Source organism: Methylocapsa acidiphila B2, from assembly GCF_000427445.1.
Taxonomy (GTDB): Bacteria; Pseudomonadota; Alphaproteobacteria; order Rhizobiales; family Beijerinckiaceae; genus Methylocapsa; species Methylocapsa acidiphila.
In genome coordinates, this window is the sequence record NZ_KE386496.1 from 1,081,033 (window position 1) to 1,542,405 (window position 461,373).

Sequence of the window (461,373 nt, forward strand, 5' to 3'; positions counted from 1 at the left end):
AAGACGCGCCGTCACTTCGCCTTCGGCTGCCAAAGCCCGATGGCGGCGCCGGTCGGATCGATGATGATCGAGAAAGACCCGGCGTCGGGCACTTCCGTCACGTCCTGTATCACGGTCGCGCCGAGCGAGGCCGCCCTAGCGGTCGACGCCGCCACATCCGCGACCAACACATAAGGAAGCCAAGCAGTAGGCACGCCAGGCGCAGGCGTCTTCATCAAGCCGCCGCCCGTGCCCTCGCCAACGCCGATCATCGTGTAGGTGAAGCCGGGCGAGATCTCGACGTCGTTGAGCGACCAATCGAACAAGGATCCATAAAACGCCTTGGCCTTGTCGGGGTCCTGGGTCGTGAGTTCGACATGCACGAAAGGATTAGCCATGACCGCTCCTATTTGAACCGCCGAGCCGGAATTGCCGTTACTTGCGGTCCGACCGAGGGGCTGAGGCGTCAGATAAAGCTTCTCTGATGACGCCCCGGTGACGAACATTCCGAAAAACGCGCGCCGTCCGGGGAGCCTAAAAAGGGACGGTCAAAACTCCGTCCGGCTTCGGATCGCCGCAGCGAGCGTGCCCTCGTCGAGATAGTCGAGCTCCCCGCCTACCGGCACGCCATGGGCGAGACGCGTGGTCCTAACGCTCAATGGCGCCAAGAGATCCGTGATGTAATGGGCAGTCGTCTGTCCGTCGACAGTGGCGTTGACGGCCAAAATCACCTCCTTGACGCGGTCCGCCTCGACCCGATCGACCAGGCTCGCGAGATTGAGGTCCTTCGGGCCGACTCCATCGAGCGGCGATAGGACGCCGCCAAGGACGTGATAGCGGGCGCGCAAGGCCGCCGCGCGCTCGAGCGCCCAGAGATCGGCGACGGTCTCGACGACGATAAGCGTGTCGCGATCGCGTCGATCGTCCGCGCATAGGGTGCAAGGGTCGCGCGCATCAATGTTGCCGCAGACCGAGCATGTCACGATCTTCTCGCGCGCCGCCTGAAGCGCGTCGGCGAGAGGACCGAGCAGTTCCTCGCGCTTGCGGATCAAATGCAGCGCGACGCGGCGCGCGGAGCGCGGCCCAAGGCCCGGCAGGCGCGCCAGCAGCTGGATCATGCGCTCGATCTCGGGACCGGCGATTCGCTCCGCCATCAGGTCGAGGACCTCACGACCGCCGGATCAAAACGGCAACTTCATTCCAGGCGGCAAAGCCAAGCCAGCGGTCACACTTTTCATCTTTTCGTCCATCAGGCGCTCCGCTTTTTTGCGCGCATCCTCATGGGCCGTGACGATCAGATCCTCCAGAATCTCCTTTTCGCCGGGCTGCAGAAGCTGGGCGTCGACATTGACGCGCTTGAGCTGCCCCTTCGCGCTCAAAACGACCCGCACCATGCCGCCGCCCGACTCGCCTTCAACCTCGGACCGCTCCATCTCGCTCTGGATTTCCTGGACCTTCTCCTGCATGGCCTGCGCTTGTTTCATCAGGCCCAACATGTCGCGCATGGAGTTTCCTTTTTCATGTTGTCGGGGTCGAACCCGCGGACTATTGCCCAATCAAAATTCGGAGTCGGCGTTGAGGTCGTCGATAAAGCCGATCTCTTCATCGCCCGCCGTGGGCTCTGGAGGGGCCGGGCTCGCGACCGCCTCGGCGGGGCGCACGGCGACGATCTCGGCTCCCGGAAAATAGGCAAGCACGCTTCGCACCAAAGGATCGGCGCTGAGCCCGCTCTTGGTTTCCAGGGCCTTGGCTTCCTCCTGCTCCTTTAGGCTAGGCGCGCCAACTTCGCGCGAAATCGCGACGAGCCAACGCTGGCCCGTCCATTCCTGCAGACGCCGCATCAGATTTTGCGCCAATTGCGGCGACGCGCCGGGCGCTGGCGAAAACTCGATGCAGCCTTCCTCGAAACGAACAAGTCGTACGTCTCGTTCGAGCGCCAGCTTCAATTGTATGTCACGAATGCGCGCCGCCTGCGCGACAACGTCTTCAAAACATACGAGCCTTATCCCCGGCGGGGCGTCAGCCAGCTGCGGCTGGATTGCCGCCATGGCCCGCGTTTGGCCGCCCAATGCGGCGACCGGCTCGTTCCGAGTCGGCGCAGCTTTTTGACCAGACGACGCCCCCTGCGCTTGACCAGGCGCGGCGGAAAGCCGCCGCAAAGCCTCGTCCGGCGTCGGCAGATCGGCCGCATAGGCGAGGCGCACCAGGACCATGTCGGCGGCGGCGAGCGGGCGCGGCGAATCCTTCACTTCCGCCTGGCCCTTCGCCAGCAATTGCCAGGCGCGGGTTAGGACCGGCGTCGAGAGCGTCTCCGCGAAGATCTTGCCGCGCGCGCGTTCGTCCGGCGAGAGGGTCGCATCCTGCGCGGCCTCCGGCGCGAGCTTGAGGCGGGTCACGAGATGCGTGAATTCAGCGAGTTCGACAAGCACCTCGGCCGGGTCGGCGCCGCGATCATACAGATCTTTCAAGAGGCCAAGCGCCGCGGCGATCTTCCCGCTCAACGCCGCCTCGAACAAATCGACGATCAGACCCCGATCGGCGAGGCCGAGCATCAGACGCAGGCTTTCGGCCGAAATATGCGCCGCGCCGGCCCCATGCGCGATCGCCTGATCGAGAAGCGAGAGCGCGTCGCGGGCCGAGCCCTCGGCGGCGCGGGCGATCATCGCCAGCGCGTCCTCGTCGACCGAGACGGATTCCTTGGAGCAGATCGCGGCGAGATGCTTGATCAGCGCCTCGGCCTCGATGCGGCGCAGATCGAACCTTTGGCAGCGCGAGCGCACGGTGACGGGAACCTTGTCGATCTCGGTCGTCGCGAAAAGAAATCGGACGTGATCCGGTGGCTCCTCCAACGTCTTCAACAGGCCGTTGAACGCCTGCTTCGAAAGCATATGCACTTCGTCGATGATATAGACTTTGGTCCGCGCCATCACCGGCCGGTAGCGCGCGCTTTCGATGATCTCGCGCACGTCGTCGATGCCGGTGTGCGAGGCCGCGTCCATCTCAACGACGTCGATATGACGCGATTCGATGATCGCCTGGCAATGGACGCCGAGCTCCGGCATATGGATCGTCGGGCGGGCGATCGCGGGACGGTCGCCGCGCGCCGGCAGCTCATAATTGAAGGCCCGCGCCAGAATGCGCGCCGTCGTCGTCTTGCCAACCCCGCGGACGCCCGTCAGGATATAGGCTTGATGGATGCGATCGAGGTCGAAGGCGTTCGACAGGGTCTTGACCATGGCCTCCTGGCCGATCAGATCCTCGAAGCCCGTCGGTCGATATTTCCGCGCGAGAACGCGATAGACGCTCTTGCCGGGATCCGCTTGCGCCGACTCGATTTGGCTGAAGCCTAGCGGCAGGCTCGCATCGGCGTCGGACCGATCCTCTGCGTCGGACCCGTCTTGCCTGCGATTCTCTTGCATCGCGCCGCCAATGTAGAGGAAAAGGCCCAAAGCGCGCACGATCCGCGCGCGAGAAGGCGCGGCGGGCGCCCGAGGCGTCAAAGGTGGGAGGCTGGACAGAGACCCGCCCGGTCTCGTTAGGGCTGCTTCCTTCCGGACCTGACCCGGTTGGCGAGTGGTGCGTCCACCGCCAACCTCCCGCCCCCTATTTGGACCGTCGGCGCAAATTTCGCAACACGTTCGACGCAGAAGTTCGACGCAATATGTTCGCCGCGCGCGTTCCCTGCGAGACGCGAGTTGGATTAGGCCGGCGACGCAGCTAGTTTCCCGCGTGAGCCCAGGCTTGACCTTGGAATTTTCATCCGGCGAGGAAGGCCGATGCAAGACCGCCAATTTCCTCCGCCCCGTCCGCCAGAGCCCTCGGCAAGCGCCGGATTCGCCGTGAACCGCCTCGACCGCAGATCCGAGCGTCGCGACGACGCGGACTGGATCGACGCGCTGAAGCAGGCCCCCGGCGCTCGCGTTCTCGTGCTGTCCGGCGAGATCCCGGTTTTGAAAAAGGCCTCGGAACACCATGCTGCTCCATTCACGCTCGACGAAGCCGCAGGTCTCGGCGCGATGCGGGAAATCGCCTTTCTCGGTCTGGACGGCGATGCGCCCCTGTTCGCCGCTCTGATCGACGCAAGAGCGCCCGAAGAGGACCTCAACCGCGAGGATATCGCGATGGTCGATCTACGCTCGATCGCGACGCAAGATCTTCTACCCGTCGAGATGCTCGGCGCTTTCGCTCAAGCCAAGAGCCTCATGCATTGGCACGCGACGCACCGGTTCTGCGCGAATTGCGGCGCGCCGACTCGTCTCGCCGCCGCCGGATGGCGGCGCGCTTGCGACGCTTGCGGGAAGCAGCATTTTCCGCGCACAGATCCCGTGGTGATCATGCTTGTCGTGAATGGAGGAGACTGTCTCTTGGGGCGCCACGTCGGCACGGTCCGCGCGGGCTATCCGAAAGGAACCTATTCCTGCCTCGCCGGCTATGTCGAATCCGGTGAAACCTGCGAGGATGCGGTCCGGCGCGAAGTTTTCGAGGAGGCCGGGATCAAGATCGGGCGAGTCGACTATTACGCCTCGCAGCCCTGGCCGTTTCCCGCCACGCTGATGATCGGCTGCATCGCCGAGGCGATCGGCCGCGACGTTCAGATCGATCCCAAGGAAATCGAGGACGCCCGCTGGTTCAGCCGTGAGGAAGCCGAGCTTATCCTGACCGACGCCCATCCAGACGGGCTCAGGTGCCCGCCCAAACTTGCGATCGCCAATCTATTGATCTCGGCATGGGTCTCTGGAGAAGCGCGCTGAAACGCCGGCCTTTGGAGATTTGGTCCATGAACGAGATTGGTCGATGAACGAAAAGGCCCTCGTGCTTTTCTCCGGCGGGCAGGACTCGACGACCTGCCTCGCCTATGCGCTCGACCGCTACGCCTATGTCGAAACGATCGGATTCGATTATGGCCAGAGGCATCGGATCGAACTCGACCAACGCCCGGCGATCCTGGACGCGCTTAGCCGCGGCTTTCCCGCCTGGCGCGACCGGCTTGGTCCCGACCAGATCATCCCCATCGAGGCGTTGCCCGGACTCTCCGCCACGGCCCTGACCCAGGAGGTCGAAATCGCCCTCGACGCAAACGGCCTGCCGAACACATTTGTGCCGGGGCGCAATCTCTTGTTCCTGACTTTCGCTGCCGGGCTCGCCTATCGGCGCGGCGTACGTCGGATTGTCGGAGGCATGTGCGAAACCGACTTTTCCGGCTATCCCGACTGCCGCGACGATTCGATCAAAGCGATGCAAATCGCTCTAAACCTCGGCATGGACGCCCGGTTCATCGTCGAGACCCCCCTGATGTGGCTCGACAAAGCCGACACTTGGCGGCTGGCGGAAGGATTGGGCGGCGCCGCGCTCGTCGACCTCATCGTCGAGACGACCCACACTTGCTATCTCGGCGAGCGCGGCGTCCGGCGAGAATGGGGCTATGGCTGCGGATCTTGTCCCGCCTGCCTCCTTCGCGCCGAAGGCTGGCGGAAATACAAGGGCCTCTGACCGGCGCGACAGTCCGCGCCGGATCGCGCTAAATCAGCAATTTGCGAAAATTATTCGAAGACCAGCTGCACATGCGTGAAGGCGCGGCTGAAAAAGTCGGTCGGGAGATAGCAATAGGGATTGGTCGCGATCGGAGCTTCGCGGCAATTATGGTGTTCTCCGGCCCATTCATATCCCGCCTGGTTCAGACAGGCGACGATCGTCTGACGAATTTCCGGGCTGTTATGCGTCCCTCTTTGTTCGGGATGGGCGGCCTCGCCCACGAGCTCGCAGGCGGTCACCTGCTGCTTCTGAGCTTGGAAGAAGAAATTGCTGACGCTGTTGCCGCTGAGAAACATGAGTTCCAGCGTTCCAATGAGCGCGATGCCGCCGACCAAGGCGCCAATGGCCTGAAGCTTGGTCTTATAGAATTGATAATTGAATAGGGTGAGGAGGCCGCTGGCGATCAAGCCCCCGCCGACGATGATCATGACGGGCGCCAAAAATATCGAAACGTCTTGTTCCATAACCACACTCTCCAAAGCATAACGACCCGCCGGCGCTCCGCGGGAGCGCCGTGTTTAATAGGAGTCATCAGCCGGACCGGCGGTTAGAGGGGGCACCCCATCCCCTGGCCGCGCGGCGACGCCGAGCGGCCTTATGTGCGCCCTGTACCGCGACCTCCGCCCTGTGTCAAAAACACGCGCACGCGGCGGAATGACGCAGCCAGCAAAATCCGGCCGCTGGCGAAGCTCCCCAAGAAGCCGCATCAAGTCCGCGCGAGAGCCTCGCGAAGCGTTTTCTGCGCATTCTCGGCCGCTTGAATATCTTTCTTGGCGCCGCCGCCTTTGATCGCGGCGACGGCAACGTCCACCAAGGCGAGCGCTTCTCCGAGTAAGCTACGATTCCGGCTCCGGCTCGAAAGAGAGCCCAGGACATAGGCGAGATTGACCTGAATTTTCGCCCTCTCGAGCGGCGGCGCGTCGGGGCCTTGAAGAGCGAGCGCCGTGCGATAGGCTTCCGCAGATCTCTCGAGCGCCCCGGGGGTCTCTTCGCGGGCGCTCATTGCTAGGAGCGCATCGCCGAGCGCCGCGTTGGTCGCGGCGGCGCTCGATGGATCGAGATCGCCCGCGCCGCCGTTGACTGCCGCCTCATAGGCCTCGACCGCCTGCCGAAGCGCTTCTTGTCCGTCCGTGCGCGCGCCCAGGGCCTCGAGCGCATCGCCGAGATTGGCCTGCGTCATCGCCCATAGCATCGGGGCTGTCTCTCTCGTCCATTCCTGAAGCGCGGCGCGATAGGCCTCGACCGCGGGACGAAGCCTGTCTCCTTCGCCCTCGTCTTCGCCGAGGGCGAGCAAGGCGTCCCCCAGGCTATTTTGCGTCTTCGCCCAATCGAAAGGCGCGCGCTCCCTCGTCCATTCCTCCAGCGCGGCGAGATAAGCGTCGATTGCTTCCTCCACCCGATCTGGATCCTTTTCCGACAGGCCGAAAGCTAGGCACGCCTCGCCGAGACAATATTGGCACTCCGCCCAATCGAGCGGCGCCGCCGCGCGCGCAACCAAATCGAGGGCGCCGCGATAGGCGTCGATCGCCTCGACAAAATTCCGCCAATCGGCGTCAGCGGAGGCGGCGGCGAGAAGCGCTCGCCCCTGCTCCATGCGCAGCCGCCATTTTTTTAAGGGGTCCGCGCCATCGGCCAACGCCGTTTCGAGCGATGCCTCGGCGGCGCAATAGGCTTCGGCCGCCGCGCGATAGTCGAGCAGCAGATGGTCGATCGAAGCGGCGGCGACATAACGCTCGGCCCGCGCGCCCGCGCCGACGGCATCGTCCGCCGCGTGGAACAACAGTTGTCTCGCGGAGGCGAGATCACCGCGGTCGAAGCAAGCCAAGGCCTCAGCCTGGACATTGGACTCGCCCTGAGAGAAAGCGTCGCTCGCCGCCAGTCTCGCGCGCAATTCAGCCATGCGATCAAGCGCGCCTTGCATCCGTCCGGGAATGTCGGCGTCAGATACCCCAGCCTCGCGCAAATAAGCGTGAAGTCCCTGCAAGGAGGCCGCCGTCACGCCTTTTTTCGCGGCCTCGCCGGCGAGTTCCTCGCAGATCGCCGCCCCTCCTCCGTCCTGGCCCGAATGCGCGATCGCCAGCACGCCATGCGCCTGCGCGCCTTTTCGTTGGACGCTGAAGCAGGCTTTTGCGGCGCAAGCGGCGCACCATAGGAAAATGCAAAAAGCGGTGGCCACGGGGATGAATTGCTCGAGCCTTTCCCCAGGAAGCCTTTTGGAAAATTCTCGGAAAATATCCAAGATCATTATAAATAGTCCCACTCTTAAAAATAGATCATCGCTGAGTTAGCGTCATCGTAGGACGCTCAGCCAAACAAGAGGTGAAATATTGCGATGAATAATGGCTTCCATTACGCAGCGGCATTTGGCGCAGTTTCCGCTACGGCGCGGCGGATTCCGTGTTGCTGAAAAACCTACCGAACGAAAATGAGATTGCGCCAGGCCGAGAATCCAACGTTGAAATCTAAAACCGCCGCGTCGAGGCGATCTCCAAGCGCCGTCAACCGCGAAGCGACGGCGATTCGCGCGAGCCTCTTCCCTTGCCGCCCGTTTCGTGTATAGGGAGCAATCCGCAATCATTGCGCGGCCCAACTGCCGAAACCCCGCTGGACGACATCCCGGCCGGGCGGCGCGGCTGGAAAAACCCCCAATGGCGAACGGATGAGGCGCTTCTCGGCGCCTCCTGTCGTCACTTCATCGAAAGGTCTGACCGATGTCGATTACAGCGGAGCGCAAGCAAGCGCTCGTGAAGGAATATGCGCAAAAATCGGGCGATACCGGCTCGCCGGAAGTTCAAGTTGCGATCCTGACCGAACGGATCGCCAATTTGACCGAACACTTCAAGACTCATGTCAAGGACAATCATTCCCGGCGCGGCTTGCTCAAGCTTGTCTCCCAGCGCCGTCAGCTCCTAGACTATGTCAAGGCGAGGGACGAGCCTCGCTATAAATCCTTGATCGAACGCCTCGGCATCCGCCGATAGCTTCGATTCGGAGCCTTCCGGCCGGACTGCGTCAAATTCGGCGCAAAGGGCGCCAGGCGCGTTTCGCAACCCTGGAAGCCAAAGCCCTGTCGTTAGGCTCCGATGGCCAGAATTCTTCGCCTTCCGCGCGCATTGCGCGGCGACGAATTTTCGGCCTAACTGAGAGTCTCGAAAGCTTTTTAAAGCGCTGATCCTTCGAGGTGATGTCGGTTTGCCGGCGCTTCAACCGAAATGGGACAGAGCGCGAAAGAGTCCTCGACTCATAAGAGACGCAGCAGCGTCCGCTGAGACATGGTAGGACGTCCTGTCCCGATTCGAGCCTGCGGCGCGTTTCTGCGTCGTCTTGAATCGATCTCGAAGCTCTTCGAAAGCTCGAGCAAAGCATAGAGCGGCATGGGACTTCATCACCGCCTCTCTATTTTAGCCGAAGCGACCAAGCGTCGCTCCGATGGGCGCGGCGGCAAGGGGTCGCCGCTCCACAACCAGGTGAGGAGAGCGCGCCATGGCAGGATCGCCAGGCGCTGTCTCGAGCGGTCATCCGCTCTCGCGACAGCTTCTAGCCGTCTTGCTCTGGCTTTCATCCTCGCCTTTCCACAAGAAGAAAGACGAATGAATGTTTGAAATCCATCGTGAAGAAATCGACTGGGCCGGGCGTAAGCTCGTGCTTGAGACCGGCAAGATCGCCCGTCAGGCGGACGGCGCCGTCGTCGCCACCTACGGCGAAACCACTGTTCTCGCGACGGTCGTTTCCGCCAAGGCGGCAAAGCCCGGCCAGGACTTTTTCCCGCTAACTGTCAATTACCAGGAAAAAGCCTTCGCTGCGGGGCGCATTCCCGGCGGCTACTTCAAGCGCGAAGGACGCCCTTCGGAAAAGGAGACGCTCGTCTCCCGCCTGATTGACCGCCCGATCCGCCCGCTTTTTCCCGAGGGCTACCGCAATGACACGCAGGTCGTCGTGACCGTGCTGTCGCATGACCTCGAAAATGATCCGGACATTCTGTCCATGGTCGCGACCTCAGCGGCGCTGACTTTGTCCGGCATTCCATTCATGGGGCCCGTCGGCGCAGCGCGCGTCGGCTTCATCAATGGCGCCGTGAAACTCAACCCGACGATCGAGGAATTGAAAGACTCTGCCCTCGACCTCGTCGTCGCCGGCACGGGCGACGCCGTGCTCATGGTCGAATCCGAGGCCAAGGAGCTTTCCGAGGCGACCATGCTCGAAGCCGTGATGGCCGGCCACCGCGGCTTTCAGCCCGTCATCGACGCAATCATCCGGCTCGCCGAGCGCGCCGCCAAGGAGCCCCGCGATTTGATCGTGGCCGACCATTCCGAGGTCGAGGCGGCGGTGCGCCAGATCGCCGAGGCCGATTTGCGCGAGGCCTATAAGATCACCTCGAAGCAAGACCGCTACGCTGCAGTCGACGCGGTCAAGGCGAAGGTCGCCGCAGCGCTGTTCTCGACCGAGGACGAGACCAAATTCTCCAAGGAAGAGGTCGCCGCGGTCTTTCACGACCTGCAAGCCAAGGTCGTGCGCTGGAACATTCTCGACGTCGGAATCCGGATCGACGGCCGCGACGTCAAAACGGTTCGGCCGATCCTCGCGGAAGTCGGCATTCTGCCGCGCACGCATGGCTCGGCCCTGTTCACGCGCGGCGAGACGCAGGCCCTGGTCGTCGCGACCCTCGGCACTGGCGAGGACGAGCAATTCGTCGACAGCCTGGAAGGCACCTACAAGGAGCGCTTCCTGCTTCACTATAATTTCCCTCCCTATTCGGTCGGCGAGACCGGCCGCATGGGCTCCCCGGGCCGGCGCGAGATCGGTCATGGCAAGCTCGCCTGGCGCGCGATCCATCCCATGCTGCCGACTGCGGCGGAATTCCCCTATACGGTGCGGATTGTCTCCGAGATCACCGAGTCTAATGGGTCATCCTCTATGGCGACCGTCTGCGGCTCCTCGCTCGCCTTGATGGACGCCGGCGTGCCCTTGAAGCGGCCGACCGCCGGCATCGCCATGGGCTTGATCTTGGAAGGCGAGCGCTTTGCGGTGCTTTCCGACATACTTGGCGACGAGGACCATCTCGGCGACATGGATTTTAAGGTGGCCGGCACCGAGGAGGGCATCACCTCCTTGCAGATGGACATCAAGATCACCGGCATCAACGAGGAGATCATGCGCGTCGCCCTCGATCAGGCGAAAGCGGGCCGGCTCCACATTCTCGGCGAAATGGCGAAGGCGCTCACCGGCGCGAGGGCTGAGCTCGGCGAGTTCGCGCCGCGCATCGAAACCTTCAAGATCGCGACCGACAAGATCCGGGAAGTGATCGGCACCGGCGGCAAGGTCATCCGCGAAATCGTCGAGAAGACCGGCGCCAAGATCAATATCGAGGACGACGGAACCGTGAAGGTCGCCTCGTCCGACGCCAATTCGATTCGCGCCGCCATCAATTGGATCAAATCCATCGCAAGCGATCCCGAAGTCGGGCAGATCTATGACGGCACGGTCGTCAAGGTCGTGGATTTCGGCGCCTTCGTGAATTTCTTCGGCTCGAAGGATGGTCTCGTTCATATTTCTCAACTCGCCAAGGGACGGGTCGCGAAATCCTCCGACGTCGTGAAGGAAGGCGACAAAGTCAAGGTCAAGCTTCTTGGCTTCGACGATCGCGGCAAGGTGCGCCTCTCGATGCGGATCGTCGATCAACAGACCGGCGAGGATCTCGAGGGCAAGGAAAAGCTCGAGCAGCAAGACGCTGACATTTGAGCGACTCCGTAGGATGATCTTGGATCGAAGCGATCCAAGATCCTACAAGCGAAGATCAGCAAACAGATCGATTCGGATTATTGGGAGCGGGATGCGGGCGGAACGCCTGCTCCCGCCTTTCCTTTTTCCGGCCTGGCTAAGCAAGCCGCTCCTTAAAGCGGGATCGGTTGAAATGCCCCGCCCAGGTCGTGGCTCATCCGCAACAGCAATTTGAAATCCATGGCTTTGGGCAGAGCCGAGCTTGCCGAATGCGCAGCGAACCGCTTTTGATTGTCTCCTAAGAACGTCTTGGAGCAGGAGCTAGGGCCGTGCGCATTCACGCCATCATGGATAAGAGAAAGACCGCCGCGGCTTCCGTCACCATGCGCCGCCGTGCATGCGTCGCTGTCTCGACATTGGCCGCAGCCGCGTCTCTAGCGCTCTGCGCTGCCGGCACAGGCCATGCAGCCGATCTTCCTTCCAGGGTAAGCGAGCCGGTCTTCACGCCGCCTCCGCCGCCGCCGGCTTTCAGTTGGACCGGCTTTTATGCCGGCGTGAACGTCGGCTACGGAATCGATCATTTCGCCTTTCCATATATTGTCACCTCAGGCGACTTTAACGCGACCTTTCAGGGCCGCAGCGGCATCACGGCGAGCGGTCCTCTCGGGGGTGTGCAGGTGGGATTCAACTATCAACTGCCGTTCGGGGTCGTGCTTGGCGTCGAGGTCGACAACGCCTGGAGCGGCATCCGAGGCCAGACCACTGTCAACGGCGTCCTCGTCGGCGGAGACAGATATGGCAGCGCGACATTCGGCTCGAAATTTCTCGACTTCGCGACGGCGCGCGGACGCATAGGCTATGCGTTCGACCGTTTCATGGTCTATTTCACAGGCGGAGCGACGCTTGGTTCTGTGAACACATATTATAGCGCCGCGACAGGTGCGCCTTTCTACGCCAGCGGATCGAGCACCTCGACGCGCTCCGGCCTCTTGCCGCATGTGGGCGTGGTTGGCATCGGCGGCGAATACGCCGTCACCAACAATATCACCGTAAAGGCCGAATATTTGTATGATTTCATCAATGCGCGAAACACGAATTTCTCGACGCCCGCCGGCGCCGTGAATTTCGGCACGCGCACCATGTATCATATCGGCCGCGTCGGCTTGAACTATAAGTTCGATTGGCTGTCGCCTTCGGCAACGCCCGTCGTCGCCAAATATTGAAGAGCGCCCTTCCTTCGCCGAAGCGCGCAACGCCTGCTCGCGCTCAGGCGACGCGCTTCGCCTCGTTGGCGAAACGGCCATAGAAGGTCTCGTGGCCTCTGGCCATGTCGATCAGGATTTGCGGGGGCGTGAAGCGCGGCCCGTATTTGCGCCTGAGCTCATCGCAAAGCACGACGAAATTCGCCGCGCCCATTCCATCAATATAGCTGAGGACCCCGCCGGTGAAAGGCGCGAAGCCAAAGCCGATGATCGAGCCGACGTCGGCCTCGCGCGGATCGGTGACGACGCCCTCCTCGATCGCCCGCGCCGCTTCGAGCGCTTGCGCCACGAGGAAGCGCCGCTTGAATTCGGCGATGTCGATCCGATCGGGATCGAGCTTGGCTTTCTGAAAATCAGCGAGGCCCGGCCAGAGGAATTTCGGACCCTGGGCCGGATAATCGTAAAAGCCCTTGCCGTTCTTGCGACCGAGCCGGCCATGACCCTTGACCATCGCCCGAAGCAAGGCTTCCTGATCCGCGTCAACCGCCGCCTCGCCGAGATCCTGCTTCGTCGCTTCAAGGATTTTCAAGGCGAGATCGAGCGCCACCTCATCATTGAGCGCGAGCGGCCCAACCGGCATTCCAGCCATTTTCGCGACATTCTCGATCAGCGCCGGCGGCGCGCCCTCGAGCAGCATGAGATGGCCTTCCCGAATGTAATTGCCGACGCAACGATTGGCGAAGAAGCCGCGCGAATCATTGACGACGATTGGCGTCTTCTTGATCGCGCGAATAAAATCCAACGCTACGGCGAGCGCGCGATCGCCGGTCTTCTCGCCGAGGATGACTTCGACGAGCGCCATTTTTTCGACCGGCGAGAAAAAGTGAATCCCGATGAATTGCTCGGGCTCGGCGTAAGCCTCCGCGAGAGAGCCGATCGGCAAGGTCGACGTATTCGAGGCGAAGACGGCGTTCGGCCCGAGGGCGAGACGCGCTTTGCGCGTGACGTCGGCCTTGATCGCGCGATCCTCGAAGACCGCCTCGATCACCAGATCCGCGCCGGCGAGATCTTCGTAGTCGGCGCTGGGCTTGATCCGGCCGAGCAGCGCCTCCTTCTCGGCGGTTTTGGCGCGGCCCTTCAGCACTTGCCCGGAGATGAGCTGATCGCAGACGGATTTACCTTTGTCCGCCGCGGCCTGATCGCGATCGATCAACACGACGTCCATGCCGGCGCCGGCGGTCACATAGGCTATTCCGGCGCCCATGAAGCCCGCGCCGATCACGCCTACTTTCTTGATTGGGGCGGCAGGCGCATGGGCCGGACGGCGCGCCCCCTTGTTCAATTCCCCCATCGACACAAACAAGGTGCGGATCATCGCCGCCGCTTCCGGCGACCGCAGGATCTTTGCGAACCAGCGTGATTCGACGCGTAGCGCAAGATCCATGGGCAGTTGCAGGCCCTCATAGACGCTGTGGAGAATAGCCTTCGCCGCGGGATAATTATCGTGCGTTTCGCGCCGATAAATCGCGTTCGCAGCCGGCCAGACCATCATGCCCTGCGGAGAGAACACCTTGCCGGAGGGCAGCTTGAATGTGCTCTCATCCCAAGGCGCGACGCCTTTGCCGCCGCCGGCGATAAAGGACTTGGCCCTGGCGAGAATCTCCCCGGCCGGCGCGGCCTCATGCACGAGATTCATCGTCTTGGCAGCCTTCGGCCTGATCTGCTCTCCTTTGAACAACATCTGTAGAGCGTCGCCCGTGTGCATCAGCCGCGCGACCCGCTGGGTTCCGCCCGCACCAGGGAATAGGCCAACCTTGATTTCCGGCAAGCCGACCCGCGCCTTGTCGACGTCGGCGACGACGCGGTAATGGCAGGCGAGCGCAAGCTCGAAGGCGCCGCCGAGACAAAGTCCGTTGATCGCCGCGGCGAAGGGCTTGCCGCATGTCTCGAGCTTGCGATAGACGAGCGACAAGCGCCGCGAAGCCTCGAAAAATAGCCTCGCGGCCTCCTCTTCGCCTTTGTCCCGCAGCGCCTTCCGATATTCGGCGGCTGCGACCTGAAGCATCGAAAGATCGGCGCCGCCGGAGAAGGTCTCCTTGCCAGATGTGATGACGCAGCCCTTGATTGCGGCGTCGGCGGCGACATGCTCGACGACTTTTTCGAGCTCATCGATCACGTCGGGCGTGATGACATTCATCGACCGGCCGGGCATGTCCCAAGTCAACAGGGCGACGCCGTCCGAATCCGTCTCGAGGCGGAAATTTGTGAGATTCATCAGCCCGTCCCCACGCTATCAACTCGCCTCGACCTAATTCTTCGGGCGATCGGTCGCTGTCCTCGCGACCTGCGGCCAAAACTACGTCCGCTCGATAATCGTCGCCGTGCCCATGCCGGCGCCGATGCACAAGGTGACGAGCGCCGTCGCCTTGCCAGAACGTTCGAGTTCGTCGAGCGCGGTTCCGAGCAATATCGCGCCCGTCGCCCCGAGCGGATGGCCCATGGCGATCGCGCCGCCGTTCACATTGACCTTTTCCACATCGAGATCGAACGCTTGAAGATAGCGCAACACGACCGCGGCGAAGGCTTCGTTGATCTCGAAGAGATCGATGTCGGCGAGCGTCATCTTGGCCCGCGCCAAGACCTTTTTCGTCACGTCCACCGGCCCGGTCAACATCATCGCCGGCTCCGAACCGATATTGGCGAAAGCGCGAATTTTCGCGCGCGGCTTCAGGCCCGCCGCGCGCCCCGCTTCGGCGGAGCCGAGGAGAACCGCGGCGGCTCCGTCGACGATGCCGGAGGAATTGCCCGCATGGTGAACATGGACGATCTTTTCAATCTCTGGATGCGCGTCGATCGCCACCGCGTCGAAACCGCCCTGCTCCGCCAACATCACGAAGGACGGCTTCAAACCCGCGAGCGACTGCATGTCGGTCGACGGCCGCATATGTTCGTCCTTGGCGAGAAGGGTGAGCCCGTTGACGTCGCGCACCGGCGCGATCGCCAGATCGAACCGGCCCTGCTCCCAAGCGCTCGCGGCCCGCTGCTGCGAGCGGACGGCATAGAGATCGACGTCGTCGCGGGAAAAGCCATATTTGGTCGCAATCAAATCGGCTGAGACGCCCTGCGGCATGAAATAAGACTTAATCGCGATCGCAGGATCGACCGGCCACGCGCCGCCCGATGCGCCGAGGCCGACGCGGCTCATCGATTCAACGCCGCCGCCAATGGTCAAATCATGCTGCCCCGCCATGACCTGCGCGGCCGCGAAATTGACCGCATCTAGGCCAGACGCGCAAAACCGATTGATCTGCACGCCCGGTACATGATCGCCGTAATCGGCCGTGAGGGCGGAAGCGCGCGCGATGTCTCCGCCTGCCTCGCCGACGGGATCGACGCAACCGAGAATCACATCATCGACGAGCTTCGTGTCGAGGCCGTTACGATCCTTGACCGCGCGCAGGACCCCGCTCGCGAGGCCGAGGCTCGACACCTCGTGTAAGGCGCCGTCCGGCTTGCCGCGGCCGCGCGGCGTGCGGACGTGATCATAGATGAAGGCTTCCGCCATCTTGCTTTCCTCGCTTCGCGCCGACCCGCTCGGAAACGATCGACCGCTCGATCAAATTGGCAGCGGCCGAGCGGCGCGGTTCAAAACTGCTCGGCCGGCATAGCCATCAGCGTATCTGATCCAGCCGTGATTCGCGCCAAATGCGCGCCAGTCTCGGGCATGATGCGCTCCATGAAATATTTTCCTATGAGCAATTTGGCCTCCATCGGGGCGGCGCGCGCCGGCTCATTGGCTCGGGCGGCGAGCGCAGCCTTGGCGATTCGCGCCCACATGAACCCCAACGCGACGAGGCCGAGGAGATGCATATAGTCATAGGAGCCCGCGCCTGCTTGGTCCGGCTTCGCCATGGCGTTTTGCATGAACCATAACGTCGCCTGCTCGAGATGATCGGCGCCTTGCCGCACCCCGGCCAGATAGGGTTTCAGCTCCGGCTCCGCGTCATTCTCTTTGATGAAAGACCTCACCGTGGTGAAAAAGCTCATAATCGCGCGCCCGCCGTCCCGGGCGAGCTTGCGGCCGACGAGATCAAGCGCCTGAACGCCATTGGCGCCTTCATAGATCATGGCGATCCGAGCGTCGCGGACGAACTGCTCCATGCCCCATTCGGAAATATAGCCATGGCCGCCGAAGACCTGCTGCGCCTTGACCGTGTTGTCAAAGCCGACGTCCGTCAGCACGCCTTTCAACACCGGAGTCAGAAGCGCGAGATGATCGGTCGCCGCTTGACGCTCGGCCGCATCCGCCGTGCGATGCGCGACGTCGCTCTCAAGGGCCGTCCAGAGGATAAGCGCGCGCGCGGCTTCGTTGAAGGCGCGGATCGTCATCAGATTGCGCCGCACGTCGGGATGGACGATGATCGGATCGGCCGGCTTTTCGGGATATTTCGGCCCCGCCAGGGAGCGGCCTTGAAGGCGGTCCTTGGCGTAGGAAGCGGCGTTCTGATAGGCGACCTCCGAGACCGCAAGGCCCTGGATCGCGACGCCGAGACGCGCTTCGTTCATCATGACGAACATGGCGTTCAAGCCTTTGTTCGGCTCGCCGACGAGCCAAGCTTTCGCGCCGTCATAATTCATGACGCAGGTCGAATTGCCGTGGATCCCCATTTTGCGCTCGATCGAGCCGCAAGCAACCTTGTTGCGCGCGCCCAGAGACCCATCCGCCTCGATCAGAAATTTCGGCGCGACGAAAAGCGAAATGCCCTTGACGCCGGCGGGCGCGCCCTCGATCCGCGCGAGCACGAGATGAATGATGTTCTCGGCGAGGTCATGCTCGCCGGCCGAGATGAAAATCTTCTGTCCGAAAATCTCGTAAGACCCATCCGCGCTCGGAACGGCCTTGGTTTTCAACATGCCGAGATCGGTGCCACAATGGGATTCGGTCAGGTTCATGGTCCCCGACCACGCGCCGCTGATGAGCTTGGGCGCGAAGATTTTTTTCTGCGATTCGGAGCCATGGGTGAGAATCGCTGCGAGCGCGCCCTGGCTCAATCCCGGATACATGGCGAAAGCCATATTCGCAGAGCTTGCGAATTCGTTGACGATTGTCGCGAGCGTGAACGGCAATCCCTGGCCGCCGAATTCCGGTGGGGCGGAGAGTCCTAGCCACCCCCCCGCGACAAAAGCGCGATAGGCGTCCTTGAAGCCCTGAGGCGTCTCGACCCTGCCGTCGGGGTGACGCGTGCAACCAACCCGGTCGCCAAGTTGATTCAAAGGCTGAACCGCGTCTTCGCAAAGCTTCGCCGCTTCGGAAAGGATGGCCTCGATCAAGTCCGGCGTCGCCTCGGCGAAACCAGGCAGATCGCCGCGCCGCTCGATGTCGAACACGTCGCGCAGAAGGAACAACACCTCTTCGACGGGCGCTTTGTAGCTCGGCATCGACGCCTTCCCAACTGCGCGGCCGGCCCGACGCGACGAGGCGGCCTCTCTCCCGCGGGCCTTCCATTGACGTTTGACTACATATGATCTCGACCAGTCTAAGACAAGATTCGAAGGCCAATTCGGTTCCGCTCGAGCAGCGCTTCGACCCGCGCGCAAGCCCTTTCGCCCGGCCGATCGTTTGCCAAAAACGGTCTCTGATTGAGGCTCCCGTAGCGCCAGAGTCCAGCTGAAGCGCCCGCCGACGCACGGCGCAAACATTGCGCAATACAGATTGCGCTCTCGCATCAGTCGGCCATGCCCTGGAAACGGTCCGATTGCGCACCGGCCGCTTCTGGACGTTCGAGCGGAAATGCGCGCCCATCAGACGGGGCCCTCGCCGCCTACAAGCTCCGGTCCGCCTCGGCGCTCTGACTTGCGGCCGAAAAGTCTATGAAGCCGCGCAGCGGCGAGACGATTCGAGGAGGCGCTGATGCGCATCCTTCAGCGCGCCGATCGCTTCGTCGAGGTCGCGGCGCTGCCTTTCGAGGTGATCAATCTGCGCCATGATCTGCTCTGGCGGCAAGCCCATTTCCAAATCCGTCGAGTCGAATTCGAGATCCCGCAGATCAGCCCCCTCGAAGCCCGCCGCAAGCGCATGTTCCGACGCCGAGCGACCATCCGGGCTCGCCACCTCGCGCGCAGCGAGAATGTCGTGGATCTCGGCCAAGGTGAAACCGAGCTGCTTGCCTTTGAGGATCATCTTGAGGTGCAGGCGGTCGCGGGCGCTATATCGGCGCGCCGTGCCCTCCCGCCGGGGATGAAGCAAGCCGCGATCCTCGTAAAAACGCAGCGCGCGAATGCTGACGCCGAAATCGCGCGCCATCTCGCGAATCGTGCTCCACCCTGTCGTTGCTCCGCTCGACGGCATTACGAGCACTTCCGGCGACATCTGATTTTGCCCGCGACGCCCTAAGGGCTCGGATTCACGCGGAATACGGCGCAAGCCGTCTTGCGGCCCGAAATTGCCTTCGGGCGCAGGGTTCGTATCCATCGTCACCTCCAATTCATGGTGAAATTCAACTTGAAAAAAATAGGCGAATTTGGAACATGACACAACTAAAAAGTGTATCATTGCACAAAACAACCATATCGAGAGTCGTCGCCTCGACCGGCGGCTCTGCGTTTAACGTCCTGTTTACCCGAGGCTTAGAATGTCTCCGCTGCCACACGTACAGATAGATCGACAAATCCCTTTTGATCGGACCGCAATTCCACCCGTTTTTCGCTCCATTTTAGGACGCGAGCGATCCATCCGGACCGACCAATGAACGAAGCGACCGCGCCAAATGTCGAGCGAATCGACCCGGATTCTCAAAACGCATGCGCGGCGCCGGACCGACTCGGCGCCTCGTCGTCGCCGGCCTTTTTCCGCAGCGCCGATGGCGTTTGGAGGGATCAGACCGCCGTGGGACCTGTCGCCCCATCTGGCGCAAGCACGAGGACGTGGGATTCACGAGACGCATTTCATATGAGCGACGCGGCTCGAGACGAGCGTGGGGCGGAAGAGGCGCGATCTGGCGGCGGGACGGACCTCCTGCGGCTGCGCGCCAGCGAAGCCATGCTCGCCGTCAACCGCGCGCTCTCGGCCTATGACGCGACAGACCCCGCCGGAGGAGCGGATTTCGCCAGCCTGCCCGAAAAGCTCGACGCTCTCGAAGCGATTCTCGGCGCGGGGCAAGGACCCGACGTCGAGGACTTCTATTTGAAGGAGGCTCTCCGGGAGATCGAGGCGGCGCTTCGGGGCCTTGCGCGCCGGCGCAGACAGGCCGCCGCCGCGACGCCGCCAAACGGGCGCCCGGAAGGCGCTCCGAGGGCCGGATTTCCTTTCCGATCGGATCTCCTTTCACAGCTCAACGCAGCCATGCCGGTCCAGGCGCAGGTTCCCGCCGGCGGCAGAAACGATCTCGCCGAGCTCGCTCGGAAGCTCGATGACATGTGCCGCGGCGTCTCGCATTCGCGCGCGGGCGAGCTGTCGCTCGATGGCGCTTCGACGAGCCGCTGGCCTGACTCTTCTTCGCTGTCGGAGCTTCGCGCCCCGCGGGCGGCGAGAGCCGCCGACGCGAGTTTCAAGACGTCAGCCACGGGCCTCGAGAGCGAGCCGAGGCAGCAAGCTTTCACGCCGGACGCCCCACATCCGAGCGAGGCGGACGCGGCGGACGCGAATCGGCTCATCGACGCCGATTTGAACTCGTCGTCAGGCTCGCGCCAAAACGACGACATCGCTGATCCGCGCGAGGTCTCGGCCGAAACAACTTCGCCCTCTGCATTGCTCGAGCAAGACTGGCCAGCTGCGCCGCAGCGAAACGCGCGGCGCGTTGGCCAAGACAGAGTTCAGGACGAGGTCCCTCACAGCCCTGCGTCGGCTGAAATTTCCGCACGTATCGAAGCCCCCGATCACGTGTCGCTGCGGACAACTGAGGCGCCGCTCGACGATTTGGATTCGCGTCATTTGGAGAGGGATTCGGCGGGCCCATCTTCCGTGTCGCCTGCCGAGGACTATGGCGCGACGGCTCCCAAGGACGAGGAGCGCAGCGGTAATGACGCGCTTTTAGACCGAATCGAAGCCTATGGACGTCAGCTCAGCGCGCGGATGGAGGCCGGCTTGGCCTCCGCCTCTGCCGAGACCAGCAAGCTCACGAAAATGGTCGGCACGCTTGCGGACAAAATCCAGTCGGTCAGCGGCGATTCGTCAATCGACGCAGCGATTGAGGCTCTGGAACGCGAGATGGGGCGGCTCGCCGAGCGGTTGGATGCGACCGACAAGGCCTTTGCGTCTCTGAGTTCGCTCGACCATTCGATCGCCGGCCTCTTCAGCCAAATCGAGGAACTGCGTCGAAATGCTTCCGAAGCTGCGTCCGCCGCGCCCTCGGCGACGACCAGCGCGACGGCGATCGAATTCCCCTCTCCGAGCGGCCAGGGCGCGCCGAGCGTCGCCGAAGAGATCGCCAACTTGCGGGCGGCCCAGGAAGCGGCGGACCGGCGCACCGATTTGACGCTGAGCGCTTTGCGCGAAACCGTCGACAAGGTCGCAGATCGGCTGGTCAAGGCCGAGGCAGACATTGGCCTGCTGCGCCCGGCGCGCCTCGGCTCCCTTCTCGGGCCGAGCCTCACCCCCCTGTTCACGCACCGCCCCCAGGATCAAGCCCCTGGACGCGCCGCCTGGGGCAGCTCTTCCAATAACCCCGCGGCTCCGGCTCAGATCGCCTTCGAGGGAAGGCCGCTCGGCGAAGGCGGCGCGCCCGAATCCTCGGAAATTCTGCTCGAGCCAGGAAGCGGCCTTCCCCAGAGGGGAGCGACCTCGCTGCCGGCCGAAGACGAAGCGCCCCAGAGCGTACAGACGAAGCTCGAACCGCAAAAGATCACCGGGTCCTCAATCGCGCATTACCTCGAAGCCGGCCTGGGCGGCCGCGCGGATTTCATCGCCGCCGCGCGCCGCGCCGCCCAAGCCGCTCAAAAGGATTTGCTCGAATCGGCTGACGATCGAGCGGAAGTCCCCGCCCCATTAAATCCGGGACGCGCTTCCCAAACCGACCGTCAACGCCGCCGCCTCTTCGCCACGCGGAGGCGACCGATAGCCCTGGTAATCGCCGCGTTTCTCCTCGCAACCAGCGCCTATGCTCTGGCGCGCAAGCTCATCGAAACCACGCAAGTCGACGATCTCGCTCCCGGCATCCTCGAAAAATTAGAAAAGGGCCTCATCCACGGCTTCGCCCGACCGTCCTCGGAAAATAAGGCCGACGTGGGACGCAGAAGACAAGCTGCGACTTCGGCGCAGGCCGTCGCTCGACCTTCCGAGTCGTCGCAAAGCGATGCGCCGAGCCCGAGCGCCGATCAACAGATTGGACCCGTCTCATCCATTCAAGACGTCGGCGGCGGCAAAGCCATCGTCGGAAGCGCGCCGATCAAGGCCAATTCTTTCGAGACTGGGGCCAGCGTCGCTGAGGCGGCGCCGGCCGGCGCAACTCCTGCGCTGCTCGAAACGTCGCGCCGAGGCGTCGAAAACCTAGAGGAGCTGGCCGAGGCCGGCGATGCGATGGCGCAGTTCGACCTCGCTCTGCGCTTCGAAGACGGACGCGATCGTCCGCGCGACTTGAAATCGGCGGCGCAATGGTTCGACAGGGCCGCGCGGCAAGGGCTCGCAAAGGCGCAATATCGGCTGGCGACGCTTTATGAAAAAGGGCTCGGCGCGCCGCGCGATCTCGCCCGCGCGGTGAAGCTCTATCTGGCCGCGGCGGAACAAGGAAACACGCGCGCCATGCATAATCTCGGCGTTCTCGCCGTCGAGAATTCAGACAATAGACCCAATTACGTCACCGCCGCGCTCTGGTTCGCGAAGGCAGCCGAGGCGGGCGTGGCCGACAGCCAGTTCAACCTGGCGGTCCTTCTCGCGCGCGGATTCGGAACGCCGCAAAATCTCGTGCAGGCTTATGCGTGGTTCGCCATAGCCGCGGCGCAAGGCGACCCCGAAGCGGCGAAACGGCGGGACGAACTTGGCGCGCGGCTCAATGCCGCCGATCTGGCCGCCGGCCGGAAGACGGCGGAATCCTTCAGGCCCCAACCCGTCGATCAGGCCGCGAATGAAGCGCCGGGCCTGAGAGCGCCGTCGAAGACCACGCTCCAAAGCGGCCGCGAGGATGGCACGCTGCCTGTAGCGCGCTCCGATTGGACGGAAATGTCCAATCAACAAGAACTCGCACCAAATCAATAAGTCGGAGCATGGTCTCATCGGAGGTCGGATCTGTCCGATGTCTAAAGCTCGCAAAAGTTGGTTCGCTCTTTCGAGAGATGCTCTGAGATCTCCGGCCTCCAGCAAAGGCGCGCAGCCATCTTTCCACCGTCCGACTTTGCGCGCGTCAATCCGGCAGGCAGCGGCGACGCGGCACGGCGTAGACCTCGTCGTGGCCCATGACATGGGCGATCACGTCGTCGCCCGCCCCTCCCCGTCCAAAAAGGGGCGAGAACGCCGAATCATGAATATTGAGCCCGCCCGCGAAGGCGCCGAAAGCCGGTAGGACGCAGCGCTCGCCATCGCACAAAAAGCTGCGGCGCCTAACCGATCCAGCCCGGCCCGCCACCCTGGCGACCGGATGGAGATGGCCCGCGATCTCGCCGACGGACTGACCAGGTCGAGGTTCGTGGCGCAAGACGATCTCTCCGATGTAAAGCTCTCGGCATGTCTCGCCTTCGAGGCCGTTCGGAAGGTCCCTGTCATGGTTGCCGGCGATCCAGATCCAGGCGCGCCCGGCCTGCAGGGCGCGGATTCGGCCACGATCCTCCGCTCCAAGGCGCTCGCCCGCGCGGACGTCATGAAAGGAATCGCCAAGCGCGGCGACCGTGCGGGGACGGTAGGCGGCAACGAGGCCGGCGAGTGCGGCGAGCGTCGCCGCGGTGTCATAAGGGGGTAGAAAAACGCGCCGCGCCGCGAAGGCCGAGCCCTTTTCGAGGTGGAGATCGGCGACGATGAGCAGGCGCTCCTCGGGCCAGAAAAGCGCGCCCGCAGGATCGGCGATCATATGCGCCGCGCCTACCTTCAGCTGTGCGGGGGGCCGGCGCGCTGTGAAGGCGAGGCTCGTCCTCACCGGCGGACGGCGCCGCGACCGCGCTGCGCGGCGATGGCCGGCTCCGCCATGACTTCCTCCGCAAGCTCTTCCGCCGCTTCCGCGAGAATCGCGTCCTGCGCTTCGCCATAGACCGATTCGCGGCCGATTTCGAGCATGATCGGCGCCGCCAGAGGTGAGAGCCGGTCAAGAGCCTTGTGGATGATTTTGCCCCGCGCCCGCGCGAGCATTTGGCCAAGCCGCTCGATGTCGAGGAGGCCGGTCGCGGCGTCGGCGCGCGCGGCCCGCAGCAATATATGGTCCGGCTCGTGCTGCAGCAGAACATTGTAAATAAGGTCGGTCGAGATTCGGACCTGCCGTCCCGTCTTCTCCCGGCCCGGAAAATTTCGTTCGATCAGGCCGGCGATAATGGCGCAATTCCGGAAGGTGCGCTTCATCATGGCCGCCTCGCGCAGCCATTGTTCGAGGTCGTCGCCGAGCATGTCCTCGGCGAAGAGTTCGTCGAGTCGCGCCGGCCGCTCGACGCAGAGCGTTCCAATATCGGACAGAGACCAAACGCAAAGCGCGTAATCATTGGCGACGAAGCCGATCGGCTTCATCCCCGCGCGCTCCATCCGGCGGGTGAGCAGCATGCCCAGGGTCTGATGCGCGAGCCGGCCCTCGAACGGATAGCAGACGAGATAGAATCGACCTCCACGCGGAAAAGTCTCGATCAAGAGGTCGTCGCGCGTCGGAAGGGCCGATCGGCGCCTTTGCAGCTCGAGCCATTGCGCGACCTGCTTCGGCAAGGTCTTCCAGTCTGCGGGAGTCGCAAGTAGCGCGCGCACCCGCATGGCGAGATAGGTCGAGAGAGGAAACTTGCCGCCGGCGTAGGACGGAATTTTCGGCGCCTCGGCATGGCTTCGCGCCGCGAGAGCTTCATCCTCCACGACGCCTTGAAGGGCGAGGATTTCGCCGCCGAACAGAAACGTGTCCTTCGGCGCGAGCATTTCGATGAAGGATTCCTCGATCTCGCCGAGAACTCGCCCGGCCCGGCGCAAGGGACCGGTATAGGCCCTGCCCGCCTCCCCGCCGCCGCGCACAAGACGCACTTTCAGCATGTCGGCCTCGACGATCGTACCGACATTCATCCGATAGGATTGGGCGACGCGGCCATTGGCGATCCGCCAGCGCCCATCCTTCATGCGCCTTATCTTGGCGTAGCGCTCGTAAGCCGCCAAAGCGTACCCGCCTGTGGCGACGAAGGCGAGCGCGGAGTCAAACGTCTCCTTCGTCAGCCCGGAATAGGGCTCGGCCGAGGCGATTTCGAGAAAGAGCGCATCGGCGTCGAAAGGCGCGGCGCAGGCCATGCCCAGAATATGCTGGCACAAGACGTCGAGCCCGCCCGCCCTCGCCCGCGCCGTGTCTTGCACGCCCTCCCGCGCCGCCTCGACGGCGGCGCGGCATTCCAGCATTTCAAACCGATTGGCCGGCACGAGCAAGGCTCGGGAGGGCTCGTCGAGGCGATGATTGGCGCGGCCGATCCTCTGGGCGAGGCGGCTCGCCCCTTTGGGCGCGCCGACATTGATGACGAGATCGACGTCGCCCCAATCAATGCCGAGGTCGAGCGTCGAGGTGCAGACCACGGCCTTGAGGCGTCCCGCCGCCATCGCCTCTTCCACGCGCCGCCGCTGCGCCACGTCGAGCGAACCGTGATGGAGGGCGATTGCGAGCGCGTCGTCATTGCGCCGCCAAAGCTCCTGGAAAACGAACTCGGCCTGCGCCCGGGTGTTGACGAATATCAGGGTCATATGCGCCGCCTTGATCTCGGCATAGATCTCGGCTAGCGCATGACGCGCGGTGTGGCCGGCCCAGGGCAGCTCGGCCTTCGTGTCTAGAATTGAGATCTCAGCCGGCGCGCCAGCGGTCGCCGTGACGAGAGCGGCCATGTTTGGCGGACCGCCCGACGCTTGCGGCGCAAGCCAGCGACGCAATTCGTCCGGGTCGCGCACCGTTGCGGACAGGCCAATGGCGCGAAGATCCGGCGCGATGGCGCGCAGCCGCGCGAAGCCGAGGCTCAACAGATCGCCCCGTTTGGACGAGGCTAGCGCATGCAATTCATCGAAAACGATGCGCCGGAGGCCGCCGAACAGGGTCTGCGCGTCGGCGCTCGCGAGCAGCAGCGCGAGCTGTTCCGGAGTCGTTAGCAAAATGTCGGGCGGATCCCGGCGTTGGCGCTGGCGCTTGGAAGCGGAGGTGTCTCCCGTCCGCGTCTCCACCCGAATCCGCAGCCCCATATCCGCGATCGGCGTCTCCAGATTGCGCTTGACGTCAACGGCCAGCGCCTTGAGCGGCGAGATATAAAGCGTGTGAAGATCGCCCCGCGCTTCCGGGCGCTCCAGATCGACGAGGCTCGGCAAGAAACCGGCGAGAGTCTTGCCGGCGCCCGTGGGAGCGATCAGAAGCGCATTTTCTCCCGCCTTGGCGCGCGCCAAAAGGTCGAGCTGATGCGCCCGCGGCCTCCAGCCTCGCGCCGAAAACCAGCGCTCGAATCGCCCCGGCAAATTCGGAAATGAGTCTTCCGGCTCGACTTGCACGGCGATAAGCTTACGCGCGGGCGGCCACGACCACCAGCCCCGGGACATCCGCTCCGACATCCTTCCGCGTCGAGTTCTGCTCCAAAAACGCGATCGAAAGCCCGGCGGCCGAGGCGACGCGCCTCACATAGGCCTCGCTGTGGGAGTAGCGGAGGTCCGCGCCGATCCCATAGGCTCCCTCCGGCGCACGCTGCAGCGTGAAGGCGAAATAGCCTTGCGGCTCAAGAACGCGGGCGGCCGCGGCCGAGACGGGCGCGAGGTCGCCGATATAGACGAGAACGTCCGCTGCAAGCACCAGACTGGCGCCGCCAGCCGGCTCTCGCGCGAGAAAATCATCGAGCGCGCCGATCTCGAGCCGATCATAGACGCCTCTTTCGCGCGCAGCGTGGATCATGCGCGGCGACAGATCGACGCCGCTCAGACGAAGGCTCGCCGAACGAAAGCGCGCGCCACAGAGTCCGGTTCCACATCCCAGATCGACGACATGGCCGAATTGAGTCGCCCCGAGTCGCGCCAGCGCGGCGGCGAGGAGATCGGGGCCACGATAGCCAAGCTTTTCGACGAGATGGGCGTCAAAACGATCGGCATATTGATCGAACAGGCCTCGCACATAGCCGATCGGAGCCGCCGCCGGCGGCGCGGCCACGCCGAGCCGCGCGAGATGGAGCGCGGCTCCGAGCTCGCCTTCCACATCGAGTTCCGCCGCGCGGGAAAACCCCACGGCGGCTTGGTCGCGGCGTCCTGTTTTCTCATAAGCGCAGGCGAGGGCGAACCAGAGCGGCGCCCAATTCGGCGCAAGCTCGAGCGTTTGCTCCAGGATTTCCGCCGCGGCTGCGTGATCGTTCTCGCTCGCCGCGGCCTCGGCATAAAGAAACCGGCGGTCGACGACGATGTCGCCCGAACCGCGGCGAGCCGAACCGTGGTCAGGACTCATGGCGTTCGCCAATTTTGTCGACGGCTCTGGATCTTTCGCCCCACTTTCCTAAATCCCAGCAAAATTGCGGCGTCGGAGTTCATTCGACATTCAGGCGCGTTACGGCAGGATCACAAAGAAAGCGGCGAATTTCTTAGGGAGCGACCTTGTTAGGGAAAAGGCCGCCGAGCCGTCAAGGAGACATCGGATGAGCAGCATATCGAAGAAAGCGGCCGGCGCCGCCTTCGCGGCTTTGGCTTTCGGGCTTGCCCTCACGGCCACGGCGACGCCTTCGGCGGCGCAAGGCTGGCATGGGGGCGGCTGGCATGGGGGCGGCTGGCGGGGCGGATACTGGCGCGGCGGCGGCTGGCGCGGAGGTTATTGGGGCGGCGGCTGGGGCGGTCCTTTCGCCGCGGGCCTCATCGGCGGCCTTGCTGTCGGCGCCATCGCCTCATCGGCCTATCCTTACGGGCCAACCTATTACGGCGCGGGCTATGGCACCTGCGGCATGCGCAATCAGCCAGCCTATGACGCGTGGGGCAATTTCGTCGGCTATCAGGCGGTCTACGTGTGCTATTGAGCGTTACGTTAACGCACCGTAAACCTTCTCTTGCGAAAGCCCTACCAGAACGGTTGGGCTTTTATTTTTCTTAAATTTTTTTGGGGAGCGCGCAACCTTTTCCGCCGATCCGGCGTTTAGCGAGTGTATTGCCGCACAGCACCAGGTCGGGTTTTAGCGATGGTGTCCTGGACCAATCGGGGGACGTGCCGAGCGGAGGGAGCTACGATAATGATTAAGTCGCGGAAATCGGTCGAAATTCAGGCCTTGAAGGTCACCATGGCGGGAATCGCCGTTTCATGCCTGGGTGCGGCGGTGTTTGCGGCGCCGCTCACGATCACGCCTAAAAGCAAGGTCTTTGATAATGGCGGCCAGACAGTCGAGCATAGGACAGCCTTTGTTCCCACTTTCGGCCCGCTCGCAACCGGCCCAGCGCTTCAACTTGGCCGCGCCGGCAAAGGCGAAGACGAAGATTGCGTGAAAGTGACCCGGATGGTCGGTCCCGACGGCCGGATCTATGTCACCCGCGGCTTGGTCTGCCAGGATTGATTTGAGCCTTAGCGGAGGCGCAGCGCGCCTCCCGCAGCGATAGCGGCTTTCAGCTTCATTGACCGCCGTGTCGAAAAACACAATTCAACTCAAAGATTTAAAACATGCTCATAAAGAGGTTCATGAGCCTTTTTGTGAGCATGTTTGCATTTGTAATCGGTCTCGGCTACGAGACAAGAACAGGATATGAACGGACGCAGGCGACGTAACCTGCGCCGCATCAGAGGCGCACTCCGCGTCTAAAATGCGCAGCGCCGATCGTTCCGGCATCGTGGATCGCCGATTTTTAGTCGATCTTGATTTTCAGCTATGGCGGCCGCACTCGTCGCATTGACTCCCATCGGGCTTTATTGCCCAGGAGGCAATTTTTATATCGACCCGCTCCGCCCGGTTCCCCGCGCGCTCATCACCCATGGCCATTCCGATCATGCCAGGCCTGGTCATGGCTCGGTGCTCGCCACGCGCGAGACTTTGGCGATCATGGGGCTGCGCTGCGGTCAAGATTTCGCCGGCGCCGTCCAGATCGCGGCCCTCGGCGAAAAGCTAAAAATCAGCGACGTAGAGGTCAGCTTCCATCCGGCGGGCCATGTTTTGGGCTCGGCGCAAATCCGCCTTTCCCATGCCGGCCGGACCCTCGTCGCCTCGGGCGACTACAAGCGCGAGCCGGACCCGACCTGCCTGCCCTTCGAACCGATCCCCTGCGATCTCTTCATCAGCGAGGCGACCTTCGGGCTGCCGGTGTTCCGCCATCCGCCCGCCAGCCGGGAGATCGACCGGCTCCTCGCCTCGCTCAAAACATTTCCCGACAGGACCCATCTCGTGGGCGCCTATGCGCTCGGCAAGGCGCAGCGCGTCATCGCCCTCTTAAGGGCGGCCGGCTACGACCGCCCAATCTATCTTCACGGCGCGATGGAAAAGATCACAGAGTTTTACGCGCGAGAGGGCGCCGATATCGGCGCCGTCCGCAAAGCGGAAGCACGGGACGGCGATCTCGCCGGCGAGATCGTGATTTGCCCGCCGGGTTCACTGCAGGACGCATGGTCGCGCAGATTCAAAGATCCCGTCGCGGCTTTCGCCTCCGGCTGGATGCGGGTGCGCGCGCGGGCGCGGCAGCGCGGCGTCGAGCTTCCGCTCGTCATCTCGGACCACGCGGATTGGGACGAGCTTTGCGCCACCATCCGCGAAACGGACTGCGCGCGTCTTCTCGTCACCCATGGCGAGGCCGACGCCCTGACGCATTGGGCGCAGGGCCAAGGCCTCGAAGCAGAACCCTTGCGTATCGCCGGCTATGGCGAAGAGGACATGGCCTCCCAGGAGGAGGCCAGCGCGTGAACCGCTTCGCGCAACTGCTCGACCGGCTCGGTTTCGAGCCGTCGAGAACGGGCAAGCTTCGCCTGATGACGGAATATTTCAAGACTGCGCCGGACCCCGAGCGGGGCTATGCGCTCGCCGCGCTCGCCGGCGCGCTGAGCTTCCAATATGCGAAGCCTGCGCTCATTCGCGGCCTCATCGCCAAGCGCGTCGATCCTTATCTCTTCGCGCTCTCCTATGATTATGTCGGCGATCTCGCCGAGACCGCCGCGCTTCTTTGGCCGGCTGCCCCCGCGAGCGCCGATCAAAGCGCTCCGGCTCATCGCCTCACCGGCCCCCCGTCGCTCTCCGAGGTCGTCCAATCCCTCGCTACATTGGGCAAGGCGGATCTGCCGCGCCAGCTCGCCATATGGCTCGATGCGCTCGATGAAACCGGACGCTGGGCGCTCCTCAAGCTGATCACCGGCTCGCTCCGGGTCGGGGTCTCTTCCGCGCTGGCGAAAGCCTCTGTCGCCGCCCTCGGCGGACAAACGGGCGTGGCCGTCGAGGACCTCTGGCATGGGCTGGCGCCGCCCTATCTCGATCTCTTCGCCTGGCTCGAAGGTCGGGCCGATCGCCCCGCCGCATCGAATCCGGCCCCATTTTTTCCAGCCATGCTCGCCCACGCGATCGAGGCGCGAGATTTCGAGACGCTCGACCCAGCGCAGTTTTGCGCCGAATGGAAATGGGACGGGATCAGGGTCCAAGCGGTCTCGGGCGCAGATTCGAGCGGACGCAACATTGCGCGGATTTACTCGCGGAGCGGCGAGGATTTGTCGGCTGCTTTCCCAGATCTCATCGAATGCCTCGCGCAATCGCCGGCCGCCGGCTTCGCGCTCGACGGCGAGCTGTTAATTCGACGCGGCGGCAAGATCGAACCTTTCTCGATCCTGCAGCAAAGGCTCAATCGCAAGACGGTCTCAGCCAAAATGTTGGCTGAGTTTCCCGCTCATATTCGCGCCTATGATCTCCTCTGGTCCGAGACCGAGGATCTCCGTCCCCTGCCCTTTCTAGAACGGCGCGCTAGGCTCGAGGCTCTCGTCTCGGCGCGCGGCGAGCCGAGGCTCGATCTTTCGACGCTCATTCCCTTCGCCTCCTGGCCGGAACTCGCGCAAGCGCGTCAAGACCCTTTGGCCTATGGCGCGGGCGCCGATGTCGGCGCAGTCGAAGGCGTGATGCTGAAACGCGCCGCTTCCGGCTATTTGCAAGGCCGCCCAAAAGGGCACTGGTATAAATGGAAGCGCGATCCCTGGAATGTCGACGCCGTGCTGATGTATGCGCAGCGCGGCCACGGCAAGCGCTCCTCGCTTTATTCGGACTATACTTTCGGGGTCTGGCGCTCGGGCTCGCAAGGGCCTGAACTCGTCCCCGTGGGCAAAGCCTATTTCGGCTTCACCGACGCCGAACTCGCCAAGCTCGATCATTTCGTTCGCAACAACACCACCAATCGATTTGGGCCGGTCCGCGAGATCGACCATCACCCGGCGCGGGGCCTCGTGCTCGAGATCGCCTTCGAGGGACTGAACCGCTCGAGTCGGCATAGATCTGGCCTCGCAATGCGCTTCCCGCGGATCGCGCGCATCCGTTGGGACAAGCCGGCGGCCGAGGCCGACGCGATCGAGACGCTCGAAGCGCTCCTGACGCCAAAGTTAGGGCCTGGCTAGCGCGCGATGCGATTGGACAACCATCCGATTGGAAATAATCAGTTTATATCAATGTATTGGCGCATCTTCTGAATGGAAAAGTCGATCGGCTTTTTTTAAACAAGCTTGAGCGGCGGCCCGAGGATTGCTTGCTTTTTCAACGAGACGCCGACCACGGGCTCGCGGCTCCGCTTGCAAAGGGCGCAAACCTGCTTACAAAAAGTGTGGACGCAAGCTCCTCGGGAAACTGAAGGATCGGAGTCCGACGCAGCAGTCTCTTCGCCGCACAGCCGGAGTCGCGAGAAAAGGACGCGCCCATTCGCGATAGGGTCATGTGGTGCAAAAACCAGACATCCTGGATTATCTGGATCTTTTCGGCCAATACGGAAAGGATTTCGGCGAAGCCTATCTCGAACCTGAAGATGAGCGATTTCGCTTTCTGTTCGATCAGCTTTGCCGCCTGCTGGCCCGGCCCTCGGATTTCAACTTGAGCCTGCCCGAGCCTTTCCGGACCACGGCCCACCGCTATCTCGCCGGCGACCAGGCCACCGTGGCGCATATGCGAATTGTCGAGAATCGCCACTTCATGCTGAGCGACCTCTACGACTACATCCGCCTTCGCAGGCGAATGGGCGACTAAAGCCAATTCCGATCGGAGGGAATCCGCCGAGCCGCCAAGAACAGGCTCAATCATTTGAAGTTGTAGCTGTTTCTCATCGCGCCAAAGATCTTGTTCAGCTGAAGGCGGCGCAAGTCCATGGCTATATCTGAGCCATACTGCGCGACTGCCCTAAGGTTGCCGCAATTCAGTCGCTCCTTTCGTCTGTTGAGCATAAGTCGAGGGAGAGATCCACATCGGCTCGCTGCAAAACGAGGAGAGCTTCCGGGCGCGGGACAGTGATGGAAGGGGCCATCTTTCCGGCGACGGATTGGGGGGTCAGCTCGTGAAGGACGTCAGCCTTCAACCTCAGTGCGAATTCGTCTCGTTCGAATTTTACGTAACGCATGCGCAAAATCACATGCTGACCTTGAGCCTCAATCCGGCGGCAGTGGTAAATAAGCGTCGCGCCGCCGCCAATGGCTCAAAAGGCGCCAAAGCTTCCGCATGCCGCGGAAATTTCATGCGAAGTCCTGTGCGCGCTCGATCACGAAGTTAGGACCATACATGCCAATGATCGCCTTGGTCGATGACGACCGCAACATCCTCGCCTCGGTGTCGATCGCTCTCGAAGGAGAAGGCTATCGGGTTCAGACCTACACCGACGGGTCGATGGCTCTCGACGGGCTCAAAACCGACCCGCCGGACCTCGCCATTCTCGATATCAAGATGCCGCGCATGGACGGCATGGAATTGCTCCGTCGCCTGCGCCAAAGATCTGACTTGCCGGTGATCTTCCTGACGTCCAAAGACGAAGAAATCGACGAATTGTTCGGGCTCAAGATGGGCGCCGACGATTTCATTCGCAAGCCGTTTTCGCAGCGCCTTCTCGTCGAGCGCGTCAAAGCGATCTTGCGGCGCGCCAATCCAAAGGACGCCGCCGCTCAAAAGGAATCGGACGCCAAGATCCTTGAGCGCGGCAATCTAAAAATGGATCCCGAGCGGCACGCCTGCAACTGGAAAAATGATCCAGTCACCCTTACGGTCACGGAATTCTTGATTCTCCAGGCGCTGGCGACGCGGCCCGGCGTCGTTAAGAGCCGCAACGCCTTGATGGACGCGGCCTATGATGATCAGGTCTATGTGGATGACCGCACAATTGATAGTCATATCAAGCGCTTAAGGAAGAAATTTAAAGCGGTTGACGACGAGTTCGAGATGATCGAGACTTTGTACGGCGTCGGGTATCGTTTCAAGGAGTAAGACTTCCGCCGCAACGGGGGACCGGGAATCGATGACATTTGAAGCGCGCGATGGGCTGAGCTTCGAGCGGCCATTCGACGCTGCCCGACGGGCTAAGCGCATAAGGCGAAGTTTGGCGGTCCGGTTTCGCGGATTGGCCCGAACGCTGAGCTCGCGATTTTCATCTTCGCTGACGCGCCGCATCGTTATGCTCAATCTCGGCGGGCTCGTCGCCCTCCTCGTCGGCTTTCTCTATCTCAATCAATTCCGCGAAGGCTTGATCGAAGCGCGGGTGCAAAGCCTGCAGACCCAAAGCGAGATCATCGCCGCGGCGATCGCCGCAAGCGCGACCGTCGAAACCGATTCGATCATCATCGATCCCGAAAAGCTGCTTCAGCTCGCGCCCGGCGAAAGTTATGGGCTCGCCGACGAATCAACGACCTCGCTGGAGTTCTCGATCAATCCCGAGCGGGTCGGCCCCGTCCTTCACCAACTTGTCTCGCCGACGCGAACGCGCGCCCGCATCTATGACCGCGACGGCTATCTCCTCCTCGATTCGCAATCGCTTTCGAGCCGCTCGAACATTCTTCGCACCGACCTGCCGCCGATTGCTTCTTCCCGAGACGACGCAGGCCTCGCTCGCGCCTGGAAGCGGCTAAAGTCCTTCTTTGGCCAATCGGCGGCACCGCTCTATGAAGAAAATGGGGCGGACAGCGGAAAGATTCACCCAGACGTGGTGCGCGCGCTCTCCAGCGGCGAACCCTCGATCGTGCGCGTCAACGCGAAAGGCGAGACGATTGTCTCAGTCGCCGCGCCCATCCGGCGCTTCCGCGTGGTGCGCGGGGCTCTTCTCCTGTCGACCCAGGGCGGCGAGATCGACAAGATCATCGCCTCGGAACGATGGGTCATCGTCCGAATCTTCCTGGTCTCCGCCGCGGTCATGTTCTTTCTTTCGCTTTTCACCGCCGGCACGATCGCGGAGCCCATCCGCCTTCTCGCCTCTGCCGCCGAACGAGTCCGACGAGGAACGAAATCGCGCCGCGAAATTCCCGACTTCACCGACCGTTCCGACGAGATCGGCCATCTCTCCGGCGCATTGCGGGATATGACCAAGGCGCTTTACGATCGCATCGAAGCGATTGAGAGCTTCGCCGCCGACGTCGCCCATGAGCTGAAGAATCCGCTAACCTCCCTGCGAAGCGCCGTGGAGACCTTGCCGATCGCGCAAAAGCCGGAGTCGAAACAGCGCCTCATGGCCATTATCGCCCATGACGTCCGCCGGCTCGACCGTTTGATCAGCGATATTTCCGACGCGTCGCGGCTCGACGCGGAACTCGCACGCGCCGATATGGATCTCGTGGATCTCGAGCCGCTGCTGGCGGCCGTCGTTTCCATGGCCAATCAGGTCTCAGCCGAGCCAAGTGTCCGCGTCAGCCTCATGGTCGCCCGCGGCTCCGTCGATTGCGGCCGCAAGCTGAGCTTTTTGATTTTCGGCCACGACTCTCGATTGGGCCAAGTTCTCAACAATCTCATCGATAATGCGCGATCGTTCTCGTCGGATGGGGGAAGCGTCCGCGTGGTCTTGCGCCCGGCTTCAGAGGAGGCCGCCAACGGAGAATGGCGCGACGGCTATCAGATCCTCGTCGACGATGACGGCCCAGGCATTCCGGCCGACGCTTTCGAGCGCATTTTTGAGCGTTTCTACACAGATAGGCCGCAACAAGGTTTCGGCCAAAATTCGGGCCTCGGCCTGTCGATCTCGCGCCAGATCGTCGAGGCGCATGGCGGCCGGATCTTCGCCTATAATCGACAAGGACCAACCGGCCCACGGGGAGAGGCGGTCGTGCTCGGCGCCCGCGTGTCGATTTGGCTGCCGAAAGCGGAATGACGGCGCCTCCGCCCGATGTGGAGAGCCGCCGGCGCGCAGGCGACGCCGAAACTTCGGAGCTTGAATATATTCACGCGAGCGCCGTTGTCGTCGGCGAGGCGGGAATGCTCATCAAAGGAGCATCCGGCGCGGGCAAGAGCAGTTTAGCCCTCGCCTTGATCGCCACGGCTCAAAACGCCGGCTCATTCGCGCGGCTCGTCGGCGATGATCGCATCCGTCTCGAAAACCGCGGCGGCCGCCTGATCGCCCGCGCCCATCCGCGAATTTTCGGCCAGATCGAACGACGCGGCCAAGGCCTGTTGTCGCTGCCTTTCCTCGCCTCGGCCGTCTTGCGCGTCGTCATCGATCTCGCGCCCGCGGCCGAGCTCGGTCCCCGTTATCCGGAACAGGACGACGACGTCGTCGTTCTGGCCGGAGCCGAGCTGCCTCGCCTTAGATTGAGCCAGGACCGACCGGCCAGCGATTTGGCGTCCACAGTGTTGCAGCTTTTCAACTTGCTCTGGAAATCATAAGCATTTCTCGGAAGAAACAAGAACGTTCCAGATCTCGGCGCGTCATTTCTCTTGCCAACCTCGCCGCGACGCACAAAATGATTGGGCATGGTTGTTCTCGATAGGCCCCACCGAACCGAGATCCGGACACATGCCGCGTCCTTGACCGCGCTTTATCTCGAAATCGAACGTCTCAGCCATGGACTCTTGTCCAAAAACGCGTGGTTCCTCCCATGACGAAGCCCGCTTGCGTTGGCGTTGATCCCGAAGACGGCTCCAGTATGAACGGACGACGCCAATGATCGGATTGGTGCTCGTCACGCACGGCCATCTCGCAACGGCGTTCCGCGCCGCTCTCGAGCATGTGGTGGGCCCGCAAAAGCAGGTCGCGACCGTGTCCATCGGACCCGACGACGACATCGAGCAGCGCCGGAAGGATATTGTCGCGGCGGTGAAGCAGGTCGACTGCGGGGCCGGCGTGGCGGTCCTAACCGACATGTTCGGCGGGACGCCATCGAATCTCGCGATTTCGGTCATGAACGACGCTCATGTCGAAGTCATCGCCGGGATGAACCTGCCGATGTTAATCAAGTTGGCGTCGGTGCGGGAAAATTACGGACTTGAACAGGCCGTGACCCAGGCGCAAGAGGCGGGTCGGAAATATATCTGCGTCGCAAGCCAAGTCTTGAGCGGAAAATGAACGAAGACGAAAGCGGCGGCGCTCCGCAAGAGCCTTGTCAGGACATCATCCAGATCCAGGGCGAATGGGTGCGCGAGCTCAAGATCGTCAATCGCAAAGGGCTGCATGCGCGCGCGACGGCTAAGCTCGTGCAGTGCATCGATGGGTTCGATGCGACCATCACAATCGGCCGCTGCGGTGAAACCGTCGGCGGCACGTCGATCATGGGCATTCTAACCCTCGGCGCCGGGGTCGGCATGACCATTACCGTCACGGCGGCCGGAGCGCAGGCGGCGCAGGCCCTGGACGCCATCGAGACGCTCGTCGCCAATCGTTTCGGCGAGGACGAATAGGGCGCGAGCGGGCTTCAACCACCGCTTGGTCCGCCGCTCCCCTACGCGCGCTCTTTGCGCTATGGTCGCGAACCGGAGTTCTTCACCCAGGCCCACGCCCTTGCGCCGCGCCAGCACGCGACTGAGCTATTTTTATCTTCCGCTCGTTTGCGGATTTCTGCTGCTCGCCGTTCTGATTCGCCAGGCCGATCCCTTCTTCGTCCAAGCGCTGCGCCTGATCGCTTTCGATTCCTATCAGCGATTAGCGCCGGAGCCCTATGATGCGGACCTCCCTGTCCGCATCGTCGACATCGATCCCGACTCGATCACCCATTTCGGCCAGTGGCCTTGGTCGCGAACAATCATGAGCGATCTTCTGCACAAGCTCGCGGAGCGCAAGGCGGCGGCGGTCGTCTTCAACATCCTTTTCGGGGAGCCGGACCGAACCTCACTGGAAGAGGTTGTGAAGCGATTGCCCCCGGAGCAAGCAAGCCGTCTGGCCAGGCCCGCGAATGCGCCGACCAATGACGCACTCTTCGCGGCTGAACTCGCTGCGGCGCCGAGCGTGCTGCCGGTCCTTCTCACCGACCGGCCAAGCGGCGCCCCTTTCGCAGCCAAGGCCGGCTTCGTGTTCGCCGGAGACAATCCCAGGCCCTTCCTGCGTCCCTTCCCCGGTGCGGTCAGCAATTTGCCCATGTTCGATTCCGCCGCGAAGGGCGTGGGCACGACCAACCTTTTTCCAAATCGCGACGGGGTCGTGCGCCGCATGCCCCTGTTCGTGCGCCTCGGCGACCAAATCATCCCCTCTCTCGCGGCGGAGGCTTTGCGCGTGGCGCAAGGCGCCTCCACCTATATTCTCAAATCATCGAATGCGAGCGGCGAAACCGCCTTCGGGCAAACAACCGGCCTGAACCATATCCGCATCGGCAAGATTGAGATCCCGACCGACGCCGAAGGCGCGCTCACGATCCGGTTTCGCCGCAGCAATCCGGCCGCTTTCATTCCGGCCTGGAAGGTCGTCGCCGGCGAGGCCGATGAAAGCCAGATCGCCGGCAAGATTATCCTGGTCGGCTCAAGCGCGCCGGGCCTGCTCGATCAGCTCGCGACGCCTTTGGACGAAGCGCTTCCCGGCGTCGAGATTCAGGCCCAGGTGCTTGAGCATATTCTCGCCGGGCGAAGGCTCGCCCGGCCGGATTACGCGCTGGCCGTCGAGGAGTTGCTCGTGGTCGCGCTGGGTTTGTTGATCGCTCTCGGGGAGTCTCGCCTTTCCCCTGGTCTTGCGGCCGGACTCGGCGTTGTTTTGCTCGCGGCGCTCAATCTCGGCGCCTGGCTCTCATATCGCTATTGGAGCCTGCTCTTTGATCCGTTCTACCCTTCGCTCGTGCTGCTTTTGCTCACCGCCGGCGTCACCTTCTACATCTATCGTCAGGTCGAGACCCAGCGCGACGAGATCCGCAGCGCCTTCAGCCGCTATCTCGCGCCCGCGGTCGTCGAGGAACTCATCGCGAATCCTCACAAGCTCGTCCTCGGCGGCGAACAACGCGAGCTCACGATGATGTTTTGCGACGTGCGCAACTTCACCTCGATCTCCGAATTTCTGACCGCCAGCGAGCTCACCTCGTTCATCCAGGAATTGCTCACGCCATTGAGCGAGGTCATTTTGAGTGAGCGCGGCACTATCGATAAATACATGGGCGACGCCATCATGGCGTTCTGGAACGCGCCGCTCGACGTCGCCGATCATCCACATAGAGCCTGCCGCAGCGCGATCGAGATGATCGACAAGATGACCGCGCTCAACAGTCGCTGGCGCGACCAAGCCCAGGCTGAAGGCCGCCCCTTCGAAGAAGTAAGAATCGGCATTGGCATCAACACCGGCGAATGCTGCGTGGGCAATCTCGGCAGCCGCCTGCGCTTCGATTATTCGGCGATCGGCGACGAGGTCAATGTGACTTCGCGGCTCGAGGGCCTGACCAAGCTATATGGCGTCCCGGCCGTCGTTGGCGAACGCACCATCAAGCAATGCCCGAGTTTCGACGCGCTGGAGCTCGATTTGATCCGCGTGAAAGGCCGGGCGCGGCCTATCCGCATCTTTACGTTGACTGATTTTTGGCCCGACCGGGCCGGCGACATCGCTCGGCTGCGGCCGCTGCATGAGGCGTTTCTGCACGCCTACCGCACCCAGAATTGGCCGGAGGCGGAAGCGCTGATCGGCCGATGCGTAGACGCGGGTGGAACAGTCCTCGGCGCCTATTATGCGGCTTTTTCCGCGCGGCTCCCTATTCTTCGCGCCGCTGCGCTTGGACCATCCTGGGACGGGGCCTACGCCATGACCGCCAAGTGATCGCGCCGCCCACGATCCCATAAGCTGCGCGTTTGTTGCCGCTCGGCCACAATCCCTGAGATTATTGCATCGAATTGACACGAACCGGCGCGTCGGCTTGACGCAGCGGCTGCTTTCCGATGCCATCCGCACAGCCGCGCAGACCCGAGCGCCGCGCCGTCGATCGCTTGATCGAGGTCGGATCCTCGGCTGCGCAGAAGGGGCGGAACGCTAATGCTAGGATGGCGCGGGATGTCTGGAGGGGCTTCTCTACATGGCGTGCGAGACCGCCATGATTTGAGAGAGGGAGGCGCCCCAATCCGCAACGCGAGCGAGTCCGATCGCGCGGAGCCCTCGGAGAGGCGGCATTCGCGCGCGACGTTTCGTCGGTCTCCTTTTGCGGCCGCAGCAACATATGTTGCATTGGTCCTGTGCACGATCCCGGACATGGGCGCGCGCGCGCAGACGGCTCCGGGCCCAATCGGCGAGCCCGCGTTGTTCCAAGACATGCTGCGCAGGCCTACCGATCTCGACGCGACGCTCAGATTCGCAGCCAGCGCGGCGCAAGCGGGGGATGTGGAAGCCTCGATCGGCGCTCTTGAGCGCATCTTGTTCTTCAATCCCAATCTTTCGAGCGTCCGCTTCGAACTCGGCATGCTCTATTTCCGCCTCGGCTCCTACGAGATGGCGCGCGGCTATTTCCAGGCCGCGCAAGCAGCATCTGACGCTTCGCCAGCGATGCGCCAACGCGCGCAGGACTTTCTCGATACGATCGACAAGAAGCTCCAGCCGGACCAGATCAGCGGCTTCGCCCAAACCGGATTTCGCTATCAATCCAACGCCAGCCTCGGCCCCAACCAACAATCGCTCATCGGCGCCACGCGCCCCGTCAATAGCCAGTTTTTCGGCCGCCCGGATTGGAATTGGTTCGGGATCTTCGGCGTCAACTATGTTCACGATTTCGGAAATCAGAATGGCGACGTGCTCGAGGCGAACCTCCTCGGCTATGATTCGCAACAGTTCAACGCGACCGCCGTCGACGCTCGTTTTCTCGACCTGCGCGTCGGCCCCCGCTTTGGAATTCTTCAAGACGCGCTGCGCGGCGCGTCGGTCAAGCCCTATGTCGTCGGCACCGGGATGATGCTCGGCGACGCGCCTTATCTCGCGAGCGGCGGCGGCGGCGTCACAATGCATCTGAATTGGGGCGAAGCCGGCTTCGATCCCTTCGTCGAGGTTCGCCAATCCGGCTATCACAGCTCCAATCTTTATCCCTTGGCCTACGGGCTCGACGGGACGTTGACCAGCGTCGGCCTCCCCGCCGCCGGCCCGATCGTCGAAGGCGTGCAATGGCGGGCGAGATTCGTCTACAATCACAGCGACGACGCTTTCGCTTGGTATAGTTTCGATCGCTATGCGTTCGACATCGCCTTTCCCATCGCCGAACCCTCGCCCTGGGGCGGACGCGCTTGGACTTTGACGCCCTCATTCGGCGTCGGCCGCTGGCTCTATCGGCAGCCTGATCCGACGACCAACCCTTTCATCACCGAACATGACCTCGAATGGCGAGCGGGCCTCGGCCTCGACATTCCGATCAAGGATCGATTCGGGCTCGGCCTACAAGTTCAGTACCGCACGTTGAACTCGAACATTCTCGGCAATTCGGTCAGGGATTTTTCGATCACCATGGGCCCGACGGTCGCCTTTTGAGGGAATATCATGCCGCGCTCGATGCTCCCCCGATACATGATCACGCATATGACCGCATGCGCCGCCGCACTTGTCGTCGGCCTCGCGCTGGCGTCGGTCTCCGCCACGGCCCAGGACGTCGGCGCTGCGGCGGCGGTCAATCCGCTCTCGCAAAGCACGCCGCCAGGCAAAGAGACCAGAGTGCTGCAGATCGGCTCGCGCATCGTGCACAATGAAGCGATCGAGACCACCAAGAACGGGACCGTCCAGCTTCTGTTCGTCGATAAGACCACGCTCAGCATCGGGCCGAACAGCAGCCTCGTCATCGACAGCTTCATCTACGACCCCGCCGCTGGCGCCGGTCAGATCGTGACCTCGATCACCAAGGGCGCGCTCCGGTTCGTCGGCGGCCAGCTCAGCCATCAAGGCGCGGCCACGGTCAACACGCCCGTCGCGACGATCGGCATTCGAGGCGGCACCGCGACCATCGCCCAGGGCAAGGACGGAACCCGCGTCATCAATCATTTCGGCCAGATCACGGTCGCCAATGAATGCGGCGCCGTCGTTATTAGGCGCACGGGCTACGCGGTGACGGTGCAGGGCCGCAACGCCTGCCCCAGTGAGCCGCAGCGGGCGTCGCAAGAAGAGATCAATCACTATCTCGCGCTGCTCACCAGCAAGCCAGGGCAGAGCGGCGGCGCCTCCTCCGTTCCGGACGACGCCCTCGTCAGCCAATTCGGCGTCGGCCAACTCTATGGCTTTCCCTGGCCCGACAGCCCTTCCGTTCAACCGCAGACCACGACGGTCGAGACAAATCTTTTCGATCTCACGCTACAGGCGGTGCAGAAGGGGGCGACGCGGCAAGTCGTGACGGTGCCGGCGCAGACGTCGCGGCCCACGCCGCCGCCAACCACAAACGTCCCTTAATCGGTCGCGCGGAAGAAGGATGATCGGGAGCGTGAGGAAGCGCCCTATGGTTGGCCGCCTCAACCTTTGTCGACATGCCCGGATGGCGCGCATTGTCATAAGCTCGTCATATCGGAATGATGCCGTCGGGCACCGGACCCTGACGATGAGTCCGGGCTCGCTTGCGCAAGCCGAGCCGACGGCTAATTGGAGCCCTTATGACAATTTCGACCGAACGCGCCGCCCCGACCCGCGGCCGGAAATCTTCTTCTCCGAAGCCCGTCAGCGCCGGTGAAGGCCTTGCTCTTGATCCGAAGCGTTTCGTCAATCGCGAGCTTTCCTGGCTCGACTTCAATCGCCGGGTTCTCGAAGAGGCGTCGAACCTCGCCCATCCGCTTCTCGAACGCCTGCGTTTTCTGGCGATCTCGGCAAGCAATCTCGATGAATTCTTCATGGTGCGCGTTTCTGGCCTCATCGAGCAGGCCGCCGCCGGCGTGACCGAAGCCTCTATAGACGGGCTCACGCCCTCCGAGCTTCTCGAAAAAATCGGCGTGGCGACGAGCAGACTCACACATGATCAGGAAGAATGCTGGCGCGCCTTGCGCCACAGCCTTGCGGCGGCGGGCGTCGTTGTCGTCGATCCGGCCGAATTGACGTCCGCGGACGTCGCTCGGCTCGAATCCTATTTCTCCGACCAGATCTTCGCCACGGTCACGCCAATGGCGATTGATCCCGAGCATCCCTTCCCCTTCATTCCAAACCTAGAGCTATCTCTCGCGCTCGCGGTCGCTCCGACGAGCGGCAAGCCGCCCTTCACCGGCCTCGTGCGCTTGCCCGGAAAGCTCGCGCGTTTCGTCCGCCTCGACGACGGCGCCGAGGGCGTCGCCCGCTTCGTCCGGATCGAGCATGTCATCGAGCTTTTCGCCGCCCGCTTGTTTCCCGGCTGCGAGCTCGGCCCCATTGGGCTCTTCCGCGTCGTTCGCGATCTCGACATCGAATTCGCCGAGGAAGCAGACGATCTTGTCCGCGTCTTTGAAGCCGCTCTGAAGGAGCGCCGCCTCGGCTCGGTCATCCGCCTCGAAATCGAAGCCGCGATGCCCGCGCCGCTGTCGGATTTCATTTCCCGCGAGCTCGGCGTGACGCCGGCCGAGATGGTCGTTCAAAACGGGCTTTTGGCGCTGAGCGGGCTCACGCAGCTGATCGGGGTCGACCGGCCAGACCTCAAATTCGCGCCCGCCGCGCCGCGGTTTCCCGAGCACATCCGGGAATTCGGCGGAGACTGCTTCGCGGCAATACGGGCGAAGGACATCATCATTCATCATCCATATGAATCCTTCGACGTCGTCGTGCGGTTCCTTCAGCAAGCCGCGCAGGACCCGAATGTCGTTGCGATCAAACAGACGCTGTATCGAACCTCCTCCGATAGCCCGATCGTGAAGGCGCTCATCGAGGCCGCCGAATCCGGCAAGGCGGTCACGGCCGTCGTCGAACTCAAGGCGAGATTCGACGAGGAGGCGAACATAAGATGGGCGCGCGCGCTCGAGCGCGTCGGCGTGCAGGTGGTCTTCGGCTTCGCCGAGCTCAAGACCCACGCCAAGCTCTCGATGGTCGCGCGGCAGGAGGCCGGACGCCTCGTCACATATTGCCACATCGGCACCGGCAATTATCATCCGATCACCGCGCGCATCTACACCGACTTGTCGGCCTTCACCGCCGATCCGGCCATCGGGCGCGATGTGGCCCGCATCTTCAATTTCATCACTGGCTATGGCGAGCCCGCGGAACTCGAACGCATGGCCTTCTCGCCGATTTCGGCGAAGAGCCGGCTTCTCGAGCATATCGCCGCAGAAGCCGAACATGCGCGGGCCGGCCGGCCCGCCGCGATCTGGCTCAAATGCAATTCGCTGGTCGATCCGCAAATCATCGACGCTCTCTACGAGGCGAGCGCAGCGGGCGTGCCCATAGACATCGTCGTCCGCGGCATATGCTGCTTGCGGCCCGGCCTGCCCGGACTTTCGGAAAACATCCGCGCGAAATCCATCGTCGGGCGCTTTCTCGAGCATTCGCGCATCTACGCCTTCGGCAATGGCTTCGGCCTGCCGCACCCCGAGGCCGCGGTCTATATTTCCTCGGCGGATCTCATGCAGCGCAATCTCGACCGACGCGTCGAGACGCTTTTTCCGATCACCCATCCGACCTTGCATCAGCAGGTGCTGGAGCAAGTGCTGCTGGCCAATCTGCTCGACAATGAGCAGAGCTGGACGATCCTCGAAGACGGCTCGAGCCGGCGCATCGAGCGCGCCGACGGCGAGGCACCTTTCGGCGCGCAAACCTATTTCCTGACCAATCCGAGCCTCTCTGGGCGCGGCAAGGCGCGCGCGGGCTCGTCGCCCCGCAATCTCGCCGGCGACCTCGCCAAGCTGGAAAAAGCCGCGGAATGAGGCAGTCGCCCGCATGCGCCTCAAACATTCGCGGAGAGCCGGAGCTTTAAAACAAGACCGCGCGGGGTCCGGCATTCCTCCCGCGGAGCGTCATCTTAATGTTATTTCTCCCGCTTAGATTGTCGCCGCGGCCAAGGGGAGGCGCGGCGTCTCGTGATGCTGTTCTGACGCTTCGAGACGCGCGCCCCGGGGGGAGGGAGGAACGTATTCTGAGCCTCGCCGCATGAATTTGCCGCGACAGGCGACGAGCCTTCTCCCCCCACGGCCGCGCGCGGAAATCCGACAAGGCGATCTAGCCTCGACCACGCGCGAAGCCCCCCAGATTGCGTCCCGCGATCTCGTCACACCATGAGCGGTCTCGTCACACCATGATGGAAACAAGAATGATGCAGCGCAAAATGATTTTCGCGATGGCGGCCCTACTCGCGCTCGGCGTCCAAGCGGCACCGGCGACCGCGGACGATCTCCGCCTCGTCGGATCTGGCGCGAGCTTCCCCTTCCCGATTTATTCGGCCTGGTTCAAGGACTTCAGCAAGAAGACGAAAGGTGTGTCGGTCGACTATCAAGCCAAGGGAAGCGGCGCCGGCATTCAGGACCTGATCAACCAGACCGTCGATTTCGCGGCGAGCGACGCGGCGATGACGCCCGCCGAGATCGCCAAGGTTCAAAACGGGGTCGTCCTGCTTCCGATGACCGCTGGCGAAATCGTCCTGGCCTATAATCTTCCCGGCCAGCCCAAAAATTTGAAGCTGCCGCGCGACGTCTATCCCGATATTTTCCTCGGCAAAATCACGCGCTGGAACGACCCGCGCATCGCCGCGGCGAACCCTGAGATCAAATTGCCCGACCTGCCGATCACGGTGGTGCGGCGCTCGGACGCGAGCGGCACGACCTTTGTCTTCACCAAGCATCTCGCCGCGGTGAGCCCGGAATTCAAGGAAAAGGTCGGACAGGGCACGAACGTGCAATGGCCGCAGAGCGACAAGATCGTCGCGGCGCCCAAGAACGACGGCGTGACCGCCACGATCAAGCAGACCCCCGGCGCGATCGGCTATATCGAATATGGCTACGCGAAACTGACCAAGGCCGACATCGCGCTGTTGCAGAATAAGGCGGGCAACTATGTCGCAGCCGGCGGCGAAGGCGGAGCGATCGCGCTCAGCGGTGCTGAATTTCCGCCTGATCTGATCGTCTGGATCGATGACCCGGCCCAGCCGAAAGCCTATCCGATCGCCTCCTTCACCTGGATGCTCTTCTACCAGAAGCAGGACGCCCAAAAAGCCGGCTATCTTCGCCAGCTCGTCGCCTACGGGTTGACGGAAGGCCAGAAAATCGCCGATAGCATGGGATATATCCCGCTTCCGGCTAATGTGATCGAGAAGGTCAAGGCCGCGTCGGCCAAGATTCAATAGGCTAGCGGCCCTCTGCGCCGCCCCGCATCGGGCGGCGCTGCAGGCGCCGCGCTGATCCCGGCATCTCCTCAAATGCGCGTCCTTCAACCGCGCGTTGCAATGATCCGAGCGTCGAAGGCACAACAGCAAGAGGCCCTTGTTTGGCAATCCAATTTGCATTGCAAGACGGCAAGTCATTGTCGCAGCGGCCGTCGATCGCCGCCTATGTCGTGGATCGCGCCTTTTTCCTAGCGGCCGGTCTTGGAGCCTTCACGATCGTCGCGCTGGTGGCTTATATTCTCTGGGAAATCGGCGGGCAGGCCCTGCCCGCCGTCATTAAAAACGGCCCGCAATTCCTCGTGAACACACATTGGAATGTGCAGAATCAGTCTTTCGGCATCCTGCCGCAAATCTGGGGCACGCTCTATAGCTCGCTGCTCGCGCTGCTGATCGGCGGTTTCGTCGGGGTCACCATCGCGATCATCCTCACTCAGGATTTTCTGCCGCACCAGATCGCCGTCGTCTTCCGCACGCTGATCGAGATGCTGGCCGCTATTCCGAGCGTGGTTTTCGGACTTTGGGGCATATTCGTCGTCATCCCCTTCATCCGCCCCGCCGCCGACTGGCTGCATGACGTCGCCGGTTTCATCCCCTTTTTCGGAACCTCGCTCAGCGGCCCCGGAATGGCACCGGCTGTCATCGTCCTCGCGATCATGATCCTGCCGACCGTGGCCGCGATCTCGCAGGATGCGATCAGCCTGGTTCCCTATAAAGTCAAAGAAGCCGCCTATGGCATGGGAACGACCCGCTGGGAGGCGATCTTAAAGGTCATCGTCCCGACAGCGTCCGGCGGCATTTCGAGCTCGCTGGTCTTGGGCTTCGGCCGCGCCCTCGGCGAGACCATGGCGCTCGCCATGTTGATCGGCAACGCCAATCAAATCTCGCTCTCTCTCTTCTCGCCGGCGAATACGCTCGCCTCCTTGCTCGCCTCGAATTTTCCCGAAGCGGGTCAGATCGAGCGCCAGGCGCTGATGTATGCGGCTCTGGTCCTCCTCGCGATAACGCTGGTCGTCAATGTGATCGGCACGCTGATTTTGGCGTGGACCTCTCGGAAGATCGTGAAAGCATGATGGCGAAAGCGGCCAAGATCCAGGACCGGAGGCAGTCCCGTCCGGCGCCGAGCAAGAAATTCAACTTGAGGCGCAATGTCCTCGAGCTGAGATCGCTCAGGAACGTCTTCCTCACGGCCGGAGCCTGCCTTGTCGCGGCGCTCGGAGCGGTTCCGCTCATCTCCGTGCTCTACATGCTTGTCGTGAAAGGCGGCGCGCGGCTCAATCTCGAACTCTTCACTGAATTGCCGCCCGCCGGCTTCGAGCAGGGCGGCGGCATCGGCAACGCCATTCAGGGCACTCTAGCCACTGTGGCGATCGCCTCGGCCATCAGCATTCCGATCGCCATTCTGGCCGCGATCTATCTCGCCGAATTTCGTCCCGAAGGTCCGACCTCCGCCCTAGCCCGCTTTCTGTCGAAAGTGCTGACGGGCTTCCCATCGATCCTGGCCGGCGTCTTCGTCTATGCGGCGGTCGTCTTGCTCATGGGCGGCTATTCGGCGCTCGCGGGGGGCGTTGCACTCGCCGTGCTCATGCTTCCAACCGTCACATTGACGGCCGAGGGCGCTATGCGCATGGTTCCCCAGCGCATGAAGGATGCGGCGATCGGCATGGGCTGCACCAAGACCCAGGTAGTTTGGCATGTGACCTTGCCGACGGCGCTGCCGAGCATCGTGACGGGCGTCATCCTCGCGGTCGCGCGCGTCGCTGGAGAATCCGCGCCTCTGCTGTTCACTGCCTTGTTCAGCAATTATTGGCTGCGCAGCGTCAGGGAGCCGACGGCTTCCCTCTCCATCCTGATCTATAATTTTTCGAGCATGCCCTTCGAGAACCAGATCGAGCTCGCTTGGGCCGCCTCGCTGGTGCTGGTGCTGATTGTCCTAACCTTCAACATATTGAGCCGATTCATCGGCCGTCCCCAAGTCTGAGGAGCATAAAATGTCCACCGCGGTGCTCGAACGACCGCAGGCGCACAGCGCCTCCGAAGCCGCTATCAACTGCCGTGTGAGCAAGATCTTCTACGGAAAGTTTCTGGCGGTCAGGGACAGCGACGTCCTCATCGAGAAGGGCAAGATCACCGGCTTCATCGGACCCTCGGGCTGCGGCAAGAGCACAGTGCTGCGCAGCCTCAACCGGATGAATGATCTGATCAAAGGATTCCGGCTTGAAGGCGAGGTCGATTTCCTCGGTCAGGACATTTACGCCAAGGGCGTCGATCCGGTCGTGGTGCGCCGGCATATCGGAATGGTGTTCCAGCAGCCGAACCCATTTTCGATGAGCATTTACGACAATGTCGCTTTCGGCCTGAAGCTCAATCGCTATAAGGGCGACATCGAAGAAAAGGTCGAGCACGCCCTGCGCCGCGCAGCGCTTTGGGACGAGGTCAAGGACAAGCTGAAAGCCAGCGGTCTCTCACTCTCGGGCGGCCAGCAGCAACGCCTTTGCATCGCGCGCGCCGTGGCGACCCAGCCCGCGGTGCTGTTGATGGACGAGCCCTGCTCGGCTCTCGATCCGATCGCGACGCGCCGGGTCGAGGAACTCATGCTCGAGCTCAAGGACGACTACACGATCGCGCTGGTCACCCATAATATGCAGCAGGCGCGTCGCGTCGCGGATGTGACCGCCTTTTTCTCCGTCGATATTTCGAGAGGCGGGCGCACAGGCTATCTCGTGGAAATGGGTCAGACCGATCAGATCTTCGAGGATCCGCACGAGCAATTGACGAAAGAATATATCCGCGGCGACTTCAGCTGATTCCAACGTTTGGGGCATTGAGGATCGCATGAGGCATTCGTCGAATAAGCTGACGGCCCGGCCGCTGGCAGGGCTCATTCAGGCGCTGATTTTGATCGTCGCAACTGGCCACGGAACAACGGCTGGGGCGGCTGGGATCGAGCTTCGCGGCGCTGGGTCAACCTTTTCCGCGCCGCTTTACGAGAAATGGATCGATGCTTATCAAAGCATCCATCCGTCCGTAGCCATTCATTACGACGCCATCGGCTCGGGCGAAGGCATCGCCCGGTTCGACGCCGAGACGGTGGATTTCGGCGCGAGCGACGTCTCCCTCTCCGCGGCCGAAACCGCCAAGATCCGGCGTGGGGCCATTCAAGTGCCCGGCACGGCGGGAATGATCGTGCTTGCGTATAATCTTCCCGGCCTCGCGGGGCCGTTGAAATTGCCGCAGGACGTCTACCTCGACATTTTCATGGGACGCGTCCGCACCTGGGACGATCCGCGGATTAAAACAGCCAATCCCGGCCTATCCCTGCCGCATAAGAACATTGCAGTCGTCGGCCGCAAGGAGTCCAGCGGAACCACCTTCGCCTTCACGAGCCATTTGGCCGCCGTCGGCAAGCGCTGGATCGAGGAAGGGCCGGGCGTCGGAAAGATCATAGATTGGCCGGCCGGCGCGATGATCGCCCGCGGCAATGAAGGTGTCGCCTCGCGCATCAAGATCAGCGACGGCTCGATCGGCTATGTCGAATATGGCTTCGCGCGTCGGCTTGGCCTTCCGGTGGCTCTGCTCCAGAACCAGGCCGGCAAATTCGTCGCGCCGAGCCAAGAAAGCGGCGGCGCGGCCTTGGCCACTTCTGCGGGACAGGGGCTCGACAATCTCGCGCCGGCTTTAGCGAACCCCAAGGACCCCGAGGCCTATCCGATCGTAACCTATAGCTGGCTCCTCCTCTACAAGACTTATCCCTCCGACCACGCAAATGCCGTAAAGTCCTTCGTCGAGTTCGGCCTCGACGCCGGCCAGCCGCTCGCCGCGGAACTCGGCTATCTCGCCCTTCCTCCGGCCGTCGCCGACCTTGGGAAGTCGGCTCTTTCGCAGATCAAGTAGATTGAATTTCCGGAGGGGGATTTGGCCGCGCTCAATCTCCCCGCGATCGAGCGGACACTGCTCAGGCTTCAACAAGCTTTCCCGCAGATCAATTCGGGCCTGTTGGATCGCCGCGACCCGCTCGACGACAATGTCCTCGGCAACCTGCTCGAGGGCTATGCGATGGTCGATCGCCTCGTTTGCAAGGGCGTCGATATTTTCCAGATGGGACGACTCCATCATTGGCTGGAGCTCAACGCCGTCGTCCTGTGCGGAAGCGACCAAAACGTGCGGCGCGACCATCAGGGGCTCATCGAGGCCACGGACCAGCGCTTCTACGCGCAGCCCGACGGAGGCATCCGCGACATCGTGACCTGGTATGAGCTCAACCGCCGCAAAAGCAGCTGGCGGCGGGCGGCGGGAGTTTATATCCGCATCCTGAGCACGCCTCAGCTCTTCATCGAGGGCAATCACCGCACCGGCGCCCTGATCATGTCCTACATTCTCGCACGCGAAGGCCGCCCGCCCTTCGTTCTCACCGATAAGAATGCGCGCGAATATTTCAATCCATCGTCGGTCTTCAAGAAGACGAATAAGCGCAACATCATGATGCGGTTGAAATTGCCCGGCCTCGCCGGGGCCTTCGCTGAATATCTCAAACACCAGGCAAATAAAGGATTTCTCCTTTCGCAGAAATCGGCCGCCGCGACGAATGCTTATGAAGATTCCGACATGGTGATCGACCCAATAGACGAGCTGTAGCCGTGGCGCCGCCGAAACGCGCGGGACGGCCATCATGGCCGATGATCCACGTCGAACATGAAAAGGCTCGGGCGGCGACGTTGGTCCGGAACTGGCGAACGCCACATATGTGATCGACGCCTGCTCCGCAGGGCGTCATTTTCGCGGCCCACTCGCCGTTATTTATCCTTGTTAAGCTCCTGGTCAAACACGCGACGCGACGCCGCACTGGGGTTCCGCGCCACGTCACGAACGCGTCATTCCACTATGGCAAGAAACCTAGCAACATCGTGCGAAAAGCCTCGCACCGAGGGACGCCGCCGCTTTATCGTCCCGCGATTCGCCCTGTTCATGTTGGCGATCGGCGTGCGTGGCCAACAACAACCCAAACAATGAGGCCGCTGATGCACGACGTCGCCGAGGCGACCGATCCTCTCCCCAAAGTGTGGGACCCTGAGAGCCGGGTCGGAGACATGTTGCGCGGCCGGCGCGGCCTCGTCGTCGGCATCGCCAACGAGAACAGCATCGCTTACGGCTGCGCGGTCAAGCTCCGCGCCTTCGGCGCCGAACTCGCCGTCACCTATCTGAACGAAAAAGCAGAGCCACATGTGCGGCCTCTCGCCGAGCGGCTTCAGGCGCCATTGATCCTGCCGCTCGACGTCGAGCAACCTGGCCAGATGGAGCGCGTGTTCGAAACCATCCGCGCCGAATGGGGCGGGCTCGATTTCGTCATCCATTCCATCGCCTTCGCGCCGCGCCAGGATCTGCACGGACGCGTGATCGACTGCTCGCTGGAGGGGTTCCAGCAAGCCATGCGCGTCTCCTGCTATTCCTTCATCGAGATGGCGCGCCTGGCCGAGCCGTTGCTTTCGCCGGGCGGCGCGTTGCTCACCATGAGCTATTACGGCGCCGACAAGGTGATCAGCCATTACAACATCATGGGCCCGGTCAAGGCCGCGCTCGAGGCGACGACGCGCTACCTAGCCGCCGAGCTCGGCGAAAAGGGAATCCGGGTTTTCGCCGTATCGCCCGGCCCGTTGAAGACTCGCGCGGCGAGCGGAATCGCGGCGTTCGACGAACTCGTGGAAGCCGCCGTGGCGCGCGCGCCGGCGCATCGCCTGGTCGACATCGCCGAGGTCGGGCGGGTCGTGGCCTTTCTCGTCGGAGGCGCCGCCTCCGGCATGACCGGAGACACGATCTTCATCGACGCCGGCCTTCACATCATGGGCTGAAGGAGAGCGCGTCATGCATAGGGCGATTTCTGCGGCGGACGCCGCCGCGCTGATCCCGGACGGGGCCAGCTTGATGTTCGGCGGCTTCATGGGCGTCGGCACGCCGTGCCGCATCATCGACGCCCTCGTCGCGCGGGGCGCGCGCGGATTGACCGTGATCGGCAATGACACAGCGCGCCCCGGGGTCGGAGTGGGCAAGCTGATCGACGCTGGCTGCGTTGCGCGGGCGCGCGTGTCTCATATCGGAACCAACCCGCTGACCCAAAAAAAGATGATCGAGGGCGAGATCGAGATCGAGCTGATCCCGCAGGGCACGCTGGCCGAGCGCATCCGCGCCGGCGGCGCCGGGCTCGGCGGCGTTCTGACGCCGACCGGCGTCGGCACCGTCGTCGAGAAAGGCAAGCGCCTCATCGAGGTCGATGGCCGCGAATTTCTGCTCGAGCTGCCGATCCGCGCGGATTTCGCACTGATCCACGCCCATGAAGCCGACTACAATTGCAATCTGACCTATCGCCTGACGGCGACCAACTTCAACCCGGTGATCGCTTTCGCGGCCGATTGCGTGATCGCCGAGCCCGATGAAATCGTGCCTGTCGGCGTCATTCCGCCCGACGCGGTGCGAACGCCGGGGATTCTTGTGCATCATCTCGTGGAAAGGCCGAAGTAATGGAGGCGAAGGAGCTGATCGCCCGCCGCGTCGCGCTCGAGCTTCGCGACCGCACGCTCGTCAATCTCGGCATCGGCCTGCCAACCATGGTCGCGCGCTACGTGCCCGCCGGACTGTCCGTCGCTTTCCAAAGCGAAAACGGAATTATCGGTTTCGGCGCGCCGCCGCCGGAAGGAATGGAAGATCCAAACTTGACCGACGCCGGCGGCGGCTTCATCTCCGCGCTTCCAGGCGCTGCGAGCTTCGACAGCGGCACGAGCTTCGCGCTTATTCGTGGCGGCCATCTCGACATGACGGTCCTCGGAGGTCTGCAGGTCGACGCCTCGGGCCGCCTGGCCAATTGGATGGTCCCCGGCAAGCTGGTTCCCGGCATGGGCGGCGCGATGGACCTTGTGATCGGCGCCAAGCGCGTTATCGTCGCCATGCAACATGCCGCGCGTGGGGAGTCGAAGATCGTCCCCAACCTCACTCTGCCGCCGACGGCGACCCGTCGCGTCAGCCTTGTCGTGACGGAATTGGCCGTGATCGAGCCGACGCCCGAGGGACTTCTGCTGCGCGAGCGGGCGCCTGGCGTCAAGGTCGACGAAATCATAGCCAACACCGCAGCGCCGTTGCTGATCATCGGCGACGTTCCCGAAATGCCGATCATCGAGATTGATCGGGACGCCGCCTGATCCCACGGCGCAAACACCGCCGCTGCGTTTCGCGCATATCGCGAAAATGCCACAGACAGATGCGACTTTTCATCGGATTCCCGTACAACTCGGCCTCGCACCGACGGCCCCCGCCAAAGAAGGAAATGCGAGATGCTAAAAGTTGCGCCTGCGGACGCCTCAAATGCACGTCCCGCCGTCGGTCGCCTCGGACTGTCTGAAAAGAGCGGGCATTGGCTCGACCTGCTCGCGGAGTTTTCCAAGCATCGGCAATCGCTGACGGATCTCAGCGGAGACCATTTCAAGCGGCTCAACGCAACCTATGGCGACGCCGCAGGCCACGCTACGGAGGCCTTGCGAAAAATTTGGGACGCGCCCCTCTCGCCGACGGCGGCGGCGCAGGCCTTCGCGGATTATGTTGTGGACGCGGGACAACGTCTCATCCTGTTTCTCGACATCATGCGCGAGGTCAGCAATTACGCCGTCGAACAAATGGAGGGCGGCGACCGATTGGTGCTGCTCTATGATTATCAAATCATCGTCGATGGACGCGGCCTGGAGCACCCGGTCAATTACGCGCTCGTGCATATCCTTCCGCCAGCCGGCGTGCAGATAAATCCGGCCCTTCGGCCCTATATGATCATTGATCCGCGCGCGGGACATGGCGCGGGCATTGGCGGCTTCAAGTCGGACAGTCAAGTCGGCGTCGCGCTCGCGCAAGGGCACCCCGTCTATTTCGTGATCTTCCATCCGAAGCCAGAGCCCGGGCAAACGCTCGCCGCCGTCTGCGTGGCCGAAGGGCATTTCGTCCGCGAGGTGATGCAACGCCATCCCAACGCTGCGAAACCGGTGATCATCGGCAATTGCCAAGGCGGCTGGGCGGCGATGTTGCTGGCGGCGTCCAATCCGGACGTCACCGGCCCTGTTGTGGCGAATGGCGCGCCCTTGAGCTATTGGGCCGGCGTGAAGGGCGCAAACCCGCTGCGCTACAGCGGCGGCCTGGCTTTCGGCGCCCTGCCCGCCGCCATTTGCTCCGATCTCGGCAATGGCGTCTTCGACGGCGCTCATCTGGTGTTGAATTTCGAATCGATGAACCCGGGCAACACCTGGTGGTCGAAATATTACAACGTCTTCTCCAAAGCCGATACGGAAGGGCCGCGCTTCAAGAGCTTCGAGCGATGGTGGTCCACATTCTACTTCATGAACGAGTCCGAGATCCGCTGGATCGTCGAGAATCTATTCATCGGCAACAAGCTTCAGCGCGGCGACGCTCTGCTCGGCGGGCGCGGTCCCATCGACCTCAAGAAAATCAAGGCGCCGATCATTGTCTTCGCGAGCCATGGCGACGACATCACGCCGGTGCAACAGGCGTTGAACTGGATCCCGGCCGTCTATGGCGACGAGCGAGAGATCAGAGCCCGCGGCCAGCGCATTGTCTATATGGTGCATGAGGACATTGGCCATCTCGGCATTTTCGTTTCGGCCAAGGTCGCGAAAAAGGAACATGACAGAATCGTCTCGACGCTCGAGATGATCGAGGCGCTGGCGCCGGGCCTCTATGAGATGCGGATCGAGCAGAAGATCGGCGAAGGCATTGACGCGCGCTTCGTCATGTCTTGCGAAGAACGCACAATCGCGGATATCCGCGCTTTCGATGATGGGCAGGCCGATGAAAAGCCTTTCGCGACCGTGGCGCGATTCTCGCGCTTCTGGGTCGACGGCTATGAATTGACTGTGCGGCCTTTTGTCAAAGCTCTGGTCACCCCGGCGCTCGCCGAAGCGTCGGTGCGTTCGCATCCGCTGCGGACGCGCCGTTATGTTTTGTCGGATAAGAATCCTGCAATGCAAGGGATCGGCGCGCTCGCCGAGACCACGCGCGGGGCGCGGAAGCCCGCCGAGCTTTCCAACCCATTTCTGCAAACGGAGAAATTATTCGCCGGCGTGATCGAGCAGGCTTTGAATTTTTGGAGCGACCTCGGCGCGGCGCGCAAGGAGCTTTTGTTCTTCACGCTTTACGCCAACCCGTTCATGACGCTGTTAAACCAAGGCCATGTCCCGGATCCGAACGCCATGCTCGGAGAAACGCTGCGGGAACTTCCAAAGGTCGAGGCCGCGCTCGCCAATATAGAGCGCGGCGGGTTCGGGGAAGCGGTTATCCGCATGTTGATCCTGATGGCGCGCTCGCGCGGCTCGGTCCGCCAATCGCGCTTGGAGCGCTCCAACGCGATCTTGCAATCGACCGAACCATTCCACAGCATGGGCGAGGCCCTGCGGACTCAGATCATCGACGAGCAGACGCTGATCATCGATTTCGAGCCGGACGCCGCCATTCGCGCGTTGCTCAAGCTATTGCCCACGCCCGAGGAACGGCGGCGCGCGATCCGTTTGATCGAGGAGATCGCGGGCGACCCCACAGAAATGAGCGGTTCGACGGTCCGCATGCTGAGGCGCCTGCGCGACACGCTCGGCGTCGGCCCCTCTCCGCTCGAAACGGAGACCGAGAAAGCATGGTCGGAGGCCGTCGGCAGTTTGAGGTCTCTCGAAGCGGGGGAAGCGTGATGCGCGTCAACAAGACATTCGCTGAGCTCGCCGTGGGCGACGAGGCCTCGATCGCCCGTGTTGTGACTCCGAATGACCTCATTGTCTTCGCTCATGCCAGCGGCAACTTGAATCCCAAAAGCCTGCCGGGCGCGCCAGGCGACGGCGGCGATGCGCCGATGGCGCCGTCCATGTGGATCGGCTCGCTGTTCTCGGCGATTCTCGGCAATATCCTGCCGGGCCCCGGAACCCTCTACCTGTCACAGAACCTTACCTTCCACCGTCGGGCCCATGTCGGCGACGCCTTGACCGCGTCCGTGCGCGTCCAAGAGTTGCGGCCGCCGGCGACGGTCGTGTTGCAGACCCGCGTTCAACGCGGCGATGAGCTGCTCCTCGACGGGATCGCGGAGGTTTTGGCGCCCCAGACGCATCAGACGATCGAGGATGTCGACCTCCCCGATCTGACCGTGCAACATCACTCTCAGGTCGAGCGTCTGCTGATCGCGTGCCGAAACCTGCCGCCGATGCCGACGGCGGTCGTCGCCCCCGAGGAGGAGAATGCGCTGCTCGGCGCGCTCGCCGGCGCGCGCGAAAATCTCATCGTCCCGATCTTGATCGGCGATGCGGCGAAAATTCGCAGCATCGCGGCGAGCATCGGCGCCGATCTCTCCGGCGTCGCGATCGAGGATGCGGCGAACCATAGCGCTGCCGCGGCGCGCGCCGTGGAGCTGGTGCACCAAGGGGCGGCGACGGCGATTATGAAAGGCCATCTCCATACGGATGAGCTTCTGAAGCATGTGGTGAAGTCACAAGGCGGCCTGCGGATCGGCCGGCGGATCAGCCATGTCTTCGTGATGGACGCGCCGTCGCTGCGCCAGCTGGTGCTGGTGACGGATGCGGCGATCAATATCGCGCCGACGCTCGAGGAAAAGGTCGACATTGTGCAAAACGCCATAGACCTCGCCCTGGCGCTAGGCATCGCGCGGCCGAAAGTCGGCGTGCTGTCGGCGGTCGAGACCGTGAATCCGAAGATCCAGTCAACCCTAGACGCCGCCGCCCTATCGAAAATGTCCGAGCGCGGCCAGATCCGCGGCGGCGTGGTCGACGGCCCGCTTGCGATGGATAATGCAATCAGTCTATCTGCCGCCAAGACCAAGGGCCTGACCTCGCTGGTCGCCGGGCAGGCCGACATTCTCATCGCGCCAAATCTAGAGGCCGGCAACATCTTGGCCAAGGAGCTGACCTATGCGGCCCAGGCCGAAGGCGCGGGTCTGGTCATCGGCGCCAAGGTTCCTGTGCTTCTGACCAGCCGAGCCGACGATGAAGCCTCGCGCCTATTCTCCTGCGCCGTCGCCGTTCTTTACGCCCATTGGCTTGCGACCGGCCGCAGCGCGGTCGAGCCGGCGCCGCTCAAGGAAGCCGCCGAATGAGCCGTCACGTCGTCACTCTCAACGCTGGATCGTCCTCGATCAAATTCGCCCTGTTCGAACTCGACGGACATGAGCCCTTCGCGCTCGCGATCGGCTTGGTGGAGATGCTCGGCGAGCAGAAGCGCTGCATCAAGGTGCGCGACGAGGCCGGCGCGCAATTGCACGACGAAATATGGTCTGATGAGCCAGACGCGTCATTCCATACGGAAGCGCTTCGGCGGGTGCTCGCCTGGCGGCTCGGCGCCTTCCCCAACGCCAATGTGGTCGCAGCCGGCCATCGCGTCGTGCATGGCGGCGTGTCCTACGACGCGCCGGTCGTCGTGACCGATCAGGTGTTGCGCGACCTAGAAGCCCTCGTTCCGCTGGCTCCCCTGCATCAGCCGCACAATATCGCGGGCATCCTTGCGGCGCGCGAAGCCTGGCCACATGTGAGCCAGATCGCCTGTTTCGACACGGCCTTTCATCGGGCTCATCCTTTCGTGAATGACGTCTTCGCGCTGCCTCGCAAATATTACGACGAGGGCGTGCGGCGTTACGGCTTCCACGGTCTTTCCTACGAATATGTCACGGACAGGCTTCGCCAAATCGCGCCGCTTCATGCGGCGGGGCGCGTCGTGATCGCCCATCTCGGCAATGGCGCCTCGATGTGCGCGGTGCGCGATGGGCTCTCCGTCGCAAGCTCGATGGGCTTCACGGCGCTGGACGGGCTGCCGATGGGCACGCGCTGTGGCCAGCTCGATCCCGGAGTCGTGCTTTACCTAATGCAGGAAAAAGGCATGAGCGCCGAGGCGATCGTCGATCTGTTGTATCGCGAATCCGGCTTGAAAGGTCTTTCAGGGATCTCTCATGACATGCGCGAGCTTGAGGCCTCGGACAGTCCCGAGGCGCAGCAGGCGATCGAATATTTCGTGTTCCGCATCCGCCGCGAGCTCGGCGGCCTCGCCGCTGTGTTGGAAGGGCTCGACGCCATGGTGTTCTGCGGCGGGATTGGCGAACACGCCTGGCGCGTGCGCGAGCAAGTGCTTGAAGGCATGGAATGGATCGGCGTCGAGCTCGATCGGACCGCCAACCGGGCGAGCGCGCAAGTCATCTCCTCTGAGCGCTCCCGCGTGCGCGTGTTCGTGATCCCGACCAACGAAGAGGCAATGATCGCGCGCCAGACCTTGGCGACGCTGGACCGCGCCGTCGCCAACGCCGCGTAGGCCATGTTCCGAAAAAGTCGATCGACTTCTTCGACATTTCGATGCGTCAGTCCCCCCAGGACCCTTCCAGGCTGACAGGCGCCAGCGGGTCGCCTCCCACGGGCCGGACTTCGAGCAGCGGGAGATCGAGCACGCGTCGGAAGCGCTGTAGCGCCTGAAGCGTATGCGGCTCCATCTCCTCAATGGCGCCGGCGATATATTCGACGACGCCGACCGCCTTCAGCCGGTCGTCGGGCGCCGGCAACAGACTCGTGAGCGCCTCGATCGCGAGATCCTTCTCAAATTCGACGATCACCGACTGTTCGTGGATCAAAGCCGCGCGGCCTTCGGCGCCGAGTGACGCGAAGGGCTCGTCATGGCTCAGCACCCGCGCGGAGCGTTCGAGCCTCGTGCGCCGGACCGAGCCGCGCGCTTCCGCCAAGACGATGAGCATGCGAATGACGGCCTCCGCTAAGCCGCCGCGCTCCATATTGCGGAGGATGGCCTGGACTTCCGGCAAGAAGCGCAGCTCGGCCGGGTCCTTCAGCGTGCGCTGGAAATTATGGGTGCGGCCGATCCACGCCATCAGCGGAGACCCATAGTAGGCGTAAAATGCAGCTTCTTGCCATGCGTCGCGCATGTCACGACAAAGGTTGGCGGCCTCGGCGACCAAGCCGACCCAAAGCGCCTCATATTGACGAAAGACATTTTGTGCGGGGGCCGGCTTTCGAGCCGCCGCCGCCTGTTTCGCCCATTCGGCGACGGCGCTCATGGCTGGGTTGCGATTAGAAAAAATCGCGCGCCGCACACGAACGGGATTCATTTCACGCAGGATCGCCGCGCTTTGCGGCGTGACCATGGCTTGAACGAAAGGCCGTAGGCAAAGATCATAAAGCTCGCCGCCGAGCTCCGAGAGACGATTGACCGCGGCGAAGGACGGCTCCTCCTCGCTGCGTCCATCGTCGATCGCCGCCACATCCGTCAGCTTCCGCTCCTGAAAATTCACGAGGAATCGCGCGTGAATCCCCTCGCCCTGCTGATCCTCGATCTGCATTTCATAAAGTCCGGGCGAAAGCGCCTCGATCGTCTTCAGCGTCGAGCTGACCTCTGTATGCTCGCGCCTGGCGACCGAGGACGACACGAAGATTCCGAGATGCCCGACTTTCTCGTGGATCATGTAGATGATCCGCTGCCCACGGATCTTGATCTCGTTTTCATTGACGTAAGTGTCCACGATCCAGTTCAGCGCCTGCTGCGGCGGGGTGATCGTGTCGCCATAGCTCGTGAATAAAATGATCGGCGAGCGAATTTGCTTGAGGTCGATCCGGCGGCCCCGCTCGAGATTGGCCTCGCCCCTCGCCAGGCGATTGCCGACGAATAATTGCTCGATGATCCAACGAATTTCGGCTTCGGTCATGAAGTGGTAGCCGCCCCACCAGCGCTCGAATTCGAGGAACTTTTGACGGCCCATGTCCACGTCGCGGTAAAGATCGTAATATTTGGTCCAGAAATGGCGCGCCGGATTGAGCTGCTCGAAATTCGCGACGAGATAGGCGCCGTCGAACTCCCCGTAGCCGAGATCCGCGCAGAACAACGCCGGCGCGACGCCGCCGAGCCACCCGCCGCGGTATCGCATCGGGTCTTCGCCAACCCGCCCCGACCAATAGGAGAGCGGCGCGCCATTGATCACGAGCGGCCCGTTGATCTCGGGATTGGCGGCGGCGAGGATCATCGCGGCCCAACCGCCTTGGCAATTGCCGACGATGATGGGTTTCGGCGATTTAGGATGGCGCCGCCCGATTTCCTTGACGAACTCGGCCTCCGCCCGCATCACGTCGGCGAGCGTCTGTCCCGGCTCCGGATGCGGACGGAAAGCGACGAAATAGACCGGATGGCCGTCGGCCAATGCGACGCCGACCTGACTGTCTTGCTTGGAGCCGCCGATGCCCGCGCCATGCCCAGCGCGCGGATCAATGATCATATAGGGCCGCTTCCAGTCCAAAACCTCAACGCCTTTCGGCGGCAGGATCTTGAGGAGCACATAATTTACGGGACGCTTCAGCGCTTTGCCATCGACGATCGTCTCGGTGTCATAGTGCAAGATCGGCGGCGTGCCCGCCGCCTCATGGGCGAGGTCGTTATCGGCGCGCTCGCGCAAGACGTCGAGGGTCAGGATCATTCGCTGCCCGGCGTCGATCCAATATTCGATCGCTTGCTCAAACAATTGGCCCCGATGTGCGCTGGAGGCCAAGGCTTCGGCGATGACATGCGCCTTGTCCGTCGCCTCGCGCAAGGACGGATGATGGGCGCGGCCCATGCTCTCGGCATGGCGCGTCGCGCTCACGAGAGCGAGCTCGGCCTGGCGGATCAGGACATGAGCAGCGTCCGACGTGTGGCGGACGAAATCGACCGGGCTGAGAGAAGGCTCCATCGTCTCGCCTCTTGAGTTTGATCGCCCCGGGCGGCAAGCAGAAAAGCGCTGCGGCTCCAAAAGCGCGTTCCGAAAAAGCAGGTCGGCTTTTTCAGCATTTGGACAATCGGAGTCCGCTCAGAGCATCGTCCGCTTTGCCGATTGCATGCACGGAGAGATTACATTGAGACGACAGTTCTCGATTTCGTAGGAAAGCTTCCGAAAGGCGCGACGAAACCGGATCAATTTAAAGCCGAGGCTTTCGGCTCAGGCTTGCCCAGGTCGCCTTGCTCTAGACGAGCGCTCACCAACATCTTCTTGAGCTCGCGAACCAAGCGCAAGCCTTGGTGTCGATAGAGCGGGAACGCCAGCCTGACCGGAAGATGCGTCAAGGCCTCACGCGCGAGCCGCAAATCGCAGCCCGAAATTCGCGCGATGGCGTTGGCGGCGTCGAAGGCGACGTCGAGCGACGACGCCTTGTCGATCCACAGGCTCCAATCTGGCGGAAAGAGCCGCCCCATCTCAACCCTTTGCAATCCGTCGATGGTCGCGAGCACGATGAGACGATCTTCCGGCTCAAGACGAATGTCGTCGGCAGGGAGATGACGAATATGGTCGCCGCGGCGATGGACGATCGGCGCGACGTCATAGCCATAGGCGATCTCCGCAAGAAGGCGGTCGTTCAACGTGTCGTCCGGATAGATCGTATATTCGGCGACAAGCACTAGGCGTCCATCGAGATGGAAGGCGCTGAGAATGTTCTCGCCGAAGGCGGCGGCGGCGATCGCTTCCGCGGCGATGCCGTAATCGCCGATGCCAATCGACGCCGGGATCAGCGTCGCGACATGTTGAGCGAATTGCTCGTCGGCGCTGCGAAAAACGAGCCGGCAATTCGGATTTAACGACCGGGTCGTCAGGCTGATCTCGAGATTGACGACTTCGTCGTCGGTGACAACGACGACGCATTCGGCCGTTTTCACATTGGCTCGCTCCAAGGCTTCGTGGAAAGGTCCGATCTCAATCGGCGCATCGGGCGCGACGTCTGGCCCGACCGGCTGATCGGTGACGCCGATCATTGGCCGTTTCCAGTCGCGCAGGATGCCGACGACCCTGAGGCCAATGACGCCCAATCCCACGACGATCGTATGCGCCCCAATCGGCGCGCGCGGCCGCCGATGCGCGATCTGAAGGCGTGCGCTCAAGATGCGCTCGGTCATCATGGCGAAGAGAATGCCGAGAAAGACGGCGCTCGATATTTTGACGAGGACCGCAAATGCATAGAGGCCAGGAGAGATCGGAAATGGCAGGCGAAGCGCGCCGAAGATGTTGTCGAACCCACCGACCCCCAAGACCACCGACACGTTCACAGCGTCGAACCAGCTGATGTCCGGGTTCTCCCAGCGGAACAGCGCAATCCCGGCGAGCACAAGGCCGAGCATGATGATCGACGACGCGAGGGCGACGCGCCGGACCTGCGAGCCTGTCCGCCAGAAGCGCCTGACCCGCGCGCGCCAGTTCGGGAGATGCAGATCCTTGGCCGACATGCGACGGCGGCGCTTGGTCAACCCGGAAGGTCGAGGCTCGGCGGGACTCGCCATTCGGTCGGCTTTCTCAACCAAGGTCGCGAAATCCCCGTCGCGGACCCGATCCTCAGGGTCCCAGTCGTGAAACGAGCCTGAGACGGACCGTCCCCCCACTGCATGGCTGAGCATGCGATGCGAGGCGGAGTTCAATTCGGAAAGCCTGTGGCCTTCGGTGAAGTCTGCGCCCGGCCCAACCGCGAGTCGGACGACGCGCATCTTCTCCCCTTCGACCGCGAATAGAGCCTGGGTCGCATCGCCGAGGGATGCGAGGGCGAAGACATTGGCGGAAAATTGAGAGGGTTCGAAGGCGACGAGATTGCCCATCTGCTCGCTCAGCAACCCGTTCAGCTTCTCCTGCGCCGACCGGATGATGAGACGGATATTCGGATTGATGGAGCGGGCGGCGAAAGCAGCGGCGATATTGGCGCGTTCGTCATCTGTCACTAGGAGCGCCGCGCGGCATCGGGCGAGGCCCGCGCGTCGCAAGACGTCAACCTGACGACAATCGCCAATGACAAGATCGTCGAGAAGGCCCGGCAACCCCGGCGCCTGCCAATGAATCGAGGAGGCGACGTCGACTCCGATGACGGTCGATTCGAATTCCTTGAGAAGCAAAATGCATTGCTGGCCGAGTCGGCCCAATCCACAGACCAGAAACGAAACGTCGCGCTCCTGTTGCGGCGCGTTTGGATCCATGCGCTTCCCCTGCAGATGACAGCCGGTCAGACACCGAGCGGTTTCGGCCTTGCCGGAACGACGATTCGGCCGATTGCGGATTTAGCGCTGTTCCTTGTCATTCGCGCGATGAAACGCCGTGCGAGCGAGGCTTCGCCCATTTGAAGCCGCCTTGAATCGCCCCCTGGGCCCGTCGCGCGCGACACAGCCGTCGCAGGACGCGCCGGTTGCAAGGCGGAACCTGGACAGGAATAGCCCTCGTCCGGCTGCGAAACGGGCATCAGCCGCCTGAGAGCAGGCTCCCGAAAAGTTGATCGACTTTTTCGATCAGAACATGCTCCGACGCAACGGAGCGAATTTACGCATCAGGCCGCCTGCAGCGCGTCGCAGACGTCGTCGACCACGCGCTCGACGAGATCGAGATTGTCGCCCTCCCCCATCACGCGGATCACCGGCTCGGTTCCTGACGCGCGAATGACAAGGCGGCCGCCTTCACCGAGCTTTGCGCGACCGGCCTCGATCGCGTGAATGACGCTCGCCTCCTCCAGCGGCTTCCCGGTCTTGAACTTCACATTCTTCAAAACCTGAGGGAGCGGCTCAAACAGATGACAGACGCGGCTCACCGGCTTCTGCTCCCGCTTCACGATCGCCATGAGTTGCAGCGCCGCGACCAAGCCGTCTCCTGTCGTGTTGTAATCGCTCAGGATAATATGGCCGGACTGCTCGCCGCCAAGATTATACCCCTGCTCGCGCATATGGGCGAGCACATAGCGGTCGCCGACCGGCGTGCGCGCGAGAGACAAGCCTATGTCGCTCAGATAACGCTCGAGCCCGAGATTGGACATCACGGTCGCGACAATGCCCGGCCGCGACAACCGCCCGTCCTCTTTCCAGCTTTTCGCCACTGCAGCCATCAATTGATCGCCGTCGACGATCTTGCCCATCTCGTCGACGATGATCACGCGATCGGCGTCGCCATCGAGCGCGACGCCAATGTCGGCGCGCATTTCGCGGACCTTCTTCGCGAGGGCCTGAGGCGCGGTCGAGCCGACGCCACGATTGATATTGAAGCCGTCAGGCTCCACGCCGATCGAAATGACCTCGGCGCCGAGCTCCCAGAAGGCTTCGGGGGCGACCTTATAGGCCGCGCCATTGGCGCAATCGACGACCACCCGCAACCCCTCGAGCGAAAGGCTGCGCAAAAGAGTCCGTTTGGCGAATTCGATATAGCGGGCGCGATCGCCTTCGACGCGCATAGCGCGGCCGAGATCGGCGGGCTTCGACAATTTGAGCGCGAAATCCTTCGCGAGCATGATCTCAATCTGCGCCTCGACCTCGTCGGACAATTTATACCCGTCGGGGCCGAAGAGCTTGATTCCGTTATCCTCATAAGGATTGTGAGAGGCTGAGATCATGACCCCGATGTCGGCCCGCATCGAATGGGTGAGCATCGCCACGGCCGGCGTCGGCATCGGCCCGAGCAACAGCGCATCCATGCCCACCGAAGTGAAGCCCGCGACCATCGCATATTCGATCATATAGCTGGAAAGCCTCGTGTCCTTGCCGATGACCGCGCGATGGCGATAGTCGCCGCGCTGAAACACGACGCCGGTGGCTTGGGCGACCTTCATCGCGAGTTCCGGCGTGATCGCCGAATTGGCGAGCCCCCGAATGCCGTCGGTGCCGAAATATTTGCGAGCCATCGCGAGAGTATCCTTCAAAATGCGACGCTTGAAGAAGCGCGGCAAAGCTCTTGGACGGGATCATGCGATTAAAGATGCCCAGATTGAGGCGCGGCGCGCGGCCGAACTGACCTTCGACCGACAAAATGCTTCCCTTAATTTTATTTTTGGTGAATGATCGTGCCCCCAACAAGCAAGGCATACGCTCCGATCGTCGCCCGTTATTTCCTGGGCCGCGACAAAAACCGCTTGATCGAGAGCCGGAAAAAGAATTCACCTGATGCGCGCTCGCCGCATAATAGCGCCAAATAAGCGAGATAATTTAAAAACGCGCGCGTTCGTCTCGCGGAATCGCGATCCGAACTTTGGCGAAAATGCGCACAGCCTCAATATCAAATTCATGGGGATCGTCTTCATGACCTTTTTCGGCAGTTCGTCCGGGGTTTTGGCCGCCGGGGCTCTCCTCGCCTTGGTCGCGTCCTCGACGCTCCACGCGGAAAGCGCGGCGGAGCAGGCGGCTCGGCTCGACCGCATCGAGGCGGACGTCGCCGCAGCGCAAGCGACGATCGAGCTTGCCCAAGGCTATGGCGTCCCGCCTTCCGACATCGGTGGTTCCAGGGACTATCCTTATGGCGCCGCGCCGCCGGACTCCGGCGGCGTCACCGTCCGAATCGACCGGCTCGAGAACCACATGCGGCAGATCAACGGCCAGATCGAGCAGTTGCAGTTCGAGACGCGAAAGCTCGCGGAGCAGTTGAGGAAATTTCAGGAAGACGTTGATTTCCGTTTCCAGGATTCAGGGGCGCGCGGCGCATCTCCCGCGGCGGCGCCGCGGCCTGCCCAAAAGCGAACCGAGGCGCCTGAGGCCGACGTCGATCCCGATTCCGATCTTCGGAACTTTGCGGACGCCGCGACCGTCCCAAATTCCTCGCCGTCGAATTCCGCTGCGGCGCGATCGTCGCGGCGCGGCGACGCTTTCGACCCCGACGCCGATCCAAATGCGCCGGGCGCGCCTCATCCTCTCGGCAGTCCGGCCTCTTCCTCGGCGTCTTATGAGGGGAGGACCGCCGGCCTGACAGGCGGAGCCTCGACGCAAGCGCGACGGGATCCGACCGCGCTTGATCAAGATGACCCCGATGCGCCGCTCGACCTTTCCGGCGGAAAGCTGCGCGGCGGCGGAATTTCGCCTTCGGCGAGCCCCCCTCCTTCGACGCGGCAATTCGGCGAGCCGACGCCGCCGCAGCAGGCCTATGCGACGCCGAGCGTCACGCCCGGCGGAACTACAATCGCCGGCGCGCCAGTCAATTCGGCGAAGGAAGAATTCGAACTTGCCCTCGGCTTTTTCCGGAAAAAGGAATATGAAAGCGCGGAAAAAGGATTCACTGATTTCTTAAAGAAGAACTCCAAAAGTAAATTAGCGTCCGACGCCACATATTATCTCGGCGAAAGCTATTTCGCGCGTGGACGTCATACCGAAGCGGCCGAGCAATATCTGAAGATTTCGACCCAATACGCGAATTCGCCGCGCGCGCCGGAGGCCATGTTGCGGCTGGGTCAGTCACTGAACGCCATCGGCGCAAAGGAGCAAGCCTGCGCGACTCTCGTCGAGATCGGGCGTAGGTTTCCGAATGCGTCGGCGTCCGTCAAAGCGGGCGCGGAACGGGAGACAAGGCGTTCGCAATGCTGAAGCCGGCGCCGGGCGAGCCGCAGGCGGATCTCGCATCTCGTGGCGCCGACGGTAATTTTGAACCGAGCCCGAGCCGAAGCATAGGGGTTGCGCAAGTCGATGCGATTTTCCCCGCGAATGTCGTCGCCGAGATTTTTGAGTCCTGGCGCAAGACTCGAAAAATCCTGCTCGCGGTCTCCGGCGGACCCGATTCGGTCGCAATGATGCTGCTCGCCGCCGAATGGACGCGCTTTCCCGGTGCGCCTTTGCTTTTCGTCGCGACCGTCGATCATGGCTTGCGCAAGGAATCGCGCCTGGAGGCGGAGCAGGTCGCACGCTGGTCGGCCGCGCTCGGCTTGCCGCATAAACTCCTCGCCTGGAATTCAACCAGCGTAAAAACGAGAATTCAGGAGCGGGCGCGCGAGGCGCGCTACGAGCTTCTTTTTGCGCATGCCGCCGAGATCGGGGCCGATATTGTCGCGACCGCGCATCATGCAGACGATCAAGCGGAGACGATCCTGTTCCGCCTGCTGCGCGGCAGCGGCCTCGGCGGCCTCTCCGGCATGGCCGCATCGCAGCGTCTCGAGGGCGTGACTCTGTCGCGGCCGTTGCTCCAAACCACCAAAGCCGAGCTCATCGCTCTTTGCGAAGCGAAGGGCCATCCTTTCTTCGATGATCCATCAAATCGCGATCCGGCCTTCGCCCGCGCTAGGCTGCGCGGGCTCAGCGGCTTTCTGGCCGAGCAAGGCCTCGACCGGCGCGCCCTGCTTCGTCTCGGCCGCCGAGCGGCGCGAGCCGAGGCGGCGCTCGCCCATTATGCCGCGGCCGCGGGGGCCGATGTGCCGGCGATTCGGGACGAGAACCGCCTTTCCCTCGATTTGAATTGGCTCGCCGATCGGCCCGAGGAAGTTTTTCTTCGCGTTCTTGCCGAGGAAATTAGAAATCTCGTCGACCGGAGTCGGATCCTGCGCCTGGAGAGGCTCGAAGCTCTGACGCTGGAACTACGGCGCGCGCTGATGGCGGGCGAAGCTTTCTCCGCCACGCTGGGCGGGTGCCGGCTCCGTCTCGGCCGCGACGGCGCGCTTGTGATTGCGGTCGAAACTGAACGTCGCCGCGGCTTCGCCAAAACGCGAGCGGAGCCATGCGTCAAGAGCTAAATCGCGTTCCGGCGTCGTCATGGCCGGGCATCCCCTTGGCAAGGCTGAGGACGACGCCTACATTACCTCGATCGCCTGGTCGGGAGCAGGCGTGATCTCATATTCAACGGGCGACCGGCCTTTGGGCCCGAACGACCTGCAGCGGGAACGAAAATGAATCCGAACCTCCGAAACTTCGCGCTTTGGGTGATCATCATCCTGCTCGTGGTCGCGCTCGTCATGCTGTTTCAGAATCCGGGCCAGCGCGCGCCGACGCAAGACATTTCGTTCAGCCAGCTTCTGAATGAGGTGGAGCAAGGCCATGTTCGTGAGGTCACGATCTCGGGCAATGAGATCACCGGCCATTTCACCGACAATCGCGCCTTCGCGACCTATGCGCCGAACGATCCGTCGTTGGTGCAGAGCCTTTACAAGAAGAACGTCTCGATCAGCGCCAAACCTCCGTCGGAGGGCAATAATTGGCTGCTGACGCTTCTCGTGAACGGCCTCCCGCTCATCGCCATCTTCGGCGTGTGGATCTTCCTGTCCCGGCAGATGCAAGGGGCGGGCGGCAAGGCTATGGGCTTTGGCAAATCCAAGGCGAAGCTTTTGACAGAGGCGCATGGGCGCGTCACCTTCGAAGACGTCGCCGGCGTCGACGAGGCCAAAGAAGATTTGCAGGAGATCGTCGAGTTCCTGCGCGATCCGCAGCGGTTCCAGAGGCTCGGCGGCCGCATTCCGCGCGGCGTCCTGCTCATCGGCCCGCCCGGCACCGGCAAGACCTTGCTCGCCCGCGCCATCGCCGGCGAAGCCAATGTGCCCTTCTTCACGATTTCCGGCTCCGACTTCGTCGAGATGTTCGTGGGCGTCGGCGCGAGCCGCGTGCGCGACATGTTCGAGCAGGCCAAGAAAAATGCGCCCTGCATCATTTTCATCGACGAGATCGACGCCGTCGGCCGGCATCGCGGCGCGGGCCTCGGCGGCGGCAATGACGAGCGCGAGCAGACCTTGAACCAGTTGCTCGTCGAGATGGACGGTTTCGAGGCCAATGAGAGCATTATCCTCATCGCGGCGACGAACCGTCCCGATGTGCTCGACCCCGCTCTGCTGCGTCCCGGCCGCTTCGATCGCCAGATCGTCGTGCCGAACCCGGACGTCGTCGGCCGCGAGCGCATCCTCAAGGTCCACGTCCGCAAAGTGCCGCTCGCGCCCGACGTCGAGCTGCGCACCGTCGCGCGCGGCACGCCGGGCTTTTCCGGCGCGGATCTCATGAATCTCGTCAACGAGGCGGCGCTTCTGGCGGCGCGGCGCGGCAAGCGCGTCGTCACCATGGTCGAGTTCGAGGATTCCAAGGACAAGATCATGATGGGCGCCGAGCGGCGCACCATGGTGATGACCGAGGACGAGAAAATGCTCACGGCCTATCACGAGGGCGGCCATGCGATCGTCGCGCTGAATGTTCCGGCGACCGATCCCGTCCATAAGGCGACGATCATCCCGCGCGGCCGCGCCCTCGGGATGGTCATGCAGCTGCCCGAGCGCGACAAGCTCTCGATGACCTATGAGCAAATGACCTCGCGCCTCGCCGTCTGCATGGGCGGCCGGGTCTCGGAGGAGATCATCTTCGGCAAGGACAAGATCACCTCCGGCGCGCAGTCGGACATCGAACAGGCGACTAATCTAGCGCGCGCCATGGTGACCCGCTGGGGCTTCTCGGACGAGCTCGGCACGGTCATGTATGGCGACAATCAGCAGGAAGTCTTCCTCGGCTATTCGATGGGGCGGCAGACGACCATCTCGGAGGCGACTGCGCAGAAGATCGATTCCGAAGTGCGCCGCCTCGTAGAATTGGGCTTCGCCGAAGCAAGGCGGATCATCACCGAGAAGCGCAACGACCTCGAGACCCTGGCCAAGGGCCTGCTCGAGTTCGAGACCCTGTCCGGCGAGGAAATCCTCGGGCTTCTGCAAGGACGCCGCCCCGTGCGCGACACTGGCGACGAAACCACGCCTCTGCGCGGATCGCCGGTGCCCACAGCAGGCGCTGTTCGCCCGCCCAAGCCCGGCAAGGAGCCCGGCGGATTGGAGCCTCAACCCCAGGCGTGAGTTCTGCGCTGACGCATTCAAGCAAAACTTGAGAACAGAATGGCCGCCTTTCGTCGCAAGCGAAAGGCGGCCATATTTTTGATTGAGTGCAATAAAAGCGTGACCGCTGCCCCGCGTGGTCAAAGGCGAAAGAGCGGCGGCCGGCCTATTTTGGCTTGGGTCTAACCTTGGCGGCGACGCCGTCAGCCGACTTGCCCTGCCCCGCCTTCGCTTTTGCTGAATCTTGAAGAAGCTCGAAGACCCGCTCCGGCGGACGGCACAGCACGGCCGCAGTCTCCGTCGCCACAATCGGTCGCTCGATCAGGATAGGATGTTTCACCATCGCTTCGATGAGCGCCTCATCCGTAAGGGCTTCATCGGCAAGACCCAGGTCGTTGTAAGGCGTCCCGCGTCGGCGCAGGATCGCTCGCGGCGCAAGATGCAGGCGCGCGAGAAGATCCTTTAGCTCCGCTTTCGTCAGCGGTTGCTTCACATAAGGGACGACGACTGGCTCGATCCCCGCCTCGCGGATGAAGCCCAGCACCTTGCGCGAGGTGGCACAGGACGGATTATGGTAAATGACGAGAGCCATAATATTTCAGCTTAGGCGCCGATCCGGTCTTTCGCCAGAAAAAAAACCGGCGCTTCGTGAGAAACGCCGGGCCAGTTTCGGACGAGAGGCCTGGGAGGAAACGAGCCTCCCCGTCCGACTCAAATCAAGATTGACCGCCACCCAATATCGTGACAGCGCGGCGATTTTGCGACCAACAGGAAATATCGTTGCAGACCGCGACCGGGCGCTCTTTGCCATAGCTGATGGTGCGAACGCGAGACGCGGGGATGCCGCGCGCGATGAGATAATCCTTGGCCGCCTCGGCGCGCCTAGCGCCCAGAGCAAAATTATATTCGCGCGTGCCGCGCTCGTCGGCATGGCCCTCGACGGTAAAGCTATAGCGGGCATATTGCTGCAGCCACCGCGCCTGCTTGTCGAGCGTCGCTTGCGCGGTCGGGCTCAATTCACTCGAATCGCTATCGAAGAAAACCCGGTCGCCGACATTGACCGCGAAATCTTGGGCGCTGCCCGGAACGGCCGCGCCGGAACCCGCGCCAAGGCCGGACAAGGCAGCCTGGTCTTGGGCCGGGTTCTTGGCGCATGCGCCAATCGCGAGGGCGGCGCCCAGCACGGCGGCGAACTTGAATTCGCGCGTCCGTTTGCGAAAGCTCATCCCTTTCCTCCTTGTGTGGGCGCAGGACATGCTTTGTCCTAGCCCGCGTCGGTTAATGGAAGGTTCCGTCAACCTTGATGACACTCTCTCGAAAAGCGTTGCATTTGAGCAATCGATCCTAATGGTTAATCCTGTCTTGATGGCGCCTCGAAGACGCGCCCGCTGAATCGCGGCCGTCGGCGATCTGGTCTTTTGCCATCTCGGCGTGTAGCGGCGCAAGCTTTCGCTACGCTGGCGATTGGCGCGGGGTGGGCGCGATCGAACTCCGCTCGCCGCTCGCGTGACGCTCAATTCAGGAGCGGGCTCCATGCCGGGTCCGAGCCGAAGCTCGGCGTGGGCACCGGAAATTCGCCGCGGCCGAACACATCGGCCATGAAGATCTTCGCGCCCGCTTGGCCGCCCGGATCGCGGAAGAACATCAGGTAAAGACCGTTCGGCGCCCAGGTCGGGCCTTCATTGTGATAGCCCTCGGTCAAAAGGCGCTCGCCCGATCCGTCGGCGCGCATGACGCCAATGCCGAAATTGCCGCCTTTTTGCTTGGTGAAGGCGATAAAATCGCCCTTTGGGGACCAGACCGGGGTCGAATAGCGTCCTTCGCCAAAGGAAATGCGGTGCGGCGAGCCGCCGCTCGACGACATGACATAGATCTGCTGAGTCCCGCCGCGATCGGATTCAAAGGCGATCTGGCTCCCGTCCGGCGAATAGCAAGGCGACGTGTCGATCGCGCTGGAATCAGAAAGCCGAGTCGTGGCTCGCGAGCGCAAATCCATCGAATAGAGATTCGACGTGGCCCCTTGCGCCAGCGACATCACGATCTTCTGGCCGTCGGGAGAAAATCGTGGCGAAAAGGTCATGCCAGGAAAATTGCCGACCACTTCCCTCTGGCCCGTCTCGATGTTCAAGAGCAGCACCTTCGGATCCGAAGCGCCGAAGGACATATAGGTGACTTCCTGCGACGAGGGCGAGAAGCGCGGCGTCACCACGAGATCGTCGCCCCGGGTCAGATAGCGCACATTGGCCCCGTCCTGATCCATGATCGCGAGGCGCTTGCGCCGATTCTCCTTGGATCCCGTCTCGTCGACGAAGACGACGCGCGTGTCGAAAAACCCGCCCTCCCCGGTAATGCGCGTGAAGATCGCGTCAGAGATGATATGCGCAATGCGGCGCGAATTGCCGGCGTCCGTGACATATTGCTGGCCGGCGACCTGCGCGCCGGTCGAGACGTCCCAAAGCCGGAATTCGGCCTGGAGCCGACCGTCGGCGTTGCGCCCGGCCCGACCAGTCACGATGAATTGCGCGTTGATGGCGCGCCAAGCGTCCATGCGCGGCGTTTGATCTGGGTTGGAAATCGTCTCGACGAATGTTTTCGGATCGATCGGCGAAAGAAAGACCGAGCGCTTGAAATTATTGGTGATGATCCCCGTCATCTGCGCGCTCGCCGCCGGCTCGCCGGCAAATCCCGTCACAGCGATCAGAATCGGCTGAAACTCGCCCGACCGGCGCACGTCAAGATAGCGATCCTGCTGAGCAAAAGCCGCGGGTCCCGCGACGCCGGCCGCTAGGCCGGACCCGGCCATGACGAGCGCCGATCTGCGGGTCACAAGCGTAGGGCTCTCGCTGGACGCGCGTCCTACGCGCGCGGGACGATGAACAAGTTTCGACCTCAAATTAAAAAACCTCACAGCATGTCCTCCGGATCGAAGCGCACGATCCGGCCTTTCCATTGATCGTAATAGGGCTGGTATTGCGCCGGAATATGCAGCGGATCGCACCGCCGAACGGCCCGCAGCGCACTCTCGGCGAGGCTACGCAGATTCGGATCCGAGGGCGGGTTGAGCAGCGAGGGCTGGCCGATCAGCGAACCATCCTGCGCATATTGCACATGAATCTCCGGAACATATTTTTTCTGGCCGGCGACGCCGATATAGTTCCAGCAGCGTTTGTACTGTTCTTGCAGCAATCCGTCGAGCATGCCCCAGAGAGACGGCGACATTTTCGCCGCCGACGCCGTCGGAGAGCCGAGCGAGGCCACTTGCTGAAGCTCGCGCCCCGTCGATTGCTTATGCTGCGGCGCGTCCTTGCTCAAGAGCCTGGAGATATCGCCGGGATCAAATTTCTGCGTCGTCTCCGGCGCCTCGTCGCCTGATTTCGGCCGCGCGGCAGGCTTCTGAACAGGCTTTTCCGGCGTCTCTTTCGCCTTTTCCTGGTTCAGCAATTTCGCGACCTGATCCGGCTTGAACAGCGGCTTCGGCTTCTCGACCGGCTTCGCCTTCGCTTCGGAGGCGGTGTCGGGCTTGGGCTCTGGCTCGACCTTCGGCCGCGGAACCGGCTTCGGGTCGACGGCCTCGGCCCTTTCATCCGGCGGCGGCTTCTCCTGAGACGCTGCGGGAGGCGACTTCGCGGGTGCGGGCTTTTGCGGCTCCTCGACCGGACGTGGGGGCGGTTGCACCGACGCGGAATGATCCGGCGGCTTCGGCGTCTCTTTCGCCTCCTCGCGGCCAGGGTCCGGCTGGCGCTTCAGCGGCGAAGGCGGCGTCGGGATCTCCTGCTTAGCGTCGACTTGCGCCGGCTGCGGCTTCAACTCGGCGATCTCGGCGCGTTTTTCCGCCCTCGGCGAGGGCTTGATCTGTTTGGCGGTCTTTTCGCCCTTCATGATCTGATTGAAATCTTGGGCGCTGATCATGTCGACCGGAATGGTCTCCTGCGCATCCTCGAAGCCCGAAGGACGCGAAAAAGACAGAAGGAGAGCCGCGAGCAAAAGGAGATGAATGCAGCCGGAGAGCGCCAGACCTGGCTTTTCGCGCAGCGACATGGCCGTTCAGTTCTTGCTAGGGTCCGTGACCAGCGCGACCTTCTTATATCCCGCCGTGGTGATGATCGACATGATCTCGGCGATGCGGCCATAATTGACCGCGCTCGCGCCGCGGACATAGATGCGCTCGTCGAAGCCGGCCGCGGCGACTTCCTTGAGCTTGTCCGCGAGCTGGTTCAGCGCCACCGGCTGGTCCATGACGAAGACGCCGCCCTTGTCGTCGACGGCGACGGACAATGGCTTTTGCTCGATATTCAGCGCGGCGGCCTTGGTTTGCGGCAGGTCGATCGGCACGCCGGTTGCGAGCAAGGGCGCCGCCACCATGAAAATGATCAAAAGGACCAGCATGACGTCGATGAAAGGCGTCATGTTGATGTCGGCCATCGCGCCGTAACGCGGCACGCCCCGCCGCCGGCGTCCGCCCGCCTTTCTCATCGCCATGCCAGACATCGCCATTTCAAAATCTCCGCCAGGGACTTGCTTCGACCGAGATCTTCGCCCGCGCCCGCCGTTTCGGCGCCGTGCGAGCGCGAGGACCTATCGCCTGATCTGCTTCAGGCCGCCTGATCATGCGCCGCGCGCTGATCAATCTGCCGGGACAGGATCGACGAGAACTCGTCGGCGAAAGCTTCGAGCTGCGCCTGCTTTTTGGCGACGTCCCCCTGCAGCTTATTGTAAGCGATAAGAGCGGGGATCGCCGCGAAGAGCCCGATCGCGGTTGCGAAAAGCGCCTCGGCGATGCCGGGCGCGACGACGGCCAGGGAGGTGTTGCGCGAGGCGGCGATCGATCGGAACGACGACATGATGCCCCACACCGTCCCGAAAAGGCCAATAAAAGGGCTCGCCGACGCAACTGTCGCCAAAACCAGAAGATTGGATTCGAGCTTCTCGACCTCGCGCGCTATGGCGACGTCGAGCACTTTCTCGATCCTGGCCTGCAAGCCCATGAAAGAGGAACTCGCGCCTTGCACGGTGCGCCGCCATTCGCGCATCGCGGCGACGAAAAGGCTCGCCATTCCGCTGGTCGGCCGCGAGGATAAGGTGGCGTAAAGCTCGTCGAGCGATGCGCCGGACCAGAAGACATCCTCGAACTGAGCCATGGCGCGCTGCGTGCGGGACAGGAGGATGACCTTGTTGATAATGATCGCCCAGCACCAGACCGAAGCACAAAGCAATCCGATCATGACCATCTTGACGACGAGATGGGCGGACCAGAACATGCTCAAGAGCGAAACTTCGGCGCCGGGGAGCGGCGTGGCGGCGGCTGCAATTTCGGCCGGATTCATCTCGTAGCTTCTCCTTCGGACCGGCAAGTCGGACGCGACGGCGTTTCATCGCACGGATTGAACCCGCCATTCTTGTCGCGGAAATCGGTCAATTCTGGGGCCGAAGCGCGCCCGAGGTTCGCATCTGCTCACTCAATGATCAGGCTTAGTCGAGGTCCGAGGCCCATGACCAGAAACGATGGTCGCCGGGCGTGCTGTCGCGCGCCTCGTTCCGCCACGCGCAGCAGAACTTAGCCTCAATCGAGGTTAACGCCGGATTAATCTCAGAAGGTCTCTTTGCGCCGAAAAAGGATCAAGCAGCGTCGCGCGGAGAGGTCACGGCGCCGGCCCCTCGAGCTTCGCCAAGAGCGCCGGCGGAATGCGGATCGCCCGACCGCCCGCGACCACAGCGATCCTGACCTTCGCCTTAACCAGCAGATCGGCGTCGCGCAGCAACAGCTGCTCCATGTCGATCGAAGCCCCGCCGAGAGACGCCACCCGCGTCTCAACCCACAGCAAATCGTCCATGAGCGCCGGCTTCGCGAAGTCGAGGCTCATGTTACGGACGGCGAAGCTAACGCTATTCTGACCACCCTCTGCAAAAATCGCCCTGTGATGAATGCCGCGCTCGCGCAGAAATTCGGTGCGGCCGCGCTCGAGAAACCGCAAATAGGAGGCGTGATAGACGACGCCGGAAAAATCCGTGTCCTCGTAATAGACCCGGACGCTGAGGCGATGTGGCGCGGAAGGATCGCAGACGGAGGCGCGAGCCTCGTGGGCGCGGCTGGGCGGCTTGGATGACATGGCGGGAGCGATACTGACCGGCCAGGCGCAAGTCCAGAGGAGTGTGTCCTCAATTAGTTGATCTGCGCCAAGCTAGCTCGGCTCGATTTTGTAACGAATATCTTTGTAATCAACAGTTTAATAGAGTTTATTAATCTTTAACAAGAGGTTTATAATCCCGAAGGCGGCCGCCCCCGTCAACCACGCAGGCTCCAGATGACCGCAAGGCTCGCGGCGGCAAGGAAATCATAGATGGTGCAAAAGGGCGGATACCAGGTTGGAATAGTCGCCAGGCGCGACTGCGGCCGATGTGCAAAATCCCAAATTCTAGGAATGAGATAGGCGATTGGGATAATCCAGGCCTTGAGCCAGAGCCCAGCCCGCGCCGCGATTAGAAACGCAAGCGCGACTCCAATTTCAGTCGCGATTTGAGCTCTTGCCCCGCTCTGCAGAGCGAGTCGCGGCCTCAGCCTTGCCGGTCCGGCGTGATGACGACGAGTCCGTCGAGCGCCTCGGTCACCTTAATTTGGCAGCTGAGCCGCGAGTTCGGCTGAACATTATAGGCGAAATCCAGCATGTCTTCTTCTTTGTCGGAAGGCGCGCCGGCGAGGCCTTTCCAAGCTTCGTCGACGTAAACATGGCAAGTCGCGCAAGCGCAGCCGCCGCCGCATTCGGCCGTGATCTCGGGGATCGCGTTGCGAATCGCGTTTTCCATCACGGTCGTGCCCGGCTCCGCCTCGACCGAGCGGGCCTCCCCAACCGAATCTATGAAGGTAATTTTCACCATGGACCGTGCCGGCTCTCTCGAGTGGAGTTACGCAAACCGCAGGCCGACCCTGCGCCGCGGCGCAGAGGTTCGGGAAGCGGATCACACATGGCCGAACTTCCTGGATCCCGCAAGAGCGCCCAAGAGGCTTATTGAGCCAGGCTGAGCGCCGAGCCAAAGAAGCTATTCGCTTCATCGGGCGGTCAATCCGTTAATTCCGATATTCCCCGAACTTCAACTTGCTCCAGGACAGAGCTTCGCGCCCTTAAGCCCAGTTGACAGGCCAAACGTAAAGCCCCAGCGACCCTGTTTTCTTGCAGACTCCACGTAAATCTTGCAATCATACGCGCAATGCGAGCGCTCAATCTGTAAAGGCGAGCGTCGGGCGCAAAAGGCGCCGAGTTGCCGTCGATGACGGAGACACGGAAAACGCCGTCGATTTTCCGCTGAGCAGGGCCAACCTGCTTAGAATCGGCCGCGGCGAGGGTTGCGTTAACGATGTTTTAAAGACGATGCGCCGCTTGGGTTTGAATCCTTTCATTCAGGTTGTAAAGTAAGATTTGGTTAACGGTTCCGCTTGCGGCCGAGCCGAGTGTACTCGCGTCACGGTGAATGTTCGACGCGAATGAGTTTCAAGAGGCATCCGATGGCGAGCTCCAGGCAGACTCAAGATCCGGCGGCGGCGGCGCTCCTAGCCATCGAGGAGGCGCTGAACCTCCGAGCCGTCGACCAAGGCCCGGACACCGTAGAAGGGATCGCGCCGGCTCCCGGCGACGTGAAATTTCCCGAGGCGCTCGCGTCGGAGACGCGCAAAAAGCCGCGCGACGCCGCGAGCAAGAGCGCGCGCCGAAACTCTTTGATCGAAGACGATCAGCTGCTCGGGCCGATGCGGGGCGCCGCGCGGGCTACTCTTGGCGCTCCGGCGGCGCTGCCCGCCAATGACGACCGTCACACCGTCGGCGAGATTCTCCGCGCCTTCCAGTCCCGCTCCAGCCGGGCCCCGACGATCGCGGCCGCGCTTTGCTCCGGCCTCTGGATCATCCTGACCCTCGGCTATCTTTTGGCCAATCGAGAAGCCCTTTTCGGCGCTCAGAGCGGGCCATTGCTGGCGCCGACGACGCTTTACGCGCTCGCCGTCCTCGGTCCCGTGGTCTTTTTCTTCCTGACGGCGATGATGGTTCGGCGCGCCCAGGAGATGCGACTGACGGCGCGCTCCATGACCGAGGTCGCGATCCGCCTCGCCGAGCCCGAGACGATCGCCACGGAGCAGATCGTCACCTTGTCCCAGGCCATTCGTCGCGAGGTCGCCTCGATGGGCGATGGAATCGAGCGCGCCCTGGCTCGCGCCGGCGAGCTCGAAACCCTGGTCCGGTCGGAGGTGTCAAATCTGGAGCGGTCCTATTCCGACAATGAGCGGCGCATCCGGTCGCTCATCGACGAATTGGCGGCCGAGCGCGAGTCCATCCTCTCCAACGCCGATCGCGTGCGCGGCGCGATCTCGGCGACGCAAGACTCAGTGGCCCGCGATCTCGACTCGGCCTCATCCCGCTTCGCGGAAAGCGTCGGCGAAGCAGCCGGCCGCGTCACGGCTTCGCTCGGCGCGAAAGGCGACGAGATCAAATCGGCCCTCAACCGCGGCCGGGAAGATTTGGTCGGTCAACTGACCGCCCATGGAAGCGAGCTCATCGGCAAGCTGGGCCAGGCTGGCGACGCCGCCAAAACCAGCCTTGCCGCGGCCAGCGACGGCATAGCGCAGACTGTCGTGGAGCGCCTCGCGGATTTCGACGATCGCGTGAAGACCGCCCGCGAAATCCTCGCCGCCGACCTCGGCTCGCGCAGCGACGCGCTGGTCGAGCGGCTCGACGCCGCCAGGACGCAAATTTCCGAGACGATCGCGTCGCGCGGCGACAGCCTCGCGGCCCGCCTCGCCGAAACCAGCGACAGATTGCATGACGTCGTGGCCGTTCAAGGCGAGGTCCTGCACAGCAATCTGAGCGAGCTCAGCGCCCGCTTCGGCGGCCTGGTCGAAGAGCGCGCGGCTTCGGCGCAGGACGCGATCGAACGCTCGACCCAAAGCGCGATCAAGGTTTTCGAAGACGCCGAGACGCGGCTGCAAACGCAATTCGAAAGCCACAGCGGCGAGATTCAGGCGCGCTTCTCGGCCACGGCGGAGGCGACGGCCGCCTCGCTCGCTGGGCATACGGAAGCATTGCACGAACGCGTCGCCCTTTCTGTCGCGGATACGCTCAAGGCCCTGACCGACCATTCCGAGTCGCTGCAACAGCATTTGGATTCGACGGCTCAGGATACGCTCGAAGCCTTCACCTCCCATACGCACGCCCTCAACGAGCATCTCGCCGCGACGCTGAGCGAAACCGTAGCCACCTTGAACGACCATTCGGATCACATGACCGAAAGGCTCGAGACCACGGCGCACGGGTCGATCTCCGCCTTCGCCGATCACGCTGAAGCGCTTCAGTCGCGGCTCGAATCGACGTTGAGCGAGACGCTCGGGGCGCTCACCGGCCATTCGGAGCAGATGAGCGAGCGTCTGGAGACCACCGCGGAGCGCTCCGTCACGGCCTTCACCAGCCAGACCGAGGCCTTGCAATCGCGCCTCGAAACGACGCTCAACCAAACGCTCGGCGCGCTCGACAGCCATTCGAGCCGCATGAGCGAGCGGCTGGAGACCACCGCGGAACGTTCCGTCACGGCCTTCACCAGCCAGACCGAGGCCTTGCAATCGCGCCTCGAAGCGACCCTCAGCCAAACCTTCAGCGCGCTCGACGGCCATTCGAGCGAGATGAGCGAAAAACTGGAGACCACGGCGGAGCGTTCCGTCACAGCCTTCACCAGCCGAGCGGACGCGCTTCAATCGCGGCTAGAAGCAGCGCTCAGCCAAACCTTCAGCGCGCTCGACAGCCATTCGAGCCGCATGAGCGAGCGACTTGAGACGACGGCCCAAGACACAGTCGGCGCCCTCGCCTCCCGGACCGAAGCGCTTCAGTCGCGGCTCGAGACGACATTGAGCCAGACGCTCGGCGCGCTCGACGCCCATGCCAGTCAGATGAGCGAAAGGCTCGAGAGCACGGCGGAGCATTCCGTCGCCGCCTTCGCCGGCCACGCCGAATCGCTGCAGACGCGCCTCGAATCCACGCTGAGCCAGTCTCTCGGCGCGCTCGACAGCCATACGAGCCAAATGAGCGAAAAGCTGGAGAGCACGGCGGAGCTGTCCGTCGCCGCCTTCGCCGGCCACGCCGACGCGCTGCAGGAGCGTCTGGAATCGACATTGAGCCAGTCTCTCGGCGCGCTCACCGGCCATTCCGACCAGATGAGCGAGCGGCTGGAAGAGACGGCGCGCGCAGTCGCCGTTTTCACCGATCGGACCGAAGCTCTGCACGATCAGCTCAATTCGACGGTCGGCGAAACCCTGAGCGCTTTGACCCAGCATTCGGAGCAAATGGGCGCGCGGCTCGAAGCGACGGCGCAGCAATCGGTCGCCGCCGTCTCCGGCCAGGCGGACGCGCTGCAATCGCGCATCACCGCCACGGCCCATGACGTCCTCGGCGCCCTCGCCGGCCATTCCGACGAAGTCGGCGCGCGCCTGGAAGAGATCGCCCAGCGCTCCGTCGCCGCCTTCACAGATCATGTCGCCGAACTCACAGGCCGCCTACACGGGACGCTCGAAGCGACGGTTTCCACACTCACGAGCCATTCCGACCATCTGAGCGAACGCGTCGACGCGGCGGCGCAGCATTCGATCGCGGCTCTTTCCGGCCATGTCGAGACACTGCAATCGCGCCTCGCCTCAACGCTCGGGGAAACGCTCGGCGTCTTGTCCGGCTATTCGGAGCAGATGAGCGAAAGGCTCGACGAAACGGGACGCGACTCCGCCGCCGCCTTCGCCGTCGCCGCCGAGTCCCTGCGCGAGCAATTCGCCTCCGTTCTCGGCGAGGCCTTCGACGGCCTGTCGAGCCGCGCCGGCGAGATCAGCGCCGAGCTCGCGGCGAAAACGCAGGAGGTGGTCGCTTCCTTCGCCGACCATGCCGGCGCACTCACGGAAAGCTTCGACGCCACCGCCCAGCAGGCGATCTCGTCGATCGGCTATCATGCGAACGACCTCAACGAGCGGTTCGCCGACACGGCCAATGAGGCGATCAACGCAATCGCGACCCATAGCGAGCGCGTCAACGAGGCTCTCTCGGAGCGCTTGCTACATTTCGAGGACGCCTTCGTCGGACAGGGCGGCGCTTTCGCGAATTCGATCGGCGAGCACGCCGAACGCTTCAACGCCACCCTCGCGGACCGTCTCGGCGCCATCGAGGCCACGATCACGGTCCATGGCGGCGAACTCACCGACCGGCTCGCGCTCCGCGCGCAGGAGGCGGCGGAAGTCCTCGAAACGCAAATCGGCGCCTTCGAGACGCGCGCAGCGAGCAAGACGCAGCAGGTCAGCGAGGTTCTGGAGACGCTCGTCGCCCGAGTCGATCAGGATCTCGACGCGCGCGCGAAATCGCTCAACGAAGCGCTGGGCGAACGCGCCGTGGACATCGCCAATGCGCTCGGCGACGGCGGCAGAAACGTCATCCACGCCCTCGATGAGAAAGCGCAGGAAATCGGCTCGATCCTGTCGACGCGCTCGACGGCGCTCGCCGAGACGCTCGCCGCCAAGGCCGACGAGATCAACGCGACCCTGGGCGACCAGGCGACAACCATCGCCGGCACGCTCGACGGGCGCATCGCCCAATTCGAAGAACGCGTCGTCGGCCGCCTCGACGCCGTTTCAGACGAGCTCGACGCCCGCGGGCGCACGGTCGCCGAAAATATCGCCGCGAGGACCAGCGAGATCGATCAGACCCTCGGCCTCCACGTCAACAATATCAATGCGGCGCTCGATCGCGAATCCGGCGAGATCGGCGGATTGCTCGCGGGACGCGCCGATGAGATTAAGGACAATTTGGCTCAGGCGATCGAGGACCTCGACACGACGCTCGCCCTGCGCGCCGAACAGATCGGCGAGGGGCTCGTCACGCGCGTCAACGAGATCAGCGTCGCTCTGGCGACAAGGCTTTCGGAGCTCGACGGAGCGATCAACGGACGCGGCCAGCAATTGCAGGTCGCGCTCGCCGAGCGCTCGGGCGATTTGCGCGAGCTTTTCGAGACCCAGGGCTGGAGCCTCATCGCGCAGCTGTCCGATCGCGGCGGCGAGATCGCGCGGGAGCTCGCCAGCGTCGGGGAGATGGTGACGCAGACGCTGGAAGGGCGTGGCTCCGCCATTGTCGAGCATCTCGGCCAAAAGCAGGTCGAGCTCGCAGCCGCCATCGATCAATCGACGGAACATCTGCGTCACGCGGTCGATGCGGGCGCCACAGCCTCCGTCGCGGCTCTCGTCGAGGCCAATCAACGCCTCAAGACGGAAATGACGGACATCGTCGACCGCCTCAGCGACAGCTCCACGTCGCTGCGCGACGCCATCGTCGCGGCCGGGGCCAATTTCACCACGGTCGAGCATTCCTTGAGCGACCGAATGGACGATTTCCGCACGCTGCTCGGCAATGTCACCAATGAAGTCGAGCAGTTCAATCGAAGCGCGGGTCAAACGCTGGGCGAAGCCGGCGGGCTCGCCGAGACCATCGCGCGACATCGAGATTCTCTCGCGGCCGCGGCGGGCGAGCTTATCCGTTCGCAAAACGAGCTGAACCAGGCGCTCGACGGACGCCGCGCCTCGCTCGAAACGCTGCTCCGGGACGTCAAGGAACGCCGCGACGAGTTCGAGCATGTGATGGTTTCCTTCGCCTCGCTCGTCGGCGAGTCCTTCGATCGGGCGGAAGGGCGCGCGCGCGACATCGTCTCCGTTTTGGCGGAGACCTCGGCGACCGCAGGCGGCGCGATTGATCAGCAATTCGCCGAAATCCGCGCCAATATCGCGCAAGAGCGCGAGCGTGTGACCAGCGCGCTGCGGGCCGCAAGCGCGCAGGCAAGCAGCGAACTCGAAACGATCTTTGGTCAGACGACCGAGCGCTTCCAAACCGCCACCACGGATTTGCGTGAGATGGCGCGCAAGATCCAGCATGAGCTGGAAGCCACCCGCGAAGCCCTGCGCGCCAACACGGCCGACCTCCCTCAGGAGACGGCCCAGCAAGCCGCCGCCATGCGCCGCGTCGTGGCCGATCAGATCAAGGCGCTCGAGGAATTGAGCGAGATCGTCACCCGTTCCGGACGGGCCTTCGACGTCTCCTCCCCGGCCTCCACAGGCGGCGAACGCGCGGCAGTCACGCCGCCGCCGCGCCGCGTCGAGCCGCCGAAGGCCCCAGAGGCGCCCCGCGCGGCCGAACCGGCTCAGGCCGACCCGCGTCTGCGGACGGCGGCGCGCGCGCCGAGCAGCCAAGCCCCGCAAAAGGGCGGCTGGCTCTCCGACCTTCTCGCCCGCGCGTCGACCGATGAGCCGGCCGAGAGCCCGAGAGCGCCCGCCAAAAGCCAGCAACCGGCTCAGCCTCTCGAGCCGCTGTCGCTCGACGTCGCCCGGCTGATCGACCATGACGCGGCGGCCGACGCCTGGGAGCGCTATCGTCGCGGCGAAGCCGGCGCGTTTTCGAAGCGGATCTATATCGGCCGCGGCCCGCAGACTTTTGACGAGGTCCGGCGGCGCTATCGGGTCGATCCCGAGTTCCGCGCGACCGTCGAGCGCTATGTGCAAGAGTTCGAGCGGCTTTTGTCCGAGGTCGGCCGCGATCATCCAGACGATTCAGCGGCGCGCGCCTATCTCGCATCGGAAACCGGCAAGGTTTATACGATGCTCGCCCATGCGGCGGGGCGGCTCGGCTGAAGCAGCGGACGCTGGATCTAGGCTTGGACCCAATTGCCGAGGCCGCCGCTTCGCAGGTTTCTCGAGGCGGCGCCCCAGGCTGCTCTGCTTTGCTGCGGATGTCGGCATTTCAGAAAGCGGTCTAGCGGGACCGGCGTACAGTCCGCAGCTTTCCCGAGGGCGTTCACCTCTGGGCCATCCCGTACTTTGATCGACCGCCGACGCCACTGGCGTTGAGGAGGAGCGTCTCGCCAGTCGCTTATTCGCGTCGAGGCTGGCGCCCGCGGATGCGTCACGACTCCGCCATTTGTTGCATTTTTAGCACAGTCGCCGCGAGACCTCTTTAGGCGTGCATTTTCCCTGTCGTACGCTCCCCTGCCCTCCGTCTTCCCAAACAAGGGACGCGCCCGCCCAAACGGCGGCGCCTTGCGACCGATCCGCGTTTCGGCGCACTAAGTTTAGGGGGAACCAAGATGAACAACGATGAACGCGCATCTTCTGCGAGGCACGCCGCCCTAGTCGGAACAACAAAAGCGCTTCGGAAAAGCGGCCTTTCAGCCTCAATTCTTGCAAGCCTCGCCTTAGGCGTCTCGACCTTCGCCTTGCGCGCGGCGGCGCAGGAGGCCCACGCCGGCGCGGACGTCGCCTTGCAGCCGATCGATGTCTCGGGAGGAACTCCGGCAAGCGCTGGTAGCGGAGAGGGCGCGGGCGCGCCCGGATGGCAAAGCCCGTCCGAGAAAATGGGCTATAGCGCGCCGCCTATCCTGACCACGACCACTAAGATCAACGTGCCGACTTTCGATCTGCCCATCGCGGTGCAATCCGTGCCCGAGCAGGTCATCGTCGACCAGAACGCCATAACCATACAAGACGCGCTCCAGAACGTCAGCGGCGTGCAGTCGAACAATAACAATATCGAAGGCTATGTCTTCAACATACGCGGCTTCAACAGCTTCAACGTGCTCCGCGACGGATTGCTGATCGGCGTCGCCATCCCGCAAGCCTATGACACCGCCAATCTGCAAAGCGTCGATGTTCTTAAGGGTCCGGCGTCATTCATCTTCGGCCGCGCCGATCCCGGCGGCGTCATTAATATGGTGACGAAAAAGCCTCTCGATACGCCCTATTACAGCGTCGAGCAGCAGATGGGCTCGTTCAACATGCTGCGCTCGGTATGGGATTTGACCGGCCCTGCGCAGATCCAAGGCATCACGGAGGGAGCCGTCAGCTACCGGTTTAGCGGCGCATATCAGGACGGCGGCCAATGGGTGGATTTCACCAACACCCGGAAACTTCTGCTGAGCCCGGCCATCACCTTCAAGCTCACGCCCTCGACAATACTCACCGTCGAGGGGCAATATACCCGCGAGGATGGCCGCAGCGATGTCGGCCAGCCGGCGCTCGGCGCCTATCCGGCCAATATTCCCGTCACCCGCTCCTTCCTCGAACCCAATGAGCCCTTGGACACGGTGCGTAGCTCGCTGATCAGCTACAATCTCCGACATGAGATCAATAATGATTGGGCGATCACCAATCGATTCCTCGCGGCGCGCGGCGTGATCGAAAAGACCGACATGACCGCCAATGATATGAGCACGACCTCTTGGTTCACCCTCGACCAAGGCGTCACCTATCAGAAATTGACGGGGACCAACTATTCGGCCAATCTCGACCTGACCGGCAAATTTTTCGTCGCCGGCTCCCGACATGACATCTTGATTGGAACTGACTATTTCTATCAATACTACAATTACGTACTATCCGGCGACGGGAACTATCCGATCAATATCTATAATCCGACTTATGGAACCGTGCCCTATTACGCTTTCGCCACCGCCGCCGCCAAGGCGTGGACCAACACGGCAGGCTTCACCATGTTCTCCTGCAGTCAGCAAAGGGACCTTGGCGTCTACGGACAAGATTCAATCACGCTCTTCGACAATCTCCATATCTTGATTGGCGGCCGCTACGATCTGGCCGACGTGCGGTCAGGGAATTCCACTAATTACAACGGCTCGGCGACTTTCGGCGAGGCTTATGAAAGATTCAATACAAACCCGCTACAGCACAATCAATTCCTCAGCCCGCGCTACGGCGTGAACTACCAGCCTGTGCCATGGATCGCCTTCTATGGCAGCTACACAAAATCCTTCGGTCAACCCAATGGCATATCCGACAATAATGAGCCGCTTCCACCGGAGATCGCCGAAGGATGGGAAGGCGGCGTCAAGACCGAGCTGCTCGACAAAAGGCTGACGACCACGCTCGCCTTTTTCACCATCACGAAATCGAATGTCCTCACGCCCGTCGATCCCAATGATCCGTACTCGCCGTCGCGCCCGATCGGCCTGGTCCGCAGCCAGGGCGTCGAACTCGACGCGCTTGGAAAGCTCACCGGCGAGCTCAGCGTCATCGGGAGCTATTCGCATATCGACGCAAAAGTGATCAAGGACAATGGGGGCCTGCTTGGACATACGCCGGCCAGCGTCGCGCCGAATTCGGGCAGCGTGTTTCTCGCCTATGAATTCGCGCCAGACAATATCCTTCACGGATGGCGCGCCGGCGGCGGCGTTTACGCCGTGGGACAAAGATGGGGAGACGACCAGAACGATTTCGTCCTACCAGCCTACGCCCGTCTAGACGCATTCGCCGCCTACAAGGCGACATTCGGCCCGACTCGCTGGACCGGCCAGATCAACATTCAAAATATAGCCAACACGACCTATTACACAGGCACGGACTTTTGGTACAATAACTCCCCGAGATTTGGAATTCACACTGGCGCGCCGCGGGCGATCACCGTGTCGCTCAAAGTGGAATATTAGGCGTGGCCCGACGCGTCCTTCTCCTGCTTCATCGCTGGGCGGGCCTAGCGATGACCTTGTTTCTGGTCATCGTCGGCCTAACCGGCAGCCTGCTCGCCTTCAACAGCGAGCTTGAGCGGCTCATCAGCCCGCAATTCTACGCGGCGGAGCGTCCGGACGCGCCCATGCTCGATCTGGCGACGCTTGCCGAACGCGCTGAAGCCCTCGCGCCGATGGCGCGCGCGCGAAGCGTGTCGCTTGCGGAGCCCGGCCAGGCCATGGTCTGGATGATCCCGCGCGCCGATCCAACAGGGGCCGAGCCCAAAGAACTGGGGTTCAACCAGCTTTTCCTGGATCCATGGACCGGCGCCGAACTGGGCCGACGCAGCTGGGCCGAGCTGTCGGAAGGTTGGACCAACCTGATGCCGTTCATCTACAAGCTGCATTTCGAGCTTGCGCTCGGCATGCCCGGCGTCTGGATCCTTGGGGTAGTGGCCCTTGTCTGGACGATTGATTGCTTCGTCGGCTTCTATCTCACGCTTCCAGCCGGCGGCGCGCTGTTTTGGCGGCGGTGGGGCCCGGCGTGGCTGATCCGCTTTCGCGGCGGCGCCTTTCGCCTCAATTTCGATCTGCACCGCGCGGGCGGACTATGGCTCTGGGCCGCCCTGCTCGTCTTCGCCTGGTCCAGCGTCTACATGAACCTATGGGACACGGTCTACACCTGGACCACAAAAGCCGCGCTCGACTACAGGCCGGTATGGGCAGAGCTACAAGACGCACCGAAGCCCTTGGAAAACCCGCGCCTCGGCTGGCGCGCCGCGCTAGCGGCTGGCGAAGGCCTGATGGCCGAGGAGGCGCAAAAACGCGGATTCGTCGTCGAACGGCCGTTCAGCCTCTCTTATGACGCGGGAAAAGGCGTTTACGTCTTTGAGGTCCGAAGCAGCCTCGACATCCGGGACAAGACCGGCCAGACGCAGATCTATCTCGACGGCGACACAGCCGCCTTGCGTCTCGTCGCGCTTCCAACTGGACAATATAGCGGCAATACAGTCACGAGCTGGCTCGCTGGGCTGCATATGGCGGCTGTCTTCGGCCTGCCCTGGCGCATTTTCGTTTGCGCGCTCGGGCTGGCGGTCGTCATGCTGTCCGTCACCGGCGTCTATATATGGCTCAAGAAACGACGCGCGCGCAGGCGCTCGGCGTCGCGCCGCGTCGTCGTGAAGCCGGCGGCGCGCGCTATATTTCCACCTTTTCGCCTGCCTTGGCCCAGCCGTCGAAGCCGCCTGGATAATGCGCCGTGACGTCGCCGCGGCCCGCCGCCTGCGCGAGCTCCAACGCTTTCAGCGAACGTCCGCCGGCGCGGCAGGAGAGGACCACACGCTTGCCGGGCTCTTTCGGCAAAATCGTGGGATCGAATTTTTGCAAAGGATTGAGCGTCGCGCCGGGAATGCGGCCGGCGGCGAATTCATTGGGCTCACGCACGTCGACGAGCAAGATAGAGCCGTCAGCGAGGCCCTGCTTCAATTCGTCGATCGTCACATTTTCAACTTTAGCAGCCATGCCTGAAAGTCCTGTTTTGATGAAGCTCGCGCCGGTTCAAGGCACGCAATCGCCATGCCTTTCTAGCCCGCTCCCCGGTAAAATCCATGGCTCATATGACAATTCTTCGGCAATTTACGCCGGGTCGCGGCTTCGCGCGACGGCGATCGCTTCGGCGGCCGAAAGATCGCTGGGTTCATTCGCATTGAAGAACGGATCGACGGGCGCGGCTGGCCAATCGGCGATGGCGAGGCGATAACGCGCAGTGAAGCGGTCAATCTTGCGCAGGTCTTCCTCGACCAGAGCCCGTCTCAAATCGGCTCTGAGCGAAACCGGCCAGAGCGCGACGACCGGATGGGCGACGCCGCCTGAACTCGCGCAGGCGATGTCCGCGCCCTCGCGCGCCCGCGCCTCGGCGAGTCGGGCGACGAGATCGCCGGGCAAAAATGGCGTGTCGGTCGGCGCGCTCAACCCATAAGCCACGTCTGGACGCTGCGCGGCGATCCAGTCAAGCCCGGCGAGAATCCCCGCGAGCGGGCCTTTGAACCCAGGCAGGTCGTCGGGAACGATCCGCAGGCCAAAATCCGCGAGCCGCGCCGGATCGCCATTGGCGTTGAGGACGAGCCCCGCACATTGCGGCGCCAGCGCCTCGATGACGCGGGCGAGAATGGTCTCGCCGCCGACCGTTCGCAAAGCCTTGTCGCCGCCACCCATGCGTCGCGCGAGTCCGCCGGCAAGCAATATGCCGATACAGGGCTCAATCATCGGCGCTGGCGCCTTTACGATGGGCGCGAGCGGATTCCTCGGCGACGTAGGCGAGATCCTGATCGAACACGATGCGCTCCTCGCCGGAAAGCGCGACGAAGCGCTTTCCGCGCGCGCGGCCGATCAAGGTCAATCCGGTCCGGCGCGCCAGCTCGACGCCGGAGGCGGTGAAGCCGGAGCGCGAGACGAGCACCGGAATGCCCATGCGCACCGTCTTGATGACCATTTCCGAAGTCAGCCGCCCTGTGGTGTAGAAGATCTTATTGGCGGGATCGATCTTGTTGACGAACATCCAGCCGGCGATCTTATCGACGGCGTTATGGCGCCCGACATCCTCCATATAGACCAGGGGACGGTCCGCCTCGCAGAGCACGCAGCCATGAATGGCCCCCGCCTCGAGATAGAGCGAGGGCGTCAGATTGATCACATGGGTCAGGCGATAGAGCCAGGAGGTGCGAATCTGCGCCGCCGGCAGCTTCACCTCCTCGATCGCCTCCATCAAATCGCCAAAGGTCGTGCCTTGCGCGCAGCCCGAGGTGAGCGTGCGCTTGCGCATCTTGTCTTCGTAATCCGTTCGTCGCGTCGTGCGCACGACGACGACGTCGAGCTCCTCGTCGAAATCGGCGCCAGTGACTTCATCATCAGGCCGCAACATCATCTGGTTCAGGAGATAGCCGACGCCGAGCAGGCCCGGATGATCGCCGATGGTCATCATCGTGACGATCTCCTGCGCGTTGAGATAGAGCGTCAGCGGCTTTTCCGAGACGACGCGCGTCCTGACCCGCGCGCCGGTCTGGTCGACGCCCTCGACCTCGCAGCTCAGCCGAGGATCCGCCGGATCAGGGCGAATGACATAGCTCGAAAAGACGTCGGCTTCCGCTAGCTCGGCCATATCGTCGGCGCCCTCTCTCAGAACGGGACGCGAAAAAGTCGAACCCAGCTTTTCGCGTAAAACCCCGCTCTCATTTCAGGACCCGACCGCTTGCTCTCGGCTGTTTCCCTCCAACAGCAAGCGATTCAGGCAGAGGCGGAAGGATCTTATTCCGCCGCTTCACGCGCTTCTGCGCGCGTCACCCTGACCGCGCAGAACTTGAACTCGGGGATTTTGCCGAATGGGTCCAAGGCCGGGTTGGTCAAAAGATTCGCCGCCGCCTCGGCGTAGCAGAAGGGCATGAAGACGAAATTCTCCGGCACGTCGCGATCCGAGCGGACCTTGATCTCGACGGCGCCGCGCCGCGTCTCGAGCCGGATGAAATCGCCGGGCCAGAGATTGAGCCGGCGCAGGTCCTTCGGCGACAGAAAGGCGACCGCCTCAGGCTCCAATGTGTCGAGCACATTGGCGCGCCGCGTCATCGAGCCCGTGTGCCAATGCTCGAGAAGCCGGCCGGTCGAAAGCACCATCGGATATTCGTCGTCCGGCAATTCGTCGGGCGGGACGACATTGGCGGGGACGATCTTGCCGCGCCCGGATTCAGTCGGAAAGCCGGTGGTGAAAATGATCTCATTGCCGGGCGCGTCCGCCGAATCCGCCGGATAGGTGACGGCGCCTTCGCGCTCCACACGCTCCCAGCTGATATTGGCGAGCGACGGCATGAGGCTCGCCATTTCAGTGTAGACCTCGGCGGGCCCTGGATAATTCCAATTGAGGCCCATGCGTTTGGCGATCTCCTGAATGATCCAGAGATCTTGGCGCGCGTCGCCGGGCGGCGACACGACCGGGCGGCCCATTTGCACCCGGCGGTCGGTGTTGGTGAAGGTGCCGAGCTTCTCGGCAAAGGCGGAAGCCGGCAGGATCACGTCGGCATGGAAGGCCGTCTCGGTGACGAAGAGATCCTGCACGACAAGATGATCGAGCTTGGCGAGCGCTTGCCTCGCATGCTGCAAATCGGGGTCCGACATGGCCGGATTCTCGCCCTCGACATACATGCCCGTGATCTCGCCGGCGTGGATCGCGTTCATGATCTCGACTACGGTCAGGCCGCGCTGCGGATCAATCTCCTGGCCCCAGACCTGCTCGAAAGCCTCGCGCAGATCTGTTCTCCCGACCGGCTGATAATCGGGCAGGAACATTGGGATGAGGCCGGCGTCCGAAGCGCCTTGCACATTGTTCTGGCCGCGCAGCGGATGCAGCCCCGTGCCAGGCCGCCCGATCTGGCCGGTGACGAGGGCGAGCGCGATCAGGCAGCGCGAATTATCCGTTCCATGGATGTGCTGGCTGATGCCCATGCCCCAGAAGATGATCGAGGATTTGGCCTTGGCGTAGAGGCGCGCGACCTCGCGCAGGGTCTCGGCCGGGATTCCGCAGATCGGGGCCATTTTCTCCGGCGTGAAATCAACGATGCGCGCCTTCAGCTCCTCGAAGCCTTCGGTGTAGCCGGCGATATATTGCTCGTCGGTGAGCCCCTCAGTGATGATTGTGTTCAACATCGCATTCAGCATGGCGACGTCGCTGCCCGGCTTGAAGGCGAGATGCTTATAGGCGTGGCGCGACAAGGTCTGCCCGCGCGGATCCATGACGATGAGCTTCGCGCCCTTCTGCGCCGCATTCTTGATGAAGGTCGCGGCGACCGGATGATTGACGGTCGGATTGGCGCCGATGACGATGATGACCTCGGCTTCGAGCGCCGCCGAGAAGGGCGCCGAGACCGCGCCGGAGTTCAGCCCCTCCATTAAGGCCGCGACCGACGAGGCGTGGCACAGCCTGGTGCAATGATCGACATTGTTGGAGCCGAAGCCGGTGCGGACCAGCTTTTGGAACAGATAGGCTTCCTCGTTCGAGCCCTTGGCCGAGCCAAAGCCCGCCAGTGCCTTCACGCCTTTCTCGTCCCTGATCTTGACGAGCCCCTTGGCGGCGACGTCGAGCGCCTCCTCCCAAGTGGCCTCGCGGAAATGGGTGAAAGGATTGGCCGGATCGACTTGATCGTTCGAATCCTTCTTCGCATTGGGCAGGCGGATGAGCGGCTTCGTCAGGCGGTGGGGATGGTGAATATAATCGAAGCCGAAGCGACCCTTGACGCAAAGGCGGTTTTGGTTCGCGGGACCATTGCGGCCTTCGGCGTAAATGATCTGCTCGTCCTTGACCTGGTAGCTCACCTGGCAGCCGACGCCGCAGAAGGGGCAAAGCGAATCGACGCTCCGGTCCGCATAGACGGTGCGGGTCTGATGCTCGTCGAGCAGCGCCGAAGGCATGAGCGCGCCAGTCGGGCAGGCCTGCACGCATTCGCCGCAGGCGACGCAGGAGGATTCGCCCATGGGATCGTCGAGATCGAAGACGATCTTGGCGTCATGATTGCGGTAGGCCATGCCGATGACGTCATTGACCTGCACTTCGCGGCAGCCGCGCATGCAGAGGCCGCATTGGATGCAGGCGTCGAGATTGACCCGCATCGCCGGATGGCTCGCGTCGCCGATCCAGCGCGCGGCGGCGGGAAAGCGGCTCGCGTGGACCTCGACCTTGTCAGCCCAATGCCAAAATTTCGAATCCGGATCATGCGAGGTCGCCCGCGCCGGCTGGTCTGCGACCAGAAGCTCGATGACCATTTTCCGCGCCTTGGCGGCGCGCTCGCTGGCCGTCTTCACCTTCATGCCGATGCTCGGCGTGCGCTTGCAGGAAGCGGCGAGCACCCGCTCGCCCTCAATCTCGACCATGCAGGCGCGGCAATTGCCGTCGGCGCGATAACCGGGCTCCGGCGAGTAGCACAGATGCGGGATGTCGGTCCCCATCCGCTGGGCGACCTGCCAAATCGTTTCGCCCGGCGCGGCCTCGGCTTGCCGTCCGTCGAGCTCGAAGCTGATCTTATCGGTCATTCCGCTGCTCCCTTGGGCGCGAATTCTTCAGGAAAGAATTTGATGACGGTCATCAAAGGATTGGAGGCGGCCTGCCCCAACCCGCAAATCGAGGCGTCGCGCATGGTCTGGCTCAACTCGCCGAGCAAGTCTTGATCCCACTCCTGCGCCTCCATAAGGGCGGCCGCCTTTTGCGTGCCGACGCGGCAGGGCGTGCATTGACCGCAGCTCTCATCCTCGAAGAAACGCATGAGGTTGAGCGCCGCGGATTTTATGTCGTCTTGTTGCGAGAGCACGATGACGGCGGCCGAGCCGATGAAGCAGCCGTATTTTTCCAGCGTGCCGAAATCGAGCGGAATATCGTCCATCGAAGCCGGCAAGATGCCGCCCGACGCTCCTCCGGGCAGATAGGCGCGGAATTCATGGCCCTCCGCCATGCCGCCGCAATATTCCTCGATCAGCTCGCGGATCGTGACCCCGGCGGGCGCGAGCTTCACGCCCGGCGACTTGACCCGACCTGAAACGGAATAGCTGCGCAGCCCATGGCGATCGTTGCGGCCCTGGCGCGTCCACCACTCGGCGCCCTTCTCGACAATGTCGCGCACCCAGAACAAGGTCTCGACATTGTTGATGAGCGTGGCGCGGCCGAAGAGCCCGACCTGGAACGGAAACGGCGGCTTGTGGCGCGGCAGGCCGCGCTTGCCCTCGAGGCTCTCGAGCATCGAGGATTCCTCGCCGCAAATATACGCGCCCGCGCCGCGCCGCAGATGGATTATCGGGTCGCCCGGAGGCAATTTAGCGATCTCGCGAAGCAGAATCTCCCGCGCCGCCGGATATTCGTCGCGCAGATAAATATAGATCTCCGGCGCCTCGACCACATGCGCACCGATCAGCGCGCCTTCGAGGAAGCGATGCGGATCGGATTCGAGATAGAAGCGATCCTTGAACGTTCCGGGCTCGCCTTCGTCGCCATTGACCGCCATGAGGCGGGGGCCCGGCTCGCCGAGCACCGAACGCCATTTGCGCGCGGTCGGAAAGCCCGCGCCGCCCAGGCCGCGCAAGCTCGCGCCGTCGAGCGCCTGCAATAGGCTTTCGCTGGTCAAGGCTCCGGACCGGAGCCGTTCGAGAAGCTTGTAGCCGCCTTTGGCGACGTAAGCCTCATAGTCGACATACTCGGGGATATGCAGATGCGTTTCACCCTGCTCCACCGCGGCGATGACGCGCTCAGGCGTCGCATGATCGACGAAATGATGCCCGACCTCAGCGACCGGGGCCGTGTCGCAGCGCCCGACGCAAGGAGCGCGCACGACGCGGACATGAGGACCGGCGCCCGAACGCACCGCATGAAGCAGCTTTTCGGCGCCGAAGAGAGCGCAGCTCAGGGAATCGCAGACGCGAATGGTCAGCGGCGGAACCGGCGGATCGTTTTCCTTCACGACGTCGAAATGGGCGTAGAAGGTCGCGGTCTCGAAGACCTCCGCCAGAGAAAGCTTCATCGCATCGGCGAGCGCGCCGAGATGAGCCGCGGAAATCTGGTGATATTTGTCTTGAATCAGATGGAGATGCTCGATCAAAAGATCGCGCTGGCGGGAGCGGTCGCCGAGGAGCGCCTCGATCTCCTCTTGCGCGATCGGATCGACCTGGCGGCCCTTCGGGATTGATTTGGCCCGCCTGACTCCCTCTCCCGGATGGTCGAAACGACGAACGATTTGATGATTGGCGCCTGCCATGCGGGGTTGTTTCCTTACCCAAAGACCTGAAGCCAAGGCTTCCATTTTGTCTTGTTAGTTTCAAGCAGACATATAGACAAGGCCGCCCCCGGTCTCAAGCAAAAGGCCGGCCAGCGAATTAAAACCGATACCAAAGCCCTGCAAAAGGCCCCAATTCACGGCCCGCGTTGACGCCCGCCACAGTTACGAACCCGCCCAATTGCACCGACCATTGCGGCGAAAGATCATAGACTAGGCTCGGCTGCAGCTTGTGCCAGGAGCCGTGCTTGAAGCCGCCGCCAGAACCTTTCGAAATCGAGCTGAAACTTTGCAGCAAGCCCAAAAGCTGCGGGAGCGGACGAAGGCCGAGCGTTAGATCCAAGCGATATTCTCCGGGCTGATTTTGGGCGTAGACCCGATAACCCGTCTGCACTTCGGCGAAGGCTGGGAGCCCCGCAAGGTCGAACGTGCGTCCGAGCATCAGCCGCAAGTCGAGGCCGCCCGCCCGCTTGGGCTGGGACGGCGCGAGCGTGTCGTTGAGCGAGGCGCCGGGGGTGCGCAGGCTCGCCTGAGCGGAGAAGGCCCAATTGTCTGAATGATAGAGGCCAAACCGCGCGCCGATCTCGCTTTCGCCGAGTCCGGCGTAAGACGCCGCGGGCGGCGGCTGTTTGATTTGGTCATAGGCCGGCGCGGCGATCACGGTCAGCCAATCGTTCACGCCATATTCGAGATAGGCTCCGAGCTCGAACTTGTCATAAGATGGAACAGGAATAAGCTTGCCTCGCGCGTCAAAGGCGCGGGTCGAGCCGGAGAAGGCCGTCGAGGCGATGATTTGCCCTTCCCCCGGCGGCATCAGCCACGCACCGGCAGAGGCTGCCTTTACGCCGGCGAAAGCCGCAATCAAGACGCAAGTGCAAAGCCGGGCGAGACGCAAGACACGCAACGAAACGCCCTTCCCACGCGATCAAGCGAAGCGGCGCGATCGACGCCGCGGCCATTGCGCCGCCAACGTCACGTTCTAGCCATAGTCCGCGACAACAGGCTTCGAATCAATGACATGATAAATATTAAAAATGATTGAGCCATATATGCCACACGGACCATCCGTTCGGCTTCGGAAGGCTTGACAGTCAGGCGCCAAACGCTCAAATCGATCTGCGGGGCAAATCCCCGACTTTCGGCGAGCCTCTTGATTTTACAGCTTTTTCTGATCTCCGCTCCGCCTCACCCCGGCCAGTCAGGCCGGCTGCAAGGATAAGCCCGACATTGCCGAGACTCATTCGAGGCCTAGCCGATCTCGCCGACGGCTATGACGTGATTTTGTGCGACATCTGGGGCGTCCTCCACAATGGCGCATCCTATTTCACAGCGGCCGCCGAGGCGCTGCGCCGCTTTCGCGCAAAGGGAGGCGCCGTCGCGCTCATCACCAATGCGCCGAACCCCAGCCGCCTTGTGCGAACCTATCTCGATGCGCTCGGCGTCCCGCCAGAGGCCTATGACGCCGTGATCTCATCGGGCGACGTCGCCGTCGGCCTGCTCATCGAGCGCGCTGGAACGCCGGTCTGCCATATTGGTCCCGCCTCCGAGACAGCCCTTTTCGACGAGGTTCTCGCAACGACCGGGCAAAGGCCGCGCATCGCCCCGCTCGAAGAAGCCGGAATCGTTCTCTGCACAGGCCTCGTCGATCCTGCGCGCGAGGCGCCTGCGGACTATGACGCACGGCTCGCGCTGATGCAGGCCCGCGGCCTCGACTTTATTTGCGCCAACCCGGACATCGTTGTCCAAAACGGCGACGCCCTGATCTATTGCGCGGGCGCGATCGCCGAGCGTTATGCCGCAATCGGCGGCAGGGTTATACAAGCGGGCAAGCCCCATGCGCCAATTTACGAGCGGGCGCTCGCGCGAGCCAAGGACCTTCGCGGCGGCGCGCTCGACCGCGCCCGCGTGCTGGCGATCGGCGACGCCATGCGGACCGACATCAAAGGCGCCTGCGACCAGGGACTGGACAGCCTTTTCGTAACTGCCGGAATTCATCGCCAGGAGCTGCATGGCGGGGCAGCCGACGCCGCTCTCGACGCGGCGGCCTTACGGCAGTTCACTGCCGCCGCGGGCTTTGCTCCGAACGCGGCGATCGCCGAACTCGCTTGGTAGCGAATGCATTCGGACGCGAAATCGCCCGAGAAAAATCGACGCCGGGCCGAGCGACGCGACGAGCGCTAGCCCTTGGAAAAGAGCCGCGCGATGCTTGACGCGACGCGCCCGCCGAGGCAGTTTCCCGCCCGATCTTCCCCTTAAAGCGCGCTCCGATCAGACGGAATCGTCCAATCGACAATAACGCGCTTCAGATCAACAAGTTGGAGCATGTTCTCGTGAGACGTCGGATATTCCGACGCCTAAATGCCGAAAAGCCGAGTAACTTTTTCGGAACATGCTCTAAAGGCGCCGCGGCCCTCTAGTCGCCACAGGTCACAGGTTCCATTGGCCGATCCATCCTCGACCGACGCATTCATCCTCGCCATCGATCCAGCGACGCCGCCGAAGGGCCTCGCCGGGGCCGTCGTCGCCATTGGCAATTTCGACGGCGTCCATCGCGGCCACCGGACGGTCGTCGCCCGGGCCGAGGCGCTGGCGCATCGCCTCGGGCGGCCTTGCGCCGTCCTCACCTTCGAGCCGCATCCGAGCGATTTCTTTCGCGGCCCGAACACGATCTTCCGCCTCACCCCTCCCGCCGCCAAAGCCAAGGCGTTCCGGCGCCTGGGCCTCGACGGCATGATCGTCATCAGCTTCGACGCGGCCCTGGCGCGGCTTTCGGCCGAGGATTTCGTCGCCGAGATCCTGGTTCGTCGCCTCGCCGTGGGCGCGGTCGTCGCCGGCTATGATTTCCATTTTGGCGCGGGACGCGCCGGCACGCCCGCCTTCCTGAAAGAGGCCGGCGCGAAACATGGCTTCGAGGTCGAGATCGTGGAGCGGGTCCCGGCCGCCCCCGGCGCGCCCGACGAGGCCGCCTCCTCGACAGCCACCCGGGCCGCGCTCGAAGCTGGCGACGTCGAAGGCGCGGCGCGCCGACTCGGGCGGCCCTATTCGATCATCGGCGCCGTGGTCGAAGGCCAAAAGCTCGGCCGCACGATCGGCTTTCCGACCGCCAATCTCAGGCCCGACCCGAGCTGCCGCCTGCGTCACGGCGTCTATGCGGTTAGGGTCGAGGCGGATGGAGAGCTGCATGACGGCGTCGCCAATTACGGACGAAGGCCGACAGTCGACGACGGCCCTCCCCTGCTCGAAGCCTTTCTCTTCGATTTTTCGGGCGATCTTTACGGCCGGACGATCGAAGTCTTTTTCTTCGGCTGGATTAGGGGCGAGACAAAATTCGCTTCAGTCGAGGCGCTCGCCGCGCAAATCAAGCAGGACCTCCTGAAGGCGCGGGAAATACTCGCCGTTTCGCCGAGCGGCGCGCCGGGCGCGTGAATGAAGCTTGAATTTGCGAGAGATTCGCTTTAAGTTTCCAATCAGTTCTTGATGTGAGACGCTCAGGTGTCCATCCGCTCCGACATGCCGAAGAGAATCGACGCTGGGCGACGCCCCGCGCGCGGCGGAGCTTTGCGCCTTCTTGGTTTGCTTCTGCTTATCCGCCCCTGAGGGCCGGCCGGGCTACGCCTGGGCGCTCAGGGGATGACGCAAGCTTGAACGCCACTCTCTTCGGACCGAAGCCATGACAAATTCCAGCACGACCCAGGGCGAAGCGGAATCGCGCCCGAATTCCGAATCCGTCTTTATTTTCGACACGACTTTGCGCGACGGCGAGCAATCGCCCGGCGCCTCGATGAGCTTCGAGGAAAAGCTCGAGGTCGCCGATCTCCTCGACGCCATGGGCGTCGATATGATCGAGGCGGGCTTTCCCGTGACCTCCGAGGGCGATTTCGAGGCGGTCTCGGCCATCGCCAAACGGATGAAGCAGGCGGGCGTCGCCGGTCTCGCGCGCGCCGCGGCCAAGGACATCGACCGCTGCGCCGAGGCCGTCCGCCATGCGCGCCGCCCCCGCATCCATCTCTTCATCTCGACCTCGCCCCTGCATATGAAATACAAGCTCCAGAAGGAGCCGGCGCAGGTCCTGGAGATGATCACGACGAGCGTGACGCGGGCGCGCAATCTCGTTGACGACGTCGAATGGTCGGCCGAAGACGGGACCCGGACGGAAATTGATTTCCTCTGCCGCTGCGTCGACGCCGCGATCAAAGCCGGCGCGACGACGATCAATATTCCCGACACGGTCGGCTATGCGGTGCCGGACGAATATCAGGCCTTGTTCGAGACGGTGCGGGCGCGCGTCGCCAATTCTGACAAGGCGGTGTTCTCGGTCCATTGCCATAATGACCTCGGCCTCGCCGTAGCCAATACGCTCGCCGGCATCAAGGGCGGCGCGCGCCAAGTCGAATGCACCATCAACGGGCTCGGCGAAAGGGCCGGCAACGCCGCCATGGAAGAAGTGGTGATGGCCTTGCGTGTGCGCGGCGACGCAATGGCCTATCACACCAACATCGACGCAACGATGTTGACTCGAGCGTCGAAGCTCGTCTCGGCGGTCAGCTCCTTCCCGGTGCAATACAATAAGGCGATCGTCGGGCGGAACGCTTTCGCGCATGAGAGCGGCATCCACCAGGACGGCATGTTGAAGAATGCGCAGACCTACGAGATCATGACCCCCGAAAGCGTCGGGGTGAGCAAGACCTCGCTCGTCATGGGCAAGCATTCCGGCCGACACGCCTTCAAGGAGAAGCTGAAGGAGCTCGGCTATGAGCTCGGCGACAATGCGCTCGAGGATTCCTTCACGCGGTTCAAGGATCTCGCCGACCGCAAGAAGATCGTTTATGATGAGGATCTCGTCGCCCTCGTCGATGATGAGATCGTCAATGCGCATGATCGCATCAAGCTCGTCGCCTTGACGGTGATCGCGGGCACCAACGGCCCGCAATCGGCCGCCTTGACGCTCGAGATCGACGGCGAGCGCAAGACCCATCAGGCGACCGGCAATGGTCCGGTGGACGCGATCTTCAACGCCATTCTCGCGCTGGCGCCGCATCACGCGACGCTTGAGCTGTTCCAGGTTCACGCCGTCACCCATGGGACCGACGCGCAGGCCGAGGTCTCCGTGCGGCTTTCCGAGGACGGCAAGTCGGTCATCGCGAGAGGCGCCGACCCTGACACCTTGGTCGCCGCAGCGCGGGCCTATATCGCCGCGCTGAACAAGCTCATGGTCAAGCGCGGCCGGTCGCGGCCTGACGCTTTGGCGGGATGACGCGACGACGACAGGAAGCGCTGGACAGGGCGAGGCGCGTTTGCTAGAGGAAGCTCCACTTCGGACGACGCTTTCTCGCCTTCGAGAAACGAAACGCTGGAGAGCGGTGAACGGCCTCGCTGCGAGGCCCAGGCTTTACTTGGCGGAGCCAATTCAGCGTCTTTCCAGCGCCTATCGTCGATGATTTTGATGGGCGCATAGCTCAGTTGGTAGAGCAGCTGACTCTTAATCAGCGGGTCCAAGGTTCGAGCCCTTGTGCGCCCACCATCAAAATCAATAGGTTAAGCGTCTCTTCTAATTAGCTTTGGAGCCCAGAAACGTACTGCGGGCAGCCCTACGGGTAGCGGTACATCTGACCTTTGCGGTTTCCTTTGTCGAAAGACTCCTGGCGATCTTGCCGAGCGCAAAGCCGCCGGCGTTGCGGACCGATGCCGGTGAGAGTGACCCCCTAAAAACATATGGACCTTTTGCGAAAGCTCCCAGAAAATGGGGTTGAGTTAAGCTTTCGTGCGAAAGGCAACTGTGCGGATGTTGGATTGGATCACTCGTAAGAAAAAAAGAAGACAGGGGTCGCCGGCATCCGTGCCAATAAAGGCAGAGTCCAGTCCTCAAGCCTTTTACGAAGAGCAACGTCGCGGTTATGAAGCCTATCTAGCAACATACATGGATGACCGCTTTATGCGATCGCCGCGGGTCCTCTCCATAGAGACCTATGTCAAATGCAACGCGACTTGCGAATTCTGCCCCTATCCTACGTCTGATCGGATTGGCCAGAAACTCGACACCGGCATCATCCACAAGATCATCGACGATATCGCTTCTTCAGACGTCCATCCCGAGTTTTTCATCCCGTCGCGCATTAACGAACCTATGTTCGACCATCGGATGTACGCGATTTTTGAATACGTGGCGACGAAGCTTCCTCGCACGCCAATTGGTCATTTCACGAATGGAACGACGCTGAGCAAGGGCCATATCGAACGCCTATGTTCGACGCCAAATCTCGGTTTTATCAATGTCTCCCTGAATTCCCATGACCCGGCGGAACACCAGCGGCTAATGGGCCTCAGCTTTGAACTCGTGATAAAAAATTTGAAGGCGCTGCACCACGTTTACGAAGCCCGCAACTTCAAATTTCCAGTCAATCTGACAAGAGTCGGCGATGGAACTACCCGAGACACCGACTTTCTACGCTGGTGCAGGTCTGTTTTCCCCCTTTTTCATCCAACGTGCAGACCTCGTTTCGACTGGCTAGGCAAGACCCACTCGATGGATGTGGGCCGCGCTCCTCCTGGATGCACGCAGTGGTTTGCACTCAATTTCCTTGCGAATGGTCGCGAGGCCCTTTGCTGCATCGATGATGACGGCCGCTTCGGAACGGGCGACGCTCATCATCAAAACGCGCTTGATGTCTATAACCATCCTATACGGCTGGCTCTGCGGGAAAAAAAACTCAGATCTCTTCACCCCGCCTGCGCAGCGTGCGACGCATCCATCTGACGCGTCGCCACCCTGCGCAGCCCATCAAGAGCCTAGATGGCTCAAGTCTTGAACCCGATGACGACGGATCGCCGATTAGGGTTCAGTACTTCGACGAGATGGAGCGCCCTGCCCCTCGTGCAATTTGACCAATTTGTCGATGGGGTTGTCGGCGATCTCGCGGCGATGCGCGAGATAGTGCTTCAGGATCGTCTGAATGCTCTGCACGGAATGGCCGCGGTGAGCTGGCGATCAATATGGGTGCAGCCGGCCGCGCAAGCCAGGTGAGGGATGTATGTATCGCGGAGGTCCCGGTCGCGAGCGTCGGCGAGGCTTGCAAGCTCTTTGGCGGCGGTGGCGCGTTTGTTGCTTTCTCTATGGCGTATTTATTGCTTGAAAAACCCGTCAACAGTCGAGCTTGGCGGCTTTCGCGGCCGCGCATTGGAGAAGGAAAAAATGAGCTTGCAAGACGGCGAGGAAGTTATTTTGACGAAATTGCCGAGCGGCAAATGGGCCCCTCTGCTCCGGTTGAACGGCCACGAAGAGCCCTTCAGCTTGGGACGTGAATTCAAAACCGAAGAAATCGCCGAAGGATGGCTCGACACGACCGAGGCCAATAATCTGATCGATCAGTTCGTCACGAAATATCGCAAGGCCTGACTTTCGCGGTCCTCGTCGGAATAAGGAGGTTTCATTGGACCTCCTTCGCATCTTCCCGCGAGGCCGCGACTCGACTGGTTCGCACCCTCGACATTGCAGATGAGCCGACAATGAGGCTTATCGGCCCGACGCAGGGCGAAATCACGACAGTTCGACCGGGCGATTTAGTCCGGTTCGGAGCGATCCCGACAAACCTAAATCGGTCGACGTCCGCTCGCCGACGCGCGCGTCTCATGTCGTTCAGAGCGACGATTAAGTCTGACCGAGGAACGCGCCGTCGCCAATGCGCAAAGCAGCGACCAGGATGGCGGGCTCACTCAAAATCAAGAGCGCCCTTCGACAATATATTTCACGACGAAGGGCGCGACATCGTCGCGCGGCGGATTTGACGCGCGCGCGCAATTTAGCTCGATATGAGTCAGATTGCTCATCGACGCGAGGACCACGCCATCCGGATTATTGGCGAAAGCATAGTCGAGCAGCAGTTCGTTCACGAGATAAGGCGGCCCGTAGCCCAATTGAGACGCTAGCGCCGCCAAGCGGCCTCCGTCCGAACCGAGAAGACGCAGAACGCGGTCGAAGACGCCGCCGCCAAATATGCCATGGGTCACAAAAGTCGGGCGCGCGCCTCCGGCGATCGCGGCTCGGAGACGATCCGCAGCCTGCTCGAATGGACTGTCTCTGAATTGCGCGATCTGAAAGAGATCGGATGCCGCCGCGCCGGCGACGATCGCCTCGGGCGCCCCGGAGATGGCGACTGCGCGCGCATAGCCCTTGTCGAGAATGCGCCGCAGGGCCTTCTGCATGGCGTCGCTGACGCAGTCCTCAGGGCTCGGATCATCCAGAACCAGAACGTCTACATGATCGGTCCGCAACCGGGCCAGGCTCTCGGCGAGCGAAGCCTCGATCTCATCCGCTTCGAGCGGTGGACGCAAGGACGCCGTTCTGGTCAAAGGGAATTCGCCCAAAAACTCCGGGAACAATCTGGCCAAGCGGCGAGCCAAGGGCCGCAGCAGCCGCGCGGCAGGTGAGATACTCACCAGACGCCGTCCAATCTTAAGCGAAAGAACGACCCGGTCCCGCCTTCCGATCAAAAACCGCCCCAATATGGCCTCGGCCTCTCCGTCGCCATATTCGGGCGCGACGTCAAACCAGTCGACTCCGCGCTCAAAGGCCGCCGCCAGCGCGCGCCGACCTTGCGCTTCCGAGACTCGCGACCCGAGCGAAGCGCAACCGAAGCCAAGCGTCGAGACCTTTCGGCCAAGCCCCGGGCATTCGACAGTTCTCATGCGAACACCTCTGTTCTACGAAGCGACGCTCTTTTTGTTCTTCCGCGAAGCAACGGCCTTTTTGTCATCGTACAAGCGAGAAACGAAAAAGGAAAAGCAGAATCCGAATGGCTCGCCCACCTGACGTGGCCCACGCGCGCCGACGCGGACCATATGCCGCGTCTTACGAACCAATCCGATGCGTCGGGAGCGCGACACGACGGCAAGGGCCAAAGCGCCGCGCGGGGACCAAGCGGCGAAAGCATGTCGATTGAAAATGGCGGTCTCAGATGAAAAATATCAGCCGCGATCAGGGATGGGAAAACGGATTTTGCGTTGCTTGATCTCACGCGCGGGATTGCCGGCGTAGACCGTCCAAGCCGCAAGGTCGCGGAAGACGCAGCCGCGCGCTCCCAGAACGGCGCCCTCGCCGATCGTCACTCCAGGACCGACGAAACATTCCGCGGCGACCCAGGCGCGCGGGCCAATGACGATCGGTCGGGCGACCGTCTGGAAATTGACGTCCTCTATGTCATGCCCGGCCGTGCAAAGATGGCTTCCCTGAGACACGATCGCATATTCGCGCAAAGTGATCTTTTCGACGCAATAAGCGTTCGCATGAGGCCCGAGCAAGGCGTGTCGCTCAAGCTCCAAATGCGGCGGATACCATATGGTGACGCTGCTGTAGACAAACGAGTCGGGCGCGACCTTCGCGCCGAAAAGGCGGAGCAGAAAAAGTCTCCAGCGGTTGAAAAAAGGCGGCGTCCAGGAGGCGAGAAGCGCCCAGGTCAGGATCCAGGCCGCGCGAAAGGCGCGATTGGCGAGCGAGTAAGTCGGCCCGCCTTCGGTCGGCTTGGTCAGGCTCGCGTCGAGTATTTCCATCGTCTCAACTCGTTCTCAAGATTTCGATGAGTTTTGGGGCGAAGGCGCCGATGTCGAATTTCTCGACGAAGCCTTGCCGCGCGCGTTGGCCCATGGCCGCCCGCTCCTCGGCCGAAAGCGCCAGGAACCGCTCCAGCAGGCGGATGATCCCGGCCCGATCGTCGCGCTCGACGAACCCCGCAGCGCTCTCGTCCACCTCACGCCAAGTCGCCACCTTGGTCGTCGTCAGGACCGGCTTGCCGCAGGCCATCGCCTCCGCCACCACGATCCCGAAATTCTCCTGATGCGACGGCAAAACAAAGGCCCGGGTCGCGTGAAACGCGCCCCATTTCAGATCGCCCTTCAGCATGCCCGGCCAATGCACCCGATCCGAAATCCCCCGCGCCGCCGCCAGATCCTGAAGCTTTTGCCCCCAGCCGACCGAATCCGGCCCCGCCATCACGAGGTCGAGCCCGGGCTCGCGCGCCGCAACCTCGGCGAAGGCCTCGATCAGAAGATCGCAGCCTTTCTTCGGATGGATCCGGCTCAGGAAAAGAAGAAAATCCCGCTCGCCCAGGCGCGGAAGCAGGCTGCGGAACTGCGCCGCCTGCGCCGCCGGATCGCCCGCGACGTCGATGATCCCGTAAGGCGCCACTTGATCGCGTCCCCGATAGGGCCAAAACGAATGGCGCGCCAGCTGCCGCTCCTCCTCCGTCACGAACATCACCCGCGCGGCGTTGGCGATCAGCGGGCCTTCGCTGAACCACCATAAAACCTGCTTCGCCAGGCGCTTCACCGGCTGGATCTTGTTGAAATAAGGGTCGAGCATCCCATGCGGATAGACGAAATAGCGTGCGTCCAGCTTGGATAGCGCCCGCCACGCCCCGAAGGACGAGTAGTTCCACAGCCCGTTCACGACGATCGCGTCATAGCGCCGCGCGTTCTCCCGCAGCCAGGGCACGAAATGCGGCGTGTAGCCGTAGCGAAGCCAGGGTAGCCGCTTGCGCCATTTGGGATAAGAGCGATGCGCGATCCCCATCGGATGGACCGGCAGCGGACAAGACTTCACCCAAGGATCGTCCGGCGAATCCAAAGACAGGATCTCCCGATCGCACCCCTGCTCCCGCAAAATCCCCGCCGAGGTCATGATCCCCTCAATCGGGCCGCCGAATTCAGGGTTAACTGTCAATATCACATGCAATATAATCATCGAACTTCGAGGCTCATCCGTAGCAGGGTTCCAGGAGACGCCGATGAAGCCTTCGCTCGTCTCCCATTCAAGCTTATCAAGTTCATTTGAGCGCGCTCAAGACGGCTCCTGAGGATCAACGCCGCGCCGACTCGCCTCTCTCCTTGCTGCGTCAAGGGGATATGAATTACGCCGCTCAAATTACAACAATTTGATCCGAAAAAGGAAGCGTCACCCGTAAGTCCGGCAATTTAATTATATCTATATGGCGGATCCATCGAATTTTTCGTATTTTGAACTATTCAACGCTGACATTTCCGCCACAAAACTTCGTCACTCTTGCTTCCATCAGCAGGTCCCGAATAGGCATAGACACGCAGCGTGTCACTGTCATTTCACGGCCCGGATCAATGGATTCGTTCAACGGCGGCGGACCACAGCGCATCCTATTCGTCGGATAATCGGGTTTCCCGAGGACAATGATGTTTCCGATGGTCTCACCGAGGTTTCGCTCCGGCCGCCCTGAAACGGGCCGGGCGGCGCTGCGAGATCGGCCTGCGGCCATCGGCGCTGCGGGCGAGGATCGGCGTTGCAATGTTTCTCTCTGCGCGGACATAGGAAACAACCATGGATTTCGGCCGAGGCCTAATATCAAGCTTGAGGCTTTCGAGCTTCGTTCTCATCGCGGCCTTTTCCGGCGGCGCGGCGCCCTCGCCCGCCGCTCCGTCCAGCGGCGGCGCCTGCATTTGGGCGCTCGGCGACAGCTTGACTTTGGGATACCAGGTTGAGCTCGCGAAAATACTCCCTGACAGGCGCGTCGTCGGAGGCGGCTTCGGCGCGCAGACCTCCACTCAAATCGCCGCGCGCGCCGGCGCCATAAAGACACACGCCACCATCGCCGGCGGCCGCATTTCGGCCACCGGCCCCTCGACAGTGACGACGATCGCGCCGCGCGTGATCTCGAGCTCCGCCAAGTCCGACGAGATCGCGGGCGCGCTCGCCGGCAGGCCCGGCAAGTTGACTCGCGACGCCGCCGATAGCTATTTATTCTGGCCTGCTCCGATGGAAAGCGACTCCGAGGCGCCTCCGAACAGCGATTTTATTCCGGACACGCGCGACGCCCGAGATTGCGTGCTTATTCTTTGGGCCGGTCAGAATAACATGCCGGCCTTGGCTCAAGTCCTGGCGGATACGGACGCGATCCTTGCGCCCTATGTGCGCGGAAAGAAGCCGTTTCTCGTCATAGGCGCGCTCAATTCCGAAAGGGAAATCGACGGCTCCCCGATGTTCCGCTTGAAAATGCAGCTGAGCCAAACCTTGGCGCAGAGATATGGGAACAATTACATAGATATCCGCGGCTATCTCGTGAGCCGGGCCTTGCAGGACCTCAATCTGCCCGCCGATCCAGGCGATCAGGCGGATGTCGCGAATGGGGTTGTTCCTCGCGCTCTTCGGCGCGACGGACTTCACCCGAACGAGAGCGGAAACCGCGCGATCGCACGCTATCTTGCAGCAGCGATCAAGGAACGAGGCTGGTAGTCGAAGCGCGATGACGCTGTCGCCGGGCGGGGCGAGGCGGTTTTTTTTCGGAGGAGCATCGCTGCTGGGGCGACGCTCGGACGAACAATGGATTTGAACGGACGAGGAAATTCAATGGCAAGCAGCGCCGTCGACCGAATCGATTTGACCGACACGAAAGTGCCGATCGGGATTCCCCTCGCTGCGATTTTCGTGTTTGGCGTGGTCCAGCTCGCATTGGGGACCGATCCACTGATCATGGCGCTCTGCGCTATCTCGATCGCCGCTCCCCTGCTTCCCCTGCACCTCTATGGCCGCGATCTTTATTCGATGATCGGGATCATGTTCAGCTTGCGCTATGTCGGCGTGGCGCTGATCGCGAAGACGTTTCTGGGACAAACGCTCGAATCGCATTTATTCGACGCCTACACGGCCTTCGGCCTCACCGCGCTTTTAATGTGCGTTATTACCGCGTTGCTTTTGATCGCCCGAGCTTTGGACGCCAGCAAGGTTCTGTTCGATTTTTCAATGGATCTTCCAAGCTTGCGCCGTTTGGCGCTTGTTTGCTTCGCCATCGGCGCCCCGGCCGAGATCGTCGCTGGCGTCGGCATGCAAGGCGTCGGCGAGACCAGTTCCGGCGCCATTTTTCCGCTGGCCGCCTCGATCGGGGACCTCCTCTATCTCGGACTGATCGCAGAAGCGATCCATGGCATCAAGAAATCCGAGGGACGCAGCTTTCTCGGCCTTCCCTTGGCCGCCATGGCTCTTTTCGTGCTCATGATGGCGCTCGCCTTCAACAGGAGAGAATTTTTTCTCAGCAGCCTGATTGGCGTCATCGCGACAGCCTTTATCTATCGCGCGCTGCGGCTTCGGCATATCGTGCTGGGCTTGGCTTTCGCGGCTTTCTTCATGAGCTTCATGACCCCTATTACTCTGTACCTCAGGACGCAACGGGAAGGCATGGACAAAGTCCAATTCATGATGCTCGCCAAGGACACGGTTGTTAGAGCAATCACCGAGCCCGGCTACTTCGATCTCATTTCGGAGACAGTGGAAAACTCCTCTATCGCCGACATCAAGAGCGACTCCCTCTACGACTATTACCAGAACAATTCAAACGTTCTGAATCGCCTTTCCTTCATCGCCTTGCTCGACTCGATCGCTTATCCCGCCAAATCGCGAAATCCGATCGGGATGGAGGACATCACCCATGCGCTAGGCAATAATGCCCCTGGCTTCCTCGGATTTGAAAAGACCTCATCGCTCTATGGCATGGGCGACTGGCTCAACTGGCATATGGACATAGGGCATATCGGCCAAATCTCCTTCCTGATATTCGGCCTTCCTATGGAGGGCCTAGTCTCTTGGGGTATAATTGGATTTGTCGCCTACCCTTTTATTTTCCTTTTGCCGATTGTCTTGGTCAGCGGACGGATTTCGAGTCTTAGACTGCCGCTTCCGACCAGCATTTTTATCTTCGCTTCTCTGCAGCATGGCCTTGTGGAAGCTACGTCCGACGGCTTTATTTCGATGATCACCAGAGGCTTGCCCGTCTTGGCCGTCAGTCTGCTCATGGTCCAAAAGGCCATGGGCGTCGGCGCCGGAGCCAAAACCAAGTCCGCGTCCGGAAACGCCTTCACCACGCATCAGACATAAGAAGACCCCGCGTCGTCGCTCGTCATATTCGGTTCCGACCTTGCGTCTCGGCGGACGCCATCTGTCCGCTTGACGATGGCGACATCGGCGCATTCCTCGTAGGAAAATGAATTTTTACGCTAAACGTCCTCAACCTTAACGATCTCACATGCAGTTTCCCTGCGCACGGACATTGCCGAGTGGCGGCCAACATATGGTTTTTCAGTTTTCCCTCGATTTTCGCTGCAGGCGTGATAATTCGTCTAGTGGGAAGGATCTAACCTCCTGACGTCGAGAAAGTTTCTGAAGCGATTGCCGATCTGCCACCAGCGTGGAGTGGGCGACAAGAGCGATATGACATCCGTGCAATTGGTCGGCTCAAAGTGGAGATCCGCTTTCGCCATTATCGATCGGTCGACAGGATCTTTTCGAGCGAAGCCGGTGCAAATATCCAATTGCGTCAATTGCGCTAAATTCTCAGCATCACCAACAAGGGTTGGAGCTCGGCAATGAAGGGAATTCAAAAAGCAGCCGGTACGATAGCGGCAGGGTTTGCAGGCGCGGCCTTAGTCGCCGCCCTGGCGGCGCGAGCGGTTTATGTCATCTATCAAGTCGCGCGCGATACGGGCCAACGCATTGTCGGCGGCCAAAAGAAATAGCCGCATCGATTAATTCACGCCTTTCCTCAGCCTTACGCCCGCGCCGCCGCCGTTCTCCGCGATGAACTCGACACCCGCCGATTCGAGGACGGCGCGATTAGAGGCGCGATTCGCCGCCGTTTAATAACCGGAATGGCACAGGCAGCGTTGTTCCCGGCTAGCCCTAGACCGAGGACGATGACCTATCGGTTCAACTTAGCCCGATAGATCTTTCGTTGTCGAATCGGCAGTGTTGGTCCACGTTCCGGACTCGAGATTAAAAGGCGAACGCCAACAAGAGCGCAAATGCGAGGCCGGCTAGCATCAAGCTTCGCCGCGATGAAGCTGTCCGGCCATCAACCCGCCCGCTTTTCACAGGATAGTCGCCCTATATCTGAAGTTAAATTTCCAGCCGCTCTATTAAAAAATCACGATGCAAGTAGAACCAGTCGAGAACATCCCTTTTCAGCAAGATATATTCATTATCTAGCAATAATTTGTTTAACTCCATTGAGGGTCTTTCAACGTTAATGCAATTGAACCTCCACTTGTTGAACGGAAAGTTTTCCAAAATATCATATTCAGAGCCTTCCACATCGAGACTAAAATAATCGACGATCGGGGGAGCGTTATGTTTGGTCAATAAATCGTCAAGCGTTATTGTTTCAACAAGATAGCTATTTGTTATCGTCGCCCAGTCTGGTATTCCGTCGCTTGGTTGCTCCGCTTTCGCCTCGTCGATGACTGACAACAGCGTGTTTGCGCCCGCGACATCGGGGTTAAGAAGTGCTTGGCCCTTGTCCATGATTTCGAAAAGCCGAACTGTCTTGCGTGTTCCGGCGATCGCCACCCGATCGCAGATGGCATGGGGACGATTCCGGACCATGGCTTCGAAAGCTCCCGTAGGCTCCGCAAGAATGCCTCGCCATCTGAAATCAGCCTCGAGAATAAGAGTGTTGGAAAGATATTTCCCGTCGCCGCCGCCGATCTCCAAGAAAAACCCGTCTCTTTTTCTGTGAAAGACTTTGTCGATTACGAATACGTCTTGACCGCATTGGCTGACGCTCAAAATGGCCGGGCGCACGTTCTTGATCAGCGCGGCAATCTTGCCGGCGGCGACATCGCAAAATTTCCCGAAAAGCGCCGAGGATTTACTGGTCATCACCTCGCTGGCAATAGGCGGGCGATCGGGCATATGGACGGTGTATTCCCTTTTCATTAATAATGGTCCTGTTGGCGGAAACGATGGTTACGTTCAACTTATGCCCAGCCGGCGACAATGCTTCCCGCCAATTCAAACCTTTGCGAGCGAATTTCAGTGCGTTTTTCAATAACGACCCCCGTCCTGAACGGACGAAAATTTATCGACCAGACAATCTTGAGCGTGGTCAGCCAGACCGGACCCTTTTCGATCCGTTATCATATTCAAGATGGCGGATCAAAGGATGGCACTCTGGATCTGCTGGCGACCTGGAAGCATCGAATTGACAGCGGTTTCCCGATAGGATGCGCGGGAATTGACTTCACTTATTCGAGCGCACCCGACAAAGGCCTCTACGATGGAATCAGCAACGGGTTCGCCGCCTGTGGCGATGCCGATGTGATGACCTGGATCAATGCGGATGATCGCTTAGAAGCAGGTTCTTTAGCCACGATTTATGAGATTTTCAGCCGGTACCCGGACGTAAAATGGGTGACCGGCCGTCCAACAGTGATCAACGAGAACGGCGAAATCCTGGATATCGCGCCGTTGACGCCCTTCCCCCAAAAAGCGGTAGCAGCCGGAATATTCGATGGCCGTTTTGCGCAAAAATTCATTCAGCAGGAAGGCACATTCTGGCGTATGCGCTTGTGGACCGCCGCTAATGGGCTCAATCGCCACTTCCGACTTGCCGGGGATTTTGATCTCTGGCGGCGATTCGCCGTCCATTCGGAAGTCGTGATCTGCAATTCAATCCTCGGCAACTTCAGATTCCGCGACGGGCAGCTTAGCGCTGACAAATCAGCCTATCACCGGGAAATTGACGCCTCATTGTCTACCGAAGAAGTTGAAACGAGGGCGGCCGCTTCCAAAACTTACAAACGGGCAGGTTTCGCCTACCCTGTCTTGGTGCGTCATTACTCCGGGCCTTGGACGTTGGAACGGTGGCCAATGTGCATCGCACCGATGCTTGGAACGCGCGCGTTCCAGTGGGAATATAAACGGATTTCTGTGATGTCGTCGTTAGGAATGATCTGATGCAAGGGCATCGCCTCATTAAAGCGCATCCTGAATTATGGGGCGCGTGTCTGGCGAGTGTACTCAAGTCACGCGCAAGGTTTGGCCGCTAAACCGGTTAGGCCAAGGGTCCTCTTGCTTGGCCAATATGGCGTTTCCCCTGGCGTGTGCCGCGCGCCAGGGGTTTTTGTTGTCGCTACAAGCCGCGGCCTTGAATAAGGCGCAGCACAATCACGATGACCGCTATAACCAAGAGAATATGTATAAACCCACCCATTGTGTACGAAGAGACCAACCCGAGCAACCAGAGGACAATGAGGATAAGTGCTATAGTTTCAAGCATTTGTTCTCCCCCTTTTATCGGACGTCCAATAAGCCGTTAGCGGACGCCCCAATTCGACAGCGAAGAATGCAAATAGGGCAATGCACCCGCCAGTGTCAGTAGTTTTGCCTAGAGGTCAGGTGAGTGGCTGAAATCTCCCGCCTGGATTATAACTTCCAGCCGTTCCCCACTATCTCGGCCCTGCCTTTTCACTCAGCAACATGCGCGGCCCCGGCCGTCGAGTTCAATCCTGACGGCAGGCCGTCACAAAAGCGGCGAATACCCTAGCAGCGGAGCTAACCGGTTCAATATCGCTCCCAAACAGATCAGCACCACAAGCAGCTTGAGAAGCTGTCCTAGCCGCGCTTCGGGACAGAACCTATCGATGACCCAAAACAAGATCGCGCCGATCACGACAATAACTAGGATACCAATTAAGAGCGTGAGCATGGCTACCTCCCGACGTACCGTCTCACTAACTGGAGAGGGCACGAATGGTTCCGGCTACGATCTCGAGGGCATCTCACGCGCTCTCAATGCTGAGCCTATGACCGTGCGGCCGAATTGGCGCGAGCATCGGGCGCAGGGACGGCGCGACCAGCCAGCTTGCGATGATCACGCGCTTGTGAAGAAAAAAATCGGGAGCGCGTCCGTCGCCCAGATGTCCCATGGCGAAAAAATTCTCGCTTGGTTGTTGAAGCATAATGCCCCTGGCGTGTGCCGCGCGCCGGGGGCTTTTTTGCCGTGCTCCAAGCAATTCAAAATCTTGAATGCTCAAAGGAGTCCATCCGGCTCAATTTTCAGCCGTTTAAACTCAAAGACTTAATGGGAGAAAGCACCTCTCATGTCGAGATGGCGCGGATGGCTTCACCTTTTTAGCCATGGGTTTCACGGGCGGAACTGGCGACGCCCGAGCGGTCAGAGCAAATCGCGGAACGGGTGAGGCTTACCGATATAGTTTCGTCGCAACTTGCGACGAAACCTCAAGGCGGCCGTCGAGCAAACGGAGTTCGCGCTGCTTCCCGCGAACTAGGAATTGACAAAGACGAGGCGCATCGCGCCGCCAGAGTCGCCTCGCTCTCCGATGAAGCCATGGCTGCGGCCCGCGATGTTGGCCTCGACGACAATCAATCAGCGCTTCTCGGCGGCGAACTCGACGCAGGCACTTTGAAACGCGGCGATGAACTCCTCTACGGTTGAGGATTCAGCTTCTTCCTGACGTGCGCCCGTTCTCGCGTCATAATCGTAGTTCGCGCCTTTGGGGACATCGAGCCAATAATCGACGAAACCTTCAACGGCCTGGACATCCTGGGCCACATCGTCCCAAGGCCCCACTTCATAGCGGCTGAAGCAATCGGCGACGAAATCCTGCCAAGCGTCGCATTCGCTAGCCTGCGCCACGGTTCTGTTATAGGCGTGCATCTCCTGGATGAGTTTCTTGAGGGTCATTGTTGTCATCGGACTGGTCCGGTTGGAGGCGTCCTTTATTTGCTTTGGACTCCGTTTAATTCGCTATCTTCGTAAAGGTTCCACAACGACGCGGCCGCTAGGCGCTATTGCCCGTTCAAATTTCCCCGATCGCCTTCAAGGTCGGCATCGTGCCTTTACGCGAGCGCGGCAAGGCAAAAATCGATCATTTGATCGGTGGTTGGCTCAGGATCCTGCGCGCATTCCACCATGAACCGCGGATGAAAGTGGCGGATACAGGCACTGCGGACGAGGATCACCGCGAGCTCCGCGTCGCCGCCCCGAAACTCGCCGGCCGCCATGCCCTGCGCGATAATTTGCGCCAGAATCTTGTCCATATTATCGGCGTGCCCTCACGCGATCGGCCAATTTTCACAGTGGGCAGTTTCAATTAATTCGTGCAGCCTCCGGCCGGATTGAAAACGCAGAGCGTTCATCTGCACGATCGCAGTTATTACATCGCGCAACTTCTCGCTTGCCGATGCGGGGGATCTCGCGATTCTGATGGCGGCGGCTTCGATCTCGCCGAAAAGCCGGAGGCACACTGCTGCCTCGATCTCGCCTTTCACCGCGAAGAATCGATAGACATTGGCCGATGACATACGCAAATCGACTGAGATGTCAGCAATCGTCGTCTTCTGAAAGCCGATTTCGCGGAACAAACGCTCCGCTGTCGCAATGATTGCGCACTGCATGTCGCCGCGTTCGGTCGCGTTCATCGTCTTGGCGCTCAAAATTTATCTTTGTCACCGCGCCGATCGTTCAACGCAGTGCCCGAGCCAATTTAGGGTAATATTCAAGTCTATTTAACGTTCCCGCGAAAGTGGTCATCATCACCGAATTCAATTTTATGCTCCCTGGAATAAGAGCCACTCGCCAACATGCGCGCGCTCGGCCAGCGATCGGCCGCGCCAGAAGCGCCGACCTGTCCCATACCAGACGCCCTGTAGTAGCGGCAGCATACACTATAGCGACCCACCGCTCAGCGTTGGACGCCGTATCCACATTACATACCGCCGCCACAAATGCCTTATCTGCGATGGACTACGCCCACCGCGCGATGATCGCCATATTCACAGCGACGGCTACCTATTCCGCCTCGTCCGCCGAACCGCACAAAATCGCACCGGCATTGACATGGTCTAACTTACTTGGGTCGCCGCCGAATTCAGGGCCGATCGCTAATCGCCCAGGGGGGCTGCGTCGGCGTTCAGAGCCTTCTTGTGAAAAGAAGATGTCGCCAAGAGCTTCGAAAGGCCGCGCCCTGACTGCTCGAGGCAGGTCAGCGCGTCTCGGTAAGAAATATTGAGAGGGGTGATATGGTCGACGCTGACAATCTGCACCACTCCCGACGAAGGGTCAGGCACGCCAGGCATAAAGACGACAGCTTGGCCATCATTGAACGAGTCGGTAAGGAAGCCAACCTGCCATCCATTGTTCATGCGCAGCAGGACCGGCTTGAGGTCTTCCTTCGTCCTTGCCTCCAACCCCGCCAAGCGATCAGTGTATTTACGAAGGGCGACGTAGGGAGGCAGTTTGTTTAGGACCTTGTCTTCAAGGAAAGATGCCGCGTCCTTATCAATTTTGAAAGAACGCACGAAAAGCCCAGCGGTGAAGGCCACCAGCACGAGCAAAAAACTCCCGACCACATAAACGGCGAGGACCGCCTCGCCTTTTGAAATTGGCAGCCTTTCCGCGAGTGGCGTCGCGGAATCGATAGCCATCTTGCCCGCCTTGACGATAATAAGGAAAACCGCAGCGAAGGGGAGCAAGAAGATAGCTCCGCCGGCCACCGTCGTTTTCACAAAGTCGAAAATTCGCCTCATGGCGCCCTGTGTCCTTGGCGAAGCCTGTTTTCCTTATAAGCGCAAAGCACCCGCCCCCATGCGCTACCCCGGCTTTTGGCGAAAATATGTCGCGCCTTTGCCCCGATACCTCCGGCTCACCAAAGGGCGTCATCGATGAAGCTAAATATTCTAGGGTGGCTGCCGGCCCTCGCCCGCAGCCACTTGATTCACTCTACGCTCATTGTAAACCCGCCGCGCTCGGCGGCCATCATCTTCGCGGATCAGTAGCTGTGGCGACGGGCTGTCCGGCGCGCGGTGCGGCGCACCACTCGACGGGCGTAAAGCGCTTTCTCCACGAAGGCGTTGGATGCAACGAAGCCGTTGGACGCAACAATTTCCGTGCAGGCTCGCGAATAGTTCGCCGGAGCAGCCGCTTGAGCGTGGGCGCCGAGCCCTACTGCTAGCGCCGCACCTAATGCCGCGGCAGCAAATCCATGAACCGTCATCGTCCTCATCGCAATTTCCTCCGTTCAAGGCATTCATCAACGGCAATGCGCGATAGATTATGCCTGTGGGGCGCATTTAAGAAAGACTGCGCCCGGGTCTTGTCTCCGCCGCAGTCTTGTCGAAGCTTTTGAATTCTTCGCCCTCGCTAAGCGCTACTCAACAATTCCCCGCGCATAGCCGCCGTAGACCTTGCAGGAGCAACCGGTCCCAAGCCAGCCCGGCTCATAGAGCAAGCACGTCTTCACTGGCGTCGCGCAATAATTTCCGGAGTCCGCCGTGGGGGAGACCGCGACGCTTCGGCCTGTCATCAGAGGCGCGGTCGCGAGGCCAGCTAACCCGGCGCCATATCCATAAGTATAAGGGTAGCCGTAAGCATAGTAGGGCGAGGCCAAGCCACGGCGCCAGCCGTAATGGCGCCAGCCATGGTGCCTCCACCCATAGTGCCTCCAGCCATGGCGCCAGCCGTAGTGCCTATAGTGATGCCGATAGAAATAGTGGGCTTGTTCGATCTGTGTTGGCGGCGCTATAACAGTCGAGCTCGATACGCTCATAGGACCGGCCGAAGCGGTGGCGGTGAACGCGAATAGGGCGGTTCCGGATATGATTGTAATTCTTTTAATATCCATAACACACCTCCTATGAGGCTACTCGTTGGGTCCTGTGATAGCCGGACAAAAGCACCTCATTAACTTCGAACGCCTGTTCCAATGGTTGGTTCCAGTTTGGTTTGCATGTCCGCTTCGTCGCGTTTCATCGCGAAAAGGACAGGCGAACACGTACCGTTGAGGGAATCTGGCTGTAGGGATACGGATTCATCATAGTAATTAGCTGTGAGCAATTAGATGGATAGTCGGTCGGGCGAGCCGCCGCCTCCTACTAGCTACAAGCCTCATCGTTTTCCAGCCAGTTCGTCGCCCGCGCTATGTGGCTGTGCTTCAGTTTGTGTGCTTCGGTTTTCTGTTCGGCCTGCGTTTGGTCGAGGAAATTTTGCTCAAGCGTGGGATTGTCCTCTCATGCGGGACGGTCCGAAGCAACTCGACTACTTTGTGGGAGCCCGGCAGGGAAAGCGATAACTCGGCTGCCTTCGGCGCTGTGGAGCGTGAATGCGTTTGAAGCCGCCAGCGGTATCCCGCACGGCTGAGTCCCCACAACATTCCTCACATGCTCGCTTTTCTTTGGCGCACATCCCCAACTTCGGTTGGGCAGCAATCTCTTCGGCGATATTTCATGTGGATGACCATTCCAACTCCGGCACGAGCTTATAGGGATAGTTCGACTCTTCGTAGCCGTGAGGCTTCTTCCGCTTTGGCAGCTTCGGCTTGTCTCGAGGCAGGTCTTTGTAGGGGATCTGCGAAAGCAGATGCGTGATGATATTGAGCCGCGCGCGCTTCTTGTCGTCCGACCGCGCGACCTGCCAAGGCGCCCATGGCGTGTCCGTCGCTTGGAACATATCGTCGCGGGCGCGGGAATAATCATACCAGCGCTCATAGGATTTCAGATCCATCGGCGATAGTTTCCAGATCTTGCGCGGGTCGTTGATGCGCCCCTCCAGGCGGCGCGTCTGCTCTTCGGGGCTCACTTCAAGCCAATATTTGATGAGTATGACGCCGGAGTCGACAATCGCCTTCTCCATTTCCGGCGCGACCTCAAGGAAACGCTTGACCGTTTCCATCGAGCAAAACTCCATGATCCGCTCGACGCCGGCGCGATTGTACCAGCTTCGATCGAAGATCACGATCTCGCCCGCGGCGGGCAGATGCGGCACGTAGCGCTGCATATACATCTGCGACTTTTCTCGGTCCGTCGGCGCGGGCAGCGCGACAACACGAAAGACGCGAGGACTCACGCGCTCGGTGATCGCCTTGATGACTCCGCCCTTGCCGGCGCCGTCTCGGCCTTCGAACAGGACGCATATCTTAAGGCCCTTATGCACGACCCAAATCTGTAGCTTGACAAGCTCCGCGTGCAAACGGGCAAGCTCCCGCTCGAAAACTTTGTTGCTCAGCTTGGCCTGAAGAGCCCGGTCGTCTTCGCCATATGTCTCGCTACGCTCTTTGTGATCATTTGTTGCGTTCATCGGTTTCGCTCCGCTTGGATCTTTACAACATAGGCGCGCGTGCCTAGTAAAGTAGATGTGGGCTCGGATGCTGCGGCTCGAAGGGTCAGCCTTCGCCAGCCGGGCGAAACGAGGACAGCGGTCGGCCGGATTTTCGGTTTCCGGCGCGACGCCAAGTCAGCGCGACCGACGCAGGAGGCCCGTCTTGACCATTCGTCGTCCCGCCGCTGCAGGGCTCGCCTTTTTGATCGGCGTTTGGGTTGTGCTTCCCCCGACGGGCGACGGCGGACAATCGGGCGACGACGCGTTCGTGTCCTCAGCGCGAGCGAAGACCCCGTTCCGTAATCTGATCGCGCGGTTGCGCGGCGAGAAGCTGCCCGTAAGCATCGCCAAGACGAATGGGAGGATCGAAGCCACTCAAGTCGACGTCTCATCCAAATATGCCGGCCGCTTGGCCGAGGTGACGGTGGAGGAAGGCTCCAGCGTTACGCAAGGCCAAATCATCGCAAGGGTCTTCTCGCCGGAATATGAAGCTCAGTTGCGCGCGGCCCAATCCGATGTGCAGCGCGCCAAGGACGCGCTCATTGCCGCCGAAGCCGAGATTGTTTCGCGACAAAGCGCTCTCGAGTTCGCCAAGTCCGACTACCAGCGCGGACAAGAACTCATGAAGACCGGGACCATCACAAAGCAGGTCTTCGAGCAGCGCAAACGCAATTATGATGCGGCCCAGTCCGCGGTGAAGAGCTTCACGTCGCAGCGCGATCAGGCCAGGTCCTCGATCAAGAACGCGGAAGCCGAGGTCGAGCGGATCGAGTCGATCATTCAAGACCTCACGCTCACATCGCCCAGAAGCGGACGGGTGCAATATCAGCTCGCGCGCGCGGGCGAGGTGGTCGCCGCGGGCGCGCCGATCGTGACCATCCTCGACCTTGCCGACGTCTACATGACCATTTTCCTGCCTGCCGAAGTCGCGGGCAAGCTCGAAATTGGCGCCGAGGCGCGCATCGTGCTCGACGCGGCGCCGGATTATATCATTCCGGCGTCCGTGAGTTTCGTGGCCTCCGACGCGCAATTCACGCCGAAGACTGTCGAAACCAAGGACGAACGCGCGAAGCTCATGTTCCGAGTCAAGCTGAAGCTCGATCCGCAGGTCCTGCAGAAATACCACACAAAGGTGAAAACGGGGCTGCGCGGCCTGGGTTTTGTCCGCACTGACCCGACAACGCCTTGGCCGAAAGATTTGCAGGTCAAGCTTCCTGCGATCAAGGCGTCTAATCCCAAGCCTCCTGATGCCGCGGCGCCCGAGGCCAAGGCGCCCGACTGAAAACCTGTCGACGACAAATGAGCAAAGAATTTATCGCCCGGGTCTCGAACGTTTCACACCGCTATGGCGCGTCCGTCGCGCTCGATGGGGTCACGATCGACATTCCCGCGCGAATCATGGTGGGGGTCATCGGGCCGGACGGAGTCGGAAAATCAACTCTGCTGGCGCTGATAGCAGGCGTCCGAAAAATGCAGCAGGGCGAGATCCTCGTTTTCGACGGCGACGTCGCCGATCCAGCCCATCTCTGGGAGATCCGCGGCCGGATCGCCTACATGCCGCAAGGGCTCGGCCGCAATCTCTACCCAACGCTGAGCGTGTTCGAGAACATCGATTTCTTCGGCCGTCTTTTCGGCCAGGGCGCAGACGAGCGCCGAGCCCGCATCACCGAACTTCTTACCGCGACCGCCATGGAGAAGTTCGAGGGCAGGCCGGCGGGCAAGCTTTCCGGCGGTATGAAGCAGAAGCTCAGCCTTTGCTGCGCTCTCATCAACGATCCGGATCTCCTCATCCTCGACGAGCCGACGACTGGAGTCGATCCGCTGTCGCGCGGTCAATTCTGGGACCTCATCAACAGCATCCGCGCGCGACGCCCGCAAATGAGCGTCGTTGTCGCGACCGCCTATATGGACGAAGCCGAGCGCTTCGACTGGCTGATGGCGATGGACGACGGCAAAATCATCGCCACCGGCGCGTTGAAGGAGCTTCTCGCGAAGACCGGCGAGCCTAATCTCGACGAGGCGTTCATTGCGCTGATGCCTGAGGCCAAACGCGCTTTGCACAAGAAGGTCGTCGTTCGTGCGCGCGTGGCTTCGCCCGACGAGACTCCGGCGATCGAGGCGGAGGGCCTGACGCGGCAGTTCGGCGACTTCATCGCGGTCGATCACGTGAGCTTCAAGATTGCCCGTGGCGAGATCTTCGGCTTTCTCGGCTCCAACGGCTGCGGCAAATCGACGACAATGAAAATGCTGACGGGGTTCCTGCCCGCGACCAGCGGCTGGGCGAAGCTGTTTGGCCAGCCGATGGGGTCAAGCGACATGGAGGCCCGGCGCAATGTCGGCTACATGACCCAGGCCTTCTCACTCTACGGCGAGCTCACGGTCGGACAGAATCTGGAGCTGCACGCACAGCTCTATCACTTACCAAAAGAAAAGATTGCGGGACGAATCAAGGACCTCCTCGAGCGCTACGATCTAAAGGACGTCGTCAACGCCCGGCCGGACAGCCTGCCGCTCGGCATCAAGCAGAGGCTTCAGCTCGCCGTCGCTGTCCTGCACGAACCGGCCATTCTTATTCTCGACGAACCGACATCAGGCGTCGACCCGATTGCACGCGATTCGTTCTGGCGCACGCTGATTGATCTCTCGCGTGACGACGGCGTGACGATTTTCATTACAACACACTTTATGAACGAGGCCGAGCGCTGCGACCGCATCTCGCTCATGCACGCGGGCAAGGTGCTCGCCGTCGGGCCGCCGCTGGAGCTCGTAGAGGAGCGCGGCAGCGACTCACTCGAGGATTGTTTCGTCGGATATCTCGCGGATGCGGCCGGGATCGATCGGTCGAAAAAGATTGAGGCCTCGGCGGCCGGTTCTGAAGCCGTCGAGGCGGAGGCGCTTACGCCGCCGAGGCGCTTCGATCTTGCGCGGCTCTGGGCCTATGTACGTCGCGAAACAGTCGAACTCCTGCGCGATCCGATTCGCATGGCCTTCGCCGTTGTCGGTCCGATCATTCTCATGTTTGCTTTCGGCTTCGGCATCTCCTTCGACATCGAAAACCTGCAGACCGCCGCCTTCGACCAAGACGACACGCCGCAGAGCCGCGAACTGCTTCAGGGCTTCGAGGGCTCGCGCTATTTCTCCATGCAGCCGCCGATTACGTCCGCCGAAGAGATGGAGCGGCGGCTCAGGGGCGGCAACACGCAGATCGTGGTCGAAGTGCCGCCCGGCTTCGGCCGCGATCTCTTGAGCAGGCGGCGGCCGGAGGTCGATGCGACGGTCGACGGGGCCATGACGTTCCGCGGCGAGACGGCGAAGAATTACGTCAATGGAGTCGTGAGGAAGCAGGGAGAGGAGCTTCAGCGTGAGGCGCGCCGGCCCGGAACAGCGAACGCCTGGAGCGACGACAATATCGAAACCAGGTTCCGCTACAATCAGGCCTTTCTCAGCGTGAACGCCATGGTGCCGAGCGTGTTCATGCTGATGTTGTGCCTTATCCCGGCGATCATGTCGGCAATCGCGGTCGTACGCGAAAAGGAGACCGGCTCGATAGCCAATTTCCGCTCGACCCCGATCACCAAATTCGAGTTCCTGATCGGTAAGCAGCTCCCTTATGTCGCCGTCGCGATGATGAATTTCGTCGTCCTGTTTCTCATGGCGATCTTCGTTTTTCGCGTGCCGATCAAGGGGCCATTCCTCATTTTGCTGATCGGGACCTTCGTCTATGTTTTTGCGACGACCGGCTTTGGCCAGCTCATTTCGTCCTTCGTGCGAACCCAGGTCGCGGCAGTCTTCGCGACGGCCATTCTTTCGATCGTTCCGGCGGTGAATTTCTCCGGTCTTTTTGCTCCGGTCTCTTCCCTGTCCGGCGGCGCCAAGATCCTCGGGCTATCCTTCCCGTCGGCCTGGTATCAACCAATCACGGTCGGCGTGTTCGCCAAGGGCCTCGGGATGCTCGACCTTTGGCGCAACGTCGCTGCGATCACAATCATCGCGCTCGCGTTCCTCGTCCTGTCGCTCCGCCTCTTGCGAAAGCAGGAGGCGTGAGATGACGTTGCTCCCGGCTCCCCCGACGCCCCGTCTCGCTGAATCGAAGCCGCTGTCCTTCGCCGATCATGTCGTCAACATCTTCCGCCTCGTGATCAAGGAGTTGCGCAGCATCCGGGCCGATCCGACGATGTTGATCCTCGTCGTTTACGCGTTCAGCATCTCGGTCAACACGGTCGCCACCGGGGCGGTGACCGAAGCGACCAATCTCTCGGTCGGCGTCGTGGACGAGGATGGATCGGATCTGTCGCGGCAGATCGCCGAGGGGCTGCGGCGCCCGACCTTCCAGCCGCCCGAGCAAATCACGGCGTCGGAGATCGACCCGATGATGGATCAGGGCAAGCTCCTCTTCGTCGTCGAGATCCCGCCCAATTTCGAGGCCGATATCCGGGCCCAACGCAAGACCGGCATCCAGATCAATGTGGATGCGACGGCGGTCGCTCAGGCCGGCAATGGAGCGAGCTATCTGAGGACGGCGATCGCCAACGAGATCCAGGGATTTATCTCCGGCAAGGAGGGCTCGAAGGCGATGCCAATCAATCTCGTCTTGCGTGCGGCTTTCAATCCGAACCTGAAGACTGCCTGGTTCTCGGCGATGACGCAGGTCATCAACCAGATCACGCTTCTCACCGTCATCCTGACCGGCGCCGCTCTGATCCGCGAGCGCGAGCAGGGCACGGTCGAGCATCTTCTGGTCATGCCCGTCGTGCCGACGGAGATTATGCTGGCGAAGATGATCGCCAATGGCCTTGTCATCCTGGTCGCGGCGATGTTTTCTCTGCAATTCGTCGTGCACTGGTGGATCGGCTCGCCGATCGCGGGGTCCCTGCTGCTGTTCCTGCTCGGCGCGGCGATCTACGCCCTTGTCGTGGCCGCGCTTGGCATTATGCTCGGAACGCTGACGACGACGATGGGCCAGTTTGGATTGCTGGCCATGCCGGTGCTGATGGTGACGCAATTGCTTTCCGGTAGCAGCACGCCGATGGAAAGCATGCCAGTCTGGCTTCAGCACGTCATGCAGACGATCAGCCCGACGCCGCATTTCGTCTCCTTTTCGCAGGCGGTGCTGTTCCGCGGCGCCGACGTCACGCTCGTCTGGCGTCCGCTCGTTGCGATGATCATCATCGGCGCGGTCTATTTCGCCGTGGCGGCGCGCCGTTTCCGTCGGGTGATCTTCGGAGGCTGACGCCGGCTGCGGCGGCGCCGTCGCGGGCGATCGAGCCACGCTGTGTTGTCTATTTCCATCAACAACGACCAAGCTTTGCGCGGCAAAAGCGCATTGCTGATATTACTCTCGCTAGGCTTGACGCTAGTTCAGGGTGCGCGTTGCGTTTGAGAAGCGGCTATCGTCCGTTTGATGGCCCAAATGGCCGCAAGCGGTCATGACGAAAGAGCTTGAGGGCGGACTGTCTCCTGTGTGAGGGGCTCCGGCCAAGGCGGACCTTCGCACCGGAGTTCTGCACGAGGTAAGTCGGAGGATCAAGTTCGGGTACGAAAATCTTGATTTTCGCAAGCGTCCATTCCATTGCAAGCAATCCATGAAGCCATGAATTGCGAGTATCGAAATGGCGGCGACGGCAGTTGAGGCAATCAATCATTTCATCAAAGCCAGAGGCTTTCGAGAAGGGGAAACCTTTTTATTCGCGTCTCTGCAAATCCGCTATCCGCTCCACGACGAGTTGCGCGCCGTTTTGAAGCAGATGGGCGAAGATGGTGTGATCGAAAACACCTCTGAAGGCACTTACAAAATGACGATGGCCGGATATGTAAAATTCTTTGGCGCGCCGCCGTCGGAAGACGATACGATCCAAGCGATCATGACCGAAATCGGTACGCGCGGCATCAAGACCGGAAAATCATTTATTTGGGCGCCCGTGCAAGAGAGCCTGATCCTCAAACGCTTTCGCGACGGCGACCTCAAACCAGCTTTGGAAAAAATCTTGACGAACCACTGGCTGGAAAACGCCTCAATGCCAGGTTTCTACAGGCTAACGGACGCTGGTTTTAAGGCGCTCAACACCGGCAACGCCGAGTAGCGAAGATTTTACCCGAGGTGGCAAAGCTACCGTTTCGAAGGGCGACTGCCGCTCGGCGTCATGAATCGTTCAAATCGCACGTACTTCGAGACGGGCTCGGCGGACAGGTCGAGGCGGAGGAGCGCAGCGTGCTATTTTGCAAAGCCGCTTAATTGCAAAAGTCTTGAACTGCGCACCATTCAAGGTCTGCTTTCTGGAACGATTGGCACGCCCGTCTATGGCCATGTCGGGTCGAGTATTGCCGATGGCCTTGCGGACACGCATGGCAGCTTCGGCACATCGCTCATTCAAAGCCGTCGCTCTGCTCCCGGCCCTGACCAGCCCTTTCTCGATATCCATCGCGCCCGATCTATTTTCGGCTTCTGACGCAGTAGGGCGCGCGCGCCGTCCATTGATCCAGCCATTTGGTCCATTTATGTTCCGCAGATGGACGGCGACACCCTGCCTCATTTCCCTATGTGCGGGTTCGGCTCGCCTGCACCAAGCGCAGCCTGCGCGGAGGCCATCGCCTTGCCAGGCTCGCCGATAAATATGGTGCCTACATTCGGATGACGGATCTGCTCGCGCATCTCGCGCCGGTATTGCGCACATTCGTGTCCGACGCCTTGCCGAAGCACCGGCGCGCCGATCGGCCCTTGCGGCCCAAATTTTCGATTTCTGCTTACCGAGCGCTTACCGAAGCTGAACGCTTGCCAGAAAATTGGCGGAGGATGCGCTAGAAGTCTTTGATTTTATTGGTGAGCGCGATGGGATTCGAACCCATGACCCTCTGATTAAAAGTCAGATGCTCTACCGACTGAGCTACGCGCTCCTTTTTGGAGCATGGCTGGAGTATCCTCAACGCTCCATAGCGTCAATAGACAGGCGATTTGATCGTCTGCGCGCGGCTACTATTCCCCGAAATAGCGAGCGAAGACAACGAGCGCGGCGAAGACAACGACCGACGCCAAGGTCGTCCATCCGGCTTTGGCGAGCAGTTTCGGCGCGACCGGCGCGCCGGGATCGGTGCCGGCGACGACATCGCCCGCCTCTTGCTGCGACCGGACGCCGAAAGGAAGGATGGCGAAGAGCGCAATGAACCAAATCGTGAGAAAGATTACGATCGCCAAGGGCGTGGAAAAAGGCATGGCCTCCCCTTTTTTGCTGCGTCGAGGCGGACCGTTCGGTCAATTGAGCCGGAGCATGCCGCGTTCTTCGTCTCAATCGGCGCCGTCGAAGCTGGATTGGCGCTCGTCGCGCCGCGTCGGATTAAAGCGAAGTAATATGTTCGCACAAAAGGCCTGCGCTGTCGCCGCCCGAGCAGGTTTTTAACGATCCGGCTGAGCGCGAAGCGGCGCTTCATCCGCGCTCATGCTTAAAACATGCTCGTCCCAGCCGGTCCCGATTTCAGGCGGAACCCGAAACCAGCCTCGGCGTCCCGACCGCGATCGAGCAACTTGAAACGATAAGTCGAACGCGCGCGACATGCCATATCGGCGGCGCATCGACGCGCTGGACCATTGCCATCCGGCCTTTGCGACTGGATCATGGCGACAACGCATCGCCGATTCGCGCGCCGCTCTCTAGGAGCCAATGGAAAATGAAAATGCGCCTTCGCTTTCCCGCCATCGCCAGCCTCGCCATCGCGATGGGGGCTTGTCTCGCCGCGCTTACGGCGAGAGCCCAGGCCTATGAATATCAGCAAGGCTTCGCCCAGCCTTATTCGGATTTTTCCGGCAGGCCCCGCGCCGTGGCGCCTCCGCGCGAACTCGTCGCCTATAATGGCCGATATGCGCCAGGCACGATCCTCATCTCGACGGAGGAGCGCCGCCTGTATTTCATTCTCCCCGGCAACCAGGCGATCCGCTATGGCATAGGCGTCGGGCGTCCGGGCTTTGAATGGAGCGGGACCCGCTATGTCGCGATGAAGCGGGAATGGCCGTCCTGGACGCCGCCCGCCCAAATGCTGCACCGTCGCCCAGATTTGCCGCGCTTCATGCCGGGCGGCCCAAATAATCCGCTCGGCGCGCGGGCCATGTATCTCGGCGGCACGCTCTATCGCATCCATGGATCGAATGAGCCGGAAACAATCGGGCAAGCCGTCTCATCGGGCTGCATTCGCATGACCAATGAGGATGTCATGGACCTTTATGACCGCGTCAGGGTCGGAACCCGAGTCGTCGTCTTGCGCTGAAGGGCGGTCCCCTTAATCTCCGGATCCGAGGGGCTGCGCCCGAGCCTCTCGACGGGGCCGGGCATGGATTTTCACGCCTGGCCTTCGCTGTCGCGATTCAGGCCTTTCGCCGTGAGCTCCGCTTCATAGAACGCCCATTTCTCCTCGTGCTGGGAGCCGAGCTCATAGAGATAGGGCCAGGAGAAAATGCCCGTGGAATGCAGGTCGTCGAAGGTAAGCCGCACCGCATAGGTGCCAACTGGCTCGACGCCTATGATCGCGCAATGGCGCTTGCCGCCAACGGTGACGCGCTCCTCGGGGCTATGCCCCTGCACTTCCGCGCTCGGGCTCATCACCCGTAAATATTCGGCCGAGAGATCATAAGCGGCGCCGCTCTCGAAGACGATGCGCAAAAGCCGTCCCTGGTCTTTGAGCCTCAACTCGCTCGGCCATTGATCGCTTGTCCCGCTCATCGTCGCGCCCCGCCCTGAAAAACATTCGCCTCGAAGGATCTCGGTCCTAGAGCAAGTTTCCGAGAAAGTTGATCGACTTTTCCGGTCGGAACACGCGCCAACTTATGATCTGGAGCGCATTCTCCCCCATTGGACGATTCCGTCCAATCGGAACGCGCTCCAGGCAATCCGAACATTGACGTGGAAATCCAGCCTCGGCGAATGTAGATATAAACCCATGACATTAATGCCGACATTGCCTCAGGCAAGTTCCGAACCATGGCCGATTGCAGCCAAGGCCGCGCCGCTCGTCGATCCATTCGGGCGCGAAATCAATTATGTTCGCGTCTCGGTCACGGATCGGTGCGATATGCGCTGCGTCTATTGCATGTCGGAGGATATGAATTTCCTGCCGAAGCGCGACTTGCTCAGTCTCGAGGAACTGGACCGCCTGTGCTCCGCCTTCATTCTGCGCGGCGTCCACAAGCTCCGCATCACCGGCGGAGAGCCGCTGGTGCGACGGAACATCATGAGCTTGTTCCGCGCGCTCTCGCGCCATCTCGAGTCTGGCGCGCTGTCCGATCTGACCCTCACGACCAATGGATCCCAGCTCGCCGATCACGCCGCCGAGCTCGCGGCTGTCGGCGTTCGCCGGCTCAATCTCTCGCTCGACACGCTCGATCCGGCCAAGTTTCGCGCGATCACCCGCTGGGGCGATCACGCGCGCGTCATGGCCGGCGTCGACGCCGCGCAAAAAGCGGGCGTCTCCGTCAAGATCAATATGGTCGCGCTCCAAGGCGTGAACGACCAGGAGATCGCGCCCATGCTGGAATGGGCTCATGGGCGCGGAATGGACCTCACCCTGATCGAGGTGATGCCGCTGGGCAAAATCGAGGCCGAGCGCGCCGATCAATTCCTGCCGTTGAGCCTCGTCGAAGCCAGGCTCAAGGAGCGCTACACGCTCGATGAAATCGACTATCGCACCGGCGGGCCGGCGCGTTATGTGCGGGTCGCCGAGACCGGCGGCCGCTTGGGCTTCATCACGCCGCTCACGCATAATTTCTGCGAAGGCTGCAATCGGGTCCGCGTGACCTGCACGGGCACGCTTTATATGTGCCTCGGTCAAGAGGACGCCGCCGATTTGCGCGCGCCCTTGCGCGCCTCGACGTCGGATCGGCTCCTGCATCAAGAGATCGAAGCCGCAATCGCCCGCAAGCCGAAAGGCCATGATTTTATCATCGATCGGGGCCAAACTGCGCCGGCCGTCGCGCGGCATATGAGCGTGACCGGCGGATAGGCCACCGGAGCCGGTGTGCGTCCCGCGGCGTGCGCAGTTCCGATCGAAAAAGTCGATCGGCCTTTTGGACATTGAGACGCCGCCGTCTCATGAGAACATGCTCCAGCTGATTTATCTGGAGCGCGTCCTTGTGTTGCGCGGCGAATTCTCCGTCTTATCCAGCGGGCGCTCCCGGCCAAACGCGTCGCTCAAGCGGAAGCCGATTCAGCTTCGCGACGCACCAGATCCAAAAGGACCGACAGGCGCTCGAGCTGCGCGTTCTTCGCGAGCATGACGAGCTCGGAAGCCATATGGGCGAGATATTCGGCCGTTTCCGAAGCGCTCGCCTGAATCCCCTCGACCAAGTCCTGATCGTCGACGCCAACCTCTACGCTACGGCTCGCCACAGAGTCCTTGTTGTCTCGCGCCATGATGCTCTCCCATTTCCGTGACGATCATCATCGTCCTGTTTCGGTTGCGCCGAGCTGGCCTAGTGACGGACCTTGCGGCGACCGGCGAACAACGCCGATGACGTACTGTACATAACGCACAGTCGTTTGCAACACGAAACGTACAGAAATTCGAGAAAAGTACAATTTGTGCTATTTTAGGCCAATGACGCAACTGTCGCCCCGCCCGCGCCTCATCTCGCGCGCCGCGTCGACCGCTCCAGCAAAGTCCATTCGCCCGCGCGTATATTGCCGAACACCTTGCAGGCCCATTCAATCTGGACGTTCAGGATAGGACTCGCGTTATGGCTGACGAGATCGAACCGGTCCTTGGCGACGCGGCGAATGGTCTTCAAATAGCGCCGTCCGTCTGTGAGCCGGACCGCCGCCTCCCAGCCGTCCGCCTCGGAGCGCGTTTGCGCAACCTTCCAGCAAATCACAATGTCGCCGGGGTCATAACGCGGCCACATGCTGTCGCCGACGATTTCAAAGGCGACCGCGCCTTTGGGGACGGGATATGGAATCTCGATCTCGGCGAAACCTTCCGCCGGCTCCTGCTCGAAATCCGCATCGATGACCGCGCCGGCCCCGATTCGGCCGACGAGGCGCACGACATTTTTGGGCTCCTCGCGGACGGCTTCCGCCTCGCCTTCCCCAGTCAGGAGCCAGGCCGCGCTCGTCCCGAAGGCTTTCGCGTAGCGTTCCGCGATCTGCAGGCGTAAGCCGCGCTCGCCATTCTCGTGGCTGCGATAGGTGTTCTCGTTCCAGCCGAAGGCGCGCGCCGCGTCCGTCGCATTTTCGAATCCGGCGTTGCGGCGCGCGGCCGCCAATCGGTCGTGGGGCTCGTCCATGCCCCGCTTATAACAAAACGTGCTGTACGTTTCTACCGAAATTACCGGCTTTTCAACATTTGCGTGCAATGACGCAGCGATTGGCAATTCGCGGTCGTCCCGGAAATCACATCCGCGCCTTGTTCACTCGATGAAAATCTTCGGCGCGGCGCGGGCGCGGCCCTTTTCCAGCCGCGCCTTGATCTGCTCGGCGATGGAGCGGTAGATCTTGGCGTGCGCGCCCTCCGGCTCGACGGCGACGAGCGGCTTGCCCGAATCGGCATGCTCGCGAATGCTCATGTCGAGCGGCACCTCGCCCAGAAACGGCACGCTGTAGCGCTCGGCCTCGTGGCGCGCGCCGCCATGCGCGAAAATGTCGGAACGGCCGCCGCAATGCGGGCACAGGAAATAGCTCATGTTCTCGACAATGCCGAGGACCGGCACGTCGACTTTATTGAACATGGCGATGCCGCGGCGGGCGTCGATCAAGGCGAGATCCTGCGGCGTCGAGACCACGACGGCACCGGCGAGCGGAACATTTTGCGCCAAGGTCAGCTGCGCGTCTCCGGTTCCCGGCGGCATGTCGACGACGAGGCAATCGAGCTCGCCCCAAGCGACGTCGCGCAAGAGCTGCTGGATCGCGGCCATCACCATGGGACCGCGCCAGATCATCGGATCCTCCTCCTCGACGAGAAAGCCGATCGACATGGCCTTCACGCCATAGGCTTCAAGCGGCTGCATGACCCGGCCTTCGGCCTCGGGCTTGGCCTTCACGCCGAGCAGGCGCGGCAGCGACGGCCCGTAGATGTCGGCGTCCAATATGCCGACGCGCCAGCCGAGCGCGGCGAGGCTAAGCGCCAAATTGACGCAGGTTGTCGACTTTCCGACCCCACCCTTGCCGGAGGCGACGGCGATCACATGGGCGATTCCGGGGATCGCGATGCTGCGCGGCTGGGCCGCCTTTGGCGGCGCCGGATGAAGATCGGCCGTTAGGCTGACGAGCGCATTGACGACGCCGCCCAATTGCTTCACCGCCTTTTCGGCGGCGAGGCGCATCGGCTCCATCGCGGCCGATTGCTTCGGATCGATCGCGATCGAAAGGTAGACCTTGTCGTCCTTGATCGAGAGGCCGGCGACGGCGCCGGATTGCGGCAAAGGCGTCTTGCCGTCCGGGCCCGGAACAGATTGAAGCGCGGAGAGGACGTCCTGATCGCTGACCATTCGAAATTTCGCTCCATACCCGTCGGCGGCGGATATATAGGCTTTCGTCGCGTTTCGTCCAATCGCGAACGCCGCCGTCGCCGGTCCCGACCTTTTCTGATCTCCAGGTTCAGCAAGAGCCGCGCCATTGTCGGAGCCCGGGCGTCGGCCGCGGCGGCGGAGCCGGCAGCCGGGTCTATTGTCGCGCGCGAAAATCGGTCATAAAGACCGCTCCCGCCGCCGCTGAAACAATGTCGCGACAAGCGCCGAACCGCCGCCGCGTCAGCGCTCGATACTAAGCCGCCGGCGCATATTCGGAGTAGGACCCTGCCCCCCCGACTTACCGCCGGCATTCTCGCATCGTCTCGCCGCCGAGCCAGAGCCTTGCGCAGGAGCCTTTTGATCCTCGCCGCCCTCGCCTCCTTCTCTCCCGCGATTGCAGAAGAGGCGCCCGCGGCGCAAAAAGACATCCGCATCGCCAGCGAAGGCGCGCGCCCGCCCTATAATTATCTCGACAATAGCGAACTCGCTGGCTTCGAGATCGACCTCGCGCGTGATCTCTGCGCCCGCATGAAGGCCAATTGCACCTTCGTGACGCAGGATTGGGACGGACTAATCCCAGGCCTGCTCGAGCATCAATATGATGCGATCATGGCCGCGATGGAGATCACCGACGAGGCGCGCGAGAAGATCGCCTTCACGACCCCCTATGTGCGCATGCCGAGCGCCTTCCTCTCCTCGCGAGACGAACCCATTCGGGACGGCTCGCCGGACGGGCTCGCCGACAAGAGCATCGGCGTTGTGTCCGGCGGCGCGCATCAGGCCTATGTCGAGGATCTCTACAAGCGATCGGAGATCCACGCCTACGCCACGCTCGACGAGGCCATTCTCGATCTCGCCGAAGGCCGGCTCGACGCCGTCATCGGCGACAAGGACGCGCTCGCCGATTTCTTGAAGACGCGGCGGGAGGCGCAATGCTGCGCGATCGCGGCCGACGCGCCGCGCGATCCCGCCTATTTCGGCGAGGGCGTCGGTATCGGCCTTCGCAAGGAGGACAAGGCGCTGAAGGACATGTTCGAGAAAGCTTTGGCCGAAAGCATAGCCAGCGGCTCCTTCAGCCGAATCCGGGCCAAATATTTCGATTACGAGATCAATTGACATAGAGGCGCTCGAAGAACAGCGCACGGCGCCGGAAAGAACCCGCTCCAGATCAAAAAGCAGGAGCATGTTGCGAAAAAGTCGACCAACTTTTTCCGAACATGCTCGAGGCGACCACTCGGAAAGACATCAATGGCGAAAGTCGCGTTTCTCGGCCTCGGCGTCATGGGCTACCCCATGGCCGGCCATCTCCTGAAAAAGGGCCATGAGGTCACCGTCTATAACCGGACGGCGGCGAAAGCGGCCAAATGGGTCGCTGAATTCGGCGGCTCGTCAAAGGCGACGCCGCGGGAGGCGGCCGCAGGTCAGGCGTTCGTCGTCGCTTGCGTCGGCAATGACGAGGATCTGCGCGCGGTGACGATCGGCCCCCGAGGCGCGTTCGAGAGCCTTGAAGCCGGCGCGATCTTCATCGACCACACGACCGCGTCGGCCATTGTCGCCCGCGAGCTGCATGCCGTGGCGAAAGCGGCTGGCAAGGGCTTTGTCGACGCGCCAGTGTCCGGCGGCCAGGCCGGCGCCGAGAGCGGCGCGCTCACCATCATGTGCGGCGGCGACGCCGATGATTACGCCCGCGCCGAGCCAATCGTCGCCGCCTACGCCAAGGCGAGCCGCCTGATGGGACCTGCGGGCAGCGGGCAGCTCACCAAAATGGTCAATCAGATCTGCATCTCGGGTCTTGTGCAGGCGCTCGCGGAAGGTCTCCATTTCGCCAAGCGCGCCGGCCTTGATCCGGATGCCGTCATCGAGGTGATCTCCAAGGGCGCGGCGCAATCCTGGCAGATGGAGAATAGGCACAAAACCATGCTCGCCGGCGAATTCGACTTCGGCTTCGCAGTCAATTGGATGCGCAAGGATCTCGCGATCTGCTTTGACGAGGCGCGGCGCAATGGCGCAAGCCTTCCGGCGGCGGCGCTGGTCGACCAATTTTACGCCGAGGTCCAGGCGCTCGGCGGCGGGCGCTGGGACACGTCGAGCCTGATCGCGCGGCTCGAGGCCTTCTCCGCCCTGCAAAAGCCGTAGCCGGACGCCGGGGCGAGCTCGCAAGTGGGAGCATGTAGGCTTTAAGGCAGACTCCGAAGATCACCCTCCGGACCAGCCCCGAGCCTTTCCTCGAGCTTACGCTCCTCGCGCCGCACAATAATCATAAAGGCGACGGCGCCGATGACGACCCCGACGAGCGCAGCGACGCCGAGCGGGCCGCTAACGCGATGCACGGCGTCGCCGAAAATATAAGACGCGCCGCCCATGACGACCGCCCAGATTATGCCTCCGGACGCGTTGTAGAATAAAAACTGACCCCAGTGATATTTGTTCACGCCCGCGAGCAGAGCGGCGAGGATTCTGAGGAAGGCGACGAAACGCCCAAAAAAGACGATCTTCGCCCCATGTCTTGCGAAAAGATATTGCCCGAGCCTGAGTCGGGCCTCCGGCAGATGAATAAACTTGCCGTAGCGGAGCAAGAGCTTCGCGCCCCAGGTCCGGCCGACCCAGAAACCGATATTGTCGCCAATGATGGCCCCTGCGGCGGCCATGGCGATGACGAGAGCGATATTGAGCTCGCCCGTGGCGCCGGCATAGGCGCCGGCAAGCAGCAAGGCCGTCTCTCCGGGAAGCGGGACGCCTGCGCTTTCAAGCATGACGATCAGGAAGACCGCCCAATAGCCATGTTGAGCGATCAGCGGTTGAATGTCGGTGAATAACACGACGGCTCCAAGCTTTGAGAGATGTCGAGCGTCAGCGTGGCGCGCCCCTATCGCCGAGTTTTGATCGGCATTGCGCGGCGGGGTCGACGGCGAGCAACCGGCCTGACGACGGATCAACCTTGAAAAGAGGACATGGCGCGCGCCGAGGAGCCTCTATCGGGACGCACGAGAGCGCTTTCGCGCGACGCGGCTGCGCCTCTTCCATAGGGCTCCTCCCAGAACGAAAGCGCGCTTGTCACGCGAATTTTTTTCCAAGATAGCACAAGGAGGCGCCGCATCGCCAGCGGAGCAGCCAGAAGCCGCCGAGCCGGCGAACAGTCGCGGCTAAGGTAAAGCGACCCAAACCATGCGCGCAATCGCGAACTGGGCGCCAGAGATTTGGCCCAATCGTCGATCGCCGCCTCCTCGCGTTTCAAGCTGCGCGGCCAAAGCCGATCCACAAGCACGCAATAACCATCGGACGCCGATGGGTGCCCGCCCTGGGCTCATCGGATTCAAAAGCAAGGATCGAAGTGCGGGAAGGCAATCAAGCGATAAGATATCGCCACACTTTTGAAATGAACCGAGGCGTTTAAACATGAGCGTGACGCTTAATGCACCGCCGCGCAGCGAACCGGCTGTCGATGACGAAGCGCGGTGGACCGCCGTCCTCACGCGAGATCGGAGCTACGATGGTGAATTCTATTATTCCGTCGCTTCGACCGGCGCCTACTGCCATCCATCATGCCCCTCTCGTTTAGCACATCGCCGGAATGTACGCTTCCACACCACGATAGCCGAGGCAGAGGCCGCGGGATTTCGGCCCTGCAAGCGGTGCCGGCCTGATCAGCCTTCCCTCGAAGAACAGCAGGCGGCGAAGATCGCCAAAGTCTGCCGTCTCATCGCGGAGGCCGAAGAGCAACCTAAGCTCAAGGAACTCGCCAAAAGCGTCGGCCTCAGCCCTTATCACTTTCATAGGATCTTTAAGGGGGTCACTGGCGTGACGCCGAAGGCTTACGCGACCGCCGAACGTCAGAAACGCATTCGCGAAAGACTTGGAAAGAGCACGTCCGTGACCGAGGCGATCTATGATGCGGGCTTCAATTCCAGCGGCCGCTTTTATGCGGAGTTATCGCGCGTTCTCGGCATGACGCCGCGCGCCTTTCAGTCTGGCGGGGCGAGCGCCGAGATAAGATTTGCGGTCGGCGAATGTTCACTGGGCTCGATCCTGGTCGCCGCAAGTCCTCATGGCGTTTGCGCCATCTCATTCGGAGACGATCCCGACGCCCTTGTACGTGAGCTGCAAGACAAATTCCCCCGGGCGCGACTCTTTGGCGGCGACGCCGATTTTGAGCGGCTCGTCGCAAAGGTCGTGGGATTTATCGAAGCGCCCAGGATGGGGTTCGATCTTCCCCTCGACGTCCGAGGGACGGCGTTCCAACATCGAGTTTGGACAGCATTGCGGGATATCCCGCCCGGAGCAACGGCGAGCTATGCGGAGATCGCCGAGCGCATCGGCGCGCCGAAGGCCGCGCGCGCCGTCGCCGGCGTTTGCGCCGCAAATAAGATTGCGGCAGCGATTCCTTGCCATCGGATCGTGCGGACCGATGGCGCGATTTCTGGTTATCGCTGGGGCGTCGAACGCAGACTCATTCTACTCGACAAAGAAGCAAAATAAACGCCCAGCTTTTGCAAGAGTTACTAAGCGGCGGCGCTTTCTCCGTCGAGGAAGAAGGTTCCGCGCAGAAAGCGGATCGGGACCTTCTCGCCGGGGCGCAAATTGGCCGAGGTCGGCGCGTCGATCTCGACGCGTCCGGCCTCGAAGGGAACCGCGATCTCCGCCCTCCTCGTCGCGCCGCTGCGGCGCAGGGCCACGATCTCGGCCTCGAGGCCATTCGCGGCGGCTTCGCCGATCGCGATGTCATGCGGGCGCACGAAAAGCCTTCCGCTGCCATTGCGGCCGGATTTGCCCGGAAGCGCCAGTTCATGCCCGCCGATGAAGATGCGCCCCCCGCGAAGATCGGCCCGTAGCGCGCTCGCCTCGCCGATGAAGCCATGCACGAAGGGCGTCGCGGGGTGATCGTAAATATCGTCGGGCGAGCCGATCTGCTCGATGCGCCCGCCGTTCAAGACGGCGACCCGATCGGCGAGTTCGAGCGCCTCATCCTGGTCATGGGTCACGAATGTGGTCGTATGCCCGGTTTGCTGATGCAGCTCGCGGAGCCAGGCACGTAGATCGCGGCGCACCTTCGCGTCGAGCGCGCCGAAGGGCTCGTCGAGCAGGAGCACGCGCGGCTCGACCGCGAGGGCGCGGGCCAGCGCCACGCGCTGCCTTTGGCCCCCGGACAATTGGCCGGGCCTGCGCTTCTCGAGCCCGCTCAACTGGACGAGATCGAGCAATTCCAGCGTGCGGCGGCGGATCTCCGCCTTCGGCGGCCGCAATTCGCGCCCGCGAACGTCGAGCCCGAACGCGATATTCTCGCCGACGGTCAGGTTCTTGAACAGCGCGTAATTCTGGAAGACGAAACCAACGCGCCGCTCCTGCACGGATTTTTGCGAGGCGTCCTCGTCGCCGAAATAGACCGAGCCGGAATCAGGAAATTCGAGGCCGGCGATGATCCGCAAAAGCGTCGTCTTGCCGGACCCGGACGGTCCGAGCAAGGCCACGAGCTCGCCGCTTCCGACCTCGAGCGACACGCCGTCGAGGACGGGACGGGCGCTTCCCCCGACGAAATTCTTGGTGATGTCGACCGTGCGTATTTGCATGGCGTCAAACTCTCCTGTGGCCTTGCCGCCTCAATGTCCGCGCGTCTTTGCGGAGTGGCCATCCTTGAAGCGGCCTTCCAGCAGGCTTTTCGCCGCGAGCGTCACCAGAGCCAGCAGAGCGAGCAGCGAGGCGACGGCGAAGGCGGCCGTGATGTTATATTCATTGTAGAGAATTTCGACCTGAAGCGGCATGGTGTTGGTGAGGCCGCGAATATGGCCTGAGACAACCGAGACGGCGCCGAACTCGCCCATAGCGCGGGCGTTGCACAAGAGCACGCCATACAGCAGCGCCCATTTCACATTGGGCAGAGTCACCCGGAAAAATGTCGCGAGCCCGCTCGCGCCGAGCGACAGGGCGACTTCCTCCTCCGACGTTCCCTGATCCTCCATCAAGGCGATGAGCTCGCGCGCGACGAAGGGAAAGGTGACGAAGATGGTCGCAAGCACAATGCCTGGAACCGCAAAAATGATTTCGAGGCCATGCGCTTTCAGCCAGGGGCCGAGAAGGCCCTGGGCTCCAAACAGGAGCACATAGATAAGGCCCGCGACGACCGGCGAGACGGAGAAGGGCAGATCAATCAAAGTGATCAGAAAGCTTTTCGCCGGAAAGCGAAATTTGGCGATCGCCCAGGCCGCGGCAAGGCCGAAGACGACGTTCAAAGGCACGGCGATGGCGGCGACCAGGAGCGTGAGCCGGATCGCGCTTTGCGCATCGGGCTCGGCGAGCGCGGCCAAATAGGCCAAGGCGCCTTTCGCGAAGGCCTCGTAGAACACGACGGCGAGCGGCAGGATGAGAAAAAGCGCCAGGAAGATCAGAGAGACGGCGATGAGAACGCCGGCCAGGAGCGGGCTCTCTCCCGTCGCCGCTCCGCGGCCGCGGGAACGGCTTATCCGTGTCCAGACGCTTTCCGCCGTCTCAGGCGCCCATTGGGCGATGGTTTCGGTCATTGACCGAATCTCCTTCTGTTCCAGGCCTGGATGAGGTTGATGATCAAGAGGATGGAAAAGGATGCAAGAAGCATCAGCGTCGCGATCGCGGTCGCGCCGGCGTAGTCGAATTGCTCGAGCTTCACGATGATGAGAAGGGGCGCGATTTCCGAGACATAGGGCAGATTGCCCGCGATGAAGATCACCGATCCATATTCGCCGACGCCGCGCGCGAAGGCCAGAGCGAAGCCCGTCATGAGCGCCGGCGTGAGAGCAGGCAGGACGACCCGCCAAAGCGTTTGGATGCGCGTGGCGCCGAGCGTGGCGGAGGCCTCCTCTACATCGGCTTCGAGCTCGGCGATCACCGGCTGCACGGTGCGGACGATGAACGGCAGGCCGATGAAGACCAAGGCCACGCCGATGCCGAGCGGCGTGTAGGCGATCTGCCATCCGAGCGGCGCGATCAGCGAGCCGATCAAGCCGTTCGGCGCATAAATAGCGGCGAGGGAAATGCCGGCCACCGCGGTCGGAAGGGCGAAGGGCAGATCGACGGCGGCGTCGAGCAGGCGCCGGCCCGGAAATTCATAGCGCGAGAGAACCCAGGCGACGATTCCGCCGAATAGGACATTTATCGCGGCCGCCGCCAAAGCAATGCTGAAGCTCGTCCGCAGCGCCGCGAAAATGCGCGGCTCGGTCGCGATGTTCCACAGGCCGGAAAGGCCGAGGCTGCTCGCGCGGAGAACGAGCGCGCCGAGGGGGATGAGGACGATCACGCTGAGATAGACCAGCGTATAGCCGAGAGTCAGTCCGAAGCCCGGGATGATTGAATTGCGCTTTATCGCCACGGACACGCTCGAAAGGCCCTTCATTTTTGCTGCTCAAGCTGTTTCTTCCTGGATGTGCGCGAAGGAACGAGGCGTGCGAAGCAGCTTATAGAGTCTAGATATCTTATGGACTAAATAAAGCATGGTGAAGCTGGGGTGACAAGGGGCAAATTTAACAAATTAATATTGTATTATTTAATTATTCCTCGCCAATTGCTGTTGTTTGCCCTATATCCCAGCCGAACCACTCCGGCCGCTGTCGTTCGTTGAGCCATGTCGAGCATTATTTCCGCAAATCGCCTTGCCGATGGAATCGTCGTCTATCTCGGGCCAGATGGATTCTGGCGCGAGACGCTCGCCAAGGCCGCACTTTACGAGGAGGCGGCCGCGGCGGAGGCCGGGTTGCGCGCCGCCCGCGCCGATGTCGCCTGCAATCTGGTTCTCGATCCCTTTATCGTCGAGGTCGCCCATTCCGAGGGTCGATTGCGCGCCATGCGCATGCGCGACGCGATCCGGGCCGACGGGCCGACCATCGAGTTTCCGCCGCGAACGCCCGCGTCGACGGCGCGGATCGTGCAGGACTGACGCCATGTATCGCTATGACGAATTCGACAGATGCTTCGTCGCCGGCCGGGTCGAGCAGTTTCGAGACCAGGTGGCGCGCAGGCTCTCTGGCGAGATGGACGAGGAGCAGTTCAAGCCGCTGCGGCTGATGAACGGCGTTTATTTGCAATTGCACGCCTATATGCTCAGGGTCGCCATTCCCTATGGCGTCCTGTCGTCGCGGCAATTGCGCAAGCTCGCCCATATCTCGCGCCGCTACGACAAGAGCTACGGCCATTTCACGACGCGGCAGAATATTCAGTTCAATTGGCCGGCGCTGGTCGATTGCCCCGCTATTCTCAACGAACTCGCCGAGGTCGAGATGCATGCGATCCAGACCTCGGGCAATTGCATCCGCAATGTCACGTGCGATCAATTCGCGGGCGCTGCAGCCGACGAGATCGAGGATCCGCGCCCCTATGCCGAGATCCTACGGCAATGGTCGTCGCTGCATCCCGAATATTCTTTCCTGCCGCGCAAGTTCAAGATCGCGGTGAACGGCGCCGCCAAGGACCGAGCGGCCTTGCAGGTCCACGACATCGGCTATCAGATCGTGCGCAACGATCGCGGCGAGACCGGCTTTGCCGTCTATATCGGCGGCGGCATGGGGCGGACGCCTTTCGTCGCGCATAAAATCCGCGATTTCCTGCCGAAGGCGGATCTTCTCGCCTATACCGACGCGATCCTTCGGATCTACAATCTCGAAGGCCGACGCGACAATAAGTACAGAGCCCGGATCAAAATCCTCGTTCATGAAAAAGGTGCCGACGCCATTCGCGACGAAGTCGAGGCCGAGTTCCTCCATCATCGCGACGAGGCGCTGGCCTTGCCCCAGCCTGAGATCGACCGCATCCGCGCCTATTTCGCGCCGCCGCCGCTGCAAAAGCGCCCGCGCGTTTCCGAGGCCGTCGAGGCGCGCAAGGCGTCGGATCCCGCCTTCGCTCGATTCATCGCCCATAATGTCTCGGCCCATAAGGCGCCGGGACATGGCATCGTCACCATTTCATTGAAGCCCGTCGGCGGCGTTCCAGGCGACGCCAGCGCCGAATGGATGGAGGCCATCGCCGATCTCGCCGAGGGCTTTTCGCAAGACGAGATCCGCGTCGCGCATGAGCAGAACCTTGTCTTGCCGCATGTCGCGCTCGACGATCTCCCGCAAATTTTCGACCGGCTCGCGGAATTGGGCCTCGCCGCCGCCAACATCGGCCTCGCGACCGATATTATCGCCTGCCCCGGCCTCGATTATTGCGCCCTGGCGACGGCGCGCTCGATCCCGATCGCTCAGCGTCTCTCAGAACGGTTCGGCGACGGCGCCCGCGCGGAAGAGATCGGCGAGCTGAAGATCAATATTTCCGGCTGCATCAACGCCTGCGGCCATCATCACGTGGGCCATATCGGCATTCTCGGCCTGGAGAAATCCGGCGCCGAGGCCTATCAGATCACGCTCGGAGGCTCCGCCGACGAGACCTGCGAGATCGGCCAGATCGCGGGCCGCAGCTTCACCTCCGAGGAAGTCGTCGATGCGATCGAAACGATCGTCGAGGCCTATTTGAAGATCCGCGCGGACAAGGCCGAGAGCTTTCTCGAGGCCTTTCGGCGCGTCGGCGTCGATCCTTTCCGCGAGGCGCTTTATGAACGCGCCTGACCTGCCTCTCTTCGGTGACGCCGACACCGCGGCGCGCTTGACCGAAAGGCTCGCGCGGCTGGACGCGGCCAAGCTTTTGCGCCTCGCGATCGAGGACCTGTTTCCCGGCAAGATCGCCCCCGTCTCGAGCTTCGGCGCGGATTCCGCCGTTTTGCTCCACATGGTCGCGCAAATCGACAAGGCGACGCCGGTCCTCTTCATCGACACCGGCGTGCTTTTTGCGGAAACGCTCTCCTATCGGGATGCGCTCGTCGCCGCGCTCGATCTCCGCAACGTCATAACCATCGAGCCGGAGCCGGCGGCGCTTTCGGCGGAAGATCCGGAACGTTTCCTCTGGGCCTCCAATCCCGACCGCTGCTGCGAAATCCGCAAAGTGATCCCTCTTGCGAAGGCGCTCGATGGCTTTGAGGCCTGGATCACCGGGCGCAAGCGTTTTCAGGCGCAAACCCGCGCCGGCTTGGCGCTGTTCGAGGCCGACGGCGGCAGGATCAAGATCAATCCGCTCGCAGGCTGGTCCTCCGATGACATCGAGGCCTATCTCGCAGCCCACGCCCTGCCCCGCCATCCGCTCGTCGCCAAGGGCTATCCCTCGATCGGCTGCATCGCCTGCACCACGCCGGTAAAGCCCGGCGAGGACCCGCGCGCCGGACGCTGGCGGGACAAAGGCAAGGTCGAGTGCGGCCTTCACACGCAGGCGCTCGACGCCGTTTCGGACAGATGATTCATGGCATTGTTCAAGAACGACGGCTTCATCGCAGATGAATGGCGCGCCTTGGCGGAAGACGAGGATATTCCGCTCGACGGCAAGGTCATGGTCAGCCTGGCGCAATGGCGCGCCGGCCGCGAAAGATGGCGGGCCGCCAATTTTCCGATCGGCCTGCGGCTCGAGGCGGGCGCGCCGGTGCAGGACATCGCGCCGGATCTCGCGCGCTTCACGCTCATCTCCATCGACTTCCCCAAATTCAGCGACGGACGGGGCTTCTCGATGGCGCGCCTGATCCGCCGCACGGAAGGATTCGCGGGCGAGCTGCGCGCCGTCGGCGACGTCTTGTTCGATCAGCTCCAGCATATGGCGCGTTGCGGATTCGACGCCTTCGAGATCAAGGACGCGGCGACGATTCGGCTTCTCGAAGCCGGACGCCGACCAGGTCTCGGCCTATTCTACCAGCCGGCGGCAAGCAGCGATGAAACCGCCGAGCCTTCGCGCCCCTGGGCCCGCCGCGCGGCGCGTTGAAGCACGCCGCATCTTCACGGAACCTTGCCCTCGCGAGCCGGTTTTCCGCCCATGCATTTCATGGAGGGACGCCATGCCCGCGATTCGCGACGCGAAAATTCTCATCATGGCGACCGATGGGTTTGAATATTCGGAACTCGTGAGGCCGCTTGAAAAATTGAGGGAAGCGGGGGCCATCGTGCAAGTCGCGGCGCCGAAGGGCCCCGCGATCAGAGGATGGAAAGGCGGGGATTGGGGCGAGTCCGTCGCCGTCGACCTGGACCTGCGCAAGCTCGACGCCGCCAGTTATCATTGCCTGATCTTGCCGGGCGGACAAATGAACCCGGACTCGTTGCGGACCGATGAGGCCGCGATCGAACTTATTCTCGATTTCTTGAGCATGGGGAAAATCGTGGCGGCGATTTGCCATGCGCCTGCCTTGCTCATCGAAGCCAAGGCGGTGGAGGGCCGGGAGCTGACGTCCTGGCGGTCGATCAAGACCGACATCGAGAATGCCGGCGGCCACTGGGTCGACCGGCCGGTCGTCGTTGACGACAGCATCATCACAAGCCAATCCCCGGAGGATCTCGACGCCTTCGTCGCCAAGATCGTCGAGGAGATCGAGACGCGCGAGCATCTCGAAGGCGAGCCATTCCGCGAAAGCGCCTGAAGGCGGCGCTAGGGTAAGAAAAATCGAGCGGGAAAACAGCGCAAAAGCGCGCTTCCGACCTCCTCGTTCTGCGTGAACCGCTCACCCTGCCGAGCCTTAGGACGCGGCTCGGACTCTCCTCAGTCTATCGTCTCCACGACAGGGAGGAGAATCCGGCGTAGCCCATATAAGATTGGCTGATCCGAGCCTCGCATGGCCTGGCGAAGGACTTTTTTTTCGTCTTCGCCCACGCTCTGGTCGAACCGCCGCACGGCATGCGCAGTAAATGCGCCAATGGACATTCCATAAGCGCTGGCGGTTGCGCCGACTTTACCCGCGAAATCAGATCCGATCGAAGCAACTGCGGCTTGCGCGACTTTTTCATTCGAACAGGAATGCACGATTTCAGCGATCAAGCACATGATACCGTTACCTCACGCCCGAATTGACACACAGACTTGGCCTTAGCAGTAGCCGTTTGCTCATATAATGACGCGACCTCTGCTATAATGATATGTTAAACGTTAATACTAATAGTATTATGACGTCAATACGGATAGTTCTTTTTGCTATGCAGCAAAATACTCACAAAGAGTTGCGCAAAGTTCAAGTTCACGTGAGCAAATTTATCTATTTTTGAAAAGAACTATTTGCACGTAAGCTGATGCTTGCGTGTTCCCTAATTTTAAGGTGCGGAGACCGCTTTAAAATATAAATCCTCTAAATAACGGCAAGAGACCACCTCGTCTTTTCAATAGCCAAGAGCATGGTCTAAGTCTCCAAAACGGCTTTGGCGCGGAAAAGTTCCACACGGGATCGATAAAAGAATGCGAGTCGCCGCCCGCGCCTACTGCGGCGCAGCAGATGCAGGCGCAAGCGGCGTGGCGATGATCCGTGAGTCGACCGGCTTATCGCCAAGCACGGCCTGGACATTGGCGTCCTGCGGCCGAGGCTCAGCAATTTGCGCGCCAATCGTGCGCACGACCTGCGGCGCGTCGCCATAAGCGCCATGGCCGATGAGCCCGGCGGATTCCTGCGATAGATCATAGACCTTTACGCCGAGTTCCTCGAGCGCGGCGCGGTCGGCCGGGCGGTTCGGATCGAGCGCGCCGAGGCGCGGACGGTCCCCTGCGAGGGTGCGCGATATCGATAAGGCGCGGTCATTCGCCGAGACAAGAACAAAGACATGTGAAGCGTCAATCCGCGCGATCTGCTGGCGAAAGACGCTGAGATCGATGTCGGGCGCCGCGAGCATGACGTCGCCGAGTTTCCCGTTCAAGCCGGGACCGCCCGCAATCGCGTTCTCTCGTAAGGCCTCCATCGTGAGCCAGGCGCCCATGGAATGCGCAAGGATATGGACGCGGCCGACGCCAGGCGTTTCCGACAGCTGGCGAATAAGCTTCGCCAGAGCGTCGCGCGAGGCGGTCGCGCTTTCTTTTGCTGCGCCATAGTCGAGCACGCTGCCCGCCGAAGGCCAGGTGAACAGGACGGGGACGCCGCCGAATCGGCCATCGTCCGCCACTTGCGCGAGGCGGAAGCGCGCCTCGTCATAGCTCGTATTGAAGCCATGCACATGCAGAAGAATATCCCGGTTCGAGCCGATCCGGCCGGAGATATGCGCCGCGATCTCCGAAACGAAGCCAGTCTCGTCAAGTCCGCGTCGACTCACGACGACAAAATGCTGCTTCGGATCTTCCGAACCGAACGCCGGTCGCTCGATCTTGCTCGTCTCATGCCCAGGCGGCACGCTGATCATCTGCAACGAAAGGCGGGGCGCGCCTTCGACGGCGACTTCGCTTGCCGGAGGGCGCTCGCCCTTGCGCGTCGAGACGACAAACATCGAAATCTTCCGGGCTGACGGGCCGGTATCGGCCGATTCGATGAGACCGTCCGACGCGCAGCCGGAGACAAGCATGAACGCGCAAGCTAAGAGCGCCGGCGCGATGCGCATGACGAAGGTTCGGCGCTGCGCCGTCGCGCGCGCCCGGTCGGACTGGACCATGTTGCTTCCTCTCAAGGCGCCAAACCGACCACGTGAGACCCGTTCTGCGTTCGAGGCCTTTCGTAAAGGCCCTCCAGAAGTTACCGAACGATTAACGAGGGCCGGCTCCCGGCATTGTCGCGATCACGAAAAATTTGGATCGAATCGATCCAAAATCGTGAAAGCGACCGTATTTGGAGATTTGCACGGGAACTGGGCGGGAAACCTGTTCCACACTCCCTTGCCCTCGTTTGCGCTTTAAATGCCCCGTAAAAGTGTCGGCAATGCGACCGCGACTCCGTCGGACCAAGAGTCGCGGCGCCCCGCGAGGATCGCGCCGGCCGCCTGGAGAGGATCACGTGCAAATGAACGAGCGACCGATCCGCATCCTCATCACCGGCTTTGGCGGATTTCCAGGCGCGCGAAAAAACCCGACCGAAGGATTAATCCATGCGCTCGGCAAGAAGAGGGCGGCGCTCACAAGCAACTACGCCGAAATCTCGCTCGCGATCCTCCCGGTCGATTACGCAGTCCTTGCGCCGCGCCTGAAGCGCTTGACGGAAACATTCAGCCCGGACGCCATCCTGCATTTCGGCCTTGCTTCGCGCCGAAAAGTCTTTTGCGTCGAAACGCGCGCGTTCAATCGCGTGAGCGTTCTTCACCATGACGCGGCCGGGACAACGGCGGGGCGACGATCCATAGTTCCCGGCGCGCCTTTCATAGCGCAAGCGACCCTTCCGCCCGCGCTCATTCTCGCTGCGCTGCGCCGCACCCGGATAAAAGCCGCGCTGTCGATCGACGCCGGGGATTATCTTTGCAACCAGGCGTTTTATCTTTCGCTCATCGGCGGAAAAGCCCGCGCGGTCGGCTTCATCCATATTCCTCCGCTCGCGTCTCCTGATCGCCCACGGCCGCAAAGCAGCGTCCCGCAGAACGCAAGGCGTCCGAACCTCGACCACGTGACCCAGGCGGCGCTCGCCGTCATTCGAGCGACCCTCGTCCATTTGAGGCGCGTGCGCCAATCCTTGAATCCCGAGGACCTTTGAACGCCGACGATGCAAAACTTTGTGACGAAGTTCCGACAACGGCGACGCCGGATCACGATGTTTACGATCATTGAAAGGAACCGCCGCCCACTGGCTCGCCAGCGCTTGACCGCGCCTTGGTCCTGGCCTAGCTGCAAGTCATGGACTCCGGCGCCGCCTCCTGGCTGATCCCGCTTCTCGAAATCGTCTGGATCGACATCATCCTCTCCGGCGACAATGCGGTGGTCATCGCCCTTGCCTGCCGGTCTCTCCCCCCCGGCCAACGGACGTGGGGCATCGTGCTCGGCTCGACCGCCGCGGTGCTTTTGCGGATCATATTCACCTTCGCCGTCGTCGAATTGCTCAATCTCCCCTATGTCAAGATCGCCAGCGGCGCGCTGCTGCTTTGGATCGCAGTCGCCCTCGTCGACGAAGATCAAGAGGCAGAGGTCGCGCCGGCCATGACGCTTTGGGAATCGATTCGGGTCATCGTCATTGCCGACGCCGTCATGTCGCTCGATAACGTCATGGCGATCGCGGCTGCGGCGAAAGGATCGAACCTGCTGATTATTTTCGGCCTCGCGCTTTCGATTCCCTTCATCATCTTCGGCTCGAGCGTGATGCTCGCCTTGCTCACCCAAATTCCGGCGCTCGTCTGGGCGGGCGCGGCCTTGCTCGGGTGGATCGCCGGTGATCTGATCGCGGCCGATCCGGATCTAAGCAACTATCTGCGAGGGCGCGCTGGTCTCGGGGCCTGGGGAGCGCCCATCGGCGCCGCCTTCGTTCTCGCGGCGGCGTGGCTGCGCAACCGGCTCAAGGAGGCCTCGAAAGGCGCCTAGACTTCACAGCCCGAGGGCGCTTCAGCCATACCCGTTCCGCGCAAGTAATCTTGGAAATTATCTAGGATCAAACTCGAGGGGAGAAGAGATGAATCGTCGTCGGATATTGAAAGCTTTGGCGGGCGCCGCGCTATGCCCTCTTTGCGCAAACATTGGCTTCGCCGCCGAAGGCGCGCATTGGAGCTATGAGGGCGCGCATGGCCCGGACCATTGGGCCGATCTCGACACGGCGAACAAGGTCTGCGGATTTGGCGATCAGCAATCGCCAGTCGCCATCGACGAGACGATCGAGGCGGAGTTGCCCCTGCTCAAGATCGACTGGGCGCGCCAAGCCGATACGATCGTTAACAACGGCCATACGATCCAGCTCAATTTCAATGAAGGCGGCGCGCTGTCGGTCGGTCCAGAGCAGTACAAATTGGTTCAATTCCATTTCCATCATCCAAGCGAGCATCTGATCGACGACAAGCGCTTTCGGATGGAGGCGCATTTCGTTCACCGCAACGCTTCCGACTCTCTCGCCGTCGTCGGCGTCCTCATCAGCGCCGGAAAGGCCAACGCGGAATTCGCCGAACTCATCAAGGCCATCCCGGCGTCCGAAGGCGCCCCGGTCAAGCTCGAGTCGTCGATCGACCCCAAAGCGCTGCTTCCCAAGAAGCGCGGCTATTACCGCTACAGCGGATCGCTCACGACCCCGCCTTGCAGCGAGATCGTCGACTGGTTCTTGCTCTCCGATCCAATCGAGGTCGCGGAATCCGACATCGCGGCCTTCGCGAAGCTCTATCCGATGAACGCGCGGCCAGCGCAGAAGCTCGACCGGCGCTTCGTATTGCGATCATCCTGAAACTGCGCGGCTATTTGGCGCAGAAGAGGCTTCAAATTCCGCCCGACGGATCAGCGATCCGTGGGAGTTCAGCCAGAAAAAACATGGGCCGCGACGCGGTCCATGCCCAGGCGGCGCGAACCAAGGCCGCGCGGAGGGGACGACACTCTCCGACGCGCCCTTTTTATTTGCGCATATTCATGGCCTTACGGATTCTGCCTAGGTTCGCGGCTTTGGACGGAGCGTCCCAAGGCCCCTTCCCTCCGCCTCAAGGGTTCGGCGTCACGAATCGGGAACACGCGAACCGCAGAGGCGAAGCCGACCAATCGACCCGATCCCAAGTTTGCCAGACTTTGTGGAAAATCAACTGCACAAAGAAACTTGCATGAGACTCTTGTATCATGTGATTAAATTTCATTCGCCAGTTCCTATATGTGTCACGGGGGCGAACCGTGGCGGAGCAGCAGACCGCGATGGCGGACCAGGTGCACATCCTCATTGTCGATGACGAGCCCGGGATCGGCGAGATCATCGCGAAATATCTCACGCTCCACGGATTCATCGTGGCGAGCGGCGAAGCCCAAGCGAGGCCGTCGCCGTGCGACGCGAAAGATCTCCTCGTGCTCGATTGCGGTGCGCCGGAAGACAGCGGCCTCGCGCTCACGCGGCAGTTGGAAGCGCGCGGCAATGTCGGCGCCGTCCGCATCCACACAGTGCTTCGGCGACCCGGACGCACGCCGCCCAGCCGCAACGACGCGGCCATATCCAGCGCTAAAATCACGCGCAAGATCGCCGCGATCATGGCGGCGGACGTCGCCTTCTTCTCGCGCCTCGTCGCCGACGACGAGGAAGAGACCTTGCGCGTCCTATCCGCCTATCAAGACATTTTCGATGATTTCGTCGACCGTTATGGCGGGCGCGTCTTCAACATGGCCGGCGATTCGGTCATGTCCGAATTCAATTCGGCGGTGGAGGCGATGCGGGCGGCCATCGACATCCAGGAAGTGATTCGCACCCATAATTTGACGCATCCGCCGCATAGATGGCTGCAGTTTCGGATCGGCATTACCATCGCCGACGTGGTCGAACGGCGCGGCGAGCTTCTCGGCGACGGCGTCAATCTCGCGGCGCGGCTCGAAAGCTTAGCGGCGCCCGGCGGCATTTGCATCTCGCGCGCGGTGCATGAAGCGGTTGTGAACAAGGTTTCGGTGATGTTCCGCGATCTCGGCGAGCAAACGGTCAAGAATATTCCTACGCCCGTCCATGCCTTTATCGTCGATTTGCCAAGCGCCGTGCACCAACTGGAGGAATAGTTTCGGATTGCGGCTCCCTGCTCAGGCGCCCAGAAGACTATCACGGGCGGCGAGATATTCGCGGCGCATCCTGGCGATGACCGCGGCCGCAGGCAAAATATCGTCGATCGCGCCGACGCCCTGCCCTGCGCCGAAAATGTCACGCCAGGCCTTCACCGCCTCCGCCGCCTTGGCCTGCTCGAAGCTCATGGCCTTGGCGCTCTCCGGAAGATGGTCTGGATCCAAGCCTGCGTCGATCACGCTTTGGCGTAGATAATTGCCATGAACGCCGGTGAAATAAGGCGAATAGACGATGCCCGCCGCATCGCTTTCGACAATCATCCTCTTATAACGCGCTTCGGCGTTGGCTTCTTCCGTGGCGATAAAGCGCGTGCCGACATAGGCAAGATCAGCGCCGAGCGCACGGGCGGCGAGAACGCCGCGGCCTGTCGTGACGGCGCCCGCGAGCGCGACCGGGCCGCCCCATAATTTTCGGATCTCCTCGACGAAGGCGAAAGGCGAAAGCGTCCCGGCATGGCCGCCCGCTCCGGCGCAAACGAGAATCAGCCCATCGACGCCGGCGTCGATCGCCTTCTTCGCATGGCGGACATTGATGACGTCGTGAAAGACGAGGCCGCGCCAGGCGTGGACGCGCGGGACGATCTCGCGCGGCGCCGAGAGGCTGGTGATGATGATCGGGACTTCATGCTTGGCGCAAAGATCGAGATCATGGGCTAGTCGATCGTTCGAGGGATGAACGATCTGATTGACCGCGAAAGGCGCAATCTCCGCCTGCGGATGCGCCGCCTTATGCGCGGCGAGCTCCTGCCTGATGCGGGTGAGCCAATCGTCGAGCGCATCCATGGGACGCGCGTTGAGCGCGGGGAAGGCGCCGATGACCCCATTCTTGCATTGCGCGATGACGAGATCTGGATTTGAAATGATGAAAAGCGGCGCGCCTATGATCGGCAGAGAGAGAGGCGGCAGTCCGTCTGGCCAAGCCATGTCATGTCCCTCGCGGTCTCGACGATCGCCCGATGCGCCTGTTGGCGGAGCCATCGCGCTCCTATTGATCGGCCCTTTCAGGAGCCTCGAGGCGCGAGCGCAGTCCGCCTCATGGGGTTCGCAGATGTTTCCAACACGCCCATAGTCGTTTATAGGCGCCATAGAAAAAGGCGCCAATCCGCTTCCAAGCGGCTTCACAAGCGGTCAAGAGGATATGAGTTCAATGGCGAAGACGCGAATATTCGTTTGTTTCAAAAATAGTGATCTTGACGCCATGAACGCTATTCTCGATTGGGACAAGAACCAAGAGTTCGATTTTGTCTTCGAGAATGACATTCCCCGCGTCGGGATCAACAGCGCCGAGGGAAAGCAAGTCAAGGCTGAATTGACCGAGAAGATCAAGTCTAGCTCGCATCTCCTCTGCCTCATTGGCAAGGACACGGGAAACAACGACTGGATCAATTGGCAAGTTCAGACGGCGTCCGTCACCGGAAGGAAAGTCATTGCGATAAGGCTGCACATCAAGAACAAAAGCCCGGCCGCCCTTCTCAATTTCGGATCGACCTTCGCGAAATCCTTCACCTTTGATGCGCTGAAGGAGGCTGTCGCCACAGGCGAGTCGACAAGTGCGCTCATGCCGCCGCCGCCGGAAGGCGTGAGCCGATTCGATAATCTATAACGCAAGCGATGCTTCACGCCGTCGCGGCGCTCGCCGCCTCGGCCACGGGTCCTTCGAGCGCCTCACGATAAAGGCCGATCACGTTTTCCGGGGCGCCGAGGTCGCGCACCTCGCCGTCCTCGATCCAGACGACGCGATCGCAGATCGTGGCCAGGGCCTCGAGATCATGCGAGACGACGAGGATCGTGCCCCGCTTGGTGAAATCCCGGATGAAGGCGTCGCATTTGGCCGCGAAAGCCGCGTCGCCGACCGAGAGCGCCTCGTCGACGATCAGAATGTCGGCGTCGGCATGGGCGCAGATCGCGAAGGCCAGCCGCGCCGCCATGCCGGTCGAATACATTTTCAGGGGCTGATAGAAGAATTCGCCAATGTCGGCGAAAGCGGCGATGGCGTCGAGTCTTGCCTCCACGGCCGAGCGGCGCATGCCGAGGATCGCGCCGCCGATCAGGGCGTTTTCCCGTCCGGTCAGCTCGAGATCGAATCCGGCGCCCAGAGCGAGAATGGGCGCGACCCGGCCCTTGACATTCACGCTGCCCTGAGTCGGGCGGGTGATCCCGCAGATGATCTGGAGAAGCGTCGTCTTGCCCGCGCCATTGCGCCCAATGATGCCGACGGTCTCGCCGCGGTGAACCTTGAAGCTGACGTTCCGCAGCACCCAATGCTGATGATAAAACTGCTTCCAATGCCCAAATAGCGCCTGCATGAGCTGATCGTTGCGGCGCAAATAGAGCTGAAACGCCTTGCCGACGCGGTCGCAGCTGATGATGAGGTCAGATGACATCGACGAACACGGCCTTGTATTGCATGAAGAAGCGATAGGAATAGAAGAACACGGCCAGGGAGGCTCCAACCGTCCCGGCATAGAGCAAGAAGCCCGGCAACTGGCCGAGCAAAAGGAGATCGCGGATCATCTCGACATAATTTCCGATCGGATTGAGATGCGCATAGAAGCGCAAATGCTCCGGCACGTCGTTGATCGAATAGAAGATCGGCGTCGCGAACATGAAGACCGGCACGATCGAGATCATGAGATGGGCGACGTCGCGGGTGAATGAGCCGAGCGCCATCAAGAACCAGGAGATGCCGAGGAGAAACAGGAAGAAGGGCAAGACGACCAAAGGCAGAAGCAGGCTGGTCGCCGGCATTCCCCAGCGTAAGGCGAGTTCGAAAACGACGAGCACGCCGAGGCTGATCAAGGCGTAAACTCCGGCGCGGATCGCCGCCGTCCAGGCCAAGGTCTCGCTCGGAAAGATCGACTTCTTGATCACGTTCGAATGTTCATGCAGGAGACCCGGCGAGCGATAGGCGAGCTCGCTGAACAGGTTGAAGACGATCAAGCCCGCGAAGATCGACATGGAATAGGCGCCGAAGGGGCCGCCTTTCGCCGAGCTCGGCACGCCGACGGCGCTCGAGAAAATCACCGTATAGGCCGAAAGCATGACAAGCGGCCCGAAAATCGCCCAAAGCCATCCGAGAATCGAGCCGCGAAACCGAACCGCCAGCTCCCGCCGAACCACGGCGCGAATCAATTCCCGATAATGCCAAGCATTTTCAAAAGGCGTTAACAGATTCATTCCTTGAACCGGTCCAGATGCGGCGGCCTTGCCGAACTGGCGGGATGTAGACCAGTTCGAGCCGGCTCCGTCAATAAAGCGCGCCAAGGCCGCGCTTCAGCCGGCGAGACTGAGCCCCGTCCACTTCCGTTTCCAAGCCCCGCGTTCTATCTTTTTATACAAGCGCTGCTGGCGCGGCGCGGGCGAATGCTATGACGCAGGACGCGGACGTCGATCTTTTCGTCATAGGCGGCGGCGTCAATGGCGCGGGAATCGCCCGCGACGCCGCGGGCCGTGGCCTTTCGGTCCTGCTCTGCGAGCAGGGAGACCTCGCCTCCGCTACTTCTTCCGCCTCGAGCAAGCTGATCCACGGCGGCTTGCGCTATCTCGAATATCTTCAATTTCGTTTCGTGCGGGACGCTCTGATCGAGCGCGAGATTCTACTCGCCGCCGCTCCCCATATCGTCTGGCCCTTGCGCTTCATCCTGCCTTGGGAAAAAGAGCTGCGGCCGCGATGGATGATCGCGCTCGGCCTCTTCCTTTACGACAGACTTGCGCCGCGCCGACGCCTCGCCGGGTCGGACTGGCTCGATTTGCGCCAGCGCCCCGAAGGGACGCCCCTCACGGCGCGTCTCGCCACCGGATTTTCCTATTCCGACTGCGCGGTCGACGACGCGCGGCTCGTCGTCCTGAACGCGCTCGATGCGCGCGAGCGCGGGGCCCAAATTGAGACCAGGACGCGATTCATTTCGGCCGCGCGGGAAGACGGGCTCTGGCGGATCGGACTCATGAGCGCCGAGGGAACGGAACGGACCCTCACAGCGCGGGCTCTCGTGAATGCGGGCGGACCCTGGGCGAGCACGCTCATGAGCGCGATCTCTGGCGCTTCAGCGGGAAAGGCGCTTCGCTTGGTGAGAGGCGGGCATATCGTCACGCCAAAACTCTATGAAGGCGATCACGCCTATATTCTGCAGAATCCTGATGGGCGGGTCGTTTTTGTCCTGCCCTTTGCGCAGCACTTCTCCCTCATCGGCACGACCGAGATCCCCTTCGAGGGCAATCCCGCCGAGGCTGCGATCAGCGATGGCGAGATCGCCTATCTTCTCGGCGCGGTCTCCCGCTATTTCCGAAAGCCGCCCGCGCCTGAGGACATTGTCCACAGCTTTTCCGGCGTTCGTCCCCTTTATGACGACAAGGCGGCGAGCGCTTCGGCCGCGTCGCGGGAATTTATCCTGGATCTCCACCAGCCGCCGGGAGAAGCGCCGCTCCTTTCCGTTCTCGGCGGCAAGATCACGACCTATCGGCGCCTCGCCGAAGCGGCGATCGACGGCTTGGCCTCCCATCTCGCGCCGCCCCGTCCCGAACCCTGGACCGCAGCGGCGCCGCTTCCCGGCGGAGATATGGAGGATGGCGATTTCGACCTTTTTCTCCACCGACTGCAGGAAAGCAGGCCCTGGTTGCCGGCCAAGCTCGCGCTTCGGTTGGCGCGGGCCTATGGAACGCTTGTCGTGAAGATCTTGCGCGGCGCGCGCGGCCTTTCCGATCTCGGCGAGGATTTCGGATGCGGCCTCACCCGAGCCGAGATCGACTATCTCATGGACAAGGAATGGGCCTCGACCGCCGAGGACGTCCTATGGCGCCGGTCCAAGCTTGGCTTGGTCCTCTCGCCGGTCGAGGCGGCGCGGGTTCAGGCCTATATGGTGGAACGGGCGGGAGCCCAAACCCAGGAGCCCCATAGTGCCGAGCCAGAGCCTCCTCCTCGCGATTGACCAGGGCACGACCTCGACGCGCAGCCTCGTCTTCAATGCGGCGGGGCGCGTTCTCGCCAGCGCCCAGCGGGAATTTCGCCAATATTATCCACAATCGGGCTGGGTCGAGCATGATCCGGAGGACATCTGGCGCGATGTGGTCGCAACGGCGCGCGAGGCCATGGCCGGCGCGGAGGCGCCGATCGCCGCCATCGGCGTCGCCAATCAACGCGAGACCACATTGGTCTGGGATCGCGCGACCGGCGCGCCGATCGGCCGAGCCATCGTCTGGCAGGACCGACGCACCGCAGCCCTCTGCGAAAGGCTCCGCGCAGAAGGGACCGAGGCCCTAATCCGCGCCCGCACCGGCCTTCTCCTCGATCCGTATTTCTCGGCGACCAAGCTGGCCTGGATTCTGGACAATGTTTCTGACGCCCGGCGGCGCGCCGAGCGCGGCGAGCTCGCCTTCGGCACGATCGACAGCTTTCTTCTTTGGCGCCTGACCGGCGGAAAGGTTCACGCCACCGACGCCACCAACGCCTCGCGCACCATGCTGTTCGACATTCATCGCCAATGCTGGGACGACGAGCTTCTGGATCTGTTCGAGATCCCCGGCGCGCTCCTTCCTTCGGTTCGAGACAGCAGCGGCTTTTTCGGCGAAACCGAGCCTCGCCTGTTCGGCGCGCCGATCCCAATTTGCGGCGTCGCCGGCGACCAGCATGCGGCGCTCGTCGGCCAGGCCTGTTTCGCGCCTGGGATGGTGAAATCGACATACGGCACCGGCTGCTTCGCCCTGCGCAACGTCGGAATCGAGCCGCCGCCGCCTCGGCCCGGCGTTCTGACGACCATGGCCTATCGCATCGGCGGCGTTCCGACCTATGCGGCCGAAGGCGCCATCTTCATCGCCGGCGCGGCGATCAAATGGCTGCGCGACGCCCTCGGCCTCATCCGCGACGCCGGCGAGACGGCCGAATTGGCGGCTAAGCTCGAGAGCAATCACGGCGTCTATCTGGTGCCCGCCTTCGTCGGCCTCGGCGCTCCACATTGGGCGCCGCATGCGCGCGGCCTCATCAGCGGGCTTACGCTCGACGCCAGCGCAGCCCATATTGCTCGCGCGGCCTTGGAGTCGATCGCCTATCAAACCCTCGACCTCATGGAGGCGATGGCCGGAGACGACCCCTTCTCCGCGCAGGACAAAGGCGCGCTGCGGATCGACGGGGGCATGGCCGCCAATGATTGGTTTTGCCAGTTCCTCGCCGATATTCTGGAAGCGCCGGTCGAACGCCCGGCCATGCTGGAAATCACCGCGCAAGGCGCAGCCTTTCTCGCCGGGCTCGGCGCCGGCGTCTATCCCGATGTCGCCGCCATCTCGAAAGCATGGGCGTCTGACGCGCGATTCGAGCCACGCATGGCGCAGGACGAACGGATGCGGCTGATCGACGGCTGGCGCGATGCGGTCCGCCGGACGCTCGCCTAACCGCTGTTCAGGAGGAAGGCTCGGCGAAGCTCAAGAATTCCGTGGCAAAGCGCCCCAGCACACTTAATGTAAGGTAAACGGAGCAAAGCTCCGAACCAAAATCTCCTCGGACCCGATCATGAAAACACCGAAACCCAAGGCCGAAGCCGGCGGAGCCGTAGCGCGCGGCTCAAAGAGCGCGGCCAAGCCCGCCGCCGCGGCGCCGGAGCCGCTGGCCTCGGGCAGATCGATCGTGATCCGCGGCGCGCGCGAGCACAATCTGAAAAACGTCGATCTCACTTTGCCACGCGACAGGCTCATTGTCTTCACCGGGCTTTCCGGCTCGGGCAAATCGTCGCTCGCCTTCGACACGATCTATGCCGAAGGCCAGCGCCGCTATGTCGAATCGCTTTCGGCCTATGCGCGGCAATTTCTGGAGATGATGCAAAAGCCCGACGTCGATCAGATCGACGGGCTCTCGCCGGCGATCTCGATCGAGCAGAAAACCACCTCGAAAAACCCGCGCTCCACGGTCGGCACGGTCACCGAGATCTACGACTACATGCGGCTTCTCTACGCCCGCGTTGGCATTCCCTATTCGCCGGCGACCGGCCTTCCGATCGAGAGCCAGACCGTGAGCCAGATGGTCGATCGCGTGATTGCATTGCCCGACCGCACGCGGCTTTATCTGATCGCGCCGGCGATCCGCGGACGCAAAGGCGAATATCGCAAGGAAATCGCCGACTTCATGAAGCGCGGCTTTCAGCGCTTGAAGATCGACGGGAAATTCTACGAAATCGCCGAGGCCCCCGCGCTCGACAAGAAGCTGAAGCACGACATCGACGTGGTCGTCGATCGCATTATGGTGAAGCCCGACATCAAGGCGAGGCTATCGGAAAGTTTCGAGACGGCGCTTGAGCTCGCCGACGGCATCGTCATCGCAGAATATGCGGATGAGACCGACGAGAAGGGCCAGCCGAAGCGCATCACTTTCTCCGCCAAATTCGCCTGCCCGGTCTCCGGCTTCACCATCCCCGAGATCGAGCCGCGGCTCTTCTCCTTCAATAATCCTTTCGGCGCCTGCCCTCATTGCGGCGGGCTCGGATTCGAGCAGACGGTCGACGCCGATCTGATCGTCCCCGATCCGAAGCTCACCTTGCGCAAGGGCGCGATCGCGCCCTGGGCGCGCTCGAGTTCGCCCTATTATCTGCAAACGCTCGAGGCCTTGGGCAAGCATTTCAAGTTCCGCCTCGACCAGCCTTTCGAGAAGCTTCCGCAACCGGCGCAAGACGTCATCCTCTACGGCTCCGGCGAAGAGGCCGTTCGATTTTTCTATGAGGATGGGTTGCGCGCCTATGAGGTCAACAAGCCCTTCGAAGGCGTCGTGCGCAATCTCGAGCGGCGGTATCGCGAGACCGACAGCGAATGGGCGCGGGAAGAGATCGCCCGCTACATGACGGCGACGCCTTGCGCCGTCTGCAAGGGCGACCGGCTGCGGCCCGAGGCCCTGGCGGTCAAGATCGACAGCCGCCACATCGGCGAGGTGACCGCGCTTTCGGTGCGCGCCGCCCATGCCTGGTTCGAAGCGCTCGCCGACAAGCTCGACCCGAAACGCCGCGAGATCGCGGGCCGCGTGCTGAAAGAGATCCGCGAAAGGCTCTCCTTTCTCATCGACGTCGGGCTCGACTATCTGACTCTCGGCCGCGCGTCGGGCACCTTGTCCGGCGGGGAGAGCCAGCGCATCCGCCTCGCCTCGCAGATCGGCTCCGGCCTTACCGGCGTGCTCTATGTGTTGGACGAGCCTTCGATCGGCCTGCATCAACGCGATAACGCCCGGCTGCTCGACACGCTGCGGCGGCTGCGCGATCTCGGCAACACCGTCATTGTCGTGGAGCATGACGAAGACGCTATCCTCGCCGCCGATCATGTTGTCGACGTCGGCCCCGGCGCCGGCATTCATGGCGGCGAGATCGTCTCACAAGGAACGGCGGCCGAAATCATGGCCGATGCAAATTCTCTCACCGGCCAATATCTCACAGGCGCTCGCGAGGTGGCGGCGCTACGCCCGCGCCGGAAGCCGGAGCCCGCGCGCAAGCTTCAGGTCGTCGGCGCGCAGGGCAATAATCTGAAGAATGTCACAGCGTCGATTCCGATCGGGTTGTTCACCTGCATCACCGGCGTGTCGGGCGGCGGCAAATCGACCCTCATCATCGACACGCTCTACAAGGCGGCGGCGCGGCGGCTCAACGGCGCGCTCGAACATCCCTCGCCGCACGAGCGCCTCGACGGGCTCGAGCATCTCGACAAGGTGATCGACATCGATCAGTCGCCGATCGGCCGCACGCCGCGCTCCAATCCAGCGACCTATACCGGCGCCTTCACGCCGATCCGCGAGTGGTTTGCAGGCCTGCCAGAGGCGAAAGCGCGCGGCTACCAGCCGGGGCGCTTCTCTTTCAACGTCAAGGGCGGGCGTTGCGAAGCCTGCCAGGGCGACGGCGTCATCAAGATCGAGATGCACTTTTTGCCCGACGTCTACGTCACTTGCGACGTGTGCAAGGGCAAGCGCTACGACCGCGAGACGCTGGAGGTGAAATATCGTGACAAGTCGATCGCCGACGTGCTCGACATGACGGTCGAGGAGGCGGCGATCCTGTTCAAGGCCGTGCCCTCGATCCGCGACAAGATGGAGACCTTGGCCCGCGTCGGCCTGAATTATGTCAAGGTCGGCCAGCAGGCGAACACGCTATCCGGCGGCGAGGCGCAGCGGGTGAAGCTCGCCAAGGAACTGTCGCGGCGCTCGACGGGGCGCACGCTCTATATTCTCGACGAGCCGACCACAGGGCTGCATTTCCATGATGTCGCCAAATTGCTCGAAGTGTTGCATGAGCTTGTCGACCAGGGCAACACAGTCGTGGTGATCGAGCATAATCTCGAGGTGGTGAAGACCGCCGACTGGATCATCGACCTCGGCCCCGAAGGCGGCGACGGCGGCGGCGAGATCGTCGCGCAAGGCCCACCCGAGGCGATCGTGAAAGAGAAGAAGAGCTACACCGGCCAATATTTGCGCGAGCTGTTGGAGCGTCGCCCTGCGGCCAAGCGAAAGCAGGCGGCGGAATAAGCAGGCGCCGAGCCATGGAGCTAAAATGTGATGAGCGCGCCCACTGTGGCGCTATGGATGGACGCATTGCTCGCCAGCGCGCCGTCGTAGCGGACAAACAGATTCGCCGCTGGCGTCGGCAAGCTGAAACGCGCGCCGATCGCAGCTGCATTGCGCGGCCAGCGCGCGCCATTGACCGAGAAACTCGCATCCGGCGTCCCCTCGAGGCTTGCCGTGACGCTCCGGTTGACGTCTGCAAAATCATGCGCCCATCCGGCGCGCGCCGAAAAGTCCAAAGGCGCGGCGAGACCGAGCGACAAGTCGTAAGCTAACTCGACCCCAAGAGTGCTGAGAGCCAAAGCCGCGGTGCGGCTTTTGACGTTCAGGTCGATCGCGCCGCCGCCGCCCTCGCCGAAGCTGTTCTGTCTGACGACGATGCCTTGAAACGATGTGAATGGCGTGGCCGTCGCGCGATCGTCCAATTGGAGACGATAGCCGACTTCGGCGCGGGAGAGTGAAGCATTCTCCGCTACATAGCCGGAAACCGCGCGCGCCACGCCGGGAAAATCAATATTGCGGTTGACCCCGGCGCTATTGTAGGAATAGCCGAGCGCGCCGTCGGCATACCAAGGACCGATCGCGTAGCCGACATATGATCCTACGGCGACGCTATCCAATACGCCCCTGCCGGAGATCCCGCTCGTGTTGAAGGCGCTCCGCATATAGGCCGCCGCAAGCCCCGCCTGCAGAGCTGGACTGAAACGATAGTCCCCACCGGCGGCGATCCCACCGCCGCCAAAGCGGAGGCCATGCGTATCGCCATTTCCAAATAAGGCGCCGCCGCCGCCAAGGCCGCTCGCCCAGGGGCGCCACGCGCTGGCCGGCGAACTTGCGACGCTGCGCGCGAGATGCGTCTGATCGCGCAATGCGTCGAGAAACATCTGTCCCACGCCCGCCGCCACAGACGGCGCATCCGCATAGATCTCGCCATCGAGCTGAGCCAAAGCCTTCGGCAGAGCTCCAGAGGAGCCGAAATTGAGGACGTCGAGCGCGTTGTAGATCGAATCCATGTCGCTGAACAATGGCGGCGGCGTCGCGTGATCCAGAGCCTTTGCGACGGCGCCGGCATTTCCCCCGCCTGCGCGCGGCGCGTAAGCTAGGGCAAAAGCTCCGATAGGCTGCCCATTGATGAAGCCGCTGCTGGGGATGAATTGCGGCACGGGGCCGCATCCGGCTCCGCCCTGGCTCTTGCCGACCAAAAACTCCTGCACCGCGCCGCCTTGCTGGCCGTAGAGCGCGTTCGTGGGGCCAACCAAGAGGCACGTTCCGGCCGGCACTTGAACGATGGTCTCCAAGGTCGGCGTGAAGGACAGGGCCAACACGTTTTGAATCTGCTCAGGCGTCAAGCCCCGCACCTCGTTCGACCCGACGATGTAGCCGCCGATCTGATTGCTTCCAGCCGCTGGATTGTAGAAGCGCACATATTGCGTCGGCGCGGCGGTCAACACCACGACCGCCGGCCCGCTCGGCGTGAAGGATGGGTCGGTATATTTCGGAAGCAAATATGCGTTCGCGTCAACGCCGGTGGCGATCGACGGAACGGATGTGCCGGGGCATGGCGTCGGGTCGGGGCACACATAGCCGTTAAACGCAGTCCCCCGATACACCGAGCCGACGATAATCTTGCCGGGCGGCAACGGCAGCCCGTCCGCGCTCTGAGCCGTCGCGCGATCAACGGACGCGGCGGCCAAGACGATGACCGCGGAGAAGATCACGCTCGCACGCTGGATAATGCCGAATATGCGCATTGCCGTCTTCTCCAACCGCGAATGGACGTGAGCCGCGACGTTTCACCGTCGAGAATCCCTTCGCCGATTGAAGAACGAACTATGATTCAGCGGACGTGGTCAATCTGTGGTCGGTCCTCTCTCAACCAAGAGGCTTTGTTTCCTGAAGACCGCGATATATTCGCAACATGCAAATATTTCAGCGTGCAACTTTGAAGCGTCTACGCGTCTCGCGGCGCGGCGACATCGAGCCGCGCCAGCGGACGAAGCGACGCTCACGCCATGCGCGTAGCCTGCGTCAATTCCGAGCAAAGCACAGCCATCAGCGCCGCCGACGGTAGAGCGCGTGCGAGCGGCGCGCCCTGCCCGGCCCATTGGGCGCCATATCCTGCCTCGCCCGCCGCCTTGGCGGCGGCATTCAAAGCCTTTCCGGCGTCATAAGCGATCGGATAATCTGGAATATCCGCCGGATCGATCGCATCGCCCAATGCCGTGAAGCGGTTTGCGAGTGATCTTGCTGGACGGCCGGAGATGGCGCGGGTCATCGCCGTTCGCGCCGAGGCCTCGCTCAACAGAGCCGCCTTGTAGGCGTCATCCGCTTGTGATTCCGCGCAGGCGATGAAGGCGGTCCCGAGCTGCGCGGCACCAGCCCCGAGGCAGAGGCCGGCGGCGATCCCGGCGCCGTCCATGATTCCGCCCGCGGCGATCACAGGGATGTTCAGATCGCGCGCGAGCAGACGCGTCAAAGCCAGGGTCCCAAGGCGCTCGTCCGGCGCATTGGGATCGAAAACCCCGCGATGCCCGCCGGCCTCATAGCCCTGGGCGACAATGGCGTCGACGCCGGCGGCGGCCGCCGCGCGCGCCTCGGCGAGATTTGTCCCGCTCGCGAGCAACATGATCCCGGCGTCGCGCAAGGCGCCGATGCGCTCCGCCGAAGGCAGGCCGAAATGGAAGCTCACGACCTTCGGCCTCTCTTGCAGAAGCATGGCGCATTTGGCGTCGTCTACGATGAAGCTCTTGTAGATTTCGCTCACCGTGGCCGGCGGTTCAGCGCCGAAGCGCGCGAACTCCGGCGCGAGTCGCGCGAGCCAGCGGGCTTCAACAGAGGCTTGCGCCACAGCGGGCGCGTGGCAGAAAACGTTGACGTTGAACGCGCGCTCCGTCGCCGCTTGCGTCGCGCGGATCATCGCCCGAGCGCCTTCGGCGTCGGTCGCGCCGATGCCGATCGAGCCCAAGCCGCCGGCATTGGAGACGGCGGCCGCCATGGCAGGGGTCGAGACCCCGGCCATGGGCGCCTGAATGATGGGCCAGTCCATGCCCAGACGATCGAGAAGCCGGCGATCATGTTGCATGATGAAGCGTGGTCTCCTCAGAGATTGATCGGTGCGCGCAGTCCGCGCCTCTACTCGCAAATCGTCTTGAGCGCGCGCCACTCGCCATCGGACAAGAGCGGCTCGCCTTGCGGCGGCGCATCGGCGGCGCCCAGCGCGGCCAGGCGGTCTTCCGTCATCGGATGGGACGCGAATATGGCGAAAGGATTATCCTTCTCGGGGCCCGTGATCCGCAGCATCAGCTCGCCGAAAGGTTTTGTCGAGCGGCCCAACTTGCGCATGGTCTGTACCGCGAAAAGATCGGCCTCGGATTCTGTCTCGCGCGAATAGGCCGCCTGGAACAAGCCGCGCCCCGCCGTCAACACCACGCTGGCGCCGGCGACGTCGCCGAACAACAGCCCCAAAAGATAGGAGGTTCCTCCATTGGCGATGATGCGGCGCAGTCCGTCGCGATGGGCGGCGTGGCCGAGTTCATGGGCCAGAACGCCAGCGAGCTCGTCCGGCGTCGTCGCCTTATTGAGGAGGCCGTTGAGGACATAGATACGGCCGCCCGGCAGGGCGAAAGCATTCGGGACATTCGACGCCAGGACGATCGGCGCGTAGGATTGAGGCATGCCGGCGCCGCGCCGCAGGGCGTCGACGAGCTTTTCAAGAGCTGCCGCGCCCTCGGGACGCGCGCAGGCCTTGCCGGAGAAAATCGCGCGAACTTGGCCGTTCGCCGCGTCGCCCAATCGTCGCTCGGCCCATTGCGGCACGACCGGCGTCAAACGGTCGGCGAGAAAAGGAACCCCGAACCAGGCGATCGCCCAAATGGAGACGGCGCCGGCGAGCGACCAAGCGACGATCCTCAGCGTCGATCCCTCGCCAGCTGCGCCCTCGACATCGAGCAATTTGCAGAGGCGCGCAACTTCCGCCTGCGCGGCGGGATCGGCAATCTCGAGCCGGGCGAGCGGCAAGGCCGCAATATTGCGCAGGCGCAAGACCTGTTTCGGACCATCGGCGCGGCGGATGTCGACATAGGCCCAGGCGGCGAGAAAAATCCCCTTCTCGCGAATCTCGAGCGCGGAGGCGAAAGACAGCGCGACGCGATGCTTCGCGTTGCTCTTTCCATCGAAATAGACGGCGGTTATTTCGTCCATGAAGGGTCCCGTGCGGCCGTGTCAGAAGCCCGCGAAATCAAGCCCATCGACAAGGCCCTCGCCCAAGGCGCTGGCCGCTTCGCCCTCCGCCCCGACATGATCGGCGGCGTCAAGCCGATGCAGCGTGATGGAGGAGACGACGAGCTTCCAGACGCGCTGCACGAGATAGATGCGCTGAACGACGCCCAACGCAAGAACCAGCAACAGATAGCAGGCAAGAGTGGCCACAACCGGTAGGGCCTCGCCTTTGCCAGCGTACCGCGCGATCAAATCGGGATGCCGTGTCGCCATGGCGACGGCGACGCCCAGGAAGACGAAGCCAAGGACTAATACCGACCAGACAGCGAACACCAGCAGGCTAACGCCATACAACTTCCAATAGTTGGCGATCAGCGCGCCTAAAGAGAGATTCGAGTCAAAACGAAGCGCGCCGAAACGCAGGCCCTGCACCCACCATCGCCATTCGATCGCTTTGAAGATCGGATAGAGGAAGCCGAAGATAGAAATCAAGACGATGAAAACCAGGCCGACAATGAGCGCGATCGTTTGAGTAGGCAGCCTCGCAAGCGGCAATTCGCCGCCTGCTTGCACGATCTTGGCGATTCCGGCGGCGGCGCCGACGACAAGAAAAACTCCGAGCAGCCAGAGCCAGCCGGCGCGCTTGAAAAAAGTCCAGCCGCGCCCCTGGAACCAACCCGGCAGATCGCCGTAATAGGTATGCCCCATCTTGTAGCGCTCGAACGCAGCCTCTTGCCAGGGATAGGCGAGGCCGAGAGTGACGCTAACGAGTAGCCACCACGCGAAGGCGCGAAACGCATAGCCGACGCCGGAGCCCGTCATCCAAAAGCGCACGCCGCGCCAGATCGTTCGCGTCAGGCGATAGCGCCGCGCGCGATAGACGGCGAATTGCATGAAGCCGAAAAAGAACAGAAAGAGCGGCAGGCTTGCGAAGGCCTTGGCGCGCTCCGCCTCTATGGCGACGAGGAAATAGGCGAGATAGAGGGGTGCCAGAATGGCCAGCGCGAAAAGAAAGCCGAAAAGCAGCTCGCGGCCCCTGCCGGTATATTCCAGCGCGTCGCCATCGATCGACGTGCTCGTCCATAAGCTCCGGCGTATGTTGGTGACGAGCCAGAATCGGTAGAATCCAAATGTCACGAGCTCGAGCAAGGCGCCGCGCGTGACGAGACGGCGAAAATCGCCGTCCTGCCCATGGAACCCCACCTGAACCGGCCCGCTGGGTGCGCTCGCCGAGGCAAAGTCAGGCGCAATCATCTCGTCCATGAAAAGCTCCGTCAAAAAAATTGATCAATTATGCTTCGCGCGAGGGCGCGAGGGCTCGACGCCAAATATCCAATTTACAGAGCTAAGCTGCAGAGCCGTGACAGTGTCAACCGGACGAAAGGACTTTGGCAGTCGCCCGCCGAGCCGGATGGACTCGGACGCCCGGAACTGCGGCTTGCCCATCGCCGCTGCCGGCCCTATGTTATCCATTCGCCTTGGGGTGCTGCCGGCGACGGCGGCTGAGATCACACCCATTGAACCTGAAACTGGATAATGCCAGCGCAGGGATCGGCACAGCGGAAACGGGAGCCGGACTCCTGCCTTTCTCGCAAGACCCGCCTCCTGCCTTATCCAAGAAGAATCCGACAAGGCTCCGGCGGAGGACCCTGCGATGAATATTCAAAACAAGCCCGAAGGCCTCGTGCCGCAAAGCGTAACGCGGGGGCCGCTTCCGGGCTCGAAGAAAATCTACCATCATCCGCTCGGCCGGACTGACGTCGCCGTCCCCTTCCGCGAGATCGCGCTCGATCCATCCGCCAATGAGCCGCCGGTCCGCGTCTATGACGCCTCGGGACCCTACACGGACCCGACGGCGGCGATCGACCTCGCCCAAGGGCTCGCCCCCATTCGCGAGCCTTGGCTCAGCCGCCGAAATGGACTCGAGGCCTATGCCGGGCGCGCGGTGCGGCCGGAGGACAATGGATTTGTCGCGCCCGATCGCCTCGCGCCGCCCTGCCCCGCCAACAGGTCGCCGCGCAAGGGCCGCGCGGGCGCCCTCGTCACCCAATATGAATTCGCCCGCGCGGGGATCATCACCGAGGAAATGATTTTTGTCGCCGCGCGGGAGAATCTCGGCCGCGAGAGCAAGCTCGCCGAGGCCGAGGCGCGGCTCGCCGACGGCGAGAGCTTCGGCGCCTCGATACCGGCCTTTGTGACGCCGGAATTCGTGCGCGACGAGATCGCGCGGGGCCGCGCGATCATTCCCGCCAACATCAACCATCCCGAGCTCGAGCCGATGATCATCGGCCGCAATTTTCTGGTGAAGGTAAACGCCAATATCGGCAATTCGGCGGTGACCTCTTCGGTCGCCGAAGAGGTCGAGAAAATGGTCTGGGCGCTGCGTTGGGGCGCGGACACGGTGATGGACCTTTCGACCGGGCGCAACATCCACAATATCCGCGACTGGATCATTCGCAATTCGCCGGCGCCGATCGGCACGGTGCCGATCTATCAGGCGCTGGAGAAGGTCGATGGCGACCCGGTCAAGCTCACTTTCGAGATCTTCCGCGACACATTGATCGAGCAGGCCGAGCAAGGCGTCGATTATTTCACCATTCACGCCGGCGTCCGCCTGCAACATGTGCCGCTCACCGCCAGGCGCACCACCGGCATTGTCTCGCGCGGCGGCTCGATCATGGCGCGTTGGTGCCTCGCCCATCACAAGGAGAGCTTTCTCTACGAGCGCTTCGACGAGATTTGCGACATCATGCGGGCCTATGACGTCTCCTTCTCGCTGGGCGACGGACTGCGTCCCGGCTCCATCGCCGACGCCAATGACCGCGCCCAATTTGCCGAGCTGGAGACGCTTGGCGAATTGACCAAGATCGCCTGGGCGAAGGGCTGCCAGGTGATGATCGAAGGCCCCGGCCATGTGCCGATGCACAAGATCAAGATCAACATGGAGAAGCAGCTCAAGGAATGCGACGAGGCGCCATTCTACACGCTCGGACCGCTGACCACAGACATCGCGCCGGGCTATGACCACATCACCTCGGGCATAGGCGCGGCGATGATAGGCTGGTTCGGCTGCGCCATGCTCTGCTATGTGACGCCGAAGGAGCATCTGGGCCTCCCCGACCGCGACGACGTCAAGACCGGGGTCATCACCTATCGCATCGCGGCGCACGCCGGCGATCTCGCCAAGGGCCATCCGGCCGCGCAAATCAGAGACGACGCCGTCTCCCGCGCGCGCTTCGATTTCCGCTGGCAGGATCAGTTCAACCTCGGGCTCGACCCGGAGACGGCCAAGCTCTTCCACGACGAGACCCTGCCGAAAGACGCGCATAAGACCGCGCATTTCTGCTCCATGTGCGGACCGCAATTCTGCTCTATGAAGATCACTCAGGATCTGCGTGAAGAGGTCGCCGCGATCGAAGAACGCGAAAAGGGAATGGCGGAGAAGAGCGCGGAGTTTTTAGAGAAGGGCGGGAAGCTTTACGTGTGAGGGGAAGGCGGCTTAGTGGGATCGCCGGGTTTCATTCGGCGCCGTCGAAATTTAGTGTATAAGCTTGGGCGATGCCGGCCTCCGCCGTCAATCGCCCCCGCCGCGAGTAGCCTGCGAACCGCCATGAGCAAACAAGAGAAATCGCTGTTCATGACCTTTCTCATGACGCCGGATATGGCCAATTTTTCGGGCCATGTTCATGGCGGCGTCATCTTGAAGCTTCTCGATCAGGTCGCCTATGCTTGCGCCGCGCGCTATTGCAAGAGCTATGTGGTGACCGCCTCGCTCGACCAGGTCATTTTCAAGGAGCCGATCAAGGTCGGCGAGCTCGTGACATTCAAGGCCAATGTGAATTATGTCGGCAAGACCTCGATGGAGATCGGGATCAAGGTGATCGCCGAAAGCCTCACCGAATATGATTCCCGCCACACCAATTCCTGCTATTTCACTATGGTCGCCAAAGGCGAGGACGGCCGCCCCAAGCAAGTGCCGCCGCTCCAGATCGAAACCGAGATCGAGCGCCGGCTCTACGAGGCGGGCAAGATGCGAAAGGAAATGCGCGAGGAAATCATGGAAAGAAACAAGTCGCTTCACGTCGGCATGCCCGACTGAAGGCAATTAGGCGCATTTCTTGCTTAATCAAAATCGGCGTTTTTAAGCCGGGGCCGGTCGACCGGGCCTCGATTTGAACGGCGTCACGCACCAAGACGTAAAGCCAATAGCGCCGTCTCAGCCAAGGTCCAATCATTGGCGGGCCGAGCCCGCTCTTCCCTTCGATCTCGCCAGACCGCGCGCTCGATTTGCCAGGAGAGAACGCGGTTCGACCGAAGACGACGGCGTCTTCACCAGATCGAGGAGCATCCATGACCGCCATTACCGACACGCCCTTCGCCAAATTGGAAGCGGAAGGCCGTCTCTTGAAACCCACTTTGAAGGCCGACACCCATGTCGACGGCCGCTTCGGCTTTCGCGGCGACATTTCCTATGACGGGCCGGAAACCATCCTGAAAGAGGTTTTCACCGTCTCGGAGAGCGGCAAGCCCGCGATCGGCTTCATCGCCGGCTCGATCAAGGAATATGAGTCGCTCCCGAAATTCGTCGAAACCCTCGGCGCCGCGCTCGACGCGGACAGCAAAATTATCGTCTATGTCGCAGATATTCCGCGCGGCAGCCGCTGGTACGTGCCGCTCGGCGCGGTGAAGGTCTTCATCGTCTTCATCGACGACACCTCGGTTTACAACGAGCTGATCGACACCTTCTATGTCGATAAGGTGAAGCTCAAGAAATACGACACTTCGGCCAAGCTCGACGCGCTCGCCGACGTCGGATTGAAATATGCCGCCGTCTCCGACTACGAGGAGATCTCGTACGAGGAAGGTCTGAAGCGCAAGAACGCCGGCTGACCGAAGCTTCGACACGCCACAGCGGGCGCCGCGCTCGTCGCCGCGCCCTCACCCTGGAAGGTCTTTGACTGGGAGGCTTGATGGCCGCGCTTCAGAAGGCCTTGACTCGCCTCAATCGATCCTCAAGCATGTTCCGAGAGCGCGTTCTCGTCGATCGCGATTCCATGCGATCAGAACGCGCGGCGTGCGCTATCGGTCGCATTCGACGATTCTCTCAGAAGGAGCGGCAAGGCATGAAACAGATCGCAATCGGCGTCCTGACGGCGAGCCTTCTGTTCGGCTTGTCGAGCGTCCCGCCGGCGGAGGCCCGCAGCCGGACCGAGGGCCCATCTGGCACAAATATGACCGCAAGCCAGATTTTCGATCAGGAAACGGCGCAAATCGCGGAGCTCAAGGCCAAGCTGCACCTCACGCCCGAGCAGGAAAAAAGTTGGACGGACCTAGAGACGGCTTTGCGCGACATTGCGAAAAAGCGGGCCGATCGGCAGATCCTCATCCAAAACGCGCTCTCGCAGCAACCCAAGGGCCCTGTCGATCTCGTCGAGCAATGGCGTAACATCGCCGATATTTTGAATGAGCGCTCGATCGAGCTGAAGACCCTGGCCGACTCCGCGCAGCCGCTCTATGCGAGCCTCAGCGACGAGCAGAAAAAGCAGTTTAAAGACCAGATTCAGCGCCTCCAAGGCAAGTTCGCCGAGGGCGCGCTGAAATAGCCCTCGGCCGAGCGGGACGGGTCAAATCATAAATTGCCCGCCATTGACGGTCAGCGTCGAGCCGGTGATGAAGCCCGATTCCTCGGCGACGAGAAAGACGACGCAGCGCGCGACTTCTTCCGGTTCGCCAAGCCGCCGCACGGGAATGAGCGGCAACACGGATTTCTCTAAGACCTCTTGCGGCACCGCCTTGACCATGTCGGTCGCGATATAGCCAGGACACACGGCGTTGACGGTGATCCCCTTGCCGGCGTTTTCCTGCGCGAGCGATTTCGTGAAGCCGATGTCGCCGGCTTTGGACGCGGTGTAATTCGTCTGCCCCATTTGGCCTTTCTGGCCGTTGATGGAGGAGATGTTGACGATCCGACCAAAGCCCCGCGCGCGCATGCCGTCGATGACCGGGCGCGTCATATTGAACAGCGAATTCAGATTCGTGTTGATCACTTCGTACCACTGCTCCGGGGTCATCTTGTGGAACATGGTGTCGCGAGTGATTCCCGCATTGTTGACGAGTATGTCGATCGGGCCAAGCTCGTCAGCGACCTTCTTCAGACCCTCGGCGCATTGGGCGTAATCGGAAACATCCCATTTATAAACTGGTATGCCAGTTTCGGCATTGAATTTCGACGCTGCCTCATCATTCCCCGCATAATTCGCAGCGACCTGATAGCCTGCCGCCTTCAACGCCTTGCACGTCGCCGCGCCAATGCCGCGCGTGCCGCCGCTCACCACTGATACCCGAGCCATTCTCGTCACCCCCTCGTAGCCGCAGCAAGTGTTCCATGCGGCAAGTCGAAACCAATTTATTTTTGCTTCGTGGCGCTGCGCCGTTCCGCATAAGATTAATGGTCCGCCCGTCAGCGCAACTGAGCCAAATCAATGCGCGCCAGCACATATTCGGAAAAGCCGCCTTTTCGATGCGAACATGCCCCGCGTCTTTGAAGACGAGCGATTTGTTGACAGTTTCAATGACTCCCTTCGGCCGATAAGCGATTGGAGCGGAATGAAGAAAAGCGGCGACCGGCTTTCTTCATTGTCTTCTGGTTGATCCCAATCGATCGCTTTCGTGATTTCGATGCAAGATCAACATGTTCAAGGCGGCGGAAATCATAAACGCCGAATTCCGCCATCCAAGATGCGCAGGATTTCATCTATGTGAAAATCAAGCGCGTCACAGCACAATGCGCAGCGCCTATCGGCTCAGCGCTCGATCGTAAGCGCTATGCCCATCCCGCCGCCGATGCAGAGGGTCGCCAAACCCTTTTTGGCGCCGCGGCGCTGCATCTCGTGCAACAGCGTGGTGAGAGCCCGCGCCCCCGAAGCGCCGATCGGGTGTCCGATCGCGATTGCGCCGCCGTTCACGTTGACGATCGAGGGATCCCAACCGAGATCCTTGTTCACGGCGAGCGCCTGGGCCGCAAAGGCTTCATTGGCCTCGACGAGATCGAGATCCTTGACTTTCCAGCCGGCCTTCTCAAGCGCCTTGCGGGAGGCCGGAATCGGGCCCGAGCCCATGAGCGCCGGATCGACGCCGGCGGTCGCCCAGGAAGCAATGCGGCCAAGGGGCGCAAGGCCCCGCGCCGCCGCGTCCTTGGCGCTCATCAACACCAGCGCAGCGGCGCCGTCATTGATTCCCGAGGCGTTGCCGGCCGTGACGGTGCCGTCCTTGGCGAAGGCCGGCTTGAGTTTGGCGAGCGCCTCGAGCGTCGCGCCGTGGCGAATATATTCATCCGCATCGACCGTGACGTCGCCCTTTTTGGTGCTGATCACGAAAGGCGTGATCTCTTCCTTGAATTTGCCTTCCTTCTGAGCCGCCTCGGCCTTGTTTTGCGAGGCCAGCGCGAAACGATCCTGCTCATCCCGGCTGATTTGCCATTTCGCGGCGACATTCTCGGCGGTCTGGCCCATGTGATAGTTGTTGAAGACGTCGGTCAGGCCGTCGCGTATCATGGTGTCAACGAACTTGACGTCGCCCATCTTGACGCCGGCGCGGAGAAAGGCGCTGTGGTGCGACTGGGACATGCTCTCTTGGCCGCCGGCCACGATGATATTGGCGTCGCCATTGACGATTTGCTGCAGTCCAATGGCCACCGCGCGCAAGCCGGAGCCACACACCTGGTTCAAGCCCCAGGCCGTCTTTTCCTGCGGAATCCCAGCCTTGATCGCCGCCTGGCGGGCCGGATTTTGACCCTGCCCCGCGCTTAACACCTGACCCAGAATCACTTCGTCGACGTCGGCGGGATCAACCTTGGCGCGTTCGAGCGCCGCCTTGACCGCGGCCGCGCCGAGCTCATGCGCCGGCGTCGCGGCGAAGGCCCCGTTGAAAGATCCAACAGCCGTGCGCGCCGCGCTCACGATTACGATATCACGTGACATTGGGCATTCTCCTTGGGGTTGGCCTTTGCGGGGTGCTCCGTCGGCGCCAGATTGACGTTAGCATATCGGAAGCGCCGCCCGCGAGTGGAAGGCGGGTCAAATCGAGGCGACAAAATCGGGCTTGAGATCGCTTCGAGGGACGGAACAGGCTTTCACTTTCAGATAATGCGCATATTCTAAAAAAAACACATGTCATAGGGAGCAGGCGCACCAAACCCAAAAGAAAAAACGACGCAGCCCCGCTGGGCTGCAGACCCACGCGCAGCGGCGCCCTAGAATAAAATGGCGTTTGAGAGCGAAATATGAATTTTAAGTGAAACGCCGGAGGGCTCAATTGACTTGGCGCAACGCCGTTTCGATTGTCGCGGTCATCAGTTAACGTGAGAGAGACGTCTCGAGACGACTCCGAGACTCGTTGGAGACAGTTAGAACGCGGCGATTGCGAATTTGTTTTGAAGCTTATGCGCGCCGCCGATCTCGTGAGGTCTGCTGGCGTCCAAGACGACTTCCTGTAGGCGAGTGATCGACCATGTCCAGTGAAAAACAACCAATTACGGTCAAGAAATATGCGAACCGACGGCTCTACAATACGAGCACGAGTGCATATGTGACGCTCGAGGACCTCGCCACCATGGTCAAAAGCGGAGTCGACTTCGTCGTCTTCGACGCCAAGAGCGGCGAGGACATCACGCGATCAGTCCTGACCCAGATCATTTTCGAGCAGGAGGGCAAAGTCGGCCAAAGCCTTTTGCCGATCACATTCTTGCGCCAGCTGATCCGCTTTTATGGCGACAGCATGCAAATGCTCGTGCCGAGCTATCTCGAATTCACCATCGGCAAGCTGACGAGCGAGCAAAGCAAGTTCCGCGACCAGGTCGCGGGGGGCTTCGCCGCTCCCGCCGGCGCGCCGCTCTTCGGCTCGCTCGAGGAGCAGGCCCGCAAGAACATGGCGCTTTTTAACCAGGCGCTCGGCTTGTTCAGTCCGTTCACTGCGCCGCAGGCTGCGGCGGAAAAGCCATGCGAGGGGCCTGCCGAGCCCGCCGCCAAAAGCGACATCGAGGAAATGAAGCGTCAACTCGAGGAACTGCAAAAGCGGATCGAGGGGATCGGGTCGACAGGGAGCCAGGGAACGCGCGAGTAAGCCCGGCAAGCGGCCGCCCGACGGGATGAACCGAAGCTCAGCCCCTCGCCGGAGCGGGCGTCCGGGTCGCCGGAGCGAGTTCGAAACCGGAAAACTCAAAACCCGGCGCGACGCTGCATCCAACGAGCGTCCAGGCGCCGATGCTCTCGGCGCTCTGCCACCAGCCTGCCGGCACCACGAATTGCGGGCGCTCCCCCGCGATAAGATCGGCGCCGAGACGATGCGCGTGCGGCGCCTCGCCCTCTTGCGAGACCATGAGCAGCAAGGGCGCGCCGGCGTAATAGTGCCAGGCCTCCGCCGCGTCGACCCTGTGCCAGTGCGATCTCTGGCCTGCATCGAGAAGAAAATAGATCAGGGTCGAGGCCGCGCGCCCCGGCGTCGCTTCGGCCGAGTCGCGAAAAGTCTCTCGAAAGAAGCCGCCCTCCGGATGCGGCCGAAGATCGAGCAGGCGGATGATTTCGGCGGCCTTTACGGAGGGATCGCCTTGCCTCGACATGAATTTATGTCTCCGAAATTCGCGAGCCTACGCTCGATTCTTGCGTTCACGCAGCTCGGCGAAGACCGCCGCCGGCTCGGCGCCGCGCAGGCCGACCATAGACTGAATGTCGAGCTCGTCGGCGCGCAAAAACGGATTGGTCGCAAGCTCGAGCGCGATCGTGGTTGGGAGCGTGAACTCTCCCGCCTCGCGGCGCCGCGAGACCTCCTGCGCGCGCAGGCGCAAATTGGCGTTGCCCGGATCGACGGCGAGCGCGAAGCGGGCGTTGGCCAGGGTATATTCATGGCCGCAATAGACTTTGGTCTCGATCGGAAGCCCGGCGAGCTTCATCAAGGATCGGAACAGAACCGCCGCAGGCTCCTCGAACCCTCGGCCGCATCCCATCGCGAACAAGGTGTCGCCAGCGAAAAGGAGCGCTTCCTCCGGCAGCCAATAGGCGACATGACCGGATGTGTGGCCCGGCACGTCGAGCGCGGCGATTTCGAGCACGCCGACCGCTACTCTGTCTCCCTCGCCGACGGCGACGTCGAGGGCCGCGTCGATCTTGTCGGCCTCCCTCAGCGGCCCGATCACGCGCGCACCGGGAAAAGCCGCCTTCAGCCCGCCTATTCCTTGGACATGATCCGCGTGATGATGAGTGATAAGAATGTCGCTCAGCCGCCAGCCCTTCTCGGCGAGCGCGGAGAGGATGGGAGCTGAGTCCGGCGCGTCGACGGCCGCCGTCGCGCCTGTGCGCGGGTCGTGCACGAGGACGCCAAAATTATCCTTGAGGCATAGGAATTGATGGATTATGGCGGTCATCGATTCTCTCCATCGGCGTCGCAAGTGGCGACGAAGCCGAGCCTGGATAAGGAGCGCGCGCGCTTCGCAAGGCGGAGGCGCAGGCCATGCGCCCGAACGCGCGCCAGCATAAATAGGCGCCGTAGCGGGCGCGCAAGGCCCGGGATCGCGACGAAGCTTCAATAATTTCTCACTGGACGAGGATCGAAGTGCCGCTAATCCTGCCAGATCGGCAAATGCGCCGCCCCTTCCCGCGTAAGGCCCAAGACGCCAAGATGCCGCTCGACGTCGTCGATCTTCGCACCTTCTACGCCTCGCCTCTCGGGGAGCTGGCCCGGCGCCGCATTGGCCGGATCGTGCGGCAGCGCTTTTCCAATTGCGCTGGCTATTCAGTCCTGGGCGTCGGCTATGCGACGCCCTATCTCGGCGTCTTTCGCGACGAGGCCGTGCGCGTGCTCGCCTTCATGCCGGCCGAGCAAGGCGTGGTGCACTGGCCCTCTTCCGGCGAATCCGCCTCCTCCTTGGTCGAGACGACCATGATGCCTCTGCCCGATTCCTCGATCGACAGGGCGATCTTGGTGCATTCTCTCGAAATCACTGAGCGGCCACATGATCTCCTCGCCGAGATCTGGCGGGTCTTGACGCCCGGCGGCCGCATTCTCGTCGTCGCGCCGAGCCGGGGCGGCCTTTGGGCGCGGATCGACGCGACGCCTTTTGGGCACGGCCAGCCTTATTCTCTCGGCCAGCTGCGCCACATGATGCGCGAGACCCTGTTCTCGCCGACCCATTGGACCGAGGCGCTATACACGCCGCCCTTCAAAAGACGATCGGCGCTGCACGCCGCCGCCATGCTGGAGCAGGTTGGCGCCTATTTGTCGCTTCCGGGCGCCGGCGTGCTGATCGTCGAGGCGACGAAGCAGCTTTATCGGCCCGTTGGCGTGCGCAGCACGGCGGAGCGCGCCCTATCCGGCTTCGAGCCGGCCCTGGCGCCCGAGGGGCTGTGCGCCTAACGCGAGACGCAACTGCGCAACTCTCGGCGGGCGCGATCGGTCAAGGCCTCGGCTTAGACTCCAGCCCAAGCTTCAGCTTGAAGCATTTGGCGACGAATATGCCGCCCTGCATGAGTCCGGGGCCGTCTATGCCATGCCCAATTCCCCGTGAAAGATGCCATTGGCTCGGAATTCCAGCTTTGGCCAAGGCTTCCACCGAAAGAAAGAGCGCCTCAGTCGGGATCACGTCGTCCTCATCGCCATGGACGAGAAAGATCGGCGGAGCCGCTGCCGGGCGCGCGAACTCGCCGAGATGCTCGGGTCCGACGAGAACGCCCGAATAGCCGAGGATTCCAGCCGGCGGCCGCGCACGGCGAAGCCCGACATGAAGGGCGAGCATGGTCCCTTGGCTGAAGCCGACGAGCGTCAGTTTCGAATCGTCGAGGCGGAGGCGCTGAAGCTCGGAGTCGAGAAAAGCGTCGAGGATCGGCGCGGCTTTATTCACACCGGTCCAGCGCTCGTTCTCGTCGCGCATGGTCAAGGGGAACCATTGCCGTCCGCTCGGCGCCTGCACGCAAGGCTCCGGCGCATGCGGCGACACGAAAGCCGCGTCCGGCATCAAGTTCTGCCATTGCTGGGCGATCCCGATCAGGTCGTTTCCATCAGCGCCGTAGCCGTGCAGGAAAACGACGAGCTGTTTCGCCGCGCGCGACTTCGGCGGGACGCGCGGGCCGTCGATCAGAAACGCCATGAAACTGTCCGCTCTCAGGAATTTTCGCTCTCCCTCGCGATCTAGAATATTTTAACGCAAAGGGAAACCGTCTCGCTTCCGGGCTTTGGCCGAACTTTTCAGGTTCCAGCCCTCCCTGCGCCTCAGAACGGCGCATTTTTGCGCAGATTGGCGTTTACGGGAGAAGCACGTCGGATCTATGCTTTCCTCGACGACGCGCCACCCTTCGCGCGTCACGAGCGTTCCGGGGGCTTTGACCATGTATATCATCGCCCGCAACATCACTGGGCCCCGCCTGCGCTGCGAAGCCCTGATGGTGGACAAGAAAAGCTTTACGCCCTGGCCTCCGGTCAGCGAGGACGGCTGGCGGCGCGCCTATAAATTCCGCGACAGACTCATGGCCGAAGTCGTGCGGTTGGAGGCCGACCCTATGGGCGAGCAGCTCAAGGTGATCGAGGCGGTCTATATTCCTTGAGGGCCCAGGCAGCCTCTCAGCAGGACGCCATCCCGCCGCGCCTCATCTTTTGCAAAAGCTTCTCGCCGTCAGGCGTCCAGCCCTTGTCTGCCTAAAGGCCTGACTTCAATTGCAGCCAGCCTCGGTGAGCTTGCATTCGAGATCCTTGCGCGAGCCGTATTTGCGATGCGTGAGCGGGCGAAATCCTCCGGCGCCCTTTGGTCGCAGTGTCTACAGTACGCAGGCGCCGCGCGACTCGGCCCCGCTCACTGTCGGATTCTGAAGAGACACACGTCCAACATGGCGCTCTTCGCCTATTCCTCGGCGACTTCTCGGGCAAGGGCCAGGCGCGCGCAGAATCTGGCGGCGTCACAATCGCATGGTTGCGGGCGCTCGCAGGCTACCGCAGCGCAAGGCCTGCGCGAGGCCATGTCATGTTGCGCGTAAATGGCGTGTTGAGCTCAATATTGGAAGAGTCCAGCTAAAGCTGGGGGCAAGTTAGAGACTACGGAGACGAATCGCGTTCGAGCCGCAGTCCAATCCGAGTTTGGCCTTTAAGGTCAAACGCCTCACGATAAAAAATCGCCGACTCATTAAACTTCAGCATGTTTGAGCATTATTAATAACGCTAACTTCTTGCAGGGGCCCTATTCAAGGCTAGCAAAAGGTGCTACGAAAAAGAAAAACATTTCCTGCATTGATGCGAGGTTGAGGAGGAACTCTGCTATGTCCGAACCGAAGCGCGCTTCAAAGAGGAATCGTCGAAGCCAGGCTGCATCCGTGCTGGGAATCGCCGGGGCGTCATTGGCTGCATCGACGGGCGGTTCAGTAGCGGATATCCCGCCTCAGACGTCGCAGGAAATTACGCCATTCCAATTCCTCATGTTCGGCGAGGAGGAAATCTCCGATGTCAGCTTGGCGACGTTCCGCTTCGTCGACAAGGACATTCCCGGCGCGCCGATTTCAGGCGTGCAACTTGCCCGAGGAGGCTGCGGCTGTGGACATGGCTGCGGGCATGGTTGTGGTGGGCGCGGCTGTAGAGGATGCGGTGGAGCTAGAGCCTGCGCCGGCTGCGCGCATGGCGGCTGCAGGGGCTGTGGACGCGCCTGCGGCAGAGGCTGCGGCTGGGGTGGCTGCGGTGGCTGCGGCGGCGGTTGCGGCTTAGGAGGCTGTTGTTTGTCTTGGGGAGGTTGCTCGCCTTTCTGCTAGGGTGGAGCGCATCCGCAAGCGCAAGCTTTTGTCGCCCGCTGTGAGTGAAGCGTCTATCGGCTCTATCGGTTGTTGCGCGAGCATAGACAGGCGACGCTTCAGTCTGGCCAAGGTTTATCAAGGGTGAAACACGGAAACGCTGGCCTGCCGATTCTCTGCGGCTTCCGGGCCGCAGATTTCGAGCTATCCTACGCTTGGCTGCGAATTCGGCCTTGCCGCCGGAGCTTCAGCATCCGGAAAATATCCCCCTACATTGACGTTTGTCTTACATTGACGTCCGGTTTGTGGCCAAGGCGCGCGTACTGATCTCATGATAGACGAACACGGAAACAGAGTTGCGCGGCGCAATAGCCGAGACGTTTTGCAATTCGCACCGAATTTCACCGTCTATGTGCTGCCTCCCGATGTCGTGTGCCTTTATTCTGAGGACCGCAAGTTCTTGCTTCACGGCGAGCTCTATTGCGCGCTTGCCGAAGCAATAGGAGAAGGCGGAAGGAGCATTGGTCAGCTCATTTCCAAGCTGGAGCGGGAGTTTCCTTCGGACAAAATCGAAGAAGCCCTGAAACGGCTGATCGACCGCCGCTATGTGCTTAAAGCATCGCGCGCTGCCAACGGCGCGGTAGCGGCCTATTGGGCGAGCCTCGGCTTGTCGCCCGAGACCGCAGAGCAAAATCTCCAAAAATGCCGCGTCCGCATTCAATCAATCGACGTAGAGGGGGCGACGGAGCTTGCCGCCGCCTTGACCGAACTGGGCGTTCGCGTCGTCAAGCGCGCCGGGGACCTGACGGTCACACTGGCGAATGATTATCTCGATGCGCGACTGGCCGAATTAAATGCGCAGCATTTGGCGGACCGCACGCCTTGGGCGCTCGTGCAACCCTCCGGCATTTTTCCGTTGGTTGGGCCCGTGTTCAGACCCGGAAGCGGCGCCTGCTGGGCATGCGTCGCCGAGCGGATGAAAAGAAATCGAGAGATCAAGGCGCTTCTCGATCGCAGGGAGGCCCGCTGCGTCGCCGTTTCGCCTCTCGGCCGGCAGACGGTCGGACAAAGCGCCGTTCAGTTTGGCGCCATCGAGCTCGCGAAAGCGATCGCCACTGATTTTCACACCCCATTGAGCGATCATATTCTCAGCCTTGATCTCTTGGGCTCGACCATCGTGAAGCATTATGTGGCCGGTCGCCCACAATGTCCGAGTTGCGGCCGCAAAAAGCTGCGCGATCCTCGCCGCGCACCAGCGCCGATCGAACTTGGCGCAGGCGGCAAAGTTGTTATGACGAGCGGCGGATATCGCAGCGTTTCCTCATCGGCCACGGTTGCGAATTTCCGCCGGCACGTGAGTCCGCTTACCGGCGTCGTCTCGCGTCTTGAGCGGATCCAGGCCGACCTGCCCTTGAACACCAATTACCATGCAGCGCATAATTTTGCGGGGCCTTCAGAAACGATCAATGAGCTCCGAGCGGGGCTGAGCAGCGGAAGCTTTGGCAAGGGCAGCACCGCCGAACAAGGAGAAGCCAGCGCGCTCATGGAGGCGATCGAGCGCTATTCCGGCATTTTTCAGGGCGATGAGATCCGCTCCAAACGGCGGTTCGCCGATTTTGCGGCCGGCGAGGCCATAGCTCCGAATAAGGTCCTGCTGTTCAGCGAAGAGCAGTTGCGGCAAGGCCGAGAACCAACGTCGGCGTCGGACCAGTGGGAGGCCGTTCCAGCGCTATTCGATCCATCGGCGAAAATCGAATGGTCGCCGGTCTGGTCTCTGCGCGACGAGCGCTTCAAATATCTGCCAACCAGCCTGATGTATTTCTTTTACAGGGGCCCTGCCGCTTTTGCTGCGGATTCGAATGGCTGCGCGGCCGGCAACACGCGCGAGGAGGCAATCGTCCAGGGATTTCTCGAGCTGGTGGAAAGGGACGCTTATGCAATTTGGTGGTATAATCGATTGCAACAGCCGATATTGGATCTTGACCAGTTCGACGATGCCTATATTCGCGAATTGAGAAGGCAGTTGGCCCAAACAGGCCGCCAACTCTGGGTGCTCGACGTCACCAGCGATCTCGGAATTCCGACATTTGTTGCGATCACGCACTGGATGCAAAACGGGCTGGAAAATATCGAATTCGGCTCCGGCGCGCATTTCGATCCGCGAATCGCCTTGCTGCGGGCGCTGACGGAATTGAACCAGTTTTTATCCTTGGGCCTCATGGGCGGCGGGACCGGAGAAAAGTCGAGCCTCGACGGCGTCGCTCCGCTGCGCCTGGAGGAGCATCCTTTTTTGACGCCGCATGGAAACTCGCCGATCCGATCGGACTTAGGCTCGAAATTCGGACATCTCGACACGCGCGAGCAGGTGATGGCCTGCGTCTCCCTGGCTAAGCAAGCGGGCCTTGATTTCCTTGTCCTCGATCAAACGCGTCCCGACATCGAGGTCCCTGTGGTGCGAGTGATCGTTCCGGAATTGCGGCATTTCTATCGACGCTTCGCGCCTGGTCGGCTTTACGATGTGCCAGTAAAGCTCGGACTGCGTGAGCGGCCGCTCGACGAAAGCGAGCTCAATCCGGCTCACCCCCATACCTGAAGCGACTTCGGATTGCGCGCTCCCGAACCGAAAAGAGTGCGACGGGCCGAGCCGGCCGCTGTTTCCATCCGGCTCGGGCGCCGGGTTGCGCTGGACCTACGCGCGAACGGAGAGATCCTTGCCGGCCTCGACGGCTATTCGATCAGCTTCGGCGTCTTTAGCGCGGCGGCAGTCCGTCGCGCGCAGAATCTCTACTCTGGGCTGCCTCTCGCCTCTCTCGCGTCCGAAAGCCGAAGCACCGGCAAGGAGATCAATCTCCTCGTTCGTCGATTAGCAAGGCTCGGTCTGTTGGAATATCGGCTCGGGCGCTCCCCGGTCGACCAAGACCTTGTGGTCATAGAACCGCAGAGCCCCGATTATTGGCCGCAAACGCCGCGCCTCGGCGACGCGGATGCTCTTGTACTGTCGCGATTCGCCTATATGCGGCGGCGCGGCGACGAGATGGTGTTGGAATCGCCGCGCGCCGGCGCATTGTTCAAGATTTGCGATCCGACGATCGCCGCCGCCATCACGACTCTCGCCACCCCTACGCAAATCAAGCAACTCCGCGGTCATGCCGGATTTCCGGGAATCGCTTTTCTCGCCTTACTGGTTGATTGCCAAATTATTTTCAAAACCGACGGCTCCAGCGATGGGGGTCGTCGCGCCGCCGAGGGCGACCACAACCTCGTTCTATGGGACTTTCACGACCTTCTATTCCATGCGCGCAGCACCGAAGGCCGGCACGCCAATCCGCTCGGCGGCGTCTATCCCTATGCCGGCGTCATTCCTCCGCTGCCGGCCGTGCGGCCCAGTTGGCCTGGAAAGAAAATCGATTTGCGCAAGTTCTCGTCCGAGGCGATCTCGCCAATCGCAACGCTCCTGCGAGAACGTCATTCGACACGCAGCTTCGACGATCAGCGTCCCGTCACGCTCGCGGAGCTTTCACGATTTCTCGACGGCGCCGCGCGCGTCCTGTCGCGATCTCGCAGCAAGCCCGACCTCGATGACGGCGGTTATGCGGTCAGGCCGTACCCGTCCGCGGGCGCGGGCTACGAACTCGAGCTCTATCTGTCAGTCGGTAAATGCGACGGCCTTGCAAAGGGATTCTACCATTACGACGCCGGCGCCCACATGCTTGCGCCTGTCAGCGTTCCGACCAATGAAATCGAGACATTGTTGACGAGCGCCGCCGGCGCAATGGGGTCACTCGCCGCGCCCCAGATTCTGATCACGATCGCTGCGCGCTTTGGCAGAATTTCATGGAAATACAGCTCGATTGCATATTCACTCATTCTCAAGGACGTCGGAGTCCTCACTCAAACGCTCTACCTAATGGCGGCCGACATAGGACTCGGCGGATGTGCGATTGGAATCGCGAATATTGACCAATTCGCAAAAATTACGGGACTCGAATTCCACATAGAGGGCCCGGTGGGTCAGTTTGCGATCGGCCGCCCCGCAAATTCCGAGGCCTCCGACTGATAATCGCCCGGTCTCCACGCGCATGGGACGAACAAAACCAACCGCACGCGTCAATAGCGAGCAATGTCCAAGTTCGTCAGCTCGTTCGGCAATGTGAGCATCTAGCATAGACCGGCGCCCCCGTCAGGCGTTCCGCCGACCTGTTGATCGTCTGGCATCCATCGTAAAATCCTGCGCAACTGCGACACCTGCACAACGGCGACGTGGGCGAGGTCATATCGAAGATTTATCGTTGCCAAAATTTCAGAGAAGCGGCACCTTTGTTTTCGCCAAGGGACGTCGTCAAACGCCTGCATGCCTGAAATCCAGCGTGGCGGGAGCCAAGCGACCGTGCGAGGGTCTTAGCCGGCCGCCGTCATCGTTCGAGCCACCGTCGCGCGCAGATTCAACGGCGAGCCAAAAGGAAATGAACCGTTGCGCCGACTTCATTTGGTACCCGCCCGCCCCCGGCGCTGCGCGATCCTTCTTGCGCCCATCCTCCTGACAGGATGTCAACCAGCGGTCCTCGATCCGCAAGGAGTCGTTGGGCGAGCCGAGAAGATGATTTTAATCGACTCCGTCGCAGTCATGCTCGCTATCGTCCTGCCGACAATTGCCGCCACCTTTGCCTTCGCGTGGTGGTTTCGCGCCTCCAATGAGAAGGCGCGCCGTCTGCCAGATTGGGATTATTCCGGCCGCATCGAGCTCATCGTCTGGGGCATTCCCCTGCTTGTCATCATGCTGCTTGGCGGCGTCGCCTGGATCGGATCGCATGACCTCGACCCTGCAAAGCCTTTGACGTCGAACACGCCGCCAATCGAAGTCCAGGCCGTTTCGCTGGATTGGAAGTGGCTCTTCATCTATCCGAAGCAGGGCGTTGCGAGCGTGAACCGGCTTGTGATTCCCGCAGGCGCGCCGGTTCATTTCTCTCTAACTTCGGCGAGCGTCATGAACGCCTTCTTTATACCGCAGCTCGGCAGCATGATCTACACGATGAACGGCATGACAACGCAGTTAAACCTGCAGGCGGACGCGCCTGGCGTCTTCCGCGGCATTTCAAGCCATTACAGCGGCGACGGCTTCTCGGACATGCATTTCGACGTTGTGGCGACGCCGGCGGCGGAGTTCGAAGCCTGGATTAAAGCTACGCGCAACGTCGGCCCTACCCTTAATTCCGCGAGCTACGCCGAGCTCGCTAGGCAAAGCATAAATGCGCATCCATTCAGCTTTGGCGCGGCCGATCCGGACTTATTCCAACAGATCGTATCACAGAAATTACCGCCAGGGCCTGGGCCGAGCAGCGGTCGGCCTGATGTGAGCGTATCCCCGCGGACGGAGCATTGAACATGTGGGGCAAACTCAGCTGGGCCGCCATTCCGTTCGACCAGCCGATCCCATTGATCGCGTCGGGCGTCGTCGGGTTCGCGCTCGTCGCCGTGCTCGCCCTGATCGCTTTGAAGGGATGGCTTCCCTACCTCTGGAGGGAATGGATCACCAGCGTAGACCATAAGAGGATCGGAATCATGTACGTCGTGCTCGCGATGGTCATGCTTCTGCGCGGTTTCACTGACGCGATCATGATGCGCTCGCAACAAGCCCTCGCTTTTCGGTCGCCGGGCTACCTGCCGCCCGAGCATTACGATCAGATCTTCTCGGCCCATGGCACGCTAATGATTTTCTTCGTTGCGATGCCCTTTGTGATTGGGCTCATGAATTTCGTGACGCCGCTCCAGCTGGGCGTCCGCGACGTCGCGTTTCCTACCCTCAACTCGGTCGGATTCTGGCTTACGGCCACCGGCGCCCTGCTCGTCAATATTTCGCTGCTCGTCGGCGAATTCGCGCGCACCGGATGGCTGCCGTTTCCTCCGCTCTCCGAACTGACCTACTCCCCCGGCGTCGGCGTCGATTATTATCTCTGGTCGCTCCAAATTTCCGGGGTGGGCGCCTTGCTGGCAGGCGTCAACCTTCTGACGACTGTCCTCAAGCTTCGCGCCCCCGGCATGACCTATATGCGCATGCCGATGTTCTGCTGGACGACGCTCGCCTCCAACCTACTGATCGTCGCCGCATTCCCCGTTCTCACGGCGACTCTGGCCATGTTGTTGCTGGACCGTTACCTCGGCTTTCACTTTTTTACGAACGAAGCCGGCGGCAACGTGATGATGTTCATGAACCTCATCTGGGTGTGGGGACATCCCGAGGTCTATATTCTCATCCTGCCTGCGTTCGGCATATTCTCCGAAGTGGTCTCGACTTTCTCAGGCAAGCCGCTGTTCGGCTATCGATCAATGGTCGCCGCGACAATGGTCATCTGCGTGCTCTCTTTCACGGTCTGGCTACACCATTTCTTTACGATGGGCACCGGCGCGGACGTCAATGCGCTTTTCGGAATCGCCTCTATGATCATCGCCGTGCCCACAGGCGTTAAGGTCTTCAACTGGCTTTTCACGATGTATGGCGGCCGGATCGTCTATTCCACGCCGCTATTATGGGCGCTCGGCTTTATGGTCACATTCGTGATTGGCGGAATGAGCGGCGTTCTTCTGGCGAATCCGCCGGCCGACTTCGTGCTTCATAACAGTCTCTTTCTCGTTGCGCACTTCCATAATGTCATCATCGGAGGCGTGCTATTTGGCGCGTTCGCCGGCTACACCTATTGGTTCCCGAAGGCGTTCGGCTTCCGGCTGCACGAAGGACTTGGCAAAGCGTCGTTCTGGTGCTGGATCGTGGGCTTCTACGTCACCTTTATGCCTCTATATGTCCTCGGCCTCATGGGGATGACCCGCCGCATGCAGCACTATGACGTTGCGGCGTGGCGTCCATGGCTTTTGGTCGCGGCCGGCGGCGCGGCGATCATCCTGATAGGGATCATTTTGCAGACCGCGCAGCTCGTCGTGAGCATTCGCCGCCGCGCCGACCTTCGCGACGAAACCGGCGACCCCTGGAATGGGCGTTCCCTGGAATGGGCGACGGCGTCCCCGCCTCCAGTCTTCAATTTCGCGGCGACGCCCAGAATAAAAAATGACGACGCCTATTGGGGAGCGAAGCAGCGGGCCCTACAGGAGTCGAGGCTGGGCGAAGAGCCGGCCTACACGGATATCGAGATGCCAAGGAATACCCCAACCGGTTTCGTCTGCGCCTTCTTCGCGACCATCATGGGTTTTGCGTTAATCTGGCACATCTGGTGGATAGCGGGCCTCGCGCTTTTCGGCTCCTATGCGACATTCGTCGTCTTTGCTTGGCGGGACAAGGACGAGTATGTCATTCCGGCCGAAACAGTCGCGCGCATAGATCGCGCCAATCGGAGCGCGCGCAACGCCGCTCTCGCTCGACGTCCGGCGGCGCCATGACCGCCTTTGAGGCGGCCGCCGGCCGCGAAAATCCGAGCCGCCCAACCACGTTGGGACACGCTGCCGCCGCGCTGGCGTCGAAGCGCATCGTCACCAGTTACGGCTTCTGGATTTTTCTGCTCAGCGACATCATTATGTTCTCCTGCTTGTTCGCCGCCTATGCGGTGCTGATGGGCGACACGGCTGGAGGACCGACCGGGCGGGAACTATTCAACCTGCGCAACGTCGAGCTTGAAACGGCGTGCCTTCTCCTGTCAAGCTTCACTTGCGGCCTCGCAGGCGTTGGCGCGAGGGCCCATCGCGGATCCCTGTTTTACGGCGCGATGACGACGACCCTGATGCTTGGCGCAGGGTTCCTCAGTCTCGAGACGCGAGAGTTTGCGGGCATGATCGCGAGCGGGGCCGGCCCGACGCGAAGCGCCTTCCTATCGGCCTTCTTTACGCTAGTTGGATGCCACGGCCTTCACGTCTCCGTTGGGCTGCTATGGCTGCTAACGATGATGGCGCAGGTATTCGCCAAAGGCTACAGGGAGGATATTCTCCGGCGCATGCTCTGCTTCGGCCTATTCTGGCATGCGCTGGACATTATTTGGGTTGCGTTATTCACCGTGGTGTACCTGATTGGAGCGAGGCAATGACCTATTCCGAGCCGTCGAACAGCCCCAATCCGATGGGCGCCGCGCCGGGCGATCCGAGCATCGACGAAACGGAGATCTTCGAGGGAGTCAAATCCTACCTTATCGGGCTCGGGCTCGCGACGCTGCTCACGATCATTTCCTTCTTTATCGCGGGCACTACGCTCGTCTGGGCTCCAAGCATTCCGGTCGCCCTAGTTGTTCTCGCAATCGCACAGATGGGCGTTCATCTCGTCTTCTTTCTCCACATCACGACCGGTCCAGACAATGTCAACAATGTCATGGCGCTCGCGTTCGGCCTGTTGGTCGTCCTGCTGATTCTTTCCGGTTCCCTTTGGATCATGGCGCATTTGAATCACGATATGGGGCATGTCGATAATGCAATGCAGGCGCCGCCCGAACGCGGCGGAGCGAACCGCATCGTGACCGCGACGGGCGTCGTCGGTCCCGCGGCGACCGAGGCAGTGGCCGCGCGCGCTTCGGGCGAAATTCAGGCGCTCAATTGCGACGCAAACATGCGCGTGAAAGCAGGCCAGCTCTGCGCAAAAATCGATCCGGCCCCCTATCAGATCGCCATAGATCGCTATAGGGCTGAGCTGACCGCAGCCAACGCTCAGTTCGAAAAGGACAAGGCGGATCTCGCGCAAGCGAAAGCGGCCTTCCAGAAGAAAGAGGGCCGATCGAAGCATTCAGACATGCGGCTGGCGGTCGACAAGCTGCGCAGCGCTTTTGAGAGGGCGCAGGCGCAGACGGAGCAGGACGAAACCGCAGTCGCAGAACTCCGGGCGACTCTTCACGCCGCCGAGACCAACCTCGGCTATACCGACATTGTTGCGCCGATTGATGGAACTGTGGTCTCCCGCAACGTCGAGAAGGGTCAGAGGGTCACGGCCGGATCGGAAAAGCCGCTTTTCGTCTTTGCCGCCGATCTCACATCCGCTCGCATCGACGCAATGGTCAGCGCCAAGGGTCGCGCGGACATCAAGCTCGGCGACCAAGTCACCTTCACCGTCGAGGCACTCCCTAACCATTCATTTACTGGCGCAGTAACGCAAATCCATCCCATATTTGAGGCGTCTGAACATGCCGCTGCATATGACGTCGTCATCACCGCGCCTAACGAGGATCTGTTGTTGAAGCCGGGTATGGCGGCGACGACAATGATTGTGATCGAGTGACATATTTTGCGCTGATTGTCCCACCAAACAGCTTGACCGTGCATCCGACGCTTTTCGCATTCGCTATCGCTTCGATCTTAGCATGCCTGAAGGCACTGGGAGGCAGACATGGTCAATATGCATGGCCAATTCGTTTGGTACGAGCTGTTGACGACGGACATTGACGCCGCCGGCGCCTTCTACGCCGACGTCGTGGGCTGGGCCGTGCGGAAGGCCTCGATGCCCGGTAGGGCCTATAGCCTGTTAACAGTCGGAGATGCGGCGGTCGCTGGGCTGATGAGCCTGCCGGAAGATGCGGCGCAGGCGGGCGCGGCGCCGCAATGGATTGGATATGTCGCGGTCAATGACCTGGACCGCGCCGCCGAAAGGATCACGCTGCGCGGCGGAACTTTGCGCGTGCCGCCTACGGATCTCCCCGGCATAAGCCGCTTCTCGGTCGTCGGGGACCCACAAAAAGCGACGCTCGCCTTGGTCAAGGGCCTGAAAGAGCGGCAGGAGCAGCCGGCCACGCCGGAAGCGCCGGGGCGTATCGGCTGGCATGAGCTGCTCGCCGAAGATTGGGAGAAGGCTTTGGCCTTCTATTCCGAGCTTTTTGGCTGGCGAAAGGCGGATGCGCTTCTCGGCGAGATGGGGGTCTATCAACAGTTCTCCGTCGAAGGAGAGACAATCGGGGGGATGTTCAACAAGCCTCCGACCTTACCGCTGCCGTTCTGGCTATACTATTTCAACATCAGTGACGTGGAAGCGGCGGCGATTCGCGTGGAAGCCTCCGGCGGCGAAATCCTCTACGGCCCGACTGCTGTGCCAGGCGGCGCTTGGATCGTCCATTGTTTGGATCCTCAAGGCGCTATATTCGGGCTGTTGGATAGGAGCAGCCGCAAGCCCGTCGGATATTTTGTGGCGCCCTAGCACTACAGTTGCAGTTTCATCCGCTTTCTGAATCCGAGATCGTCAAGGCGCCCGCGGTCGAGACGATGCGCCAGCGAACCCTCCATGTTGGCGCATGATCGGAGCAGCCGGTTCTGAGCGCCGATCCCTCGGCGGCCCCACCATCGGCTCAGTCGATCGTGGTCTGCGGCCGTGCGGCGCTCGGCCGAGCTAATCGGCCTCCCCTTCAGAATTCATCTTAGCCTTGAATCAGGCTAGCCGCGCCGCGCGAAACTCGCTCCGCATCGCGATTTTCTGCTGGGGTAGAGCGCGGCGACGCCGGACTTAACGAGCAGCGAACGCCTGAAGCGTCTCCTCGCGGAACGCAGGGTCAAGGCAACCCGGCGACGCTGCGGGGGACTCGTCCGTCGCGGCCTGACGTTCAAAAGAACGTCCATCGAGCAAGCAGAACCACCCGAACATAAAGGAAAAACGCGAAGCCCGATTTGAGAGCCGGCTCGATTTCGATCTGGAAAAGCTCGCCTTCATCGACGAGACCCGAACCACGACAAATGCGGCCGCGCGCCGGCGCCGCTCATGGACATTGGAAGACGACGAGTTTTATCGCCGCTCTGCGCTTTGCCGGCATGACGGCCCCGATGCTCTTCGACGGGCCGATCAACGGTCAATGGGTTCCAAAGCCTATGTCGATCGTCGCTGCCTCGCGGCCGAGCGCCCCAGGCTTCGCGAGGAAATAGCCCGACACGGCCCCCCCCGCGCTGACCGGCTTTTTCACTTCATTTTAGAGTGAAACAGCTAGATCGCCTTATATTTGCGATGGACATAGGCGAGCCCTTCGCCCTCCGGGCCGAATTCCACCGCCTCAACGGCGCCAATGACGATGAGATGCGTCGTGACTTCGTTCGTCTCGACCAGCCGGCAATCAAAGCTCGCGACCGCCCCTTTGAGCGCCGGCGCGCCGGTCGCGAGCTTCGCCCATTCGCCTGTCGTAAATCTTTCCTCAAGCCGCTGATCCGTGCGCCCGGCGAAGACATTGGAAAGCGCTTCATGCGCCGGCGCCAGCGCATTGATGCAGAACACGCCGTTCTCAATCAGACGAGCCGCCGACGGCGAGGTCTTGTTGATGCAAAACAGCATCATCGGCGGCTCGACGGTAATCGACGTGACTGCCGTCGCCGTGATTCCGCCGAGACCGGCGGCGCCGTCCGTCGTGACGATATGGACGGCGGCCGCGACGCGGCTCATCGCCTCGCGAAACCGCGCCGGATCGACGCCTGCGGCCTGAGAAGCCGCGGAACTTCCGACAGCTTGGTCTGCGGATTGGGTCATATCGCTGCGTTGCTCCTTGATCGACGCCTCGCGGCGCGCGCGGCGCCCTTGATAGCAAAGGCGCTCCCATAAACATAGGGCCGCCCCGGACAGCGTTTGCTCAGGGCGCTGCTTGAGCCGCTAAAGGAGCGGTCAAGCAAGATGCTTTCCAGGTCGTAAAAATCAGCCTAGATCAATCGTCGAGCCGCCCGCGCCCGCGAACGACGTTCAACGGATCGAGCTCGCCCCGCGCCGACTGGGACGCCGCATGGAGATCTTTCTTCAGCAATTGATCAATGGCGTGACGCTCGGCTCGATCTATGGGCTGATCGCCATAGGCTATACCATGGTCTTCGGCATCATCGGCATGGTGAATTTCGCCCATGGCGACATATTCATGCTGTCGACCTTCATCGCGCTCATCCTTTTCCTTGCGCTGACGCAGATCTTGGGCGTGAGTTCAGTCGCGCTCAGCTTCGTCCTGGCGATGGTCGCCGCCATGGCCCTGACCTCGCTCTGGAGCTATATGCTCGAACGCCTCGCCTATCGTCGCCTGCGCAAGTCCTTTCGCCTTGCGCCGCTCATTTCGGCCATCGGCGCATCAATTTTCCTGTCCAATCTGGTTTATGTGCTGCAAGGCCCGCGCAATAGGCCCGCACCGTCCCTGTTCGACGCGGTCATCAAGGTGACCCATGGCGGCGGATATGACGTCACCCTGTCGGCGAAGCAAATCCTGATCGTTCTCGTCACGGCGTTGCTGCTCGCCGCCTTCTGGGTCGTGGTGCAAAAGACCCCGCTTGGCCGGGCGCAACGCGCCTGCGCGCAGGATATGCGCATGGCCGCCCTCCTGGGGATCGACGTCGATCGCACGATTTCCTTCACTTTCGTCATTGGCGGCGCGCTCGCGGCGGTCGCCGGCGTTCTCTACATTCTTTATTATGGCGTGGTGAATTCGGGCGATGGTTTTATCCCCGGCGTCAAGGCGTTCACGGCCGCGGTTCTGGGCGGCATAGGCTCTCTTCCAGGCGCCGTCGTCGGCGGCCTGCTGATCGGCCTGATCGAAACCTTTTGGGCCGCCTATATTTCGAGCGACTACAAGGACGTCGCGGCTTTCTCGATCCTCGCTGCGACGCTGGTCTTCATGCCCTCGGGCCTTTTCGGTCGACCTGATGTCGAAAAGGTGTGAACCGCCGGCAACTTTTGCGCCCGCGCCCGAAGCCTCGCCCCTACGCGACCGGCTGCGCTCGGCGTTGATCGGCGCCGCGAAAGCCGCAGGCGTAGCATTAGGCCTCGCATTTCCCCTCCTCGCCTATCGCACCGAAACGGATTTTTCCAATGCGCTTGTCCTGCAGGAGCGATGGGCGGCCGTCGCCGCCATAGCGCTCGCCGCTTTTGTCGTCCGTTTGATCTGCCTGCTCATTCCTGGCCGGACAAAAGCGGCGTCTTCGCCGCGCCGGCGCCGCGCGGAATTCGCCGCCATCGTCGCAAGATCGCGCCGCCTGATCTCAGCCGCCGGCCTCGCCAGCCTCATCGCTTTTCCGCTCGTCGTCTTGGTCCTGCTTGGACCCGCCCGCTCTCTCAAATGGATCGACAGTTACGGCATCCAAATTCTAATCTACATGACGCTCGGATGGGGCCTCAACATTGTGGTCGGGCTCGCCGGGCTTCTCGATCTCGGCTATGTGGCCTTCTACGCGGTCGGCGCCTATTCCTACGCTTTGCTATCGACGAATTTCGGCTGGTCCTTCTGGGCCAGCCTGCCGATCGCCGGCCTGCTCGCCGCGCTCTGGGGCGTGGCGTTGGGTTTCCCGGTGCTGCGCCTGCGCGGCGATTATCTCGCCATCGTCACCCTGGCTTTCGGCGAGATCATTCGCATCGTGCTCACCAACTGGACCGATCTGACCAATGGCGAGGCCGGCGTCAGCTCGATTCCCCGGGTCAGCTTTTTCGGCTTGCCCTTCATCGCCGGCCCCGAGGGATTCGCCGCGCATTTCGGCCTGGCCTATTCGCCGATCTATCGGGTGATCTTCCTTTTCTATCTCGCGCTCGCCCTCGCGCTTCTGACCAATTTCGTCACTTTGCGGCTGCGAAGAATGCCGCTCGGCCGCGCCTGGGAGGCCCTGCGCGAGGACGAGATCGCGTGTCGCTCGCTCGGCATAAACACGGTCGCCGTGAAGCTCGCCGCCTTCGCGCTCGGCGCGCTGGTCGGCGGCCTCGCCGGAGCGGTCTTCGCCGCGCGGCAAGGCTTCGTCTCGCCGTCGAGCTTCACCTTCATCGAATCGGCGACAATTCTCGCCATTGTCGTGCTCGGCGGCGCCGGCTCGCAGCTCGGCGTCGCGCTCGCCGCCCTCTTCATCATTGGCGGCTCGGAGCTCCTGCGCGAGCTCGATTGGCTCCAGCACATTGTCGGGGAAGGATTTGATCCGACCCAATATCGCATGCTCATCATCGGCTTCGCGCTGATCGTCATCATGAATTGGAAGCCGCGCGGCCTTATCGCCAACCGCACGCCTTCGGTTTTCCTGGCCGAGCCGCGCCTCGCCGCGCCCGCGTTGGCCGAGGAAGGCCGGGTCTGATGCGCGCGCCGCACACGGCCCTGCTGTCCGTCGAACATTTGACCATGCGCTTCGGCGGCGTCATCGCAATCGACGACCTCAGCTTCACCGCCGCACGCGGCGAGATCACCGCCCTGATCGGACCCAATGGCGCGGGCAAGACGACCGTCTTCAATTGCGTCACCGGCTTCTATAAGCCGAGCGCCGGCCGTTTGGCGCTCACACCTAGCGGAGCCGCAGCGCCCGAAGACCTCCTCGCCCTGACGCAGAGCGGAAGACGCTTCAGCGAGACAGCATCAGGCGAGATTTACTTGCTCGAGCGCATGGCCGATTTCGAGATCGCGCAGCGCGGCCGCGTCGCCCGCACCTTTCAAAACATCCGCCTCTTCGCCGGCATGACCGCGCTCGAAAATCTGATTGTCGCGCAGCACAATGCGCTCATGGCGGCGTCCGGCCCCGGGCTTTGGGGCCTTTTCGGCCTGCCTTCTCATCGGGCGAGACAAAAAGCGGCGATCGAGACGGCGAAATACTGGCTGGAGCAGATCGATCTCATCGGCCGCGCCGACGATCCAGCCGGCGCGCTGCCTTATGGCGCCCAGCGTCGGCTGGAGATCGCCCGCGCCATGTGCGCGCGCCCGGCTCTGCTTTGCCTCGACGAGCCCGCCGCCGGTTTGAACCCGAGGGAATCAGCCGAGCTCGCCGCGCTCTTGCGGGCCATCCGCGACGAGCATGCGGCGTCTATCCTCCTCATCGAGCATGACATGTCAGTGGTGATGGAGATTTCCGATCATATCGTCGTCCTGGATTACGGCGAGAAAATCGCGGACGGAGCTCCGTCCGCGATTCGCAAAGATCCGAAAGTCATCAAAGCCTATCTGGGCGTCGACGACGAAGACGAAGTGGACCTGGCCGCATCCGGAACTCGCGCATGATCGCGACGGACTCGAAGGTTTTATTGTCTCTTCGCGGCGTCAAGGCGTTCTACGGAAATATCGCCGCGCTCAAAGGGGTCGATCTCGACATTCGCGAGGGAGAGATCGCGGCCTTGATCGGCTCTAATGGCGCCGGCAAATCCACGCTGATGATGACAATTTTCGGCGATCCGCGCGCGCGCGAAGGTGTTATTTCTTTCGATGGCCGCGACATAACGTCCATGCCGACGCACGCCATAGCCAGGCTCGGCCTCGCCCAATCGCCGGAAGGCCGCCGGATCTTTCCGCGCATGACCGTTTTCGAGAACCTTCAGATTGGCGCCGCGATCGGCGATCCGCGTTATTTCGACGCGAGCCTCGAGCGCGTCTATGCGATCTTCCCGCGCCTGAAGGAGCGATCGGGCCAAAGCGGCGGCGCCTTGTCGGGAGGCGAGCAGCAGATGCTCGCCATCGCCCGCGCCTTGATGAACCGCCCAAGGCTCCTGATGCTCGACGAGCCTTCGCTCGGGCTCGCGCCTCTCGTCGTCAAGCAAATCTTCGAGGCGATCGCCGATCTGAATCGGCGCGAGGGGCTTACCGTCTTCCTGGTCGAGCAGAACGCCTATCACGCGCTCAAGCTCGCCGACCGCGCCTATGTGATGGTCAATGGACTGATTACGCTATCTGGACCGGGCCGCGATCTTCTGGCGATGCCGGAGATCCGCGCCGCCTATCTCGAAGGCGGCCGATGACCCCCGGCTTTGGCGCCCTTTTCGACGTTGAAGCGCCGCTCGCCTTTCTGGGGCTCAGCGTCATTCTCGGCGGCGCGGCCGCGGCGAGCATCGGTCGCGCGCTCGCCTCAACATGGCGCCCGCTTTGGGTCGCGCCGGCCTCTTGCCTCGGCGTCGCCGCGGCGGTTCGCTTTCTCCATTTCGCACTAATCGGCGCGCCACTTTTGTCATGGCCCGCCTATACGCTCGACTTCATGGTCTCGGCGGGAGTCGCTTGCATCGCCTTCAAGCGCACGCGGGCGAGACAGATGAAGCAAATTTACGGCTGGATCGACGCCGCTCCAAAGACCGGGCGACAGGTACGAGGGTCATGAAAAATCTGGTCGCTGTTCTTGGCCTCGCCGCGCTCCTCGCGGTCCCTGCGCGGGCGGACGTCAAGATCGGCGTCGGCGGGCCGATCACTGGCCCCGACGCCGCCTTCGGCGCACAGCTTCGCAATGGCGTAGCGCAAGCCGTCGAAGACGTGAATGCGGAAGGCGGCATTCTCGGCCAGAAGCTCACGATCGTGATCGGCGACGACGCCGCCGATCCCAAGCAAGGCCTTTCGGTCGCCAATCGATTTGTCGGAGACGAGATTGGCTTCGTCGTCGGCCATTTCAATTCGAGCGTGACCATTCCCGCTTCGGAAACCTATGCTGAATACAACATCCTGATGATCACGCCGGGCTCGACCAATCCGAAGATCACCGATCGCGGCCTCGACATGATCTTCCGGACTTGCGGCCGCGACGACCAACAGGCCGAGGTCGCAGCCAAATTCCTCGAAACCCGGGCGGGCGCGGTCATCGCCATCGTCCATGACAAGACCACCTATGGGAAAGGCCTCGCCGACGAGACCCGCAAGAGGCTCTCGGCGGCGGGCGTCAGCGACGTCCTCTATGAAGGCGTCAACAAGGGAGAAAAAGACTTCTCGGCGATCGTCTCCAAGATCAAGGCTTCAGGCGCGACGTTCGTCTATTGGGGCGGCCTTCATACCGAGGCAGCCCTGCTCCTGCGCCAGATGCGCGATCAAGGGGCGACCGCGACCTTCATGGCTGGAGACGGGATCGCCTCGAATGAATTCGCGGCGATCGCCGGTCCCGCCGCCGAAGGCGCCATCATGACCTTCCCACCTGACCCGCGGCTTAGGCCGGAAGCGGCCGCCGTCGTGCGGAAGCTCGAGGAAAAGAAGTTCAACCCCGAGACCTACACGCTCTATTCCTACGCCGCGGTCGAGGTCATAAAGCAGGCGGCGGAAGCAGCGAAATCGACCGAGCCCGCGAAGGTCGCCAAGGCGATCCATTCCGGCGCGCCCTTCAAGACGGTGATCGGCGAACTCAGCTATGACGACAAGGGCGACGTGAAGCGCGCCGATTACATCGTCTATGTTTGGCGCAAAGGCCCGGACGGACGGATCAGCTATTACGAGCTGGAGAAATAGGCGGCGGAAGGCGATTTGGATGGCGGATGGTTGTCATTGTAAACTTCTGCTGTGCGCCAGGAACCTGCGTTTGAACGTGTCACCGGAACGCCCGGATCGGGCTGAAAGGGGAATGGCGGGTGTCTGGCGCGGATCGTGGAAACCGGACGTTGCAGCTGGACACGAGCTTCTGCGGTCGCGGCCCCAAACCGGTGGCGACCAGACGGCCTGTAATGCCTGCTAAATCGGCGCTACCCCGCGACGACAAATAATTCGCTTTAATTTTCCAATATGCTTTGAAGATAGGCTTGTAATTCGTTTTCAATTCGATTTTTTCCGCCGATGCTATTCTCGTAGAAAATTGTTCGGTAAGCCCTTACGTCGAATGGTTTTATTCCATCTCTTCTATCTGAAATAAGTATTATTGGCTTTCTTAGTGCATCCGCATACCCAACTTCGTAATATACATTTGGATTTGCCGGCGTTATTTCTGCAATTACAACGCGAGATTCCATTATATGCTTCTTAATGTCTTCAATGACCAAGCCTGGCATATAGGTAAAATCGGCACGATATGCTTGTAGGTCTAAAGATTGGCAAATTGGCTCAATAACATCATGAAATAGCGCCTCAAATTCAGGCGTATTGAATTGCATTACAACGAATGCTTTTGGTGGAGTTGTCTCGACGGAAATATTGCGAAAATGCACGCGACCTCTATCAAGGCAAAATATTCCACAAGAATGGCCTGGAAGTGACGGAATAGCGAGGCTGTGTTTTCCGATCTCAACGTCGTCCACGAGTAGTGTTACAGCAGAGCCACGGACAACAACCTCCAAGTCATAGCGCTGTTTTGCTATGAGATTGGTCCCAATACCAGTTTGGAATAGTGGGGTCCAAACCTTCGACAGCGCCGGTCCCGAGCCTTGCTGAGTTTGCGCGTGACCTAGAGGAGGAGCAGCCCACAATTGCAATTTGTACATAAAGCCAACCACGCCAGGAGCAGGTCTTAATTGCCCCCCAGTAAGGTCGAAGGTCAGCATGTCTTTGCTTTCAACATCATATTGAAGCAAGATTGAAGCTCTTGACCTGTGGTCAGGCTGTTCAAACTCTACTTGCATTTTCATTCGGCCTTCACGGAAGCGTTGGCCGAATATAATTGTTCCGCCGTTTACAAATTTGGATGGGTGTTCTTGTTGTTGGTTTGCCTCTTGTGGAGGCGCCTCTTGTGGAGCAGGCGGGTCATATTCCCCGCCTATAAACGTGATTTCCCCTCCGTCGCCGCTCTCCCATTGTCCGTCGATAGGTACCCAACGAAAATCATTAAGAGTATTCCGGGCCATTCTCAGAATTCCCCAATTTAAATCATATAGAAGAACAATTTAGGGCGGATACCACCTTACTAAAAATATTCGATACTATTCGAACAAATGTAATGCACATGAATATCTCCTTTAACCGCTACCTCCCCGTCTTGTCGACCAGTGCATCGACACCAATATAACGATCCCGGCTGCCCCGGGGAAGAAACCAACAATTTGGGTGCACGGCCGGTCATAGCCCACAACCGCCGGTGCACGATGTAGGGAGAGGTCCGCTATTGGAAACCGGCACTGGCCTGCGGATCGACCGGGATGGGCGCAAAGCGGTCATCAGTTGCGCGTGGCTGAATTTGCCCGCAGTCAAAATGAGACTCTGCCGGATGGCGATGATTTCGGATTGAATTGCTTCAAATTCAGAAAATCGACGCCTTTGGATGAGAGCGGCATTTATACGAAATCCAATCGCCGCTCTCCTCATCCCGCTCACCCGAAATTGGCGAGGCCCGGGAACATTTGCAGAAGCCAGAACGAAAAATCCTGGATCCCGCCGGTCAGAAAGGCGACGCCCGTCAAGACCAGGAGAACGCCGACGACCTTTTCGAGCGCGCCGAAATAGCGCCTGAAGCGCTTGATCAGGTGAATAAAGGGCTCGATCGCGAGCGCCGCCGCGAAAAACGGTAGGCCAAGCCCGGTCGAATAGGCGGCGAGCAGCGCCGCGCCCTTGCCGACAGTCTCCTGCGAGGCCGCCACGGCGAGAATGGCGGCGAGGATCGGCCCGATGCAGGGCGTCCAGCCGAAGGCGAAGGCGAGCCCCATGACATAGGCGCCCCAGGTCCCGACCGGCTTTTGCACGTCGAGCCGCGCTTCCCGATAAAGCAGGGCGAAGCGAAACACGCCGAGGAAGTGGAAGCCCATGAGAATGATCGCGCCCCCGGCGAGGAACGAGAGTTGGGCGAGATGCTGACGCAGGACCTGGCCAAAAGCGGAGGCCGTCGCGCCGAGGCCGATGAAAACAGTGGAAAAGCCGGCAATGAACAGGGCCGCGGCGATGAGAATATCCCGCCTCGCCCGGCTCTCCCGCCTTGTCGCGACCTCCTCGATCGTCGTTCCTGCGATGAAGGTCAGATAAGGCGGCACCAAAGGCAGAACGCAAGGGCTCAAAAAGGATAGGAGACCTGCGAGCGCAGCCGCGGGAAAGGTGACGTCTTGAGTCATGCGCGCTTCTAGAGCGCGGCGCGGAAAAGGAAAAGCGGCTTTTCCACGCACGGCCGGCTCCGCCGCGCCAGATATGATCACGATCTCGTTTTCGGGGCAGCGGCTCGAACCGCCCGTGTTTCGTCGAATTGGGCGCATAGGCTCCGCCTGCCTCAGCGCAACGCTCCGCTCGTCCGCGGAAAAATTGTATAAATGAGCCTCCCAGGCTCGGCCTCCACGAAGGGTGGCGTGAGGCAATTTGAAAGGCTTATGCGCTTGCCTTTAAGAACTGGCTCAAAGGGCTTCGACGCTGCGGCTTCGAGTAGGGTCGCGCCGGACCGCGTCGCTTGCGCAGCGGCCTCGCGCTCACATTTTGTGGCCTGCGTTGGCGCAAGACATGCGAGCGCAATCGCGAAATGACCGTCTTTTTCGCCTTTCTCGGCAATATCCTCTTCAATTTCGCGATCGGCCTGCTCGTCGCGAAATTTCTCGGGCCGGAAGAATATGGCCGCTTCGCGCTGGCTCACGCCACCGCAATCGCCGTCCAGACAGGCTTTTTCGACTGGATCAGGCTTGGCGCGACGCGCTTCTATTCGGAGCGGATCCGAAACGAGGAGCCCGCATTGCGGGCGACCCTCGACTATGGCTTCGCCGTCATCACGGTCGGGCTCGCCGCCGGCGCCGCTTTGCTGATTTTATCGGGCGTGAGCTTCACGCTTTCCAATGAGTTGATCGGCCTTGCGCTGGGGGTGGCGGTCGTCAATGGGCTCTTCGATTATAATATGGCGCTGGTTCGCGCGCGCTTCCACGACCCGCTCTTCGCCCGCCTCGCCCTGGTCAAGAACGTGCTGGGCCTCGGGCTCATGGGGGGCGGCGCCTTCTGGTTCGGCTCGGCGACCATGACCCTGCTCGGCGGCATCGTCAGCCTCGGCGGCGCCGTGGTCACCGCGCGCGCCGCGCTTCATGACCCAGCCTCGGAGCCGCGGCTCGCGCAAATCTCGATCGCGCGGGCCCTCATGGCCTATAGCCTCCCCATCGTCGGCGCCAATCTTCTCTATCTGTCAATCCCTCTCGCCAATCGCTCGGTCGTCGCCATCCTCTACGGATTTTCGGAAACCGGGCAATTTTCCCTCGCCTATGATTTCGGCTCCAAAGCGATCCAGGCCATCGGCTCGGCGCTCGACATCGTCTTGTTCCAGATTGCGGTCGCCCTGCACGAACTGCAGGGCGCGGCCTTTTCGCGGCGGCAACTTTCGCGCAACATGACCATCGTCATCGCCATGGTGCTGCCGGCCTGCACCGGACTCTGGCTGACCCTACCCTCGGTCGAGCAATTGATCGTGCCTTACGAGTTCCGCGGCCATTTCGGCCTGCTGCTGCCTCTGATGATGACAGGGCTTTTTTGCACGGCGATCATCCAATACGCCATCAATCCGATTTTTCAGATCGAAAAGAAGACCACTCCGCTGATCGTGGCCGCATTGATCGCGGTCGTCGTCGATCCGCTCCTCGTTCTCGTCTTGCCGCGCAGCGCCGACGCCTCGAGCTTCGCCATCGCGCAAGCGGGCGCCATGCTGGCGGCGCTTGTCGCGCTCGTGGGTTTCGCGAGTTTTTCGCGGCCGCAATGGCCGCGGCTCCGCGACCTCGTGGTCATCGTTCTAGGCAATGCGGCCATGTCGGCGGCGCTGCTGCCCATGCGCGAGAACGAGCCCGGATTTCTGACGCTCGCCTTGCAGATTGCGGCCGGCGTCGCGGTCTATGCGGTCTTCGTGATGGGTTTCGACGTCGCGGGGCTGCGCGAGATCACGCTGGCGCGGCTGCGCCTCAAAGCGGCGAAAATGACGATTCTCTAGGCGCTTCTCATCAGCAAGGTCGCCCAGCCTTCAATATCCAGCCGGCGCATGAAGGCGACGCCTTGCGCCCGATAAGCCGCGATGACCCCGGGCACGTCGCGCGCGAGAAGCCCCGACAAAATAATATCCGCGCGCGGGGCGCTGAGACTTGCGACGGCGGGAGCGAGATCGCGCAAGGGCTTGGCGAGAATATTGGCGAAGATCAAATCATAAGGCGCGCCTTGGCGCAGCGCATTGTGATCCGCGCCGCGCGCGCGCGCCGGACGGATGAAGGCGCCGACGCCATTGCGCCTCGCGTTGGAGGCCGCCGCCGCAACCGAGATCGGATCGATGTCACCGGCTTCGATTCGTCGCCTGAACAACTTCGCCGCGGCGATCGCCAGGACGCCGGAGCCCGTGCCGAGATCGAGAATGGCGCGCGGATTCCGCCGCCGCGCGACCCGGTCCAACATCAAGAGACAGCCGCGGGTCGAGCCGTGGTGGCCGGTGCCGAAAGCGAGCGCCGCCTCGATTTCGATCGGGACGTCATTTTTCCGCACTTCGCCTCGTCCATGCGCGCCATGCACGATAAAGCGGCCGGCGCGCACGCCCTTCAGACCTTCAAGGGAAGCTGCGACCCAATCGCGCTCGTCGACGCGGCCAAAGCTCACGGCTTGCGCCGCCTCGCGCCCGGCCGCAACCTCGATGAGAGCGCGAAGATTTTCCTCATCCGGCCCGGCGCCGAAATAAGCCTCGACGATCCAGGGCCGCCCGCCGCCATCCGCGCTCGGCGTCTCCTCGAAAGCGGCCGCCGCCGTCTCCGCCGGATCGAAAGTCTCGACGATAATATCGGCGATCCGGCGCGCGGTCGCCTCGTCGCAGGTCAGGCGCATCAGATGCGCGGCATTATTGGGCGGCAGGCCTTCGAGCATAACCGCGCGGGTAACACGCCCGGTGCAAAACGGCAATGCGCCGGCTTGCCCTCGAAGCGCGGCGCCTTATGCTGCCCGCCATGCTTCAAGCTGCGTCGATCCTGAACTTCCCCCTTGTCTTCGCGGTCGTCGCTCTCGCCGGCGCTTCGGCCTCGGCGGACGAGTCTTCCGCCGAGCCTCGATCCGCGATCATGCAGGCCTATGGCGAACACGACGCCGACTGCCTCGAATGGACGGATTTCTGCGCGACCTGCCGCAGGCTCGAAAGCGGCGAGCCCGCCTGTTCCACCCCCGGCGTCGCCTGTGAGCCAAGCGAGATCGTTTGTCGCGAGAAACGAGAAACAGCCGCGTCGCCGCCGTCCACCAAATGAAGCGGCGAAGCGAAGCGCCATCCAACGCCGGCACGGGCGCAAGCCGAAAGGTCGAGGCGTGAAGCTCGTTATTTTCGACATTGACGGCACCTTGGTCGACAGCCAGGAGCTTCTGCTGGAGGCGCAACGCCGCGCCTTCGAGGCCCATCGTCTCGAGGCGCCGAGCCGCGCAAAATCACTCTCGATCGTCGGTCTTTCCTTGCGCGAGGCCTTCACCACGCTCGCTGGCGAACACGGCCCGGTCGAAAGCCTCGCACAGGCCTATCGGGACGCCTGGACGGCGATGCGCGCCGAGCCAGGCGTCGAGGCGCCGCTCTACCCCGGCGCCGCCGAAACCATCGCCGCGCTCGCGAAACGGGACGACCTCATGCTTGGAATCGCCACCGGCAAGGCGCGTCGGGGCGTCGATTATTTGCTCGATCGCCACGGCTGGCGCGCCTGTTTCTCAACCGTGCAGACGGCCGACGAGCATCCGTCTAAACCGGCCCCCGACATGATTCTGTCTGCTCTGGCCGATGTCGGCGCGGCGCCCGAGGCGACCTATATGATCGGCGACACGACCTATGACATGGAGATGGCCCGCGCGGCCGAGGTCCATCCGATCGGCGTCGCCTGGGGCTACCACACGACCGACGAGCTGCGTGCGGCCGGCGCCGAACGCATCGTTGCAGATTTCGGCGAATTGTTGCATCTCATCAAGGGAAGAGCTTGAAGCTCGGACGGCCGATGGGCCAGGAATCTCAAATAGGCGCGCCTATGCCGGAAGAACGCGTGGACGGCCTCTCGAACGCAATGGCGCCGACGGCGGGCGAAGCGATCGACCCCGTCGCCATGGCCCGGCGCGACCTCCAGAAAAGCCTGCCGAAACGATTTTACGCGGAAGCGAAGGCCGTGGCGCAAGACGGAGCCTTCGTCGTGCTGCTCGACGGCCGCGTCACGAGGACCCCGGCGCGGAACAAATTGGCTCTGCCGAGCTTGGCCGCGGCGGAGGCGATCGCAGCCGAATGGGCGCGCCAGGAGGCAGTCATTGACCCGGCCGTAATGCCATTGACCCGGCTCTCCAATTCGGCGATCGACGGCGTCGTGGGCGCGCTCGAGGCCACGGCTGAAGAAATCGTCAAATATGCCGAATCCGACCTCGTCTGCTATCGAGCCGGCGAGCCGGACGCTCTCACGCAAGCTCAAGCTGAAGCTTGGGACCCTGTCCTCGCCTTCGCCCGCGATCAATTGGGCGCGCGCTTCATCTGCGCCGAAGGCGTGATCTTCGTCGCCCAGCCGGAGTCCGCGCGCCGCGCCGTGCAGGACGCGGTCGCGGGCGTCGTGAATTCTGGTGCGGCCGCGCCTTTCGCGCTCGCCGCGCTCAACGTTATGACGACCCTCACCGGCTCCGCCCTGCTTGCGCTTGCGGTCGCGCATGGCGAATTGACCCCGGCGCGAGCCTGGGCCGCGGCGCATGTCGATGAGGATTTCCAGATGCAAATCTGGGGCGCCGACGAAGAGGCGATGCGACGCCGCGCGCGGCGATGGGATGAGATGGAGGCGGCGGCTAAGCTCTGGGAGTTCGTTCGCCAAAGCTTCGGCCAGGCCGTCGACGAACGGCCTCTTTGATAAAGAACGCGTCAGAAATTAGAAAAATCGGCAAACGGGGGACACGCCATGCAAAGGCAATTCGATATTTTCGTCGCGCAAGCGCCGGCCGGCGTCGGGACTCACTGGGGCTGGATCGTCGCGCTCGGCGTCGCCCTTTCGATTCTCGGCGTCGTGGCGATCTGGCGCGCCCGAACCGCGACTTTGATCTATGTCGTGTTTCTCGGCGCGCTGTTTCTCGCAATCGCCTTAGCCGTGCTCGTCCTCGCCTTTTCCGTCACCGGCTATTGGACCGAGTTTTTCATTCATGTCCTTTGGGCGGTCCTGCTCGCGTTCATCGGGTTCATCCTCGTGACGCGGCCGGCTGTCAGCGCCGAAGCCATCACGCTGCTCGTCGCCTTCTATTTTCTGGCGACCGGCGCCGTCGCCATCGGCTTCGCGTTGTCGACCCACATCCACGGACAATGGACATATGTCTTCGACGGCGTGGTGAGCCTGGCCCTCGGCCTGCTCCTCGTCGCCGGTTGGCCGGTCACTGGCCTCTTCGCAATCGGCCTCTTCGTAGGGATCGACCTTCTGCTGCGAGGCGGCGCGATCGTCGCCTTGGGTCTGAGCCTCCGCGGCTTGGCGCAATAGGCCTGCGCAGCGCTAGGCGCGTTAGCCCGGCGCTTGGCGACCGACGCGCCCGAGATGGGTGAAACCGAAGCCCTCGCTATATTTCAAGCCGAAGCCGAGCGCGCGATCTATGCCGATATGCGCGCTCCAGATTAGCGCAACGGCCGTTCCAGCCGGCGCTCCGAACGCCGCCGAGGCGGCGAAAAGGAGAGCAGGACCGACATAGGTGTGAACGGCGTTATAGGCGGCGGCGCCGCTGCGCGGTCCCAAAAGATAGAACAGCATCGACAAATCGGGCGCCAAGATCAGCGCGGCGAATAGCGGCCAGGATGCGCCGCTCCCGGAGAAAGCAGCGATCGAGGCGAGCGCGATGGCGAGCCCTTCCGCTCGGAGAAGCAAGAGCGGCGCGCCATTCACGAAGCCGGGCGTCTGAACGAGCATGTGACGATCCTTTTTTGATCGAGCAAACGAGCGGCCTTCTCGGCCGTCCAGCCCTACCGCAGCGCTAGAATGCGCCCCCATTATTGATTTGGAGCCGGGCGCGCTTGCGGATCTCAAATGACTCGCTCGGTTTCAAGGCGGCTCGCTTGCGCTCGCCGAGAAACTCGGTCAACTTTTCGAGAGCCGGCGACAGAGCATGTTCCGAACAAGTTGATCGGCTTTTTCGATCGGAACATGCTCCAACTTATCGATCTGGAGCGCGTTCGTGATCACAGGCTTCTCAACCGGCGCCGCGGAACGGAAACGATGAAACCCAGTCCCGACGAGCTCCAAAGACGCCGCGCCGAGGCGCTTCGCGGCGGCGGCGCGGCGCGAATAGAAGCCCAACATAAACGCGGCAAGCTCACCGCGCGCGAACGCCTCGATCTGCTGCTCGACCACGGCTCGTTCGAAGAATTCGACATGTTCGTGCAGCATCGCGCGACCGATTTCGGAATGGACAAGCAGCACGCGCCGGGCGACGGCGTCGTGACCGGCTGGGGAACTGTGAACGGCCGGGCGGTCTTCGTCTATGCGAAAGACTTCACAGTCTTCGGCGGCTCGCTCTCCGAGACGCACGCGCGCAAAATCGCCAAGGTGCAAGACATGGCGTTGCGCAACAGGGCACCCATTATCGGACTCTTCGATTCGGGCGGCGCCCGCATTCAGGAAGGCGTCGCGGCGCTCGCCGGCTATGGCGAGGTCTTTCAGCGCAATGTTCTCGCCTCCGGCGTGATCCCACAGATTTCCGTGATCATGGGGCCTTGCGCCGGAGGCGACGTCTATTCGCCCGCCATGACCGACTTCATCCTCATGGTGCGCGACACGAGCTATATGTTCGTGACGGGCCCGGATGTGGTCAAGACCGTCACCAACGAGGCAGTCACCGCCGAGGAGCTGGGCGGCGCCGCGATCCACACGGCCAAGAGCGCCGTAGCCGATTGCGCCTACGCCAATGACGTCGAAGCGCTGTTGCAGACGCGTCGCTTGCTCGATTTCCTTCCGTCCAGCAACAGGGACGAACTCCCGGAATGGCCGAGCTTCGACGACTCCGATCAGACCTGTGCCGCGCTCGACACATTGGCCCCGGAAAATCCCAACAAGCCTTACGACGTCAAGGAGCTGATCCTGAAGACGGCCGACGAAGGCGATTTCTTTGAAATCCAGGAGGCCTTCGCGCGCAACATCGTCACCGGCTTCGGCCGCATGGCCGGTCGCCCCGTCGGCTTCGTCGCTAATCAGCCCCTGGCGCTCGCCGGCGTCCTCGATTCGGACGCCTCGCGCAAGGCCGCGCGCTTCGTGCGCTTCTGCGATTGCTTCAACATTCCGATCGTCACCTTCGTCGACGTGCCGGGCTTTCTTCCCGGCGTCGCGCAGGAATATGGCGGCCTCATCAAGCATGGCGCCAAGCTGCTCTTCGCCTATGGCGAGGCGACGACGCCGAAAGTGACGATCATCACGCGAAAGGCCTATGGCGGCGCCTATGACGTGATGGCCTCGAAACATTTGCGCGGCGACGTCAATTTGGCCTGGCCGACGGCGCAGATCGCCGTGATGGGCGCCAAGGGGGCGGTCGAGATCATCTTTCGCCAGGACATGGACGATCCGGCGAAAATCGCCGCGCGCACGCGCGAATATGAAACGCGCTTCCTTTCGCCCTTCATCGCGGCGGAGCGCGGCTATATCGACGAGATCATCTTGCCGCGCGACACGCGCAGGCGCATCATCCGCGCGCTCTCCATGCTTCGACACAAAGAACTCGAGAATCCCTGGAAGAAGCACGACAATATTCCGCTTTGAGATCGGCTTTCCGCTTTCAGAATTTCTGCGCAATTCCCACGTAGAATCCACGAAGCGGCCCATATTGCGGCGCGAACACGCCAATGCCCGAGCCGTCTCTCACTTCATAAACTCGGTCGAAGAGATTGATCACGTCGAAGCGCAATGTGAGCGGTCCCACGCCGACCTCTTGTATCGGAAATTCATGCGAGACGCCGAGATTGACCTGAGCATAGGGAGAAACATGCTCGGTGTTGGCGAAGCCGCTGCGCAGGCCGCTCCCATAGATGAGATCGGCGCTGATCCTCGTTCCATTCCATAGATAGGAAACGCCGCCCGATCCCGTCAGGGTTTGCGCATGATCGGTGTAGACATAATGGCTTGAAATATAGGCGTATTCGTCCGCACCGAACAAATATTGATTTGACGATGGCGAGGTGGCGCGCTGCCGCGCCCAGGCGAAATTGGCGTAGGCGCGGAAATTTTCGTTCTGAAAATTCAATGTGAACTCGACGCCTGTGTTGTAGGCGCGGTCATAATTGAATGCGGTCAACACGAGCGCCTGGCCGAACTGGCCGTCATCGAGAAGGTTTTTCGCGCGCTTGTAATAAGCATCGACCGCGGCTTCGAGGCCCGGAAGAATCTTTTGCGCATATCCGGCGTCGATATAGCTCGAGCGTTCGGGTCGCGCCGCGCTGTTCAACGTGACTTCCGGCTGCAGGGTCGTATTCGCGTAAGGCGCGACACTGACCGGAGCGGCGAGGCTTTGCGGAGGGGGCGTGAAATAGCGGGCAAATCCGGCATGCAGCGTCCCGCCTTGAATCGGATGATAGACGAGGCTGATGCGCGGACTGAGTTGATTGGCGTTCACATATTGAACCATCTGGTCAAAGCGAAGCCCCGCATTCAATGTCAGTCGATCGGCGATCCTCCATTCATCGCTCGCATAGAGGGAGCCAAGCCAACCGACTTTCTGGACTGCCTGCGTAATGTTAAAAGGCGCGTCGATCGGATTGCCGAGAGCGTCGAGAGGCAGCACCACATTCGAATCCGACGCATCCGATTTTTCTGCGCTTGCAAGAAACCCGAACCGCAATGTGTGTGGTCCGAGACGAGCGGCGGCGTCGCCCTGGAGGCCGTTCACAAAGCTCTCCCGCGCGACGTCCGACGCGACGCCGTTGAAGACCAGATCTCCGATGGGATCGGGCGTGAAATGGAGATTGCTGATGCGCGAAAAGAAGGCCAGCTGCGCATCGAGATTGTCGACGGATCGCTGCACGGCAAGAACATTGTAGAAGGTCTGCTCGAGCTGATTCTCGTTCAACAGCGATGAATTGAAATTGTCGTGGCCATAGGCTGTAAATTGCGGCGGTTGGCCCGGAGAGTTCGGAATCTGATATTTGTTGATGGCCATGCCGGAGATGAAGCTCACGCGCGTCGCGTCGTCCAGAATAGTGGAGACATATCCGAAATATTTGCCCTGCCGCGTCAAATCGTGAATCGCGTCATAGCTCGCGGTCGGGTTCTCCACGCCCATGTCATTGCTGAAATATCGGCCCGTCATGAAAAACTGGGTTCGCCCGATCGCGCCGCCATATTCCATATAGGGGCTGAACGTCGCCTGCGCGCCGCCATAGACGCCGACGAGCCCGCCCGGTGCCGACACGCCGCTGCGCGTCAAGACATCCACGAGCCCCGCCGTCCTTAGGCCATATTGCGCCGGAAGAACGCCGGTGATCAAAGACAGGCTTTGCACGAAGCTCGTTTCCAGAACCTGTCCAAATCCCGAGACGCCATCGGGCAAGAGAATGCCGTTGATTCGGTATTGAACATTGGCGTGCTCGTTGCGGACATGGAGCCCGCCGCTCGCCGCCGAATCCTGCGTCACGCCGGGCGCCTGCAAAAGAACCTTGTTGAACGGCGTGTTATCGCCTTGCGGCGTCGCCTCGATCGCCTGACGGTCGATTTTGTAGGCGTTCGCGCCGACCGGCGCATAAATATCGCTTCGCGCTTTGTCGAATTTTTCGGTCTCGAGCACGAATGCCGGATCAGGAACCAGACTCGGCGCGAGCGGAGATGGGCCGGCTTGCGAAGCCGACGGCGCCGCAGCGGAGACGACGTCAATCGGCGCCAACTGCACTTGCGCTTCGGCCGCTGGAGCCAATGGCGGAACGACCGACGCAAAGATCAAAAGCCCACCCCAGATTTTCTTCTTCTGTCCGCCAGACATTTCAGCATTCCCTTACGCGCCAGATACGATGTTATAACATTACATCATTCGCGGCGGTCAAGCGGGCTGGCGGGCGCGCCTCCGCGATCCAGGGAGACCGTTGCACAAAGGCGACAAGCATAGGGCGCGGACGCAGGGGGCGAAATCGGCCGCAGCGCCTCAATTCGATTATCCAGCGTCACAACCTTCAAGCTTTCGTCGATAGACGCAGCCGAGCGGCTTGCCGTAGGATTCATCTTCGCGCCTCTTTTTCGCGGCGCGCGCGGCCCTAAATTCGAGGCGCATATGTTCAAGAAGCTGCTCATCGCGAATCGCGGCGAGATCGCCTGCCGGGTGATCAGAACGGCGCGACGCATGGGCATAGCGACTGTCGCCGTCTATTCGGAGGCCGACAAACATGCTCAGCATGTCGCGCTCGCCGACGAGGCTCTGCCTATAGGCCCCGCTCCCGCGGCCCATTCCTATCTCGCAATCGAGAAGATCCTGGAGGCCTGCAAGCAAAGCGGCGCGGAGGCAGTTCATCCAGGCTATGGATTTTTGTCAGAGCGCGCCGATTTCGCCCAGGCGCTCTGCGACATGGGCGTCGCCTTCGTCGGCCCGCATCCGCGCGCGATCGAGGCGATGGGCGACAAGATCGCCTCGAAAAAGCTCGCGCGGGCCGCCAATGTCTCAACCGTTCCCGGCTTCGTCGGCGCAATCGAGGATGAAGCCCATGCGCGCGCGATCGCCGAGGAGATCGGCTATCCGGTCATGATCAAGGCCTCCGCGGGGGGCGGCGGAAAGGGGATGCGCATCGCCCATTCCGGCGACGAGATCACCGATTGCCTCGCCCGCGCGGCGTCGGAGGCAAAGGCCTCGTTCGGCGACGAAAGACTCCTCATCGAAAAATTCATCGCCGACCCACGCCATATCGAAATTCAGGTCTTGGGCGACAAGTATGGCGGGCTCATCCATCTCGGCGAGCGCGAATGCTCGATCCAGCGGCGGCACCAGAAGGTGGTGGAGGAGGCGCCCTCGCCTTTCGTGGACGAAGCCATGCGCCGCGAGATGGGCGAGCAGGCGATCGCGCTCGCCGCAGCCGTCAATTATGACTCCGCCGGCACGGTCGAATTCGTCGTCGCTCAGGACAAGAGCTTTTATTTTCTCGAAATGAACACGCGGCTTCAGGTCGAGCATCCAGTGACCGAACTCGTGACCGGGGTCGATCTCGTCGAGGAAATGATCAAGGTCGCGGCGGGCGCGCCGCTGTCGATCAGCCAGAGAGACGTGCATCTGCGCGGCGCGGCAATCGAAAGCCGCATCTACGCCGAAGATCCGGCGCGCAATTTTCTGCCCTCGGTCGGCCGTCTCACGACCTACCGCCCCCCAGCCCAAGGCCATGAGGACGGGATCACGCTCCGGCTCGACGGCGGCGTCCTGGAGGGCGACGAAATCTCAATTCATTATGATCCGATGGTCGCGAAACTCGTGACACATGCCGGCGACCGGGCGGCGGCGATCGACGCGCAGGCGCGCGCGCTCGACCAATTCGCGATCGAGGGCGTGGGCCATAACATTCCGTTTCTCGCCGCCTTGATGGCGCATCCGCGCTTCAAGGCGGGAGATCTCTCGACCGCGTTCATCGCGCGCGAATATCCTGGAGGGTTCGCCCCGCTTGCGCCAGAAGGCGAGGCCGCGCATCTGTTCGTCGTCGTCGCGGCCGCGATGGATCACTTGTTGAATGAGCGCAAACGGTTGATCTCCGGCCAGATGCGCGCCTCGGTCCCCGTCGCGTTTGAACGCGACCGATCCGTCATACTCGGGAAGACCCGCCATGACGTGAAGCTCGAGGAGGCAGACGACGGCCTGCAGATCCGCTTCGAGGCGACCGGCCATCTTCATCAATGCGCGTCGGATTGGGCGCCCGGACGCCCGATCTGGACCGGCGTCGTCGACGGCGAGGAGGTCGGCTTCCGCATCCGCTCCCTGCTCAACGGCTGGAGTTTGGCTCACGGCCCTTATGCCGCGCAGGCCTATGTCTACACGCGCCGAGAAGCCGAGCTCGCCGCGCTGATGCCCGACAAGCGCCCCGCCGACCGCACAAAGCTGCTACTCTGCCCTATGCCGGGCTTGATCAAGGCGATCAATGTGTCCGCTGGGCAGCAGGTCAAGGCCGGCGAGACCCTCTGCGTCGTCGAGGCCATGAAAATGGAGAACGCGCTGCAGGCGGCGCAGGACGGGACCGTCAAGAAAATCTTCGCCCGCGAAGGCGAATCGCTGGCCGTCGACGCCGCGATCATGGAGTTCACGTAGAAGATCATGGGGTTCGCATGGAGCATGTCTTGATGGGCTTGCTCCATGCGAGGGCGCCGCAATTCGCGAGGCCGCGCTTGCGTCAATGCTTGGTCGGGTTGTTGATGGCGATCCGCCTCGCTTTTGTCATGGCCGGCTCGGTTTTCGGCAACATGACCTTGAGCACGCCATTTTTGAACGAGGCTTCGATCTTGTCCTCGGCAACATCGGCGCCGACCGGGATCTGGCGCTCGAAACGGCCGTAGAAGCATTCGCTGAACTGGCGGTCCTTGTCCTCGATCTCCGATTTCCGCTCGCCGCGAATGACGAGATTGCCGTCGCTCAGCAGAAGCTCGACGTCTTTTTCCTCAAGGCCGGGAATTTCGGCGGTGACGGTGATGTCTTTTTCCGTTTCGGCGACGTCGATCCGCGGCCAGCCCATATGGGCGAAGCCCATCCTACGGCCGACAGGCGCCGGCGCGTCGAACCCGCGAAAAGCTTCGTCGAACAGCCGGTTCATCTCCCGCTGCAGCATAAAGAACGGGCTCGACCTTTCGCCGCGGAATAGATCCGGCGCGGACTCGGAGCCCCTCGTCCAAGGAATGAGATCACGCATATTCATGGCTTCTCCTCCTGATCTGCGGACGCGCGGACGGCAAAGCCAAGCCGTCGCTCTTCCCATTCGCAGATGGGAACCCGTCCGGCAGCTAGAAGCTGGTGAGGAGTCACTCCCTTTCAAGAGGCCGGCGTCGATGAAATCCCCGGCTGCGATATTTGGTCCTAGTCGCTTCGTCGGGCTCGTTAATTAACCTCTTGCGCCATAGCTCGGGCCGCGCCATTCTTTCCGGCCTAGCCGCCCGACGCCCGCGGCGATCAACCGGCGTTCGGCCTCGACCGGAGAAGGGCCATGACCATCATCGAGCATGATTTCGGCAAGAAGGATCGCGACAGCGTGCGGCGCTTCGCCAGGCTCACGAGCCTCGAGGCTCAGCATGAAGCCAAGGTTCTGGCCAATCCCCTGCCCTATCTCGACCGCGCCAATGAACGGATCTCGCAGCTCGAAATGGCGCTTCAGGACGCCGGCGCCGCCGCGAATTTCACGCTCGGCGCCGATCCCGCGGCGGAGCCCGAGATGGTCCTTGTCGACAAGGCCGAATATGCCCGCCTTCTGCGCTGCAAGGAAATCGTCGAGGCCGCGATCGCCAAATTATAAGGGCGAGCGCTGCACGTCTTGGGCTATGGCTGCGTCTCCGCCAGCCGCGCCGCGTAGCGCGCCATCAGGTCGACTTCGAGATTGACCTCATCGCCGACGCGCCGCTCGCCCCAGGTCGTGACCTTTAACGTATGCGGGATGAGCAGGACGGAAAAAAGATCGCCCTCGACGCTATTCACCGTGAGCGATGTGCCATCGAGCGAAACCGAGCCTTTTTCGGCGATGAACCGCGCCAGCGCCTTCGGCGCGCGGAATTGGATGCGCCGCATCTCGTCGAAATCATCGATAGCGACAATCACGGCGAGCCCATCGACATGGCCGGTCACGATATGGCCGCCGAGTTCGTCGCCAATTTTCAAGGAACGTTCGAGATTGATTCGGCGTCCCGGCTTCCATTCAAGCGCATTGGTCCGCGCCAGCGTCTCCGCCGCGACATCGACCTCGAACCAGCTCCGCCCGTCGCTCGCGCCACTGTCGACCACAGTCAGGCAAGGCCCGCCGCAGGCGATCGAGGCGCCGAGCGCGATCGTCTCCGCCGGATAGCGACAAAGGATCCGGACGCGGATAAGTTCGCCGCGCGGTTCGACCGAGGCGACCTCGCCGACATCGCTCACAAGACCGGTGAACATGGTTAGAGCACCCTTTCATAGCGCGTGAGGCGATCCTCGCCGATCTGCCGCTGCTCGACCTTGACATAGCGCGTCGGATCGCAGAGCGCGGCCAATGCCCTCGGATCGAGGCCGGCGAGGCCGGCGCGCCCCAGCGATTTCGCAGCGGAGAAAATCATCACCTCGTCGGCGAGGCCTTGCGCGATGAGGCTCGAGGCGACGCGCGGTCCACCCTCGCTGAAGACGCGCGTAACGCCGCGTTCGCCGAGATGCTCCAGGGCTGCGGCGAGATCAATCCGTCGCGCTGGATCGCGGCGCACATGAGCGATCTCGATTTTTTTCTCGCGCAGACGCGACGCCAGACTCTCGGAGGCGCCCTCCCCGGCGATGATCAGCGTCGGATGCGCCTCGGCGGTCGCGGCAAGCCGCGAGGCCGAAGAAAGGCGAAGATCGCTGTCGAGCGCCACGCGCAAGGGTTTGCGCGACTCAAGGCCGGGAAGCCGCACGTTCAGCAAAGGATCATCGGCGGCGACGGTCCCGCCGCCGACCATGATGGCGTCATGCAGGGAACGCAGGACATGCACGAGCCCATTCGCATACGCGCCGGTTATCGCCAGGCGGGGGTCATGGCTTCCTCCGGCGGCATAGCCGTCCGCCGTCAAGGCGAGCTTCAAAGCAACCATCGGGCGGCGGTTAGAGACGCGCAGAATATGGCCGAGATTGGCGCGCCGTGCTTCCCCGGCGAGCACGCCTTTCGTCACTTCCAGCCCGGCGTCGGCCAGGATTTTATGGCCGCGGCCGGCGACGCGCGGATCTGGATCGCAAAGGGCGTAGACGACGCGTGCGACGCCCGCCTCGACGATCGCCTCGGCGCAAGGCGGCGTCGCGCCATGATGGCTGCAGGGCTCTAGGGTGACATAGATCGTAGCCCCGCGCGCGCGCTCACCAGCCGCGCGCAACGCTTCGGTTTCAGCGTGAGGGCGCCCGCCGGGCTTGGTCCAGCCACGCGCTAGAATGACCCCATCCTTGACGATGAGCGCGCCGACAGCCGGGTTGGGCGAAGTGAGGCCGAGGCCGCGTCGGCCAAGGGCGATCGCCGCCGCCATAAAGCGCGCGTCGGTCTCCGTTTCGTTCATGCCCGGCTCGGCGAGCGCGCCCGCGTCGCCGGCGGCTCCGGTTCCTCTTCCGGCGCCGCCGGCGCGCCATTCGCCAATTCGTCGATCAAAGTATTGAAGTCGCGCGCTTCGCGGAAATTGCGATAGACCGAAGCGAAGCGCACATAGGCGACGCTGTCGAGCGCGCGCAGGCCTTCCATGACGAGCTCGCCGATCCGCTCGCTCGGAATTTCGCTTTCGCCCTGGCTTTCGAGCTGGCGCACGATCCCATTGACCATGCGCTCCACCCTTTCGGGATCGACCGGGCGCTTGCGCAAGGCGACTTCGAGCGAGCGCATCAGCTTTTCCCGCTCGAAGGGAACTCGCCGGCCGGATTTCTTCAGGACCGTCAATTCGCGCAATTGCACGCGCTCGAAAGTGGTGAAGCGTCCGCCGCAATCCGGACAGACCCGCCGCCGGCGGATGGATGACGAATCATCCGTCGGCCGCGAGTCCTTCACTTGAGTTTCAAGACTGCTGCAATAGGGGCACCGCATGGCGGCCCTGCCTCAATGTGTCGACGCCGCCTCAATAAATGGGGAAGCGATGGGTCAATTCGATAGCTTCGGCCTTGACCTTGGCCTCGACCGCGCCATTGCCGGCGTCGCCGTTCTTGGCGAGCCCATCGAGCGTCTCGGCGATCAATTCGCCGACCTTCTTGAACTCAGCGACGCCGAAGCCGCGCGAGGTCGCGGCCGGAGCGCCGAGCCTGATGCCGGAGGTCACCATCGGGCTCGCCGTGTCGAAGGGCACGCCATTCTTGTTGCACGTGATCGAGGCGCGCCCGAGCGAGGCTTCCGCCGCCTTGCCGGTGAGCTGCTTCGGCCGCAAATCGACGAGCATCAAATGATTGTCGGTGCCGCCGGAGGCGAGATCGAAGCCCGCGTCCTTGATCGTGGTGGCGAGAACCTTGGCGTTATCGACCACTTGACGCGCGTAAACCTTGAATTCCGGGCGCAGCGCCTCGCCGAAAGCGACAGCCTTGGCGGCGATGACATGCATGAGCGGACCGCCCTGCAGGCCCGGGAAGACCGCTGAATTGATCTTCTTCGCGATCGCCTCGTCATTGGTCAGGACCATGCCGCCGCGCGGACCGCGCAACGTCTTGTGGGTCGTCGTCGTGACGACATGCGCGTGGGGGAACGGCGACGGATGGACGCCGCCAGCGACCAACCCGGCGAAATGCGCCATATCGACAAAGAAATAAGCGCCGACCGAATCGGCGATCGCGCGGAAGGCGGCGAAATCCCAATGCCGCGGATAGCCGGAACCGCCGGCGAGGATCAGCTTCGGCTTATGTTCTTCCGCCAAACGCGCCACAGCGTCGATGTCGATCAAATGATCGTCGCGGCGCACGCCATAGGCGACGGGCTTGAACCAGCGGCCGGACAGATTGACCGGCGAGCCATGGGTCAAATGGCCGCCCGCCGCGAGATCAAGGCCGAGGAACGTGTCGCCCGGCTGAAGCAGAGCCAGAAAGACCGCCTGATTCGCCTGGCTGCCGGAGTTCGGCTGGACATTGGCGAAGCCGCAATCAAACAGCCGCTTCGCGCGCTCAATCGCCAGAGTCTCGGCGATGTCGACGAATTGGCAGCCGCCGTAATAGCGACGCCCCGGATAGCCCTCGGCATATTTATTGGTGAGGACCGAGCCTTGCGCCTCGAGCACGGCGCGAGAGACGATATTCTCCGAAGCGATCAGCTCGATTTCGTGCTGCTGCCGGCCAAGCTCCAGCTCGACGGCCTTGGCGATCTCCGGGTCGCTGTCGGCGAGACGCGCGGCGAAAAAGGAATTGGGGGCGGGCCCGCCCGCTGCGGCGTTGGACTGGCTCATGGCTTGCGAGCTCCTGTGGAAAGAGCCGGGCTCAAGCTTCGCCGTGGGATCGGAGAAGCGCCCGACTTGCGAGGCTTGTGAATGGCATTGGCCTTAGCATGACGAATCGCGGGAGTGAAGGCCGCTCGGCGCCTCCATTCCCGCAAGATTTCCGTCCAAATGCGGCCTGCGTTAAAGATCCCGGCGAGGATGCCGGGCGCCGGCGCTATTCGTCGTCGCTCAAGGGTTCGAGAGCCTGGTTGCGCGCGCTGCTCGCCGTTTGCGGCAGCGGCACGGGCTGTATGATCTGCGGGCTCGCGGCCGCCGAGGTCGTCGGCCCGGCGGCGGCGCCGACGGGGCCGAAGCCGTCGCGTTGATAAATGTCTTCGCGGAACTGGGCCAGTCCTTCGGGCGTGGACCAAGCCGTGACATAGACCCAATAGACCGGCACGGGGGTCGCCAGCTTGGCGTCGATGCGCTGCCCCGAGCGGATCGCCTCGTCTATATGCTCGCGGTCCCAGCCGGGGGTGTCCTTGAGCAACCAAGCCACATAGTCGCGCACATTCTGAACGCGGATGCAGCCGGACGACACAAAACGGTCGTCGTCGCCAAAAATGCCCTTCTCCGGCGTGTCGTGCATATAGACGCCATAGGGATTATTGATATTGATGCGCACAACGCCGAGCGAGTTCAGGTCGCCGCCCGGATCTTGGCGAAATTTGTAATTGATCGCCTCCAGCGAATTCCAATTGACCTGATCCGACTGCAGCTCCTGGCCATCCTTGTTGAAGATGCGGATCTTGTGGTCGTTCAGATAATTCGCGTCCTTCTGCATCCGCGGGATCAAATCCTTGCGAATGATCGAGGCCGGCACCGTCCAGTAAGGGTTGAAGTTGATGTCGATCGCCTTGGTCATCATGACCGGGGATTGCCGGTCGATCTTGCCGACGCCCGCGTTATGGCGCGTCGCGACCACGCCGTTCTCGACCGTCTCGACCGCCATCGCCGGGATGTTCGCCATGACGAAACGTTCGCCGAGATTGCCGGAATAAGAACGCAGGCGAACGAGATTGATCTCAAGCTGGCGCAGCCTCACGTCGGCCGGCACATTGAGCGCGGCGAAGGTTTCCTTGGAGACGACCCCGGTCTCGCTGAGGCCATGGCGGGCCTGGAAATGCTTGACGCCGGCGTCGACATAGGAGTCGAAGATCGGCGAGGCGCCGACCGAGGGATCGAGATCGCCGGAGGCGGCGAGCCTGCGCCGCAGCGCGACCACGGCCGGTCCATTGGCCCCGAGCTTCAGAACATGGCTGGCCGGAACCATGTTCCAGCCGCCGTTCGCGACGATCTGGCGATAGCTCTCGATGGCCTGCTCGGTCGCCGAGAAAGTCTGCAAGGAGAGGACCGGCGTGTTCGAGCGCGAGATCGCGAGGCGCGGATCGGCGTCGTAGCGCTGCGCCCATTCGGCTTGCTCGCCGAAAAGACCTCCGCCTTGCGCGGCGAGCGCGCCTGACGCCGGAGCCAGCGCAACACCGGCGAGCAAAGCAGCAAAGATCGATCCGCGCGCCATATCCCGACGCGCACTGCCGAGCAAATCTGTCGTCACTTTCAACTCCACCTTTGGACAACGCCGCCCGGGGGAGCCGAGCGATGCGCCGTCGCCTGCGCTCGTCTCGACTTCAGGTCGTCGCCGTCTTGCGCGTTCCGCAATTAAATCGGTTGCGGAGGTCCGCACGAAAGACTCAAGGCTGCGCCGCCAATCGCTACGCTCTCGGAAGAGCATTTCGAGGGCTCCGCCGCAAGTCAAAGCGGTGTGACCGCCTTCCCTCACGTTAGCGCCGCGATGGTTAACAAGACAGAAACAGGGCGGCGATTCTATGGCGAACACGGATCATTTGCGTCAAAGGCGATCAAGCAATGTCAAAACAATGGCGTCGGCAGGACGTCGGCGCGGGCGGGGCCATGTTCAGAAAGGATCAAAGCCTGAACCGAATTTGATCGGTCCAAAACCGCTCCAGCCGAACCAAAGCTTGGTTCAAGCGTGCGAACTCGTCGGAGTTGATGCCGCCGATCTGCTCGACCGTGACGACATGCTTGTCATAAAGGCCAGCGACGATCTCATGCACCTCGCGGCCCTTCTCGGTGAGGCTGATGCGGACCGCGCGGCGATCGATGCGCGAGCGGGCGTGATGAAGATAGCCGGTCTCGACGAGCTTCTTGACATTATAGGACACATTCGAGCCGAGATAATATCCGCGCGTGCGCAATTCGCCGGCAGTCAGCTCATTGTCGCCGATATTGTAGAGAAGAAGGGCCTGTACGGAGTTCACGTCGCTGCGGCCGCGGCGATCGAATTCGTCTTTGATCACGTCGAGCAAGCGGCGGTGCAACCGTTCGACGAGGGTCAAGGCTTCGAGATAGACCGGACGGACCTCGGCGATCTTCTCCGCCCGGGCCTGCGACGCTTCGGTCTTCAGCGCATTGATCATGACTCAATTCCCTAGTTTTTTCGAATCGCGGCGCGATTGCATTTGCGCCTCTATGAGATGAAAAATAATAGGGGCCGGTGAAAGCCAGTTTAAGTAATAAGCTGAATCCAGCGTTTACATGGGCCGATAAATCAAGCATGAAATAAAGGATAAATTTACGATTCAGCGACTTTTAACCTCACACTACGTCGTTAATTCTAGGTTATTTGTAATTATAAAGCTAAATTCAAAGTAAATATGCAGTATAATGCTTCATGCTGCATCAGACAAAGGCCAGTTTCGTGACCAGTAATTTTCGTTGTCCAGATCCGCGAAGACGCTCACGTTCGGCGCGCCCGCCAAGCTTTCCGGCGACATGATATTCCAGCACGGAGCGCTCGACTTCTCCATATGCGGTCAAAGTCGAGCGCATCTGCTTAGGCGCCAGGGTTTCACACGCGGAAGCCCGGCCGCCGGCGACGCGGGCGCCGGCGCCCCATCGGCCTGTTGCAGCCGCGCACCACGCGTCGAGCTTTATGCGCGCGCTTTCGAAAAAGGCGGGAAGGAACGGCCGAGGCGATTTCCGATTCGACGGAATCGGAAACGGCGCCAGCCGGCGCGCATAGGCGCGCGCGTCACGGCCGCCGGTCCTAAAGCAAATGATGCTTCCCAATCAAACGAACCGTCGTCGCCTGCGGGCCCTTCTCGCCGATTTCCTCGACGAACCTGACCTCCGCGCCGACCGTCAGGCGGTCGAAGGCGCCGTCGAGAACGCTGTGGCGGTGGAAATAGATCTCCCGGCTGTCGGAGGTCTCGATGAATCCATAATCCTCGCCGGCGAGAAATTTCGACACTCGCCCATGGTCCTCGACCTCGTGAGGCTTGACCTGGCCCCGCATCTCGCGCACGGCGTCCTCGACCTGCCGTTGAGCCGCGGCGAAGGCGTCCTTGATCGCGACGGCGTAATGCTCGTGCTCAGGAGCGTCGCCATGGGTCTTGGCGACAATAACGTCCTTATGCTGCGGCATGGCGATGCGTATGTCGACCTTATAGAGATCGCCCTTCTTATGCCGGGTCTGCGGGGAGATAACCGCCACATTGCAACTGGTGATGCGGTCGGTGAATTTCTCGAGCCTCTGGGCCTGTTTTTCGACCTCGGCGCGAATCTCCTCCGACGGCTCCGAATTCTGGAAAGTGATTTCGAGAGGAACTTGCATTCGAGCCTCCATTTTTCCGGCGCACGGCGCGCTGGCCCGCGCTCAGAGGCGACCGATTTCGAAGCCTTCGCAGGATAGGTCGAATCTCGAGAGGCCTTCTTCGAGATAATCAGACACCAATGGGATGCCGATCAAATAATCCGCGGTCGAGCCCTCGCGCCGGCTTCGCGCCTCGGCGACTGCGATCTTCCATTCCTCCGGCGAGAAATCCCCGCGGCCGATCCAGCAGAGCGCGACGAGCTCGCTTTGCTCGTCCTCGTCCATGCCGTCGATGAATCCTTTCAGCTCCTTGCGGACGCTGTCGTCCTTCCCCGAGGCGTAGACGCTCACAAATTGATCGTCGCTGGCGTTCGAATCATCGGCCTCCAGACCTTCGTCCTGAATGTCGAACTCGCGCGCCTTGACGATGACGAAACAGACCTTATCGGGGTTGATGTCGGGCATGGACGTCTCCCCGCCGCGCCTCGGCGGCAGGAGCTTTTTCTAATCCCGCCCCCTCCCCTGCGTCTTGCGGCAGATCAATTCGACGTCGCGCCGGCCGGGCGGAAAGCGCCGGGCGGAATCAGGGCCGGCGTCACATAGGCATGATGCAGCGCATCGAGCTGCGCCCAGAGCACGTCGCATTTGAAGCGCACAGCGCCGACGCAGGCCTCCTGCTCCGCCCTCGTCTTTGCATTCGCCTTGACATAGGCCAGGGCGAAATCGGAATCGCGCGGGGCCTGCGCCAATCGGCGCTTGAAATAAGCCATCACGCTATCGTCGATGAAGCTGTAATTCTCGAGCATGCCGGCGATCCGCTCGCGATGAATGGTCGGCGCGAAAAGCTCGGTGAGGGAGGAGGCCACCGCGACGACGAGCGGCTGCTCGCGCACGAAGCGCACATAGGATTCGACAATATGCCGCGTCGCCGGCAACGCGCCTCGGAACGAGGTCACATAATCGCGGTCGAGGCCGAGGCCATCGGTCAAGATCAGCCAGCGCTCAATGCCGCCCGGCTCGTCGCCGAGGCCATCGTGGTCATGGATGCGGCGAATCCATTCGCGCCGCAATTCGCGGTCATGCACGCGGCTGATGAAGGACGCGTCCTTGCGCGGCACGGCTTCCTGATAGCAATAGCGGTTGAGCGCCCAGGCCTGGACCTGGCCCTTGTCCAGCTTGCCGCCATGGAGAAGCTTATGGAAGGCGTGCTTGTCATGGTAGCGCTCAGCCCCGACGGCGCGGATCGCCGCGTCAAACTCCTCAGGGGACCAAAGTTCGGCGACTCCGGCTTGCGATTGCGCCTCGCTCATAGGGACAGCTCCATTCCGTCGTAACCAATCTCCCAGCCCGCCGCCTCCGCCGCCTTGCGCTCAGGCGAAAATTCGTTGAGCACGGGGTTGGAATTATTGATGTGAATATAGACTTTGCGCGCGACGCCGAGCGGCGCGAAGCTAGCGATCGAGCCCTCCGGCCCGGACATATTCACATGGCCCATGCGCGCGCCGGTTTTGCCGAGAAGGCCCTGCTCGATCATCTCGTCGTCATGCCAAAGCGTGCCGTCGAAGAAGGCGAGCTTCGCCCCGCGCAGGCGCCGGGCCAAGGTCTCATCGATCTTGGCGCAGCCTGGAACATAGAAAAATTCGTCGCCGGTCGCGGGATCGCTGATGCGTAGGCCGAGCGTGTCGCCGATCTGCGTGCCGAAATTCGGCCCCGCCGCCGCATCCTCAAGATAAAGGGCGATCTTACCCTCGACAGGAAAGGCCTCGACCGTGAGGCCGAGATCGACGCCGCCGCCTGCGAGCTTCGTCGGCGTCTCGATCGCCAGGACGCGCCTTTCGACGCGTTCGGGCGCGAGCACGTCGAAGAGCGCATTGCGGGCGAGCACGTCGAGCACGCGCTGCGCGCCATAGACCGCGAAGGGCTGGGCCTCGCGCAGGGTCAAAAGCCCGGCGACATGATCGACGTCGCCATTGGTGAGGATGACCGCCTTGATCGGGCTATTGCGCGCGGGTCCATCGGCCCGCGCCGCGAGCGCGGGGTTTTGCACGAGCTGCGCGCCGAGATCGGGCGAGGCGTTGAGCAAGACCCAATCCCGCCCGTCGCGGCTGACGGCGAGGGAAGATTGCGTGCGCGGCCGAAACCCCGGCGCGCCGGCGCGCGCGGCGGCGCAATTGCGGCAATTGCAATTCCATTGCGGAAAGCCGCCGCCGGCGGAGGACCCGAGAATTCTGATCTGCATGAGCGCCCTGACCCTGAAGCGCGAGCGCGGCTCGCCATTGCGGCGGCGCGCCTTCGGCCGCTCCTTTTATTGTCTTTCGCGCCAAAGAAAAAGCCAGAGGACGAATGGCCGCTCCGGCGTCGGCCGGCAGCATGGGGCGCGGCGGCCATGTCGTATGCCGGGCCTCGGCTTGTCAATGCGACCGAAGGGCCGCAGCGCAATGCCAAAGGCTATCTCGCATCGTGTTTTGATTGCGCTTCCCTGACCTGCTCCCAATTTGCCTTGGCCCAATCGACCAGCCCTTGCGTGGGGCGCAGCAGGCTCTTTCCAAGGGCAGTAATCTCGTACTCGACGCGGGGCGGCACTTCGGGAAACAACTCGCGGATAACCAACCCATCGCGATCGAGATTCTTCAGAGTTGAAGACAGCATCCGTTGTGAAATCCCAGGAACCGCACGTTCGAGTTCGGAAAATCGAGCGCGCCCGCCGAGAAGGTCGAGCGAAAGAATGACCAAGATCGTCCACTTGTCGCCGATCTTGGTCAACAGTTCCCGTACGGCCATTGGATCTGAGCTCCTGCAAATTGCTGCGGGGTCCAGGTGGCCGGCCTTGCTTGGCTTCTTCATAACTTACCTCGACGTAAGCGACTGATCTGAAAGTGCCTTCTTTTGCGAATTAAGCTTCCGCTTTATATGTAGCTCCCCTTTTGTAAGCAACCTTGCGGAGCGCATGGAGAGTCCAGGATGCCGAATCCGAATTACGCCGCCTTCGAGGCCGCCAGGCCCTACTTCGACCTGGTCCGGGGGGCGCTGGGCGATGTTGTCGACGGCGAGCACTTCTTCGACGTCGTCACCGACAACGTCGTCTACGAGGTCCTCTACGACATCCCCGGCTGGCCTCGCGTCATCCAGGGACGAACCGACCTATTGGCCGCCTTCAAGGGCTATGTCGACAACATCGCGCTTCAATCCGCCGATAAGTTGATCGCCCACAAGGCGGACGACGGCCGCGTCCTCGTCATCGAATACGAGGTCCACGGGACCATCCTCGCGACCGGCGTGAAGTACGACAATCGATTTTGCTCGATCATGAAGATTGAAAACCGGAAAATCGCGCGCTGGAGAGACTACATGGACTCTCTTGCAGCCTGGAACGCATTGACGGCGCTTGCTCGCTAAAAGACCCGCATCTCGAGAAGATTAAGAGACACCGCCATGAAGCAAATCCTTATGATTGAAGCGAGCCCTAGGGGGAAGAACTCGGCGAGTCGATCGGTCGCCAACGCGCTCGCCGACCTCTATCCATCAGCAAAGCTCATGCGCCGCGACCTAGCCGCCGAGCATCTGCCCCATCTGGACGAAATCACGCTCCAGGCAATCTCGACAAAGGACCTGGCCGAGGCGGAAAGGTTGAAAGACGCGGCCCGTCAGTCGGATCAACTGACCGACGAGCTTCTGGCGTCCGATCTTCTGGTGATCGCAACGCCGATGTGGAATTTCGGCATTCCCTCCGCGGTCAAAGCTTGGATCGATCTGGTCGTGCGGCCAGACAGGACCTTCCGATACGCCGATAGCGGCGTCCTCGGTCTGGCGAACGACAAGAAAGCCATCCTGGTTCTGGCTTCGGGTGGCGTTTTTACAGAGGGCCCATGGCGCCCGTGGGATTTTGTCGAGCCTTACCTGCGTCAAATCCTAGGTTTCATCGGCATCGTGGATGTCCAGACCGTTCGAGTCGAGGGGATGAACATCCCCCTGTTGGCGGCCGATGCCGTGCCAAAGGCGATTGAAGCCGTCGAGGAGCTTGCTCTATAAGGACCGGCACCGGCCAAAGGAAACGGACAGCCTACAGAACCTTTTAGCCATTTCCGAGCCTTCACCCAAGGCTCTCAAAATCATGCCAATCCCTCCGAGGAGCGACGCCGGCCGCTGGGAATGCCCCGCAATTGACCGCGCGGCGCCGCACTCAGCGCGAGCGGGGCTTATTCACGCACGCGCAAGCTCGCGACCGAGGCCCGCGCCCAAATCTAAACGCTGTCCAAACGATGGCGCGGAATTGCTCGAGCTTGGCCGCCCGCGCCCGCTTGCGCCCTATTTTGGCCAAAAACGCAACCGGAAGTAGACGCTAGACTCATGCCCGTCGCCACAGACCGACGGCCTTTAGGGACAGCTATGCTTCGGATTTTCACGCGCGCGGGCGTTGTTCTGGCGCTTCTCGGCGCGAGCCCGGCTTTCGCCTTCGACAATCCGCTGGACCATGTTCAGCTGGCCGATCTCAACCCGCTCAGCCACGGGCCGATCGCGGATTTTCTCACCCTCTTCCGCCAACAGGCGATCCCGCGCGAGGTCGTGCCGTTCAATCATGACTATAAGCCTGGGACGGTGGTCGTCTCGACCAGCGAGCGGCGGCTCTATTATGTGCTCGGCGACGGCCAGGCGATCCGCTACGGCGTCGGCGTCGGACGCGAGGGCTTCACCTGGTCCGGCGTTAAGACGGTCTCGATGAAGCGCGAATGGCCGGATTGGACGCCGCCGCCGCAAATGCTCAAGCGGCGCCCCGACCTGCCCCGCCATATGCCCGGCGGAATCGACAATCCGCTCGGCGCGCGCGCGATCTATCTCGGCTCGAGCCTTTATCGCATTCACGGCTCAAACGAGCCCGACACGATCGGCGCGGCCGTCTCCTCAGGCTGCATCCGCATGACCAATCAGGACGTCGTCGATCTGTCCGACCGGGTGAAGATCGGAACCAAGGTCGTCGTCCTGCGATAGAGCCGGCGGTCCTCTAGTAGGGCCAGACCCAATCGCGGATCTCCGGCACGTCGTCTCCCGTCCGGCAGATATGCTCCTTATGGGCGATGAGACGGTCGCGGAATCGCTGAATCACATGAGCCGCCGGCGTCGCGAGGCCCGGCGCGCGCTCTATGGTGCTGATCGCAAGATGAAAGCGGTCGAGCCCGTTCAAGACCGCCATGTCGAAGGGCGTCGTCGTCGTGCCCTCCTCAATGTAGCCGCGGACATGGAAATTCGCATGGTTCGTGCGGCGGTAGATGAGCCGATGGACCAGGTGCGGATAGCCATGAAAGGCAAAAATGACCGGCTTGTCCTTGGTGAAGAGGGCGTCGAATTCGCGATTGGTGAGCCCGTGCGGATGCGCCTCCTTCGGCTGCAGGGTCATGAGATCGACCACGTTCACGAAACGGATCCTGAGCTCCGGCAAGTTGTCACGCAGTAGATTGACGGCGGCGAGCGTCTCCAGCGTCGGCACGTCGCCGGCGCAGGCCATGACCACATCAGGCTCGCCGCCTTGATCATTGCTGGCGAAATCCCAAATGCCGACGCCGGCGCGGCAATGAGCCAGCGCCGCCTCGATCGCAAGCCATTGCGGCGCGGGCTGCTTGCCGGCGACGATCACATTGATCCGATTATAGGTGCGCAGGCAATGATCGACGGTCCAAAGGAGGCAGTTCGCGTCCGGCGGCAGATAGACGCGGACGATGTCGGCCTTTTTGTTGACGACATGGTCGATGAAGCCCGGGTCTTGATGGCTGAAGCCATTATGGTCCTGGCGCCAGACATGGGAGGTCAAGAGATAGTTGAGCGAGGCGATCGGGCGCCGCCATCTGAGCTCGCGCGCGACCTTCAGCCATTTGGCATGCTGATTGACCATCGAATCCACAATATGGATGAAGGCCTCGTAGCATGAGAAAAAGCCGTGCCGGCCGGTGAGAAGATAGCCTTCGAGCCAGCCCTGGCACAGATGCTCGCTCAAGACCTCCATGACCCGGCCCTCATGCGCGAGATGGACGTCCTCGGGCAGGATCGGCTCCATCCACACGCGCTCGGTCGCCTCGAAGACGGCGTCGAGGCGGTTCGAGGCGGTTTCGTCTGGCCCCATCAGGCGGAAATTGCGGGTCTCGGCGTTCAGACGCATCACGTCGCGCAAATATTCGCCCATGGCCCGCGTCGCCTCGGCCTGGACCCCGCCCGGCCTTTCGACCTCGACGGCGTACTGACGGAGATCCGGCAAATGCAGGCGGCGCATGAGAAGGCCGCCATTGGCGTGCGGATTGGCGCCCATGCGGCGCAGGCCCCGCGGCGCCAGCGCGGCGAGATCCGGGGCGAGCCGGCCCGCGGAATCGAAGAGGGCCTCGGGCGCATAGCTCCGCAGCCAGGCCTCGAGCTGGGCGAGATGCGCCGGATTGCCGCGAACATTAGACAAGGGCACCTGATGCGATCGCCAGAACCCTTCCGTCTTGAGGCCGTCGACCTCCTTCGGGCCGGTCCATCCTTTCGGCGTTCGCAAGACGATCATGGGCCAGCGCGGCGGCAGGTCCATCTTGCCGGAGCCCCTCGCCTCAGCCTGAATCAGCGCGATCCGATCGAGCGCCGCGTCGAGCGCCGAAGCCATTTTCTGGTGGACCTCGCTTGGATCGGAGCCCTCGACGAAGAAAGGCTCATGGCCATAGCCTCTGAGAAGGTCGGAGAGCGCCTCATGGGACATGCGCGCGAGGATGGTCGGATTGGCGATCTTATAGCCATTGAGATGAAGGATCGGCAGAACCGCGCCGTCATGAATCGGATCGAGAAACTTGTTCGAATGCCAGGAGGCCGCGAGCGCGCCCGTCTCGGCCTCGCCGTCGCCGATCACGCAGGCGACAAGCAGATCGGGATTGTCGAAGGCCGCGCCATAGGCGTGAACCAGCGCATAGCCGAGCTCGCCGCCTTCATGGATCGAGCCGGGAGTCTCAGGCGCCGCATGGCTCGGGATGCCGCCCGGAAAGGAGAATTGGCGAAACAGCCGCCGCATGCCCTCTTCGTCTTGCGAGACGTCCGGATAGATCTCGCTATAAGTCCCCTCGAGATAGGTGTTGGCGACGACCGCCGGCCCGCCATGGCCCGGCCCGCAGATGAAGAGGGCGTCGAGATCGCGCGCATTGATCGCACGGTTTAGATGGGCGTAAACGAAATTAAGCCCAGGGGTCGTTCCCCAATGGCCGAGAAGGCGCGCCTTGACATGTTCCGGCCGAAGCGGCTCGCGCAAAAGCGGATTGTCGAGGAGGTAGATCTGCCCGACCGCCAAATAATTCGCCGCGCGCCAATATCCGTCGATCTTGCGCAATTCGTCGGCGCCGAGGGGCGAGCCTGCCTTTGTCTCGAATTCGCTTGGTTCCGACATATCGTTCGCCTCGCATGATTGATCTGGTCCGGCGCCGGCGGAGAGATCGCTCTCCGGCGCGATCGCCATAGCCGCCGACAGCATTTCACGTGTACCAACTGGCGCGTCAACTTTCCGGCGCGCGGCTGCGGCGGATGGGCGCGCGCCCCTGAACCCGATCCAAGACGGCGAGCGACAAGCTTGACCCAGCGGCATGGTCAATGCGAAAAGCGCATCGGATCGAAAGCTTTGAGTCAAGAGCCGACTCGATTCCACAGTGCTATTGAGATTTATTCGACGCGGCGAGCAAGAATTCGCCGGCTTATCGGCGGCCTCGTCCTAATCCCTGGCTATGAGGGGACGCTCATTGACAAAGCCATTATTCAATATCGACACAACTCATGTTTGCTAAGTTGCGCCTTCAGCCTACGCGCTTCTTTGTCATCCAGATTAGATCGCCAAACTCTGAATTTCGATGAGTTCTCGGCACATCGCCGACTGAAGGTAAAATCAAACGGACACTTGCGCCGGATCTGGGCCTGCACCCGGGCCAACACTTGAAACGTGGTCGCGATGACGAAGTTTAGACATGATATCAATGCCTTGCGCGCGCTCGCGGTATCCGCGGTCGTGCTCTACCATTTCAAGGCCGGTTTTATTTTTGGCGGCTATGTCGGAGTGGACATATTTTTTGTTATCTCCGGCTATCTAATGACAAACATTATTGTTGGAAGGCTGGACAAAGGGTCGTTTAACCTCTTCGATTTCTACTATGACCGCGCGAAGCGCATCGTTCCCGGCTTGCTCGGTCTCTGTAGCTTTCTCATTGTCATCGGATATTTTTTCATTGATCCGATGACCTATAACTATCTCGCCTACACTAGTATGTCGGCAATTTTCTTCTTTTCAAATATTCGCTTTGCCGAAGCAGTTGGATATTTCGACCCGCAAAGCGAAGTCAAATGGCTTCTCCATACATGGAGCCTATCTGTAGAATGGCAGTTCTACATGATTTATCCGATATTGCTCCTCGCCCTCACCAAGATCGGCATAGCGAGGCGCTATCTTGGTTCGATTCTGTTGGCGTTGGCGGCGGTCTCGCTCTATTTATCGATCATCTATTCGACGCGCGAACCCGCCGTCGCCTTCTATCTTCTGCCCCAGCGGGCTTGGGAGCTTCTGGCGGGCGGAATCGTTGCGCTTCATTTCAAGGGCCGGCCGGGAAAATATTCGGCGAGGGCGCTGCTCGTCGCCGGCTTCACGCTCATCGCCGCCTCGATGTATTTCTTCAACAGCAACACGCCCTGGCCCTATTATTGGGCCCTGTTTCCTGTTGTGGGAACCTGTTGCATCATCGCCGCCAATCGATTTGACGCATCGCCTTTCAAAAATCAGTTCGTCCAGCTCATCGGCAAATGGTCCTATTCGATCTATCTCTGGCATTGGCCGATCGCCGTGACCGCTTTGTATCTCGATTTCAACGAGATCACCGCATTGAAGATTATCGTCGAGATCGTCATTCTCGCGGCGCTCTTGGCCTGTGGCGGACTTTTGTTGTCCTTTTGGAAAAACTATCTGGAACCGCTCGTCACGACGAATTCGAAGCTGCTGCGCTGGGCGCCGATCGCCGGCATGCTGGCCCTCTCCGTCGGACTGGCGGTCACGGTCATTTCGCACAAAGGTTTTGTGGATCGGCGCGCCGACAGCGCCAAGCAGCTCGAGATCTATCGCATGGTCGTCGCGGACTGGGACTTTCCCCTGACTTGCGACGGGATGGATCCCGAGGGAAATTTGAAACCCTGCCGGATAGGCCAGCGCGATAGCCAAGATAGTTTGGTCATCGGCGACTCCTTCGCCATGCAGGCCTTCAACCGCTTCGCCAAAGTCGATGAAGCGAATCTCGGCAAATCGATCACTTTCCTCGCGTCGTCGGGCTGTCCGCCGGTGCCCGGCATCAAAATGATCATTGACCGCTTTCGCTGCAATGGCTTCGCCGAGAAGGCCCTGCAATTCGCAGAAGCCGGCAAATTCAAGCGCATCGCTTTCATCTCGAACTGGTACGGCTATTTCGGGCCTGAAAACAGTTCGCTATGCTTCGTCGAGGCGGAGTCCTGCGCCCTCAAGAGCGATCCGACATGGTATTTCGCCCATATCGACGCGGTTCTCGCGGCGCTCGGCAAGCGCCTGATGGAATTCCGCGATCGCGGCGTCGAGATCGTCTTCGTCTCGGCGACCCCCAGCGGCAATTGGGATCTTCCGCCTGAATTGCTGAAGCGGCAATTCCTGCGCTTCGACACCACGGACATTTCCTATATCGACCGCGAGGCCTATGAGGAATTCACCCTCCCGCTGAAGGTGCGATTGAAATCGCTCGCCGCGTCGGTCGGCGCTAAATTCATCGAGCCGCTCGACTTCCTCTGCTCCGACGGCCGCTGCCCGACGATCGACGAACACAGCGTTCCTTATTTTCGCGATCAAAGCCATTTTCGTACGACCGCGGTCCGCTCGGCCCGCTTTCAATTCCTCGACGACGCCCTCGGATTAGCTAGCGTCTATGGCGCGACGCCGACGCCTTCGGCCGATAATCATTAAAGCCGTCCGAAAAGGCCGCCTCAATAAACTTCGGTCTGATAAGCCGCCTTTTTCCACGCCGCCGAAACGCACGAGACAAAACCGTCGAGGCGATGCTTGTGCTCGATGATGAAATCGCTACTGGCGCCGCTTGCCAAACGGCAGTTCCAGGACATTCCGCCTTCGACGCGTCAACGCGTCCAGGCCGCCCCATTCCGAGACGCCTGAATTAGCATCGCTTCGTGGCGGCCCCTCGAGCGCGAAGAACAAGCTCAAGAATCGCCGAGCTAGGCGCGGACGGCGCGGCTAAGCGGCCAACGCCTCAACCGCATGAAAGCGACTAAGTTACCGAAATATAAAGGATATTTAGCTGACTGGCTCCCTGAGCAGGACTCGAACCTGCGACCGATCGATTAACAGTCGATTGCTCTACCAGCTGAGCTATCAGGGATCGCGCTCTCGCGAAGGAGGCCCATATAGCAAGCTTGCGGCGCCTTTGCAAAGAAGGAATCGCCGCCGCTTCGCGCCTCGAAACCGCCCATCTCCGACGCGCCATCCAGCTTGATGACGCTTTTCTTGCGCGCGCATGGTTTCCTTTGCTATAGGGCGTGGCGCGCCGGGCTAGACCCTGCGCTTCGAGGCCTCGTGGCGGAGTGGCTACGCAGAGGACTGCAAATCCTTGCACCCCGGTTCGATTCCGGGCGAGGCCTCCAACGCCGGCCGCGCGAATCCGTCGACGCTTGACGACGCTCGGGTGGCGGCGACAATCGAACGTCGGCGACAATGCCGCAAGCTGACATGCAAACCAAGATTGGAACGTCCTTGGCCGCTCAAGCCGAGAGCCGATTGGGCTCGCGCATATTCCGGCCTGGCGGCCGGCGCGCCGGCTTGGCCCTCCTTCTCGCCGCGCGGGGTTTGATCGCGCCGGTCTCGGCGGACCCCGCCCTGCCGCGCGACTCCGCTCCTGCCCGCATGACGGTGAGCGTCGCCACCGCCAGAAACGCCTGTTTCACGGATATTTTGCGCGTGAGCGGCGCCATCCTCGCGCGCGACGAAATATTCGTCCAGCCGGAGGCTGAAGGTCTGCAACTCGCCAAGGTTCTGGTCGAGGATGGCGCGCGGGTGAAGACCGGCCAGCCTCTGGCTGAGCTCGTTCGTCCGAGCTGGGCCCCGGGCGCGCCGCGCAAAGCCACGCTGACCGCGCCGGCGAGCGGCACGCTGATCTATCGCGCGCCGCCGGTCGGCGCGGCTCTCTCGCCCCGCGGCGAGCCGATCTTTCGAATCATTGGCGACGGCATCCTAGAGCTTCTCGTCGCCTTGCCGGAGTCCGCGCTTGCCAAGGTCAGGCCTGGCCAGGAGGCGCGGGTCGAAACGCTCGACGCTCTGGAATTTGTCGGCGCGGTCCGGATCATCCTGCCGGAGATTGATCCGCAAACCCAGCTCGGCCATGCGCGGATCGAGCTGCGCGACGCGTCCGACGCTCGGCCCGGCGCCTTCGCGACGGCGGCGATCGATCTCGGCAAGAGCTGCGGCGCGTCGGTCCCGCTCTCGTCTATTCTCTACGGGCCGCAGGGCGCGGTTGCGCAAGTGGTGCGCGACGATCGCGTTGAGACAAGGCGCGTGACCGTCGGTCTCGCCGACGGCAAGAACGCCGAGATCCGCGAAGGGCTGGCGGAAGGCGAGACCGTCGTCGCGCGCGCCGGCGCCTTCTTGCGCGACGGCGATTTCGTGACGCCGGCTCCCTGAACGCAGATTTTACCCCCGGCCTTAGGCCCTAGTCCCCCATATATGCGAATGATGACTACTATGGATTTCATGAGGCCTGCGGGATGAGCGTCCAAACCTATCAAGTCAATGAGGACGAAGAAGGGATGCGCCTCGATCGTTGGTTCAAGCGGCGCATTCCATCCCTGTCGCTATCGCATCTGAATAAGATTGTGCGGACCGGCGAGGTGCGCGTCGATGGCGCGCGGGTGAAGACGGCGACGCGGCTGGCGCAGGGGCAAAGCGTGCGCGTCCCGCCCCTGAAGCTCGAAGCGCCGGCCGAGCTGAAGCCGGCGGCCTCGCCCGCCGATCTACGCACGCTGCGCGACATGATCCTCTACGAGGACAAGGATCTACTGGTTCTCAACAAGTCGTTCGGCCTCGCCGTCCAAGGCGGATCGGGCACGACGCGGCATATAGACGGGATGCTCGCCTCCATGCCGAACGAGCGCGGCGACCGCCCCATGCTCGTGCATCGCCTCGACCGCGACACATCGGGCGTTTTGCTCGTCGCCAAGACGCGCCGCATCGCCGCCGATCTCGGCGCGATATTCCGCTCGCGACAGGCCCGCAAGGTCTATTGGGCTCTGGTCGAAGGCGTGCCGAAACCGGCGCAGGGCCGGATCTCGCTCTTTCTAGCCAAGGGCGAGGACATGGGCGCGGCGCGGACGCCGCGAAGCGGACCGGACTCCCGCGCGCGGCTCGAGAAAATGCGCGTGGCGAGCCATGGCGACGAGGACGCCCAGCATTCGGTGACCTATTACGCGATCGTCGACAAGGCCGCGCCTCGGCTCGCCTGGCTGTCGATGAAGCCGGTGACGGGGCGCACGCATCAATTGCGCGCCCATGCCGAGGCGATCGGCCATCCGATCATCGGCGATCCCAAATATGGCGTGAAGCCGAAGAACGATCCGGGCCGCAGCGATCCGCTGCGCGCCATCCCGGAAGGAGTCGAGCGCAAGCTGCACCTGCTCGCGCGCCGCCTCGTCCTGCCGCATCCGAGCGGCGGAACGCTCGACGTCACGGCCCCTCTGCCGCCCCATATGCAGCGCTCCTTCGACATGTTCGGCTTCGACGTGAAGCAATATGATCCGATCGAAGAAGCGCCCGAGTAACGAATCTACTCGGCATGGGAAATATCCGCCTCCAGCAGGCTCAAACGACTGAGATCCGCGATCGGCAGCTTTCGATCGTCGAAGGTGATGGCGTCGGCGTAATGCGATCCGAACAGAATCGCCTCGTGGCTGTAGATTCGAACGTCATGGACAAAGGCGCTGAGCGCATGATCCCGCGCCTCGACCGTCAAGAAAAGCTGGGCGCCGCGCACCGCGAGAGCCTCGGCGTCATATCCCTTGAGCGGACTGCTCTCGTCGATTTCATGCATGATCGTCCAGGTCAACGGAAACAAGGGAATGCTCGCATTGGCCAAGCCGAGGTCATGCACCCGGCGGAACGTCAGCCCTTCCGCATTTTCTTCGTAGAGTAGAAGGCCGAGCCTGGCCGAAGCATGGGTCAGCAAGGTCAAGCGGCCATTGGCGATGCGCACCATCAAGGTCGGCGCGCAATTATGCGTGGTGACGACCACCCGATCCGCGAACAGGATCTTCGGCCGCGGCTTCGAAAAGCGAACGAACAGGAGGCCAGTCATGATCGCGGTGAAGACCATGCCGCAGACGATTTCCAAAGCCGAGACCGCATGGCCGTAAAGCGTCGCCGGCGCCATGACCCCATAGCCGACCGTCGCCATCGTCTCGACGCTGAAGAAAAAGGCGTCCGCGAAGGAGCCCGGACGCGCATTGGCGATGCAGCCGGGCGAGGCCACATAGAGCGACGCGAAGAAAAGATTGATGCAAAGATCGAGCGCGAGGAAGGCGAGCGCGAAACCCCTCCAGCTCAAATCAATGGCGATGTGGTAGGGATCGCGCAGGTCGTAACGCGACACGCCGCGCTTGATGAGGTCATTGCCGCCGAAGGCGCCGATCCGCATCGTCGAGTCGCGATCGTCGAGCTCCCGCTTTTTCTCCATGAACCAGCCGAGCTTGCGGCCGCGCCATCTCTGGCCGAGGCGGTGGAGCGCTCTCGCTTTGGCCGAGACGTTGAAAAAACGCTCCCTCATTTATCTTGCGGGGTTTCATAGCAAGCGTCAGGGACGCTCGGCGCGTTCAACTTAATCGGATGGCCGCATTTGTCACATCCTCCGAGGCTGAAGCAGACAAGAAGGAGCCCGGCCCAGAAAATCGCGCTGCGCGGCATGGAACTGCTCCTGGATCGCCAAGACATTGGATCGCGCCGATCCAAAACGATGAATCTGATTGATTCCTATGAATTCCAAAACGGGCGGAACGCCGGATTACGCGCTCCAGCGTTCCACTGTCCTGAGCATCCGATTGAATTATTCCCTATAGAGCGCTTTGCCCTCGAAGGGAATCTTTCGCCGGTTCAAAAAAAAGCTAGCGCGTTTCAATTTGACGGAACCCTTGCATGGCGCCGAGTTCCGCCAGGGCTTCAAGGTCCGGCTCGGCGACATCGACCGCCTCCACGCGCGCGAGCGCCGGGCCGCGCCAGCACGCCTTGCACAGAGCTTCGACCGGCTCTTCCGAGCCCGCGAAAACCGCTTCGACGGTCCCGTTCCAGCGATTGCGCACCCATCCCCTAACGCCTCTGGACTCTGCGTTCCGCTGCGTCCAGGCGCGATAGCCCACCCCTTGGACGAAGCCACGGACAGTCACCAAAACAATATGCTCCACCCCGGCGGTCATCTTATTGACCAGCCTCTATTTCAGCGGCGAAAGACTTCGCACTGATCAAGATGCCATTCCCGATCGTCTGAGCGCGCTGGGCGCGGCGCAGTCTCGGCGTTTCGGTCCTACTATTCATTCTCGCGACGCCGCTCAAGGTGGCCCAAATATCCGAAAAGAGCCTTTGAGGCGCGATTGGTCAACCATAAAGCAATGCCTAAGCCGATGAAATGGGCGGCGAGCAAGCAAAAATTCACCAAAAGCACGAATACGTCGAGCGCTCGAATAATCTTGCTCGGATCGGTGATCGCTATTCCCGGAGGCTGAGACACTGTCTTTGCGATAAGCAAGGTCGTGCTCATGGCAACGCCAATAAAAGATGTTAGGATTCCCGCGAGCCCGATGAACATGCCCGCGACAAGAAACCAAAAGGCGATCTTATAATTCTTATGGAAAAACGAATTCGGCTTTTGAGAAATCTTTTTTGCCGCTCGTATGTAATATAAATCCAAGAAAATAGCGAAACATAGCAGCACGAATGCGTCGCCGGCCCAATAGATCGCGTCGCCAAAACTCGCCACGCCGGGGCTGAAGGCGCGCCCGGACGTCGCAACCGCCAATAAGAGGCCTGAAACAAAGGCGAGCACGAATTGCAGCCCAAAGGCGATCCAGCCGCTAATCGTAAGGGCTTGGGCCAGTTTTTGCGTCGTTCGGGCAATGACTCGAGACCTCGCGTCGTCCGGCAAAAGGCTGCGCGGCTCTTGTGCTACGGGCTGAGTCGGAGGCGATGGCGGCGTCGGAGCCGCGGCGCGCGGCGGGAAGAAGAAATTCAGCGTCAGCACGCCGACATAGGCCAAAATCGCGCCGAGCGACGCAAAAGCCGCGACTCCATGCGTCGCGCCAAAAAATTCTGCCATAGTCGCCTCGGGCGCGACCAGGACCGGCAGCGCGACGCCCCAGAAAACCAAGCCCGTCCCGCTAAACGCGGCATAAAGCACGCCGCTGACGAGAGCGAGAACAAGGCTGAGAATTGTCAGGATGCAAAGCGCCATCTCCAATTGGAGTCGCCGGCTTTGCAATTCAGCCGCTTCGGACGACGGCTTGACGGCAATGCGCAACGAGATCGAAATGACGATCAGCGCCGCCAGCGTCAGGCCCAATGACATATGTAGACCGCTCAAATAGGGAGGAGCGGCAGGCGGCGGCCTATAATGGAGAATCCAACCGGACCCAAGAAGAACCAGGCCCGTCAAGATCACGAGCCATTGGAGCAAGATCGAGAAGAATCCGTTTCGCGCGACGTTCGAACTCATGGCGAGGCCTTCCGACTTCTGCGATCCGCCGCCCCGGCAAAGATCGCGCGGCGCTTTGCGGCGGCGGCCCCGCAAAGAGCGACCCCATCCGTCTCAGTTTAATTCGATCTGCCCGAAAGGCGCGCCGCGGCGGCGCCCAATTGAAGCAGCAAACGCCTAAACGGCAATATTGTCGATGAGCCGCGTCTTGCCGAGCCGAGCCGCGGCGAGAAGCCGGATCGGACCATTGGCGCGCAAACTTATGGGAGATAACGTTTCGGCGTGCCTCGCCTCGACATAATCGGCGGCGAAACCCGCAGAAGCGAGCGCCTCCCGCGCGGCGACAAGCGCCGCCTCTATGCTTGCGCCCGCGCGAATTTCGGCCGCGCAGGCCATAAGCGCGCGGTAAAGCGCCGGCGCGGCGCGCCGTTCATCGGCCGACAAATAGACATTGCGCGACGACAGCGCCAAGCCGTCCGCCTCCCGGACCGTCGGCGCGCCGAAAATTTGTGTCTCGAAATCGAGATCGCGCGCCATTTGCGTCACGACTTTCAGCTGCTGATAATCCTTCTCGCCGAAGACCGCGACATCGGGGCGGCACTGATTGAGCAGTTTTGCGACGACCGTCGCCACGCCGGCGAAATGCGTCGGTCGGAAGCGGTCCTCGAGACCCGCGGCGGCGGGACCCGCAGTGATGATCTGAGAGGCGAAACCCGCTGGATAGACTTCAGCGGCCGAAGGAAGGAACAGCAGGTCGCCCTCCGCCGCGGCAAATTTGGCCGCGTCGGCTTCGACCATGCGCGGATAGGCGCTGAAATCTTCCGTCGGCGCAAATTGCGTTGGATTGACGAATATCGACATCACGACCCGATGGGCCAGCTTTTTGGCCTGGGCGACGAGCGAAATATGCCCGTCATGAAGCGCGCCCATGGTCGGGGCCAGCGCGACGGTTTCGCCTAGCCGGCGCCATTCCGCCACCTTCGCCCTGAGGCTCGCGACGTCGCCCGCGATTTCGAGGCGGCTCACGCTGTCCGCGACCATGAACGCTCCCTGCGTTTGAAGACTGCTTTATCCGCCCGCACCGCCTAGATGCTCTCGCCGGTCTGCGGCCCAACCTGGGCCGCAGCGCTGGGCGAGACTTCGCCGCGCCTAGCCGCACAGAGGGGCGCTGATGGACATGGGCGACGCGCCCGCGTATTCGGGTCCAACACTTCCCTCCGCAAGAGATGCTCGTCCATGCCCGAATCGACTACGCCTGACCTGACGGCAAGCGCGCTTTATTATCACCAAACGCCGCGCCCGGGTAAGCTTGAGATCCAGGCGACGAAGCCGCTCAGCACGCAGCATGATCTGTCGCTCGCTTATTCGCCGGGCGTGGCGGCCGCCTGCCTTGCGATCGTCGCCGACCCAGCCGCCGCCGCGGAGCTTACGATCCGGCAAAATCTCGTCGCCGTCGTGACCAATGGCACGGCCGTTCTCGGCCTCGGCAATATCGGACCTCTCGCCGCCAAGCCGGTCATGGAAGGCAAGGCGGTCCTGTTCAAGAAATTCGCGGGGATCGACGTTTTCGACATTGAGATCGCCGAGACCGACATCGACCGGCTCGTCGATATGATCGCGGCGCTGGAGCCGAGCTTCGGCGGAATCAATCTGGAGGACATCAAGGCGCCGGAATGTTTCGAGGTCGAGCGCCGCTTGCGCGAGCGCATGTCCATCCCAGTCTTTCACGACGATCAGCACGGCACCGCGATCATCGTCGCGGCGGCCGTTCTCAACGCCATGGAACTGACTGGGAAATCGCTCGAGTCCGCCAAGATCGTGAGTTCGGGCGCCGGCGCGGCGGCGCTCGCCTGCCTCGATTTTCTCGTCGAGCTCGGCGCGCAGCGCGAGAATATCTTCGTCACCGACATCGAAGGCGTCGTCTATAGGGGCCGCACGGCCGCGATGAACGCGCGCATGGAGACTTACGCGCGCGACACCAATGCGCGCCGGCTCGCCGACGTCATCGGCGGCGCGGACATATTTCTCGGGCTTTCGGCCGGCGGCGTGCTGAAGCCCGAAATGGTCGAGGAGATGGCCGAACGGCCGCTCGTCATGGCGCTCGCCAATCCGACGCCCGAAATCGAGCCGGAAGCAGCCCATGCGGCGCGGCCGGACGCCATGATCTGCACCGGTCGCTCAGATTATCCAAACCAAGTCAATAACGTCCTGTGCTTTCCCTATCTCTTTCGCGGCGCGTTGGACGTCGCCGCCTCGACCATCAACGAAGCGATGAAGCTCGCCGCGGTGCGGGCGATCGCCCAATTGGCGCATGAACCGCCCTCCGACGTCGTCGCCAAGGCCTATGGCGGCGAGGTGCGCCGCTATGGCAAGGACAGCCTCATTCCGTCGCCCTTCGATCCGCGCCTGATCCTGCGCATCGCGCCCGCCGTGGCGCGCGCGGCGATGGAAAGCGGCGTCGCCAAAAAGCCCATCGCCGATTTTTCCGCCTATGAGGAGAGCCTGTCGCGCTTCGTGTTCCGCTCCGGCTTCCTCATGAAGCCGCTGATGCAGGCCGCCAAGGCCGCTCCCAAGCGCGTCATTTACGCCGAGGGCGAGGACGAGCGCGTGCTCCGCGCCGTCCAGACGATCGTCGAGGAAGGATTGGCCCATCCAATCCTCGTCGGGCGCCCGCAAGTCATCGAAACCCGGCTCGCGCGTTTCGGGCTGTCGGTACGGGCGGGACGCGATTTCGAGCTCATCGATCCGAACGACGACCCGCGCTACCGTGATTATGTCACGACCTATCTCGAATGCGCCGGCCGGCGCGGCGTCACACCTGATGCGGCGCGCACCTTAGTGCGGACCAATGCGACCGTCATCGCGGCGATCGCGGTGAGGCGTGGCGACGCCGACGCCATGCTTTGCGGGCTCGACGGCCGGTTCAAATCCCGGCTGCGTCACATCAAAGACGTGATCGGGCTCATTCCCGGCGCCACCGATTTTTCCGCAATGAGCCTGATGATCACCAATAAGGGCGCGTTTTTTCTCGCCGACACGCAAGTGCGGCGCGAACCTTCCGCTGCGGAGATCGCCGAACTCTCCTTGATGTGCGCGCGCCATGTGCGGCGGTTCGGCCTGGAGCCGAAGATCGCCCTCGTGTCGCATTCGAATTTTGGGTCGGACGACGCCCCATCGGCCGTCAAGATGCGGTCGGCGCTCGCGATCCTGCGCGAACGCGCGCCGGACCTTGAGGTCGATGGAGAAATGCAGGCCGACGTCGCGCTCTCGGAAGCGCTGCGCGATCGAATCCTGCCTTCGTCGCGCCTGCGCGGAGAGGCGAATGTCCTCATCATGCCTAATCTCGACTCGGCCAATATCGCCTACACGATGACCATGGCCATGGCCGACGCCCTGCCCGTCGGCCCAATCCTCATCGGCGCGGCGAAGCCGGCGCATATCCTGACGGCGTCGACGACGACTCGAGGCGTCGTCAACATGACGGCGCTCTCGGTCGCCGAAGCGCAGGCCGACGACTTGACCGACGCAGCGGCATCGCCTTCCGCATGGGTTTGATTCACGCCGATCGCGATCGTCGCTGGAGATCCGGCGCGGCGCTCGAAACGCCAAAGGAACCCGGCTCCACGACGCCGCAACGCGAGATTTAAAGGTCGCCCGATTTGTTGCAACGCAGCGGGAAGATCTGGCCAGCACAAGGCTTATCTGTTATAGGCTGCGCATCACGCCAATCGCGGTCTCCTCCGCAAGTCCCTCGCAGCGCATAAAGGTTCTTTTCGCGAATGACCTCAAAGAAAGTCGCCTTGATTACCGGCGTCACCGGCCAGGATGGCGCTCTGCTGGCGGAGCTCCTTCTGTCGAAGGATTACATCGTACATGGCGTGAAGCGGCGCTCGTCGCTCATCAACACGGATCGGATCGATCATCTTTACCATGACCCGCATGAAGAGAACCTCAATTTCTTCCTGCATTATGGCGATCTGACCGATTCGACGAATTTGATCCGCATCATCCAGGAAGTGCAGCCAGACGAGATCTACAATCTCGCCGCGCAAAGCCACGTCCAGGTGAGCTTCGAGACGCCCGAATACACGGCCAATTCCGACGCGCTCGGCACGCTCCGCATTCTCGAGGCGATCCGCATCCTTAATCTCGGCGGCAAGAGCCGCTTTTACCAGGCCTCGACGTCGGAACTTTACGGCAAGGTCCAGGCGATCCCGCAGAGCGAGACGACTCCTTTCTACCCGCGCTCGCCCTACGCCGCCGCCAAGCTCTACGCCTATTGGATCACGGTCAATTATCGCGAAGCCTATGGGATGCACGCGTCGAACGGCATCCTGTTCAATCACGAGGGACCGACGCGGGCAGAGACTTTCGTCACGCGCAAAATCACCCGCGCGGTGGCGGCAATCCATCTAGGCTTCCAGGACAAAATCTATCTCGGCAATCTCGACGCCAAGCGCGACTGGGGCAACGCCCGCGATTATGTCGAAGGCATGTGGCGCATCCTGCAACAGCCGGAGGCCGACGATTATGTCCTGGCCACCGGAGAGACCCATACGGTTCGTGAATTCGTCGAACGCGCCTTCGCCGAGACCGGCGTTGAGATCGTCTGGAAAGGCGCCGGCGTGGAAGAGCGCGGCCTCGACAAGAAGAGCGGGAAGAGCCTCGTCGAGATCGATCCCCGCTATTTTCGTCCAACCGAGGTCGATTTGCTCCTGGGCGACCCAACGAAAGCGTTTGAAAAGCTCGGCTGGAAACACAAGACCTCATTCCCGCAGCTCGTCGCCGACATGGTCGCCAGCGACCTGATCGTGATGAAAGCCCGCGGCCGGATTTGAGGGGGAGCCATGACCCAATCCTCTCCCAAGCCCCCTCGCCGGCGCCGCATCTGGGTGGCCGGCCATCGGGGCATGGTCGGCTCGGCGATCTTGCGCCGACTCGCCTCCGAAGACGCCGACGTGCTGACCGTCGGACGCGGCGAACTCGACTTGCGCCGGCAGGAGGCGGTTCACGCCTGGGTGGCGAAAGCCGCTCCGGACGTCGTCATCCTTGCCGCGGCCAAAGTCGGCGGCATTCTCGCCAATGATTCCTATCCGGCGGATTTTCTTTACGACAACCTCGTCATCGAGACGAACATCATCCATGCGGCGCATGAGGCCGGAGTCGAAAGGCTCGTCTTCCTGGGCTCCTCCTGCATCTATCCGAAATTCGCGCCTCAGCCGATCAAGGAAGAAGCGCTTCTCACCGGCCCGCTCGAGCCGACTAATGAATGGTATGCGATCGCCAAGATCGCCGGGATCAAGCTCTGCCAAGCCTATCGCAAGCAATTTGGCCGGCGCTACATCTCGGTCATGCCTTGCAATCTTTACGGCCGGAACGATAATTTCGATCTCGCGTCGAGCCACGTCCTTCCGGCGCTGATCCGCAAATTTCACGAGGCGAAAGAAAGCGGACGGCGCGAGGTCGTCGTTTGGGGCACGGGGACGCCCCTGCGCGAGTTTCTCTATGTCGACGATCTCGCCGACGGCGTGGTTTTCCTGATGGATCATTACGACGGAGACGAGCCCATCAATTGCGGCGCAGGGTCCGATGTGACCATTCGCGAACTCGCCAAGACGATCGGCCGCGTCGTCGGCTTCGAGGGCGAGCTCATCTTCGACACAAGCAAGCCGGACGGCACGCCACGCAAGCTCATGGACTCGAGCCGCCTCGCCGCGCTCGGCTGGCGAGCAAGAACAAACCTCGAAGACGGCGTCGCCGAAGTCTACCGCTGGTTCCTGCAAGAAAAGAAAGCCGAGCTCGCCGCGACCTGAGGTCCAAGCGGTCGAGACGCGGACAAAGCGCTCCGGCTTTTTTTCCTCGGCGCAATTGCTCTCGACCGTCGCCGCTCGTATGAGCAATATTGATTTTTGTCGCGCGTGCCAGCCGCGCGCCGCCATGCGCGCGTCGCGTGCAACATTAGGTGGCGATGCGGCCTGTGGTCGAACGCAATTCGTTCGATCCAATCGCGCGATGATTTGAAAAATTAAGGCGGCGCTTTTTCTGCACTCTGATTCGACAGGCGGCTGACATGTTCATCGCGCTCGGCGCCCTTCTCGGCGTTATCGCCCTTTGTCCGGCGATCCTTATCTTGGACGGGAGAATTCTTCCGTCCTTCGTTCCTTTTCTGGCTGCGGTCGGCCTCATTCTGACCTCGATCAAGCTCCCCGCCGCGGAGGCCGCGCGTTTCGGCAAGATCGCGAAACCCTTTGCGATCGCCGCGCTTATTCCAGCGAGTTGGATGTTGCTTCAGCTGCTGCCGCTGCCCTTATCCTCTACCCCTCCGTGGTCTAGAATTTCCGATTTGGCGCATCCTGTTTGGGCGAGCGTCGCCGGCGGATTTCCTCATGGGGTGAGCGGACACGTCAGCGTCGACGTCGGCGCGACAGCCATGGCCCTCGCGCGCTACCTGTCGCTGGTCGGCGTCATTTTGCTGGCGATTGCGGCCACGATAAATCGCCAGCGCGCCGAATCGGTCTTGGTCGGTTTGACCGCCGCTTCGGTGCTCATCGCTTCGGCCGCCGCGCTTTACGAGATTTTTGGGGTCGGCTCCGCGGCTGCCCGTGACGAAGCGCTCGACTCTGCGAGCCTCGGGGTCATTTTTTCGGCCGCATGCCTCATGCTGGTATTTGAGCGTCACGAAACCGGCCACGCCAGACCCGGCTATAGTCGATCGAAATTTCAGGTCGCCACGCTCTCCGCCTTCGCTGCTTTCGTCATATGCGCGACCGCTGTTGCGTCGGCGCGCTCCGGATCGCTTCTGTTTTCGGCGAGTTGCGGGCTTCTGATATTTTGCGCGGTCATCCTCGTTCGCCGGTTCGATCTCGGCAGATGGGGCGCCGCCGCGATCGGCGTAACCGCGAGCGTCATCGCTCTCGCCCTCGTAAGCGGCGCAGCTGGCAACAGCTCGGATCTGAGATTGGCTTTTGTTCGAAAGGACCCGACCTCACTGGAGTTGACCCAGCGCGCTTTGGCGGATGCGCCTTTTCTCGGCGATGGGGCCGGCGCCTTCGCCGCTTTGCTGCCGATCTATCAATCGGCGAATCCAGGACCAGGCGAATGGGGACCAGCCACCGCGGCGGCGAAGCTCTCCATCGAGATGGGACGACCGATGCTATGGTTCGTCGTCGCAGGCGCGACGATCGCGCTGCTGGCGCTCCTGCGCGGCGCCGCGACCCGGGGCCGCGATTCATTTTACCCGGCGGCGGCTGCGGCATGCGTGGCCACGCTGACCATTCAAGCATTCATCAATGTCGGTCTGTTCGACACCGTCACGCCACTGCTCGGCGGGATAATTTTCGGGCTCGGGCTCGCCCAATCGCAAGGCCGCTCGTCGCACTGAGGCCTCGCCTCAAAGCATCCGGCCGCCGACAATGTGAAACATATTTTTCTGTTCCAAGTTCGCGTTCGACCGCCGGATTCGAAAGCCCCCGTATCCAGGCCTTCATGCGCTTGGAACTTTGCGATTCGTCCGTCCTTGCGAACCACGACGGCGGTCGTCCCGACCTCGGCCTCCGGCGCGACGCTGGGCCCAGCACAGCGTCAAGGCTCTCCGCACGACGCGGGACTTTCGGCCAACTCTATTTCACGGCGCCAGTCTCTCGAATCGCGCAGCGCGACATTCGTGATGCGCCGATCGACTCCAACCAAAATATGATTGACATATTATAGTGATCTATTCATGTTAAATACTTGAATATTGATATTTGTCTAATTTAAATTAGTAAGCATGGTTTGCCCATGGAACCACTCCGAAGCGCCTAAAAGCCTTTACGACGGCAATCGAAAGCCCGGATTTCTCCGCCACGTCGCATTGGCTTGAGCCCGCCGTCTTGCCTCCTCAGCGCTCAAGAGCGCAGTCAAAGTCCTGTTCCGCCACCCTCTTCTTGCTCCCCTACTCGTATCTCGCCGAGCGACCACACATGCCAAAACCTATGCGCATAGCCGCCCGATGCTTCGCAGCGATCGGATTAAAAAAATTGCCCTTGATGCTCAAAGCCGCCTTCGGCGTCTTTCTGCTTTGCGCCAGCAGCGCATGCCTCGCCGCGTCGCAAGCCGGGACGAGCATTCCCTCGGCGACGCAGATCATCGACTCGAACGGTGGGGTCTGGACCGTCGGAAGCAACGGCATCTGCTACGTCAACGGGGCGCAGGCGCAAACCTGCAATTCCGTCACGACGCTGCTCTACTTCCAGACCACCATATATGCAGGCACCAAGAACGGCACATGGTGGCGATGGAACGGGAGTGCTTGGAACCAAGCCCCCGGCGACCCTCGCTCGACGCCATCGGCGAGCGGCACGACGATCCCCTCGGCGACGCAATTCACCGACTCGGGCGGCAACGTCTGGACCGTCGGAAGCAATGGTTTTTGCTATATCAACGGCGTTCAGGCGCAAACCTGCAATTCCGTCACGACGCTGCTCTATTACCAAAACAAAATCTACGCCAACACCACAGCCTATGGGTGGTGGATATGGAACGGAAGCGCGTGGAACCAAGTCGCGGGAAATCCCCAGCCGGCAGGCTCCGCCGCAGTCACGACATACCATTACGACGCGCTGCGGACTGGCTGGAACAATAATGAATTGACGCTCAGCGCGTCGAGCTTCCCCAGCAGCTTCGGCGTGCTCAAGACCGTGGCGCTCGACGATCAGGTCGACGCGCAGCCTCTTTTTGTTCCAGGACAGACAATCGCGGGCGCGGCGCACGACGTCGTCTACGTCGCCACTGCATCCAATACAATCTACGGGATCGACGCCTCGACCGGATCGGTCTTGCTTCAACGAAACCTCGGCTCTCCGGTTCCTGCGCCTTTCGGCTGCGCGAATAACGGGCCGAATGTTGGAATCGCCGGCACTCCTGTCATCGATCTGGCGGCGAACGCGCTATATGTCATCGCCTATGTGAACGGCGCCTCGCCAACCTATCAACTTCACGCCCTCAACCTCACGACTCTGGCCGACAAGCCCGGCTCCCCCGTCGCGGTCGCGGCGTCGCATAAGCTGACGGACGGCTCCACCTTTGTCTTCAATGCCAAGTATCAAAGACAACGGCCTGGGTTGCTTGAATTGAATGGCAATATTTACGCGGCATTCGGCAGTTTCTGTGACTATCATGCCGATAAATCGCGTGGATGGGTCTTAGGTTGGAACGCGACGACGTTGGCGCCTTTGGTCGGAAGCCAATTGAACGACACGAACGCCACGTCGCCCACGAGCTGGTTTTTGTCTTCGGTCTGGATGTCGGGCTACGGACTTTCCGGCGCAGGCTCCGAGATCTTTTTCTCGACTGGCAATTCCGACTGCAATTTCTCCGTCAATCCGGAAGCCTGTCCCGCAAGCACGACCTATAATGGCGTGACAAATATTCAAGAGAGCGTCGTACGCCTCAGCGACGCGCTGCAGCTCGTTGGCACCTTCGCGCCATCGAATGTCGCCTACCTGGATTCGGTAGACGGCGATCTAGGGTCGGGAGGCGTCCTCCTTTTGCCTACTCAACCTGGAAGCATCCCGAACCTTGCTGTGACCGCAGGCAAAGACGGGAGATTGTTTTTGCTCAATCGCGACGCGTTGCAAGCGAGCGCATTCAACCCAGCGGCCGTGCTCGACACCCATAATTTGGGCGGCTGCTGGTGTGGCCCGTCCTATTTCGTCGGCTCGGACGGCGTTGGCCGCGTCGTCACGAGCCAGGGCAAGCCTTCGAGCGACAGCATTTCCAACCTCAGCACCTGGCAACTCGTTCTGTCGCCTGCGCCGCATCTCGTGCTCGATGGAGCTGTGGCGGTTCCGCCTGCTCCCGGCGACGATGGCGCGCAAGATCCCGGATTCTTTACCGTGGTGTCGTCGAACGGCGCCAAAGCCGGGACCGGCATCGTTTGGGCGGTCGGGCGCCCACTAGCTTCCGCGCCGACCACAATCACCCTCAACGCCTATGCCGCGACCGCGTCCGGAGGCGCATATCAACTGCTCTATTCCGCATCTGCAGGGTCCTGGCCAAGCTCGGACAGCAACGTAAATATCGTGCCGGTCGTCGCCAGCGGCAAAGTCTATGTCGCGTCTTACCAAGCCCTGAAGATCTTCGGCCCGAACGCTCCATCCGCCTCGGCGTCGCTGTCGCCCTCGGCCGCGTCCGGACTCACGGCGGCGTCTAATGCCGGCGTGACGGCGTCGGTTGCGCCGGCCGCTCCAAACAGTCCGCATGTGATCACGGGGACGCTTCTCGCCCTCAAGGGCGCGACGCTCACCGTCCAGACGCGGACAGGGGGAAATACATACATAGACGCCGCGTTAGCGCAAAAGAATCTGCAGTCGGCGGATTTGGCTATCGGCGCAGCCTACACCTCGGAAGGATCGTCGTTCAACGCCGCCGGCGCCTTGCAGGCGACGTCGATTATCAGAGCCAAGAATTCCAGCGCGTCATGGCCTGCCGACCGCTAAAAGCGACGCTCGACAACATAGGGGCTCGCCGACCCGAAATCATCTTGATCTCGGGTCGGCGGCAGATCGTGCGTTTTCCGAAGGCGCCCAATATCCAGAGGGAGCACGCTTCGCTCACACGCCTGTCACAACCTGTTTTCGCGGCGCTTCTCGCGAGAGAAGCCGTTGATTTTTGGATGGGACATGACTAGACCGCTTGCCCATCGGATGCGTTCATCTGTCCGAAAGAGAATCGCTCGAGCCCGAAATGGGGGAGCGGGCGCCAATCGAAAGCTCTCTCTCTGCTCTCTTGGAACATGTCGACGGTTCGTTCGGTTTAGCGTCCGTGCGTTTTTTTGCTCTCAGAGCAAGGTCTCCCTGAGCCTGACATAGAAAGCGATAGACATGTCTTTCTTCGCGTCGCAACGACAAGCAATCGCGCTTAAATCCGCAATTTTCGCGGCCGCTTTTCTAATGACCGCATCGCAAGGATCCGCCGAACGCGGCGGCGGAAGCCCGTTCCAAGGCCTTTCGGGATATTGGTCCGGCGGCGGCACCGTCACTCTGAGGAATGGCTCGACCGAAAGGATTCGCTGCAAGGCGACCTATGCGGTCAGCTCGACCGGAGCCGCCCTCAACCAGAGCCTTCGCTGCGCGAGCGACAGCTATAAGCTGGACATCAGCAGCAATATCATTTTCCAAGGCGGCGGTATTTCAGGCACTTGGAGCGAGGCGAACCACAATGTCTCCGGAACCGTGTCGGGCCGCGCGTCGAGCGGCGAAATCAGCGCGGCCGTCGGCGGCGGCGCATTTACGGCGAGCCTTTCGGTGCGCACGCACGGCAACCGGCAAAGCGTCTCAATCATCCCGCATGGGGGCACGGATGTCGCGTCCGTCGCGGTCTCCTTGAGCAGAGGGTAAAGCTCAAGCCCCTTGCTTTTGGACGCCGCGCCTGCTCGCCCACCATGAGCCGGCGCGACGCTCCAACCGGAACAGGAACATAGCGGTCGGCCTCAAAATCAAAAGGTCCGCGACGAGCGCCGCCATCATGGCGAAGGCGCTCAGCCAACCAAAAAGGCGCAAGGACGGCAAATCGGAAAACACCGTGACGGCGAGTCCGCAGGCGAGCACGATCGAAGTGAGAATAAGCGCCGGGCCGACGAGGACCGTGGCCTGCTGGACGGCGACCCCAGGATCTGCGCCGGGCTCGTCCTCCAGCCGCAGCCGGTTGAGAAAATGGATCGTCGCGCTGAGACCGAGCCCGAATGAAACGGTCAAGGCGACGATGCTCGCGAATTGCAGGCCCTGCCCCATCGCCTGGAGCGCCGCGCCAGCCGCGACAACCGGAAAAATTCCCGGCAATATGCTCGCGAAAGTCACAGCAGCGGAGCGAAACGCGGCGCCGATAAAGACGGCGACGAAGACGAATTCCAATGTCAGGCCGCGGTTCAGTTTGGCGATCATGTTGGCGCTGTTGCGGGCGGCGATCGCAGATAGCCCAGTCACAGAGACGACATAGGCCGGATGAGCGCGCCGAACGTCGGCGAGCGACAGATTAAGCGCATCGACCACGGGAAGCAGCTTGCTGGCGTCCGCATCCGGAATGCGGCCGGAGACGATCACGGCGTCGCGGTTCTCGGAAATAAACCGGCGGGTCAAATGTTCCGGCAACAAGCCGACATATTGCTTGAGGAGGGCGACATCCTCTTTGCCGGCCTTCTCCGATAGCCAGCGGCGCAAGGTTTCAAGCGACCAGACATTGCCGACGCCGGTCTGGCTCTCGAGAATCGCATGAACTTCGGCAATCAAATCGAGTGTTTCGGGCGCGTAGAGCGATGCGCCTCGGGGCAGTTCGATCAAGACGTCGATCGGATTGGCGCCGGCGAGCTTGGCGTCGAGGCGCCCGCTCGTCGCCACCGCCTGTTGCTTGTCCGGCACCTGATCGGCGAGACGGTAGCGTGGTTCGAGAGTCGCATAGATGACGCTGAGGCCGGCGACCGCGAGAAGCCCGATCAGGCTGTAGAGTCCGGGACGGCTGACCATGCGCAGCGCAATGAAAGCGCAGAAGCGGCGGAGGATGTCGACGCCGAAATCCGCCGCTTGAACCTTAGCGGCAAAGGCCGCTTCATTGGGCAGGAACAAAAGGCCGAGCAGCGGCATGAGCATTAGGACCGCCACGAGCGCGATGAGAGTCGCGATCAAGCCCGCCTCGCCGAATGTGCGGATCAGATCGGAATCGGAAAAGAGCAGCGCGAGGAAGGACAGCGCCGCCGTCGCATGCGTGAGGATGCAGGCCGGACCGACGACGAGGACGGCGTTGCGCAGCGCCTGCCTCTTGCTCTGGCCCGCCAGCAATCGATCGCGCGCGGCGAAGGTCAGCTGCATGCTGTCGGAAAAGCTGATGACCATGATGAGCGGGGTCATCACATTGAGAAACATGTTGAGGCGAAAGTCCATCCAGCCCAATGCGCCGAGGGCGAGCAATATGGCGATCAACGGCGGCCCGGCCGCTACGACCATAAAGGACGCGCGGCGGAAGAAAACAATCGCGATGAGACAGCCGGCGGTGAAGCCGATGGCGTTATAGACGACCCGGTCGCGCTCGACGGCGTTGCGAATCTCGAGCTGCATGACGGGAACGCCGGAGAGCTCCGCCTTCAATCCGGCCCCGTCCAAATCCTCGGCCATCGTCTTGCGGATTTCGCCGATCGCGTCCCTGAGCCTGTCGCTGGAGACCACCGAAGGGTCGAGCGCGAGGACAACCAAAGTGAGCTCGCCGTCCTCGGACAGAAGCTTGCCATGGATGATGTCATTGCTCTTCACGCGGCCGACGAGTTCTTCGAAGGCGTCGCCTTCCGGCAAAGGATCGGGAAACAGGCGCGCCGGAATTGCGCCGCCGACTGGCGCTTCGCGCACCGAAAAGATCGAGATGAGGCCGCGAACGCCGTCTACGAGCTGCAGGTCGGTGACGAGGTCGCGCAGCTTATCCAGCGAGTCCCTTTCAAGCAGCGCCGCGCCCTCGACAACGACCAGCACGTCGAACTCGCTTGAAGGAAAGCGCCGCGTCGCGTTTTCATATTGCTTGAATTCCGGCGAGTCGGAGCGAAAGAGCTGGCTGAGCGAATCATCGATTTTAATGCGCGCGACGCCGAAACCGGCGGCGATCGCCAGCGCCAGAGCGATCAGCGTGATCGCCAAGGGAAAGCGAAGCGGAACGAGTCCGATGCGCTCAAGGCCGAGCGCCAGCGCGTGGTCCTTTCTGCCGGGCCGGCTCTCGCGTTGCTCCGACCCTCGGGCTCCGGCCCGATTCGATTGTTTGGCGCTTTCGATCAGCACGAGCGTCTCCGAATCGCTCAAGGGTAGAGCGGGACGAGGAAAAGCAGGCGAGCGGCTGTGCGCCCGCGTCCTACTTAAGGAATATAGGAAATGACCACTTTATGAATCTGGGCGCGTTCCATCCAAATTCATTGTGATCCAAAAACTCCCTTAGGATTTGCGACATGCCTTGACTAGGGCTGGCCTCCGCGTTTGGCCCCGTCCGCCGGCTTTCCCGCAAGGGCCAGCCTTCCACGACAATAGGCCCCGCTGATCGCCCCCTTGAGCTCGACGATCAGCGTAATTTGCGACGATTGCCGCCGCGTTCAATATAATTCCGCGTGAAAACGCACGGGACGGCGCTCCGACCGTCCTGTGCGGCGAAAGCGCGGCGCGAGGAGAAGAAACCATGCCGCCAGTCGAAGCCGAGTCCAAAAGCCCATTCGCATGGAGCGATCCGTTCGATCTCGACGGGCAGCTGAGCGAGACGGAAAAGCTTGTGCGGGATTCGGCGCATTCCTTCGCGCAGGAGATTTTGCTCCCGCGCGTGACCGAGGATTATCTCGAGGAGCGATTCGACCGCACGATCATAGCGCAAATGGGCGCGCTCGGCCTTCTCGGCGCAATGATTCCGCAAGCCTATGGCGGCGGCGGGGTCGGCTATGTCGCATATGGGCTCGCCGCTCGAGAAGTCGAGCGCGTCGACAGCGGCTATCGCTCGGCCATGAGCGTGCAGTCCTCGCTCGTCATGCACCCGATCTTCGCCTATGGCGACGAGGCGCAGAAGGCGAAATATTTGCCGAGGCTCGCGACCGGCGAATGGATCGGCTGTTTCGGCCTCACCGAACCGGAATCCGGGTCCGACCCGCAAAGCCTGCGAACCCGCGCCGAAAAGATCCCGAACGGCTATCGCCTCGTCGGCGCCAAAACCTGGATCACCAATAGTCCTCTGGCCGATGTCCTGATCATTTGGGCGAAGTCGCAGGCGCATGGGAACGAGATCCGCGGCTTCATCCTGGAGCGCGGAATGAGTGGGCTCGCGACGCCCGCGATCTCACGCAAGCTTTCGCTTCGCGCTTCCGCGACGGGAGAGATCGTCATGGATGGAGTCGAGGTCCCGGAGGGCAATCTCCTGCCCTATGCCGAGGGACTCAAAGGGCCCTTCGGCTGCCTCAACCGCGCCCGCTTCGGCATCGCATGGGGGACGATGGGCGCGGCCGAAGCCTGTTTCGACGCAGCTCGGCGCTACGCACTTCAACGCCGCCAATTCGGGCGGCCGCTCGCCGCCAATCAGTTGATCCAGAAAAAACTCGCCGACATGCAAACCGAGATCGCGCTCGGCCTTCAAGCGGCGCTGAGAGTCGGTCGGCTGCTCGAGGACGGCCGGCTTGCGCCAGAGGCCATATCCCTCGTCAAGCGCAACAATAGTGGCAAGGCGCTCGATATCGCCCGCATGGCGCGCGACATTCATGGCGCAAACGGAATTTCCGCCGAGTTTCACGTCATGCGCCATCTCGCCAATCTCGAGACCGTGAACACCTACGAGGGGACGCATGACATTCATGCGCTCATCCTCGGCCGCGCGATCACTGGCCTGCAAGCGTTTTCCTGACGTCCCGGCGGCCTTAGACCGGCGGCGAAGCATCCAATGCGACAAGGCCCTTGGCGAACCTACGCCAGTTCGCGACGTAATGCTCCGCGCTTTCGCGCAGACGCTGGGCCGAGGCTTCGTCGAGCTCCCGCACGAGCCGCGCCGGACTGCCTACGATCAGCGAATTATCCGGGAATGATTTGCCCTCCGTGACCAAGGCGTTGGCGCCGACAAGGCAATTGCGGCCGATGCGCGCGCCGTTCAAAATCACGGCCCCCATCCCGATGAGGCTGTTTTCAGCGATCACGCAGCCATGAAGCATCGCACGATGGCCGATCGTGCAGCCGGGACCTATGGTCAACGGAAAACCCATGTCGGTATGGAGGACCGAACCGTCCTGAACATTCGAGCCCGCACCGATGAGAATTTCTTCATTGTCGCCGCGCAGAATGGACCCGAACCAGATCGAGGCGTCAGGCTCGAGCCGCACCTTGCCGATGACCTGTGCGTCCGGCGCGATCCAATAGCGGCCCAGCTCCGGCAGAACCGGCGCGACGCCGTCGAGCGCATAAAGGGGCATCCGCACATTCCTTAATCTTCCCTTAATCTTCGAGGCCGATGGCGCGGAAATCCGCGACCTGCAGGCGGCTGCCGATCCTGCCGCCCTAGGCCCTTGGTCGAGCCTAAAACGCGTCCAGGTCGAAATCTAGAATGGCGATCTGCAAGGTGTAGCTCTTGCCTTTGGGATCGTCGGCGGAGATCACGCCGAGAAAATCATCGCCATTGTTCAATTCGACCGAGTCGTTCTTTTTGCCGCGCGGAACGATCTTGAGCTTGTCGGTCTCGAACAGCCGACGCAAATAGTCCTGCAGGATCGGTCGTTCGACCGGAATCTTCATCTCGAAAGCGAAGGATCGGTCGCCATCTTCGTCATCGACCGTGATGCCGCCGATCTGGCGTTCACCAAGAAGAACTTCGGCGTCGTCCGGATTGCGTTTCGCAGGCGCGACCCTGATGCCGTCATTGCCGAGGCTTTGCCGCAGGAAACCCTGCAATTTCTTGAGTTCCGCCTTATCCAAAGAGGCTCTCTCCCTATCCGGCCCAAAGTCAGCCTTTGCCAGAAAAAGCTTCTATCGGCAACGGGAGCGAGCCTGGCTCGCCGCTTCCCGCCGGCCTGGCGGACAAAGGAGTCATGGGCGCTTGTCCAGAAACTCGAGCGCGCCGCTTTTATAGGCCTTGTCCCCGACCGCGCGATTATGATCGCGACCGGGTAGATCGAGGGCGTGACCAGCCGGAAACAGGCTCGCGAGCTTGCTGCCGTCGCCTGCGATTTCATCGAGGCTCCCGGTCGCGACCAGGACCGGAAGATCGATCTGGGCGAGATCCGCCTTCGACAGCAATTGGCGGGCGCCGCGCGCGCAGGCCGCAAGCGCCCGGAGATCGCTTTTCGTCGCTTCTGCAAAAGCGCGAAACTGCCGTTCGATCGGATCGACGAGGTTGTCGAGCGAGGGCGCCTCCATGGCTTCCGCGATCCCCGGCGACAAGCCGCCTCCCTCCACAAGATAATGGCCGAGTCCGCCCAGAATCAGGGAGCGGACGCGGTTCGGATGGGCTTTCGTCAGAAAAGCCGCGATGCGCGCGCCCATCGAATAGCCCATGACGTCGGCGGTCTCGAGATCGAGATGGTCGAGCAAAGCGCGGGCGTCCTCGGCCATGCGCGTCGGACCATAGGCCTCGGGCTCGTAGAATTTCTCGCTGCGGCCATGGCCGCGATTATCGAAGGCGATGACCCGCCGTCCGGCCTCGGTCAGGGTCTTGACCCATTGCGGGAAATACCAATTGACGGCGTGATTCGAGGCGAAGCCGTGGATGAGCAGGATCGGCTCGCCGCGACCGCCGGCCGCCGGCGGCTCGTCGACAAAGGCCAAGCGGGCGTCCGGGCTGAAAAATTCGAGCATTGCCGCTCCAAAAAATTGCGTGAATATCTCCTTGGCCCAGTCCGTCGTTCGGATGTCGCTGGCGAAGCGCCATCCGGCGGAGGAACGCGCCGATGTCCGCGCGGCGCGCGGCGCGCACTATGCCGGGAGATGCGCGGGAGATTTGCCTAAGTAGTGGCATATCGACGAAATTGGGCTAATATACCGTCAAATTCTTTCTCGTAGAGCCCGAATTTGATGAATCGCTTTGAACGCCGTCCGATTTCCACCGGCGAAGCCGAAGTCCAATATCTCGACGGCGAATTTCGAGTCGTGCGTCCAGGGGCCTATGTGCGCTGCGCCGTGACCGCGGTCGCGATCAAGCTTGAGGATCTGCGCTATTGGAGCGTCGACTTGCAAGAGCCATATGCCGGGCCCGAAGCCAAGCTGCAACGGCTCGGCTTGAAGCCTAAGCAACCGGGCGCGTGACAAGGCTGCGATCGAATTGACGCGGGCGGCTTGGTAGCGTCGAAATCAGCTCAAAGAGAGTTCCGAAAGCTGGCGCGCGCGCCGGTCGGCGCAACCATGGCCTGGGCGAGATAGGGCTCGATCGCCAGCATGATCTTTTTCGTCGCGCCGCCGAGCCGCCCCATCGTTTCCGCGGCCGCCCGGGCCATCGCCCTTTGCTCCGCGGCGTCGGAGAGAAGCAAAGCCAGTTCACTCGCGAAGCTCTCGGCATCGAGCACGAGCGCCGCGCCGCCGGCAGCGTCAAGCGCCTCATAGGCGTCGCAATAATCTCCAACATCCGGACCGTGCAAGATCGCGCACCCGAGCTTCGCCGGAAAAATCGGATTTTCGCCGCCGCCTCGGCAAAGAGACTTCCCGAGAAAGACGACCCCCACGGCGCGATAGAACAGGCCGACCTCGCCAATGGACGAGGCGACATGAACGTTCGCCAAAGCGTCGCGCGATCGGTCGTTCGCATCTTGCCGCGCAATGGGCGGAACCGAGGCCCCCTGCATTGCGTCCGTTGCTCTCCCGCGAATTCGAAACCAGCTCCTCCTTCCAGTTTGAGGGCGATTTGAATCGAAACCGTCTCGCGGCGGCCCGTCCTGCTGGGCGCGAAGAGCGATGTCGAATTCTCGTTTCGCGCGACGCGGCGCGATAATCGTCAGAAGATCGGGGAAGTGACGCGCGACGCGGCGATGGACCTCGAGGACAACCTCCTCCTCGCCGGGATGCGTCGCGGCGGCGAGCCAGGCAGGCCGCGCGCCAAGCTTGGCGACGAATTCCGCCAAAGCTGCAGCGTCGACCGGCGGCGGCGCCAAGTCGTAAATCACATTTCCCGTTGCCTGCACTCGCTTCGCGCCAAAGGCCAAAAACCTTTCTGCGTCGGCGGCGGTCTGCGCCATGCAAAGATCGACAGAGCTCATCAATGCGCCGATCGGGCCGGGGATTTTACGCCATAGCAAAAATGATCGGGGCGAGAGCCTCCCATTGACCAGCGCTATTGGAATGGCGCGGCGGCGGGTTTCAATAATCAGATTCGGCCAAATCCCGGCCCCAGCGATGAGAACCATATCCGGGCGCCAATGATCGAGAAATCGCGCCACGAATTTCGGAACATCGAGCGGCGCGAATTGATGTACGGATTTCGGCGGCGGCCTCAGGCCGAAGAACGATCCGGCGGAGGCGTCGCGCGTGGTCACGAGCACGCTGTACCCGACCGACCCCAATTTCTCGACGAGCGGCGCCAGAGCCATGACCTCGGCCGCATTGGCCGCCGGCAGCCAGATCACGCCGCCCTCGGGCCGATCTAATGAGGGACGGCCAAGGCGCTCCCCGAGGCGTTCGCGATTCTCGCGCCCGAAATTCGCGCGCCAGTGCAAAATCAACGGACCGAATAGGCCGAGACAGGCGCTGGCGACCCAGTAGAGACCCAAAAGTGGCGAACGAGTCACGACCGGACCGGAAGACGCGCCATGCTTCGGGCGCGCGATTGGCGAACTAGGCGATCGAGCTTCTCAGCGCTCACTTTTCGCCTTTCGCCGGGTCCAGCAGGCGATGCAAATGCGCCACGAAATAGCGCATATGGGCATTATCGACGGTCGCTTGAGCCTTGCTTTTCCACGCTTGCACCGCGGATGCGTGGTCGGGGAAAATGCCGACGATGTCGAGCTTGGACAAGTCACGAAACTCGGTCCCGTTCAGGTCCTTGAGCTCGCCGCCGAATACAAAATGAAGAAGCTGCTTGTCTTGGTCCGTAGCCATGTGATCTCGATCCGATTGTTTACATTTGGCGTCGGGCGCGCTGTTCTCGGCGAAGGCTTCCGTCTCGATCGCGCCCCGTCAGCGAATGCGCGCCGATATCGAATCGACGCGCTCTTGGGCGCGGGGCCGGGCGCAGGCCTCCGACGCGTCCTGAGCTAATAAAATCATCCGAGCGCAAAGCAATTGCGCAAATTTGGCTGATTGGAGCCAATTGCGGAAAATTCGGTCGGTCTTATCGATCAGAGTGCGCCCCCGCCTCGCTCAGCGTTAATCCGCGATTGCCCCCATCGCGCGCCGGGCCGCCGCATTCACCTCCGCATGGATCTGCGCGGGAGCGGCGGTGAGCACGCCATGGCGCGTTTCGCCGCGATTATAGACAATCGCGCATCCATCGAGGCTTGCCAAGCGTCCTCCCGCCTCTTCGAGGATTAGATCGGCGGCGGCGATGTCCCAATCATTTGAATTTTGAGACGCAAAACCGGCGTCTAGCGCCCCGGACGCAACCGCGGCGATTCGCATCGCGAGCGAAGGAATGCGCGGCTGCAGCTCGAATTCAAGCCCCGCCCGACGCAAGTCGGCCGCGAGCGTCGCCGGCGCCGCCACCCTGGCGCCCGCCCGAAGCGCGCGCAGCTTCGAGACTTCGATGGTCTTTCCATTGAGCCGCGCGCCGCCGCCCCTCACGGCTACATAGGTCTGCGCTAAGGCCGGGGCGTGAACAATGCCGACTAAAGGCTTGCCATTGCGCACCAGGGCCACGGCGACGGCCCACACGAGGTCGCCACGAGCGAAGCCGCGCGTCCCGTCGATCGGGTCGACGACGACGACGAACTCCTTCGCAAGGCGGGCGGACGTATCCTCGGTCTCCTCGGAAAGCCATCCAGCCTCCGGCAGCAGAACGCCGAGCCGCTCTTTCAAGAACCGGTCGACAAGCAAATCGGCTTCCGTGACGGGCGATCCGCCGGCCTTGTGCAAAACTTCCGCGCTCGTCTTTTCACCCGGCCTAAAATAGGCGAGCGCCAATTCGCCCGCGCTCCGGGCGGCGTCGGCAAATGACGCAACCAAGTCATCGGCATGCGTGATCGAGGACAAATCGGTTCGCCGGGACATGAGAATGTGAGGCTTCATTTAGCCTTTTGCGGCGCCGCAAACAAGCTCGGGCGGCATTTTCGGCCCTATGCCCGCGCAAGACCGAATGACAAGCGAGGGCGTTTGAATTCGAACCGCGACTAGACTACGCCGAGCGATTTCGACGCATTCCCCAATCACTCCCGAGCGGCAAGGCGCCCTTGCCCTAGACACAAGCTGAAACCAAATAAATTCAAAGTTTATCTCAACGACTGGCGCCGAGTTTAACGGCTTTGCGCAGGCGTGGTCACAAACCAATCAAAAAATTTTAGATTTGATTCACCAGAGACGTTAGCAAATTCGATGCTCTCTCGGCCCAGAATAAGGTTCAAATCAGAAGTCCAAACTCAGGCCCACGCAATGACCCAAGCCGTGCTGAATGTCGGAACCAGAGATGAACTCGCTGCGCGGGTCGCCGACGATCCGCGCGCCGACGGCGGACGGCGCATGGTCTTGCTGGGGCCTCGCTCCATCACGATCAAGCGGCGCCTTCAGGGCATGAAGATGCACTTGTCCGTGCCCATCGAAAGCTATTGCGGCGTCGCCGTCGCCTGCGAGCTGCGGCCGGAAGGCGCGCTTTATCGCATCCGTCTCGCCCATCGTGATCCGGAGCTTTGCGTGATCTTGAAAGAGACCCGCGACAAACCCGGAATTCTCGACGCTTGGCGACGCTGGGCCGCGTTCTATTCCATTCCAAGGCTCGTCGAACGCGCCGCTGGCGAATTGGAGCCGGCAGGTCCGGCAAAGATCGGTCCGGCTTTGGAGCCTCGCCGCCCGAGCCGCCGCCTTCAAACTTCGGCGAAACGGCGCGCGCGGCTACGCCTCTCTGCGCCACCCCGCGCGACCGCTCGGCTTGTCCACCGTAGAGAGCGCGAGATTATTTGCTACGAGTAAGCGGCGCGCGGCTGCCCAGACGACCATCTTGGCTCAACTCATGCCTCCCTTCAAAAGACAAGCGGATCGCGCGAAATAAAGGGAGATGCCATGGATATCGAGATCGACCCTCTGATGGCGGCCGGAGTCCTAGCATGCACGGCGCTAACCGACGCAGCCTATGTGCTGTTCACCGCGGCCGTCGTCGCCAGACGACGGATCGGGGCGGCAAATTGGAGCGGGATCTGGTACTTGCTCTCGGCCTTCGCCGTGATCAGCTATACGCAGCACGCGATTTACGTCCTGTTTGCGGCCGCAGGCTCATGGATCGGCGCATTCGCCTCAGTAACATGGCTACGGCGTGGACCACCCTGACCGATACATGCTGAAGCCTCGGAAGATTCAGGTGCCGTCAATACTGCGATATGCGTCACGATTCAAGTAAAACGCTCGTCGTCCGACACGATCGCCATAGCGCACCAATCGCGACTAGAGTCAAAGTCCAACGCCAACGCCGAACAAACTTTTAATCGATAGTATCGCCTTTGCGCCACGCCTCTCCCCTCCCCACTATCGCGCTTGCCGCCATGTTAAGGAAAACTGACGCGAATAGCATTCTCGACTGCCAACGGCCCATCACGCAGAGGGAGACTACATCCTCCACCCAAGCCGACTCAATATGCGCGGCATTTCAAAGATTGGCTTGACGCTTTGACGACATGTCTCGGATTCTGCGCTCCAGACGCCTACCATCGATATTTTGCACCGCGGAAACCGTATCCCTCTCGTCGCGACGGAAATTCGTCATCCAATCGAGCTTGCCGACTCACCGGCCCGACGTCCGGAATCCAGGCCGATCCCACAGCCATCCACCAATGCGGACTTCACTTGAAAGCGGACATTCGACCAGGCCCATTCGGGCCAACGACCTTGTCCCCGTCTCCCGTCCTGTCGCGCCGCCTCTAGAACAGCCGCATTTGCCAACACGATCAGGAGCATTCAATCCGGCCTCATGCCGCCACCGAGACGGCCCAACCGCAACACCGCTTATTTCGAAAGAATCGTGAAACCCTGCCCCGCTAAAATCTTTGTCGCGGCTTGCGAGGAGAGAAAAGCGACAAAACGAACCGCATCCGGGTTCTTTGACGAGTCGACAAGCGCAACCGGATAAATAATCGGGCTATGCGACGATTCGGGAAATACGCCGACCACTTTGACTTTCGGTTCGGCCTTAGCGTCTGTCGAATAGACGATTCCGAATTTCGCTTCCCCCCGCGCTACGAGGTTAAGCGCATTGCGGATATTGTCGGCCTGCGCGAGCTTCGGCTCGACTGCGGTCCAAACGCCCAACTTCTCCAGCGCCTGCTTGGCGTAAATGCCGCCAGGACATGCGTCTATGGTGCAAACCGCCACCTTTCCGTCGCCCGTCGCGCCAGCCAAATCGAAACCCGGCGCTATCTTGAGATCGACATTGGCGTCCGCGGGTTCGACAAGAACAAGCGCGTTGCCGAGCAGATTGCGCCGCGTACCGGAACGAAGCAATTTCGCTTTGTCGAGATAGTCCATCCAATTCAAATCGGCCGAAATGAAAACATCCGCTGGGGCGCCCTGTTCAATCTGCTTCGCCAGAACCGCGGAAGACGCGTAGACAATCGGCGGAGCCTTGCCGGTCTCCGCAGTCCAGACTTCAGCAATCGCATCGAGCGCAGTCTTCATGCTGGCCGCGGCAAAGACCGTCGGTCCGACGCCTTTAGCCTTTGCGCCGTTCTTGGCTTTCACGGCTACGCCCGGATCTTCGGCCCAGCTCAACCCCGGCGCAGCGACCGCTGAAACTGCAATGGCGACAACCAACGCATTAAGCCATCGGCGCGAAGCTCCGAACATATATCGCTCCTATTCTCAAGAAGGTTCAGCTTTGGACGACGCGACGTTTTACGCTTACGCCCGCCACTCAAACTGGCGCGGCATCATCGTTCGCACCGCTTTGGAAAGGTCGCCAATGTGCTCCCCGGAATATCTCGCCCAAGACAATTGGCTCACTCGCAGGAGCGACCCAAGGCTGCAATCAGCCGGCTCGAGGGACGACCGAAAACGAACTTCTTCCCTGCATCTCCACGCTGCGGAGTTAAACAATATCGCATATGATACAGGTCTCGCAAGTGCGGAAATAAAAAACATTCGACACAGGCAAAACAACGCCCAAACGTCAAAACGACGCTACCCGCTGGACCATCGCCGTTCCATGAACGATAGATCAGGAATTTCGAGCCGAATTCGTGCCTAAAAAACCCCGCCACCTCACCGAGCCTGTTCCGCGATCAAACCCTTAGCCGTCACAACCACCCATTGAATTCCACGCCTTTGAATTGAAAGAACGCGCCCGGCATCCGGCAGAAGAGCCCCCGGCCTTACGGCATATGCCCCCTTAGCGCCTTGCACGATCGCCAGGCCATCGTGAACGAAGCGCACGACGTATCCTTCGATCAAAGCTTCTTGATCAGCGGCATCCCCAATGGCCCCCCGCGCACTCCCGGACGCATGCTTCCCACCCGCCGCCTCAAATCGCGTTCCAACAGGGCGAATCGATCCTGTCGAATTAAAATCGACGCCCGGGCTATTTCTTAGGACCCACTCCTCGGGTTCCAGCCTCCCACCTGGCCTAACCGGCTGCGCAAACAAATTCAAATGTTCCGCTCCCCCAAATGTCGGATCGCCGCTCTCCCGAGACAACATATATGCGGCGAAGACCGCCGAACTCAAAGCCGCCCCCACGCCCACCGCCGAAAGGCCTTCATCAAGAGTGGGAAATCTAAAGCCCTTTCGCCTACAAAAACCGACATCATGAAGCATCGGGCCACTCCACCGACTCTACAAAAAGCTCTCGCCCACCAACACTCTTCGACGCCGCCTTCAGAATCCGCATCTATCCATAAATTTGCACCGACGCCGCCGACGCCGCATCACATTGATGTTGCGCGCCCCGTTCCTTAGCTCCGCACCGAAATTCGAAACGCCTCAAATTATCCTGCCGCCGATGCCTCAAGCAATGAATTCCCGCGCATCCTGCAATGAAGGAAAGCGCCGACGCCCTAACATTGTCTCCACCTCAACGCTTCCATCATTGAAGAGAACATAAGCCCGATCCTTAACCCAACCACGCTCGACTATTTTCCTTTGATGCGCAATTTGTGGCGCTTCACCATTGGTCACCGACGTCATCGTCCGAGTTAGGACAGCTTGAAAAAACCGATTTAAAGACCCAAATCCTAATTGTAGAGAGCCAAGAATAGCTATTCCAAAGCCGCTAACGATGCCGCATTGGGCAATGCCGGCGACATTTAAGACCCGCCCTGAGAGAACCCGCCCGGACGCGACGCCGAACAAATCGATCGGATCTGCGACAAAAAACAACAAGCCCCAGGCCAAAACAACGATCGCCAATCCTAGCCAGGTCAATTTGTCGATGCTCATCAACGCCACCCCTATAACGTCATAACTAAAGGCACAACATTCAACCACGCCAACTTTTGAGCCTTAACGCGGCCTTGTACTTCGATACGAAACGGACTTCCGACGACAGCAATTTAGGCAAGGGCGTCACATCCAACACTGTGTTCGGATAGGCAACATCTTTGCCGCCAGATAGAAATTCACGCCTTCCGATCTATTCACTTCGAAACCTCCCGCTTCGACACATAATTTAGCTCCTCGACCAAGATGTCCTTAACGAGATCAACCCCCAGACGACCATTGACCTCGCGGACGAGTTGCCGTGTCATCGCCCCAATGTCGTATTTCTCGAGATGATCAAAATCCATTTGCTCTGAATACAAGACGCGAAACGTCGCATCCGCAATGAGCGCCTCGGGCGGAATCGATATGCTTTTCGCGCGCTTACCGTCAATAAGATAGGCTAATTGTACAACAACATAGCCTTCAACAACCCCATTAACGATGATTGGCACGTTAAACGGAGCAGATCGATGACGTTCAACTCCATCAAAACCATTATTGGATGCGATATTTTTCTTCTGAGGAAAAAGGTCAGTTTCGCCGACATAAATCGAAATTGCCGTCGCTAGGCCGATCCAAACACAGCTAACGATAACTCGGCTCACTTCGTGTTTCCCTTCCGAATTGAAGACACCGAATATGTGCCGTCTGACTCATGATCTTGGATCGCGCGCGCGATACTGACTGAAATCTCCCCCACCGCACGCAAATGGAGATGCAAGACTGCTAAATTACGCTCTAGTTGCAATCGCAACGGGTGCAACCGCGCCACCACGTCTTCTTCGCACCGTTCAGAACCAGCTATCCGCATCGCGCTACGAATACGACACAACTCAAGCAACGCATAGCTCTTTTCATGGATAAAATCGTGCAGCGCAAAATGTCGTCCATGACACAAAACTTCGCCTTCACGCTCTAGCGTTCGTTCAAGGCGCTCCACGACTCCAAAAAACGCCAAGACCAACGCCGACGATCGATTAAATTCCTCAACCACTAATTGTCGCGCGGGTTCCCGATCCTTCCGCCTCCGATTGCAATCAACAGAGTTTGGCGCGCCATCAAATGCCCCCATTTCAACGTCCCGCCTGTCGCCAATCGAAGAACTGACGCTTAACTCTTCTGGTCTTGTTATTCGCACCGGTTAGCTTCGCAAACTTCTAATGACCGCATCAAATCCGCTTCCGTCCATTCCTGGACGCCCGTGGGCGGAGCCCGCGCCACCTTGCCTCCCAATTCCGAGATCGACAGACTTCCCAACCTCGGAAGCCAAATGTTCTGCCAACATAGATCGCCAAATCTCGCCTGCTGTCCCATGCCCAAATACTTCAGCTGCATCCGACGGGAGCATCGCCTCAATGACCTTTTGCAAGATCAACTGCTCCAGGCCCTTGTACGCCTTGGACTGGGCATCGCCATATCGTTTAGGCGCGGCGCTCGCTCGCATCGCAACCGCCAAATGGTCAATAAATTTAACGCCGTCGCCTCGACTCACAGCTGTCGGCTGCCCGGTTCCCCTCAAGCCGCAATCAATGCCGCTCCCATAAACAATTCGATTTTGAGGTCCGCAGCCACCTACGTCTAACGCTCCCCCTCCGCGAACAGAGCCAGCTGCGCTTACGACATCCATAATCAGGTCAGACGTCGGCTGAATTGACACGCAATGACCTCAATCGGCGAATAAGATGATGAATTCTTACCAATTAACCTTGAGGCAACCTTACGCCCAATTGTCAACGTCGCGGAATACAATTTCTGCGCACTCGAACGCCTCCTTTCTCAGGCGCAATTCGAGTCTCGCAGCACAGACAAGATTTTCACACGCCCGCATACGAGCCCTACCAGCAACGCGCTCTATTAAATGCGCGTCAATTGAAGCGCCAATCGACACATCTGTCGCTGTCAAATGCGCCAAGCGGGAAAACAATGTGGAAGCAAATAGCCCAGCCGGTGCTGGGTCAGCCTCGCAAACAGCAAGCAAGTCGTCACGTAGTCGAACAATCTGTCGCCTGCGGCCTTCCAGATCACGCACCTTCCAGCCCGCCAATCCATCGATAGCATTTTGCACTTTCAACAAACGAGCCGCTTTATGAAATCGCCTTCTCATTCCCTGTCACCAATCTCGTCAGAGCTTACCAAAAAGGCAAAGTCGCGCTAACAAATAGCCCCCACAACGCAACCGGTCGTTGGACCGGCCGCCTGTAGCGCCAGGCGCCTTATGTCAACCCGCGGCCAACCAAGCAACAAATCCAGCAAAAAAACCCTCCAGTAACCATGAACAGGTGAAAGCAAATACGCACAGCCCACCCAATAGCATTGCGGGCATGGCAACAAAATATACAGGTATATTCGGCGACATCTTGGCTGCAAGTCCAATCGAAAAATTAACGCCCACAGAATAAATGATAAATGGACTACCAATTCGTAATGCTAAAAAAAGGGAATTGGAGAGACATCCGACTAACTGCGGGATGCCAATTCGCGCGCTCAGGCCGGCTGAAACTGGGACTGCGGAATAAGAATCTACCAAGGCGTGAACCACTTCTAAATGCATGTCCGCCAGAAAAAAAAGAACCGTCGCGGCCAGTGTGATTAACGCCGAAACGGCCGCTGCCGGCGCATTTTCGTCTACGACAAAGCTAAGTGGACTAGAAATCCCGATATTGGCGGAAATCATCGATGCAATCATTTCAAGCGCACTAAAATAGATACGCCCAAGAAACCCAAATAGCGAACCCAGCATCAATTCTGCAAATATTACTATAATCAACTGAAGAGGCCCGCTTCCATTGATCCCGCTTTCGACTGCATCAACCAGGAACGGCGCCAGCCCTACGCTCAACCCGACGGCGCCATACAACCGAACATACATGGGTATCCGCGGGCTGGACAGGCCCGGCATAACCATCAGACACCCGCCGACCCGACAAAATATAATAAATGTGGAGAGCGCAATAGTCGCTCCCTCTCCCATCATGAAATCGAACCGAGAGACTGAATTTCGACGCCCCTCGCAATTTCAAGGTGCGAGAGAACGGGCAACGTAGAGAACAAACGTTCAATGACCATTCGAACATAAGGACGCGCATCCGGCGCCGAGACGAGGACAAAATGATGTCCTTGATCCATGCGCTCACGGATCGCTGCAGACGCCGACTTGCTAAATTCTTCGATCATCGAGGGTTCAAGATCAAATTCCACTACCTCCCCCTTTACGTCACGCTTAAGGCTTTGGTGGAAGGCGGCGTCCCACCGAGATCCGAGCCGCAACAACTTAAGCACTCCCCCATCCGCCATGTCACCACAGATTTGCTGGGCCATTCGCATACGCACATGTTCGACAATTTGCTCCGCTCGCCTTACATGCGGCGTAATCTCCGCAATCGCTTCAAGGATTAAATGCAAATTGCGAATTGAAACCCTCTCAACCAACAAGAGCTTAAGAACCGCTTGCAGCCCCGAATATGAAATCTGACTTGGACAAATATCGTCGATAAGACGCCTATAATCGGGGCCCAAACGTTCTAATAGTGCCCTCATATCCTTGTAAGAGAGCAACTGGGACAGATTGTTTGCAATTACTTCACTTAAATGGGTTAAGATGACCGAAATATTGTCGATCGACGTAAATCCCTCGCGTTTTAGCTCACCAGCAAAGGCAGACCCAACCCACACCGCTTTCATGCCAAACGATGGTTCGCGCACCTCATCGCACGGAACATCCGGCTTCACCCCATCGCCCACGATGACCAAAAGATCCCCAATGCGAAGTTCGTGAGACGCGACGACGGTCCCATGAATTTTGATCTGATATCCCTTTGCAGAAATTCTTACACTATCCGACAGCTTAATATCAGGCACGACAAAACCGAACCGACGCGCGAACTTCCGTCGCATCTTCGCTACGCGCGTTGCTAACTCGTTATGTGATAATAATAGCTTTGATGACAATTGCTTACCAAGACAGAGCTCTATTTCTACCGAACTAATCGAATCCTTGATTGATTCATGTTTCTCCTTCTCCGCCTGCATGTCCAAATCGGCCGCTCTTGCGCGAGCCCCCTCCTCCTCCCTCGCCAAACGCAAAGGAACGGAGTACCCGACAAATGCAAGTATTGCGGCCAGAACAGCGAAAGGTATAAACGGAAGCCCTGGAACAATAGCCAATATACCCATTAGGCAGGCAGCGACAAACAAGGCCCTAGGATATTTGACCAGCTGATTGAGAACCGCTTGTTCCGCCGCACCACGCGTGCCACCTTTGGAAACCAGAAGGGCGGCGGCCAACGAGACGATCAATGCCGGAATTTGAGTTACCAAACCATCCCCTACGGAAAGCTTAGTAAACACCTCAGCTGCTTGAGCAAGCGGCATATTGTGGCGGGTTACGCCAATCACGATACCGCCAAAGACATTCACCGCAAGAACAATGAGCCCAGCAATGGCGTCGCCGCGTACGAACTTCGACGCACCATCCATCGACCCGAAAAAAGAACTTTCCTCTTCAAGTTCACGGCGTCGCCGCTGCGCTTCGTTGTCATCGATCAATCCCGCCGATAAATCGGCGTCAATCGCCATTTGCTTGCCAGGAATCGCGTCGAGAGTAAACCTGGCTCCGACCTCCGCTATTCTAGTTGCGCCTTTCGTGATGACGACAAAATTTACAGTAATCAAAATCGCAAACACAATTAGACCAATAACAAAATCGCCGCTCATGACAAGCTTGGAAAACCCGCCTATGATATAACCCGCGGCAGTCACCCCCTCCGAACCGTTAGATAGTATTAAACGGCATGTTGCAATGTTCAGCGCCAGCCGCAATAACGTCGCAACCAGCAACACTGTTGGAAACGCCGAAAAGTCGAGTGGCCGTTGAATCCACAAGGAAACCATCAAAATAAGAACGGACAGCGCAATTGACAGAGCAAGACCAACATCGATTAGGAAACCTGGTATCGGAAGAAAAAAAATGGCCAAAATCGACAGTATGCCAATGGCAAACCCGACGTCTCTCGCGCCTTGCCTTTCAGGCTCAATGCCTGTCGACAATCCAGGACTCGTCATCCCCAATTTCTTTCCCATCGACAGCTAATCCATAAACGATAGTTAGTACGTCCACCTTCCTATGCAGTTTGATTGGGGCATAGCAGCCGCAACCCTCTCTTCTAAAGGCGCAATGTCAGCATAGTTAAATATATACCGTCCGCGATGCACCACAACTTCTCAAACTGACAAGTCAGACAAACACATCGACCTTTAGGCCAGTTGACGATTCACATATTATCGTCGACGCCTCTCACCGAAATCCCTTTTCAATATGCGAATATACGCGCTCGGTAAAAGCGTACATTTCGCGACCGATAAAAGGCGCCAGTACAGCCAAAACACAAAAAATCGCGACGATCTTTGGCACAAAGGTCAACGTCATTTCTTGAACCTGCGTTAAGGCCTGAAGCAACGCCACAATCACGCCAACAACAATCGCAGCACAAACCGCAGGACCCGACACAACAATGGTCATCCATAGCGCCGTTCTAACAAGCTCGAGTGCGTCTGCTTCTTCCATCAGGAACTGACCGAGACCCCGGAACCGAGCACGACAGACTGCCCGTCCGTTAGAGTTGCCGACGCGCCACCCGAGGACGACGTCTGAACAGAGCTTACAATACCGCTTATTTGTCCATCAGATGATGTAATAGTTCGACCTACAAGACTGCTTGCTTGCACAGACAACAGGGCGCTGAGCGTCGAATTCGTCTGAACCTGCTGTTCAACCGACGAAAACGAGGCGAGCTGGCTCATATATTGAGTCGGGTCCGTCGGACTTGTCGGATCTTGATTTTTTAATTCGGAAACAAGCAGTTGCAGAAACTGATTGTAGTCAACAGTCGATGAAGTCGTCGACCCAGCCTCGCTTGCACCTGCCGATACGCTTGAATTCGTCACCGCATTTACGTTTGTTACTGACATGCGTCCCTCTTCGAAAGTCCAGCATCACGCTGCATGAATTGACGATGGCCGTCGATCGCCGTTGAGTATTTCACCTTCCGCTGCGAACAGACCGCGTATCGCTCTCAGCGCATCAAAAACGCGATTTGACCTAACGAGGTCCTTTATCGTGAATAGCCCACAACGAAATTCATTATCCGAGGTTACATCGATAATTAACTTAATTGATTGATTAAACATATCCCGCGCACTCGTTGAATCCGTCGGATTCATCAACATAATCTGGACAATAAAGTAGAGTTGGCGTAGCGGAGTAGTCGCATCCTCGACCTTCATGACGTGCGCCTCTAACAGAAACGTCGCATCGTTTAGGAGCTCAAGAGACACTTTTCGTTGCGCGCGCAAAACTGCGCCGTTAATATAGACCTTTTCTCCCGCGCGTAGCGAAATATACATTTGCGGCCTCAGGTTAATCCATTTCGGATCATACTACACACCTCAATAATTCCACTAAAGCCGGACGATTCGCCCCTCCGTATTAAAGCCGCCTCCTTTAAAATCCACACTCCAACTGACACAAGTTGACCACGCAATGCCGCTGGGAGATCATTTTCGTCTCCAACCAACTCTCCGATCAGACTCTCCCAGAGGGCGCACGAAAACGACAATGCTTCTTCGCATTCTTTTGATCTTGAGCCTGCGACTTTAGCCTTCTCGAGTAAATCAATCGCATGATCAAACGCACGTCGCTCACGATCCCTACATTCACGTTGGTCATCTATAAGTTGTTCCGCGTAGTAATGTTTATACATGGTCGCTCATCGCGTCATAGCCGAATTTCGGGATCACAAAAATTTTGTCAGACTAAGCTGACTTAATTGCGATGTAAGTGAATAAGATGTTTCAATTTGGGTCTGCAGGTTAGTCACGCGCACCGAAACCTCGTATGGATCGACACTTTCAAGTCCGCTAACTTGCGTTGACAACAGATTCATCTGAAGCGACATCTGGCTATTCGAATCGGTCACTTCCTGTTGTGCCACGCCCAACGTTGACTGCATGCTTGTTAGGCTAGTAATAGCCGACGTTAACAGCTTTTCCGAGGCGCCGACCACAGCGCTAAAAGCCCCAGATGACAGATTCTGAGTTCCTAACTCGCTCAGCACCGTGTAGGCTTGCGCCAATTGTCGAAATGCTTCGGAGTTGCCGGTCACAGACGTATTTACGCTCTGCGATCGCGAGATCTGACTAGATAATACCTGGCTAGACGCGGACGACCACGTGTTCGACCAAGATGCGTCTGTAAATAGCGACGAAAAGGACCCGTCGATAAAGCTTTGCATATCGCTTTGGCTTATATCGGCGACCGACGAACTTTGTTGCGTGATCCCAAATTGAGTCTGAAATGCATCATCGACAGCTTGCTTGCTCGACGCATTCGATGCAAAATAGTCCGAAATCGGACGCGTACCCGTATTCGTACCAGCAAATATATAGTCGCCGTTAATTGATGAGTTCAAACTGCTGATCAGCGACTTCAAATTTGCTGTCGCGCTTGTTTGAAGAGTTGTTGAACTCGTCGTAGAGCCATTGGCCTCAATTAACGAATTTAGTAGGCTTTGCGCGGAACTTTGCAAACCGCTCAGGACATTTTGTGTGGTTGAGAGTCTCGTCGAGACCACTTCGTTTGAGTCAGAAATTGTTTGCAGCAGAGATGTTTCGGATTGAAGAGATACGCTTAGCCCTGCGTTCACACCCAATGACAATCCTAAATCCGCGTATTTCCCTGTAGAAACTTCGGTCTGCGAGGCAGCGAGATCGCTTTGCATACGAAGGATCGACTGACGCATCGAATTTGAGATTGATTGCGTAGAGATATAGGATGTCATGCTTGAATACTCCCCAAGTCGGTCATGAAGGCGTTAAACATGCTATCAATCGCAGTGATTAACTTCGCCGAGGCGGAGTAGGCCTGTTCCAAATCCAACATTTTGGACATTTCGTTGTCTAAATTTACTCCTGTGGAATTGGACATCGCGGTCGTCGCCGTACTCAAGAGCGTATCCTGGTAGCTTCCTTGCGACGCTGCTTGAGAACGCTGCGACTCTAGCCAACTGATCGATCCGGTGGCGTATCCGCTCAATGTAGTGCTTGTCGTGATTTCGCCGGTTGACGAGAATGACCGCGTCGCTCCCAATTTATCAATTAACTGCGAAATTCGCGACGTATAGCTTGCGTCTCCGCTGCTATTATAGACGTAATCACCACTGCCGCTATCGGAAATGCCGCCGTCACGCAAAAGGTCCGCGTTGCCGCCTCGACTGGGATCTACGCTGGGATTGACCATGATGTTTGCCGCGAGACCCGTGGCATTTGTTGGAAGAGCGTTTGACCCAGACGTGGTAAAGAGTCCCGGCAAATCTGGACCGGCTGTGGCCTGGCTCGACTCAGCAAATGCGCCGATCAGCGCATTGGCGATATTGTCAAGCTGCGCCTGATACGTCGGCGCCACATCGTCTCGCAAAGTTGCAAGACCGGCGATTCCGCCTGAGGCGATTGGCATAGCCGCCGATGCGCCGGTAATCGGCGTACCGTCGACATAAACGGCATTCCCAACAACTCCATCTGCAAATGTATTTGTTTGTTTGAAGGATACAGAGCGAGCGACGCCACCTTGAAAGAGGGTCACTCCGCTGTCCGTATAGATCGACATATCGCCGTTTGGATTATTGGTGGTTATAATTCCGATATTTTTAGAAAGTTCTGTTAAAACTTGGTCACGCTGATCCAACGCATCTGTTACATCTGATCCCGTCGCAGAGCCGTTTACAATCTCTCTATTCAATGTTGTGAATTGGCTCAAAAGAGAGTTTACGGTTTGAACGTCCGTCGCGATCGTCGAGTCAGCTTGTCCGCGAACAGATTGGATAGTCCCCGAGGCGCTGTTTAGGGCAGACGCCAAGGCCTTCGCAGAGGAGATCGCCGTCGCAGCGACGCTTGAATCGCTTGGTTGCGCTTCATAGGATTGAAGGGCATTGGCGAAAGCGCTGAGCATCGCCGCTGGAGAGCTTGAATTTGAGGAGCCGGACGAGTCGCTAGAGATATCTCCAATTGTTTGATTAAGCGAGTCGAGACCGCTGGAAAGAGCGCTTTGGGTTGCCGCCGCAGCGGTCGAGCTCAGGACATTCTCAAAAACCGCCTGATTGGCAGCTCTTGTAACTGAGACGACTTGCGCCCCGGTGGATGTTGTCGCGACATTTGCGATCTTACGCGAATATACTGCTGTGTCGGCATTGCCGGATATATTTCGCGACAGGATTGATGTTTCGGCCGCTACTGCGGCCAAGCCAGATTTCGCGGTGAGCGCGGCGCTGGATAGGCTCATGATTCACGACCATTCTTATTCGATAACACGGAGTCTATTTCAGCATATTGTTAAGAGTGCTTAGAAGATCCGAACCGACCTGGAATGTTTTCGAATTGGATTCGTAGGCACGTTGCGCGACGATCATGTCCGTAAGCTGCGTCGCCAAATCAACGGTCGAATCTTCGAGCTGTGATGACTTGATCGTTCCGAGCCCGCTTTGTCCCGCGCTTCCGACGACAATGTGTCCTGAATCAATGCTCTGTTGGTAGACGTCGCCAGCAAGTGGCGTAAGGCCGTCTCCGCTCGGCACAGTTCCAAGCGGTATCTTATATATTGCGGTGCTTGTTCCGTCGGCATAGACTTCGGACAAGGTGCCGTCGGAAGTTATTTGAACGCTTTTAACCGCACTGGGCGCGTTGCCGTTTGCGGTCGCCGTGGAAACTGAGAAGGAGCTCGCCAGTTGAGTCATATTTGAGATGTCGATATTCGCCGTTTGTCCACCGGGGATGGCGATCGATAGGGATGTGGGGCTGCTTAAGCTGCCATCGGCGGCGCTGAAGTTCAAAGTCTGACTTGCCAATGCCGCCGACGAGTACGGAAAGCCCCCTCCTGAAGCGGCGTCGGCGGAGTTGTAGACTGACATTGACCATGTGTTCGTTGCGGTTTTTGAGAAGTAGACGTCGAGCGTAATTGCATTGCCCAAGTTGTCATATGTGACTAGCGATGATTTTGATGTGTATGTCACTGGGACAGTATTACTGCTCGGTAGATTTCCGGCGTCTGTTGCGGCCGTCGCGTCGAGGTTGGCGGCGAAGGTCCCGCTGGTGGTTGGAGTTGCTTTCAGAGCCGCGCTAGATACGTTCACAACTTGCAGGCCGGCGACGCCATCAGCTGATGATTTTCCGGACGCTACGCTATAGCCCATCAACTTGTAGCCAGCGGCATTGACAAGTTCTCCGGCGTCGTTTTGAGTGAAGGATCCTGCGCGGGTGAGATAAGTCGTGCCGTCGGATCCTTGCACTAGGAAAAAGCCTGAGCCTTGGATTGCGAGGTCGGTCGTCGAGGTCGTTGACGTTAGACTGCCTTGCTCCAGCACGTTGTAGCGCACGACAGTCTCAACCCCTCCGGCGTTGTAGTTGGAAGAACCCATTTGATTCACGAGATCTTCAAACTCAGTTGAGGCTTGCTTATAGCCGGTGGTATGGGAATTTGAGATATTGTCTGAAATTGTCGACAGCTTATTGGCTTGCGCCGACATTCCTGACACGCTTGCATTCAAAGCGCTGAATAGGCTCATGGAGATTCTCCGCGATTGATGATCCCATTTTGAGGATGCACGCTTGCGCGGAACTTGCCTACCGGCGATGCATGCAACTTCATGTAGCCTATCGAGCGTCGCCGGCGGATGACCGCCAATCCTCGTCGGTGCGCTCGGCCTGCGCCTCCGACTATGACATCGCTATGCCCGATCGGCATATTCGAAACAGGCGAACGTCGCCGGAGTCGCGTCGTCGGGCGTCGACGGCCTTAGTGGCCTTGTTAAAACGTACCGCGCAGCGTCTCTGTTAGATGCAATCATCCAAGCGATAGCCGAGATAGCGGACCGAGTTAATCGGATCATATCCGAGCTGACGACGCAATTTCTTGCGCAATTTGCTGATGTGGCTTTCGACGACGTTTTCCTCGACGTTCTCGTCGAAAATTCCATAAATTGAGTTGAAAATCTGCGCCTTGCTCACGCGGCGTCCTCGATTATGGACAAGAAATTCGAGGATGCGGCGTTCGCGTCGTGGGAGCGGAAGAATTGATCCCTTAAGCTCCGGGTCTCTCCCATCGAAAAAGACCCGAAGATCTCCGACAATCGCTGAATCCTGCTCATTGTGCCGGCGACGCTTAATCGCGCCCACGCGGGCCAGGATCTCTCGGACATGGATCGGCTTGCGAACGACGTCGTCGACGCCCGCGGCGAAAAGATCAAGCGTTTGTTCGAGGGAGGGCGTCTCATTCATCGCAATAAGGGGGGCGCGAGACCGCATGCGAATCATTTTCGGATAGTTTTGGCGGTCTCTGCAATCTCCGAGCAGGAAGGCCTCAACGGCGCCAATATCGGAGTCGGCCGCCGTCGCCACCCATTCACGGAATTCGTCGGGACAGAAGCCTGTCGACGATACGCCTTCGATGCCAAATCGACTCGCATAGCCGGTCGTGACGATCTCGCGTTCATCAATTATCGCCAGCACTGAAACCCCCAGAATCGATTGTCCTGGTTGATCATAATAATGATCTATAGTTGTTCGTCAAACATTTATTCACTTTTAAGTTGTATTTTTCGCGCCTTTCGGGGGCTAGCTTTCGAATGGAAATGGGCGCCTTTGCGCGGCGGCCTTGCGCGCGCCGACTTACGCCGGAGCAGATTGCGAGACTTAGTGACAAAAGGCGTGAGCGCCGGGCGTCCACGCTCCGAAGCCGCTTGCGACCAAATTTGTAATCACTTGGCAGACATAGCGCTTTTGCGCGGGATTATTGTTGGGCCCTGCATGATAGCGGGCGGCGGCCAAAGTCCAGCTGCCCTCCCTCATCCGTAGCGCTTTGAGGAAACGTGCCGCATATTCGACGTTCGCGCGCGGTTCAAACATTGCCGCAAGCGACTGAAATTGACTCGCGTGAAAATGGTGATTGATCTGCATGCACCCGATATCGATGAGCTTCGCCCCATCCTTGCGCGCCGCCTCGACGCGTCGGATCGCCTCGTCCAAGGTCTCCGGGAAAAAGGATGGCCCTTCGATGTTGAGCGCATAGGGCTGCAGCGACCCACGCCGCCCGGTTTCGGTTAAGCCGATTGCGTAAAGAATGGCCAGAGGAACGTCATATTTTGCGGCCGCGCGCGTCATTTCGCGCTCGCAAAGATTGGCGGGGGATGAATTTGCCGCAGCTTGGCCTTCAAATGAAGATGTCGCCGCCATTAGAATGGCCAAAGCCCCGGTCATCCGGAAAAGCGTCCGACGCCGACCCCGAACGCCTCGACTTGTCTTGCCGCGGCGCTGAATGATCATCCGACTGTCCCTCTCCATATTGCGGCGCGCCTGATGTCTGCGCCCGCGGATCGGATGGAGCCTCCACTCGCGGCGTAGGGGACTCGCTCGCGTTATGCGCCGCGCCAGACGCGCTGAGTCCCTGCGCCGTTAGGGACTGAGCGGCCTTGACGACGAGCGCGTCAATCGAATAGCCCGACGCGCGCAGCTTTCCGAGAAGCATGTCCTTGTCTTCGTCAATCAGACGCAAGGCCTGTGGGGTCGTCGCTTCGACTTGCAAATTGAGCTGCGTTCCCGCAAGCCTCAAACGGAGCGTCACCGAGCCAAGATTGTCCGGCTCGAGCTTCAAATCCAAAATCCTCACGCTCGACGTCACGGGAGTCGCCGCGACCGCGCCGCTGGTTTGAGCCGGACCCGCAGCGTCATCCGCAGCCTCCGCGCCTGGGATAGGTTCGCCCGCGATACAGTCAAGGATCTGCTGGGTCGGCGAAAGGCCCGCAACCGGCGGATAGTGAGTCTGTTGGCCGAGGACCGTCGCCTTGATCGATTGCGCGCTCGGCGAAGATGCCCTAAAGTCACTTGGCGCGCGCAGCGCCGAGCCCAAAATTCTGTCGACAGCCCTTTCATTCACGTCCATTGGAGCATTTCCGGCGCCTCCAGCGCGATCCGATGCCGAAACGGCGGAAACGCCCAGCGAAATCGGAGCGGCCAGCGAGCGCGCAGTCGGGCCTTGTGGAGCGCTATAGGGCGAGGCGATAGGTTCGGCGTTCCCCTGCGCTAGCTGCGACGGCGACGCGGCGGCGAACAAAGCAGTTTCGAGCGGCGCGGAGACAGGATCGGTTCCGAGGGAACCGCCGTCGGCGCTCCGTTCGGAATTGCCCTTGAAGGCGCGAACGCCGCCTGGCTGCGCCACGCCAAGCCCAGAAGGTCCCGTAGCGGACAAAGTCCCGTCGATCGAAGTCGCCGGCCAAGCGGCTGCGGAAATCGAAAGCGGATCTGCAACAGCATCTCCTGAAGACGAGGCCGCCGGCGCAGAGCCGCCCCTGATCTTTGCAGCGCCGCCAGCGCGCTCACTGACCAGAGCGGAAGCGCCGACTTGTCCGACTTTCGGCGCGGAGCCGTTCTTAGAGGAGACGAAACCGAATGTCGCGTCAGCGCCGCGATGCGCATCCGCCTGCAGGGCCGTTGCTGTCGAAGCAGCAGAAGGAGCCTCGCTCCGATAAGTCAAAGCGGCCAAGAACGAAGGAGAACTGTCCGTCGCGACATTTAGCGATGAAGCGCCGCCAAGATCCGTGTCCCCTTTCGGCGAGGCTTTTTTAGCGGCTGGACCGATGCCGGAATTCGCATCGCTTGCCGCCGTCACGAGATCCTTTGACCATGAGAGCTGCTTGCTCTCTCCCCCTTCCGACGGCGAACGACGCTGAACAGCTGAGTCTGCCCCCGTCATTCCCGTGTTGGACGAAGCCGGCGCAACCGACAATCCTGCCTTCGCGACCGAATGGCGAGTTTCATCCTGGACCCCGATTTCTCCGGCGACGCTGGACATGTTTTGCTGTCCGGTGTCACCGAGGGCTCCTGCTTGAACCGCGAAGGCGCGCATGATCAGGCCGGGCGCAGGCCCGACAGATCGATTCGATTGCAAAGCCGCTTGATCTGAACCCGCCTCGGAATCCGACATATGCGAAAGGACAGCCGCAAAGCCGCCCGCGCCACCGGGTTCCATCGGAGAGCCATCGGACGAGCCAGATTTACTATCCGCGGCCGAGCCTATCGAATCCAAAATCAACAGGCGATTTTGGCGAAGGCCGTCGACGCTATTCATGTCGCGTTCCCTGCAGAAGCATCTCCGCTTCGCTGATCGCTCCCTGAGCCGAGTCGATGATGGCGCCTGCATCGGCAGCCGCCGTCCCTCCTTCGGCGCGCTTCGGCTCCGGTTCGTTCTGCGCGTCGTCCGGTTCTTTGCTGATTTGTTTAGCAATTCGTGCGACCGCGTCTTTGAGTTCGGCATCGACCTTGGGCAGGCGCGAGGCGTCGACGCTTTGTAGCTCTCCGAGGCCCTTGTCGAGCGAACTCGTCAAGATGAGCGCGGCAGCCTCATAAAGCCTCGAGCGCGCGCCGTCGACGCTGCCCTCTTTAGAGAGACGGACCGCGCGCTCCGCTGCAAACCGCGCCGAGCCGATCTTTCCGCTGATGATGCCCCACTGCGCCATTTTCAAATAGAGGCGAAGTTGATCCCCCGCGTCGATCTCGTTGAGCAGTCTTTCGATCTTCTCGTAGCGGACAGAATCGCCCGTCAAGGTAAAGCGTGTGATCGAATCCGAAAAGCGACGACGAAAATTATCCGCATAAGCGGACTTCGGAAAACGTCGGATATATTGACTCGACAGAGCGATGAATTTTTCCAGGTCGCCTGTCTCATCGGCGAGAAATGTCTCTCGACGCAGCGCGGCTTCCTCGACCAATGTCCCTGGATCGAGGAGTCGCGCCTGATCGAGCAACCGCATCGCCTTTGTCGGATCCTCCTTCGCGACCAGGGCCGATTGGACCAAGGCGATATGCCCCCCCAACGCCGAGGCTAGTCCTTTCGCTTCCACAGGCGCCAGGATCTGCTTCGCCTTCGCCGATCGTCCTTCGACATAGGCGAGCGCCCCTTCCATCAGGCGAGTCTCCTCCTCCGGACTAATTCCGAGCTCGAGAATTTTTCTGACGACGCGGGGCTGCCCCCCGCTCAGAAGATAGACGATCGCCGCGCGCGCGTTCTTCGCGTCCCGCCAAACCGCCGCGTCGGCGGCGAGCAAGCGATCGGCGATTTGCCCGATCAACTTCGGCAATCTGACCTGCGCCTCGACGTTGCCCAAGACGATTTGGTCCTGAATCGCCTGCATGGATCGAATAATTTCGAAAGGCTGCTTGCCTCGCGGTTCAGTCTGAGCGCGAGCCGCCTCTAGCCCAACCATGCAACCGCACCCCACCCAAGCAAGAGCCAGTCGGAGCGCGAAATTCGATGCTCTCGTCATGACTTTTCCTTTCTCAACAAAATTTCAATTCGACGATTTCCGGCTGCATTCGGATCGTTCTGGAACTTCAGACGCCGATCAGCATAACCTTCGATCTTCTCGAAACGCCGTTCGTCCAAGCCGCCCCGAACCAACATGTAATGGGCCATATGCGCGCGCGCCGCCGAAAGCCGCCAATTGTCATAGGTCGCCGATTTATAGGAGCGTCCGTCCGTATGCCCACGAACGACGACCGAGCCAACGCGTGACTTGAGCAGCCGCCCTATTTTCTCCATAACTTCAATCGTCTTCGGCAACGGCTCGGCCGAGCCGATTGCAAACATCATGTAGTTTTGGTCATCGGTCAGGCTTATCAGCACCCCCTCTTCGACCGCCCGAACTTCGATGTGCGGAAGCTTTTGCTCCTGCGCGTCCGTCCGCACGGCGTCGAAGATCTCCGCGCGCAGCTTCGCGCTGTCGCCTTCGTTCATTTGCGCGGCGTTCGCCGGCGGCGTTTCGCTTACCCCCTTCGCGCCCCGACGCAGCTTCGCCATTGAGGCCGCCCGAGTGGCGACCGACGCACTCGGCTCCGCCGCGGCGCGCAGCTCCTGGCCCTTCCGCCCTTCTTTCGCCTTCGCCGCCTCATCTTGCGCCGAAGGCGACGTCACATCCGCCTTGGGTTCCGGTAAGTAGGGCACGGTCTGAAACGGATCGTTATAACTCTCGGCAAGATCCGACGGCGCGCCCATCGAAGATCGCGCGGGCTCCGACTTATTTTCCGGAACCTCGGCATGGGCATCCGCTGCGATCTCGGATAGGACGGCGTAGGGATCGCGAAACAGAGCTGCTTCTGAATGCGTCGGCGCCTTCGCCGCTGTCTCCGAATTGACGTCCTTCATCCATAAAGGCGACCTATTCTGCGCTCGCTCCGTCGTAGTCTCTTTAATGCTCGGACCCGCTCCCATTTCCGTTTCCTTCGGATCCTGAAATCCCTTCTTCAGAGTCGTCATATCGACGAGCTTCACCGGGTTGAAATATTGCGCCACAGCACGCTTCGTCTTGTCGCTGGTCGTGCTGATCAACCACAAGACAAGGAAAAGCGCCATCATCGCTGTCATGAAATCGGCGAAGGCGATCTTCCATGCGCCGCCATGATGCTCCTCGTCATGAACCACGCGCCGCCTTATGACCACGATTTCCTGAGGGTCCTTGTCCGACACTAGCTCACTCCGACAATGCCTTGAGCCGCTCGACCCAAGCGTCTATGCGCGTTTCGATGACCGTTTGATCGATGACGACCCTGACCTCCGGCGACTGATTGGAAACATATTCAACAGCGCCGGCGAAAGATCCCATCTTGTCGCGAAACGCAGCGAGCAAATCGGCTGCGCCGCTGACTTCGATCACCGGTCGCTCCTTGCCACCGACCAATGCGCGTATCTCATCCGCAATCAGCACCATCGCCTGATGGCGGCGACCCTCGACAAGCATCCCTCGCAACACACCCGCGACACATCCCGCAATGCGCGACTCGATATCACGGAGAGCCGTAGCGAAATCCTTGGCTAGATGTTGGCCCTCAAACGTCGCCCATTCCGCCCTAAATGCGGCGACGTCCTGCTCAAAGCTCTGTCGCGCGTCGGCAAGCGCATTCTCATATTCGCTAAGCGCAACCGCGCGTCCCTCCGACCACCCTTCTTCCCACCCCTCTCGGCGAGCGGCTGCCGCCGCCAATTCAATTCCCTGCGGAGAAACCTCCGCCGATAGCGGACGACAAGCCAACTCATCATCAACAGCTCCATGCGACATGGAAGCATCCCGCGGATCGAAATTTGCCAAGAATTGCCCCAACGGACGGCCGATCATGCCCGCTCTCCTTGGTGCATCCATTGCTTCAAGATCGCAGCCGCTTGCTCTTCGTCATATTCGACGATTTGCTCCAAGCGCTTTTGCGGCGATCTCTTAGGATTGTTGGTCAGATCCTCAATCAGACTAATCTCGCTTTGGCTCCCCCAATTGGGCAATTGCGCACGGGACTCGTCCCCGACGTCCAGTCCCACGAGATTTTCGAGCGCCTGCATCTCTGTGGGAACTTCGGCGGCGCGACTCGGAGCGGCGAAAATCGCTTTGGTCGCGGGTCGCAACCCAAACCAGATCAACAGTAAAGTTACAATCAGCACCGTCACAGCGTTGAGGACGTTGCCTGATTGTCGCACCAGCAATTCAGTCACCGCCGGAGGCGGTTGGGGCGCTAGATCTCGCCCTTCGTCGACAAAATCCACCGCCGAAATTTTTATGACGTCCCCGCGTTCCTTATGCGTCCCAGCTGCCGACGCAACCAATTGCATAAGTTCGCCAATTTGTCGGTCAATCGCTTCAGGGGTCGCCTTGTCGCCGAGCGACGACACAAGACTCGATCTATTCACGAGCACCGCGACGGATATATTCTCGATTCCATAGCCACCGCTTGTGGTGTTAATTGTCTTTGACGACAGCTCATAATTCGTCAACTCTTCTCGCTTCTGATTTTCTTCATTGGACTGCTTGCCGTCATCGGATCGCGGCGTCTCCTGCGGTATGTTTCTTTCCGCGGTCACCGGCGATTGATTGCTCGAGTTCTGCGACACCTGATTCTGCTTCACGACCCGCACCGACCGCTCGACCCGCGACTCTGGATTAAAGATCGTTTCGTTCGTCTGCTTTTTATCAGTGTTCAAGCGCGCCGCCACACTCACCTGAAAATTGCGGAGACCCAAATAGGGCGCCAATGTCTTACGTATATTATCAAGGATTTCCTGCGACACAGTCTTTTCGAGCGTGATCATGCCGCCAGGCGCAGCATCCGCAAGCTCGTTGCCAGAGGCGAGAAGAACGCCTTGCGTGTTCAACACGGTGACATCCTCCATTTTCATGCCCGGAACGGAGGCTGCGACAAGATGCCGAATCGCACGCGCCTCGGAGACGTCATCGCCCGACTCGGTCCTAATCACGACCGAAGCGGAGGGCGGCTGACGCGTCCGACGAAACGAACCTTCATCGGGCATTACAATATGCACGCGCGCCGCCTTAACGCCTCGCATAAGCTGAATTGTGCGCGCCAACTCGCCTTCAAGCGCTCTTACGCGAGTCACTTCTTGCATGAACGACGTCAAGCCAAGGGAACCTAGCTTATCGAATAGTTCATTACCGGCATTTGGACTATTCGGCAGGCCCTTTTCCGCCAGCAGCATTCGCGCGCGCGCAGTTTCCCCATAGCGCACCAATATCGTGTTGCCATCAGCGTTAACGTCAAAGGCGACATCCGCGTCGCGCAATGCAGAACCAATGCGCGCTATGTCCTGTCGATCGAGCCCAGCGTAAAGAACGTCCATCGCCGGACGACTCAAAAAATAGCCGACAAGACCCGTCATGACGAACACCGACGCCCCAATCATAGCCAGCGCGACTAGGCGTCGCGAACCAAGCTTTTGCAAACTAGCCCACAGCCGCTCGATTTGTTCGCGCCCGTTCATCCATCGCCTCGATCCTGCGCCTCGTTCTGATCGACATCTTAGGCCGCCAACCTTACCCAGGCGTTGCAAATGAAAAAGCCGCGCTCATCGAAGAGCGCGGCTCAATATAATCAGGCGCCTTACGGCAATCTAGCTGATCACTGAAACAACTTCAGAATGAGCTGAGTGTTTGAGTTCGAAATGCTCAACGCCTGCACACCAAGTTGCTGCTGAACTTGCAGCGCCGCAAGTTTCGTCGCAGCTTCATTCATGTTGGCGTCGACAAGCGAGCCCACGCCCGTCGTAAGCGAATCGCTCAAATTCGAAATAAAAGTTTGCTGCGTCGAAAGCGCTGTACTCGTAGCACCGAGCGTGCTCGCCGCGGTCGTGATAGAGCTATAGGCCGCCTCGACGTCCTTAAGCATGTTAGATAGGTCGCCCGCGGTGGCCTGCGTGATATTAAGCGTGAGGATTGAGGCGGAAGCATAATTGGCGCCATTCGCACCCAAGATACCGCTCGTCGCACCGACCGTCGCATCGAACAAAGCCGTATTGCTCGTATCGACGGTGAGATAGCTCACGCCCGCGCTGGAATCATACGACGCGACGAGATTCACCGTGCCGCCGGTGGTCTGAAGAAAGTTCTGCCCGTTGAAATTCGCAGAGCTTCCGATGCTGATTAGCGAAGCTTGCTGAGTCGCAATGTCATTTTGAATCTTCGTCAAATCAGCGCCTGGATTCGACGCAGTCACAAGATCATTTTTGATGACCTGAACAACCGAAAGAGTGCTGCTCAACGCCGAACTCATCGTCGAAACAATCGACGAGCTCTCGCTCAATGCGTCGGAAACAGCTCCAAGCGCCCCAATGTTGGATTGCATCTTGGTTGCGATCGACCAATAGGCCGCGTTGTCGGCGGCGCTGCCGATGCGCAGGCCGGTCGAAATCTGGCTCTCCGTCTTGTCCAAACTCGCCTGGGTCTTCGTCAGGGCCGAAAGCGCGGTCAGCGCGGAAGTATTCGTCAGTAGGCTCGACATTGGATGTCCCTTGATGTGAAAAGCGATACGGGGACATACCGGATTTTCGCCGGTACGACGGGGCGGCCTAATGCCTTTGAACTTCTGTTTCGTGTCCAACCCGTCGTAATCTTTTGGTACCAGCTCTTCCTTGCATAAGACTTAACGCAAGATCTGTCCAACAAGGACTTTCGTCGATTTACTAGAAGTTTAGGCAAAGGAACGCACCAAGCTTCCTATCAACAGGCTCCACCCGTCGATCAAGATAAAAAACAAGACCTTGAGCGGAAGAGCGATGACTGAAGGAGGCAGCATCATCATACCCATCGACATCGTGAGCGTCGAAACGATCATGTCGATGACGAGAAACGGCAGGGCGATCAAAAAGCCAATCTCGAACCCGCGCCGAAGCTCGGAAATCATAAAGGCGGGAATCAACACTCTGATCTCACCCTTCGCCGACTCCTTCGTCTTGAAGCTCTCATTTGCGAGTTGTTCAAAAAGCCTAAGATCCTTCTCCCGCACCTGGGCCATCATGAAGTCGCGAAATGGATCAATTATTTTTGTCAGGGCTTCTTGCTCGGAAATGCTGTTGTCCATGAGCGGCCTGACACCCGCATCCCACGCCCGCTCGAAAGTCGGCGCCATCACATAAAATGTCATGAACAAAGATAAGCTAATAAGAATCAAATTCGCCGGAGTGCTTTGCAGCCCCAGGCCGGATCGAAGAAAGGACAATGCGATGACAAATCTCGTGAAGCTCGTGACCATGATGAGCAAGCCAGGAGCGACCGAAAGAATTGTGAGCAATGCGACGAGTTGAATAATGCGTCCCGCTGCACTCGCGTCGCCAGCCGGGATCAGACTGCTAACGTCTAGCCCCTGCGCCATCGCAGTCGAGCTCCACGCGCCGGCCAAAACCGCGAAGGCGAATGGGCTTTTCACTGCACCACCAATGCTTGAATGACGAGTTCGCGCACTCGTCCGTCGGAGCGAATCGTTGCCCTCTCGTTCAAATCTTCCCTCAAATGCTGCAATCCGCTCGCGCCGCCAACCTGTCCCAGGGACAAGGTCCGAATGAATCCGAGAATGTCTTCGCCGATCTGCGCGGCCAACACATCCGACTTTCCAACACCATTTCCAACGAAAATAATTGCGGCCTGCAGACGTATCCGCGCGTCAGGAGGATCTGCAAGATTCGCTATGATCGGCGGAAGTTCGCGCAGCTCTAGATCCGCACCGTATTTCCCAATTGCTTGCGAACCTAACGCCTGTTCATCATCGCGCTTCGCCACACGCACTGCCTCTGCTAAGTGGCGGCCCAACAAGACACCAAGCACCACAGCTGTCGCCGTCAATCCTACCAGCGCAGCAACCAACGAGACAATCGAATGACGTGTCGCCACTGTTTGACCGCTAAGCTGCGCGATATCTTCATCCTTAGCCATCTGTTCCCGACCCGCGGCTGCTCAAAGCGGCTTGAACCAATCATAAATCTGCTGCCCGATCGCCGGCTGCTGAACTTCGGTGAGCCTTCCGCGACCGCCGTAGGAGATCCGCGCTTCGGCGACCTTATCATACGATATCGTGTTGTCCTTCGAAATATCCCGTGGTCGCACTATTCCGGCCACATTGAGCAACCGAAGTTCGAAATTTACACGGACTTCCTGCGATCCGCTCACCACCAAATTGCCGTTTGGTAAGACATCCGTGACGACTGCGGCGACGGCAAGCTGAATTTTCTCGGCGCGATCTGTCGTACCCTCGCCTTTCGTCGACGATAACGCGCTCGACGTAAACTGTGGCTTCAGCTCGCTGCTTTTTTTGTTTACATCGAGCTTAAAGTCGAAGCCCGTTTCAACCTGCGATGTTAAAGATCGCTCGGTCGCATTGTCGAATGACGCACGATCGTTGATGGCAATATTGACGGTTACGACATCGCCGATTTTTGTCGCCCTCGGATCACTGAAAATATCTGCCCGATTTCCATTCCATATCGTTTGAGGCCGAGGTTGCTCCGTACGCAAAAAGACCGCGCTTGCGGACGGCTGCACATCGGCGACAAGCCCGGTGCCTACAGGGCTCATCGCTGGCTCCCTGCCAATTTCGACGACCGAGCCTGAGCAGCCCCCGACAGCGCCGAGAGCAAAAAGGAACATAAACCGGCGCATCTAGGATTTCTTTCCGTCAAACGTTGGTTCGGGTCCAGCCATGAGACGCCCTAATCGCGCCGCGCGCGCAACTTCCATTTCATTGAGGATGGCGCCGGCTGCGCGCGATGAGAGCTTCGCCAAAATTGCGGCCGCAGCAGCGTCATCCATTACCGCCAGCTGCGAGGCCGCGGCGTCCGCTCGCATATGCGCATAGACTGCCACGACCGATTCTGTCGCATGACGCATGGCTTCGTTACGCATGTTCAACCAATTCACAAATTCATTTTTTTTTGCGTCGAGCTCCGCTATGCGCTCGTTGACCTTCTTTTCGAGTTCTAAGAGTTTCGTTGTCTGCCATGCAATTCTCGCATCGCCAATTGCCATGGAGTTATTGGTGCAGAATTGTTGAATATCCACCGGAACTCGCTTACTCTCGGCCGGCTTCGCGATATCTGTCTTTTCCGCGTCGAGGCCAAAGCCACGTACCGGCGCCAAAGCCACCACAAGGATGGTCCAGATCGCCGCCGCGCTTCTTGCGGTTGGAATGCGCATCATTGTAACGCTCGCTCCGCCACATCTGACCAAAGTATGCGTTGCCGAGCTTGCGCCTGGCTACCTACGACATCGGTGATCGAACTATTGAACGACAAGTTCGGCGTGCAAAGCGCCGGCAGCTTTGATCGCTTCGAGAATAGCGATGATTCCCATCGGCTTGAGTCCGATCCGGTTCAAGCCATTGACGAGGCTGCGCAGGCTCGCGCCGTTAACGAGTTCGATTTGGCCGCCAGTCTGTTCGCCATCAATCTCGGTGCGAGGTAGGACGACCGTTCGACCGCGTGAGAATGGCGCGGGCTGTGATGCAATCGGCGTTTCGTTAACTCGCACCGTCAAATTGCCATGCGTGACAGCGACCGTCGAAATCCGGACATCTTGTCCGATGACGATCGTTCCGCTCCGGGCGTCGACCACAACCCGAGCTGGATTATCAGGCTCTACGAGCAATTCGCCGATTTCAGCCATAAAGCGCGACGTGCCGATGCGCGGCGGTCTCGATAACGCTACCGAGCTCTGGTCTTTTTCGGACGCCAATCTTTCGCCAAATCGCCGGAGTCCATAGTCGTTGACGGCGTCAATGATGCGCACCGCAGTGTTAAAATCCGGATTTTTCAAAACCAGCAGAAGAGGACCAATATCCTTTAGCTGACCAGGCACTTCGCGCTCGACTAAAGCGCCGTTCGAAATGTGCCCGGAGGTCGCGACATTGACGGTCACGCTTTCGGCTTGACCCGTCGCAGAAAATCCGGAAACGGCCACCTGTCCTTGCGCAATGGCGTAAGTCTGTCCATCCACACCCGAAAGCGATGTAAGTATCAAAGTCCCGCCAAATAGAGACGTGGCGTCGCCGAGCGACGATACGGTGACGTCTATGCGGCTTCCAGGTCGTGCAAACGGCGGCAATTCGGCAGTCACGAGCACAGCCGCAATATTGCGTGTTCGCTGGGCGATTGCTCGAACGTTGACGCCCATCCGATCGAGCATCGACTGCAGGGCCTGCTCTGTGAAAGTTGAGTTGCGCAACGTGTCGCCGGTGCTTTGCAGCCCAACGACCAGCCCGTATCCGACGAGCTGGTTGTTCCGCACCCCCTGCAAATCCGCGATGTCCTTTATACGGACAGAGGCCGCCGCCGAAAACGCGACCCCATAGAGAAAGATAAGCAGAAGCGCCCGAGCCATCAGCCGCCGCTCACGCGAACAGAGCCATCAGACTGCACCGTTCCGGACACTGTATATCCGCTGTCGAGATTCCTGACCGATATGACGTCGCCCACGGCGCCAGCTTGGAGAGCCGATCCATATGTCAGAATGCTTAAGCCGCCATCTTCGAACACGAGCGGGACTTTCGCGCCGTTCACTATAATTTTAGGCTCCGCGACGGCGTTTATCGGAATTGGGGCGCCGGCCAGCAATGTGCGGCGCGCGACCTTTCCAACGAGCATCGCCCGGCTTTCGATCATAGCGCCCCGTTGCGCGAGAACGTCTTTGGGAAACTCGTGGTCGGATAGCCAAGTCTCGCGGATCGCATCGCCTGGGTAGATTGTGATCGTCGGCGTCGGCAATATGGCCGTATCGGCGGCAACTGCGGCCGTCGGCGAATAGAGCGCAATCTGTAGAACGCCGAAGAGCGCTGCGGTAGCTAAAGGCGCCATGATCCGTCGCATCGAGCCTGCACTCGTCATATCTCGTCAACCTAGGTTCTTTGAGACGGTCGCAGCCATGTCGGACGCGGCCTGAATGACTTTGGAATTCATTTCATAGGCGCGTTGGGCCGAAATGAGATCGGTGATCTCCTTAACCGGATCGACATTGGAGCTTTCCAGGTAGCCCTGGCTTACAGTCGCGAAGCCCGGATCGCCTGGAACGCCGACAACGGGCGCCCCGGACGCGTCGGTCTGCCGGTAGAGGTTATTCCCCAGCGGCGTCAAACCAGCCTCATTGGCGAAATTAGCCAATGACAATTGACCGATTTGCTGCGTCGTAGTTTGGCCGCTGAGGGTCACTCCGACTTGACCTGATTGGCTGATCGTGACGTCCACCGCATTCGTCGGAATGATCATTGTAGGGCTTACGACATATCCGTCGGCCGTGACAATTTGACCGGTTCCATTTGTGTTGAAGGCTCCGGCGCGCGTATAGACAGTTTCGCCATTCGCATCGGTGACTTGGAACCAGCCACGCCCGTTCAGGGCGACGTCGAGCTTATTTCCTGTATTGGCCAAGGCTCCTTGAATATGGAGATTGCGAATTGCTGCGGTCCTGACGCCGAGCCCAAGCTGCGCGCCCTCTGGAATGGTGTTATTTTGGCCGCGATTCGATACGCCCTGGAGACGCTCCGCCTGATACAGCAGATCGGTAAACTCCGCGCGCGCGCGCTTGAACGCCGTTGTGTTGATGTTCGCGATGTTATTTGCGATGACCTGGACATTTAAATCCTGGGCGGCCATTCCCGTCGCAGCGATTGAGAGCGCTTTCATTTGAAAATTCCTATATCGACATCTGCGCAAGCGATTGGTACGCCGCAACCACTTTGTCCCGGATTGCAAGCGCTGTCCGAAGCGACTGGTCGGCGTTCATGACGGACTCGACGACCTGTTGAATTGAGGCCTTGCCTTTAAGGCCGTCGATTGACGTCGCCTCTCCGTTCTTGAGGGCGTTAATCGCAGACGTCGAAACATCAGCGAGGACCTCGCCGAATCCTGCGCCGACAGTCGTCGGCGCAACAGTCAGGCCGCTAGCCTGTTGGATGAATTGTGAAGAATCCACCGCGCTCGATGCGCCAACTGTCGAGTCCAGAAGAGAAACCGCTCCAATCATGATGATGTCCTCAAAAGATCAATGGTCATTGAACACAATTCGCGGGCTTGCTTAATGACCTGTAGATTTGCTTCATAGGATCTGTTCGCTTCCCTCATATCCGCCATTTCCATCATGATGTTCACATTCGGCAATTTGACGAACCCGTTCGCATCGGCGGCGGGATTGCCGGGGTCATGCTCGATTCGGAAAGGCGCGCGGTCAGCGCCGATGCTCTTGACCGCGACTAGGTCGACGCCGGACGCGCGGTCGAGCTCGCTCGCGAAGGTCACTGTCTTACGCACGTAAGGCTTTGCGCCTGGAGTTGATCCCGTCGATTGCGCGTTGGCCAGATTTTCTGAGACAATTCTGACGCGCGTGGATTGCGCCGCGAGCCCGGCGCCGGCGATTCTAATTGATGCTTGTAGAGGATCGATCATCGACTAGACCTTCACGCTCGCCATCAACATTTGATTGAAGGCCTTGACGATGCTCATGTTCAAGGAATAGTTCCGATTGACGTCGGCGGCTTTGATCATCTCTTGCTCCAGGCTCACCGAATTGCCCGAGTGCGTGACTTCCCACGCGTCGCTTTCCTTGTTCGCGATCACATCTGGAGCAAGAGCGTCGACGCCTAGATGCGCAGAATGTGTAGCGGACATTCGCAGCGCCGAGTTATTCAGCACCTCATCAAACGGCGCCACGTCGCGGCCCACATAGCCAGGCGTATTCGCGTTGGATACATTTTCCGCGATGGTGACTTGCCGCGCAGACAGCCAACGCGCTTGTTGGGACGCGAGACTTAATAGATAAATCGAGTCCACGCTGAAGTCCTATTCTGCTTTCGGCAATATTTGATATAGGAATATGACCTTGCCCAGGCCTTGCCACCCAGGGTCTGTCATCGCCGAAAGCGGCTTGGGCTGGCTGCATATTTGATTTCAGGAGGTCACCACGGCGATCGGCTGTCGATCTCAGATGAGAGCGGACGTCGGTTCGGGGGCTCGCGGCGATGCAGCCAAGCGCAAATGCGAGCGAGAGCGTCGCGCAGGGGCTTGGCTCCATCGCACGCGATGAACGCGAGATCCTGGCAACCCATCTGACGAACGGAACGGCCGCTGCGCCTATGCAACCGGCGGACGCCGTCGGACGAATTGGGGTCCCCCGCTCGAATGGAATTGTGCGATTAGGACAATAGAGCGCCAGGGACATGAAGCGGAGGCGGCGCCACCGAATAGAGAGCCGTCAACAAAACGACGCCGATCGAGACCGCGATGATCAGCCACCCGAACGCCTCGGTGCATTCGTCGAGAAACTCAAAGATCGGGGGGACGTATTGCTCTGAACTGTCTTTCGCCTGAGGAAGGGTCTGCATTTTTTCGCCTCCTTCTCCATGGGCTCGCTTCAAACGCTGCGCCAAGGGCTCGAATGCCCGACGTCCAACCGCAAGAGAGGGAACTAAAGAGCGTAAACTCCCGCGTCGCAAAAGCGAGTGTATTAGCGGCACATTGTGCATTTAGGTCATTGGCCGCCGTCGGCAAGCGGCTCGGCGCAAGTTTGGCGGCGCTAGCGCCGCAGGGATGCTCTTAGCTGCTGCTGCTTTGAAAAGCGCGCCCTGCGAGAGCTCCGACTGCAAAATCGAAGGTCAAGCCAGCGATGCTCGCGAGCGAATCGGTCAGCGCAGGGGAGCGTCCCGGCGCAAAGTTTTGCAGGAGTTCAAAAATTGCGCTGCCAGCGGCAAGACCACACCACAAGATCAGGCGCTCGCGGGGTGTTACATATCCGAAGAATAAAAGCGCACCCGTCAAGGCATAAGCGAGCGCATGCTCCATCTTTCCTGGTAAATTCGTATGCGGCCTCAGCGATCCCGGCAAGAGCGACAAAATGGTGATCGCAAGCACTCCGAGCCAGCCCAAGATCACGGCCGCGCATTGAACGAAGGGGCGAAAATCCTTCACCTTGGGACCCATCTAGCTTGCCCCTCGACTCGCGCGGAAACCTGATGTTGGTTTCCGCGCGCCATCCGCGGAAAAGGAGCGCATCCCCTGAGAACCGCCGCTCGAGGTCTCTAGCCGAAAGGTCTGGCGAAGGTCACCCCACAAAAGCGCCGCGGCGAGAGGCGACTCCTCACGCGCTCATTCAATTGAGCAATCGCTTTGGAAGCAGCTGAAACGACGACGCGGTCGGCCCGGAGGGTCACCCCCAGAGATCGGCGCCGGCGAGACCCACAGTCAAGCCCTGCCTTTTGGCGATTTCGAGCTTGACATTAGTCCAATGGCGCGTCGACCGATCTTCCCCATCCAGGCATCGACTGCAAACACGGTCCCGCGCTTCGAAATAGGCGCGGTCGTTGAATGTTGCGATCAGCCGATCGGCGTCGGCGAGGATAGCCGCCCTGGAGGCTGAATAGTGCCGGATCAACCCAGAAAGCATTTGCGCCTTCAAATCAATTAATGCGTGTACAACCTAAGGTGCCAGACGGCGCCGCAAAAATCAACCGAATAGGTGCAAATTACCCGATTCAATTGAATTTTATTCACAATGATATTTTTTCAACCGAAGCCTGAACCAATTGACAACGGAGCGTTAACAACGCAGAAGGCGATTCGTTCCGCCTCACAATCGACCTGGTACGGTCCTCTACGGAGCCTGGATCTCGGTCGGAACCACCGGGGCGACTGCCAAAAACGAGGTTGTGCCTGATAAGCCGCAAGCCTTTCGGAGACGCCTGCCGTCATGCCGCTCTATTTCGCTTATGGATCGAATATGGACGCGGCCGCGATGCGCGGGCGCTGTCCAAAAGCACGAGCGATCGGACGCGCGCGGCTGGCCGGACACCGCTTCTTCATTATGGCAGAGGGGTTCGCCTCGGTCAGATGCGATCGCAACGCCGAGGTTCACGGGATTCTTTACGAACTCGCTTTGTCCGATATAGGTCCGCTCGACCGATATGAAGAAATTGCGCGCGGGCTCTATCACAAGATCAGCCAGCCGGTCTTGCGCGTCGGCGGCGGATCTGTCCGCGCGCTGGTCTATGTGGGACGCAACAGCCGCGAAGGACGGCCATCGCCCAGCTATATGGAATCCATTATCGGCGCCGCCAATGCCTGGGCCTTGCCGCGCGCCTATATTTCATTTCTTGAATCTTTGGCAGGGCTCCGCTCTGACGCCAGCGACGAAAAACTGGACCAAGCCCGGCGATTGGATCATCGAGCCCATAGCTGACGTGGAGCAAGCTGTTCCCACCGCGGCTAATTTCAGGCAGGGGAACGAGCCCGTCTTGCCGGAAAAAACTTCCGTCAATGGCGGAAGACACGGAACGCTGGCCAAATCGGCAAGGGGCCGTTCGCATTACGTCAAGGGCGTTGAACGACAGGCTCCGGCCTTCGAATAAGTCCGAACTTCACTTCTCCTCGAGCTCGATCAAGGTTCCAGCGAAATCCCGCGGCTCGAGAAACAGGACCGGCTTGCCATGCGCCCCGATTTTCGGCGTTCCGTCCCCGAGAACGCGCGCGCCGTGGCGCCTTAAGCGTTCCCGAGCGGCGAGAATGTCCTCGACCTCGTAACAGAGATGATGGATCGCGCCTGCGGGGTTTTTCGCGACGAAATTGGCGATCGGCGAGCCTTCGCCGAAAGGCTCGAGAAGCTCGACCCTCGTGTTCGAAAGCTCGACGAATGCCATCGTCACGCCGTGTTCAGGCAAAGTTTCAGGAGCGCCGACCCTGGCCCCCAGCGCATCGCGATAAATCGCGCATGCGGCGGCGAGATCCGGCACCGCAATCGCGACATGGTTCAGCCGTCCGATCACGCGCGCCCTCGTCTTGCGCTCCCGGTCACACCTCGACCACCAAAACATGCACCGCCGGCCGCTTGCCCCAAGCCGAGGCGACCGCGTTGCGCACCGCCTTTTCAATCGCTGACGAAACAATATCGGCGTCGCGGCGCTTTTGTCGAGGCAAATGGTCGAAGGTCTGGAAAAGCGCGTCGTCGACGACGGCGTCCATCGCGGCGCCGTCCCGCGTGCGCGCGGGCATTCCCGCCGTCATGACGTCCGGGACGCCAGCAAGATCCCCTTTTGCGTTGATCGCCAAGGCGATCGTCACAATGCCCGCGACCGCGAGTTTCTGGCGCGCCCGGACCGCCTCGTCTCCTACCGGCACGAGGCTATTGCCGTCCTTGCAAAGCCGCCCGCTCGGAACGGTCCCTATGACGCCAGGCTGACCGGGCGCGAGCAAGACAATATCGCCATTGCGCGCCTTGACGACTTTTTCGGCGCCGTGCTTTTCGGCGAAAGCCGCATGTTCCGTCAAATGGATCTCCTCGCCATGGGCGGGGATCGCGATTTTGGGCCTGGTCCACGCGTAGAGTTCCGCGACCTCGCCGCGGCGCGGATGACCCGAGGCGTGCACGAGCGCGGAACGATCCGTAACGACATCGACGCCGAGCCGGATGAGGCCGTTGATGATGCGGCCGACGTCTCTCTCATTGCCGGGAATCGTTCGGGACGAAAAAATAACCTTGTCGCCTGGGCTCAGCGTGACGACCGGATGCTCGCCTTCTGAAATCCGGGCCATCGCCGCGCGGCTCTCTCCCTGGCTGCCCGTGGCGAGCACGACGACCTGGTCGCGCGGCAAATGGGGGAAAGCGTCGACGGAGTAGAAGTCCGGCACGCCCTCAAGATATCCGCATTCGCGCGCGACCGCGACGACCCGCTCCATCGCCCGTCCGACGAGCACGACATTGCGCCCGGCCGCCATCGCGGCCTCCGCGACGGCCCGGATGCGCGCGACATTGGACGCGAAGGTCGTGACGATCACGCGCCCAGACGCTTTTGCAACGATCTCGCGCAGGGCCCGTCCGACTTCGCCTTCCGAGGGGCTCACGCCTTCGCGCAAAATATTTGTCGAATCTGACACGAGAGCAAGAACGCCCTCGTCGCCGATCGCGCGTAGGCGCTCGGCGTCCGTAGGCTTGCCAAGACCCGGCTCGGAATCGATCTTCCAGTCGCCGGAATGGAGAATTATTCCGAGCGGAGTTCTAATCGCGAGCGCACAGCTCTCCGGGATTGAATGGGCGACAGCGACGAACTCGACGTCGAAGGGCTCGATCGCGATGTTTGCGCCTTGCGCGACGACGACGATCGGAACGTCCGGGGCGCCGTCCTCGCTGAGCCGCTTGGTCTGGAGAAGCTCAGCGGCGAAACGCGTGGCATAGAGCCGGCAGCCAAGCCGAGGCCAAAGGTCGACGACGGCGCCAATGTGATCCTCATGGGCATGCGTGATGACGAGGCCGACGAGATCCTGACGGATCTTTTCGACGAAAGCGATATCGGGGACGATGAGATCGATGCCGGAAAGCTCCGGGCCAGCGAAAGCCACGCCGCAATCGACCATGAGCCATTTTTTCGCGCCTTTTCGGCCGAAGCCGTAAAGGGCGAGGTTCATGCCGATCTCGCCCAGGCCTCCGAGCGGCGCGAAGACGAGTTCGGCGCTTCCCTCATCCATTTGTCAAAGACCTTTCCCAGAGCGCTTTCCGACAAATCGAGCTGTTTGTTCGATTGCAAAATCGCTCAAATTTCCAAAGCTCGAGCCTATTCCAATCAGCTAGGATCCATCTGATCGGAATAGGCTCCAGAAATCCGCCTCGGCGGCGCACATGACTGCCCCGCGGCGGCCGCGCTGTCCGATCGCGCCAGCGAAAAGACGTCGCCGGCGTCGACTGCGACGTCACCGGGCTCTTGCGCGACGATGAGCCGCCCTGAAGGATCGATCGTCTTGAAGACGCCCTCAATGGATTGATCCCGCCGCACCACCCTGATTTTTTCGCCAATCCCGAAGGCGAGAGACAGCCATTTGGCGCGCACCGTCTCAAAACCGTCGCCACAGGCCCAAAGATCGATCCATTTGGCCATCGCCGCAGAGAGATGTTCGAACACCAATTCGGCGCTGATCGGGCGGCTCGAGACTGCGGCAAGATTTGTCGCCTCATAGAGCGCAACGTCAGGATGCGCGCTGCAATTCACGCCGATCCCGGCGACGCAGGCGAAGCGCCCATCCGGCAGAGACGCTGCTTCCAAAAGAATTCCGGCAAGCTTCGCGCCATCATGCAGAATGTCATTCGGCCATTTGATGGCGAGCCTTTGATCGTCCAGAAGAAGGCCGCGCAAAGCAGATGCCAAGGCGACTCCCGCGACGAATCCTAGCTCCGGCGCCCTACGCGGCGGCGCTGGATCGATCAGCAGGAGGCTCGCATAAAGATTGCCCGGCGGCGACGACCAAACCCGGCCGTTGCGGCCCCTGCCCCCGCTCTGGGACTCGGCGACGACCCAAAGCCGCCCCGGATCCCCCGCCTTTGCGCGCGTCAACGCCTCGTCATTGGTCGAAACGAGCCGGCCATGGAGGGCGCAGCGGTAGCCGTTCTGGTGGGCCGATCCGGCGAGAGGCGACAGGGCGAGGACACCTTTGGAAGAAAGCTCAGAAGAGGGATTTCGCCGCCGCCGTCGTGACGCTGATGAAAAGCCCTGGATAAGCGAAGAAGAAAAGCATGAGAAGGCCGGTCGCGGCAAGCACGATCCGCAATGCAGGCGTTGGAGCGTCAAAAGCTGGCGCCGGCTGATCGAAATACATGACCTTGACGACGCGAAGATAGTAATAAGCCGCAACCGCGCTCGACAGGACGCCGATGACCGCCAGTGCGTAAAGATGAGCCTGAATCGCGGCGTTGAACACATACCATTTGGCGAAGAAGCCAGCGAGCGGCGGGATGCCAGCGAGCGAGAACATCATCACAGCGAGGAAAAAGGCCATCACGCCATCGGTCTGCGCAAGGCCGGAAAGGTCGCTGATCTTTTCGACCGCTTGGCCGCCGACGCGCATCGAGAGGATGGCGGCGAAGGTTCCGAGCGTCATGACGAGATAGATCGCCATATAGATCATCACCGCGGCCACGCCGGCTTCCGTCGCCGCGGCGAGCCCGACTAGGGCGAAGCCGATATGGCCGATCGCCGAATAGGCCATGAGGCGCTTGATATTGGTCTGGCCGATCGCTGCAAAGGCCCCGAGCGCCATGGACAAGATCGAGATGAAGACGATGATCTGACGCCATTGCGTCGAGACGCCTGGGAAAGCGGTCATGATCACGCGGACGGTGACGGCGACCGCGGCCATTTTGGCGGCGGAAGCGAAAAAGGCCGTGACCGGGGTCGGCGCGCCTTCATAGACGTCGGGCGTCCACATATGGAACGGCACCGCCGACATTTTGAAGGCGAGGCCGGTCATCAGGAATACGAGGCCGAAGATAACGCCGAGCGACGCCTTGCCATTGATTGCTTCGGCTATGCCGGCGAAGGAGACCGTTCCCGCAAAGCCATAGAGAAGCGAGGCGCCGTAAAGGAGCATGCCCGAGGACAGGGCCCCGAGAACAAAATATTTCAAGCCCGCCTCGGACGCCCTGAGGTCGTCGCGTTTGAAGGCGGCGACGACATAAAGCGGCAGAGACATGAGCTCGAGGCCGAGATAAAGGGCGATGAGGCTCGACGCCGAAATCAGCATGAGCATGCCGAGCGTGGCGAGAAGGATCAGGATCGGATATTCGAATTTGGCGATCTTCTCGCGAGCCAAAAACTCCTGCCCCATGACCAGGGTCACGAGCGATCCGCCGAGCGTCAGGATTTTCATGAAGCGGCCAAACCCGTCGTCGATGAAAGCCCCGTCGAAGACAACGGCGTCTGATTGTCTGCCGAGAAGAATGGCGAGGATCGCCAGACCGAGCACGCCGACCGCGATCTCGGTCGTCGGTCCGTCCGATTCCTTGCCGCGAAACGCGCCAAAAAGCACGAGCGCGAGCGCCCCGACGGCCAGAATGGCTTCCGGCAGGGAATGCGCGAGGGCGGGGAAAAGTGGCGCCATTCTAATCAGCCTTTAATGCAAAGCCAGAGCGGCGGTCTTGGTCGCGGCCAGCGCCTGGTCATAGCCTTTGATGAGCGCCTCGATCGAGACGACGGAACTATCGAGAATTGGCCCCGGGTGAAAGCCATAGTAGATCGTCAAGGCGACCAGCGGAGCGAGCAACGCGACTTCGCGACCCGATAGATCGAGAATTGCCGCCAGGGCCGGCTTGTCGAGCACGCCGAAGATAATCCGGCGATAAAGATAAAGCGCATAGGCCGCGGATAGGATGACGCCGGTCGTCGCGAAAAAGGCCACCCAACTATTGACCCGAAATGCGCCAAGCAGCGTGAGGAATTCGCCGACGAAGCCCGATGTGCCGGGCAAGCCGACATTAGCCATGGTGAAAATCATGAAGGCTGTCGCGTAGAGCGGCATGCGCGCGACGAGCCCGCCATAGGCCGCGATCTCGCGCGTGTGCATGCGGTCATAGACGACGCCGACGCAAAGGAACAAGGCGCCGGAGACGAGCCCGTGCGAGATCATCTGGAACACCGCCCCCTGCACGCCCTGCTCGGTCATGCTGAAAAGGCCCATGGTCACGAAGCCCATATGCGCCACGGACGAATAGGCGATGAGCTTCTTCATGTCCTCCTGCACGAGCGCGACGAGCGACGTGTAGATGATGGCGATGATCGACAGCGCAAAGACGAGCGGCGCGAAAAAGGACGAGGCGTCCGGGAACATCGGCAGCGAGAAGCGGATAAATCCGTAGCCGCCCATCTTGAGCAGGATGGCGGCCAGGATAACTGAGCCCGCCGTCGGCGCTTCGACATGGGCGTCAGGCAGCCAGGTGTGCACCGGCCACATCGGCATCTTGACCGCGAGCGAGGCGAAGAAAGCCAGCCACAGCCATTTCTGCATGGAGGCCGGGAAGCTCGTCTTTAGCAGCACCACGATATCGGTCGTCCCGGCCACGCCATACATGGCCATGATCGCCAAAAGCATGAGCAGCGAGCCGGCGAGCGTATAGAGGAAGAATTTGAAGCTCGCATAGACGCGCCGCGGGCCGCCCCAGATTCCGATGATAAGGAACATCGGAATAAGGCCGCCTTCGAAGAAAAGATAAAACAGCACCACATCCAGCGCGCAGAAGACGCCGACCATCAAGGTCTCGAGGACAAGGAAGGCGATCATATATTCCTTGACGCGATAGGTGATCGAGCGCCAGGACGCAGCGATCGCAAAAGGCATCAGGAAGGTGGTGAGAAGGACAAAGGGAAAGGAAAGGCCGTCGACGCCGAGCTTGTAGACGAGGCCAGAGCCAAACCACGCCTTCTCCTCGACGAATTGAAAGTCCGCCGAACCTGAATCGAATTTGGCGTAGAGATAAAGCGACAAGAGGAAAACGACCACCGTCGTCGCCAGCGCCGCCCAACGCGCATTGTTGATCGTCGCCTCGTCATCTCTCCGTAAGGAAAGGATGAAGGCGGCGCCGACGAGCGGCAGGAAGACAAGACAGGTCAGGACGCCGAAACCAAACATCAGCGCACTCCCCCGATGACGAACCACGTAATGACGGCGGCGACGCCGACAAGCATTGCGAAAGCATATTGGTAGATATAGCCGCTCTGGAGCTTCACGACCCTGCCAGTCATGTCGACCACACGCGCGGCCACGCCATCCGGTCCCAGCCGATCGATGATGGCGCCGTCTCCCTCTTTCCAGAAGATTCGCCCGAGCCGGAACGCCGGCCGCACGAAGAGGAAGTCATAGAGCTCATCGAAATACCATTTGTTGAGCAGGAATGCGTAGACCGCCGGCGCGAGTGCTGCGAGCCTCGCAGCCGTCCCCGGCGCAAGGATGTAGACGTAAAGCGCGGCCAGAAATCCGACAGCCATCAGGATTGTCGGGATTTGGGCGATAAAATGCGGAATTTCTTCGCGCTCCTCGAGGATATGATTGTCCGGACCGAGAAACAGCGCGCCCTTCCAGAATTCAGCCGCGCCCTCGCCGATGAATGCGTGCGCGAACACGCCGCCAGCAACCAGGGCGCCGATCGCAAGGACGAACAAGGGGATCAGCATCACGACCGGCGATTCATGCGGCCGCAACTCATGGCCGCCGTGGCCATGAGCGTCGTGCTGATGAGAGTCATGCTCATGAGCGTCATGGCCATGCGCATCAGCCGGCGCTGCATGGGAGCCTGCGGCGTGAAGGTCCGAAACCGGGCTATGATCGACGGCTGCATGCTCTGCCGCGCCGCCCCAGGCGGGCTTGCCAAAAAAGGTGAGAAAGACGAGACGCCACGAGTAGAAAGAGGTGAGCCCAGCCGCGATAGTCGTCATCAGGAAGCCGTAGAAGGCGCCCTTTTGATGGGAAGCGAAGGCGGCCTCGATGATGGCGTCCTTGGAGAAATAGCCCGCGGTATAGGGAAAGCCGGTGAGCGCCAGCGTCCCGATGGTCATCATCGCGAAGGTGAACGGAATCTTGCGCCAAAGCCCGCCCATATTGCGCATGTCCTGCTCGTGATGCATCGCCACGATCACCGAGCCTGCGCCGAGGAACAGAAGCGCCTTGAAGAAAGCGTGGGTAAAGAGATGGAAAATGCCGATCGAATAGCCGCCGACCCCGAGGGCGACGAACATATATCCGAGCTGAGAACAGGTCGAATAAGCGATGACCCGCTTGATGTCGTTTTGGACAAGGCCGATCGTGGCCGCGAAAAGAGCGGTCGTTCCGCCGATGATGGTGACGAAGGTCAAGGCCGCTGGCGCTTGCTCGAACAGCGGCGATAGCCTCGCGACCATGAAGACGCCGGCGGTGACCATGGTCGCGGCATGAATGAGGGCGGAAACTGGCGTCGGGCCCTCCATCGCGTCCGGAAGCCACGTGTGCAGCAGGAACTGGGCGGATTTGCCCATCGCGCCCATGAAAAGCAGAAGGCAGGTGATGGTCAGGGCGTCGAAATCGCCGCCGAACACATGCACCGTGGTATACGCGAGGCCAGGCGCCGCGGCGAATATCTGCTCGAAGCCAATCGAGCCGGTCAGGACGAAAACGAGGAAAATGCCTAGCGCGAAACCGAAGTCGCCGACGCGATTGACGACGAAAGCCTTGATCGCCGCCGCATTGGCCGACGGCTTTTCGTACCAGAATCCAATCAGGAGATAGGAGGCGAGGCCGACGCCTTCCCAGCCGAAGAACAGCTGGACGAGATTATCCGCCGTCACCAGAGTCAGCATGGCGAAGGTGAAAAGCGACAGATAGGAGAAGAAACGGGGCCGCGACGGATCGTCGTGCATATAGCCGATCGAGTAGAGATGCACGAGCGACGAAACCGTCGTGACGACGACCAGCATTACGGCGGTCAGGCTGTCGACCCGCAACGACCAATCGACTTTCACCGCTCCCGACGTGAACCAATTGGTCAATAGCGATACGCTGCCTTCGCCCGACCCGAGAGCGACATGGGCGAAGACGACCCAGGACAGCGCGGCCGAGACGAACAGCAGGCTCGTGGTGATGATTTCCGAAGGGCGGTTGCCGATCTTCCAGCCAAACGGCCCGGCGATCAGGAAACCCAGAAGCGGAAGGAAGACGATTGCCGCATACATGGCCGGCTCAACCCTTCATCATGTTGATGTCTTCGACCGCGATGGAGCCGCGGTTGCGATAATAGGTGACGAGAATGGCGAGCCCGATCGCCGCCTCGGCCGCGGCCACAGTCAGGATGAACAGCGCGAAAATCTGGCCAGTCAAATCGCCGAGAAAGGCAGAGAAAGCGACGAGGTTGATGTTGACCGAGAGCAGGATGAGCTCGACTGACATCAAGACCACGATGATGTTCTTGCGGTTCAAAATGATGCCGGCGACGCCGAGCGTGAATAGGATTGCCGCGACAATCAAAAATTGAACGAGCGAGACCGTCATTGTTCTCTCCTTGCGCCAGCGCGCCGCGGCGCCGACGTCAAACGCCCTGCCTCGAGGCGACCTTACGGATTTCAACGGCCTCGGCCGGGGTCCTTGCGTTTTGGACCTCGACATTCTGGCGTTTCACCCCGACCTTATGACGCAAGGTCAAGACAATCGCGCCGATCATGGCCGTCAGCAGAATGAGCCCCGACGCCTGGAACAGGTAGACATATTGCGTGTAGAGGACGCGGCCGAGCGCCAATGTGTTCGTCATTCCGGGAGGCGTCGGCGTCGTGACGCTCGCGATCGATCCCGGCCCGATCGACCAGGCCCCGAGGACCAGCACGAGTTCGGCGAGGACAATGCCCCCGATCGTCCCGCCAATCGGCAGATATTGCAGAAACCCTTGCTTGAACTCGGCGAAATCGACGTCAAGCATCATGACGACGAAGAGAAACAGCACCGCGACTGCGCCGACATAGACGACGACGAGGATCATCGCCAAAAATTCGGCGCCGAGCAGAAGAAACAATCCCGCCGCATTGAAGAAGGCGAGAATGAGAAAAAGCACCGAGTGAACCGGATTGCGCGACGAGATCACCATGAAGGCGGAGGCGATCATGACCGTCGAGAAGAGGTAGAAGAACAGCGTCGCGACATTCATGGCCTAACCCCGTCGGCGCCGCGTCGTGTCCGCGGCTGCATGAAACGATCCCGCAGCAATGTGAAAGCCGGACCAGCCGACCCGAACGCCACAAGCTGCGTCGAGCTTATTCGAAGAGATGCGCTCACCGGTAAGGCGCGTCGAGCGCGATGTTGCGGGCGATCTCACGCTCCCATCGCGCGCCATTCTCGAGGAGCCTGTTCTTGTCGTAATAGAGCTCCTCGCGCGTTTCGACGGCGAATTCCGAATTCGGCCCTTCGACGATGGCGTCGACCGGACAAGCTTCCTGGCAAAAGCCGCAATAGATGCATTTGACCATGTCGATATCGTAGCGCGTGGTGCGGCGGGTGCCGTCATTGCGGCGCGGTCCCGCCTCGATGGTGATGGCCTGAGCCGGGCAGATCGCCTCGCAAAGCTTACAGGCGATGCAGCGCTCCTCGCCGTTCGGATAACGGCGCAAGGCGTGCTCGCCGCGATAGCGCGGCGACTGTGGATTTTTTTCATGCGGATAGTTCAGCGTCGGCTTCGGCTTGAAAAAATAGCGCATGGACAGCACGAAAGCGCCGACGAACTCCGTCAGAAAAAGAGCCTTGGCGGACTGATCGAGTCTCATTGTCTAGTCCTCAAAAGCCGATGTCATTGCGCCATGCCCGCGCCCCAGCCGGTGAGCTCGAGAACGCCGGCGACGAGGAACACCATGACGAGGGAGATCGGCAAGAACACTTTCCAGCCGAGCCGCATCAGCTGATCGTAGCGATAGCGCGGCACGAAGGCCTTCACCATCGCGAACATGAAGAACACCCCGGAAACCTTGAGGATAAACCAGACGGCGCCTGGAATCGCGACAAAAGGCCAATAGGGGAGCGGCGACAGCCAGCCGCCGAGAAACAGGATGGTCGTCAGCGCGCACATGGTGATGATCGCCACATATTCGGCGAGCATGAAGAGCATGTAAGGCGTCGAGGAATACTCCACCATGAAGCCCGCAACGAGCTCCGATTCGGCCTCGACCAGATCGAAGGGAGGGCGATTTGTCTCCGCAAGCGCCGAGATGAAGAAAATGACGAACATCGGGAACAACGGCAGCCAGTACCAGCCGAGGAGCCCGTAGCGCGTATCCTGCGCCTTCACGATGTCGCCGAGATTGAGCGTGCCGGCGCATAAAAGGACGGTGATGATGACGAAGCCGATCGAGACCTCGTAGGAGATCATCTGCGCCGCCGAGCGCAACGCCGAGAGAAACGGATATTTCGAATTCGACGCCCAGCCGCCCATGATGATGCCATAGACGCTGAGAGAGGAGATTGCGAAAATATAGAGGACGCCGACATTGAGATCGGCGATCGCCCAGCCGTCGCTCACCGGGATGACCGCCCAAGCCGCCAAGGAGAGCACGCCCATGACGAAGGGGGCGAGCAGGAACACGCCCTTGTTCGCCCCATCCGGGACGACAGGCTCCTTGAAGACGAATTTCAGCATGTCCGCGAAGCTTTGAAACAGCCCCCACGGACCGACCACATTGGGGCCGCGCCGCAATTGCACCGCCGCCCAGATCTTGCGATCGGCGTAAAGAATATAGGCGATGTAGATAAGGAGGATGACGAGCAAAGCGACGCTCTTCAAGAGCGTGAGGAGCAACGGCCCAATCCAAGCTATCTGAGTCATGGCCCTTCTACTCCGCCGCCTGGCGCGCAAGGTCAAGAGCGAGCGCCGAGCATTCGGCCATCACCGCCGAGGCGCGCGCGATCGAGTTGGTCTGATAGAAATCGGCGATCGGGGTCGCGAAAGGCGCGCCGCTGGTCTTGCCGGCGTTCGCGACAAGAGCATCCGGGCTCCACAACGCCGGCGAGATCCGATCGAGCTTCGCGAAATGCGGATGCGCTTCATAGAGGCGCGCCCGCAATCCCTTCAGCGAATCGAAAGGAAGGCGCTGGCCGAGGACATCCGAAAGGGCGCGCAGGATCGCCCAATCCTCGCGCGCGTCGCCGGGCGGAAAATTGGCCCGGTCGGCCAATTGAACGCGCCCTTCGGTATTGACGTAAAGACCCGACTTTTCGGTATAGGTCGCCCCTGGCAGAATGACGTCGGCGCGGGCCGCGCCGCGATCCCCATGGGCGCCTTGATAAATGACGAAGGGGCCCGGCTCGACGACGATCTCGTCGGCGCCGAGATTGAAGAGCACGTCGAGCGTCGCGGCCTTCGCCATGGTGAAAGCGTCGAGCCCGCCGTCCCGGGGAACGAAGCCGAGGTCGAGGCCGCCGACGCGGGCCGCGGCCGTATGCAGCACTGCAAAGCCGTTCCAGCCCGGCTTGATCGCGCCATGCGCGACCGCCGCCTTGGCGCCGAGCCCGAGAATGGCGAGCCCGTCATCGCGTGCGACGGCCCCCTGTCCGATCAGGAAAAGCGGCTTCTCCAATTTTTCGGACAGGTTCTCACTCAAGCTGGCGAGCGTTTCAGGCCCGGCGCCCAGATAATTATAGTCGTAGGTCAAATCGGCCTTTTCGCCGATGACGCTGACCCTGAACCCGCCTCTGAGCCAGCGCTTGCGAATCCGCGCATTCAACACCGGCGCCTCGCGGCGCGGGTTCGAGCCGATGATGACAAGACTATCCGCCTCTTCAATGCCGGCGACGCCGGGGTTGAAGAGATAGCTGGCGCGGCCGAATTTTGGATCGAGCTTGGCGCCGTCCTGGCGACAATCGAGCGACTTGACGCCGAGCTTTTCAAGCAGGCTCTTCAGCGCGAACATGTCCTCGACGGCGCAAAGATCGCCAGCGATTGCGCCGATGCGCGCGGGCGGCGCGGCTTTGACCTTGGCGGCGATCGCGGCGAAGGCCTCGGCCCAACTGGCCGGGCGCAATCTGCCATTTTCGCGCAGATAGGGGCGATCCAGGCGCCGGGTCTTGAGCCCGTCGACGATCTGGCGCGCCTTGTCGGAAATCCACTCCTCATTCACCGATTCATTGGGGCGCGGAAGGATGCGCATCACCTCGCGCCCGCGGGTGTCGATGCGGATCGAGGAGCCCAGCGCATCCATGACGTCGATCGACTCGGTCTTGACGAGTTCCCAAGGCCGAGCCTTGAAGGAATAAGGTTTAGGCAGGAGCGCGCCGACTGGGCAAAGATCGGCGACATTGCCCTGAAGCTCGGAACTCATCGCCGTCTCGAGATAGGTCGTGATCTCCATATCCTCGCCGCGCCCGATCGCGCCGAGATCGCCGGTTCCGGCGACCTCCGCGGTGAAGCGGACGCAACGGGTGCAATGAATGCAGCGGTTCATCGAGGTGCGCACGAGCGGCCCGATATATTTATCCTCGACCGCGCGCTTGTTCTCGCCGTAGCGCGAGGAATCGAAGCCGAAGGCGATCGCCTGGTCCTGCAGATCGCATTCGCCGCCCTGATCGCAGATCGGGCAATCGAGCGGATGATTGATGAGCAGGAACTCCATGACGCCTTCGCGCGCCTTCTTCACCATCGGCGATTTGGTGAGGACGACCGGCGGCTCGCCATTGGGGCCAGGACGCAGATCGCGCACCGCCACCGCGCAGGAAGCCGAAGGCTTCGGCGGGCCGCCCTTCACCTCGACGAGGCACATGCGGCAATTGCCGGCGATCGACAGCCGCTCGTGGAAGCAGAAACGCGGGATCTCGGCCCCGGCCTGCTCGCAAGCCTGCAGCAGCGTATATTCCGGCGGGACATCGACCTCGACGCCGTCAACGATGAGTCTGCTCATGCCTTTTCCTCAATGCGGCAGTTCGACAAGATCGAGACGCCGCTCGATTCGTTCGACTCTTTCCTCGAGTCTATCGATCCGCCGTTGCACTCCAACCAAGTTCTCCTCGACAGCCGTCAACCTGACCTTGACGGTGTGCAGATCATCCAACACTCGGTCGAGCTTGGCGTCGAAATCGTTCAATCGACGGTCGAACCGGCGAAGAAATTCCAAGACGAGATCATGTGGCTCTTCAGCCATTTTCTACTCCGCCGCGACCTCGAAGCCCTTCAGCGGCTCCGGATGCGGATTGGCGGCATATTGGTCGATGCGCCTTTCGATCTCATGACGGAAATGCCGGATGAGGCCCTGCACCGGCCAAGCGGCGGCGTCGCCAAGAGCGCAAATCGTATGGCCCTCGATCTGAGTCGTGACCTCGAGCAAAATGTCGATCTCGCGCTTATGCGCGCGGCCCTCCGCCATGCGGGAGACGACGCGCCAGAGCCAGCCGGTGCCCTCGCGGCACGGCGTGCATTGGCCGCAGCTCTCATGCTTGTAGAAATAACTGAGCCGCGCGATCGCGCGAACGATGTCGGTCGATTTGTCCATCACGATGACGGCGGCCGTGCCGAGGCCGGATTTCAAATCGCGTAACGTGTCGAAATCCATCGCCGCGTCGATGATCTCATGCGCAGGCACGAGCGGAACCGATGAGCCGCCGGGGATCACGGCGAGCAGATTGTCGGAGCCGCCGCGAACGCCCCCGCAATGCTTGTCGATCAATTCGCGGAAGGGAATCGACATGGCTTCTTCGACATTGCACGGCTTGTTGACATGGCCGGAAATGCAAAACAGCTTGGTGCCGCTGTTGTTCTTGGCCCCGAAGCCTGCGAACCATGCCCCCCCGCGCCGCAGGATCGTCGGCGCGACGGCGATGGATTCGACATTATTGACCGTGGTCGGGCAGCCGTAGAGACCCATATTGGCCGGGAACGGCGGCTTCAGCCGCGGCATGCCCTTCTTGCCTTCGAGCGACTCGAGCAGAGCCGTCTCCTCGCCGCAAATATAGGCGCCTGCGCCATGATGGACGTAAATGTCGAAGGGCCATCCATGGATGTTGTTCTTGCCGACGAGCTTGGCTTCATAGGCCTGCGCGATCGCCGCCTCCAGGCGCTCCCGCTCAAGGATATATTCGCCGCGAATGTAGATGTAGCAGGCATGCGCCTCCATCGCGAAACAGGCGACGAAGCACCCTTCGATCAGAAGGTGCGGATCATTGCGCATGATCTCGCGGTCCTTGCAGGTGCCGGGTTCCGATTCATCCGCATTGACGACGAGATAGGACGGCCGCGCCGGATCGGCTTTGGGCATGAAGGACCATTTGAGGCCGGTGGGGAATCCCGCGCCGCCGCGCCCGCGCAAGCCGGACGCCTTCATCTCGCCGATGATCCAGTCCTTGCCCTTGTCGATCAGCTTCTTCGTATTGTCCCAAGCGCCGCGCGCAAGGGCGCCCTTAAGGCCCCAATCGCCGAAGCCGTAGAGATTTGTGAAGATGCGGTCCTTGTCCTCGAGCATCCTATTCGGCCTTACGGTTTCTTGGATTGGGGCAGACTCAACGGGCCGCTGCGTCCGTCGGCGCCATAAAGCGACGTCAAGGAGGTCAGCCGCCCGGCCGGCTCGGAGGTCACGCGGCCTGTTTGCGAGCCGATCTTCACCGGACGATCGGCCGCGAGATCGTCGAGCAATGTCTCGAAATTCTCAGGCGTCAGATCCTCGTAGTAATCGTCGTTGATCTGCACCATCGGCGCGTTGCAGCAGGCGCCAAGGCACTCGACCTCGCGCCAGGAGAAATTGCCGTCCGCCGACACCTGAGCTTCCTCGCCGACGCGTCGGCGCAAGACCGCCTTGATCTCGTCCGAGCCACAAAGCAGACAAGGCGTCGTGCCGCAAAGCTGAACGTAGAATCGGCCGACCGGCGCGAGGTTGAACATCGTGTAGAAAGTCGCGACCTCAAGCACGCGGATATAGGACATGCCGAGCCTGTTCGCGACCGCCTCGATCGCCGGCTTCGGCAGCCAATAATCATTCTGCTTTTGCGCTTGCCACAAAAGGGAGATGACCGCGGAAGCCTCGCGGCCTTCCGGGTATTTCTTGACGATTGCCTCCGCAAACGCCTCGTTCTCCGGCGTGAAGGCGAAGGATTCCGGCTGAACTTCGGCGAGCCGACGAACTGACATGAGTGCTTTACCCCACTAATTCGCATTGCCCGGCAAGGGCGCGGCCGCGCGCATGCGCAGGAGACCTCGCCGTCACCGGTCCACCTCGCCAAAGACGATGTCGATCGAGCCCAAAATCGCGCTGACGTCAGCGAGCATCGACTTGCGGCAGAGGAAATCCATCGCCGCGAGATGGGCGAATCCAGGCGCCCGGATCTTGCAGCGATAGGGCTTGTCGGTGCCGTCGGAGACGAGATAGACGCCGAACTCGCCCTTGGGCGCCTCGACCGCGCTATAGACCTCGCCCGCCGGAACGTGGAAGCCTTCCGTGTAAAGCTTGAAGTGCTGGATCAGCGCCTCCATCGAGCGCTTCATTTCCGCGCGTGACGGGGGCACAACCTTGCCGTGCTTCGCAGCGACGGGCCCCTGCCCGTCCTTCGCCGACAGCTTCTCAATACATTGCTTCATGATGCGGACGGACTGGCGCATCTCCTCCATGCGAATGACCTGCCGATCATAATTATCGCCATGGCGGCCGACCGGAATGTCGAACTCCATCTCTTCATAGCATTCATAAGGCTGCGCCTTACGCAGATCCCAAGGCGCGCCGGAGCCGCGCACCATGACGCCCGAGAAGCCCCAGCGCCAGCAATCCTCGAGACTCACGATTCCGATATCGACATTGCGCTGCTTGAAGATGCGGTTGTCGATGAACAACGCCTGTAGATCGTCGCAGGTTTTCAGGAAAGGATCGCACCAGGCGTAAATATCGTCGATGAGCTGCTTCGGAATATCGAGATGCACGCCCCCGGGGCGGAAATAATTGGCGTGGAGCCGCGCGCCAGAGGCCCGCTCATAGAAGACCATGAGCTTCTCGCGCTCCTCGAAGCCCCAGAGCGGGGGCGTCAAGGCGCCGACGTCCATCGCCTGCGTGGTGACGTTGAGGAGATGCGAGAGAATGCGGCCGATTTCGCAGAAAAGCACGCGGAGCAATTGGCCGCGGCGCGGAACCTCTATTCCGAGCAGCTTCTCGATGGCGAGGCAGAAGGCATGCTCCTGATTCATCGGCGCGACATAATCGAGCCGATCGAAATAAGGCACGTTCTGCAAATAGGTGCGCGCCTCCATCAGCTTTTCCGTGCCGCGATGCAGCAGGCCGATATGCGGATCGACGCGCTCGACGACCTCCCCGTCGAGCTCGAGAACGAGCCGTAAGACGCCATGCGCCGCCGGATGCTGCGGGCCGAAATTGATCGTGAAGTTGCGGACCGGGTTGTCGCTCATGATTCGGACTTCAACCTGCGTTGTTCATTGCGTCGGATCTAAAGGCCGAATTCAATGCGGATTGTTCTTGGCCTTCTCGTCGCCGGGCAGGACATAATCGATCGCGCCTTCCCATGGCGACAGGAAATCGAAGCTGCGATAGTCCTGGGTGAGTTGGACCGGCTCGTAGACGACGCGCTTGCGCTCATCGTCGTAGCGCACCTCGACATAGCCGGTCATCGGAAAATCCTTGCGGAGGGGATGGCCGTCAAAACCATAATCCGTCAGCAGCCGGCGCAAATCCGGATGGCCGGAGAACAGCACGCCAAAGAGATCATAAGCCTCGCGCTCAAACCAATTGGCCGCTGGATAGAGATCGGAGAGCGAAGGAACGGGGGTCTCCTCGTCGGTCGCGACCTTCACTCGGATGCGCCGATTATGCTTCGGCGAAAGAAGATGCGTGACCACGTCAAAGCGCTTTTCCCGCACGGGATAATCGACGGCGGTGAGATCGATGAAGGACACGAAAAGGCAGGCCGGATCGTCGCGAAGATAGGCGACCGCCTCGAGGAGCCGCGGCAACTCGACCGTCAAGGTCAGCTCGCCATAAGCGGTCGAAACCTCGCCGACCGCGCCTGGCAGAGCCGCCGCGATCGCATCGCCCAATTGCTTCAGGTCGCTATCCATCTCAACCTTTCCATCTGCCGCGCGGTCTCGGTCCAACTTGCGGCGCCGCCGTCCCGTCCACGATTCGCGACTTGTGGAGCGCCTCTCCAAAATGCGCCGCGAACGAGACCGCTCAAGGCGACTCGCTTTTAGCGTTCGATCGTCCCGGTGCGGCGAATTTTTTTCTGCAAAAGCAAAATGCCATAGACCAAGGCCTCGGCGGACGGCGGGCAGCCGGGGACGTAAATATCCACGGGCACCACGCGATCGCAGCCGCGCACGACCGAGTAGGAATAGTGATAATAGCCTCCGCCATTGGCGCAGGAGCCCATCGAGATGACGTAGCGCGGCTCAGGCATTTGGTCATAGACCTTGCGTAGAGCGGGCGCCATCTTGTTGGTGAGCGTGCCGGCGACGATCATCACATCGGATTGGCGCGGCGATCCGCGCGGCGCGAATCCGAAGCGCTCGACGTCATAGCGCGGCATCGAGGCTTGCATCATCTCGACCGCGCAGCAGGCCAGCCCGAACGTCATCCACATGAGGGAGCCGGTGCGTGCCCAATTGATCAATTCGTCGCTCGCGGTGACGATGAAGCCTTTGTCGGCGAGCTGATCATTGATCGAAAGAAAATAAGGATCTGCTGCCGCGCCGGGACGCACGAAGCCATTGCCTGCGCCGGCGAGATCTTGTTGTCGCGGAGGGGTCAATCCCATTCGAGCGCGCCCTTCTTCCATTCATAGACGAAGCCGATGGTCAGAACGCCGAGGAAGATCATCATCGACCAGAAGCCAAAAGCGCCGATCCCCCGGAAGGCGACGGCCCAGGGAAACAGAAAGGCCACTTCGAGATCGAAGATAATGAAGAGCAGCGACACCAGATAGAAGCGCACGTCGAAAGTCATGCGGGCGTCGTCGAAAGCGTTGAAGCCGCATTCATAGGCCGAGAGCTTTTCGGCGTCGGGGGCTTTGAAGGCGAGCAAAAACGGAGCGACGAGCAGCGCGCCGGAGATGACCGCTGCGACCGCCATGAAGATCACAAGCGGCAAATATTGGTCGAGAAGGCCTGGCATGATCTGGCTCGGTCTGGACCGGCAAGGTCGAGGGACGATAGGAAGACGAGCGGCGCGCCGCTCCCCTTTCCAGCGAAGCGATGCCTATCGCAGTGCAAAGGCCTACGCAAGATGAAGTTTCGAGCGCGGCCGCGCTGCAGCCGGCTGTGTGCGCGGCGCGTTCAGAGTCTTCGATCAAATTGGCTGAGGCCGAGCGAGATCCATCCGAAAGCCTAAGCGCAACAGGACCGAATTGGCCTTGCGGCTTTCCGCTTTTTCGCGCGCGCCGCACAGATTTTTGTCCGAACGGCGCAGCTGGAAGATCTGAAAAATGGCGAGAGAGACGGGGCTCGAACCCGCGACCTCCGGCGTGACAGGCCGGCGCTCTAACCAACTGAGCTACTCCCCCGCGACGGCCGCGCATAGCGGCCCGCTGGAGATGAGCCGGATAGGATACGCGAGAAGCCAAGTCAAGCAAGAAGACATGGGCTCGCGGCGATCGCCTCCCGAAGCGGCCTAGACTGGGCAAAAAATTCAAATCCAAAAAAGCCAGACGCGAGCTTCGCCTCCGGCTGTGCCTTCGCTTGGCGGCCTAATTGGGAACTTAGGCGATTCAAATTCGTTTAAGCTCGCGACGTGCGCACACGTTCATCAAAGTAAACTTTGCAGGAGACAGAGATGGACTGGAACCGTATCGAAGGAAACTGGAAGCAAATAAAAGGTCAGCTTAAGCAAAAATGGGCCGACCTGACCGACGATGATCTCGACAAAATCGCAGGTAAACGCGAACAGCTCGAAGGCACGCTGCAAGAGCGCTATGGCATAGCCAAGGATGCTGTGCGTAAGGACGTCGATGACTGGCTGAAGACCCTTCATTGACTTGATATTGCCGGGCTGTCGTTGCGATTTTCGCGACCCCGACGCGTTTAAGAAAGCCCCTGCCCGGCCCGCAATCGGGCCGGCGCGGGGGCGCTTCTCTAGCGTTCGAGCCCTTGCCGCAACCGAGCGGCATAAGGTCGCTTGGTGGGCGGTGACGGGCTCGAACCGCCGACCCTCTCGGTGTAAACGAGATGCTCTACCAACTGAGCTAACCGCCCGACGAGCCAGATTGGTCCCGTCCCGCGCCGGGATGAGTCGCACAGCCGATTTGCAGCGTCAACGACAGGTTTCCCAGTCAGGAACGAGACGGCCGACTTCAACGCCGCAACTTATCGGAATGGGCCATGCTCATGATTTCGGTTCCAACCGAAATCATGAGCATCTCAGGCCAGGCGCGGACCAAAATTCAACGGCGGTCGATCCGCGAGGCGTCGCTTTCGGTCGCGCCCAGGTCGTCATGGACGAAACGCGCGAACATGCGGCGCTGATTGTCGTCGAGCGAGTCGTAAAACGGCCTCGCCGCATCGGCAATCTTCCGCAGGTCGGCGGATCGCGTCGCCAAGGCGTCCGAGTCGCGCTGCATTGCAAGAATGTCGTCTCGCCGCATGTCTCGCTCGCTTCTCGCGGCGTCTGGGCGATCGGTCCCGTCGCTGGCGGATCGACCGGCGTTAAGCGCCTGCTTGTCCCCGCCTCCATTGGCGCTCTTGGTTGCAATGTCATGAAGCGCAGCCTCGAATTGAGGCCATTGCTTGGCTTGCGCCTCGGTCAGGCGAAGCCTGGCCTTGAACTCGGCGGCCCGGGCGTCGGCGCGGTCGACGATTTGATTGGCCGTGAGCGCGGGCGCCTCGTTCCGATAGCTGCGGCCTTGGGCGAGGTTCGCCGACGGAAGGATCAAAGCGCCCGCGACGCCGATGATCGCAAGGCCTGATGCCACGCGTTTTTGCATTTGCCCAGCTCCCTGATGGACCTCGCTCCTGACGAGGCATTTTCCTCTATTGGTAGGCTAACGCGCGCTTCCCTTGCTGGTTCACGATGAAGCGGCCTCCGCGGAAAAAATCCTGCCTCGACGCAATTATGCCCCGCGCTCATTCGACCAAGGCGTCTCGACGATCGGTTTTTTCATGATGCGCCAACCGACGCGCACCATGAAGGCCGCCCCGAACAGCGGCGTCAGCAAATTGAAGACCGGAAACGCGAGCATCCCCGCCATGAAAAGACCGGCGACGAACAGACGCAACTCGTTATCCCTGCGGAGGCGGCGCACTTCCGCGAAGGGAAGGAAGCGTAGGGCGGCGAGCTCAAAATAGCCGCGTCCGAAAAGATAGGCGTTGGCGCCGAAAAAGGCGACGGCGTTGACGCCGGGGACCAGCAAAAGCGCGAGCGCGACCAAATTGACTAGGAGCGAAACCGCCGCGAATTTCAGCGAGAGCCACGTCGCCTCGCCGAACGGAAGCGCGCGTCCCGGCGTCAGTTTCGGGTTCAGCTCTCTTTCGACTTCCTCCGCGAGTTCGTCGAAGAAAAAGCCTGCGACGAGAAAGGACGCCGGCGTCAGCAGGAAGGCGAGGCCTATAAAAAGGCCTAATCCGCCGAGAAACGAAAGGGCGGTCGACAGCCAGGGATAGGGAAGCGCGACAAACGCGACGATCAATTTCTCGAGGCCGATCCAGACCAGACCGAGCAGCGCCAAGGTCAAGGCTATCGTTTTCAGCAGCACCCGACGAAAGGGCGGCGTCAGGATTTGGCCCGCGGCGGCGAGCGCATCGTCGAACATGGCAGTCCTCGGTTGGAGACGTCCCGAACAGATAGGCGATCACGCTCGAAGCGCAACAACGCCCGCGCAGCGGGCCGGAGGCGATCGCTCTGTCGCTACGCCTCCACGTCGGAAAGGAAGGCGAGACGCTTCACCGATTGGCCCCAGTCGATCGCGTCCACGAATTTGACCTCAATCGCGAAATTATCTCCGGTCACGCCCTGGAGATAGGCTTTGAGCTTCTCGGCCGAGGCATCGGATTTATGAGGCGTGGCGATCTCCAGGACGATCGCATCCAATTCGGTCTGACGAATCCTATATTCTTCGAAAGGAACGACCTCGCTTAGTTCCTGGCCGCGAATATGAAACGGCGTTCTTCGTCCATCCTTATGCTTGAGGCTCATTTTGATGCGCCCGAACAGATTTGTGAGGGTCGCGCCATCATGTCCGCACGCGCACCTCGGTTGAAGATTGCCGAGATCTCCGAGATCGTAACGGATCATAGGCGTGGCGTAGGAGTGAAGATGCGTGACTAAAATTCTACCGCATTCGACTCCGTCGTAATTCACCTTGTCAGGTGAAATCTCGACAATCACATTGCTCGTCGCAACGTGAAAAAAGCCCGGCGCGTGAACGCATTCGGACGCGATGAGGCCAACTTCCTCGCAAGAATAATTTGATCTTACCGATACTCCGACATTGGCGCATTGTTCCTTGACCCAAGCGGGAACAGCTGCGCCGATGGGAATATAGGTATTTAAGCCGAAGTCCCGCAAACACGCGGCGCCCGCATGGTCGAGAAGCATCTCGACAAGATGCGACGCGCAAGTCAGGTAAGACGGGCGAAAGCTCTTAATTTTTAATATGAGCTTATCAAGATCAGGATTTGCATAGTCTATCGATGCGCTCAACCCTGTCTTGAATATGCGTCCCAACTGTCCCGCATATGAATCGGATTGACGAAACACGAAGCCGGGACTGTCGAGCGGAAATTTAGGCTTGCACCTCAATGTATTTAGGCGGATGTCGCGGTCTTCCATGTAATGTTGGGCAAAATAACGGATGTCATTATAAAGCGTATTCGCCTGACTGACGTAGAATTTGGCCGGAACGCCGGTCGAGCCGGAGGTTGCGTGCGCCTGGACGGGCACACCGTCATTTCTCGTCAGCAACGAGCCTTCTTTTTGAAATTGCTCATTTAGATCGCCGCGCGTCATGATCGGCAGGCGCGACAATTTGATTTGCGCCGGCTTTTTTCCATCGAACCGCTCATTCCAGAATTTCGATCGCTTGGCGGCATGGCTCAAGAGATTCGTCAGCTGCGCAGTCTGCCACCTTTCCCGTGCGAGGCCATCGCCGGTCTCGAGTAAAATAACTTCCATTAGAAAAGAAAAGAGGCCTTTCTCTTCGGGACCAAGGATTTGAAACGGCGAAGTCGAGAAAGCTTCTCCCTTGAGAACATATTGAGAAAAGCCAGCCATTCTTAGCCCATCCTATAAATATACGCTGTCAGTGGCCAATCTACGTTTATACGCGCGAGATCGCCCCGCGGGCCAGAGAGAGATTGCCATGCGAGGTCACTCTGTCAATCAGACGGCGTCGGCATGCGCGCGCAGCGACAATGAGCAGCCTCCGCCTGCGTCAAGAAAGCGGCGCGCGGCGAATAGTGAGATGCGCGAGCGTTCGCCGCGCAACCGCTCGGGACCTCATTCTATGGTCTCGAATTTCCGGTCTTCTCGATTGCAACCCTATGGGAGTAGATGATCGCATGGCGAAGTCCGAAGGATGGCGGGCAGTAAAAAAACTCCGAAGGTCCGCGTCTTCGCCGCCGCCCCATATCCGACGCCACGCGCTAGACAGGGATGCAAATTGACCTCCGAGCGCCCTCCGCAATGACGCCCCCCGCCCCCCGCTATCTGCCGGCTGGAGAAAGCGCCCTTGTCGTCGAGTTCGGACAAACCATCGAGCCCGCCATTCATGACGCGGTCATGGCGCTCGACGCGGCGCTCGCGCAAGCGAAGCTCGAAGGCGTGCGCGAGACCGTTCCAACCTATCGCTCGCTCGTGATCCATTTCGATCCGCGCCGAATCACGACGGCGGCGCTGATCGAGGCGGTCCGTCGGGTCGAGATGGAAGCCCCGACGCGGAAGCCGCCGACGCGCTGGCGCATCCCCGCCTGCTATGATGCGCCCCATGCGGAAGACGTGGGCGAGATCGCCGCGATCCTCGGCCTGCCGGAAACGCGGATCGTCGAGTTGCATCTCAGTGCGGTTTATCGCGTCTATATGTATGGCTTTGCGCCGGGCTACACCTTCCTTGGCGGCTTGCCCGAAGCGCTCACGATCCCCAGGAGGGCGACGCCCCGCGCGCCCGCGCCGCCAGGTTCGTTGCTGATCGCTGGAGGACAGGCGCTCATCGCTAGCGTCGCGATGCCGACCGGCTGGTATGGGGTCGGCCGGACGCCGGTCCGGGTCTTCGATCCGCACCGCGAAAGAGTCTTTCTCGCCGACATTGGCGACGAGATCACCTTCGAGCGCGTCGATCGCTCGACATTCGACGCCTTGAGCCGCGCCGCCGAGTCGGGCGAACTCGTTGCGCGCCGCCATGCTGTAGGCGAATAATGTCTGACTTGGCTGAGCCGGCTGTCCAAGATCCCGCAGCGCCGCGCTTGCGCGTGCTGCGCGCTGGCCCCTGCGCGACGATCCAGGACGGCGGCCGCTTCGGCTATTTGCGCTATGGCGTGACGCCGGCGGGACCGATGGACTGGGCGGCCTTTCGAACCGCCAATCTGGCGCTCGACCAGGACGACAACGCCGCTGCGATCGAGATTTCCTATGGCGGGTTCGAGCTTCTTTGCGAAGGCGCGCCGACATGGATCGCTTTCGCGGGAGGCGGCTTTTCCTGGCGGCGCGATCATGCCGCGCTGCCGCCGGCGACGCGCGTTCTGCTGCGGCCGGGCGATCGCCTCTCCGCGCAAGCCGGAAGCTTCGGCGCCTGGACCTATCTCGCCGTCGAGGGTGGGATCGAAACGCCGCCGGCGATGGGAAGCCGCGCCACGCATGTGCGCTCGGCCATGGGCGGCCTCGACGGACGGATGTTGCGGGCAGGAGACTTGCTGCCGGCGCGGCCAACGGCGAAGAGGGATCCCGCCTTTTTCGAGGCGGCGATCGAGGCGCCTTGGCTGGAAAAGAACGGTCGGCCGCTTCGCGTCGTTTTGGGGCCGCAAGACGATTATTTCACGGCGGACGGTCTCGCGGCCTTCTTTTGCAGCGAATATAGGCTGACGCCATCAGCGGACCGCATGGCCTATAGGCTAGACGGGCCAGAAATTCCGCACGCGCGAGGGCATGATATTGTCTCGGATGGGATCGCGCTCGGGGCGATCCAGATCGCCGGCGACCGAAAGCCGCTAATCCTCATGGCGGATCGCCAGCCGACCGGCGGCTATCCGAAGCTCGGTCATGTGATTGGCGCGGATATTGGCCGCCTCGCCCAGATGCGTCCGGGCGAAGCCTGCCGCTTCACCGCCGTGAGCGTCGCCGAGGCGCGCGCGGCGCTTCTCGACGTCGAAGAGGACGTCGCAGAAACGCCCTCTCGCCTTCACATTTTACGTCCGGCGCTGACGTCCGAGACGCTTCTCGGGATCAATTTGATCGACGGCTTCGTCGACGCCCTAAAGGACCCTGGTCCCTATCTCAGCGGATGCGATCAGTGATGGCCGCCATGCCAACCTCCACCGCCTCCATGCCAACCGCCGCCGTGCCAACCTCCACCGCCACCGTGCCAACCGCCGCCATGCCAACCAGGACCCCAGCCGCCTCCATGCCATCCGCGGCCGCGCCAGCCCGGCACGACCCAGCTGTTCCAACCCCAGCCGCCGCCCCACCCATAGCCGTAGCGCCACGGGTAGCCGCACCAGTACCAACCCGGCCCGTTCCAGCCATTGCCATACCAGCAATAGTTATAGCCGCCCCAGAAAAATTGGGTCTTTTCCAGAGGGAGCGCCGCGCTCCCCGTCGCGCCAAGTCCGGCGTTCGGCACTGGGCCAGCCAACGCGCTTTCGCTCAAGCCCGCAGGGCCAGCCATGAGCATGACGGCTGCCGCAATTCTCGCTAATCGACGCATCTGCTCCTCCTCGAGAGGTCCAAAACTCTGACCCTATTCCGAGAATAGGCTCGATCCAGAGAGGTTTGAGCGATTTCGCTTCGACCGACGGAGACGGTTCGATCAGCACGATCGCGCCGACGGAGTGGATCAAATTCGGATCACTCAAAGTCAACGAGGGGGGAACGTGTGCTCGTCGAAAGAGCCAAGCCTCTTTCGACTCATGCGCCTCGGCCTCGCCTTGTCAGTCATGCAACGTCCAACATGAACCGAGGCCGAATAATTCAATTGAGGTCGATCAAACGCGCGGGGACTTTCTCCGCCGCCTCACCCCCGCCCGGCGATCTTGCGGGCGCGCTTGGCGAGGGTGCGCAGCCGCAAGGCGTTGAGCTTAATGAAGCCGGCGGCGTCGCGATGATCATAGGCCGCGGCGCCTTCCTCGAAGGTGACGAGGTCCTGGTCGTAGAGCGAATAAGGGCTTGAGCGGCCGACGACGAAAGCCGAACCTTTGTAAAGCTTCAAGCGCACGCGCCCAGTAACGAACTCCTGGCTGCGGTCGATCAGGGCTTGCAACATGTCGCGCTCCGGCGAGAACCAGAACCCGTTGTAGATCAGCTCGGCATATTTCGGCGTCAGCTCGTCTTTGAGATGCGCAGCGCCACGATCGAGCGTGATCGACTCGATGCCGCGATGGGCGACGTAAAGGATGGTTCCACCGGGCGTTTCATACATGCCGCGCGATTTCATGCCGACAAAACGGTTCTCGACGAGATCGAGCCGCCCGATCCCGTTGGCGCGGCCGAGCTCATTGAGATGGGCGAGCAATGTCGCCGGCGACATGGGCTTGCCGTCGATCGCCACCGGATCGCCCTTCTCGAAATCGATCTCGACGAAGCTCGGCTTGTCCGGCGCGTCCTCGGGATTGACTGTGCGCGAATAGACATAGTCTGGCACTTCGACCGCCGGATCTTCGAGCACCTTTCCTTCAGAGGAGGCGTGGAGGAGATTGGCGTCCACCGAAAAAGGCGCCTCGCCGCGCTTGTCCTTGGCGATCGGGATCTGATGCTGCTCCGCGAAAGCGATGAGCGCCGTCCGCGAGGTCAGGTCCCATTCCCGCCAGGGCGCAATGACCTTGATGTCGGGCTCCAGCGCATAATAGGAGAGCTCGAAGCGCACCTGGTCATTGCCTTTGCCGGTTGCGCCATGGGCCACGGCGTCGGCGCCTGTCTCGCGCGCGATCTCGATCTGCTTCTTGGCGATGAGCGGCCGCGCGATCGAGGTGCCGAGCAGATAAAGCCCCTCATATTGAGCGTTGGCGCGGAACATCGGAAACACATAATCGCGGACGAATTCCTCGCGCAGATCCTCGATGAAGATATTCTCGGGCTTGATGCCGAGCAGCAGCGCCTTGTCGCGGGCCGGGCCGAGCTCCTCGCCCTGCCCGAGGTCGGCGGTGAAGGTCACGACCTCGCAGCCGTAGGCGTTCTGCAGCCATTTGAGGATGATTGACGTGTCGAGCCCCCCCGAATAGGCGAGAACGACCTTTTTGACGTCTGATTTCGGCTGCGGCATTTTTTGGCTCTGGGCGGGGAGAGTGAAGATTGGAGCGCGCGACTATAGTAGGGGCGGCTTCGAGCGCAAGGGCGACCGCATCATCCAAGCTGCTTCGCGAGGAAAGAGGGGGACGATGAGCGACGACGAGATCGATGCGATCCGCGCCTTATTGAACGCCAAGCCGAGGCCCGTGGGCTGGGCTCAGCGGCGCGAACGAATCGACGAAGTCGGCTCCATTTGGCCGGTCGCCAGCGACGTGACGCTCACGCCGGTCGACGTCGACGGCGTTCCCGGCGAATGGTCGATCGCGCCGGGCGGCGATGCCGCGCGCGTCTTGCTCTATTTCCATGGCGGCGGCTATTGCTCAGGCTCGCTCCAGAGCCATCGCCGCTTGGTCACCGAGGCAGGTCGGGCGGCGCAAGCGCGAACGCTGGCCGTGGCCTATCGGCTGGCCCCGGAGCATCCCTTCCCCGCCGCTCTCGACGACGTTTGGGCGGCCTGGCGCTTTCTGCGCAATCAAGGCTTCGCCGCCGAGCGCATCTGCGTCGGCGGCGACAGCGCAGGCGGCGGCCTCGCAGCGTCGCTGATCAATCGGCTGCGCGACGCGGGCGAGGATCTCCCCGCCTGCTCCTGGCTCATCTCGCCCTGGACGGACCTGACGATGTCCGGAGAGACGCTCGCCGCCAAGGATGCGGCTGACCCGCTTATTCACAAGACCTATCTCATGGAATTGGCCGATGCTTATTTACCGGCCGGCATGAGCCGCGCAGACCCGCGGATCTCCCCGCTCTATGCCGATCTCGAAGGCTTTCCGCCGACCCTGATCCAGGTCGGCTCGGCTGAAACCTTGCTCGCGGACTCGACCCGCTTCGCCGCGGCCTTGGGCGGAGCGGACGCGTCTGTAACCCTGGAGATCTGGCCGCACATGATCCACGCTTGGCCCATGTGGAACGCGCATCTGACGGAAGGACGGCAGGCCTTGGCCAAGGCTGGAGCCTTTTTGCGCGCGCTTCTCTGACGCCGGCGCCGGCCGTAGCAGCGTCTCCGCGCGCTTGCCGGGCTGCTGGCGCACTCCTTGCTGATCCCGGTTCAACTTGCCGCGTCTCGTCTCCCGAACAGTCATTGGGGTCCGCGCGCGAAACCGAGAGCAGTCCGAAATGACCAAGATCACCTTCATTGAATTCGACGGTACGCCGCATCAGGTCGAGGCCGAAGACGGCGCGATTCTCATGCGGGTCGGGCAGCAGAATGAGATCCCCACCATTCGCGGCGAGTGCGGCGGAACCTGCAGTTGCGGCTCCTGCCATGTCTATGTCGACGAGGCTTGGCTCGGGCGGCTCAAGCCGCCGCATGAGCTGGAGCAGATGATGATCGATAGCCTCGCCATGACGAAGCAGGACAATAGCCGGCTGACCTGCATGATTCTCGTCGCGCCCGAATTCGATGGGATGGTCCTTCGCCTGCCGAACCCGAACTTGTGACGTGGGAACCGCAGAACATGCTCCAACATATTGATCTGGAGCGAGTTTTATCATCGGCGCGAGGCGCAGGAAGTCGTCTGATAATCTAGACCGAGACCTCCTCCGCGCCTCCAAAACACGCCGCGAGCGCCACGCCCGCCGCCTCCAGCCGCGCGCGCACCGCGCGAGCCATGGCGACGGCGTCGGGACTATCGCCATGAACGCAAATAGACTCGACGCCAACCGGCGCGCGCTTGCCTGAAACGGAGATGACCGCGCCTGCCTCCACCATGGCGAGCACGCGCGCGGCGACTTCCTCGGGCTCGTGCAGCACGGCGCCGGGCTGCGACCGATCGAGCAAAAGCCCCTCGTCCGTATAGGCGCGGTCGGCGTAGATCTCGCGGGCGACGGCGAGCCCTTCCGCTCGCCCTGCGGCCTCGAGCCTCGTTCCGGCGATGGCGAGAAAGCCCAGCCGGGGCTCGACGGCCCGCACCGCGCGAGCGACAGCGCGAGCAACCTCTTCGTCTTCCATGGCGATATTACTCAATGCGCCGTGAGGCTTGACATAGGAAAGGCGATGCCCGGCATAAGCGGCAAGCGCCAGAGCGGCTCCAATCTGATAGGATACGAGCCGCTCGATCTCAGACGTTGAGAAAGGCAGCCTGCGCCGGCCAAAGCCCCAAAGGTCGGGAAACCCAGGATGCGCGCCGATCGCCACGCCTTTCGCCTGCGCTGCGGCGAAAGTCGCGGCCATGATCTCTGGATCGCCGGCATGAAACCCGCAGGCGACGCTCGCGCTCGTCACAATCTCGAGCATGGCTGCGTCATCGCCCATGGCGTAGGCCCCGAAGCCCTCGCCGCAATCGCAGTTCAGATCCACTCTGCGCATGGCGCGCTCATGCCCCTCCGCAGGCGCTCCCGTCACAGGCGCGTGCGCTCATGGGCTTTCTCCATAGCGCCATATTTGCGCTTCCAGTCGGAGGGGTTCAATTGCGCGCGCGCCTCGGCGAAGAACTCCTCTTGCCTATAGCCTTGGGCGTAAAGCAGAGCGGTCAGATCGGCATGGTCGATCCTGGCCTGCGCCGCCTCGGCGACCGCCGGCTTGCCGCGAAAGGCTATTCCGAGCCCCGCCTCGCGCAGCATGGGAATGTCATTGGCGCCATCGCCCACGGCGAGCGTCTCGCTGGGGCCGAGGCCGCGCCCCTCGCGCAGCGCCAGCAACGTTTCGAGCTTCGCCCGCTCGCCGAGGACAGGCTCGGCGAGAAGTCCGCTGAAGCGGCCGTCCTCGCCGAGAAGAAGCTCGTTGGCCTGGACATGGTCGAAGCCCACCTTTTCCGCGACCGGCGCGGCGAAGAGCGTGAAGCCGCCCGAGACCAGCGCCGTATGGGCGCCATGCGCGCGCATAGTTTGCACAAGCACGCGGGCGCCCGGCGTCAAGCTGATCTTCTTGGAGAGCACGCGCGGGATCGTATGCGGATGAAGCCCCTTGAACAGCGCGACCCGCTCCCGCAGCGCCGGCTCGAAAGCGATCTCGCCCCGCATGGCCCGCTCGGTGATCGCCGCGACCTGCGGTTTCTTGCCGATCTCGGCGGCGAGCTCGTCGACGCATTCCTGGCGGATGATGGTCGAATCCATATCGGCGAGCAGAAGCTTCTTCCGCCGGCCTTCAACCGGCTGCAGGATGACGTCGAGCGCGGCGGGGCCGAGCGCGGCGCGGACCGCCGTCCAAAGGGCGCGCAGATCGGCGGGCTCGTCGGGCGTGAAAGGAATGTCGGCGGCGACGCCCTTGCCGAGCCATTGCGCCTCGCCCGCGTGTGGCAAAACCTCGGCCGCGCGCCGAATGAAATCCTCGGTCAGGCTCGGAAAGCCCGGATCGCTGACGAGCGTCACGACATAAGTCATAGATGGTCCCGCACTGGATTCGCATCGACGGCTCGAAGGAAGCCGGAGCGCCTATTTCAACGCAGGCGGTCGCTGGCAGCAAGCCTATAGTTCCGGCGCTTCGACGAGAGCCCCGCCATTCGGGGCGTCGTCAACCCTTCTGCTGCTTCAGATGCTGGTCGATCAGCATATTCGCAATCGACATGCGGCGCGCGGCGCGCATGCGCTGCGTCGGCCCGAACTGGTCGGGATGGTTCTTCTTGGCAAATTCGCGACGGAGCTGCCTAAGGTCGATTTCCGCCAGACCGGCGCGCAAGCCGAGCTCCTCGGCGATCGCGTCATCCTCGCTCAGCGGCGCCTCGACCTTAGGCGGCTCCCGAATGCGCCGCCCATCCGCGGCGACCGCCTCGCGCCGCTCCTCGGCGTTGGCGGCCTCTTCGGCATAGGCCGCCGCCGTTTCCGACAAATTGCCAGTGCGCCGGAACGGCCATTGCCAGGCGAAACCGCCGAGGAGACCGCGCAGCCGATGGACCGCACGCGCGGCGCGTTCCGGATCGGCCGTCGACGGTGCATCATCTTCTTGGTCTACGCGGGGCTCGGCCGCCGCCTTCGCCGGCTTGGCGGCCGCATCGCGACCGAGAGAGGAGAGAAGCGCCTCGAAATCGGCCTCCTGCTTTTGCTTCCTTCGGTTCATGGCGACAAAGATCCCTCCGCCAACATCCCCGCCTGCACGGCCCCCAAGAGACCGCGCCGGCCTAGATCGTCGGACGCGATAATGCGTTAGGGCGCTTGACCCTGCGTTAAGCCGATCACGTCAAGTTGAGAGGAAGGGCTTTCGCCGAAGAAATCTCATGTCGAGCGATTCCGGCCGAGCCAAAGCCGGCGAGACGCCGCGCGCCGTCGTCCGAACATCACTTTTTTGCGACGTAAAATGACCAAAGGGTAACTTGAAACTCCTTTGGCAGAGATCTCAACTGGCGGCGTCGCGCAGCCAGGGAGAAACCCATGAAATCGCGTCTACCCATCGTTTTGATCTTGACCGCGCTCGCGGGCGGGGCCGCCGTCGCCGTCGAGAGCGCCGGCGCGCAGCAACCGCCGCCCCCGCCCCCGCCTCTGGGCGCTCCAGTTCCACCGCCCGGCCCAGAACGGCACGCGCCGCCCCATTGGGCGTTTTCGCCCGTCGATCTGGCGGCCTTCGCCGACGCCCACATCGCCGCGCTCCACGCCGGCTTGAAACTCACGCCGGAGCAGGAAAAGCTGTGGCCGCCGGTGGAAGCGGCGCTGCGCGCAGGCGCCAAAGGCGCTCTAGAACGGCATGAGAAGATCCGCAAAGAGGCTCATACGGACGATATCATCGCCTTCTTGCGGCGACTTAGCGAAGGCGCGACAGCCCGCGGCGAAACGCTCAAGGCAGTCGCCGACGCCGCCGCCCCCCTCTACGCGACCTTGACGGAAGAGCAGAAGCATCGGCTTCCCTTCCTCCTGCATCCCCCGCATTTGTTCGGGCCCCAATTCGGCCCGCATGAGGGGCCGCGCGGAGGACATGGCGGCGCGGACGAGATCGGCGGATTCGGACCTCTCGGACCGCCTCACGATTTCGGCCCGCATCATCCCGACGAAGACGAGGATTAAGGCTCGAGCGGCAAGTCTTTCGCGACCTGCGCAACACTCTGGAGGCGAACCGTCTTGCTATGCAAAGGCGGTTCGCCTTGATTGATTGGCTGCGTCGACGCCGACGGCTCAGATCGTCATCGGGAACACAGGGGCCGCGTCACCGCTCCGCCTGGAGCGGAACGATCATGCGCAGCCGAAATCCTTCGGGAGCGTAAGTGGTCGTCACATCAGCGCGGATCTGCTGGGACAGAACGCGGTTGAGCAGCATCGAGCCGAACCCTTCCCGGGTCGGTGGAGCGATGACCGGACCGTCTTTTTCATTCCACTCGCAGAGGAGCGCGGGCCCGCGCTCGCCGTCGACCAAGGTCCAATAGACCTCGATTCTTCCTTCCTCCTTGGACAAGGCCCCATGCTTGGCGGCGTTGGTCGTAAGCTCATGCACCGCCATGCCGAGCGGCACCGCGATTTGCGACGGCAGGTCGACGGATGGACCGATGAGGCGAATCCTCAAACCCTGGTCGTCGGCATAGGGACTGAGTTCCTGGTGCAGCAAGTGCAAGAAGGAGACGGATTGCTCGGGCTCGTCCGTCATTACCGCATGGGTCTTTGCGAGAGAAGCGATGCGGCCGGCGAACGCCTCTTGGAATTCCTCGATGGTCGCCGAACTTTTCGCGGTCGTGTTCATCACCCCCTGCACCGTCGCGAGCGTATTCCTGACCCGATGGTGCAGCTCGCGGATTAGAAGCGCTTGGCGCTGCTCCGACCTGACGTGATCCGTCACGTCATTGCCCTCGACAAAAATTCCACAGACCTCACCGTCGTCGCCGAGCACGGGCTGGCAAACAAAATCGATGAAATATTCCGCGATCTCACGACCTGGCTTGCTCTGCAAGAGGACGCGCATCTTCCGCCCTACAAAGGCCTTCCCACTCCGAAAAACCTCGTCAAAAACGCCGATATATTCCTGGCTCGCGATTTCCGGCAAGGCTTCGCGCACGGGCTTTCCGATGAGGTCGCGTTGACCAACAAACTCGCGAAAGGCGAGATTAGCCATGTCGAAGACATGGTCGCAGCCTTGCAGAACGAACATGAAATTTGGCGCCTCCATGAAGAGGCGGTTCAAATGATGAGTGGTGGCTAGAAGGGTTTCGTTGAGGACCTGAACCATCCCGAATCGATTGTAAGCCTCCTCGCCGACGGGAGTCTCGGTCTGCGACATTCCGACCCAATCGACTGTGCGACCGAGCTGCGAAATGTCCTGAGCGCTTTGCAGCACAAAGGCGACGTCGCCGTCGGCGCCCAGGATCGGCACATGGGTGCAGCTCCATGAACGCTGCTCAAGGCCATCGTCCCCCATCAATGGATAGGAGAACATGGGCAGAACGTCGACAACGCCCTGATCGCGGACGCGTTCGAACGATTCTTGGACCAATCGGCGGCTCTCGTCTCCGGCCGGAAAAGCCTTGAAGACATTCGCGCCGATCAGACTGTCGCGCGTTCGCTTGGTCACATCGAGATAAGCCTGATTCGTGGCGACGATCTCGAATTTGGCGTTCATCACCATGAAAGGCGAAGGAAGGCTGTTGAATACGGCTTCGAAGTCCAATTTCGCATCCAAAGTCACGGCGCGGCGCGCCGCGCGAGGTTCATTCCAAAGGCAAAGCTCACGGCCCAGCTCCCCATGAGTCGACGAAATCAGGACGAAGACTCCAACGCCTCCGCCTTGAGCGCGGTCTAATCGGACACAGTCGACCACTCGACAAGAACGCACCCAAATCAAGAAGTTAGAGCATGTTCAGAAAGTCGCCCTTGTCTGAACATCCTCCAGCGAAGACTTGACTGCGACGCCGCCCGGCCCGGGACAAAAGCAGGTCTCGGCGAAAATGGCGAGCGCATTTCAATATTTACAAAGACTTCTCGGAAATAGGCGCCTCCCCTAAAAGCGCGAGCCCGGCCGGACTCGCCAACCCAGGCGGCAGGTTCCGCATCGGCGAAACGAGCTTGAAAGCGCATTGGTTGCAGGCGCATTTGTCGCTGCGCGGGGCGTCGCGCGACGGCCCCGATCGCGGAGCGTCCGTCCGTCCTGTCGATAGCGTTCACGGCCGCACCGGCCTATGCTGGCGGCATCGCTCCTTGCGCCCGAAGATCGCTCCGCCCATGACGCTCGTTCACCGACCGGTCCAGACAGGGGACCATGTCTTCCTTGTCGACGGATCTTCCTTTGTTTTCCGCGCCTATTTCCAGTCGATCCGGCAGGATGCCAAATATAATTACCGCTCCGATCGCCTTCCAACGGGCGCGGTGCGGCTCTTCTGCACGAAGCTCTTCCAATTTGTGCGCGAGGGCGCGGCGGGGATCACGCCGACTCATCTCGCGATCATTTTCGATAAGTCGGAAAACTCGTTTCGCAAGGAACTCTACCCTCCGTATAAGGCCAATCGATCGGAGCCGCCGGAAGATTTGATTCCGCAATTTCCTTTGATGCGCGCTTCGGTCCGCGCCTTCGGGCTGACGCCCATCGAGCAGGATCGTTTCGAGGCCGATGACCTAATCGCGACCTATGCGCGCGAAGCGCAGGCGCGGGGCGCGGACGTGCTCATCATCTCCGCCGACAAGGATCTGATGCAGCTCATCGGGCCGAGAGTCGCCATGTACGACCCCGCCTCTGGCGAGGCCGGGGCCAAGGGCGCGAGGGAGGAGCGCAAGATCGGGCTGGAGGAGGTCCAGGCCTATTTCGGAGTCGCGCCCGAAAAAGTCGTCGACGTTCAGGCGCTCGCCGGCGATTCGACTGACAATGTTCCGGGCGCCCGCGGCATCGGCCTCAAGACCGCCGCGCAGCTCATCAATGAATATGGCGACCTCGACGCGCTCCTCGCGCGCGCAGGGGAGATCAAGCAGCCGAAGCGCCGCGAGACGCTGACGGACCCGCAAAGCGTCGCGCTGATCAGGACGTCGCAGCAACTCGTTTCGCTCGTCCGCGACGTTCCTTTGGAAGTTCCGCTCGACGAGCTGGGCCTGCGCACGCCGGACGGCAAGACGCTCGTCTCCTTCTTCAAGGCGATGGAATTCACGACCATCACCAAGCGCGCCGCCGAAGCTTATAAAATCGACCCTGCTTCGGTCGATCCAGACCCGAACTTCACCGGCGCGGCCGGATGGCGCGGGCGCAATGGCGAGACCCTGCCCTCAGACGCCGCCGGCGTTCAGCCGGACCCGGCCGAGGTCGGCGAGGCGGCCTCGGCGGACGCCGCGCCGGCGCCCAAAAGAAACGCCCGCTACGGCGCCCCTGCCCCGGCGGCGGCCATCGCCACCGGACCCGGCGAACTCGCCGCGGCGCGCGCCGCTTCCGCGCGGACCGAGCCATTCGACGTCAAAGCCTATGAGACCATTGCGGACCTCGCCGGGATCGACGCTTGCGTGAGCGCCGCCCGCGAAGCCGGCTATATCGCCGTCGATACGGAGACAAGTTCGCTCGACCCAATGCAGGCCGAGCTTGTCGGCCTCTCCCTCTGCGCATCGCCGGGCCGCGCCTTCTACATTCCGGTCGGCCATCGCGGCGAGGGCGGCGGCGATCTGTTCGGCGGCGGCGATCGTCTTCCTGGCCAATTGCGCGAAGAAGAGGTTCTCGCGCGGCTGAAGCCGCTTCTCGAGGACGAAAGCGTCCTCAAGATCGCGCAAAATATGAAATTCGATTGGTTGGTTCTTCGGCAACGCGGAATCGAGCTGCGCCCGGTCGAGGACACGATGCTGCTCTCCTATGTGCTCGACGCAGGCCGCAGCGATCACGGCATGGACGTGCTCAGCGAAAAGCATTTAGGACATAAGCCGATTCAATTCGGCGCGGTCGCGGGCTCCGGCCGCAGCTTCATCGGATTCGCCCGCGTCGCCATCGACAAGGCGACCGAATATTCCGCCGAGGACGCCGACGTCGCCTTACGGATTTGGCGGGTGTTGAAGCCGCGCCTCGCGGCGGAGCGCATGACCACGGTCTACGAAACGCTCGAGCGGCCGATGATCGAGGTTTTGGCGCGTATGGAGCGGCGCGGCGTATCGATAGATCGAACCATCCTCTCCAGGCTTTCGGGCGAATTCGCGCAAGAGATGGCTCGGCTCGAAGCCGTCATTTACGAGCTCGCCGGCGAAAGCTTCAATCTCGGCTCGCCGAAGCAGCTTGGCGACATCCTGTTCGGCAAAATGGGCCTCGCGGGCGCGAAAAAGACCGCGACGGGGGCTTGGTCGACGGCGGCCGGGGTGCTCGACGACCTCGCCGCCGAGGGCAATGAGCTCGCGGCGCGGATCCTCGAGTGGCGCCAACTTGCCAAGCTCAAATCGACCTATACGGACGCGTTGCCGGGCTTCGTCAATCCAGCAACGGGTCGCGTGCACACATCCTACGCCCTCGCGGCGACGACGACGGGCCGGCTCTCGTCTTCAGAGCCGAATTTGCAGAATATTCCAGTGCGGAACGAGGCTGGACGCAAGATCCGCCGCGCCTTTGTGGCTGCCGAGGGCCATAAGCTCATTTCGGCGGATTATTCGCAGATCGAATTGCGCCTGCTCGCCCATATCGCCGACATACCGCAGCTGAAGGCGGCCTTCGCGGAAGGGCTCGACATTCACGCGATGACCGCCTCCGAAATGTTCGGCGTGCCAATAGACGGCATGCCGTCCGACATTCGCCGTCGGGCCAAGGCGATCAATTTTGGCATCATCTACGGCATTTCCGCCTTCGGCCTCGCCAATCAGCTCGGGATCTCGCGGGAAGAGGCGGGGGCCTATATCAAGCGCTATTTCGAGCGCTTCCCCGGCATTCGCACTTATATGGATGCGACGAAAAAGACCGCGCGGGAGCAAGGCTATGTGACCACGATTTTTGGCCGCAAATGCCATTATCCGCGCATCGCTTCATCAAACCCCTCCGAGCGCGCTTTCAATGAGCGCGCCGCGATCAACGCGCCGATTCAAGGCTCCGCCGCGGACATCATCCGTCGCGCGATGGTTCGCATGGACGCGGCCCTAGCCAAAGCCAAGCTTTCTGCGCAAATGCTGCTGCAGGTCCATGATGAGCTGGTCTTCGAGGCGCCGGACGCCGAGATCGAGGCGACCATCGCGCTTGTCCGCAAGGTGATGGCGGAGGCGCCGCATCCGAGCGTCGAACTCTCAGCGCCGCTTCAGGTCGACGCCAAGGCGGCGCAGAACTGGGACGAGGCGCATTAGGCGCGCACGCCCCGGAACGCGCTCCTCCGCAGGCTCCCATCGTCGCCGCGCAGCGCCAGGCGCAAAGTTGCAGAGACTTTCCAGAAGCCAATTACAACTTGACAAAGCTCGGCGGTGCTCAAATCAAGGCTTCGGAGCCACATAAACGACGCTCCGGGACACTGCTCGGCGGCGCTCGAAAGACGTGGCGCCGCAACAGGATAAAAATCGATCAAAAGAATTTTATCGTACAAATTTCCCGCAAATCTATAAGTGACCTGCACGAACCGCCGGCAATTTGCGGCAATGATCCAAAGGGAGGAAAGACGTGAAGATATTTCAAACAATGGGAGCCGCTTGCCTTGCGACCGGCCTGCTCGTCGCGCAAGCGCATGCGCATGGCGGCGTCAGCTCGGCGGAAAACAAATGCGTCATGAAGATCGGCCCCTATCAATTGGCCTTTACCGGATATCAGCCCGATAATTCGATCGAGAAATTCTGCGACGACATTCCCCAGACCGGCCGCACGGTGATCGTGCTCGACGTGGAGCAAGGCTCGGCGGGATCAGGCAACGCAGACGTCGCCAACAGCAACGACCTCCGCGACATGAAGATCGATCTGCGCATCCTCAAAAATGTCGGTCAGGCCAGCGACGACGTCGATCAGGAAAAGAACACGCTTATCTACCGCACGCCGCAGAAATATCCCACGGGGACAATTCAGTGGAACTACAATTTCGGCGAGCCGGGGAATTTCATCGGCATCGTGACCGCCACTAACGATCATGGCCAGGTTTTTGTCTCCCGCTTCCCCTTCGCGGTCGGAGAAGGACAGAACAAAGTGTATATCGGCGTCGGCGTCGGCGCTGTTCTGTTGGCGGGCGCCGCCGCGGCTTTCCTCTATCACCGGAGCAAACAGAAGGCGGCCTAAAGCATTCCGATCCGTTGAATTGATCTGATCGGACCGTCCGTCAAAAGCCCTCAGAATGGGCGCTCGCCTCGTCCTTCGAGAGGCCGTTTCAAAAATGGCTCCTCAGGACGAGGCGATGTGACTCTTCGGCTTCCACGTCACGCCGGATAAAAAGCCCCGCCGTTCGCAGCGAGCGCGCGCAACGACGCGCCGGGGCGATAGATGGCGCCGAAACTCTCCCATGCTTTCGCGCGCGCCGCGACATTCGCAAGCCCAAGATAATCGGCATAGGCGAGCGCGCCGCCGAGATAGCGCGGCAGGCCGAGGCCGAGGATCAGGCACATGTCCGCCTCTCCCGGCGCGGCGACGACGCCATCCTCCACGCATCGCGCTGCCTCGAAGATCAAGGGCAGCATCATGCGCTCGACGATCTCGGCCTCGCCGATGTCGCGTTTCCCATTCGGCTGAGCTTCGGCGAGCAAGCGCTCGGTCTCGGGATCGGGCTCCTTCCGCGGCCGGCCTTTGGAATCGCGCGAATATGTGTAGAAGCCGCGGCCGTTCTTCTGGCCGAGTCGCTTTTCGCGCAATAAAACGTCGATCGCGCTGGAGGCCGGCGCTTGCATGCGGTCGGGAAAGCCGGCCGATACGATCTCAACGACATGATGCGAAATGTCCATTCCGATCACATCGATGAGATAGGCCGGCCCCATCGGCCAGCCGAAGCCTTCCATGGCCCTGTCTATGGCGGCGAAATCCGCGCCGTCGCGGACGAGCTGCAAGAAAGCGATGAGATAGGGCGTCAGCGCGCGATTGACGACGAAGCCCGGACAGTCCTGCACGACGATGGGCGTCTTGCCCATGGCGCTCGCATAGCCGACGATAGTCGCGATCGCCTGCTCCGATGTCTTGGGACCGCGCACGACCTCGACCAGCGCCATGCGCGGGACGGGATTGAAGAAATGCATCCCGATGAAATTCTCGGGGCGGTTCAGACTTTCCGCGAGATCGCCGATGCGCAAGGAGGACGTGTTCGAGGATATCACCGCCTGCGCGCCGACCAAGGCCTCGATGTCGCGCAGCACGGTCTTCTTGACCGAGAGAATTTCGACCACGGCCTCGATGACGACGTTCACCTGGTCAAAGCCCTCATAGGCGAGGGTCGGCGTGATGGAGGCGAGGACCGCATCCGCCTTGTCCTGCGCGAGCCTGCCTTGCTCGACCTGTCTGGCGAGAAGCTTACGCGCCTCCGCCATGCCGAGATCGAGGGCGGATTCGGCGATGTCCTTCATGATGATCGGCACGCCGCGCAGGGCGCTTTGATAGGCGATGCCGCCGCCCATCACGCCGGCGCCGACCGCCGCCGCCTTGCGCACCGGCAAGGCCGTCTTCGCGTAAGATTTCGCGGTTTTCTTCAGCGCCTGCTCGTTGATGAAAATCCTGACCAGCGAGACCGCGGCCTGGGTCTTCGCCGCCTCGCCGAAAGCCTCGGCCTCGAGCGCAAGTGCCGCGTCGCGATCGAGGCCAGCGGCCTCTTCCAAAAGCTCAACCGCCAGATGCGCAGCCGGGAGATGCGGCAAGGCGTTCGCCGCGTGGGACTTGGCCGTGGCCAGAAGCTCGGCCGCCTCAGTCTTCGAATGCCCCAGCGGGCTCTTGAGACCGAGCCGACGCCGGCGCCAATCGGCCTCGCCCGAGACCGCCTGCCCGAGCTTGGCGAGCGCGATCGGACGCAAAATATCCGGGGTCGCCATGGCGTCGACAGCCTCGAGCCGCAACGCCGTCTCGGCCGTCTGCTGCGCGCCGGAAATGATCCAGTCCGCGCCGGCGCCGAGGCCGATGAGGCGCGGCAGGCGGGCGGTGCCTCCATAGCCTGGGAAAATGCCAAGGTGGATCTCGGGAACGCCAATCTTGGCCGCCGTGGACATCACGCGATAATCGGCCGCGAGCGCAAGTTCGAATCCGCCGCCGAGCGCAAAGCCATTGATCTCGGCGACCGTCGGAAAGGGCAGTTCGCCGAGCGCCGTGAGGATCGCGCTATTTTGCGCGACAAAGGCCGAGATCGCCTCTCGCGTCTCCTTGAATAGAGCCGTGAACTCGAAAATATCCGCGCCGACGATGAATGCATCCTTGCCGCTGGTGATCAGCGCGCCCTTGATCCCCGGCGCGGCGGCGAGAATATCGATCGCGCGGCGCAATTCATCAAAGGCCAGCTTATCGAGCTTATTGACCGGCTCGTCGCCGCGCGCGAAGCGCAGCTCGACGAGGCCGTCGCCGAGTTCCTCGATCTTGATCGTTTGGCCGTCAAAAAGCATGTCTCACCTTGCGCGTTGGATGTCGCCGAAGCAGGCCCGACGCCGAACCCGGATTGAATTCGGCCTGATCGATCGATTGACCCACCTTCCGTGATAGAACACGAAATTGAAGATTAGACTTCATCGCCGCCAAAAGCAGCGGCGACGAGCGCGCGCGCATAGGCGTCGCGCGGGGCCTCCAAGATTTGACGCGCCTCGCCCTGCTCGACAATCCGGCCGTCCTTCATCACCGCGATTTCATCGGCCAAGGCGCGCAGGACGGCAAGATCATGGCTGATGAAAATGTAAGCCAGGCCATGGGCGTCCTGCAAATTCCGCAGCAAGGCGAGAATCTCGATCTGCACGCTCCGATCGAGGGCCGAGGTCGGCTCGTCGAGCACGACAAGACGCGGCTTCAAGATCATCGCCCGCGCTATGGCCACCCGCTGCCTTTGCCCTCCGGAAAGCTCATGCGGAAAGCGGCGGCGCAAGTCCGGGTCAAGCGAGACCTCCTCCAAGGCGCGTGCGGCCCGCCTATCGCGTTCTTCCTGCGTCAGCGCGGGCTCATGCACGCGCAAGCCCTCGCTGACGACGTCGCCGATGCGCATGCGCGGCGAGAGAGACCCATAAGGGTCCTGAAAAACGAGCTGCATAAATCGGCGAAGCGGCCGCATCTCGGCCCGATCGAGGGCCGTCAGATTGCGGCCCTCGAAGATAATCGCACCCTGCGCCGGGATGAGCTTCAAGAGCGCGCGGCCGAGCGTCGATTTGCCGGAGCCGGACTCCCCTGCGATCCCAAGCGTGCGGCCTTTTCTCAATGTGAGGCTGACGCCGTCGACCGCCTTGATCTCCAGCTTGCCGGCGAGCCAGCCCCCGCGCAGCCGATAGGCCATGCTTATGTCTCGCGCGGAGAGAACGATCGGAGCGTCGCCGACTGGGCGAGCCTGGCGCGGCTCGGGGACCGCGGCGAGCAGCAGCCGCGTATATTCCTGTTTCGGCGCGGAGAGAATTTCGGCGGCGGGGCCGCTCTCGACGATCTCGCCGTTCCTCATCACTTGGACGCTATCGGCAAAACGGCGCACAAGGCTGAGATCATGGCTGATGAAGATCAGCGCCATGCCGAGGCGTCGCTTCAAATCCATGAGAAGCTCGAGGATGCGCGCCGCGACGGTGACGTCGAGGGCGGTTGTCGGCTCGTCGGCGATGAGCAGATCCGGGCCGCAGGAGATCGCCATGGCGATCGCGACGCGCTGGCGCTGGCCGCCGGATAATTCATGCGGATAGGCGCGCAGGCGCCGCGCGGGCTCGGGAATTCCGACGAGATCGAGAAGCTCTTCCGCGCGCTTCGCCGCGGCGGACTGCGAGAGGCCCATGCGAAGGCGCAGGATCGCGCCGATCTGGGCCCCGACTGAGAACAAAGGATCGAGCGCCGACATCGGCTCCTGGAAGATGAAAGCGATGCGGCGGCCACGGATCGCATCGAGCCGCCTTGCGGAGAGCGCCAGCAAATCCTCGCCCTCGAAGACAATCGCGCCTGATGGGGTTGCCTGCGCGGGAAGCAGCCTCAAGATCGCGAGCGCCGTCTGGGTCTTGCCCGAGCCCGACTCGCCGACGACCGCGGCGACCTCGCCGCGTTGGACCGTGAAGCTCACGTCCTTGACGACGCTGCTCGGCCCGTAGGCCACGCTCAGATTGCGAAATGAAAGGTGCGGTTCAGTCGGCATGGCGCTCAATGGCTCGGCAGGCCGAAGGCGGCGCGCCAGCCATTGCCGAGGTTTTGCAAAGCGCCGAGCGTGGCGCCGAGAAAGATCGCCGGGAAAATGAGGAGATGGACCGCGCTTTGGATGTTGCGCGCGCCGTCGGCGATCAGAACGCCCCAGCTCGTCAAGGGCTCCTGCACGCCGAGCCCGAGAAAGGACACGAAGCTCTCGAGCAGGATCACGCGCGGGACGAGCAGCGTCAGATAGGCGATGATCGGCCCCGCCGCGTTCGGAACGACATGACGCCAAAGGATCGCCGGCGCCGTGGCGCCCAGCGCCTCGGCCGCCGCCACATAGTCCCTTCGCTTGATGGAGAGCGTCTGGCCGCGCACGATCCGCGCCATGTCGAGCCATTCGACCGCGCCGATCGCCAAGAAGATCAGCGCGAAATGACGGCCGAAGACCATGACGAGCACGATGAGGAGGAAAATGAAAGGAAGCGCATAGACGATCTCGACCAGACGCATCATCAGCGCATCCGTCCGCCCGCCTGCATAGCCCGCAATCGCGCCATAGGTCACGCCGATGACAAGTGCCACGAAAGACGCGAGCAGGCCGACCGAGAGCGAGACCCGCCCGGCGACGAGCACGCGGGTCAGAAGATCGCGTCCATTGGCGTCTGTGCCGAATAGGAAGACAGCGCTCTTGATGGGCGTCTCGATCAACAAGCGGCGGCCGGCGTCCTCGCGCCCGACGACGCGGGGCCGCGAAAAAACGTCGGAGCGTTCAAAGGCGCGCAACGCGCGGAGGTCGATCGGCTGCACAGCGACGAGCGTCGCCGAGAAGACCCCGCCGTTGCGGAAACGGCTCTCGATTGCAACATTCATGCGTTTGGCGATCTCCTCGATCGCCTGATCGATCTCCGTCGCGCTCGGATGCGGCGCGAGCGACGGCGCGACCAGAACATAGTCGCGATAGACGCGGTCATAGGGATGCGGCGAAGCGAGCGGGCCAAAAAGACAGAGCAGCGAGACGAGGACCAGAAGGGCGAGGCTCGCCCGCACTGATCGGGTTCCCGCAGCCCTCAACGAGAGGAACAGGCGCGAGGGAGCCGGCTTGATCGGCGGCTCGGCCCTATTCATCGCGCACGCGCGGATCGAGCCAAGCGTAGCCGATATCGACCATCAGATTGAAGAAGACGACGAGCGCCGCGACGATCACCACCGTGCCCATGACGAGCGTGTAATCGCGCCCGAGGGCGCCGTCGACGAAATATCGGCCCATGCCGGGAATGCCGAAAATGGTCTCGACGACCACAGAGCCGGTCAGCACATTGGCCGCCGCGAGGCCGAGGTAGGAAAGGGCCGGCAGAACAGCGGCGCGTAGCGCATGCGCCTGAATATGCCAAGCGGGAAGCCCAAAAGCCCGCAGCGTGCGAATATGCGGCAGGGCGAGAGCGTCCCTCAATCCTTCCTGCATGAGCCGCGCGACGATGGCGATCTGCGGCAGGGCGAGCGTGAACACCGGCAGGATCTGATTTCTCCAGGCGCCGCCCTCCCATCCGCCGACCGGCAAGACATGAAGCGTCAGGCCGAAACCGAGTTGCAAGAGAGGGGCGACGACGAAGGCCGGCAAGACGACGCCAAAAAAGGCGGCGCCATCGACCAAGCGCGCGCCCAAGCCCGTCTCGCGCCCAGCGCCCGCAAGTCCCAGAGCGACGCCTATAAGAAGCGCCGCGAGCAGCGCTTCGGCGCCGAGCGCGGCCGAAACCGGAAGAGCCTTGGCGAAAAGCTCGTTGACGGAAAAATCACGCCAATGGAGGCTCGGGCCGAAGTCGCCCTCAATCAGGCTTACGAGATATAGCCAAAACTGCTCCGCGAGCGGGCGATCGAGCCGATAGATGCGGCGCAGATTTTGCGCGACGTCGGGATCGAGCGCGCGTTCGGCGTCGAAGGGTCCGCCGGGCGCGAGGCGCAGCAGAAAAAACGCGGCGGCGACGATGAGGAAGAGCGTCGGGACCGCGCCAATGAGGCGCGCGACGATCAGCCGAAGCATGGATTCAGTCTTTTCCTAAAGTCATCTTTGGACTCGATGGCGAGCGAATGTCGCTGGTTTAGTTTTTCTGACAAGCGAAAAGCTCGCCGCAGGCTCGCTTGCCGGGCGGGGACCGGCGGTCTACTAGCTTGGCCACACATCAAGAAGAACGAACCGGGCGCGACAGAATGGACGACGAGAAATGGCTGGAGAGGCGCTATTATGGCGGCGACCTTCCGGCCGAGGCCGAGCGGGCGCTTCATGCGATCGGACTATGCTGGGACGATGAACGCGCCTCCGAGGAGCATATCAAGACCGCGTTGAAAATCGCGCCGGACCATCTCGCGGTGCGCTACGGGGCCTATAAATTCTATTATTACCGCCGGCGCCTCAGCGAAGCCCTACCGCATGTCGAAGCCTGGCTCGCCGACGCGATCAAACGCAATCATTTTCCCGAGGATTGGCGCGCGGTCACTTCCGCTCACGCGGATTTCACCCATTTCGACGGCGAGCCCCGCGCCTTCCTATTCGCCCTGCGCGCCATGGGCTGGCTGCTCGCCCGCCTCGGCCGCATCGAGGATGGCCGCGAAGCTCTAGCCAAGGTCGCGGCGCTGGACCCTGGCGACCACATGCGCGCTCGGGGCCTGATGTCTCTCCTAGAGCAACCGCCGGACGAGGATTGACGATATTCACCCCTTGGTGAAGAGGCAGCGGGCTTGAGCCATGTCAAGGTCGGCCGACGCGCCGGCGCATAGCCTCCGCACGGCGCGGAGCGAGACGTCTCGCTCCGCGTGCGCGAGACTTGCTGTCGTCAAAGCTGGAGCATTCATGATGCAAGCGAACGCAACGCGTCCGGCCTCGAGCGTAGTTGTCTGGGATCTCCTCGTGCGCTTCGGCCATTGGGGGCTCGTCGCCGCTTTCGCCGTGGCCTATCTCAGCGCCGAGGGTGAGGAAAACGGCCCCGACGCCCTTCACGTATGGTCCGGCTATGTCGTCGGGACCCTTGTTCTCATGCGCGTCATTTGGGGATTCATAGGGTCCAAACACGCCCGTTTCGGCGATTTCGTCCGCCCGATCGGGGATTGCATGCGTTATCTGGCGGATCTCGGGCGCGGCCGCGCGAGACGCTATATCGGCCATAGTCCAGCCGGAGGGCTGATGGTCCTCACCTTGCTGGCCGCGCTCACAGGGACGGTCGTCACCGGAGTCATAACCTACGGCGAGCTCGGCAAGGGGCCTCTCGCGAGCCTCGCGCAATCCGTTTCACCGCAAGGCGCCGGCGCGGACAAAGAAAAGGAAAGCGCCGTCGGCGAGATTCACGAGGTCCTCGCCAACGTCACCTTGGCGCTCATCGGCTTGCATGTCCTCGGGGTCATCGCGGCCAGCGTCATCCATCGAGAGAGCCTTGTCGCCGCCATGATCACGGGCAGGAAGCGCGCCGAGGGCTGAAGCGCCTCGCCGCAAAGAGAGCGGCCCAAGACGGCCGCCCTCTTCCAATGAGCAGCGGATCAATTGAGAATCTGCGTGACCTTATGGGTCTTCGCCTCGACGAGGACGGTATGGTCGTTGACGACAGTGTAGCGAACATCGGCCTTGCCGCCAATCTCGGCCGGGAGCGAGTAGAGCTCGACATTGCCCGGCAGGATCGCCCCCACCGCCAATTTTTCGCTCACCTTCGTCGAAGGGCGCTTTTCCTTGCTGACATATTGCTGCATCTTGACGCTTTGCTCAGCGCTGAGGACTGCTCCTTTGGGGGCCGTCTCAGAAGCCGCCGCCGTCTCGCCCGCCGCGCCTTGGGCCTTCGCCGTAGGCTCGGCAAAGGCCGCCAGAGGCAGGGCGAGAAGAGCGAAAAGGGCGCCGCAAGAAGCAATTTTCTTCGTCATGATCGTTCTCCAACTGGCAGGCGTGCTCGCCTGCTGATGCGTAATTTCCGCTCTCTCAGCTGAAGCGCGCATGAAGCCGGCGTTCATGCGCCATTAAAGCTCAGGCCGCGCCTGCGCGCTGTTTTGGCGGGCGCCAGGGTTCGCTTCGGTGGCCTTCCGCCATCGGCCGCTTCGTGCTAGAGGGCCTCCTCCCTTTTCTCGGGGCTATCCGCCGTCCCGTCCGGGCCGCGCTCGGCCCAACCCTTCCTCGCCACAGGGCATCGACAGCAAAATCTCATGCCGACACGCATCGATCGCCGTTTTGAAGACCTTGCGCGCGAGGGCCGCGCCGCGCTCGTCACTTTCGTCATGGCCGGCGATCCAGACCTTCCGACCAGCCTGGAATTGTTGAAGGCGCTGCCGAAGGCGGGAGCCGACGTCATCGAGGTGGGGATGCCCTTCACCGATCCCATGGCCGACGGCCCGGCGATTCAAGCGGCCGGCCTGCGCGCCTTGGCTGCGGGAACGACCCTTGAAAAAACGCTGTCTCTCGTTGCGGATTTCCGCGCGTCCGACCAGGCGACCCCAATCGTGCTCATGGGCTATTACAACCCGATTTATGTCTATGGGGTCGAGCGCTTTCTCGCCAGGGCCAAGGAGGCCGGCGTCGACGGATTGATCGTCGTCGATCTCCCGCCGGAGGAAGACTCCGAACTCTGCCTGCCTGCGCTCGCCGCCGGGCTGAACTTTATCCGTCTCGCGACGCCGACGACGGACGAGGCGCGGCTTCCGGCCGTCCTCGCCAATACTTCAGGCTTCGTCTATTACGTTTCGATCACTGGAATCACCGGCGCCGCGGCCCCGGATCTCTCCAAGGTCGCCGCCGCCGTTCAGCGGATCAAGCAGCATTCGCCCCTGCCCGTCGCGATCGGCTTTGGCGTCAAGAGCGCAAAATCCGCCGCCGCCCTCGCCGCACACGCGAATGGCGTGGTCGTAGGCTCGGCGCTGGTAGAGGCCCTACGCGCGTCGCTCGATCCGCAAGGCAAGGCGACATCCGCGAGCGTCCAGGCCGTCGCCGGGCTCGTCGCCGATATAGCGAATGGCGTGCGCTCGGCCGCCGTCCGTTGACGCTTTTCCGGACTCGAGAGGTCTGGCGCAACGGAAAACCATTGCCGCCTTTCCTCATCCCGCTCTAGAGTTGCGCCCGAATTGGATCGCCCCCTACAGGATAGCCGATGAACTGGATCGCCAACGTCGTCCCGCCCAAGGTGAGATCGCTGCTGCGCCGCGAGACGCCGGAAAACCTGTGGGTCAAATGCCCCGAAAGCGGCGAACTCGTCTTTCACAAGGATCTCGAGGCCAATCTCTTCGTCGTGCCCGGCTCCGGCTATCACATGCGGTTCGCGGCCAAGGCTCGGCTCGACAATCTTTTCGACGACGCGGCCTATGAAGAGATTGCGACGCCCGAAGTGCCGCTCGATCCGCTGAAGTTTCGCGACGTCAAGCGCTACACGGATCGGCTCAAGGAATATCGGGCGAAGACCGAGGCGCAGGATGCGGTCAAGCTCGCCTTCGGCAAGCTCGAAGGCATGAACCTCGTCGTCGCGGTGCAGGATTTCGACTTTCTCGGCGGCTCGCTCGGCATGGCGGCCGGCGAGGCCATCGTGACCGGCATGATGACCGCGATCGAGCGGCGGACTCCTTTCATCATTTTCACAGCGTCCGGCGGCGCGCGCATGCAGGAGGGCATTTTCTCCCTGATGCAAATGCCGCGCACGACGATCGCCGTGCAGCGTCTCCGCGCGGCGAAGCTTCCCTATATCGTGGTTCTGACCAATCCGACGACCGGCGGCGTTACGGCCTCCTACGCCATGCTGGGCGACGTCCATGTCGCCGAACCCGGCGCGGTCATCGGCTTCGCTGGCGCGCGCGTGATCGAGCAGACCATTCGCGAGCGGCTGCCGGAAGGCTTTCAGCGCGCCGAATATCTTCAAGCGCATGGCATGATCGACATGGTCGTCCATCGCCATGACATGCGCGCCACGCTCGCGCGCCTTTGCGCGCTTCTGACGCAGACGCCGCCCGCCGCGCGAGCCGCATAAGGCATGATCCGAAAAAGCCGGCGGCTTTTTCGGTCGGGACGTGCTCCACTCCTTTGACAGCAAGCGATTCCCTTTCGATCGGGCGCCGCGACCCGATCGGCAGGCGCTCCTAGGGCGACGCGAACAAGGGCGCCATGGATTCTCTGGACGAACTCCTCTCCAGCCTGTTCAAGCTGCACCGCAAATCGATCGAGCTGTCGCTCGGGCGAATTGAGCGCCTGCTCGCGGCCTTGGGTTCGCCGGAGCAGCGCCTGCCCCCGATCATTCATGTCGCCGGAACGAATGGCAAAGGCTCCACCATCGCCTTTATGCGCGCGATTCTCGAAGCGGCGGGAAAGCGCGTTCACGTCTACACCTCGCCTCATCTGGTGCGCTTCCACGAGCGCATCCGGCTCGGAGCGGAAGGCGGCGGAACGCTCGTCGGCGACGCCGCGCTTCTGGCCGCGCTTCAAGCTTGCGAGAAAGCCAATCAAGGCCAACCGATCACCTTTTTCGAGGTGACGACCGCCGCCGCCTTCAAGCTCTTCAGCGAGGCGCCCGCCGATTATCTTCTGCTCGAGGTCGGCCTCGGCGGACGTTTCGACGCGACCAATGTCATTGCGCGGCCAAAAGCCTCCGTGATCACGCCGATCTCGATCGATCATCCCGAATTCTTGGGTTCGACTCCGGCGAAAATCGCCTTCGAGAAAGCTGGCGTCATCAAGCCCGGCGCGCCGGTGATCCTCGGCCCTCAGTCGGAGGAAGCCCTGACGGTGCTTCGGCGCGAGGCGGCGCGGCGCGGCGCGCCGCTCATCGCCGCCGGCGAAGATTACGCCCTGAGGGAGGAGCACGGCCGCCTGATTTTCGAGGATGAACGCGGCCTGCTCGACCTTCCCTTGCCTCGCCTGCTCGGGCGTCACCAGCATCAAAACGCGGCGACCGCGCTCGCGGCCGTGCGCTGCGTCGAGCCGGATCTCGACCCTGGCGCTTTCGAGCGCGGCGTCGCCCAGGCCGAATGGCCGGCGCGGCTGCAAAATCTGGCGAGGGGCCATGCCGCGGCGCTCGCCCCGGAAGGCGCCGAGCTTTGGCTCGACGGCGGCCATAATGAGGACGCCGGACGCGCGCTCGCGCAAGCCATGGCCGATTTCGAGGACCATTTGCAAAAGCCGCTGATCATCATTTGCGGCACGCTCGCGACCAAGGATACGGGCGGCTTCCTTCGCGCCTTTAAGGGCCTCGCTCAGGAAGTGCTCGCCGTTCCGGTCCATGCCGAACAGGCCAACGCCGCACGCGACGTCGCCGCCACGGCCGAAGGCGCAGGCATAAGGGCCGCCGCCTGCGAAAGCGTCGAATCCGCCCTGCGCTATCTTGCAGTGCGCGAATGGAAGATCCCTCCGCGCATCCTGATCGCCGGCAGCCTCTATCTCGCCGGAGAGGTATTGGCGTTCAATGGGACGCCGCCGCAATAGAGTGGGACTAGGCAGGCAGTCGCTCTTCTGCGCCCACCTGCTCATGCCGGGTTCAGTCCAAACTCAACGGATGAGCTTGTTGGACTTGAATTGGAGCTGAAACAGGTCGGCCACGCGGGCCGGCGTTCCCGGAGAATCTTGCGGACGGCGGACGGCGTAGTAGCGCGCCGTGATCATATCGCCCTCGATTTCGACCCGCATGAATCCATGCGTGTCGTCGACATAGTTTTCGAGAACGACGCTTGGATCGTCGATTTGTCGAAATGGAGCGGTGACCTTCGCGCCCATGAATTTAGCCATGCTGTGCAAATGCCAGTAGCCGCCAGCGCCGGCGACGATGTATGTGTATTGCTGATCGTCAATCACGCGCGTGAAGCGTTGATAATTATGAACATGCGCTGAGAAGACTATGTCTGGATGCGCGCCGGAAGCTTGCACCGCTTCATCCAGAAGAGATTTCATCGCGACGCTTCCGCTATAATGGGAGTCCGCCGAAAAAACGGGGTGGTGCAGGCAGACGAACAAAGCCTTGCCCGTCTCTCGCGCAGCGTGTTTCAGTTCTCCTATGAGCCATTCCTTCTGATCCTCCCTGACGACGCCGCCCTCTGGAACACTCGTGTAGAGACCAATGAAATTGGCCTTGGGAGTCTGCAACGTCCAATAGGGATTGGGTTGAATCATCGCCTGGCGCGGCGCTTCTCCCGCTTCCGGAGTGATGACGCGCGTTTCCGAGCAGAAGTTTCGTCGCCATGCCGACAGACTCGGTTCGAGCGGCTGCCGCGTCTCCGGCGCCAGCATCGGATCTCCGTCGTGATTGCCAGGAATTGACAGGATCGGCGCAGGGCAAAATTCGTAAGGAAGGTAGAACTGCGGATAATATTCGCTTGTGGCGCCGTTGTAGTAAACGACATCGCCGAGATGGTAGAGGAACGCCACCTCTCCGCCAGACTGATTGCGCTCAGCGTCATCCTCCATCGCCGCGGAGACAATTTGTTGCGGCGCAGGATCTCTCACCCCGCCGGTATCGCCAGCAATGTGAAAAACCATTCTCTGGTCGAGTCCAGACGGGAGATGTCGGACGAGATCCTCCAATTTCGCCCGGTAGGGGGCGGATCCCGGTCCTAAGGGAAATTCCTGGTAGGCGCGGCCCGGATGCGTCGGGGCCTGCGTGAATCGCGGCGGACTTTGCGTGGGCCGAAGTCTACCGTCAGATCGAGCATGTCGGTGGGACTGGTTGGACATGGGCTTCCTCCTTCGCACTCTTTTGACGCGCAGAGGAAGCTTGCCACGGAAGGCATGTCAGCAACATGACCGGGAACGTTGCATTTGAGAGGCGACGTAGTGTGTCGTCTGCGCGCCGCGCCGACCCGGAACAAGACCCTACGGGAGGGGTGAATGCAACCCGCGCTCAACGCCCTTCATATTCGGCGGAGCAATCCAATGTCTCGAAAACGACGACGCTAGTCAATTGCGGCAGCGCCTTGCGGACCCTGTCCCAAATCCAAACGGCGATATTTTCCGCCGTAGGATTTTCGAGCCCGTCGATCTCATTCAAGTAATGGTGGTCGAGCCGGTCAAGCAATGGCTTGAACGCCGCCTCGACGTCGAAGAAGTCGACGACAAAGCCCGTGGTCGGATCGACCGAGCCTTCGAGCTTTAGCTCGACGCGATAGGAATGGCCGTGCAACCGGCGGCACCGGTGTTCTTCCGGCACATTCGGGAGGCGATGAGCGGCCTCGAAGCGGAAGGCTTGCATGATTTTCATGAGGCGGTCTTCATTTCAATCCGATGATCTTGTGCGTCTGGAGGCTGAGCCGCCAGGGAGGATGAGCCAGGCAATAAGCGGCGGCTGCGGCCGTATTCTCGGCGCGTTCGGCGCCATCCATCGGCTGCAGCCAGAAATGCTCGAACGCGAGGCCGAAAAATGCGTCCGGGACGAGTCCCGGCTGCGGATAGACAAGCTTCAATTCCGACCCGCGCGTCGCCACCAAAGGCGCTCCCGCTTTCGGGCTGACGCAAATCCAGTCAAGGCCGGCTGGCGGGGCAATCGTCCCATTGGTCTCGACCGCAATCTCGAAGCCCCGCGCCTGCGCCGCTTCGATCAAGGGCGCGTCGAGTTGCAGCAGCGGCTCGCCTCCGGTGAAGACGATGAATCGATTCCTCGTCCCCGCACCCCAGGCGCGCTCGATCGCCTTGACAAGCGCCAATGCATCCGCGAAGGCCCCCCCGCCTTCGCCATCCATGCCGACGAAATCCGTGTCGCAAAAGCTGCAATCCGCCGCGGCGCGATCCTTCTCACGGCCGGACCAGAGATTGCAGCCGGAAAATCGGCAGAAAACGGCCGCGCGCCCGGCCTGGGCGCCCTCGCCTTGCAAAGTGAGGAAAATTTCCTTCACCCGATAATGTCCCATACGCTCACCACGAAACATGCCGCCACGTAGATTGGCGGACCGTCGCTCCTTTGCGTGCGAATTCGAAAAATAGGAAGCAGGTCAGGATCGAGCATGTCGATCACGCTTTTTGAAAACATGCTCCAAATTCACGATGCTTTGGACGTAAACGCCTAAAAGGCTCGTGATCGACTTTTGAACATGAGAGCGGGATTGGCGCGCGAAAAACCGGAATCAACTTCTTCGCATCCCGCTCTAGCAAAAAGGACCTCTCGCGAGGTCCTTTCTTTAAGCCGGCGACCCGAGATGCCTCAGATGGCGTCGGTGATCCATTTCTTCAGCTCGCCTTTTGGCGCGGCCCCGATCTTGGTCGACGCCTGCTTGCCGCCCTTGAACAGCATGAGCGTGGGAATGGTGCGAATGCCATAGGCGCCGGCGACGCCCGGATTCTCGTCGACATTGAGCTTGGCGATCGTGACCTGCCCTTGCAGCTCTTCGGCGATTTCTTCGAGCGCCGGACCGATCATCTTGCACGGGCCGCACCATTCAGCCCAGAAATCGACCACGACCGGCACGCTCGATCCGACCACATCGGCTTTGAAATTGGCGTCTGTGACTTTGACGGTGGACATAAACGTAGCTCGCAATTCCAAGGGCGGGAGAATACCCACCATGTTTCGCCTTGCAACCTAAGAACGCCGCCCTTCGGCGTCAAGCCATGCGCGGCGCGCCCGCCCGCCGGCTTTGCGCCGCGAGAGACGCCAGCGCCGCGTCGAGATCGCGATCGTCCAGCGCAACGACTCGCGGGCCGGCCGTCCAGATGAGCAGCATCCGCATGGGCTTGCCCGGCCAGAGCGGCGCCAGGACAGCGCGATAGAGCGCCATCTGCGCCAGATAGCCGGCCGGCGTCTCGCCGGAGGCGCAGGGCGCGCCGGTCTTGAAATCCACGACGAGCAACGCGCGCTCCGTCTCGGCGATTCGATCGACTTGCCCCACCACGTCGACGTCAAGGCCCGGCGCGAGCGTCGCTCGGCCGGCGATCGCGACTTCGGCCCTGGAGCTCGGCCCGAAGAGGGGGCCAAGGTCCGCCGCCTCGATCACGTCCAAAGCCGTGGCGGCGATCTCCTCCCGCGCGCCCTCGTCGAGATCGTCGGCGCGCGCGGCGAGAAAAGCGCGCGCCGCTTTGCGTCTTTTCTCCGCCGCGACGTCCGGCAAATATTGCAGGAGGACATGCATTAGCGAGCCGCGGCGCAAGATGTGGCTGCGCCCCGGCCTCAATCGGGCCGCGCCCAGGCGATCCGCGGCGGCGAGCGCGCTCGAAGGACGGATCGGCGCCGGCGCCTCGGGCTCGGGGGAGACCGCGCGCCAAAGCCAGTCCGGCGCTTCCCGCACGGCTTCACCCGGCGCAGCGGCCGCGGGCTCTTCGCCAGCCGCCGCTGCGACGCCCGTCACCCGCCGCAAGATCGTTTCCTCCGCGCTCCAGAAGGCCGGAGCGGCCTCGAAATCATCGGAATTCGCGAAAGCAGCTTCGATCATCGCGCCCCAGGAGATGAGGCTCGGCTTGGTCGCGCCATGAAAGCCGGCGATGTAGAGCCGCTCCTCGGCGCGGGTCAAAGCGACATAGAAAAGCCGCCGATATTCGTCGGCGGCTGCTTCCCGCCCAGCCTCCCTGGCGGCCGCGACCGCCGGGCAATCGGCGTCTTTGCGCGGCGACCAGGCGAGGACCCTCCCCTCCGCACCTCCTGCATCTAGGCCAAAGAGCCGAGCGTCGTGACGCGGCGAGGGCGCGCTGCAGATGTCCGGCAGAAACACGATCTTGGCTTCGAGCCCCTTGGCTGCATGAACCGTCATCACGCGCACGACGTCGAGGCCCGCCTCCATATCGCGCCGGATCGAGCAATCCATAGCCTCGAGATCGTCGAGAAAGGCCACGAGCGAGGGCGCGGCCTCACTGTCCTGGTCGAGGGCGAGGCGCAGAAATTCGTCGATCGCGTCGCCGGCCTCGGGGCCGAGCCTTCCCTCCAGCGCGCGCCTACCGCCTTCTTCTCCGAGCAGAGACGAATAAAACGCGAAGGGGCTCAAAGCCGCCCGGTCGCGCCAGCGCGCGAGCCTGGCGACGGCCGCGATATGGGCCGGCGCAGAAGAGGCCGCGAGCGCCTCGGAGAGGCTGCCGACCCGCCCCGGCGCGATCGCCAGCAGGTCGTCGTCGTCGAGGCCGATCAAGGGCGATTTCAAGACGCAGGCGAGCGTGAGATCGTCTTCCGGTCGGAGCGCGGCGCGCCCGGCGGCGATGAGATCCAGCACCGCGATATGCTCGGCAAGCTCTAGACGATCGGCGCCCGCGACCGGAATCGCGCTTTGCTTCAAAGCGCGAATGACCGCCTCAAAGAAAGCGTCGCGCTTACGGACCAAGATCATGACGTCGCCCGCCCGCACCGGACGCGGCCGGCCCGTTTCCGAGTCATGCACGGTTTCGCTCGAACCTTCGGCGATGAGCCGCGCGATCTTTTGCGCGATGCGCTCCGCGACGACGCCGGCCGGATCGCGCGCGTCCAAAAGATCGAGCGGCAGCCTCCAGTCGCGCCGCTCTTCGCTCGTTTGAGCGCCGACGAGCGGCCAGATCTCGACAAGCCCCGGAAGGCTCTCCTTCAGCGCCTCATGAGGCATCCAGACGTCGTCATCGGCGACGAGCCCGCGACGATGCGCGCCATGCTCGAAAATCCGATCAACCGCCGAGAGCACGCCGGGCGTCGAGCGAAACGACTGGCTGAGCCGAACATGAGCGAAGGGCTCGGCGCCGGCGCCGAATTTCCGCTCGAATTTTCGCCGCATGCCGCCGAACATGTCCGGCGCTGCGCCTTGGAAAGAGAAAATCGATTGCTTCTCGTCGCCGACGGCGAAAAAAGTGCGCGGCGCTCCGCCTCTTCCATCGCCAACCGCGAAATCGCCCGTAAGATCTTCGAGAATTCTCCATTGGGCCGCGCTCGTGTCCTGCGCTTCGTCGAGGAGAATATGCTCGATTCCGGCGTCGAGCTTGTAGAGCACCCAACGCGCGTCGGAGCGTTCCAGAAGGGCCGAGGTCTTGGCGATGAGATCGTCGAAGTCGAGGAGACCGCGCGCAGCTTTCATCGTTTCGTAGCGGGAAAGTATGGCGTCGACCAAGACTGTGAGCGCCAAGCTGCGCTCGAGCGTCGCCGCGGCTTTGCGCAGGGCGCGAAGCCTGTCGAGGCGCTCTTGCTCCGCGTAGAGACATTCCGCGATTTCCGGCCGCTCGCCGGCGAGGCCTTTGGTCAACAAGCTCTTGGTCTTGTCGCCGGCTCCCTTCTCGTTGAAGAAGATCGCCAGATAAAGGGAGAGACAGGTTCGCAGATCGGCATCGGCACGGCTCCGACGTAACAGCAAGGCCGCCTCATGAAACAGCCTCGCACGCTCCTGATCCAATTTCTTGCCGCTCTCGAGAAAAGCCGCGATCTCGCTCCATCGCGTCGGCGCTAGGCCCTCCTCGATCATCTCGTGCTCGATGCCGGAGACGCTTTGGCCCGGCTCGACGCCGAGAGCTTTGCGCAGAGCGTGTCCGGGGTCGCCCCACGCACCGGCTTTGAAGTCGGCGCGCCGCGCTAAGGCCTCCCGCAGCAGATCCTGAAAATCCGCCGCGCCGCATTCATCCGAAACGCGCGCGAGGCTCGCGCCGAGGCCGCTTTGATCGTTCTTCACTTCGACGAGAATCTCGCGGCGCGCGCGCGAAAGCAGCTCGGCCTGGCGCGCGTCGTCGACGACCTCGAACCGCGAAGGAACATTCGCCTCGAAAGGAAACAGATGAAGCAGCCTTTCGCAGAAGGCGTGGATGGTCTGGATCTTCAATCCGCCGGGCGTCTCCACCGCACGGGCGAAGAGCCGCCGCGCCGCGCTCAAATCGCTCTCTTGAGGCGAAGGCGCGCCGGTCGCGATGATCGCCTCGCGCAAGGCCGCATCGGAAAGCCCCGTCCAGCCAGCGAGCCGTTCGAACACCCGGCCGGCCATATTGGCCGCCGCCGCCTTGGTGTAGGTGAGGCAGAGAATCTTGGCCGGGGGGGCACCTTGCAGAAGCAGGCGCATGACGCGCTGCGTCAGCACATGGGTCTTGCCCGATCCCGCATGAGCCGAAACCCAGACCGAGCCGGCGGGGTTCGAGGCCTCATGCTGGCGCTTGAGCGTGTGCGGAGGAATTCGCGAAAGCGCCATCAATCGCCGCCGTCCGCCGCGCCGCCGAGCGACCATTCCTTCACCCGGGCGAGATGGTCATAGGCGTTGTAGCGCTTGGAAAACTTTGGAAAGGGACGCGGCGGATAGGACGTCGCGGGATCGCGAAACTGGTCGAGCAAAGCGACAAGGCCGGCATAATGCTCTTCAGCGACGGCGGCGAAATCTTCATCCTTGAAGTTGACGGGCATTTCCCTGCCCCCCTCGGAACCGCCGAGCTTGAGATAGAGCGCTTCGACCGAGCGAACCATGGCGCCGAGGTCGAAGGCGCCGCGCAAGGCCATCGCGGCCTCGAGCGTGAGCTGGGGCGAAAAGCCGACGCGGATCTCCTGCTTTCCCGGCGGCGCGCCGGTTTTATAATCGATGAGCGCCACGCCGCCGCCGCGCAGAAGCTCGACGCGATCCGCCCTCGCGGTCAAGGTGAAAACTGAGCCATCGGCAAGAGGAATCGCGAGCTTGCCGTCGATCTCGGTCTTGATCTCGTCAAGGCCGCCGCGCCGCCGCGTCTCGAAGCCAAGATAGAAATCGATCGTCCTTTCAATCCTTGGCCATTGAAACGCGACGAAGTCCGGATCTTCGAGATTGGCCTGCAGTTCTTCGCGCAAAAACGCGGCGAGTTTCTCGCGGGCGTCCAATGGCAATGGCCCTCTGGGAAAGGCCGCGACGAAGGTTTCGAGCGCGGCATGGACCGCGCTGCCGAATTCTGCCAGGCCAGGCGCGCCGCCGAGTGGGTCGAGCGCTTGGAGCCCGAGAATTGTTTCGGCATAGATGGCATAGGGGTCGCGCCTCAGCGTCTCGATCCGCGTGACGCTGAGCTTAGTTGGGCGCAAATCAACGGACGGCCGCGGCGCCGGCCGCTGAATCGGCGCGGCCGACCGCGCCGGACGGTCGATCGTCCGCGCGAGATCAAGATAAAATTTGCCGCGCCCGGCGCAAGCCCGCCAGGCCTTGCCGCCGAGAGCCGACATGCGCTGAAGAAAGCGTGAGGGCGTCGTTGGCGCGCCGCCGCGCTTCGCCGCGCGGCTCAAGATCGCTTCGCCCTGCCCGAGCAGCTGAACGAAATCATGCGCCGTCTGGCCGAGCTTGCGCTCGGGCGGCGTCAGGCCCAAGGCGGCGCGCATGGGTCGATTGAGAAAAGCGTCGGTTTGCGCCTGGGGCGGCCAAACGGTCTCGTCGAGGCCGCCGAGCAGCATCACATCGGCCTCCATCGAGCGGGCTTCGAGCAGGCCGAATATTTTCAGGCGCGGATGCGCGTTTCTCGGCCCCCGCAGCGCGATTTCCCGCGCGACGGCGGCGAAAAAATACCCATAAGATTCGGCGTCGAAGCGCATGTTGGTCGTCGCACAGCGCGCAAGCTCGTCGAATAGAGCCTCCAAAGCCTCGCGATCATCGCCTACCTCCTCCGCTCGCGCGATCGCGTCGAGGGTCGCCCTATGGGCCGCGACCCAGGCCTTGAGATCATGCTCGCCGCTCAGATCGAGGATCGGCCTGAGCGCGGCGCCGAGACGGACCAGAAATTCCTGCAGCTCGGCCCATTCAGCATCCGTGATGCGCTTTTTGGCGGGATGCGCGAAACGGTCCGCCGCCTCGTCGCGCGCGGTTTGGATCAGTTCGGCGGGCGAATGAAGGATGCGCTCCGCGAGCGCGCCAGCGGCCCGCGCCGAGCGCAACACGCCGAGCTCGAGCAAAGCCGCGAGCCTTGCGAAATCAGCGCGGGAAGAGCCGAGATCGACGCTTTGATGAGCAAAGAGCGCGGCGAGGCTTTCCGCCGAAGCTCCGCTCGCGGCGCAAGCGAGGATGAGCCGGGCGAGAACGCCGCAAGGGCTCGCGCTCAAGGGCTCGCCGCCCGAATCATCGACCTCGACGCCCCAACGCAACAATTCGGCGCGCACCCGACGCGCGAGATCACGATCGGGCGTGGCGAGCGCCGCCGTCGCGCCGGGCGTCTCGAGAACGCGGCGCATGGCGATCGCGAGGGCGAGCGCCTCCTCGCGCTCGTCTGCCGCTTCGATCAGAGTCACCCCCGCCAGGCCGGCGGCAAGCTCGGTCGCCTCCATGCGCGCCGGAAAGTCGACCCATACGTCCGTCGTCTCCGCCGGGCGCAAAGCGTCCGAAACGAAACGCCCGCGCGCGGCGAGAGCGGACGGGATTTCGCCCAGCGCCCGCACGTCCTCCCGCGAAACCTGGAGAACGGACAAAAGCCGGCTGAGAGCGGCCTGCGGATGAGTGAACGCGGCTTCCGCGCCGCGCGCGGAATCGCCGCCGGTCAATGCGAAAGACGCCGCGTCGAGATCCTGATCGAGGCCCGGAAGAACGACCGCGCCTTCCGGCGCGCGGGCGATGGCGGCGAGGAGCCGCGCCGTCGCCCGATTGGACCCGGTCGAACCGATTGCAATGACAGGCCCGCCGGCGCCGCCCTCGCGCAGCCGCTGACTCTGCCGCTCAATCAGCGCGACCTGACGGCGGGCTTTGTCGACCAATCCGTCCCGCGCGAGAATGTCCGGCCAATGCGCGATGGCGATGTTGAGGAAATCGAGCGTGATGCGCCAATAGGAATCGAACTCGGGCAGAACAAGCGGATCGAGCCGCGCCCATTCGACATCCTCGATAATCAGCTCGTCGATAAGTCCGGCGAGATCGCCGGAGAGACGCCAGGCGTCGGCCGCCGTCGAGGCGACGAGGCAGGATTCGCCAGCGTCGGTTTTATATCGACCGTCGGCGCTGACCGAGACGATGGCGTGGCGCAGCGCGCGGGACCACGTGAGGATCAACTCGGAGAGCTGCATACGCCGGGCGATCTCGCTCGCGGCCATCGGCAGGTCGCCGGCGGGATCTTCCCCGAGATCCCGCGCCGCCTCTTCGAAAATGAGGCCGGTCTCGGTCTCCTCCAAGGCGCCGAGCGGCAGGATGCGCGGCAGAAGCGTCGCGGAGCGGTCCAGCGCGCGGGCGAATTCCTCGGCCAAGGCGCGGGCGGCGCGCCGGGTCGGCACATAGATGGTCGCCGCCGCCATGTCGAGCGGCCCGAGGCGCCCTGAGAATCCCTCGACGACCCGGCCTTCGAGCAGGGCGGCGGCGAAGGTTTTCAGGAATGGCGCGCCTGGCGCGATGGTGAAGATGTTCGGCCGTCGCATATGTCTTTCGATTGCAGGCAAGCGCGGGCGACCGTGCGTGATCTGGCCCGAAGTCGCCATAGTACCTGCTTCGACGTCCGTATCCACTAGCCGACCAAGGCGCGGGCGCTGCGCCGCGCCTTGACGCGCTCCCCCGCCGGGCCTACCTAACAGATTGCAAACCTAGGGGATCCCCGTCAGGGGGCTGAGAGGCTGGCAGCGCTTTTTTATGTGCATGAACCCAAGCGGTTCACACAGAGATGCGGCCCGGCGACCCTTCGAACCTGATCCAGTTCGCACTGGCGTAGGGATGGTGATGTCCGCACAGCTTTTCCCCTATTTTTACGCGCGCCTTTTGTCCTCCCGGCTTCGGCCGGGCGCGGAGGCCTGAACCCATGCGCATCCGCGTCATCGGCGCCGGAGTCGCGGGCCTCGCCGCCGCTTTCGAATTCGCCCGCGCCGGCTGCGAGGTCCTGCTGATCGAGCGGCGCGAGGGGCCCGGGCTCGGGTGCTCGCATCTCGCCGGCGGCATGATCGCGCCCTGGTGCGAGGCGGGCGAAGGCGCCGATCCCTGCGTCGTCGATCTCGGCGTCGAATCGCTACGCTTCTGGACCGAGACCGCGCCTCTCGCCGTCGCGCAAGGCTCGCTCGTCGTGGCGCCCGCGCGGGACCAGCCCGAGCTGGCCCGATTCGCCCGCCGCACCAGCGGGTTTCAAAACCTTGACGCGGCGGGCGTGGCCGCGCTCGAGCCAGATCTCTCAGGACGCTTCGAGCAGGCCCTATTCTTTCCACAGGAAGCGCATCTCGATCCCCGCGCGGCGCTGGCCTCGCTCGCGGCCCGTCTAGTCGAATGCGCGAATGTCGCGCTGCGCTTCGGCGTAGACGCCGATCCCCTGACCGGCAAAGCTGATTGGACGATCGATTGCCGCGGTTTTGACGCGCGGGACGCCCTGCCCGAGCTACGGGGCGTGAAAGGCGAGATGCTGGTGCTGGCGACGTCTGAAGTGACGCTTGCGCGGCCGGTGCGCATGCTTCATCCTCGTCATCCGGTCTATATCGTGCCGCGCGGCGACGGCCGCTTCATGATCGGCGCGACCATGATCGAAAATGACGAGCCCGGCCGAGTCACCGCGCGAGGAATGCTCGAGCTTTTGGGCGCGGCCTATGCGGTTCATCCGGCATTCGCCGAGGCGGAAATCATTGAGACCGGCGCCGGCGTGCGCCCGGCTTTTCCCGACAACCTGCCGCGCCTGCGCGTAAAAGACCGCGTGATGTCCATCAATGGATTTTACCGGCACGGATTTCTGCTCGCGCCCGCCCTCGCGCGCCGGGCGGTCGAGGTCGCGCTCCAAGGCGCCTATTTCCCGGAGGTCATGGATGCGGATCAAGATCAACGGCGAAGCGCGTGACGTGACGGCGACGACGCTCGCCGCCCTCCTCCGCGAGCTCGACTATGAGGATTTGACGGTGGCTACCGCGCTCAACCAGGCCTTCGTGCGGAAGACCGACCGCAATCGCGCTCATTTGCGGGATGGCGACGCCGTCGAAATTCTCACGCCGCGCCAAGGAGGCTGAAACGAAGGGCGAAATGGAACAAGACAGCCTGAGCCTTTACGGCGTTGCGCTCGCCTCTCGGCTGATCATCGGCACCGCGCAATATCCGTCCCCGGCCATTCTCGCCAAGGCGATCACGGCGGCGAAAGCCGAGGTCGTGACGGTGTCGCTGCGGCGCGAATCCGGCGCGAGCCGCGCCGGCGAGAATTTTTGGTCGCTCATCCGAGAATTCGGGGTCCGGGTCTTGCCCAACACGGCCGGATGCCGGACCGTGAAGGAAGCGGTCACGACGGCGCAAATGGCGCGCGAGGTCTTCGACACGCCCTGGATCAAGCTCGAGGTGATCGGCGAGGAAGATACTTTGCAGCCAGACGTTTTCGGCCTGGTCGAGGCCGCGTCGATTCTGGCGCGCGACGGCTTTCATGTCTTCCCCTACACCACGGAAGATCTCGTCGTCGCCGAAAAGCTCCTCGGCGCGGGCTGCGAGGTTTTAATGCCCTGGGGCGCGCCAATCGGCTCCGGGCGCGGTCTCAACAATCCTTATGGGCTGCGGGCCTTGCGGGCGCATTTCCCGAATGTGCCGCTGATCGTCGACGCCGGCATCGGAACGCCGTCCCATGCTGCGACCGCCATGGAGCTCGGCTATGACGCCGTGCTGCTCAACACCGCCATCGCCAAGGCCGGCGATCCCGCCGCCATGGCGCGCGCCTTCGCGCTCGCCGTCGAGGCTGGACGGCTCGGCCGGCTCGCCGATCCGATCGAGCCGCGCGACATGGCGTCGCCCTCGACACCTGTGATCGGCCGCGCCTTCACCGATCTCGCCCGTGCTTGATCCATTCTATCTGATCGTCGACAGCGCCGCCTGGATCGAGCGGCTTCTGCCTTGCGGCGTCAGGCTCGTGCAATTGCGCGTCAAGGACGCCCCGCCGGCGCGCATCGCCGCCGAGATCGCCGAGGCCAAGGCGCTTTGCGCCGCCGCCGGGGCGCAGCTCGTGGTCAATGATTATTGGCGCGAGGCCATCGACGCCGGCTGCGATTTCGTCCATCTCGGCCAGACTGATCTCGACACGGCGGATCTCGCCGCGATCCGGCGCGCGGGCCTAAGGCTCGGCGTCTCGACCCATGACGAGGCGGAGCTTGCCCGCGCCCTCGAAACGAAGCCGGATTATGTCGCGCTCGGGCCGATCTATCCCACGATCCTGAAGCAAATGGACTTCGCTCCGCAAGGCCTGGCGCGCCTTGGGGAATGGAAGCGGAAAATCGGCGAAATCCCGCTCGTCGGCATCGGCGGGGTGACGCTGGAGCGCGTCGAGGGGGTGCTCAAGGCGGGCGCCGACAGCGCGGCGGTGGTGACCGACATCACGCTGAACGCCGATCCGGAGCGGCGCGCGCGGGATTGGGTGAAAGCGACGCGGAAATTTGTCCGAAGCGCCGCCTGATCCCCCTATTTACAAAACGCCTCCTCGAAAGCAGCCAGCTTCTCCGGCTTGTCGAGACCTTTTTTCGGATTCCAGTTTTTGGCGGCGAAGAAGCCCCGCACCTCGGTGGTGATTTCCTTGCCGTGGAGATACCAGCGCTCGACTCCGTCGGGCGAAATCACAGCCGGGCCGTCAACACGATGAACCTTGCCGTCCTCGAACCAGATCTGCGTGTCGCCATAGACATAATAGCCGAGCAAGCGCCCCATGTCGTCCTGGTTGACCTCGTCCACCACTTTCACTTCGGCCACAGTCTATCTCTCCTATTTGCGCCCCGCGCGGAAGCGCCATGATCCGCCCTGCGCTCGAAGATGCTCTAGCAGATTATGAGCCACAGGAACATTCGCGGCGCATCGCCGCGCCGAAGCGCCACCCGGGCGCCGATCACGCCTCAATCCGGCGCGCGTTTCTTCTCGATATGGCGAAAGCGCCACTCGATCTCGACGTCGGCCTCGGCCTGACCGTTGACGACGATCTGGGCGCAGCCGCGCGGCCCGTCCGGCGCCGCGAAGAAAATGCTCTCCTCGATATCGACGAGCCAATCCGTGGTCTCGAAGAGCCAGCGACGGCCATTGGGCAAGACGCAAAGCACCCCGCGGCCCTCGCGCACCCGCTTCATGCGGACGCTCGGATGAATATGGAAGCGCACGGCGAAGGGGCGCCTTTCAGTCGGGCTTCCCGCGGGCTCGACATGGCGTAGCCGATCCGCGCCTTCGAGCTCCTTCCCGTCCTTGCGCAGAAAGACGCGCCGTTGATGGATGAGGCCGAAGCGGGGCTCATATCCATTATGCGCAGCAATGATCATGGTCCCGGCCGTCGTCTCGCGCCGCTCGACCTCGACCGCGTCCGGCCCAGACACCATCTCGTCGCCGAGCCATTTTCCAAGCCCGGCATGGAAGGCGAACCGGCAGGACGAGGTGTCGTCGACCACCAGCGTCGAATGCGCCGCCGTCATGCGGGCGGCCTCCCGCGCCGGCAGGCGATTGGCGTCGGGCGAGCCGCAATTGATGACGAGCCGTTGCGCGCCAACTGAAAATTCGAAGGAGGCGCAGCCAGCGTGAGCGCGGGTGGAGAAAGCCCGCGGCGGCGGGCCGCCGCAATCCATCACCAGGATCGCTTCTTGCGCCTCGATGCGCTGATAGCCCGAATGCGGCGCATTGACGAGCGCCTGGGCGCGCACGTCGTCATAGGCGAGCACGGTCGCGATCTGTTCCGGCGCCGTCACCCCCATGCCATTGAACAGAGCCAGCGAGCCGTCGCCATGACGAAACAGGCGCAGCATCGGCATCATCCGGTCGATCGCGTTGAGAAGCTGAGCCGGCGTCTGCAATCCACGCGCGGCGTAGACTTGGCGCAGCGGGAGCAAATCGAGCAGGAGATCGATCAAGGCCTGTGGATTGCGGCTGACATGGCCCCCGTCCGGTAGGATTTGCCGCTCGAGCTCGTCGACGAGCAGCTTGGTGGTCCTTTGCTGAGCCTTGGCGGTCGATTCCGTGCTCAGGCAAAGCTCGACGAGGGCGATCGCGACGAGAAGGCGCGCGTCTCCGACGAGGCCTTCGGCCATCTTGCGCTCGAGAAACGCCTGGGCGGAGCCGATTCCTTTCATGAAGCGGCGATAAAAGGCTCTGTCGGCGCCCTCCAGAATGATCGGCGACTGCGAGAGCCAAGCAAGCAGCCGGCGCGCCACGACCTGCGGCTCCCAGGCCAGGCTTTGGTTCGGCTTGCCGGCGAGGCTCAAGAAATCTTCGACCAGGGCATGGGCGTTGGCGCGCGCGACCGCCGTGTCGGCGGCGCGCAAATGGCGCAGCCAGCTGAAGCCCATGAGCGCCCGAGTCCAGGCTGGAGAATCAGGATCGAGTTCAAAGGGGGAACGACCATGCGCGTTGACGATCTTGCCGGCGAAAGCGAAATAGCCCGCGTATATGTCCGCGGCGAGAGTCGGATCGCTCGTTCTGATGTCCTGCGGCGCGATGAGCAACCGTTCCGGCGGCCGCCGCCGCAAGCCCGCCAGCGCGCGCAGCGGCGCGCCGAGGCTACGCCAAATTACCGTCGCCCCGCGTGCGGCGAGAAACCCGACCACGCGCAACCGGTCCTTGAAGATCGCGCCGGCCACGGGGTTCAACTCCTCGCCTGTCGAGCCCGCCGGCGGAACGGCGCCGCCGGCGCGCCTATTGTGTTATGTTCGCGCCGCGATGGTTAGGGCGCATCTTGCGACGCGCGCCCGGGCTTTTCGGCCCAATACGTTGCTTTATCGCTTAAAATCCTGTCCGCTTTATTAACCACGGCGGACCAGTCGTGCGGCGAAAAATCCGTCGAGTCCGGAAAGTCGCGGCTCGCTTGCCGGGAGGTGGGGCGGCAAGGTCCGCATCTCGCCATTCTCGTTCAGGATTTCGGCCAACCCGCCGACTTCTTCGACGCCGATCGGCGAACGCTCGACATCCGGATTGCGGCGAAGCAGCGCGGCGATTTGCTGCTCGCCCTCCTCCGGCTCGATCGAGCAGGTGCAATAGACGATGACGCCGCCCGGCTTCACCAGTTCGACCGCCTTATCCAGCATGCGCGATTGCGCCTGGGCCAAGGCGGCGATGTCGCTCGGCTTTTTGATCCAGGCGATGTCGGGCCGCCGTCTGATCGTTCCGGTCGCGAGGCAAGGCGCGTCGACGAGGATCGCGTCGAAGGGCGCGGCCTTGAGCGTCGCAATGTCGGCGACGACGACGTCCGCATGCAGGCGCAGCCGCTCGAAATTGGCGGCGAGCCGTTTCAGTCTTTCCGCCGAGCGATCAATCGCGACGACTTCTGCGCCCGCAGCGGCGAGTTGCGCCGCCTTGCCGCCGGGCGCCGCGCAAAAATCGGCCACCCGCAGACCAGGCCCGATCGGAAGCAGGCGAGCCGGCAAGGCCGCGGCAGCATCCTGGACCCACCATTCCCCGTCGGCGTAGCCTTCGAGCTCGCTGATCGGCGCATGGGTCTCAAGGCGCAGGGAGCCGGTCGGCAAAAGTCGCGCGCCGAGCCGCTTCGCCCATTCTTCCGGTTTCGACTTGACGGAGATATCGAGCGTCGGCTCGAAGCGATTGGCGGCGGCGATCGCATGCGCCAAGTCCTCGCCATAGGTCTTGCGCCAGCGCGCCGCGAGCCAGGGCGGCGTGTCGTGATCGAGCGGATCGCTCTCAGCAAGGAACCGTTCGCGCTCACGCGCGAGATTGCGCAGCACGCCATTGACCAGGGCGGCGAATGGAACGGTCTTCGATTCGAGGCGCGCCATGCGGACGGCGAGGTCGACCGCGGCATGGTCCGGCACATCGAGGAAGAGAACCTGCGCCGCTCCAACGATCAAGGCCCATTCGAGGTGAGCGACTTGGCGCGGCAAGCCCTTTTCCAGGAGCTCCGCCAAGGCGGCGCGGATCGTGCCGAGCCGCCGCAGAGAGACGGTGACGATCGAACGGACTAAGGCGACGTCACGCGCGTCGAGTCCACCGAGCCGCGCCGGAATCGCCCGCGCGGAGAAACATTCGTCGAGCGAATGCGCCTTGGCGACGATGTCGGAAAGGATCGCCGCCGCGGCGATGCGGACCGGCAAGCCCGGATGCTGCTCGGCCGCGAGCCTTTGCGCCTCGGCGAAACCAGCTTGACCAGGCCGGCTCGGCGACGCCTTGCGAACCCGCCGCCGATCCGCGGGAGGCCGCGGTGGGGCGTTCAAATTCCGACTCCGCTGCGACGGCTTTGGCGACGAATCATACGCATTTGTAGCACGACCGCTCAGGCAAACTTGCGAGTTTTGTTCATTATCCAAAGCCTTTGAGCGTGCGCCGCTCCGATGAATCCTTGCCGAAAACGAAGAAAAAAGCTGGAATTTCACTGCGCTGGCAGGCATCTCTTCGAATAGCGAAGACGCGTTTCGAAGCCATGCTCTAAATCAATTTTTCAAGGCAAGGTAATGGACGAATTAAAAGATTCGACGACAAACGCGGAAGTGAGCCAAGCCCGCCGGATCCTGTCCCCGGCCGCCTTGCGCGCGCTCGCCGAAGCGGAGGAGCGCCGCCGCATCGCGGCCGAGGCTGCCGCTCGGCCGACAGAGGTCAACGGGCGGGAAGGCCCGGATCCTGCGCGCTATGGCGACTGGGAAGTGAAGGGAATCGCCAGCGATTTTTAGCCAAGTCGCGCGACGGCGTCACGCGCTGAGGCCGCCAACCAGGCTCGGCAGATCGAGCGGCCGAAAGCCATAATGGCTCAACCAGCGTATATCCGCTTCGAAGAACGCGCGCAGATCAGGCATTCCATATTTCAGCATCGCGATCCGATCGATTCCCATGCCCCAGGCGAAGCCCTGGTAGACATCCGGATCGAGATTGCAATTGCGCAGCACATTCGGATGAACCATGCCGCAGCCGAGAATTTCGAGCCAGTCTTCCCCCTCGCCGAATCTGATCTCGCCATCCTTGCGGGCGCATTGAATGTCGACCTCCATCGACGGCTCGGTGAATGGAAAATAGCTCGGCCGAAAGCGCATCTTGACGTCGCTCACCTCGAAGAAGGCCTTGCAGAATTCCTGCAAGATCCATTTCAAATGCCCGAGATTGGCGGACCGATCGATCACGAGGCCCTCAACCTGATGAAACATCGGGGTATGGGTCTGATCCGAGTCGCAGCGGTAGGTGCGGCCGGGGCAAATCACCCTGATCGGAGGCTTCTGCGCAACCATGGTGCGGACCTGAACCGGGCTCGTATGGGTCCGCAACACCTTGCGGCGTCCGTCTGCGCCAGGGTTGAAGAAGAACGTGTCGTGCATGTCGCGCGCCGGATGGTCCGGCGGGAAATTGAGCTTGGTGAAATTATAATCGTCGGACTCGATGTCCGGTCCTTCGGCGATGGCGAAGCCCATGTCAGCGAAGATCGCCGCGAGTTCGTCCATGACCTGAGTCACCGGATGGATTCGGCCACGTTCGAGCCCCAGCGGGCGGGCCGGCAAAGTGACGTCGAGGGTTTCAGCCTTCAGGCGCGCGTCGAGCGCCAGATCTTTGAGAAGGGCGCGCCGCTCGGTCAGCGCCCCGCTGACCGCGTCCTTGAGCGCATTGATCGCAGCCCCCTGCTCTTTACGCTCCTCCGGCGCCAACTTGCCAAGCCCGGACAGCAGGGCCGAAACTGAACCCTTCTTGCCGAGCGCAGCGACGCGAACCGTTTCAAGCGCAGCCTCGTCGCCCGCCGCGGCGATCTCGGCCAGGACTTGCGTTTGCAGGGCGTTCAGATCGGTCATGGCTCGGATTCGTCTCACAAGAATTCGGAAAAAAGTCGGCGCTCTCGGTGGCCGGCCTGCGACATGTCGACCTATCGCACGGGCGTCCGAGGGCTTCAAGTTACGGTCGACATCCAGTGTCTTGACAATGTTGCATCGCAATTATAGAGGCGGCGAAGGTTCGGCTTGTCTAACAAGGAGTTCGCCATGGTAAGGCGCATTGTCGTCGCGTTCCTCGGCCTTGGCTGCGCCTTTTCGGCGCCCGCATTCGCTGATGCGGATCTCCTTGGGAAAGCCAAGCAGTTCTTTACGCCAATCCCGACGACCCCTCCGGAACTTCCGGGCAACCCTGCGACTCCAGCCAAGGTTGAACTCGGCAAAGATCTTTATTTCGATCCCCGGCTGTCCGCGAGCCATTCGATCAGCTGCGCCTCCTGCCATAATTTGGGACTTGGCGGCGCCGACGCCCAACCGACGTCCATCGGGCATCATTGGCAGCGCGGCGGCCGCAACGCGCCGACCGTCCTGAACGCCGTCTTCAATCTCGCGCAGTTCTGGGACGGCCGCGCCAAGGACCTCGAGGAGCAGGCCGGCGGACCGGTCGTCAATCCGATCGAGATGGCGTCGCAGGAAGTCGATGCTGTCGGCCTCTTGAAAACCATTCCAGGATATCGCGACGCCTTCGCGGCGGCCTTCCCCGGCGAGGCGGCGCCCGTATCCCTGGCCAATGCGCAAAAGGCGATCGCGGTCTTCGAAGCCACGCTGATCACCCCCAACGCGCCTTTCGATCGATTCCTCAAGGGCGACGCCAAGGCCCTCAGCCCGGTCGAAAAGGAAGGATTAGCGCTCTTTCTGGATAAGGGCTGCGCGAACTGCCACAATGGCGTCAACATCGGCGGCGGCATGTACGCTAAATTCGGAATCGCGCTGAAGCCCGGACCGGAATTCCTCCCGCCGGACGACAAGGGTCGCGCCAAGGTCACGAAGTCCCAGGACGATGAAGATGCGTTCAAGGTTCCGACGCTCCGGAATATTGCGCTGACCGCGCCCTATTTCCACACGGGCAAGGAATGGGATTTGCGCAAGGCCGTAGCGCTCATGGGGGCGACGCAAATCGGCGAGCAATTGAGCGAAGATGACATCAATAAGATCACGGCCTTCCTCGGCTCGTTGACCGGCGAACAGCCCAAAGTGACCTACCCAGTCCTGCCGCCGAGCGCCTCCACGACCCCACAGCCCACGCCGTAAGACGCCGCGAGGACCGAAAAGAATTGCGTCCGTCAGCGTGTGACGGACGCAATCCATGACAGATAGGATCCAGCCCCGCTTTCAATCGCGATCTGGATGATTTCGGGGATCTCGTAATCATGGGCGGCCTTGATCGCCGCCTCGACGTCAAAATAGTCGGCGCTCTTGATCTTGCAGAGCAAAAGCAGCTCCAACGCGTTTTGCACCGCGCCCTCCCATTCATAGAAGCTGTTGATCGGGAGGATTTGCACGCAAGCCGCGAGACGCTTGTCGATCAACGTTTTTGCGATCAATTCCGCCCTGGCGGCGTCGCCGCAGGTGGTCAAGACGAGGGCGTAGCCCGAACTCATCCGCTTGCCGCCTCTATGGAATGTCGGATCGACGCGGGGCGTCGGCCAGCGCCTCGACGCGACAGGACTGCATTCAGATCCGGCGCGTCGCCTCAGCCAGCCACCGCCGCGCAGCCGCCTCCGCAAGAAAAGGCGAAATCTCCTTGCGCACCCGGGCGTGATAGGCGTTGAGCCAGGCGATTTCATCCGCGTCGAAAAGCTTGCGCTCGACCAATGAAAGATCGATCGGGGCCAGCGTTATCGTCTCGAACCCCAGCATCTCCCGCTCCGCGCCGGCGATGGTCCTCGGCTCGACGACCACGAGATTTTCGATGCGAATTCCCCAATGTCCGGCTTTGTAATAGCCCGGCTCGTCGGACAAGATCATGCCCGGCTCGAGCGGCGTCGAACCCAGCTTTGAAATGCGCTGCGGCCCCTCGTGGACCGACAGATAAGAGCCGACGCCATGCCCGACGCCGTGATCGAAATCGAGACCCGCGCGCCAGAGCGGCAATCGCGCCAGCGCGTCGATTTGCGCGCCGGAGGCGCCCTTGGGAAAGATTGCGCGCGCGATCGCAATATGCCCTTTCAAGACGCGGGTGAAGCGGTCGCGCATCTCGGCGGTCGGCCTGCCGATGGCGACGGTGCGGGTGATGTCGGTCGTGCCGTCCTCATATTGCCCGCCCGAATCGATCAGGAAAATGCCTTTTCCAATTGTCCGATTGGTCTTTACCGTCACCCGATAATGAGGGATGGCCGCATTCGGGCCCGCCGCGGCGATTGATGGAAAAGACACGTCCTTCAGCTTGCCGGACTCGCGCCTGAAAGTTTCGAGCGCCTCGGCCGCATCGATTTCTGTGACGTTTCCTTTGGGCGCCTGAACCGAAAGCCAATGGAGAAAGCGCACGACGGCGACGCCGTCGCGGCGATGCGCCTGACGCGCCCCTTCGAGCTCGGTCGGATTTTTCTTCGCCTTCATCAAAGCGATTGGATCGAGGCCCACCTCAATCCGGCCGCCAGCGTTTTTCGCGGTCTCGGTTAGCTTAGCCGCGACCGTCGCGGCGTCGAACAGGACGCTCTTGCCCGCTTTTCCGAGATCTTCGAGATCCGGAACAAGCCGATCCGGAGCTGCGACGTCGGCGAGCTTTGAAAGCGTCTCGCGAAGCTTTGTGTCGAGCTTGCGCGCGTCGACATAAACGCGCGGCCTGCCCTCTTTCAAAACAAGGGCGTGGGCGAGGGGCAAAGGCGTATGCGCGACGTCGCGGCCGCGAATATTGAAAGCCCAGGCGACGGAATGCGGATCGCTCACCAAAAGCGCGTCCTTGCCGGCGAGAGCCGCGGCCGCGCGCGCGAGCTTGCTGCTCGCCGTCTCACCTGCGAATTTGCGCGCGTGCAGGCTAATTTTGCCAAGCGGCGGCGCTGGACGATCCGCCCATAATCCGTCGATCGGATTGGGCTCGAGGGGGACGAGTTCGCCGCCGGCCGCCCCAACCGCCTTGGCGAGCCGCTCGATCTGGCGCGGCGTATGCAGCCAGGGATCGTAGCCAAGCCTTGCACCGCGCGGGAGATTCGCCTCGAGCCATTTTTCAGGGCTCGTCTCCTCGATCGCGACGGGTTGAAAAATCGCTGTATCGACCTGGTCCTTCACCGCCAGGGCGTAGCGGCCGTCGATGAAAATCGCCGCGTGCTCGCGCAGAACAATGGCGAGCCCCGCCGAACCCGTGAAGCCTGATAGCCACGCGAGCCGCTCCTCCGAACCCGCGACATATTCGTTTTGATGCTGATCGGCGCGAGGGATGAGAAAGGCGTCGACGCGTTGCCGGTCGAGAGCCGCTCGCAATTCCGCGACCCGCGCGACGCTCTGGGAAAGATCCGATCGATCCTCAAAAGACTGAAAGAGGCTTTCAAACATGTCGTAAGAGTAGCGGCGCTTAGACCGCGCCGCAACATGCCTCGACGCTATTTCGCCGCCTCTTGGCAGCCACCCTCTATTGGATGTCCAGGCACAGACCCGGCTTTCCACCGCAGGTCGAAATCACACATTTCCGCTTCAAGACATTCAACTTCCAGCCGGAGCGCGCAGCCGCCCGAGAAGATCATCTCAACCACGCCAGCCGGAGCTTCCGTTTCCTCGAAGCTGATGCTGAGGAGATTAAGAAGAGCGGAACGGTCTTTTGGGGCGATGCCCATGCATTTGGCCCTGAGCACGCGCTCAAAATGAAGTCCAGCGCGACACCGTTCCAAACCGCCGTTCATCGCTTTCACCCAATCGAACCTGGATGCGACTATGGCGAAGCGTTTCGACTCGGGCAGATACGCCATGTCGCCGACGCGAACCAAGGCGTCTTGAAGATTGGCCGAAATCACTTTCAAATCTTCGTCGTCGAAGGCGATCAAGCGCAGAAGATCCGGCATCGGCCTCTCCCTCCTCGGGCTCTATTTCATTCGCGGGGACAATTCGGGCCGCCGCGTCGTGGAGCGCCGCCCGAGCGTATGCGGCCGCTGTAAAAGACCTTTGAATACGCGCAAACGCAGGACTCTCGCCCCTCGCCAACGCCTTACGACGTCGAAAAGTCTCGGCTTTCGGTTCGGCCGGCGATCGATCCGCGATCAGCTTGAATTGGGACCGCCGTATGGCCGTTTCAAGGCTAAGCCGCGCGCAAGGACGATTTGTTTCAGCCTATGGCTGTAGTCGGCGCGCAAGCGCCTAACTGCGCCTATCCCGCGCCGGAGACCCGCTCAATGAGCGCACCGCAGCCGCCGAGCTTGTCCTCGAGCCGCTCAAAGCCGCGGTCGAGGTGGTACACGCGATTGACCGTCGTCTCTCCACGCGCCGCGAGCGCCGCGATGACGAGCGACACCGACGCGCGAAGGTCGGTCGCCATGACCGGCGCCCCCTGCAGCTCGTCCACGCCATCGACCAGGGCGACGTCGCCCTCGAGTCGAATATGGGCGCCGAGCCGCGCCAATTCCTGAACATGCATGAAGCGATTTTCGAAGATCGTCTCGGTGATGCGCGAGCGGCCCTTCGCCTTGGTCATCAGGGCCATGAATTGGGCCTGAAGATCGGTCGGAAAGCCGGGAAAGGGCGCCGTTTCAACATCCACCGGCGCCAAGCCCGCGCCGTTGCGGCGCACGCGAAGCCCCTCATTGGTGACGGAAATTGTCGCGCCGGCCTGCTCTATGACGTCGATCGCGCTTTCCAGTAGATCCGCCCGCGCGCCCTCGAGCAGGACGTCCCCGCCGGCCATGGCGACGGCGATCGCATAGGTGCCGGCCTCGATGCGATCAGGCAGGACCGCATGGCGCGCGCCCGACAGCGCGCCCACGCCCTCGATTTCGACGACGGATTGGCCGGCTCCTTTGATTCGCGCGCCCATCTTGTTCAGGCAGTCGGCGAGATCGACGATCTCCGGCTCGCGCGCCGCATTGACGAGCAGCGTGTGGCCATGGGCGAGCGAGGCCGCCATGAGCGCCGTATGGGTGCCGCCAACCGTCACCTTCGGAAAATGGATTTCGGCGCCGATCAGGCCATTGGGCGCAATGGCGTGAACATAGCCGGCTTCGATCTCGACTTTCGCGCCGAGCTTTTCCAGCGCCATAATAAGAAGGTCGACCGGTCGCGTGCCGATGGCGCAACCGCCCGGAAGCGAGACCTTGGCTTCGCCCATTCGGGCCAGGAGCGGCGCGATGACCCAAAAGCTCGCGCGCATTTTGGCGACGAGTTCATAGGGCGCCAATGTGTCGACGATCGTCCCCGCGGTCAGATGGATCGCCCGGCTCGCATAGGGCGCGGCGCCGAGCCTGCGCCCATCGACCGAATGATCGACCCCGTGATGGCCAAGAATGCGCAGCAGCATAGCGACGTCGGCAAGGCCGGGGACATTCTCGAGGGTCAATGTCTCGCGTGTCAGAAGCGAGGCGATCATCAGCGGCAAAGCCGCGTTCTTGGAGCCTGAAATCTGAATGACGCCATTCAGCGCATGGCCGCCGACAATGCGAATGCGATCCATCAATCCCCCGTTTCAGATTGCTGCGTCTAGGATTTTTCGGCGTCCGCGTCTTTGGCCGGATCGTCCCGAAGCCTTTCCCTCCGATCGGCTTCCTCCGCCCTGCGCCCGCGGTTTTGGGCCTTGCGCCGCCCCAAATTGGCCCGAAGCGCCTCAGCGAGACGTCGGCGCTCGGCGGCCTTGCGTTCCCCTGCTCCATTGACATCAGGCGGAGCGCGATTTTCTTCATTCGCTCCGCTCATGCGCGCCTCCCTCGACGCCAATCGAATAGATTGGCGCGACTTAACCCCATGATTTCTTGTAAATGGCTGCGCTGGCCAAGACAAGGCGCCCGCGCGGCCGAGGTCCGCATGGCCTCGAACCCGCGTCTGGCCTTTGCTGCTCGCTTGCCTAACCGGCAGGCCTATGGCACATACGCGCGGCTCGAAGCGAGAAAATCTCGACGACGTCGACTCGATGAAGGCTGCGGTAGCTCAGTGGTAGAGCACTCCCTTGGTAAGGGAGAGGTCGAGAGTTCAATCCTCTCTCGCAGCACCATCCTATTCCATGGGTTTCAATTAAGTTCCTGCTTCTATAAAGTTTTCGGCCGCCCCTTTGCGCAAATGGCCGTTTCAATGCCGAAGCTCAAACGCGATCCAAAGAGTGGAAGCTGACGGGCTCGCAAAGTGATCCCCGACGACTTGCGCCACGTATTCGGCAAGTTGGAAGACAAGCCGCATTAGCCGAACAAGAAGCCGCCCGGCAATATTACACCTGGTTCAAGGACATTGAGGCGCGCATTGCTGCCGCCTGGACCGGCCAAGTCGGGCTATCAGACGAACAAGTGAAGGCTCGCTGATGGGACGACGCGTACCCCTTCTTCCTAGTCACTTAAATTGATAGCCCAGCGGGCCGGTCTCTCCAGACGTGGATAGAGGTTGTTCGGGCCGCCCAATTGAATTATTGGCGCGAGAATGTTCACGTTTTAGCTGTTGATGCTACAAAAGGTGTGCTTTCGTTAGGTTCGGTCATGATAGGATTTTCTTGAAAACTTAACCGCTCGCAGTCCAGATCCGCGGTCACTGACTGCGTGCGATCGCGTTTTGCGCTTGGTCAGGAGGTGGACGCCTGCTCCGCCAAGGTTTCGAAAGGGTTCCGCCGTGGAAGAGGCAGTCGAAGCAAAGCTCCTTTCAATCGAGTCGAAATTAAGCGAATTCGATTATCCGCCACAGCTTGTGATTGAAAATACGTCCAGGTGCAATCAACAGTGCATTCATTGCTCGCATAAGGAGCTGATTCGGCCAAAGCGGCCGATGGAGCGCGCGCTGTGGGACAAAATTGTCGTTGAAATCGGCCGCGAGGCGCCGGGCACGGAGATCTGGCCGACATTTTACGGCGAGGCGCTCGGGATGGGCGAAGAAATTTGGGACCGAATCGATTACGCCGCCGAGGTCGGCTGCGCTAATCTGGTCCTGAATTCGAACGGCGCCCTTCTGCTGCGGCTGGGCCATATCGACCGCATTCTTCGCTCGCCGTTGAAGCGGTTCATTCTGAGTCTGGACGGCTATACGAAGGAAACCTACGAGAAGATCCGCTATCTCGGCAAATGGGAGGAGACTTACGCAGGGGTCGAGGAACTGTTGCGTCGCAAGGAGGCGCGCGGCGGCGAATTTCCGGCGATCATCTGTCAGTTTTCCTTGATGGCCGAGAACGAACAAGAGGTCGAGCCCTTCCGCAAATATTGGCAAGATCGCGGCGCGGAGGTCAAGGTTCGGCCCAAGCTTGAATGGACGGCGAGCGGGTCGATTCGCTCCGACCGGATCGACCACGAGACGGCTTTCCGCATCGCATGCCCGTGGGGTAATAACACCATGGCCATCCACCAGGACGGCAGCGTCGTCGCCTGCGCTGTCGACTATGAGGGGATGTTCAAGGCCGGCAACGCCAATGACATGACGGTGCGGGAACTCTGGGCGGTTCTAGGCGAGAAGCTGCGGCGTCCGCATCGAGAGCATCGTTGGAGCGATATGCCGGAGGTTTGCAAAGGGTGCCGCGACTGGCAGACCGCCGGTGCGGAATATGAGAAAAAGAACGCGCCGGGAACGCGGCCGTTCTGGTATGACCCGGAGACCACCGACTTCAGGGTCAGCCGGGACAATTTTCCAAGCGAGTTCGAGGTGCAACATGACTGAAGCCGCTCTCAGCGAAAGCCCTGCAGCGCCGCACGGCAAAGCGAGCCCGCCGACCCATGTGCAGGAAGAATATGGACTGCGGCCGGAAGCCGCCGAGTTTCCGATGATGCTCGTTTTGTCCTTCGTCTATCCCTGCAACGCGGAATGCCCGCATTGCCCCTATACGAACTCGAATATCCGCGACACCTATAAAGATGCGCCTTTCATGTCGGAGGAGATCTTCAAGAAGATCGCCGATGAGGCCGGACCGCATGGCGCCTATTTGCGCATTTCCGGCGGCGGCGAGCCGATGCTTCACCCGAAAGCCATCGAACTGTTCACCTACGCCAAAAAGGTCGGCTGCAAGATCGGGCTCATCACGAACGGCTCTGCATTCACCGAGAAAAATTCGCTCCCTCTGCTCGAGGCGGGACTCGATATGATCGAGTTTTCGGTCGACGCGCGCGATCCCGAGACTTACGCCATAGTTCGCAAGGGCTTGAAATGGGAGCGGCTGCTTCAAAACGCGCGTCGCATGATCGACATGCGCAACAGTTTGGGCAGCGCATCCAAGATTGTCGCCTCTGGGGTCAATCAAAAGGGCGTCGACATAGACGCGGTCGAGACGTTCTGGCGGGATGAGATTGGCGTCGATAATTTCATTAAGCGCAAATTTCTGACCTGGGGCGTCAACACCGACCTCGACGCTTCGCGCTCGGCCGATCCGGCGCCTTATCTCAACACTGAGGATGTGCCTTGTCCTTTCATTTTCGAGCGGCTTAATATCGATAGCCGCGGGAATGTGATGGTTTGCGGCTACGACATCGCCGCAAACACCAGCATGGGGATGGTCGGCAGCCAAAGCATTCGCGACATCTGGCATGGCGAAGGGTTCAAGCATTATCGCGACAAACATCTCGCGCGCGAAGGCAATGACATTTCCATGTGCCGGACTTGCCCCGATTGGAAATATCGCTCCTGGCAGCACAATTACTGGAAGGTCGTGAAGGACGCCGAAGCCAACAGGCAAACAAAGCTTGGCCAGTTGAGCCTTGACGATGACTTCCAATCGGCGGCCGTCGGCGACGGCGCGGCTTCCTGACTTCGGCATGTGCGGGATATGCGGTTTTACGGGAGAGCCCGACAGGCGAACCTTGCAGCGCATGACGGATGTTGTTGCGCATCGTGGCCCGGATGAAGCCGGGCACTGGGAAAACGGCGACGTCTCGCTTGGCATGCGTCGATTGGCGATCGTCGATCTGGCCACCGGCCAGCAGCCCATTTTCAATGAAGACCACACTATTGCGGTGGTCTTCAACGGAGAAATCTACAATTATCCTGAGCTGCAAGCAGAGTTGAAAGAACAAGGGCATAGGTTTCGAACCGACCATTCAGACACCGAAGTCATCGTCCATCTCTACGAACAATATGGCGACGCTTTTCTCCACAGGCTCAATGGCATGTTCGCCATCGCCTTGTGGGATATCCCGCGCCGCCGCCTGCTGCTTGCGCGCGATCGGGCCGGGATTAAGCCGCTTTATTTCGCACAGGCCGGCGGGCGCCTCATCTTCGCTTCCGAAATCAAGTCGATCCTGCAGCATCCTTCCATCTCGCGCGAGCCAGACTACGCGGCGCTGTCGCACTACTTGAGCCTGAAAAACATTCCGGCCCCATGGAGCGCATTTCGCGGCGTTCAACAGCTTGGCCCCGGTCAATTCGCGGTCTTTGAAAACGGCGCGCTCTCGCAACGCATTTGGTGGCGGCCGGTCTTTGCGGAGAATCTCCAGCTTACAGAGCAGGAGGCCGCAGCGCGCATCAGGGCTCTGCTCGAGGATGCGGTCCGCTTGCAGATGCGTGCGGACGTTCCCTTCGGGGCCTATCTGTCGGGCGGAGTCGATAGTTCAAGCGTCGTCGCACTCATGACGCAGATCGGTGGGCGACCGGTACAGACCTTCTCGCTCGTCTATTCCGATGAGTTGGACAATAAGACCGCCGATCAGGAATATGCGCGCCTTGTCGCGCGCGAGTTTGGAACCGATCACCATGAATATGTTTTAGGATTTCAAGAGGTCGCCGAAAGCATCGACCCGGTGCTCGACGCATTCGACGAACCTTTTTCCGGCGTCACCTCGACCTATTTCGTGACCCGACTCATCGCCAAGCATGTCAAGGTCGCATTGTCGGGAGACGGCGCCGACGAATTGTTCGGAAGCTATCTCGCGCATCGCCTCGCGCAGCCGCTGCATCATTTTGAAACTTTGCGGGATAGGGCGCGAGGAAGTCTCACGCCCGAGGAAGCAAAGCTGCTCGCGCCTTTTTCCGATAATCTGGACTATCTGTCGGCGGTGTTCGACCGCGGCGGCGAAGTTGATCGACGCGCCTCTCTTTACCTTTGGAGCGACCACGAAAAGAGAGAGCTGCTTTCGGATAAGATGCTGGCTCTTTCGGGGGGCGTCGAGACGGGCGATCTCATCGCCAAACGCTATGCCGAAGCCCAAACGAAGGACCCGCTGAACCGCGCCCTCTATTGCGACTTCACGACCCTGCTACCTGACCAGGTTCTTGCTTTCGTCGATCGGCTGTCGATGGCCCATTCGGTCGAGGTCCGGCCGCCGTTTCTCGACCATCGCCTGATCGAATATGCCGCGACCATTCCCGGATCGCTGAAGATCCATAACGGACGCGAAAAACATATCTTGAAAGAAGCGGTGCGCGGCTTGATCCCGCAGTCCGTGATCGATCGCCGCAAGGAAGGTTTTGTCCTGCCGATGGACTACTGGCTTTTGCACAATCTCCGCGACAAGGTCGAAGCGACGCTGGCCCCGCCGCGTCTTGCTGCGCATGGCCTTATCCGTCCGGAAAAGGTCCGCGCCGTTCTTGACGCGCATTATGCGCGCTCCGCCAACCATGGTCCGAGAATCTGGAATTTGATGATGTTCCAGCTATGGTGGGAGAAGTTCTTCGGTGCGGCGTGACGAATGGAATTCACGCTGTTTCGAGTGAAAATACGCAGCGCCCTCGACGTTGTCTGACCGCACGAACAACAGCCGGATTGGAGGATTGATGCAATCCAACGCGTTGCGTTTGGCGTGGGGCGTCGGGGGGCGCGGTCGCATCCTGGAGGCGGTTATCGAGGCGAATGCGAAGGGCCTCCTTGCGACCAAACCCGCTCTGGTCATCGTCAGCGCGCCTTCGCCTATCGAAGCGGTCGCCAGCCGCCACGGCATAGCGTCACGATTGATCGAGGGAGGGCGAGGCAAGGCTCCGAAGGCGTTTCACGATGCGTTCACGGCGGCTCTCGTGGAGAACCGAATCGATTGGCTCGGGCTTACTTTTGATAAGCTTCTCGCCGAACGGACGATCGACGTTTTGCAAGGCAAAATATTCAACGTTCACATGTCGCTCTTGCCGCTCTTCCCCGGTTTCGGCGCGGTGCGCAAGGCCTTGTCTAGCGGCATGCGGGTCGCAGGAGTGACTGTTCACATGGTTGGGCCTGGAATGGACGATGGCCCGATTCTCGGGCAGGCGATCGCGCCGATCCTTGCGGGCGACGCTGAGACGACGCTCGGGCGCAGGCTTTTCGAGCGCGCCGTGCCCCTCGTGCTCCAAGTGGTGCGCGCGATCGAACGCCACGAGCTTACGTTGGATGGGAAGCGCCAACCGCAATGGTCTGCATGGGCCGGGACGGACGGCAGTTATTTTGCTCCCTCGCTCGACCAGGATCTAACGGATTTTGCGCAGGCGTTTTGCTCGCGATGCGCGTGACGGGCCCGCCATGCCGAGGCCTTGCGCCCAAAAAGGCCCATTGCTTGTCGCTTGCGCCCAAATTTCCTATTAGAGATTTTTCGGATCTGGAGGATGCGGGTTGACCACAGTGGTGATTCTTCAACCAGGCTTCTTGCCGTGGCTCGGCTTCTTCGATCAGATGTTTCGCAGCGACGTATTCGTCTATTATGACGACGTGCAGTTCGACAAGCATGGCTGGCGCAACCGCAATCGGATCAAATCGCCGTCAGGACCGGCATGGGTCACGATTCCTGTGCTGCATAGCAGCAAGCATGGTCAAAAGATCCTCGACGCCGAAATCGACTATCAGCAAAACTGGCCGCGCAAGATCATCGGGGCCATTCGCCAGAACTATGCGCGAGCTCCTTATGTCGCCGATTATCTTCCGGAACTTGAAGCCGTGCTGATGAAAACCTGGCGGTTTCTCGTGGATATCGATCTCGCCATCGTCGACATGATGTGCCGATGGCTCGCTTTTCAGCGGCCTCTGTTCAGGTCGTCCGAGCTTGGCATCGAAGGCGATAAAAGCGGCCGTCTCTTGGCGATCTGCCAGCATTTCTCAGCGAGTAAATATCTGTCAGGAAACGCCGCCCAGGACTATCTCGACACTGGGCTTTTCCTCGAAGCGGGGATCGGCGTAGAATGGCAGAACTTCAATCACCCTACATATCCGCAGCTCCACGGAGATTTCATTCCCTGCCTCTCGGCGCTGGACTTGGTGCTCAATGTCGGGTCTAAGAGCAATTCCGTACTGAGAGGGAACTCGTGAAGACGCTTTTGATCACCGGTGGCGCCGGATTCATCGGCAGCAACTTCGTCCGTCATATCTATCGCAAGTATCCCGATTACAAGATCCTTGTCCTAGACGCGCTGACTTATGCCGGCAGCATCACCAACCTGCCGGAAAACAGTTTTGACAGCGACCGGTTCGAGTTCTGGTACGGCAATGTGCTGAACGCCGATGTCGTCGACTCTCTCGTGTCCCGTTCCGATATCGTCCTGCATTTCGCAGCCGAGTCGCATGTGACGCGCTCGATCTTCGACAATCGCCTATTCTTCGAGACCGATGTTCTTGGCACGCAGGTCGTCGCCAATTCAGTCCTCCGTCATCGCGACCGCGTCGAGCTGTTTGTCCATATCTCCACCTCCGAGGTTTATGGCACGGCCACCGGCTCGATCATGGATGAAGATCATCCTCTGAACCCGATGAGCCCCTATGCCGCCGCGAAGTGCGGCGCGGATCGCCTCGTCTATTCTTACTGGATGACTTATCGCATTCCGACGGTGATCATCAGACCGTTCAACAATTTCGGACCTTTTCAGCATCTCGAAAAAGTCATTCCGCGCTTCGTCACGAGCTGTCTCTTGGGCGAGCCGCTCAATGTGCATGGCGACGGCTCGGCCAGACGCGACTTTCTCTTCGTCCAGGATCATTGCGACGCACTCGATAAACTGATCCATGCGGAGCGCAGCAAGATCATCGGCGAGGTCTTCAATCTCGGCACCGGACGGGATGTCAGCGTGCGCGAGATCGCCGAAGCCGTGAAGGCCGCGATGCATAATTCCGCAAGTCCCATTCACTTCACCGGCGACCGGCCCGGCCAGGTCTTTCGCCATACCTGCGACGCTTCAAAGGCGATCGAGGCTTTGGGTTGGAAGCCGAGCATCTCTTTCGAGGACGGCTTGCGCGAAACGATCTCGTGGTATGTGGCCAATGAGGACTGGTGGACTCCGCAGCGTTGGATGCGTCACATCCCGATCATCAACGCCGCCGGAAAGAGGGAACTCCATTGAGCCAACCGGTGCCGTTCTATCGTCACGACCTCGGGCGGCCGGAGCTCGACGAGATCGCTGATGTATTCGCGGGCCCGATCCTCACCACAGGCGATAAGGTTGCGCAGTTCGAACGCATGTTCGCCGATTATCTCGGCCGGCGCCACGCGCTAGGGGTGACGAGCTGCACCGGCGCAATTCACATGTCGCTTCTGGCCCTCGACATAGGCCCGGGCGACGAGGTGATCACGACGCCCATGACGTTCATCGCGACCGCGACGGCGATCCAGGAGGCGGGCGCAAAGCCGGTTTTCGTCGATGTCGAGCCGGACACCGGCAATCTCGACGCGCGCCGCGTCGAAGCGGCGATCACGTCGCGCACGCGGGCGATCCTCCCTGTGCATCTCTATGGCTTGATGTGCGACATGCGCGCTTTGCGTGAGATCGCCGAACGGCGCGGCCTCGTGATCATCGAAGATTGCGCCCATTGCGTGGAAGGCGCTCGCGATGGGGTCCGACCGGGCCAGCTCTCAGACGCTGCATGCTTCAGCTTTTACGCAACGAAAAATCTGACCTGCGGGGAAGGCGGAGCGGTGGCGACGGACCGCGACGATCTGGTTGACAAGCTACGGTTGCTGCGCCTGCACGGCATGACGAAGACCGCCGCCGATCGTCATCGCGAAGGATATGTTCATTGGGACGCCACCCTGTTGGGCTGGAAATACAACATGGACAATATTCAAGCGGCCATCCTGATCCCGCAATTGAAGCGGCTGGACGCGAAGCTCGGCGAGCGCGAGAAGCTCGCAAGGCGCTATGCCGAAAAGCTGAGCGAAATTCCAACAGTTCGGATGCCGGCAACCCACGCCGACGCTGTGCATGCGCGTCATCTCTTCCCAATCTGGGTCGGCGAAGGCCAGAGGGATCGCTTGATCGCAGAATTGAACGAGCGGCAGATTCAAACAGTCGTAAATTATCGCGCCATTCACTTGCTGACGCATTTTTCCGGCGCTCTCGGCCATCGGGTCGGCGATTTTCCTATAGCCGAACGGATGGGGGACGAGACCGTATCGCTCCCGTTCTATCCGACAATGCCTCTTGAATTCGTCGACATCGTCTCCGACGCGATCGCAAATATTCTTCGAACGGCGCGGACCTCTGGCGCGATGCTTTCCTAATCGTCGACGCTCTGTCCGACAAAGTTTACCGCAATCATTCAGGGCAAGCGGCTGGATTCGATGAGTCAGAACGAAAAATGTGATTCAATACGTCTGATCGTAGCGTTGCCGCCGCGCCAATATTTCGGCGGCAACGATTGGCAAAACGCGCTCACGATCGTCGAATCGCTTAGACCAAGCTTCCCAAACATATTCCTGTTCGACTGCGACGCCTATCTATCGGACAGCGATGCAAAATTCGCCGCCCAAATGACAGCCGCGCGAAATTTTCAGCCTAACGTCGGCCTGTCGCTGCCGAATTCGTCTTATGGGCTCATCCTCGATAAGCGCGCCGCCTATTACAAGAAAAGGTTTCGGGATTATCTGACATTTCCGCAGCACCCGACTCCGCTTGGCAATGTGTTCGCCGATGAGCTCGGCGTGCCGATCATCATGCTCTGGGACCATCTCATCACGCATGCGCCACAGTTTCTTCTTGGCTATGCGCCGGTGCAGCGCCAGGAATCGCTCCCCGGCAGTCTTGCGAAACTGACGGACGGATTGGTCCGCAAGAATTTTATCCATTATGTGCCGGACTCCGGCCATATCGAAGTCTTCGACCGGTTAGGCGTGTGGGAGCCTGGCTCGGTGCGGCGCTATGTCGTTCCAGGCCACAATATCTTTTTAAAAGATCAGCAAGAGCCGCCGAATGGATTGATCGGCGATCGCATCCTCTTCGTCGGCAATTTGAGCGCCGGCGGCGCTATCTCGGCCTATGGCGACGACCCGGTGGTGCAAGAGATCAGGGACTATGTGACCCAGGTGAAATGCAAGGACTGGGGAACGGCCGCTTGGCGCGCCTACGAAGCGATCGCCGCTCAAAAGGTTGCGGCGGGGATCGCCGAGCTTCACCCCGACCACTCCTTCTTTTGGGCGCTCGGACGACCGCTGACGACCGACGTTGTCTTGACTGCGTTCCGAACAACGGTGTTCAAGTCGCTAGCCGCGCCGATCGACTTTTACGGCGGCTTCACCGATCCGGATTTCGTCGCGGACCTCGGCCGTTCCGGTCTATTCAACGCCATGGGCAGCGTTCCGTTTGAAAAGCTCGGCGAGATTTATGCGCGCTACCAATTTGCCGTTGACATCACGCATACGCCCTTCATTCACGGCAGCAACGCAAAGGTGTTGAATTGTTTTGCGGCGGGCGGATTCATGTTCGTCGACTGGAAGGAGGACCTTCACCAAGAGCTCGGAGCGTTGGCGGAGGAGTTCATGTACCGCAGTGCGGACGAGCTGAATTCCAAAATTGAGAAACTAAAGGCAAACCCGAAAAAGCGGCTCGAAATTATACAAGCCATGCGCCTAAAAATAGCGAACGGCTTGAATTTCGTTGCATTCTTATCGGCAACTATTCGCGATGCTGCGCAACTAGCGCGGAACTAGTATGTTTGGCCGCCATTACTGAGATCTACTTCATATGTGGAAGCCCGATAGGCAAGGCGTTGGGGGAGAAGCACGACAACGTGTGGGGCGTCTAAGACCGACATCGTGGGGGCGTGGCTCATCAAGCAGACGCTGCGGAAAGACGCGCAGGATCATTTTTTGCGCACGTTTTGCAGTTCTGGGTCCGTCTCTGTTGCGGTCCTGATTGAACGGGGGGCGCCGCCTAGCTTAACGGGTGCAGAGGAAGTCAAGATGGGCCTCTGCTGTCGGCGTATAAATTTTGTGCGCCGAACAGGTTGATGCCCGACGGATCATCTCGGCGGTCGCTGCTCTACCTTCCGACCTACAGCCCCGACTTCAATCCGATCGAAAACGCCTTCTCAAAACTCAAAGCACTGCTGCGAAAAGCCACCGAGCGAACAGTCGGTAGGCTCTGGAACGGGCTAGGCGCCCTCCTCGACGAGGTCTCACCAAAAAGATTGCCCGAACTTCTTCCCCCCGACAGGATATGAGCCGGATTAAGGCGAACCCGCTCTAGGCGTAGTTGTTGGCATGCGCCAGCAGAACGTCAACATAAGAGTCAGCGCTATGAGTCTGCACAAAGGCTTTGGCCCGCTCCGCCGCGCGCGTCTGTCGCATGGCGAGATCGGGCAGGAGCCGGGCAATAGCTCCGCTCAGCTCTCTGGCATTATAAGGTTCGAACACCTCGCCTTCCGCCTCGCCCCGCTGAATGCTTTTTGCCGCGAAAGTTCCGGCGGAGGCGACAATTGGGCGGCCAGAGGCAACGGACTCTGTAAATATACCAGACCCGCGCAGACCGAAGAGGAACGGGTCATACGGCAATAACATCACGTCTATCTTATGAGTCTCCGCCATATATTCGTCACTGCTTAGTATGCCTTCGATCAAGCGAACGCCTTTCATCGATCGCAATCGCCGCTCCGCTTCGAGGGTGGTTCGCTCCCATCCACCATGCTGAACCTGAACCGTAAAATCGGCCTCGAGTCCATTATTTTGGCCGAACTCAATCGCCTCCGGAAGGAGATGAAAACCCTTGTCACTTTTTGAGTAGCCGAAAAACCCAAGGCGCGGTCGGCCGACGGTTACGGCGGCACGTCGCGTCTGTCCGAAAGGGATTGGTAAAATTTTAGTTTCGATGCCGAATTTGTCACGATACAGGCGACCGATCGCGTCATTCTCTGTTGTAAAGAACAATGTCTTTCCGATCATCCGATCGGCCAAGCGAAAAGCTTTCCTGTACAGTCCTTGGCCGAAGGCGGCATTTCGTCCGAAAGACGTCCAGGTAGGGGGGAACATCAATTGGCAAATTACGCGAGGCCGCAGGTTAAGCGGCCTCGCAAGCAAACAGCGGATCAGCCCAAAGATTTGATTCTGGGAGATAGCTGGTATGACAATGATATTGGCGGGGCTCCAAACCTCCGCTGGCAACGCATCTAGATCCTTCTCGAAAGATGCGTTGAGGATCTTCGAGCTTGTTAGTTCTGAAGGAGATGAGGCGTCAAATGAGGCGCCTCGGATCATCGCTATCAGCGACCGTAAGCGTCTTTCATTGCGCGTTGGCGTTTCATGCTCATAAAGCGAACGGCTGAAATGTGGGATTGCGTCGATCTCGCCACTGATGGAGGGATCCATGGATTTCATCCCGAATACGCGATAGCGCAACGCGCGGCGCGTTAGCGCCTCGCCTACTTTCTTAGCAAGATTGTAACTGTGTTCCGCTTTACTGCTTAAGCCATTGTCGAGGAAAATTATCTCCATTGAATTTCACGTCTGCTTAGTGCATGTATAATGCGCATTTAAAAAGAACTAATAACGCGCTTCGGCGTCGCGCCGCCCGTTCTCAACGGTGAACGTTTCATAATCGAAACCGTGAAGACCATAGAAAAATAGGGAAAGCGACGCGGCAAACCCTCCCGCGAGGGCTTTTCACTGCAACGGTTCCAAACCGCAGTGCGAATTTTCCGGCTTGTGTAGCCCTTGACCGGCCCCAACCTTTTGCATGACGTGCGGACCCGCCGCGCAGAGCACGGTCGCAAGCTTTTGCTTGTCGACGAACTCCTAGAGCGCTGACATTACACTCCTGCCCTCATCGATCGACAGACCGATCTCACCAGACGCAAGCCTTGAATCTGTTCTCGATCTACACTTGCGCCCATTGGATTTCAGCAAATTCGTCGGGTTCCTCGATCGTCACCATCCATACCATCGCCGCCTCACTCAAGTCGGCGATTTCATGAAACAGGCCTGGCTAATGTTACCAAGAAAGCGCGAAGACTCGCCAATCGATTTCAACAACGCACCAGGTTTCCGATCAAGCGAGGCACACACCGTATTCACTCAGCCTTTTTCTTTTTAGTGGGTTTAGCCCCTTTGGCGCCGCCTTCACCCGGTTCCGCTGAGAAATAGGTTTCATACTTATTCTTCTTGCCATCGAACTCCGCTGCCTCCGGGAGGGCCTTCCGTTTGAACGCAAGATTTGGCCAGATCTTCGCCATGTCGGCGTTGAGCTTGGGGAAAATACCAAGGTCCTTGGCAGTATCGGCCTTAATCGCTTGGGCCGGACATTCCGGCTCGCAAACACCACAGTCGATACAAACTTCCGGATCGATGACCAGCATATTCACGCCCTCGTAGAAACAATCGACGGGGCAGACCTCCACGCAGTCCGTGTATTTACATTTAATGCAATTATCGAGCACGACAAAGGTCATGACTTCCTCCCAATGGCGCATTCCATCCGCGCCAACATGATTATCGGTGCGCTAAACCCTTTGCAGGGCCACCACAAGTTATCGCTTGCTACCTGAAGTTAAGCGCCAGCCGTTGAGACTCGCAAGCCGTTTTTTTCGTCAGGACCGCTAAGCTATTTCTCTTTCTTCAAAGGCGGCGCGCTCGCCATCGTCTATTCTTCGAATAGGAGCTTTCGCTTGCGGTTAGGCATCGCGTCGAAGTCCCCGGCGCGACGACCCACAAAGTGCAGAGCCCCCTCTCAAAATACGATCGTCAACGCGTCTCCCAGCACGACCGAATGCGCCGCGGCTTTGATCCTGTCCCCCATCAACGGATTCCGTTTCGCTATTTGTGCATTGATGGCCTGCGAGCCAGCGTGAGAGGCGTAGCCGGTCTGGGTCGCGAAGCCTCCTGCACGGTCATCGCGCCCACAATTAACGAAGCGCCGAACAGAACTCCGCATTCACTCAGCGGCGACGCGCTCACGGAAGCCCAATTGACGCAGAGCCCGGTCGATCCATAACTTTGTCAGCTTCTCCTGCACGTTGTTTTGCGAGAGACGCTCGCGAAGGCTGGCGAAATCGACACGGTCGAGCGCCTGATCCTGGTTGAAGCAGGAGAACACGACCGTCTCTGCCCCGGTGCTCGGATCACGATGAAGCTGGAGACATTGCCCGCAGATTTCTTTCATCGCGCATTGCATCGGCGAATTAATCGATCCGATCGCGGCGTGAGACGGTTTCAGCAGCGGCTTCAACACGCCGTGCCGCGCCTTGGCCACGGCGTTCATCATGCCGTCCGAACCGATCGCAATGATGCGATCAACCTCGTCGAGCGGGATAGCGGGCTTACCCAGCTTACCCGATCCATAGGCCTCGATCGCTTCGACAATATTGCAGACGATGGTCGAATCCTGCGGCCGGGTCGGCTTGAAGCCGGGGGCTTCGTCCGAGCACCAGACGATGACATCGGCCGCACGCTCGATCTCTTCGATCTTATAGCGGTCGATCAGACGTTTGTAGCCGGCGACATAGATAACCTTCGAACCGGCCGCGCGAAGCGCTTGCCCGATCGAGAACAAGACCGCATTGCCGAGACCGCCGCCGACAAGCAGGGCAGTCTCCGCCGGCGGCGTTTCGGTCGGCTCGCCCGTAGGTCCCATTAAGATGACAGGCTCGCCCGGTTTCAAATGCGCGCAGAGATCCGACGAACCACCCATTTCCAGGACGATCGTCGACAGAAGACCTTTCTCCTTGTCGACCGAAGCGCCGGTAAGCGCGAGGCCCTCCATCATCAGCGTCGTGCCGTCGGTGCGGGGCGCCAAGGCTTCAAAGTTCTGCAAGCGATAGAATTGGCCTGGCTCGAAGGCGCGCGCCGCGAAGGGCGCCTTGACCGTAACTTCGACGATTGTCGGAGTCAGGCGTTCGACCGATTGCACCGAGGCGCGCAACCCCTCGCTCATCGTCGCGGCAAGGGCCGCCGGCGTTGCGACCGAATGCGGAATCGACGTCATTTTACGGCTGACGACCGGATAGCCCAATTTCGCGCTGGCCATGGCCTTCACGACATTGCCGGCGAAGCTCGGATGCAGGTCGCCGAAGAAGCTCACGGCTCTTCCGTCAAGCCGCGCGCTCATCAACACATGAACTGTGTCGGGCTTGCAGCATTTTTCCGGGCTGACGGGCGAACCGTCCTCGCCATAAGCCTGGAAATAGCGGCCGTCGAGGGCGACATTGTCCGGGTCTTCGCGGCCAAGCACCGTGTTTGGCTGGGTTCCAGCCGCCACGATGATGCAGCGCGCGGGCAGTTCGATCCGCTCGCTGGTTCCGTCGGCCGCTTTGCGCGACACAACCAGAGCTTCCGCCGCGCCCCAGCGGTCGACCTTGACCTCCTCAGGCGTGAGGCCTTCCGCGAAGCGGATGCCTTCCTGCATGGCCAAAGCCACTTCTTCATGGTTCAGGGTATAGCTCGGCGAGTCGATCAGACGGCGGCGATAGGCCAAAACAACGCCGCCCCATTGCTCCAACAAATCAGTAATACGCGGCTTCCGTCCTTCCTCCGAAGCGGCCTTGCGCTCCTTCCGGATGGCTCTCGCATGCGTAATGAATTCGTCGACGATCTCTTGCTCGGCCGGCGACCAGACCGAACGGACCAGCGACTCGCCATGTTCGGCGACGAGCGTTTCGTAGCGGATCAGAAATTTCTCGACCTGCACGGGATAATAGGCCAAGGCCTCGGTGCCGGCGTCGATCGCGGTCAGGCCGCCGCCGATCACTACGACAGGCAGGCGGATCTGCAGATTGGCGATCGAGTCCGCCTTGGCGGCGCCGGTCAATTGCAGGGCCATCAGGAAGTCCGACGCCTGCCTGACACCGGGCGCCAAGCCATTCTTCATCGGGATCACTGTCGGGCGCCCCGCCCCCGCGCAAAGCGCAATATGATCGAAGCCGAGCTCAAAGGCTTTGTCGATGGTCAGCGTGCCGCCGAAGCGAACGCCGCCGATCATAGTGAACTGGCTGCGGCGCTCCAGCAGCAGTCGGATGATCTTTAGAAAGTTTTTGTCCCAGCGGACCGTGATGCCATATTCCGCGACGCCGCCGAAACCAGCGCCGGACCGTGTCTCCAACGGTTCGATCAGGCCCTTCACGTCGTAGATCGGCTCGAACGGAGCCCGGACGCCGTATTTATCGACGCCGGACAAAGCCGGGTCAAGCGGCTCGATCTTTAATCCGTCGACCGCGACGATGCTGTGGCCGTCGTTCATCAGATGATGCGCCAGCGTGTAGCCCGCTGGTCCGAGACCGACGACAAGCACTTTGTAGCCGGTGTCCGCCTTCGGCACAGGACGACGAAGATTGAGCGGACTCCAGCGGGTCAGCAGCGAATAGATCTCGAAACCCCAAGGAAGGGACAGCAGCTCTTTCAGGGTTTGCGTCTCGACCTGCGGGATGTCGACCGGCTCCTGCTTTTGGTAGACGCAGGACTTCATGCAATCGTTGCAGATCCGGTGCCCGGTTCCCGCGCACATGGGATTGTCGACCGTGACGATCGCGATCGCGCCGACCACGAAGCCGCGCGTCTTCACCAGATTCATCTCGGAGATTTTTTCCTCGAGCGGACAGCCGTTGAGCGGCACGCCGAAAGCGCTGCCCTTGAAGCCTGGCTTTTCCTTGTCCTTCAATCCTGACGAGCAGCTGTCCCTGCCCTGCTTGTGGCACCAGATGCAGTAATTGGCTTGATCGAGCGCGCCGCGCAGATCCGTGCCGTGATCAGTCAGCGCGAAGCCGTCGCGATGCCGCCACTGGCTTCGCGGGAGATGCGCCTGAACGACGCCGTCGATGACTTCGCTCTCGATCGGAACGAGATGTTCGGGATTGAGCTTGTGCGGCGTCTTGAACAATACGCCGGACTTGTGAATCGCGTGGCCCGCTTCGGAAAGGGTCGCCCAGGCGGCGTAGCTCGCCGCTAGATCAAGCGCAGCTTCGTTCGCTTCGTCGTCGGCGTCGAGCCACGTCTGCACGTGGGACGCGTAGCTGAGTTCGGTGAGCGGTTCGCCGAATAATTTCTCAAGGCCGGCCCGGACCGCTGGTCCGTCGATAGCCTCAGCCTCTTCCGGCTCAACGCCTTTGATCGCGCGGCGCTGCACGAACAGCCGCTTGACCGTATAGATCGGCGCCAGTTCATCGTGGCGCGCCCGCATCGCCGAAATCTCACCGGATATTCCGAAGAGCCGGCCGATAAAATCCTCGACATGAGGAGCCGCATCTACGATGAGATCCGACTGACTTTTGGCGTCAAGGGACGAGGGGTCCGCGCGCCCGGCCGTCAAACGATCGTGAAGCGCATCGTCTGTTTCGGCCAGATGTTTGATGAACGCCTGATCGATCGCAGCCGTCCCGTCGACGGTATAGAGCTGCTCAAAGCTGAAGCCCATTCCGAGTTGAAGCTTATGCGCCATTTAACATCCTATCGGCAAAAGAGACGGTTCAGTTTGCCGAAGCTCAAATGCATAACTCAAACCGGACCTGCCACGCGGGTATCTAGCAAAGTCCGCGGTTTGAGTACAAGTCAAATGCGTCTCGACAATTCCCGCTTTTTACATAGTCGCTTTGTCCTTCGCTGAGGGCGGCATCAGATGCGAAGCGGGACAGCCTAAATTCTTTCTCGCCTCGGCCTGCAGCCATCGCACGAAATATTGCGGCGTTTCACTCTATGAACAATAGCAGGAGCTTAGCCGATAAAGTTCCTGGTCCCGTGATTTTGCGTGATCAACGTGGCGCAGTCATGCCATCGGCGATCGACACCTTCCCATCTGTTAGGTGAAGGACGACGCCAACAGACCGAGGCGGCGAGATCTTGGTGATCTCGGCTTTGGCGCGCGCCACAGTAACCTGCGCCTTTTAGCCGCAGGGCAAGCACCAAACATAAAACTTAGAGAAACCAGGCCCCGGCCAAGTTCAGCGCGGCCTCTGGTCACTGTATGATGTTCAGACTGTCTCAAACTTGGGAGTGCTAGAAGCCGATCCAAGAAGAAGGGATTCATGAGCAAAGCCTTGGCTTGATCGAGCGTCGAGCATGAGGCGGATCATCGCGAGATGGACGAAGGCGGCGAAGGTCGTATCGTAGCGTTCATAGTCGCGGGCGAGACGACGATTGCGGCTGATCGAGGCGAAGGTTCGCTCGCCGATCCAGCCCTTCGACAAGGCGACGAAGCGGTGGAGATCCGATCGCTTGACGATTTCGAGGCGCCGGGAGGCGGTGGCCGCAATGACCTTGGCCATTTTCGCTCCCCCGCATCCGCGAAAAACCTCTCGATGAAAGTAAAGCGCCTCCTCACGCGCAGCAATAAATCTCGGACGCCGTCGCGGTCTCGGATTTGGGCCGGCAAGACGCTCACGCCGAGTAGGAGGCCAAGCGTATCGGCGAGGATGTGGCGCTTGCAGCGCGTGGCTTTCTTGCCCGCGACGAATCCTTGCTGACGAGTCGCAGCCCCCTTTTTGCGCCGCCTTGGCGCTCTGCAAGTCGATGATGATCGCGGCGCTGGGGTTCGCCTCTCTCCCGGCGGTCTCACGGACAGCGGCATAAATCGCCTCGAGAATCCGGTCGAGCGTTCCATCCGAGTCTCATAGCATGAAGTAGAAACGCGCGGTCCTCTTAGGGACAGGTCCTTCGGCGGCGCCTTCCATTTGCAGCCGTCGATTAGAACTCGCACCAGTTTCAGACTTGAGTATATTCACGCCCCGCGGCGCCGCCGAGACCAATGCGCGAAGATCAGCGTGAAGCGTCGGTCGATCTGAACCTGTCGAGCCGCCCCTCTTTCAGCACGCAATCGGCCAGCGCGAAATATGCTCGGGCCGTTTCCCTGGGGATCCTCTCGACGCAGATGCGCCTAACCCCGTCCGACAAGGACAACCAGTTGATCGCGATCTTAGCGCGGGCGAGATTTTCCCGAGCGATGCATTCGCCCTTTGCTTCTTTCGAGATGAAAGCCATCGCGCAATTACGCGCGACGTCAAACTCCGGAACGCCGTCGTGCGGCCGCGCCTCAGGCCCTATCGCACCAGTCACGTCGCAAGGGGAAAGGTTGGCGGCGGCGGCGACGCCGCCCGGCGAAAAAATGGAAAAGACCAGGGCGAAGAGAGCCAAAAATTTCATAGCGCGGACTTCTCGGCGGCAGCTTGGACGAGGGCATTAACGTATTGAATGCTTGAACTTGTCGAACGCTTGATGGCGCGTCGAACGCCCGGTCGCAGACTGCACTGAACAGCGACGCGCATTGGTCGACCGCAGGCGCGCGCCGATCCAAGACCAATCTGCCTCCGATAGAAACTCATCTGCTCAGGACGCGCTCCCATGAAAAGGCCATCACTACCCCCCGCGCCTTGCCCGAAGCTAACCAAAAGCCATCTCCCGCGCGTTCGTTCGCTGGGTCCGAGGGGCGACAGCCGGCCTCGGAAACATTTGAGCCGCCGGATCCTCGCCGCCGCACTTATCCACAGGAACATTTGACTTACATCCATATATTCTGTTTTTGTTCTCTTTAACATCCCCTATTGTTCTCACGTTCGACGAACATTTGTTAGCTGATAAATGACAAAATGACCCAATCCATGTCGCGAATTCGAGAAGGCTCGCCGCCAAGTCGCCGAATCGGCGCGGGGGGGCGCCCCCCGGATGTCGGCCTGCTTTCTAATTCTGAAGCGGCGGCTTGTTTGAATGAGCCCGAGACAAAGTCGCTCAACAGAGTGCGGCGCGGCCGCGCCGCACTGTCGAACGCCAGCGGGCGTTTCGAAGCCGAGGCGCGTTTTTCCGAAGATGACGGCTGGGGCGGCGGGGTCCAGGTCGAGGCGACGCCGACGCATGTGACGCCGGAGCGCGCCAAATCGATCATCACCCGCAACGATTCACCTGATTTATCCTTCGATCGCTCGATCAATCCCTACCGGGGCTGCGAGCACGGATGCATTTATTGCTTCGCGCGGCCAACGCACGCCTATCTCGGGCTTTCGCCCGGCCAAGATTTCGAAACCCGGCTTTTCGCCAAGCGGAACGCGGCCGAGGTTCTCGAGCGGGAATTGGCGGCGCCCAATTATCGGCCTCGGACCATTGCGATCGGAACCAACACGGATCCCTATCAGCCGATCGAGCGTAGGGAGCAAATTATGCGCAGCGTTCTGGGCGTTCTCTCGCGGGCTCAACACCCGGTCGCCATTGTCACCAAATCCAATTTGATTCTTCGCGACCTCGACGTTCTCGCGCCCATGGCTCGAAAAGGCCTCGTAAAAGTCGCCCTCAGCGTCACGACCCTCGATCCAATCCTCGCCCGCAAGATGGAGCCACGGGCCAGCGCGCCGAAACTCCGGCTTGAGGCGATCAAGCTGCTTGCGGAGGCCGGCGTACCAACCGCGGTGATGGTCGCGCCGATCATACCTTCAGTGAATGACGCGGAAATCGAGGCAATCTTGACTCGCGCCCACGCCATGGGCGCCCGTGAAGCCGGATATGTCATGTTGCGTTTGCCGCATGAGCTGAAGGAGCTCTTCGCCGAATGGCTGCTCGCGCATTATCCGGACAAGATCAGGCGCGCCCTCGCTTTGGTGCGCTCGTCGCGCGGCGGCAAGCTTTATGACGCTGAGTTCGGGGAGCGGATGACCGGCTCCGGTCCCTACGCATGGATGATCGGACGCAGGTTCGAAACTGCAGTTAAACGGCTCGGCCTCGCGGGACGCCGGATGTCGCTGCGCTGCGATCTGTTCGTCGCCCCCGTTCGTCGCGGTGAACAATTGCGTTTACTGTAGATCGCAGCGAAATAGAGAGAGATTTAGACGGAGCGGCGGGCGGCCGCTCTGGTCTGCCGAAGCGCTGCCTGATGGTTGGCTGTCCCGTTCGCAGCTTTCTCAAGGGGCGCGAATGAGTCTCCAAAGCGCTTCGCGAGTTCGGATTCGGCTTGCGATGAAGCGGATCGGATTTTGCGGGGCCGATTTAGGCGGGGAAGCGGATTCGCCGCGAGCGATCCCCGCCAAGTTGGCCAAAAATTTGATTGATCAATGTGGTGCGGACGACGGGAATCGAACCCGTATGATCAAGGATCGAGGGATTTTAAGCTGCGGCGACTGGGTTATTCTGTGTTTATCCGGTTGCGCGTTTTTCTACGACAAAGCCCTGAACAGGCTAGCTTTTTCTGTCAGGGCCTTTCACCCTTCCGTAGCCGGACCTGCGACGCAGCAGGATGTCTGGTGGCTCCTATGTGGCCCCTGGAATTTGGCATCGGACGGAGCGAATATGCCGACAATAAAGCTGACCAAGACCGCAGTCGATAGCGCGACGCCGCTATTAAAGGACTGCGAATTGCGCGACACCTTGCTACCCGGCTTGCTGGTGAAAGTCACGCGCACCTGCCGCAAGGTTTTCATGGTGCAATATCGAACGAACGCCGGGGAGCGCCATAAGCCCGCCATCGGACGATTCGGGGAACTGACCGTCGAACAAGCCAGATCCATTGCGCGGGATTGGCTGGCGGACGTGCGCAAAGGCAAAGATCCCAGCGCCGAGAAATCTGCGGCCCGCACCGCGCCGACGATGCGGGAACTCTGCAACAAGTTCCTGGAGGACTATTCAAGACCGAAGAACAGCGTGAGCACAGCTAAAAGCAATCTGGGCTATATCAACCGCTATATCCTGCCGAGCATCGGATCGAAAAAGGTCCGGGAAGTCACACGGGACGTCTCGGAATTGGTCACCCGCTTGAACAAGCACCCGGTGACGGAGAACCGTGTGCTTTCCTGCCTGCGCAAGATGTTCAACATGGCCGAGGTCTGGGGTTTTCGCGACGACGGCACGAACCCGTGCCGCCATATTTCCAAGTATCGCGAGACCGGGAAGACCCGGCTCATTACCGACGAAGAGATGATGCGCATCTTCGCTTATCTCGATCGCGCTGAAACGGAAGGCGTGGAGCATCCCTTCGTCACGCTTGCGGTGCGGCTCCAGTTCGCTTTCGCAGCCCGAATGTCCGAAATCATTGGCCTGGAATGGGCTTGGGTGGATTTTGCAAACCGTCGCGTGGTTTGGCCCGATAGCAAGACGGGCGAAATTTCAAAACCGATGAGCGAAGAGAGCTTCGCCCTTCTCACCAATGCACCTCGGCTTGAAAATAGCCCCTACGTCATTCCGTCCATTTTCGATCCCCGTCGTCCCATGCCGCACCACACTTACGCTTTGGGCTGGCGGCGAATCCAAGAACGCGCAGGCGTCGCGCATATCGGCACTCACGGAATTCGCCATCGTTCTACGACAGACATCGCCAATTCGGGCATCCCGGTTAAGGTCGGCATGGCGCTCACGGCTCACAAGAGCGTCACCGTGTTTATGCGCTACGTCCATACGGAGGACGACCCGATAAGAGCGGCGGCCGAGGCAGTCGCCCAGCGGCGATAAACCCTGATCGGTCGAGCAGCCGCCCTCGCGCCGGCAACCGCCACATCCGCCTTAGCCGGAAAACCGCTCGGCCTGGAGCTCGGTCAACACACGTCCCGGACAAAGCTTCGAAACTACCAGCCTTTGCGCCATCGCCGCGCAGAAAGCAGGGCCATCCCGTTGGGCGCCAAGCGCGCCAACAAAACCGGGGAGACGACCGATGCATGAGAAATCTTATTCACGGCGGCACTGGCCGACGGCCGATATTCTCGAACGCGCGGAATTTGTGAAGGATGCAGGCGCGATCCGCTTTGTCGATACCGAAGCGGCCGCTCGCTACCTCGCGCTGACGCCCCACACCCTGGAATGCTATCGGTCCGTCGGCGGTGGTCCGATCTATTATTAGTTCGGCAAATGGGTCCGCTATGCGGTCGAAGACCTCGACGCTTGGGCTGCCGCCTGCAGGCGCGTGACGACAACGACTTCCGCCGGTCCTTGATCGCTCGCCGTTGACCACACATGGCCCGAAGACGCTTGCAAGAATGGCTGGCCCGCGATCGACCGCCCCCGTCTGTCGAGGAATTCCGCCGACTCCCCCGCAGCACCCATGTGAGGGCGAGCCAGAAGGACACAAGGGCGGGGACCCCGCGGCATCGCCTCCAGAAGCTGCCGCGCCCTCTTGCGGGATCTTGGGGAGCGGTGATCAGCTCTTCAAGATCAGCGGAAGCGGCTTGAACGGGTTTCGCAACGGGATCTGGAGCCACAGCGGATCAATATCTTCCTCGGATTTCCCCCCAATCCAGGCGGTCAGCCTTTGCTGAGCGGTCATCGCCAGATCCGCCTTAATCTACCGCGCTCGCAGGAGAGTTACGTTCGTCACGGCCGTGGCATATGCTTATCGCCATGGACGTGGCTCAGGACGTTTAACGCCTGGAATATCAATATCATACCCAAGCTGATCCGCCGATCGAGCGAAACGATTTCTAGCCTCTTCCGGCGCGTCCATAAGGCGATGCAATAACAGGTCGTGTATGGGCCATCCCGGGCCGGCCAAAATCTTGACGGCAGGCTCGTAATATGCCGATGCGACCAGATCCTTGAATTCCGTCACCGCCGCGTTGGCCAAATCCGGTGGAAGCTCGGAGAAGTGGCTGATGACTATATAGTTTCGGAGAACTGCGACCCAGCCTTCATGCGGGCCAACAAGATAGGACATCCTCAAGTAGGCGAAATCTTGTTTGCCCCAGTTATCTGTCATGGTCTTCGCCCAAAAGAGTGCGAGCCAGAGGAATGGATCGGCAGGCGCCGCTGACAATGAGCGCTGAATGGACGCGGCCAATTGATCAATGACCGGGCCGGAGGGCTTAGCGCGTTTAACGCTAGTACCTTGTTCGGCAAGTCGAAGCCGAATAATCGCAGCACTTCTGAGAACCTCTGGACGGACCCAGACTCTTTCCGCGGAGTCCACGTCGGCGAGCAGGCTTTGTAAGGTCTCGCGTTTGAACGTTTCGCCTTCAAGAATATTGTCCGCCGCATGGTCCAGACGGGAGTCGCGCCAAAAGACCGGAAAAGTGTAAATGCCCCACCAAATCGAAAACACCCCGATAGAAATCAGAATGAAACGGCTCGAAGCTACATAAAGCCATTTTCTTGACCGGCCTGTAAGGCGACTAGCGTCGTTATTTGACATTTTTGTATTGGTCATATTTCTTGTAGTAATAAGTAGTTCTATATCGCTCATAGCGTTGAAGCACGGACATGTCGGCTTTGTTCAGTACGACGCCAAGCAGCCGATCATAAACCTCACGGGCGTTTGAAAGACTATGTTCGACCACATCGATTCTGGTACGGCCCCATTCAATGACATAGACGTAGGAGTCGATGAAACTTGTGGTCGTCCGCGTATCGACGACGGGCGCAAGAGGCGGGAAATCGACAATAACGTAATCATATGCGCCGCGGAGCTTGTCGAATAAGGAGTTGACGGCGAGCGAACCCAAAACTTCATTTGGATGCAGCAGTTTCGTGGACTCTGGGCCGGCCGGCAGGAAAATCAGTCCAGTCGCGGGATCGGTCCATATTGCGTCATTGAGCGCTATTCGCCCTGCCGCAACCTCGACCAGCCCCGCGGCCGATTTCGGAGCAAGATGTCGAGAGATGGACGGATTGCGTAGATCGGCGTCAACAAGGATCACTCGCGATCCGGCGTGCGCAATCATTGACGCGAAATTCGCTGCGATGGTGGACTTCCCCTCGTTCGGCAAGCTCGAGGTGAAGCCGATAACCCGATTCGCCGCGACGATGCCGTTCAGATCGGCGATTACTTTCAGTGATCGCAGCAATTCCGTAAATTGCGAAAACGGCGCATCCACGACATGGCGCATCAGATTATCGGATAGCCCGATGCGTCTTTGCTTGGCGAGAGCTGCGGCGTCCACTTGCTCGTCAGGGACGGGAGGAGCGAACGGCTTTAAGATGGGCAGCATCGCAATGCAGTTAACGTGCAGTGTAGCCTCCACTTGGGCGCCGGTGCGGAACACACGATCAGAGGCCTCGCGCAGCGCCGCGACGCCGAAGGCGACCATCATGCCCCCGGCTCCAGTGACCGCGAGGACAAACAGGGTATTTGGATGGCTTCTGGTTGTTGGGGAGTCCGCTGGGCTAATCAGCCGCGCTTCGGAAATCGGAAAGGACTGCTCCTGAACCGCTTCCATATAGCGTTGCAAAAAATTCTCGTACATGGTCCGCGCGGTCTGAGCATTGCTCTCAAGCTCGCTCAATTGCACTTGCGCGTGGCCGGTAATGCGGGAATCAGCGACCGCGCTTTCGAGGCTTTTCTGGATGGCGGCCTCTCGGGTCTGCGCTATTTCATATTCGCTCTCGTAGCTCTGCGCGATCTTCCCCATTTCATCGGCGATGCTGCGACGCAATTCCAACATCCGATTGCGCAAAGCGATCGTAGCCAAGTGAGCGCCGCCATATTTTTTCGACCAATCCGATTCTCGGCCGGCAGTCTCCAGATATTGCCCGCGCAGTTTAATGATCACTTCGCTTTTTAAAGCGTCGGCAAGGGAAGCATCCGGAATTTCCTGCGTCATCACTTGTCGGACGCGGTCGAGGCGAGCTTTTGACTCGGCGGTCGAGGCGTGGGCGAGGATAAGCTGGCTAGTGACTTCGCTCATCTGCTGCTCGTTCATCAGCCTTCCGCTGCTTTCGACGATATTGTTCGCTTGCTTGAATTCGACGAGAGCTTGTTTACTTTTCAGAGTGTCAGCGCGCAGGCTGGCGATGCGTTCCTGCAGCCACACGCTGGCCCGCCGCGTGGATTGATACTTGGCTTCCAATATGTCGACGATATAGGCGTCGGCAATTGCGTTAGCGATTTGAGCAGCCTTGCCGCGATCAAGAGACCGAAATGAAATCTGCATCGCATAAGTGTTCGGAACGCGGGTGATCTTCCTACGGCTTTCGAAAGCGGCGAGGGCTCGGCGCTGGAGCTCGGATTCGGATACCGCCGCGCCCGAGCCAAACGTGCTGGAAATCAGATTGAAGAACGCGCCGAGAAGGCCGGCGCCTGTGCCGACAAATTCCAGATCTTCTGTCAGCTTGAGATCTTTAATGACAGCTCGACTGACGTTCTCGGACATAAGAACCTCGACCTGCGTCGCCACCGCCACAGCGTCGATTGTCGTTTCGCCGATGACTTGCTGTTGCTGAAAAGCCGGCACTTTGCGCGTGTCGATGACCATCCGAGCGACGGCCGTGTAGCTCGACGGCGTGGCCAATAGATACAATAGTCCAAGCGTTGTGGCGCAGGGAATGACAAGGAGGAAAATGGGAAGCTGCCGGCGGACGATGGCTGTGAAGGACTTGACGATGTTGGCCAGGCTTGACCCGTCGGGCAAATCTCGCTCATGATTAGAGGGCTTGTAATTAGATTGAGGCGAGCCCTGATAGGTTTTCAGCATATGGGAAACCCGCCTCAAGAGCATCACCAAACACCACATGAGGTGCGGAGAGTCACGCCAAAGCGCAACTGTTGGCTCCCTCCTGCCTAAAACGGGCTGACAGGACATTGCCCCTGCTGACATGCAGAAACGTTTGCCTGCAAAAGACTCAAGAACTTCTGATATTCTGCTGCTTGCGCGCTAAGTCCAGCCTGAGCATAAAGCTGACTAAGACGCCCAATATCACCCTCAAGGGCCATCAAGAACAACAGCTCAACGCGTTCGCCCTTTCGTCCAACCGACTGAAAGACATGCTCCAACTGCGGGTCAGCATCTACTTGCGCAACGCTTTCTCCGGCCCAAATATGACCCTCCAAGAGCCTCAAGAACTTCCGTTCAGCGCCTCCTTCAACGCCGCCGCTGCCGAAAATGGGCGCTGGCTGAGCATTCACGGGTGCAGCCGGATGAAAAGCCACGAGCGTCATCGCCAAAACGCTTCCGAGCAATATACGAGCGAACATGATATGCCCTCCCCTTAAGTGAGAGATAAGAACAGTTCGTTAATTTATAATAGTACGCCAAAAGCTCTCCGGGGGCAAGCCAGCCCAACCGATTGCCAAAATTTGGACATATTGGTTTTTGCGCACGTCAGCAGCCTGACCTCAACCTCGGACAAAGGCTCCATGGCTGATCGCGAACTTCTGCGATCGTGAGTGGTCCCTGAGGCCCTCCGCCGTCTGATCGACAAGGAGGCGCGGACCGAGAGGAGCGCTCCGGAGCCAGTCAAGACAATCCGCTATCCTAGAGCCGATCCAAGAAGAATGAATTCATGAGCAATGGCTTGGCTTGGTCAGGCGTTTGAGCAGGAGGCGGATCATAGCGAGGCGGACGAAGGCTACGACGGTTCCTGCATAGCGTTCGAAGTCTCGCATCAGGCGGCGGTTTTGGCTGATCCAGGCGAAGGTCCGCTCGACGACCCATCGCTTCGGCAAGACGACGAAGCGGTGAAGATCGGAGCGCTTGACGATCTCGATCTTCCAGCATCCTGTAGCGGCAATTGTCTTCGCCATTTTCGGTCCCTGGTATCCGGCGTCGGCGAAGATCCGCTCGATAAAGGGAAAGCGCCGCCGCGCTCGGCTCAGCAAGTCGCGCGCGCCGTCGCGGTCCTGAATGTTGGCCGGCAGAACGCTCACGCCGAGGAGCAGACCGAAAGTGTCGACGAGGATATGGCGTTTGCGCCCCGTGACCTTCTTGCCCGCATCGAAGCCCTGAGGCGCAAGCGACAAGCCCCCTTTTGCGCCGCCTTGGCGCTCTGGGGGTCGATGATTGCGGCGCTTGGGCTTGCTTCTCGCCCAGCCGCCTCTCGAACCGCGACATAGAGCGCCTCGTGGATGCGCTCCAATACGCCGTCCCAATCCCACAGCTGAAAATAGAAGTGCCCGTGCTCTTGGGCGGCAGATCTTTTGGCAAGGCCTGCCATTGGCAGCCGGTCGCCAGCACATAGAAAATCGCGTTGAGGACCTCACGCCCGTCGATCGACCGCCTCCGTCCGCCACGCCGCGCCGGTGGAATGAGCGGAGCGACCAGCGTCCACTCGGCGTCGCCCAGGTCGCTCGGATAACGAAGGCCGCGGCGGTCAGCGGCAAGACGATGTTCTGGCTTCCACATGCCGCGCTCCCTTGCGAATCATGACATTCGCAACCGAATCACAACCGAATCATCCGACTCAAGAAGTTCTCGGATCGGCTCTTAGGCCAGAACATATCGATCACCCCTGGCAGGTTCGGCGATTAGACTGGCTCATTCCAAGGGATTTGAGAACCCGACCAAAGAGACAAATCAAGTCATCGAAGATGGAAAGAGCTCCTGACGGAATGCTTAAGGTTAAATTTTGTATAAGCATTCTCGTTGGCGCAACCATTTTTTCAAATCTAAACTCTCAAAGTGATGGTTTGATCTTGCCACCAATTTGATCTGTGGAGGTTCGAAACGATTGCCCCAACCCGGCGCCTACGACCGCGAATGCGACGATCGCGTAGCCTGATACCTGCAAGCTGAAGTCCACGATCGAATGCAACAGGCCGATGAACGAAACGGAGAGCGCCGCCAAGGGAACAACGGCATCGCGGCGGCGTCTTCGGGCACCGCGGATCAGAAGCGTCAGAATCAGGATCCAACCGAGCCCTATCACAGCGGTGAGCGGGATTCCGAGCTCGGCGGCGAGTTCGAGTGGCGTGCTATGGGCGCGGTTCCATACGCCAAAGAGGGAAATTTCAGCGCTTCGGTAAGTCGGAAAACTCCAGGCGAAGGTTCCAAGACCAGTGCCGAACCACGGATGTTCGGCGATCATTTGCAAGGTCGAGCGATAGCCGTCGAGGCGGCCTTCATCAGCAAGGCTTTGCAAATCGAAACGCTGGCTAACTGATCCTCCCAGGAACTGCACCAAGACGAGCGCGACGCCGGCGGCGCCGGTCGCCAGCAACGCCAAGCCGCTTCGTTTGGGCAAGTCGCGGCGAAAGAATAAAGTGAAAGCTGCGACAAGGGCGAACATGGACGCCATCACCCCGGCGCGCGACGCTGTCATCAGGAGAGCCATGAAGCAGATGAAGAACGCCAAAAATGCGAACGCCGCATTTCTGCGCAATTTGGACAGGGAATGTTGCGAAAAATCCCTGAACTGCAGCGGTCCTGCGGGCAGCCGCTCCCGGATGCGTTCCGAGAGAACCAGCAACCAGATGGCCGCGCAGGATCCGAAATAGGTAGCCGCCGTGTTTCTGTTGATGAACGTCCCCGTGACGCTGCCGTCATAGGTTCCCTTCTCGCGCCAGAGGATCATTGTGGGCTCAACCAAATTGCTGATGATCCCATAGCAGGCGTATCCAACGCCGGACCACCCCACGACGAGCAATAGCTGACGGGCCCGAGAGCGGTCCGACCCGACGACTACGCCAAGCGTCAGAGCCAGAATCGCCGCCAATGTGGGGCCCAAACTGTAAAATGGCTCGCATTTGGCAATGGAGACGGAGGAAATGAGCCCGTCACCTAGCAAGCCCGACGCCTCCGCCCAAAGCGGATGCGGCTTGGCGATCAAGGGCTTGTCTGACAGCTGTTCGTGCAGGACGAAGGCGTAGCAAGCGACGATAAGCCCTACACCCAAAAGCAGGGCCTGTTGGGGCTTGCCAAGTTCACGCACGGACGCCGAAACAACGGCAATTCCAAGAAGAATGCACCAAATCGCGACCGTCGTCGCATCGCGTGATCCAAAAGGCAATGGGGCGGCCGCGGCCGTGATAAATAACAGATAAACCGCGATCCGGTTTGCGCCGCTGGCGGCCGCGGTTTCCGCTCCCGCTGGCGTCGAGATGACTGGTTCGGCGTGCGGCGCATCAGCTGAGGCCAAGCCTAGTTCTCCCATTCAAACTCTAGGCTGCGTTTTGCCTCGGCAACGAATACAGGATCGTCGGCTTGCAGACAACTGAGCCGCTCGAACAAGATCCCCCAAAATGCAAGAAGGGCGCGATCGATCTCGGCATCCTAGGTCCCATTGACAAATAGAATTGAACGAAGCCGCTACGCAGTAGAAGCGGCGAGGATTCCGAGCTGAAGGCCCCTGTCCGATAGGATGTGATTGTCACATCAACCCCTCTCAGGACAGGCGAGCTCCAGATGGGCGAGATAAACCCTCCGCGCCGCCGCATGATCGAGGACATGACGGTCCACGCTTCTGGCCTGGAATTGAAAAGCCGCCCGCGAGCCAGCGAGGCTCGCGGACTGATGCGGCGCTGAAGGCGAAAATCGCCCTGGAGGCGATGCGGGAGCACGCGACGACGGCGATTTAGCCCAGCGGTACGAGGTCCACCCGAACCAGATTTATGCTTGGAAGAAGCAGCTTCCGGAGAAAGCGGCGCGGGCGTTCGACTCGAGTGTCCGCCCGGACGCGGAGAAGGCGGTGCAAAAAAGGTCGACGACCTCTACGCGAAGATCGGCCAATTGACGGTGGAGCGCGATTTTTTTGCCACGGAGGTCCGGAATATGAGCACGCCGGACCGTCGAGAGATGCCCGACCGCAGCGACAAGACGCTGTCGATCCGCCGACAACGCGCTTTGACCGAGGTGGCGCACTCTTGCGATTATCGGCCCGAGAAGCCCGCCAACGACACCGATCTCAACCTGATGCGGCACCTCGACGAGTTGTTCAACGCGCGGCCCTTTCTCGGCTCGCGTCGGATGACGGAGATGCTGCGAGCCCAAGGCGAGACCATCAACCGCAAGCGCTTCCAGCAGCTCATGCGCAAAATGGAAATCGCGGCGCCAGGCGCGAACCCGAATACGAACAAGCCAGCGCTGGGCCACAAGACTTTCCTTTATTTCCTGCGCAATCTGAAAATCGAGCAGCCCAACCGCGTTTGGGCCGCTGATATCACGTATCTCCCCATCGCGCGCAGATTCCTCTATCTCGTCGCGATCATCGATTGGGTGAGCAGCGCGGATTTAGCGCGACACATCTCCAACACGAAAAGCAAGTCGTTCTGCCTCGCCGCGCTCGAGGACGTCTTGGCGCGATTCGGCAAACCGAAGATTTTCAACACGAAACAAAGCTCGCGGTTCACCTCGGCCGTTTTTGCCGGCGCACCGACGGTGGCCGGGATCAAGATCTCCGTGGACGGTCGAGGCCGATCGATGGACAACGTCTTCATCGAGCGCCTGCAGCGGTCCCTGAAGTATGAAGACATCTATCTCAAGAACTATGCCGATGGCCGAGACGCAAAAATCGGCATCTTTTCGTGGATGGAATTCAACAACAGCCGACGCCTTCATCAGGCGCTTAGCTATCGTACCCCAGTGTCAGTTTGGCTTGAACGAACGGCGACCGCAAAGGATGTGGATATGACAAACAACGCTGCCGCATTAACTACATGCCGACAGCAACAGCAGAAGACAAAACCGCTGGCGGCATAACAGACAGGAACAGGAGCAGTCGGGCTTCCAACTAAGAAACCGGTTCAAGCGGTCCCGCTGCACGAGTCCATTTCAATCCGCACGCCGGCATAGCGTGCACAGCCTCGGAAAACTCCAAGGGGTCGACTTAACCCTTTAGCCATCCCGCGCCACCCGGAGCGAGCAATTACCAAACAGTTATCCGAACAAAATATACTTGATGAGCATTAGGCTCCCACGAGCCCGTTTCGCTTCCCGTAAACACGCCTATGATACCGTACTTCGATGACACAACACGCGGTCCGCTAATAAACGAGTTTCCCGCGAAGGACTGAACACTGGACGCAATCGTACTCCAACTTGCGCCCGCATCGCTACTCTTAAGTACAATAAGCGGAGCCGCCAATGTCCCTCTCGCCGCTCCCGAAGATGGCTTTGAGGTGTCGAGCGTAACAACATATAGATTACCCGCGTTGTCGTGCGTTATGATACCATCGTTGCCGAAAGCGACGAACCCACCTCCGCCAAATCCGCCCGATTTAGCCGGAGGGCCAAAAACATTCTCTAAACAATGCACGGTCGAAAAAGGCGCGGTCCTGAATGCTTGATATATTTCGTTTTTCAGGGGGCTGAGTTGGTACATAAAGTGCACGATCCCCCGTGAGGCTGTCATATTGGCCAGCCATGCTGCTTGTTGCCCAAGATATTTCTCGGGTACGATATTGGGGGCAAGCCCACCTGTATCGGAAACAACCGGTAATGTAAAAGCCGTTCCATCTGGATGCTTCCATGTGGCCGCTCCATCGTCAGAATATATAAAATGAATGCTGTAATAAACCGGTGTTGAGCAATGCCACTCGTGAGGGGTGCCTCCGCAGTTGCCAAGTGGCGTAGTTGTCCAGGCGACGTACAGCCTTCCGCCATCCATCGCCATATGAACATATTCAGCTTCGGCTAGTTGGCCGGTCTTGAAGAAATTATATCGGGAAGTTACGTCACCGCCTTTTGCCAACACAAGAAACGGAGAATCCTGCCCAAACCCGAGATAATAGAATTGATTGCGTTGTACGTCATAAAGCGCCGTGTATTTTCCGGCAGATTCGTGGGCATACTCGGAAACCTTTGGTCGTCTGTAGTTGTCAATATTACTAAAAACGTACATCAAAAGATTTGTGCTGTGCAGGTCGGTGCCCCGTGGCGAATAATATCCGTCGAACAGATAAATATTATCCCCTTCGTCGGTTTCTATCTCCGGGGCCTTTCCAAAGCGAAACGGCCCGGTAAAGACAGTCGTGAAGGTTCGACCACCATCTGTGCTCCGCTTCAATACCCATTGAAAGACGTTGGACCAGTTCATATTTAAGGTACCGGGCTTCTCGTGTGCGAGGTAGACGACGAAGATGCCATTGTTGTTCGCCGCAACATGGGGAGTTTGGCTGCCGAAGGTTGCGTAGTTCGGCACGTTGTCGTCAAGCTTGGTAACTTGGATGGAGCCGGGCAAAGCTGGCTCCGCATAGACAGGCGAACGGCAGAGGCACAGTGTTGACAAGAAAAACGCAACGAGACGCGGAACGTGTGTCACCATGATCTCGCCCCAAAAGAACACAACGACTGAGACAGGCTCGGCACTCGTCGCGCTCCCGCTTGAGCGGGGTTCTTGCGAATGCGTGACGCGTCGTCCTCGAGGCTCACGTCACGTACGTAATGGCTGCCGTTCTCAATGTGCCAATTCATTCGTTCCGGCGCTCCGACGCTTGCCCGCCGGCCGAAGAAACCCAAAAGTGTCAATTCGCTTCCCCCGTGTGAATAAGCATGGAATAAGGACGCCAGTTTTGGGGTGATTTGCGTCCAATCGGGGCCCCGGAGCTGAGGGTCCACACTGGCCTCCTGGATTTTGGGAGGCCGAGATTGGAATGCTTGTTGTGGAGACGATCGCCAAAATTCGTCGGGCGTATTTTGTTCAGAAGAAGCCGATCAAGGAGATCTGCCGGGAGCTGCATGTGTCCCGCAAGGTCGTCCGGAAGGTCATTCGTTCTGAAGCGACCGAGTTCCATTACGAGCGCTCGATGCAGCCGATTCCCAAGATCGGGCCGTGGCGCGAGCGGCTGGATGCCCTGCTGCTGGAGAACGAAGCGAAACCGGCGCGCGAGCGATTGACGCTTGTTCGGCTGTTCGAAGACCTGCGCGGCTTTGGTTATGACGGCAGCTATGACGCGGTTCGGCGCTACGCGATAAGCTGGCGCAAGGAGCGCGGCGCGGCGTTGGCGCAAGCCTATGTGCCGCTCGCCTTTGCTCCTGGCGAGGCCTACCAGTTTGACTGGGGCCACGAAATCGTCGTGCTGAACGGCGTGACGACGACCGTGAAAGTCGCGCACATGCGGCTCTGCCACAGCCGCATGCTGTTTGCGCGCGCCTATCCGCGCGAGACGCAGGAGATGATGTTCGACGCGCATGACCGTGGTTTCGCCTTTTTCAAGGGCGCCTGCGCGCGCGGCATTTACGACAACATGAAAACCGCGGTGGAGACGATCCTCGTCGGCAAGGACCGACGATACAACCGCCGCTTTCTTCAGATGTGTGGGCATTATCTCGTCGAGGCCGTGGCCTGCACGCCGGCGTCCGGCTGGGAAAAGGGACAAGTCGAGAACCAGGTCGGCCTGGTGCGCGAGCGCTTTTTCACGCCGCGTCTGCGATTCAAGAGCTACGACGAGTTGAACGCCTGGCTTCTCGACAAATGCGTCGCCTACGCCAAGGCCCATCGTCATCCCGAAATTGCCGACAAGACGGTGTGGGAGGCTTTTGAGGAAGAGCGCCCCAAGCTCACGCCATTGGGCGGTCGCTTTGACGGCTTCCACGCGGTGAGCGCTTCGGTGTCCAAGACCTGCCTGGTGCGCTTCGACAGCAACAAATATTCGGTCAAGGCGAGCGCCATTGGCCGCCCCGTCGAGATCCACGCTTACGCCGACCGCATCGTCATCCGTCAGGATGGACTCGTGGTCGGCGAACACCGCCGCCGCTTTGGCCGCGAAGAGACGGCCTACGATCCTTGGCATTACGTGCCGGTTCTGGCGAAGAAGCCCGGCGCCTTGAGGAACGGCGCGCCGTTCAAGGATTGGGTTTTGCCCGCCGCGATGGAGAAAATCCGGCGCAAGCTCACAGGCTCCGCCGACGGCGACCGCCAGATGGTGAAAATCCTCGCGGCGGTTATCAACGATGGTTTGCCGGCGGTCGAGGCCGCCTGCGCCGAGGCTTTGGACCAGGGCGTCCATTCCGCCGACGTCATTCTCAACATTCTGGCGCGCCGCCGCGGTCCTGGTCCGCCGCTGACCATCGTCACCCCGGACGCCCTGAAGCTCCGGCATGTCCCGCTCGCCGATTGCGCCCGCTACGATCAACTGAGGAATTCAGGCTGATGATGGAACGCACGCAAATCTTCGACCTCATGGGAGAACTCAAGCTGTTCGGCATGAGGAGCGCCTACGATGAAGTGATGAAGTGATGTCGACCGGCATCAAGCGGCAGCATGAGCCGCCACAGATTGTCGGCGATCTACTCAAGGCCGAAATCGCCGAAAAACAAGCGCGCTCCATCAAATATCAGATGACCATCGCCAAACTTCCTTTGGCGAAGGACATCGACGACTTCGAGTTTGACGGGGCGACCGTCAACGAAACCCTGGCGCGCGATCTCGCCGGCGGCGGCTTCGTGGCGCAGCAGCGCAACATCGTTCTCGTCGGCGGCACGGGAACCGGCAAGACCCATCTCGCCATCGCCATCGCGCGCAGCTGCATCCGCTCCGGCTTGCGTGGGCGCTTCTTCAATGTCGTCGATCTCGTCAATCGGCTGGAGTCGGAAACGCGCGCCGGGCGTCAGGGACGCATCGCCGATTACCTCACCCGGATGGACTTCATCGCTCTCGACGAACTCGGCTATCTGCCCTTCGCGCAGGCCGGCGGGCAATTGCTCTTCCATCTCGTCAGCCGGCTCTATGAACGCACTTCGGCAATCGTCACCACCAATCTGGCGTTCGGCGAATGGCCAAGCGTCTTTGGCGACGCCAAGATGACGACCGCGCTGCTGGATCGTCTCACCCATCACTGCGACATCGTCAAACCGGCAACGAAAGCTGGCGCTTCAAAAACCGCGCCTGACCTTCAAAGCAAAGCCTCTCCCCACCGCGCTCGCCCCGGCTGCGCAACCCCGACCAGCTGCGCCGGGGCGAGCGCTGTCGTTCCTGCCGCATCAAAGTGCGGTCCCCTTTCCATGCAAATCCGCGGTCCCTATTCGATGCTGTTTGACATCAAGACCTCGCGCAGGTCGACCGAGGTCTTACGCCGCTTCCTCGCCGGGAGGAGCAGGAAAGGCTCGATCCGCTCCCACTCCTCATCGGTCAGATCGATCGGATAACGTTTGGTTTTCTTCTCGATAGCCGCTATTTCGGCGCGATTCGCTCGGGTCCACATCCCGGTCTTGAATCACGCCGCCCAAGATCCCTCAACCATGCTCAAACGGACTCTAAGACGTAAATTAATAATTCGGCGTCGTTGTGCTGCCTGAGCCATTGTTGGTTAGCGCCATAGAGAGTTTGTTGTTAACGACGACATTGTTGCTCGTGCCAGACTCGATAATGATCGAATAGGTTGATGTTCCAACGTCAATTTTATTTCCTTCGACGAACATTGCGCTGTCAAAAAGGGCTATACCAGCAGTTCCGCCTGTCATGGAGACGTGATTATCCTGCACCCGTGCGTTTGCCGTCGATAACGACATCGCATATATTCCAGAACCCACGGCCGGATTCAGTATATTATCTATGACGTCAACAACCCCGCCATTTATTATGGCGTCCATATACACACATCTACTTGTTTGATTATAGAATAAATTGGAGCGAATGGCTATATTATTGACGTAGGGCGGATTTATCGCACCAAGAGGGCCGAAGTTGATGCCGACACTGCCATTAGTAAATTGATTGCCAGCGATAACGACGTTGCTAAGCGACGTATCAGTTGACGATCCAATCCCACCAAAAGCCAATGCGTTAGCAGCGTTAGATACATGCAAATCGAAAATATTGTTCGTAATATTGAGGTTGTACGCACTATTGATTTGGCACGGCGTGTTAAAGATATAATTACCGTCGATCATTATGTTGGTCGGATACGTGCCCGCGAGCGTCAGCGAAACACCTGACGCGGTAGCCGTTGCATTCACGGGCCTAAACCCGCGGTCGCCAATTGTAATTTGCGTGCCCGCAAGATTAGCCCCGATAGTGATTGAGCCGGCCGGAATACCCGAGCCGGAAATCGACAAACCGATGAGGGTCGTCAAAGACAAACCGGCGGGCATGGAGAAGCTGCTAATATAATGGCTTCCCGAGGTTGTGTTCCCGGAGCCGGAATATAACGAGAGCGGAGAGTTCGTCCATGTCAAGTTCATATTGCTACAATCGTAAATAAAGTTCTCCTTGATCATCACCCCAAAAACCGCGTTTGGAGCAGATCCGCCAAGGGCAAGGAAGGCCGATGTTGTCGAGTTTCTAATGATATTGCCGCGGATAAGCGTTCCGATGCTATTTGCGGTTTGAAACAAACCAACACCAGAAACTCCGGCGCCGAGATAGTTATTTATAATTCTGGCGTCGCGTATAAAGGCGGAAAAACAAATGTTTCCCCCGCTATGGCCAACGACGGCGCCTTGTAAATTTGTGTTTTCGATATGGTTCCCCTCGACCAAAGGAGAAATGCTGCCGCTAAAATGGATGCCGTTTCCATTGATATTGCAAATTTTGTTGTGAATATACCGATTGCCAGAATCGACCGGATTACTCGATGCTAGCTCAGTCTGGCCCTCCTGAATTGCGTCTCCAGGCGAGTCGTGGATGAAGCACGTCTGAACTACGTTGTTATAACCACGCGAGTAAATGTCTATCGTCACTTCCCAACGATTGAACGTATAGTTTGATGCATTGCCGTCGATCTCCAAGTCCCTGACCGTGCATCCGTCGAAAAGTTGCAGCAAGTAAAACGACAGGTAGGCGGATGTCGTGCCGGAAGCGGAGATGCCGAATGTCGAGGCAAAAGTGATAAGGTTCCCGCTGATCTCCGTGATGACATTATTGCCAGTGACGTTATCGTAAGTTGAGCCATTTAGAATACAGATGCTCTGCCCGACCTCGAACCCGGATGCGTCCGCCACTGTGATCTGCTTTGTGACGCCAGCGGTTATCGTCGTGGTGAAGGTTGTCGAGAACTGCGCCGCACGCTTTAGTGTCGCGCCGTGACCGTACAAATGTTGCGGTTTGCCAGGCTGGCCGGTGTAATAGGCTTGGTTAAGTATCAAAGATTTAGAGACAAGATACGTCTTTCCGGTAGAAAGAGCCATGCTGTTTCCAGTGGCGAGCGCCGCAAGCAGCGCGTTGCTGTCGTCTGTGACACCATCGCCAACTGCTCCGTACTCATCCGCACAAACGACACCGCATATCATTTCACGCGCTCCTTAAAAGGCTGACTGAAAGAGAAATGGGTGATTTCAAGGGGTAGTGATTCCGTCAAATTTGCGAAGATTCGATGGAGACCGCGATTGACATTCGAAGTGAGTGAACCGCCATGCCCCTCCCTCGGTTAAGGCTTTTCTTAACGCAGACGTCGGCCACCCGAACTCCGAAGCTCGGACTAAGAACTGAGCCACGAAATGGCTATCGCTATTATGACAATTATTTGTTACGAGACTGAGAAAGCGCGGAGTGAATCGCCTCGGCGTAGCGATGGATAACGATGCGCTCATCGAACCCTTGCTCCATCTTGAGGCGTCCTGCTCGCCCCATCTGCTTGCGCATTTGGGGCGAGAGAGACAACATTTCGCGCATGCGCATTGCAAGATGGCCCGAGTCTCTAATGCTACATAGCAAACCGTTAACGCCATGTTCCACAACATCTCGGCACCCCGGCGCGTCGGCGGCGATCAGCGGCGTTGCCATGGCGGCCGCTTCGATAAGCGTGCGCGGCGTTCCTTCCGGATAGTAAGAAGGTAACACCACGCAGTCGGCGGCCGCGATGGCCGGACGAACATCATCGGTCACCCCGAGATATTCGACAACCCCTTCCCTCACCCAGCCCTCAATCACCGTCCTATCGACCATCGCGGGGCTTTTGACGTCAACGAAGCCTAAAAGAGTGCAAATGATCCGATGATGTTCCGCCTTCAAGGTCCTCGCCGCTTCCACAAATTCCCCGACCCCTTTTTCCCACAACAAGCGGCCAATCAGCAGGAACCGGAATTCCGGGCAGTGCGCCGCGGGCGGAGCCGCGTCCGGGTGGAACTTCGTAAGATTTACGCCGGAGCCGGGCAAAAGCTCTGCCTGTTCAAGCCTTACGATGCTTCGGTCGATAAACAGCGCGCGATCATCGCCATTTTGAAAAAACACACGATGCGATCGCGCGAGCGCCAACCGATACAAGATGTCAGCAACCCACCATAGCGCACCGTTTCCGGAGAATGCCGCCCCAAGGCCGGTAATATTATTGATAACAGGAATGCCAAGACCATGCGCAGCGAGAGAGCCATATATATTGGGCTTGATCGTGTAGCCAAGATATATGTTTGGGCGAATGTCACGCAGTCGCTTCAAATAGGCTGTAAACAACGCTGCGTCTGTCATCGGATTGATGCCATTGGGGTCGATGGCGATTGGCACGAAACGGCAGCCCATTTCCGTGATCCGCGGCGTGTATTCATCACGGGGCGCCAACACTACAACCTCGTAACCGACGGAACGCAATGCCGCCACCAGCCCGGAACGGAAATTGACTATGTTCCAAGACGAGTTCACTGAAATAACTATGCGGTTGGGGCCGGGTCGTGCAATTGCCATGCTCTTCACCGATTACGAGCGCTCACTTGAGCGCGGAGCAAAAACGAGGGTTTTCTAAAAAATTGAAAATGCTAAACAAGCCGATATTGGCCGCTTGCTGCGAGAGGTCCCTCCCGGAAATCGAGTCTCTAGAATGCCCGGCGGACAGTCGCGGGCGTCGGCAAGAAAAATCATTCGACGATTCTTGACGTAATTCTCTCAATAGAGTTGCGAGCTTCGTCCCATCAGCGCAACCCAGTGCGTAAGAAGAGCGACGGAGGTCGCTTCGTTCATGGGCCGCAGTTGCTGCGGCGAAACTCTATAGACCCGCCTTTTCGAATTTCCAAACTCAATGCCCTGGCTTGCCGCGGTAGAGAGCGGAACAACATAGGCTGCCGGGTGTATCTCGGCCCTGAACGGTATCGCCAATACGTCGGTGCGTACCCCCGGCATGGACTACACCGAACTGAACTGCGACACACGGCTGGGAGCGGTTCGACGCCTTAGAGCGACATCGCGGCCGGCTATCAAGTCCCTTTTTAGCTATGATGGGCCTTTTTCAAACAATTTCACTTCCTCAACCGCCGCACGTCGTGCACTGCATCGAAATATTTCTTCGGTAGTTTCTCATGGATCAACCCTCATGAGCCAGCGAAAGCCTCAGCCCCAAAGGGGAAAAGCTCTTCGATATACGGATGCAGGAACGGGGACGCTCGCCTAGCTTTCCCGCTCCAGCCACGCCTGAAACATCAGCACGTCCCACAAATGGTACTGCCAATTATGCTGACCAGACTGGTGCTCGTCCCATTTGCGGCGTATCGGCTCGGCGTAAAAATAGCCCTCCCGCCGCAACCGTTGTTCGTTGAGCAGGCCTTCCGCCCAATCGCGCAGGGGACCGCGCAGCCAATCATCGATCGGCACGCCAAAACCCATCTTCGGCCGCTCGATTAAGTCCGGGGGAACATGCTTGTAGAGCACCTGCCGCAAAATCCATTTGCTCTCCCCCTTGCGCATCTTCATGCGCAAGGGAAGCCGCCAGGCGAATTCCAACACGCGATGGTCCAAAAACGGAACGCGGGTCTCGAGGGAAACGCCCATCGCCGCCCGGTCCACCTTGACCAGAATGTCGTCCGGCAAATAGCTGAGCGAATCCGCCGCCATCATCCGATCCTCAAAACTCTCGAAGCTGTCCGCCTTTTTCAGCAAGGACATCAGCGAAGGGGACTCCGTCGCCCCCATTACTGTGTCGGTCGGACGTCTCCAATGTGAAATGAGCCCATCGTAGATGTCGTCCGCGCTTGTTGCAGAAAAAATTTCCGCCAATTTATGAATTTTGTGTCCAAAGTGCGTGGAGCGAAACCGCTGCGGCAAAATGTGTGAGGCCTTCTCGTAGATTTTGTCCCAGAAAGAGGGAGAGGCCGCCGAAAGAAAGCTCGCAACCTTGCATCGAGCTGGTCCAGGCAATTTTCCGGCCCACGCCCAAAGAGTGCGCGCCAGAAGGTAGCGCGTATAGCCGCCGAACAGCTCGTCTCCCGCATCGCCAGACAGGGAAACGGTAACATGCTTTCGAGCCATTTGCGAAACCAAATAGGTCGGAATCTGCGACGAATCGGAAAATGGCTCATCATACAGGGCAGGCAACAGCGGGATTACCTCCATCGCCCGCTTGGGCGAGACATATAGCTCCGTATGCTGGGTGCCCAAATGTTTGGCGACGGCCCTCGCGTACTTTGCTTCATTGTATGCGCTTTCATCGAAGCCGATGGTGAAAGTTTTGATCGGCTGTGAAGACTGCGCCTGCATCAAAGCCACGACAGTGGAAGAATCGACGCCGCCGGAGAGGAACGCCCCTAACGGAACGTCGGCCAGCATTTGGTTAGATACGGATCGACGCAACAACGCCTCGAGCGCTTCGACGGCTTCGCTGTCGCTTCCAGTGAACGGATTCGCAAGAGCGCTTTCCGCCGCTTCACAAAATGACCAATAGACGACGGGATCGTCAAAGGCGGCGCTCGACGCCGTAACGCGCAGCAACATTCCTGGCTTGAGCTTTCGAACGCCCTTGTATATGGAATATGGTGCCGGGATGTAACTGTGCTTCAACAACAGGGCCACGGCGTCGCGGTCAATTTCGCCCCGGAAAGCGGGATGCGCCTTGATCACTTTCAACTCCGAGCCGAAGAGGAAGACGCCATTGCACCAACCGTAATACAGGGGCTTCTCGCCCATTCGGTCGCGGGCCAGAACGAGCTCCCGCCGCTGCTTGTCCCAGAGCGCTATGGCGAACATTCCGACGGATCTTTTTAGCGTCGTCTCGACGCCCCACACGTCGAACCCCGCTAGCAAGGTTTCCGTGTCGGAATGCCCGCGCCAGCCAATACTTTGGCTTTTTTTTTCGAGAGCGGCGTCAAGTTCCATGCGCAGTTCGACGTGGTTGTAAATCTCGCCGTTAAAAATGATGACGAATCGACCCGAAGGCGAGATCATCGGCTGACGCCCGGCCGGCGACAAATCAACAACCGCTAGGCGGCGATGCGCCAGACCTATCCCGGCGTCCGCATCAGTCCAAATTCCGCAGCTGTCCGGTCCTCGATGGGCGATGGCCGCCCCCATCCGGTTCAATAGGGAAGGCCATTCGTCCGGCCCAACGCCTCCCGATCCAAGGAAGCCCGCGACGCCGCACATCAGTCATCCCCTCTGCGACGAAGCACCGCGTCAAAGCCGCTTACTGTTAGCTCTGAATCCGGCATGCTACGAAAGCGTTCAGCTAAGGCGTCCCGCTTGATTGGTAATCTTTCCCAGCGTGCGACGCGCGGCACATCGCATTGAAATCCCGTCTGTTGAAACAGACTTATCATTTCGGTGAAGCGAATCCTGTTCGTGTAAAAACCGGAGGACTGAAACAGCGGATGCTCCCATATCGTTTCTGAAAAACGCAAGTTGTTCAATCCTCCACCTAAATGATCCTTGAGGTCCACTCGGTGCACGCAGACGCCGCCGGGCTTGACGATCCGCCGCGACTCCACAACGAGCGCCTCGAACTCGCTCTTTCGCACATGTTCGAGAACGGCGTTCGAAAAACAGAAGTCCACCGAGCTGTCCGGAATTTGTTTTAGCGAGCACACGCTTTCGGTCAAATAGGCACCGTGGACCTGCCGTAACCGTTCGTGGATATCGCTTTCGGGGTCAAAGCTTGGCGCCTCGTATCCCTGAGCGCGCAGAAAATCTCCAAGGCGCTGATAGGCGCCGACCTCCCTGGCGGCGAAGGCTCCCGAATCCACGAGCCAAGAGCGGGTGGCGCCCAAAACATTGGCGATGAAAGCGGTGAACAACGTGTCGCCAGGACCAAGTTCGAGAAACCCGAAGTCTTCGCCTGGTCTGATCTTCAGCCGCGCGCCGTCGAAGATCCCTGCCGTCCGGGCATGGATAATGAAGGTTCGCAGTGCTTTTTCGGGGTCGTCCATGTCCCCGTGCTCAAACAGGCGCAGCCGCTTCCAAAACTGATAGGGAAGCGGGAGGCGGGAGAGCGCTATTTTCGCGGCAATCCGCAACCACCACGGCGTCGTCCGTTTTAACTGCTGCCAAGCTTCACTCATTCTTTGCCAACTCTTCGTAAAACGCCTCATATTGCCGCGTGATTTCGTCGATTGCGAAAAACTCGGTGACCCGCACGCGGGCGCGCCGTCCTAGCTCCAAACGCCGCTCCTGCGGCATTTGGAGCAGTTCAACAACAGCTTTCACCAGCCCCTCCAGGTCGCCTGGGGCGATCGCGCGACCAGTGTCGCCGACGATATAGGCGGAATCGCCGACGTCGGTCGTAACGCACGGCGTCGCGCAAGCCATCGCCTCCCCCAGCACGTTCGGGAACGCCTCCCCAAAGGTGGAAGCGGACACCAAGACGTCAAACGCCGCCATTAGCCTCGGAGTGTCGACGCGGTGGCCGAGCAAACGCACATGATCCCTTATTTCGGCAGCGGCGATCGCCTCCGTCAGTTCTGAATTGGTGGCGTCCACCCCCCAGCCGGCCAGCGCGAAACAGACATCGGGCAGGATTTCGACGATCCCTTTAGCAGCCTTGATGAAGCCGAGGTGGTTCTTCTGCTTGTGATATCGCCCGACGAGACCAATAAGTTGCGCATCCAGCGCCACGGCCAGCTCCTCGCGCAGCGAGGCGCGGGCGTCGGGATCCGGAATAAAGCAGCGCAAATTAAATCCGTTGGGGATCACGAGGCTTCTGTCGCCAGCGTAACCTAGCTGGATGTGCAACGACTTCGACGCCTCCGAACAGAAGACGATGCGCTTTGGAGCCCAATGCGAAAGCAGCGCATTGATACGCAATAACAGGTGGGTCGATGCTTTGGTTTCGACGCGCGAAAGGCCGCCGTTACGGACGCACCAGGCCACGGCGTTCAAGCCTGCAAGGCGCGCGGCGAGGCCGCCGACGAGATCAGCATGATACATCCAGCAATGGACAACATCCGGTTGCCACTCTTTCAGGCACCGCACGAGATCCGAAAATGCCCATGGACCGGCGAACTTCCTCTTATTAAAGCCGAGCGCTTTGACAGGAACGCCGAGCGCCTTGATGCACGGGCCAATCTGCCCTTCAGTGGTCAGCGAGATCACCGAAGGCTGGAAGCGGCTGCGATCGATATTCTCCAAAAGCTTCAAGAGCATTGTTTCGGCGCCGCCGGGAGCAAGGCCGGTTATGACAAATGTCAGTTTCATTCTGATTTTCTGCTCAGCGTGCTGGTTCTTGCCCAAGTAGAGAGAAATAGCAGTCACACCGCATCCTTGCTGCGAACGACGACGGACAACGCAACGGAGAGATCTTCGTCTCTCCCCTGCCGCAGCTCAGCGCACATTCCGGCTTTGCGCCCGCGCACTTCCGCTAACAGAAGCTCCTGCACTTGGGATCAATAACCTCATAGCGCTTCGGCTTCTCGATGGCGCCGAGGCCGACCAGGTCCGCGACGATAATGCGGCGCCCAGGCAAGGCGTCACGATAACGGCTTAAAGGGACCCGGTTCGGATAGGGAGAACCACCTGTCATTAGCGAATATAGCGCGGTGGGAATATCCATGAACTTCAGCACCGGGAAACCGTAACCGGTGAATATCCCGTGGTCAGGTAAAGCCACCTTGTGAATCGTCGTTCCGTCTGGATTGAGCGCGTCATACATCCGCCGCAGCGAAAGTACGGGATTCGTGACGTGCTCCATGAAGGCGCGCGAGACGATGAAATCATAGCCGCGATTGTCCAAGAAAGGGAGTTCCGCCAAAGCCCGCTGTCCATAGTGCCGCCAGACGCGGTGGATGTCCTCTTCCCTCGGCAATGATGCAAAATTCGCCAGCGCCGGCGTCTCGGCGATCAGCGCCGCGATGATGCGCTCCTGTTGTTTCAGAACGCGTTTCGAGTAGAAGCGGTCGACGAGATCGACGCGCTCCGCGCCGTCGGCGAGCATCAGCAGCGTGACGCCGCATTTGTCGCCGGGGCCGACCTCGGCGATGCGTCCGCTGAACCTGAGTTTTCCAGCCTGGGTCAGGTATTCCTGCTAGACTTCCCGGATATAGTCCAACGACTCGGACAGTTCGAGCGTCGCATGCGTTGTTCCAAAACTACTGGCTAAGTCTACGAGCAGCAACCTCAGATTGCCGAGCTGGTTGGCAACGACATAGAGGAGATAACTGTCGAGGGTTATCCTGAGAAGGCGAGGTTCAAGCAGGCAGTGGCCGGCCAACAGCCCAGTCATTTTTCGCTTCTCCGCAACGGTGTGAAGGCCGGCTGCATTTGCGACGGCGGGCCAGGATGGAAGCGACCACAGCGCTACCGCCAGCCCCAAAGATTACGGCCTTCATAGGCAAGCATCATCGGCAACTGAAGAACAGCACGGGTTCGCGATATAACGTCATAGCCGTCCTCGTAAGCTGGCTCAACCGAGCCATCAACGCTCTGCACCTAAAGGAGCCCATCCTTCACGCACGTCGAAAAACGTACTCGTCGCAGCCCGAGCCCAAAAGGGCAAGCGACTGTTTCCCGCAGAAGTTCCGGACCGGAACGAAACCAAGGTCACCAGCAAGCCGCACCACCTCCGCCTTGGAAATCGACTCATATGGATAACCGCCGAGCCAGTCGCGCACATCGGTCATCCAGTTCATCCCGCGCCGCCTTACGTACTCATCGACATAATCTCCGAAACTTCTCCGTTTCAGGGCTAACGCCAAGCGGAAAGCCGCCACGTAGATCGCCTCGATGAGCCGCCGAACCCACTGCGGCGATCCGGTATAGATGCGCTTTTCGATTCTCCAAGCCCAACACGAAGGCGTGCGCCGGTAAAGCGCCACGCAAAGGAGCCCGCGAGGAGCGACGCGATCGGCGGCCATCTTTATCGCCCGGATCATGTCCCCCGTATGGTGAAGCACGCCCCACGAATAGACGACGTCATATTGGGGCATTCGCGAGGTCTCGAACACGCTAAGCGCTTTAACAGACCAGCGCCCGTTCGGGTGAAGGCGGCCGAGCAGCCGTTGCGTGGTCACCACCGAAACCGGATCAATGTCGATCGCCGTCACTTGCCCGGCGCCGAGGCGAAGCGCCGCCAAGGAGTGAAGACCAGAACCGCAACCAAGGTCGAGCATGTGACGTCCAGCAATTTCCTCTGCCGTTAAGAGCCGGCGAAAGCCTCTCACGGCCTCGTCAATGGCGGTGTCGTTCAACTGATCGACAAATGCGCTCCAGTTTTCGCCAAATCCATAGTGGGTCGATAAATCCGTAAGTTCCTTGCTCATTCTATCGTCTCCACATGGATGCGGGATTGCCGCACAACTCGCCCTTCTCACATTTTCCATCATTCGCCGCATGATCGCATAACCCCAAGATCTCGGAAAGTTCACGAACGCATCAGACTTCCTGTTGCCATACGTATCAAATGTAACATGACCAAACTGAAAACAATAACGGCGATCTGTGATGGAACCAACAAGAAGACGCCCCATGCCTGAATAGCAAGAAAGTACACTACCCATAGACTTCGAGGCTCGACTGATTTTACAAGCACCCATAACTTCGTAAGGTACCCCCATATATAGAATCGAACAAAGCCAAATATAAAACCACCAAATATCGGAATCGTATATGCAGAAAACCCGGCCCAAAATGGCGGAATAGTGCAAGCCGTATCCTGCGCATACATCCCAAACTGCTTTGTATTAACGCACGTTAAACTATTATCCGCCAAACTACCATAGTACAGATAATCAAGACCGAAATAGCTTAGGATTCTTGACGGCACAATTCCAAATATTGCGGCAAGCACGAGATCGACAGGGACCGTTGGGCCTCCCGTCGCGACGAACTGATTAATGCCAGCCTGCACTGAGTACCACTGCGCTTCGTTGCTCCTCAGAAAGGTCTCTATAAATGAGTCTGATTGCTGATATCCCTCAATTTCTCCCACCACTCCTTCGGAGACCAAACTAGCGGCGGCGTATCCCAGTGATTTGGTGTAAAGTAGAACTGGAACCCCTATGGCAAGAGCTACTCCAGCGCCAACTAGAAGTGGCAAAACGCCTCTCAGGGAGAAGATGTGGACAACAATAGGAATTATTAAAAATAATAGGATATAATTCCTGCTGTAACTATTGATATAGAGAATAATTACAAGTAATATATGAAGAGCCACCGACAACAGATCTCGAGATTTGTCTATCAAATGTAGAGGAACTGAACTTGCGGAGAGTGCAACAAAAACGGTCCCAATAGTTTTAATGAAGAGCCAACGCTGATCCTCCCCAAAGCCTTCTATCTCGCCCGCCCTCGCAAATATCGCAAGACGGATCGCTGTGTCCCATCCGACCAAGAGGAAAAATAGAATCCAGATAAAAATCCCAACTAGCTGGACCTTACGCCAGCTATGGATCGTAGCCCTGCCGAACTGAACAATCTTGTGCGCTCCAACCGTTACATCCCCGCGAATTGGAATATTAAATCCTACGAAAGAACCGAACGCAAAGAGCAATATGTGAAAGGCTGCGGTGACGCCAGGAGCGGGATTATAGGTGAGAAACGCCACTCCCTCTATGCCGGGATCAATCATACCGGACGCCATCAGGATGGGGTAAACACACAGAGCTAATGCGAGTGGCAAATCAGCAAAAATGATGAAGACGCCAAACTCAGACTGCAGCGCAGCTTGCGCAAACACGACCGCAAACAGCGCAAAGGAGCACACATAAATTACAATGACAAATGCCTCATAGATAGACATAAAGCCCCCTCCTCAACGCCATGAAAATTGATCCCCGCGAGGCAGCTTTTTTTTCAAAGTTCCGCAAACAAGTTTTCCCACATTGCGGCTACGCCGCTCATTGAATATCTTTCGCGGGCCTCGATGGCGCGGCCTGCGCAGCGCTGGCGCATCGCCTCGTCGCTCATGAGGCAGGCTAGGGCGGCGGTGAGCGCTTCCGTATCCCCCGGCGGCGCGAGCAAGCCGTCGACGTCAGGACGGATGAGGTCGCGCGGACCGGTGTTGCAATCAAAGCTCACCGCCGGGACGCCAGAGGCCAGCGCTTCGGCCAGGGTATTCGGGAACCCTTCGAAGCGCGAACTCATCGCGTAAAGCTCGGCGCGCCCATACCAGTCGGCGACATTGCCGACGCGCCCGGGGAGGAAGACCCGATCCTCCATCCGGGCAAATCGAACCAGCGCTCCGAGCGCGGCGCGCTGCGATCCTTCGCCGAGGATCGCCAGATCCCACTCCGGATGTTGCTGCGCGAGCGAGGCAAAGGCCGGGATCAGCAGGTCAAAGCCCTTCTGCTCCTCCAATCGTCCAACCGCCAGCAGCATGCGCCGTCGGGGTCGAATGAGCGATGCCGGATCGATGACGGGTTCGTGCTTTGGCAGCGGCCACGTCGCGGCATTGGGAATGACCGAGACGCGTCGGGCACTGGTATGCGCCTTGACCCAATCGGCGCTTTTCTGGGTTTGCACCGTCACGGCGCATAGTCGTCCATAGCTGCGGCAGGCCACCCAACGCCGGACGCCCTCGAACCCGAATAGCGGCGGGTGAACGCGCTCCGCGCCAATGGCTCGCACAGGCAGTCCGTAGCTGGCAAAAGCTAGAAGCACGTTGGCGACGCTCATCATCGCCACGGCGACGTCAGGTTTAACCCTGCTCAGCTCGCGTCGCAGCGCCGCGATCCGCCGGAAGTTACGCCATAACACCACGACAGCGTGATCTGCCTCACCACGCAAATCCAGCGCAACCCTTTCGATCGACGGGTCAAGACGGTAAAAATCGGTCGAAACAGGAGCGTGAGTGACAACGACGACCTTCAAACCTTTTTGAACCCAGTGATTGGCGAGATTAGCGGTCACCCGCTCGGCCCCGCCAGAACAAAGCGACTCAAGGTAGAATAGCAGTTTCACGCTTTCTCTACTTCCATTTGGATCCACCCAAGATTCACGATAGGAATTTGGATGATACGAACGATTTGGGCTGAAGGGAATTTTCAGCCCATTTTGTGAAGCGCGGCCGCGGCTAGCGTCTCTGGCAACCTGCTCCGCAGGCGATTTTTGCTTCCGGCGCCAAGGTTGTCAAAGGTTTCAGGCACGCCTTCGCCATCGGCGGTTCATCGTTCTGTTTCCTAAGGGCGCCAAAGCGCCGGGGAATCACAGCGTCTGGGGAATGGCGCTCCCTTCCCGCATGATGCGCGCGCAACCCTCGCGGATCACGGCGAACATCTCCACCATGGCGGCGCTAATTTTCAAAAACATCTGCCGGCCATGGCGCACGATCTTGCCCGCCGTCTAAACAACCGCCAGCGCGCGGTCCGCACTTGCAAACCCTCCCAACCGCTTCCAAGCGCATGGGAGCGAGAGCCGAAATACAGATTGTAGGTCAGCGCGTCAATGGCGAAAAATACAGCGTTGGCCTGAAACGAACCACAGGGCATGTATTCCATGCCGAAGCCGATCTTCAATCTTTGATGCGGTTCTCGCTGGCGTCACCCCGTCGCGACTACCATTCCATCGTCGCAGCCACGTCTTCGTTCGCGCGATTGCTGGCGATGGCGTGATAGCGATAGGGCGCGTGGTCCTCGAACCAATCCTGTTCCCGAGCACGCCGCACGACGATAAGTCGGGACGCCTTGTTGGTCTTGTTCATGCATTGGACCGTCTCGACGATTTCTCCGTCGCGAAACATCTTCCACTCGCCTTCTGGAATAGCCGCGATCGCCGTCTTCACCGCCGCGTCCTGATCCGCACGGATCGCGAAGACTTTGTTGGCTTCCTCGCAATAATTGAAGATTGCTGCTTGATACGCCGCGCTGTCGGCGCGTATGGCCGTTATTTCCTCGCCCTTGGGCATGTCGCATTCGCAGACTTGTTGAAGTTCGAGGTTCCCCGCGGCCGGAGCCGCGTCGCCTTCGCGGAACTCATAGCCGATGACGAGACCTGTTTCTGCTGTATGCCGCGGCAGTGGCATGTAACCCTTGTCGCCCGTGTAGGTATAACAAGCATGACGCTTTTCCGCCAAGATTTGCGGCGCGTCGATGTCGAGTGTGTAGCCGGTGCGTTCGTCATTGCACAAAAGGCGGCGAAAGACGCTGCGGTTTACACGTTCAATCGCCGCCAACCCGCCGCCTTCTTTCACGCCCATGCCTCGCAGCCAATCGCCCGCGTCATCGCTGCTCGGCACTTCATCCAGGCGAAGAAGAGAACGCAGCCCTTCATCGCCACGCAGCACGCGCAAGTCTTCCAGCATGTGCCCGCCGCCCGCAAGCTCAAAACCAGAGGCAATACATGAGCCGAAGGGCTATATCCGGCGGCGCGGCCCAATCTTGCCCGCCCGTGCCGAGATAGCCCTTGTCTTTTAGGACCCATCGAGCAATTTTTCCACCGCGCCGCTTTCGTCAGCGCCTCGCGATAGGGCCACAAATTCTTGCCGTCGGGAACCGTGTCTTCAAGACCAAGGCAAAGAAAAATCATGAATGAAAGGCGATCGCGAAACTGATATTCCTCCTGATTGTCGGAGAGATTGTAGAGCGCCTGCAACACCAAAGCCTCGAAGATCACCACTTCATTCCAAGGCTTACGACCCGCCGAGCTCTTGGGTTCCGCTTCGCTCTCGCGAAGCTCGGCTTTAATCAGCGCTGCCTTGAGCCTCGGCCGGAAGGATTCGAAGAGAGCCAGCGCCGCGATCGCCACAAGCAGATCGTTCTTTTCATCAAGACCTTCATAGCGCCGGTTCAAATCGAAGAAACCGAGCTGTCACACGCAACCTCCTACGCTCGGAGCCGGGGTGTCTTGAATCTGATTTGCGCAGCGCCTGAAGGAGAGAATTTTTTTGAGGCGCCGAAGTCTTTTGCCAGTCGAGGCATTCTTCATCGCCAACGTCAGGATCCACGAACTATAACGCATTTTAAGCACCCGCGCCTTGCACCTGTCTGAGAGAAGATAGTAAACTTAACACTGGCAGTGGGGCTTCATTATCTTTCTGTCATTCGTCGCGCCCCAAACCAGTAAAAAATGAACGAGAAACAATACATGCACGCAGTGGCCAGATACAGCCCATCGGCGCCAATGAGACGGCTCGCCACTTCATTCCCTCCGACCTTGACACAAAGATTGCCTAGCGCGCCGAAGAACAGCAGTTGATAGGCGCGTGCGGCGTTGAGCTGAGAAGCCCACACTAGGCTTCCGAAGTAGAACGGAAGCTGAAGCAGTCCCCAACGCAAGAACTCGGTGACGCGGGCGGTGTCGGCGGCGATGAAGGCGCCGCGCTCGAAAACCAGCCTTACCAACAGCGGCGCGCTGATCCAAATTACCGCCGCGCAGACCGCACCGAGCGCAAATAGGCCCGACGCCCATAGCCTAGAAAGACGATAGCGTTGTGGGCCATCGCCGCACTCCAGTCCAGACAGGACGGGCAGCATGGCCCGCCCGATCGCCAAAGCCCCCATTCCCACTAGCAACGCGAGCATGCGATTGGCGTAACTCATGGCCGCAATCACACCTTCGCCAAGCCGCGCGCCCCAAAAAGGATCAATTACGGCGGCAAGCGTATTAACGATCTGCGCGACCACGATGGTCGCTATCACGCCACGGAACGGGCGCCACGCGAAGGCCGAAAAGCCGATCCGCAGTCTTGGAATGCTGTCAAAGCAGCTCAGATACCACAACATAATGCCGAACTGAGCGCAAAAACCGGCAAGCGTTCCATAGGAAAGGGCGGCGGCGGGCCAGGCGCCCATCAGCAGCACTGCGAAACAAAGCGTCAGGGCGGGCACGCCTTCCAGCAAAGTGTTGCCGTGCCGGCGCTGCGCCATGGTCTCGCACGCCAGCACGCTGATGGGCAAAGCCAACGGAATGCACAGCGCCAATGGCCAGACGATCTCGTGCGCGATGCGCGTAGCGCCAGGGGCCAGGCCGCTGGCTTCGGCCAGAAAGGGAGTCCAGCTCAGCAGCGCGCCGACCAACGCGGCCAAAGCGGCTCCCGCCAGCGCAGTCACACCATAGAGTTCGGCGCGAAACACCCGTAGCCCGACAGCGTCTTCGGCGCGTAGGCGCACAAATAAGGGGATCAGCACCGTCGACATCACGTTGAACCAGACTGCGATGGGCCAATTGACCATGTTGAAAACAAAAACATAAGCGTCAATGGTCTCGCCGACGCCATAGCGCCAAGCGACGACCATTTCTTTCGCGGCGCCGGCAAATTTACCAATGAAGACAAAAAAGCTGACGCTGAGGAAACCCACTGCGATCTGACGATGCGACGATTGGGGATCGGACAGGTGCTCGCGTACACTTCGCGCTAGCGCGACAATCGACGCGATGAGTCGAAGAGGCGTCTTCTCCGCCGAATTGGCTGTCCCTTGACCCAATAGCGGCCATGCTCCCGAAACCTCTGAGTCGCCGGAACCGCTCAAATTCGCAGAGGCGATCAAAGCCTTCTCCGATCCGCCAAGATCCATAGAATCTTCAATGCAACTTTCGATTGCGCGCAATCTTTTGCTCAATTCTTGACCACTCAGACAGTCTGTTTCGAGTGAAGCCGCATCAGGCGCCTCTTTGGGTGAACATCTAATCTTTGCGCAAAACATAAATGAATGTTTCAGCTGCATCGGTGCGCAACCACTGAAACAACAAAAGTTGCCCGAGTCTCCACAGCAAAAATGCCGGTATAAAAACTTGAAAATACGAACTTATCCAGAATAAGCGCCGCACCTCGACCTCGAGCCTGTTTTTCTTGGCGAGCTCTTCAATCTGACTAGGCGTGCAGTGCGAGTAATATGCACGAAACCCCTGCCCTTTTGCCTCGGGGTAAAAGAACCGGAGCAGCGATTTCTTAAGGTTTTCATCCAGCAGCAAATTCAGGCGTGCGAAAACGGCGTTGCGGGACGGCACGAAAATGAACATGCGACCGCCGTCTTTCAGCAAGCCAGCGAGAGCGCGCATCGCCCGGGATGTATCCGGAACGTGCTCGAGCAGCGCCCGACAAATCACGGCGTCAGCTTCGGCGGCGCCCACAAACTCCCCGATGTCCGCAACGATCGCGCGATCATAGGCGCCCGGCGGCGCTGCAGCCAACTCCTCGGCGCTGATGTCGAGACCGACCACTGTCATTTCCCACTTTTCTTTGGTTTCTCGACTTAGGCATGGAGTGCGGCCGCTGCCGACGTCGTAGAGCGTAATTCCGCGTCGCAGAGCGAGAGGGACAATGTGATCCGTAAAATGGCGATTGCCGTCTTCGCGGACGCGCTCAGGCAAAATCGAGTCAAAGGCTTGAGAAAGCCGAATGTTCGCTTCAATCAAAGTTCTCACTAATCCCATGAACCCTTCCTTGACGCCTGAATTAAAAGGCTCGGGCCAGAGGCGAGCTCGCACCGCCCATCCAGCCTTTCCTAAGCTGTGGGATCTGGCAAGCGGCGTCTTTCTCGAACCCGGCGTTCGCCCAAATTTTTGAGCGTCATCGCCTAGCCTACGGCTTTCCGGCGTCAAGATATTGGCGTCGCGGAATCTCGCGAGTCGGTTTTCCCGCTATGCCATGTTTGAAGACCGCACTTCACGACCGCCTGTGCTGAAGCTCCATTGCGCTTGTGCAAGACTATGGAGGGAAGCTTTTCGTGCGCAGTTTGGAAAGCTACCGCACTTCGGTGAATCGCTTCACCCGATAGGATATTTCGTTTCACGTGTCGCGCAACGCTGAGCGCAGCGAGACTAGGCTAACCTTTTTTTGGGGCGGCTCCTCATTCAACCCCTCGGGCGACCGGTCGCGAATTATTCCGCCACCACACTGAAGAATGCAGCCGCGTCGCCTTCCGAAACTACAGGCTCCTTGCGCGCGTCGGCTTCAGCGCGGTGCAGATACTCCCACGCTTCGCGGATCGCCGCTGCATCGATGGTCTCGCCGAAGATCAAAATAAGCGCCGTCCGGATGAGCGTTTCGATGTCCAAGGCGAGCGACGCGTTGTGGACATACCAGACGTCGAGCGCGCCTTTATCCACGGCCGAAATGTCGCGCCCGCCCTTGACCTGAGCCCAGCCCGTAAGCCCAGGCCTAACGAGCAGCCGCGCTGCGAATTCCGGCGGTTGGTCGACCGGCAGCAAAGGCCGCGGTCCCACGAAGGACATGTCGCCCCAGAGAATGCTTAAGAGCTGGGGGAGCTCGTCCAAGCGCGTGCGCCGCAGGAAGCGTCCGATGCAGGAAGAGCGTTCGTCCTCGCGCAAGCGGCGGCCGGAAGCGTCATGCGCGGGAGCCATGGTCCGCAGCTTGTAAAGCTTGAACGGCCGGCCGAATAGACCTGGCCGCTGCTGCCAAAATGTTAAGGGCAATCCCAGATCGATCGCAACGAGCGCCGCGGCGAAAGCCATGAGCGGAGCGACGACGATCAGCAATCCTAGAGCGGCGAAGCAATCGAGCGGGCGCTTGGCGCGCCAATAAGGCCGCCGAGCCAATGCGGCCAGGTGTTCAGAACTCAGCGAAAGCGCGGTGAACGAGTTTCTCAAGGCCGCGACTGCCCCCTCGCCGGCTTCGCTGGCGAAACGCGGTCCGAGCCCCATTTGATCAACCAAGAATTCGACACAGACGCTAGTGCCTTTCTCGATTTCTAACAACGCATCTTGCGCGTCGCGCGAGAGCTTGTCGAAAGCGCTCGTCACCACAATGCGGTCGACGAATACACCGTGAACCTCGAGAGCGCGAAGCGCGTCCACAACCTCCTCGCACGTTCCCAAAATTTGGTGTCTCAGGACAGCGCGCCCGACATGGCGACCGTCATCGTTTGTCAAGACGCCCGCGATCAGGACACGTTCGCGCGCGATCGCGGCTACGGCTCGCAAATAAAGAGCCGCCAGCTCATTGAGGCCAACGACAAGCACAGTTTCGCACCTAATTCTTTCTTGCGGAACCGCTCGGGGGGTCTCTTTGGCTCCCAGCCGGATCAACTCACCCGCGGCGTTGCGCCAAGTGCGGGCTAGGATGCGCAAGCCGACGAGAAAGAATAGCGTCAGCAAGCCTTGCAGAAGAGGCAACGAGCGCGGCACCCCGTCGAGGCGGTTGAAATTGAACCCGATCGCTAGGGCGCCGATCACCGTCGCCGCAATCGCGAAAGTAATCCGCAGGTAGTCCGTCATCATCGAGAACCGCCAGACGGGCCGGCTAGTTTGAAATGCTGGAAAGGTGACTGTAGCGGCTGCAAGCGTGCACAGAAGATATGGCCCGATATCCCGGAGCTGGGCCATCGAGAACTCGAAATTCTCCCTCAGAAATAGCGCCAAGACCGTGGCGAAAGCAACAACAACGACGTCAATGATCAAAAAGAGTAATTGACGCATACTACCCCCCCGGAAGCTAAAAAGGCGCGGCGATCTAACAGTCAGCGCCCCCGGAATACTCTTGAATGTGTCAACCTTATCGAAGACCTCTGCAGTGGACACCTGCACGCGGTGGTCTGGATCCTTCTCGTAGCGGTCGCCGACCTTCTCAAAGCCGACAGGAGCGCCGACGACGAGTTCGCCGCGACGCGTCTTCTCGTAACGAGTGGAAAGCAAGCGCTGGCGCAAGAGATCGAGCTCATATTTGTTGGGGCTGCACTTCAGTCCGAGTAGCAAGCGATCGTTGCCGTGCCGGGGAACGTAGATCGTCTCTTGGTCGATCAGCACGGTGTCGTCCACGCGGCACATCTCAATTAGCTGCTGCCAGTCCCGGCTGTTGCGAGCGAAGCGCGAGACCTCGCGCGCGCGGATGACGCCGACCTTGCCGAGGCACACCTCTGCGACGATCCGCTCGAAGCCGGCGCGCAGGACGCCGCCTGCAGTAGAGCGGCCTAGATCATCATCTATTTCCTCGATCTCGGTCCAGCGGAGCGCCGTCAGCCGACCCTGCATGGCGTATTGCAGTGTGCTGCTTTCCCGGTTGTGCAGACCTTGATGGGCCGAGGCCTGACGCACATAGAGCAGCGCCTTGCGCTCCAGATAAAGGGAGCCGGATTTAATCAGAAATCATTATGGGCCTCCGCAACTGAGCTGGTCCTGCTTGCCTGGCCTGTTCCAAGATCAGCTCAGTGGCGGAGGCTGGCCAGCGCGGCTCGCGTCTCCCTTGGCATCTCCCGCCGCCCGGGTATATTCGTCTGGGTCTCTGGTGGGCCGTCGCCGAACCGATCCATCTGCTGCGGATCGCCGCTCCCCACGGGCGGGCAGGCTTCGGCGCTTTCCTTCATCGCTGCGGTCTTGACGTGACATGGGCGAAGTGGTCCAGCTTTTGAGTTAGTTTTCTGGCGGATTTCCCAGGTTTGGAACGGGAGATTGGCCATGAAGAGGAAGCGGTTTTCGGTTGAGCAGATCGTCGCGGTTTTGAAGCAGGGGGAATTGGGCCTGCCGGTTGCGGACTTGGCCCGACAGGTCAGCATTTCCGAGCAGACTTTTTATCGATGGAAAAGCCAGTACGCCGGGCTGGAGTCGGATCAGGTCCGCGAGTTCAAGCAGCTTTCGGAGGAAAACGCCCGGCTGAAGAATCTGGTCGCGGAGTTGAGCCTGAACAAAACCGTCTCGCAGGATGTCCTGTCAAAACGGTTTCCCGGCCAGCGCTCATGAAGAAAGTTGTCGCCTACGTGACGGCGCGTCACGCCAGCAGCTGAGGCGAATTGAGGCCAGGCGGAGAAAAGCGAGCGCGTTTCAGGTGAGATTTTCGAAATCCTTGGCCAACCGGCGGCAGCGATTAAGCCACGCGAAAGTGCGTTCGACAGCCCAACGGCGCGGCAGAAGCTCGAACCGTTTAGCCTGATCGGAGCGGTTGACGATTTCGATTTGCAGCTGCGGCAGGATTTTGGCTGAAGCCTTGTAAAAGACCGGGCCCTGATATCCGCCGTCAGCAAAAAGCTATTGCAAAAACGCATACAAGCCGAACAAGGTGGAGAGGACAACCACGCCGCCGTCACGATTTTGAATATCGGCTGGATGCACAACAACATGAAGCAGCAAGCCTAGCGTGTCGACGAGGATATGGCGCTTCTTGCCGTCGATCTTTTTGCCCGCATCATAGCCGCTTGGATCGATGTTGCCCCCCTTTTTCCACGCTTTTCACGCTCTGGCTGTCGATGACGCAAGCCGTCGGGCTTGCTTCACGATCCATGGCTTCGCGACACTTCGCGTAGAGCGCGTGACGAATGCGATCCAGCGTGCCATCCCAGTTCCAAAGATCGAAATAACTAAACAGCGTGCTCTTTGGCGGCAGGTCTTTGGGAACATAGCGCCACTGGCATCCCGTGCTCAGCACATACATGATGCCGTTCACAATTTCCCGCGGTTCAACCGAGCGCTTCCGTCCGCCGCGTTTGGCCGGAGGGATCAAGGGCTCGACATGCGACCACTCGTCGTCCGTCAGATCGCTCGGATAGCACAGCTTGTCACGATTGTATCTCGGGCGGTTTTCTGGCGTCCACATCGGCGGCCCCTTCTCGAATCAGGCCGCCTCAAATGAATCACAAATGATTCATCCCATTCAACTACTTCCCGGACGGACACTTAGGTCTGGGCCTGGCGGAAGCGGGTCTGATCCTTGAGCCTGAGAAGCCAGATCGTCTCAGGTGGCCTCGGCCGCCGCGTTGGGTTCACATCGGCGCTCGATTCTTAACTGCGTATCGAGCAATGCCTTTTCATTGTGAGACAGTAACTGTTGCGACCTCATCGCGGACGCATGCTCCAGGCTCCGCTTCACCTCCGCCAACGGCCCTCACGCCGCGCCGTGAGAATCGTCGCCGCAAGGCTTTCCTCATCTCCCGCCAGGACAATCAAGGCAATATCCTGTGGAATATTTTGTAATGGCATGCTATGCGGCGGCGGTTGTAGCGCGCGGCGAGCAACGCGATTTCCTTGCTTGACTGCTCAGCGCGTTTCCAGCGGACGCGGCTCATACCGAGAAAAATTCGTCTCGGCGCCGACGCGATCCCTCACCGATATTCGCCTCGATCATCAGATTATCGGAGGGGAATTCGCCACGACATACCGACTGGCAAAAACGCGCAAACTTTCGCCACGGCGAACAAGACGACCTCAGGACCGCCCTTCCCCAACGCCGCGTCCGTCGCCTCCCACAGCACAAATCGACGTTTCCGGGGTCAAGACCTCGGGCCACTCGCCTGTCTCGTCGCCGCCCCGTCAATTATTCCACGACGGCCAGCAAACCCAGACAAGCGTTCCGCGAAGTTTAAAGCACCCGCCCCTCGCCGCAAAACCCGCAGAGACGGACAAATCCATTCGGCCAAGCTACCGCCGTTTGGGTGACTCGTAGCCCGAGCGCCCGTTATACTTTTTGCATTTAAGGTCGAACCGCCTCAGACGACCGGTTCGACCCACGAACGGGCGAGCCTTACGCGAATCCCGCCGCCCATGATTTCAAGCAAGACTTCAACGCGGCCCGCGTCGTCCAGTCGATCAAGAACCCCAAGCGCTTGTGCAAAGGGTCCGGCCACGAGGCGAACCTTTTGACCGCGCTCGAGAGAATCGGAGAACTGAAGCCCCCCCGACCTATCAGCCGACCGGATCAGTGTTTCGACGATCCCCGCTGGCGCCGGAACCGGCCGATCATTCACCATAAACAGGGTCGTCACGCCCATCGTGCTATTGACGCTGCGCCAGCGATCGCGTTCGAGATTCAGCGCGACAAATAGATACCGCGGGAAAATCGGTGCAATCACATTGCGCATCTTGCGCGCATGACGCACCGTTTTCAGGTATTGCGGAAGGAACGAACGAAAGCCTTGCCGCCTGAGATGGGTCTCTGCCGTGGCCTCTCGGTGCGGCCATGTGCAGGCGAGAAACCACCTTTCGCCCGAGAAGAGGGCCATGTTTTCGGCCTCGCGTATATCGGCCGCCATCAGCTGCGCCCAACATATCCGGAGCGGCTCCTCACGACACTTGTGCGCCGATGATCGCTGGTTGACGCTGCGAGCGTCGTTCTCAAAGCGCTTCCGAGAAATAAATGGGCGAACATAGCTAATCTCCTCCCGAGTGAGAGATGATATGTGACGCCTATATTTTATGTTTAAATATACATTAAGGGTTAGCCGAATGCAAGCGTAGCCATTCGGTCAAGACCGCAGCCTGCGTAGCCGCCCGGCGCTGCAACCAATACGTCCATTTGATTTTGAGCCTCTGCGCTGCTTGAGCCATTTGACGTTTATGCTCCTCGATAAGGCTTTGGAGGTTTTTTACGCCGAACTCAGTAAATGCTGATGTAGACAGATCAGCGGTTCCGTAGACAGTGATATGCCCTTCTTCGGGCTCCAACTCCATGGCGATTTTCTGCAGTCAGTCTTCATCCTCAGCGAGGATTTCAGCGACGCGGCCGTTGGTGAACACATAGGTCGGCGTCGTCATGTTCAGGCTGCTTTCGCGAAGGCCTGGCTTGCCGCCAATTTCAAGGTAGGAGCTCGGCCACCTGGCTTTGCGGCTGGCTAGCGATGCTTGGTAGACACATCCGCCAGCCATGCCTGTAGGTCGACGTCGCAAAGTTTTGCGGTTTCAATCAGGACGTACATGACGGCAGCTCTCTCAGCACCACGTTCGGAGCCGGCGAAGAGCCATGACTTTCTTCCAAGTGCGAGACCACGCAGCGTCCGTTCCGCCGCGCTGTTCGACAGGCAGATCCGGCCGTCATGGACAAAGCCCGTGAAGGCCGGCCATCGTTTGAGTATATAGTCGATCGCCTTTGCGACCGAGGCGTGGCGGGAGAGCCTGGCGCGCTCTGAGCGCGTCCATCCTTCAAGCGCGTCAACCAGCGGTGCCCTTCGTTCCTCCCGAACCGCCAGCCCCGCTGCTCGGCGTCACGCCGTTGATCTCACGCTCGGTACCGAACAACACGCCAATGCGTTTGACCGCTTCGAGGAAAATCGGCGAGATCGGCGGCGCATCCTTTCCCGGCCGCGCATTTGCGGCGATATCGGGCAATTTGAAAAACTTTCGTCGCGCGTGGTTCCAACACAGCGCCTCAGTAATAAGACTGGGCTTGCGATCTGGAAGATAGAGTCTGTTGTAGCCGCCATAGGCGTCGGCCTAGAGGCGTCCGGCAAACTGCGCCAGATACCCGCTCGGGATTCTCGCCGGTTGGGTCGCGGGAGGCGTAGAAGGAAGCGGCAGGCGGTGCCGCGCCGCCAAGCGGTTTGTCGTCGCGCACATGAACCCAGATGCGACCTGTCGGGCTGGCTGCTGCACCCGGCGACATCGCGTTGCGCGATGAGCAGCAGCGCAAGGACCTGGTGGTCTTGCCGAGATCCATATCATCAGCGAGGCAGGCGCCGAGGCCGAGGCCGCTGACGAGCCGCGGCCAGGCGACTCCGTCCTGTTGATAGGGCCGCAGTGCACCCTTCAACGCCGCGCCAGGATCTTTTCCCGAAGCGCCGGACCTCGCGACGCTTGCAGCGTCTCGGCCGAGCCAGTGCTCGGCCGCGACTTCCGCCCAGCCGGCGCAGGCATCTTCCATTTCTTCCTCGGTCACCGCCGCGCCGGCGATCATCTGCATCGCCTCGGCGAAGCTCGCCCCCTCTAGAGCGGCGAGGGATTCGGCGGCGAGGAACCGCGTCATCGCCCGTTCGAGCCGGGCGCGATCAACCTCGACCCATTGGCCGCAGGAGCGCGAGCCCGTCCGTACCCGCGAGCAGAAAGCTGACTTCTCCCTCCGTTAACGGCTCGCCGTCGAGCGTCGTCTCGACCCTGAAATCGAGCAGCCCATCAAGCCCAAGGGCCGAAGGCTCGCGGCGCCCGATCGTCGCCGTCGCCTTGGGGCGCGGCAGCCGCGCGGCGCGCCAGGCCGGCGGCATCCGCAAAATTACCCCCCGCCTCCTCGAGATCGGGCGCGGACTGGATGAGCCCGAGAGCCTCTCGCGGTCCCCGCGCACCGGGTGGAAGATGTCGCCAGCCTCGACCAAAGGCTTCAGCCAATCCCATTTGTCGGCGGCGCGCTGAACCGGCCGGAGCACCGATAGAAGCTCATTTTTGTTCTTCGCCCCGGCATATTGGCGCAGCGCCTCGCCCGAAGGCAGATGCTGGGCCGTGGCGGCGGCCGAGAGGCCGGTCGTGTAGGTCGCCATGAAGGCGCAGGGGACTTCCGCGTCGCACCATCTTCCGCGAGGTTGAAATGAACCCTGCCGACGAGGGTCCAGGCCGGATTGCGTTGGGCCAGAAAGCTCTGCAAATCCGTCCCGGCCGCCGCATAATCCCGGACAAAGGCGGCGTCCGACGCCTCCCACAGGGCGCGAAGACCCGTCGACGTCAGATATTCGGCGCCGGCCATCATGGGCGCGGTCAGGGCCAGCGACCCGAGTTCCGCCAGCGTCGGCGGTTTAAAACGGCGGCGTGGCGCATCCAGGTTGTGCATGTCGAAGCGCTCGCCCGCCGTCCAGGCGTTCTGGGCGATGCATGTCGAAGCGCTGAACTGGAGCGAATCGACCGCCGCGCATCGGATCTCGGCCAACAGTCTGCGCCGCTGGCGCGATCTCCTTGAGAACGGCGAGGTGGAGATCGACTGGCGCGCCCGTCTTCATCCGAGCGCCCTCCCGACGAAAAGCACCGGTGCTAACAGTAGTGCTAACGACTGCGCGGCCGAATCGGCCTTGACAGCCGCATCGGACGATGATTCGCAGATGCCGGAGAAGCGCACCCGCCGCACCTTCAGCGCAGAAGAAAAGCTGGCGATCGTGCTGGAATCCTAGCAAGCTTAGAGGCTGGTGCGGGCGGCGGGACTCGAACCCGCACTCTCATAGAGAAACAGATTTTCGTACCACTTCGACTTTCGCCGCCGCCCAAAGGCGTTCGTGGTCTGGACTATCCCTTCGCCATGGTCGTCAAACCGAAGGCGCCGCCCGTCTAGTCTCTACACCTTCCCCGAGGGGCTTGGCTCGGGATTGGCTTAGGCGCCCCTTAGCTTTCCCCGACTTTGAGCGGTTCTACTCCGCAAATTTCCCTGCGGGCACTCCAATTGAAGTCTGCTGCGTCTACCGATTTCGCCACGTCCGCATTTGTGATGTCGTGCCACAGTGCGCCCTGTCGCGCCAGGGCGAAGATCCAGTGGCCTCGTAGGTTCTGGCTCCTATTTGGCTCCTAGCTCTTTTTCTCCTCCCGCTAAGCTTCCCGAGCGTTGCCTGCCAAGCTATTGATTATACATATAAACAAAGTCGAAATACGCGACGAAACGTCGCATGCAGACAAAGGTGTTTTTAAGTCCCTTGCGTCTACCAATTTCGCCACGTCCGCAGAACATTGAGCTTATAATAAATCGAAGCCCTTTAAGATCCGGAATGCGCCAAAGGTCTTTCGGATGGCAAAATATTGGCGCAGGCGCGGATTATCGCGCGGGATAGCATGGCCTAGCCGTAGCGCCAAGGCGATACGCTGCCCAGAAATGAAGCGCGCCCACGCTTACGAGCACCCTCACGGCCAACCAAAGCCCCGAAGCAAAGGCCAAAAGGCTAGATTTGAACCGTCGATCAGCGTCAGATGGCGTCTTTCAGCTCACGGTCGAGGCATGCGCCGGAAACGCGCCGCGACGACCGACCAAAGAGTTGTCCGAACTCTAAGTGGAAAAGTGGATCGGAACAGGCCAGCGCCTCGCTCGATCTCCGACCCGCGCTAGGCGCAGGCCAACAAAGTCAAGAAGGAATCGATCTTCGCGCCCGGACTCCCTGTCGCGTGGGAGATCCACGGGGAATTTCATCGAATCTCTGGCCTCTGGCTCGAAGGGAATTGCCAGCCACCAGGCGCGACAAGAACCTGCCTAGCGTCGCCTGTTAGCCGACTCGAACGTCAACCGTGCGGCCAGGATTTGGAGGCATGTTGCGGCTTTCCTTTCCTCTTGGTCGACGCCATATCCTGTAGCTCTTTCTCGCTCATCGAATCGACCATGGATTTCGAGGCGCCTTTAAGCTCGCTCTTCCTCTTTTCGCCCCGCTTTGCGGCGAGCGCCGCCCCTGCCGCCATCTGTTGGGCCTTTGACTTTGCCGGCAAATGCTCCTCCCGATTTTCCGACGGCCCGACTCGACTCGGAGACGGACCGCCGCCTCTTCCAACGCAAATCTATTTGGCGGCCTCAAGCGCGTGAGCCGCTGGCTCATCGATCGGCGCCGCCGCTTCTACCCACATCAGGCTCAGTCCACCTCCTGCCCGGTGAGCTGCAGGGAGGTCTTCATTCCACCATTGAAGCGCCCGCCATCGCTATCGACGCCGTGTTGAAGCCCTGCAAGGATCATATCCTCTACAGGGCCAACAACAAGTTTCGTCCACAGCTCCGGCGAGAAGTTCTCGAGCCTCAGCGGCGTGTTACATTGAACGCAGAGAGCCGTCGCGCAATCACCCGGCGCGGCGACACAAATGCTCCCAAGGGAAACCGGGTCGTGACATATTTTTCAACTCGGCGCGCCAGCTGAGACGCATAGACCCGAGTGGAAAATCGCACATTTTGCACTCCCCTGTAGAGAAGATTCCGCCGTGGGCCGGGCGGATAGCCCTATGTTATAAGGATCGCGACACGCCGGTCCCACTTTGCGACAGATCGCCTGAACCACCGGCCCTCATCCCGCCCGATTGGCTCCAATAGGGCTCGACTTTGTAATGCTGGTGCATGCGCGACTCCCAATCGCGGCTGGCCCAGCTGTCATCGCTGAATTCCGGCGCATCCTTTAGTTGGCTTTCCGTGACGTTGGTGGTGTAGCCTTCCAGCCCCTTGTCATAGTTTAGAGAACTCCACGGCAAGGGATAATGGCTATGACCCAGGCCAAGGAAACCGCCGAAGCTCATGACGGCGTAGCGGACCTGCCCCGAACTCTTGTCGATCATCAGGTGATCGATTTGACCGATCTGATTGCCGTTCGGATCAAAGATATTCGTGCCTTCGACCTCTTCGCTTGAGATCAAGATGGATTCTGGATAGGCGGTAGCCATGTCTTGCTCCGTTTGTTTGCTGGGATTTCGACGTCGCCAGCGCCGGAAGCTTTTCTTTCGCGGAGCAAATTTCTCCCCGCAGCTCAAGCAGATGGCGCATACGTCGAGGCTACAACGCTTGGAAACCGCAAGGGTTCCTGAAGCTCACCTCGTCATAGCTAATGGAAATACGACAACAGCAACGATGGCGCTTCACCGGATCTACACAATCCGATCAGCATAATACAGAAGTGATTGAACCGCGCCGCGCTCGCACAGCGCTTCGATAGCTTGGCCAGATCGCGCTATACTGCCCGGTCAAGCCCGAAGCGCGGAACTTGACGTTCATCTACGCGTTGTCGCCAAACATCTCCAGATTTCGCACGCAGGTTTATGTGGAGGAGAAAATGGGTTTCGGTCGCGGCATATTGCTTTGGATCCTGGGCGTGCCAATTCCGCTCGTTATTTTGATAGTGCTGTTTTGGCATCATTAGCGCTTAGGCGCCGTTGAGGGCGCCTTTACACAACAAGGAAGGTTACGACCTTTCACAAAGGGAGCAACACAATGCAACATTACAAGTCACAATCGCTGAAATATCCGACTTTCGAGCTTTATGGCAGCAGCGTTGAAGGCATGGGAGGCGCTGCGCGTCGTCTCGGCGACACCTTGTCAGACTCCGTATCTCGGACAAAGGACGCAATTTCGGACGCAGCCGGCCAGGCGAAGGACTCCCTATCGTCCGACCTTGAAGCCTTGAAAGCCGATATGGATTCGCTCCGCGAGACAGTGGTCGAGTTCATGGCAAAGGCAGGGAAGGAAGGCGCCAAATCATTGCGTGAAGGCGCGTCCGCCGTCGCGGGCCAAGTCGGCAGCACGGCGAGCGATGTGGCGGACGGCGGCGCGCAGGCCCTTTCCGCTGTGGCCGAACGCGCCAAGGCCGCGGCTTTTGATGTAGAGGACGTAGCCCGACGCAATCCTGTCGCCACAATCGCCGCGTCGGTGTTGTTGGGCGTGATCATCGGGATTATGGGCCGACGGAGCTGACATTGCTAAAGCTTCTCAAACTGTTCGGCTTTGACGCCGCCGCGTCCCTAAGTTCCATCAAGGAGCGGCTCGATCTGCGCCTGGAGGAGGTTGGCGACAGCGCCAGGCGCATGATCCGTGACGCCGCGGTCATAAGCGCCTTGCTGGCGGCGGCATGGCTAGCAGCCGCAATGGCCGCCGTCGTAGGCTTGATCGCGCTTTACCTCTGGAGCTCGGAAGCGATCGGCCCTTATGGCGGCCTCGCCACTGTGGGAGGAGTCCTCGTTTTGGTTTCGATCGCCTTTTTTTCCGGCGCGGAGGTGAAGATCCAATCTTTGAAACCGAAGAGGCCACAGCAATCAAGCGCGGCGCACGGCGGAAGCGGCGACGCCGCCACAGGGGAGAAAGGCGCCAGTTCAACAGCGGGTTCCATCGCCCCTCCAGCCATCGCCTACCAAGGCGCAGCGGATAATAAACTGCGGCAGCCATTCGCGTTTCTTTTGTCCGAGGTCATCGGCGAACGACAACCTGGAACCTTGACGGACTTGCTGGCGCAGCCAAGCCTAGGCGCCGACGAAACGGTGGCGCGCGCGGCGGACATCGTCGAACATGGCGATCGCGGGCAGACGGTCTTTGTTCTGGCGGGAGCTGCGCTACTCGGATGGTTGTTGACGCGCTACCCCGCTGTTGAACGCAGCCGCTGATCGGCAGCAACGTTTGAAGTCACATTAAGCACGAGGCCGGAAGAGCAATCGCTCTTCCGGCCTCTTTTCTGGCGTCGAATAGCCTCGGCTATAGCGCATCCGTCTTCGATGCGCGAGACAAGCATATCCTGGGCGATCGCATTCGTTCGTCTGATCGGAACGTTCGAGGAGCGTCCGCTGTTTTGCTTCTTGATGGCGACGACGCCATTATAGCGAAGGGTGAAACATGGAGCAGCGTCCTTTTTGGAAGGGCTATTTGAAGCTCTCGCTCGTCACCTGCCCTATCGCGCTCACTCCCGTCGTCACCGCGGCCGAACGGGTTCAGTTTCACACGCTGAACCGGGCGACGGGCCATCGCGTCGCAAGTCGATATGTCGACGCGGACACGCGCGAAACGGTCGAAGCCGACGACATCGTCAAAGGCTACCAGACCGGGCCCGACGAATATCTGGCGCTGGAGGACGAGGAGCTCGATTCGGCGTCGCTCGAGAGCTTGCGGACAATCGACATAGAAAGCTTCGTCCCGAGGGATTCGATTGATTCGATCTGGTTCGACCGCCCGCATTATGTTGCGCCCGACGATCCAGTCGGCGAAGAAGCATTCGGCGTCATTCGGGACGCGATGAACGCGACCGGTACGGCCGCGATCGCACGGCTCGTGCTCTACAGGAGGGAACGCGCCGTCATGCTTCATCCACACGACCGCGGGCTCGTGCTCTGGACACTCAGATATGGCGAAGAAATTCGTGATTCATCGCCCTATTTCGCCGACATCCGACTTGAAGATGGCGAGCACGAGCTTCTAGATCTTTTCACGACGCTGATCGAAAAGCGATTGACGCCATGGAAGCCTTCGCTTGCAAGCGATCCCGTGCAGGAGCATTTGCTCGAAATCATCGCCGCGCGGAAAAAGGGCAAGCGCCCGCGAAAATCCAAGGCGACGGCGCCCGAACCTCCGACCAATGTGATCAGCATAGTGGAGGCGTTGCGCAAAAGCATTGCGGCCGCGGGACGCAAGCGCTGAAATCAGCCGGCGGCTCGGCGCGCGGGAGCGGGCAAGGGAACGGCGGCCTCGCGAAAGCCGCGCCAAGGATCGGCGCGCAGATTGGCGAGGCGGCCGGGCGCGTTGGAGACGTTGAAATAGGCGGGCCCCAACACTTCCGACAGCTCGTCCCACGCAAGCGGCATGGAGACGGAGGCGCCTCGCCGAGCCCGGGTGGAATAAGGCGCGACCGAGGTCGCTCCCCGGCCGTTGCGAAGATAGTCGACGAAGATTTTTCCCCGCCGCTTCGCCTTTGATATAGTTGAAACATAGAGGTCTCGACTGTCCGAGCTCATGGCCTCCGCGATGCTTTTGGCGAAGGCTTTCACCGCAGTCCAGCCGAACTTGGGAAGCAACGGCGCGACGACATGCAGCCCCTTACCGCCCGAGCTCTTCACGAAGCTGTCGAGGCCCGCCTCCTTCAGCCGTTGACGGACCTCGACAGAAGCCGAAACAACCGCCAACCATGAGACGTCGGGGCCCGGGTCAAGGTCCATCACGATCATGTCTGGCCGCTCCAGCGCCGCCACGGTCGCGCCCCAAGGGTGAATCTCGAGGGCGCCGCCTTGCACGAGACCTATCAAGCCGTCGAGATCGTCGATGACGAGAAGCGGCTCCTCAGCGGCGTTTTTCGGATCGGGGAAGCTACGGACGCTACGCGCAAGGCCGCGCCAGGCGTGCTTCTGAAAGAAACATTGGCCCTCGACGCCGTCTGGACAGCGCACGACGGCCAGCGGACGCCCTACAACGAAGAAAGCCATGCGCGGCCAGACCTCGCTGTAGTAATCGGCGAGCCCTTCCTTGGTGACGCCGGCCTCGGGCCAATAGAGCCGCTCTGGATGCGTGAGCGTGATCGAATGGCGAGGCGCGGCCCTCACGTTTTTGGATGAATCTTCGCGCATGACTTCCCTCGCGGGCTTGTCTTCGCGCAGGCCGCGAAAAGAGGCATGGCGAAGGTTGTTGTCTGCGGTCCAGCCACGGAATTCCACCTCCGCGACGAGCGCCGGCCTCACATATCTCACTCCTCGCGCCGCCTCCGCGACGAGCGGCTGCGCAAAAGGCGCGGCGTCGACGCGCATCGGCTCGAGCCGGCCGTGGAGATCTTCCGCGGCCGCCGCCGTGAAGCCCGTGCCCACGCGGCCGACGGGGATTAGCTGATCTTTTTCGTAATAGCCGAGAACCAGACTGCCGACCGCCTTGCGCGAGGTTGAAGAAGGGACATATCCGCCGATCACGAATTCCTGCCGCTCGAAGCATTTGGATTTTCGCCAGCCTGCGGTCCGGCCCGAGCGATAGCGCCCGTCCCGCAATTTCGACACCACGCCTTCTAGGCTGAGGCGGCAGGCGTGCTGTAGAATAAGATCGCCGTCATCATCGAAATGAACGCTGTAGCGAAGCGGCTCCGGTGCGCTTGCGAGCAATTGCTCAAGCGCCGCCTTGCGTTCGATGAGCGGCGACGTGCGGAGATCATAGCCGTCGAGATAAAGCAGATCGAAAGCGTAAAAGACGAAGCGGCTCGCGCGCCGCTGGCTCAGTTCCGCCTGCAAGGCGGAGAAATCAGACGCGCCATTCGCGTTCTCGACGACGAGCTCGCCGTCGATCAGGCCCGTCACGAGCGGCAAAGCCTTAAAGGCCCGGGCAAGCATCTCGCCGAATTTCGCCGTCCAGTCGAGCTCGCCGCGGGTGAGCAGCGCGAGGCGTCCACCATTTATGCGCGCTTGCAAACGACAGCCGTCGTATTTGATCTCGTGAATCCAACGGGCGCCGCCCGGAGGCTTGGCGCAAAGCACAGCGAGCGCGGGCTCGATGAAGGCGGGCAGCGGTGCCTTGGCGGCCTTTTCGAGCGTCGACGGATCCGGTGCCGCGCTCGCCCGAGGAATTTCACGATCCGCGCGCGTTGCTTTTCGCCGCGACGGCTTCGGCTCGACGCCCGCGGCCGCGACCTCCTCGAGTCCGCGCCCGGATTTCACCGAGTCCGGCTCCTCCTGAAGAATGTCAGAGGCGTTTTCGGATCGAGCGGCGTCGTCGCCTCGCTTGATGAGAAGCCAATTTTCTTTGTTCGGGCGCTTTTCCCCTCGTCGGTTCGCCATGCGGACGAGCAGCCAGCGGCCGTTGAGCTTCTCGCCGCGCAGCTCGAATTCCAAATGTCCCTTGGCGTAGGCCTCGCGCCAATCCCCGACGGGCGCCCATTCGCCTCGGTCCCAAACGATCACGGTCCCGCCGCCATATTCGCCTTTTGGAATGACCCCTTCAAAATCAGCATATTCGAGCGGATGATCTTCGACATGGACCGCGAGGCGCTTCTCCCCGGCGACGAGGCTCGGGCCCCGCGCGACCGCCCAGCTCTTCAACACGCCGTCGAACTCGAGTCGCAGGTCGTAATGAAGCCGGCGCGCCGCATGCTTCTGGATCACGAAAAGATGACCTCCCCGCGCGGAGGCGCTTTTTCCGCGCGGCTCCGACGTCGCCTGGAAGTCCCGCTTGTTCCGATAGATCTGCAGGGCCATGATCAGCCGGCCTTGCGCCCAGGCGCCGACGCCTTGGCGATCTTGCTCCGGGGCGTCTTTTGTTTCACCGCGGCGTCCTCGCGCTGGACTGATCCCGACCGCCTTCTGGCGGGCCTTTCGGCGCCGCCGCCCTTTTCATCCCGAGCCCCCACCTCGCTTTGGCGGGCCTTCTTTGCTCGACCTCCCTTGGCGGCGCTTCGCCGCAGCGCGTCCATGAGATCGACGCCCTTCCCCAGCCTCGGCCGCGCGCGCCTTCCGAGGGGCTTGCCTTCCATCTTCTCGCGAATGACTTCCGCGAGCGCCGACTCATAACGGTCATGGACCGCGTGAGGATCAAACGCGCCGCGCTTGGTCTCGACGATATGCTTGGCGAGATCGAGCATTTCGCCGTTGATCTTCATCTCCGGAATATCGGCGAATACATCCCCGGACGGACGGATCTCGTAATCGAACCGCAGGGTGGTCGCGAGCAACCCTCGGCCATAGGCTCGGATCAGGATCGAACGCATCCGCCGGAAAAGAACGGTTCGCGCGAGAGCCGCCACGGATTTGGCCCGGAGCCCGTCGCGAATGACGGCAAAGGCCGATTCCGCCGCCGGATTGCCCGGAGCGAGATAATAGGGACGGTCGAGATAGACGTGTTCAATCTCGTCGCAACGAAGGAAGACCTCCGCCGAGAGCGTCTTGTCGGAGCCTGGAATCGCCGCCGCGATCTCTTCCGGCTCTAGCGCGACATATTCCTTGTCGCCGACTACGTAGCCCTTGACCTGATCCTCGGACTCGACCGGCTCACCGCTTTCCTCATCGACGAACTCGCGATGAACCCGTCGTCCATTCTCGCGACTGATCAAATGAAAGCTTATTCTCTCGGAAGCGGAAACCGCGGAGTAAAGGGCGACAGAGCATGAGAGCTCGGCCACCTTCAAAAACCCCTTCCAATTTGCCCGAGGCGCCATGTGGAAAAGCCTATCCCCGGAACCAACGCCACCTGCACAGCGGCGTCCCTGCACAGCGCCTCGGCCGCAAGCGGCTAGCTTCGGCGGATGAGCCCGAACACGAGTGAAATGATCAAAAGGACCACGGCGACCCAGAAGAGTATTCGCGCGCCCGACATCGCCGTGCCCGCCACTCCGCCAAATCCGAGCAGCGCCGCAACAAGCGCCACCACCAGAAAGATCACCGCCCAATGTAGAAGGTTGCCGACATTCATGAGACTTCCTCCTCGCCGACGCTGCCGCGCCAACCCAACGCCGATTCCACAAGAATCGGCCGAATCGGCCGTCATGCCGCCACAGTCTTCCCGCGGCGACGACAAACGCGAACGCCAAATCAAACGGCTTAACCAGTCCAAAGTTCCGGATCTAGATCAGCGCCATAATGATGAAATTTCTAAGAGACATATGCTTCACGTTCATGGCGAAGCACAACCCATAGGCTAGGCCTGTAATCCGACCCAACAAATTGCCCGGGATAAACAACGATACAGCCGAAGCCACTAAAGGCGCAGGCAGCAAATTCGCCGCGTTTCCAAACCGCGCCTTTCCTGCACGACTAAACCGCCGACGGATATTGACCGGCCAGCCCGACCCTTCGCTGGCCGTCGTCTCCTTCTCGGAAAGACAGCCTCACGCGCACCGCCGAATGCTCCGCCGCACCTCAGATACGGCCAAGAAGCGCTAGAATAACCACGACGACCAGCACGGTCCCCAGCAAGCCGCCCGGAGCGTAACCCCATCCGCTGCTATAGGGCCACGCCGGCAAGGCGCCTACTAGCAAGAGGATTAATATGACAATTAAGAGCGTCGATAGCATGCTCGATCTCCTTCGACTGTGGTTCCCTAATTGACGGTCGCCCTCGATCGACAATATTCAAGTTATTCACCCGCCCGAAGGAGGCCCGCACGCCCGATGCGGAAGCGACGGACCTCCGCCGTATGTCGCTGAAACGCTTCGGCTCGCCGTCTACATCTTGTCCATTTCGGAATTCTTATCATAGCCCGGCGCGTTCCGGAGCTGATCCTTAGTGCGATCCAACAACAGCCAGCTCTTGCCGCCACGCGTCGCGATCCTCAGCTCCTTGAATGGAATCGCAACGTCCTTCTGACCAACGCCGAGGAAGCCGCCGACTCCTATGACCGCCGTCGTGATAGCGCCATCGGTGTTCAAGACGAGATCGTCGACATCGCCGATCTTATGTTCCGAATTATCATATACGTCGGCCTTGTAGATGTCCGACGCCGTCCAATTCGACGTCGAAAGCGACGACCCTGGCACGGAAACCGAACGGCCCGTCCGCTGAGCCGGCATGTAATCCGGCGCAGCCTTGAGATCTTCCTTGGTGCGATCGAGAACAAGCCAATCCTTCCCGTCTCGAAGCGAAATTTTTATGTCCTTGAACGGGACCGCCACGTCCTTTTGGCCGGCTCCAAGGAATCCACCAACGCCAATGACAGCGGTCTTTATGGCCCCGTCGCTATTCAAAACGAGATCGGTTATGTCTCCGATCTTGCGCTCGGACTTATCATAGACGTTGGCTTTATAAATATCCGACGCCAGCCACCGCGACGTGGAAAGGGACGAAGCCGGCGCAGCAACCGACCGTCCGCTCAAAGGCTCCTTGGTCATCGTGCTTTGAGCAAAAGCGAGGCTTGCGCCGAGAGCAAGGAACGCAGCGGGAAGCGCGAGCTTGTTGAACATGAGGATCTCTCCCTAACTTTGAAACGGCGTTTACGCCGGCCGGAGAACGCGCCTTCAAATTCATTAGTTCCGTCGCACAGAACTCCAGCAATGCGATGATCGCAAACTGTCGCGCTTGTGTTTAGACGCCTACCGTGCAAAGAAATAGATCAACGGGAACGCAAGCACAGTCAACGCTACACCAAATGTCAGCGCCCGGCGCGCAACATTCGGAGCAACGCCCTGTCGCGCTTCCGTTGGCGTGAACACGATCGGCGGCTTGGCGCCGTCCGCTACTGGATCCTCTGCATGTTTCATAGACATCAATCCCTCAGCGCCGCTATCAAGCGCAACGCGTTGGCCCCGCTACGCTACGTAAAGATGTCTCCTACGCCACGCCAGATCCGAGCAGACCTCTCACTCGACAAAAAGGAGACCCGCGACAGCGGCCGCTAATGAAGTCATGACGCTCGCAAACCCATAAGCCGTCGTTGGACCGATCGCTCTCGCCATCATCGGCGCGTCCGTCCACATATGCGCCAGCCCCGCGCAAAGCATCAAGCTGACGAGAATGAGCGATCCAAATCCGTTGTTGTCGGTACGGACCAATGCACGGCTTCTACCCATAACAGAGTCCTCCATGAAGAAGAGGCGAACGCTTGACAATATTTACGTCGCGCTCGTTGCATTACGGCAACTTCGATCGACCGCTATTGTTCCCGACGCATTACTTAAATTGGGAGCGCACGACGCACCTACGGAAATCTCTCCTTTCCCTATTGCGCGAATTCAAATGAAAAGGCCGAGCGCGCGCCTCAACGCAATGAACAAATCCGATCGAGGACTAACCGCCCTACCAAGATCTCAAGCGATAGACCAATTTTATTCCGATCATCACGAAACCTAAGCCCCAACCGAGCGCCACTCTTGCAACCGACGCACGATGAGGAATACCTTGGCGCCGCGCCATGGCGATAGATCTCTCTTTATTGCCATTGGCTATACGATTGATATTGGAGCTCACCTGCCGCTCTCCTAAATTCTTCCACTTATCTCACGATTCAATCCCGCAATCATCGCGCCGTTCCAAGGACTTTGAAGCTGCGCACGATGCTGAATTGCGTACGAGGCGGCAAACCACTTCGACTCATCCGCACCTCAATCGACCAAATTTAACGCGCTATTCCGCCTTCATCTGGAGCATTTACCTCCCTCAGGGCCACGTAGCGTGTGGACGAAGTAAATCTTGTCGCCGTCGTCGCGAGGCCGCTCAGTCAATTATGGGTCGACATACAGCTAAGGCCCACTTTCGACTGACCCGAGATCGCTATGGACTATCGCCAGGTTCGCGTCCTTAGCTTCTTCCTACGGGTAATGCTGCCCAACGCCGGACCGAACTGATATGGCTGCTCATCGGACTAATGCACATTTGTCTAAAACGGTTCCAAATGACACATCTGACTCTGCAAACTCAACCGAGTGTCGGCTATAGCCTTTGTATATCCCGCACCAACGCGTCGGGGGGACCTTCAAATCTCCCTCTGGACGGCCTCACATGACAGCGTCTTTATAGGCTGAAGAAACCACGGACGCAGGCAAAAGGCACACGCGCTGTAGGCCGCAATAATGCGCCTCATGCTCAAGACTAGGTCTGTCACAACGGATGGAGCATTCGAGCGTGACCACGTCGTCATCAAAAATTAGTGAGACTACGTGCAACGCCACGGGGCAGAGCGCTAACTGCGCAACAACGGATCAGCGCATCATCGCCTGAATGAGTTCAACAATATTAACAGTAGCGAACTTCGAAAAGGTGTCCGACACCGCATATGGCAAGATAATTTGATCCTTATGCCGGAGCCCCCCGCACGTATATACGACGTTGGGCACATATCCTTCCCGCTCCGACAATTCAGGGCGAAGCAAAGGCTCCCTCATTCGCGCGAGGACTTTAGATGGAACCTCTTTGTCGAGTAGGACCGCTCCGATCGAATATTTCCTGACCGCGCCAACCCCATGGATCAGGAGCAGCCATCCTTCATCAAGTTCGATCGGCGACCCGCAATTCCCGATTTGCACAAATTCCCATGGAAACTGTGGCGTCAGAATGGCGGAACCTTCGTCCCAACTGTTCAAATTATCCGAATAAACGAGATAAATGTTTTCGTTGTCCTGCCGCGCAATCATTGCGAATCGGCCGTTGATTCGGCGCGGAAACAGAGCCATGCCCTTATTTCGCGCTCCCAGCCCCAGCAATGGCGAGAGCCTGTAGGACATAAAATCCGACGTCTCAAGCAGCTCTGATCTAATGGCTCTGCCGTTATATGCAGTGTAGGTCGCATAATAAAGCTTACGTCCCTCGTCATCGAATTGGACGAAGCGAGCATCCTCAATTCCATTCGATTGGGACTCGGTAACAGGGAAAATGACTTGCTCGCTAATTTGATCGTAAGAATTGAATTCAATTTCGACAACATCGCCGCTGGCGCTTGGCATTCGATTACGCACGCGCGGCATTGACGCGAAACGCGCTGCTGACTCAATAACCAAACCATATTTGGGGTCGATTGAACCTACCCGAAAAGTCAAGGACGAGATGTGTCCTTCGCCGACCGCACGGAGGCTGAGGATAAAGCGTTGTCCGCCCTCCGGCGCATCAGTTTGGTCCGGATGAAGAACAATGCTGGGATTGAACAACGCCGCCGCTTCGAAGGAATACTCATGCAGAAAATAGGCCCCTACCAGTTGACGCTGCAATTTAGTGAATGGAGGATGCGGGGCGAAGGCGCTCTCCATTTCCGCAGCGCGCGCTTCGAAAATCTGCAGAAGCTCGCGGTGGCGGCCGATAAAACCTTCGACAAGCCCCGCCATTTTTCTAGTCGCCGCTTCCGAATCCATCGCAAGAATCCGTGCAACGATGTGATTTGCCCGCGTCCTATCGATCGGATTGAGATCCCGTGGTTCGACCGCAGGACGAAAGGGACGCACCACGACCCGCGCTGGATCCGGACGCAGATGAATAGAGTGCCTTTGCAACATGGGCTGTGACAATCATCCCCCTTACGCGCATGTCCAGAATGCTGGCTCATGTGATGCTTCAGCGCGTGCATTTCGCTAATGTGCGAATCTGCGACTCTCTGCCAGACTCTTGTCTGGCGGGAATAATTTGACGAATTTCGACGAGGCCGAAAAGGTAGGATAAAACCGATTCAGCTCCTTGATTCTCATTCGTTCCGCCGGGCTGCAGACCATCGCGACAGGTTCCATTCTCGATGTCGACCAGCGGCGTCGCCAGGTCATTGACGCCGAGAAACCAACCGAAAGCCAGCTCGGCCCGGTCCCGCCACCTGACATCGCCATCCACGCGAAACGCAGCGAGGCATGCCGATATCGTGGCAGCCGCCTCCAGTGGCTGCTGATCGAACCGTCGCGGAGGCATCCCCTTCTCTTTGAAGCTCTCTGTCCCTATCGGCCTGAAAAAACCTTCCGGGCTGATTTGCTTCCGCATAAGCCAACCTAAAGACTCTAGCCCAGCGTCAACATAACGGTGGACTCCGGTCGAAAGTCCCGACAGGATCAATGCCTGCGGCAAGCGGGCATTGTCATATGTAAGCCTATTCTCCCACCAGATCCAATCCGTTTCTCGTGAATTTCGTAAGAGAGACATCATTTGGTCTGCAAGCTTGAGTCGCGCGCCGACAGCCGCGCGATCATTTGGAATCGCCTCGCAGTAAGCGTCCAGACCTAACAAGGCGAAAGACCAAGGACGCGGAAAGGCGAAGCTCTCAACGATTGGCAGAGCCTTGGCAAAAAGCGCAGCGGCCCACCGCCGCCGAGAAGCGCTTACGTCGCCTTTAGCGCACTCTCCCAACGCCCAAAGAGCTCGCGCATTGCTATCGTCTGAACCTTTTTCTTCGAGCCAGCGTCTGTCATAGCCCATGAAATTGCGAAACCGCCCGAGATCAGGGTTCCAGGCATGCTGCACGAACGCGGCGAAACGACTCGTCAGCGCATCGGAGATCCGTGGCTCGGCGTCCCTCGTCAACGCACAAGCTAAAATAAGCGCACGGGCATTGTCGTCTAGACAATAACCATGCGAGCGGTCCGGCACCGAGTGAACAGCATGTTGTACAAGGCCGACATCGTCGCACATCGCTTGAAAATGACCGAGCTGACTCTCCGTTATATCCAGAGGCGCAGGCGCCGCGCGCGCGAGCCGCGTGAAGCGCTTAAGCCTACACTGATCGCGGGCGCCTTCGAACACAGTCAGATAGCGCTCGCCGATGCGGTCCCAAGTCATGCGCCGGCTGCCTCCATAAGCTCGCCCAGACATATCGCGCCGCCTGTCATCATTAGTCAGCAAACTGGCGATCTCGTCGCCAAGACGACGGACGTCGCCAAACGGGACCAGCACGCCAGCCCCATTTCCAAGAAGTTCACGAGCATGCCAATATGGAGTCGAAACGACAGCTTTCCCTAGGCCGAAGCTGTAAGCCAAGGTTCCCGACGTCATTTGCGCTTCATTGAGATAGGGCGTGACATAGACGTCGCACATCGAGATAAATTCGAGCAGCGTCGCCTGATCTACGAACTGATCAAGAAAGAGGACATGATTCTCGACCCCTAGCTCCCTAGCGCGAGCGAATAAACTTTCACGATACGATTCGCCACAAGTTCCGACGAGATTTGGATGTGTGGCGCCGAGCACGACGTATACGGCATCCGCGCGCCGTTCGACGATAGACGTCATAGCGTCTATCATGACTTCGATCCCCTTGTTAGGCGAGAGAAGGCCAAAGGTCAGAATAACCGCCTTTCCCGCGAACCCGAGCGTGGCTTTGGCCTGATCGGCATCGGCGAAAGGAACGTCAGGCACCCCATGCGGAATCACTTCGATCTTTTCCGAGGAAACTCGGCTGGACGCGAGCAGCAGCTCCCGCCCTTTGTCAGCCATGACGACCACCTTCGAAGATGCCTCCACGATGTAGTTCAAGACGCTGCGCTGCTTCGGCGTGGCCTCCGACAGCACCGTATGAAACGTAGTAACGATAGGCATAGTGAGCCTCGACAGCAAAGCCGTCACATTGACGCCGGCGTCAGGTCCGAAGATGCCGAATTCGTGCTGAAGCGAGACGACGTCGAAGTGTTGGTCGTTCAGCAGATCAGCCGCTCGAATATAGCTCTCAATCTTGTCATCTGCGATCGCGACGCTTACAACTGAAGGATAGTCGTAACGCTTGCCGGCATCGTTCATCGCGACGATTTTCGTCTCGGTCATTGGGCGCAAATTTGCGATGGCTTGCTGCAAACTTGTTGTAAATGTTGAGATTCCGCATCGCCTTGGAAGCGAATTTCCAATAAATGCGATGCTCTTTACCATCGACACAATTGCGCCTCCGTCATTTTGGCTCGCGACTAGGACGTCAATCCATGGGACGCGGACGACGCCAGCGCCTTATGGCTCGGGAAATCAGCCGCGTTGCGGCGGCCCTTACGCTGCAACAGATTCGCTTCAGCTTCCGAACCGACATAGGCAAAAAGGCCTTTAAGGCCAGCGTTTACGACCTCGACGCGGACCTCATCCTCTTCCATGAAGACGACATCCCCGCGAACCACGGTCATTTGTCCTATCTTGGCCTCGCCATCGAGGACGAGCGCCCATGTCTCTCGATCAACATTCAACATCCACTCAGAGTCCGGCTCGAGGTCAACGCGCTCGAGGGTGAAGTAGCGACACGAGACCAATTGCGTTCTGACATCGGTCAGACGCCTCGGCCGGCCTTGAGCGACAAAAGGCGCAGCATCGGCTGCCGCGACGGCCATATCGATGTGAAGCTCGCGGTCGCTCCCATAATCGAATAGCCGAAATGTGACGTCGCTGCGCTGCTGGATTTCGGCAATCACGAGTCCTGAACCTATGGCGTGGATTGTTCGCGCAGGAACAAGAATTGCGTCGCCCGCTTTGACGTTCCGCCATTGAATCAAATCGACGATCGTCCCCTCGCCAATAGCGCGCTGCAAGTCCGATTGCGGCACGCTCCGTGTCAGACCGAGACCGATTTTCGCGTCAGACTCCGCAGAAAGCACATACCAAGCCTCCGTTTTGCCGCGCTCCAGGCCAATTGAACGCGCGAAGGCATCGTCAGGATGGACCTGAATGGACAAAGGCGCGGACGAGAATAAGAGCTTGAGCAGGAGGATCGACTCCGAGGCCTTGTCCCCAGAGCGTTGAAACCACAGCTCTCCAACTTTGGCGCCATCGGCGGACCTCTGACTCCATGGCCATGGATCAAGACATCCCCAAGGTTTGCGCACAGGCCGGGACGCCGCGCGTTCGATCGTCACAATGAAACGCTCCTGATTAGGCGTGGCATGCGCCGACTTATTCGACCACCACGACGACCCCGCGGAATCAACTGCACCGTCTACGGCATCACAGATTCAACGCCCATGCGCTACGTTCGGTTTCATCTTATGTGCAACGCGTCGCTCGCAAAGAATGATAGCCCGAGGCCTTTCAATGCGATCGACCCACATTTTTTGGAGATCGTTGCGCCAAAATCTCGCGGACTGGCACAGATCAAGCCGCCTGTTCGCATCTAACCTGACCGCCGCTTAATCGTTGGTGCATTCGTCGACCGTCTGCGGCAAGCCCGCATCGTCTCAAACAATTGTAGCCAACGGCGTCTCATAGGCGTCAGGTGGACCCTGTCGAACTCAGCTATAGCGCCATATTTGCGGTTGATGTGGGAAGATGCGTCGAACCCGAAGGTCTATGGCTGAGGCTCGCAAAGGCTGTTTCACTTCGCCTGCGCGATCGAGATGATTTGGAGTTCATGGCGCCAGCGATCCGGCAGGTCGGCGCCGGCTCTCAAAGCGAGGACGGCTTTGCCGCTGTTTATCGTTATCGAGCGTAAGCGGAACCTCATTACGCCGCTGCGCGAAGGAGTTTGCGGTCGAAAAAGGGAAGGCGCCCTCGTCAGTCGAGCTACCGCAAGATTGGCCGAAATACGCGGGTTTAGGCCCTTTCACGCCAATCGTCGTCAATTGCAGAAGGCGGCGCTATAGGCTATTCTGAGGCGAGCGCTAGTCAAACCACACGCTTGTTAGCTCCATCGCGCTATTTTTATTTAGTAGACAGTTCCAGGATCTACATGGGGCCGAGCTGGCAATCCGATCGAGCTTTGTCTATGCCTCTCATCCATTCCATCGCAGGGCGAAAAACGATCCGGTCAATGATCGCCGGGGGAGCCGTCCTTCTGGTGATTGTCGCTGTTGCGTTCGGCCTCGTCGAGTTGACGCGCCATCAAGCGGTTCAACTGCGCCACGTCTATGATATGCGAGATTCTGCGCTTCGCATATTTAGCCTTCTGCAAGACGCCGAAACCGGGCAGCGAGGATTTCTGCTTGTCGGAAGGACAGTCTACCTGGATCCTTATGAAAACGCCCTGCGTGATCTCGAGGCGGAATTCGAAAGATTTATTCGACTTAATGAGGCCGATCGCGAGATTTCCGACGAGGACCTTCGACGTCTGTTGGAATTGAAGCGCGACAAATTAGCGGAACTTGGGGAGACGCTAGAAACGATAAAAGGCCGAGGCCGTGATGAGGCTCTCGATATTGTCAAGAGCGACCGCGGCATAAAGATCATGAACGAGATACGCGCGCAGATCGATAAGATCGTTCGGGTCGCAGACGACAAGAAATCATTTTTGTTGCTGAAGCAAGATGAAATCGCGTCAACATTTCGTTGGATCAACATTGCCGCCGCCGGTCTCATCGTCCTATTCGCCGTCATCAGCATTCGCATCGTCAATCGACACGTTCGCGACATTCTCGATGCGCGCAATGAGCTCGATGCGTTGAATCACTCTCTCGAACAGCGCATCGCGGATCGGACTGCCGAACTCTCGCGCGCCAATGATGAAATCCAGCGCTTCACTTACGTGGTGACCCATGATCTCCGGGCGCCGCTCGTGAACATCATGGGATTCGCCTCAGAGCTCGGTCGAGATTTAGCATTGGTGAAAATCGCCGCCCATAAAATCGGCGTCGACGCGCTTGGAGAAGAAGCATCGGCCGCTATCGACAGAGACATGCCCGAATCGATTGGATTCATCCAGACGTCGACCACCAAGATGGACCGGCTTATCAACGCTATTTTGAAGCTGTCGCGAGACGGACGACGCGAACTAAACTTCGAACGAATCGACATGCGAGCGCTGTTGGAGAACGCCAAAGCCGCTCTCGTTCGACAGATTGGAGAGGCCAATGCGGAGGTGGAGATTGCGCCTTCGCTTCCCTCTGTCGTTTCCGACCGCTTCTCGCTCGAACAGGTCTTCACCAATCTCCTCGACAACGCCGTCAAATATCTAAAACCGGGGTTGCCGGGACGCATATCCGTTCAGGGATTTTATGAAGGCGGCGACGCTATAATTTTCGAAGTGAAGGACAATGGGCGAGGCATAGCTCCTCATGACCAAGAGCGGGTTTTCGAAATGTTTCGCCGTTCGGGAGCGGCCCAAGATCGTCCCGGCGAAGGAATTGGCCTTGCGCATGTACGACATGCCTTGCGCCGTCTAGGCGGCGAAATCAGCGTCGTCTCCGAGTTTGGACAGGGCGCCACATTTCGTGTAAGAATTCCGAATAAAGGAACCTGACTTTTGATTGCGGGTCTTCACCGTGTCAACGAACGGCGCGCCGGTCACTATCATAATGATTGAGGACGACGATGGGCATGCCCGACTCATTGAGAGGAATATTCGCCGAGCGGGCGTTTGCAATGAAATTATTCCTTTTATAAGCGGAGAGAGCGCCCTGGATTATTTACTGGGCGCGGATCGATCGGGCCGCGTCGCTGTCGGACGCCAGCTTTTAGTTCTGCTTGACCTCAACCTTCCTGACATGTCGGGCATAGATATTCTCGTCAAGCTGAAGGGAAACGTCCATACGGGCCGCTGCCCGGTCATCATTCTGACGACGACGGACGACCAAAACGACATCCAACGTTGTTATGACTTAGGGGCGAATGTCTATGTGACAAAGCCGGTGAATTACGAGTCTTTTTCGAATGCGATCATACAGCTCGGGCTCGCCCTGGCGATCATGAAGATCCCGGAGATTGGTTAGCCATTATGTCGGCCATCAGGCAGCTGCTTTATATAGAAGACGATCCCGGCATTGTCCGACTGGTGGAGAAGTTTTTGGATCGTCAGGGTTTCAGCGTAACTCACGCGGGAACGCTTGGAGAGGCGAGAAGGCTAATCTCCAACAAGACGTCGGCGTTCGATGTCGTCGCGCTGGATCATCAACTTCCCGACGGCGCCGGTCTTGAGCTTCTCGAAGTTTTTGCCGAGAACCCTCCAAAGCTGCCGGTCGTCTACGTCACCGCCTCCGCCGATACGCAGGTCGCTGTCGCCGCGTTGAGAGCCGGCGCAAGCGACTACGTGCCAAAGGACATTTCCGGAGGATTTCTAGAACTTTTAGTGAGCGCCCTGAACGGAGCGATCGAGCGGGCGGAACTCGAGCGCGCGAAAGAACTCGCGGAGCGTGAAATTCGGGAAGCCCGCGACAGAGCCGAGTTGTTGCTTCAAGAAGTCAATCACCGCGTCGCGAATTCATTGGCCTTGGTAGCGGCGCTCGTGCGCATTCAGGGACAATCCGATCCGGTTGTAAAGAGCGCTCTTGAGGAAACGCAGGTGCGCATCACCGCAATCGCCGATATTCATCGCTGTCTCAGCGCCTCGCAAGACGTGAGACAGATTGAAATGAACGGCTATCTTTCAAAACTCACCAGCGATCTCGAGAACGCTCATTGCGCCGACGGGCGCAGTCATCGAATCCGACTCGAGGCGGAGCAGGTGATATGCCCCCTGGATAAGGCCGTGTCGATCGGTATGATCATCACAGAACTCGTCACAAATGCGTACAAATACGCCTATCGAGAGGGCGAGGTCGGGCAGATTCGCGTAAAATTGTTCCGCTCGGGCGACCCCGACGCAAGTCAAATCCGTCTCGTCGTCGAAGACGACGGGGTCGGCTGGCGGAACCATCAGCTGGCGCAAGGGACTGGCTTTGGCACGCGGATCGTCAACATGATGGCGGCGTCATTGAATGCGGTTTTGAGGCTCGAGCCCGTGCCGAATGGGACCTGCGCCGTCGTTGAATTCTCGCATCAACCGAATTGATTGGGGGCTGAGCGCCGCAAGCGCCAATCTTGGCGCTCCATGGGCGAAGCGACCAGCAGCCTCAGCAGTCATGGAAGTCGGCGGCGGCGCCGTTGTGCTTCTGCAGATCAACGCCCACGCCCAAAAGCATGGCGACGTCAGCGGCTCATCCTAAAATTCATCGGCGGGTTTTCAGGGCGTCAGGCGCATTCATGGTCGAGGCGAAAAAGCTCAATAAGATTTATTGACTTAATCGATGGCTTAAACTTAGTTATCGGCCTTCTCTATGGTTTTTGGGGCTTTGATGGTTCTGACACTGTTTTGGCGCGCACTCAGCGTTTTCAGCATCGTGACGGTTCTGATCAGTCCGGCCGCTGCATCGCAGACAAGCGTAAAGATAGGATATATTCCAGTCCTCGGCTCCGCTCAGCTTTTCGTCATAGACGGCGAGGGCTGGGCGAAGGAGGAAGGCCTCAACCTCGAGCTAATTCGCTTTCAAGCTGGCACCCAGGCGATCCAGGCTCTTGCGGCCGGCCAGCTCGACGCCTATCTCGCCGGCGTTCTTCCCCTACTTGTCGCGCGCGCCAAGGGCGTCGACGTAAGGGTTATCGCCGCTGCGGCGATCGAAGAGCTGCAACTCGTCGGGCGCGGGCCGCTAGCTGGCGCCGTCGCCTCGAGCGTGGACATTAAGAGCGCCATCCTGAAATTCACCCAAGAGCAAGGCCGTAAGCCAAAGATTGCGGCGCAGCCGCAAGGCTCGGTCCCGGACACTTTGCTGCGCTATTGGCTAGAGATCGAAAATAGCGTCGACACACAGTCCATCGATATTGTCGGCCTCGACATCGATGCGGCCCAGCAAGCCGTTCTCGCCGGCCAGGTCGACGCCGCCGTTTTGCGCGAGCCTGCTCTGACGGTCATACGCGATCGGCTGCCCACGTCGAAGGTGCTCGTGACCGGTCGGCAATTTATGCCCGACCAGCCCGGCTCCGTTCTGGCGATCTATGGTCTCGGAACGGCAAACGGCGCAGAGATTGGCGAAAAGCTTTTGCGTCTGCACCTGCGCGCGACCAATCTGATCAAAACCCATCCGGACGAAGCCGTCCCCTTCATCCTGAAAGCGCTCGGAGCGGGCATTTTGACCGAAGCACAGATCCGCCGCGCCCTCACGGGCACAACTTCGTCCTTTGTCACGGATCCGGCGCAAATCATCGAAGCCGTCGCCAAATTGCAGGACTTCGAGATTCGGCTCGGCACGGTGAAGACGGCGACGCCCGTCGCCGATCTATTCGACCTCGATTTCTATCGCCGCCTCGTGAAATGACAATGGTCAAGGACTTTACTGGCGCCACGTTCTGGCGGCGCTCGACTTTGTTCGACGTTCTTCAGCCCAGGAGTTTGGCCGTCCTTGGCGTCTTTATTTTCATTGGCGGCTGGGAATGCGCCGCGCGGCTCAATAGTTCGGCGGCGGCGTTAATTCCAACGCCTAGCCAAATCCCCGCGGCATGGGCCGGCGAAATCCGTGGCGGTTTTTGGATCGCCGCGGTCGAAAGCAGCCTGTCGCATTACATCCTAGGGGTCGCAATCGGCTCTTTCCTTGGCGTCGCGGCGGGCGTAATTGCGGGCGTATCAGCTTGGTGCGACGCGATCTTGTCCGGCGTCGTCCGCGTCCTTCGGCCGATACCTGGGCTCGCATGGACGCCATTCGCAATCCTCTGGTTCGGGCTCACATCGACGGCGGCCGCCTTCATCATCGCCATCGCAGTGTTCTGGATCAATTTTTTCGCCGCCCTGAGCGCTGTCCAAGCGATCGACCGGGACCTCATGGAAGTCGCCAGAGCCTTCGGCCATGGCGGATTTGTCGGCCGGTTGACCAAGATCGCACTTCCGGCCGCGACGCCCGGCATCCTCGCTGGCTTTCGGACTGGTTTGGGGCAGGCCTGGATGTCCGTCGTCGCCGCCGAACTCTTTGGCGTTCCAGGGATAGGCGCTCGGATGATGCAGGCCGCGAGCCTGCTCGCAACCGACCTTGTCGTGGTCTACATGCTGACCATGGCCCTGCTTTACTCCGTCACCGACATTGCATTTCTCGCGGCGCGGCGCAGATTGATCGCATGGCAATTATAGCTGAACTTCTCGGCGTCGGGCTCGCCTTGGCGAGCGGCGCGCAGCGCGTCCAGATCCTCGACAAATGCGATGTGCGACTTGAGCGTGGAGAATTTGTCGCGCTTGTGGGCCCATCGGGCGCAGGTAAGTCGAGCCTGCTGCGCGTATTGATGGGACTCGTCAAACCGAGCGAAGGTGAAGTTCGCATCGATCTCCCAAGGGAGCGCGGGCGGAGAAACATTGCGCTCGTTTTCCAAGACGCAAAACTGCTGCCATGGCGGCGAGTCGAGTCCAATGTGGCTCTCGGGCTCGAAGGCCTTGGCCTCACGAGCCTGGAGAGGCGTTCCCGCATCGCCGCCGCGCTCGATCTCGTCAATCTCACAGCGCAGATTGATCGCTGGCCGCATCAATTGTCGGGCGGCCAAAGGCAACGCGTCGGCCTCGCCCGCGCCCTCGCCGTCGAGCCGGAGCTCTTGTTGATGGATGAGCCGTTCGGCGCGCTCGACGCCATCACACGCAGCAGCCTTCAGGACGAGCTTCTGACGGTCTGGCGCCGCACGAACAAGACAATTCTATTCGTGACGCATGATATCGACGAGGCGATCTATCTCGCCGATCGCATCATCGTGTTGAGCGGAACGCCGGCTCGAATTCGAGGCGCTTTCCAAACAGCGAAACGGCCACATGTCAGGTCCAATCAAGACACATTTCGCCTCGCTGAAGAAATTAGGGCTAAGCTCGGCGAAAGCTCTCAACTGATCGAGTTCGAAATATGAGCGAGGCTCCTTCACGCCGTCCTCCAACTGCCGATTTTATCGCTCCAGAAGGATATTACGAAAAGACGAAGGCGATGCCATTCCTCGGACGTGCGAGTTGCTCCGCAACAGCGATCTCCGCAGGGAGCTGGCGTGAAATCATTATCGACTATGAGGTTGGGGCGTCCGGCCTTGCCGACGGCGCGTGGATCAAAGTCGCCTTTAAGTTCTACTCTGACTGGGCCTTGTTTCAGACGACGGCTCCCGGCGACGCAAATTACGTCTCCGCCGAATATCAAGCGGGTCCTCTGCTCCCCCGACAGGAGCCGGCTACTGTCCAGAGCCTTCTCTGTCGCTTCGATCAGAAAGGGCATGAGAGACCGTATCAGAAAGCGATCATTGTCGACATTGTCGATGGCTATCTCAATCCTGGAGACCATATCTCCATAAGACTGGGCGATCGGCGTCGCGGCGGTCCTGGAACCCGGGTGCAGACATTTGTCGAGAAGGACTTCCGGTTCCGCATCTATGTCGATCCTGTCGGCACCTCGCGTTTCGCGGCTGTTCCTGGCGACGTCGTGCTGCAATTTGTTCCAAACGAACCGCATCGTCTCGTCGTCACCGCGCCGCGCCTCGTGCGGCCGGACGCGAAAATTCCTGTCTACGTCCGCCTCGAAGACGGTTGGGGCAATACGTGCTGGAACACTGGCGGCCGCGTCGAGCTGACCGCAACGCTCGAACGCGCCCATGTTTATCGATGCGAGGCTGAGCTTTCCAAAGAGGGTTGGGCGATTTTGCGCATCGACGACATTCCGTGCGGCGGCGTCGGCGAGCTCGCCATCACCGCGAAAATGAAGGATCAGAGCTCGGTTTTGGAAGACACAGCCTACACGACGATCGATCCGGCGTCCCCTGTCTCGCGCATCTTTTACGGCGACCTTCATGTCCATTCCGACGACACGATCGGAACGAACGACACGGTCTATAACCTGACCTATGGCCGCGACGTCGCGGGCCTCGACGTATTAGGCTACACAGCCAATGACTTTCAGATCACCGTCGAGCGCTGGCGCGCCGCCGTTGCCACAATTCGGGCGATTTGCGTGGATGGCGCGTTCGTCTGCTATCCCGGAACCGAGTGGTGCGGCAACTCCTGCGCCGGCGGCGACCACAATGTCGTATTTCTCGGCGACGGCGAACCGCTATTTCCATTCGGCTCCAACGGCGAAAATGCGCGCTCCTTCGAATGGAGCGAAGACATGGGCTCGCATGAGGTCACCCCCGGCGCATGGCCGCTCGACGAACTCTACGCGACTTACGCCCACGATCCTGAAGGCCATCTTGTGATTCCGCATGTAGGCGGCCGGCGAGCCAATCTCGCATGGCATCATCCCAAGCTCGAACGCCTCATCGAGGTTGGCTCAGCTTGGGGCCAATTTCCTTGGATGCTACAGGACGCATGCGCGCGTGGCTATCACCTAGGCGCTTCGGCGGCGAGCGACGAACATCGCGGACGTTGCGGCGGCGGCGTTCCTGGCACCGCCGTGTTTGGCGTCCGTGGCGGATTGACGGGCATCATTGCGGACAGCCTCGACCGCGCTACGATCGGCCGCGCCTTGCGCGCGCGACGGACTTTCGCGACAACAGGCGAGCGCAACGTCGCGTTGAGCTGGTGCGGCCCATATTTGCAGGGGGACGCCTTCACCCATCAAGGCCTAGCGCGCATCCATTATCGGTTCCTTGGCCGCGCCGGGTTTGAAGAGATCGCCGCCTTTGACGGCTCCGGCTGCTTCTGGCGCCGTGACCTCCAGCAGGAATTTGGACTTTCTGAACATCGAATCCGCGTGAAATGGGGCGGAGCACGCATTCGCGATCGCTATCGCGCGGCCAGCTGGAGCGGGCGCATCACGATCCACAACGCGGTGATTCGCAATTTCAAGGCGTCAGGGTTCGAGCACCAAGAAGAAGCCGTCTGGAGCATGGGCGTCGGCGAAATTGGATTTCGTTCAGATACGTTCGGAGACGCAGATTCGATTGAGATTGATCTGACCAATCTCGTTGGCTGCGAGATTAAAATTGAAGGAGCCATAGGCGGCTACGTCAAAGTGGGCGATCCCACGAAATCGAATCCATTCGCCCACTGCCCCCAGTTTTCCATAAAAGCAACAGGAGCTGAACTTTTCGACCAGCGCCGCGTGGAAAGCCGACTCGGCGGCGAAGACCTGTTCATAGCAATTGAGCGGATTACGGATTCGCCGCTGCCACGTGAAGTAAGCGGCGAAATCGACGTCGCGCCGGAAAACTGGCGACATGGCTTTCGGCAAATCTATTTTGTCGGATCGGAAGCAGACGGCGCAAAAGCCTACACATCACCTATGCGGATTACCTTTGAATAGCGTCTACCCTCACGCCGTCGTGGACCAGAGCCTTGCCGGCCGCGCCCGCCAGGGGCCTTATTCATTTGGGTGAAGTTCGCCGTCTTGGACGCCCCTCACGCGGCTCGCGTTTGGGCTCTTGAGATTTTAAGCATTAGGGCCATCTGGCTTCCAGGCGAACAATACATGATTCACCTGATCCAAAATGCGCAACCCGTCCGGCTTTTGCGGCATTTCCAGCGTATCGAAAAGCGACTTTGCCTTTATCGTAGCCGAGTCGAGATCATTGGCGATTATCGCAATCCGATCCAATGTCGCGTGCGCCTCGTCGCACAGCCGAACGCGAAAGAACTCAATGGTGAAATTTGCCACGGGAGTGCTCCCTAACTAGCGGCAACCGCATCGCGCGGACTGGAGCCCCGGGCAACTATTTCGCGCCTTGGGCCACGGGCGAAGCGTATATCCGGCGGGACGTGACATAAAACCCGTCCAGTCGATTCCGTCCCCGTGGATATCAGCTAACATAATTGCGAAGCAGCCCCTCTATGCATCTGCTCCCGACAAGCGATAGTAGGTTCGCCGTTTACGCGCATAAGCCGCGCTCGCAGCCGCCTCAATCCGATCGCGATTGACGTCGAAAGCGCGCAACAATGAAGCCTCGTCGCGATCGACGCCGACCCGGTAAAGCGCTTCTTCGGCAAGATGAAATGAAATCTCGACCGTGGCGTCGTGGCCCCAGAAACAAACGCAGTGGCGGGTAGCGTCGTAATTTCGGCTAGCGTTCGGAAACTGGAGGGACATCATGAATCCTGCCATCAATGCGGGTAGAAAACACCGCTTCACTAAATAATATAGGTATAAAACTCCAGAATCTTAGTGCCCAATTTAAAAAATGGCAGGTGATCCAAAGGTGTGCAGCCCGAGGGCGGCGCGCCAGATCGGTCCGGCGCGCCTGAGGATCAAGCGGCTGCCTCGTGCTCTTCGGCAATAATAAAGCAGCGATTCGCACTGGGTTTGAAAGCCATGTGAATGATTTTTGTCTTTTCCCGTCCGTCATCTAGACGAATGTCATAATTCGCCATTGATTTAGGTCCCGCCTCGTGGACTGCGACGATCTCGCCGTCGCCGCTCGGATTTGCTGCGTCGCCTGGATATCCGGTAAAATGAATCCGCTGGCCGACTTTGAGGGCGTCATATTTGCGGGGTTCCGTCGCCATTTTTGATCTCCGTCGAAGCCAAAGCGCCTCGGTGACGCCGCTCGCAGGCGGCGCTTCCCAAACGCTCGAAGAGCCGAATTTATGGCGCGAGCCTTTCAGCCATCCATCGCCTGCATCAGCGCGTCGATCTTGATTGTCGCAAAATTGGAGAAGGTGTCCGAAACCGCATATGGCAAGATGATCTGATCGTTGTGCCGCATCGCGCCGCAGGTGTAGACGACGTTGGGGACGTAGCCTTCGCGCTCGGACATGTCCGGACGAACCAAAGGCTCGCGCGATCGCGCAAGAACCTTCGAGGGATCCGCCTTGTCGAGGAGCGCCGCGCCAATCGAATATTTTCGAACGGCGCCTACGCCATGGGTCAGAAGCAACCAGCCATTGTCGAGCTCGATGGGCGATCCGCAATTGCCGATCTGCACAAACTCCCAGGGGAATTGCGGTTTCAAGATCACTTGGCCGGCGTTCCAAGCGTATAAGTCGTCGGAATAGATCAGATAGAGATTTTCATTGTCGTTCCGGCCGATCATCGCGTATCTTCCATTGATCTTCCGAGGGAACAACGCCATGCCCTTGTTCCGGGCGGCGGCACCCTCGAGCGGCGACATCCTAAAGGATACGAAGTCGACAGTCTCGATCAATTCGGATCTGATCGCTTTACCGCTGTAGGCGGTGTAGGTCGCGTAGAAGGTCCTTTGTCCGCCATCGGTGAATTCCACGAAGCGAGCATCCTCGATTCCGTTTGATTGCGATGCGCTGACGGGAAAGATCACCCGCTCGCTAATGTGCTCCTCCGGCTTGAAGACAACGTCGACAACGTCCCCGTTTGGCCCCGATGTTCGATTGAGCACTCTGGGAATTGAAGCAAGACGCGCTGTTGGATCAATGGTCACGCGACCATCGCCTGCGATGGATCCTGATCGAAATGTCAGGGACGAAATATGCCCTTCCCCGACGGCGCGCAGACTGAGGATAAAGCGCCGCCCGCCTTCCGGGGCGTCTGACTGATCTGGATGGGGGACAATGCTCGGATTGAACAGCGCCGACGCTTCGAAGGAGTATTCGTGCAGAAAATAGGCTCCTACCAGTTGGCGCTGTATCTTGCTGAAGGTCTTATGAGCTGCAAAGGCGCATTCCATTTCATCGGCGCGCGCCTCGAAACTCTCCAGCAGATTGCGGTGGCGACCATCGAAATTTTCGAGGACGTCGGCCAATTGGCAGGCCGCCGTCTCGAGATCCAACGCCAGGACCCGGTCGACGATATGGTTTGCGCGGGTCTTGTCTGTGGGGTTGAGGTCGCGAGGCTCAGTCGCTGGCTTGAAAGGGCGCACGACCACCCTTGCCGGATCAGGTCGCAGAAACAGACCCTGCTGCCGATTCAGGAAGGTGATTTGTGACAAAGGGCCCTCGACTTGTTAGGGGTTGCATCTCAGCGACTTCAAGCCGTAAAGCCCGATGCGGCGCAAATTTAGCTTGACCCTTGCTCAAGAGAGCAAGCTGGCGGATCTCCGCGAGCCCAAGAAGGTAGGACACGACGGATTCGCCGCCTCTATTCTCATTCGCGCGGTCGCTGTGCAAACCGTCGCGACAGCTTCCGGACTCAACATCGACCAACGGCAAAGACAGATCATTGGCGCCGAAAAACCAGGCGAAAGCTCGCGCCGCGTCCGCGCGCCACTTGCCATCGTCCTCCGCTCGCGCCGCGGTGAGGCAGGCCGAGATCGTCGCCGCGGCTTCCAAGGGCTGCTGATCAAATGGCTGCGGGAGCTTTCGCTTATCGCCAAAGCTCTCCGTGCCGACTGGTCTGAAAACGCCAGCCGACGTCGTTTGCAGCGTCATGAGCCACCGCAAGGATCTCAACCCTGCCTGGACGTAGGCGGGTCTCTTGGTGGAGAGTCCCGTGAGGATCAGGGCTTGGGGCAAACGCGCGTTGTCATAGGCGAGCACTTCCTCGAACCAGGTCCAATCCTTCGTCTCGAACTCCGACAGCAAGGAAATCAGCCTGTCGGCAAGAAGATATCGGATGCGCTTGGCAAAGGAGTCCGTCGCCGCCACGGCGCAATAGGCGTCGAGCCCGAGCAGCGTGAACGCCCATGCGCGCGGCGAGAGAAAGCTCTCGACAGTCGGCAGCGCTTCAGCGAAAAGGCACATCGCCCACCTTCGGCGAGACGGGCTGACGTCCTTCCGCGCGCATTCGCCCAAGGCCCAGAGGGTGCGCCCATGGCTATCTTCGGAGCCCTTGTCTTCGAGCCATCTTCGATCGAAGCTCATGAAATTGCGAAACCGCTTGGCGTCGGGATTCCACGCATGCTGGATAAAGCCGGCCAGCCGGGCCGTCAATGTTTCCGGCAGGCGCTGCTCGCCCGGATTGTTGAGCGCGCAAGCCAAAAGCAGCGCACGCGCATTATCGTCGACGCAATAACCATGCAAACGATCCGGCACCGAATGGACCGCGTGTTGGAAAAGCCCCGTGTCGTCGCACATGGACAGAAAATAACCGATCTGCATCTCCGGGGGAGCCTTGACTGGGCTTAATGGCGCGATCAGCGCGAGCCTGGCGATCACTCGGAGCTGATGTCCCTGCTGAGCGCTTTCGAAAGCGCTCAGGTAACGCTCGGCGGTTCGCTCCCAGGTCATCGATCGGCTACTTGCATAGGCGCGTTCGCGCATGGCTTGCCGCCGCGCATCGTCTGTTAGCAAATCCGCGATCTCGCGGCCAATAGCTGTGGCGTCGCCAAATGGAACCAAAATACCGCGCCCGTCCGTCAGCAACTCCCGCGCATGCCAATAGGGCGTCGAGACAACCGCTTTTCCCAGCCCGAAACTATAGGCCAAAGTGCCTGACGTCATCTGCGATTCGTTGAGATAGGGCGTGACATAGACATCGCACATTGAAATGAAGTCGAGCAGGGTCGCTTGGTCGACAAATTGATCGAGGAAAACGACATGCTCTTCGACTCCGAGGCCCTTCGCGCGCTCCACTAGGCTTTCCCGATAGGCTTCGCCCTGAGTCCGAACGAGGTTTGGATGTGTGGCGCCGAGCACGACATAAACAACGTCGGCGCGTCTTTTCAGGATGGAGGGCATCGCGTCGATCATGACTTCAACGCCCTTGTTGGGAGAGAGAAGACCGAACGTCAAGATGACAGCTCGTCCGCTAAAGCCAAACTTGGCTTTTGCTTTGTCTGGCTCGACAAACGGGAAATCGGGAATCCCATGTGCGATGACCTCGATCTTGTCCGCCGGCGTCCGGTAGACGGTTCGCAGCAACTGCCGCCCTTTCTCCGCCATGACGACGACCTTCGACGACGCGTCGATGATCCGATCCAAGACGCTGCGTTGCGTCGGCGTAGGTTCCGAAAGAACCGTATGAAGCGTCGTGACGATCGGCATATTCAGTCGCGAGAGCAACGCCATGATATGGGCGCCTGCTTCGCCGCCGAAAATGCCGAATTCGTGTTGGAGGGAAACGATGTCGAACTGGCCTGCGTTCAGAACGTCGGCGGCATGCGCGTAATCCATTAATCTGTCGTCATTGACCTGAAGGCGAACGGCGGACGGATAGTCATAGGCGTGGCCATGGTCGGTCATCGCCACGATTGCGGTTTCCACGTCCGCGCCAGACGTCGAGATCGCCTGCTGCAAATTGGTCGTGAAGGTGGCGATTCCGCAACGGCGCGGAAGCGAATTCCCAATGAATGCTAGACGGTTGAGCTGAGTCAATGTCGGGCCTCCGTAGAATGGGCGCGCGAACCTGTTGTCGCCGGATGAAATGAAGAGAGCGCCGAATGGTTGCGGCTCGCAACGCCGGCGCTTAACCTGTCGACGTTAAGCAGCAGGCTTGGACTAGGTTCCGTGGCTAAATAGGCGAGCAGACATGTCACGCCTTCGGCTCCGACCTCAATGATGGCGCGGTCCTCCTCGAGAAAGAAGGCTTCGCCGACGGACGCAGTGGTCAGCCCAATCTTGGCGCAGCCCTTGAGGACAAGGACCCAGGTCTCGCGCTCGGCGTCGAGCTCCCAGTTAGATCTCGGCGCGAGGTCGATGCGCTCCAAAACGAAATACGGGCTGGCGACGAGCAGGGTTCTGACATCGGTCAGGCGTCTCTGATCCGGTTGGGAATCGGCCGGCCCCGCATTTGCCGCAGCTACGGCCTCGTCGACATGAAGCTCCCGCTGTCGCCCATGATCGAAGAGGCGGAACGTCGCCTCGCTTCTCTGCTGAATTTCCGCAATCACGAGCCCGGGGCCAATGGCGTGGATCAGGCCGGCTGGGATGAAAATGACCTCGTCCTTGTGGACACTGCGCCACTGAACCAAGTTTGAAATCGATCCGTTCTCAATCGAAGTCCGCAACTCCGCAGTCGTCATCCGCCGCTTCAGCCCAATGGCGATTTTGGCGTCGGGCGTTGCGGCAAGGACATACCAGGCCTCGGTCTTGCCATGTTCCAAGCCGATCGATTGCGCGAAAGCGTCATCTGGATGGACTTGGATGGACAGCGGCTCCGTCGTGAACAGCAATTTGAGGAGCAAGGCAGGAGCTGGAGCCTTGGCGTCGGGACGCTGAAACCAAAGTTCGCCGATCGAGTCTCCGCTGTCGCGCATTTTGCTCCAGGGCCGAAGGTCGACGCCGCCCCAGGGTTTGCTCACGGCCCGCGTGCAGGCATGTTCGATCGCCAAAACTTTCTCCTTGTTCGCGCCGCTCGCACGGGATCGCCCCTAACCCGGAGGCGCGCCGGAGGGCGTCAATCGCCCCGCTGTCATTGAGCGGTGGGCAAATCTCCTATGACGTCGACATGGGCGACGTTGCTCGAAGGAGGCAGCGTCTTTTCGGAAAAGCGGAGGTCGAGGAGACGGCCGTCGTCAGTGAGAAGTTGAATGTTTTTGCGCCCGAACACGTCCTTGAGGGCCGCTGCGGACGCCTGGAGCTCGCCGCAGCTTGTTACGCCTGCCGACTTTTTGAAGAAGCTGTCAAAGTCATAGGAGACGCGCGCAATTTCGTCACCGTTGTGCTTCAGCACGCCGCGCCCTGTGAGTCCTCCGAGATAACGCATGGTTGATTTCCTTTGAGCTCAGACAAGGTCGAGCTAAGCCTGCGCATCCGCCTCAAGGGCGGTTGCGAGTTCGGTAGACGTAAGCGCGAAGACCTGGTCGGGACCGCCGGAGACCGAGATGGCTGGGGTATGCAGCATCGTCGCCATACGGCGGAACGCGAGGAAAGAAATGCCGAGGATCTCCTCTTCGTCCAAGACGAGCCGATAGGTTCCTGCTGGTTGCGGACCATCGACGGAAGGCAATGTGAATGGACGCTTGAAGGTGACCGTCGTTTCGGTGGTTCGGACAGACATGATCAGCGCCTCAGCTCTTCTTTTTCGCGATGCTGACTGGGGCCAGCGCGCCTTTGGTCAACAGCGACGATGTTGCCGCAGCGGCAGTCGGCTTGATCGCTTTTGGTTTTCGGACTTCTTTATTGCCGCGTCTTTGTGCTTTAGCCATGGCCGGTCTCCTGCACGATTGATCCGTCAGTACGGTCGACAAAAAATAAAGGCCCCGCGAATCTTCATGAGATGCGGGGCCATGAGGCGCGACGCGCCTCGCCGGGCTTCATGCGGCCGCGTCGACAGACTCTAAGTCGCCAGTACATCCGTGGTCGACTTGAATCAGGCGACGCAGAGCGTCGACAGGCTCAGGAGATCCCGAGCCGCGCAACCGCACTCAACCCAGATTCTTGAGGTTTTCAGCGGACATCTTGCCGCTTTTCCGATCAGCGACGAGCTCGAAGTCCAACTTCTGCCCCTCACGCAAGTCGCCTAGCCCCGAGCGCTCCACGGCGCTGATATGAACGAAAGCATCGTTGCCGCCGTTGTCCGGCGCAATGAAGCCAAAGCCCTTTTGGGCGTTAAACCATTTTACGGTTCCGGTAGTCATGGAACCCCTTTCATAGACATAGATTTTGCTTGCCAGCGAAGCCGCCAGCCGTCGAAATCGCATTTTCAGGCAAGGATATGGTCAGGTTTGCGCCAGATATTTCAGCGCAACGCCAAGTCATTTGACCGTCTATCGACCTTTTTAATATCGTCCTGCGCCGATAAAATTACAAGGACAATTTATAAATTTACTTGAAACGGAGAATTTCAGCGGCGGAAATATACGAAGAAATAGGATGTATTGTCGACGTTTTTTCTAATTTCGTTGTCCTGCGCCTCCTGATAAAACTTGGCCTGGACATATCTCAGCATGAATTGTCGTCGGCGATGCGGTATGTGCGGGTCGCGCGGCACGGAGGCCTGATCGCCGACCTCCGGCGCAGGCCGCCGCTAACGATAGAGGTTCTGTTGATCACGCTCAGGATCCATCACAGGACAAGCTATCGCTACCATAAGCCGGTGAGCCTCGGGCCCCACCGTTTGATGCTTCGCCCGCGCGAGAGCCGCGATCTTCGGCTGATTTCGAGCGATGTGACAATAACGCCAGCCGCGGCGGTGACCTGGGCGCATGACGTTTTCGGCAATTCCGTCGCGACCGCCAGATTTCAGACCACGGCCAGCTCTCTCGTGATCAATAGCGTCGCGGAACTCCAGCTCAACGCTAGCGCCTGGCCTATTTTCGACGTCGCCGCCACCGCCATTTTCTACCCGTTTCAATATTCAGACGATGAATGGACCGATCTCGGCGCCCTGACGGTCCAACAATACCCAGACCCGGCACGGCGGCTGCAGGGCTGGGCGCAGGCTTTCGTCGGCGGCAATCCGACGGATACGCTTGCTTTGCTCAAGGACCTGAGCGCCGGCGTTTCAGCTTGGATCCGCTATCAGAGCCGGGAGGACGAAGGCGTCCAGTCGCCAATCCAGACGCTCGATCGCGGCTGGGGATCCTGCCGGGATTTCGCGGTCGTCTTCGTTGAGGCGGCGCGCAGTCTCGGTTTCGGGGCGAGGATCGTCTCAGGCTATCTTTACAATCCGGATCGGAAAGCTGTGGGGTCCGGGGACGCAGGGTCGACCCATGCCTGGGCCGAAGTCTATGTGCCGGGCGCGGGCTGGATCACTTTCGATCCGACAAACCGCAGCGTCGGCGGCTTCAATCTGATCCCTGTCGCAGTCGCGCGCGACATCCGGCTCGCGATGCCGGTAGCCGGCAGTTTCGTAGGGATGACCGACGCCTTTCTGGATATGTCGGTGGAAGTTCTCGTCACATCATAGACCGGCGCACAGCATCTGAACGCGTGCTCGGGAAGGAATTGGTGATCTGGAGCAATCAATGCGACGGCCAATCGACGGCAAGGGCGGGTTGCATGATCGATTCGACCCAGGTCATCATTTGCCGCGGAGACATCCGGACGAGACGCAGTGCGAAGAGCCGCCACCATTTACGTCATCCCGTTGGAAGGACGCGCTCAGGTCGAATTGCAGATCCGCAGCGCGCTCGCTAAACTCCTCAATTTCCCGAGCCGTCAACCGGGCGAGCCGCCAAGAGCTGCAATGGTGGTAGCGGAGGTCCGCTACCGCCAATCCCCCCGACTGGATTTGCCATCGTTTTCGCTAGACATGACGTTGTCTTAGAGCCGATCCAAGAAGAATGAATTCATGAGCAAGGGCTTCGCTTGGTCAGGCGTTTGAGCATGAGGTGTCAATTCGCTTCCAACTGCGACCCCGTTTTTGCGTCCAATTTCGCCCTCTCTTGGGTAAAGGAATTTGCTTCTCCACGTAGTGCATAGGAGGGACCCGCGCCCGTAGCGCAGCGCCCTCGGCGTTGCGCGGAGCGGAGGGCGTGGGAGGTCCCTGCGCACCCACGAGGAGAAGGTCCCGGGCGACGGCGCGGATGAGGGCTTGGTCAGGTTCGGTTTTTGAAGCGCCAGCTGGTGGCGCCGGTCTCGATGATGTCGCAGTGGTGCGTCAGGCGATCGAGCATGGCGGTGGTCATTTTGACGTCGCCGAACACCTGGGGCCAATCGGCGAAGGCGAGGTTGCTGGTGATTAGCAGCGAGGTGTTCTCGTAGAGTTTGCTGATGAGATGGAACAGCAACTGCCCGCCGGATTGGCTGAACGGGAGATAGCCGAGTTCATCGATGACGATGAGATCGTGGCGGAGCAGTTTCTCGGCCGGGCCGCCGCTCTTGCCCGCAGCCTTCTCTTGTTCGAGCTGGTTGACGAGATCGACGAGGTTGAAGAACCGCCCCCGAGCACGGCTACGGATGACGGCGGCGGCGATGGCGATGCACAGATGGGTTTTGCCGGTTCCAGTTCCGCCGATGAAGATGCCGTTGCGCTTGGCGTCCAGGAAGGCGCCAGTGGCGAGTTCGCGAACCCGGCCCTCATCGACCGGCGTATCGCCGAAGACGAAGCTGTCGAGATCCTTCAACACCGGGAACTTGGCGCCGCTGATGCGATAGCTGATCGATCGCGCCTGACGGTGAGTGCGCTCGGCCCGGATCAGGGCGGCGATGAGGGGATAGATCTCGTCACGCCTGGCGAGCCCCTTGCCGGCGATCTCGTCGAAGCTGGCGCGCATGCCGTAGAGCTTGAGCTCGCCCATCGCCTCGAGGATCTTCATGGCGTTCCATCAGGCCACCTTCCTTATGCTGTCGTAGCGGCTGCAATCGGCCGTGGGTTCGATCTTCAGGCGGAGCGCATCGGGCGTGGTGATGCTGGGCGGCGCCGCTGGCTGTCGCTGGCGCGCCAGCACGGTCAGAATCACGTCGCCGCTGGCGATGCCGGCCCCCAGCGCTTCGGCGCAGGCCGCCTCGACCGCAGCCAAGCCATGGTCAACCACCGCGCCCAGCACCTTGACGAACTGACGATCGCCATCGGCGTGGCTCTTCAGCTTGGCGCGAACCTGGGCCAAGGCCAGCGGCAGGTCCCAGTCCTTGAAGGGAGCGCCGTTGCGCAACGCGCCGGGCTTCTTCACCAGAACCGGCAGATAATGCCAGGGATCGTAGATGATCTGATCGCGCCGGAACTGGCGCGGATGGTCGGCGACGATCTCGTCGTTGAAGAGGACTACGATGCGCTCGGCATGGGAGCGCACCAGCACCATCCGGCCGGCGGCGCGCGGGTCCACGCTATAGCGGTTGTGATCGGCCATGATCAGGCAGGTGGTGCTGGCCCGGACCGCCTGCTCGACGAAGCCGTCGAATGGGGCCGCGCAGCTCCATCAGGCTCGCCCGTTCGTCCTGGAACACTTCCCAGATGGTCCGATCCTTGAACTCGGGGTGTTTGGTGCGCTTGGCGTAGCCGATGCTCTGATCTTCCAGCCACGCATTCAATTCGGCGAGGCTCTTCACGCGCGGCTTGGGACGGAACAGCTGGTCACGCAGATTGCCGACCTGATTCTCGACCTGCCCCTTCTCCCAGCCGGACGCCGGCGTGCACGCCACCGGTTCGACCAAGTGGTGCGAGCACATCTGCTGAAAGCGGCGATTGTACTGGCGCGCCTCGCCGACGAAGATCGCCTCCACCGCCGTCTTCATATTATCGTAAATGCCGCGCCGGCAGACTCCACCATAGAACAGGAACGCCTTGTCATGGGCGTCAAAGACCAACTCCTGGGTCTCTCGGAAGTAGGCGCGTACGAACGGCATGCGGCTGTGCGACAGCTTCATATGCGCCGCCTTGATCGTCAGCGGCAGCCCTTGGAGCGTGATCGTCTCGTGGCTCCAGTCGAACTGGTAAGCTTCCCCGGGAGCAAAGCTCATCGGCACAAACGCCTGGGCCGGAACCCGCGCCCGTTCATCCCGCCAGGCCCTCACGAACCGATGCACGCTGTCGTGCGCGCCGTCATAGCCGCACCCACGCAGCTCCTCGAACAGACGCTGGGTCGAACGGCGTTCCCGCCGCGGCAGCTTGGCGTCCTTCTCCAGGATCTTGGTCAGGACCTCGACCCACTCGCCGAGCTTGGGCGCCGGCTGAACGCCACGCTCGTACTTGAACTCCCTCGCCTGGCCCGGATCACCTTGCGCACCGTCGCGCGCGACACCGACAGCGTCCGTACGATCTCCTCGATCGGCCGGTGCTGCTCGAAATAGGCCCGCCGGATCTAACCGATAATGTCCACGCCAATCATCCCCCAAACACCCTTCCCAGCCGACACCAGCGCAAAGGAAGGGAGGCTGACATGCAGCCTTCGAGGGGTCACTATTGGACCCGAAAACCGCCCCTCAGGGGGTCACTATTGGGGTCTGACGCAAATTTGATGATGGCTGTTTCAATCTGCGCCGATCAGGCGCGCCTGGAGAAGATCGATCTTTGCGCGTCCATACATCTGTCGCTTAACGAGCTTGAGTTTAGTGACCTGGCCTTCGGTCTGGCCGTTTGACCAGGTTGACGAGATGGCGGCGCGGACAGCTAGCTCGTCGCGCGCGATGCCGTTGGCGAATGAAGCGACAAGGCTGTCTCGCGCTCGTTCGATCCAGGGTGTGAGAACTGCAGTCCCGTTTTGTCGAAGCATCCTGTGAAAGGCGTCAATAATCTCGCGTGCCTGGACGAGCGCGGGCACACCGCTTTCGATTGCGGCAATGACGACTGTTTCCGCCTTCGACAACGCATCGCGGCCAGAAGTCATCAGTCGCGCGATCGTTCGCGCTGACGGCAAGCGCTGCAGACTTTCGATGTTGGCTTTCTCCGACCTGCGCCGGCGTGTCGCCCATTCGCAGACGATGCGCGCCGAGCCGCGATATCCTTCTGATCGAAGTCGCCGCCACAGATCCGAGGCGTTGTGTTTGCCGGTCGTCCACTGAGCGTCCAGCCACGGCAAGTACGGATCGAGCGAGCTCTGGCGTGGCCTGAATACGTCCGACCGTTCGCCGCGGACGACGCGGCGGATCGTCTGCCGATGATAGCCCGTCTGACGGGCGATCTTCTTGAGCGGCATGCCGCTTGCCGAGAGCGCCAGAATGGCTGCGTTGGTCTCCTCGCGACGTAGATAACCTTCGTACTGGATCCGCTCGGCGCAGGTCAGGAGCTCGGGATTGATCGTGGTCGCGCCAATGACGCTGCGGATCTCGCGCATAGATTTGCGAACGGCTGCGAGGAAGCCCTGACTGGCGTTGGACATCAGATGCCAACGGTCGGCGACCTGAATGGCGTTGGGCAACGCCTTGGCGACAGCTTCGCCATACCCGCCGCCGCGATCACGCGCCACGATGGCGATCCCGGAGTGGTCGGCAAGCCAGGCTTCGGCCGTCGCCTGCTCGCGATCCGGCAGGAGGATAACCGGACGGCGCCTCTCAAGATCGCACACGATGGTTCCGTAGCGATGATTCCGCCGCCACGCCCAATCGTCGATGCCGATGACGCTCAACGGCTCCACGGGAACACGCGCGCGGCGCCGGACTACCCGCAGCAGCGTGTCGTTGCTGACCGGCATGACGAGACGCTTGGCGAAACTGGCCGCTGGTCGGCCGCCGAGCGCCAGTCCCAGATGATGGACAAGGCAATCGAGCCGTCCAGTGCGCCGCGCTCCTGGAGCCAGCACATCGTCCGGAAACCGCTCTGCAAATATCTGCCGTCCACAGAGCGCCGTGGCGCACCGGAACCGCCGCGCTATGATTGTCAGCCGCATGCGGCGACCGCAGAGCGGCAGATCCATCGCCGACCGCCGATAGCGGCTGTGAACGCGCCGGGACGGCTTATTGCAAGACGGACAGATGCTGCCGACGCTCTCGTGCTTCACGACAACGGTGGTCTGGCCCGGTTCGCAGAGAATGTCCTGCACGACAAAGCCATTGGGAAGGAAGGAACCGGCGCGAAAAGTTAGCATGTGGTGATTCCCCAGCGGAATCACCGCAATCGGCGCCTCAACTGCATCAAATGTGAGTCAGACCCACTATTGCGCGCGAATTTGCAGACCGCGAGATGGTCGAAATTCTGGCCTTGGTTCTCTAGCACGACGAGCAAGCCGTGCTCACGGCTGTCGAACTAGCGCTGGAGGCTGGCGCGCCAACCAAGACGCATATTCTGAACCTGCTCCATAGGCTGGTCGACGGAAAGCCCATGGACACGCCTCCTATAAAGGCGCCGCAGGCTTTGACCTTGACCACCGAGCCGCAGGCGAACGTTGAACGCTACGACGCTCTGCGCAAGACCCGGGAGGCGCGGCGTCACTTAATCTTCTGAATGGCTCGCCGTCTCGCCAGCGGCAAGTTCGATGATTTCCTCCGTGATTTCTTCTTGCCGCAGAATCCGCTGCGTTCCTAGCAATGAGGATAGTTGGCGCTCGATTTGATTGCGCGCCGCGGTCATCGCTTCCATGCGCGCTTCATTCTCCGCCGCGAAAGCGTGGAGCGCGGCATTGCAAAGCTGCGCGTGCATATATTCCCCGGTAAGCTGGCTCAGCAGCGTCATGGGGGCCAGGTTCAGGAGGGGCGCATCGGCATTCGTCGGGTGTGGAAAGGCTTGCATGTCGAAGGGAAATAAACGGCGGCGTTCCACATGGCTGCCGCGCCCCGGCAGCCATTGGCTGAAGACGGCGTCAAGTTGGTCGATCTCTCCTGCCGCGATGCGGGCGTAAAGCGCTTCGCCGATCCTGTCCGCAAGCTTCGGAACGCCTTGCGAATGCGACGGCATAGCATTCTTCCAACACACCGCGACATTGCGCTCGGCGGCGACAGCGCCGCCTCTCGTGCCGATCAAAAACACTTCGGACGTGGCGAGATCAGCACCGGCGGCATTGAGCACGCGTTCGCTAAAGGCGCCGGCAAATCCTTGCTCGGCGCAAAATAGAACGAGCGCCGGCCGACTTGTTTTGGCGACGCCGTCAAGGCGCGCGGCAGGCGCCGAGACGAGGGCTCGCCCGATGGCGACCGCGACGGTCGCCGCATAGCTATCGACGGCGGCGAGCTGGCCGCGCGCCTGCCGCGCGCGCGCCGCGGCGATGCCGCGCATCGCATTGACCACTTCGCCAAGCTGGCGGATGCCATCGATGCGCGCATTGACATCGGTGAGACGTTCGGTCATGGCCGGCCAATCGTTTCGGGACGTGTCCGGGGCGGCAGGCCTGGCGTGAGGGTCTCGACATGATGCTTGAGCGTCTCGCGCAGCATCTGCTTCCGCGCGTCGTCGAGCGCGCCGGTTTCCTGGATCAGGCGAACCGCATCCGCCGCGCCCCGGTCGAGCGCATCATGCAGGCCCGCCCGGAATCCGACGATCGCGGCTAACGGAAGATTGTCGAGCAGACCTGATTGGACCGCAAGAACAAGCGCGACTTCATCGGCGAGGCGCAGAGGGGCGTGCTGCGGTTGATTGAGGATCGCGCGGATCCGCGCGCCCCGTGTCAGCTCCTGGCGGACCCGCATGTCCGGCAAACCGCCGAACCTTGTGAACATCTCCAGTTCGAGGAATTGCGCATAATCGAGGCGCAAGGTCTCCGCCGCCTCCCGAAGCGCATGAGCCTGAGTCTTGCCGCCGACCCGGCTCACGCTGGTTCCAACGTCCACGCAAGGCTTCTGCCCCTCATGAAAAAGCTTGGCGTCGAGCACGATCTGGCCATCGGTGATGGAGATCAGGTTGGTCGGGATATAGGCGCTGAGATTGCCGGCGTCGGTCTCGGCGATCGGCAGCGCGGTCAGGGAGCCGCCGCCCTTTTCTTTGGAAAGTTTCGCGGCTCGTTCCAAAAGCCTTGCATGCACATAGAACACGTCGCCGGGATAGGCCTCGCGACCGGGCGACTGTCGCGTGAGAAGGGCGATCTCGCGATGGGTGGCCGCGTGTTTGGTCATGTCGTCGACGACGACGAGAGAATGCTGGCCGCCGTCACGGAAATATTCGGCCATGGTGAATCCGGCAAATGGCGCGATCCATTGCAGGCCGGGCGAGCTCGCGGCCGCCGCCACGACGACGATGCAGCGCTCCGATGCGGCGCCAGCCTGAATCGCTTCGATCGCGCGCCGGACGCTCGAACTCTTCTGGCCGACCGCGACATAGACGCAGATGATGTCGCTCGCCTTCTGATTGATGATCGTATCCACGGCGATCGTCGTCTTGCCGATAGCGCGGTCGCCGATAATGAGTTCGCGCTGGCCGCGGCCGAGCGCGAAGAGCGTATCGATCGCGAGAAGCCCGGTTTGAACAGGCTGGGTGACGAGGTCTCGGTCGATGATGGCCGGCGCCGGGCGCTCGATCGGTTCCCATGTATCCGCGTCGATCGGCCCCTTGTCGTCGAGCGGGCGGCCGAGCGGATCGACGACGCGGCCAAGCAGCGCCCGCCCCACAGGAACGCGCACCACGTCGCCGGTGCCGCGCACAGAGCCGCCGGCCTCGATTGCGTCCACATCGTCAAGCAGCACGCAGCCGATCCGGTCACGTTCAAGCGCCTGAGCGAAGCCGAACTGACCCTTATCAAAAATCAGGAGTTCATCGAGCCGCGCATCGGGGAGCCCGGAAACCAGCGCTATCCCGTCGCCTACTTCCTCGACCCTGCCGATCTGTTCGACCTGTGGACCGAGCGCGGCGGCGCCGAGCTTTGCCTTTGCATGCTCAAGCCACGCGTCCGCCGTCGCGCCAGGACCGCTTGTCATGCGTCAGCTCCGCCAGGATTTTACTGAGATCCGCGCGCCAGCTATTGCTGACGACAAGGTGAGGGCCGTGCAGCTCCAACCCGGCGATGAGCGTCGGATCGACCTTGAAGGTAATCTCGGGACGAGCGCCAAACGCCTTGCCGATCAGCTCCCGATAGCGCGCCTGATTGGCCGGCTCGATCGGCGTCGCGCAGATCGCCTCGAGTTCGACGCCATTCGCCGCCACGGTCAGCCGCACTGGATCAGGCAAGGCCTGAATCTCCTCGAGAAGCCACTCCAGGAAAGCGGCCTGAACGGCCGACCCGTCCAGGCGGGCGGCGAGGCGCTTCGCGATTTCGACAGCCAGACGGCTCGCCCGCTCGGCCCAGGCCTTTTCGGCCGCGTCTTTCTGTTTCTCGATGGCGACCTTCGCGGCGGCTTCAAGGGAGGCGGCCTCCCTCGCGGCCTCGTCAAGGCGCTCGGTCCGCGTCTCCTCCGCGGCCTGACGCGCAGCGGCCAGGATCGCCTCGCGCTCCCGCGCGAAGCCGGCGCGCGTTTGCTCGATCCCGGCGAGCGCCGCCGCGGCTTGACCGCGCTTGGCCTCGGCCTCGGTCAAAATCTGCTGCGTCTCGGCGCGACGCTGCTCGATCATGGCGGCGACCGGACGCCAGAAGAAATGCCCGAGCAGCCAAATCAGGATGACGACGTTGACGGTCTGGATGCCGAGCGTCCACCAATCGATCATCATGGCGTCATTTCAACAGCGGGTTGGCGAACAACAGGAGCAGCGCGATCACAAGGCAATAGATCGCCATGGTTTCTATCATGGCGAGACCGACGAACAATGTGCGCGAGATCGTGTTGGCCGCCTCCGGTTGGCGCGCGATGGCGTCCATGGCGGCGGCCACCGCGCGCCCTTCGGCGAGCGCCGGGCCGATCGCCCCGAAGGAGACCGCCACTGCGGCCGAGAAGATGCTGACGATGGCGAGCCAGTTCATAAAGGAGTCCCTCGGCTGGATGGGTCTGGTCCGGATTGGGTTTCCCTGATCGCCCCGGCAATAAAGACCATCGCCAGGACAGCGAAAATATAGGCCTGCACCGCACCGGTCAGGAGATCGAGCGCCATCAGCGGGATCGGCACGAGAAGACCCGCGAGCGACAAGACAATGCCGATCACGAAGACGCCGCTCATCACATTCCCGAACAAGCGCACAAACAATGAGAACGTGCGCGTGAGGCTCTCGACGAAGTTGAGCGGGATCATGATCAGATTTGGCGAAGCGAAAGTCGCGAGATAGCCGGCGATTCCGCCGGCCCGTATACCGAACCAGATCACGGCGAGGAAGACGAGGAACGCGAGCGCGGCGTCGGTCTCGAGACGCGCCGTCGGCGGTTCAACGCCCGGTATGAGCGCCGACCAGTTGGCGACAAAGATAAAGACGAACAATGTCCCGATGAAGGCGCGATATGGCGCGGGCTCCATCTGCATCGTCGCGCGGATCTGACTGTCCAGCGTGTCGACGATCAGCTCGAAACCCGCTTGCGCCCTTGACGGGACGAGCGACAGCCGACGGGTGATGAGGATGCCGCCGATGACCAGCGCCGCCATGATCGCCCATGTCGTCACGACGCCGGCGGAGATCGGAACGGGACCCAGATGAAAGAGCGCGACGCCGCCGAGTGGCGACTTCATGACGCCGCATCCATCGCGCCGCGCATGACGAGCCAACGGCCGAGGAGCACGCCGAGCGCGGTCATGAGCAGCGGCGGGGCGCCTTCCAGACTCGCAGCTATAAGCAGCGCGCCCAGAAGCGCCATGCGGCCAATCATCAGGCCGATCGCCGTCATCGCGCGACCGCCCGAAGCAAACAACCGGGCGTTCCACATCAAAGCGTGAAAATAAACGAAGCCCAGTCCAGCCCCGGCGCCGAGATGCGCCAAGAGGCCGAGGGCCCACGCCCACGCAGGAAGGCTATTGAAAGCAAGAAAGCTCATGCGCCCTGTATCCATTTCCAGGCGGACCAGCATCCGAGCGCAACCCCGAGCATCAAGAGCGGCGCCGTATAGAAGAGTCCGGAGTTGAACATTTGGTCGAGCCAACGACCGACGAAGACGCCGATCAATATTGGCGCGACGATGATCCAGCCGAGCACGCCGATCTGGGCCAGACGCCGGGCGACCGAATCATCGCCTTCACGCAGCCAACGTTTGTGGCGTTCATTGCGCAGTTGAACGCTTTTCACCAGGGGGTCCTTCTCATTTGGCTCTGGCTCCGGCATGGTCATGCGAAAATCCTGCTGCCTTGGCGCCCATCCGACCGTAGATGGAGCATGATCTGACGAATGGCTGCGAGTTGCAGACAGGTGCTCTCGACGCGTTCAATCCGCTCGGTCTCGATTTCGGCGCGGAAGCGGGCAAGGACGGTGTCGTCGAGCGTCGCGAGGTCGTCGCCTGTCACCGCCTCGCGCGTTGCGACCGCTATGTCCCGCCCGCCAGTAACGGAGAAGACGCCACGACGCACGGCGCAATAACGGCGCGCCCCGTCAGCGCGCTCCCAGCTCACGACGGAGATCGCGAGGCTTGTGAGGAAATCCGCGTGCCGCGGCTGGATTCCGAAGCTGCCGCTGCTGTCTTCCGCGCGCAGCGCCACCACGCCGTCGACGTCGACGACGACCGCCAACGGCGTGATTATGCTTAGTCTCATCCATCGCCTCCGGTCTTTACGGCGTTGGCCTCTTTTCGTCGCGCCTCCTCCAGGGTTCCGATCATGTAGAGGGAACTCTCGGCCCAGTCGTCAGTCTCGCCATCGAGTATGGCGCGGCAGCCGGCGAGCGTATCGGCGCGGCTGACGCTACGCCCAGGCATCCCGGTGAAAGCTTCCGTCACCACGAAGGGTTGACTGAGAAAGCGCTGCAGCCGGCGAGCCCTTTTGACGATTAGACGGTCGGCCGCGCCAAGCTCTTCGACGCCGAGCAAGGCGATGATGTCCTGGAGGTCCTTGAAGCGGGCGAGCGCCTCGCGGGCGCGTTCCGCAAGGCGATAATGCTCTTCCCCAACCACGAGCGGATCGAGCAACACGGAGGATGAGGCGAGGGGATCAACCGCCGGGTAAAATCCCTCGGCCGCCAGCCGGCGGGACAACATGATGATGCTGTCTATATGGCTGGAGATCGCTGTGACCGCCGGATCGGTGAAATCGTCCGCTGGCACATAGACGGCTTGAATCGCGGTCACCGCCGCGCCGGCCACCGATGCGATGCGTTCCTGCAACGAAGCGACCTCGGTCGCGAGCGTCGGCTGATAGCCGACGCGCGACGGCAAACGTCCGAGCAGGCTCGACAACTCGCTGCCGGCCTGAACGAAGCGGAAGACATTGTCCATCAGAAGCAGCACGTTCTGATGCTTCTGGTCGCGAAAATATTCGGCGATAGTGAGCGCGGTTAGCGGGACCCGCCAACGCGCGCCCGGCGGTTCGTTCATCTGCCCATATACAAGCACCGTATGCGCAAGCACCCCTGAACCTTGCATATCGGTCAAGAGCTCGTGGCCTTCGCGCGAGCGCTCTCCTACGCCGGCGAAGACCGAGATCCCTTTATATTTCTCGGCCATGGCGTGGATCAGTTCCATGACGAGGACTGTCTTGCCGACGCCCGCGCCGCCGAACATGGCGGCCTTGCCGCCCTGGGCGAGCGGCGCAAGAAGATCGATCACCTTGACGCCGGTCTCGAACACCGCGGTGGTCGAGGGCTCGTCATCGAGTTTCGGCGGTGGATTGTGGATGCCGCATCGAGGAATATCGGATGGCAGGGCGGGGCCACGGTCACGCAGCGTCCCGACAACATCAAGGAGGCGCCCCAGGATCGCATCTCCGAGCGGAACCGCGATCGGCGCTCCTGTCGC

Annotated in this window: 394 protein-coding genes, 7 tRNA genes, 1 other RNA gene, 13 pseudogenes and 3 riboswitches (1 of these 418 only partly in view); of the genes and pseudogenes, 168 read left to right on the forward strand and 247 right to left on the reverse strand. The window is 60.8% G+C overall.

Annotated features, from left to right (window positions below):
- Positions 1-11: 11 nt before the first annotated feature.
- The 5 genes from METAC_RS0106860 to ffs all read right to left on the reverse strand — a co-directional run bounded on the left by METAC_RS0106860 (position 12) and on the right by ffs (position 3,577).
- Positions 12-377 carry a VOC family protein gene (locus tag METAC_RS0106860; protein WP_026606459.1) on the reverse strand — a complete coding sequence of 122 codons (366 nt, stop codon included), beginning with the start codon at positions 375-377 and terminating at the stop codon, positions 12-14.
- A gap of 150 nt (positions 378-527) precedes the next feature.
- Positions 528-1,133, reverse strand: coding sequence for a recombination mediator RecR (gene recR / locus METAC_RS0106865; RefSeq protein ID WP_026606460.1), 606 nt, complete (start codon positions 1,131-1,133; stop codon positions 528-530).
- A gap of 27 nt (positions 1,134-1,160) precedes the next feature.
- The gene (locus METAC_RS0106870; protein WP_026606461.1) at positions 1,161-1,484 is read right to left on the reverse strand and encodes a YbaB/EbfC family nucleoid-associated protein; all 324 of its coding nucleotides are present in this window, start codon (positions 1,482-1,484) and stop codon (positions 1,161-1,163) included.
- A 51-nt stretch (positions 1,485-1,535) separates the two neighbouring features.
- Complete coding sequence (locus METAC_RS22670; protein ID WP_084143933.1) at positions 1,536-3,398, reverse strand: DNA polymerase III subunit gamma/tau; 1,863 nt, start codon at positions 3,396-3,398, stop codon at positions 1,536-1,538.
- Positions 3,399-3,480: 82 nt separating this feature from the next.
- Positions 3,481-3,577: signal recognition particle sRNA small type (ffs, locus tag METAC_RS25695), an RNA gene on the reverse strand.
- Positions 3,578-3,755: 178 nt separating this feature from the next.
- Between ffs and nudC the strand changes: the two genes are divergently transcribed.
- Positions 3,756-4,730 (forward strand): NAD(+) diphosphatase, encoded by a 975-nt coding sequence (nudC, locus tag METAC_RS0106880; RefSeq protein WP_026606462.1) that lies wholly within the window; start codon positions 3,756-3,758, stop codon positions 4,728-4,730.
- A 43-nt stretch (positions 4,731-4,773) separates the two neighbouring features.
- Positions 4,774-5,469 (forward strand): 7-cyano-7-deazaguanine synthase QueC, encoded by a 696-nt coding sequence (gene queC / locus METAC_RS0106885; RefSeq protein WP_026606463.1) that lies wholly within the window; start codon positions 4,774-4,776, stop codon positions 5,467-5,469.
- A gap of 50 nt (positions 5,470-5,519) precedes the next feature.
- On the opposite strand, the gene METAC_RS0106890 is transcribed toward queC, so the two are convergent.
- The gene (locus METAC_RS0106890; RefSeq protein WP_026606464.1) at positions 5,520-5,975 is read right to left on the reverse strand and encodes a hypothetical protein; all 456 of its coding nucleotides are present in this window, start codon (positions 5,973-5,975) and stop codon (positions 5,520-5,522) included.
- Positions 5,976-6,026: 51 nt separating this feature from the next.
- Positions 6,027-6,089: riboswitch (Fluoride riboswitch) on the reverse strand.
- 128 nt (positions 6,090-6,217) lie between these two features.
- Positions 6,218-7,756, reverse strand: a complete 1,539-nt coding sequence (locus METAC_RS0106895; protein ID WP_026606465.1) for a tetratricopeptide repeat protein — start codon at positions 7,754-7,756, stop codon at positions 6,218-6,220.
- A gap of 466 nt (positions 7,757-8,222) precedes the next feature.
- Between METAC_RS0106895 and rpsO the strand changes: the two genes are divergently transcribed.
- The 3 genes from rpsO (at position 8,223) to METAC_RS0106920 (ending at position 12,452) form a co-directional block, all read left to right on the forward strand.
- The gene (gene rpsO, locus METAC_RS0106905; RefSeq protein WP_026606466.1) at positions 8,223-8,492 is read left to right on the forward strand and encodes a 30S ribosomal protein S15; all 270 of its coding nucleotides are present in this window, start codon (positions 8,223-8,225) and stop codon (positions 8,490-8,492) included.
- A gap of 613 nt (positions 8,493-9,105) precedes the next feature.
- A complete protein-coding gene (pnp, locus tag METAC_RS0106915) occupies positions 9,106-11,250 on the forward strand; it encodes a polyribonucleotide nucleotidyltransferase (protein WP_026606468.1) in 2,145 nt (714 codons plus the stop codon).
- A gap of 308 nt (positions 11,251-11,558) precedes the next feature.
- Entirely contained in the window at positions 11,559-12,452 is an 894-nt protein-coding gene (locus METAC_RS0106920) for an outer membrane protein (protein ID WP_051335430.1), read from the forward strand.
- Positions 12,453-12,495: 43 nt separating this feature from the next.
- On the opposite strand, the gene METAC_RS0106925 is transcribed toward METAC_RS0106920, so the two are convergent.
- The 4 genes from METAC_RS0106925 to METAC_RS0106950 all read right to left on the reverse strand — a co-directional run bounded on the left by METAC_RS0106925 (position 12,496) and on the right by METAC_RS0106950 (position 18,903).
- The gene (locus METAC_RS0106925; protein WP_026606470.1) at positions 12,496-14,706 is read right to left on the reverse strand and encodes an FAD-dependent oxidoreductase; all 2,211 of its coding nucleotides are present in this window, start codon (positions 14,704-14,706) and stop codon (positions 12,496-12,498) included.
- 81 nt (positions 14,707-14,787) lie between these two features.
- A complete protein-coding gene (locus METAC_RS0106930; RefSeq protein ID WP_026606471.1) occupies positions 14,788-15,996 on the reverse strand; it encodes an acetyl-CoA C-acetyltransferase in 1,209 nt (402 codons plus the stop codon).
- An 80-nt stretch (positions 15,997-16,076) separates the two neighbouring features.
- Positions 16,077-17,870, reverse strand: a complete 1,794-nt coding sequence (locus METAC_RS0106940) for an acyl-CoA dehydrogenase C-terminal domain-containing protein (RefSeq protein ID WP_026606472.1) — start codon at positions 17,868-17,870, stop codon at positions 16,077-16,079.
- Between the two features lie 430 nt (positions 17,871-18,300).
- Positions 18,301-18,903, reverse strand: coding sequence for a MerR family transcriptional regulator (locus tag METAC_RS0106950; protein WP_245257435.1), 603 nt, complete (start codon positions 18,901-18,903; stop codon positions 18,301-18,303).
- 273 nt (positions 18,904-19,176) lie between these two features.
- Between METAC_RS0106950 and METAC_RS0106955 the strand changes: the two genes are divergently transcribed.
- Positions 19,177-22,620 (forward strand): tetratricopeptide repeat protein, encoded by a 3,444-nt coding sequence (locus METAC_RS0106955; RefSeq protein WP_026606474.1) that lies wholly within the window; start codon positions 19,177-19,179, stop codon positions 22,618-22,620.
- A 145-nt stretch (positions 22,621-22,765) separates the two neighbouring features.
- Here METAC_RS0106955 and pdeM read toward each other — a convergent pair whose 3' ends face one another.
- From pdeM to METAC_RS0106970, 3 genes are all read right to left on the reverse strand, one after another.
- The gene (pdeM, locus tag METAC_RS0106960) at positions 22,766-23,425 is read right to left on the reverse strand and encodes a ligase-associated DNA damage response endonuclease PdeM (RefSeq protein ID WP_051335797.1); all 660 of its coding nucleotides are present in this window, start codon (positions 23,423-23,425) and stop codon (positions 22,766-22,768) included.
- A gap of 62 nt (positions 23,426-23,487) precedes the next feature.
- Positions 23,488-26,094, reverse strand: a complete 2,607-nt coding sequence (locus tag METAC_RS0106965; protein WP_084143935.1) for a ligase-associated DNA damage response DEXH box helicase — start codon at positions 26,092-26,094, stop codon at positions 23,488-23,490.
- Entirely contained in the window at positions 26,057-26,980 is a 924-nt protein-coding gene (locus METAC_RS0106970; protein ID WP_026606477.1) for a class I SAM-dependent DNA methyltransferase, read from the reverse strand. The genes METAC_RS0106965 and METAC_RS0106970 overlap by 38 nt, the downstream gene beginning before the upstream one ends.
- A 187-nt stretch (positions 26,981-27,167) precedes the next feature.
- Between METAC_RS0106970 and METAC_RS22675 the strand changes: the two genes are divergently transcribed.
- From METAC_RS22675 to METAC_RS0107130, 26 genes are all read left to right on the forward strand, one after another.
- A complete protein-coding gene (locus METAC_RS22675) occupies positions 27,168-27,539 on the forward strand; it encodes a hypothetical protein (RefSeq protein WP_036255360.1) in 372 nt (123 codons plus the stop codon).
- A gap of 210 nt (positions 27,540-27,749) precedes the next feature.
- On the forward strand, positions 27,750-28,067 hold the full coding sequence (locus tag METAC_RS0106980; RefSeq protein ID WP_026606478.1) for a hypothetical protein: 318 nt from the start codon (positions 27,750-27,752) through the stop codon (positions 28,065-28,067).
- Between the two features lie 309 nt (positions 28,068-28,376).
- Positions 28,377-29,399 (forward strand): ligase-associated DNA damage response exonuclease, encoded by a 1,023-nt coding sequence (locus METAC_RS0106990; protein ID WP_026606479.1) that lies wholly within the window; start codon positions 28,377-28,379, stop codon positions 29,397-29,399.
- Positions 29,396-31,081 carry a cisplatin damage response ATP-dependent DNA ligase gene (locus tag METAC_RS0106995; protein ID WP_026606480.1) on the forward strand — a complete coding sequence of 562 codons (1,686 nt, stop codon included), beginning with the start codon at positions 29,396-29,398 and terminating at the stop codon, positions 31,079-31,081. Before METAC_RS0106990 ends, METAC_RS0106995 begins: the two co-directional genes overlap by 4 nt.
- 316 nt (positions 31,082-31,397) lie before the next feature.
- Positions 31,398-31,700, forward strand: coding sequence for a hypothetical protein (locus METAC_RS0107005; protein ID WP_026606481.1), 303 nt, complete (start codon positions 31,398-31,400; stop codon positions 31,698-31,700).
- Between the two features lie 525 nt (positions 31,701-32,225).
- Positions 32,226-32,921 carry a response regulator transcription factor gene (locus tag METAC_RS0107020; protein WP_026606483.1) on the forward strand — a complete coding sequence of 232 codons (696 nt, stop codon included), beginning with the start codon at positions 32,226-32,228 and terminating at the stop codon, positions 32,919-32,921.
- Positions 32,922-32,952: 31 nt separating this feature from the next.
- Complete coding sequence (locus tag METAC_RS0107025; protein WP_026606484.1) at positions 32,953-34,788, forward strand: sensor histidine kinase; 1,836 nt, start codon at positions 32,953-32,955, stop codon at positions 34,786-34,788.
- Complete coding sequence (locus METAC_RS22680) at positions 34,785-35,300, forward strand: HPr kinase/phosphorylase (RefSeq protein ID WP_084143483.1); 516 nt, start codon at positions 34,785-34,787, stop codon at positions 35,298-35,300. The genes METAC_RS0107025 and METAC_RS22680 overlap by 4 nt, the downstream gene beginning before the upstream one ends.
- A gap of 277 nt (positions 35,301-35,577) precedes the next feature.
- A complete protein-coding gene (locus tag METAC_RS0107040; protein WP_026606485.1) occupies positions 35,578-35,979 on the forward strand; it encodes a PTS sugar transporter subunit IIA in 402 nt (133 codons plus the stop codon).
- Positions 35,976-36,311 carry an HPr family phosphocarrier protein gene (locus tag METAC_RS0107045; protein WP_051335432.1) on the forward strand — a complete coding sequence of 112 codons (336 nt, stop codon included), beginning with the start codon at positions 35,976-35,978 and terminating at the stop codon, positions 36,309-36,311. Before METAC_RS0107040 ends, METAC_RS0107045 begins: the two co-directional genes overlap by 4 nt.
- Before the next feature lie 100 nt (positions 36,312-36,411).
- The gene (locus tag METAC_RS22685) at positions 36,412-38,634 is read left to right on the forward strand and encodes a CHASE2 domain-containing protein (protein ID WP_036255366.1); all 2,223 of its coding nucleotides are present in this window, start codon (positions 36,412-36,414) and stop codon (positions 38,632-38,634) included.
- Between the two features lie 426 nt (positions 38,635-39,060).
- Positions 39,061-40,320, forward strand: coding sequence for a tetratricopeptide repeat protein (locus tag METAC_RS0107060; RefSeq protein ID WP_026606488.1), 1,260 nt, complete (start codon positions 39,061-39,063; stop codon positions 40,318-40,320).
- A gap of 48 nt (positions 40,321-40,368) precedes the next feature.
- Positions 40,369-41,226, forward strand: a complete 858-nt coding sequence (locus tag METAC_RS22690) for a FecR family protein (protein ID WP_198017178.1) — start codon at positions 40,369-40,371, stop codon at positions 41,224-41,226.
- A 197-nt stretch (positions 41,227-41,423) separates the two neighbouring features.
- Entirely contained in the window at positions 41,424-43,646 is a 2,223-nt protein-coding gene (locus METAC_RS0107070; protein ID WP_084143489.1) for an RNA degradosome polyphosphate kinase, read from the forward strand.
- A gap of 383 nt (positions 43,647-44,029) precedes the next feature.
- Positions 44,030-45,058: a phosphate ABC transporter substrate-binding protein PstS gene (gene pstS / locus METAC_RS0107075; protein WP_245257436.1), complete on the forward strand. Its 1,029-nt coding sequence runs from the start codon at positions 44,030-44,032 to the stop codon at positions 45,056-45,058.
- Positions 45,059-45,234: 176 nt separating this feature from the next.
- On the forward strand, positions 45,235-46,167 hold the full coding sequence (pstC, locus tag METAC_RS0107080; RefSeq protein WP_245257437.1) for a phosphate ABC transporter permease subunit PstC: 933 nt from the start codon (positions 45,235-45,237) through the stop codon (positions 46,165-46,167).
- Positions 46,164-47,075, forward strand: a complete 912-nt coding sequence (gene pstA, locus METAC_RS0107085) for a phosphate ABC transporter permease PstA (protein WP_198017179.1) — start codon at positions 46,164-46,166, stop codon at positions 47,073-47,075. The genes pstC and pstA overlap by 4 nt, the downstream gene beginning before the upstream one ends.
- Positions 47,076-47,085: 10 nt before the next feature.
- On the forward strand, positions 47,086-47,901 hold the full coding sequence (gene pstB, locus METAC_RS0107090; protein ID WP_026606493.1) for a phosphate ABC transporter ATP-binding protein PstB: 816 nt from the start codon (positions 47,086-47,088) through the stop codon (positions 47,899-47,901).
- Positions 47,902-47,929: 28 nt separating this feature from the next.
- Entirely contained in the window at positions 47,930-48,988 is a 1,059-nt protein-coding gene (gene pstS / locus METAC_RS0107095; RefSeq protein WP_051335434.1) for a phosphate ABC transporter substrate-binding protein PstS, read from the forward strand.
- A gap of 21 nt (positions 48,989-49,009) precedes the next feature.
- Positions 49,010-49,729 carry a hypothetical protein gene (locus tag METAC_RS22695; RefSeq protein WP_198017180.1) on the forward strand — a complete coding sequence of 240 codons (720 nt, stop codon included), beginning with the start codon at positions 49,010-49,012 and terminating at the stop codon, positions 49,727-49,729.
- A 383-nt stretch (positions 49,730-50,112) separates the two neighbouring features.
- Complete coding sequence (gene fabI, locus METAC_RS0107105) at positions 50,113-50,940, forward strand: enoyl-ACP reductase FabI (RefSeq protein ID WP_084143937.1); 828 nt, start codon at positions 50,113-50,115, stop codon at positions 50,938-50,940.
- Between the two features lie 13 nt (positions 50,941-50,953).
- Complete coding sequence (locus METAC_RS0107110) at positions 50,954-51,607, forward strand: 3-oxoacid CoA-transferase subunit A (RefSeq protein WP_026606496.1); 654 nt, start codon at positions 50,954-50,956, stop codon at positions 51,605-51,607.
- Positions 51,607-52,281: a 3-oxoacid CoA-transferase subunit B gene (locus tag METAC_RS0107115; RefSeq protein ID WP_026606497.1), complete on the forward strand. Its 675-nt coding sequence runs from the start codon at positions 51,607-51,609 to the stop codon at positions 52,279-52,281. The genes METAC_RS0107110 and METAC_RS0107115 overlap by 1 nt, the downstream gene beginning before the upstream one ends.
- A 132-nt stretch (positions 52,282-52,413) precedes the next feature.
- Positions 52,414-54,819: a DUF3141 domain-containing protein gene (locus METAC_RS22700; protein ID WP_084143491.1), complete on the forward strand. Its 2,406-nt coding sequence runs from the start codon at positions 52,414-52,416 to the stop codon at positions 54,817-54,819.
- The gene (locus tag METAC_RS0107125) at positions 54,819-56,228 is read left to right on the forward strand and encodes a bifunctional enoyl-CoA hydratase/phosphate acetyltransferase (RefSeq protein WP_036255369.1); all 1,410 of its coding nucleotides are present in this window, start codon (positions 54,819-54,821) and stop codon (positions 56,226-56,228) included. Before METAC_RS22700 ends, METAC_RS0107125 begins: the two co-directional genes overlap by 1 nt.
- Entirely contained in the window at positions 56,225-57,430 is a 1,206-nt protein-coding gene (locus METAC_RS0107130) for an acetate/propionate family kinase (RefSeq protein ID WP_026606499.1), read from the forward strand. The genes METAC_RS0107125 and METAC_RS0107130 overlap by 4 nt, the downstream gene beginning before the upstream one ends.
- A gap of 46 nt (positions 57,431-57,476) precedes the next feature.
- On the opposite strand, the gene METAC_RS22705 is transcribed toward METAC_RS0107130, so the two are convergent.
- From METAC_RS22705 to glmM, 3 genes are all read right to left on the reverse strand, one after another.
- The gene (locus METAC_RS22705; RefSeq protein WP_036255370.1) at positions 57,477-59,840 is read right to left on the reverse strand and encodes a DUF3141 domain-containing protein; all 2,364 of its coding nucleotides are present in this window, start codon (positions 59,838-59,840) and stop codon (positions 57,477-57,479) included.
- 221 nt (positions 59,841-60,061) lie between these two features.
- Entirely contained in the window at positions 60,062-62,098 is a 2,037-nt protein-coding gene (locus METAC_RS22710; RefSeq protein WP_051335435.1) for an NAD-binding protein, read from the reverse strand.
- 344 nt (positions 62,099-62,442) lie between these two features.
- Complete coding sequence (gene glmM, locus METAC_RS0107150) at positions 62,443-63,780, reverse strand: phosphoglucosamine mutase (RefSeq protein ID WP_026606501.1); 1,338 nt, start codon at positions 63,778-63,780, stop codon at positions 62,443-62,445.
- Between the two features lie 19 nt (positions 63,781-63,799).
- Between glmM and METAC_RS26905 the strand changes: the two genes are divergently transcribed.
- The 4 genes from METAC_RS26905 to ftsH all read left to right on the forward strand — a co-directional run bounded on the left by METAC_RS26905 (position 63,800) and on the right by ftsH (position 68,664).
- Complete coding sequence (locus METAC_RS26905; RefSeq protein ID WP_156898131.1) at positions 63,800-63,937, forward strand: hypothetical protein; 138 nt, start codon at positions 63,800-63,802, stop codon at positions 63,935-63,937.
- Positions 63,938-64,174: 237 nt separating this feature from the next.
- Complete coding sequence (ybgF, locus tag METAC_RS0107165; RefSeq protein ID WP_198017181.1) at positions 64,175-65,446, forward strand: tol-pal system protein YbgF; 1,272 nt, start codon at positions 64,175-64,177, stop codon at positions 65,444-65,446.
- On the forward strand, positions 65,440-66,582 hold the full coding sequence (gene tilS, locus METAC_RS22715) for a tRNA lysidine(34) synthetase TilS (protein WP_084143495.1): 1,143 nt from the start codon (positions 65,440-65,442) through the stop codon (positions 66,580-66,582). Before ybgF ends, tilS begins: the two co-directional genes overlap by 7 nt.
- 153 nt (positions 66,583-66,735) lie before the next feature.
- Complete coding sequence (gene ftsH, locus METAC_RS0107180) at positions 66,736-68,664, forward strand: ATP-dependent zinc metalloprotease FtsH (RefSeq protein WP_026606503.1); 1,929 nt, start codon at positions 66,736-66,738, stop codon at positions 68,662-68,664.
- Between the two features lie 145 nt (positions 68,665-68,809).
- On the opposite strand, the gene arsC is transcribed toward ftsH, so the two are convergent.
- The 8 genes from arsC to METAC_RS0107225 all read right to left on the reverse strand — a co-directional run bounded on the left by arsC (position 68,810) and on the right by METAC_RS0107225 (position 75,516).
- Positions 68,810-69,235, reverse strand: a complete 426-nt coding sequence (arsC, locus tag METAC_RS22720; RefSeq protein ID WP_051335436.1) for an arsenate reductase (glutaredoxin) — start codon at positions 69,233-69,235, stop codon at positions 68,810-68,812.
- Between the two features lie 124 nt (positions 69,236-69,359).
- Positions 69,360-69,869 carry a peptidoglycan-associated lipoprotein Pal gene (gene pal, locus METAC_RS0107190; RefSeq protein WP_026606504.1) on the reverse strand — a complete coding sequence of 170 codons (510 nt, stop codon included), beginning with the start codon at positions 69,867-69,869 and terminating at the stop codon, positions 69,360-69,362.
- 287 nt (positions 69,870-70,156) lie between these two features.
- The gene (tolB, locus tag METAC_RS0107200; RefSeq protein ID WP_051335437.1) at positions 70,157-71,446 is read right to left on the reverse strand and encodes a Tol-Pal system beta propeller repeat protein TolB; all 1,290 of its coding nucleotides are present in this window, start codon (positions 71,444-71,446) and stop codon (positions 70,157-70,159) included.
- A 101-nt stretch (positions 71,447-71,547) separates the two neighbouring features.
- Positions 71,548-72,681: a cell envelope integrity/translocation protein TolA gene (locus METAC_RS0107205; protein WP_026606506.1), complete on the reverse strand. Its 1,134-nt coding sequence runs from the start codon at positions 72,679-72,681 to the stop codon at positions 71,548-71,550.
- Positions 72,682-72,687: 6 nt separating this feature from the next.
- Positions 72,688-73,137, reverse strand: coding sequence for an ExbD/TolR family protein (locus METAC_RS0107210; protein WP_026606507.1), 450 nt, complete (start codon positions 73,135-73,137; stop codon positions 72,688-72,690).
- A gap of 98 nt (positions 73,138-73,235) precedes the next feature.
- Entirely contained in the window at positions 73,236-73,967 is a 732-nt protein-coding gene (tolQ, locus tag METAC_RS0107215; protein WP_026606508.1) for a protein TolQ, read from the reverse strand.
- A gap of 315 nt (positions 73,968-74,282) precedes the next feature.
- Positions 74,283-74,750 (reverse strand): tol-pal system-associated acyl-CoA thioesterase, encoded by a 468-nt coding sequence (gene ybgC, locus METAC_RS22725; protein ID WP_051335438.1) that lies wholly within the window; start codon positions 74,748-74,750, stop codon positions 74,283-74,285.
- 445 nt (positions 74,751-75,195) lie between these two features.
- Positions 75,196-75,516 (reverse strand): 2Fe-2S iron-sulfur cluster-binding protein, encoded by a 321-nt coding sequence (locus METAC_RS0107225; RefSeq protein ID WP_026606509.1) that lies wholly within the window; start codon positions 75,514-75,516, stop codon positions 75,196-75,198.
- 625 nt (positions 75,517-76,141) lie between these two features.
- Between METAC_RS0107225 and METAC_RS0107230 the strand changes: the two genes are divergently transcribed.
- The 3 genes from METAC_RS0107230 to METAC_RS22735 all read left to right on the forward strand — a co-directional run bounded on the left by METAC_RS0107230 (position 76,142) and on the right by METAC_RS22735 (position 86,405).
- Entirely contained in the window at positions 76,142-82,321 is a 6,180-nt protein-coding gene (locus METAC_RS0107230; RefSeq protein ID WP_198017182.1) for an apolipoprotein A-IV repeat region-like domain-containing protein, read from the forward strand.
- A gap of 452 nt (positions 82,322-82,773) precedes the next feature.
- On the forward strand, positions 82,774-85,125 hold the full coding sequence (locus METAC_RS22730; RefSeq protein WP_051335439.1) for a TonB-dependent siderophore receptor: 2,352 nt from the start codon (positions 82,774-82,776) through the stop codon (positions 85,123-85,125).
- A 2-nt stretch (positions 85,126-85,127) separates the two neighbouring features.
- On the forward strand, positions 85,128-86,405 hold the full coding sequence (locus METAC_RS22735) for a PepSY-associated TM helix domain-containing protein (RefSeq protein WP_156898132.1): 1,278 nt from the start codon (positions 85,128-85,130) through the stop codon (positions 86,403-86,405).
- Here the strand turns inward: METAC_RS22735 and METAC_RS25700 are convergent.
- The 6 genes from METAC_RS25700 to METAC_RS0107270 form a co-directional block, all read right to left on the reverse strand.
- Positions 86,341-86,664 carry a rhodanese-like domain-containing protein gene (locus METAC_RS25700; protein WP_084143501.1) on the reverse strand — a complete coding sequence of 108 codons (324 nt, stop codon included), beginning with the start codon at positions 86,662-86,664 and terminating at the stop codon, positions 86,341-86,343. The genes METAC_RS22735 and METAC_RS25700 overlap by 65 nt on opposite strands.
- A gap of 114 nt (positions 86,665-86,778) precedes the next feature.
- Positions 86,779-87,408 (reverse strand): molybdenum cofactor guanylyltransferase MobA, encoded by a 630-nt coding sequence (gene mobA / locus METAC_RS0107250; RefSeq protein ID WP_026606512.1) that lies wholly within the window; start codon positions 87,406-87,408, stop codon positions 86,779-86,781.
- Entirely contained in the window at positions 87,401-88,300 is a 900-nt protein-coding gene (locus METAC_RS0107255; protein ID WP_026606513.1) for a formate dehydrogenase accessory sulfurtransferase FdhD, read from the reverse strand. Before METAC_RS0107255 ends, mobA begins: the two co-directional genes overlap by 8 nt.
- Positions 88,301-88,446: 146 nt before the next feature.
- Complete coding sequence (gene fdhF / locus METAC_RS0107260) at positions 88,447-91,215, reverse strand: formate dehydrogenase subunit alpha (RefSeq protein WP_026606514.1); 2,769 nt, start codon at positions 91,213-91,215, stop codon at positions 88,447-88,449.
- A complete protein-coding gene (locus tag METAC_RS0107265) occupies positions 91,212-92,924 on the reverse strand; it encodes an NAD(P)H-dependent oxidoreductase subunit E (RefSeq protein ID WP_026606515.1) in 1,713 nt (570 codons plus the stop codon). Before METAC_RS0107265 ends, fdhF begins: the two co-directional genes overlap by 4 nt.
- Before the next feature lie 118 nt (positions 92,925-93,042).
- On the reverse strand, positions 93,043-93,846 hold the full coding sequence (locus METAC_RS0107270) for a transporter (RefSeq protein WP_026606516.1): 804 nt from the start codon (positions 93,844-93,846) through the stop codon (positions 93,043-93,045).
- Between the two features lie 323 nt (positions 93,847-94,169).
- On the opposite strand from METAC_RS0107270, the gene METAC_RS0107275 reads away from it, so the two are divergent.
- From METAC_RS0107275 to METAC_RS0107305, 7 genes are all read left to right on the forward strand, one after another.
- Positions 94,170-95,054, forward strand: coding sequence for a TIGR01459 family HAD-type hydrolase (locus tag METAC_RS0107275; protein WP_084143939.1), 885 nt, complete (start codon positions 94,170-94,172; stop codon positions 95,052-95,054).
- Positions 95,055-95,381: 327 nt separating this feature from the next.
- A complete protein-coding gene (locus tag METAC_RS0107280; protein ID WP_026606518.1) occupies positions 95,382-96,368 on the forward strand; it encodes a bifunctional riboflavin kinase/FAD synthetase in 987 nt (328 codons plus the stop codon).
- Between the two features lie 244 nt (positions 96,369-96,612).
- On the forward strand, positions 96,613-98,196 hold the full coding sequence (locus METAC_RS0107285) for a 2-isopropylmalate synthase (RefSeq protein WP_026606519.1): 1,584 nt from the start codon (positions 96,613-96,615) through the stop codon (positions 98,194-98,196).
- Positions 98,197-98,387: 191 nt separating this feature from the next.
- Positions 98,388-98,463 (forward strand) — tRNA-Lys (locus METAC_RS0107290).
- A gap of 261 nt (positions 98,464-98,724) precedes the next feature.
- The gene (locus tag METAC_RS0107295; protein ID WP_156898133.1) at positions 98,725-99,696 is read left to right on the forward strand and encodes a radical SAM/SPASM domain-containing protein; all 972 of its coding nucleotides are present in this window, start codon (positions 98,725-98,727) and stop codon (positions 99,694-99,696) included.
- A gap of 36 nt (positions 99,697-99,732) precedes the next feature.
- Complete coding sequence (locus METAC_RS26370; RefSeq protein ID WP_156898134.1) at positions 99,733-99,963, forward strand: hypothetical protein; 231 nt, start codon at positions 99,733-99,735, stop codon at positions 99,961-99,963.
- 168 nt (positions 99,964-100,131) lie between these two features.
- Positions 100,132-100,335, forward strand: coding sequence for a hypothetical protein (locus tag METAC_RS0107305; protein WP_026606521.1), 204 nt, complete (start codon positions 100,132-100,134; stop codon positions 100,333-100,335).
- 323 nt (positions 100,336-100,658) lie between these two features.
- Here METAC_RS0107305 and METAC_RS22740 read toward each other — a convergent pair whose 3' ends face one another.
- The 3 genes from METAC_RS22740 to METAC_RS0107325 form a co-directional block, all read right to left on the reverse strand.
- Positions 100,659-101,624 carry an aldo/keto reductase gene (locus METAC_RS22740; RefSeq protein WP_051335440.1) on the reverse strand — a complete coding sequence of 322 codons (966 nt, stop codon included), beginning with the start codon at positions 101,622-101,624 and terminating at the stop codon, positions 100,659-100,661.
- 279 nt (positions 101,625-101,903) lie between these two features.
- Positions 101,904-102,485: an LbetaH domain-containing protein gene (locus tag METAC_RS0107320; RefSeq protein ID WP_051335441.1), complete on the reverse strand. Its 582-nt coding sequence runs from the start codon at positions 102,483-102,485 to the stop codon at positions 101,904-101,906.
- 4 nt (positions 102,486-102,489) lie between these two features.
- Positions 102,490-103,659 (reverse strand): glycosyltransferase, encoded by a 1,170-nt coding sequence (locus METAC_RS0107325; RefSeq protein WP_245257439.1) that lies wholly within the window; start codon positions 103,657-103,659, stop codon positions 102,490-102,492.
- 621 nt (positions 103,660-104,280) lie between these two features.
- On the opposite strand from METAC_RS0107325, the gene METAC_RS0107330 reads away from it, so the two are divergent.
- Entirely contained in the window at positions 104,281-105,192 is a 912-nt protein-coding gene (locus METAC_RS0107330) for an SGNH/GDSL hydrolase family protein (RefSeq protein WP_036255374.1), read from the forward strand.
- Between the two features lie 114 nt (positions 105,193-105,306).
- Positions 105,307-106,827 (forward strand): hypothetical protein, encoded by a 1,521-nt coding sequence (locus METAC_RS0107335; protein ID WP_026606525.1) that lies wholly within the window; start codon positions 105,307-105,309, stop codon positions 106,825-106,827.
- Between the two features lie 1,017 nt (positions 106,828-107,844).
- On the opposite strand, the gene METAC_RS0107350 is transcribed toward METAC_RS0107335, so the two are convergent.
- Positions 107,845-108,663 (reverse strand): FkbM family methyltransferase, encoded by an 819-nt coding sequence (locus METAC_RS0107350; protein WP_026606526.1) that lies wholly within the window; start codon positions 108,661-108,663, stop codon positions 107,845-107,847.
- A gap of 60 nt (positions 108,664-108,723) precedes the next feature.
- Here METAC_RS0107350 and METAC_RS22745 point away from each other — a divergent pair, with 60 nt between their 5' ends.
- On the forward strand, positions 108,724-109,683 hold the full coding sequence (locus tag METAC_RS22745) for a glycosyltransferase (RefSeq protein WP_051335442.1): 960 nt from the start codon (positions 108,724-108,726) through the stop codon (positions 109,681-109,683).
- A 175-nt stretch (positions 109,684-109,858) separates the two neighbouring features.
- Here the strand turns inward: METAC_RS22745 and METAC_RS26375 are convergent, their stop codons facing one another.
- The 8 genes from METAC_RS26375 to ppk2 form a co-directional block, all read right to left on the reverse strand.
- A complete protein-coding gene (locus METAC_RS26375; protein WP_156898135.1) occupies positions 109,859-110,005 on the reverse strand; it encodes a lmo0937 family membrane protein in 147 nt (48 codons plus the stop codon).
- A 243-nt stretch (positions 110,006-110,248) separates the two neighbouring features.
- Complete coding sequence (locus METAC_RS0107365; protein WP_026606527.1) at positions 110,249-110,434, reverse strand: hypothetical protein; 186 nt, start codon at positions 110,432-110,434, stop codon at positions 110,249-110,251.
- Between the two features lie 681 nt (positions 110,435-111,115).
- Positions 111,116-111,433 (reverse strand): hypothetical protein, encoded by a 318-nt coding sequence (locus METAC_RS0107380; RefSeq protein WP_026606529.1) that lies wholly within the window; start codon positions 111,431-111,433, stop codon positions 111,116-111,118.
- Between the two features lie 155 nt (positions 111,434-111,588).
- Positions 111,589-111,789, reverse strand: coding sequence for a hypothetical protein (locus tag METAC_RS27040; RefSeq protein ID WP_245257440.1), 201 nt, complete (start codon positions 111,787-111,789; stop codon positions 111,589-111,591).
- Between the two features lie 15 nt (positions 111,790-111,804).
- Positions 111,805-112,185, reverse strand: coding sequence for a TetR/AcrR family transcriptional regulator (locus METAC_RS27045; protein ID WP_245257441.1), 381 nt, complete (start codon positions 112,183-112,185; stop codon positions 111,805-111,807).
- A gap of 447 nt (positions 112,186-112,632) precedes the next feature.
- Positions 112,633-113,277: a DUF502 domain-containing protein gene (locus METAC_RS0107390; protein ID WP_026606530.1), complete on the reverse strand. Its 645-nt coding sequence runs from the start codon at positions 113,275-113,277 to the stop codon at positions 112,633-112,635.
- Between the two features lie 620 nt (positions 113,278-113,897).
- Positions 113,898-114,137 carry a hypothetical protein gene (locus tag METAC_RS26380; protein WP_026606531.1) on the reverse strand — a complete coding sequence of 80 codons (240 nt, stop codon included), beginning with the start codon at positions 114,135-114,137 and terminating at the stop codon, positions 113,898-113,900.
- 833 nt (positions 114,138-114,970) lie between these two features.
- Complete coding sequence (ppk2, locus tag METAC_RS0107400; protein WP_026606532.1) at positions 114,971-115,822, reverse strand: polyphosphate kinase 2; 852 nt, start codon at positions 115,820-115,822, stop codon at positions 114,971-114,973.
- A 184-nt stretch (positions 115,823-116,006) separates the two neighbouring features.
- Between ppk2 and METAC_RS22755 the strand changes: the two genes are divergently transcribed.
- The 4 genes from METAC_RS22755 (at position 116,007) to METAC_RS0107420 (ending at position 121,923) form a co-directional block, all read left to right on the forward strand.
- Positions 116,007-117,125: an HlyD family secretion protein gene (locus METAC_RS22755; RefSeq protein WP_245257442.1), complete on the forward strand. Its 1,119-nt coding sequence runs from the start codon at positions 116,007-116,009 to the stop codon at positions 117,123-117,125.
- Positions 117,126-117,142: 17 nt separating this feature from the next.
- Positions 117,143-119,887 carry a ribosome-associated ATPase/putative transporter RbbA gene (gene rbbA / locus METAC_RS0107410; protein ID WP_026606533.1) on the forward strand — a complete coding sequence of 915 codons (2,745 nt, stop codon included), beginning with the start codon at positions 117,143-117,145 and terminating at the stop codon, positions 119,885-119,887.
- A gap of 1 nt (position 119,888) precedes the next feature.
- The gene (locus METAC_RS0107415; protein WP_026606534.1) at positions 119,889-121,073 is read left to right on the forward strand and encodes an ABC transporter permease; all 1,185 of its coding nucleotides are present in this window, start codon (positions 119,889-119,891) and stop codon (positions 121,071-121,073) included.
- A 379-nt stretch (positions 121,074-121,452) separates the two neighbouring features.
- Positions 121,453-121,923 (forward strand): hypothetical protein, encoded by a 471-nt coding sequence (locus METAC_RS0107420; protein WP_026606535.1) that lies wholly within the window; start codon positions 121,453-121,455, stop codon positions 121,921-121,923.
- Positions 121,924-122,658: 735 nt separating this feature from the next.
- On the opposite strand, the gene METAC_RS0107435 is transcribed toward METAC_RS0107420, so the two are convergent.
- Both METAC_RS0107435 and METAC_RS0107440 read right to left on the reverse strand, forming a co-directional pair.
- Positions 122,659-122,734 (reverse strand) — tRNA-Lys (locus METAC_RS0107435).
- Positions 122,735-122,813: 79 nt separating this feature from the next.
- Positions 122,814-123,050: a DUF1467 family protein gene (locus METAC_RS0107440; RefSeq protein WP_026606538.1), complete on the reverse strand. Its 237-nt coding sequence runs from the start codon at positions 123,048-123,050 to the stop codon at positions 122,814-122,816.
- Between the two features lie 458 nt (positions 123,051-123,508).
- Between METAC_RS0107440 and METAC_RS0107450 the strand changes: the two genes are divergently transcribed.
- The gene (locus tag METAC_RS0107450) at positions 123,509-124,096 is read left to right on the forward strand and encodes a L,D-transpeptidase (RefSeq protein ID WP_026606539.1); all 588 of its coding nucleotides are present in this window, start codon (positions 123,509-123,511) and stop codon (positions 124,094-124,096) included.
- Positions 124,097-124,167: 71 nt separating this feature from the next.
- Here METAC_RS0107450 and METAC_RS0107455 read toward each other — a convergent pair whose 3' ends face one another.
- Positions 124,168-124,548: a gamma-butyrobetaine hydroxylase family protein gene (locus tag METAC_RS0107455; RefSeq protein ID WP_026606540.1), complete on the reverse strand. Its 381-nt coding sequence runs from the start codon at positions 124,546-124,548 to the stop codon at positions 124,168-124,170.
- 226 nt (positions 124,549-124,774) lie between these two features.
- Between METAC_RS0107455 and moaA the strand changes: the two genes are divergently transcribed.
- Positions 124,775-125,824: a GTP 3',8-cyclase MoaA gene (gene moaA, locus METAC_RS0107465; RefSeq protein ID WP_051335443.1), complete on the forward strand. Its 1,050-nt coding sequence runs from the start codon at positions 124,775-124,777 to the stop codon at positions 125,822-125,824.
- A gap of 188 nt (positions 125,825-126,012) precedes the next feature.
- Here moaA and METAC_RS0107470 read toward each other — a convergent pair whose 3' ends face one another.
- The 3 genes from METAC_RS0107470 to apbC all read right to left on the reverse strand — a co-directional run bounded on the left by METAC_RS0107470 (position 126,013) and on the right by apbC (position 128,303).
- Positions 126,013-126,234 (reverse strand): hypothetical protein, encoded by a 222-nt coding sequence (locus METAC_RS0107470; protein WP_026606542.1) that lies wholly within the window; start codon positions 126,232-126,234, stop codon positions 126,013-126,015.
- A gap of 212 nt (positions 126,235-126,446) precedes the next feature.
- Positions 126,447-127,103, reverse strand: a complete 657-nt coding sequence (locus METAC_RS22760; RefSeq protein ID WP_051335444.1) for an XRE family transcriptional regulator — start codon at positions 127,101-127,103, stop codon at positions 126,447-126,449.
- A 123-nt stretch (positions 127,104-127,226) separates the two neighbouring features.
- On the reverse strand, positions 127,227-128,303 hold the full coding sequence (gene apbC / locus METAC_RS0107480; protein WP_026606543.1) for an iron-sulfur cluster carrier protein ApbC: 1,077 nt from the start codon (positions 128,301-128,303) through the stop codon (positions 127,227-127,229).
- A gap of 363 nt (positions 128,304-128,666) precedes the next feature.
- Here apbC and METAC_RS0107490 point away from each other — a divergent pair, with 363 nt between their 5' ends.
- Together METAC_RS0107490 and METAC_RS0107495 are read left to right on the forward strand one after the other, a co-directional pair.
- Positions 128,667-129,440 carry an ABC transporter substrate-binding protein gene (locus METAC_RS0107490; RefSeq protein ID WP_026606545.1) on the forward strand — a complete coding sequence of 258 codons (774 nt, stop codon included), beginning with the start codon at positions 128,667-128,669 and terminating at the stop codon, positions 129,438-129,440.
- Between the two features lie 51 nt (positions 129,441-129,491).
- On the forward strand, positions 129,492-130,460 hold the full coding sequence (locus METAC_RS0107495) for an NAD(P)-dependent oxidoreductase (protein WP_280643024.1): 969 nt from the start codon (positions 129,492-129,494) through the stop codon (positions 130,458-130,460).
- A 41-nt stretch (positions 130,461-130,501) separates the two neighbouring features.
- Here METAC_RS0107495 and METAC_RS0107500 read toward each other — a convergent pair whose 3' ends face one another.
- On the reverse strand, positions 130,502-131,143 hold the full coding sequence (locus METAC_RS0107500) for a DedA family protein (protein WP_026606547.1): 642 nt from the start codon (positions 131,141-131,143) through the stop codon (positions 130,502-130,504).
- 113 nt (positions 131,144-131,256) lie between these two features.
- A pseudogene (locus tag METAC_RS27355) lies at positions 131,257-131,601 on the reverse strand (DUF488 domain-containing protein); the annotation flags it as partial.
- A gap of 119 nt (positions 131,602-131,720) precedes the next feature.
- Here METAC_RS27355 and ada point away from each other — a divergent pair.
- Positions 131,721-132,800, forward strand: coding sequence for a bifunctional DNA-binding transcriptional regulator/O6-methylguanine-DNA methyltransferase Ada (gene ada / locus METAC_RS0107510; protein ID WP_026606549.1), 1,080 nt, complete (start codon positions 131,721-131,723; stop codon positions 132,798-132,800).
- A 23-nt stretch (positions 132,801-132,823) separates the two neighbouring features.
- Here ada and METAC_RS0107515 read toward each other — a convergent pair whose 3' ends face one another.
- The 3 genes from METAC_RS0107515 to cysT are packed head-to-tail and all read right to left on the reverse strand — an operon-like array spanning position 132,824 to position 135,660.
- Positions 132,824-133,888, reverse strand: coding sequence for a sulfate/molybdate ABC transporter ATP-binding protein (locus tag METAC_RS0107515; protein ID WP_026606550.1), 1,065 nt, complete (start codon positions 133,886-133,888; stop codon positions 132,824-132,826).
- Positions 133,889-133,918: 30 nt separating this feature from the next.
- Entirely contained in the window at positions 133,919-134,836 is a 918-nt protein-coding gene (gene cysW / locus METAC_RS0107520) for a sulfate ABC transporter permease subunit CysW (RefSeq protein WP_084143505.1), read from the reverse strand.
- A complete protein-coding gene (gene cysT, locus METAC_RS0107525) occupies positions 134,833-135,660 on the reverse strand; it encodes a sulfate ABC transporter permease subunit CysT (RefSeq protein WP_026606552.1) in 828 nt (275 codons plus the stop codon). Before cysT ends, cysW begins: the two co-directional genes overlap by 4 nt.
- A 252-nt stretch (positions 135,661-135,912) precedes the next feature.
- On the opposite strand from cysT, the gene METAC_RS22765 reads away from it, so the two are divergent.
- The 5 genes from METAC_RS22765 (at position 135,913) to METAC_RS0107550 (ending at position 139,770) form a co-directional block, all read left to right on the forward strand.
- Positions 135,913-136,224, forward strand: a complete 312-nt coding sequence (locus METAC_RS22765; RefSeq protein WP_051335446.1) for a DUF2849 domain-containing protein — start codon at positions 135,913-135,915, stop codon at positions 136,222-136,224.
- Between the two features lie 4 nt (positions 136,225-136,228).
- Positions 136,229-137,887: a nitrite/sulfite reductase gene (locus tag METAC_RS0107535; RefSeq protein ID WP_026606553.1), complete on the forward strand. Its 1,659-nt coding sequence runs from the start codon at positions 136,229-136,231 to the stop codon at positions 137,885-137,887.
- On the forward strand, positions 137,874-138,608 hold the full coding sequence (locus METAC_RS0107540; RefSeq protein WP_026606554.1) for a phosphoadenylyl-sulfate reductase: 735 nt from the start codon (positions 137,874-137,876) through the stop codon (positions 138,606-138,608). Before METAC_RS0107535 ends, METAC_RS0107540 begins: the two co-directional genes overlap by 14 nt.
- Positions 138,609-138,611: 3 nt before the next feature.
- Positions 138,612-139,121 carry a DUF934 domain-containing protein gene (locus tag METAC_RS0107545; RefSeq protein WP_026606555.1) on the forward strand — a complete coding sequence of 170 codons (510 nt, stop codon included), beginning with the start codon at positions 138,612-138,614 and terminating at the stop codon, positions 139,119-139,121.
- Positions 139,122-139,194: 73 nt separating this feature from the next.
- Positions 139,195-139,770, forward strand: coding sequence for a type 1 glutamine amidotransferase domain-containing protein (locus METAC_RS0107550; protein ID WP_026606556.1), 576 nt, complete (start codon positions 139,195-139,197; stop codon positions 139,768-139,770).
- Between the two features lie 119 nt (positions 139,771-139,889).
- Here the strand turns inward: METAC_RS0107550 and METAC_RS22770 are convergent, their stop codons facing one another.
- On the reverse strand, positions 139,890-140,165 hold the full coding sequence (locus tag METAC_RS22770) for a hypothetical protein (protein ID WP_156898136.1): 276 nt from the start codon (positions 140,163-140,165) through the stop codon (positions 139,890-139,892).
- A gap of 431 nt (positions 140,166-140,596) precedes the next feature.
- On the reverse strand, positions 140,597-141,751 hold the full coding sequence (locus tag METAC_RS22775) for an alpha/beta hydrolase (protein WP_051335448.1): 1,155 nt from the start codon (positions 141,749-141,751) through the stop codon (positions 140,597-140,599).
- A gap of 344 nt (positions 141,752-142,095) precedes the next feature.
- Here METAC_RS22775 and METAC_RS22780 point away from each other — a divergent pair, with 344 nt between their 5' ends.
- From METAC_RS22780 to METAC_RS26745, 4 genes and pseudogenes are all read left to right on the forward strand, one after another.
- Positions 142,096-142,776 carry a pyroglutamyl-peptidase I gene (locus METAC_RS22780; RefSeq protein ID WP_051335449.1) on the forward strand — a complete coding sequence of 227 codons (681 nt, stop codon included), beginning with the start codon at positions 142,096-142,098 and terminating at the stop codon, positions 142,774-142,776.
- Positions 142,777-142,916: 140 nt separating this feature from the next.
- Complete coding sequence (locus METAC_RS0107570) at positions 142,917-143,594, forward strand: TerC family protein (protein ID WP_026606557.1); 678 nt, start codon at positions 142,917-142,919, stop codon at positions 143,592-143,594.
- Positions 143,595-143,682: 88 nt separating this feature from the next.
- The gene (locus METAC_RS0107575; RefSeq protein WP_026606558.1) at positions 143,683-144,438 is read left to right on the forward strand and encodes a carbonic anhydrase; all 756 of its coding nucleotides are present in this window, start codon (positions 143,683-143,685) and stop codon (positions 144,436-144,438) included.
- 779 nt (positions 144,439-145,217) lie between these two features.
- Positions 145,218-145,694: pseudogene (locus tag METAC_RS26745) on the forward strand (adenylate/guanylate cyclase domain-containing protein); the annotation flags it as partial.
- A 57-nt stretch (positions 145,695-145,751) separates the two neighbouring features.
- Here the strand turns inward: METAC_RS26745 and METAC_RS0107585 are convergent.
- Entirely contained in the window at positions 145,752-146,714 is a 963-nt protein-coding gene (locus METAC_RS0107585; RefSeq protein WP_026606560.1) for an NAD(P)H-dependent flavin oxidoreductase, read from the reverse strand.
- A 223-nt stretch (positions 146,715-146,937) separates the two neighbouring features.
- On the opposite strand from METAC_RS0107585, the gene METAC_RS22785 reads away from it, so the two are divergent.
- Entirely contained in the window at positions 146,938-147,393 is a 456-nt protein-coding gene (locus tag METAC_RS22785; RefSeq protein WP_084143509.1) for a TIR domain-containing protein, read from the forward strand.
- 13 nt (positions 147,394-147,406) lie between these two features.
- Here METAC_RS22785 and METAC_RS22790 read toward each other — a convergent pair whose 3' ends face one another.
- Positions 147,407-148,174: an ABC transporter ATP-binding protein gene (locus METAC_RS22790; protein WP_051335450.1), complete on the reverse strand. Its 768-nt coding sequence runs from the start codon at positions 148,172-148,174 to the stop codon at positions 147,407-147,409.
- The gene (locus METAC_RS0107600) at positions 148,164-148,910 is read right to left on the reverse strand and encodes an ABC transporter permease (RefSeq protein ID WP_342446943.1); all 747 of its coding nucleotides are present in this window, start codon (positions 148,908-148,910) and stop codon (positions 148,164-148,166) included. Before METAC_RS0107600 ends, METAC_RS22790 begins: the two co-directional genes overlap by 11 nt.
- Positions 148,911-149,158: 248 nt before the next feature.
- On the opposite strand from METAC_RS0107600, the gene glpD reads away from it, so the two are divergent.
- The 3 genes from glpD to uvrA all read left to right on the forward strand — a co-directional run bounded on the left by glpD (position 149,159) and on the right by uvrA (position 155,268).
- On the forward strand, positions 149,159-150,715 hold the full coding sequence (gene glpD, locus METAC_RS22795) for a glycerol-3-phosphate dehydrogenase (RefSeq protein ID WP_051335451.1): 1,557 nt from the start codon (positions 149,159-149,161) through the stop codon (positions 150,713-150,715).
- On the forward strand, positions 150,684-152,171 hold the full coding sequence (glpK, locus tag METAC_RS0107610; RefSeq protein WP_036255379.1) for a glycerol kinase GlpK: 1,488 nt from the start codon (positions 150,684-150,686) through the stop codon (positions 152,169-152,171). Before glpD ends, glpK begins: the two co-directional genes overlap by 32 nt.
- A gap of 118 nt (positions 152,172-152,289) precedes the next feature.
- Positions 152,290-155,268 carry an excinuclease ABC subunit UvrA gene (uvrA, locus tag METAC_RS22800; RefSeq protein WP_084143511.1) on the forward strand — a complete coding sequence of 993 codons (2,979 nt, stop codon included), beginning with the start codon at positions 152,290-152,292 and terminating at the stop codon, positions 155,266-155,268.
- A gap of 20 nt (positions 155,269-155,288) precedes the next feature.
- Here uvrA and METAC_RS0107620 read toward each other — a convergent pair whose 3' ends face one another.
- The 4 genes from METAC_RS0107620 to METAC_RS0107635 form a co-directional block, all read right to left on the reverse strand.
- Positions 155,289-157,055, reverse strand: coding sequence for an autotransporter outer membrane beta-barrel domain-containing protein (locus METAC_RS0107620; RefSeq protein WP_026606563.1), 1,767 nt, complete (start codon positions 157,053-157,055; stop codon positions 155,289-155,291).
- Positions 157,056-157,309: 254 nt separating this feature from the next.
- The gene (locus METAC_RS0107625; RefSeq protein ID WP_026606564.1) at positions 157,310-158,386 is read right to left on the reverse strand and encodes an NAD(P)H-dependent flavin oxidoreductase; all 1,077 of its coding nucleotides are present in this window, start codon (positions 158,384-158,386) and stop codon (positions 157,310-157,312) included.
- 50 nt (positions 158,387-158,436) lie between these two features.
- Positions 158,437-159,504, reverse strand: coding sequence for a M48 family metallopeptidase (locus tag METAC_RS0107630; protein WP_026606565.1), 1,068 nt, complete (start codon positions 159,502-159,504; stop codon positions 158,437-158,439).
- A gap of 21 nt (positions 159,505-159,525) precedes the next feature.
- The gene (locus METAC_RS0107635) at positions 159,526-160,785 is read right to left on the reverse strand and encodes a DUF898 family protein (RefSeq protein ID WP_026606566.1); all 1,260 of its coding nucleotides are present in this window, start codon (positions 160,783-160,785) and stop codon (positions 159,526-159,528) included.
- A 206-nt stretch (positions 160,786-160,991) separates the two neighbouring features.
- A riboswitch (TPP riboswitch) is annotated at positions 160,992-161,091 on the forward strand.
- Between the two features lie 85 nt (positions 161,092-161,176).
- Between METAC_RS0107635 and thiC the strand changes: the two genes are divergently transcribed.
- The 4 genes from thiC to METAC_RS0107655 all read left to right on the forward strand — a co-directional run bounded on the left by thiC (position 161,177) and on the right by METAC_RS0107655 (position 165,125).
- Entirely contained in the window at positions 161,177-163,009 is a 1,833-nt protein-coding gene (gene thiC / locus METAC_RS0107640) for a phosphomethylpyrimidine synthase ThiC (RefSeq protein WP_026606567.1), read from the forward strand.
- Positions 163,010-163,132: 123 nt separating this feature from the next.
- Positions 163,133-163,621 carry an acyl-CoA thioesterase gene (locus METAC_RS0107645; protein ID WP_026606568.1) on the forward strand — a complete coding sequence of 163 codons (489 nt, stop codon included), beginning with the start codon at positions 163,133-163,135 and terminating at the stop codon, positions 163,619-163,621.
- A 251-nt stretch (positions 163,622-163,872) separates the two neighbouring features.
- Positions 163,873-164,412: a hypothetical protein gene (locus tag METAC_RS0107650; RefSeq protein ID WP_026606569.1), complete on the forward strand. Its 540-nt coding sequence runs from the start codon at positions 163,873-163,875 to the stop codon at positions 164,410-164,412.
- 233 nt (positions 164,413-164,645) lie between these two features.
- Positions 164,646-165,125 carry a Spy/CpxP family protein refolding chaperone gene (locus METAC_RS0107655; RefSeq protein WP_026606570.1) on the forward strand — a complete coding sequence of 160 codons (480 nt, stop codon included), beginning with the start codon at positions 164,646-164,648 and terminating at the stop codon, positions 165,123-165,125.
- A gap of 21 nt (positions 165,126-165,146) precedes the next feature.
- Here METAC_RS0107655 and phbB read toward each other — a convergent pair whose 3' ends face one another.
- Both phbB and METAC_RS0107670 read right to left on the reverse strand, forming a co-directional pair.
- Complete coding sequence (phbB, locus tag METAC_RS0107660; protein WP_026606571.1) at positions 165,147-165,872, reverse strand: acetoacetyl-CoA reductase; 726 nt, start codon at positions 165,870-165,872, stop codon at positions 165,147-165,149.
- Positions 165,873-166,325: 453 nt separating this feature from the next.
- A complete protein-coding gene (locus tag METAC_RS0107670) occupies positions 166,326-167,501 on the reverse strand; it encodes an acetyl-CoA C-acetyltransferase (protein ID WP_026606572.1) in 1,176 nt (391 codons plus the stop codon).
- A 529-nt stretch (positions 167,502-168,030) separates the two neighbouring features.
- Here METAC_RS0107670 and phaR point away from each other — a divergent pair.
- Positions 168,031-168,642, forward strand: coding sequence for a polyhydroxyalkanoate synthesis repressor PhaR (phaR, locus tag METAC_RS0107680; protein WP_026606573.1), 612 nt, complete (start codon positions 168,031-168,033; stop codon positions 168,640-168,642).
- Between the two features lie 37 nt (positions 168,643-168,679).
- Here the strand turns inward: phaR and METAC_RS0107685 are convergent, their stop codons facing one another.
- Together METAC_RS0107685 and gloB are read right to left on the reverse strand one after the other, a co-directional pair.
- Positions 168,680-169,138, reverse strand: coding sequence for a cupin domain-containing protein (locus METAC_RS0107685; RefSeq protein ID WP_026606574.1), 459 nt, complete (start codon positions 169,136-169,138; stop codon positions 168,680-168,682).
- A 27-nt stretch (positions 169,139-169,165) separates the two neighbouring features.
- Positions 169,166-169,939: a hydroxyacylglutathione hydrolase gene (gene gloB, locus METAC_RS0107690; RefSeq protein ID WP_026606575.1), complete on the reverse strand. Its 774-nt coding sequence runs from the start codon at positions 169,937-169,939 to the stop codon at positions 169,166-169,168.
- 254 nt (positions 169,940-170,193) lie between these two features.
- Here gloB and METAC_RS0107700 point away from each other — a divergent pair, with 254 nt between their 5' ends.
- A complete protein-coding gene (locus METAC_RS0107700; RefSeq protein WP_026606576.1) occupies positions 170,194-170,928 on the forward strand; it encodes a class I SAM-dependent methyltransferase in 735 nt (244 codons plus the stop codon).
- 40 nt (positions 170,929-170,968) lie between these two features.
- Here the strand turns inward: METAC_RS0107700 and METAC_RS0107705 are convergent, their stop codons facing one another.
- Entirely contained in the window at positions 170,969-171,658 is a 690-nt protein-coding gene (locus METAC_RS0107705) for an alpha/beta hydrolase (RefSeq protein WP_026606577.1), read from the reverse strand.
- A gap of 238 nt (positions 171,659-171,896) precedes the next feature.
- On the opposite strand from METAC_RS0107705, the gene METAC_RS0107710 reads away from it, so the two are divergent.
- The 10 genes and pseudogenes from METAC_RS0107710 to METAC_RS22815 all read left to right on the forward strand — a co-directional run bounded on the left by METAC_RS0107710 (position 171,897) and on the right by METAC_RS22815 (position 183,387).
- Positions 171,897-172,112 (forward strand): hypothetical protein, encoded by a 216-nt coding sequence (locus METAC_RS0107710; protein WP_026606578.1) that lies wholly within the window; start codon positions 171,897-171,899, stop codon positions 172,110-172,112.
- A gap of 982 nt (positions 172,113-173,094) precedes the next feature.
- Positions 173,095-173,256 (forward strand): hypothetical protein, encoded by a 162-nt coding sequence (locus METAC_RS0107720; RefSeq protein WP_156898137.1) that lies wholly within the window; start codon positions 173,095-173,097, stop codon positions 173,254-173,256.
- Between the two features lie 354 nt (positions 173,257-173,610).
- Complete coding sequence (locus METAC_RS0107725; protein ID WP_026606580.1) at positions 173,611-175,872, forward strand: TOMM precursor leader peptide-binding protein; 2,262 nt, start codon at positions 173,611-173,613, stop codon at positions 175,870-175,872.
- 36 nt (positions 175,873-175,908) lie between these two features.
- On the forward strand, positions 175,909-177,336 hold the full coding sequence (locus METAC_RS0107730; protein WP_051335454.1) for a SagB/ThcOx family dehydrogenase: 1,428 nt from the start codon (positions 175,909-175,911) through the stop codon (positions 177,334-177,336).
- A 357-nt stretch (positions 177,337-177,693) separates the two neighbouring features.
- Positions 177,694-178,659, forward strand: coding sequence for a ubiquinol oxidase subunit II (gene cyoA / locus METAC_RS0107740; RefSeq protein WP_084143513.1), 966 nt, complete (start codon positions 177,694-177,696; stop codon positions 178,657-178,659).
- 2 nt (positions 178,660-178,661) lie between these two features.
- The gene (gene cyoB / locus METAC_RS0107745) at positions 178,662-180,665 is read left to right on the forward strand and encodes a cytochrome o ubiquinol oxidase subunit I (RefSeq protein ID WP_026606584.1); all 2,004 of its coding nucleotides are present in this window, start codon (positions 178,662-178,664) and stop codon (positions 180,663-180,665) included.
- A complete protein-coding gene (locus tag METAC_RS0107750; protein WP_026606585.1) occupies positions 180,662-181,303 on the forward strand; it encodes a cytochrome (ubi)quinol oxidase subunit III in 642 nt (213 codons plus the stop codon). Before cyoB ends, METAC_RS0107750 begins: the two co-directional genes overlap by 4 nt.
- Positions 181,300-181,689 (forward strand): annotated as a pseudogene (gene cyoD, locus METAC_RS27055) (cytochrome o ubiquinol oxidase subunit IV); the annotation flags it as partial. The gene METAC_RS0107750 and the pseudogene cyoD, both read left to right, overlap by 4 nt.
- Positions 181,684-182,478, forward strand: coding sequence for an efflux RND transporter periplasmic adaptor subunit (locus METAC_RS26750; RefSeq protein ID WP_245257554.1), 795 nt, complete (start codon positions 181,684-181,686; stop codon positions 182,476-182,478). The pseudogene cyoD and the gene METAC_RS26750, both read left to right, overlap by 6 nt.
- Positions 182,479-182,595: 117 nt before the next feature.
- On the forward strand, positions 182,596-183,387 hold the full coding sequence (locus METAC_RS22815; protein ID WP_051335802.1) for a VOC family protein: 792 nt from the start codon (positions 182,596-182,598) through the stop codon (positions 183,385-183,387).
- Positions 183,388-184,161: 774 nt separating this feature from the next.
- Here METAC_RS22815 and METAC_RS0107780 read toward each other — a convergent pair.
- Positions 184,162-184,695 carry a flavin reductase family protein gene (locus METAC_RS0107780; protein WP_026606587.1) on the reverse strand — a complete coding sequence of 178 codons (534 nt, stop codon included), beginning with the start codon at positions 184,693-184,695 and terminating at the stop codon, positions 184,162-184,164.
- Positions 184,696-184,942: 247 nt separating this feature from the next.
- On the opposite strand from METAC_RS0107780, the gene METAC_RS0107785 reads away from it, so the two are divergent.
- The 6 genes from METAC_RS0107785 to METAC_RS0107810 are packed head-to-tail and all read left to right on the forward strand — an operon-like array spanning position 184,943 to position 190,351.
- Complete coding sequence (locus METAC_RS0107785) at positions 184,943-185,860, forward strand: branched-chain amino acid ABC transporter permease (RefSeq protein WP_026606588.1); 918 nt, start codon at positions 184,943-184,945, stop codon at positions 185,858-185,860.
- Positions 185,844-187,250, forward strand: a complete 1,407-nt coding sequence (gene livM / locus METAC_RS0107790; protein ID WP_084143515.1) for a high-affinity branched-chain amino acid ABC transporter permease LivM — start codon at positions 185,844-185,846, stop codon at positions 187,248-187,250. Before METAC_RS0107785 ends, livM begins: the two co-directional genes overlap by 17 nt.
- The gene (locus METAC_RS0107795) at positions 187,250-188,161 is read left to right on the forward strand and encodes an ABC transporter ATP-binding protein (RefSeq protein WP_026606590.1); all 912 of its coding nucleotides are present in this window, start codon (positions 187,250-187,252) and stop codon (positions 188,159-188,161) included. The genes livM and METAC_RS0107795 overlap by 1 nt, the downstream gene beginning before the upstream one ends.
- Positions 188,158-188,892, forward strand: coding sequence for an ABC transporter ATP-binding protein (locus METAC_RS0107800; protein WP_026606591.1), 735 nt, complete (start codon positions 188,158-188,160; stop codon positions 188,890-188,892). Before METAC_RS0107795 ends, METAC_RS0107800 begins: the two co-directional genes overlap by 4 nt.
- Positions 188,889-189,245, forward strand: a complete 357-nt coding sequence (locus tag METAC_RS22820) for a DUF6867 family protein (protein ID WP_051335456.1) — start codon at positions 188,889-188,891, stop codon at positions 189,243-189,245. Before METAC_RS0107800 ends, METAC_RS22820 begins: the two co-directional genes overlap by 4 nt.
- Entirely contained in the window at positions 189,242-190,351 is a 1,110-nt protein-coding gene (locus METAC_RS0107810; RefSeq protein WP_026606592.1) for a branched-chain amino acid ABC transporter substrate-binding protein, read from the forward strand. The genes METAC_RS22820 and METAC_RS0107810 overlap by 4 nt, the downstream gene beginning before the upstream one ends.
- 257 nt (positions 190,352-190,608) lie before the next feature.
- On the opposite strand, the gene METAC_RS26385 is transcribed toward METAC_RS0107810, so the two are convergent.
- Entirely contained in the window at positions 190,609-191,673 is a 1,065-nt protein-coding gene (locus METAC_RS26385; protein WP_156898138.1) for a TIR domain-containing protein, read from the reverse strand.
- A 462-nt stretch (positions 191,674-192,135) separates the two neighbouring features.
- Positions 192,136-192,867 carry a cytochrome c biogenesis CcdA family protein gene (locus METAC_RS0107830; protein ID WP_026606594.1) on the reverse strand — a complete coding sequence of 244 codons (732 nt, stop codon included), beginning with the start codon at positions 192,865-192,867 and terminating at the stop codon, positions 192,136-192,138.
- Between the two features lie 395 nt (positions 192,868-193,262).
- Between METAC_RS0107830 and METAC_RS0107835 the strand changes: the two genes are divergently transcribed.
- On the forward strand, positions 193,263-194,699 hold the full coding sequence (locus METAC_RS0107835; RefSeq protein ID WP_026606595.1) for a lipopolysaccharide biosynthesis protein: 1,437 nt from the start codon (positions 193,263-193,265) through the stop codon (positions 194,697-194,699).
- On the opposite strand, the gene METAC_RS0107840 is transcribed toward METAC_RS0107835, so the two are convergent.
- A complete protein-coding gene (locus tag METAC_RS0107840) occupies positions 194,696-195,610 on the reverse strand; it encodes a 50S ribosomal protein L11 methyltransferase (protein WP_026606596.1) in 915 nt (304 codons plus the stop codon). The genes METAC_RS0107835 and METAC_RS0107840 overlap by 4 nt on opposite strands.
- A gap of 35 nt (positions 195,611-195,645) precedes the next feature.
- Here METAC_RS0107840 and METAC_RS22825 point away from each other — a divergent pair, with 35 nt between their 5' ends.
- The 4 genes from METAC_RS22825 to METAC_RS0107860 are packed head-to-tail and all read left to right on the forward strand — an operon-like array spanning position 195,646 to position 198,204.
- Positions 195,646-195,981 carry a hypothetical protein gene (locus tag METAC_RS22825; protein ID WP_156898139.1) on the forward strand — a complete coding sequence of 112 codons (336 nt, stop codon included), beginning with the start codon at positions 195,646-195,648 and terminating at the stop codon, positions 195,979-195,981.
- A 58-nt stretch (positions 195,982-196,039) separates the two neighbouring features.
- Entirely contained in the window at positions 196,040-196,693 is a 654-nt protein-coding gene (locus METAC_RS0107850; protein WP_026606597.1) for an HAD-IA family hydrolase, read from the forward strand.
- A 44-nt stretch (positions 196,694-196,737) separates the two neighbouring features.
- Positions 196,738-197,589, forward strand: a complete 852-nt coding sequence (locus tag METAC_RS22830; protein ID WP_051335803.1) for an ATP12 family chaperone protein — start codon at positions 196,738-196,740, stop codon at positions 197,587-197,589.
- 48 nt (positions 197,590-197,637) lie between these two features.
- A complete protein-coding gene (locus METAC_RS0107860) occupies positions 197,638-198,204 on the forward strand; it encodes an HdeD family acid-resistance protein (protein WP_026606598.1) in 567 nt (188 codons plus the stop codon).
- Between the two features lie 21 nt (positions 198,205-198,225).
- On the opposite strand, the gene METAC_RS0107865 is transcribed toward METAC_RS0107860, so the two are convergent.
- Positions 198,226-198,624 (reverse strand): DUF4260 domain-containing protein, encoded by a 399-nt coding sequence (locus METAC_RS0107865; RefSeq protein WP_036255382.1) that lies wholly within the window; start codon positions 198,622-198,624, stop codon positions 198,226-198,228.
- A 306-nt stretch (positions 198,625-198,930) separates the two neighbouring features.
- Between METAC_RS0107865 and METAC_RS0107875 the strand changes: the two genes are divergently transcribed.
- Positions 198,931-200,463: an acyl-CoA carboxylase subunit beta gene (locus METAC_RS0107875; protein WP_026606600.1), complete on the forward strand. Its 1,533-nt coding sequence runs from the start codon at positions 198,931-198,933 to the stop codon at positions 200,461-200,463.
- 16 nt (positions 200,464-200,479) lie between these two features.
- Here METAC_RS0107875 and METAC_RS22835 read toward each other — a convergent pair whose 3' ends face one another.
- A complete protein-coding gene (locus tag METAC_RS22835) occupies positions 200,480-202,672 on the reverse strand; it encodes a TonB-dependent receptor (protein WP_051335457.1) in 2,193 nt (730 codons plus the stop codon).
- A 285-nt stretch (positions 202,673-202,957) separates the two neighbouring features.
- On the opposite strand from METAC_RS22835, the gene METAC_RS0107890 reads away from it, so the two are divergent.
- Entirely contained in the window at positions 202,958-204,964 is a 2,007-nt protein-coding gene (locus tag METAC_RS0107890; RefSeq protein ID WP_026606601.1) for an acetyl-CoA carboxylase biotin carboxylase subunit, read from the forward strand.
- 82 nt (positions 204,965-205,046) lie between these two features.
- Here METAC_RS0107890 and METAC_RS0107895 read toward each other — a convergent pair whose 3' ends face one another.
- Positions 205,047-205,565, reverse strand: coding sequence for an Hsp20/alpha crystallin family protein (locus METAC_RS0107895; protein ID WP_026606602.1), 519 nt, complete (start codon positions 205,563-205,565; stop codon positions 205,047-205,049).
- A gap of 285 nt (positions 205,566-205,850) precedes the next feature.
- Here METAC_RS0107895 and METAC_RS0107900 point away from each other — a divergent pair, with 285 nt between their 5' ends.
- Positions 205,851-206,156, forward strand: coding sequence for a hypothetical protein (locus METAC_RS0107900; protein ID WP_026606603.1), 306 nt, complete (start codon positions 205,851-205,853; stop codon positions 206,154-206,156).
- 23 nt (positions 206,157-206,179) lie between these two features.
- Here METAC_RS0107900 and METAC_RS0107905 read toward each other — a convergent pair whose 3' ends face one another.
- From METAC_RS0107905 to METAC_RS25710, 11 genes are all read right to left on the reverse strand, one after another.
- Positions 206,180-206,785: a riboflavin synthase gene (locus METAC_RS0107905; protein ID WP_026606604.1), complete on the reverse strand. Its 606-nt coding sequence runs from the start codon at positions 206,783-206,785 to the stop codon at positions 206,180-206,182.
- A 2-nt stretch (positions 206,786-206,787) separates the two neighbouring features.
- A complete protein-coding gene (gene ribD / locus METAC_RS0107910) occupies positions 206,788-207,900 on the reverse strand; it encodes a bifunctional diaminohydroxyphosphoribosylaminopyrimidine deaminase/5-amino-6-(5-phosphoribosylamino)uracil reductase RibD (protein WP_026606605.1) in 1,113 nt (370 codons plus the stop codon).
- A complete protein-coding gene (gene nrdR, locus METAC_RS0107915) occupies positions 207,897-208,415 on the reverse strand; it encodes a transcriptional regulator NrdR (RefSeq protein ID WP_026606606.1) in 519 nt (172 codons plus the stop codon). The genes ribD and nrdR overlap by 4 nt, the downstream gene beginning before the upstream one ends.
- 31 nt (positions 208,416-208,446) lie before the next feature.
- Entirely contained in the window at positions 208,447-209,751 is a 1,305-nt protein-coding gene (gene glyA, locus METAC_RS0107920) for a serine hydroxymethyltransferase (protein ID WP_026606607.1), read from the reverse strand.
- A gap of 205 nt (positions 209,752-209,956) precedes the next feature.
- Entirely contained in the window at positions 209,957-211,300 is a 1,344-nt protein-coding gene (locus tag METAC_RS22840) for a L,D-transpeptidase family protein (RefSeq protein ID WP_036255385.1), read from the reverse strand.
- 406 nt (positions 211,301-211,706) lie between these two features.
- Complete coding sequence (gene ldtR / locus METAC_RS0107930) at positions 211,707-212,219, reverse strand: transcriptional regulator LdtR (protein WP_026606608.1); 513 nt, start codon at positions 212,217-212,219, stop codon at positions 211,707-211,709.
- A 629-nt stretch (positions 212,220-212,848) separates the two neighbouring features.
- A complete protein-coding gene (locus tag METAC_RS0107940) occupies positions 212,849-213,415 on the reverse strand; it encodes an HPF/RaiA family ribosome-associated protein (RefSeq protein ID WP_026606610.1) in 567 nt (188 codons plus the stop codon).
- A 42-nt stretch (positions 213,416-213,457) separates the two neighbouring features.
- Entirely contained in the window at positions 213,458-213,859 is a 402-nt protein-coding gene (locus METAC_RS0107945; protein ID WP_026606611.1) for a DUF3775 domain-containing protein, read from the reverse strand.
- A 74-nt stretch (positions 213,860-213,933) separates the two neighbouring features.
- Positions 213,934-214,704, reverse strand: a complete 771-nt coding sequence (pqqC, locus tag METAC_RS0107950; RefSeq protein WP_026606612.1) for a pyrroloquinoline-quinone synthase PqqC — start codon at positions 214,702-214,704, stop codon at positions 213,934-213,936.
- Positions 214,701-215,633 carry a pyrroloquinoline quinone biosynthesis protein PqqB gene (gene pqqB / locus METAC_RS0107955; RefSeq protein WP_026606613.1) on the reverse strand — a complete coding sequence of 311 codons (933 nt, stop codon included), beginning with the start codon at positions 215,631-215,633 and terminating at the stop codon, positions 214,701-214,703. Before pqqB ends, pqqC begins: the two co-directional genes overlap by 4 nt.
- A 209-nt stretch (positions 215,634-215,842) precedes the next feature.
- A complete protein-coding gene (locus tag METAC_RS25710) occupies positions 215,843-216,238 on the reverse strand; it encodes a winged helix-turn-helix transcriptional regulator (protein WP_084143517.1) in 396 nt (131 codons plus the stop codon).
- Positions 216,239-216,355: 117 nt separating this feature from the next.
- On the opposite strand from METAC_RS25710, the gene METAC_RS0107975 reads away from it, so the two are divergent.
- The 3 genes from METAC_RS0107975 to METAC_RS0107985 all read left to right on the forward strand — a co-directional run bounded on the left by METAC_RS0107975 (position 216,356) and on the right by METAC_RS0107985 (position 218,380).
- Positions 216,356-216,790, forward strand: coding sequence for a nuclear transport factor 2 family protein (locus METAC_RS0107975; protein WP_026606615.1), 435 nt, complete (start codon positions 216,356-216,358; stop codon positions 216,788-216,790).
- 36 nt (positions 216,791-216,826) lie between these two features.
- Positions 216,827-217,423, forward strand: coding sequence for an FMN-dependent NADH-azoreductase (locus tag METAC_RS0107980; RefSeq protein ID WP_026606616.1), 597 nt, complete (start codon positions 216,827-216,829; stop codon positions 217,421-217,423).
- 357 nt (positions 217,424-217,780) lie between these two features.
- Entirely contained in the window at positions 217,781-218,380 is a 600-nt protein-coding gene (locus METAC_RS0107985; protein WP_026606617.1) for a L,D-transpeptidase, read from the forward strand.
- 13 nt (positions 218,381-218,393) lie between these two features.
- Here the strand turns inward: METAC_RS0107985 and METAC_RS22845 are convergent, their stop codons facing one another.
- On the reverse strand, positions 218,394-220,787 hold the full coding sequence (locus METAC_RS22845; protein ID WP_051335805.1) for a phosphoketolase family protein: 2,394 nt from the start codon (positions 220,785-220,787) through the stop codon (positions 218,394-218,396).
- Between the two features lie 552 nt (positions 220,788-221,339).
- On the opposite strand from METAC_RS22845, the gene METAC_RS25135 reads away from it, so the two are divergent.
- On the forward strand, positions 221,340-223,358 hold the full coding sequence (locus tag METAC_RS25135) for an acyltransferase family protein (RefSeq protein WP_156898140.1): 2,019 nt from the start codon (positions 221,340-221,342) through the stop codon (positions 223,356-223,358).
- Positions 223,359-223,712: 354 nt separating this feature from the next.
- On the opposite strand, the gene METAC_RS0108005 is transcribed toward METAC_RS25135, so the two are convergent.
- Positions 223,713-223,788 (reverse strand) — tRNA-Asn (locus METAC_RS0108005).
- A 188-nt stretch (positions 223,789-223,976) separates the two neighbouring features.
- On the opposite strand from METAC_RS0108005, the gene METAC_RS0108015 reads away from it, so the two are divergent.
- From METAC_RS0108015 to METAC_RS0108025, 3 genes are all read left to right on the forward strand, one after another.
- Positions 223,977-224,050: transfer RNA gene (locus METAC_RS0108015), tRNA-Cys, on the forward strand.
- Positions 224,051-224,135: 85 nt separating this feature from the next.
- A complete protein-coding gene (locus tag METAC_RS0108020; RefSeq protein WP_084143950.1) occupies positions 224,136-225,083 on the forward strand; it encodes an efflux RND transporter periplasmic adaptor subunit in 948 nt (315 codons plus the stop codon).
- Between the two features lie 83 nt (positions 225,084-225,166).
- A complete protein-coding gene (locus METAC_RS0108025) occupies positions 225,167-226,216 on the forward strand; it encodes an RluA family pseudouridine synthase (protein ID WP_026606619.1) in 1,050 nt (349 codons plus the stop codon).
- 5 nt (positions 226,217-226,221) lie between these two features.
- Here the strand turns inward: METAC_RS0108025 and METAC_RS22855 are convergent, their stop codons facing one another.
- The 4 genes from METAC_RS22855 to panC all read right to left on the reverse strand — a co-directional run bounded on the left by METAC_RS22855 (position 226,222) and on the right by panC (position 230,172).
- Positions 226,222-227,217: an ion channel gene (locus METAC_RS22855; RefSeq protein WP_051335460.1), complete on the reverse strand. Its 996-nt coding sequence runs from the start codon at positions 227,215-227,217 to the stop codon at positions 226,222-226,224.
- A gap of 334 nt (positions 227,218-227,551) precedes the next feature.
- Positions 227,552-227,860 carry an acylphosphatase gene (locus tag METAC_RS0108040; protein WP_026606620.1) on the reverse strand — a complete coding sequence of 103 codons (309 nt, stop codon included), beginning with the start codon at positions 227,858-227,860 and terminating at the stop codon, positions 227,552-227,554.
- Positions 227,861-227,970: 110 nt separating this feature from the next.
- Complete coding sequence (locus tag METAC_RS0108045; protein WP_026606621.1) at positions 227,971-229,152, reverse strand: DUF3611 family protein; 1,182 nt, start codon at positions 229,150-229,152, stop codon at positions 227,971-227,973.
- A 156-nt stretch (positions 229,153-229,308) separates the two neighbouring features.
- On the reverse strand, positions 229,309-230,172 hold the full coding sequence (gene panC, locus METAC_RS0108050; RefSeq protein ID WP_198017184.1) for a pantoate--beta-alanine ligase: 864 nt from the start codon (positions 230,170-230,172) through the stop codon (positions 229,309-229,311).
- A 195-nt stretch (positions 230,173-230,367) separates the two neighbouring features.
- Here panC and METAC_RS22860 point away from each other — a divergent pair, with 195 nt between their 5' ends.
- From METAC_RS22860 to METAC_RS0108095, 6 genes are all read left to right on the forward strand, one after another.
- Positions 230,368-232,686 (forward strand): NADP-dependent malic enzyme, encoded by a 2,319-nt coding sequence (locus METAC_RS22860; RefSeq protein WP_036255386.1) that lies wholly within the window; start codon positions 230,368-230,370, stop codon positions 232,684-232,686.
- A gap of 224 nt (positions 232,687-232,910) precedes the next feature.
- Entirely contained in the window at positions 232,911-233,969 is a 1,059-nt protein-coding gene (gmd, locus tag METAC_RS0108065; RefSeq protein ID WP_026606623.1) for a GDP-mannose 4,6-dehydratase, read from the forward strand.
- Between the two features lie 9 nt (positions 233,970-233,978).
- Positions 233,979-234,944 (forward strand): GDP-L-fucose synthase, encoded by a 966-nt coding sequence (gene fcl / locus METAC_RS0108070; RefSeq protein ID WP_026606624.1) that lies wholly within the window; start codon positions 233,979-233,981, stop codon positions 234,942-234,944.
- A 257-nt stretch (positions 234,945-235,201) separates the two neighbouring features.
- Complete coding sequence (locus METAC_RS0108075; RefSeq protein ID WP_026606625.1) at positions 235,202-236,512, forward strand: hypothetical protein; 1,311 nt, start codon at positions 235,202-235,204, stop codon at positions 236,510-236,512.
- A 637-nt stretch (positions 236,513-237,149) separates the two neighbouring features.
- A complete protein-coding gene (locus tag METAC_RS0108085; protein ID WP_156898141.1) occupies positions 237,150-239,609 on the forward strand; it encodes a PQQ-binding-like beta-propeller repeat protein in 2,460 nt (819 codons plus the stop codon).
- A 453-nt stretch (positions 239,610-240,062) separates the two neighbouring features.
- Positions 240,063-240,509 carry a hypothetical protein gene (locus METAC_RS0108095; RefSeq protein WP_245257445.1) on the forward strand — a complete coding sequence of 149 codons (447 nt, stop codon included), beginning with the start codon at positions 240,063-240,065 and terminating at the stop codon, positions 240,507-240,509.
- Positions 240,510-240,512: 3 nt separating this feature from the next.
- Here the strand turns inward: METAC_RS0108095 and METAC_RS22865 are convergent, their stop codons facing one another.
- Positions 240,513-242,834 carry an efflux RND transporter permease subunit gene (locus METAC_RS22865; protein ID WP_051335806.1) on the reverse strand — a complete coding sequence of 774 codons (2,322 nt, stop codon included), beginning with the start codon at positions 242,832-242,834 and terminating at the stop codon, positions 240,513-240,515.
- 478 nt (positions 242,835-243,312) lie between these two features.
- Here METAC_RS22865 and METAC_RS0108105 point away from each other — a divergent pair, with 478 nt between their 5' ends.
- Positions 243,313-244,515 (forward strand): acyl-CoA dehydrogenase, encoded by a 1,203-nt coding sequence (locus METAC_RS0108105; protein ID WP_026606630.1) that lies wholly within the window; start codon positions 243,313-243,315, stop codon positions 244,513-244,515.
- A 13-nt stretch (positions 244,516-244,528) separates the two neighbouring features.
- Here METAC_RS0108105 and METAC_RS0108110 read toward each other — a convergent pair whose 3' ends face one another.
- The 3 genes from METAC_RS0108110 to METAC_RS0108120 all read right to left on the reverse strand — a co-directional run bounded on the left by METAC_RS0108110 (position 244,529) and on the right by METAC_RS0108120 (position 246,452).
- Complete coding sequence (locus tag METAC_RS0108110) at positions 244,529-245,074, reverse strand: gamma carbonic anhydrase family protein (protein WP_026606631.1); 546 nt, start codon at positions 245,072-245,074, stop codon at positions 244,529-244,531.
- A gap of 103 nt (positions 245,075-245,177) precedes the next feature.
- A complete protein-coding gene (locus METAC_RS0108115) occupies positions 245,178-245,573 on the reverse strand; it encodes a DUF3126 family protein (protein WP_026606632.1) in 396 nt (131 codons plus the stop codon).
- A gap of 111 nt (positions 245,574-245,684) precedes the next feature.
- Positions 245,685-246,452: an alpha/beta fold hydrolase gene (locus tag METAC_RS0108120; protein ID WP_026606633.1), complete on the reverse strand. Its 768-nt coding sequence runs from the start codon at positions 246,450-246,452 to the stop codon at positions 245,685-245,687.
- 216 nt (positions 246,453-246,668) lie between these two features.
- Between METAC_RS0108120 and METAC_RS0108130 the strand changes: the two genes are divergently transcribed.
- Entirely contained in the window at positions 246,669-246,899 is a 231-nt protein-coding gene (locus METAC_RS0108130; protein WP_026606634.1) for a DUF2093 domain-containing protein, read from the forward strand.
- 50 nt (positions 246,900-246,949) lie between these two features.
- Here METAC_RS0108130 and METAC_RS0108135 read toward each other — a convergent pair whose 3' ends face one another.
- The 3 genes from METAC_RS0108135 to METAC_RS0108150 all read right to left on the reverse strand — a co-directional run bounded on the left by METAC_RS0108135 (position 246,950) and on the right by METAC_RS0108150 (position 249,788).
- Positions 246,950-248,371 carry a 3-deoxy-D-manno-octulosonic acid transferase gene (locus tag METAC_RS0108135; protein ID WP_026606635.1) on the reverse strand — a complete coding sequence of 474 codons (1,422 nt, stop codon included), beginning with the start codon at positions 248,369-248,371 and terminating at the stop codon, positions 246,950-246,952.
- A 70-nt stretch (positions 248,372-248,441) separates the two neighbouring features.
- Positions 248,442-248,681 (reverse strand): DUF4170 domain-containing protein, encoded by a 240-nt coding sequence (locus METAC_RS0108140; protein WP_026606636.1) that lies wholly within the window; start codon positions 248,679-248,681, stop codon positions 248,442-248,444.
- Between the two features lie 267 nt (positions 248,682-248,948).
- Entirely contained in the window at positions 248,949-249,788 is an 840-nt protein-coding gene (locus tag METAC_RS0108150; protein WP_245257446.1) for a 3'(2'),5'-bisphosphate nucleotidase CysQ, read from the reverse strand.
- A gap of 378 nt (positions 249,789-250,166) precedes the next feature.
- Here METAC_RS0108150 and METAC_RS0108155 point away from each other — a divergent pair, with 378 nt between their 5' ends.
- Together METAC_RS0108155 and METAC_RS0108160 are read left to right on the forward strand one after the other, a co-directional pair.
- Complete coding sequence (locus METAC_RS0108155; protein ID WP_051335463.1) at positions 250,167-250,700, forward strand: DUF6101 family protein; 534 nt, start codon at positions 250,167-250,169, stop codon at positions 250,698-250,700.
- Between the two features lie 90 nt (positions 250,701-250,790).
- The gene (locus METAC_RS0108160) at positions 250,791-251,054 is read left to right on the forward strand and encodes a hypothetical protein (RefSeq protein ID WP_026606639.1); all 264 of its coding nucleotides are present in this window, start codon (positions 250,791-250,793) and stop codon (positions 251,052-251,054) included.
- A 672-nt stretch (positions 251,055-251,726) separates the two neighbouring features.
- Here the strand turns inward: METAC_RS0108160 and modA are convergent.
- The 34 genes from modA to METAC_RS0108330 all read right to left on the reverse strand — a co-directional run bounded on the left by modA (position 251,727) and on the right by METAC_RS0108330 (position 281,977).
- Entirely contained in the window at positions 251,727-252,563 is an 837-nt protein-coding gene (gene modA / locus METAC_RS0108165) for a molybdate ABC transporter substrate-binding protein (RefSeq protein ID WP_026606640.1), read from the reverse strand.
- A 1,155-nt stretch (positions 252,564-253,718) separates the two neighbouring features.
- A complete protein-coding gene (locus tag METAC_RS0108175) occupies positions 253,719-254,150 on the reverse strand; it encodes a hypothetical protein (RefSeq protein ID WP_026606642.1) in 432 nt (143 codons plus the stop codon).
- A 197-nt stretch (positions 254,151-254,347) separates the two neighbouring features.
- Positions 254,348-254,797 carry a hypothetical protein gene (locus tag METAC_RS0108180; protein WP_156898142.1) on the reverse strand — a complete coding sequence of 150 codons (450 nt, stop codon included), beginning with the start codon at positions 254,795-254,797 and terminating at the stop codon, positions 254,348-254,350.
- A complete protein-coding gene (locus METAC_RS26390; RefSeq protein ID WP_156898143.1) occupies positions 254,794-255,186 on the reverse strand; it encodes a flagellar protein FlgN in 393 nt (130 codons plus the stop codon). Before METAC_RS26390 ends, METAC_RS0108180 begins: the two co-directional genes overlap by 4 nt.
- A 1,224-nt stretch (positions 255,187-256,410) precedes the next feature.
- The gene (locus METAC_RS0108200; protein WP_026606644.1) at positions 256,411-257,166 is read right to left on the reverse strand and encodes a flagellar biosynthetic protein FliR; all 756 of its coding nucleotides are present in this window, start codon (positions 257,164-257,166) and stop codon (positions 256,411-256,413) included.
- A complete protein-coding gene (flhA, locus tag METAC_RS0108205) occupies positions 257,163-259,253 on the reverse strand; it encodes a flagellar biosynthesis protein FlhA (RefSeq protein WP_036256163.1) in 2,091 nt (696 codons plus the stop codon). The genes METAC_RS0108200 and flhA overlap by 4 nt, the downstream gene beginning before the upstream one ends.
- 232 nt (positions 259,254-259,485) lie before the next feature.
- A complete protein-coding gene (gene fliQ, locus METAC_RS0108210; protein ID WP_026606646.1) occupies positions 259,486-259,755 on the reverse strand; it encodes a flagellar biosynthesis protein FliQ in 270 nt (89 codons plus the stop codon).
- The gene (flgD, locus tag METAC_RS25715) at positions 259,755-260,159 is read right to left on the reverse strand and encodes a flagellar hook assembly protein FlgD (RefSeq protein ID WP_084143519.1); all 405 of its coding nucleotides are present in this window, start codon (positions 260,157-260,159) and stop codon (positions 259,755-259,757) included. Before flgD ends, fliQ begins: the two co-directional genes overlap by 1 nt.
- 24 nt (positions 260,160-260,183) lie before the next feature.
- Complete coding sequence (gene flbT / locus METAC_RS0108215; protein ID WP_026606647.1) at positions 260,184-260,594, reverse strand: flagellar biosynthesis repressor FlbT; 411 nt, start codon at positions 260,592-260,594, stop codon at positions 260,184-260,186.
- Positions 260,595-260,602: 8 nt separating this feature from the next.
- Positions 260,603-260,950, reverse strand: coding sequence for a flagellar biosynthesis regulator FlaF (flaF, locus tag METAC_RS25720; protein WP_084143521.1), 348 nt, complete (start codon positions 260,948-260,950; stop codon positions 260,603-260,605).
- Positions 260,951-260,983: 33 nt separating this feature from the next.
- Positions 260,984-262,027 carry a flagellar hook-associated family protein gene (locus METAC_RS25725; RefSeq protein ID WP_084143523.1) on the reverse strand — a complete coding sequence of 348 codons (1,044 nt, stop codon included), beginning with the start codon at positions 262,025-262,027 and terminating at the stop codon, positions 260,984-260,986.
- Positions 262,024-263,523, reverse strand: coding sequence for a flagellar hook-associated protein FlgK (flgK, locus tag METAC_RS0108220; protein ID WP_026606648.1), 1,500 nt, complete (start codon positions 263,521-263,523; stop codon positions 262,024-262,026). The genes METAC_RS25725 and flgK overlap by 4 nt, the downstream gene beginning before the upstream one ends.
- A gap of 34 nt (positions 263,524-263,557) precedes the next feature.
- Complete coding sequence (locus METAC_RS0108225) at positions 263,558-264,802, reverse strand: flagellar hook protein FlgE (RefSeq protein WP_026606649.1); 1,245 nt, start codon at positions 264,800-264,802, stop codon at positions 263,558-263,560.
- Positions 264,803-265,070: 268 nt separating this feature from the next.
- Complete coding sequence (locus tag METAC_RS0108230) at positions 265,071-265,745, reverse strand: response regulator transcription factor (RefSeq protein WP_026606650.1); 675 nt, start codon at positions 265,743-265,745, stop codon at positions 265,071-265,073.
- Positions 265,746-265,928: 183 nt separating this feature from the next.
- The gene (locus METAC_RS0108235) at positions 265,929-266,492 is read right to left on the reverse strand and encodes a transglycosylase SLT domain-containing protein (RefSeq protein ID WP_036255393.1); all 564 of its coding nucleotides are present in this window, start codon (positions 266,490-266,492) and stop codon (positions 265,929-265,931) included.
- Entirely contained in the window at positions 266,446-267,450 is a 1,005-nt protein-coding gene (gene fliK / locus METAC_RS26755; RefSeq protein ID WP_198017186.1) for a flagellar hook-length control protein FliK, read from the reverse strand. Before fliK ends, METAC_RS0108235 begins: the two co-directional genes overlap by 47 nt.
- 901 nt (positions 267,451-268,351) lie before the next feature.
- Positions 268,352-269,554 carry a chemotaxis protein gene (locus METAC_RS26760; RefSeq protein WP_198017187.1) on the reverse strand — a complete coding sequence of 401 codons (1,203 nt, stop codon included), beginning with the start codon at positions 269,552-269,554 and terminating at the stop codon, positions 268,352-268,354.
- Positions 269,551-270,753 carry a MotB family protein gene (locus METAC_RS0108250; RefSeq protein WP_026606653.1) on the reverse strand — a complete coding sequence of 401 codons (1,203 nt, stop codon included), beginning with the start codon at positions 270,751-270,753 and terminating at the stop codon, positions 269,551-269,553. Before METAC_RS0108250 ends, METAC_RS26760 begins: the two co-directional genes overlap by 4 nt.
- Before the next feature lie 4 nt (positions 270,754-270,757).
- Positions 270,758-270,940 (reverse strand): hypothetical protein, encoded by a 183-nt coding sequence (locus METAC_RS26910; RefSeq protein ID WP_156898145.1) that lies wholly within the window; start codon positions 270,938-270,940, stop codon positions 270,758-270,760.
- Positions 270,941-271,395: 455 nt separating this feature from the next.
- Positions 271,396-273,045, reverse strand: coding sequence for a flagellar basal-body MS-ring/collar protein FliF (gene fliF, locus METAC_RS0108260; protein ID WP_026606655.1), 1,650 nt, complete (start codon positions 273,043-273,045; stop codon positions 271,396-271,398).
- A 137-nt stretch (positions 273,046-273,182) separates the two neighbouring features.
- Positions 273,183-274,160 carry a flagellin N-terminal helical domain-containing protein gene (locus tag METAC_RS0108265; protein WP_245257447.1) on the reverse strand — a complete coding sequence of 326 codons (978 nt, stop codon included), beginning with the start codon at positions 274,158-274,160 and terminating at the stop codon, positions 273,183-273,185.
- A 90-nt stretch (positions 274,161-274,250) separates the two neighbouring features.
- Positions 274,251-274,931 carry a flagellar type III secretion system pore protein FliP gene (gene fliP / locus METAC_RS0108270; protein WP_051335807.1) on the reverse strand — a complete coding sequence of 227 codons (681 nt, stop codon included), beginning with the start codon at positions 274,929-274,931 and terminating at the stop codon, positions 274,251-274,253.
- 50 nt (positions 274,932-274,981) lie between these two features.
- The gene (locus METAC_RS0108275; RefSeq protein WP_051335465.1) at positions 274,982-275,488 is read right to left on the reverse strand and encodes a flagellar basal body-associated FliL family protein; all 507 of its coding nucleotides are present in this window, start codon (positions 275,486-275,488) and stop codon (positions 274,982-274,984) included.
- A 21-nt stretch (positions 275,489-275,509) separates the two neighbouring features.
- Positions 275,510-276,211 (reverse strand): flagellar basal body L-ring protein FlgH, encoded by a 702-nt coding sequence (flgH, locus tag METAC_RS0108280; protein ID WP_026606659.1) that lies wholly within the window; start codon positions 276,209-276,211, stop codon positions 275,510-275,512.
- Positions 276,212-276,748 (reverse strand): MotE family protein, encoded by a 537-nt coding sequence (locus METAC_RS0108285; RefSeq protein WP_051335466.1) that lies wholly within the window; start codon positions 276,746-276,748, stop codon positions 276,212-276,214.
- 81 nt (positions 276,749-276,829) lie between these two features.
- Positions 276,830-277,927, reverse strand: coding sequence for a flagellar basal body P-ring protein FlgI (gene flgI, locus METAC_RS0108290; protein ID WP_036255395.1), 1,098 nt, complete (start codon positions 277,925-277,927; stop codon positions 276,830-276,832).
- The gene (gene flgA / locus METAC_RS0108295; protein ID WP_036255398.1) at positions 277,927-278,400 is read right to left on the reverse strand and encodes a flagellar basal body P-ring formation chaperone FlgA; all 474 of its coding nucleotides are present in this window, start codon (positions 278,398-278,400) and stop codon (positions 277,927-277,929) included. The genes flgI and flgA overlap by 1 nt, the downstream gene beginning before the upstream one ends.
- A gap of 36 nt (positions 278,401-278,436) precedes the next feature.
- Positions 278,437-279,225, reverse strand: coding sequence for a flagellar basal-body rod protein FlgG (gene flgG / locus METAC_RS0108300; RefSeq protein WP_026606663.1), 789 nt, complete (start codon positions 279,223-279,225; stop codon positions 278,437-278,439).
- Positions 279,226-279,235: 10 nt separating this feature from the next.
- Complete coding sequence (gene fliE, locus METAC_RS0108305) at positions 279,236-279,565, reverse strand: flagellar hook-basal body complex protein FliE (protein WP_026606664.1); 330 nt, start codon at positions 279,563-279,565, stop codon at positions 279,236-279,238.
- Complete coding sequence (gene flgC / locus METAC_RS0108310; protein ID WP_026606665.1) at positions 279,562-279,984, reverse strand: flagellar basal body rod protein FlgC; 423 nt, start codon at positions 279,982-279,984, stop codon at positions 279,562-279,564. Before flgC ends, fliE begins: the two co-directional genes overlap by 4 nt.
- A 3-nt stretch (positions 279,985-279,987) precedes the next feature.
- Positions 279,988-280,368, reverse strand: a complete 381-nt coding sequence (flgB, locus tag METAC_RS0108315) for a flagellar basal body rod protein FlgB (RefSeq protein ID WP_026606666.1) — start codon at positions 280,366-280,368, stop codon at positions 279,988-279,990.
- Between the two features lie 362 nt (positions 280,369-280,730).
- Positions 280,731-280,919, reverse strand: coding sequence for a hypothetical protein (locus METAC_RS0108320; protein WP_036255400.1), 189 nt, complete (start codon positions 280,917-280,919; stop codon positions 280,731-280,733).
- A 211-nt stretch (positions 280,920-281,130) separates the two neighbouring features.
- On the reverse strand, positions 281,131-281,445 hold the full coding sequence (locus METAC_RS22880) for a VanZ family protein (protein WP_156898146.1): 315 nt from the start codon (positions 281,443-281,445) through the stop codon (positions 281,131-281,133).
- A gap of 295 nt (positions 281,446-281,740) precedes the next feature.
- Positions 281,741-281,977: a hypothetical protein gene (locus METAC_RS0108330; protein WP_156898147.1), complete on the reverse strand. Its 237-nt coding sequence runs from the start codon at positions 281,975-281,977 to the stop codon at positions 281,741-281,743.
- A gap of 303 nt (positions 281,978-282,280) precedes the next feature.
- Here METAC_RS0108330 and METAC_RS22885 point away from each other — a divergent pair, with 303 nt between their 5' ends.
- Positions 282,281-282,769 (forward strand): gamma-glutamylcyclotransferase family protein, encoded by a 489-nt coding sequence (locus tag METAC_RS22885; protein ID WP_051335467.1) that lies wholly within the window; start codon positions 282,281-282,283, stop codon positions 282,767-282,769.
- Between the two features lie 178 nt (positions 282,770-282,947).
- On the opposite strand, the gene mce is transcribed toward METAC_RS22885, so the two are convergent.
- The 19 genes from mce to METAC_RS0108430 form a co-directional block, all read right to left on the reverse strand.
- Positions 282,948-283,352: a methylmalonyl-CoA epimerase gene (gene mce, locus METAC_RS0108340; RefSeq protein ID WP_026606669.1), complete on the reverse strand. Its 405-nt coding sequence runs from the start codon at positions 283,350-283,352 to the stop codon at positions 282,948-282,950.
- Positions 283,353-283,377: 25 nt separating this feature from the next.
- Positions 283,378-285,048, reverse strand: a complete 1,671-nt coding sequence (locus tag METAC_RS0108345; RefSeq protein WP_026606670.1) for a ribonuclease J — start codon at positions 285,046-285,048, stop codon at positions 283,378-283,380.
- A gap of 95 nt (positions 285,049-285,143) precedes the next feature.
- Positions 285,144-285,992, reverse strand: a complete 849-nt coding sequence (locus METAC_RS22890; RefSeq protein ID WP_051335808.1) for a biotin--[acetyl-CoA-carboxylase] ligase — start codon at positions 285,990-285,992, stop codon at positions 285,144-285,146.
- A gap of 25 nt (positions 285,993-286,017) precedes the next feature.
- The gene (gene nuoN, locus METAC_RS0108355; protein WP_026606671.1) at positions 286,018-287,451 is read right to left on the reverse strand and encodes an NADH-quinone oxidoreductase subunit NuoN; all 1,434 of its coding nucleotides are present in this window, start codon (positions 287,449-287,451) and stop codon (positions 286,018-286,020) included.
- Between the two features lie 12 nt (positions 287,452-287,463).
- A complete protein-coding gene (locus METAC_RS0108360) occupies positions 287,464-288,975 on the reverse strand; it encodes an NADH-quinone oxidoreductase subunit M (RefSeq protein WP_026606672.1) in 1,512 nt (503 codons plus the stop codon).
- Entirely contained in the window at positions 288,975-291,047 is a 2,073-nt protein-coding gene (gene nuoL, locus METAC_RS0108365) for an NADH-quinone oxidoreductase subunit L (protein WP_026606673.1), read from the reverse strand. The genes METAC_RS0108360 and nuoL overlap by 1 nt, the downstream gene beginning before the upstream one ends.
- A 7-nt stretch (positions 291,048-291,054) precedes the next feature.
- A complete protein-coding gene (nuoK, locus tag METAC_RS0108370; protein ID WP_026606674.1) occupies positions 291,055-291,363 on the reverse strand; it encodes an NADH-quinone oxidoreductase subunit NuoK in 309 nt (102 codons plus the stop codon).
- Positions 291,364-291,400: 37 nt separating this feature from the next.
- On the reverse strand, positions 291,401-292,009 hold the full coding sequence (locus METAC_RS0108375; RefSeq protein ID WP_026606675.1) for an NADH-quinone oxidoreductase subunit J: 609 nt from the start codon (positions 292,007-292,009) through the stop codon (positions 291,401-291,403).
- Positions 292,010-292,133: 124 nt separating this feature from the next.
- A complete protein-coding gene (gene nuoI / locus METAC_RS0108380; RefSeq protein ID WP_026606676.1) occupies positions 292,134-292,622 on the reverse strand; it encodes an NADH-quinone oxidoreductase subunit NuoI in 489 nt (162 codons plus the stop codon).
- A 23-nt stretch (positions 292,623-292,645) separates the two neighbouring features.
- Positions 292,646-293,674: an NADH-quinone oxidoreductase subunit NuoH gene (nuoH, locus tag METAC_RS0108385; protein ID WP_026606677.1), complete on the reverse strand. Its 1,029-nt coding sequence runs from the start codon at positions 293,672-293,674 to the stop codon at positions 292,646-292,648.
- Positions 293,675-293,681: 7 nt separating this feature from the next.
- Positions 293,682-295,742, reverse strand: a complete 2,061-nt coding sequence (nuoG, locus tag METAC_RS0108390; RefSeq protein ID WP_026606678.1) for an NADH-quinone oxidoreductase subunit NuoG — start codon at positions 295,740-295,742, stop codon at positions 293,682-293,684.
- 9 nt (positions 295,743-295,751) lie between these two features.
- Positions 295,752-295,982, reverse strand: coding sequence for a hypothetical protein (locus METAC_RS0108395; RefSeq protein ID WP_026606679.1), 231 nt, complete (start codon positions 295,980-295,982; stop codon positions 295,752-295,754).
- A gap of 3 nt (positions 295,983-295,985) precedes the next feature.
- Complete coding sequence (gene nuoF, locus METAC_RS0108400) at positions 295,986-297,296, reverse strand: NADH-quinone oxidoreductase subunit NuoF (RefSeq protein ID WP_026606680.1); 1,311 nt, start codon at positions 297,294-297,296, stop codon at positions 295,986-295,988.
- Between the two features lie 11 nt (positions 297,297-297,307).
- The gene (gene nuoE, locus METAC_RS0108405; RefSeq protein WP_026606681.1) at positions 297,308-297,958 is read right to left on the reverse strand and encodes an NADH-quinone oxidoreductase subunit NuoE; all 651 of its coding nucleotides are present in this window, start codon (positions 297,956-297,958) and stop codon (positions 297,308-297,310) included.
- A 72-nt stretch (positions 297,959-298,030) separates the two neighbouring features.
- A complete protein-coding gene (locus tag METAC_RS0108410) occupies positions 298,031-299,221 on the reverse strand; it encodes an NADH-quinone oxidoreductase subunit D (RefSeq protein ID WP_026606682.1) in 1,191 nt (396 codons plus the stop codon).
- Positions 299,222-299,272: 51 nt separating this feature from the next.
- A complete protein-coding gene (locus METAC_RS0108415; RefSeq protein ID WP_026606683.1) occupies positions 299,273-299,887 on the reverse strand; it encodes an NADH-quinone oxidoreductase subunit C in 615 nt (204 codons plus the stop codon).
- Between the two features lie 128 nt (positions 299,888-300,015).
- Positions 300,016-300,582 (reverse strand): NuoB/complex I 20 kDa subunit family protein, encoded by a 567-nt coding sequence (locus METAC_RS0108420; RefSeq protein WP_026606684.1) that lies wholly within the window; start codon positions 300,580-300,582, stop codon positions 300,016-300,018.
- Positions 300,573-300,938, reverse strand: coding sequence for an NADH-quinone oxidoreductase subunit A (locus METAC_RS0108425; protein ID WP_026606685.1), 366 nt, complete (start codon positions 300,936-300,938; stop codon positions 300,573-300,575). Before METAC_RS0108425 ends, METAC_RS0108420 begins: the two co-directional genes overlap by 10 nt.
- Positions 300,939-301,249: 311 nt before the next feature.
- Positions 301,250-301,326 (reverse strand) — tRNA-Asp (locus tag METAC_RS0108430).
- A gap of 269 nt (positions 301,327-301,595) precedes the next feature.
- Here METAC_RS0108430 and METAC_RS25730 point away from each other — a divergent pair.
- The gene (locus tag METAC_RS25730; protein WP_084143526.1) at positions 301,596-301,796 is read left to right on the forward strand and encodes a CsbD family protein; all 201 of its coding nucleotides are present in this window, start codon (positions 301,596-301,598) and stop codon (positions 301,794-301,796) included.
- 142 nt (positions 301,797-301,938) lie between these two features.
- On the opposite strand, the gene METAC_RS0108440 is transcribed toward METAC_RS25730, so the two are convergent.
- From METAC_RS0108440 to METAC_RS0108455, 4 genes are all read right to left on the reverse strand, one after another.
- A tRNA-Val gene (locus tag METAC_RS0108440) sits at positions 301,939-302,014 on the reverse strand.
- A 188-nt stretch (positions 302,015-302,202) separates the two neighbouring features.
- Complete coding sequence (locus tag METAC_RS22895) at positions 302,203-302,742, reverse strand: Spy/CpxP family protein refolding chaperone (protein WP_051335468.1); 540 nt, start codon at positions 302,740-302,742, stop codon at positions 302,203-302,205.
- Positions 302,743-302,868: 126 nt separating this feature from the next.
- Positions 302,869-303,567, reverse strand: coding sequence for a sulfate transporter family protein (locus tag METAC_RS0108450; RefSeq protein ID WP_026606687.1), 699 nt, complete (start codon positions 303,565-303,567; stop codon positions 302,869-302,871).
- Positions 303,568-303,662: 95 nt separating this feature from the next.
- A complete protein-coding gene (locus METAC_RS0108455; protein WP_026606688.1) occupies positions 303,663-305,027 on the reverse strand; it encodes a phenylacetate--CoA ligase family protein in 1,365 nt (454 codons plus the stop codon).
- 411 nt (positions 305,028-305,438) lie between these two features.
- Between METAC_RS0108455 and METAC_RS0108465 the strand changes: the two genes are divergently transcribed.
- Positions 305,439-306,167, forward strand: a complete 729-nt coding sequence (locus METAC_RS0108465) for a 5-oxoprolinase subunit B family protein (RefSeq protein WP_026606689.1) — start codon at positions 305,439-305,441, stop codon at positions 306,165-306,167.
- Positions 306,167-307,261 carry a 5-oxoprolinase subunit C family protein gene (locus tag METAC_RS22900; protein WP_051335469.1) on the forward strand — a complete coding sequence of 365 codons (1,095 nt, stop codon included), beginning with the start codon at positions 306,167-306,169 and terminating at the stop codon, positions 307,259-307,261. The genes METAC_RS0108465 and METAC_RS22900 overlap by 1 nt, the downstream gene beginning before the upstream one ends.
- Here METAC_RS22900 and METAC_RS25735 read toward each other — a convergent pair.
- Entirely contained in the window at positions 307,255-307,671 is a 417-nt protein-coding gene (locus METAC_RS25735) for a hypothetical protein (RefSeq protein ID WP_084143527.1), read from the reverse strand. The genes METAC_RS22900 and METAC_RS25735 overlap by 7 nt on opposite strands.
- 306 nt (positions 307,672-307,977) lie before the next feature.
- Complete coding sequence (locus tag METAC_RS0108480) at positions 307,978-309,222, reverse strand: argininosuccinate synthase (RefSeq protein WP_026606691.1); 1,245 nt, start codon at positions 309,220-309,222, stop codon at positions 307,978-307,980.
- Positions 309,223-309,337: 115 nt separating this feature from the next.
- Between METAC_RS0108480 and METAC_RS0108485 the strand changes: the two genes are divergently transcribed.
- On the forward strand, positions 309,338-310,222 hold the full coding sequence (locus METAC_RS0108485; RefSeq protein WP_026606692.1) for an alpha/beta hydrolase: 885 nt from the start codon (positions 309,338-309,340) through the stop codon (positions 310,220-310,222).
- A 139-nt stretch (positions 310,223-310,361) separates the two neighbouring features.
- Positions 310,362-310,685 (forward strand): 2Fe-2S iron-sulfur cluster-binding protein, encoded by a 324-nt coding sequence (locus METAC_RS0108490; RefSeq protein WP_026606693.1) that lies wholly within the window; start codon positions 310,362-310,364, stop codon positions 310,683-310,685.
- 85 nt (positions 310,686-310,770) lie between these two features.
- Here METAC_RS0108490 and METAC_RS0108495 read toward each other — a convergent pair whose 3' ends face one another.
- The 3 genes from METAC_RS0108495 to METAC_RS25140 form a co-directional block, all read right to left on the reverse strand.
- Positions 310,771-311,553: a LamB/YcsF family protein gene (locus tag METAC_RS0108495; RefSeq protein WP_026606694.1), complete on the reverse strand. Its 783-nt coding sequence runs from the start codon at positions 311,551-311,553 to the stop codon at positions 310,771-310,773.
- A gap of 32 nt (positions 311,554-311,585) precedes the next feature.
- Complete coding sequence (gene serB, locus METAC_RS0108500; RefSeq protein WP_026606695.1) at positions 311,586-312,566, reverse strand: phosphoserine phosphatase SerB; 981 nt, start codon at positions 312,564-312,566, stop codon at positions 311,586-311,588.
- Positions 312,567-312,696: 130 nt separating this feature from the next.
- On the reverse strand, positions 312,697-313,239 hold the full coding sequence (locus METAC_RS25140) for a hypothetical protein (protein ID WP_051335470.1): 543 nt from the start codon (positions 313,237-313,239) through the stop codon (positions 312,697-312,699).
- A 311-nt stretch (positions 313,240-313,550) separates the two neighbouring features.
- On the opposite strand from METAC_RS25140, the gene METAC_RS22910 reads away from it, so the two are divergent.
- On the forward strand, positions 313,551-314,177 hold the full coding sequence (locus tag METAC_RS22910) for a Spy/CpxP family protein refolding chaperone (RefSeq protein WP_051335471.1): 627 nt from the start codon (positions 313,551-313,553) through the stop codon (positions 314,175-314,177).
- A gap of 139 nt (positions 314,178-314,316) precedes the next feature.
- Here METAC_RS22910 and METAC_RS0108515 read toward each other — a convergent pair whose 3' ends face one another.
- Positions 314,317-315,765, reverse strand: a complete 1,449-nt coding sequence (locus METAC_RS0108515; protein WP_245257449.1) for a sensor histidine kinase — start codon at positions 315,763-315,765, stop codon at positions 314,317-314,319.
- Positions 315,766-316,316: 551 nt separating this feature from the next.
- On the opposite strand from METAC_RS0108515, the gene polA reads away from it, so the two are divergent.
- Entirely contained in the window at positions 316,317-319,376 is a 3,060-nt protein-coding gene (gene polA / locus METAC_RS0108520) for a DNA polymerase I (RefSeq protein ID WP_026606697.1), read from the forward strand.
- A 307-nt stretch (positions 319,377-319,683) separates the two neighbouring features.
- On the forward strand, positions 319,684-320,286 hold the full coding sequence (locus METAC_RS0108530; RefSeq protein WP_245257450.1) for a hypothetical protein: 603 nt from the start codon (positions 319,684-319,686) through the stop codon (positions 320,284-320,286).
- A gap of 137 nt (positions 320,287-320,423) precedes the next feature.
- Here the strand turns inward: METAC_RS0108530 and fadB are convergent, their stop codons facing one another.
- From fadB to METAC_RS0108550, 4 genes are all read right to left on the reverse strand, one after another.
- Positions 320,424-322,574: a fatty acid oxidation complex subunit alpha FadB gene (gene fadB, locus METAC_RS0108535; RefSeq protein WP_026606700.1), complete on the reverse strand. Its 2,151-nt coding sequence runs from the start codon at positions 322,572-322,574 to the stop codon at positions 320,424-320,426.
- Between the two features lie 113 nt (positions 322,575-322,687).
- Positions 322,688-324,277: an ABC transporter ATP-binding protein gene (locus METAC_RS0108540; RefSeq protein ID WP_026606701.1), complete on the reverse strand. Its 1,590-nt coding sequence runs from the start codon at positions 324,275-324,277 to the stop codon at positions 322,688-322,690.
- A gap of 5 nt (positions 324,278-324,282) precedes the next feature.
- Complete coding sequence (locus tag METAC_RS0108545) at positions 324,283-325,395, reverse strand: ABC transporter permease (RefSeq protein ID WP_156898149.1); 1,113 nt, start codon at positions 325,393-325,395, stop codon at positions 324,283-324,285.
- Positions 325,388-326,308 (reverse strand): ABC transporter permease subunit, encoded by a 921-nt coding sequence (locus METAC_RS0108550; RefSeq protein WP_026606703.1) that lies wholly within the window; start codon positions 326,306-326,308, stop codon positions 325,388-325,390. Before METAC_RS0108550 ends, METAC_RS0108545 begins: the two co-directional genes overlap by 8 nt.
- Positions 326,309-326,475: 167 nt before the next feature.
- Here METAC_RS0108550 and METAC_RS0108555 point away from each other — a divergent pair, with 167 nt between their 5' ends.
- Complete coding sequence (locus METAC_RS0108555; RefSeq protein WP_026606704.1) at positions 326,476-326,970, forward strand: tetratricopeptide repeat protein; 495 nt, start codon at positions 326,476-326,478, stop codon at positions 326,968-326,970.
- Between the two features lie 145 nt (positions 326,971-327,115).
- Positions 327,116-327,736: a cytochrome b/b6 domain-containing protein gene (locus tag METAC_RS0108560; RefSeq protein WP_051335810.1), complete on the forward strand. Its 621-nt coding sequence runs from the start codon at positions 327,116-327,118 to the stop codon at positions 327,734-327,736.
- A 59-nt stretch (positions 327,737-327,795) separates the two neighbouring features.
- Here METAC_RS0108560 and METAC_RS25145 read toward each other — a convergent pair whose 3' ends face one another.
- On the reverse strand, positions 327,796-328,170 hold the full coding sequence (locus tag METAC_RS25145) for a DUF1236 domain-containing protein (RefSeq protein WP_198017188.1): 375 nt from the start codon (positions 328,168-328,170) through the stop codon (positions 327,796-327,798).
- Between the two features lie 276 nt (positions 328,171-328,446).
- Between METAC_RS25145 and trpA the strand changes: the two genes are divergently transcribed.
- The 3 genes from trpA (at position 328,447) to METAC_RS0108580 (ending at position 331,699) form a co-directional block, all read left to right on the forward strand.
- Positions 328,447-329,277 carry a tryptophan synthase subunit alpha gene (trpA, locus tag METAC_RS0108570; RefSeq protein ID WP_026606706.1) on the forward strand — a complete coding sequence of 277 codons (831 nt, stop codon included), beginning with the start codon at positions 328,447-328,449 and terminating at the stop codon, positions 329,275-329,277.
- Between the two features lie 107 nt (positions 329,278-329,384).
- Positions 329,385-330,251: an acetyl-CoA carboxylase, carboxyltransferase subunit beta gene (accD, locus tag METAC_RS0108575; RefSeq protein WP_026606707.1), complete on the forward strand. Its 867-nt coding sequence runs from the start codon at positions 329,385-329,387 to the stop codon at positions 330,249-330,251.
- A 134-nt stretch (positions 330,252-330,385) separates the two neighbouring features.
- A complete protein-coding gene (locus METAC_RS0108580) occupies positions 330,386-331,699 on the forward strand; it encodes a bifunctional folylpolyglutamate synthase/dihydrofolate synthase (protein WP_026606708.1) in 1,314 nt (437 codons plus the stop codon).
- A gap of 63 nt (positions 331,700-331,762) precedes the next feature.
- On the opposite strand, the gene METAC_RS22920 is transcribed toward METAC_RS0108580, so the two are convergent.
- The 6 genes from METAC_RS22920 to addB form a co-directional block, all read right to left on the reverse strand.
- Complete coding sequence (locus METAC_RS22920) at positions 331,763-332,746, reverse strand: metallophosphoesterase family protein (RefSeq protein ID WP_051335473.1); 984 nt, start codon at positions 332,744-332,746, stop codon at positions 331,763-331,765.
- Between the two features lie 361 nt (positions 332,747-333,107).
- Complete coding sequence (gene queD, locus METAC_RS0108590) at positions 333,108-333,464, reverse strand: 6-carboxytetrahydropterin synthase QueD (RefSeq protein WP_026606709.1); 357 nt, start codon at positions 333,462-333,464, stop codon at positions 333,108-333,110.
- Between the two features lie 10 nt (positions 333,465-333,474).
- Positions 333,475-334,128: a 7-carboxy-7-deazaguanine synthase gene (gene queE, locus METAC_RS0108595; protein ID WP_425338905.1), complete on the reverse strand. Its 654-nt coding sequence runs from the start codon at positions 334,126-334,128 to the stop codon at positions 333,475-333,477.
- Positions 334,129-334,400: 272 nt separating this feature from the next.
- Positions 334,401-334,721, reverse strand: a complete 321-nt coding sequence (gene trxA / locus METAC_RS0108605) for a thioredoxin (protein ID WP_026606711.1) — start codon at positions 334,719-334,721, stop codon at positions 334,401-334,403.
- A gap of 79 nt (positions 334,722-334,800) precedes the next feature.
- A complete protein-coding gene (addA, locus tag METAC_RS0108610; protein WP_026606712.1) occupies positions 334,801-338,310 on the reverse strand; it encodes a double-strand break repair helicase AddA in 3,510 nt (1,169 codons plus the stop codon).
- A complete protein-coding gene (addB, locus tag METAC_RS0108615; protein WP_026606713.1) occupies positions 338,310-341,459 on the reverse strand; it encodes a double-strand break repair protein AddB in 3,150 nt (1,049 codons plus the stop codon). The genes addA and addB overlap by 1 nt, the downstream gene beginning before the upstream one ends.
- 154 nt (positions 341,460-341,613) lie before the next feature.
- Positions 341,614-341,766, forward strand: a riboswitch (TPP riboswitch).
- 67 nt (positions 341,767-341,833) lie between these two features.
- On the opposite strand from addB, the gene thiO reads away from it, so the two are divergent.
- Genes thiO through METAC_RS0108640 form a run of 4 tightly spaced genes read left to right on the forward strand, consistent with a single transcriptional unit; the run spans position 341,834 to position 344,431 of the window.
- Positions 341,834-342,847 carry a glycine oxidase ThiO gene (gene thiO, locus METAC_RS0108625; RefSeq protein ID WP_026606714.1) on the forward strand — a complete coding sequence of 338 codons (1,014 nt, stop codon included), beginning with the start codon at positions 341,834-341,836 and terminating at the stop codon, positions 342,845-342,847.
- Entirely contained in the window at positions 342,816-343,013 is a 198-nt protein-coding gene (thiS, locus tag METAC_RS0108630) for a sulfur carrier protein ThiS (protein ID WP_026606715.1), read from the forward strand. Before thiO ends, thiS begins: the two co-directional genes overlap by 32 nt.
- A 13-nt stretch (positions 343,014-343,026) precedes the next feature.
- Positions 343,027-343,824, forward strand: a complete 798-nt coding sequence (locus METAC_RS0108635) for a thiazole synthase (RefSeq protein WP_026606716.1) — start codon at positions 343,027-343,029, stop codon at positions 343,822-343,824.
- Positions 343,817-344,431 carry a thiamine phosphate synthase gene (locus METAC_RS0108640; protein WP_026606717.1) on the forward strand — a complete coding sequence of 205 codons (615 nt, stop codon included), beginning with the start codon at positions 343,817-343,819 and terminating at the stop codon, positions 344,429-344,431. The genes METAC_RS0108635 and METAC_RS0108640 overlap by 8 nt, the downstream gene beginning before the upstream one ends.
- 5 nt (positions 344,432-344,436) lie before the next feature.
- Here METAC_RS0108640 and METAC_RS0108645 read toward each other — a convergent pair whose 3' ends face one another.
- The 3 genes from METAC_RS0108645 to METAC_RS0108655 all read right to left on the reverse strand — a co-directional run bounded on the left by METAC_RS0108645 (position 344,437) and on the right by METAC_RS0108655 (position 348,167).
- On the reverse strand, positions 344,437-344,721 hold the full coding sequence (locus METAC_RS0108645) for a hypothetical protein (RefSeq protein ID WP_026606718.1): 285 nt from the start codon (positions 344,719-344,721) through the stop codon (positions 344,437-344,439).
- A 140-nt stretch (positions 344,722-344,861) separates the two neighbouring features.
- Complete coding sequence (locus tag METAC_RS0108650) at positions 344,862-346,583, reverse strand: heparinase II/III family protein (protein ID WP_026606719.1); 1,722 nt, start codon at positions 346,581-346,583, stop codon at positions 344,862-344,864.
- Between the two features lie 162 nt (positions 346,584-346,745).
- Complete coding sequence (locus METAC_RS0108655) at positions 346,746-348,167, reverse strand: RsmB/NOP family class I SAM-dependent RNA methyltransferase (RefSeq protein WP_026606720.1); 1,422 nt, start codon at positions 348,165-348,167, stop codon at positions 346,746-346,748.
- 237 nt (positions 348,168-348,404) lie between these two features.
- Here METAC_RS0108655 and METAC_RS0108665 point away from each other — a divergent pair, with 237 nt between their 5' ends.
- Positions 348,405-348,620 (forward strand): DUF1674 domain-containing protein, encoded by a 216-nt coding sequence (locus tag METAC_RS0108665; RefSeq protein ID WP_026606721.1) that lies wholly within the window; start codon positions 348,405-348,407, stop codon positions 348,618-348,620.
- Between the two features lie 18 nt (positions 348,621-348,638).
- Here the strand turns inward: METAC_RS0108665 and pheS are convergent, their stop codons facing one another.
- Positions 348,639-349,721, reverse strand: a complete 1,083-nt coding sequence (gene pheS / locus METAC_RS0108670) for a phenylalanine--tRNA ligase subunit alpha (protein ID WP_026606722.1) — start codon at positions 349,719-349,721, stop codon at positions 348,639-348,641.
- Positions 349,722-349,907: 186 nt separating this feature from the next.
- On the opposite strand from pheS, the gene METAC_RS0108675 reads away from it, so the two are divergent.
- A complete protein-coding gene (locus METAC_RS0108675; RefSeq protein ID WP_026606723.1) occupies positions 349,908-350,948 on the forward strand; it encodes a cytochrome-c peroxidase in 1,041 nt (346 codons plus the stop codon).
- 32 nt (positions 350,949-350,980) lie between these two features.
- Here METAC_RS0108675 and cutA read toward each other — a convergent pair whose 3' ends face one another.
- The 5 genes from cutA to METAC_RS0108700 all read right to left on the reverse strand — a co-directional run bounded on the left by cutA (position 350,981) and on the right by METAC_RS0108700 (position 355,529).
- On the reverse strand, positions 350,981-351,298 hold the full coding sequence (gene cutA, locus METAC_RS0108680) for a divalent-cation tolerance protein CutA (RefSeq protein WP_026606724.1): 318 nt from the start codon (positions 351,296-351,298) through the stop codon (positions 350,981-350,983).
- 73 nt (positions 351,299-351,371) lie between these two features.
- Entirely contained in the window at positions 351,372-353,189 is a 1,818-nt protein-coding gene (locus tag METAC_RS0108685) for an aminopeptidase P family protein (RefSeq protein ID WP_026606725.1), read from the reverse strand.
- Between the two features lie 47 nt (positions 353,190-353,236).
- Positions 353,237-353,692, reverse strand: coding sequence for a DUF2948 family protein (locus METAC_RS22925; protein WP_036255407.1), 456 nt, complete (start codon positions 353,690-353,692; stop codon positions 353,237-353,239).
- A gap of 302 nt (positions 353,693-353,994) precedes the next feature.
- Positions 353,995-355,290, reverse strand: a complete 1,296-nt coding sequence (murA, locus tag METAC_RS0108695) for a UDP-N-acetylglucosamine 1-carboxyvinyltransferase (RefSeq protein WP_026606726.1) — start codon at positions 355,288-355,290, stop codon at positions 353,995-353,997.
- Between the two features lie 26 nt (positions 355,291-355,316).
- Positions 355,317-355,529, reverse strand: coding sequence for a hypothetical protein (locus METAC_RS0108700; protein WP_026606727.1), 213 nt, complete (start codon positions 355,527-355,529; stop codon positions 355,317-355,319).
- 220 nt (positions 355,530-355,749) lie between these two features.
- Here METAC_RS0108700 and METAC_RS0108705 point away from each other — a divergent pair.
- The 10 genes and pseudogenes from METAC_RS0108705 to METAC_RS27065 form a co-directional block, all read left to right on the forward strand.
- Positions 355,750-355,824: transfer RNA gene (locus METAC_RS0108705), tRNA-Thr, on the forward strand.
- Between the two features lie 677 nt (positions 355,825-356,501).
- Positions 356,502-357,458, forward strand: coding sequence for a radical SAM/SPASM domain-containing protein (locus METAC_RS0108710; protein WP_342446961.1), 957 nt, complete (start codon positions 356,502-356,504; stop codon positions 357,456-357,458).
- Complete coding sequence (locus tag METAC_RS22930) at positions 357,451-358,539, forward strand: radical SAM/SPASM domain-containing protein (RefSeq protein ID WP_084143530.1); 1,089 nt, start codon at positions 357,451-357,453, stop codon at positions 358,537-358,539. The genes METAC_RS0108710 and METAC_RS22930 overlap by 8 nt, the downstream gene beginning before the upstream one ends.
- Before the next feature lie 7 nt (positions 358,540-358,546).
- On the forward strand, positions 358,547-360,412 hold the full coding sequence (gene asnB, locus METAC_RS0108720; RefSeq protein WP_026606729.1) for an asparagine synthase (glutamine-hydrolyzing): 1,866 nt from the start codon (positions 358,547-358,549) through the stop codon (positions 360,410-360,412).
- An 88-nt stretch (positions 360,413-360,500) separates the two neighbouring features.
- Positions 360,501-361,202, forward strand: coding sequence for a phosphoribosylglycinamide formyltransferase (gene purN, locus METAC_RS25150; protein WP_051335475.1), 702 nt, complete (start codon positions 360,501-360,503; stop codon positions 361,200-361,202).
- Between the two features lie 109 nt (positions 361,203-361,311).
- Positions 361,312-361,992, forward strand: a complete 681-nt coding sequence (locus tag METAC_RS0108730) for a WbqC family protein (RefSeq protein WP_026606730.1) — start codon at positions 361,312-361,314, stop codon at positions 361,990-361,992.
- Positions 361,989-363,017: a dTDP-glucose 4,6-dehydratase gene (locus METAC_RS0108735; RefSeq protein ID WP_026606731.1), complete on the forward strand. Its 1,029-nt coding sequence runs from the start codon at positions 361,989-361,991 to the stop codon at positions 363,015-363,017. Before METAC_RS0108730 ends, METAC_RS0108735 begins: the two co-directional genes overlap by 4 nt.
- A complete protein-coding gene (locus tag METAC_RS0108740) occupies positions 363,014-364,174 on the forward strand; it encodes a DegT/DnrJ/EryC1/StrS family aminotransferase (RefSeq protein WP_036255410.1) in 1,161 nt (386 codons plus the stop codon). Before METAC_RS0108735 ends, METAC_RS0108740 begins: the two co-directional genes overlap by 4 nt.
- 60 nt (positions 364,175-364,234) lie before the next feature.
- Positions 364,235-365,599 (forward strand): glycosyltransferase family protein, encoded by a 1,365-nt coding sequence (locus tag METAC_RS0108745; RefSeq protein ID WP_084143533.1) that lies wholly within the window; start codon positions 364,235-364,237, stop codon positions 365,597-365,599.
- Between the two features lie 326 nt (positions 365,600-365,925).
- A pseudogene (locus METAC_RS27065) lies at positions 365,926-366,121 on the forward strand (transposase); the annotation flags it as partial.
- 12 nt (positions 366,122-366,133) lie between these two features.
- Here METAC_RS27065 and METAC_RS0108750 read toward each other — a convergent pair.
- From METAC_RS0108750 to METAC_RS0108785, 6 genes and pseudogenes are all read right to left on the reverse strand, one after another.
- A complete protein-coding gene (locus METAC_RS0108750; RefSeq protein ID WP_026606734.1) occupies positions 366,134-367,378 on the reverse strand; it encodes a glycosyltransferase in 1,245 nt (414 codons plus the stop codon).
- A gap of 575 nt (positions 367,379-367,953) precedes the next feature.
- Positions 367,954-368,331, reverse strand: coding sequence for a ferredoxin FdxA (gene fdxA, locus METAC_RS0108760; RefSeq protein ID WP_026606735.1), 378 nt, complete (start codon positions 368,329-368,331; stop codon positions 367,954-367,956).
- Between the two features lie 482 nt (positions 368,332-368,813).
- Complete coding sequence (locus METAC_RS0108770; RefSeq protein ID WP_026606737.1) at positions 368,814-372,308, reverse strand: FAD-dependent oxidoreductase; 3,495 nt, start codon at positions 372,306-372,308, stop codon at positions 368,814-368,816.
- A 529-nt stretch (positions 372,309-372,837) separates the two neighbouring features.
- Positions 372,838-373,131: a transposase gene (locus tag METAC_RS0108780; RefSeq protein WP_026606738.1), complete on the reverse strand. Its 294-nt coding sequence runs from the start codon at positions 373,129-373,131 to the stop codon at positions 372,838-372,840.
- A 20-nt stretch (positions 373,132-373,151) separates the two neighbouring features.
- Positions 373,152-373,466 (reverse strand): annotated as a pseudogene (locus METAC_RS27435) (hypothetical protein); the annotation flags it as partial.
- A gap of 155 nt (positions 373,467-373,621) precedes the next feature.
- The gene (locus METAC_RS0108785) at positions 373,622-374,005 is read right to left on the reverse strand and encodes a hypothetical protein (protein WP_026606739.1); all 384 of its coding nucleotides are present in this window, start codon (positions 374,003-374,005) and stop codon (positions 373,622-373,624) included.
- Positions 374,006-374,460: 455 nt separating this feature from the next.
- On the opposite strand from METAC_RS0108785, the gene METAC_RS0108790 reads away from it, so the two are divergent.
- From METAC_RS0108790 to METAC_RS22945, 3 genes are all read left to right on the forward strand, one after another.
- Complete coding sequence (locus METAC_RS0108790) at positions 374,461-375,648, forward strand: PA0069 family radical SAM protein (RefSeq protein WP_084143535.1); 1,188 nt, start codon at positions 374,461-374,463, stop codon at positions 375,646-375,648.
- 154 nt (positions 375,649-375,802) lie between these two features.
- Positions 375,803-377,287 carry a tyrosine-type recombinase/integrase gene (locus tag METAC_RS22940; RefSeq protein WP_425338906.1) on the forward strand — a complete coding sequence of 495 codons (1,485 nt, stop codon included), beginning with the start codon at positions 375,803-375,805 and terminating at the stop codon, positions 377,285-377,287.
- A 199-nt stretch (positions 377,288-377,486) separates the two neighbouring features.
- Positions 377,487-377,672: a hypothetical protein gene (locus tag METAC_RS22945; RefSeq protein WP_245257452.1), complete on the forward strand. Its 186-nt coding sequence runs from the start codon at positions 377,487-377,489 to the stop codon at positions 377,670-377,672.
- A 297-nt stretch (positions 377,673-377,969) separates the two neighbouring features.
- Here the strand turns inward: METAC_RS22945 and METAC_RS27300 are convergent, their stop codons facing one another.
- The 6 genes and pseudogenes from METAC_RS27300 to METAC_RS22955 all read right to left on the reverse strand — a co-directional run bounded on the left by METAC_RS27300 (position 377,970) and on the right by METAC_RS22955 (position 384,304).
- Complete coding sequence (locus METAC_RS27300; RefSeq protein WP_280642959.1) at positions 377,970-378,095, reverse strand: hypothetical protein; 126 nt, start codon at positions 378,093-378,095, stop codon at positions 377,970-377,972.
- 66 nt (positions 378,096-378,161) lie between these two features.
- Positions 378,162-378,971, reverse strand: coding sequence for a hypothetical protein (locus METAC_RS0108810; protein WP_156898152.1), 810 nt, complete (start codon positions 378,969-378,971; stop codon positions 378,162-378,164).
- On the reverse strand, positions 378,946-381,234 hold the full coding sequence (locus METAC_RS0108815; protein ID WP_026606742.1) for a polysaccharide biosynthesis tyrosine autokinase: 2,289 nt from the start codon (positions 381,232-381,234) through the stop codon (positions 378,946-378,948). Before METAC_RS0108815 ends, METAC_RS0108810 begins: the two co-directional genes overlap by 26 nt.
- Before the next feature lie 86 nt (positions 381,235-381,320).
- Positions 381,321-381,734 carry a hypothetical protein gene (locus tag METAC_RS26405; protein ID WP_156898153.1) on the reverse strand — a complete coding sequence of 138 codons (414 nt, stop codon included), beginning with the start codon at positions 381,732-381,734 and terminating at the stop codon, positions 381,321-381,323.
- A gap of 306 nt (positions 381,735-382,040) precedes the next feature.
- Positions 382,041-382,881: pseudogene (locus tag METAC_RS22950) on the reverse strand (IS5 family transposase).
- Positions 382,882-383,152: 271 nt separating this feature from the next.
- Positions 383,153-384,304, reverse strand: coding sequence for an O-antigen ligase family protein (locus METAC_RS22955; RefSeq protein WP_210162538.1), 1,152 nt, complete (start codon positions 384,302-384,304; stop codon positions 383,153-383,155).
- 785 nt (positions 384,305-385,089) lie between these two features.
- On the opposite strand from METAC_RS22955, the gene METAC_RS22960 reads away from it, so the two are divergent.
- Positions 385,090-386,172, forward strand: coding sequence for an IS3 family transposase (locus METAC_RS22960; protein WP_051335477.1), 1,083 nt, complete (start codon positions 385,090-385,092; stop codon positions 386,170-386,172).
- A 166-nt stretch (positions 386,173-386,338) separates the two neighbouring features.
- Here the strand turns inward: METAC_RS22960 and METAC_RS22965 are convergent, their stop codons facing one another.
- Positions 386,339-387,652 (reverse strand): hypothetical protein, encoded by a 1,314-nt coding sequence (locus METAC_RS22965; RefSeq protein WP_036255412.1) that lies wholly within the window; start codon positions 387,650-387,652, stop codon positions 386,339-386,341.
- A 412-nt stretch (positions 387,653-388,064) separates the two neighbouring features.
- Between METAC_RS22965 and istA (METAC_RS0108845) the strand changes: the two genes are divergently transcribed.
- Positions 388,065-389,564 carry an IS21 family transposase gene (gene istA / locus METAC_RS0108845; protein ID WP_026605912.1) on the forward strand — a complete coding sequence of 500 codons (1,500 nt, stop codon included), beginning with the start codon at positions 388,065-388,067 and terminating at the stop codon, positions 389,562-389,564.
- Positions 389,564-390,302 (forward strand): annotated as a pseudogene (istB, locus tag METAC_RS22970) (IS21-like element helper ATPase IstB). The gene istA (METAC_RS0108845) and the pseudogene istB (METAC_RS22970) overlap by 1 nt, the downstream one beginning before the upstream one ends.
- A 129-nt stretch (positions 390,303-390,431) precedes the next feature.
- On the opposite strand, the gene METAC_RS0108855 reads toward istB (METAC_RS22970), so the two are convergent.
- From METAC_RS0108855 to METAC_RS27075, 15 genes and pseudogenes are all read right to left on the reverse strand, one after another.
- A complete protein-coding gene (locus tag METAC_RS0108855) occupies positions 390,432-390,614 on the reverse strand; it encodes a transposase (protein WP_026606744.1) in 183 nt (60 codons plus the stop codon).
- Between the two features lie 64 nt (positions 390,615-390,678).
- Positions 390,679-392,640 (reverse strand): autotransporter outer membrane beta-barrel domain-containing protein, encoded by a 1,962-nt coding sequence (locus tag METAC_RS0108860; protein WP_026606745.1) that lies wholly within the window; start codon positions 392,638-392,640, stop codon positions 390,679-390,681.
- A 229-nt stretch (positions 392,641-392,869) separates the two neighbouring features.
- Positions 392,870-394,027, reverse strand: coding sequence for a glycosyltransferase family 4 protein (locus METAC_RS0108865; protein ID WP_026606746.1), 1,158 nt, complete (start codon positions 394,025-394,027; stop codon positions 392,870-392,872).
- A gap of 696 nt (positions 394,028-394,723) precedes the next feature.
- Positions 394,724-396,691, reverse strand: coding sequence for an asparagine synthase (glutamine-hydrolyzing) (gene asnB / locus METAC_RS0108870; protein WP_026606747.1), 1,968 nt, complete (start codon positions 396,689-396,691; stop codon positions 394,724-394,726).
- Positions 396,691-397,602: a methyltransferase domain-containing protein gene (locus tag METAC_RS0108875; RefSeq protein ID WP_026606748.1), complete on the reverse strand. Its 912-nt coding sequence runs from the start codon at positions 397,600-397,602 to the stop codon at positions 396,691-396,693. The genes asnB (METAC_RS0108870) and METAC_RS0108875 overlap by 1 nt, the downstream gene beginning before the upstream one ends.
- A complete protein-coding gene (locus METAC_RS0108880) occupies positions 397,595-398,791 on the reverse strand; it encodes a glycosyltransferase family 4 protein (RefSeq protein ID WP_198017191.1) in 1,197 nt (398 codons plus the stop codon). The genes METAC_RS0108875 and METAC_RS0108880 overlap by 8 nt, the downstream gene beginning before the upstream one ends.
- A 106-nt stretch (positions 398,792-398,897) precedes the next feature.
- Entirely contained in the window at positions 398,898-399,551 is a 654-nt protein-coding gene (locus METAC_RS0108885) for a methyltransferase domain-containing protein (RefSeq protein ID WP_156898154.1), read from the reverse strand.
- A 430-nt stretch (positions 399,552-399,981) separates the two neighbouring features.
- Positions 399,982-400,794, reverse strand: a complete 813-nt coding sequence (locus tag METAC_RS22975) for a class I SAM-dependent methyltransferase (RefSeq protein ID WP_051335478.1) — start codon at positions 400,792-400,794, stop codon at positions 399,982-399,984.
- Between the two features lie 101 nt (positions 400,795-400,895).
- Positions 400,896-402,272 (reverse strand): hypothetical protein, encoded by a 1,377-nt coding sequence (locus tag METAC_RS26770; RefSeq protein WP_026606752.1) that lies wholly within the window; start codon positions 402,270-402,272, stop codon positions 400,896-400,898.
- A gap of 53 nt (positions 402,273-402,325) precedes the next feature.
- Positions 402,326-403,459: a glycosyltransferase gene (locus METAC_RS0108905; protein ID WP_036255416.1), complete on the reverse strand. Its 1,134-nt coding sequence runs from the start codon at positions 403,457-403,459 to the stop codon at positions 402,326-402,328.
- Between the two features lie 565 nt (positions 403,460-404,024).
- Positions 404,025-404,771, reverse strand: coding sequence for a transposase (locus METAC_RS0108915; RefSeq protein WP_036255417.1), 747 nt, complete (start codon positions 404,769-404,771; stop codon positions 404,025-404,027).
- A gap of 140 nt (positions 404,772-404,911) precedes the next feature.
- Positions 404,912-405,259: pseudogene (locus METAC_RS27070) on the reverse strand (transposase); the annotation flags it as partial.
- A gap of 236 nt (positions 405,260-405,495) precedes the next feature.
- The gene (locus tag METAC_RS22985; protein ID WP_198017193.1) at positions 405,496-407,016 is read right to left on the reverse strand and encodes a lipid II flippase MurJ; all 1,521 of its coding nucleotides are present in this window, start codon (positions 407,014-407,016) and stop codon (positions 405,496-405,498) included.
- Between the two features lie 76 nt (positions 407,017-407,092).
- Positions 407,093-407,842: a class I SAM-dependent methyltransferase gene (locus METAC_RS0108930; RefSeq protein ID WP_026606756.1), complete on the reverse strand. Its 750-nt coding sequence runs from the start codon at positions 407,840-407,842 to the stop codon at positions 407,093-407,095.
- 447 nt (positions 407,843-408,289) lie between these two features.
- On the reverse strand, positions 408,290-410,461 hold the full coding sequence (locus METAC_RS27075; protein ID WP_245257453.1) for a sugar transferase: 2,172 nt from the start codon (positions 410,459-410,461) through the stop codon (positions 408,290-408,292).
- Between the two features lie 360 nt (positions 410,462-410,821).
- Here METAC_RS27075 and METAC_RS0108950 point away from each other — a divergent pair.
- A pseudogene (locus METAC_RS0108950) lies at positions 410,822-411,082 on the forward strand (transposase); the annotation flags it as partial.
- Positions 411,083-411,097: 15 nt separating this feature from the next.
- On the opposite strand, the pseudogene METAC_RS25750 reads toward METAC_RS0108950, so the two are convergent.
- The 4 genes and pseudogenes from METAC_RS25750 to METAC_RS25170 form a co-directional block, all read right to left on the reverse strand.
- Positions 411,098-411,953: pseudogene (locus METAC_RS25750) on the reverse strand (IS5 family transposase).
- A gap of 889 nt (positions 411,954-412,842) precedes the next feature.
- Positions 412,843-413,385, reverse strand: a complete 543-nt coding sequence (gene nusG / locus METAC_RS23005) for a transcription termination/antitermination protein NusG (RefSeq protein ID WP_051335479.1) — start codon at positions 413,383-413,385, stop codon at positions 412,843-412,845.
- 542 nt (positions 413,386-413,927) lie between these two features.
- A pseudogene (gene tnpC / locus METAC_RS27080) lies at positions 413,928-414,704 on the reverse strand (IS66 family transposase); the annotation flags it as partial.
- Between the two features lie 409 nt (positions 414,705-415,113).
- Positions 415,114-415,596, reverse strand: a complete 483-nt coding sequence (locus METAC_RS25170; RefSeq protein WP_026606760.1) for an SNF2 helicase-associated domain-containing protein — start codon at positions 415,594-415,596, stop codon at positions 415,114-415,116.
- A gap of 204 nt (positions 415,597-415,800) precedes the next feature.
- Here METAC_RS25170 and METAC_RS0108990 point away from each other — a divergent pair, with 204 nt between their 5' ends.
- Complete coding sequence (locus METAC_RS0108990; protein ID WP_156898155.1) at positions 415,801-416,217, forward strand: hypothetical protein; 417 nt, start codon at positions 415,801-415,803, stop codon at positions 416,215-416,217.
- A 1,090-nt stretch (positions 416,218-417,307) separates the two neighbouring features.
- Here METAC_RS0108990 and METAC_RS25770 read toward each other — a convergent pair.
- A complete protein-coding gene (locus tag METAC_RS25770) occupies positions 417,308-417,508 on the reverse strand; it encodes a DUF3008 family protein (RefSeq protein WP_084143546.1) in 201 nt (66 codons plus the stop codon).
- Positions 417,509-418,012: 504 nt separating this feature from the next.
- The gene (locus METAC_RS0109005) at positions 418,013-418,441 is read right to left on the reverse strand and encodes a PRC-barrel domain-containing protein (protein WP_026606762.1); all 429 of its coding nucleotides are present in this window, start codon (positions 418,439-418,441) and stop codon (positions 418,013-418,015) included.
- A 544-nt stretch (positions 418,442-418,985) separates the two neighbouring features.
- Between METAC_RS0109005 and METAC_RS0109015 the strand changes: the two genes are divergently transcribed.
- The 3 genes from METAC_RS0109015 to ku (METAC_RS0109030) all read left to right on the forward strand — a co-directional run bounded on the left by METAC_RS0109015 (position 418,986) and on the right by ku (METAC_RS0109030) (position 421,172).
- On the forward strand, positions 418,986-419,465 hold the full coding sequence (locus METAC_RS0109015) for a hypothetical protein (protein WP_026606763.1): 480 nt from the start codon (positions 418,986-418,988) through the stop codon (positions 419,463-419,465).
- Between the two features lie 2 nt (positions 419,466-419,467).
- Positions 419,468-420,148 carry a hypothetical protein gene (locus tag METAC_RS0109020; RefSeq protein ID WP_026606764.1) on the forward strand — a complete coding sequence of 227 codons (681 nt, stop codon included), beginning with the start codon at positions 419,468-419,470 and terminating at the stop codon, positions 420,146-420,148.
- A gap of 226 nt (positions 420,149-420,374) precedes the next feature.
- A complete protein-coding gene (ku, locus tag METAC_RS0109030; RefSeq protein ID WP_026606765.1) occupies positions 420,375-421,172 on the forward strand; it encodes a non-homologous end joining protein Ku in 798 nt (265 codons plus the stop codon).
- A gap of 2 nt (positions 421,173-421,174) precedes the next feature.
- On the opposite strand, the gene ligD is transcribed toward ku (METAC_RS0109030), so the two are convergent.
- From ligD to METAC_RS23035, 9 genes are all read right to left on the reverse strand, one after another.
- The gene (gene ligD / locus METAC_RS0109035) at positions 421,175-423,697 is read right to left on the reverse strand and encodes a DNA ligase D (protein WP_026606766.1); all 2,523 of its coding nucleotides are present in this window, start codon (positions 423,695-423,697) and stop codon (positions 421,175-421,177) included.
- A gap of 2 nt (positions 423,698-423,699) precedes the next feature.
- Complete coding sequence (gene ku / locus METAC_RS0109040) at positions 423,700-424,653, reverse strand: non-homologous end joining protein Ku (RefSeq protein ID WP_026606767.1); 954 nt, start codon at positions 424,651-424,653, stop codon at positions 423,700-423,702.
- Between the two features lie 74 nt (positions 424,654-424,727).
- Positions 424,728-424,907, reverse strand: a complete 180-nt coding sequence (locus METAC_RS0109045; protein ID WP_026606768.1) for a DUF1328 domain-containing protein — start codon at positions 424,905-424,907, stop codon at positions 424,728-424,730.
- A 446-nt stretch (positions 424,908-425,353) separates the two neighbouring features.
- Positions 425,354-425,509 carry a DUF3309 family protein gene (locus tag METAC_RS25775; RefSeq protein WP_036255424.1) on the reverse strand — a complete coding sequence of 52 codons (156 nt, stop codon included), beginning with the start codon at positions 425,507-425,509 and terminating at the stop codon, positions 425,354-425,356.
- 150 nt (positions 425,510-425,659) lie between these two features.
- Complete coding sequence (locus METAC_RS0109060; protein WP_026606769.1) at positions 425,660-426,394, reverse strand: PRC-barrel domain-containing protein; 735 nt, start codon at positions 426,392-426,394, stop codon at positions 425,660-425,662.
- 129 nt (positions 426,395-426,523) lie between these two features.
- The gene (locus METAC_RS26785) at positions 426,524-426,691 is read right to left on the reverse strand and encodes a hypothetical protein (protein ID WP_198017194.1); all 168 of its coding nucleotides are present in this window, start codon (positions 426,689-426,691) and stop codon (positions 426,524-426,526) included.
- A 1,437-nt stretch (positions 426,692-428,128) separates the two neighbouring features.
- On the reverse strand, positions 428,129-429,412 hold the full coding sequence (locus METAC_RS0109070) for a glycoside hydrolase family 130 protein (protein ID WP_198017272.1): 1,284 nt from the start codon (positions 429,410-429,412) through the stop codon (positions 428,129-428,131).
- Between the two features lie 58 nt (positions 429,413-429,470).
- Positions 429,471-431,759, reverse strand: a complete 2,289-nt coding sequence (locus METAC_RS0109075; protein WP_026606772.1) for a glycosyltransferase family 4 protein — start codon at positions 431,757-431,759, stop codon at positions 429,471-429,473.
- A 29-nt stretch (positions 431,760-431,788) separates the two neighbouring features.
- Positions 431,789-432,460 (reverse strand): cupin domain-containing protein, encoded by a 672-nt coding sequence (locus METAC_RS23035; protein ID WP_210162539.1) that lies wholly within the window; start codon positions 432,458-432,460, stop codon positions 431,789-431,791.
- Between the two features lie 1,148 nt (positions 432,461-433,608).
- On the opposite strand from METAC_RS23035, the gene METAC_RS0109095 reads away from it, so the two are divergent.
- The 7 genes from METAC_RS0109095 (at position 433,609) to METAC_RS0109130 (ending at position 441,793) form a co-directional block, all read left to right on the forward strand.
- Complete coding sequence (locus METAC_RS0109095) at positions 433,609-435,033, forward strand: sensor histidine kinase (protein ID WP_036256215.1); 1,425 nt, start codon at positions 433,609-433,611, stop codon at positions 435,031-435,033.
- Between the two features lie 55 nt (positions 435,034-435,088).
- Positions 435,089-435,502 (forward strand): response regulator, encoded by a 414-nt coding sequence (locus METAC_RS0109100; protein WP_036256217.1) that lies wholly within the window; start codon positions 435,089-435,091, stop codon positions 435,500-435,502.
- Positions 435,503-435,507: 5 nt separating this feature from the next.
- Entirely contained in the window at positions 435,508-436,560 is a 1,053-nt protein-coding gene (locus METAC_RS0109105) for a sensor histidine kinase (protein ID WP_026606775.1), read from the forward strand.
- A gap of 283 nt (positions 436,561-436,843) precedes the next feature.
- Positions 436,844-437,860: an ABC transporter substrate-binding protein gene (locus tag METAC_RS0109115; RefSeq protein WP_026606776.1), complete on the forward strand. Its 1,017-nt coding sequence runs from the start codon at positions 436,844-436,846 to the stop codon at positions 437,858-437,860.
- Between the two features lie 2 nt (positions 437,861-437,862).
- On the forward strand, positions 437,863-438,663 hold the full coding sequence (locus METAC_RS0109120; protein WP_156898158.1) for an ABC transporter permease: 801 nt from the start codon (positions 437,863-437,865) through the stop codon (positions 438,661-438,663).
- Positions 438,651-439,418: an ABC transporter ATP-binding protein gene (locus METAC_RS0109125; RefSeq protein WP_026606778.1), complete on the forward strand. Its 768-nt coding sequence runs from the start codon at positions 438,651-438,653 to the stop codon at positions 439,416-439,418. Before METAC_RS0109120 ends, METAC_RS0109125 begins: the two co-directional genes overlap by 13 nt.
- Complete coding sequence (locus tag METAC_RS0109130; protein ID WP_026606779.1) at positions 439,415-441,793, forward strand: CehA/McbA family metallohydrolase domain-containing protein; 2,379 nt, start codon at positions 439,415-439,417, stop codon at positions 441,791-441,793. Before METAC_RS0109125 ends, METAC_RS0109130 begins: the two co-directional genes overlap by 4 nt.
- A gap of 126 nt (positions 441,794-441,919) precedes the next feature.
- On the opposite strand, the gene METAC_RS0109135 is transcribed toward METAC_RS0109130, so the two are convergent.
- From METAC_RS0109135 to METAC_RS0109180, 10 genes are all read right to left on the reverse strand, one after another.
- Positions 441,920-442,144, reverse strand: coding sequence for a hypothetical protein (locus METAC_RS0109135; RefSeq protein ID WP_026606780.1), 225 nt, complete (start codon positions 442,142-442,144; stop codon positions 441,920-441,922).
- 171 nt (positions 442,145-442,315) lie between these two features.
- Positions 442,316-442,576 (reverse strand): DUF1488 family protein, encoded by a 261-nt coding sequence (locus METAC_RS0109140; RefSeq protein ID WP_245257454.1) that lies wholly within the window; start codon positions 442,574-442,576, stop codon positions 442,316-442,318.
- 155 nt (positions 442,577-442,731) lie between these two features.
- Positions 442,732-442,989, reverse strand: coding sequence for a hypothetical protein (locus tag METAC_RS0109145; RefSeq protein ID WP_026606782.1), 258 nt, complete (start codon positions 442,987-442,989; stop codon positions 442,732-442,734).
- Positions 442,990-443,084: 95 nt separating this feature from the next.
- Positions 443,085-444,386, reverse strand: coding sequence for a glycoside hydrolase family 130 protein (locus METAC_RS0109150; protein ID WP_026606783.1), 1,302 nt, complete (start codon positions 444,384-444,386; stop codon positions 443,085-443,087).
- A complete protein-coding gene (locus METAC_RS0109155) occupies positions 444,334-446,709 on the reverse strand; it encodes a glycosyltransferase family 4 protein (protein ID WP_026606784.1) in 2,376 nt (791 codons plus the stop codon). The genes METAC_RS0109150 and METAC_RS0109155 overlap by 53 nt, the downstream gene beginning before the upstream one ends.
- Entirely contained in the window at positions 446,706-447,665 is a 960-nt protein-coding gene (locus METAC_RS0109160) for a class I mannose-6-phosphate isomerase (RefSeq protein ID WP_026606785.1), read from the reverse strand. Before METAC_RS0109160 ends, METAC_RS0109155 begins: the two co-directional genes overlap by 4 nt.
- Positions 447,666-447,745: 80 nt before the next feature.
- Complete coding sequence (locus METAC_RS0109165) at positions 447,746-448,039, reverse strand: hypothetical protein (RefSeq protein ID WP_026606786.1); 294 nt, start codon at positions 448,037-448,039, stop codon at positions 447,746-447,748.
- 33 nt (positions 448,040-448,072) lie between these two features.
- The gene (locus METAC_RS0109170; RefSeq protein ID WP_026606787.1) at positions 448,073-448,333 is read right to left on the reverse strand and encodes a hypothetical protein; all 261 of its coding nucleotides are present in this window, start codon (positions 448,331-448,333) and stop codon (positions 448,073-448,075) included.
- Positions 448,334-448,343: 10 nt separating this feature from the next.
- Entirely contained in the window at positions 448,344-448,481 is a 138-nt protein-coding gene (locus METAC_RS26790; RefSeq protein WP_198017195.1) for a hypothetical protein, read from the reverse strand.
- 219 nt (positions 448,482-448,700) lie between these two features.
- Positions 448,701-448,913, reverse strand: a complete 213-nt coding sequence (locus tag METAC_RS0109180) for a cold-shock protein (RefSeq protein WP_026606788.1) — start codon at positions 448,911-448,913, stop codon at positions 448,701-448,703.
- Positions 448,914-449,320: 407 nt separating this feature from the next.
- On the opposite strand from METAC_RS0109180, the gene METAC_RS0109190 reads away from it, so the two are divergent.
- The gene (locus tag METAC_RS0109190) at positions 449,321-450,184 is read left to right on the forward strand and encodes a transglutaminase family protein (protein WP_026606789.1); all 864 of its coding nucleotides are present in this window, start codon (positions 449,321-449,323) and stop codon (positions 450,182-450,184) included.
- 631 nt (positions 450,185-450,815) lie between these two features.
- Here METAC_RS0109190 and istB (METAC_RS0109195) read toward each other — a convergent pair.
- The 3 genes and pseudogenes from istB (METAC_RS0109195) to METAC_RS0109205 all read right to left on the reverse strand — a co-directional run bounded on the left by istB (METAC_RS0109195) (position 450,816) and on the right by METAC_RS0109205 (position 454,739).
- Positions 450,816-451,535, reverse strand: a complete 720-nt coding sequence (istB, locus tag METAC_RS0109195) for an IS21-like element helper ATPase IstB (protein ID WP_036255428.1) — start codon at positions 451,533-451,535, stop codon at positions 450,816-450,818.
- A 9-nt stretch (positions 451,536-451,544) separates the two neighbouring features.
- A pseudogene (gene istA / locus METAC_RS23040) lies at positions 451,545-453,017 on the reverse strand (IS21 family transposase).
- A gap of 168 nt (positions 453,018-453,185) precedes the next feature.
- A complete protein-coding gene (locus METAC_RS0109205; RefSeq protein ID WP_026606791.1) occupies positions 453,186-454,739 on the reverse strand; it encodes an ISL3 family transposase in 1,554 nt (517 codons plus the stop codon).
- An 86-nt stretch (positions 454,740-454,825) separates the two neighbouring features.
- On the opposite strand from METAC_RS0109205, the pseudogene METAC_RS0109210 reads away from it, so the two are divergent.
- Positions 454,826-455,095: pseudogene (locus METAC_RS0109210) on the forward strand (IS21 family transposase); the annotation flags it as partial.
- Here METAC_RS0109210 and METAC_RS0109215 read toward each other — a convergent pair.
- The 9 genes in view from METAC_RS0109215 to atpD are tightly spaced (at most 4 nt apart) and all read right to left on the reverse strand, a layout consistent with a single transcriptional unit that may run on beyond the window.
- On the reverse strand, positions 455,084-455,935 hold the full coding sequence (locus tag METAC_RS0109215) for a F0F1 ATP synthase subunit gamma (RefSeq protein WP_026606793.1): 852 nt from the start codon (positions 455,933-455,935) through the stop codon (positions 455,084-455,086). The pseudogene METAC_RS0109210 and the gene METAC_RS0109215 sit on opposite strands and share 12 nt — an antisense overlap.
- Positions 455,932-457,494, reverse strand: a complete 1,563-nt coding sequence (locus METAC_RS0109220) for a F0F1 ATP synthase subunit alpha (RefSeq protein ID WP_026606794.1) — start codon at positions 457,492-457,494, stop codon at positions 455,932-455,934. Before METAC_RS0109220 ends, METAC_RS0109215 begins: the two co-directional genes overlap by 4 nt.
- Positions 457,454-458,221 (reverse strand): F0F1 ATP synthase subunit B family protein, encoded by a 768-nt coding sequence (locus tag METAC_RS0109225; RefSeq protein ID WP_026606795.1) that lies wholly within the window; start codon positions 458,219-458,221, stop codon positions 457,454-457,456. The genes METAC_RS0109220 and METAC_RS0109225 overlap by 41 nt, the downstream gene beginning before the upstream one ends.
- 4 nt (positions 458,222-458,225) lie before the next feature.
- Positions 458,226-458,471: a F0F1 ATP synthase subunit C gene (locus METAC_RS0109230; RefSeq protein WP_026606796.1), complete on the reverse strand. Its 246-nt coding sequence runs from the start codon at positions 458,469-458,471 to the stop codon at positions 458,226-458,228.
- A complete protein-coding gene (locus METAC_RS0109235; RefSeq protein WP_026606797.1) occupies positions 458,468-459,166 on the reverse strand; it encodes a F0F1 ATP synthase subunit A in 699 nt (232 codons plus the stop codon). The genes METAC_RS0109230 and METAC_RS0109235 overlap by 4 nt, the downstream gene beginning before the upstream one ends.
- Positions 459,163-459,468 carry an N-ATPase subunit AtpR gene (locus tag METAC_RS0109240; protein WP_026606798.1) on the reverse strand — a complete coding sequence of 102 codons (306 nt, stop codon included), beginning with the start codon at positions 459,466-459,468 and terminating at the stop codon, positions 459,163-459,165. Before METAC_RS0109240 ends, METAC_RS0109235 begins: the two co-directional genes overlap by 4 nt.
- Complete coding sequence (locus METAC_RS0109245) at positions 459,465-459,758, reverse strand: AtpZ/AtpI family protein (RefSeq protein WP_026606799.1); 294 nt, start codon at positions 459,756-459,758, stop codon at positions 459,465-459,467. The genes METAC_RS0109240 and METAC_RS0109245 overlap by 4 nt, the downstream gene beginning before the upstream one ends.
- Positions 459,755-460,177, reverse strand: a complete 423-nt coding sequence (locus METAC_RS0109250; protein WP_026606800.1) for a F0F1 ATP synthase subunit epsilon — start codon at positions 460,175-460,177, stop codon at positions 459,755-459,757. Before METAC_RS0109250 ends, METAC_RS0109245 begins: the two co-directional genes overlap by 4 nt.
- A protein-coding gene (gene atpD / locus METAC_RS0109255) for a F0F1 ATP synthase subunit beta (protein ID WP_026606801.1) crosses the window boundary here: on the reverse strand, positions 460,174-461,373 show its 3' portion. 225 nt of this gene lie beyond the right edge of the window; the window shows 1,200 of its 1,425 coding nt (coding positions 226-1,425); its start codon lies off the right edge, out of view; it ends in the stop codon at positions 460,174-460,176. The genes METAC_RS0109250 and atpD overlap by 4 nt, the downstream gene beginning before the upstream one ends.

Bases quoted from the DNA above. Each gene is read 5' to 3' on its own strand.
- METAC_RS0106860 (WP_026606459.1), bottom strand. From the start codon at position 377: ATGGCTAATCCTTTCGTGCATGTCGAACTCACGACCCAGGACCCCGAC.
- recR (WP_026606460.1), bottom strand. From the start codon at position 1,133: ATGGCGGAGCGAATCGCCGGTCCCGAGATCGAGCGCATGATCCAGCTG.
- METAC_RS0106870 (WP_026606461.1), bottom strand. From the start codon at position 1,484: ATGCGCGACATGTTGGGCCTGATGAAACAAGCGCAGGCCATGCAGGAG.
- METAC_RS22670 (WP_084143933.1), bottom strand. From the start codon at position 3,398: ATGCAAGAGAATCGCAGGCAAGACGGGTCCGACGCAGAGGATCGGTCC.
- nudC (WP_026606462.1), top strand. From the start codon at position 3,756: ATGCAAGACCGCCAATTTCCTCCGCCCCGTCCGCCAGAGCCCTCGGCA.
- queC (WP_026606463.1), top strand. From the start codon at position 4,774: ATGAACGAAAAGGCCCTCGTGCTTTTCTCCGGCGGGCAGGACTCGACG.
- METAC_RS0106890 (WP_026606464.1), bottom strand. From the start codon at position 5,975: ATGGAACAAGACGTTTCGATATTTTTGGCGCCCGTCATGATCATCGTC.
- METAC_RS0106895 (WP_026606465.1), bottom strand. From the start codon at position 7,756: ATGATCTTGGATATTTTCCGAGAATTTTCCAAAAGGCTTCCTGGGGAA.
- rpsO (WP_026606466.1), top strand. From the start codon at position 8,223: ATGTCGATTACAGCGGAGCGCAAGCAAGCGCTCGTGAAGGAATATGCG.
- pnp (WP_026606468.1), top strand. From the start codon at position 9,106: ATGTTTGAAATCCATCGTGAAGAAATCGACTGGGCCGGGCGTAAGCTC.
- METAC_RS0106925 (WP_026606470.1), bottom strand. From the start codon at position 14,706: ATGAATCTCACAAATTTCCGCCTCGAGACGGATTCGGACGGCGTCGCC.
- METAC_RS0106930 (WP_026606471.1), bottom strand. From the start codon at position 15,996: ATGGCGGAAGCCTTCATCTATGATCACGTCCGCACGCCGCGCGGCCGC.
- METAC_RS0106940 (WP_026606472.1), bottom strand. From the start codon at position 17,870: ATGCCGAGCTACAAAGCGCCCGTCGAAGAGGTGTTGTTCCTTCTGCGC.
- METAC_RS0106950 (WP_245257435.1), bottom strand. From the start codon at position 18,903: ATGGATACGAACCCTGCGCCCGAAGGCAATTTCGGGCCGCAAGACGGC.
- METAC_RS0106955 (WP_026606474.1), top strand. From the start codon at position 19,177: ATGAACGAAGCGACCGCGCCAAATGTCGAGCGAATCGACCCGGATTCT.
- pdeM (WP_051335797.1), bottom strand. From the start codon at position 23,425: ATGATCGCCGATCCTGCGGGCGCGCTTTTCTGGCCCGAGGAGCGCCTG.
- METAC_RS0106965 (WP_084143935.1), bottom strand. From the start codon at position 26,094: ATGTCCCGGGGCTGGTGGTCGTGGCCGCCCGCGCGTAAGCTTATCGCC.
- METAC_RS0106970 (WP_026606477.1), bottom strand. From the start codon at position 26,980: ATGAGTCCTGACCACGGTTCGGCTCGCCGCGGTTCGGGCGACATCGTC.
- METAC_RS22675 (WP_036255360.1), top strand. From the start codon at position 27,168: ATGAGCAGCATATCGAAGAAAGCGGCCGGCGCCGCCTTCGCGGCTTTG.
- METAC_RS0106980 (WP_026606478.1), top strand. From the start codon at position 27,750: ATGATTAAGTCGCGGAAATCGGTCGAAATTCAGGCCTTGAAGGTCACC.
- METAC_RS0106990 (WP_026606479.1), top strand. From the start codon at position 28,377: ATGGCGGCCGCACTCGTCGCATTGACTCCCATCGGGCTTTATTGCCCA.
- METAC_RS0107020 (WP_026606483.1), top strand. From the start codon at position 32,226: ATGCCAATGATCGCCTTGGTCGATGACGACCGCAACATCCTCGCCTCG.
- METAC_RS0107025 (WP_026606484.1), top strand. From the start codon at position 32,953: ATGACATTTGAAGCGCGCGATGGGCTGAGCTTCGAGCGGCCATTCGAC.
- METAC_RS22680 (WP_084143483.1), top strand. From the start codon at position 34,785: ATGACGGCGCCTCCGCCCGATGTGGAGAGCCGCCGGCGCGCAGGCGAC.
- METAC_RS0107040 (WP_026606485.1), top strand. From the start codon at position 35,578: ATGATCGGATTGGTGCTCGTCACGCACGGCCATCTCGCAACGGCGTTC.
- METAC_RS0107045 (WP_051335432.1), top strand. From the start codon at position 35,976: ATGAACGAAGACGAAAGCGGCGGCGCTCCGCAAGAGCCTTGTCAGGAC.
- METAC_RS0107060 (WP_026606488.1), top strand. From the start codon at position 39,061: ATGGGCGCGCGCGCGCAGACGGCTCCGGGCCCAATCGGCGAGCCCGCG.
- METAC_RS22690 (WP_198017178.1), top strand. From the start codon at position 40,369: ATGACCGCATGCGCCGCCGCACTTGTCGTCGGCCTCGCGCTGGCGTCG.
- METAC_RS0107070 (WP_084143489.1), top strand. From the start codon at position 41,424: ATGACAATTTCGACCGAACGCGCCGCCCCGACCCGCGGCCGGAAATCT.
- pstS (WP_245257436.1), top strand. From the start codon at position 44,030: ATGATGCAGCGCAAAATGATTTTCGCGATGGCGGCCCTACTCGCGCTC.
- pstA (WP_198017179.1), top strand. From the start codon at position 46,164: ATGATGGCGAAAGCGGCCAAGATCCAGGACCGGAGGCAGTCCCGTCCG.
- pstB (WP_026606493.1), top strand. From the start codon at position 47,086: ATGTCCACCGCGGTGCTCGAACGACCGCAGGCGCACAGCGCCTCCGAA.
- pstS (WP_051335434.1), top strand. From the start codon at position 47,930: ATGAGGCATTCGTCGAATAAGCTGACGGCCCGGCCGCTGGCAGGGCTC.
- fabI (WP_084143937.1), top strand. From the start codon at position 50,113: ATGCACGACGTCGCCGAGGCGACCGATCCTCTCCCCAAAGTGTGGGAC.
- METAC_RS0107110 (WP_026606496.1), top strand. From the start codon at position 50,954: ATGCATAGGGCGATTTCTGCGGCGGACGCCGCCGCGCTGATCCCGGAC.
- METAC_RS0107115 (WP_026606497.1), top strand. From the start codon at position 51,607: ATGGAGGCGAAGGAGCTGATCGCCCGCCGCGTCGCGCTCGAGCTTCGC.
- METAC_RS22700 (WP_084143491.1), top strand. From the start codon at position 52,414: ATGCTAAAAGTTGCGCCTGCGGACGCCTCAAATGCACGTCCCGCCGTC.
- METAC_RS0107125 (WP_036255369.1), top strand. From the start codon at position 54,819: ATGCGCGTCAACAAGACATTCGCTGAGCTCGCCGTGGGCGACGAGGCC.
- METAC_RS0107130 (WP_026606499.1), top strand. From the start codon at position 56,225: ATGAGCCGTCACGTCGTCACTCTCAACGCTGGATCGTCCTCGATCAAA.
- METAC_RS22705 (WP_036255370.1), bottom strand. From the start codon at position 59,840: ATGGAGCCTTCTCTCAGCCCGGTCGATTTCGTCCGCCACACGTCGGAC.
- METAC_RS22710 (WP_051335435.1), bottom strand. From the start codon at position 62,098: ATGGATCCAAACGCGCCGCAACAGGAGCGCGACGTTTCGTTTCTGGTC.
- glmM (WP_026606501.1), bottom strand. From the start codon at position 63,780: ATGGCTCGCAAATATTTCGGCACCGACGGCATTCGGGGGCTCGCCAAT.
- METAC_RS26905 (WP_156898131.1), top strand. From the start codon at position 63,800: ATGCGACGCTTGAAGAAGCGCGGCAAAGCTCTTGGACGGGATCATGCG.
- ybgF (WP_198017181.1), top strand. From the start codon at position 64,175: ATGACCTTTTTCGGCAGTTCGTCCGGGGTTTTGGCCGCCGGGGCTCTC.
- tilS (WP_084143495.1), top strand. From the start codon at position 65,440: ATGCTGAAGCCGGCGCCGGGCGAGCCGCAGGCGGATCTCGCATCTCGT.
- ftsH (WP_026606503.1), top strand. From the start codon at position 66,736: ATGAATCCGAACCTCCGAAACTTCGCGCTTTGGGTGATCATCATCCTG.
- arsC (WP_051335436.1), bottom strand. From the start codon at position 69,235: ATGGCTCTCGTCATTTACCATAATCCGTCCTGTGCCACCTCGCGCAAG.
- pal (WP_026606504.1), bottom strand. From the start codon at position 69,869: ATGAGCTTTCGCAAACGGACGCGCGAATTCAAGTTCGCCGCCGTGCTG.
- tolB (WP_051335437.1), bottom strand. From the start codon at position 71,446: ATGGCCGGGTCCGGCCTAGCGGCCGGCGTCGCGGGACCCGCGGCTTTT.
- METAC_RS0107205 (WP_026606506.1), bottom strand. From the start codon at position 72,681: ATGTCGCTGCGCGAAAAGCCAGGTCTGGCGCTCTCCGGCTGCATTCAT.
- METAC_RS0107210 (WP_026606507.1), bottom strand. From the start codon at position 73,137: ATGGCGATGTCTGGCATGGCGATGAGAAAGGCGGGCGGACGCCGGCGG.
- tolQ (WP_026606508.1), bottom strand. From the start codon at position 73,967: ATGAATCCGGCCGAAATTGCAGCCGCCGCCACGCCGCTCCCCGGCGCC.
- ybgC (WP_051335438.1), bottom strand. From the start codon at position 74,750: ATGTCATCCAAGCCGCCCAGCCGCGCCCACGAGGCTCGCGCCTCCGTC.
- METAC_RS0107225 (WP_026606509.1), bottom strand. From the start codon at position 75,516: ATGGTGAAAATTACCTTCATAGATTCGGTTGGGGAGGCCCGCTCGGTC.
- METAC_RS0107230 (WP_198017182.1), top strand. From the start codon at position 76,142: ATGGCGAGCTCCAGGCAGACTCAAGATCCGGCGGCGGCGGCGCTCCTA.
- METAC_RS22730 (WP_051335439.1), top strand. From the start codon at position 82,774: ATGAACAACGATGAACGCGCATCTTCTGCGAGGCACGCCGCCCTAGTC.
- METAC_RS25700 (WP_084143501.1), bottom strand. From the start codon at position 86,664: ATGGCTGCTAAAGTTGAAAATGTGACGATCGACGAATTGAAGCAGGGC.
- mobA (WP_026606512.1), bottom strand. From the start codon at position 87,408: ATGATTGAGCCCTGTATCGGCATATTGCTTGCCGGCGGACTCGCGCGA.
- METAC_RS0107255 (WP_026606513.1), bottom strand. From the start codon at position 88,300: ATGGCCGAGCTAGCGGAAGCCGACGTCTTTTCGAGCTATGTCATTCGC.
- fdhF (WP_026606514.1), bottom strand. From the start codon at position 91,215: ATGACCGATAAGATCAGCTTCGAGCTCGACGGACGGCAAGCCGAGGCC.
- METAC_RS0107265 (WP_026606515.1), bottom strand. From the start codon at position 92,924: ATGGCAGGCGCCAATCATCAAATCGTTCGTCGTTTCGACCATCCGGGA.
- METAC_RS0107285 (WP_026606519.1), top strand. From the start codon at position 96,613: ATGACAAATTCCAGCACGACCCAGGGCGAAGCGGAATCGCGCCCGAAT.
- METAC_RS0107295 (WP_156898133.1), top strand. From the start codon at position 98,725: ATGTTGGATTGGATCACTCGTAAGAAAAAAAGAAGACAGGGGTCGCCG.
- METAC_RS26370 (WP_156898134.1), top strand. From the start codon at position 99,733: ATGGCTCAAGTCTTGAACCCGATGACGACGGATCGCCGATTAGGGTTC.
- METAC_RS0107305 (WP_026606521.1), top strand. From the start codon at position 100,132: ATGAGCTTGCAAGACGGCGAGGAAGTTATTTTGACGAAATTGCCGAGC.
- METAC_RS22740 (WP_051335440.1), bottom strand. From the start codon at position 101,624: ATGAGAACTGTCGAATGCCCGGGGCTTGGCCGAAAGGTCTCGACGCTT.
- METAC_RS0107320 (WP_051335441.1), bottom strand. From the start codon at position 102,485: ATGGAAATACTCGACGCGAGCCTGACCAAGCCGACCGAAGGCGGGCCG.
- METAC_RS0107330 (WP_036255374.1), top strand. From the start codon at position 104,281: ATGGATTTCGGCCGAGGCCTAATATCAAGCTTGAGGCTTTCGAGCTTC.
- METAC_RS0107335 (WP_026606525.1), top strand. From the start codon at position 105,307: ATGGCAAGCAGCGCCGTCGACCGAATCGATTTGACCGACACGAAAGTG.
- METAC_RS0107350 (WP_026606526.1), bottom strand. From the start codon at position 108,663: ATGAAAAGGGAATACACCGTCCATATGCCCGATCGCCCGCCTATTGCC.
- METAC_RS22745 (WP_051335442.1), top strand. From the start codon at position 108,724: ATGCTTCCCGCCAATTCAAACCTTTGCGAGCGAATTTCAGTGCGTTTT.
- METAC_RS26375 (WP_156898135.1), bottom strand. From the start codon at position 110,005: ATGCTTGAAACTATAGCACTTATCCTCATTGTCCTCTGGTTGCTCGGG.
- METAC_RS0107365 (WP_026606527.1), bottom strand. From the start codon at position 110,434: ATGCTCACGCTCTTAATTGGTATCCTAGTTATTGTCGTGATCGGCGCG.
- METAC_RS0107380 (WP_026606529.1), bottom strand. From the start codon at position 111,433: ATGACCCTCAAGAAACTCATCCAGGAGATGCACGCCTATAACAGAACC.
- METAC_RS27040 (WP_245257440.1), bottom strand. From the start codon at position 111,789: ATGGACAAGATTCTGGCGCAAATTATCGCGCAGGGCATGGCGGCCGGC.
- METAC_RS0107390 (WP_026606530.1), bottom strand. From the start codon at position 113,277: ATGAGGCGAATTTTCGACTTTGTGAAAACGACGGTGGCCGGCGGAGCT.
- ppk2 (WP_026606532.1), bottom strand. From the start codon at position 115,822: ATGAACGCAACAAATGATCACAAAGAGCGTAGCGAGACATATGGCGAA.
- rbbA (WP_026606533.1), top strand. From the start codon at position 117,143: ATGAGCAAAGAATTTATCGCCCGGGTCTCGAACGTTTCACACCGCTAT.
- METAC_RS0107415 (WP_026606534.1), top strand. From the start codon at position 119,889: ATGACGTTGCTCCCGGCTCCCCCGACGCCCCGTCTCGCTGAATCGAAG.
- METAC_RS0107420 (WP_026606535.1), top strand. From the start codon at position 121,453: ATGGCGGCGACGGCAGTTGAGGCAATCAATCATTTCATCAAAGCCAGA.
- METAC_RS0107440 (WP_026606538.1), bottom strand. From the start codon at position 123,050: ATGCCTTTTTCCACGCCCTTGGCGATCGTAATCTTTCTCACGATTTGG.
- METAC_RS0107450 (WP_026606539.1), top strand. From the start codon at position 123,509: ATGCGCCTTCGCTTTCCCGCCATCGCCAGCCTCGCCATCGCGATGGGG.
- METAC_RS0107455 (WP_026606540.1), bottom strand. From the start codon at position 124,548: ATGAGCGGGACAAGCGATCAATGGCCGAGCGAGTTGAGGCTCAAAGAC.
- moaA (WP_051335443.1), top strand. From the start codon at position 124,775: ATGCCGACATTGCCTCAGGCAAGTTCCGAACCATGGCCGATTGCAGCC.
- METAC_RS0107470 (WP_026606542.1), bottom strand. From the start codon at position 126,234: ATGGCGCGAGACAACAAGGACTCTGTGGCGAGCCGTAGCGTAGAGGTT.
- METAC_RS22760 (WP_051335444.1), bottom strand. From the start codon at position 127,103: ATGGACGAGCCCCACGACCGATTGGCGGCCGCGCGCCGCAACGCCGGA.
- apbC (WP_026606543.1), bottom strand. From the start codon at position 128,303: ATGGTCAGCGATCAGGACGTCCTCTCCGCGCTTCAATCTGTTCCGGGC.
- ada (WP_026606549.1), top strand. From the start codon at position 131,721: ATGAGCGTGACGCTTAATGCACCGCCGCGCAGCGAACCGGCTGTCGAT.
- METAC_RS0107515 (WP_026606550.1), bottom strand. From the start codon at position 133,888: ATGCAAATACGCACGGTCGACATCACCAAGAATTTCGTCGGGGGAAGC.
- cysW (WP_084143505.1), bottom strand. From the start codon at position 134,836: ATGACCGAAACCATCGCCCAATGGGCGCCTGAGACGGCGGAAAGCGTC.
- METAC_RS22765 (WP_051335446.1), top strand. From the start codon at position 135,913: ATGTCGAGCATTATTTCCGCAAATCGCCTTGCCGATGGAATCGTCGTC.
- METAC_RS0107535 (WP_026606553.1), top strand. From the start codon at position 136,229: ATGTATCGCTATGACGAATTCGACAGATGCTTCGTCGCCGGCCGGGTC.
- METAC_RS0107540 (WP_026606554.1), top strand. From the start codon at position 137,874: ATGAACGCGCCTGACCTGCCTCTCTTCGGTGACGCCGACACCGCGGCG.
- METAC_RS0107545 (WP_026606555.1), top strand. From the start codon at position 138,612: ATGGCATTGTTCAAGAACGACGGCTTCATCGCAGATGAATGGCGCGCC.
- METAC_RS0107550 (WP_026606556.1), top strand. From the start codon at position 139,195: ATGCCCGCGATTCGCGACGCGAAAATTCTCATCATGGCGACCGATGGG.
- METAC_RS22775 (WP_051335448.1), bottom strand. From the start codon at position 141,751: ATGGTCCAGTCCGACCGGGCGCGCGCGACGGCGCAGCGCCGAACCTTC.
- METAC_RS22780 (WP_051335449.1), top strand. From the start codon at position 142,096: ATGAACGAGCGACCGATCCGCATCCTCATCACCGGCTTTGGCGGATTT.
- METAC_RS0107570 (WP_026606557.1), top strand. From the start codon at position 142,917: ATGGACTCCGGCGCCGCCTCCTGGCTGATCCCGCTTCTCGAAATCGTC.
- METAC_RS0107575 (WP_026606558.1), top strand. From the start codon at position 143,683: ATGAATCGTCGTCGGATATTGAAAGCTTTGGCGGGCGCCGCGCTATGC.
- METAC_RS0107585 (WP_026606560.1), bottom strand. From the start codon at position 146,714: ATGGCTTGGCCAGACGGACTGCCGCCTCTCTCTCTGCCGATCATAGGC.
- METAC_RS22785 (WP_084143509.1), top strand. From the start codon at position 146,938: ATGGCGAAGACGCGAATATTCGTTTGTTTCAAAAATAGTGATCTTGAC.
- METAC_RS22790 (WP_051335450.1), bottom strand. From the start codon at position 148,174: ATGTCATCTGACCTCATCATCAGCTGCGACCGCGTCGGCAAGGCGTTT.
- glpD (WP_051335451.1), top strand. From the start codon at position 149,159: ATGACGCAGGACGCGGACGTCGATCTTTTCGTCATAGGCGGCGGCGTC.
- uvrA (WP_084143511.1), top strand. From the start codon at position 152,290: ATGAAAACACCGAAACCCAAGGCCGAAGCCGGCGGAGCCGTAGCGCGC.
- METAC_RS0107620 (WP_026606563.1), bottom strand. From the start codon at position 157,055: ATGCGCATATTCGGCATTATCCAGCGTGCGAGCGTGATCTTCTCCGCG.
- METAC_RS0107625 (WP_026606564.1), bottom strand. From the start codon at position 158,386: ATGCAACATGATCGCCGGCTTCTCGATCGTCTGGGCATGGACTGGCCC.
- METAC_RS0107630 (WP_026606565.1), bottom strand. From the start codon at position 159,504: ATGGACGAAATAACCGCCGTCTATTTCGATGGAAAGAGCAACGCGAAG.
- METAC_RS0107635 (WP_026606566.1), bottom strand. From the start codon at position 160,785: ATGGACGAGATGATTGCGCCTGACTTTGCCTCGGCGAGCGCACCCAGC.
- thiC (WP_026606567.1), top strand. From the start codon at position 161,177: ATGAATATTCAAAACAAGCCCGAAGGCCTCGTGCCGCAAAGCGTAACG.
- METAC_RS0107645 (WP_026606568.1), top strand. From the start codon at position 163,133: ATGAGCAAACAAGAGAAATCGCTGTTCATGACCTTTCTCATGACGCCG.
- METAC_RS0107650 (WP_026606569.1), top strand. From the start codon at position 163,873: ATGACCGCCATTACCGACACGCCCTTCGCCAAATTGGAAGCGGAAGGC.
- METAC_RS0107655 (WP_026606570.1), top strand. From the start codon at position 164,646: ATGAAACAGATCGCAATCGGCGTCCTGACGGCGAGCCTTCTGTTCGGC.
- phbB (WP_026606571.1), bottom strand. From the start codon at position 165,872: ATGGCTCGGGTATCAGTGGTGAGCGGCGGCACGCGCGGCATTGGCGCG.
- METAC_RS0107670 (WP_026606572.1), bottom strand. From the start codon at position 167,501: ATGTCACGTGATATCGTAATCGTGAGCGCGGCGCGCACGGCTGTTGGA.
- phaR (WP_026606573.1), top strand. From the start codon at position 168,031: ATGTCCAGTGAAAAACAACCAATTACGGTCAAGAAATATGCGAACCGA.
- METAC_RS0107685 (WP_026606574.1), bottom strand. From the start codon at position 169,138: ATGTCGAGGCAAGGCGATCCCTCCGTAAAGGCCGCCGAAATCATCCGC.
- gloB (WP_026606575.1), bottom strand. From the start codon at position 169,939: ATGACCGCCATAATCCATCAATTCCTATGCCTCAAGGATAATTTTGGC.
- METAC_RS0107700 (WP_026606576.1), top strand. From the start codon at position 170,194: ATGCCGCTCGACGTCGTCGATCTTCGCACCTTCTACGCCTCGCCTCTC.
- METAC_RS0107705 (WP_026606577.1), bottom strand. From the start codon at position 171,658: ATGGCGTTTCTGATCGACGGCCCGCGCGTCCCGCCGAAGTCGCGCGCG.
- METAC_RS0107710 (WP_026606578.1), top strand. From the start codon at position 171,897: ATGTATATCATCGCCCGCAACATCACTGGGCCCCGCCTGCGCTGCGAA.
- METAC_RS0107720 (WP_156898137.1), top strand. From the start codon at position 173,095: ATGGCTGCGGGCATGGTTGTGGTGGGCGCGGCTGTAGAGGATGCGGTG.
- METAC_RS0107725 (WP_026606580.1), top strand. From the start codon at position 173,611: ATGATAGACGAACACGGAAACAGAGTTGCGCGGCGCAATAGCCGAGAC.
- cyoB (WP_026606584.1), top strand. From the start codon at position 178,662: ATGTGGGGCAAACTCAGCTGGGCCGCCATTCCGTTCGACCAGCCGATC.
- METAC_RS0107750 (WP_026606585.1), top strand. From the start codon at position 180,662: ATGACCGCCTTTGAGGCGGCCGCCGGCCGCGAAAATCCGAGCCGCCCA.
- METAC_RS26750 (WP_245257554.1), top strand. From the start codon at position 181,684: ATGCAGGCGCCGCCCGAACGCGGCGGAGCGAACCGCATCGTGACCGCG.
- METAC_RS22815 (WP_051335802.1), top strand. From the start codon at position 182,596: ATGCATGGCCAATTCGTTTGGTACGAGCTGTTGACGACGGACATTGAC.
- METAC_RS0107780 (WP_026606587.1), bottom strand. From the start codon at position 184,695: ATGACCCAATCCGCAGACCAAGCTGTCGGAAGTTCCGCGGCTTCTCAG.
- METAC_RS0107785 (WP_026606588.1), top strand. From the start codon at position 184,943: ATGGAGATCTTTCTTCAGCAATTGATCAATGGCGTGACGCTCGGCTCG.
- livM (WP_084143515.1), top strand. From the start codon at position 185,844: ATGTCGAAAAGGTGTGAACCGCCGGCAACTTTTGCGCCCGCGCCCGAA.
- METAC_RS0107795 (WP_026606590.1), top strand. From the start codon at position 187,250: ATGCGCGCGCCGCACACGGCCCTGCTGTCCGTCGAACATTTGACCATG.
- METAC_RS0107800 (WP_026606591.1), top strand. From the start codon at position 188,158: ATGATCGCGACGGACTCGAAGGTTTTATTGTCTCTTCGCGGCGTCAAG.
- METAC_RS22820 (WP_051335456.1), top strand. From the start codon at position 188,889: ATGACCCCCGGCTTTGGCGCCCTTTTCGACGTTGAAGCGCCGCTCGCC.
- METAC_RS0107810 (WP_026606592.1), top strand. From the start codon at position 189,242: ATGAAAAATCTGGTCGCTGTTCTTGGCCTCGCCGCGCTCCTCGCGGTC.
- METAC_RS26385 (WP_156898138.1), bottom strand. From the start codon at position 191,673: ATGGCCCGGAATACTCTTAATGATTTTCGTTGGGTACCTATCGACGGA.
- METAC_RS0107830 (WP_026606594.1), bottom strand. From the start codon at position 192,867: ATGACTCAAGACGTCACCTTTCCCGCGGCTGCGCTCGCAGGTCTCCTA.
- METAC_RS0107835 (WP_026606595.1), top strand. From the start codon at position 193,263: ATGACCGTCTTTTTCGCCTTTCTCGGCAATATCCTCTTCAATTTCGCG.
- METAC_RS0107840 (WP_026606596.1), bottom strand. From the start codon at position 195,610: ATGCTCGAAGGCCTGCCGCCCAATAATGCCGCGCATCTGATGCGCCTG.
- METAC_RS22825 (WP_156898139.1), top strand. From the start codon at position 195,646: ATGCGCCGGCTTGCCCTCGAAGCGCGGCGCCTTATGCTGCCCGCCATG.
- METAC_RS22830 (WP_051335803.1), top strand. From the start codon at position 196,738: ATGCCGGAAGAACGCGTGGACGGCCTCTCGAACGCAATGGCGCCGACG.
- METAC_RS0107860 (WP_026606598.1), top strand. From the start codon at position 197,638: ATGCAAAGGCAATTCGATATTTTCGTCGCGCAAGCGCCGGCCGGCGTC.
- METAC_RS0107865 (WP_036255382.1), bottom strand. From the start codon at position 198,624: ATGCTCGTTCAGACGCCCGGCTTCGTGAATGGCGCGCCGCTCTTGCTT.
- METAC_RS0107875 (WP_026606600.1), top strand. From the start codon at position 198,931: ATGAAACCCAGTCCCGACGAGCTCCAAAGACGCCGCGCCGAGGCGCTT.
- METAC_RS22835 (WP_051335457.1), bottom strand. From the start codon at position 202,672: ATGTCTGGCGGACAGAAGAAGAAAATCTGGGGTGGGCTTTTGATCTTT.
- METAC_RS0107890 (WP_026606601.1), top strand. From the start codon at position 202,958: ATGTTCAAGAAGCTGCTCATCGCGAATCGCGGCGAGATCGCCTGCCGG.
- METAC_RS0107895 (WP_026606602.1), bottom strand. From the start codon at position 205,565: ATGAATATGCGTGATCTCATTCCTTGGACGAGGGGCTCCGAGTCCGCG.
- METAC_RS0107900 (WP_026606603.1), top strand. From the start codon at position 205,851: ATGACCATCATCGAGCATGATTTCGGCAAGAAGGATCGCGACAGCGTG.
- METAC_RS0107905 (WP_026606604.1), bottom strand. From the start codon at position 206,785: ATGTTCACCGGTCTTGTGAGCGATGTCGGCGAGGTCGCCTCGGTCGAA.
- ribD (WP_026606605.1), bottom strand. From the start codon at position 207,900: ATGAACGAAACGGAGACCGACGCGCGCTTTATGGCGGCGGCGATCGCC.
- nrdR (WP_026606606.1), bottom strand. From the start codon at position 208,415: ATGCGGTGCCCCTATTGCAGCAGTCTTGAAACTCAAGTGAAGGACTCG.
- glyA (WP_026606607.1), bottom strand. From the start codon at position 209,751: ATGAGCCAGTCCAACGCCGCAGCGGGCGGGCCCGCCCCCAATTCCTTT.
- METAC_RS22840 (WP_036255385.1), bottom strand. From the start codon at position 211,300: ATGGCGCGCGGATCGATCTTTGCTGCTTTGCTCGCCGGTGTTGCGCTG.
- ldtR (WP_026606608.1), bottom strand. From the start codon at position 212,219: ATGATCAATGCGCTGAAGACCGAAGCGTCGCAGGCCCGGGCGGAGAAG.
- METAC_RS0107940 (WP_026606610.1), bottom strand. From the start codon at position 213,415: ATGCAAGTTCCTCTCGAAATCACTTTCCAGAATTCGGAGCCGTCGGAG.
- METAC_RS0107945 (WP_026606611.1), bottom strand. From the start codon at position 213,859: ATGCCCGACATCAACCCCGATAAGGTCTGTTTCGTCATCGTCAAGGCG.
- pqqC (WP_026606612.1), bottom strand. From the start codon at position 214,704: ATGAGCGAGGCGCAATCGCAAGCCGGAGTCGCCGAACTTTGGTCCCCT.
- pqqB (WP_026606613.1), bottom strand. From the start codon at position 215,633: ATGCAGATCAGAATTCTCGGGTCCTCCGCCGGCGGCGGCTTTCCGCAA.
- METAC_RS25710 (WP_084143517.1), bottom strand. From the start codon at position 216,238: ATGAAGAAGCCAAGCAAGGCCGGCCACCTGGACCCCGCAGCAATTTGC.
- METAC_RS0107975 (WP_026606615.1), top strand. From the start codon at position 216,356: ATGCCGAATCCGAATTACGCCGCCTTCGAGGCCGCCAGGCCCTACTTC.
- METAC_RS0107980 (WP_026606616.1), top strand. From the start codon at position 216,827: ATGAAGCAAATCCTTATGATTGAAGCGAGCCCTAGGGGGAAGAACTCG.
- METAC_RS0107985 (WP_026606617.1), top strand. From the start codon at position 217,781: ATGCTTCGGATTTTCACGCGCGCGGGCGTTGTTCTGGCGCTTCTCGGC.
- METAC_RS22845 (WP_051335805.1), bottom strand. From the start codon at position 220,787: ATGTCGGAACCAAGCGAATTCGAGACAAAGGCAGGCTCGCCCCTCGGC.
- METAC_RS25135 (WP_156898140.1), top strand. From the start codon at position 221,340: ATGACGAAGTTTAGACATGATATCAATGCCTTGCGCGCGCTCGCGGTA.
- METAC_RS0108020 (WP_084143950.1), top strand. From the start codon at position 224,136: ATGCAAACCAAGATTGGAACGTCCTTGGCCGCTCAAGCCGAGAGCCGA.
- METAC_RS0108025 (WP_026606619.1), top strand. From the start codon at position 225,167: ATGAGCGTCCAAACCTATCAAGTCAATGAGGACGAAGAAGGGATGCGC.
- METAC_RS22855 (WP_051335460.1), bottom strand. From the start codon at position 227,217: ATGAGGGAGCGTTTTTTCAACGTCTCGGCCAAAGCGAGAGCGCTCCAC.
- METAC_RS0108040 (WP_026606620.1), bottom strand. From the start codon at position 227,860: ATGACCGCCGGGGTGGAGCATATTGTTTTGGTGACTGTCCGTGGCTTC.
- METAC_RS0108045 (WP_026606621.1), bottom strand. From the start codon at position 229,152: ATGAGTTCGAACGTCGCGCGAAACGGATTCTTCTCGATCTTGCTCCAA.
- panC (WP_198017184.1), bottom strand. From the start codon at position 230,172: ATGGTCGCGGACAGCGTGAGCCGCCTCGAAATCGCGGGCGACGTCGCG.
- METAC_RS22860 (WP_036255386.1), top strand. From the start codon at position 230,368: ATGCCCGAATCGACTACGCCTGACCTGACGGCAAGCGCGCTTTATTAT.
- gmd (WP_026606623.1), top strand. From the start codon at position 232,911: ATGACCTCAAAGAAAGTCGCCTTGATTACCGGCGTCACCGGCCAGGAT.
- fcl (WP_026606624.1), top strand. From the start codon at position 233,979: ATGACCCAATCCTCTCCCAAGCCCCCTCGCCGGCGCCGCATCTGGGTG.
- METAC_RS0108075 (WP_026606625.1), top strand. From the start codon at position 235,202: ATGTTCATCGCGCTCGGCGCCCTTCTCGGCGTTATCGCCCTTTGTCCG.
- METAC_RS0108095 (WP_245257445.1), top strand. From the start codon at position 240,063: ATGACCGCATCGCAAGGATCCGCCGAACGCGGCGGCGGAAGCCCGTTC.
- METAC_RS0108105 (WP_026606630.1), top strand. From the start codon at position 243,313: ATGCCGCCAGTCGAAGCCGAGTCCAAAAGCCCATTCGCATGGAGCGAT.
- METAC_RS0108110 (WP_026606631.1), bottom strand. From the start codon at position 245,074: ATGCCCCTTTATGCGCTCGACGGCGTCGCGCCGGTTCTGCCGGAGCTG.
- METAC_RS0108120 (WP_026606633.1), bottom strand. From the start codon at position 246,452: ATGCTCGAATTTTTCAGCCCGGACGCCCGCTTGGCCTTTGTCGACGAG.
- METAC_RS0108130 (WP_026606634.1), top strand. From the start codon at position 246,669: ATGAATCGCTTTGAACGCCGTCCGATTTCCACCGGCGAAGCCGAAGTC.
- METAC_RS0108140 (WP_026606636.1), bottom strand. From the start codon at position 248,681: ATGGCTACGGACCAAGACAAGCAGCTTCTTCATTTTGTATTCGGCGGC.
- METAC_RS0108150 (WP_245257446.1), bottom strand. From the start codon at position 249,788: ATGTCCCGGCGAACCGATTTGTCCTCGATCACGCATGCCGATGACTTG.
- METAC_RS0108155 (WP_051335463.1), top strand. From the start codon at position 250,167: ATGACCCAAGCCGTGCTGAATGTCGGAACCAGAGATGAACTCGCTGCG.
- METAC_RS0108160 (WP_026606639.1), top strand. From the start codon at position 250,791: ATGGATATCGAGATCGACCCTCTGATGGCGGCCGGAGTCCTAGCATGC.
- modA (WP_026606640.1), bottom strand. From the start codon at position 252,563: ATGTTCGGAGCTTCGCGCCGATGGCTTAATGCGTTGGTTGTCGCCATT.
- METAC_RS0108175 (WP_026606642.1), bottom strand. From the start codon at position 254,150: ATGAGCATCGACAAATTGACCTGGCTAGGATTGGCGATCGTTGTTTTG.
- METAC_RS0108200 (WP_026606644.1), bottom strand. From the start codon at position 257,166: ATGATGGGAGAGGGAGCGACTATTGCGCTCTCCACATTTATTATATTT.
- flhA (WP_036256163.1), bottom strand. From the start codon at position 259,253: ATGACGAGTCCTGGATTGTCGACAGGCATTGAGCCTGAAAGGCAAGGC.
- fliQ (WP_026606646.1), bottom strand. From the start codon at position 259,755: ATGGAAGAAGCAGACGCACTCGAGCTTGTTAGAACGGCGCTATGGATG.
- flgD (WP_084143519.1), bottom strand. From the start codon at position 260,159: ATGTCAGTAACAAACGTAAATGCGGTGACGAATTCAAGCGTATCGGCA.
- flbT (WP_026606647.1), bottom strand. From the start codon at position 260,594: ATGTATATTTCGCTACGCGCGGGAGAAAAGGTCTATATTAACGGCGCA.
- flaF (WP_084143521.1), bottom strand. From the start codon at position 260,950: ATGTATAAACATTACTACGCGGAACAACTTATAGATGACCAACGTGAA.
- METAC_RS25725 (WP_084143523.1), bottom strand. From the start codon at position 262,027: ATGACATCCTATATCTCTACGCAATCAATCTCAAATTCGATGCGTCAG.
- flgK (WP_026606648.1), bottom strand. From the start codon at position 263,523: ATGAGCCTATCCAGCGCCGCGCTCACCGCGAAATCTGGCTTGGCCGCA.
- METAC_RS0108225 (WP_026606649.1), bottom strand. From the start codon at position 264,802: ATGAGCCTATTCAGCGCTTTGAATGCAAGCGTGTCAGGAATGTCGGCG.
- METAC_RS0108235 (WP_036255393.1), bottom strand. From the start codon at position 266,492: ATGACCGGGGCTTTGGCCATTCTAATGGCGGCGACATCTTCATTTGAA.
- METAC_RS26760 (WP_198017187.1), bottom strand. From the start codon at position 269,554: ATGACGAGAGCATCGAATTTCGCGCTCCGACTGGCTCTTGCTTGGGTG.
- fliF (WP_026606655.1), bottom strand. From the start codon at position 273,045: ATGAACGGGCGCGAACAAATCGAGCGGCTGTGGGCTAGTTTGCAAAAG.
- fliP (WP_051335807.1), bottom strand. From the start codon at position 274,931: ATGGCGCAGGGGCTAGACGTTAGCAGTCTGATCCCGGCTGGCGACGCG.
- METAC_RS0108275 (WP_051335465.1), bottom strand. From the start codon at position 275,488: ATGGCTAAGGATGAAGATATCGCGCAGCTTAGCGGTCAAACAGTGGCG.
- flgH (WP_026606659.1), bottom strand. From the start codon at position 276,211: ATGCGCCGGTTTATGTTCCTTTTTGCTCTCGGCGCTGTCGGGGGCTGC.
- METAC_RS0108285 (WP_051335466.1), bottom strand. From the start codon at position 276,748: ATGATGCGCATTCCAACCGCAAGAAGCGCGGCGGCGATCTGGACCATC.
- flgI (WP_036255395.1), bottom strand. From the start codon at position 277,927: ATGGCTCGGGCGCTTCTGCTTATCTTTCTCTATGGGGTCGCGTTTTCG.
- flgA (WP_036255398.1), bottom strand. From the start codon at position 278,400: ATGGCGCCTTTAGCTACCGCAGCGCTCTTCGGCGTTCTACAGATTGCG.
- flgG (WP_026606663.1), bottom strand. From the start codon at position 279,225: ATGAAAGCGCTCTCAATCGCTGCGACGGGAATGGCCGCCCAGGATTTA.
- fliE (WP_026606664.1), bottom strand. From the start codon at position 279,565: ATGATTGGAGCGGTTTCTCTTCTGGACTCGACAGTTGGCGCATCGAGC.
- flgC (WP_026606665.1), bottom strand. From the start codon at position 279,984: ATGATCGATCCTCTACAAGCATCAATTAGAATCGCCGGCGCCGGGCTC.
- METAC_RS0108320 (WP_036255400.1), bottom strand. From the start codon at position 280,919: ATGCAGACCCTTCCTCAGGCGAAAGACAGTTCAGAGCAATACGTCCCC.
- METAC_RS0108330 (WP_156898147.1), bottom strand. From the start codon at position 281,977: ATGCTTTCTGGGTTGATCCGGCACTATTCAGCCTCCAGGGCGGCTATC.
- METAC_RS22885 (WP_051335467.1), top strand. From the start codon at position 282,281: ATGCCGCTCTATTTCGCTTATGGATCGAATATGGACGCGGCCGCGATG.
- METAC_RS0108345 (WP_026606670.1), bottom strand. From the start codon at position 285,048: ATGGATGAGGGAAGCGCCGAACTCGTCTTCGCGCCGCTCGGAGGCCTG.
- nuoN (WP_026606671.1), bottom strand. From the start codon at position 287,451: ATGGCGCCACTTTTCCCCGCCCTCGCGCATTCCCTGCCGGAAGCCATT.
- METAC_RS0108360 (WP_026606672.1), bottom strand. From the start codon at position 288,975: ATGTTTGGTTTCGGCGTCCTGACCTGTCTTGTCTTCCTGCCGCTCGTC.
- nuoL (WP_026606673.1), bottom strand. From the start codon at position 291,047: ATGTATGCGGCAATCGTCTTCCTTCCGCTTCTGGGTTTCCTGATCGCC.
- nuoK (WP_026606674.1), bottom strand. From the start codon at position 291,363: ATGACGGTCTCGCTCGTTCAATTTTTGATTGTCGCGGCAATCCTATTC.
- METAC_RS0108375 (WP_026606675.1), bottom strand. From the start codon at position 292,009: ATGAATGTCGCGACGCTGTTCTTCTACCTCTTCTCGACGGTCATGATC.
- nuoI (WP_026606676.1), bottom strand. From the start codon at position 292,622: ATGAGACTCGATCAGTCCGCCAAGGCTCTTTTTCTGACGGAGTTCGTC.
- nuoH (WP_026606677.1), bottom strand. From the start codon at position 293,674: ATGACTCAGATAGCTTGGATTGGGCCGTTGCTCCTCACGCTCTTGAAG.
- nuoG (WP_026606678.1), bottom strand. From the start codon at position 295,742: ATGAGCAGACTCATCGTTGACGGCGTCGAGGTCGATGTCCCGCCGGAA.
- METAC_RS0108395 (WP_026606679.1), bottom strand. From the start codon at position 295,982: ATGGCTGAAGAGCCACATGATCTCGTCTTGGAATTTCTTCGCCGGTTC.
- nuoF (WP_026606680.1), bottom strand. From the start codon at position 297,296: ATGCTCGAGGACAAGGACCGCATCTTCACAAATCTCTACGGCTTCGGC.
- nuoE (WP_026606681.1), bottom strand. From the start codon at position 297,958: ATGTCAGTTCGTCGGCTCGCCGAAGTTCAGCCGGAATCCTTCGCCTTC.
- METAC_RS0108410 (WP_026606682.1), bottom strand. From the start codon at position 299,221: ATGAGCGACAACCCGGTCCGCAACTTCACGATCAATTTCGGCCCGCAG.
- METAC_RS0108415 (WP_026606683.1), bottom strand. From the start codon at position 299,887: ATGGATAGCGACCTGAAGCAATTGGGCGATGCGATCGCGGCGGCTCTG.
- METAC_RS0108420 (WP_026606684.1), bottom strand. From the start codon at position 300,582: ATGGGATTGACCCCTCCGCGACAACAAGATCTCGCCGGCGCAGGCAAT.
- METAC_RS0108425 (WP_026606685.1), bottom strand. From the start codon at position 300,938: ATGCCAGGCCTTCTCGACCAATATTTGCCGCTTGTGATCTTCATGGCG.
- METAC_RS25730 (WP_084143526.1), top strand. From the start codon at position 301,596: ATGGACTGGAACCGTATCGAAGGAAACTGGAAGCAAATAAAAGGTCAG.
- METAC_RS22895 (WP_051335468.1), bottom strand. From the start codon at position 302,742: ATGCAAAAACGCGTGGCATCAGGCCTTGCGATCATCGGCGTCGCGGGC.
- METAC_RS0108450 (WP_026606687.1), bottom strand. From the start codon at position 303,567: ATGTTCGACGATGCGCTCGCCGCCGCGGGCCAAATCCTGACGCCGCCC.
- METAC_RS0108455 (WP_026606688.1), bottom strand. From the start codon at position 305,027: ATGGCTGGCTTTTCTCAATATGTTCTCAAGGGAGAAGCTTTCTCGACT.
- METAC_RS0108465 (WP_026606689.1), top strand. From the start codon at position 305,439: ATGACGCCCCCCGCCCCCCGCTATCTGCCGGCTGGAGAAAGCGCCCTT.
- METAC_RS22900 (WP_051335469.1), top strand. From the start codon at position 306,167: ATGTCTGACTTGGCTGAGCCGGCTGTCCAAGATCCCGCAGCGCCGCGC.
- METAC_RS25735 (WP_084143527.1), bottom strand. From the start codon at position 307,671: ATGCGTCGATTAGCGAGAATTGCGGCAGCCGTCATGCTCATGGCTGGC.
- METAC_RS0108480 (WP_026606691.1), bottom strand. From the start codon at position 309,222: ATGCCGCAGCCGAAATCAGACGTCAAAAAGGTCGTTCTCGCCTATTCG.
- METAC_RS0108485 (WP_026606692.1), top strand. From the start codon at position 309,338: ATGAGCGACGACGAGATCGATGCGATCCGCGCCTTATTGAACGCCAAG.
- METAC_RS0108490 (WP_026606693.1), top strand. From the start codon at position 310,362: ATGACCAAGATCACCTTCATTGAATTCGACGGTACGCCGCATCAGGTC.
- METAC_RS0108495 (WP_026606694.1), bottom strand. From the start codon at position 311,553: ATGCGCAGAGTGGATCTGAACTGCGATTGCGGCGAGGGCTTCGGGGCC.
- serB (WP_026606695.1), bottom strand. From the start codon at position 312,566: ATGACTTATGTCGTGACGCTCGTCAGCGATCCGGGCTTTCCGAGCCTG.
- METAC_RS25140 (WP_051335470.1), bottom strand. From the start codon at position 313,239: ATGAACCGAAGGAAGCAAAAGCAGGAGGCCGATTTCGAGGCGCTTCTC.
- METAC_RS22910 (WP_051335471.1), top strand. From the start codon at position 313,551: ATGAAATCGCGTCTACCCATCGTTTTGATCTTGACCGCGCTCGCGGGC.
- polA (WP_026606697.1), top strand. From the start codon at position 316,317: ATGACGCTCGTTCACCGACCGGTCCAGACAGGGGACCATGTCTTCCTT.
- fadB (WP_026606700.1), bottom strand. From the start codon at position 322,574: ATGCTTTTTGACGGCCAAACGATCAAGATCGAGGAACTCGGCGACGGC.
- METAC_RS0108540 (WP_026606701.1), bottom strand. From the start codon at position 324,277: ATGCCGACTGAACCGCACCTTTCATTTCGCAATCTGAGCGTGGCCTAC.
- METAC_RS0108545 (WP_156898149.1), bottom strand. From the start codon at position 325,395: ATGAATAGGGCCGAGCCGCCGATCAAGCCGGCTCCCTCGCGCCTGTTC.
- METAC_RS0108550 (WP_026606703.1), bottom strand. From the start codon at position 326,308: ATGCTTCGGCTGATCGTCGCGCGCCTCATTGGCGCGGTCCCGACGCTC.
- METAC_RS0108555 (WP_026606704.1), top strand. From the start codon at position 326,476: ATGGACGACGAGAAATGGCTGGAGAGGCGCTATTATGGCGGCGACCTT.
- METAC_RS0108560 (WP_051335810.1), top strand. From the start codon at position 327,116: ATGATGCAAGCGAACGCAACGCGTCCGGCCTCGAGCGTAGTTGTCTGG.
- METAC_RS25145 (WP_198017188.1), bottom strand. From the start codon at position 328,170: ATGACGAAGAAAATTGCTTCTTGCGGCGCCCTTTTCGCTCTTCTCGCC.
- trpA (WP_026606706.1), top strand. From the start codon at position 328,447: ATGCCGACACGCATCGATCGCCGTTTTGAAGACCTTGCGCGCGAGGGC.
- accD (WP_026606707.1), top strand. From the start codon at position 329,385: ATGAACTGGATCGCCAACGTCGTCCCGCCCAAGGTGAGATCGCTGCTG.
- METAC_RS0108580 (WP_026606708.1), top strand. From the start codon at position 330,386: ATGGATTCTCTGGACGAACTCCTCTCCAGCCTGTTCAAGCTGCACCGC.
- METAC_RS22920 (WP_051335473.1), bottom strand. From the start codon at position 332,746: ATGGTTTTTCACATTGCTGGCGATACCGGCGGGGTGAGAGATCCTGCG.
- queD (WP_026606709.1), bottom strand. From the start codon at position 333,464: ATGAAAATCATGCAAGCCTTCCGCTTCGAGGCCGCTCATCGCCTCCCG.
- queE (WP_425338905.1), bottom strand. From the start codon at position 334,128: ATGTTTCGTGGTGAGCGTATGGGACATTATCGGGTGAAGGAAATTTTC.
- trxA (WP_026606711.1), bottom strand. From the start codon at position 334,721: ATGTCCACCGTCAAAGTCACAGACGCCAATTTCAAAGCCGATGTGGTC.
- addA (WP_026606712.1), bottom strand. From the start codon at position 338,310: ATGGCGCTTTCGCGAATTCCTCCGCACACGCTCAAGCGCCAGCATGAG.
- addB (WP_026606713.1), bottom strand. From the start codon at position 341,459: ATGCGACGGCCGAACATCTTCACCATCGCGCCAGGCGCGCCATTCCTG.
- thiO (WP_026606714.1), top strand. From the start codon at position 341,834: ATGCGCATCCGCGTCATCGGCGCCGGAGTCGCGGGCCTCGCCGCCGCT.
- thiS (WP_026606715.1), top strand. From the start codon at position 342,816: ATGCGGATCAAGATCAACGGCGAAGCGCGTGACGTGACGGCGACGACG.
- METAC_RS0108635 (WP_026606716.1), top strand. From the start codon at position 343,027: ATGGAACAAGACAGCCTGAGCCTTTACGGCGTTGCGCTCGCCTCTCGG.
- METAC_RS0108665 (WP_026606721.1), top strand. From the start codon at position 348,405: ATGGACGAATTAAAAGATTCGACGACAAACGCGGAAGTGAGCCAAGCC.
- pheS (WP_026606722.1), bottom strand. From the start codon at position 349,721: ATGACCGATCTGAACGCCCTGCAAACGCAAGTCCTGGCCGAGATCGCC.
- METAC_RS0108675 (WP_026606723.1), top strand. From the start codon at position 349,908: ATGGTAAGGCGCATTGTCGTCGCGTTCCTCGGCCTTGGCTGCGCCTTT.
- cutA (WP_026606724.1), bottom strand. From the start codon at position 351,298: ATGAGTTCGGGCTACGCCCTCGTCTTGACCACCTGCGGCGACGCCGCC.
- METAC_RS0108685 (WP_026606725.1), bottom strand. From the start codon at position 353,189: ATGTTTGAAAGCCTCTTTCAGTCTTTTGAGGATCGATCGGATCTTTCC.
- METAC_RS22925 (WP_036255407.1), bottom strand. From the start codon at position 353,692: ATGCCGGATCTTCTGCGCTTGATCGCCTTCGACGACGAAGATTTGAAA.
- murA (WP_026606726.1), bottom strand. From the start codon at position 355,290: ATGGATCGCATTCGCATTGTCGGCGGCCATGCGCTGAATGGCGTCATT.
- METAC_RS0108700 (WP_026606727.1), bottom strand. From the start codon at position 355,529: ATGAGCGGAGCGAATGAAGAAAATCGCGCTCCGCCTGATGTCAATGGA.
- METAC_RS22930 (WP_084143530.1), top strand. From the start codon at position 357,451: ATGACTGAAGCCGCTCTCAGCGAAAGCCCTGCAGCGCCGCACGGCAAA.
- asnB (WP_026606729.1), top strand. From the start codon at position 358,547: ATGTGCGGGATATGCGGTTTTACGGGAGAGCCCGACAGGCGAACCTTG.
- purN (WP_051335475.1), top strand. From the start codon at position 360,501: ATGCAATCCAACGCGTTGCGTTTGGCGTGGGGCGTCGGGGGGCGCGGT.
- METAC_RS0108745 (WP_084143533.1), top strand. From the start codon at position 364,235: ATGAGTCAGAACGAAAAATGTGATTCAATACGTCTGATCGTAGCGTTG.
- METAC_RS0108750 (WP_026606734.1), bottom strand. From the start codon at position 367,378: ATGGAGATAATTTTCCTCGACAATGGCTTAAGCAGTAAAGCGGAACAC.
- fdxA (WP_026606735.1), bottom strand. From the start codon at position 368,331: ATGACCTTTGTCGTGCTCGATAATTGCATTAAATGTAAATACACGGAC.
- METAC_RS0108770 (WP_026606737.1), bottom strand. From the start codon at position 372,308: ATGGCGCATAAGCTTCAACTCGGAATGGGCTTCAGCTTTGAGCAGCTC.
- METAC_RS0108780 (WP_026606738.1), bottom strand. From the start codon at position 373,131: ATGGCCAAGGTCATTGCGGCCACCGCCTCCCGGCGCCTCGAAATCGTC.
- METAC_RS0108785 (WP_026606739.1), bottom strand. From the start codon at position 374,005: ATGAAATTTTTGGCTCTCTTCGCCCTGGTCTTTTCCATTTTTTCGCCG.
- METAC_RS0108790 (WP_084143535.1), top strand. From the start codon at position 374,461: ATGTCGCGAATTCGAGAAGGCTCGCCGCCAAGTCGCCGAATCGGCGCG.
- METAC_RS22940 (WP_425338906.1), top strand. From the start codon at position 375,803: ATGAAGCGGATCGGATTTTGCGGGGCCGATTTAGGCGGGGAAGCGGAT.
- METAC_RS22945 (WP_245257452.1), top strand. From the start codon at position 377,487: ATGCATGAGAAATCTTATTCACGGCGGCACTGGCCGACGGCCGATATT.
- METAC_RS27300 (WP_280642959.1), bottom strand. From the start codon at position 378,095: ATGACCGCTCAGCAAAGGCTGACCGCCTGGATTGGGGGGAAATCCGAG.
- METAC_RS0108810 (WP_156898152.1), bottom strand. From the start codon at position 378,971: ATGACCAATACAAAAATGTCAAATAACGACGCTAGTCGCCTTACAGGC.
- METAC_RS0108815 (WP_026606742.1), bottom strand. From the start codon at position 381,234: ATGCTGAAAACCTATCAGGGCTCGCCTCAATCTAATTACAAGCCCTCT.
- METAC_RS26405 (WP_156898153.1), bottom strand. From the start codon at position 381,734: ATGTTCGCTCGTATATTGCTCGGAAGCGTTTTGGCGATGACGCTCGTG.
- istA (WP_026605912.1), top strand. From the start codon at position 388,065: ATGCTTGTTGTGGAGACGATCGCCAAAATTCGTCGGGCGTATTTTGTT.
- METAC_RS0108855 (WP_026606744.1), bottom strand. From the start codon at position 390,614: ATGTGGACCCGAGCGAATCGCGCCGAAATAGCGGCTATCGAGAAGAAA.
- METAC_RS0108860 (WP_026606745.1), bottom strand. From the start codon at position 392,640: ATGATATGCGGTGTCGTTTGTGCGGATGAGTACGGAGCAGTTGGCGAT.
- METAC_RS0108865 (WP_026606746.1), bottom strand. From the start codon at position 394,027: ATGGCAATTGCACGACCCGGCCCCAACCGCATAGTTATTTCAGTGAAC.
- asnB (WP_026606747.1), bottom strand. From the start codon at position 396,691: ATGTGCGGCGTCGCGGGCTTCCTTGGATCGGGAGGCGTTGGGCCGGAC.
- METAC_RS0108875 (WP_026606748.1), bottom strand. From the start codon at position 397,602: ATGAGTGAAGCTTGGCAGCAGTTAAAACGGACGACGCCGTGGTGGTTG.
- METAC_RS22975 (WP_051335478.1), bottom strand. From the start codon at position 400,794: ATGAGCAAGGAACTTACGGATTTATCGACCCACTATGGATTTGGCGAA.
- METAC_RS26770 (WP_026606752.1), bottom strand. From the start codon at position 402,272: ATGTCTATCTATGAGGCATTTGTCATTGTAATTTATGTGTGCTCCTTT.
- METAC_RS0108915 (WP_036255417.1), bottom strand. From the start codon at position 404,771: ATGCTGGAAGACTTGCGCGTGCTGCGTGGCGATGAAGGGCTGCGTTCT.
- METAC_RS0108930 (WP_026606756.1), bottom strand. From the start codon at position 407,842: ATGGGATTAGTGAGAACTTTGATTGAAGCGAACATTCGGCTTTCTCAA.
- nusG (WP_051335479.1), bottom strand. From the start codon at position 413,385: ATGGCGGCCGATATACGCGAGGCCGAAAACATGGCCCTCTTCTCGGGC.
- METAC_RS25170 (WP_026606760.1), bottom strand. From the start codon at position 415,596: ATGGCGACCTACACGACCGGCCTCTCGGCCGCCGCCACGGCCCAGCAT.
- METAC_RS0108990 (WP_156898155.1), top strand. From the start codon at position 415,801: ATGGGCGCGGTCAGGGCCAGCGACCCGAGTTCCGCCAGCGTCGGCGGT.
- METAC_RS0109005 (WP_026606762.1), bottom strand. From the start codon at position 418,441: ATGGCTACCGCCTATCCAGAATCCATCTTGATCTCAAGCGAAGAGGTC.
- METAC_RS0109015 (WP_026606763.1), top strand. From the start codon at position 418,986: ATGCAACATTACAAGTCACAATCGCTGAAATATCCGACTTTCGAGCTT.
- ku (WP_026606765.1), top strand. From the start codon at position 420,375: ATGGAGCAGCGTCCTTTTTGGAAGGGCTATTTGAAGCTCTCGCTCGTC.
- ligD (WP_026606766.1), bottom strand. From the start codon at position 423,697: ATGGCCCTGCAGATCTATCGGAACAAGCGGGACTTCCAGGCGACGTCG.
- ku (WP_026606767.1), bottom strand. From the start codon at position 424,653: ATGGCGCCTCGGGCAAATTGGAAGGGGTTTTTGAAGGTGGCCGAGCTC.
- METAC_RS0109045 (WP_026606768.1), bottom strand. From the start codon at position 424,907: ATGAATGTCGGCAACCTTCTACATTGGGCGGTGATCTTTCTGGTGGTG.
- METAC_RS25775 (WP_036255424.1), bottom strand. From the start codon at position 425,509: ATGCTATCGACGCTCTTAATTGTCATATTAATCCTCTTGCTAGTAGGC.
- METAC_RS0109060 (WP_026606769.1), bottom strand. From the start codon at position 426,394: ATGTTCAACAAGCTCGCGCTTCCCGCTGCGTTCCTTGCTCTCGGCGCA.
- METAC_RS26785 (WP_198017194.1), bottom strand. From the start codon at position 426,691: ATGAAACATGCAGAGGATCCAGTAGCGGACGGCGCCAAGCCGCCGATC.
- METAC_RS0109070 (WP_198017272.1), bottom strand. From the start codon at position 429,412: ATGTTGCAAAGGCACTCTATTCATCTGCGTCCGGATCCAGCGCGGGTC.
- METAC_RS0109095 (WP_036256215.1), top strand. From the start codon at position 433,609: ATGATCGCCGGGGGAGCCGTCCTTCTGGTGATTGTCGCTGTTGCGTTC.
- METAC_RS0109100 (WP_036256217.1), top strand. From the start codon at position 435,089: ATGATTGAGGACGACGATGGGCATGCCCGACTCATTGAGAGGAATATT.
- METAC_RS0109105 (WP_026606775.1), top strand. From the start codon at position 435,508: ATGTCGGCCATCAGGCAGCTGCTTTATATAGAAGACGATCCCGGCATT.
- METAC_RS0109115 (WP_026606776.1), top strand. From the start codon at position 436,844: ATGGTTCTGACACTGTTTTGGCGCGCACTCAGCGTTTTCAGCATCGTG.
- METAC_RS0109120 (WP_156898158.1), top strand. From the start codon at position 437,863: ATGGTCAAGGACTTTACTGGCGCCACGTTCTGGCGGCGCTCGACTTTG.
- METAC_RS0109125 (WP_026606778.1), top strand. From the start codon at position 438,651: ATGGCAATTATAGCTGAACTTCTCGGCGTCGGGCTCGCCTTGGCGAGC.
- METAC_RS0109130 (WP_026606779.1), top strand. From the start codon at position 439,415: ATGAGCGAGGCTCCTTCACGCCGTCCTCCAACTGCCGATTTTATCGCT.
- METAC_RS0109140 (WP_245257454.1), bottom strand. From the start codon at position 442,576: ATGATGTCCCTCCAGTTTCCGAACGCTAGCCGAAATTACGACGCTACC.
- METAC_RS0109145 (WP_026606782.1), bottom strand. From the start codon at position 442,989: ATGGCGACGGAACCCCGCAAATATGACGCCCTCAAAGTCGGCCAGCGG.
- METAC_RS0109165 (WP_026606786.1), bottom strand. From the start codon at position 448,039: ATGCGTTATCTCGGAGGACTCACAGGGCGCGGCGTGCTGAAGCACAAC.
- METAC_RS0109170 (WP_026606787.1), bottom strand. From the start codon at position 448,333: ATGTCTGTCCGAACCACCGAAACGACGGTCACCTTCAAGCGTCCATTC.
- METAC_RS26790 (WP_198017195.1), bottom strand. From the start codon at position 448,481: ATGGCTAAAGCACAAAGACGCGGCAATAAAGAAGTCCGAAAACCAAAA.
- METAC_RS0109180 (WP_026606788.1), bottom strand. From the start codon at position 448,913: ATGACTACCGGAACCGTAAAATGGTTTAACGCCCAAAAGGGCTTTGGC.
- istB (WP_036255428.1), bottom strand. From the start codon at position 451,535: ATGAAGATCCTCGAGGCGATGGGCGAGCTCAAGCTCTACGGCATGCGC.
- METAC_RS0109205 (WP_026606791.1), bottom strand. From the start codon at position 454,739: ATGCTAACTTTTCGCGCCGGTTCCTTCCTTCCCAATGGCTTTGTCGTG.
- METAC_RS0109215 (WP_026606793.1), bottom strand. From the start codon at position 455,935: ATGACCGAACGTCTCACCGATGTCAATGCGCGCATCGATGGCATCCGC.
- METAC_RS0109220 (WP_026606794.1), bottom strand. From the start codon at position 457,494: ATGACAAGCGGTCCTGGCGCGACGGCGGACGCGTGGCTTGAGCATGCA.
- METAC_RS0109225 (WP_026606795.1), bottom strand. From the start codon at position 458,221: ATGATGATCGATTGGTGGACGCTCGGCATCCAGACCGTCAACGTCGTC.
- METAC_RS0109230 (WP_026606796.1), bottom strand. From the start codon at position 458,471: ATGAACTGGCTCGCCATCGTCAGCATCTTCTCGGCCGCAGTGGCGGTC.
- METAC_RS0109235 (WP_026606797.1), bottom strand. From the start codon at position 459,166: ATGAAGTCGCCACTCGGCGGCGTCGCGCTCTTTCATCTGGGTCCCGTT.
- METAC_RS0109240 (WP_026606798.1), bottom strand. From the start codon at position 459,468: ATGAGCTTTCTTGCTTTCAATAGCCTTCCTGCGTGGGCGTGGGCCCTC.
- METAC_RS0109245 (WP_026606799.1), bottom strand. From the start codon at position 459,758: ATGACCATGCCGGAGCCAGAGCCAAATGAGAAGGACCCCCTGGTGAAA.
- METAC_RS0109250 (WP_026606800.1), bottom strand. From the start codon at position 460,177: ATGAGACTAAGCATAATCACGCCGTTGGCGGTCGTCGTCGACGTCGAC.